Source organism: Nocardia sp. XZ_19_231 (assembly GCF_015355705.1).
Classification (GTDB): Bacteria; Actinomycetota; Actinomycetes; order Mycobacteriales; family Mycobacteriaceae; genus Nocardia; species Nocardia salmonicida.
This window is the reverse complement of sequence record NZ_JACUZI010000003.1, coordinates 227791-683535: the sequence shown is the minus strand read 5'-3', so window position 1 is coordinate 683535 and position 455745 is coordinate 227791. Positions and strand designations below refer to the sequence as shown.

The window sequence follows — 455745 nt, the reverse complement described above, 5'->3', positions numbered from 1 at the left end:
TGGTTCGTGGTGGCGGGCGATGCGACCGACGCGGCCGAGGGTGAAGTGACGGTGATCGTCGCCGAATAGTACGGCCTGTGACGTGAAGTCCTTCCTGTCGAAATGTGCCTGAAGCAGAACCGGGATATGGTCCGGGTTCTCTACGGGAAACAGGAAGGGAGCGGTTGGTATTACGCTTCGGATTTGGCTGAGCAGTGCGGGGGCGGCGACCGTTCAGGTCATGCGGTTGCTGCGGGAGAACCCCGACGGGGTCGAAGTCACAATTTATGCCAGCAATGTGGATCCGAGTGCGGCCGCTCTCTCGGTGTGTGATGTGTCGGCGATCGAACCTCGGTACGCGAGCAACGAGGAGTACGCGCAGTTCGCGCTCGACTTCTGTCGGATGCACCGCATCGACGTACTCATTCCGCCGCGCCGCCTCGACGCACTCGCGGGCCGGGTGGCGGACTTCGCGGCGGTCGGTACCAGCGTGATGTGTTCGCCGTTGTCGGCGGTCACGGCGCTGACCAGCAAGGTACTCACCTACGAGATCGCCGGTGCCGCAGGCATTCCCGTGCCGCCGTGGCGCGAGGTGAGTGATGCCGACGAGTTCTACGCGGCGGTCGACGAGTTGTCGCTCACCGGGGAGACGCTGTGCGTCAAGCCGAGCGGTGAGTATTCGGCGTTCGGGTTTCGCATCCTGGACGACCGGCCGCTGACCATGGCGAACCTGCGGGTGGCACCACGGCCGGTGGCCACGGTCGAGGCGATCGCGGGGGCGATGCGGCGGGCGGCGCAGGACGGGGAAGCCGTGCTGCCGCTGCTCGTGATGCCCTTTCTCGAAGGCCCGGAGATCAGCATCGATTGTCTCTCGGCTCCGGGAGGCGAACTGCTGATGGGGATTCCGCGGGCCAAGCGGGGGCGTTTCCGGATGCTGCTCGACGATCCCACCGCGGTCGATATCGCGCGTCGGCTCGTGCGGCATTTCGAACTGGCCTATCTGACAAATGTTCAATTGCGTTATCGCGGTGGCGAACCGATGCTTCTCGAGGTGAATCCACGACCCTCGGCGGGTCTGTTCCACACGTCCTTCGCCGATGTGAATCTGCCGTGGGCCGCGGTTCGGCTACTGCTGCAGGGTGATTCGGGACTGCGCAAGCCGCCACGACTCGGCGCCTGTCTCGCCGTGGCGGAAGCGGTCATGGAGGTCGTGCCGCAGTTGGATGGTCACCTGCCCGGTGCGGTGCGCAGGAGTGCGGACCTGGTACCCGGTTGATCGACAGTGGCACAGTGAGTTCGGATCACTCGTCGGTGGTGAACAGTCCACGGTTCATGGCGACGATGACGGCGTGAGTGCGGTCGTTGACGTCGAGTTTGGCGAAGATGCGGAGTAGATGGGTTTTGACGGTGGCTTCGGCGATGACGAGGCGTCTGCCGATCTCGGGGTTGGACAGGCCGTCGGCGACCGCGCCCAGGACCTCGATTTCCCTGGGGGTCAGGGTGATCGGGTCGGGGCGGCGGATGCGGGCGACCAGACGCTCGGCGACGCGGGGCGCGAGGACGGTCTGGCCACGGGCGGCGGAGTGGATGGCATCGACGAGTTGATCGCGGGTGGTGTCCTTGAGGAGGTAGCCGATGGCACCGGCTTCGATGGCGCGTTCGATGTCGACATCGGTGTCGTAGGTGGTGAGGATCAGCACACGGGTTGCAGTGCGGCGCAAGATTTCTCGGGTGGCCGCCACGCCGTCCAGGACCGGCATCCGCAGATCGAGTATCGCTACGTCCGGGGACAGGGATTCGGCGAGGTCGATGGCTCGAGCGCCGTCGTCTGCCTCGCCGACGATCTGGATGGAGGGTTCGGCCTGTAGCAGCGCGACGAGGCCCGCACGCATCACGACGTGATCGTCGGCCAGGATCAGGCGAAGGGGCTCGGTCACGCCAGCTCCGCCCCGGTCGGGAGGAGGGCGAAGATCCTGGTGCCCTCGCCGGGTGAGCTGGTGACGGCGAATTCTCCACCCAACTCGGTGATCCGGTTGCGCATCCCGTTCAGGCCGAAACCGCGGGCATGGTGCGGTGTGAAACCGATGCCGTCGTCGGTGATTTCGAGTTCCAGACCGGCATCGGTGTGCGAGAGAACGATGCCGACGGTGCTCGCCTTCGCGTGCTTGCTCACGTTGGCCAGGGATTCCTGCGTGCAGCGCAGCAGCCCGATTCTCGCGGGTTGGTCGCACACGATGTCAGCGAGTTCGGCGTGCACGGTCAGCCCAGTGTCTTCGACGAATCTATCGAGGACCCGGCGCAGTGTCTGGGCTATCCCACTGCTGTCCGCGGGACTTCCGCCGACCAGAACCCTTGCCTCGGTGAGATTCTCGCGGGCGGTGCGCTCGATCGACAACAGCTGTTTGGCGGTGGCTGCCGGATCGGTGTCGATGCCGTCGCGGGCCGCCTCGGCCAGCACGACGATGGAGGCGAAGCCCTGGGCGAGGGTGTCGTGGATTTCGCGGGCGATCCGTTCGCGTTCCTCGGCCGCGCCTTGCCGCTGGTGGGCGGCGGCGAGATCCGATCGGGTGCGTTCCAGCTCGGCGCCGAGGGCGCGGGTGCGTTCCGCGCCCTGCCTGATCACCTGGTCCATCCACAGCCCGAGCAGGACGCCGCCCGCGTATCCGAGCAGCGTGAAGGTGGCATTGCCAGGGGAGAAGATCGGCCCGGTGAGGTTCCCGACGAGAGTGGCGACCGCCGCCGCGCTGAGGAAGCCGACCGCGCGGCGCGGCGTCGGAGTGTAGATCCAGAACAGCGGAATCGAGACGATGAAGAATGCCGCGCCGCCCTCGAGCAAGATCGCTGTCACGCCCAGGACGGCGACGAGCAGGCAGAGGAAGCTGGTTGCCCCGACGATGCGGTTGCGCGGAGAGGTCGACAGCGCCACATAGCTCGCGGCCACCGCCGTGATCAGGATCCACGTCGAGTATTTCGTCAGATCGGTGCGATCGTGCACCGCGATCACCGGCGGACCGAGGCCGAACAGCACCCAACATCCGGCATACCACCGGCGCAGAATCTGCGTCCGGGTCGGCCTCTGCTCCATTGCGCTCACCCTACTTTCACCGGCTCGGCGATGACGGCGGGGCGGGCGGGCCACCAGGTGCGATCACCCAGCAGCAGCAATACCGCGGGCAGGATCACGATCCGGATCACGAACGCGTCGAGCAGGACCGCCGCCGCGAGGGCGAAGCCCATCTGTTTCATCTCCATGATGTGCAGCGGAACGAAGCTCGCGAACACTGTGACCATGACGAACGCGGCGCTGGTCACCGCGCTCGCCGAACCCCCGACACCCTCGAGCACGGCCTGGCGGGTCGGCAGGCCGGCGCGTGCGAGCTCGCTGATGCGGCTGAGCACGAAAACCTGGTAGTCCATCGACAGTCCGAACAGGATCACGAACAGCAGCAGCGGGACTCGGGAGCCGATCGAGCCGGTCGAATGGAAATCGAGCAGGCCCTCGGCCCAGGTGTGCTGGAAGACGGCGGTCAACAGGCCGAGCGCTGCGCCCGCCGAGAGCAGATTCAGCACCACACCGATCAGTCCGAGGACCACGGAGCGAAATGCCACGACGGTCAGGACGAACGTCACCAGCAGCAACGTCGCGATGATCAGCGGCAGCTTCTGTTCCTGGTGGCGCGGGTAGTCGGCATAGCGAGCGACATCACCGGTCACCGCGTAGTCCACGTCGGAGAGGGCGCCGACGGTTGCCGGTAGGTAGTCCGTGCGGACGGGGAGGTGCGCAGTTCGGTATTGCCCGCGAGGGCAGGATCGGACTCGGCTCGTCGGGCCAGTGCGCGCAGCGCGGCGGTGACATCGTCGGCGCGCGTCGGCTCGGCCGCCACCACGACCTGATGCATCGACTTCAGCTGGGGGAAGGCGGTATTGAGTCGATCGAACGTTTGCATGGCGGGGATGGAGCGTGGATGGGTCTCGCGGCCCCATGTCGGTCAGTTCCAGGCTGAGTAGCGGCGCGGTGAGTGCAAGCATGGCCAGAACCGAGATCGTCAGTGCAACTACCGGGCGTGCGGCGGTCAGTCGCAGCAGGGAACCGGTGAGTCGACCGGTGTTCTCTCGCTTGGGTTCCGAGGGCTTGCGTGCGGCACGCCGCTCGGCTCGATCGGTCAGAACTGTCAGCAGGGCAGGCAGTGCGGTGAGCGAGCTGGCCACCGCGACCAGGGTGACGAGAATCGCGGCGGTCGCGATCGAGGAGAAGACCACGTCGTCGGCGAGATACATCGTCGCGCTGGAGACGGCGACGGCGATACCGGAGACCACCACCGCGCGCCCGGAGGTCGCCGCGGCCAGTTCCACCAGCGCCCGTGAACTGAGCGAGCTGCCCGCGCGGGCCCGCTCCTCGCGCGCCCGTTTCAGATAGAACAGGGTGTAGTCGACACCGACCGCCATCCCGATCAGCAGGATGATGTTGGTGCCGACTCCGTTGTCGGGGAACAGATGTGAGGCGGGCAGCGACAGCCCGATCGCCGCGACGATCGACGATATCGCCAACAGCAACGGCACCAGAGCCATTGCCGCCGAGCGGAATACGACGAGCAAGGTGATCAGGGTGAGCGGCAGTGCGATCAACTCGGTTCTCGCCAGATCGCGCCCGCGCAAGGCTTCGACACCGCTGCTGATGGAGGGGCCGCCGGTCTGCTCGACCCGTAGGTCCGGGTATGCCCGCTGTACCTGATCGGTTTGCTCGCGAAGGGCGGCCACGTGCTTCTTGGCATCGAGTTCCGCACCCGCCATCGTCACGTCGACGCGCATCACTGTGCCGTCGAGTGAATGCACCGGCACGGCAACGGATTCGACCTCGGGCAATGTCAGCATCCGGTCGGTGATCGCTCGAGCGGCACTGTCGGCGGCGGTTCCTCCGCCGGTGATCAGCACCCGTTCGATCGGCACCTGCTGCAGCCCACCCGAGGTCGCGATCGCCTCACCGCGGCCCGCCTCACCGATCCAGAAATCCTCGGTAGCTGCGGGTTTCCCCCCGATTCCGGCGCCGATTCCGACGCAGAACGCGACGAAGACGAACCAGCCGACAATGGCGCGCCACGGATGGCGTGCGCTGGCAACGGCGATCAATACCGAGCGATTTCGCATGTCGTGAATGCTGCTCGGGCGGCCGGTGTTGCCGACAGCATCGACCGGTCGAACTTCGTGTCCACCGATCGGTGGACACCGCGCCGTTTCCTTGTGGATAAGCCTGTAGCCACGCTCTGGAAACGGTGAATTCGGTGGTCCGGAGGTCACTAAGCGGTAACACCGGTTTTCGCGGCGTCACGGCGGGAAAACCGTCGATTTTCGCAGCATGCGGGCTTTTCGAGGGTGACCGTCGAATGCCGAAAGAGACAGTTCCGCGACACCACGGCGCCCGGCGTGATGCTTTCTTGCCTGGAGATTGGCTACTTCACAGCGAACACTGAGAGGGTGCGCAGCTAGGAACAACCGAGTTCACCCGAGGGAAGGATTCCCCTATGTCCGTGAAGATGAGCAAGGCAGCCGCCGCGGCAGCCATCGTTCTGGCTCTTGGCGCTGTCGCCGCTCCTGTGGCCTCTGCTGCCGCGCCTGCGCCGCAGGCATCAGAAGTTGGATCGGTGGGGATCTGCTTCCCGGTGGGCAGCGTGGACATCTGCTTCTGATCGCTCGGATACGAAGTCGACAATGGCGTGGTGCCTACCGATCGGTGGACACCGCGCCATTGTCAGCGGGGGAGCAGTCCGGCCAGCCCCTCGAGAAGTAGGTCGAGGCCGAAGGTGAAATCAGCCGCGCCGGAGTGTGTTCCGGTGATGACGAGGGCGGCCAGCGCGTGCATGTGGGGATGGGTTTCGGTGGGGATCAGCGGAAGGAATCGTTCTGCGGCCGAAGCGTATTCGGAGGGGTCGAGGGGGAAATTGATGGCCTGGACGGTGAAGCCGTAGATGTGGCTGTCCATGGCGTTCCAGGCGCGATCGGCCTGTTCGTAGGTGAAGCCCGCGGTGATCAGGCAGCCGAGGGTGGCGTCGATGTAGCCGAGCATGGCCGGGCCGACGTTGATGCGGGAGCCGAGTAGGCCGGTGGCCCAGCGATGGTTCAGCAGGACCTCGTGGGCAGAGGTGGCGCGGTGGCGGAGTTCGGCCCGCCAGTCGCCGCCCGCCCTGGGGACGTAGATCTCCGCGACCACCAGGTCGATGATGCCGTCGTAGAGGTCGTCCTTGTTGGCGACGTGGTTGTACAGCGACATCGCTTCCACGCCGACGGTCTTGGCGAGGTTGCGCATCGACAGGGCGGCCAGGCCCTGCTGGTCGGCGAGCTCGATGGCGGCACGCAGGACTCGTTCTCTGGTGAGCGGGGTGCGCGGCGGCATGGGGCTCCTGACTGTTTCCTTGACCTACTTACGGCGTAAGTGTAGCGTCTCGCAGTAGAAACTTACGCTGTAAGTGCGAGACGAGGGACAGTTCTCATGACCGATGTGGATACGGCTTCGATGACCGCCTGGATCGCGCCCCGGTACGGCGGGGGTGAGGTGTTGCGGGCCGAGGTCGTGCCGCGACCGATGCCTGGGGATCGGGATGTGGTGGTCCGGGTGCGGGCGGCGTCGCTGTGCAGTGGCGATCTGCATCTACTCAACGGGACGCCGTATCTGCTGCGTCTCGGATTCGGTTTGCGCAGGCCCAAGCATCGGATGATCGGGCAGAACCTGGCGGGCGAGGTGGTCGCCGTCGGTGGTTCGGTGACTGATTTCAGGGTCGGGGATCGGGTCTTCGGTGAGGTTCCCAGCGGCGCGTTCGCGGAGTACGTCTGTGCCGACACGGGTGCGTTCGCCGTTGTGCCCGCTGCGTTGAGCATGGAAGAGGCCGCGGCGATGCCGGATTCGGGCATGACGGCATTGCAGGGCCTGCGCGACATCGGCAAGGTCGGGCCAGGGCGCCGGGTGCTGATCAATGGCGCGTCCGGCGGGGTCGGGAGTTTCGCGGTGCAGATCGCGAAAGTACTCGGCGCGCACGTGACGGCGGTGTGCGGCACCCGGCACATCGAGATGGTGCGCGGAATCGGTGCGGACGTCGTAATCGACTACACCACTGATGATTTCACGCGTACCGATGCGCCCTACGACGTGATCTTCGACCTGGCAGGCAACCGCGAACTCCGGGAGATCCGCCGAGTGCTGGCCGCGGACGGCGTCTTCATCTCCTCTGCCGCCGCGCCGGGCAACAACTGGTTCGGCCCGATCCGATGGCTGGGTCAGGTGGTGCTCACCGACCTGTTCGCGCGGCAGACCCTGAAGGCTCTGCTCATGCGACCCGCTGCCGCCGACCTGGAATACCTGGCCGGGTTGGCTGTCGACGGAAGCTTGCGACCGGTGATCGAGCGACAGTTCCCGTTGTCCGACACGGCATCGGCCATCGCGGCGTTCGAGCAAGGGCATGCGTCGGGAAAGACCGTTCTCGTCGCATGAGCGCCCCCCGTTGTCGTCAGTCGGTGAGTTCTCCGGCGGTGCGCCAGGATTGACGCTCCTCGGCGAAGGCATCGGCTTGGAGCGCGCGGAAGTCGGAGATGGAGTCGTCGTTGTCCGCCAGGAACTTGCGGTAGTCGGCGAGGCGGAAGTCGCCGTCCTCGGTGGTGATGTCCACCTTGCCCGCGGCGAAATCCGCGCGCAGGTCGAGCAATTCCTCCGCCTCTACCGGGTGCCAGCGGATGCGGTCGAAATAGCGCAGGAGCCAAGGGGTTTCGGCGTCGGTCGAGAAGCGGTCCACGCCGGGGCCGGCGGTGCCGGTGGGACGGGCTCGGTGGTTCCAGACCTGGGTGGTGCGGCCGACGAATTGGTAGCCGCCGGGGCCTTCCATGCCGTAGATGCAGAGGTAGGCGCCGCCGATGCCGACCGCGTTCTCAGGGGTCCAGGTGCGGGCCGGGTTGTACTTGGTGGTGACGAGGCGGTGGCGGGGATCGGTGGGGGTGGCCACGGGTGCGCCCAGGTAGACATCCCCGAGTCCGAGGACCAGGTACTCGGCGTCGAAAACGGTCTTGTAGACGTCGTCGACGGAGGGGAGGCCGTTCATGCGGCGGATGAATTCGATGTTCCACGGGCACCACGGGGCGTCGGCGCGGACACCGTGCATGTAGCGGGTGATCGCTTCCCTGGTGGCGGGGTCGTCCCAGGACAGCGGGAGATGGACCGTGCGGCTCGGGACCACCAGTTGGTCGGAATTCGGTAGTTGCGCTTCGGCTTCGGCGAGGAGGTCGAGTAGGCGGGGAATCGGCAGCACGGCCGGGTCGACCCTGATCTGGAGGGAACGGATTCCCGGGGTGAGCTCGATGACGCCACGCAGGCCGATCGCGATGAGGTGCTGGTGCAAGGCGTGCACCCGGGCGCGAAGGCCGAGATCCAAAGTGAGCGTGCCGTATTCGACCAGGACGCCGTCATCGCCTTGTCGTCGGTAGGTCACGCCGGTTTCGTCGTCGACTTCGGTGCGGCGCAGGATGCCGTCGTCGCCGTCGCGGCCTGCTGAGAGGACAGTGCCGAGCGCGGCGCGTCGGCGGGCCGCGAGTTCTGCTGCGGGAGCGGCATGTTCGGAGCGGATGGGAACGAAGCGAACCTTGTCGCCCGGGGTGAGTTGGCCGAGTTTCCAGCGGTCGGCGGCGACTACCGTGACCGGGCAGACGAATCCGCCGAGGCTGGGGCCGTCCGGGCCGAGCAGGATCGGGGTGTCGCCGGTGAAGTCGAGGGCGCCGATGGTGTACGCGTTGTCGTGGATGTTCGACGGGTGCAGGCCCGCTTCGCCGCCGTCGGTGCGGGCCCACTCGGGCTTCGGGCCGATGAGGCGGACGCCGGTGCGATCGGAGTTGAAGTGGACTTCGTAGTCGGTGCCGACGATGGTGTCGAAGTCGTTGCGGGTGAAGAACTCCGGTGCGCCGTGTGGACCTTCTGTGACGGCGAGTTCCCAGCGGTGGGCGAAGGCGGGCTGGTCGGCCATCGGAACGGCGGGGGCGAGGCGGGCCGACGGTGCGCCCAGCGTGAGCGACTCATCGGCGCGTAGGGCGGCACCGGTGCCGCCGCCGAACTTGCCGAGCGTGAATGTCGCCGCGCTGCCGAGGAACTCGTCGACCTCGATGCCGCCCGAGATCAGGATGTAGGTCCGCATGCCGGGGCCACGGATCGCGCCGACATCGAGCACGCCGCCCGCCGGTATCTCGACGGTCCGCCACTGCTCGACCGGGATGCCGTCCACCCGGACATCGGCGACCGCGCCGGTGACACACACCCACGTGGGGGCCGAGAACCGCAATGCGGGGCCGCCCAATGTGCACTCCAGCCCGGCCGCGCCTTCGGGGTTGCCGAGCACTCGGTTGCCGAGGCGGAACGACAGGTCGTCCATCGGGCCGGACGGTGGAACTCCGATGTGCCAGTAGCCGATTCGACCCGGCCAGTCCTGGATGGTGGTCTGCATCCCGGACCGCACGACATCGATGTGCCGCTGCGAAGGGGAAGGCACAACCGTGCTGACGACCGCAGTGTCCGAGGGGGCGGAGGGGGCGGAGGGGGCGGAGGGGGCCGAGGGGGCGTCGTCGATGCAGGTGTCGGTGAGGCTCATCGGGTCACCACCATGCGCACCGGGGTCGGGTCGAAACCGTTGCAGGGGTTGTTGATCTGGGGGCAGTTGGAGACGAGAACCAGGGTGTCGATCTCGGCGCGGAGGGTGAGCTTCTTGCCGGGGGCGGAGAGCCCGTCGACGATGCCGAGAGTGCCATCCGGTTCGACGGGGACGTTCATGAACCAATTGATGTTGGAGACCAGGTCGCGTTTGCCCAGGCCCCATTCGAGGGCGGCGGTGAGGAAGTTCTCCACGCAGGCGTGCTGGTGGCGGGTGTGGTGCCCGTAGCGCAGGGTGTTGGATTCCTGGGAGCAGGCGCCCGCGATGGTGTCGTGGTTGCCGACCTCGTCGGCGACCACCGTCATCAGGGGCGTGCCGCCTTCGGTGCGCAGGATGCTGCCGGTGGTGAGGAAGATATTGCGCTGGGCGGCGACGGTGGCCTGGGCGCTGTAGCGGTCGGTGCGGTCGGCGGCGGAATAGAGCAGGCAGTCGACGGCCTGGTTGCCGTGCAGGTCGATGATGTCGAGGTGGTCGCCCGCGCGGACGATGGCCGACCACGGTGCCTGGGCGGGAACGGTTTCGTCGAGGACGACGGTGCGGGTGGTGGTCATGCCGGAACCTCCGTGTTCAGTGCGGCCGTCCAGGCGGCTTCGGTGTTCTCCACGGCCCGTAGGTATTCGGGGTCGTCGTTGGTGGCGCGGTCGGCGGGGGCGGACCAGGCGAGGAGGTCGAGGTCGCCGGTGGGCCGGTCGTCGAGAGGGTGGGGGGCGTTGGCTACCAGGAGAGTCACCGGCAGGTGGACGATCAGGTCGACGGTGGCGCCCGCGTCGCCGTTGCCGGTCGACTCGATCGCGCCGTTCGGTGCTACGCGAGCGCCGCGGAACAGCGCGATGGAAGGGCCGATGTCGCGGGGTTCGAGGCCCTGTTTGGCGGCGGCGAGATGGAGCTGGTGGCGGCCGTCGGTGGTGGGGCCGCACAGGGTGTCGTGGTGGCCGGAGGTGTCGGTGAGCACGGTCGCCAGGACTCTGCCCTGGTCGGAGAGCAGCGGGTGGCCCGCGCTCAGGTACGCCTGCCAGGGGACCTTCACGGTGTCGGCGACGTTCAGCCGCTCCCACGGTGATTCGGCGCGCAGCAGGAACAGGTGGGCGCAGGTGGTGCCGGCGGGGTCGGTGAGGCGCACTCGGGTGCCGCGGCCGAGGACGACGTTCGCGTAGCCGCCCGAGGGGATGCGTTGTGCGACAACGACCGTGGTGGGATCGATGCCGTGCGGTGTCTCAGGACGCGCCGGGGTCGCTGCCGCGGCCTGGGCTCGCGCGTGGGCGCGGGCGCCGTCGGTGGATTGGGTACTCGTCATCGGTTACTCCTCGGCGAGTGGGTTGACGAACGGGAACGATGGGCGAGCTGGGCGGAGTCGCGAGGCGGGCCCGCGGCGGATGCGTACTCGTCGCACCCGCCGCGAATCCGGATCACGCTGTCGCGGGAGCTATTTCGGCCTCGGGCTCGGTGTCCTTCGGGGTCGCGACCACGAAGCGGTAGACGACCGCGCCGACAGTGAGGATTACGGCTACCGACAGTGGGCCTGCCCAGAGCTGCCACCAGCTGCCGCCCGCGGGGGTGTAGACCTCGGAGCGGGGCCAGGCCAGGTTGATGACCATGGCGATGCCCCACACGACGGCGAGTGCGTTGACCGGGATGCCCCAGCGGCCGAGGTGGAACAGGGTTTTGTCGTCGGGGGCGGGCAAGCCCTGAATGCGGCGGAGCAGCAGCGGCACGGTGACCAGCAGGTAGGCCAGGTACAGGCTGACGATGCAGACGCTGGCCAGGGTGGCGAAGATCGCGGGGTTGCCCAGGTTCAGTACCAGCAGGCCGATGCCGAGAGCGCCGATCGCGACGGCGGGCCAGACGGGGGTGCCGAAGCGGGGGTGCACGGTCGAGAGGGCCTTGGCGAAGGGCAGCTTGCCGTCGCGGGCCATCGAGAACATCAGGCGTGAGCCCGCGGTCTGGATCGCGAGGGTGCAGACGATCACCGCGACCGCGACGCAGCCGAGGAGCACCGAGCCGGCGGGGCTGTTCAGCTTCGAGGTGATGACGTAAGCCAGCCCACCGGTGGACAATTCGCCGTCGGTCAGACTCGGCGCCGCCATCAGCGCGCCCAGCAGCATGAGGCCGCCGCCCAGCGCCGAGACGGCCAGGGCGAGCAGGATGGTGCGAGGCGCGACCTTGCGCGGGTTCTTGGTCTCCTCGGAAAGCTCACCGGCGGAATCGAATCCGACCATCACGTAGGCGGCCATCAGGCCCGAGACCAGGAACGCCGCCCAGTACGGGCCGGGGGTGGCCTGATCGGTCTGGAACACCACATCGGGGCCGCGCTCGGTATTGACGAAGAACAGCGCGATGATCGCCAGCACGCCGACGATCTCGACCGTGACGCCGATCGAATTGATCTTCGACATCAGGTCGATGCCGATCACGTTGATAGTGGTGGTGACGACGAGCAGCGCGCTGCCGAGCAGGACGGCGTTCATCGCGCCGTCGCGGGAGGTGAGCGCGGTGTCGGTGCCGATGAGCTGGAATCCGCTCCAGATCGAGGGCAGGACCACCTGGAGTGCGATGGCGGCCGCGGCGGCGGTGACGACCTGGGCGATCACCATCATCCAACCGGCGAACCAGCCGATCACCCCGCCCGCCAGGCGACGCGACCACTGATAGATACAGCCGGAGATCGGGTACCGAGCGGCGAGCTCGGCGAAGTTCAGCGCGACCAGGAACTGGCCCGCGAACACGAGCGGCCACGTCCAGAAGAAGGCGGCGCCGCCGAACGAATAGCCGAAGCCGAAGAACTGGAAGATCGTGGTGAGGATGGAGACGAACGAGAAACCTGCCGCGAAGGACGCGTAGCGCCCCAGTTTGCGGTGCAGGACCGGTTGATATCCGAAAGCTGCCAGATCGGCGCTGTCGCGGCCGAGTTCAGCTGGGGCGGCGGGGGATTCGAGTGTCGTGGCCATGTCGGTGTCCTTCAGCGGTGCGGCCAATATCTATCAGTCGATAGTTTTGCGCGCCTGATCGCTCGAACGGTGTCGTGCGTGTATCGACTGCGCGGCCCGCGGTAACTTCTGCGTTTCCTGAGTTTCTGTCAAATGACAGAAATTCGACCGCCCGGCATCCTCGCTGGTGAGCTGCCCGCTGCCGTGCAGGTGGTAGCCCGGTGACAGAATCTCCGGTGTGGCGAATCTCGGTCCCGGGCGTCCCCGGCTGGAACAGCGGCGCAGACAGGGAACTACGCCGCGCGCGGAGATCCTCGACGCGGCGGCGGAGCTCTTCACGACCAAGGGGTATGCCAACACCTCGACGCGGGCAGTGGCCGACGCGGTCGGTATCCGCCAGGCTTCGCTGTATCACCACTTCGCGGCCAAGGACGACATCCTCGACGCGCTGCTGGCGGAAACCGTGGCGGGGCCGGTCGAGCTGGCGCAGCGGATGATGACCGAACCGGACGACGCGGTGACCCAGCTGTACGCGCTGGCGCTGTTCGATGTGCGCCAATTACGCACGGCGCGCTGGAATCTGGGTGCGCTGTACCTGCTGCCGGAGTTGCGCACCGAACGTTTCGTCGCGTTCCGGCGTCGTCGGGATGAGCTACGCGGGCACTACGAGCGCCTCGCCGCCGAATCGTCGACGGCTGCCGGTGAAACCGAGGATGCGCGGATTCTGCCGTTTCGGCTGGTCGAGACGGTGATCGCGATCAGGTATGACGAAGGAGCCGTGGGCGTGGACGCCGAGCGCGTCATCCCGGACGGCGTTGTGCGGATCGTCGGGCACCGCGGTGACATCGGTGCGGTGCGTGCCGCGGCGAACGCACTACTCACCCGGCTCGACGAGCTCGGCGGCAGCCCACCTGCATGATGGCCGCCGCCGGATGGCCGGGTCAGCGAGTGGTCGGTGGGGCGATCTGCCAATGCTGCTCGAGCGCACCGGCGATCTCGGGCAGCACGGTGATCGGGATGCGCTTGGCACGCAGCATCTCCCTGATCTCGCTCACCTGTTCGCGCTTGCGCATGTCGTAGGCGCCGGTGACGGGCCGGATCACGGGCGGGATCGACAGCAGCACGAGCTCGTCGGCCGACTCGCCGTCGAGGTCCAACGCCAGAGCCCAACGGGCGTGCTCGTCGAGGGTGAAGCGGCCCGCGACGACGCGGTCCCACAGCACGGTCGACGAGCGGAACGGGGTCCGCGCGTAGATCGCGTGCTCGTGCAGTTCGATCACATCACGGACGAACAGCGCGACGCCCACCGCGAACCCGCCGACCGCCCCGACCAGCAACCCGGTGACCACCCGGTTCACCCCGAACACCGCCAGGAACAACCCGACGACGCCCGTGGTGACCAGGACTCCGATCAAGCAGTAGAACAGGCTCCGCCTGGTGGACACCACACCGGCACGCACGACCGACATGCGGACCTCCCTCTCCAGCTCGCCGGGCCCGATGCTCGCGCCGATCGGCGAATCACGATTCGTGGCTCACCCTAGCGGTGCGCACCGCCGCGGGTTCACGAGCCGAGCGATACCGCCGCCTCCGAGGTATCGACGAGGAAAGTGAAGGTCTCCTGGAAGTAGAGCTGCACGGTCTCGGCGTCGTGACTGAGGTAGCCGATCGACAGGTCCTGACCGAGCGCGAGCTCGAAATCGCCGCCGCGGGTGGTGAGCGCGAAACCGCCGGAAATCGCCGGCGCCCAGATGATCTCGCCTTCGATCAGCCGCTCGATGTGGGTCCGGATCGGGTGACCGTGATCGGAGGTCTCGCTGACCTGGGTGTACAGCTCGGCGCTGAGCACCACCGAGTACGGGCCCTGCACGCCGGCCAGGCGCAGGCCGGTGAGGGCATGCGAGATGGCATCGGGAATGTCGACGACATTGCTCGGGAGGGCGACGGGGGGGTTCGAGGATGCCTCGCGGATACCGGTGATGGCCGCCGCGGCGTAGCTCTCGAAGATCGCCCGGTCTTCGGCGAAGGCGATCTTCTGCGCGGCGTCCTTGAGATTGTCGAAATCGGCGTCGTCCGCTCCACGCGCGATGTCGTCGAGTTCGGCGCGCTGCAGGGTGAACGGCACCCGCAGCTCGATCACCGGTTGGATTACGCGCTGACGGGCCTGCACGCCGTCGTCGGGCGATTCGATCGAGGTGACCCGGCCGAGGTTGCGGGCCGAGAAGTCGAAACCGTGCGGTCCCGACACATCGACCACCCGGCGGCCCGCGATATTGCGCTTGAACGTGCGGGTCGCCTCCTCCTCGATCTGCGACCAGGCTTCGCCGGTGATCGGCGCCAGTTCGCGATGCAGGTTGTTCATTCAGATACTCCTTTTCATCGTGCCGATTGCGAGGGAGCCGTCAGAGCGAGCTTCCGCCGTCGCATTCGCGCGTTCGACGGGGTCGATTTCCGGCAGGGTCGCCGGCTCGATCTCGGTGTCTGCCGCGTCGGGGGCGTCGGGCAGATCATCGAGGAAATCCACGGTGGGAGTGAAGAAGAGGGTGCCGGTGACGGCGAAGGAGAAGTCGAGGATGCGGTCGTAGGCCGCCTCGCCGGTACCGAGGAACATCCGCTCGAGCATGCGTTCGGTGACGCTCGGGGTGGCGGCGTAGCCCACGTAGTAGGTGCCGAACTCGCCGGTGCCGATGGTGCCGAACGGCATGTTGGCGCGCACGATCTGGCGTTCGGTGCCGTCGGGGTCGGTGATGGTGTTCACCGCGACATGCGAGTCGGCGGGTTTCACGTCGTCGGGCAGTTCGTAGTCGGCGAGTTTGGTCCGCCCGATCACCCGCTCCTGTTCCTCGATCGACAGCGCGTTCCACTGGTCGAGCGGGTGGGTGTACTTCTGCACGATCACGTAGCTACCGCCCGTGAACGCAGGGTCCTCGTCGCCGATCAGCGCTGCCGAGACCGCGCCTCGGCCTTCCGGGTTCTCGGTGCCGTCGACGAAGCCGAGCAGGTCGCGCTGTTCGAAGTAGCGGAAGCCGACGGTCTCGTCGACGATGGTCGCCGCGCCTTTGAGGCGAGCGCCGATCACCATGGCGAGTTCGAAGCACGGGCCCTGGGTTTCGCCCCTGATGTGGAAGAACAGGTCGCCCGGGGTGGCCGGTGCGCTGTGGATCGGACCGTTGTAGCCGGGAAACTCGTGCAGCTCAGCGGGTTTCGGGCCGACGAAGAGCCGGTCCCAGGCCGCGGAGCCGATCGAGGTGACGCAGGTCAGTCCTTCACCGGGCACTCGGAAACCGATAGAACGGCGCAATCCGGAGATGTCTGCCAAGAGGTCGCGGACCGCGGATTCGCCACCGGAGTCGATGGTGGCGACAAGGAAGATCGCGGACGGCGTGAGTGGATCGAGGATCGGCTGTGGCTCACCCATGGCCCCCACAGTACGGCTCCACACCGACAGGTTTGATCAACACCTCGCGGTGTTGATCCATTCGGGCGATCGACCTGCTATTTCGCGACGGTCAGCAAAAATGTGACGTCGTCGACGGCTTTGACGCTGTGGCGGGCGCGCGGCACCACGAGGAGATCGCCCGCCGAACCCTTCCATTCGTCGGTGCCGGCGATCAGCACCAGCGTGCCGGAGAGCACCTGGATGGTGGCGTCACCCGCATTGTCGTGTTCGGCCAGGCTCTGGCCTCCGGCCAACGCGACGACCGTCTGGCGCAGCACGTGGGTGTGGCCGCCGATGAGGGTTTGCGAACTGCGGCCACTCGTCGAGGTGGCCGCCAGCTTGAGCTGTTGACGGGCCACCGCGGTCAGCGATTTCTTGTCCATGGATCGGGCCTTTCGCAGGCTTCTCGCGGGCTGGTCTTCGAAGGAGTATGCCCGACACCGCCCACGCGTTCGGGCGTTTTGCCGTGACCGTTAGCCGGGTGTTGTCAGTCCCGGGTGTAGTGGCGAATACGGTAGTGCAGACCGGTTTTCGAGGTCAGCCACGGTGTGTCGACCGCGTGCCATTCCGGGCCGATGACCGGGGCGAAGGCGTCGCCCGCCACAGTGGTGTCCACCTCGGTGACCAGCAGTGTCGTCGCGAGCGGCAGCGCGGCGTGGTAGATCTCGCCGCCACCGGCGACCCAGGTGTCGGTCTCGCCGGTCATGGTCAGCGCGTCGGGCACCGAGGCGGCGCGTTCGGCACCTTCTGTAGCCCAATCAGTCTGGCGGGTGACTACGATATTGCGGCGGCCCGACAGCGGACGAAAACTTGCCGGGAGCGAATCCCATGTCCGTCTGCCCATGATCACCGGGTGGCCCATGGTGGTGTCGCGAAAATTGGCCATGTCCTCGGGCACGCGCCACGGAATCGTGTTGTCGACGCCGATTACACCGTTGTTCGCCTGTGCCCAGATCAGGCCGATCATCTTCACACCGCCACCGGCGCCTTGATGCCGGGGTGATGTTTGTAGTCGGACACCTCGATGTCTTCGTAGGCGTAATCGAACAGGCTCGTCGCCGGGCGCAGGTGCAGCGTCGGGAACGGGTAGGGCTCGCGGGTGAGCTGCTCGCGGACCTGGTCGACGTGGTTGTCGTAGATGTGCACGTCGCCGCCGGTCCAGATGAACTCGCCCGGCTCGAGCTCGGTCTGCTGGGCGACCATCAGGGTGAGCAGGGCGTAGCTGGCGATATTGAACGGCACACCGAGGAAAAGGTCGGCGCTGCGCTGGTACAGCTGGCAGGACAGTTTGCCGTCGGCGACGTAGAACTGGAAGAAGGCGTGGCAGGGGGCGAGGGCCATCTTGTCCAGGTCGGCCACGTTCCAGGCCGAGACGATCATCCGGCGCGAATCGGGGTCGGTGCGCAGGGTGTGCAGGACCTGGGCGATCTGGTCGATGTGGGTGCCGTCGGGGGTCGGCCACGAGCGCCACTGCACGCCGTAGACGGGACCGAGTTCACCCTTGGCGTCGGCCCATTCGTCCCAGATGGTCACGCCGTGTTCGCGCAGCCAGGAGACATTGGAATCGCCGCGTAGGAACCACAGCAGTTCGTAGGCGATGGATTTCATGTGGACCCGCTTGGTGGTGATCAGCGGGAAGGACTCGGCCAGGTCGTAGCGCAGTTGGTGACCGAAGATGCTGCGGGTTCCGGTGCCGGTGCGATCGGCCTTGGGCGTGCCTTGCTCCAGAACGTGCCGGAGCAGATCCTCGTACTGCGTATCAGGGGTGGCCACGTCTTGTGATTCTACGGGGGTGGGCTCGGCGGATCGGCACCTGGCAAGCTCTTCGGCTATGCGCAAGCTCTACGTGATCGGCATCGGTGCGGGAGACCCCGACCAGGTGACGGTGCAGGCGGTCAAGGCCATGCGAAAGGCCGAGGCCTTCTTCGTGATCGGCAAGGGCGCCGAGAAGCAGGAACTCGTCGACGTCCGCACCACGATCTTGGCCGAGCACGTGGACACGCCACATCGGATCATCGAGATCGCCGATCCGCCGCGCGAGCGCACCCCGGCGGACTACGCCGGCGTCGTCGTGGACTGGCACGAACGGCGCTCCGAGCTCCTCGAAGCCGCGTTCGACCAGGTAGACGGCATCGGCGCGATCCTCGTGTGGGGGGATCCGGCGCTCTACGACAGCACCTTGCGGATGGTCGAGCACGTGCTGGCACGGGGGCGCGCCGACTTCGACTACGAGGTGATCCCCGGCGTCACCAGCATCGCCGCGCTGGCAGCGCGCCACCGCATGGTGCTGCACCGGATCGGCGAACCCGTCCACGTCACGACCGGGCGCCGACTGCGCGAAGAAGGGCTCGGTCTGGGCTCGACCGTGGTGATGCTCGACGGTGAATGCTCGTTCACCGAAGTTCGCGGCGACGATATCCACATTTGGTGGGGTGCCTATCTCGGCATGCCCGACGAAACGCTGATCGAAGGAAATCTGCGCGAGGTCGAACGCGATATCGTGGCCCGCCGCGCGGAACTGCGCGCGGAAAAGGGCTGGATCATGGACGTATATCTGCTCCGCGCCGGCTGACGGATCCCGCGCCGATCCGCAAGAGATCGCTAAACTGGCAACCGTGCCCGAGCTGCCGGAAATAGAGGCGTTGGCGCAGTTCCTTCGGGATCATGCCGTCGGCGCTGTGGTCGGCCGTGTGGATGTAGCGGCCCTGAGCGCGGTGAAGACCTTCGATCCGCCGGTGACCGCGTTGTCCGGCCGAGATGTCACCGGTGCCGGGCGGTGGGGGAAATTCCTCGGTATGGATTGTGGCGGACTGTGGTTGATCACCCATCTGTCGCGCGGTGGGTGGTTGCGCTGGATCGATGAGCCGAATCCGTTGCCGCCGAAGCCGGGTGGAAAGAGTCCGCTGGCGCTGCGCGTGCATTTCTTCACGCCAGAGGGAGCCACACCCGCGATCGACTTGACCGAGGCGGGCACCAAGAAACGGCTGGCGGTGTATGTCGTCGAGGATCCGGAGCTGGTGCCGGGCATCGCGCGGCTCGGACCGGACGCGCTCGGACTGACCGAGGACGAATTCGCCGCGCTGCTGAAAAGCACCTCGCAGCGGATCAAGACCGCGATCGTGGATCAGACCCTGATCGCCGGGATCGGCAATGCCTATTCCGACGAGATCCTGCACACCGCGAAGATATCCCCGTTCGCGAACACCAAATCGATGTCGGCGGAGACGGTTTCGCAGCTGTACACCGCGATGCGCACGGTTCTGCTCGACGCGGTCGATCGGTCGGTGGGTCAGGACGCGGCCCGGTTGAAGGGCGAGAAGCGTTCGGGCATGCGGGTTCACGCCAGAACCGGACAGCCGTGCCCCGTGTGCGGGGACACCGTGCGCGAGGTGTCCTACGCGGAGCGCTCGTTCCAGTACTGCGCCACCTGCCAGACCGGCGGCAAGGTGCTCGCCGACCGGCGGATGTCGCGACTGCTCAAATAGTCTTCTCGCGCCAGGCTTCCAGCAGGCGGAGCCAGAATTCGCTCACGGCGGGGAAGGCGGGCACCGCGTGCCACAGCGTGTCCAGCGGCACCTGTCCGACTATCGCGATGGTGGCCGCGTGCAGTTGCTCGCCCATGTCGGGGCCGACGAAGGTGGCACCGAGAATGCGATCGGCCGCGGTGTCGACGACGAGCTTGGCGCGACCGTGGAAGTCGTCACGCGAGAGCGCGGAACCCGCGACGGCGATATCGAGCTCGACCGTGTCCACCGCGAATCCGGCGGTGCGCGCCTCGTGTTCGGTGAGGCCGACGGACGCGAGTTCCGGTGCGGTGTAGACGACTTGGGGCACCTGCTGGTGGTCGGCGCTCGCGGTGAACCGAGTGCCGTCGAGTGCCCTGCCCTCGGCGCGGGCGGCGATCACGTCACCGCACACTCTGGCCTGGTACTTGCCCATATGTGTCAGTGCCACCCGGTGATTCACGTCGCCGACGGCGTAGAGCCACTCGCCGGGAACCTCGCGCGCGGTGAGCTGGTCGTCGACCTCGATGTATCCCGCGGGCAGGCCGACGGCGTCGAGGCCGAGAGTCGAGGTGGCGGGGGTGCGGCCGGTGGCGGCGACGAGTTCGTCGACCTCGAGTTCGCCGTCGTCGAGCACCAGGGTGACCGGACCGCCGTGGATGTGGCCCACGCCGGTGTCTTCGGGGTCGCGGCGCGAGACCAGCAGCGGTTCGGTATGGAACCGCACCGTGACGATTCCGGTGTCGCGCAAGCCACGCAGGACCAGCTCCGAGGCGAACGGCTCGCTGCGTGGCAGCAGGCGGTCGCCCCGGACCAGCAGGGTCACCTCCTCGGCGCCGAGTTCGGCCAGCCAGGTCGCCGTTTCGCAGGCGACGACACCCCCGCCGATGATGGCGACCCGGCGCGGGACGACGGTCAGGTTGGTCGCATCACGTGAGGTCCACGCCAGGGCCTCGCGCACGCCCTGGATGTCCGGAATGGTGGCGGTGGTGCCGGTCGCGATGACCACCGCGTGCCGGGCGCGCAAGACCTTGACGCCGTCGTCGGTGTCGACCTCGACGAGTCGTTCGCCGATCAGGCGACCCGCGCCGCGGACGGGATCGACGCCTGCCGATTTCGCCCAGTCGACCTGGGAGCTGTCGTCGTGGTTGTGTACGAAGCTGTCGCGGCGGGCGAGCACATCGGCCACCTGCGGGCCGCTCGCGCTCACCCCCGGCATCGACTCGCCGAGGCCGAGTACGGCGCCGGGGCGTAGCAGCGCCTTGCTGGGGATGCACGCCCAGTAGCTGCACTCGCCGCCGAACAGCTCCCGCTCGACGAGGGCGGCGGTGCGGTCGCTGCCCGCGATGGCGTAGGCGGCGGCGTTCTCACCCGCCGGTCCCGCGCCGATGACGATGACGTCGTATTCGACCTCGGTCACTGCAGGTAGCCCTCGACCTCACGGGGGGAACGCAGCCCGGTGTCCTCGGGAGATTCACCGGAGCCGCTGCGAGCACGTCTCTGCCGCAACAGATCCCAAGCCTGATCGAGCATCACTTCCAGCTCGGCCAGCTGCTTGCGTTCGGCTACCGGGTCGATCTCGCCCGCGGTGGCCTTGGCTCGCAGCGCGTGCTCGTCGTCGACCAGCTCCTTGATCCGCGCCAGAATGTCCTGATCGGTCATGTGCTCACCTCTTCGATAGTCGCCAGGGGTAGTGCCGGTTCCTGGTCCATGCTACGACCGCGCAGGGTCGACTATCCGCGAGATGCTTCGGCGAGGCAGTCGGCCGCGATAGGCACGGCGCGGGCGAGGTCGGCGCTGTTGAGGGCGGTGTAGCCGATGGCGACGCCGAAGTGGTGCGGTTCGGCGAGATGGTGGCGAGCCAGGCCGTCGAGCAGGACACCGCGTGCGCGGGCGGCGTCGACGGCGTGGCGTTCGGCGTCGGAGCCGGGGAGTTCGACGACTACGTGCGAGCCCGCGTCGTCACCGATGACGGGTAGGCCGTGGCGGGCGAGTTCGTCGACGACCATGGCGCGTCGAGGCGGCACGACCCGGCGAAGTCGGCGCAGGTGCCGGGACAGGTCGCCGTGGCGGGCGAATTCGCTGAGGATCCGTTGCCCGGCCGGGCTCGGGGAACTGCCGATCTCGGCGCGATGGGCGAGTACGGCGTCGGTGATGTCGGGACGGGCGACGAGCCAGCCGACGCCGAGGGTGGTCGCGATGATCTTGCTGGTGGTGCCGAGATGCACCACGACGTCGGGTGCCATCGAAGCCAGCAGCGGCAGTGGGGCTGTGTCGTAACGCAATTCGCCGTCGTAGTCGTCTTCGATGATGAAAGTTCCGGTTCTTCTGGCGAATTCGATGAGCTCGACCCGGCGGCCGGCGGGCATCATCGCACCGAGCGGGAACTGGTGTGCCGGTGTGCAATACACCGCGCGGACACCGTCCGGGATCAGGTCGACCCGCAAACCGTCGGCGTCTACGGGCACCGGGACAGCCTCGATGCCCGCGGCTCGGAGCGCGCCGACGGCACGCAGGTAGCCGGGATCCTCGATGGCGACCCGATCACCGGGCCGAAGCAGCGCGGTAGCCAGCTCACCCACCGCCGCGCTGGTCCCCGCGGTGGCCATGACCACCGATCCGGCCCCGGCGGCCAGCCCGCGATGGCGCAGGAGGTGATCGGCGACCGCCGCGAGGAAGTCCGGTTCGCCCGCGCGGTTCTTGCGGGCCTCGGGCGCCTGATCGCCTGCCGCGCGCCAGGCGCGCCGCCACGCGGCGGAGTCGACCGCTTCGGCGCACGGTGCTCCGGGGCCGAGATCGAGCAGGCCCGCGTCGGGATCGGCGCCGTGGTCGGTCTCGGTGCTCGGCGGTGCGGTGGCCGGGGCGGTGCTCAAGTAGGTGCCGGAGCCGTGCCTGCCGGTCAGCCAGCCTTCCGCGTGCAACTGGTCATAGGCACCCGCCACCACGGCCCGGCTCACCCCGAGCTGCTGTGCCAGTGCGCGCGAAGACGGCAAACGGTCGCCGACGCGCAGCACCCGGTCGGTCGCCGCGACCCGCAGGGCGTCGGCCACCTGCACCGAGAGTGGTTCGGGGGCAGTTCGGTCGAGGGGAATCGGAAGGTCGTCGAGCATCGTCCACCTCGAATTGGCCTGTTGAAATTCGATTGAATTGGACCTACACACGGTCCACTTCTTCGGCGAAGCTCATCTTATGAGCACGCACGACGTCCACCGCAACCCCCTGTCACCGACCCCGCGCACCACGCTGACCCGCGCCAAGGAACGCGGCGCCACCGATCGCGCCGCACTCGACGACGTGCTCGACGCGGGTCTCATCTGCCACCTCGGCGTGCTGCTCGGCGGGTCGCCGGTCGTGCTGCCCACCATCTACGGGCGTGTCGGCGACACCCTCTACCTGCACGGATCGACCGGAGCCGGCAATCTGCGCGCCGCGATCGACACCGATATCTCCCTCACTGTGACCCACGTCGACGGGCTGGTGTACGCCCGCTCGGCCATGCACTTCTCGATGAACTACCGCAGCGCGGTGATCCGGGGCAGGGCGGTGCTGGTCACCGACGAGGCCGAGCGCGACAACGCCCTGCGGGTGATCGTCGAGCACGCCGCCCCCGGTGCCTGGGATCGGGTGCGGCCGCCCAACCGCAAGGAGTTGGCGGCGACGATGGTGCTGGCGCTCGACCTCACCGAGGCGTCGGTGAAGGTGCGTACCGGCGGGCCGAACGACGACGAGGGCGACATCGCGGCCGGTGGTGTGTGGGCCGGTGTGCTGCCGCTGCGACAGGTATGGGGCGAGCCGATCCCGGCCGACAACCTCGAGTCGGGCATCGACGTGCCCGCCGATGTCGCGGGTCGGGTGACCTCGATCGACGTGCCGGTTCCCTAGTTCCCCGCCGCGCCGAGCGCCATCAGGTCCTTGGCCGAGACTTCGGGGAGGTAGGCCTTCGTCAGCGCGATGCCGATTCGGGGCAGGTCGGCCTCGTCGCGGTAGCACAGGTACACCGGCTCGTGGCGGGGCTGGAACTTGGCTTTGAACGAATGCAGTGACCGGAAGCCGTAATACGGTTCCATCGCGGCGCCGAGCCCTTCGAGTAGACGATCGATCGGTTCGGCGCCCTCGGTGCTCGCGCTGCGCGCCAGCGGAGCCCCCGACAGCGAAACGATCTCGGCGCCTTCTTCTTTGAACTCTTGGCACGCCGAGGCGATGAGGAATTCCACGACCGGCCGGAAGCCGTCGGGGCGCCTGCGCATCACGTCAAGGGTCCAACCGCGGATCTCGTCGCCGGGGCCGTAGACGGGTAGCCAGGAGGTGACGCCGTGCACGCTGCCCTGGCTGTCGATCGCCAGCCCCACTCGCACGGCCGGATCCATGGCTTCCTCCACTCCGCCGAGCGTGAATCCCATTTCCGGCAGGCCCTTTTCGCCCACCCACTCCTCGGAGATCGCGCGCACCTGGGCGATCACCGCGAACGGCTGATCGCCCAGTTCGACGAGACGGAACTCGATGCCCTCCTTGGTCGCCCGATTGATCGCCGACCGGATGTCCTGCCACGCTTTGCCTTTGTACTCGAGCTCGGGCAGGTCGACGATGGTGTCCTCGGCGATCTGCACGCTGCGCCACCCGAGCTCGCCCGCGATATCCGCGACGATCTCGGTGGTGGAGAACAGACACGGAACCAGGCCGTCGGTCTCGCAGGTGTCGGTGAAGGCGGCGATGGTGTCCGGCAGCAGTTCTTCGGGACCGATCGGGTCGGTGAGCGCGATGACAGTGCCCGCGTGGCGTTGGTAGGCGACGCACCGTTCACCGTCGTCGGCGAACCAGTATTTGTTCTCCGGCCACGTGGTCATCCACGACATGGTGCTGCCGCCGTAGCGGGCGAGCAGGTCGCGCACCGCTTCGGCGGGATCGGTGCCGGTGAGCGCACCGCCGGAGATCCTGCGCCGGACCGGCACCCGGAACGCGCCGCGGCCGCCGTAGAGCAGCGCCACCTCGCCCGCCCACAGCAGGGCGGTGCCGACGGTCACCGCGCCGGTGGTCTCGTAGTCGGTGCCCATGGCCACGCCGAGCAGCACCAGGGTGAGCACCACGTGCAGCAGGCCGTAGCCGAGGGTGACCCACCACGCCCAGTGTCGGCCCTTGCGTAGCTGATCGGCGACCAACCCGATCACCACCACCGTGACGATCGTGCTCCACAGCGAACCGCGTTCGTTCCCGGTGGGACCGAGCAGGCTGTTGGCGGGGAAGAAATACACCGCCACCGAGGCCGCGGCGATCACCATCAGTCCGGCGAAGGCCAGCATGCGCACCTCACGTCGGGTGCGTGGCCAGATTGTTCGGTTCGGCTGAAGAGCTTTTCGCCCGCGGGCAGCCACACGGCGACCGCGATGAGATGCATGAGATCGGCGAAAGTCGATTCGAACAGGAAGGTGATCGACACGTGTGCCAACAGCAAGGCGCGCACCCGCAGGCGCCACGGCGAACGCAGGGTCGCCGAGACCGCGGCCACCGCCGAGATCGCCGCCGTGGAGAACCCGACATCGCGCACCTCGGAAAGCCGGTCGGCCCAACCGAGATGGGTGTGTGCCAGCAGCCCGACCGTCACCGACGCGCCGAGGACCCCGATCAACTGGCCCGACAGGCAGACGAGGGCGGTGCGCACGGTGCCGAGCCGCCACTCCGCCCAGCCGATCGCGGCCGCTGAAAAGATTGCCATGCAGAGGTATTGGACGGGGGTGAGTCCGAAGAACCAGCCCGACAGCGGCGTCCACCACTTGCCTTCGGTGAGCGCGAGCCAGCCGTAGGCGATATCGGGGTACCAGGAACGCTGGTCGAGCCTGCGCCAGAGGCCGCCGGTGGCGAGGCCGAGAATCATGACCACGACGAGGAAGCCGAGAGTGAACGGCACCCGGCGGATCACGGTGTGCGCCAGGGCGACGCCGCGCGAAGGAGCTGGTTCGGTGGCAGTCGCGTCGTCGTTCATAGAACCACCCTTTGCTGCGAGTGCGCCGCACCGGCGCGGTGACGTCTTCTGTGTACCGTATGTCATCGCGGTCGTACCGGGACCGCGATGCGCGCGCTAGGGCGGTCGAGGTGGCATCTGTGGAGGTCAGCGATGACGCGAATCACCGATCTGTCGTTGCTCACCGGATGGCTGCCGGTGGCGCTGACGGTGCTGGGCGCCGTGGGTGCGGTGTGGTTGCTGTTTCCTCGCGTACGGCGGTATGTCACGACGACCATGCCGATCGTGGTGCTGTCCGCCGTGGTGCTCACCGTGGCGCTGTACCTGTTCGTCGAAGAGGTGTGGCGGCCGTTTCCCGATCCGGTCGCCGTCTCGGTGTACGTGCTGATCGGGATCGCGGTGGCCGCGGTGCTGCTGGTGGTGCCACGGATTCTGGTGCGCCGGAGTGTGGGGACCGTGGTGGTGACCGTGCTCGCGGCCGGTGTCGTGCTGGTCGCGGTGGGAGTCCGGATCAACCTCGTGTACGCGTCGTATCCGACGGTGGGCGCGGCGCTCGGGGTGGAAGAGGTCGATCGGATCGAGCCCGGTGAGCTGACCCGGAGCGAGCGGGTGATCAGCGCGCGCCCGCTCGAGCCCGCGTGGCAAGCACCCGGCGGATTGCCCGACGGCGGGCGGATGCTGACCGCGACGGTACCGCCGACGGCGTCCGGATTCACCGCTCGCGAGGCTCAGATCTATTTGCCGCCCGCCTATTTCGCGGACCCGCGTCCGCTGCTGCCGGTCCTGGTGTTGCTCGCCGGTGAGCCGGGCGCGCCGCAGGACTGGTTCTTCGGTGGGCAGTTGGCCGAGACCATGGATTCCTTCGCCCGTGCGCACAACGGCCTCGCGCCGGTGGTCGTGGTGGCCGACGGGACCGGCTCCCAGCTGGCCAACCCGCTGTGTCTGGACTCCGCGCTCGGCAAGGTCGCCACCTACCTGGCCGTCGACGTGCCCGCATGGACAAGGGCGAATCTGCAGATCGATCCGGATCCGCGCTCCTGGGCGGTGGGTGGACTGTCCTATGGCGGCACTTGCGCACTGCAACTGGCCACCAACTATCCCGGGGTCTATCCCAACTTCCTCGACATCTCCGGTCAGGACGAGCCCACGCTGGGCGACCGGCAGCGCACCGTCGACGCCGCGTTCGGCGGGGATACCGCGGCGCTGCTGCGGGTCAATCCGCTCGATCTGCTGCGATCGCGGACCTATCCGGATTCCGCCGGCGCGTTCGTGGTCGGCGCCGATGACGAGATGTATCGGCCGCAGGTGGAGCGGATGTATCAGGCGGCGAAAGACGCGGGGATGGACGTGCGGTTGCGGATTCTGCCCGGCGGCCACAACTTCGCGCTGTGGGCGTCCGGGCTGCGCGATCAGCTGCCGTGGTTGGCCACCCGGCTGGGCCTGACACCCTGATCGGTGCCGGATTCCGCAGGGGTCGCCGGAGTACAGTCGACGCATGTCCGAGGCGGAAACCCCAGGTACGGACGCCGGTGACGCAGCAGGGGTGCTCACCGAGAAACACATTTCCGACGCCGCGCTCGCCATTCTCGACGTGGGCGGCAGGCAGGCTCTGTCCGTCGGGGCGGTGGCGCAGCGGCTCGGGGTCGACGCGGCCGCGGTGCGTGCTCGCGTGGGCAGCTCGGACGGGCTCGAACGCGCCGTGATCGAACGCGTGCTGTCGTCGGTGGTGCTCGGGCCGCTCACCGACGACGGCGTGGAGTGGACCGCGGCGGTGGTCCAGTTCGCGCTCAGTGTGCGCGGTCGGCTGTTCGATCACCCCGCGGTGCCGGAGTTGATCATGTCGGGTCCCATGGACAGCCCGTCGGCGGACGGGCCCGCGGCACGCGATATGACCGAGTCGCTGTTCGTCTGCCTCGCTCGCGGCGGACTACCTGCGCCCATCCGCGCGCACGGGGTCTACGCGGTGATCGTGTACGTGCTCGGCTCGATCGCCCTCGACGTGGCCGAAACCGATGGAAAGCCGCCGCTGCCCGGGGAATCCGAGCGGAGCGCGACCCGCCGCGCGGCTCTCCACCACCTGGATCCAACCCGGTGGCCGCGCACCGCGGCGCACCTCGAGGAGATCGCCGCCTGGACCTCCGTCGATCAGTTCGTCTGGGGGCTTCGCGTGCTGCTCGTCGGGATGACGGCGACCTGACGCGCGAACCGCGAGGAGGGTCGGGCGGCACCGGGCGCTGTCGATCCGGGCGGTCGCGGGCAAGCTCGGGTTGCCGGTCGACTACCAGGGGCGGGGGTGCAATCCCACTGCCGCACAGGCCTTGTCGATGGATTCGGGCAGGGCGTCGTTGTCCGCGGCGAGGCTGACGAGGGCGAGTGTGTAGGTATCGCCGAGGTGGGAGAGGTAGCCCGCGAGTCGGGTGCGGGGGAAAGTGGTGATGCCGGGGTGGATCGCACGTGCGGCTACTCGGGTGCAGTTGTGCGGCCCGACATTTCGCACGGCTTCAGGGAGGGTTCCGATGTTGGAGCACAGGATGTCCCGCTCGCCCGCGCCCTTGCTGAGGGCGTAGGCGTAGTGGTCGGGGAGTACTTGGAGAATCTCCTCGGGAAGGCTTGCGGGGCTCGATATTCGGCGCTGATAGGCGGCCTTGGCCTTGTCGCGGATTGTCGCGGGGGAGTCGGTGCGCTGGATCGCGATCTCGGTCATCGCGAGGTCGTTGTCGACGCGTGGTTCGTCGCGAGTGTCCACGGGCAGGCTCGCGATGATCGTCGGAGTCGGGAATCCGTTGTGCCACAGGATATTCGCGATCAGGTGAATGAACAGGCTGTTCGCGGTTCCGTCGGCCGTGGCCGCGGTGGTGTCCCAGTGGTCTGCGTCGAAGGTGAGCAGGGTGCTGTGGATGGCGCGATCGGTGGACGTGTCGGGGGTGCTGGTTGCGGGTGACCGAGGGATGCCTCGGCGCAGCGCGCGTGCGGTGCCGCTGATGATGGTGGTCCATTGGGTGCGCGCGTCAGCCCAGTCCGAAGACGTTGCGCGGATGCCTTTCCCGCCGCTGGGCCTGTTCTGCTCGGCGGCCGGTGATGTGCGAGTGGGTTCGGCGGCTCCGAGGGAGTCGAGGGCGACGGTGATGGCGTGGATCAGACCACGGGCATCGGCGAGTGCGTGCGAACACGTCACGGCCACCACGGTTCCGCCGTCGTCCAGGCGCGCGGCCGACAGCCGCCATCCCGGGGTGTACTCCGGGTCGAGGTCGGTGCCGAGGGCATCGGCCCAGGGCAGGATCGCGTGCTCGGCGAGTGGCCCCACGCTGCTGGAAGTGAGGTCGTCCGGGCTCATCGGTGTTGTCGACCAACCGGCTTCGGCGGTCCCGATGGCGTTCGGGAGGAGGTCGAGAGCGTGCGCTCCGATGTTGGGTTGCCAGGCGCGGCGGGCACCGGGGACCCGCGGGTTGACGACTCTGCGACCCAACCGGCCGTGACGTAAACGGTCGTGAATCGCTTGCAGGAGCACAGGTTCCATCGCATCGGTGGTGCGCCAGAGGCCCTGGAGCGCGATGGGGGTGCCCATGCCGCGGTGGGTGCGCAGGAAGATTTCGTCGACGACCGTGAGACGGTCCATCAGCGGCGGTCTGCGCTACCGTGCCTGCCCTCACCCGCGGCGAAGCGGGCGGCGCCGTCGAGCGCACCGCCGGTCAAGGCGGTCAGGCCGTGCCGGAATTCGATGCGCAGCGCCTCTTCCTCGGTGTGGCCGTACTGGTCGTACAGGGCGGCGCGGTCGGTGCGCAGACAGGTTTGAGGCAGCGCCGCGAGCTGGGCGGCCAGTTCCTCGGCGACGCGGCGGGCATCGCCGGTGGGCACGACCCGGGTGACCAGGCCCATCTGCAGCGCTTCGGGCGCGCTCACCGGGCGGCCGGTGAGGATCATGTCGAGTGCGCGACCTTCGCCGACGATGCGCGGCAGACGCACGGTGCCGCCGTCGATCAGCGGAACGCCCCAGCGGCGGCAGAAGACGCCGAAAGTGGCGTCCTGCTCGGCAATTCGCAGATCGCACCACAGGGCCAGTTCGAGCCCGCCCGCCACGGCGTATCCGGAGACCGCCGCGATCACCGGCTTGGACAGGCGCAGCCGGGTCGGGCCCATCGGACCGTCACCGTCCTCGGCGGCGTGATTGCTGTTCTCGGTGCCGAGGGCTTTGAGGTCGGCGCCGGAGCAGAAGGTGCCGTTCTCGCCCCACAGCACGGCCACCGAGGAGGTGGGGTCGGCGTCGAACGCGCGGAAGGCCTCCACCAACGCGCGAGCGGTCGGGCCGTCCACCGCGTTGCGGGCCTGTGGGCGATCCAGGATCACCGTCGTGACCGGGCCTGCGTGCTCGACGCGCACGGGGGGTGAAGCCGGCTGACCGGTCGATGGTTCCATTCCTCGACCATACGGCCAGCCTGCCCTTGTGTGAAGAGGTGAATTAGTGGTTCACTTCTTCACATGGTGTACCGCAGGACCCCGGCCGTACAGGCCCGGCTCGACGCGCAACGGGCGCTGATCGTGCAGGGCGCCACCGCCGTGCTCTCGCGTGATGGGTTCGCCGGACTGTCGATGGCCGCGGTCGCCGCCGAGGCGGGAATCGCGACCGGCACCGTGTACAAGCAGTTCGAGAACAAGGCCGAGTTGGTAGCGGCGGTGTTCGAGACGGTGGTCGCCCGCGAGGTCGACGCGGTGCGAGCCGCGGTGGCCGCCGGTGACGTGGTCGGGCGGGTCACCGCCGCGGTGGAGACCTTCGCCGGTCGTGCGCTGAAGAATCCGAAACTGGCCTATGTCCTGCTGGCCGAGCCCGTGGACCCCGCGGTCGACGCGCAGCGGCTGGAATTCCGGCGCGCGTTCGCCGCGTCGTTCGAGACCGCTATCGCGCACGGTGTCGCCGAGGGTCGTTTGCCCGCGCAGGCCCCGAGCCTCACCGCCGCTGCCCTTGTCGGCGCGATCGGCGAGGTACTCGTCGGGCCGTTGGCGGCGGCTCCGCACGCCGAGACCGTCGTTCCCGAATTGGTTGCTTTCGCCGTGCGCGCGCTCGGTGCGCGCCCGGAAACGTTGTAGTCGAAGGAGTTACAGGACATGCCGACCCACGAAGTGTTCAACCAGGCGCCACCACTGATCCCCTTCGATGGCGCGCGCAACCCCGCGCTGCTGGAAGGACTGCACCGCGAAGGGGCAGGCTGGGCCGAAGCCGAGGTGCGCGAACTCGGCGCGCTGGCGGGCGGTTTCGAGGCGCAGGAGTGGGGCAGGCTGGCCAACGAGTACCCGCCGGTGCTGCACACCCACGACCGTTGGGGTAATCGGGTCGACAAGGTGGAATTCCACCCGCACTGGCACGACCTGATGAAAGTCGCTGTGGCGCACGGCCTGCACGGTTCTCCGTGGCTGGACGAGCGGTCGGGCGCGCACACCGCTCGCGCCGCCAAGTTCTTCACCTGGGGCGCTGCGGACGCCGGGCACATGTGCCCGATCTCGATGACCTACGCGGTGGTGCCCGCGTTGCGCCACAATCCCGAACTGGCCGCCCGCTTCGAGCCACTACTCGGTTCACGCACCTACGATTTCGGCTTGCGCGAGCCGTCGACCAAGGCCGGGCTCATCGCGGGCATGTCGATGACGGAGAAGCAGGGCGGCTCGGACGTGCGGGCCAACACCACTACCGCCACACCGCAATCCGACGGTTCGTACCGCATCGTCGGGCACAAGTGGTTCACCTCGGCGCCCATGTCGGACATGTTCCTCACCCTTGCCCAGGCCCCCGGTGGCCTGTCGTGTTTCCTGCTGCCGCGCGTGCTGCCCGACGGCACCCGCAACCCCCTCCGCATCCAGCGACTGAAAGACAAGCTGGGCAACAAGTCCAACGCGTCCTCGGAGATCGAGTACGAGAACGCCACCGGCTGGCTCGTCGGCGCCGAGGGAGCAGGCGTGAAGACGATCATCGAGATGGTCAATATGACCCGCCTCGACTGTGTGATCGGCTCGGCCACCGGCATGCGGCTCGGCGCGGTGACCGCGATCCATCACGCCAGGCATCGAGAAGCATTCGGCGCCAAGCTGATCGACCAGCCCGCGATGCGCAATGTGCTCGCCGACCTCGTCGTCGAATCGGATGCCGCGACCACGGTGATGATGCGACTGGCAGGCGCCACCGATCGCGCGGGTAGCGATCCGGCCGAAGCGGCGCTGCGCCGTATCGCCCTCGCCATCACCAAATACTGGGTCTGCAAGCGTGCTCCCGCCCACGCCGCCGAGGCCCTGGAATGTCTCGGCGGCAACGGATATGCCGAGGAATCGGGGATGCCGCGGCTGTACCGCGAGGCGCCGCTCATGTCGATCTGGGAGGGTTCGGGCAATGTGGCGGCGCTGGACGCGCTGCGCGCCATGGGACGTCAGCCCGAGACGGTCGAGGCGTACTTCGCCGAGGTCGGTCTCGCCCGCGGTGCCGATTCGCGCCTCGACGACGCGATCGACCGCGTCGGCAAGGAACTCACCGACCTGTCCGACATCGAATATCGCGCTCGACGCGTCGTGGAACTCATGGCACTGGTCCTGCAGGGCGCGCAGCTGGTGCGGCACGGACATCCCGCCGTCGCGGATGCCTTCTGCGCGACGCGCCTCGGCGGCGACTGGGGCATCGCGTTCGGCACCCTGCCGGTCGGTGCGGACACCGGCGCGATCCTCGAACGCGGATTCGTCGACGTGCGCTGAGTCCGATGTGCTCACCGATATCCGGTGAGCTCGTCGGTAGGGTACCCAGGTGACCTGGGCGAGTGGGGTGCTGTCGGTGAGCGAACTGGCTCAACAGATTCCGATGCGCCGTGAGCGGTTCCTGCTCGGGATCGCCGGGCCGCCCGGCGCCGGGAAGTCGACACTGGCGCAGCGGCTGTGCGCCGAGTCGATCACGTCGGGGCGGCCTGCGGTGGTAGCGCCGATGGACGGCTACCACCTGCGAAATGAGGTGCTGCGGGCGCGGAATGCCTTGGCGCGCAAAGGTGAACCGGATACCTTCGACGCGGGCGGGTTCGTCGCGGATCTGCGGTTGCTGCGGGAAACACCGGTCGGAGCGCCGGTGCCGTGGCCGCTGTTCGATCGCGCGATCGACGAGCCGACCGACGGCGGCGTGGTCGTGTGTGACGAGCGGGTGGTCATCGTCGAGGGCAACTACCTGCTGCTGACCGATGCCGAGGCGCCGGGTTGGGCTGAGGTCCGCGGGCTGCTCGACGCGTGCTGGTACCTGGACGCGCCGCGTGGAGTGCTCACCGAACGACTCATGGACCGGCACACCGCGGGCGGGCGAACATCGGATCAGGCGCGAGAGAAGGTGACGGGGAGCGATCTGCGCAACGCTGATCTCATCGCGGCGAGCAGGGACCGCGCTGACCACGTGTTGACCGCCGCGGGACATGGCTACCGCGTGACCTGATCCGTTTCGAACAGGCCGGCCCCGACCTGCTCGGCGCGTGTGCACGGAAATCGGCGGCTTCGGGGCAATCATGGAGTGATGACGCGAGATCGGCGGTTCCCCCATCATGTGATGCGCAATGGTGCGGCGGCGTTTTGCTCGGTGTTGCTGTACTACAGCGTGCCAGTGGGTTGGGCGTTCGAGCTCGACGCGTGGCCGGGGCGGTTGCTGGGGGTGTGTCTGTTCCTGGCCGGGATCGCGGGAATCGGCTGGCTGGTCTGGCGGCGGATCGATAACTACCTCAGGGCGCCGACCGCCATGGGTGCGCAGGTCGACGGATTGCTGCTGCTCGTGTGCGTCGTCGGCGTGGTGTTCGCCCTGTTCTATTTCCGCTTGCAGCAGGTTCATCCGGGTCAATTCGACGGGCTCGAAACCCGCACCGACGCGCTGTATTACACGCTCGCCACGCTCGGCACCGTCGGCTACGGCGATGTGCACGCCGCCGGTCAGGCGGCGCGGATCGCGACAATGGTGCAGATCGTGTTCGACCTGGTGGTGCTCGGCACCCTGCTCACCATCATCACTACCAGCGTGACCGCCCGGGTCCAAGCCGCGACTCGTGCCGCGCGTGCAGCGCGCGAAGTCAGCGGCGGTGCGTCCGATACCACTCGATGAGCTCGTCGGTCGACGAATCACCCACCGACACTGGCTTTTCCGGCCCGCTGAGCAACGGCATCAGGGCCAGAGCCTGCTGCTTGCCCAGTTCGACGCCCCACTGATCGAAGCTGTCGACGCCCCAGATGATGCCCTCGACGAACACCTGATGCTCGTAGAGCGCGATCAGTTGTCCCAGCGCCGACGGCGTGAGCTCCTCAGCCAGGATCGTGGTGCTCGGCCGGTTGCCCGGCATCACCTTGTGCGGCACCAGTTCCGGGTCGGTGCCCTCGGCCCGGATCTCCTCGGCGGTCTTGCCGAAGGCCAGCACCTTCGACTGCGCGAACAGGTTGCTCATCAGGATGTCCTGCATGCTGCCGGTGCCGTCGCGGGTCGGCAGGTCATCGGTGGACCTGGCGAAGCCGAGGAAGTCGGCGGGGATCAGGCGGGTGCCCTGATGCAGGAGTTGGTAGAAGGCGTGCTGGCCGTTGGTACCCGGCTCGCCCCAGAAGATCTCGCCGGTCGACGAGGTCACCGGGGTGCCGTCGGCGCGTACCGACTTACCGTTGGACTCCATCGTCAATTGCTGCAGATAGGCCGGGAATCGCCCCAGGTCGTTCGAATAGGGCAGCACCACACGGGATTCGGCGCCGAAGAAATTCGAGTACCAGATGCCGAGCATCGCCAGCAGCACCGGCGCGTTCTCTTCCAGCGGCGCGGTCGCGAAATGCTTGTCTATGGCGTGCATTCCGCTGAGGAACTCGGCGAACTTCTCCTTGCCGATGGTCACCATCACCGAAAGGCCGATCGCCGAATCCACCGAGTAGCGACCGCCGACCCAATCCCAGAAACCGAACATGTGCGCGGTGTCGATTCCGAAGGCGGCCACACGTTCCGCGTTCGTCGATACCGCGACGAAATGCTTGGCGACCGCTTCCTCGCCCAGCGCGGTGACGAGCCAGCGGCGCGCCGCGGTCGCGTTGGTGAGGGTTTCCAGCGTCGAGAAGGTCTTCGACGCGACCACGAACAGGGTGGTCGCCGGGTCGAGTCCGGCGAGCTTGGCGACCAGATCGGCAGGGTCGACGTTCGAGACGAACCGGGCGGAGATGCCCGCGTCGACATAGTGGCGCAGCGCGCGATAGACCATGTCGGGCCCCAGATCCGAGCCGCCGATGCCGATATTGACGATGGTCTCGATGCGTTTTCCGGTCGCGCCGAGCCACGCGCCCGAGCGCACCGAATCGGCGAATTCGCCCATCCGGTGCAGGACGTCGTGCACCTCGGCGTCGGCGTCGGTGCCGTCGATACAGAGCTGGTCGCCGACCGGAAGGCGCAGAGCGATATGGCCGACCGCGCGGTCTTCGGAGGTGTTGATGTGCTGACCCGAATACATCGCGTCGCGGCGTTGCGGCACACCCGCCGTGCGCGCGAGATCGATGAGTAGGCGCAGAGTTTCGCGGGTCACGCGGTGCTTGCTGTAGTCGATGTGCAGATCGGCCACCCGCAGCGTCAGCTCGCGGCCGCGTGCCGGATCATCGGCGAACAGTTGCCGTAGATGCATCGGCGCAACGGTGCGGTGATTGCCGTGCAGTGCCTGCCAGGCCGCCGACGCGGTGATGTCGCTGCTGCTCACGACCCGAGGGTACCGCGTTATATGCGCGCTGGCGCGCGGGTGTCCGCGGCCCCAAGGGGCCGCCGGTCAGGCACCGTTGCTTGCTCCTTCGTCGCCTACGCAACGGCGCCTGACCGGCGACCCGGCCGCGGACCGGCCACTTCGTGGCCGCCGCTCCCTAGGGGTCGCGGGTGCGGGGAGGGAAAGTGGTGATCGTCCGACTCGGTGTTCGGGTGTTGGCTGGGGCGGCGGGCTTAGGCTGGGCGCATGGTGTCTGAACGCGATGTACTCGAATTCGTACCCAAGGGTTTGTGGATCGGCTCCGGACCTGTCGAGGCCACCGGGGGTGGGACTTTCGACGTGCGCAATCCGGCCGACGGGTCGGTGATCGCGCAGGTGGCGGACGCGACCCCCGAGGACGCGATGCGGGCGTTGGACGCGGCCGTCGCGGCAGGGGACGCGTGGGCGTCGACGCCGTCGCGGGAACGGGGCGAGATCCTGCGCACGGTGTTCGAGCAGCTGACCGCGCGGGCGGAGGAATTCGCGCTGTTGATGACGCTCGAGATGGGCAAGGCGCTCGCGGAAAGCCGCAACGAGGTGCGCTACGGCGCCGAGTTCTTCCGCTGGAACAGTGAAGAGGCGGTGCGGATTCACGGGCGGTATCTGAACGCGCCGTCGGGGACGGGGCGGATCATGGTCGCCAAGCAGCCGGTGGGGCCGTGCCTGGCGATCACGCCGTGGAATTTCCCCCTCGCCATGGGCACCCGCAAGATCGGGCCCGCGCTGGCGGCAGGCTGCACGATGATCGTCAAGCCCGCCTCGGCGACGCCGCTGACCATGCTGGCGCTGGCCAAGCTCTGTAGCGAAGCCGGCCTGCCCGACGGGGTGCTGTCGGTGGTCACCACGCAGCGTTCCGGGGCTGTCACGGGCCCGCTGATCGACGATCCGCGGCTGCGCAAGCTCACCTTCACCGGCTCCACCGAAGTCGGCAAGAAACTCGTTTCCGCGTCCGCGAACCGGTTGCTGCGCACGTCCATGGAATTGGGCGGCAACGCACCGTTCGTGGTGTTCGACGATGCCGATATCGACGCCGCCGTGGCCGGTGCGATGCAGGCGAAGCTGCGCAACGGCGGCGAAGCCTGCACCGCGGCCAACCGGTTCTACGTCCAGCGTGGCGTAGTCGCCGAGTTCACCGAGAAGTTCGTCGCCGCGATGGCCGACACCGTCGTGATGGGGCCGGGCACCGATTCCGCGACCACCCTCGGCCCGCTGGTGAGCGAGGACCAGCGCGAGATCGTGAGCGACCTGGTCGATGATGCGGTTTCCGTCGGCGCGCGAGTCCTGATCGGCGGCAAGGCCCCCAGCGGTCCGGGGTGGTACTACCCGGCCACGATCCTGGCCGATGTTCCGCCGACCGCCCGCATCCTGCGCGAGGAGGTCTTCGGCCCGGTGGCTCCGATCGTCGCCTTCGATACCGAGGACGAGGGTGTCGCGGCCGCCAACGACACCGAATACGGGCTGGTCAGCTACGTCTTCACCCGAGACCTCGATCGCGCGCTTCGGATCTCGGAGGCGATGGACAGCGGCATGGTTGGCGTCAACCGTGGCGTCATCTCCGACCCCGCGGCCCCGTTCGGTGGAGTCAAGGAATCGGGCTTCGGTCGCGAGGGCGGCACCGAGGGCATCGAGGAATACCTGAACACCAAATACATCGCCCTGACCTGAGTCGGGCCAAAAATAACCGCCCCGGGGATGGTGTCGCACCCGGGGCGGCTTTTCGGAAGCGGCGAACTGGCTGGTCCGCCGCTAGGTTTGTGGTCTGGGGCTAGCGGCCGAGTCGGCCGCGGCCGAGGCGGAGCAGGAGCATGGCGAGGGTGTGGCCCTCCTGGCCGAGCTCACTGAAGCGCTCGAGCACCTTCATCTCACGGCTGTGGACCAGGCGCGTACCGCCGGAAGCCATGCGGGTGCGGCCGATGATCCGGGAAATTTCGCTGCGGCGTTTGATCGCGGCGAGGATCGTGGCATCGAGCTGATCGATCTCGAGGCGGAGCTTGTCGATCTCGGCTTCGGACTGCGGCAAGGCCGAATCGGAGCCGGTGGTCGTAGCAGGGGTGCTCATCATTCATCTCCTCGTGTCAGAACTTGGATCGGTCAAACCGAACGGCCTGTTACCCGATCTGTTCCGTCACCCTGAAACTTTCCCGATGGGCGGTACAGGATCCCCCGGGAGTACACATAAGTCGTACTCGCCGCCACGATATCGGATCGGCCTCCGATCCGGGCATGCGGAGAAGCTCTGACCATGTCGCCCAGTCTGCCACGGGGCGCTAGGTAGGCAAAACAGTTCTGTTTGTGAATTCGCTGAGAACGGTCACCAGCGCTGCCCGCGTCTACCTGGCCGCGTTCACCCGTGGTTTGCCGAGCCGCCGTCCGCTGGTCACCTCGGCGGCTGCGGTTCGCGGCTTGTCGGTGGCCGCCGGTAGCGTGGACAGACGATGGATATCACGGTCGCTCCCCACGCCTCAGCCACCGATCCCAGCGAACCAGCGCCCGCGCCGAGCGGTGGCGCGCTACCGCCTGGGGACGGTGGTGGAAGCGGTGCGTCCGCGCTGGCTCAGGCGGCGGCCAGGAACAGCGCCGAACAGTCCCAGCGCCGCCAGGAGCGCGCCGAGGAGATCGAGCGACTGCTCGACGGGCTCAACCCGCCCCAGCGTGCCGCGGTGATGCACGCGGGGTCACCGCTGCTGATCGTGGCGGGTGCAGGCTCGGGCAAGACCGCGGTGCTCACCCGTCGAATCGCGTATCTGCTCGCTGCGCGGGGTGTGCGCACCGGTGAGATCCTGGCCATCACCTTCACCAACAAGGCCGCCGCCGAGATGCGGGAACGCGTCGCCGGGCTGGTCGGTCCGCGCGCGACCAGCATGTGGGTGTCGACCTTCCATTCCAGCTGCGTGCGCATTCTGCGGATGCAGGCGGCACTGCTGCCCGGCTTGAATTCGAATTTCTCGATCTACGACGCAGATGATTCGCGTCGTTTGCTAACGATGATCAGCCGCGATTTCGAGATCGACACGAAGAAGTATTCTGCGCGGTTGCTGTCGACGGCCATTTCGAATCTGAAGAACGAACTGATCGGTCCGGAAAAGGCCGCCGCCGACGCCGAAGCCGACGACACCGAACTGCCCGCTCTGGTCGCCAGGGTCTACGCCGAGTACCAGCGGCGGTTGCGCACAGCCAACGCGATGGACTTCGACGATCTGATCGGCGAGACCGTGGCGCTGCTGCAGAACCATCCGCAGGTGGCCGAGTACTACCGGCGCCGATTCCGGCACGTGCTGGTCGACGAGTACCAGGACACCAACCACGCCCAGTACGTGCTCGTGCGTGAGTTGGTCGGGCATCACAGCGAGGCGGAAGAACAGGCGGTCGAGCCGAGCGAGTTGTGCGTGGTCGGTGACGCAGACCAGTCGATCTACGCGTTCCGTGGCGCCACGATCCGCAACATCGAGGAATTCGAACGCGACTTCCCGGATGCGGAAACCATTCTGCTGGAACAGAACTATCGCTCCACCCAGCACATTCTGTCCGCCGCCAACGCGGTGATCGCGCGCAACGAGGGCAGGCGCGAGAAGAAACTGTGGACCGATTCCGGCGAGGGTGAACTGATCACCGGCTACGTCGCCGACAACGAACACGACGAAGCCTCCTTCGTCGCCAAGGAGATCGACCGGCTCGTCGACGCGGGCGATGCCAACTACGGCGACGTGGCGGTGTTCTATCGCACCAACAACAATTCGCGTGCGCTGGAAGAGATCTTCATCCGCATGGGCCTGCCGTACAAGGTCGTCGGTGGTGTGCGGTTCTACGAGCGCAAAGAAGTGCGTGACGTGGTGGCATATTTGCGCGTGCTGGAAAATCCCGAGGACGCGGTGAGTGTGCGCCGCATTCTCAATACTCCGCGTCGTGGGATCGGCGATCGGGCGGAGGCGTGCGTGGCGGTGCACGCCGAACAGCGCGGTATCGGTTTCGCCGCGGCGCTGCGTGATGCGGCCGACGGCAAGGTCGCGTTGCTGAATACCCGCGCGCAGCGGGCTATCGCGGGGTTCCTCGATCTGCTCGACGAGATTCGGGTGGCAGGAAAGCGAGCCGACAGCGACTACCCCGATGTGGGGAACGTGGTCGAGGCGGTGCTCGACCGCACCGGGTATCGCGGCGAACTGGAAGCCTCCGACGATCCGCAAGACGGCGCCCGGCTCGACAACCTCAACGAATTGGTCAGCGTCGCACGCGAATTCAGTTCCGAGGCGTTCAACAATGCCGAGGCGGCGCGCGAGGAAGGGCTGGTACCGGAGGCGGGCGACGGTGAGCCGGAGCCGGGGTCGCTGGCGGCTTTCCTCGAGCGCGTGTCATTGGTCGCCGATACCGATCAGATCCCGGACGAGGGCACGGGTGTGGTCACCATGATGACGCTGCACACGGCCAAGGGGCTGGAATTCCCGGTGGTCTTCGTCACGGGTTGGGAAGACGGCCAGTTCCCGCACATGCGCGCGCTGGGTGATCCGAACGAGCTGGCCGAGGAACGCCGGTTGGCCTACGTGGGGATCACGCGGGCGCGTCAGCGGCTCTATCTTTCGCGCGCGGTGGTGCGGTCGGGGTGGGGGCAGCCGGTGTCCAACCCGGAATCGCGGTTCCTGCAGGAGATTCCGCAGCATCTGCTGGATTGGCGCAGGCTGGAGCCGGTGATCTCGCCGGTGCAGCGGGGGCGGCGTCGGGGTGAGGACAGCGGCTTCGATCGGGACTGGACCAGTGGGAACGGGTGGGATCAGCGACCCGGTGTACGTGGGGGATCCGGTGAGCGCAGGCCGGCGCCGGGTGGTGCGGTGAAGCGCAACAACACGGAATTGGTTCTGGCCGTGGGTGATCGGGTCACCGACGACAAGTATGGGTTGGGGCGGGTGGTCGCGGCCGATGGTGTGGGTCCGTTGGCAACGGTGACCATCGACTTCGGGTCCGCTGGAAAGATCCGGCTGATCCCGCAGTTCAGTCGGACCATTGTGAAGTTGTGAGGTGGTTGGGCAACCTAACGGTCGAGCTCCCGGACGGCACGCTGAATACGCGGAGAGGCGGAACCGAGCAGGTCCGTCAAGGCTTCGTCGAGGGTTGGGTAGCGGAAGTCGAAGCCTGCCTTGTGGAGGACTTCGGAGGTGGCGTGGCGGCCGGTGAGGCCGAGGGCCGGGTCGGTGCGCAGGGCTACCGCGCCTAGCTTCAGGATCGCCGAGGGGGTGGGGGGTGATGAGGGACGGTGCAGGATTCGGCGGAGAGTGGCCATGAGTTCGGCGTTGCGGACCGGGAATTCGGTGGCGGCGACGAGGATGCCGTCGGGGAGGGTGACGGCGGGGTCGAGGCCGAGGCAAGTTCGGACGATGGCCAACCAATCCTCGATGTGGATCCAGCTGAACCACTGATCGCCGGGGCCGACGCGGCCGCCGAGACCGGCCTTGGTGAGCTGGCCGAGGCGTTTGAGGGCGGGGGCGTCGGGGTCGAGAACGATGGAGGTGCGCAGGATCGTCCAGTGATCGGCGCGTGCGGGATCGAACGCCTGCTCCCATGGCTGGGCCACGCCGGTCATCTGCGGGAGACCGACCGGGAGGGGAGTTGTCTCGGTGCACCGGGTTTCGCCCGCGTCCGACCAGATGGCCGTGGTGCTGGCTTGCACCCAGTAGTCGACGGGGGTATCGCGCAGACCCGCCGCGGCGACGAGAGCGACGGTGGAATCGACTCGGCTGGAGCGCAATTCGGCGATATTGCGTTCGGTCGGCCTGCAGTCGACCAGCTTTCCGGCGAGGTTGATCACCGCGAGCCGACCGGGTTCGCGCAGTTCTGCCGACCAGGAGCCGATCGAGCGGCCGTCCCATTCGGTCTGGCGGAACGGGAGATCGGGGTTGCGGCGGCGGGTCAGCAGGGTGACGCGCTGTCCGCGGCAGGTCAGATCGGCGGCGATCTGGAGTCCGAGTGCGCCGGTGCCGCCCGCGATGACGACATTCAGTGCGCTGTCGACGGGCGCGAGTCCGGCCAGCCGGGCCAGCCGCGAGAAGTTCACGCGCGCATCGGTTTCGATGAAGGGGCGAACGACGGTGCGCGCCGCGGCGGCGGAGGGGCCGGTGAAGCGGAGTTCCTGGGTGATCTCGGTGCCACCGTCGCGGGGCGTCAGCCGCCAGGTGAGGTGCATGGCGCCCGCGGGTTCGGGCTGCTCGATCCCGAGCTCACGATTCGGCTCGAAGGTGGTGACAGTGAACGCTTTTGCGAACCGCCTGTGGATCCGGGCCGAGACGTTCCCGTTGGGCAGATAATCGCCGGTGGCCCCGACGGCGACCGGCGAGTGCATCCGCACCGATCGCACTCCGGGATTCCACTCCGGCCACTGCTCGAGATCCCCGAGCACCCCCCACACCAATTCCGGTGCGAGCCCGATGAACTGCGTGTACTTCGTCGTACCAGCCATACCGCAACGCTAACCCCGCCCCTGACAGAGCGGAAGCGTGCTACTGGTCACGTAGAAGCGACATCACGCCACGTCAGTCGCGCTGGGAGCCCAGACTGATGCCGCGGGTGGCCAGCCACGGGACCGGGTCGATCTTGTCGGTGCCGTTGAGCCAGACCTCGAAGTGGCAGTGCGGGCCGGTGGAGAAGCCGCGGTTGCCCATGGTGGCGATCTGGTCGCCCGCCATCACGCGCTCGCCCTGCGAGACGGTGGCGGTGTCGATGTGGCCGTAGATGGTGACGGTGCCGTCGTCGTGCAGGACGCGGACCCACATGCCGAAACCGGAGGCCGGGCCCGCTTCGATGATGGTGCCGTCGGCGACCGCGTAGATCGGGGTGCCGATCGGGCCCGCGACGTCGATGCCGAGGTGCTGGACGCCCCAGCGGGCACCGAAGCCGGAGGTGTAGTTACCCGAGGTGAACTTGGCGAACAGGGGCCGCAGCTTGGCGGATTCCTGGGCGGCGAGGTCTTCGGCGAACTTGGCGCCCTTGGCGAGGATGTCGTCGAAATGGCTCTTGTCGGCGACGCCGGTGGCGTCGAGTACCTGTGGCGACGCGCCGGTGCCAGGGTCGCCGACGTCGGCGGTGCTCATCGACTGGGCGGCGATCTCGTGGACCTGGCCCGCTGCCTCGTAGTCGATGCCGTGTGCGGGCTGGCCCGGATCGGCCATAGCCGCCTGACCGGCGGCGACAACGGCGCCCGCGGCAACGGCGATGACCGCGGCGCGGCCTTTCAGCGCGGCGGGCGGTGCGGGGACGCGGTGTGCGCCACTACGACGTTCGGCGCGGCGCGGCGCGGGCGGCTCTTGTGCGGTGGTCTCTTCGGCCGCGGGCGCCCAGTCGGTGCCGTATGTGCCGGTGTCATAGGACTCGTCCGCGGTCCATTCGTCCTCGGCCGGGGTCCATGCCGCGTCGTCGGACCATGTGTTCTGGTCGCGCCACGCATCGTCGGTCTGCGGCCATGCGGCGGCGGGGGCTCGACGTGCCTGCGGATGCGATGCGTACTCGTCGGCATACCGGTAACGGTGGCCGGAGCTGGTGCGATTTTCGACTGGAAGGGTGGAGCGGTGGTTCATCGGCCGTGCCGAATCGCCAGCTGTTCCAAGCGAGTACTGATGTACCTCAAGCTTGTCGTCCTCCTCAGTCCTGACTTGCCAGTCGTGACTTGCCAGTCGTGACCTGGTTGTGACTTCGACCGCATTGACGGTAACGAAGCGATTGCAGAGTGGCAAGCGCTGATCGAAAACCTACACCTGTGTGTGACATTCGTCACCGTAACGCAGAGGAATAACTCACCGTTTTCCGGCATCTCGGGTGAGGTCTGTCGACGACATAACGTAGTAGATGTCGGGGTGCCCCGGCTTTAGGTGGCCCGACCTGCCAAGGCGCTGGCAAACCGCGAAGAACTACTCGCCAGTAGCCTTGGCCAGCGGTTTTCCGGGGCTCCCGTTATGGGTCGTGACCTGCGCCACTTACTATGAACGTGGTCGTTTAGCCCTCCCCGTGACTAGCTACAGTCCGATCCGACCCGCTATTGACGTCGGGCCGCCAACAAAGACGTTGTCATAGCAACGCAGACGAGACGGTGAGTACATGGATCTCTTCGAATATCAGGCGAAGGAGCTCTTCGTTAAGCACGGAGTGCCTTCGTCCGAGGGTCGTGTTTGCGACACGGCTGAAGAAGCACGCGCCATTGCCGAGGAAATCGGCAAGCCCGTGATGGTCAAGGCGCAGGTCAAGGTGGGCGGCCGCGGCAAGGCTGGCGGCGTCAAGTACGCGGCCACCCCGGAAGACGCGTTCACGCACGCGCAGAACATTCTCGGCCTCGACATCAAGGGCCACATCGTCAAGAAGCTCCTGGTCGCCGAGGCCAAGGACATCGCGGAGGAGTACTACATCTCCTTCCTGCTCGACCGTTCCAACCGCACCTACCTGGCCATGTGTTCGGTCGAGGGCGGCATGGAGATCGAAGAGGTCGCGGAGAAGACTCCCGAGCGCCTCGCCAAGATCGCCGTCGACGCCGTCAAGGGTGTCGACCTGGCCTTCGCCCGTGAGATCGCGGAGAAGGGCCACCTGCCCGCCGACGTGCTCGACGCCGCGGCCGTGACCATCCAGAAGCTGTGGGAGGTCTTCATCAACGAAGACACCACCCTGGTCGAGGTCAACCCGCTGGTGCGTACCCCCACCGACGAGATCCTGGCCCTCGACGGCAAGGTCACCCTGGACGAGAACGCCGAGTACCGGCATCCCGACCACCTCGAGTTCGCCGACGTCGACGCGACCGACCCGCTCGAACTCAAGGCCAAGGAAAACGACCTCAACTACGTCAAGCTCGACGGTGAGGTCGGCATCATCGGCAACGGCGCCGGTCTGGTCATGTCGACCCTGGACGTCGTCGCCTACGCCGGTGAGAACCACGGCGGCGTGAAGCCGGCCAACTTCCTCGACATCGGCGGCGGCGCCTCGGCTGCCGTGATGGCCGCGGGTCTGGACGTCATCCTGGGCGACGCGCAGGTCAAGAGCGTGTTCGTCAACGTGTTCGGTGGCATCACCGCGTGCGACGCGGTCGCCAACGGCATCGTCGGCGCACTCGAGGTGCTCGGTGCCGCGGCCACCAAGCCGCTGGTCGTTCGCCTGGACGGCAACAACGTCGAAGAGGGTCGTCGCATCCTCGCCGAGGCCAACCACCCGCTGGTGACGCTGGCCCAGACCATGGACGAAGGCGCCGACAAGGCTGCCGAACTCGCCGCAGCCAAGTAAGGAACCGTAAACATGTCCATCTTCCTGAACAAGGACAACAAGGTCATCGTCCAGGGCATCACCGGCGGCGAGGGCACCAAGCACACCGCGCTGATGCTGAAGGCGGGCACCAACGTCGTCGGCGGCGTGAACGCGCGCAAGGCCGGGACCACGGTCAAGCACACCGATAAAGACGGCAACGAGATCGAGCTGCCCGTGTTCGCCTCCGTCGCCGAGGCGATCGAGAAGACCGGCGCCGACACCTCCATCGCGTTCGTGCCGCCCGCCTTCTCCAAGGACGCCATCATCGAGGCCATCGACGCGGAGATCCCGCTGCTCGTGGTCATCACCGAGGGCATCCCGGTGCAGGACTCCGCCTACGCGTGGGCCTACAACGTCGAAAAGGGCGAGAAGACCCGCATCATCGGCCCGAACTGCCCCGGCATCATCACCCCCGGCGAGGCGCTGGTCGGCATCACCCCGAACAACATCACCGGCAAGGGCCCGATCGGCCTGGTGTCGAAGTCGGGCACCCTGACCTACCAGATGATGTACGAGCTGCGCGATTTCGGTTTCTCGACCGCGATCGGCATCGGCGGCGACCCGGTTATCGGCACCACCCACATCGACGCCATCGAGGCGTTCGAGAAGGATCCCGAGACCAAGATCATCGTCATGATCGGCGAGATCGGTGGCGACGCCGAAGAGCGTGCGGCCGCCTACATCAAGGCCAACGTGACCAAGCCGGTCGTTGGCTACGTCGCCGGTTTCACCGCGCCCGAGGGCAAGACCATGGGCCACGCCGGCGCCATCGTCTCCAGTGGTGGCGGCACCGCGCAGGCCAAGCAGGACGCGCTCGAGGCTGCAGGCGTGAAGGTCGGCAAGACGCCGTCCGCCACCGCCGCGCTCGCTCGCGAGATCCTGGAGAAGGCGTCCATCGCTTCTGCCTGATCTTCAATCTCACACTGTCGAAGGCCGCTTTCAGGTTTAACCTGGGCGGCCTTCGTCGATTCATCCACAGGTAGTGGTTTATCCACAGCCTGCATCGGTAGGTGATGACCGGGGCCGTGGCGTGCAGTAGCGTCAGGTATCGGATCAGGCACCAGTCAGTTCGACGCGACCGATGCGCACGACTCGACAAGGAGACGACGAGACATGTCATACCCGACCGGGGGCTCCGGGTACAACGCACCCGTGACACCCGCCGCGCCCCAGGGCCCGAGTACCGGAGCCGCCGCTGCTTCGCCATCGACCGCGACCGGCTCGGAAGGCAAAGGGCTGCCGTTCATTCTGACCGCGGCCGCAGCCGGACTCGGCGTCGTCACCTTCCTCCTCGGCTTCGCACCCTATGTCGGCTTCACCGCGCTGCGTGAGACCTCGACCGGCAGCATGTTCGAGTCCAGCAACGGCGCGATCGCGACGCTCATCCTGGCCGCTGCCTTGCTGGCCGGGCTGTCGTTGCTGCCCAAGCAGAATGTCCTCGGTGTCGCCGCCGCACTCGCGGTGGCCTCGTTCCTCGGTGTCGTCGTCTCGCTGATCAGCGTGGGCGAAGGCATGGAACTGCAGTGGGGCGCGTTCGTCGTCGCCGCGTTCTCGTTCGTCGTCGCTGTGCTGCTGGTGCTGGCACTGCTGTTCGGGCTGGGGATCGTCAAGGTGCCCGCGCCGAAACCGGCTCAGCCGCAACAGCAGCCAGGCCAGTACGGCCAGTACGGTCAGCAGGGTTACGGCCAGCAGGGCTACGGCCAGACCGGCGGCCAGCAGTACGGTCAGACCGGTTACGGCCAGGCCCAGACCGGTGGCCAGTACCCGACGCAGTCGCCGTCGCCCTACGGCCAGCAGAGCCAGCCGTCGATGCCGCAGGCACAGCAGCCGTCCTACGGCCAGCCGGGTCAGCAGGCCTACGGTCAGCCGCAGCAGTCGCCGTACGGCCAGCAGTACGGTGCCCCGCAGCCGCAGCAGCAGCCCTCGCCGTATGGTTCGGCGCCGCAGGCACAGCCTCGTCCCGACGAGAGCGCGACGCAGACCTTCGGTGGGCAGCAGCAGGGCCAGCCGTTCGGTGCACCGACCTATGGTGCGCAGCCGTCGTCGCCGGGTCAGCCGCAGCCGTTCGGTGGCGAGCAGACCGCCGATCCGGCGGCCGACGCGACCACCGCGTTCCGTCCGAACGACGACAACAAGTAGAACCGCACGGCATGATCGGTCAGCGCCCGGAGGCGGTAGCGAAGTGTGACCACGCAGGGCGCCCGATCATGCCGAAATGGACACGGCTGCCGCACGGTGGTTCAGGTTCGATCGCGAGCCCACAGGTACGCCTGTGGGCTCGCGGCGCGCCTGACCCCCGGCCGCCGAGGAAGCTGCCACGCTGAATTGTCATGAGCTCCCGTAACGCCCTCGTGCGCCGGACCTCCGGGTCGCGCGGCACCGGGGAGACAGTCACGGCACCACCGTCCGGGCACGAGCCCGGTTGGTGGTCACTCTCGCCCGAGCGGGCGCGAACCCTGCTGCTGGTCGCGGCGAGGCCGACGATCACCGCCTTGGCGGCGACGGTGCTGCTCGTACTCGTGGTCATGCTCTCCACCGGCACCGATCTCACCAGTGCGCCCGCCGCGGTCGCCGCTACGTGGCTTGCCGCCCACCAGGTTCCGCTCACGGTCGGCCGGACAACGCTCGGCCTGCTCCCGCTGGTACCGACGGCCGTGCTGGTCTGGCTGGCCGCGCGCGAATGCGCGCGTGCCGTCCCGAACCGCCCGACCCCCGTCGAGCTGGGCTGGTTGACGGGTGCGGTGTTGGCCGGACCGCTGCTGATGACGGCCGTCTGTCTCGCCGTCACCGGCGACGCCGCGGGCGTCACGCCACTGGAATCGTCCGGTCCGATCGCGGCCTTCGGCTGGGTGCTCGTGCTGTATCTGGTCGCGGCCGCCGTCGGTATCGGCAGTCGGGCGTGGAGTTCGCTGTGCGCGCTGGTGCCGATCGAGATCCCGGAATGGGCGGTCCTCGGCGCCCGCGCCGCGCGTCGCACCGTGCTCCGCATGCTCGGCTGCGCCGCACTGGCCACCGTGATCTCCTTCTTCGTCCATCTGTCCCGGCTCGACGGCGCTTTCCAGCAGGCCCACAACGTCACCGATGTACTGGGGATGACGTTGTTGTCCCTGCTCTACCTGCCGAATGTGGTGATCGGCGCGGCGGGGATCCTCAGCGGTGCCGCGGTGCTGTTCGGCGCCGGGTCGGTGGGTCTGTTCGGGGTCACCGGCGGACACATGCCGGTGCTGCCCGCGCTGATTCCCGTGCCGGAGGGGCCCGCGTCCGGGTGGTGGGCGGCGCTGCTGCTGGTCCCGCTCGCTGTCGGTGTGCTCGGCGGGATCGAACTCGGCCGTACCAGCGACGATCGGCCCGGCGCGCCGTGGGCGACTCTCACCTGCGCCGCGCTGTCCACGCTGACGTTCCTGGTGCTCGCGATCCTCGGCAGCGGTCAGCTCGGCGCCGTCGGGTGGGTCGGCGTCGATCTGCTGATGCTGGTGGTGCTGATGGTCACCTGGTTCGGGTTCGGCGGCTTCGTGGGCATGGTGTTCGCCAGCCGCTTCCTCGCGCCCGCCGCGCCCGCCGCGCCGGTCGAGGTGTACGACGAATACGACGCCGACGACTACGAGGACGACGACTACTACGACGAGGACGAGTACGACTACGAGGACGCCGACGACGACGAGGACGCGGTCGAATACGACGATCCCGCAGTCGAAGTCGACGGCGAACTGGTCGAAGACTTCGATGACGATGTCGAAGTGAGCATCGCCGCACCCGGCTCGACCGACGAGCCGACCGACGACATCGTCGACGTCGAAGTGGTCGAGTCGGACCTGCCGGACGGCGACGAGACCCCCGGTCGCTAAGCTCGACCCGGCGCCTATCGCCGTCGCCGTCGCCCGATCACACGCAGGAGTAGAGCGCTGACGTCCTCGTTTGCCCCGTGGAAGCCCGCCAGAACACCGGCCACCGTCGTCGTTCTGGCCTCGGGCACCGGCTCGCTGCTCAACGCATTGCTGGCCGCCGCACGTGAGCCCGGCTACCCGGCGCAGATCGTCGCTGTCGGCGTCGACCGGGACTGCCAGGCCACCGCCCACGCCGATGCCGCGGGGGTGCCGCACTTCAAGGTCGGGCTCAAAGATTTTTCGGATCGCGAAGCCTGGAACGTCGCCCTCACCGAGGCCGTCGACGCGCACAAGCCCGATCTGGTGGTCCTCGCGGGCTTCATGAAAATCCTCGGCCCCGCGTTCATGGAACGCTTCGGCGGCCGTCTCATCAACACTCATCCCGCGCTGCTGCCGTCGTTCCCCGGCGCGCACGGGGTGCGTGACGCGCTCGCCTACGGCGTGAAGGTCACCGGCTGCACCGTGCACCTGGTCGACGCGGGCGTCGACACCGGCCCGATCCTCGCGCAGGAGACGGTCGCGGTGGAGCCCGGCGACGACGAGGACACGTTGCAGGAGCGCATCAAGGTTGTCGAGCGACGGTTACTGGCGGAGGTCATCGCCGCCGTCGCGACGCGAGGCATTGTCTCCGACGGACGAAAGGCAGAAATACCAGTGAGCGAGCACGCCGGTGAGTGAACGTAAGGCGATCCAGAGGGCGCTGGTGAGCGTCTACGACAAGACCGGGCTCATCGAGCTCGCCACCGGCCTGCACGCGGCCGGTGTGGAGCTGGTGTCGACCGGGTCGACCGCGGGCAAGATCGCCGAGGCCGGGATTCCGGTCACCAAGGTCGAGGATCTGACCGGATTCCCGGAGACCCTCGACGGCCGGGTCAAGACGCTGCACCCCCGTGTGCACGCGGGCATCCTGGCGGACACCCGTCGCGCCGAGCATGTCGATCAGCTCGTCGAGCTCGGTGTCGAGGCGTTCCAGCTGGTGGTGGTGAACCTGTATCCGTTCACCCAGACGGTGGCCAGTGGCGCGAGCGTCGACGAGTGCGTCGAGCAGATCGACATCGGCGGGCCGTCGATGGTGCGGGCCGCCGCGAAGAACCACCCGTCCGTGGGTGTGGTCGTCGACGTCACCGATTACGACGACGTGCTCGCCGCGGTGAAGTCCGGCGGGTTCACCCTCGCCGAGCGGACCGCGCTGGCCGCCAAGGCCTTCCAGCACACCGCGAGCTACGACGTGGCCGTCGCGAGCTGGATGGGTTCGGTCGCCGTGCCCGCCGTCGCCGAGGAGACCGAGCAGTTCCCCGGCTGGGTCGCCGGTTCGTGGGAGCGCGCCGCGGTGCTGCGCTACGGCGAGAACCCGCACCAGGCCGCCGCGCTGTACACCAGCAACGACGGCACGGTCGGGATCGCGCAGGCCGAGCAGTTGCACGGCAAGGAGATGTCGTACAACAACTACACCGACGGTGACGCCGCCTGGCGTGCCGCGTTCGACTTCGACGAGCCCGCGGTGGCGGTGATCAAGCACGCCAACCCGTGTGGCATCGCCGTGGCAGGCGATATCGCCGAGGCGCATCGCAAGGCACACGCCACCGACCCGGTCAGCGCCTACGGCGGCGTGATCGCGGCCAACCGTGAGGTCAGCGTCGAGATGGCCGAGCAGGTCGCCGAGATCTTCACCGAGGTGATCATCGCTCCGGGGTACGCGCCCGGTGCCGTGGAAGTGTTGCAGCGCAAGAAGAATGTGCGCGTGCTGGTGGCCGAGGCGCCGCAGCGCAAGGGTGTCGAGCTGCGTCCGATCAGCGGCGGTGCGCTGCTGCAGGACCGCGATGTCCTCGACGCCGCGGGCGACGATCCGGTCAACTGGACCCTCGCCGCGGGTGACCCGGCCGACGTCACCACCCTCGCCGACCTCGAATTCGCTTGGCGCGCATGCCGTTCGGTGAAGTCGAACGCGATCCTGCTCGCCGAGGACGGCGCCGCGGTCGGCGTCGGCATGGGGCAGGTCAACCGGGTGGACTCCTGCAAGCTCGCCGTCGAGCGCGCGGGTGAGCGCGCGAAGGGCTCGGTCGCCGCTTCCGACGCCTTCTTCCCGTTCTCGGACGGGCCGGAGATCCTGGTGGCCGCGGGCGTTCGCGCGATCGTGCAGCCGGGCGGTTCGATCCGCGACAAGGACACCATCGAGCTCTGCAAGCAAGCAGGCGTCACGCTGTACCTGACAGGCGCTCGCCACTTCGCTCACTGAGTCGACACCCGTACGGGTGCCGCGCCGAATCCTCGGTGCGGCACCCGTTTTCGGCTATCCAGCGTCGAGTACCTCGCGGGTACCCAGTGGGGAGTTCAGCGGGATCGCCAAGGTGGCGAAGACGGCGTTCATGGTGCACATCTTGTTCACCGAATCCGCTCGCGTCCCGGAGCGAAGGGCGACGGTAACCGCCTCGGGGGTTTCGGTGACGGTGGCGTCCACGGCGTAGCACTCGGGGTTGCCGGTCTGGAAGTTGACGCTGATCGCGTTGTCGCTCAGTCGATTCCAGGATGTGAAGGGGATCGGGTTCGGGTTGACGAGGGTGGGATCCGCGGTGAAGGGCAGGCCGATGCCGGGATTCGGGTCCTCGGGTCGGCTGTTGGTGTTCGACGTATCCTGTTGGGGCGCAGGCTCATCCGAGGAACCGCAGGCGGTGAGGGGTGCGATCAGCACGGCCACGGCCGCCGCCGCGGCGGTGTAGCGCGACATCGTTCTCATGCTGCCAACCCTAGACGGCACGGCTCTACTGTGAACTTTCCGCGAACCCTGCGCATAACCCCTCCATTTCCCCACTGCGGCGACTAGATTCGGCTGTGATGCGGCACTGTGGCAATCGGTCGGCATCAACTGTTGGGCTCTGCAATTGGCGATCTTCGAAAGGAACAACGTGGCCGACACGCTGCGCGTAGGCGAAGAACTGGGTCTGGGTCAGTCCCTGACCGGCGGTGCGTACACCCTGACTCTGCAGCCGGACGGCAACCTGGTGCTGAGTGAGCCCGACGGCAACGTCGTCTGGGCCGCCATGACGCATGGGCAGGACGCGCAGCGCGCGGCTCTGCAGCACGACGGCGACTTCGTCGTCTACAGCGGTGGCGGTGCGCGGATCTGGGCGACCGACACCAGTGGGAAGAACGTCGAGAAGCTGGTCGTGCAGCCCGACCGCAACGTCGTGCTCTCCGGCACCGACGGTTCGGTCGCATGGTCCACCGCCACGAACACCGACAACCCGCTGCCTGCTCCGGAGCCGGTCGCCGCCGCTCCGGTCGCCGAAGAGGTCCCGCCGCCGCCGGCCGCGCAGACCTACACGGTCGAGTCGGGCGATACCCTGTGGGCCATCTCCGAGCGCTTCTACGGTGACGGCAACCGCTACCACGAGATCGCCGCGGCCTCCGGTATCGACAACCCGGACCTCATCAACGCGGGTCAGGTACTGACCATCCCGTAATTCTGGCGGCCGGGGCCACCGGTCCCTCCGTGGTTATCGGTTTCTCGAACAAAGGTGGCCCCGAAGCTGTTGCTCCGGGGCCACTTTCGCGTTCACGGCTACTTGGTCGTGGTGAACGGCAGCAGCGCCATCTCGCGCGCGTTCTTCACCGCGACGGCGACCTGACGCTGCTGCTGCGGGGTCAGGCCGGTGACACGGCGGCTACGGATCTTGCCGCGATCGGAGATGAAGGTGCGCAGCAGGTTGACGTCTTTGTAGTCGACGTACTCGATGCCCGCGGCGATCAGCGGATTCTTCTTCGGCTTGCGGCCCTGGTCGGCGCGTGCCTTCTTGGACGGTGCTCGCTTCACTGCCATGGGATATTCCTTCTCACGAATCAGTTTGGGGAGTCTCTACCAGCTCGATTTGTGGACCCCCGGAAGTTCGCCCCGGTGGGCCATCTCGCGCACACGAACACGGGAGAGGCCGAACTTGCGGAGATAGCCGCGTGGGCGGCCGTCAGCAGCGTCCCGATTGCGCAATCGTACCGGACTGGCATTGCGTGGCTGGTTGCGCAGTTCGGCCTGTGCGGCCGCGCGCTCGGGCTCGCCGGTGCTCGGCTTGCGGATGATCTCTTTGAGCTCGGCGCGACGGGCGGCGAACCGTTCGACGATCTCGCGCCGCTGTTCGTTGCGGGCGATCTTGGATTTCTTGGCCATCAGCGCTCCTCGCGGAAATCGACGTGGCGGCGCACGACGGGGTCGTATTTGCGCAGGACCAGCCGGTCGGGGTCGTTGCGGCGATTCTTGCGGGTGACGTAGGTGAAGCCGGTGTCGGCGGTGGACTTCAGCTTGACGATCGGCCGGATATCGGTCGATTTCGAGGCCATGTTCAGCTCCTAGATCTTGTCCCCACGAGCGCGGATGCGGGCCACCACAGCCTCGATCCCGTCGCGGTCGATGGTCTTGATGCCCTTGGTGGAGACCGTCAGCGTGATGCGGCGGCCCTCGCTGGGCAGGTAGTAGGTCTTGTGCTGGATGTTGGGGTTCCAGCGTCGGTTGGTGCGCCGGTGCGAGTGCGAGACGGCTTTTCCGAAGCCGGGCTTGCGACCGGTGACCTGGCAGTGGGCCGACATGTCGACCTCCTTCCATGGTTATGACAACCATTTTCGACAACGATTATTCCGCACTGTACAGTCGCGCTGAAGTAAATGAAAATCATTGTCGAAAGGGGTATCGGGTGCTAGACCAGTCGGACCGGAGAACGCCCGTGGTGCTGCTGGCCGGCTTCTCGGGACCCGCCATGGGCGGCGTCGAACACATCGCGGAGACGTTGAGCGCGGACGCGGGCACCGTGGTGGTCCATCACGACCTCGCCGAACTCCGTGAAGGCGTGGTGCGCCGCACGGTGCGCACCGCGGGCAACGTGAGCACCACGGTGCTCGAACTCGCGCACGGGTGCGTCTCGTGCACGCTGCGCGCCGATCTGCTGCCGATGCTGTGCACGCTCGCCACGCGCGACCATGTCGAACGCATCGTGCTCGCGCTGGATCCCGGCATCGAGGCCGAGGCGCTGTGTCACGCGATCGCGAATGTCGTGGTGACCGGAGTCGCCGATCGCGTCGATGGGCCTGCCGGGCGTTCCGTGCGCATCGAGTCCGTGCTCACCTGCCTCGACGGGCAGCAGTGGCTGGCCGACGCCACCGGTGACGAGGTGCTGGCCGATCGGGGCCTGGCCTCCGCCGACGACGAGCGCACCGTGGCGCAGGTGGCGGTCGGGCAGGTCGACTTCGCCGACGCGCTGGTGGTCCTCGCCGCGGGAGTCGACGCGCTCGATCGCGAACGCCTCGGAGCGGTCCTCGACCGACTGGCGCCCGCGGCGCCGGTCGCCTGGCTCGACGGATTACCCGGCTTCGACGCGATGGAGATCGGCGCCTTGCTGACCCGCGTGCCCGCCGATTCGCGCCGAGGCCGGATCTTCGACGCGCACGCGCCGTTGCTGCGCGGGCAGCCGCCGCTGAGCACCGACTGTGGTGTCTCGATCGTCGAATTCGCCGCGCGCAGGCCGTTTCATCCCCAGCGGTTGCACGAGGCGCTCGACGTTCTGCTCGACGGCGTTGTCACCGCCCGCGGACGGGTCTGGCTGGCGACCCAGCCCGATCACGTGGTGTGGCTCGAGTCGGCGGGCGGCGGCCTGCGCGTCGGTGGGGCAGGGCGCTGGCTGGCGGCGATGAGCGCCGAGGAACAGGCCGCCGTCGACCCCGATCGACGGGCGATGGCCGCGCTGGGCTGGGACGAGCGGTTCGGCGATCGTGATGTGTCGCTGGTGATCCTGGCCCACGACGCGGACCCCGTCGAGATCCGCCATGCCCTGCACTGGGCGCTGGTCGAGGACGACGAGCTGATGCTCGTCGAGCGGGCCCCGGAAAGAGTCGCGTTGTGGGAGGACCCCTTCGGCGACTGGCACGAAGATCCCTGCGCCGACCCCACCGAGGCAACGGCTTCGGCGAGCGAGCGCACCAATCCGAGAGGAGAAACAGCATGAAAGCGGGCATCCATCCCGATTACCACCCCGTCGTGTTCGAGGACGCGAGCACCGGCAAGCAGTTCCTGACCAGGTCGACCGCGAACGGCGACCGGACGATCGAATGGGCCGATGGGAACACCTATCCGCTCATGACGGTCGACGTGACGTCGGATTCGCACCCGTTCTGGACGGGCACCGCCCGCAACCTCGACACCCAGGGCCGGGTCGAGAAGTTCGAGCGCAAGTACGGAAAGCGCTCGCGCGCAGGCGAGGAAGGCTGAGTCATGGCGGTTCCCAAGCGGAGAATGTCGCGCTCCAACACGCGAAGCAGGCGTGCGCAGTGGAAAGCGGAAGTGCCACAACTGGTCCCGGTGACGGTGGCAGGCGTGCAATACCGAGTGCCGCGCCGGATCGTCAACGCCGTACGCAAGGGCATGATCGACCCCGCCCGGCTCTGACACAGCAATGGCCTGCCAGGAATGCCTGGCAGGCCATTGTCATCTGAGGATGACTCAGCCTTCGCGTTCGGCGAGTGCCACGAGAGTTGCGGCGAGCTGGAAGAACTTGTTGTTGCCGAGGTCGGCGATGGTCTTGATCTTCAGCGCCTCGAGCAGCTGCTTGTCGTGCGCCTCGGAGAGGCCGGCCAGCGCCGACGGTGGAGCGGCGAGAATTTCAGCGAGCGTCTTGTTCTCGAATTCCTTGTCGAGGACTTTGTCGAGCACCACGTTTACGGCCATGCGAACTCCTTCGAACGAACCTTGGATGTGCCGGGCGAGACGAATGCGCCCTTCAGCGACCATAACTCGCTTGGCCCATCGTGTGGTGAGCTTCCGAGGGGTCGGCGGTTCGTTCCGCCGCCCACCTGTCCAGGGGTCTTACCTCGACACTGTTGTGCCTGTTCACAGCCTCATCGGAGGGGTGGGGCAACCGTCCCGTTAACGGTGTGATGCGCGCCACTTGGTGCGGACGCACCGAAGGGCTTGCGGAACATTTGCTGGGAATCGAATTACCAACTCCTGGTTTGTTTTTCGCCACAAGAAAATTCCCGAACCACTGATGCGGAGTCCCTCACAGGTATGTACTCTCGTGCGGGAGGGCGGGTTCTCCGAGTCAGGGGAACCCGCTCATCGCCACTTCAGGGGTGGTTTTCGCGGTAGTTCACCGCAGGTCGCGAGCGCTTCGATCAGCGGGGCGGAAGACCGGAAAGATTCCGACAAACCGGACGTTAGCTGGTTGGCCTCAGCGGGCCGGAACGGGCTGGCGCGCCTGGGCCGCGACGTCGCGCCGATCCGGGGCCACCAGCACCGCGGTGATCGGCACCGTCAGGCCGAGCGCACCGATCACGAACATCGGGAACACCAGGTCGAACAGCGGCATCCCGTCCGGTGTCCGGATACCCGGATCGATCGAGAACTTCAGTGCGGCGACGGCCGTGTAGTACACCGCGGCGACGCCGAGCGCGAACAGCACCGACACCAACACCCGCGCCGGTATCCGCCGGACCACCTGCGCCACCCACAGGGTGGCGGTGCACAGTGCCATCGACACCAGTACCGACACCCCGATGAGGCCGAGCGACTCCTCGACGGTGCCCTGCACGGCGAGCGCGTCGAGGGTGAGATAGGTCGACAGTCCGACGCTCAACCCCATCGTCAGTCCGCCGATGATCAGCCGCGGCACCTGCGTGGTCCGGCCGCTGATCAGCAATCCGGCGAGCACGCCGACCACCGCGATGGCCAGCGCCGCCGCGCCGAGCGCGACGTTGTATCGCACGGTGCTGTCGTTCACCCGCATCGCGAGCAGCGCGACCGAATTCGCCAGCCACAGCCCGACCCCGCCGAGCGAGACCGCGGCCATCGTCAGCCAGATCAGCCGGAACCGGATCGAGTACTTCGCGTGCCGGACGCAGGCGAACGACACCAGCGCCCCGAGCGCCGAAAGATCCAATGCGAGCCACGCGATACCGGTGCCGTGCGCGAAGGTTTCGGCACCGGTCGCGGCGAGCACATCAAGCACGCCTGCCCGCTCCTTCGAACTGCTGCGGCTCGAGTTGGGCAATGGCGTATTCGGTCACCGCCGCCAGTGCCTGACGGACCTCGACGGCGTTGCGCGCATCGATGTCGACGATCGGGATGCCCTCGCGCACCGAGAGCGCTTCGCGCAGTTCGGCGATGGGGAAGCGGGGGGCGTTGGGGAAGCGGTTCACCGCGATCAGGAACGGCAGTCCGCGCGCCTCGAAGAAGTCCACCGCGGCGAAACTGTCTTCGAGCCTGCGGGTATCGATCAGCACCACCGCGCCGATGGCGCCACGGATCAGGTCGTCCCACATGAACCAGAAGCGCTTCTGGCCCGGTGTGCCGAACAGGTAGAGCACCAGGTTTCCGGGCAGCACGATGCGGCCGAAGTCCATGGCTACGGTGGTGGTTTCTTTTTCCGGCGTCTCGGCGAGGTCGTCGATGCCATCGGAGAAATGGGTCACCATCGCCTCGGTACGCAGCGGCACGATCTCCGACACCGCACCGACGAAAGTCGTTTTACCGGCGCCGAATCCACCGGCTACGACGATCTTGGTCGATGCAACACGTTGTTCTGTTGCCGGCGGGCGCATGCCATCAGAGGCCACGGAGTCCACGCAAAGTCCTCTCCATCAGTGATCGGCGTTCGTCGTAGCTCGCCTGTTCGGTCAGCGTCGAATGCACTCGAAGAATCCCGCCCACTACGAGATCGCCGATCATCACCCGGACCATACCCAGTGGGCGTCCAAGGTATGCGGCAATCTCGACGACAGAGAGCCGATGTGTGGCAAGACGCACGATTTCGATCCGCAAATCGCCTGCGGACCAGTCGTTGTGCGCTGTATAAGAGACCGTCTCGACGACTGCTTCCAAGGGCAGCGCGATCGCGGGCTCTGTGCGGCCTGAGGTCAGGGCATAGGGCCTGACTCGCGTAGTCGGCCGGTGATCGGATCCGTAAGGGCTCGACATCTCACCTCAGCCGGCGGAGCGGGCGGTGGCGGTAACCGCCGAGCCCACCCGGTCGACGAGCAACGCCATCTCGTAGCCGATACGGCCGATGTCGTGGCTCTTGTTGGCGAGAACGGCCAGATGCGAACCGTTTCCGACGCTCATCACCAGCAGGTATCCACGCTGCATCTCCACGATCGACTGCATCACCTTGCCGCCGTCGAACAGGTGCGCCGCACCCATCGACAGGCTCGCCAGACCGGCGGTGACCGCAGCCAATTGCTCGGCACGGTCCGCGGGTAGATGGGGACTGGTCGCCTGGAGCAGTCCGTCGGCCGAGACGAGCACCGCGTGCGAAACGCCGGGTACGTCGCGGGTGAAGCGGGCGACCAACCAGTTCAGATTCTCGTCTGTGGGGTGCGCGTTGCTCATTCGAGGCCTCCGTCGTTGTGCTGGATCTCGGCACGGCCGCTGCGGACGCCGCTGAGATGTCGGGTCAGGTTGTTGCGAATCTCCTCCGGGTCGCGATCGCCCTCTTCCTCCGCGGGGGTGAGCCCACCGGGGACGAGCTGAGCGCCCGGCTTGCGGATCGGCAGGCCACCGCTCGTTCGCGAGGACGTGGGCGGGTGGTCCGCCTCGGCGGCGGCCGTCCAGCCCGCGTCGCCGGGGGCGCTCCACGACGCACCGTTGCCACTATCGGATTCGGCAGCGGCGGAAGCCGGTTCGACGAGCCACTCCGAGACCATCCGCTGGTAGATCGGGGTCGGTGCCGGGCCGGAAACAGGCTGCAAGCGGGTGCTCGTCGTCGGCAACGGGTCGGTGTCGATGGATCGCGACACCGGTTTCGGCTCGGGCTTCGGTTTCGGCTCGGGGTCGGGATCTGGGTCCGGCTTCGGTGGCGCGGCGGGTGCGGACGGAGCGGCGAGCTCGGCCAGCGCGCTCGCGGGGATGCGCTGCGGCAGGCCGAAGGGCAGCGAATCGGTGACCGTGGGCGGATCGGTGGGTTCCGGGAGATCGTCGGAGTCGTGATCGTGCTCGGCCCACATGCCTACCGGCGTCGCGTCGTCGTCGGGTTCGACGCCGACCGGTTCCGGTGGGGGTGCCGGTACCGCGGCCGGAATGCGTTGTGGGAGGCCGAGACTGGAGAGCGCGGAGGTGGGCGTGCCCACGCCGTTGGTCGGGACGAGTGGACTCGGACCCGACGGCGTGAATATCGCGGGCCCGGGCAGCGGGGAGGCGGGCAGGTCGAGATCGGTCACCGCGTCCAGCGAAACCAAGGGACGTGGCCCGGTCGGCATGATCGGATTCGGCCCGGTGATATCGGCCGGAGTCAGTGCGTACGGGCCGATTCCGGCGGGCATGATCGGGTTCGGCCCGGTGGGCGGGCCCGACGACACCGGCGGCGACGGCGCGACGAGCGCGCTGGGCAGATGCACGCTGGCCGTGATGCCGGGCTGTGGCGCGGCACCGCTCGTCCGGCGCAGGCTCACGGTGATGGTGTGGCGCTTGGCGAGCCTGCCGACCACGAAAAGACCCATGCGGCGGGCGGTTTCGATGGTGACCTCACCACCGGAGGCGAGCCGGTCGTTGGTCGTCCGCAGATCGTCGGCCGACATGCCGAGGCCGCGGTCGGTGATCTCGATCAGATAGCCGCTGTCGACCGCCCTGCCGACGATGACCGCCACCGACGTGCTCGGCGGGGAGTAGCGCAGCGCGTTGTCGATGAGCTCGGCGAGCAGGTGCTCGATATCGACCGCGGACTCACCGGCGACGACACCGTCGGGCACATTGCCGATCTCGACGCGCTGGTAGTCCTCCACCTGCGAGACCGCGCTCCACAGCATGTCCGACAGCGGCACCGGCGGCAGGTGACCGCGGCGCAGCACGGTGCCCGCGAGCACGAGCAGGTTGTCGCCGTTTCGGCGCATGCGAGTGGCGAGGTGGTCGAGGCGGAACAGGGTTTGCAGGCGCGAGGGGTTGTCCTCGTCGTGCTCGAGTTCCTCGATGAGCGCGAGTTGCTGCTCCACCAGCGACTGGCTGCGCCGCGACAGCGTCTCGAACATGTTGCCGATCTGCAGGCGAAGCCGGGCCTGGTCGCCTGCCAGATTCAGGGCCTGTTCGTGGATCTCGTCGACGGCACGGGCCAGCTGGCCGATCTCGTCGGTGGAATGCACACCCACCGGCGTGATCTCCGGCGTCGCGCCGCCGCTGCGGACCACGGCCAGCTCGTCGGGCAGCTTCACGTGCGCCACTTCGAGCGCGTCGCGACGCAGCCTGCGCACCGGCACCACCAGGGTGCGGGCCACGGCGAGCGCGAGCGCGAGCCCGGCCAGCAGCATGCCGAGCACCAGGGTGGTTTCGCGCAGGGCACCGGTCTGGGCCGTCGCGGTATTGCTGTCGAGGGTGTGGTCGATGTTGTCGAGCAGCGCGGAGATGGTGGAGGCGTAGGTGTCGGCGCTGACCTGCAGCGTATTGAGCACCGCCGCGTTGGTGGTCGGGTCGCCGTTGTTCTGGCTGAACACACTGATCCGGGTCTGCACCGCGTCGAGCAGCGCCGCCTGGCTGCCCGCGTGCTCGGGCAGGATCATCCCGTAGGTCTTGATCATGTTCGCTTCGGAGCCGAGTTCGACGAGCATCTTCGCCCGCGCGCTCTGGCTGCGACCCGATTCGGGCGAGACGACCAGGGTGCGTTCGCGGGTGAGCACTCGGCGGGCCTGGTGCAGTGCGGTCAGCTGCAGGAAGTAGCGCTGCACGACGAAGTCCTCGACCTGGGGGGTCTTGGACAGCGCGTTGCCGATCCGTTCGCCGATCTCGTCGGTCTGCTCACCGACCATCGCGGGGGAGCCGCCGCGCACGGTATTGCGCAGGGTGGCGCCGGTGGTGGTGGCCGCAGTGAGTTCACTGGCGACGCTGGGTTCGATGCGGGCCGAGCGCAGCGCGCTCTGCACCTCGGCGAGCGCTTGGTCGTAGTTGGTGAGCGCGGCGTCGGTCTGTGGGTCGGCGATCGCACCCCAGTTGGCTGTCGCGGCCACCGCGAGTTGTTCGGTCGCGGTGGCGAATTTGACGACGGGTCGGATGACGGTGGCCTGTTCGGTTGCCGCGCCGAGCTGCGTCATCGTCTGCAGTTCGTTGTTGATCCGCAGCACGGCGAAGGTGGTCGCGAGCATCACCGGCAGCACCAGCACCACACCGACCTTGCGCGTTACCGACCAGTTGGACAGGCTGAATTGCCAGGAGCGCGATGCAGGTTCCATCCGCGTGCGTTGCCTCTGCTTCCACGTGTGACCCCGGCCCGCGCGGGGAGGTCGCGGAGCGATGCGAGCGCAGAACCAACTGGAGGTCTTCTTTTACCGCAGGAAAGATACCGTGCTGAGTGGGCAACGGCAATCCGGGCCACGCGGTCTGTAATTCGCCGAATATGCGCTGACACAACGACGATTCGTTCAGGTTTGTCAAGACCTACAACATACATCGCCGAGAACACGACGTTCGGCGCGCCGAGCCCTCTCAGTACGTTCTCAGTCGGTCACGGCAAACTACAGCACATGCGCATTCTGGTAGTCGACGACGATCGCGCGGTGCGGGAATCACTGCGCCGGTCACTGAGCTTCAACGGCTACACCGTCGACCTGGCCGTCGACGGTCTGGACGCATTGGAGAAAGTGACCGCAGCCAGGCCCGATGCTCTGGTTCTCGACGTCATGATGCCGCGCCTTGACGGCCTGGAAGTGTGCAGGCGGCTACGCAGTACGGGCGACGATCTGCCGATTCTCGTTTTGACCGCGCGCGATTCGGTGTCCGAACGCGTGGCCGGGCTCGACGCGGGTGCCGACGATTATTTGCCGAAACCTTTCGCGTTGGAGGAATTGCTGGCGCGTTTACGGGCGTTGCTGCGTCGGCGAACGCCCGATCCTGGTGAAGCGTCGGAGGCGATGGTGTTCGCTGACTTGTCGCTGGATCCGGTCACCCGCGAGGTTTCGCGCGGCGAACGCGGGATCAGTCTGACGCGCACCGAGTTCTCGTTGCTCGAGATGTTGATGGCCAATCCGCGCCGGGTACTCACCCGCGGCCGAATCCTCGAAGAGGTCTGGGGCTACGACTTTCCGACCTCCGGCAACGCGTTGGAGGTCTATATCGGCTATTTGCGCCGCAAAACCGAGGCCGACGGCGAGGAGCGACTGATCCATACCGTGCGTGGCGTCGGCTACGTGCTGCGCGAGACCCCTCCGTAGGCGGGCGGCATGGCACAGAAGGAACCCGCGGTCGCCGTTCTCGGCAGGCCGCTGGACGCGAGCGAGATGCGTCCGCCGACCCCGCTGACCCGCTCGGTGTCGCTGCGCTGGCGGGTGACGCTGCTTGCGGCGTCGGTGGTGCTGATCGCCGTCGCGGTGACCTCGATCGCCGCCTATGCGATGGTGGCGCGCGCGCTGTACGCCGACGTCGACGCCCAGCTCGAAGCCCGCGCGGCGACCATGATCAACAACAACTTCGAGACCGCCGGTTTCCAGTCGATCGTGCTGGCCGGGCTGTTCTCCAACGATGTCGGCGTCGCGCTGATCTATGCCGGTCACAAGCCATATATGCCGCCCCAGCAGACAATTCCGCCGGTCGGCGCCCAGGAGCTCGCCGTGGCCGACGGCAAGATCAACTCCTCGCTGCGCACCGTCGGTGACCAGCGGGTGCTCGCCGCGCGCACCCACAGCGGCGCGACGCTGATCATCTCGCAGAAGCTCTATCGCACCCGCGAGGTGCTCGATCAGCTGGCGTGGCTGCTGTTCGTGGTCGGCGCGTGCGGTGTCGTGCTGGCCGCCGCGGCCGGAACCGCGGTGGGCCGCACCGGCCTGCGCCCGATCGCCCGCCTCACCGCGGCGACCGAGCGCGTGGCCCGCACCGACGACCTGACGCCGATCCCGGTGACCGGTGACGACGAATTGGCCAGGCTCACCGAGAGTTTCAACACGATGCTGCGGGCGCTGACCGAATCACGCGACCGCCAACGCCGACTCGTGGCCGACGCCGGTCACGAGCTGCGGACCCCGCTCACCTCGCTGCGCACCAACATGGAGCTGCTCATCGCCTCTGGCAGGCCGGGTGCGCCCCGGCTGCCGGACGAGGACATGGCCGAATTGCGCGCCGATGTGGTCGCCCAGATCGGTGAGCTGTCGACACTGGTCGGCGACCTGGTCGATCTGGCCCGTGAGGACGCCCCCGAAACCGTGTACGAGCGGGTGGATCTCGGCGAGGTGGCCGAGCGTGCGCTCGAGCGTGCGCGACGAAGGCGGGTGGGGATCACCTTCGTTGCCGATCTGGCGCCGTGGTTCGTCTACGGGCACGAGGCGGGCCTGGAACGGGCCGTCCTCAACGTCCTCGACAACGCGGCCAAGTGGAGTCCGCCCGACGCGGTCGTGCGCATCACCATGCGCCCGGCCGGTCCCGGTCTGCTCGAACTGGCCGTCGGCGACGCGGGCCCCGGTATCCCCACCGACGAACGCGAACTGGTCTTCGAACGCTTCTACCGCACGACTGCCTCGCGTTCGATGCCCGGTTCCGGGCTCGGGCTCGCCATCGTCAAGCAGGTGGTGACCAAACACGGCGGCACCATCGCGGTGGACACCTCCGATCGTGGCGGCGCGCTGGTGCGCATCGTGTTGCCCGGGGAGGCGCCGACCGTTCTCGACGAGTCCGACGCCGAGTGATCGCGGGAGTCACGGCGAACTGATAGTCCGATCTCAGGCGCCTCTCAGTAGCCGTCAGGAAGCTGGTCTGCAAGCGTGAGGAGACAGACACCATGACCGACGATCCCCAGCGGCACCCTGCCGACCGCCCCGCCGAGACCGGCGGGCAACCGGAGTTGCCTACCGAGTCGAGGGGGGCGTACGCGCCCGATGTGCCCGCGTCGGGCGCACCCTATTCGCAGGGGCCTGCGGCGGGTTACGGCGGTCAAGCTCCGTTCGGCGGGCACCAGGGTGAGCAGGGTCCCTACGGCAACCCCGCGCCTTATGGCGGCCCGACGCCGTTCGGACACCAGCATCCGCAGGGTGGTCCGGCGCCGCACAGCGTCGCGCCGCAGGCGTTCGGCCCCGCGCCGACTCCGCAGCGAAAGCCGTTGCGGCTCGGCCTGATCGCCGGAGCGACCGCCTTGGCGCTGGTCAGCGGTGGTGTCGGTGGTGTCGTCGGCGTGCTCGCCACCGACTCGGGTTCCGCACCGGTGACCAACGCGCTCGAGGCGCCGAAGCCCGCGGTGAACAATGTCGCCAACGCGCCCGCCGGGTCCACTCAGGCGGTGGCGCAGCGGGTATTGCCCAGTGTCGTGATGATCAAGGTCGCGGGTAGTCGTGCTTCCGGAGAAGGTTCCGGGGTGGTGCTGTCCACGGACGGGCTGATTCTCACCAACAATCACGTCGCCGCGGGCGCAGGCGCCTCGGCGAAGATGGAAGTGGTGTTCAGCGACGGCAGCACCGCGCCTGCCACCATGATCGGCGCGGATCCGGTGTCCGACCTGGCTGTCATCAAGGTCAGCGGCAAGACCGGGCTCACGCCGATCGAGTTGGGTACCTCCGACGGGCTGGCGGTCGGCCAGTCGGTGATCGCCATCGGCTCGCCCCTCGGCCTGGCGGGCACCGTCACCACCGGCATCGTCTCCGCCCTCAATCGTCCGGTCTCGACCAGCGGTGAGGGAACCCCGAGCCAGGTGAACCCGGTGATCGACGCGATCCAGACCGACGCGGCGATCAACCCGGGCAATTCCGGCGGTGCGCTGGTCGACGGGCAGGGCAAGCTGATCGGCATCAACACCGCCATCGCCAGCCTCGGCGGCGAGGCGGCGGGCGGCACCCAGAGCGGTTCGATCGGCCTCGGCTTCGCGATCCCGGTGGATCAGGCACGCCGGGTCGCCGACGAACTGATCAAGACCGGCCACGCCACCTACGCCCAGATCGGCATCAAACTGCGCCCGCAGGACACCGCCGCGCGCGTACTCGAGGCCACCCCTGACGGCCCTGCCGCCAAGGCGGGCATCCCCGCGGGCGCCGTCATCACCCGCCTCGACGACCGTCCCATCGACTCGGGCGACGCGCTGATCGCCGCCGTCCGCTCGCACCAGCCAGGAGACAAGGTGAAGGTGACTTACACCGACGAACAGGGCGGCAATTCCAAGACCGTCGAGGTCACGCTCACCGCGGCGGCGGCCGAAGGCGGCCGATGATGCGTTCGAACGCAAACCTGTCGTGCGTAGGCGCTACGGTGATGACCATGGACATCGATGCTCCCGTGGCAGGGCGCGCACTGGTTGTTGTCGTCGACGATCGGACGGCTCATGGCGGCGTGGATTCACTCGGCCCACTCGTTACCGAATTGCTCAACGAGGCCGGGTTCCTCGTCGACGCCTCGGTGACGGTCCAGGCCGAGGAGGTCGAGATCCGCAACGCTCTCAATACCGCGGTGATCGGCGGTGTCGACCTGGTGATCTCGGTCGGCGGCACCGGCATGTCGCCGCGCGACATCACACCCGAGGCCACGACCCAGGTGCTCGACCGCGAACTGCCCGGCATCACCGAGGCGCTGCGCGCGTCGGGTCGAGTGGCGGGCTCGCTCGACGCCGGTCTGTCGCGTGGCGTCGCGGGCATCTCCGGCAGCACCCTGGTGGTGAACCTGCCGGGTACCCGTGCGTCGGTCCGCGACGGCATGGCCACCCTCGGCCCACTGGCCAGCAAGGTGATCGGCGAACTGTCCGGTCTGGACGAATGACCTCCGATCCGCGCGACGCGGTTCCCGGCCCCGATGATCAGGGCCGGGAATCCGCGTCGGCGGACGAGCTCCGGCTCAAGGCGGCCGAGGCCGCGCGGCTGGCGAGGATCTTCGGCGACGTGCTGCCGGAGACCACCGGTGACGAGCGCGGCGACCGATCACGCGACTCCGGCGCGGACGATTGGTTACGATCTCAGGTTCCCCCGCATCACGGGTGATCGGCCCGTTATCTACGTAGCCGCTACGTAATAGGCGGTATCGGAAAAGTCTATTTCCGCGCGAACGCGCACTGCCGACAAATACTCGAGACCACGCGAAAGCGTGGTCTTTTGTCGTTGGAAGGCCCAGATCGTTACCCGTGGCTATCTACTGTCAAGGTGCCATGACAGGAGCCTTCGCGACTGCATCAATGCACGTCAAAGCATGTGGCGATGTACGAATGTGTGCTGTGCTTCACAGTGAAATTTACGAACTCTTTCATTGCCGTATCCGTGGAACGGCGTTTAATGTTCGCCATTGAGCCACCAACTATCGGTCCCCGCAGTACTCCCGCTTCTGTGCGTTGAACCACCCGGTGGAGCCCTGGCTCGGGTTCGCCACACCGGCCCCGGCCGTATCGTCGAAATAACAGTTAGTTACGTAACGGCAACAAAGGGGCGACACACTGATCTGGGCCCTGTGAGGTCCACTTGTCCGGCTTCGAAAGTCGAGGCCGGCTGTTAGACACCTGATGAGGGGAAGTATGAGCGAGAACCGCACCACCGGTGTGCGCCGTGGCGTCCGTGCCGCGGGCGTCGGCGCTGCCGCGGCCGCCGTGGCCTTGGGCCTGCTGTCGACCGGTGCCGCCAATGCCGACACCTTCGTGCCGTTGCCGGACGGCCAGAAGGTCAGCCCTGCTGGCGTGACCATCACCCGCACCCACGAGTCCGCGCTGATCTCGCCGTCGCTGTCCGCCAATGGCGCGGGTCGCGTCGTGTGGGTCTCGGGCACCGCGGTCGCCGAGGTCACCCAGACCCCCGAGGGCGAGGTAGGCCCGTGGAACGGCCCGACCGGCCGCCCCGGTTCCAACAATTCCTCCACCCACGGCGCCTCCCAGCTGAACACCGGCTACATCGTCGGTTGCCAGGTGAGCATCGCCGATGACGCGATCGGCGCCGGCCTGTCCGGTGGCCTGAGCACCGGCGGCGTGACCGCCGGCGGCTCGATCGGTGTGAACCTGGGTCCGGGCGAGGTCAAGTTCGTGCAGATCAGCTCGAAGGACATCCTGAAGGCCGGTACGTACGCGGTCGATTACCAGGACGCGGAAATCGAGATCCAGGGCTGCGCCGGCTACGCGCAGGCTCGGGCCTACACCGTGGTCGAGATCATCGGCGACCACTACTCGAAGACCACCCTGTACGGCATGCCGTTCAGCATCGGCTGACGTCTTTCGATCCGGCACGAATCTTCTTCTCGCTGCGGCGAACTCAATCCTCGAGGGACAAATCCTATGATCAACCGTAAGTTCATGGCGAAGGTGGCGGGCGTCAGCGCTGCGGCCACCGTGGCCGTCGGCCTGTTCTCGACGGGCGCGGCCAATGCCGATACCTTCGTTCCGCTGCCGGGTGGACACATCACCAAGACGCTGTCCGACGGCACCGTTGTCGATATCGCCTTGGTCGGCGAGTCGGCCAACATCAACCCGTCGCTGGGTTCCACCCCGGTCCACCGCAACGCGTGGGTTTCGGGTAGCGCTCAGGTCTCCGTCTCCGACGGCGGCTCCGGCAAGATCTTCCCCGGCTACACCGTGGGTTGCCAGGTCAACATCGCGGGCGGCGGCGTCTCCGGCGGCGGCGACCTCGGCAGCGACTGGGAGGGCAACGTCGACGCGGGCGTGACCTCCGGCGGCGAGCTCTCGCTCGGCCCCGGCCAGTCGAAGTCGTTCTACGTCCTCGACCTCGAAAAGGCCGACGACTTCGGTTCGGAGTCGCACGGCAAGTCGAACAAGTTCAAGGACGGCTCGGGCTCGGTGACCTGGTCCGACGAGACCATCGGCCTGTCCGGCTGCGGCGGCTACGCGCAGGCGCGTGCCTTCGTCTCCGTCGAGGTCGAGACCGACAACGTCATCTCCTGGGTGACCCTGTGGGGCGCTCCGTTCAGCCTCGGCTGATCTGTTCGCATCCCGCACTCGAAACGGGCCGGTCGCTATGCGACCGGCCCGTTTTGTTGTGCGCGCACCCCAGTAGCGCTGGACATTACGAGTCAGTCTCACTATGTTGAAGCCGAATCGACTGCTCTTGCAGTCGAAGTCACTTGCGTTTTCGTTCGCCGATCGGCTGAGCTCGCGCCGATCCGGTGACCAACAGCTTCTCGATCCACCTCCCGGCAGGGCGCATCTGTCCTGTTGCCAGCGGTGCCTGTCCCAGTGACACACCCCAGCTGGGTCCGGGCGCAACACAGATATCGACCTCGATGGTCGAGGTCGGATTTGCGTATACCTCGAGGGGAAGAATGAGCGAGAACCGCACCAACCGCGGGCGTCGCGGCGCTTGGAGCGTGGGCGCCGCCGTGGCCGTGACGATCGGCCTGTTGTCGGCCGGTGCTGCCAATGCGGACACCTTCGTACCGTTGCCGGACGGCCAGAAGGCCGGCCCCGGTGTCACTTTGAGTCGTACCGGTGAGCATGCCGTGGTCTCCCCGTCGCTGGCCGCCAACGGCGCTGGTCGCGTCGTGTGGGTGTCGGGCAATGCCCGCGCCGATGTGCAGGTCACGCCGGAGGGCGAGGTCGGGCCGTACAACGGTCCGACGAACCGTTCCGGCTCCAACAATTCTTCGACGCATGGTGCGTCGCAGCTGAATACGGGTTACATCGTCGGTTGCCAGGTGAGCATCGGCGACGAGGCGATCGCTGCCGGGTTGGCCGGTGGAGTATCGACCCTCGGCGCCTCGGCCGGTGGTGCGATCGGCCTCCATCTCGGCCCCGGTGAGGTCGCCTTCGTGCAGATCGATGCCAAGGACATTCTGAAGCCCGGCGTCTATTCGGTGGAGTACCAAGACGCGGAGATCGATGTCCAAGGCTGCGCGGGTTATGCGCAGGCCCGGTCCTACTCGGTGGTCGAGATCATCGGTGACCATTACTCCAAGACCACGCTGTACGGAGCGCCGTTCAGCATCGGCTGATCATCGGCCGAATCGAAACTCTTTCTCGTTCACACGAATTCACCCTCGAGGGGTCACTGTGATGATCAACCGTAAGAGCATGGCGCGCGCAGCCGGATTCATGGCGGCGGCGACTATGGCATCGGGTCTGCTGTCCACGGGTGCGGCCGCTGCCGACACCGTCGTTCCGCTGCCTGGTGGCCACATCACCAAGACGCTGTCCGACGGCACTGTCGTCGACATCAGCCTGGTCGGCGAGTCCGCCAATATCAACCCGTCCATGGGGTCCACTCCAGCGCATCGCAACGCCTGGGTTTCCGGTAGTGCGCAGGTCTCGGTTTCCGGTGATGGCGGTGGCAAGATCTTCCCCGGTTACACCGTGGGTTGCCAGGTCAATATCGCCGGTGGTGATGCGCTCGGAGACGCTGGAGGCGAGGTCGTGGAGGGCGTGGAGTTCGGCGAGGTGAACACCGGCGGCGAGCTCACCGTCGGCCCCGGCCAGGCGAAGTCCTTCTACGTCCTCGATCTCGAAATGCCCGACGACTACGGCAATGAATCCCACAAGACCCGCAATGCCTTCAAGGGTGGGTCGGGCTCGGTGACCTGGGCCGACGAGACCATCGGCCTGTCCGGCTGCGGTGGTTACGCCCAGGCCCGTTCCTTCGTGAGCGTTGAGGTGGAAACCGACAACGTCATCAGCTGGGTGACCCTGTGGGGTGCGCCGTTCAGCCTCGGCTGAGCAATCTCCAGGTATGAATTCGGGTCCCGCTCACCCAGGGTGAGCGGGACCCGATTCGTTGCGGGAGTGCCGGATCAGTAGGTGGTCTTACCGTCGGTATCCGACGCCGGTTCGGCCAGGTAGCTGTGCTTGCCGTTCGAGCGGCTGTGCTGTTCGGCGAGCAGGTCTCGGATCTGGATGAGCAATTCGTTTTCGCTGAGTTTCTCGTCGGCCGCGGAGAACCGCTTCTGCGCTCTGGTCGCGGGCACCACCAGGATGAAGTAGAGGATCAGCGCGACCAACAGGAAGTTGATCGCCGCGGTGATGATCGGCCCGATCTCGATGAAGGTGGCCGGTTTGTCCGCGACGAGCTGGAAGCCCAGCCCCATCTCGTTCGATCCGCCGAACACCGCGAGCAGCGGATTGATGATCCCGGTGCTGAACGCGGTGACGATCGCGACGAACGCCGTGCCGATGACGACGGCGACCGCCAGGTCGACCACATTGCCGCGGAGTAGGAAATCCCTGAAACCTTTGAGCATTGCCGATGTCTCCTTCGTACAGGAGCCGGCCCATGGCGCTGCGCTCCATATCGAATGTTGCGAAACGGTCTGCTTGGTTCCTGTTTGATGCTAACGAGAGTTCGGGCAAATTTCTCGCGAACTTCGCCGTGGGCGACAGCGGCAGCGGTCAGTGGAAAACGACAGTCAGTGCTGTCCGCAGTGACGCACCGGCGACAGCGGTGGCGTATTCGGTGTCCAGAGCGAGCAGGACCACCCGTTCCGCCCCGCGCCGATCGCCCGTCGCGGTGACGAGCACGACCGCGGCATCGGTGGCCAGCGTCCGTGCGGGTTTGCTCGCCCCCGGCCCGCCGGCGTCCTCGACCCCGACGACATCGACTCGATCGCCCGCCCGCAACACATCAGCCACCGCGGCATCGGCCAATCGGATCGGCACGATCCGCGCCTCGGCGCTACCCGCGGCCGCGGTGGCCAGCCGTGGCCCGACGACGCGCAGATCGGTGAAGGTTTCCCCGGCATGCATGGCGCCGGTCAGTGTCGCGCCGAGCAGGGGAGCGGTATCGGTGACCGAACCTGTTGGCAGCGAACGGGATTCGTGTTGATCGACACGCAGATCGTCGGCGGTGAGCAGCCGACCGGGCGCGAGATCGCGGGCCGCGACAACGACCGCGACCCTCTCCCTACCGGGATCGCCACGCACGAAAAGCACCACGGCGGCCACCGCGAGAACTGCGGCGGCGATGCGTCGGGCGAGCAGCGCGTCGGCCCAGGCCGGACGGTTACCGAGGGCGAAGCGCCAGGAACTGCCACGTCCCAGATAGGCGAGACTGCGAGTCATGGCGAAAGCGTAGAACCGCGGCACGGCGGAAAAGCCGCCGAAAGCCCCGCCTGTGGATAACTACGGGGCTGTGGACAACTGTGGGAAAAGTCAGCTGGCGGCGGCCGGAGTGGAGCTGGTGGAAGCGCTCGACGACGAATCGCCGGTGCTGCCGGACCCGTTGGTGCTCGACCCGTTGCTGCCGCTCTCGGACGAGGTCTTCGCCGGTTCGCTCGCGGTGGAAGCGCCACCACGGCTGTCGGTGCGGTAGAAACCGCTGCCCTTGAACACGATGCCGACCGAGTTGAACAGCTTGCGCAGCTTCCCGGAGCACTGCGGGCATTCCGTCAGTGTGTCGTCGGAGAAGGACTGAACGATGTCGAAGCGGTTGTCACACTCGGTGCACGCATACGAATAAGTTGGCACAGGATCCTCCGCAAGTCTCTCGTCGATCTAGCACTCTACCGCCGACACTGCCAACGCCGCGAATCGCCTTTTCATTCCGGCGAAACGGGGAGGTCGCGGCCCAGCTGTTGCAGCCCGCCACCCGGGGTGAGTACCCAACCCATTCGCCGATCGTGCGGTTCCTCGGGAAGCAGGTCGACCAGTTCATCATCCCGTACTACGGCGATGAGGCGCACGTCAGCGCGGGCCGCACCGAGCGTCCGGTCGTAATACCCGGCACCACGCCCGAGCCGCACGCCGCGTCGATCCACCGCGAGGGCGGGCACCAGGATCGTCGTTGCTTCGGCCACCACGGCGGGCGGCAGCGTCTCGGTGGCCGGTTCGAGCAGGCCGTAGCGGGCCTTGCGCAGCGAATCCGCGCCCTCGTAGCGTGCCCAGCTCAGCGGACCTGGCTCGCCGGTCACCGGCAGCAACACCGTGGCGCCACGCGCGCGCAGCGCGTCGAGCATGCGCAGATCGCCGGGTTCGCCGCGGATGGGCACGTAGGCGCACACGACATCGTCGGGCGCGGCCAGGCGGGCTGCCGAGGATGCGAGCGCGGCCGCGTCGACGGCGTGTTCGGTGGGCTCCACTTGTGCGCGAGTGGCCAGGATCTCGCCGCGCCACGCATATTTCGTGCGCTCACCGGGCATCTCCACAGCGACCACCATAGTCTGCACAGGCGCGCAGCGATCCGAGGTCTTTCGCGCACGGCCGGAGCGAAGGCGGAGGTACGCCTAAGCTCTTGCCGACGCCGGATCGTCGCGAGGAGGCGATCGGACGGCACTGAATGGATAGGGTATGCGCATGACAGACAAGACTTCCGGTTTCCGCACTGCGGTGGTACCCGCGGCCGGACTCGGGACGCGGTTTCTGCCTGCCACCAAGACGGTGCCCAAGGAGTTGCTGCCGGTGGTCGACACCCCCGGTATCGAGCTGGTCGCGGCCGAGGCCGCCGAATCCGGCGCCGACCGGCTGGTGATCGTGACCTCGCCGGGCAAGGACGGCGTCGTGGCCCACTTCGTCGAGGACCTGGTGCTGGAGAGCACCCTGGCCGAGCGCGGGAAGTTCGCGCTGTTGGAGAAGGTTCGCAAGGCCCCGGCGCTGCTCGACGTGACCTCGGTCGTACAGGAGGAGCCGCTCGGCCTCGGCCACGCGGTCGCCCAGGCCGAAGCCGTCCTCGACGACGACGAATTGGCCATCGCCGTCCTGCTGCCCGACGATCTGGTGCTGCCGTGTGGCGTGCTCGAGACGATGAGCCGGGTCCGCCGTGAGCGCGGTGGCTCCGTGCTGTGCGCCATCGACGTGCCGAAATCCCAGGTCAGCGCCTACGGTGTCTTCGACGTCGAGGAATGCGCCGACGGAGCCGAGACCGACGTGCTGCGCGTCAAGGGCATGGTCGAGAAGCCCGATCTGGCCGACGCGCCGTCGACCCTGGCCGCTGCCGGCCGCTATCTGCTCGACCGGGCGATCTTCGACGCACTGCGCCGGATCGAGCCGGGTGCGGGCGGGGAACTGCAGCTCACCGATGCGATCGCTCTGCTGATCGCCGAGGGTCATCCGGTACATGTGGTGGTCCACCGTGGGTCGCGCCACGACTTGGGCAACCCGGGCGGTTATCTTCGAGCTGCTGTGGATTTCGCTCTCGAGCGGGAGGAATACGGCCCGCAACTGCGCGAGTGGCTGAAGTTCCGGCTCAGTCCGGAGTGGGATCCGCAGTCGCCCGTCGCGTAAACGCGGTCAGGTACACCGCCATAGATTCAGGAGCTCGATGCGCTCGGTTGAGGATCAGCTGATCAAGGTCACCGCGGCTGCGGTCGCACCCCGGCCGGTCCGGGTGGCGATTTCCGAAGCCCAGGGTTTGCTGTGCGCGGAAGACGTCGTCACCGAACGGCCGTTGCCCGGCTTCGATCAGGCCGCCATCGACGGGTACGCGGTGCGCAGCGTCGACGTCACCGCCGCGGGCACCGATGTGCGCGACGAGGAGGGTGAGCTGATCGACCTCACCCTGCCGGTGGTCGGCGAGGTGGTGGCCGGTTCACGCCAGCCCATCCGACTGCAGCCGCGCCAGACCGTCCGGGTCGATACCGGCGCGCCGCTGCCGACCCTGGCCGACGCGGTGCTGCCGGTGGAGTTCACCGACGGTGGGCGGGCCAGGATCAAGGTGTTCGAGGCGGTGCGCTCGGGCGACTACGTCCGCCGCATCGGTGACGACGTGCAGCCCGGTGACGTGGCAGTACGGGCGGGCACGATCATCGGCGCGGCCCAGGTGGGCCTGCTCGCCGCGGTCGGCCAGGACAAGGTGCTCGTGCATCCACGTCCGCGCCTGTCGGTGATCTCCATCGGTGGCGAGTTGATCGACATCGACCGCACGCCCGGTCCCGGCCAGGTCTACGACGTGAACTCCTATGCCCTGGCGGCGGCCGCGCGCGACGCGGGCGCCGATGTGAACCGGGTCGGCATCGTCAGCGCCGATCCGCGCCGACTGCGTGACGTGGTCGAAGGGCAGCTGGTGCGCTCGGAGGTCGTGGTGATCGCGGGTGCGGTCGGCGGCTGGGCCTCCGATCAGGTCCGCGAGGCGCTCGACGGGCTCGGCGAACTCGAGGTCGACCGGGTGGCGATGCACCCGGGTTCGGTGCAGGGTTTCGGACGGCTCGGGCGCGACGAGGTGCCCACCTTCCTGCTGCCCGCGAATCCGGTGAGCGCCCTTGTGGTGTTCGAGGTGATGGTCCGCCCGCTGATCCGGATCGCGCTGGGCCGCCGTCAGCCGATGCGTCGAATCGTGAGCGCGCGCACCATCACTCCCGTCACCTCCTTGCCTGGCCGTAAGGGTTACCTGCGCGCGCAACTGCTGCGCGACGAGACGACGGGCGACTACCTGGTGCAGCCGCTCGGCAACGGCAACGCGGGCTCCTCGCATCTGCTGGTGTCCCTCGCCGAGGCCAACAGCCTGATCGTGGTGGAACCCGACGACACCGATTTCCGTACCGGTGACGAAGTGCAGGTCGCGTTCTTGGCGCAGCGCGGCTGAAAAATGGAATCCATGAACGTATTCCGGGCCGGACAGCATCCCGGCTGGCCCGCTCGGCTCGGTCCGGTAATGGTGGCGGGCGGCAAGGTGACCCTGCGACCGGTGCGCTTTCGTGATGCCGCCGCGTGGAGCCGGATCCGGCTGCGCGACCGCGACCACCTCGAGCGCTGGGAACCGACCGGTCGCGGCAGCTGGGAGGCGCGCAATCACGCGTCGAACTGGCCGTCGCTGTGGACGAGTCTGAAGGCCGAGGCCCGGCGCGGGGCGATGATCCCGCTGGTCATCGAGGTCGACGGGCAGTTCAGTGGTCAGTTGACCATCGGCAACGTCGTTCGCGGCGCGCTGCGCTCGGGCTGGATCGGGTACTGGGTGGCCAAGGATCTCGGCGGTCAAGGGGTGGCGACCGCCGCGCTCGCGCTCGGCCTCGACCACTGCTTCGGACCGGTCGGCCTGCATCGCGTCGAGGCGACGGTGCGGCCGGAAAATCTTGCCAGCCAGGCGGTTCTGCGCAATGTCGGCTTCCGGGAAGAGGGCCTGCTGCGCCGCTACCTCGATGTCGACGGTGCGTGGCGCGATCACCTACTGGTCGGTCTGACCGTCGAAGAGGTTATGGGCACTGTGGTAGATCGCCTGGTCAGGGAGGGTCGAGCGGCGCTGCCGTGAAATTTCTGTTACTCATGTGGCAGGTGTGCACGGCGCGCCTGCCACACGGGCGCGTCTGCCCGAATTAACCTACGGACGTCAGTGGTGCGTCCACAGAGGGACAACACGTAGGTGGGGACGGGAGGTGATGACCGCGATGCCGAATTCGATCCTGTGGATCGGACTGGTGGTGCTGTGGGTCTTCGTCCTGTTCCCGATCCTGGCGGACCGGCATCCCCGGATCCGCCGCACCACCGATGCCGCGCTCGCCACACGCGTGCTGCACCGTGGCGGGGCCGAACGACGGATCCGCATCGGCGCGGCGGGCGGTCACGAGAGTGACCCCGATTACCGACCCCGTGTGCTTCGCAAGCGCTCCCACCGAACTGATTCGGAGGATCGGATGACGACCGAAGAGCCCGTCACCGAAGATGACGACGAAAAGTTGACCCCCGCAGTCGAACTCGAGGCAGCCGAAGCCGAGGTGGACGCCGACGACATCGGAGACCCCACCGCGACAGCCGATCCCGACGACGACGAGACAGAAGACGCTGCGGCGCAGCCACTCTCGGCGGACGTCGACGAGGACCCACCCGTCGCCGCGCGCATCCCACCCGCCCCGCCGGCCAGACTCGACGACCTCGTTGCCGAGGACGCCGAATTCGACGATGACGACGACTTCACCCCGACGCGTCGGGGGCGCGGCGGCTACGACCCCGAGGCCGACGCGATCGCCCGCGCCGCCCGCTACGGCTTCCGTCAGCGCGCGGTCATGGGCCTGATCGTCGGCATGATCCTGTTCGCCGCGTTCGGACTGCTGCTCAACTCGATGTTCTGGTGGGCGTGCGGGTTGTCGGCGGCGGTGCTCGCGGGCTATCTCGCCTACCTGCGTAAGCAGGTCCACCTGGAGGAGGAGATCCGCCGCAGGCGCGCGGCCCGCCTCACCCGCGGCAAGCGCCAGGAGGCCGCGGAGGCCACTCCGGAGGCGGCCACCACCCGGCGCACCATGGACCGCGACACCGCACGCGCCCTGCGCCGCCGCTCCACCCTGCTCGACACCGACGACGAGGACCCGAGGTTCGAGTTCCTCGAAATCTTCGATCCGGCCACTTCTCGCGCACTCCGCAACCGGGTCGAAGACCTCGGTCAAGCCGTCGGCGAGTAACTGGTGCAACCACGCAAATCAGCAGGTCAGAGTACCGATTCGGTATCGGGGCGCAACCCCTGATACAGTGTCACAGCGCGGTTCGCCAGGGCCGCACGGGGCTATAGCGCAGTTGGTAGCGCGTCTCGTTCGCATCGAGAAGGTCAGGGGTTCGATTCCCCTTAGCTCCACCCCAGAAGGGCCCGGTCACCGACCGGGCCCTTTTTCTGTGCCTGGCGAACATCAGCCCCCTTCGCTGCGGCGCGTACTTTAGGCGCGACAGCGAGAAATCGCATGCCCCCAATTTTTATGGCACGATCCATTGATCAATATTTACTGGTGAGTAATCGTCTTATTGATTCCAGGTGACGGTACATGTCGAATTTCATTGTGAAAGCTTCATTTTGCTGTACAGCAGTGGATTCAACTTATTCGCAAACCATATAAACCGTAATACCGGTCACATCGGTAACGCTGACCAAGTGGTAGCCGATACACCAAAAATGGCTATTACCGTGCAGGTCAATGCATTTGCGGACCCTGCTGAATGGCAGTAACGTTCCGGTAAATCACATGATCCGCGCAGGACCGCGAGCGCCCGCGCTCACCAAGTTCGCTGCCGGGGAGGAATCGTTTCACCAGCGAACAGATGTGACGCCACCAACGGGAGGGGCGTCGAACACGTCTGTTGGAAAGCGTCAGAGGCAGTTCATGACAGCGGTTATCGAGGTTCGTACCGAGCCCGAAGAAATACCGAATACCCATCCGTCGTTCGCGTATCGTGGCGTCGCGCTGATCGCTTCGATCGCCGCGATCGCACTGACGGCAACGGCGGGCCGATACGACTACTTCGGTGACGAACTCTATTTTCTCTCCGCCGGACGGCGACTGGACTACACCTACGCCGATCAGGGCGTGGTGGTGCCCATGTTCGCGTGGATCGCCGACCAGCTCGCACCGGGATCGGTGACGGTCCTTCGCTTCCCGGCCGTCCTGATGTGTGTGGGTGCGGTAGTCGTGGCGGCACTGATCGCCTACGAACTCCGGGGCAGCCACCGCGTTCAGATGCTCGCCGCGGCCGCGTACGCGCTGTCGGGGCTGGCGGCCAATCAGGTCGTGCTGAGCACGTTCTCCTTCGATGCGACCTTCACGGCCGTGATCACCTGGCTGTTCATTCGCTGGGTTCGTACGCGCCAGGACTGGCTGATAGTCGTAGCCGGACTGGTCGCCGCCCTGGATATGCAAGTGAAGTGGATGATCCCCATCGTCTGGGCGTGCCTCGGCATGGCAGTCATCCTGTGCGGCCCCCGCGACATCCTGCGCCGCCCCGCACTGTGGGTGGCGACCGGCATCCTCGCCTCGTCGCTGATCCCGATTCTTTACTGGCAGTCCCAACACAATTGGCCACAGCTGGCTATGGGCGCGGTCATCGGAGCCGAGCAGGACGCCACCGGTTACGGTCCGGTGGGATTCCTTCCGCAGTTTCCCATCCTCGCCGGCATCCTGGGCACATTGCTGCTCGCAATCGGACTCTGGGCGGCTTTCAAACAGGAGTCGCTGCGCCCGTATCGATTTATCGCGGTGGCACTTGTGATCATGACCGCATTTGTCATGATCACGCATGGACGGCCCTATTACCCGGGCGGCCTCTTTCCCGCCATGTTCGCCTTCGGCGCAGTCGGCCTCTGGCAGTACGACCGGAAACGGTGGATGAATCTGGCGCTGGTTCCGATCGCCGGAATCTCGGTGCTGACGACCGTCGTGACGCTCACGGTGATACCCCTCGCGCCAAATTGGCGCACGCAGGCCGAGGATGCGATCGACCTCGGACTCCGGACGGCATTTTTCGGAAACACCAATTGGTCATTGATGGTGTCCGCGGTCAACGACGGTTACCTCACGTTGACGCCTGCGGAAAAGGCTGATGCCGTCATCGTCGCGCAGGGCTATCCGCAAGCAGGTGCCGTCGAACAGTTCGGCAGGCAGTACGGCTTGCCCGCCACGTATAGCCCGAGCCGTGGCTTCGGGTTCTTCGGCCCGCCGCCGGACTCGGCGACATCGGTGGTCTACGTCGGACTCGACACCGCCGAACACGAACTGCGCACCCGTTTCACCGAGGTGGAGCGCGTAGTCCACCTCGACGACCCCATGGGCATTCCCGGTATCGACCGCATGACCGCGGTCTGGGTCTGCAAGGGCCCGAAGCAGCAGTGGTCGACCATATGGGATTCCATGACCACGCTGTATTTCGATCTCGGCCTCTGGCGAGACGGTCGGACCACTACCCGACCCACGCGCTGAGCGAGGACGACACAAACGAACCCCCCGGCCGCGAAGGCGGCCGGGGGGTTCGTCGTTCGATCCGGGAGGTCAGTTCTTGACCAGCTCCGGCTCGTCCGCCTCGTCCTGCACGGGTGCGGCGTGCGGGTCGGTCGCCCCACGGTTCGGCAGCAGGACCGCCATGGCGATCACGACCAGGGCCAGGGCGGCCGAGATCAGGAAGGCCAGGCGCATGCCGTCGAGGGTGGCGACGGCAGGCGGGGTGCCCTCGTCGATGAGCGAGGTGCTGCGGGCCGACATGACGGTGACCACCAGCGCGGTACCGAAGGCGGCCGCCACCTGCTGGATGGTGCCCAGCATCGAGCTGCCGTGCGAGTACAGGTGCATCGGCAGTGCGCCCAGGCCGAGGGTGAACACCGGAGTGAACGTCGCGGCCAGCGACACCATCAGCAGGATGTGCAGGCCGAGCAGCTGCCAGTACGGCATGTCCATCGAGATCTGGGTGAAACCGGCCAGCGAGGCCGCGATGCCGATCGAGCCGGGGATCACCAGCAGGCGTCCACCGAACTTGTCGAACAGCTTGCCGACGGTCGGGCCGAGCAGACCCATCGCCAGACCACCCGGCATCACCAGCAGGCCGGTCTCCAGCGGGCTCAGACCGCGCAGGTTCTGCAGGTACAGCGGCAGCAGGATCATCGAGCCCATCATCGCCAGGAACGCGATCGACATCAGGACCAGAGCCTTGGTGTAGGTGCCCTGCAGCAGGACGCGCAGATCCAGCAGCGGGGTTCCGTTGCGCTGCAGGCTGATCTGACGCAGCGCGAACGCCGCGATCAGCGCGACACCACTGGCGGTGATCAGTGCCGCGGTGGTGTAGCTGTCACCGTGGAATTTGCTCAGCCCGAACACCAGTCCGCCGAAGCCGAGAGCCGCCAGCGCCACGCTGGGGAGGTCGAGCGTGCCCGGCTGCGGCTCGCCGACGTTCTCCAGCTGACGCAGACCCAGCCAGGTGACCAGACCGGCGATCGGCAGCATCACCACGAACAGCAGTCGCCACGAGTCGATGCCGGGGATGTCGATCTGCAGGATCAGACCCGAGATGACCGGACCCATGGCGGGCGCGACCGAGATTGCCAGGGTGACGTTGCCCATCACGCTCCCACGGTCCTTCTCCGCCACGACGGTCATCAAAGTGGTCATCAGCAGCGGCATCATCACCGCGGTGCCGCCTGCCTGGATGACGCGGCCGATCAGCAGCACCGCGAACGTCGGCGCGAGTGCCGAGATCACGGTGCCCGCGATGAACACGCCCATCGCGGCCGCGTAGGCCTGCCGGGTCGTGACCCGCTGCAGGAACCAGCCGGTGGTGGGAATGATCGCGGCCATCGTGAGCATGAACGCGGTGGAGACCCACTGCGCGGCGACCTCGGTGACGTGGAGATCGCTCATCAACCGCGGAATCGCGTTGATCATGATGGTTTCGTTGAGGATGACGACGAAGGTCGCGAGCACCAGCACGCGGATGACGGTCGGTGTCTTGCCCTTCGTCATCGGCGTGGATAGATCGGCTGGCATCGGGGTAACCTCCGGAGGACATGGGTACGGCGGGGCGTGAGCTGTGGCCCGATGCCGAGTCGACGACGTCCCGGCACCACAAGAGAGAAGACGGATTCCGTCGGTCCAACTCATCGGGCGCCGGTCAGTATTCCGGGCGGGTACGACACAAATCACCTGGTTTTTCGGATTCACGCCGGCGGGGAAGCGCGGAAAATCCCAGGTCCCGGGGATATCGAAGCGAATCTCGGGCTGGATGGTGAGCCTGGTCACTGCCCGATTTCGATGCACGGCGCGCCGGTGTGTTTCCCGGAGTGGCGCCCGAAATGCGGGGTATACCGGTTAGGTGACTGCATCGAGAACGTGGCTTGCTGTGGTGTGCGCGATTGTTGCCGCTCTCGGGGGTGCGAAGGCATCAGCCGATCCGGGGGCCTATGTGGCGGGCGAGGCGCCGCTGGGTGGCAGGTCCGCGCAGATCGATGTGTACTCGCCCGCTATGGGGCGGGTGATCCAGAACAAGGTGATCAAGGCGGCGGGGGCCGGGGCGCCCACGTTGTATCTGCTCACCGGGGCCGGTGGCGGGGCGGACGGGATCTCGTGGTGGGACAACACCGACGTACGCACCTTCTTCGCCGACAAGTTCGTGAATGTGGTGATGCCGGTCGGTGGCGCTTTCACGCTGTACACCGATTGGATTTCCGATGACCCCGGCGTGGGTCGGGTGCGGTGGGAGACCTATCTGACGCAGGAGTTACCCGGGGTGATCGACGGCGCGCTCGAGACGAGTGGGCGCAATGCCATCGCCGGTGTGTCGATGAGCGCGTCCTCGGCCCTGGATCTGGCGATTCAGAGTGGTTCTCGGTTTTCCGCAGTGGCGGCGCTGAGTGGTTGCCCGTGGGCTTCGGATCCGATGGGGATCGCGATGGCCAGCGCGCAGGCTGTGCGTGGCGGTGGGAATCCGGGGAACATGTGGGGGCTGCCCGGTGGGCCGGGGTGGCAGGAGCACGATGTCTTCGCCAACGCGGGGCGGCTCGCGGGTAAGGCTGTTTTCCTGTCCGCGGCGACGGGGTTTCCCGGTGCGCAGGATCGGGGTTTGCCTATGCCGCCGATCGAGACTCTCGCGGGGGCGTGTACGGCTGCTTTCGCGGGGCGGTTGGGGCAGTTGGGGATTCCGGCTGTGCATGTGCATCGGCCGACCGGGTCGCATACCTGGGGGCAGTTCCAGGCTGACTTGCATGAGGCTTGGCCGCATTTGGCTGCCGCTATCGGGTGAGAAGTAGTCCCGGATGGTTTGACGCTGTGTTTATTGGCGCGCTGGCGCGCGCGTGTCCGCGGCCCCAAGGGGCCGCCGGTTAGACGCCGTTGCTTGCTCCTTCGTCGCGTACGCAACGGCGTCTAACCGGCGGCCCGGCCGCGGACCGGCCACTTCGTGGCCGTCCCTCCCTAGGGGTCGGGAGTGCGGTGGGTGGGTTGTTGACGGCAGGGATCGGCTGGGGTGGGGTGTGTGGTCGGGAGTGTGGGGTATGGGTTCGGTGGGGTGTGTAACGCGGTGACCAGTTGGGGGTTCGGAGGATTGGTCGAGGGTTGGGGTTCGGGGGTTTCTGGTGGGTTGTTCTGGCGGGTGCGGCGGAACATCCACTGCAGCAACGCGATGCCGATCAGGGCTAGCAGGGCGGTGGTGAGGCTGATGGACAGGCCGGGTGGTCGCCAGGTGACGGTGAGGGTCGCGTTGCGGGTACCTGGGGGAATGTCCACCGCGACGAAGGTTCCCGCGACTGCTCGAACGGGGATTTCGCTGTTGCCGAGAGTGGCTGTGTAGCCGGGCCAGGCCAGGCGGGACAACACGATTCGGCCGCCGGTCCCGGATGAGACGGTGGCGCGGTTGGTGAGGCCGGCTTCGGGCATGACGGTGGCGTGGACGCCGGATTCATGGGCGATCAGGTCGCCGGGGGAGGGCAGTGGGTTCACTCGTTCCAGTACCCAGATCTGGTGTTCGTGACCGGGGTAGTGGACGAACTTCCAGCCTGCGGGGGCCGGGTCGTTTCCTGCGTTCGGATACTGACTGCGCTGCAGGACGATGCGATCCAGCCGCATCAAATCGACGATCGGGGTGTCGGTCGACGGTTCGACAGCGAAGACCCTCCTGTACGCGTCAGGGCAGGTGCCGCCGTCCCATGCCATGCATAGCAAGCCTGCGAAGGCCGCGTGCCCCACGGGCGTGTACCCGTTCACGTACTGCAGCCCCAGGTTCTTGGCGTAGCTGCCCAGTGCGATGGAGCCGTAAGTGCCTGCGAGCGTTCGCTCTTCGTCGCGCACCAAGATTCGGTCCGCCAATTGCAGTGTGCGCCCGTCGAAATCGGGGAACGCGTCGGTCATGTCCGAGCGCTGCTCGGCGAAGCCGTACGACATCGGGGTCCGCGGCGCCGACGCCACCTGGACGTAGGCGATCGGGAAGGTCGCGACAATCGTCAACGCCGCCGCGGCGGCGATCCCGCGCGTGCGCGCCAGCCACACCACCCCGGCCCCGAGACCGACCACCACGAACACCGCGAGGGCATGCCGTTCGACGAGTTTCGGTGCGGCGGAGAACGATCGGATGAAAAGCAGGGCGATCAGCGCGCCCGCCGCCGCGTATCGCCGCCGCGACGACGCGAAAGCCCCGTAGCGACTGATCAGCACACACACCAGCACCAGCAGCGCGATCGCGAGCATCGGCAACACTCGCGCCGGCCACCGCAGCGGACCGATCGCGCCCGGCCCGGCCGTCCACATCAGGGTCGCCACCGCGAACAGCGCGATCCCGCTCCAGGAAGCGGCGGTGCGCGCGGCGGCCTTCCAGTCGATGAACGCGAGCGCGGGAATCACGAACCACGCGATGTAGACCATCGGTAGCGGCTGCACATGCCCCCACCACGCGGTGAACGCGGGCACGGTGCTCGGCAGGCTGGCATTGAGCGATTCCGACCACGGCACGGTCAGGAACGGGTCGTTGTGGATGGTGGATACGTCACCGCGCCAGGTGGCCTGTGAGGACAGCAGGACCGGCAGATTGGCGATCATCGACGCGAGCACCGCGAGCCCGGATGCCGTGAGCAGGCGCAATACCGGTGCCCACCGACGCTGGTGCAGGTACTCACCCGCGGCGACCGTCGCGATCATCAACCCGGATTCGACGGCGGGAAAGGCGTATTGGACGGTCAGCGTGAGGTACAGGAACACGAACAGCGGAATCGGTCCGGTCCGCCCTCGTGCGTAGAGCACCGCGGAGGCCCACGCGTGCACCAGCCAGGCCGTGCCGGTCTGCGAGGTGAACCAGCTGGCCTCGTCGAAGAACAGGAACCAGCCGCTGAACGGAAACGCCACTCCGGCGACCGCCGCCCATGGCGCGCGGGCGCCGTAGGCCAGACAGATGCGAAAGACGCCGAGCGCGGCGATCGCCGAGAACACGAATTTCACGGCGGTCGCGTACAGCGCGAGATTGTCGAACGAGGGCGCCAGCAGGTACACCAGCAACTGCGCGGGGTTGTAGAGCCCGGCCTCTTCGAGGCTGTAATTGCCCGCCATCCATTCCCATGGCACCATCGCCGGGAATCTGCCCGCCCGCAATTCGGTACCGAGCAACTGCCACATCGGCACGTATTGCGCCTCGGTGTCGTCGGTGTAGAAGTGCCGCGAATCCCCCAGCAGCACAGCGAGATATCCGACCAGCACGGCCGCGATGACGACACCGGCCCAACGCACGACTTGTTTTCGCGGTTCCAGCGCCGCGCGTACCCACACGAGCGCGGGAGCTTAGGGCACGGAGATGAATCGAACAATAGCGCCAGGCATCCATTCGGCGATGGTGGACATTTGTCCAGCTCAGATATGGTTAGGGTGGGGTTTGATAGCATTGCGCAACCCGAGCAGGACCCTTCGAGAGAGTCGTCAATTGCAGTTCGAAATCGTCGAGCGGGACGAGACCTGGGTGGCCGGTCTTCCGGTTCGCAGTCCCAAACGCGCACTCGGTGAGCTGCGCGACCGTGACCTCGAAGCGGCATGGTCGGCGGTCTTGCATCAGGATCTCGGCGGGCCACTGGCCAGCGCCTATACCGACTACACCGGCGAGTTGAGCACCTACAACACCCAGATCGTGGGTTATCAGTGTGAATCGCTCGACCAGGTGACTCGTGGACATCTGGCGGCTCGGCTGCCGCGCGGTGCCTACGCGCGCTTCTCCTCGGTCGGCAATTTCCCGCAGGTGATGACGGATCTGTGGACCCAGATCGCCTACGCCGAGGAGCACAACCAGATCAAGCGCACCTTCACCGGCGATTTCGAGTGCTACCCGCACGCCTACAAGATCGAGCTGTACCTGGCGGTCGACCCGCGATGACGTATTCGATCGTGGTCCGTGGCGCGGCGCTGTACGGCGGCCTGGCCGTGCCCCGGGTGCATCCGAGCTTCAAAGTGAGCAACAGCGATCTGATCGAGTTCCTCAAGGACCGACTGCGCGACCGGTCCGGCGCCGGCGAACCGCTGCACACGGTCTACGTCCCCGATCCGGCGGGCAATTGGAACGCGCTGGTCGCGCGCGAATACGCGACTCCGGCCGACGTGCCGGTGGGCGATCTCATGCTGCGCGTCCCCAAGGGCATCTTCGCCCGTTTCGCGCCCAACGGTGACTATCACGACCCGGTGGAAGACGTATGGGCCCAGGTCGACGACGCGACGGCGTCGGCCGAGATCTCCCGCGCCTACCGCGAGGAGATCGAAGTGTGGCACGGCCCCGACACGGTGGAATTGTTCGTGTCGATCACTGTCGATAGCTGAAAGTTAGCCGAATTCGAACCGATCGGTCTTCATTCATTCACCTTTCGTGCCTTCACCCGCTCTGACCTGGGTTTATTTCAACTGGCTCAGAAGGTTACCGGAAAATTAGCCACTCGTATGGTGGATTCCTTCGGAATGACGGATACTGCACGAGTTGGCATCGGAAGGACGCCGACCGCGCGCAGGCGTTGAGCACGGAGTAGGAACACGATGGCTGACGAAGCTATGCGGGCTGGAGTGAGGTTGCGGAGCATTCACCGTCGCACCGAATCGGTCGAGGTGCTCCGGGTGTGGGGTCGGCTCGCTCCATGACCGACCCCGAATATCCGGCGATGGATCATCGCCCCCTCGTCCTCGATCCGACCGACCCCACCGACGCGGCAACCCTGCGGCAGCTGGCAGGCCGAGCCGAAATGCGCACCGATGACCTGCGCGCGGGGCTGCGTGCTGAACTGGCTCGGCTGACCGGGTTGCCGCCCGGGATCGACCCCGCCGAGGAACGCTGGGTCTATTACCCGTGGCGGCGCGCGCTGGTCGCGATCCTCGGGCCTGCCGCGTTCCGGGCGATCCGCTCGGACCGTAACCGCAACAAACTCACCAGCGGCGAACAACAGCGCCTCGCCCAGTTGGTCGTCGGCGTCGTCGGGCAGAGCGTCGGCCACTCGATCGCCTACACCCTCGCGCTCGAGGGCGGCTGCGGGCTGCTTCGCCTCGCCGACTTCGACACGATCGAACTGTCGAATCTGAATCGGGTGCCGGGCGGACTGTTCGATGTCGGCGTGAACAAGTCCGTCGTCACCGCGCGCCGAATCGCCGAACTCGACCCCTTCCTGCCGGTCGAGATCTGGCCCGAGGGCGTGCTGGCCGACACGGTCGACGAGTTCCTCGACGGGCTCTCGGTAGTGGTGGAGGAATGCGATTCCCTCGACATCAAATTCGCGGTCCGCGAGGCCGCGCGCAGGCACCGGATCCCGCTGCTGATGGAGACCAGTGACCGTGGGCTGTTCGACGTCGAGCGATACGACCTCGAACCTGATCGCGAACCCTTCCACGGACTGCTCGGCGCGACCACCGGCGAGCAGTTGGCCGGCCTCGACACCAAGGCCAAGGCGCCGCACGTGCTGCGGATTCTCGACCCGGGACAACTGTCGTCGCGGATGGCGGCCAGTCTTGCCGAGATCGGTGAAACGATCACCACCTGGCCACAACTCGGCAGTGACGTGCAGCTGGGCGCCGCGATCGTGACCGCGGCCGTTCGCCGGATCGGGCTCGGCGCCAAGTTGTCCTCCGGCCGGACCCGCGTCGATCTGGAGGCGACCCTGGACTCCCTCGCCGAGCCCGGCTATCTCGACGACGGCATCGACGCCGTCGTCGACGATCCCGTCGAACCGCCGCCCGCTGACCCGGTCGAGGCGATTCTCGCTTGCGCCCAGCGCGCGCCGTCGGGGGGCAACGTCCAGCCGTGGCGGTTGCGCGGCGACACCTCCACGATCGAGCTCGCCCTCGACCCCGCTGTGACCACCGCTATGGACGTGCAGCTGCGTGGCAGCGCCGTCGCGGTGGGCGCCGCACTGCACAACGCCCGCGCGGCCGCTGCCGCACACGGCTTGCTCGCCGACCAGGAACTGATCGTCGACGACCCGACGGCCCCCTTGATCGCCCGATTGCGGCTGCGCGCGGGCACCGATCCCGACCTCGCCGCCGACTATCCGCTCGCGCTCGCCAGACACACCAACCGCCGCCTCGGCGTCACGACGCCGCTGCCGGGATCGGTCCTGCCCGCGCTGGCCGACGCCGCGGCGGCCGAGCGGGCGAGCGTGCGCGCGATCACCCACGCCGACGCGCTGGCCGAGGCGGCATTGCTGCTCGGCGCCAGCGATCGCGTCCGCTACCTCACCCCCCAGCTACACGAAGAGCTCTACGCCGAATTGCGGTGGCCGGGCGAGGACTCGACCACCGGGATCGACGTGCGCACGCTCGACCCGGCCCCGGATGAACTGGCGAAGATGCAGGTCGGGCGCCGCACCGATGTCATGGATCGGTTACGCGAGTGGTCGGCGGGTTCGGCACTGGGCGAGTTCACCGTCGATCGAGTGCGGGCCAGCTCCGCGCTGGTGGCGATCACCTTCGCTGTCCGCGACGGCGGACCGGATCTGGCCGACTACGCACGGGCCGGTGCCGCGGTGGAAAGGGTGTGGCTACGTGCGCACCTGCTGGGTCTGGCGGTGCAGCCGGTGTCGCCGGTGTTCCTCTATGCCGACCGGCGGGATGATTTGCGCAGCGTTTCTCCCGAGTTCACAGATACACTTGCCAGCATTCAGAGACGTTTCCTGGACCTGCTGGAAATCCCTGAGGATGAGAACGTGGCATTGGTTCTTCGTCTGAGCTACGCCGCGGCTGCGAGCGTTCGCAGTCGACGGTTGCCGGTGCCCGGCAGTAGGACTGTGCCGGTGCCCGGCAGTAGCAACGACGGATAGCGCGGATCGGAGACAATGTGCCTCGGCAAACGCTCGACTCACTGGTGACACAGGTCGCCTCCGAGTTGATGGGTGTCGACGCCACGACCATGGTGGCGGTGAGCGAGCGTGTGCTCGCCGCCCTGGTCGAGCACTTCGATGTCGATGTGAGCTATTTACGCCACACCGACCGTGCGCGGCGTGCGACCGTCCTCATCGCGGAATGGCCACCTCGCGCCGATATCCCAGATCCCGATCCGCTGCGCGTCGTCGAATTCGAGCACGCCGATTCGGTCTTCCGGGTGCTCGAATACGCCGTCGAACCGCTGGTCGTGCGGCCCGGGACCGACAGCGCCGACTATCAGGAGACGATCCGCAAGTCCTCGGGCATCCCGGAGGTGGCCATGGCCTGCGTGCCGCTGGTCTCGCGCGGCGAGTCGACCGGCGTGCTCGGCTTCGTGAAGATGGGCGACCGCGCGTGGAGCAACCGGGAGCTCAACGTCCTCAAGGCGATCGCCGCTTTGTTCGCGCAGTTGCAAGCACGCGTGGTGGCGGAGGAACAGCTTCGCTACATCGCCCTGCACGATGACCTGACCGGGCTGGCCAATCGCCGCGCCCTGCTCGAATACATGGAGCAGCGGCTGCAGGCTGGCAACCAGGGCCCGATCGCTACCTTCTTCCTCGACCTGGACCGGCTCAAAGCGCTCAACGATTTCCTCGGCCACAGCGCGGGCGACAACTTCATCCGCACCCTGGCGCACAGATTGCGCCAGAATTTGGAACCCACCGACATGATCGCCCGGCTCGGAGGCGACGAGTTCGTGATCGTGCCCGCGATGCCGATGGACGCCGTCGCCGCCGAATTAGAGGCGACCCGCATCCAGGAGCTGATCGGCCGCCGCGTCTCGGTGGGGCAGGAATCGGTGAGTCGGGGTGTGAGTGTCGGTGTCGCACTGGGCATTCCGGGGGAGACCTCGGTGTCGGATGTGCTGCGCCGCGCCGATCACGCGCTGTTGTCGGCGAAGGCCGGCGGCGGCAACGGGGTAGCGGTGTTCACCGACGCGATGCGCGCGCAGTTCGAACTGCAGGACGACGTGGAGCTCAACCTGCGCACCGCGGTGTCGGATGGGTCGCTGGTGCTGCACTACCAACCCGAGGTCGACCTGCGCACCGGCCGGATCGTGGCGCTGGAAGCGCTGGTGCGCTGGCAGCATCCCACCCGCGGGCTGTTGCCGCCCGGCGCGTTCGTCTCGGTCGCCGAGGCCACCAACCTGGCCGGCGAACTCGGCCGGTGGGTAATCCGCTCCGCCTGTTCACAGTTCGCTGATTGGCGCAGGCGCGGCCTGGCCTCGAATGTCGTGATCCGGATCAATGTCTCTCCGGTGCAGCTGGTTTCGGCGGATTTCGTCGAACGAATCGAGGATGTCCTGCACATGTTCGGCATCGACGGCAGTTCGGTCTGCCTCGAGATCACCGAACACGTTGTGGTGCAAGACCTGGTACGCACCCGGCTCACGTTGCGCGGACTCAAGCGAATGGGCGTGCAGATCGCCATCGATGATTTCGGCACCGGCTACAGCTCACTGTCGCATCTCAAGGCGCTGCCGGTGGACGCGGTGAAGATCGACCGCGGGTTCGTCCAGCGACTCGGCGACAGCAACGACGACCTGGCGATCGTGAAATCGATTATCGGACTTGCCGGTTCGTTCGGCCTCGGCGTGGTCGGCGAGGGCGTCGAGACGGCGATGGCGGCCCGCACGCTCGTCGGCCTCGGCTGCTATCGCGCGCAGGGCTTCCTGATCGCACGGCCCATGCCCGCCGAAGAAGTCGAGGCACAGTTACGGGAGGGTCGCATCCCGCTCGATCTCGATCTGCCACGCGCGGGCCGCGGCGTGGCACCGAGCTGATCTTTCGACGCTGTTCACCTTTCGTTCCTCGGGCGGGAGCCCTAGGTAACCCGCGCGGCGCGACGATCGGCGGGTGCGCATCGTGCAGCTAGCCAATTTCTATGGCCCGCGATCGGGTGGGTTGCGCACTGCCCTGCACCACCTGGGTGAGGGATATGTGGCGGCAGGGCACGAAGTGGTGCTGATCGTGCCGGGGTCGCGTCGTTCGGAAGAGGTGCTGCCCACGGGCGCGCTGCGAATTACGCTGCCCGCGTTGGGGATTCCGTGGACCGGTGGTTATCGGGCGGCTGATCCGCGGCGGGTGGCCGATGTGTTGTCCGGGTTGTCGCCGGATGTGCTCGAGGTGTCGGACCGGCTCACGCTGCGCGGTTTCGGCCGGTGGGCGGGGCGTCGAGGGGTAGCGAGCGTGATGATCTCGCACGAGCGCCTCGACCGGCTGCTCGGCCAGTTCCTGCCCGGACCCGCCGCGCGCCGCTGCGCCGATGTGGCCAACCGGCGCACGGCCGCCGACTACGACATGGTCGTGTGCACCACCGATTTCGCGCGCGAGGAGTTCCTGCGGATCGGTGCGCCGAACGTGGAACTGGTACCGCTCGGCGTCGACCTCGACCTGTTCAGTCCACGCCGCCGTGACCTCGGCCTGCGCGCCGATCTCGGGGTCGCCGGACATCCGATGCTGGTGCACTGTGGACGACTGTCGGTGGAGAAGCGCGTGGACCGCAGCATCGAAGCGGTCGGCGCCCTGCACCGAGCCGGGGTACCGGCCCGGTTGGTAGTCGCGGGCGACGGCCCCCGCCGCGAATCACTCGAACGCCGCGCACGCACCCTGCCCGCCCTGCCCGGTGGTGAACCGGCGGTCCACTTCACCGGCTTCATCAACGACCGCGCGATGGTGGCGAAACTCCTTGCCACCGCAGATGTTTCACTGGCGCCCGGCCCGCACGAAACTTTCGGCCTCGCGGCCCTGGAGGCATTGGCCGCAGGAACCCCGGTAGTGGCCAGCCGTTCCTCGGCGCTCGCCGACATCGTCACCGCCGAATGCGGAGCCATCGCCGCCGACCGACCCCGAGCCTTCGCCCGAGCCGTCACCGACGTCCTGGCCATGCCGACCTCCGGCCGCCGCCTCGCCGCCCGCTCCCGTGCCGAACAGTTCGGCTGGCCGCGCGCGGTCGCGGGGATGCTCGCGGTGCTGGGGCGCTGAGGCCCCGGCAGCGCGGTCAGGCTTCGGCGGACCGGGCGGCCAGGACGGCGTCGTAGAGCTCGCGACGGGAGGCGCCTCGGCCTGCCGAGACTTCGGCGCAGGCGTCCTTGAGTCGCATTCCACCGGCCACCAAGGTCTCGACCTCGTCGACCAATTCGGCGGGCTCGGCCGAAACCGGTTGGGAGCCTTCGAGAACCACGGTGATCTCGCCGCGGGCCCCGTCGGCCGCCCAGGCGGCCAGTTCGCCGAGGGTGCCGCGCACGACTTCCTCGTAGGTTTTGGTGAGTTCGCGGCAGATGGCGGCACGGCGGTCGGGGCCGAGGACGGTGACCGCGTCGGTCATGCAATCGGCGAGGCGGTGGGGGGCTTCGAAGAAGACGATGGCGCGTTGTTCGGAGGCCAAGGTGCGCAGCCACTCTCGGCGCTGACCGCCCTTACGCGGGGCGAAGCCGTCGAAACAGAAGCGTTCCACCGGCAGGCCGGACAGGGCCAACGCGGTGGTGACCGAGGAGGGACCGGGTAGGCAGGTGACCGGGAGATCGCGTTCGACGGCGGCGGCGACCAGTCGGTAGCCGGGGTCGCTCACCGACGGCATGCCCGCGTCGGTCACCAGCAGGACGGTCAAGCCGCTCGCGATATCGTCGAGCAGACCGGGGATGCGGGCGGTTTCCACGTGGTCGTAAAAACTGACGATGCGGCCGGTGATCTCGACGCCGAGCGACTTCGCGAGTGATTTCGTGCGGCGGGTGTCCTCGGCGGCGACCACGTCGGCCGAACCGAGCGCGTCGCGCAGTCGCTGCGACGCGTCGCCGATATCGCCCATGGGGGTTGCCGCTAAGACCAACACAGTGTTGTCCCGCCTCTCCGGTATTTTGGGGCCGCAGGCGATCAGTACGGCGAGCGGTGCGTGCGATGAGCAGATGGCGCCCGATCCATTCTGTCAGGCGAGCGCGCGAGCCCTGTGCGCGCGTAGGTGGGGAAACGAGGGGGCACAGTGTCGGGTCGGACTTCGGTGGGCGTACCGCCTACGATCGGGGCGTGATCCCGGTGACCGATGAGCGCGCGATGCCCCCGTCGCGTCCGGTGTCGGCGTTGGTGAGTCCCGCGCCGCGGCGCCCGGCCGCCGATTTCGGCCCGCTCGACACCGCGCGTGGCTGGCTGGTCACCGCGGTGCTCACCTTCATCGCCGCGCTGACCAGGTTCGTCAACCTGAACTATCCGACCGATGCGCGCACCCCCGTCTTCGACGAAAAGCACTACGCCCCACAGGCCTGGCAGATGGTCACCGGCGGCGGTGTGGAGGACAACCCCGCCTACGGCCTGGTGGTACACCCACCCGTCGGCAAACAGTTCATCGCCATCAGCGAGGCGATCTTCGGCTACAACGCGTGGGGCTGGCGCGGTACCGCGGCGTTGGCGGGCACGATCCTGGTGCTGCTCGTGGTGCGGATCGTGCGCCGGATGGCACGGTCGACCCTGATCGGCGCCTTCGCGGGAGTGCTGCTCATCGCCGAGGGGCTGACCTTCGTCTCCTCGCGTATCGGCATGCTCGACATCTTCATGTCGCTGCTGGTCACCGCCGCTTTCGGCTGTCTGATAGTCGACCGCGACGAAGTCCGCGAGCGCATGGCTCGCGCGGATCTGGCAGGCCGGGTCGGCGTCTCGGACTGGGGCCCGCGACTCGGCGTGCGCTGGTGGCGGTTCGGCGCGGGAGTGCTGCTCGGGCTGGCGTGCGGCACCAAATGGTCGGGCATCTACTACATCATGTTCTTCGGCCTGCTGAGCGTGGCCTTCGACGTGAGTGCGCGCCGCGCGTACGGGGTGCGCAGGCCGTGGCTCGGCACGATGATCCGCGACGTGGGGCCCGCGCTGTACGCGCTGGTGGTGATTCCGCTGGTGGTGTATCTGTCCTCGTACTGGGCGTGGTTCGCCAGCGAGAACGGAGTGTTCCGGTACGCGGTGGGCAATCAGGTCGGCGGCGGTGGCACGTTCGCGTTCCTGCCCGACGCGCTGCGCTCGCTCTGGTACTACCAGGGCGAGACCCTCGACTTCCATTCCAGCCTCACCAATTCGGCGGGCAATCACCATCCGTGGGAATCCAAGCCGTGGACCTGGCCCATGGGCCTGCGCCCGATGCTCTACTACTACGCCGACGGCACGGTCACCGGTTGCGGCGAAGCGCAGTGCGTGAAGGCCGTGATGGCCGTCGGCACGCCCGCGCTGTGGTGGCTGGCGCTGCCCCTGATCGGCTGGATGGTGTGGCGTTCGATCGTGCGCCGCGATTGGCGCTACGCGGCGGTGCTGGTGGGCTACGGCGCCGGGCTGCTGCCGTGGTTCCTGACGCTGGACCGGCAGATGTACTTCTTCTACGCGGTGGTGCTCGCGCCGTTCCTGGTGATGGGGATGGCGCTGGCGCTCGGTGACATCCTCGGATCGGCGAGACCCGCGGGGCTGCCGCGCAGTCCCACGGGCACCTATCTGCCCGCCCCGGTGAACGAGCGCTACGCGCTCGGCTTGCTGATCGTGAGCATCTATCTCGGCGTGGTGATCGCCAACTTCGTCTGGCTGTGGCCGATCCTCACAGGTCAGGCGATCACGCCGCAGAACTGGCAAGACCACCTCTGGCTGCCAAGCTGGCGGTAACGCCGGGTAGTCAGTCCATGGCGCGGTGGACGAATTCGATCGCGTCGGCGTCGTCGAGGCCGAGTCGTCGGATCGTGGTCACGTAGTCGACGGCGGCGCGGCTGGCTATGTCGCGGGTCGGGTCGCCGGAGGAGGCGATGAAAGAGCCCTGGCGGCCACGGGTTTCGAGGACGCCGTCGGCTTCCAGCTCGCGGTAGGCGCGGGCGACGGTGTTGGGGGCGATGCCGAGGTCGGCGGCCAGCGCGCGGACCGTGGGAATCTTGGTGCCCGCGGTGAGCGTGCCCGCGCGGACCTGTTCGATCACGGCTGTTCGCAACTGCTCGTAGGGCGGCTGGGTGGAATCAGTGGACAGCTCGACGTGGAACACGGTGCTCACACCTCGTCTCGGGACAGCGGGCAGGACATGCAGCGGGGGCCGCCGCGGCCGGAGCCCAGCTCCGAGCCGCTGATGGTGAGGACCTCGATACCCGCCTCGGTCAGGCGCGAGTTGGTCATCTCGTTGCGTTCGTAGGCCACGACCACCCCTGGCTCGAGGGCGAGGGTGTTGTTGCCGTCGTCCCACTGTTCACGTTCGGCGTCGGGTCCGTCGCGGCCGGTGTCGATCACGCGCAGCTTCGGGATGCCTATCGCCTTGGCGGCGGCGGGCAGGAAGGGCTCGGGACCGCTGATGCTGATACGTTCGAGGTCACCGCGTCCGGAGAAGCCGTCCTCGCGGCGGATCGTGAACGCCTCCAAGGATTTCCGCACTCCCGGGTACATCACCACCGCGTCGGTGTCGACCATGGTGCAGACGGTGTCCAGATGCATGGTCGCCCGATTCTGTGCGATCGGCACCACCAGGACGGTGTGTGCGAGATCGTCGTCGAACAGGCTGCGCGCCAACGCTTCCGCGCCCGCGGGCGTGGTGCGCTCGCCGACGCCCACGGCGACAACGCCTTTGGCGAGCAGCAGCACATCGCCGCCCTCGATCGGCGCGGTATGCGATTCGTAGGCCCGTCGCACGCCGAGGAAGCGCGGATGGAACGCGTAGACGAGATCGGTGATGGAGGTCTCGCGGCTGCGCGCGGGCAGCGCCAGCGAGGTGATCGCGACCTTCGGACCGACCCAGAACGAGGAATCGCGGGTGAACAGCAGATTCGGCAGCGGATCGATCACGAAGTCGCCGCCGTGGTGCATGCGCCGCACCAGTGAGGTGGCGTCGGGGCCGAACGGCAGCTCGTCGAAGGTCATCCCGGCCATCAGGATGTCGGCGAGTGCGGGGGCGTCGAATTTGCGCAGTTCGGCGGCGAGCTGGTCGGCCAGGCCGTGGCCGAGCCTGCGGGCGTCGACCGCCGCCGAGATGCCCTGGATCCTGGCTGCTCCACTGGCGCTGAGGGTTTCGGTCAGCAGATCTGCCAACAACAGCACTTCTACGCCGCGGTCGCGCAGTACGGTGGCAAAGGCGTCGTGTTCGGCTTGTGCGCGTTCGACCCAGGGGATTCCGTCGAAAAGCAGCTGATCGTTGTTGCTCGGGGTGAGACGGCGTAGTTCTGCGCCAGGGCGGTGCAGCAGCACCGTCCGTAGCTGGCCGACCTCGGAGGTGACGGTCAGACGCGAGTCGGGGGCGGTTCCCATTGGCAAACCGTAATGCGAGGACGGCGTGTCTGCGAGCCGCAACGCGCTGGGTTCGGCCACGGTGTGCTCACCCCTGACACGTGTTCCGCCCATTTTTCGTACACGACACGAATACCTGAAGTATTGTTTAGGTGGTAGTGGGAGGAGCTATAGATGACGATGGCCGATTGGCAAACGAAGGAGCTGACCCCCGGGCAGCTTTCCGATCGTAGTGGAGTTGCAGTGTCCGCGTTGCACTTCTACGAACGCGAAGGTCTCATATCGAGCCGTCGAACCAGTGGCAATCAACGTCGATATTCTCGCGAGACATTGCGTCGGGTCGCCTTCATTCGCATCTCGCAGCGGGTGGGCATCCCGCTCAGCGAGATCCGTTCGGCACTGGATCGCCTCCCCGAGGGGCGCACGCCCACCCGTCGCGACTGGGAAACCCTGTCGACCACGTGGCGCGAAGATCTCGACGATCGCATCACTCAGCTGGTGCGCCTGCGCGACAACCTGACCGGCTGCATCGGCTGCGGCTGCCTCTCGCTCGGCTCGTGCAAGCTCGTCAACGAGCACGATCGCCTCGGCGCGGAGGGCCCCGGCGCGCGTGTGCTCGATGTCCAGCTGAACTGCCCGCCCAAATCCGGCTGCGTCTAGCTCTTGTCGGATGCCTGGGGCATCATCGCTGGTATGACTTCTCTGGATGCCAAGGCGAAGACTCTGCTCGAACTGCACCGTCCGGGAAATCCGGTGGTGTTGCCGACGGTGTGGGACGCGTGGTCGGCGAATGTCGCTGTAGCCGCTGGTTTTTCGGGATTGACCATGGGCAGCCATCCGGTCGCAGACTCGATCGGTCGCGCCGACGGCGAGGGCATGAGCTTCGATGAGCTCCTCGCGCGCGTCACCCAGGTCACCGGATCCGTCGAGCTTCCGGTCTCGGTCGACATCGAATCCGGCTACGGCCTCGAACCGCTGCAGCTCATCGACGGCCTGCTCGCCGCGGGCGCCGTCGGCCTCAATATCGAGGACACGGTCCACAGTGAGGGCAAGCGCCTGCGATCGCCCGCCGAACACGCCGACCTGGTCCGCGGTCTGCGCGAAGCCGCCGACGCGGCGGGCGTGCATGTGGTGGTCAACGCCCGTACCGACCTGTTCGTGCGTCAAGACGGCGAGGAGTCCGACCGCCTCGACCGCGCCATCGCCCGGCTGACCCTGGCCGCCGAAGCGGGCGCCGACGTTCTGTACCCCGTGGGCAAGCACGCCGACGCCGATCTGCGCCGGCTCACCACCGAGCTGCCGTTGCCGGTCAACGCGATCGGCCAGCCGGGCGCCCCGGCCAAGGACTACTTCGCCGAACTCGGTGTAGCCCGCATCAGCTTCGGCCCGTTCCTGCAGGCCGCGCTGGGCGCCGAAGCGACCAACCTGCTGGCCGCCTGGAAATAACGCCGGGCCGGACCAGCTGTGGCGCACGGCGAAAGGTCGTGCGCCACAGCTCGTTCGACTATTCCTTGGGCTCGATGTAGCGCGGGAAGATCGGTTCCGGCGCAGGCAGGTCGAGGCCGGGGGCCAGAGGTGTGGCGATATCGGTGAAGGTGCGGGCTTCCTGGGCGAGCAGGTCCAGGATCTTGGCCGCGGAGCCGGGCATCACCGGCTGGACCAGGATGGCGACGATACGGACCACCTCGAGGGTGACGTAGAGGACCGTCGCCATGCGGGCCAGGTCTTCTTCGGTGCCCGACTTGCGCAGTGCCCAGGGGGCATTGGCGGAGAAGTAGCGGTTGGTTTCGCCGAGGGTGAGCCAGATGGCTTCCAGGGCGAGGTGCATCTGCTGGACGTCGAACTCGGCGCGGCACTTGGCGAGCAGCCCGTTCGCGCGGTCGAGCAGCGCACGGTCTTCGTCGGTGAACTCGCCGGGCGTGGGGGACTTGGCGTCGCAGTTCTTGTTGACCATGGTCAGGCTGCGCTGGACCAGGTTGCCGAACTCGTTGGCCAGGTCGCTGTTGATCCGGCCCGCGATGGCGTCGTTGCTGTAGCTGCCGTCCTGGCCGTAGGAGATCTCGCGCAGCAGGAAGAAACGCACCTGGTCGAGGCCGTAGGTGGACACCAGCGAGAGCGGGTCGACGACATTGCCCGTCGACTTCGACATCTTCTCGCCCTTGTTGTACAAGAACCCGTGCACGAACACCCGGTCCGGCAGTGCGATCCCGGCCGACATCAGGAACGCGGGCCAGTACACCGTGTGGAAGCGGGTGATGTCCTTGCCGATGATGTGCAGGTTCGCCGGCCAGAACTTCTCGAACGCCGCGGAGTCGGTGTTCGGAAAGCCGACGCCCGTCAGGTAATTGGTGAGCGCGTCGACCCACACGTACATCACGTGGTCGGGCTCGCCGGGGACCGGAACGCCCCAGTCGAAGGTGGTGCGCGAGATCGACAGATCCTTCAGACCGGCCTTGACGTAGCTGACGATCTCGTTGCGCCGGGTCGAGGGCGCGATGAACTCGGGGTGATCCTCGTAGAGAGCGAGGAGCTTGTCCTGATACGCCGAGAGCTTGAAGAAGTAGTTCGACTCCTCGGTCCAGGTGACCGGGGTCTTGGTCTCGGTGGACTCGCGGGTGCCGTCGGCGAGGAGGGTGGTTTCGTCCTCGTTGTAGAAGGCCTCGTCGCGCACCGAGTACCAGCCGGAGTAGTTGCCCAGGTAGATGTCGCCGTTGGCGAGCATCCGCTCCCAGATGGCTACACAGGCGGCCTGGTGGTCCTCGTCGGTGGTGCGGATGAAGCGGTCGAACGAGATGTCGAGGGCTTTGTCCATCGCCTCGAAGACATCGGAGTTGCGGGCCGCGAGTTCCTGCACTCCGATGCCTTCGGTGGCAGCGGTCTGCTGCATCTTCTGACCGTGCTCGTCGGTGCCGGTCATGAAGAACACGTCGTAACCGTCGAGTCGCTTGAAGCGGGCGATCGCGTCGGTGGAGATGTACTCGTACGCGTGGCCGATATGCGGCGCACCGTTGGGGTACGCGATGGCCGTCGTGACGTAGAAGGCGGGCGCCTCGGCGCCTACGGGTGCACTCATGATGCCCATTACTGTAATCCGGGTGGCAAATACGAATCGTCCGGCTCCGCCAGTTCCGACGCCGCTCGCGCCCCTGATCGACGCGCATACCCACCTCGATGCCTGTGGCGCAACCGATGCCGCGTCGACCACGGCCATCGTGGACCGCGCCGCCTCGGCCGGTGTCGGGCACGTGGTGACCGTGGCCGACGATCTCGCGGCCGCGCAGTGGGCCGTGCAGGCGGCGCAGTGGGATCCGCGGGTGTACGCCGCCGTCGCGTTGCATCCCACCCGGGCCAACGCTCTCGACGACAAGGCCAAGGCCGAGCTCGAATTCCTCGCCGCCGACCCACGCGTGGTGGCGGTCGGGGAGACCGGCCTCGACTATTACTGGCCGGGCAAGCTCGACGGCTGCGCCGACGTCGAAACCCAGATCGAGGGTTTCCGCTGGCACATCGACCTCGCCAAACGCGTGCGCAAACCGCTGATGATCCACAACCGCGAAGCCGACCACGACCTGCTCACGGTGCTGCTCGACGAAGGCGCGCCGGACACGGTGATCTTCCACTGCTTCTCCTCCGACGCGACCATGGCCGAGGCCTGCGTGGCGGAGGGGTACGTGCTGAGCTTCTCCGGCACCGTGAGTTTCAAGAACGCGCACGAACTTCGAGAGGCCGCCAAGCTGGTGCCCGACGACCAGATCCTGGTGGAGACCGACGCGCCGTATCTGACGCCGCACCCGTATCGCGGTGCGCCGAACGAGTCGTACTGCCTGCCGTACACGGTGCGCGCGCTGGCCGAAGTGCGCGAACAGGATCCGCAGGCGCTGGCCGAAATCACCACCGCCAACGCGCGCAGGCTGTATCGGATTCGGTAGTCCGTTTCGTCTGTTCGGCAGGGGGCTGGACAATAAACGTGAGTCGGCTCACATTCTTGTGCTCACGTTGTTATCTACCAGCGCTGTCTATATCGAATTGTGATCTACGATCCCGCTGTTCGGGCGGCCTGGTGTTGTCTACCGCGCACCTCGTCGTTATCGTCCTGTAATCATGTCAGCTTTTGCGCGGATCAACTCGTCACGTTCACCGTTGCTGTTCGCAGCGGTGGCGGCCATGCTGCTGATTCTTCTCGTCGGCGCCTCGCTGGCGATCGTGAACCACAAGACGGTGGCGCTGGTCATCGACGGCGAACAGACCGAGCTCTCGACGATGTCGCGCGATGTGCGCGCCATTCTGGCCGACGCGGGCTACGAGATCGGCGAACACGACGAGGTGATTCCCGCCGCGGGCGCCAAGGTCGGCGACGGCGCCACGATTACTTTCAACCGTGGCCGCGAGATCACGGTCACCGTCGACGGTGTCGAGCGCACGGTGTGGACCACCGGCACCACCGCGGGCGACGCGCTCGCGTCGATGCAGATCCCGTCCGACACCCACGTGTTGCCGTCGCGCACCGAGAAGCTGCCCCTCGCCGGTGCGGCGCTGAGCGTGTACACCCCGCGCAATATCTCCCTGGTCGACGGCGGCGCCGCCCCGATCGATGTGCGCCTCGCCGCCGCGACCATCGGTGAATTCCTCGCTGCCGCAGGCGTTCCGCTGAAGGACGAGGACTTCACGGTGCCCGCCGCGACGACACCGCTCGCCGAGGGCATGCAGGTCGTCGTCACGCGCCAGCACACCGAACAGCGCACCGAAACCCTGCCGCTGGATCCCGTCGAAACGGTGATCGAGGACGTGACCATGAACATGAGCCGCACCGTGGTCGAGAACCCGGGCATGCCCGGTCTGCACGAGGCGACCTTCGCGGTGCGGATGGTCAATGGTGCCGAAGCCTCACGCGTGCAGGTGAATTCGAATGTGATCACGCCCGCGCAGCCCAAGACGATTCGGAAGGGCGCCAAGCCGGGCACCGAGGTGCCGCCGGTGCGCGACGGTGCTGTGTGGGACGCGCTGGCCAAGTGCGAGTCGACGGGGAACTGGGCGATCAACACCGGCAACGGCTACTACGGCGGCATCCAGTTCGATCAGAGCACGTGGGAACGACAGGGCGGGTTGAAGTACGCGCCGCGCGCCGACCTGGCGAGTCGGGAAGAACAGATCGCGATCGCCGAGGTGACTCGGGCGCGGCAGGGCTGGGGCGCGTGGCCGGCTTGCACCGGACGGTTGGGCATCAGCTGATTTCGCAAGAACATTGGTAACTCCCCAGCCACCTCCCATCTGGTGCGCACCTGACGCAAGGCCGAGAACTGGCAATCGAGCTCCCGGACGGCACGCTGAATACCCGGTGAGGCGGAACTGCCGGTACAGTGCTCTCGTTTCGCCGGGTCTGCTGTGCTCGTGCGGCGGGGTCGGGTCGTTGAACGAGTCGACGGGTGGTTGAGATGTCTACGGTTTCGGCCTGGTGGCGTGCGATTGCCACGGTGGTGCTGTCGGCGGGGGTCGGGGTGTGCGCGCCGGTGACGGTGGCGCACGCGGACGCGCCGGGAACGGTTATCGCGGTTGTTCCACAGGCCGACGGGTTCCATGGGATGTCGGGGGCCCAGGTCATCGACTACTGGACCCGGGGTGTGGGGGGTGTGCCGCAGCCCGCGAGTGGCGCGCTGTATCTGCCGACCGGGGCCGCGCCCGCGGGTGGTTGGCCGGTCGCCACCTACGACCACGGGACCACGGGACTCGGCGCGGGCTGTGGCGGGCAGTCGGATCCGGCGGGTGCGCCGTGGCCGCAAGCGCAAGCGGGCCAGGACGTTTTCCTGCGGCATCTGGTGTCGAAGGGGTTCGCTGTCGTCGCGCCGGATTATCTGGGTCTCGGCAGGTTCGACACCGGTCCGCATCCGTACCTCGGGATCGATACCGAGGCCACTGCCACGATCGATATGCTCCGGGCCGCGCATGCTGTACGTGATGATCTGTCGCCGGTCTGGGTGGCGACGGGAATGTCGCAGGGTGGGCAGGCCGCGCTCGGCACCGCGCATCGGCAGGTGAGCTACGCGCCGGAGCTGGACTTCCGCGGCACCATCGCGATCGACCCGGAGTCGGACGTGGAGAAAGTGGCCACGTTGCTCGGGCCGGGGAACCCCGATCGACTCAGCGGCGGAATTCTGGGGTTCTCGGCCAGCATTCTGGCCGGACTGCGAGCCGCTCGCCCGGATGCGCAGGTCGACACCTACCTGAGCCCGCTCGGCCGCCAGGTCATCGACGAGATCGGTGCCATGTGTTCCGACGCCATCGACGACCGGGTCGCCGATCTCACGCTGGGTGAGATGCTCAGCCGCTCGCTCGGGGACGAGCCGTTGCGCTCGGTGATGGCCGACTACATGACCGTCCCGACCAGCGGGTACGACGCGCCGATCCTGCTGCTGGTCAACGCCACCGACCGCACGGTGCCCTCGCCGCTCCATGCGGCGCTGGCCGCGCAGTTCACCGCAGGCGGCGTGAACTACACGCCGGTGGTCGGGACAGGCAGTCACTGCGAGCTGAATCCGGCGATGTGGGCCGCGATCGACGAGTTCTTGGGTCGGGTCGCCGCAGGTTAAGGGTTCTCTGTCATTCGGGGTTCCGAGGGTCGTTGATCTGTACACTCGTCCAAAATCTTGATCGCCTGGTAGAGAGACCGAACTGTGCTGAAGAACCCGATTCGGGCGACCGTTGTCGCCGCGCTGGCCGCGAGCGCTGTCACGGCCGCCGGCTTCACCCCGGCAACGGCCGAGACCCCCGGTTCACTCATCTCGGTGCAGGCCGAGCCCGCGGGCTGGCACGGGCTCGACAGGGGCTCCTCGGTCGAATACTGGATGACCGACTCGGCGGGCGTCCAGCGCCCGGCCAGCGGCGCGATGTTCCTCCCCGAAGGCGAAGCCCCGGCGGGTGGTTGGCCGATCGTGGCCTATGCCCACGGCACGTCGGGCTCCGGCCCGGGATGCGGCGGTCAGGCCGACCCGGAGCTCGCGCCGCTGCCGCTGCATCGCGCGTCCGAGGACCGGCTGATCAAGCGGTTCGTCGACCAGGGCTTCGCCGTGGTCACCCCCGATTACCTCGGCCTCGGCCGCTTCGACACCGGCCCGCACCCATATCTGGAGGTGCGCAGCGAGGCGACCGCGACGATCGACCTGGTTCGCGCGGCCCGTGCCGCCAGCCCCGAACTGTCGCGGACCTGGACCGCGGCGGGCACCTCACAGGGCGGTCACGCGGCGTTGAGCGCGGCGCATGTTCAGGCCGAATACGCTCCCGAGCTGGACTTCCGTGGCACCGCCGCCATCGACGCTGCCTCCGATGTGGAGAAGATCCTGCCGTTGCTCGGGCCGGACATCCCGTCGGCGCCCGGACTTTCGGGCACCACGTCGTTCGTCGTCAGCATCCTGGCCGGGCTGCGCGCCACGCACCCGGAACTCGATGTGGACTCCTATCTGACGGAGCGCGGCAAGGCGCTCGTCGACGACGCGGGCACTCAGTGCCTCGACGAGATCCTCGCCGCGACCAAGGGCGTGACCTCGGCCGATTTCCTGGCGCGCCCGCTCGCTCCGCTGCGTGAGCCGCTCGCGGCGTACATGATGCTGCCGACCAGTGGCTACGACGCCCCGATCCTGCTGACGATGAACGTCACCGACACGGTCGTGCCGTCTCCGCTGCACGCGGCGCTGGTCGCTCAGCTCGCGGCCAACGGCGTCGATCAGCAGGTGGTCACCGGCACCGGCCAGCACGGCTCGGTCTCGCCCGAGCAGCTCGCCGCCATCGACGGCTTCCTCGCGCGCGTCAATGCCGCCCCGACACAGCGCTGAGCTGCCTCATCGGCGAGGTTGGTAGGTTCTAGCGGTGTCCGAACCAGAGAATTCCGCTCGCGGTAGCCGTGCCGCATTGCTCGGTCCCGTCGAGGTGCGGACGCTGGCCGAACGTTTCGGCGTCCGACCCACCAAGCAGCTCGGACAGAACTTTGTGCACGACGGCAATACCGTGCGTCGCATCGTGTCCGCGGCCGGTGTCGGTGCGGGCGACACCGTGCTCGAGGTCGGTCCAGGTCTCGGCTCGCTGACGTTGGCGCTGCTCGACGTGGTCGATCAGGTGGTCGCCGTCGAAATCGACCCCGTGCTGGCCAATTACCTGCCCGAAACCGTCGCCGATCGCGCGCCCGGCCTGGTGGAGCGTCTGCGCGTGGTCGAGGCCGACGCGCTGCGGGTGCGCCCGGAGCAGTTGCCCGCCGTGCCGACCGCGCTGGTGGCGAACCTGCCGTACAACGTGGCCGTGCCCGTGCTGTTGCACCTGCTCGCGACGTTGCCGAGCATCATGGTGTCGCTGGTGATGGTCCAAGCCGAGGTGGCCGACCGGCTGGCCGCCGAGCCCGGCAATCGGGTGTACGGGGTTCCGAGTGTCAAGGCGGGTTTCTTCGGCAAGGTTCGTCGCGCAGGCCATGTGGGGACGCAGGTCTTCTGGCCGGTGCCGCGAGTCGAATCGGGACTGGTGCGCATCGACCGCTATGTCGAACCGCCGTGGCCGATGGACGAGGCGCATCGCCGCCGGGTGTTCGAGGTGATCGACGCGGCGTTCGCGCAGCGGCGAAAGACGTTGCGGGCAGCGCTGTCCGGATGGGCGGGCTCGCCCGTCGAAGCCGAGCGCAGGCTCGTCGCCGCGGGTATCGATCCGACGGCACGGGGGGAGACCCTCGAAACCGCGGCGTTCGTCCGGTTGGCGGCGACGACTTAGGTCCGCGAATCGTGGGTTCTCGCAGGGGAACCCGCAGTACACCGGCCGTTCATCGACACGGGTCGGGCGGTCCCTGTGAAAGCACTTGTGGATAACCGGTTTTCGCCGTGTCCGGAGTTGATCATGGTCGGCGGGTGGCGCTCCCGGTCGAACCCCGGAATTCGTGTCTCACCACGCCTGGGTAGGGATGTGGATGACATTGTGGATGATTCGTCGGGCGGCACGACGGGGGTGAACCGCCGGTGAACGACTGGTCAGCCGTGCACCGGCGGCGAGGAAATCAGGCGCTGAGCGCGTAGCCCGCTTCGTCGACCGCGGCGGCCACCTCGGTATCGGCCAGTTCGCCCGCGCTGTCCACGCGAACGAGACCGCTGGCGAGGTCGACATCCACGCTGGTGACGCCGTCGATCTTGCCGATCTCCTGCTTGACCGAGCTCACGCAATGTCCGCAGGTCATCCCTGTGACGGTGTAAGTGGTGGTGGCCATAGCCGACTCCTTCGCTTCGAACATACGGTCCAGGGGTATGTCCCCGACACGAAAGAACATACCCCCCATGGGTACCTCGCGCAACCCCTTGTTCGAGCGATGGGTGTTCGACGTGCGTACTAGTCGGCCGAACCTATTACGCTTGGTGATCGTGCTGTCAGTTGTGCCCAGCCCGGTCGTCGTGCGAGCTCCGTCGAAGGTGAACCTGCATCTCGGAGTCGCTGATCTGCGTCCGGATGGATACCACGACCTGACCACCGTCTTCCAGGCATTGTCCCTCGCCGACGACCTCCGATTGGCCCCGTCGGCCTCGCTCGCCGTGCGGGTCACCGGCGAAGGCGCCGCCGAGGTGCCCACCGACCGCACCAACCTGGTCTGGAAGGCCGCGGTCCGCCTGGCGCACCTGGCAGGCCGTGCCCCGCTGGTCGAGATCGCCATCACCAAAGGCATCCCAGTGGCCGGTGGCATGGCGGGCGGTAGCGCCGACGCGGCCGCGACCCTGGTCGGGCTGAACGAGCTGTGGGACCTCGGCCTGGCCCGCGACGAACTGTCCACGATCGCCGCCGAGCTCGGCAGCGACGTCCCGTTCGCTCTGCACGGCGGCACTGCGCTGGGCACCGGTCGCGGCGAACGCCTGCTTCCGGTGCTGTCACGCAACACCTTTCACTGGGTCCTGGCGTTGGCCAAGGAGGGCCTGTCCACCCCTTCGGTCTTCCGCGAACTCGACCGCCTCCGTGCCGAAGGCGAGCCGCCGCGTCTCGGCGACCCCCAAAAACTCATGCAGGCACTGGCCGCGGGCGACCCGCACACCCTCGCGCCGCTGCTGGGCAACGATCTGCAGGCCGCGGCCCTCTCGCTGAAACCGGAACTGCGCCGCACCCTGCGCGCGGGCGTCGGCGCGGGCGCGTTGGCCGGCCTGGTCTCCGGCTCGGGCCCCACCTGCGCCTTCCTCTGTGAATCCGAGGAAGTCGCGATCGGTGTCGCCGCCGAACTGGCAGGTGCGGGCGTGTGCCGCAGCGTGCGCACCGCGAGCGGGCCAGTTCCGGGCGCGCGAGTGCTCGATGCCGAGGCATCGTCCAAAGGCTGATGGGCCCGCCGCGGTGGCGGGCCAGAGCGGCCGACGGCCGGTCCTCTATGATCGCAAGCAACAGATCTCGTATGGACATGGGTAACTCGCCGGGGACGGGCCCACTGATCCAGCAATCCAACGTAGGCCGCCGACGCACCGCCTCCCCGCGCCTGAGTCCGGCTAGAAGTCGCGGGGAGGCGGAACAGGCTACATCTATGTCCAACCTGATCAACCTGGAACAGGTCTCCAAGAGCTTCGGCGTCAAGCCGCTGCTGGATGACGTCTCCCTCGGAATTCACGCGGGGGAACGGATCGGGGTGGTGGGCCTCAACGGTGGCGGTAAGACCACGCTGCTCGAGGTTCTGACCGGACTGGAACCGCCCGACAAGGGCCGGGTGAGCCGGGTGGGTGGGCTGCGGATGGCCGTGGTCACCCAGCGCGGCGTGCTGCCGGAGGGCGCGAGCATCGGTTCGATCGTGTTCGCCGGGCTCTCCGACGATCTGTCCACCGTCGACATCGCCGATCATCAATGGGCCGCCGATTCGCGCGTGCGCTCGATCCTCGAGGGCATCGGCATCGCCGACCTCGGGCTCGACACCCTGGTCACCAACCTCTCCGGTGGTGAACGCCGCCGAGTCGCCCTGGCCGCAGCGCTGGTGCGCGACCTGGACCTGCTCGTCCTCGACGAGCCGACCAACCACCTCGACATCGAGGGTGTGCAGTGGCTGGCCGAACATCTGGTCGCCCGACGCACCGCACTCGTCGTTGTCACCCACGATCGCTGGTTCCTCGACACCGTCGCCAACCGCACCTGGGAGGTCGTCGGCGGCAAGGTGGAGGTCTACGAGGGCGGCTACGGCGACTGGATCTTCGCCCGCGCCGAACGGGCACGTCAGTCCGACGCCTCGGAATCGCGCCGCCAGAACCTGGCCCGCAAGGAACTGGCCTGGCTGCGCCGCGGCGCCAAGGCCCGCACCTCCAAGCCGCGCTACCGCGTCGAGGCCGCCGAGGCGCTGATCGCCGACGTGCCCGCACCGCGCGACTCGGTCTCGCTGGCCGCGTTCGCGCGCAAGCGCCTCGGCCGCGTGGTGATCGAACTCGAAGACGCTGCCCTCGCCACCCCCGACGGTCGTGTGCTGGTCGACGACCTCACCTGGCGACTCGCGCCGGGCGAGCGGGTCGGCCTGGTCGGCGTCAACGGGTCGGGCAAGACCACGCTGTTGCGCGCGCTGGCCGGGGAGACCGAACCCGCCAAGGGCAAGCGGATCCAGGGCCAGACCGTGCAGATCGGCTGGCTGCGTCAGGAACTCGACGACCTGCCCACCGATATGCGGGTGCTCGAGGCCGTGCAGCAGGTCGCGCAGCGAATCATGCTCGGCGACAAGGAGATCTCGGCCGGCCAGCTCGCCGAACGGCTCGGGTTCACCCCGGCCCGCCAGCGCACCCCGGTCGGCGACCTCTCCGGTGGTGAACGCCGTCGCCTGCAACTGACCCGCATTCTGATGGCCGAACCGAACGTCCTGCTGCTCGACGAGCCGACCAACGATCTCGACATCGACACCCTGCAGCAGCTCGAGGACCTGCTCGACAACTGGGCGGGCACCCTGGTGGTCATCAGCCACGATCGCTACCTGGTCGAGCGCATCTGCGACTCCACCTGGGCCCTGTTCGGCGACGGCAAACTCACCAACCTGCCCGGTGGCATCGACTCCTACCTCGCCAAGCGCGCCACCATGGCGGGCAATGTCAAGCCGCTCACCGCGAAGACCGGTGGCACCTCGACGGATTCGTCCGACCGCCGCGCCGCCCGCAAGGAACTGTCGAAGGTCGAGCGCAGCATCGCCAAGTTCGACGAGCGCGAACAGAAACTCCACAAGGCGCTGGCCGACGCCGCGACGGACCCGGACAAGCTGATCAACCTGGGAGCCGAACTCAAGGAAGTCGTGGCCGAAAAGGAAGCAGCGGAAGAACGCTGGATGGAACTGGCGGAGCTCGGCGAGAACTAGGTCGCGGTCTCGCGACCGTCGTTGATCACGACAGGTAAACAGGTCTGGACGAAGTCGGCGCCGAATTCGGTGAGCAGGATGCTGCGGTAGGTCACCTTCGTACCGAAACCGGGGCGCTTCATCGCTTCCCGCACCTGCTCCTGGGCCTCGATGACCTGGTAGCGGTGCGGGTTGCCGACGGGGTCGCGGGTGTACTCGATGAGCCCGAGCCTGCGCAGGTTGGGCAGGTATTGCGGCACCCGGTTCGGAAACCGCAGGCCCGCATGCTCACCCAGCATGGTGAGTCCGCTGATCAACCGCTCGCCACCGAACGCCCGCTGACGGCCGGTGCGCACATCGATGGCTGGTTGTGGCCCGTCGACGTGCAGGAATCGCAGGATCCGTGCCTCGTCCGGCGTGATCTCGGTGAGGATGCCGGGATAGGCCGGATGGGAGTCGGGCTGTGCGGCATGCGTGCTGGCGGACAGGCGAAGCAGTTCGGCGCCCTGCTCGCGCAGGGTCGGCGTGCCGTCGTCGCCGCGGTGGTCGGCGCTCGTCGGCAGGCCGAGCGCGTGCCGAAGCCGGTCGCGCACTTCGGTTTCCGCTTCGGCGAGTACCTCGTTGGGCGGGTTGCCCGCCATGCTGCCGCGTACCACCGTGGCGGTCACCCCGAGCGCGGTGTCCAGCGTCCACAGCGTCATCCCCGAGGCAGCGGTCAGCGCGACCCGCGCCACGCCGGTCGCGGCCCGAACGGTGCGCACCGGTGAGACAGGCAGCAGGCCACGCTTGTCGCCTGATGCCTCGAGCGGCGGTACCGAACGTCGCACCATGTCGGTGGACGGGGTCCCGTCGTCTACATCCATGTCGTCGCTACTCCTGTTCCGAAGACCAGGATATGAGCGTATCCGGCGAGCAGTCCCAGCACACCGCCATGGACGAAAAGTAACCATTCGTCCTGTTTGATCGCCGAGCGCAGCATGTCCACGAAGTCATGGGGCGAAAGTGCGGACATTTGCCGGGCGATGTAAGCGTTGACCTGTCTGCTCTGCTGAGCGTTGAACGCGGGGTCGGCGAACGCCATCGGCGCGATCGTCATCGCCTGCGTGGTGAGAGTTGTTTGCAGCGTGTCGTACTCGCGGCTGCCGAGCATGAATTTCACCGCGGGCCGCGCGGGCCCGAGCGCACGGTCGGCGGCCGGGCGCAGGGTGTCCTCCAGCATCTGCAGGGTGCGGTCCGAGCGCGGTCCGTTGAGCAGTTCGTCGCCGATATTGGCCACGGTGACGACCTCGGTGGACACCAATGCCGCGTACCCCGCGGTGATTTCGGGCTGGCGCTTGATCAGCAGACCCTGGCGCCACGGGCACCACCACTTCGGCGTGGCGGGCGCGAAGATCATATTGATGCCGATCCAGTTCACCACCCAGCCGATGATGATCCCGCCGACCGGAAGCACGACCAGCGCCGAGAGCCCTGTGGTGTGCAATGCCAGCACCAGCAGCAGCCCGCAGGGCGCACCGAAGTAGAAGCCGAAATTCTGCATGAACCGCAGTTCCTTGGCACCGAGCACCTGAAACAGTTGGTTGAGCAATTGCGGTCGGGCCTGGAAGTAGCGGATCACCATCTGCTTCACGTCGAGCAACTGGTCGATATTGGCGCCGAGCTCCATGGTGAGGTCGCGCAGAATCTCGGGCAGTTGCGAGCGCACCCGCTGATGGATCATCTCCCTGACCTGAACGGGCAGGTTGTACCAGAGCTGCGGGTGTTCGCGGCGCAGGATCACCTCGACGATGTCGCGGATCTGCGCGTCGGCTACCTCGGCGAGATGTTCGGCCAGCTTCTCCGGGTCGAGCTCGCGATAGAAGTCGGCGACGCTGCCCAGCTTGGACAGCCCCTTGTCGACCGCGATGCTGGCCATCTTGTCGGCGCGCGAGGGCACGATGCCCTGCCAGCCGATCCGGCCGTCATAGCTGAGCAGCGGCAATACCTGGATCCGCTTGGGTAGAAAGGGGAAGATCGCGCGCAAACCGGGCAGTCGGACTCCGTGGAATTGAATCGGCTGGAACAGCATGAGAATGCCGGACCAGTTGGTTATGTAGCCGATAATTCCTGTGAAAAGAGGAATGGTCACAATTTCTAGCAGGAGTGTCGGGTGTAACCCGAACACACTCTCCAACACGACACGCCCTCCTGCCGATACCCGGTGACCACCGCCTCACCGAGAACCAAAATTTATCACCCCCGCGGCGAGGTGACCCTACTGTGAGTTGACGAACTGGGTCCATTCGTCGTGCGTCAGACCACAGGGTAGTGTCTGAGACATCAGTCACAGAACCTGTTGCGAATGCCGTACTCACCCTTGCAAGTCGGAACAATGACCACCACCACCTTTGGTGACAGCCCACAAACTTGCGCACAGGGGGCGCGGTGGCAGGACTGTTCACATGGCGAGACTTCGGAGTAGTACGTGACAGACGACAGGACCGGACAGGACCTGGCCCGTGCCGGTACCCGCGCCGTCGAGCGCAGCTCGGATGTCGAGCAGCGACAGATCAGTAATGAAGCACGTTTGATCCGTGGCGTTTTCCGCGCCGCCGGATTGGCCGCCGGTACCGCGGTGCGCGGCAGCCAGTGGGCTGTGGGCACCACCTACGAGGTCACCAAGGAACTGGCGCAGGCGGCGCTGGACGGCGAATCCTCCGCCGATATCGCCGAGCGCACCGGCAATGCCCTGCGCTCCATCGCACGCAGCGCACTTGGCGTCACCGAGGGGTCGGTGCGCGAGATCGTCAGCTATGTGCCGACGCCCAACGGGGCATCGCAGCAGGCCATCACGGTCGGCCCGTACCTGCAGTCGGCCACCACCGATGACCTGCGGCGGCGCGGCGACGCGCTGCTGGCCCGCTCGGCGGACGTGTACTTCACCGAGGACGTGCACCCGGCCTACGACCGCATTCTCGACGAGGTCGCCCCCGACGAGGCCCGCATCCTGCGGTTCATGGCCCTCAACGGTCCGCAGCCCTCCGTCGACGTGCGGACCAACCGACCGCTCGGCATCGGCTCGGAGCTGGTGCAGGGCGATCTGACCTCGGTCCCCGAGCAGGCGGGCGTGCGCTACCCGGACCGCTCACGGTCCTACCTGATCAACCTCAACCGACTCGGTCTCACGCTCACCTCCGACGATCCGGTCGTGCTGAGCCGGTACATGGTGCTGGAAGTGCAGCCCGTCGTGGAGCAGGCGCTCAAGAAGGCGGGCCGTGCGCCCAAGATCGTGCGCAAGAGCCTTCGCCTCTCGGAATTCGGTGAGGATTTCTGCCGCACCTGCTTCACCATCGGGTAGCTCAGACAGCCGGCACGGTCGGCGCCGGAGGTCACACTCCGGTGTCAGCAGTGATAGCGATCTGATACAGAACGGGCGGCGAGCCGTTTCCGGTGGGATCGTGGAGAGATGGAGCAGGGCCCGGAAACTCCGAACGTGCACGTCGACGAACCTGTCGTGTCCGAGTGGATAGGCCCTACGCCGTTACTGCCCGGAGATGACACGCCGTTGGTCGCCGGGTCGGACTCGGGGGAGGCATGGATGACGTCAGAGCCGCTGGACGACGACGAACAGCCCGAATCGATCGAGCGCCCGCCGGATCACCCCGACGACCTCATCGCGATCAGCAGGCTGAAGTACCGATATTCGCGCAGCCTCGACACCAAGTCCTGGGACGAGTTCGCCGACACGCTGATCCCCGAGGCCACCGCCACCTACAGCGAATACCTGCAGTTCGAGTCACGCGAAGCCTTCCTGGCCTTCCTGCGCAACACCCTCGGACCGCACGTGATCACCGAGCACCGCTGCGACCACCCCGAGATAGACGTCGACGGTGACACCGCGAGCGGCACCTGGTACCTGGCCGACACGGTGATCATCCCCGAGCACAACATGTGCCTGCGCGGCGCCGCCTTCTACACCGACAGCTACGTGCGCTGCGACGACGGGCATTGGCGCATCTCGCACACCGGGTACGAGCGCACCTACGAGGTGGTGCTCTCGCTCAGCGACCTGCCCAGCCTGCGAGTCACCGCGAGCCGCTGGGGAATGATCGCGCAGGAGAACCACATCTCCTCGGTGGAACGCAATCCGGGACCGGCCGCTTAGCGGCCGACCCAGACAGCCCTAGTCCGCGGTCGCGACCAGCGGTTCCAGCGTGAGCTTCGGGTGTTCCTTCTCGATGTACTGCAGCCGCCACTTGTCGCTGAACAGCGCCAGGATCACGCCGTCGGTGCGGGTGAACACCTCGACGCCGCGCTGGCGATCCAGCTCGGGCGCCGACTCCGCGTCGGTGCGCCGGGCCAGGGTGAAGGGGAGGAAGTCCAGCTGGGTCTCGACGTTGAACTCGCCCTGCATCCGGGCGGTGACGACCTCGAACTGCATCGGACCGACCGCGGCCAGTACCGGGGTGGCGTCACCGCGGGCGTCGTTGCGCAGCACCTGCACCACGCCCTCGGAATCGAGCTGGTCGATGGCCTTGCGGAACTGCTTGTACTTGCCCGCGCTCTGCGCGCGCAGCGTCGCGAAATGCTCGGGGGCGAAGCTCGGGATCGGCGGGTACTCCACCTTCTTCTCGACGAACAGCGTGTGGCCCGGTGCGAGCGCGGTGGCGTTGACCAGGCCGACCACATCGCCGGGATAGGCGGTGTCGACCGTGGTGCGCTCGCGGCCGAAGACCGTCAGCGCGTACTTGGTGGCGAACGGGCGACCGGTCTGCGCGTGGGTCACCACCATGCCGCGTTCGAACTCGCCGGACACGATCCGCATGAACGCCAGCCGGTCACGGTGGGCGGTGTCCATCCCCGCCTGCACCTTGAACACCACCGCGCTGAACGGGTCACCGGTCGTGCGTTCCTTGCCTGTCGTGTCGGCACGCGAACCGGGTGCGGGAGCCAGCTCGACCAGCGTCTCCAGCAGTTGGCGCACACCGAAATTCAGCATCGCCGAGGCGTAGATCACCGGCGAGGTCTGACCCGCGAGGAACATTTCCTGATCGTGGTCCTGGCCTGCCGCCGAGAGCAATTCGCTCTCCTCCGCGGCGGTCGTCCACGCCTCCTCCTCGCGTACTTCGGCTTCGTCGGAAGTCAGGTATTCCTCGGGTGCGATGGTCGCGCCACCGGCGGTGCGGGTGAAGTGGATGTACTCGGCCGCCTCGCCCTCGGGTCCGCGGCGCAGCAGGCCGCGGAAATCGCCCGCGATGCCGACCGGCAGGAACAGGGGAGTGGGGGTGAGGCCGATCCGCTCGCTGATCTCGTCGAGCAGTGCCAGCGGGTCCTGACCCGGGCGGTCCCACTTGTTGATCACCGTGATGACCGGGATGCCGCGGTGGCGACACACCTGGAACAGTTTCAGCGTCTGCGGTTCCAGGCCCTTGGCCGCGTCGATCAGCATCACCGCGGCGTCGACGGCCGTGAGTACCCGGTAGGTGTCCTCGGAGAAATCCGAGTGACCGGGGGTGTCGACCAGGTTGATCACATTGTCGACATCGGACCCGGCGACCCGGTAGTTGAACTGCAGCGCGGTCGAACTCACGGAGATACCGCGCGCCTTCTCCATCTCCATCCAGTCCGACACCGTCGACTTGCGACCGGCCTTACCGTGGATCGCGCCCGCCTCGGAAATCATCCGCGCGTGCAGCGCCAGTGCTTCGGTGAGCGTCGACTTACCCGCGTCGGGGTGCGAGATCACGGCGAACGTGCGCCGACGGGCCACCTCGGCGGGCAACCCGCGTGGGGTGGGGGCGACGCCTTCTCCGGACTCGGTCAACGGTCGAACCTTTCGCAGTGGTCGGCAACCTATCTACAGTATTGGAGCGCTGGCGCGCTCGAGTTCGCGCCCCCGACGGTCCCGTCGATCAGGCACCGTTGCTTGCTCCTTCGTCGCCTACGCAACGGCACCTGATCGACGGGACGGGCGCGAACCGCCGACTGCGTCGGCGATCCCTCCTCGAGGTCGGGATGTGCGGGTCGGTGTGCGGTCACATGGCGGTTTCAGGGTGCGATTGTCGATGCGGTATGGTTGGCGGGTTGTCTCGGCGAGGGTGAGTGCCCGTTTGGTGCGCACACCGTGATCGACGCGGCTCGGCTGAGTTTCTTTGGGCCGTCCTCGTTCGTTCTTTCGTCCGACGAGTAGACCTTGACCCCGGAGTTGGGTCACCCATGACCAGCCGTAGGAGCGCATTCAGTATGTCCGACGCCAATCTGATCGAAGCCGCCGTCCGCACCGAATTCGGTAAGGGCGCCGCTCGCCGTACCCGTCGCGACGGCAACGTGCCCGCCGTGCTGTACGGCCACCACGCCGAGCCGCAGCACCTGTCGCTGAACGCCAAGGCGTTCGCCGCGATCCTGCGTCTGCACGGCACCAACGCCATCCTGAACCTGCAGATCGACGGCCAGCCGCAGCTGGCGATGACCAAGTCGGTCGTCGTCCACCCGATCCGTCGCTACATCGAGCACGCCGACCTGCTGATCGTCAAGCGTGGCGAGCGCGTCACCACCGACGTCAACGTCGTGGTCGTCGGCGATGCCGTCTCCGGCGCCCTGATCACCCAGGAGCTCAACACCCTGTCGATCGAGGCCGACGCCATGAACCTGCCCGAGACCATCGAGGTCTCGGTCGACGGCATCGCGCCCGGTACCCAGATCCTGGCCGGCACCATCGCGCTGCCCGAGGGCGTCACCCTGGCCGGTGACCCGGAAGCGCTGATCGTCAACGTGATCGAAGCGCCGTCCGCCTCGCAGATGGACGACGAGGGTGAAGAAGCCGCCGAGACCGAGACCGCGGAGACCGCGCCCGAGTCCGAGTAAGACCGCGCACTACGATTCGGGCAATGACCGAATCTTCCGGGCCCGCGCTCGTAGTCGGACTGGGTAACCCCGGCCCCGAATACGAGCGCACCCGTCACAATGTGGGCTTCCTGGTCGCCGATGTGCTCGCCGAGCGCATCGGCGGCCGTTTTGCCGTGCACAAGAAGTCCGGTGCCGACCTGCTCCAGGCGCGACTGGACGGACGCCAGATTCTCCTCGCGAAGCCGCGCACCTACATGAACCTGTCCGGGCGGCCGGTCGCCGCGCTGGCGAAGTTCTTCTCGGTGCCGGTGGATCAGGTGATCGTGGTCCACGACGAGCTCGATCTGCCGTTCGGAACCCTCAAGCTCAAGCAGGGCGGCGGCGAAGGTGGACACAACGGACTGCGGTCGATCTCGCAGGCGTTGACCACCAAGGAGTACCTGCGGACCAGGATCGGGATCGGGCGTCCGCCCGGTCGGCAGGATCCGGCCGATTACGTGCTCAAGCCCTTCGCCGCGCCGGAGCGCAAAGAGGTTCCGGTGATTGTGGAGCTGGCCGCCGATGCGGTGGAGCTGTTATTGAAGGTCGGGCTGGAAGCGGCCCAGAACAACCTGCATTAGGGGTTTGGTAGTCCCGGGACGGGTTGTACGGCAGAGCGCGGGGTTCGAGTAGTCCCAGACGGTTTGACGCTGTGTTTATTGGAGCGCTGGCGCGCTCGAGTCGCGGCCCCTAGGGGCCGCCGGTTAGCCACCGGGGCTTGCTCCTTCGTCGCGTACGCCCCGGCGGCTAACCGGCGACCCGGCCGCGACCGGCCACTTCGTGGCCGCCGCTCCCTAGGGGTCGCGGGTGCGGGGTCGGGAGTGCGGTTATGGCGGATCTCGGGTTGGGCTACCGCAAGTGCACTGCGGTGGCGGTGCGGCGGAGTTTGCCCGAGGAGGTCTTCGGGAGGGCTCCTGGTCCGAGGATGGCTACGGTGCGGGGGCGCGCGCCGACTTCGGCGAAGACCTCGTGGACGATCTCCCGCTCGATGCGCTTCACCTCGTCGGGGTCTTGATAGTCGTTGGATTCGACTACCACCGCGAAGCTTTCACGTTTCTCACCGGCGTCAAGGCGCACCGCTACCGCGTTGCCGGGGCGGACTCCCGATACCCGCAGGGCGGCTCGTTCGATGTCGGTGGGGTAGATATTGCGGCCGCCCATGATGATGACGTCCTTCATGCGCCCGCACACCACTATCAGGCCGTCTTCGGTGAAGTAGCCGATGTCACCGGTGTCGAGCCAGCCCTCGGCGTCCTGGGCGGGACGGAAGCCGTCGACGGTGACATAGCCCGAAGTGACCGCGGGGCCGCGCAATTCGATGACACCGACCGAGCGAACCGGCAGCGGCTGCCGTTCGGCGTCGACGACGCGACCCTCCAGATCGTCGACCAGGTGCCCCAGCGTCGGCAGCCTGCGCGGGGTGCCGTGATGGCCGTCCTCGGCGACCGGCACCGCCTTGCCGACGGCCTCGAGCAGGTCGGCGTCGATCACGTCGAGCACCTGCCCGTAGCCGGGGTCGGGGATCGACACGGCCAGGGTGGTCTCGGCCATGCCGTAGACCGGGGTGAGCGCCATCGGGTTGAGCCCGAACTGTTGTCCCGCCGCCGCGAGGGCGTTCATGGTGTCGGGGTCGACCGGTTCGGCGCCGTTCCACATGTAGCGCACGCTCGACAGATCCATCGTGCCGGGCTCGGCCTGCCGCAGTCGCCGCGCCAGCAGGGAGTACGCGAAATTCGGTGCGGCGGTGACCGTGCCGCGATACTTGTCGATCAGTTCGGCCCACAGCAGCGGCCTGGCCAGGAAGTCCAGCGGTGTCACGCACACCACCTCGGCGCCGAATTGCATAGGAACGCTGAGGAAGCCCACCATGCCCATGTCGTGGAACAGCGGCAGCCAGCTGACCATCACGTCGTCGTCGGTCTGGAACTTGACCCGGTTGAACATCGCGTACGCGTTGACGTAGAAGTTGCCGTGGGTTATTCGCACCGCTTTGGGTGATCCGGTCGACCCAGAGGTCAGCTGCTGCAGGGCGATATCGTTCTCCGAGGTGGGCACCGGATCGGTATCCGGGCCACTGTGCAGGTCTTCGATCCGCACCACGGAGATCCCGCGTTCCCGCAACACCGGTTCGGCGGCGGCGAACGGGGCGCCGAGAACAACGGCCTTCGCGTCGATCATGCGCAGCACCGTTTCGGTGTCGCGCACCCAGACCTCCAGGTCGGTGCGCGGCGTCGGCTGATGCAACATCGTGATCGAAGCGCCGCGCATCCAGATGGCCTGGCAGGCAGGCGCGATATCGACGGGCAGACCGGCCAGCACGCCGACAGCGTCGCCGTGCCCGATCCCGGCGGCCGCGAGACCACCCGCCATTCGCCGTGCCTGCCTATGGATTTCCCCCCAGGTCTGCCGCAGTGGTGCCTCCGGCTCTCCGGTGACCAGTCCCTTCGGGCTGGTCAGCGCTGTGCCAAACATTTCGTCGGTGAACCTGCTCAACGTCGGTCTCCCTTTACGCCAACGATCGGTTACGGCCGTGCTTTGCACTCCCAACAAAGAAATCCCGCCCCGCCCCGCGCGTGTTAACCCGGGCTGACACCCCAGCACCCCTGCTGTTGCGCTCTAGCCGGCGAAGGTGGCTGCGTAGCGGTTTACATATGGTCTACCCGATAACGTGGCAATTTCCCGCATCAGCAGGTCCGTTGCCGCTCTGACCTGGGCGTGATGAACTGCTGCGGGATAGTGCCTCGCGGGGTGGACGGTGATGCGTACCTTGGTGAAACGCAACAGTTTCCGACCGCGAGGATTCATGCGATCGGTACCGTCCAGGACCACGGGCACCACTGGCGCCCCGGTGGCCATGGCAACGCGCAGCGCCCCGGTGCGACCACGATAGACCCTGCCATCCCGTGACCGTGTGCCCTCTGGGTGAATTGCCCAGGCGCCGCCCCCGTCGAGGATCGCGGTGGCCGCCGCGAGCGCGTCTGTGGCCGCGTCGCCGCCGGTTCGGTCCACCGGCACCTGGCCCGCGGCGGAGAAGAACCAGCGCTTGCATCGTCCCCGGAACCCGACGCCGGTGAAATACTCCTGCTTCGCGAGGAAGGTGAGTGGCCGGGGGATCACCAGGGCCAGGTAGAGCGAGTCGATGAAGGCCAGGTGGTTGGCCGCGATGATCACCGGGCCGGTGCGGGGAATGTGTTCGAGCCCTTCGACGTGCGGGCGCCCGAGCAGGCGAAGCACCGGGCCGATGAGGACGTATTTGCACAATAGGTACCACATGAGCGGTCCTTCCGTAGACAGTGTCTACCGAAGACTAGTAGACACTGTCTACGTATGCGACGGTGAAAGCCGTCGAGCTGGTGTGCAGAATTGCCGGTATGCCTGAATCGTTGCGCGAGCGCCTGATCGACGTCGGCGTCGATCTGCTCGAAACCGACGGCGTCGGCGCACTCGGGCTGCGCGCGATCGCGCGGGCCGCCGGCGTCTCGCACGGTGCGCCGCGGCGGTGGTTTCCCACCCACGCGGCCCTGCTCGCGGCGATCGCGGCGCGCGGATTCGGGGAGCTGATCGCGCGGTTCGCGGTGCTCGCCACGATCGATGACCCGCGTGAACGATTGCGTCGGATGGCGGTCGACTACGTGGATTTCGCGGTGTCGCGGCCCGAGATGTTCACGCTGATGTTTCGCCACGATCTGCTGGCGGATTCCGGCGAGAATCTGCGGGCGACGACGCAGCCGCTGTACGGGCAGGTGGTCGAATTGGTCGCGGCGGTGGCGCCGGAGTCGGCGCCGCAGCGCGCGCTGGCCCTGTGGACCAATGTGCACGGTCTGGCGACGATCGCCGTCAACCGGACGCTGGAAATCGTTGCCCCCGATCAGGACCCGCGGGTGCTCGTGGACCGGATCGTCCGCGAGCACCTCGCGCGGCTCAGCGGCTGAGGTCGGCCAGCGTCGTGACGAAGCGGTCGAGATCCTCCGGGCTGACGAAGCAGTGCGGGGAGGCCCGCAGGACGGCGGGCAGGGTGCGCTCCGACATGTCGAGCAGGGTGGAGCCCGCGCGGCTGACGGTAACGGTGATCGCGCGCTCGGCCAAGCGGTCGCGTAGCCGGTCGGGGTCGTGGCCGTCGACGGTGAACGACACGATGCCGCTGTGTTCGGTACCCAGGTCGCGCACGGTCACGCCGGGCAGTTCCGGCAGCGTCTTGCGCAGGTACTCGGCGCGGGTCGCGACGGCCGCGTAGACCTCGTCGGGGCCTTGTTCGAGCAGGTAGTCGACGGCGGCGCCGAGGCCGAGACGGGCGGCCACACCGCATTCCCAGAACTCGAAACGGGACGCGTCGTCAGCGAGGCGATATTCGCCGGGGCTCACCCACTCGGCACTGTGCAGGTCGAGGCGGGCCGGTTCCATCGTCCGCGCCAATTCGGAACGGACATAGAGGAATCCGGTGCCGCGGGGGCCGCGCAACCATTTGCGGCCGGTGCTCGACATGGCGTCGACCCCGAGTTCGGTGACGTCGATGGGCAGCTGGCCGGTCGACTGGCAGGCGTCGAGCAGCACCAGCGCACCGGCTTCGTGGGCGATCCTGGTCGCCTCGGCGACCGGGTTCACGAGGCCGCCGTTGGTCGGAGCGTGCTGGAGCGACACCAGTCGCACGCGCTCGTCGAGCATGTCGGCGAGCGCGTCGGTGTCGAGGCGTCCGGTGTCGTCGCTGGGAATACGCTCGACTACAGCCCCGGTGCGCTTCGCGCGCTGTAGCGCGGCGATCGCGTTGCTGGCGTAGTCGGCGCCGGAGATCAGGATGCGGTCGCCGGGTCGCAGGGGCACCGAGTAGGCGAAATCGGTCCATGACCGGGACGCGCTGTCGCTGAGGGCGATGGTCTCGGGGGTGGCGCCGATGAGGGTGGCGATCGAGGTCTTCACCCTGGCGAGGTCGTCGAGGCGTTCGTTAGCCGCACGGTAGCCACCGATCTCGGCTTCGCGGTGTAAGTGGGCGATCATCGTGTCGGTGACGACCTTCGGCGGCAGTGACGATCCGGCGCTGTCGAGGAAGACCTGACCGGTGGAAAGTCCTGAGGTGGCGGCTCTGATCGCGGCGAGGTCAAGCATGGTGACGACCATAGCGCCCCGAGGCGTTCCCCTTTTCGACACTTTCTCTGTCGGTAGACCTCGCTACTCTGGAATGAGCGAAACGCAGGTTCCCCGGCAGCACGCAGCACGTGGAGGTTGGTATGGCGGTCACTCTGGAACGCTCATCGTGGCCCGATTACGCCCCCGACCAGGGCGAAATGTCGTCCAGGGTGGCTGCGGAGGCCTATGTCGGCGGCGTGTGTTTCAAACTCGGACCACCTGCGCTGATCGGCGCGGAACTGGAGTGGCTCACCGCGGGGCCCACCGGTTCACGACCCTCGCTCGACCAGCTGGCAGCGGCCCTCGGACCGCACGCACCGACCTCCATCGCCCCGGCCTCGGCCGCGGTTCCCCTGCCGGGGGGGAGCATGGTCACCCTCGAACCCGGTGGTCAGATCGAACTTTCCAGCGCACCGTTCGCCGATCCGGCAGCGCTGACGCAGCATCTGCGCGCTGACGCGGCCCGTTTGCGGGACCTGCTCGCCGCACGAGAGATCAGCATCTTCGCCGCCGCCGCCGATGCGGGCCGTCCCGCCGAGCGCCTGCTCCGACTACCCCGCTACGCGGCGATGGAACGTCGTTTCGACGGCGTCGGCCCCTTCGGCACGCTGATGATGTGCAACACCGCCGCCACACAGGTCAGTGTGGACGCGGGCGCCGATCCCGCCGAGATACGGGCCCGCTGGACTGCCCTCTACGCGCTCGGCCCCACCCTGATCGCCGCCTTCGCCTGCTCACCGCGCTTGCACGGTGTCCCGCCGGGCGACTGGGCTTCCCAGCGCATGCGTACCTGGTTGCGCCTCGACCCCTCCCGCGCCAGACCCCCGGTGGCCGACTGGGCCGACCCGATCACCTCCTACGCGCACTGGGCCCTCGACGTGCCCCTACTGTGCGTGCGCTGTGCCGATGAGGACGCAGACTGGTCCCCACCTCCCGGCGCCACCTTCGCCGACTGGCTGTCCGGCGCCCTCGACGACGAAGTCGGCCGCCGCCCCACCCGCACCGACCTGGACTACCACCTGACCACGCTGTTCCCCCCGGTCCGAGCGTCCGGTCACCTCGAGGTCCGCTACCTCGACACCCAACCCGGCGAAGCCTGGACCACTCCGATCCACCTGTTCGATGCCCTCCTGTCGACTCCAGCCGTCGTCGCCGAGGCAACTGCCCTCGCCGCGCCCACAGCGGGGGAGTGGTTGACCTCCGCCCGCTCCGGATTGCTCGATCCGCAATTGCGTCGCGCGGCCGTGGATGTGTTCGACCTGGCCGCCGCCCATGCGCGAACCCCCGAGGCCGCCGCGGAATTGGCAGCATCGGCCCGCCGATGTAGGTCGGGTCGCAGCCCGCTCGCCGAGGTCGACTCCTCGCGCAACGGCTCGTCGCGATGACCTCACGGCTGATCGTCCATTGCTGGCGAGCCGCTGTCCTTCTGTCCGAAGTCGTTGTCGACCAGTCTGTTTCGGAGATCTCGTGAGTCTTTCTGTCCCCGCCGACCACAGTGACCGCGACCGCACGCGCGCCCGGATCGCCGAGGTCCTGTCGCGGGCACGCCGCCGTACCGCCACGCTCACCGACAGCGTGGACGAGGCCGATCTCGTCGCGCAGCATTCGCCGCTGATGTCGCCGCTGGTCTGGGATCTGGCACATATCGGGAACCAGGAAGAGCTGTGGCTGGTGCGCGATGTCGGTGGGCGCGAGGCGGTGCGCGCCGATATCGATGAGATCTACGACGCGTTCAAGCACGCCAGGGCCAACCGTCCGGCGCTGCCGCTGTTGGATCCCGAGCAGGCGCGCGGTTACGTCGGCTCGGTGCGCGAAAAGGTCCTCGATGTCCTCGATTCCAGTGATCTGGCCGGTACTGCGCTGGTGGACAACGGTTTCGTTTTCGGCATGATCGCCCAGCACGAACAGCAGCACGACGAGACCATGCTGGCCACCCACCAATTGCGGATCGGCGCGCCGGTGCTGTCGGCCCCGCCCGCGCCGGTCGCGCAGGTTCGGGTCGGCGGCGAAATCGTCATTCCCGCAGGCGAATTCCTGATGGGTACGTCGGCTGATCCGTGGGCGCTGGACAACGAACGCCCCGCCCATCCGGTGCAGGTCGACGGGTTCGCGATCGATGTCGCACCGGTGACCAACGGGCAGTTCCTCGCCTTCATCGCCGACGGCGGCTACGACCGGGCCGAACTGTGGTCGGAGCGCGGCTGGGCGCACCGCCAGGAGGCGGGCTTGGTCGCGCCGCAGTTCTGGGAGCGCGACGGTGACGGATGGACGCGCACAGCGTTCGGCGTCCGCACCCCGCTGCGGCTCGACCAGCCGGTCGTGCACGTGTGCTGGTTCGAAGCCGAGGCTTTCGCTCGCTGGGCCGGAAAGCGACTGCCCACCGAGGCCGAGTGGGAGAAGGCGGCGCGCTTCGACCCGGAAACCGGAGGGTCGCGACGCTATCCGTGGGGCGAGGACCAACCGGACGCAGGCCTGGCCAACCTCGGTCAGCAACACCTCGAACCCGCCGAGGTCGGCGCCTACCCGGCCGGCGCGTCGGCCACCGGCGTGCACCAGCTCATCGGCGATGTCTGGGAATGGTGCTCTTCGGGTTTCGAGGCCTACCCCGGCTTCCGCCCGTTCCCCTATCGCGAGTACTCCGAGGTCTTCTTCGGCGGCGACTACCGCATCCTGCGCGGTGGCTCCTTCGGTACCGACGAGGTCGCCTGCCGCGCCACCTTCCGCAACTGGGACCACCCGATCCGCCGACAGATCTTCGCCGGTTTCCGCCTCGCCAGAGACCTGCGCGAGGACGAACACTGATGTGTAGACACCTCGGTTACGTCGGCGCACCGGTGGGCGTGGGCGAGCTGGTGATGCGCGGCCCGCACTCGCTGTTCGCCCAGTCCTGGGCCCCTGCCGACATGCGCGCGGGCGGCACCATCAACGCCGACGGCTTCGGCGTCGCCTGGTGGCGCCGAGCCGATATCGGCGTCGAAGCCGCCCGTGACGCCGTGACCCGCTACCGCAACCAGGCCCCGATCTGGACCGATCCCGCGGTCGCCGAGGTCCTCGGCCAACTCGAATCCCGCTCGGTGATCGCCGCTGTCCGCTCGGCCACCGTCGGCATGCCGGTGGAGCGTTCCGCCTGCGCCCCCTTCATCGACGAACACTGGGCCTTCAGTCACAACGGCGTCATCCCCGACTGGCGAACAACCCTTGTGGCCGTACTCGCCGACATCGACGAGATATTCGCCGAGGCGACACCCGCCGTTGTGACTCGATCCGCTTCCTCTGAAACACTATTCGGCTCGCCCGCGGTGCTGCTGCACGCTGAGGCGTTCACCGACTCCGCCGCACTGTGGGTGCTGCTGCGAGGTCTGCTCCGGGCGATCACCCCCGAGGGGCCGATCACCTCTCCGGCCGAGGCCATCCAATTGCTGGTTGCGCTCGTTCTGCGCCATCAGCCGACAGCTCGGCTGAACCTGTTGCTCGGCAACGGCGTTGCGCTGTGGGCCACCACCTGCTGGCATTCGCTGTCGGTGCTCGTCGCCGACGACCACACCGTGCTGTCCTCCGAACCCTACGACGCCGACCCGCGCTGGCAGTCCGTCACCGATCGCCAGTTGGTCGTCGCCACGCCCGGCCACTGCACCATCACCGCTCTGGAACTCCCCGCTACCGAAAGGGTCCGTTCATGACCGCGCCGCTGCTGGATATCCACCTCACCGACGACGATCTCACCGCGGCCTTGCGCACCGACGCCCGCACCGGTTTGACCGCCGATCCGAAGTCCCTGCCGCCCAAGTGGTTCTACGACGCACGCGGCAGCGAACTCTTCGAGCAGATCACCGGACTCCCGGAGTACTACCCGACCCGCACCGAGCGAGCCCTCCTCGAGCGGGTCGTCGGCGAGATCGCCGCGGCGGCCAACGCCGAGGTGCTGGTGGAGCTCGGCTCCGGCTCGGCCGCCAAGACCCGTCTGTTGCTGGACGCTCTCACCGCGGAAGGCTCGCTGAAAACCTATGTGCCGCAGGATGTCTCGGCTTCAGCACTGCGCGGTGCGGCCGCCGAGATCGCGACCGAGTACCCGAACCTGTCCGTGCACGGAGTGGTCAGCGACTTCACCGACACCCTGCACAACCTGCCCCGGGGCGGTCGCCGCATGATCGCGTTCCTCGGCGGCACCATCGGCAACCTGGTCCCCGACGAGCGCGCCGAATTCCTGGCAGGCATCAACGAGGTCCTCGAACCCGGCGAGCTGCTCCTGCTCGGCGCCGGCCTGGTCATCGACCCCGCGATCCTGGTCCCCGCTTACGACGACGCCGCGGGCGTCACCGCGGAATTCAATCGCAATGTGCTGCACGTCCTCAACAACCGACTCGACGCCGACTTCGTCCCCGAGAAATTCGAACACGTCGCCATCTGGGACGCCGAGAACGAATGGATCGAAATGCGCCTGCGCGCCACGGAAGCGATGAAAGCCACCGTCGCCGGACTCGACCTGACCGTCGACTTCGCCGCAGGCGAGGAAATGCGCACCGAGATCTCCGCCAAATTCCGCCCCGAAACCCTCGCCGCCGAACTCGACAAAGCCGGCTTCACCCCCACCCACACCTGGACCGACCCCGACAACCGCTTCATCCTGGCCCTGGCCGAACGCCGCTGATCAGGGGGTCGGCGGCTCTTCCGGCCGAAAGGACCCGCGCAGTAAGATCAACATGTGACCCAGGTCTCACTTGGGTAGTGGGCCACGTCGCCGAGCAAAGGAGCTCACATGTCGGATCGACCTGGTCAGCAGCCTCCTGAATCGTCGCCGGACCCGCATAGTCAGCAGCCTTCCGGTGAACAGCCATCGGGCAACCAGCCGCCCGGCTATCAGCCGCCCGGCTATCAGCCGTACGGTCAGCAGCCATATGGGCAGCAGCCCTACGGACAACAGACATATGGGCAGCAGCCGTACGGTCAGCAGCCCTACGGTCAGCAGCCGTACGGACAGCAGCCCTATGGACAGCCACAAGGTTGGCAGCAGCAGGGTGGTCCGCCGTACCAGCAGGGCGGCTATCCGCAAGGTGGCTACCCGCCGCCCAAGAAGCGCAAGGTCTGGCCATGGGTTCTCGGTGGCGTCCTACTGGTGTTCCTGGTCGGACTCGGCTCGTGCATTGCCATAGTCGCGACCACGGTGAACGAGGTCGACAAGGAGATCAATCGCGCGGTGACCGTGACCTATCAGGTCGACGGAACCGGCCAGGCCAGTTCGATCACCTACAGCGGTCGCAATATGGATATCGCGCAGGACACCGACGCCGCTCTGCCCTGGACGAAGGAGGTCAGCATCGACGGGATCTTCAAAACCGTCACCCTCACCGCCTCGGCCGACGCCGACGGTGGCGATGTCACCTGCAGGATCCTCGTCGGCGACGAGGTGCTCGCCGAGCAAACGGCCAGCGGGCCGTATGCCAGCGTGTCGTGCACCGGCGACGCGGGAAGTTAGAGGTCGAGTTCGTCGGCGAGGTATTCGCCGCTGGTGAGGTTCTCGTCGCCCTCTAGGTCTTTTTCGACGCCTTCCTCGCCGTTGACGGCGTCGTCGTCGAAGAGGTCGCCGTCGACCTTGTCGTCGCCGCGCACTCCCATCGCGACTTCCTCGGCGGGGCGTTCGTCCTGTGCCAACGCCTCGCGCCGAGACCCGCTCTCGGTGTACTCCTCGGACATTTCCTCGTTGATGCCGAGGAAGCCATCGGCTTCGGCTTCGTGGTTGCGGATCACGTGGTCCGCGGGTGGGTCCTCCACATAGCGCTCGTACTCGACGATGTCGTCGGCTTGATCGTCATCGCCCATGTCCATGTCCAACGGTTCACGGCTCATGGTTTCCAGTATCGGCCTCCGAGAGCCGTGGCGTCACGAGGCACGCTCGGGCCGGTCGGTTACCGCTACTACGGGCGCCTACCGCTCGTGTCCTCCGGCACGCCCTCGAGGACGGCGGCAAACCATTCGATCAGCGGCCGAAGGTCGTTCCACGCGCGGCGGATCTCGGTGGCCGCGGCCGGGGTGGTGAGCCAGTCCGGCGCGCCGAACTCGCGGTGCATGGTCAGCGACTTGTGGCGTAGCAGGTCGATGCGTGGATGGTCGGCGGCATAGCCTCTCGGCTTGGTTTTGAGCTTGTCGCCGCCGACGGTGAAACCGGCTGCCGTCGTCGCGGCCAGGATCTTCTCGAGTTCCGCGCCGCGCACCTCGTCGTCGATCGTGGCCCGCAAAACCGCCAAGGCCGTGGGCGACGGCCGGAAGCAGCCGCCCGCGACGAACAACCCCGCCGCTCCGATCTGCACGTACCAACCGACGCCGGGCGAGACCCCCGCCACCGCACCCTGGTGCGTTTTGTAGGGCAGCTTGTCGGCCGAGAACCGGACATCACGGTAGGGCCGAAAGATCTTGGCCTGTCCGAATTCCGCCGCCAGCTCGGCGGCGAGCGCGGTCATCGGGGCCCGCACGGCGTCGTCGTAGATGTGTTTGTGCGCGTTCCAGAATGCCTTCGAATTGTCGGCCTCGAGGTCTTCGTAGAAGTCGAGTCCGGTGAGCGGGAATCCGGTGAAAGCGTCCATCGGTGCGGCGTTTCTCAGTTCTGTTCGAGGGAGCAGGCCTGATCGGTCAGGTTACCGCTACCAGTATCGCGCGCCGCGGCTCAGATACCGCCGATCATCGCCACGAACACGACGACGGCCAGCGCGGCCAGCGCCCCGATCGCACCGTTGACGATCGCGGCCCACTTGCCCATCTCCTCGCCCTTGGCATGCCCGACCAGCCCCAGCACGATCCCCGTCGGCGCGGTGATCAGCACCGGCAGCCCACACAACGCCAACCCACCGAACACCGACGCGGCCGCGCAGCAAAAACTGAAGATCGACCACAGCGGCGTGTTGTCCCTGTACCCATAACCAGGCTGGGGCGGATACGGCTGATACGGCGCAACGCCATACGGTGCCCGGACCGGCGCGGGATAACCCGGCGCCGGATTACCGGAAACGGGATAACCAGCGGCGGGATAACCAGGAGCGGGAAAAACCGGCGGGGGCGGCGGATAAGGCGGCATCTCGACAGCCGAACCCGGATTCGCGATCCCACCCCACGGCTGTGCGGCGGGCGGCGGCGGATACGGCGCCGCATCGCGAGGTGCTACCGGGTTGGCGATCCCACCCCAAGGCTCCCCACCCGACGAATCAGACACCTCCGGCGCATCATCCTGCACCCGAGGCACACCCCGATCCTTACCGAGCTCGACCCGCCGCCCCGGCTCAGTCCCCATACCGCCCCCGTCCCGTCCCGAATTACAGGACCACCATGCACCAAAGACCAGCCGGTGCGCCATTGTCCGAGGACAAACGCACCGACTGATCTCGAGAGAACATGGGTAACTCACCGGGCACGAGCTAACTCACCACCCCGAAAAAGCTTGCCGCGTCCCCAACCCACCCCGCACCTCAGTCTGGCCAAAAGACGCGGAGAGGCGGAACAGCCTAGGCGTTGCCGTTGAACAGGCCGGTTACCGAGCCGTTCTCGAAGACCTCGCGAATGGTGCGGGCCAGCAGCGGCGCGATCGACAGCACGGTCAGCGTCGGGAACTTCTTGTCCTCGCTGATCGGCAGCGTGTTAGTGATGACGACTTCCCTGGCGCCGCAGTTGGCGAGGCGCTCGGCGGCCGGATCGCTGAGCACACCGTGGGTGGCCGCGATGATCACGTCGCCCGCGCCCGCTTCCTTGAGCACCTTCACCGCACCGGCGATGGTGCCACCGGTGTCGATCATGTCGTCGATCAGCACGCAGGTGCGGCCCTCGACGTCACCGACGACGCGGTTGGACTTCACCTGGTTGGGCACCAGCGGGTCGCGGGTCTTGTGGATGAACGCCAGCGGCGTGCCACCGAGCGCGTCGGCCCACTTCTCGGCGACCTTCACGCGGCCCGCGTCGGGGGAGACCACCGCGAGGTTGTCCGACGGGTAGTTGGTGCGGATGTAGTCCGATAGCTGCACCAGCGCGTGCATGTGATCGACGGGGCCGTCGAAGAAGCCCTGGATCTGGTCGGTGTGTAGGTCGACGCTGATGATGCGATCGGCGCCTGCGGTCTTGAGCAGGTCGGCGACCAGGCGGGCCGAGATCGGCTCGCGGCCGCGGTGCTTCTTGTCCTGGCGCGCGTACGGGTAGAACGGCAGCACCGCGGTGATCCGCTTGGCCGAACCGCGCTTGAGCGCGTCGATCATGATGAGCTGTTCCATCAGCCACTGGTTGAGCGGCGCGGGGAAGCTCTGCAGCACGAAGGCGTCGGAACCGCGGACCGACTCCTCGAATCGGACGAAGATCTCACCGTTGGCGAAGTCACGCGCGGTCTGCGGAGTGATGTCGACGTCGAGTTCCTTGGCGACCTGTTCGGCAAGCTCAGGATGTGACCGGCCTGCGAAGAGCATCAAGTTCTTCTGATTGTCGATCGAGAACGCGGTCACTGCTGGTTGCCATCCTTTTGCTCGATTGTCTTCGAAGACGTCTCGTCTGCCGCGATGGCTTCCGCCGCCGCGCGCGCCGCAGCGGTTCCTGGACGGTAGCGCTGCACCCAGTTTTCAATAGTGCGCTGTGGCCCACCCGACACAGCAAGTGCACCCGGTGGAACGCTTCTGCGCAGTACAGTACCCGCACCCGTATAGGCGCCGTCACCCACGGTGAGCGGCGCGATGAACATGGTGTCGCTACCGGTCCGCACATGGGAACCGACCACAGTGTGGTGTTTGTTCACCCCGTCGTAGTTCACAAAAACGCTGGAAGCGCCGATGTTGCTGTACTCGCCGATGGTCGCGTCGCCGACGTAGGTCAGGTGCGGCACCTTCGAGTGCGCGCCGATCGAGGCGTTCTTGGTCTCGACGAACGCGCCGAGCTTGCCTTCCTCGCCGACGACCGTGCCCGGCCGCAGATAACTGAACGGTCCGATGGTGGCGCCCTCGCCGATCTCGGCGCGCTCGCCGTGGGTGCGGATCACGCTCGCGCCCACGCCGACGAACACATCGGTGAGCGTGGTGTCCGGCCCGATCTCGGCGTCCTCGCCGATCTGGGTCCGGCCGAAGAGCTGGGTACCCGGCCGCAGCACGGCGTCGCGTCCGATCCGCACGCTCGCGTCGATCCAGGTCGTCGCGGGGTCGACGATGGTGACGCCGGCACGCATGTGGCGCTCGAGAATGTAGCGATTGAGGGTGGCGCCCGCCTGGGACAGCTGCACCCGGTCGTTCACGCCGGTGACCTTGTTCGAGTCGACCAGTCGCGCGCCGTGCACGGGGCGACCGGCTTCGCGGGCCAGTCGGAGCACATCGGTGAGGTAGAGCTCGTGCTGGGCGTTGGCGGTGGACAGCCGCCCGATCATGGTGCGCAGCACCGACGCGTCGAACGCGTAGACGCCGGAGTTGACCTCTTTGATCTTGGCCTGTTCGGGGGTGGCGTCGGCGTGCTCGACGATCTCGGCGAGCTGGCCGTCGTCGTCGCGCACGATCCGGCCGTAGCCGTTGGCGTCGTCGGGCACGAAGGTCAGGACTGTCACGGCGGGCCGCTCGGCATAGCTGCGGTGCTCGTCGAGCAGCGCGGAGAGGGTGTGCCCGTCGAGCAGTGGCACATCGGCCGAGGTGACGAGAAGGTCGCCGTCGAAGTCCGCCGGGATCGAACCCAGGGCGCACTGCACCGCGTGGCCGGTTCCGAGCTGCTGCTCCTGCACCGCGCACACGATCTCGCGGCCGAGTTCGGAACCCACGTCCGCGACGGCGGCTCCGACCTTCTCGCGGTCGTGCCCCACGACGGTGATCAGGTGGGTCGGATCGATCTCGGCGGCGGCGTGCAGCGCGTGCGAGAGCATCGACCGGCCGGCTAACGGGTGCAGCACTTTCGGAGTCTTCGACCGCATTCGCGTCCCAGCACCTGCTGCGAGAACGACGACGGCGGTCTGCGGTGGCATGGATCTCCCTCGGCTGCCTGTCAGCGAGTGTGCTGTGGCGGGTTCGGTCGGTAGATGGTGCGGGCCGACGATACGTCACTGTGTCCGTGTGTGCTCCGCCGCCAGGACTCGAACCTGAACTATCTGAACCAAAATCAGAGGTGCTGCCATTACACTACGGCGGATCGCCACACCAGTGGGCCGTCGAGGCCCACCACTGTGCTACGGCACGCCAGTGATCCTCGCACATGATCCTGCCCTCGGGCGAATCTTGTGTACGCCTGTCGCGTCCGTGCTCGGATGTCGTTGTTAGCCTTCTGGAACGCACGTACTGATTCTCGTGAGTCGAAAACGCGGAGAGGCGGGGGAGCATGTCTTCTAGTGAGCCGGGTCGTCCTGCCAGGCCCAGGATGACCGGTACGCAGCGCAGGCAGCAGTTGATCGAGATCGGTCGCGCGTTGTTCGCGGAGCGGGGGTATGACGCGACATCGATCGAGGAGATCGCGCAGCGCGCGCAGGTGTCGAAGCCGGTTGTCTACGAGCACTTCGGCGGCAAGGAAGGCCTCTACGCGGTGGTCGTCGATCGCGAGATGTCGATGCTGCTGGAGATGATCACCTCCTCGCTCACCCAGAACCGCTCGCGGGTGCGATTGGAGCAGGTCGCGCTGGCTCTGCTCACCTACATCGAGGAACGGACCGACGGCTTTCGGATCCTGGTCCGCGATCAGCCTGCGGCCAGCTCCGACGGTCGCTACTCGAGCCTGCTCAACGAGGCGGTCAACCAGGTCGCACATCTGCTCGCCAGCGATTTCGGCCGCCGTGATCTCGATACCAGCCTCGCCCCGCTCTACGCCCAAGCCCTGGTCGGCATGGTCTCGACCACCGCCACCTGGTGGCTCGACGAGCGAACCCCGCCCAAAGAGGTGGTCGCGGCGCACCTGGTGAACCTGTGTTGGAACGGTTTGAGTCATTTGGAAGCCGAACCGGGTCTCAGCTCCGAATGGAATACGGGGACTACACCAACTATCGGTGGGGTAACCGGACGTTAGCGCGCGCTGTGTGGACCGAATCCATGATTCGGCTGCCACTTTGGCGCCTGGTGGTACGGTTCACCCATCCTTTTGGGTGCTGCCGGGCGGTATGTCGATCAAATTTCGGGATGTCGGTCTACTTCAGGATGGCTGGATTATTGGATGACAGGCGGATCTGATGGCTAGGCAAGCACGCGCGGAGATCACCCGCGACTCCGTCCTTGCTGGCGCTGCCGATGTCTTTCTCCGTTTGGGCTACGCGAACGCGAGCCTCAGCGAAATCATCGCGCAGTCCAATGTGACCAAGGGCGCCTTGTACTTTCACTTCGGCTCCAAGGAGGAGTTGGCCAGGGCGGTGGTCGATCAGGGCAACGAACGCCTGATCGGATCGTGCCAGGGCTTCTTCGACTCCCGGGTGCCCGCGCTGGAAGCGGGTATCGGGATCACCTATGTGGTGGCCGATCTATCGATGAACGATCCGATGGTGGGGGCGATGCTCAAGCTCACCCATCAGATCGGTGACTATCGCGGCGCGCAGGGCGACAACATCGCCAAGACCTGGGGTGAGACCTACCGGCTGCTGTCGGAACGGGCCATCGCCCAGGGCGATCTGATCGCCGACCTCGATCCCGATGTGGTCGGCGTGCTGCTCCAGGAGCTGACCGCGGGCGTGCACATCGTCGCGGTCGGCACCGAGACGATGGATCAGATGGCGGCGCGGATGGAGCGGGCCTGGTATTTCCTGCTGCCCTCGCTGGTGCCGGCGGAAAAGCTGTCGTACTTCCGGGAATTCGCCGCGCGCAGGCTGCGCCGCTACGTCGTCTAGTTCACACGCTGCGGTCGGTGGCGAGCACCGCCCGCACGTCGGCGTCGGATCCCGTCGTCGCGATCCGGACTTCGTCGCGGCCGAAGGCATGCAGTAGCAGCTCCGAGGGTGTCCCGGTGAGTGTCACCCCGGCGCCGTCGCCACGGCGTGCCGTGATCTCGGCTCCCTGCAGCGATGCGAGCACGACCGGGACCGGCGACTTGCGGTAGGCCGCGCGGGCGACGGTGCGCAGGGCGGTCCACAGCCGATCTTCGTCGCGCTCCGCCAATTGCCTTGGCTCCCAGCCTGGTTCGGCCCTGCGGACGTCTTCGTGGTGGACGAACATCTCGCTGAGATTGACCATCGCGTCGACCGGGCGCAGGGGCGACCACCACGGCGGCCCGGTGCGCACCAGCTCCAGCAGTTCGGCGAACGGTCGCTGCGCGATCTGCGCCTGCTTCGCTTCGAGGTACCCGGCCATCGGCCGGAAGACGATGCCGATCGAAGCGTCGGGCCTGCGTTCCCGGACCACCAGGTGGGCGGCGAGGTCGTGCACCGTCCAGGTGCCGCACAGGGTCGGCGCGGCAGGGCCGACCTCGGTCATCGTTTCCACGAGGGCGTGGCGTTCACGTCGAGCCAGACTCACGCCTCGACCATACGCGCGTAGCGGCGTTCACCCCCGAGCGATCCACCCAGCGGCGTGTTTCAGCCGCCGTTCATCCACTGTCGCTTCAGGTTCCAATGGTTGGCCCACCACGCCTGTTCCGCCGCGGGGTCCGAGCCCGCCGCCGGGGGCGGCGATTCTCCCGGGAACAGCCCCTGTGGATTCGGGGCCCCGACCTTCGTCGGTGTCGGAGAGTCGCTCGGCGCGGGGGAATCCGGGGGCCCGGCCTCGGGCGCTGGAACCAGAGTGGGCGGTTCCGGATCACGAGACGCGGTCGCGGTGGGGGCCGTAGCAGCCGACGGCCGCGCCGGAGCGGCGGCCGAGGGTGTGCCGGGGTTCGGTGCCGTCATCGGCGCAGGTGCCGGGGGTGGGGCGGGCTGATCCGGTGGTTGCGGCGAGTCCGCGGGCGAGGTCGGAAGCTGGGTACCGGTGGTGGCCTCGACGGTTGTGGGCGCCGAGGACGACGGTGGCGAAGGGCTGGGTGTGTCGAGGGAACCCGCGTTCGTGGCCGGCGCGCTGTCGTCCAGCACCTGTGACACCGCGAATCCGGACACCCCGAGGAAAGCCGCGAGCGCCACCGCGACCAGCAGTAGCCGCTTGGGGCGCCGAGGCGCGCGCGGAGTTTCGGCGGATTGCTGTCGTACCTGGTCGGCGGCGATCAGCGCGGCTCCGCGCGCCGTTGCCTCGGCGAAGTACGGCACGAGGACTACGCGCGCGGTGAGTTCGTAGCGCAAGGCGCCCGCGATCTCGGGATCGGCCGCCGACGAACCACAGAGGGCCACCGCGTCGGGATGCGTCGGGATCGACTCCAGCATCGATCGCACGTGAGCGATCGCCTCGGTCATCGCGTCGGCATCGAACGCTTCCACCGGACTGTCGAGCGAGGTGCCGTCGGCGAATCCGGTGGTCCAGGTGTCCGACGCCAGGATTCGCCGACGATCCGGCCCGACCACCACGGCGGTCGCGGTGCGATCGGCGAGGTTCAGCAGCACCACGTGCTCGAACTCGGCGAGTTCGGGCATGTCACCGACCAGCGCGAACAGTGCCGATCGGGTCGAAACCAGCGACGATGCCCGCCACTGCCCGTCCGCCAGCTGCGACACGATCCGGTGCCGGTCCTCCGCCGTGTGATAGGCCACGGCAACGTCGGCGACGACCGGCGACGACTCGGTGAGTGCTTCGAGTGCGCCGAGGATCGAGCCCCCGTCTTCCACACGCTGCTCGACTGCCTGCAGGACCTCGGACCGTTTCCCCGGTGCGTTGGACAGGAGCACCCCCCGGACGACAGTGCGTTCCGCTGATATTCCGACCGTGGTCGTCATGAATCACCTACTCGATAGACGTATAGCTTTCGGAGGTTCGTGGCGAGTGCGTTCTGTGACTGGTCGAAATCCCATCTGTGATGTCTCTCACAGGTCCCCTGCCACCCCTGAGGCAGCTCGCACTCCGGGGTCAGCCGCAGGCCAACCCCCTGGAATCACTCATCTAGACTTCGAGACGGCTACCTCGCCTATCCCGTCTGCGCATTACAGGAGCGAACAATGTCCTCCCTTCGTCCTCCGCTCGCCGGTCTGGCCGAAGTGGTCGCGGGTGACGCCGCGCTGCGGATGGTCACCGACCTGGTCGGCAAGTCCGGGGTGGAATTGGTCGCACCATCGGCCGTCCGGCCGTTCGTCGCCGCGACGATCGCCGACCAGCGCCCGCTGGTGGTGGTGACCGCGACCGGTCGCGAGGCCGACGATCTGACCGTGGAACTCACCGAGATGATCGGCCCGTCGGTAGCCATGTTCCCGTCCTGGGAGACCCTGCCGCACGAACGTCTCTCGCCCGGCCCCGACACGGTGGGCCGCAGGCTGGAGGTGCTGCGCAGGCTGGCCCATCCCGAAGACCCCGTCTACCCCGTTCCGCTCCGGGTCGTGGTCACCACGGTGCGTTCGCTGATGCAGCCGATGACCGCCGGGCTCGGCGATATCGAACCGGTCGTACTGCGCGTCGGCGGCGAATACGATTTCGACGAACTGCTCGCTCGCCTGGTCGAATTCGCGTACACCCGCGTCGACATGGTCGGCAAGCGCGGTGAGTTCGCGGTACGCGGCGGCATCCTCGATCTGTTCGCGCCGACCGCGGATCATCCGGTGCGCGTGGAGTTCTGGGGCGACGAGGTCAGCGAGATCCGGCCGTTCTCGGTCGCCGATCAGCGCTCGCTCACCGAGAACACTGTCGAGTTGGTGGTCGCGTCGCCGTGTCGCGAGTTGCTGCTCACCACTCCGGTGCGCGAACGCGCCGCCGCGGTCGCCGCGGACAACGAGGCCGACGCCTCCCTGGTCGAGATGCTGGACAAGATCGCCGACGGCATCCCCGTCGACGGCATGGAGGCCCTGCTGCCGGTCTTGGCGCCGGGCAAGCTCAGCCTGCTCACCGAGGCACTGCCCGCGGGCACCCAGTTGCTGCTGTGCGACCCGGAGAAGATCCGCACCCGCGCAGCCGATCTCGTGCGCACCGGCGAGGAATTCCTCGAAGCATCGTGGACCGCGGCCTCGTTCGGTAGCGACGCGCCGCTGGGCGCCAACGGCCTCGACCTGGCCGCCTCCGGCTACCGCAGCCTGCCCGAATTGCACACCAGCGCAGACGAACTCGGCCTGCCCTGGTGGACGCTGAGCCCGCTCAGCTCCGGCGACCCGATCGAGGTGAACCTGCCGGTATCCGCCGGGCCGACCGCCCGCGGCTCCGAGGAACTGGTCGCCACCATCTTCGCGTCGCTGCGTGCGCACGTCGCCACCGGCGGCCGCGCGGTCATCGTGGTCACCGGCCACGGCACCGCGCAACGCGTGCTGGAGCGGCTCGGCGAGGCCGAAGTGCCCGCTGCCCTGCTGCCCGCCGGTGTGGCACCGGAGTCGGGCGTGGTCGGCGTGCTGTGTGGTTCGCTGCACGACGGCCTGATCTTCGACGACGCCGGTCTGGTGGTCGTCGCCGAGTCCGACCTCACCGGCAACCGGGTCACCGCGCCCACCGAGGGCAAGCGGTTGCCCGCCAAGCGCCGCAACCAGGTCGACCCGCTCGCCCTCACCTCGGGCGACATGGTGGTGCACGACCAGCACGGCATCGGCCGTTTCGTCGAGATGATCGAGCGCACCATCGGCGGCGCGCGGCGCGAGTACCTGGTCATCGAATACGCGCCGAGCAAGCGCGGCCAGCCCGGCGATCGGTTGTTCGTGCCGATGGAATCGCTGGACCAGCTCTCCCGCTACGTCGGTGGCGAACTGCCGAGCCTGTCCAAACTCGGCGGCTCCGACTGGGCGAACACGAAACGCAAGGCGCGCAAGGCAGTTCGCGAGATCGCCGGTGAGCTGGTGCAGCTCTACGCCGCGCGTCAGGCCGCGCCGGGTCACGCCTTCGGCCCGGATACGCCGTGGCAGCAGGAGATGGAGGACGCGTTCGCGTTCACCGAAACCGTCGACCAGATGACCGCCATCACCGACGTGAAGTCGGACATGGAGAAGGCGGTGCCGATGGACCGCGTGGTCTGCGGCGATGTCGGCTACGGCAAGACCGAGATCGCCGTGCGCGCCGCGTTCAAGGCGGTGCAGGACGGCAAGCAGGTCACCGTGCTCGTGCCGACCACCCTGCTCGCTCAGCAGCATCTGCAGACCTTCACCGAACGTGTCGCGGGCTTCCCGGTGACGGTGCGTGGTCTGTCGCGGTTCACCGATGCCGCCGATTCCAAGGAGATCCTGGCCGGGATGGCCGACGGCTCGGTCGACATCGTGGTCGGCACACACCGGTTGCTGCAGACCGGTGTGCGCTGGAAGGACCTCGGCTTGGTGGTGGTCGACGAGGAGCAGCGCTTCGGTGTGGAACACAAGGAACACATCAAGGCGCTGCGCACCCACGTCGACGTGCTCACCATGTCGGCCACCCCGATCCCGCGCACCCTGGAGATGAGCCTGGCGGGCATCCGCGAGATGTCGACCATCCTCACCCCGCCCGAGGAACGGCACCCGGTGCTCACCTACGTGGGCGCCTACAACGACAAGCAGGTCACCGCCGCCATCCGCCGTGAGCTGATGCGTGACGGCCAGGTCTTCTACGTGCACAACCGGGTGTCCTCGATCGACAAGGCCGCCAAGAAGATTCGTGATCTGGTGCCGGAGGCGCGCGTCGTCGTGGCGCACGGTCAGATGAACGAGGACCAGCTCGAGAAGACCGTCCAGGGATTCTGGGAGCGCGAATACGACGTGCTGGTCTGCACCACCATCATCGAGACCGGCCTCGACATCTCCAACGCGAACACGTTGATCGTGGAACGTGCCGACTCCCTCGGCCTTTCGCAGCTGCACCAGTTGCGTGGTCGCGTCGGTCGTTCGAGGGAGCGCGGCTATGCGTACTTCCTGTATCCGCCGGAGAAGCCGCTCACCGAGACCGCCTACGACCGCTTGGCCACCATCTCGCAGAACTCCGATCTCGGTGCGGGTATGGCCGTGGCGATGAAGGACCTCGAGATTCGTGGCGCGGGCAATGTGCTCGGCGCCGAACAGTCCGGCCACGTCGCCGGCGTGGGCTTCGATCTGTATGTGCGACTGGTCGGTGAGGCGGTGGAGGCCTATCGGGCGGCCGCCGACGGCAAGCCGATCGTCACCGAGGAGAACAAGGAGGTGCGCATCGATCTGCCCGTCGACGCGCACATCCCGCCCGACTACATCGCCAGCGACCGCCTGCGGTTGGAGGGCTACCGCAAACTCGCCTCCGCCCAGGACGATACGGCCCTGGCGGCGGTGATCGAAGAGCTCGTCGACCGCTACGGCCCGCTGCCGGTGGAGGTCGGGCGACTGGTGGCGGTGGCCAAGCTGCGCCTGCTCGCGCGCGCGTACGACGTGTCCGAGATCGTGGTCACCGGTTCTTCGCTCAAGATCGCTCCGCTGAATCTGCCCGACTCCAAACAACTTCGGCTCAAGCGGATCTACCCGGCCGCCAACTATCGCCCGGCGAGCGGCCTGATCACCCTGCCGTTGCCGCGGATCACCGACAGCGTCGGCGCCGACCGGGTGCGTGACGTGGCAGTGCTGCAGTTCGTCGCCGATCTACTGCTGGTGCTCGACGGCAAACCCCAGGGAATGGTGGATCTCTCGGTTCCGACGGAAGCCGCGGCGGCCCGATGAGCCCGGAGATCTCCCAGGAGCAGGCCGACACCGCGGTGGTCGCCGCGGGACTGTCCGATGCCGTCGAGGTGATGGACCGCCTCTGGCATTTCGGCGGCTGGGAACGCACCCAGACCCACGATTCCCTGCGTCCCTATCTCCTCGAGGAGACCTACGAACTCCTCGACGCCATCCAGGCCGGCGATGCCGAAACCATCAAGGAAGAACTCGGCGACCTCCTGTTGCAGGTGCTGTTCCACTCCCGAATCGCCGAACACGCGGGCGAATTCACCGTCGACGATGTCGCGGCGACCCTGGTCGGCAAGCTCGTCCACCGCAGCCCCTACCTCACCGACGCCGATTTCTCCTCGGGGACGTCGGTGGTCGACAAGATCGCGGCGCAGGAAAAGGCTTGGGAGGAGCGCAAATCCGCGGAGAAATCCCGCCGCTCCTGCCTCGACGGCATAGCCATGGCCCAACCTGCTCTCGCCCTCGCCGAGAAGATCCGCACCCGCAGTGCCGCCGCGGGCCTGCCCGCCGACCTCGTCCCTGACTCCCTGCGCGTGGTCGAGCTCGGCGGCCCCGACTCGGCCGAGGAACGCCTGCGCAAAGCATCCATCGACTTTGCCATCGCGATCCGGGCCGCCGAAGACGCCGCCGAAGCCGAACGAGGCACCCGGTCGCCGCTCACCGCGCAGGAATGGCACACCTTCTGGCCGCGCTGAGCACCACCCGCTGCCGATCAGTTACCGATCGGCTACTGGTCGGTCGTGGGTTCGGGGAACGGCTTCAGCGGCTGAGACGTTGCTGAGATCTTGTGGACAATCATGCGCGCGCCAGCGAGCAAGGGCCGCACCGCTTTAGAATCGAAGCAGCTCGTCGTTCGCGGCGGGGCAGGGGTCCGGCGATCGTCGAGGTGAGGCTGATGGGTACAGAGGTAGATTCGGCAAGGCAGGATGTGGCGTCCGACCATCCTGAGCTGGACGTGTTGCCGGTATGGCCGCAGGAAACCATCGCGGTGCTGGTAACCACCGATCCGGCGCCGCACGCGATCCCCGTCTCCTGGCCGGTGCGCGCGGGTGACCGGCGGATTCTCATCAGTTTGAAGTCCGATCGTGGCTCGCTGGCGCGGTTGCGGGCGCGGCCGGAGGTAGCGTTGCTGATCCTCGGCGGCGGCAATGTGGCGTTGTGCGCGCGAGGACGGGCGACAGTCCTCGCCGAGCAGATGCCGTCGGCGCAGGACTACACCGCGGTGCAGCTCGACGTGGAAGTGATCGACGACCATCGGCAGTCCGCGTTCGCCGTCGATCGCGGCATCCAGCGCACCGTTCTCGACGACACCGAATTGCGAGCGCTCGAGGGTCGGGTCGAGACCCTGCGAACCTGGGCCGACGCCGGACCCGCAGCGTAAGTTCCTCTACGGCACACCATCTGGACAGAAGGGTTTTCATGAGCGTCACACTCGCCAAAGGCGGCAATGTCTCGCTGTCGAAGCAGACCGACAACCTCACCAAGGTGGCGGTCGGTCTAGGTTGGGACGTGCGCACCACCACCGGTGCCGACCACGACCTCGACGCCAGCGCGCTGGCCACCGGGACGAACTTGAAGGTGCTCTCGGATCAGCACTTCATCTTCTACAACAACCTGCGCTCGCCGGAGGGCACCATCGAGCACACCGGTGACAACCTGACCGGCGAGGGCGAGGGCGACGACGAGATCATCAACGTCGACCTGGCCGCCACCCCGCCGACGATCACCAACATCTTCTTCCCCGTCTCGATCCACGACGCCCAGGCCCGCGGCCAGTCGTTCGGCCAGATCCGCAACGCCTACATCCGCGTCACCGACGCGAACACCGGCGTGGAACTGGCGCGCTACGACCTGTCCGAGGACGCGTCCACCGAGACCGCGATGGTCTTCGGCGAGCTCTACCGCCACAACAACGAGTGGAAGTTCCGCGCCGTCGGCCAGGGTTACGCCTCGGGCCTGGCGGGCATCGCTCGCGACTACGGCGTGAATCTCTGAGAAACCGCCACCTCAGGCGGGCGACTCGAGGTCGCCCGCCTTTGTCGTGCACATCGTCACTGGGTGACGGGCACGCGCCGTGGCGGCGTCATGCTGACCTGATCGAGCAGCGCGAAGTACTTGCGCAGCATCAGCAGGGCGGTGGTGGCCAAGCCTGCCGTCAGACCCCACCACACGCCCGCCGCGCCCAGATGCAGCGGGAACGCGAGCAGCAGCGCCGCGGGCAGGCCGACGCCCCAGTAGCCGACCAGCGACAGCCGGAAGCCCGCGGAGGTTTCCTTCAGACCGCGCAGTAGCCCGGTGCCGATGTTCTGTGCGGCATCGAAGAACTGCAGCACGATGCCGATGAGCAGCAGGGTGTGCGCGATGGCGATCGTGTCGGTGTCGGTGGCATCGAGGAACGGCGCCAGAATGATGTTCGGCGCGAGCACGTAGACGACACCGGTGACGATCGCGATCACCGCGGCCATCCGCAACGCCAACCAGGCCAGCGCCCTCGCATGGCCGCACTCCTCGCGCGAGACAGCGTCGCTGACCAGGATCGACGCACCCTGCGACAGCCCGATCGCCATCTGGAACACGATGTAGATGATCTGGTAGACGACATTGTGCGCGGCCAGCGCGGCGGGGCCGAAACTGCCCATCACCAACGCGAGCACCGAGAACATGCCCGCTTCCGAGCCGTAGGTGAGCGCGATCGGTGTACCGAGGCGCAGTTCCTCGCGCACCGTCGCCCAGCACACCGGCCACGGTGTCGACGGCAGCGTGCGGCCGAGTTGTTCGTCGTGGCGCACCATCGCCCAGAACACCCCGAAGGTGATCAGGAAGACCAGCGAGGTCGCGATACCAACACCTGTCAGACCCATCGCCGGAATACCCGCCCAGCCGTGGATGAAGGCCAGCGCGAGCACCAGGTTCAACGCCACCGAGCCGAGCGTGACCAGCAGCAACGCCTGTGGGCGCTGCATGCCGACGCTGTACTGCCGCAAGACCTGGAACCACAGACACGGCAGCAATCCGGGCGCGAGCGCGATCATCATCGGCCGGGCCAGTTCGAGCACCGCCGCGTCCTGACCGAGCCAGGGCAACACCCAGCCGAGCCCGATCAACAGCGCCCCACCGAGCAGGCCTGCGAGAGTCGCGATGACGAACGCGGCCCGCACCACCGCACGCACTTCGGCGTCGGCGCAACCACCACGCTTGCCTGCCGCGCCGAGCGCACCCGCGATCTGATTCCCGGAGCCGGTGATCAGCCCGACGCACATGGTGCGGATCTGGTTGAACAGCACCAGCGCCAGCCCGCCCGCGGCGACCTCGCGCACACCGAGCGTGCCCATCAGCGCGAGGTTGGTCGTCGAGACCGCGATCTGCGCCAGTTGGGTGAGCGCGATCGGCGTCGCCAGCCTGGCCAGCGCGCTGCTATCGGTCGCCGTGCCGTTCACCCACCCGCTCCGTGGTTCGTCTCGCGCGCGTTCGCGCTCACCTGACCTCCATCAAGTCGTCCTGGTGCCGCAGCGGCGAATAGCGGCGCAGCAGCGTGGTCACTTCGGCTTCGGCGGCGGAGTCGAGCAGGTCGCGCGCGCGCATCCAGTCGTCGTCGAACACGGTGTCGAGATATTTCTCGCCACCATCGCACACGATGGTCACCACGGTGGACCCGGCCGGGAACTCTTCCAGCCGCGCCAAGGCATTGTGCACCGAACCGCCCGCCGAACCGCCGATCAACAGACCGTGTGTCCTCGCGACGGCGCGGGTGGTGGCGAAGGCGTCGACATCGCTGACCTTCACGCCCTCGTCGAGCAGCGCGTAGTCGACGGCGGTGCCGATGGTCGCCCCGGGCGGGGTGCCGGTGCCCGACTGCCAATACGGCCCGCCCTCGCCGCCGAAGGCGATGGATCCGACCGGCTCGATCCCGATCACCCTGGCGGGCTTACCGAGGTCGCGCAGGCGGGTGGCGGTGCCGAACAGCGAGCCGCCGGTGCCGACCGCCGAGAGCAGGATGTCGACCCGCTCGACGTCTTCCAGCAATTCCTCGGCGACGGCGTAGTAGCCGACCGCGTTGGCGTCGTTGTTGTGCTGTTCGGTGAAGTACGCGTCGTCGCGGGCGGCCGCCATGGCCTCGGCGAGGTCTTCCCGCGCCGAGGTGGCGAGCTCGTCGTCACCGTCGTCGGCGACGAACACCAGGTCGGTGCCCATTGCTTGCATCGCGCGCAATTTGTCCTTACAGGCGTGGTTGTCGACCACAGCGGTGAATCGATAGCCACGTTCGGCCGCGACCACCGCCAAGCCGAGTCCGGTGTTACCGGACGTCGACTCGATGATATGCCCGCCATCGCGCAGCAAACCTCGCCGCTCCGCGTCGAGCACCATCGATCGGGCCATTCTGATCTTGGCGGCGCCGGTCGGATTGAACTGTTCGAGCTTGAGCAGCAGCCGGGTACCGGCGTCGGTGACGGCGAGTTCGAACAGTGGGGTGCGGCCGATCAGGTCCGTCACACGCGTGACGAGAGCCATGGGGTTTTCCTCCATCGGATCGGTATCTCGGGGTGGATCAGCGGGCTGTGCTGTCCAGACTCCAGCGCGGTCGGTCGGCGACTACGCGCAGCACCACTTTGGGCGGGAGCGGGAGTTCGTGGAAGGGGGATTCGTTGGAATCCATCTGATACCCGGCGGTGTTCGGGTAGACGAGCAGGTCGCCGGTTCGTGCGCGGCGGGGGAGCGGGATACGCCGTCTGCTCAGCAGGTCGGACTCCAGACAGGTGGTGGCGCCGACGCAGGTGGGGGTGAGGTGGCCGGGGCCTTGTGGCCACAGCACGGGATCGGGGAGGTATTCGCTGTCGAACCACTGCTCGGACAGGCTGAGGCTGGTGCCGTCGACGGTGAGGATGTCGTACGGGTTTGCGTGCGCGGTTCGGGTTTTCACGCCTTGGACCCGGAAGACGGAGCTGCCCGCTCGGTCGAGGAGTGCCCGGCCGGGCTCGATCGCCAGTCGTATTCCGTTGTCGCGCAACAGGCCGGCGAGGTCGTTGTGGGCGAGTACGGCTTCGAGCATGGCCGCGCCGGGAACCGGGAAGTGGTAGGGGTAGAAGTCGCCGGGTGGGCTCGCGTGGAACCAGTTGTCGCTGACGTTGTTTCGAAACTCGGCCCACGTCGACGCATCGAGATAGTCGACGCCGAAGCCACCGCCGATCGAGATCGTATCCGCGAGATGACCGTTCGCCCGTGCGCGCCTGCAGTGCCCGACCAGCGCGGCTGCCTGCTCGGAGCGGGCAACCGCGTCGTAGCCGGAGAGATGGAAGCTGAAGCCCGACAGTGTGATCGGGCCTGCGACGGCGATGGCTTGGATCGCCTGCTCGAGTTCCATGGGATCGAGCCCGAACCGGCTGGTCGAACCTTCGGGCAATACCCGAAGCAGTACCCGAACCGGCAGACCCAGCGCGGTGAGGCGATCGAGTTCGTCGAGCGCGTCGAGAGCGATGAGCGCTCGATGCCGAGCGGCCAACCACAGCAACTCATCGGACTTCGCGGGCCCGGTGACCATCAGATCCTCGCCACGCACCCCTTGTCCCAACGCCGCGATCAGCTCGCCGGTGCTGGCGACATCGATCCCCGCGCCGTTCTCCGCGCACGCACGAGCCACGCACGCCGCCTTGTTCGCCTTCTTCCCGTAGTAGACGAACCCGTCGACCTCGCCGAATGCCGACTGAAAAGCCTTGATATTCACCGAGACCCGCTCGGGGAACAGCACATGGAACGGCCCGCCGACCGCATCGGCGATCTCCCCGAGCAGGCGGGAATCGGCGAGCAGCCGCTGTTCCATCGCATCGGTGAAGGCGGGCATCGGTGGTGCGCAGTGCGACGGCCGCCCGTCGGTTGCCGTCGGCGCCGAGTCGACGGCACGGTCCGCGATGTGCGGCGGGCTCGGCGGCACCCGCGCGTCGGTTCGGGGCGCGGCGAGCGGGGTGCTGTCCCCGGTGACCCCGGGCTGCGCACCCGTCAGTCCCACAACGGCACCTCCGTGCCGCGTCCCTCGGTAATCGCCCTGGCGGCCAGCGCGTGGGCGACCGCGATATCGGTGAGTACCAGCCCGCTGTTGTAGACGAAGATCTTCTCGTCCTCGTTGCGACGCGCCACGGCGCTGCGGGTGAGTACCTGCGGCAGTTCGGCATCCACCGACCGCAGGGTTCCGTCGGGTCCGACCATGTCGGTGCCCGTCAGTGCCATCTGCGCCGCGCTGGTGGCCACCACCCGATCGGCCTCGACCAGCGTCGACGGGGCCAGTCCGTAGCCGACCAGGACCGCCACCGAACCCGGTGCCAGATGCGAGGATTCGAGCGCCACCTCGGTGCCGGGGCCGGCCGTGGCCAGCACCACATCGGCGGACGCCGCCGCGGCGTACGGGTCGTCGACCACGTCGAGCAGCGCGTGGGGCGCCGCGTCGGCCAGGTGCGAATGCACGGCGGCCAGCCCTTCGGGATGCGTGCCGTACACCATCAGCTTGCGCAGCTGCGGGTTCGCGGCGAGCAAGTGCGGCAACGCATTACGTCCCTGGGTGCCGGTGCCGATGAGCAGCACGCTCTCCGCCCCGCGCCGGACCGTTTCGCGCACCAGCAGCGCCGACACGGCCGGCGTGCGTAACGCGCCGACCCGCGCGCAGTCCATCATCGCGATGGGGGCGCCCGTGGTGTCGTCGTAGAGGGTGATGGTCGTGTAGTACCGCTTGGTGCTGCGGTCGTGCCCGGGGTCGAATTTGTAGGAGGTCTTCATGGCCACCACGCGCCGCCGCCCGTCGCGGCCGAGCATGGCATAGGACACCGAAGAGCCGCCGGGGTCGGCGACGCTCAGCTTGCGCGGATTGTCGGATTCGCCCGCCGCGAAGGCGAGATAGGCCTCCTCCACGGCACGCACCACCTCGGCGGGGCTGATCGGCACATCGGCCAGGTCGCTGCGGGAGAGCACCCGCAGCGCGATGCCGCGGTCACGGTTGTTCAACGGATCCTCGTTCATTGGCAATACCCCGCTCTGCTGTCCGATCAGCGGCCGCCCGGAACGGGGCGACCACACGTTGGCCATACCCATTCTCGGACGACTCCTGCGCGCGCCGACGGCGTTCGGGCAGCCGGATATTGACACGCTTGAGCCAGCGGTCGGTGCCGTCGTAGCGCGCGCGGAACGGAACGCGCCCGTGTACGGCGACATCGTTGTCCACCAGCAGGAGCTCGCCGGGGGCCAGCGCGGGGGCGTGACTGACCCTGGCGAGTTCGGTGGTGAGCCTGGCGTAGGCGGCGCGGAAAACCGCGTCCGCATCGTCGATCGGGGTGTAGGCGGGATCGTAACGTGCTGTGACAGCGTCATTTTCGTCGAGCCACAGCGTGGGCAACGGTGCGAGCTGATCGAACCCGGTGCCGTAGGAGACGTCGGGCAGGATCGGCAGCGTCGGGGTGGTGAGCGTGCGCAGATCGTCGTCGGACAGGCGTACCTCTCGCACCGAGGAGACCGTGGTGGCGACCCGGTCGGGGTTGCGCAGACAGACCAGCATGAGCATGTTCGCGCGCTGAGCGTGAAAAGCGTCTTCGGTGTGCGGGCTGAGCAGGGTGGAACTGCTCGCGCCCGACTGCTCCTCCTCGTGCCCCTCGGCGGGCACGATGTTGTTGACCAGCCTGCCGTTCTGCTGCCCCTGCCAGCCGAAAGGCTCACCGGCACAACGCCCGAGCAGCAACATCGTGATATCCAGCTCGAGCGAACCGCGGTGCGCGTGCTCGGCCGCGGCCTGCCAATGTGCCGGAGTCGCACCGAATTCGGCGTCGTCGACGGGCAACCCGCGCACCACGGTCGCGCCCGCGGCGGTGGCGGGTGGTCGAACGGCGTGGCGCACGCTGTCGGGCAGTTCGCCGACGCGCTCGGTGATCTGGGCGATCAAGGCGGGGTCGTGCAGAGTGGTGGTGTGTGGTGCGTCACCTAATCGGTGGCGGATGTCGGTCGCGAGCGATCGCAGCGCCGTGGCGGCGCGGGGATCCAGCTCGCGATATTCGATGTCGTGCTGGTGAATCTTCATACGTTCGGAGAGAACGCTTTTCACCGGCTTCCCTTCTTCACATCGGTCGAACGCGGGTGATCTTCAGACTCGATGTGCGAAGGTAGTGCCTGTACACTGATTAGGCAAGACTTACCTAACGTGTCGGCGAGGGAAATAGCCGATCCATATAACCTAGCGTGCTACCCGAGCTGCCGAAGCGAACGCTGACCGGGGTGTCGTCAGGTCACTGCGGTTCGGTGACGGTCGATGTGAAGCTCCCCACTCAGTGCGACTTTTAGGCTAGCCTCGCCTGGTTTGCGGCGCCGGAAAAGGGGTTTCGGCGCTCGCGGTTCGAGGAGGCAACACGATGAGTTTCACTCGCAGGCAGCTCTTCCAGTCCGGCATCGGCGTCACCGCATTACTACTGGCCGCCGCATGCACCAGCGATGATCGATCCGCCACCGCGCAACGCGGTGGCACTCTGCGCGTCGGCGCGCTCGGCACCGCGGCCCGCAGCGAACGCGATCCGCACGCAAACCTCAGCAACGACAGCGACTTTCTCATCGCCTCGCTCGTCTACGACGCACTCACCGTTCCCGGCGCGGACCCGACCGTCGCCCCGCGCCTCGCCTCCCGCTGGGAGCCGAGCCAGGACAACCGGCGCTGGACCTTCACCATCGCCGAGGGCGCGGCCTTCCACAACGGTGCGCCGGTGACCGCCGACGATGTGGTGTGGTCGATGCGGCGCCTGCGCTCGGTCGGTGGCGCCTCGAAGATGCCGGTGGCCGAGAACGACATCGTCGCCGACGGCCCGAACCGCGTCGTGTTCACACTGTCCGCACCCAATACCCAACTGCCGCTGCTGCTTCGGCTGATGACCTTCACTGTGCCGAAGGACACCACCGACTTCGCCGCCGCGATCGGCACCGGGCCGTTCCGGCTCGAGTCCTATCAGGGCGGCAACGCCAGGCTGGTGCGCAACGAGCGTTGGCACGGCACGCCGCCCCTGCTCGACGCCATCGAGGTGACGATGTTCGACAGCGTCACCGCGCTGGGCAACGCCGCGCTGGGCGGCCAGATCGACCTCGCCTCCAACGTGGGCGCGATCGCCGGGCGTACCGCCGCGGGACGCGGTGACCTCCAGGTGATCCGGCGTGCCGACGACACCATGCTCGGTGTGGCGATGCGTGTCGCCGACGGCCCGTTCGCCGATGCCAGGGTGCGCACCGCGCTGCGTCTCGGCGTCGACCGGACCGCGCTGGTCAACCAGGTGCACTCCGGCTACGGCACCGTCGCCGCCGATGTTCTCGGCACCGCCGACCCGCTCTACGACACCGCGCTGCGTCGTGACCGCGATGTCGAGCGCGCGAAAACTCTACTGCGCGAGGCGAAGTTCGACTCCGGGCGCAGCTACCCGTTCGTGACCAAGGCCGAGGTGCCGGGCGAGGTCGAATCGGCGAAGGTGATCGCCACCCAGCTCGCCGAGATCGGCGTCCGGCTCGACGTGCAGGTGGTGGAATCGGCGGCGTTCTACGACCGGACCTGGCTCAACGCGCCGTTGTACACGGTGTCGTGGGGGACCAACGACTCGGTGGTGTTCCTGGCCGACAAGCTGATGACCTCCGGCTCCAACCGCAACGAAACCGCCTTCCGTGAAACGGAATTCGACGCCGCCGACGCGAAGGCTCTCGCCGCGTCCGGTGACGAGTACACCCGTGCGGTGCGCGAACTGCAGCGCATCGAGTTCGAGCGTGGCGGCTATCTGGTGTGGGGCATGGCCGACGGTGTCGACATCGCCGCGTCGACGGTGCGTGATCTGCCGACGCTCGGTGGGTTCGCGCGCGTTCAGCTGGAACGTGCCTGGTTGGCGTGAGTGTGATCAAAACCTTTGCCCTGCCGATGTTCCGGCGGATCGCGCTCCTGGTGACACTGCTGGCCATCGTGTTCGTCGCGGTGGATCTGCTGCCGGGCAACGCGGCACGTGCGGCGCTCGGCAGGGACGCGGATCCGGCCGCGCTCGCGGCGAAAGAGCACGAGCTCGGGCTGGATCGCGCACTGCCGGTGCAGTTCCTGGACTGGATCCGCGGGGTACTCACCGGAGACTTCGGGCAGACCGCGCGCGGGAACTCGATCGGCGCGCTGCTGGCCGACAAGTTCCCGCAGACTCTGCTGCTGGGTGGGCTCGCCTTGCTGCTGACCATCGCATTGTCGTTGGGGTTCGGCTGCTGGTGGGCGATGCGTCCGACCGCGTTCGGCTCGCGAATTCTGCAGCCTGTCAGCACGATCGCGGTGGCCGTTCCGGAATTCGTCGGCGGCACCTTGCTGATCCTGGTGTTCTCCCTGGCCACCGGGTGGCTCCCGGCCGTGACCATCACGGGCCGTTCCGGTTTTCCCCTCGGTCCCGAGATGCTGGTGCTTCCGGTGCTGGCGTTGGCGATTCCGCAGATCGGCTGGAACGCCCGAGTCGTGCGCTCGGCCCTGCTCGATGTGGGTGCCGCGCCCCATGTGGAAAGCGCGGTGCTGGACGGACTCCCCACCCGCACGATCCTGATCCGGCACATGCTGCCGTTCGCTGCGCCGACCATTGTCGCCGGGTACGCGACCTCGGTCGGGATGCTCTTCGGCGGTGCCCTGGTGGTCGAGACACTCTTCAACTATCCCGGTATCGGCGCTGTTCTCGCCGGGTCCGTCGCCGACCGTGACGCCACCATGGTGGCCGCGGTGGTCGCCCTGACGGCGATCGTCATCATGGTGCTGCTCGCCGTCGCCGACATAGTCCGGGCGTGGGCATCGAGGAGCGCGCGGTGAAGATGTCCAACTCGGGAGGTCGAGCCGTGCCGCCGATATCCAGGTGTTGGCGTTATTCGGTGGCGGGTGGTGTGGGGCTGGTTGTGCTGCTCGCGGTGGCCGGGCCGCTCTTCGCGCCCTATCCGGGGGAGAAGGCCGTCGGGATGCCGTTCGCGCAGCCGGGTGGGGACGCGCTGCTCGGGACGGATCGGCTGGGCCGCGATGTGCTCAGCCACCTGCTCACCGGCGGCACGCAGCTGCTGGCCGTCTCCGCGGTGATCGCGGTGGCGGTGACCGTGCTGTCTGCCGTCCTCGGCGCCGTCGCCGCCGTGCGCCCGCGTGCGGGCAAGGTCATCGAACTCTGCGGTGACCTGGTCATCCTGCTGCCCGCGGTCCTCGGCATCCTGCTCGTACTCACCGCATGGCCACAGGGCGGCGTCAGCGCGCTGATCGCCGTATCCCTGCTCTTCGGAGTTCCCTACTGCGCCAGAATTTTCGCGGCCTCCGCCTCGACCATCGCTGCCTCCGGCTACGTCGAATCCGCCGTTGCCAGTGGAGAGTCTCTGTCTCACTTGGTCTTCCGCGAGATACTGCCCAACCTCCGTGCGGTCTTCACCACCCAGCTCGGCCTGCGCTTCGTCGTCGCCGTCTACCTCGTCAGCACCATCGCCTTCCTCGGCGTCTCCGCCCTCGACCCCGACAACTGGGCGATCATGGTTCGAGACAATGCCTCCGGGCTGCTGTTGAATCCCTGGGCGGTGCTTGCGCCGAGCGCTGCCATCGCCATCGTGGCGGTCGGTGTGAACTTGGTGGTGACGAGTGGGCCAGGGAATCGCCAGGCCCCGAAAACCGCATCGGATGTTCTCGACGCGGGGAGCACACTCGGCGCTGAAAGGGCGGGAGTGCCTAGCCGGTCGGGGGTGTGCGGGATCTCCGTGGTGGATTCGGGTGATACGGCGGTGGTGGACGGGCTCAGCATCGTTGCCGACAGCGGAGCGGTGTTGCTGGCGCCGGTGTCGTTTCGGTTGAAATCGGGGACCGTCACCGCGCTCACCGGGGCGTCAGGGTCGGGGAAGTCGACGGCGATGCGTGCGCTGCTCGGGCATCTGCCCGCCGGTGCTGGCAGGCAGGGCGGGGTGCTCGTCGCGGGACACGATGTGTTCGCGCTCGACGCGGGCGCGCTGCGCGCATTCCGCCGTGGACAGATCGCCTATGTGGGCCAGGATCCCGGTTCCGAACTCAACCCGCTGCTTCGCGTCCGGGCAGTCCTGGCCGAGGCGGCGCCCGGCGCCTCCGCCGCCGACCGACTGGCCGTCCTCGAACAAGTGGGCCTCGACCCCACCCATCTGCGCCGCCGCTGCGCTCGGCTCTCCGGCGGCCAGCAACGCCGTGTCGCCCTGGCCCGCGCCATCCTGCGCCGTCCCCGAATCCTCGTACTCGACGAACCACTCGCGGGCCTCCACGGCACTCTTCGCACCGAAATAGCCCAGCTGATCTCGACCCTCGCCACCGAGAACCACACCACCGTCCTCCTCTCCGGCCACGACACCGAGGCGATCAACGCCATCGCCGACACCGTGATCGAGCTCCACCCGCCCGGCGATCGATCGGTGAACGTCGCTGCTGCGGTGGCTGATTCCGCCGAGGCCGCTCGTCTGTCGGCCGGGAGTTCGGTACGGGCCTCGGTCACCGGCGCCGACCGCATCGCCGACACGCGCGCCGACCTGTCGGGCGAGGTTCCGGGGAGCAGGACGGCATCTCGAACCGACCCGGCAGGGATTGCCCTGCGCGCCAAGATGATCAACGCTGACGCGGGCGGCCACAGGGTGCTCGAGAACATCGGTTTCAGCCTGCCCACAGGCGCTGCCCTTGCTGTCGTCGGTCCTTCCGGGGCGGGAAAGACCACGCTCGCACGGGTGATCGCGGGTTTGCACGCCGATGCCGTCGGATCGCTGGAGGTAGGTGGTATGCGGGTTCCGGTGGGGAGTAGGCGGCGAATCCGAGTCGGTGCCAACGGTATTCAATTCGTCCCCCAAAACCCTCGCGCCGCGTTGAACCCGCGACGCACCGTCGAACAGACCCTTGCGCGCCCCTTGCGTCGCATCGCACGCGTCCCCAGACCCGAAATCCAGCCCCGCATCACCGCCCTACTCGCTGCCGTCGACCTCCCCGCCGCCCTCGCCGACCGCCGCCCCCACCAACTCTCCGGCGGCCAACGCCAACGAGTCGCCCTGGCCCGCGCCCTCGCCGCCGACCCAGCGGTCCTGATCTGCGACGAGATCACCACCGCCCTCGACACCGACACCGCCGCCGCCATCATGTCCCTGCTCGACCGCCTCCGCGCCGACCGCGGCACCGCGGTCATCCTGATCAGCCACGACATGACCCTGGTCCGCGGCCACTGCACCGACCTCCTCGTCCTCGACCACGGCCGTATAGTCGAATCAGGCACCCCGGAAACAGTTCTCACCACCCCGACTCACCGAGCCACCGCCGCGTTACTCGGATGACACCGCCGTCGTCGAACCAGCTGCGCCGGATCCAGCGGTTTCACCTGATCTCGTACCTCGGTCCGGCCGGAATCGCGGAGAGGCGGAGCTGAGAAGTGGCTGTGAGATGTGCAGAAAGCGCGCTGGATCTGGATGATTGAACAGATGTCAGTGCAGAAGGTCGGCGTACTCGCCGCGGTGGCGATCAGCGCCCTTTTAGCGGGGTGCAGTTCGCTCGCGTCGATCCCCGATGACATGCCGCCGGGGCCGGGAGTCGCGCTGCCCGTGATCGATGTCGACGCACCCGGCCGCGCGGCCGAGCAGTTGCGCGGCTGGGCCGACGAGCAGTCCGGGGCGATCGGCATCGAACCGGTCGCGCTAGAGGCCTATGGCTACGCCGCCGCCGTTCTGGCGAAGTCGAAGCCCGAATGCGGGATCGCCTGGACCACCATCGCCGGCATCGCCAGTGTGGAGAGCGGGCACGGCACCCATCGCGGCGCGGGCGTCGACGCCGACGGGACGGTGCGCCCGGCGATCATCGGCGTCGCCCTCGACGGCACCAAGGGCAACGCCGACATCCGCGACACCGACGGCGGCAGCCTCGACGGCGACACCACCTACGACCGCGCGGTGGGCCCGCTGCAGTTCATCCCCGAAACCTGGAAGCGCTGGGGCGTCGACGCCAACGGCGACGGCGTGGCCGACCCGCAGAACATCGACGACGCCGCTCTCACCGCCGCCCGCTACCTCTGCACCCGCGGCGGCGATCTGACCTCGGCCGACGGTTGGCAGCGCGCCCTGTTCGCCTATAACCAGTCGAACAAATACATGCATGTGGTGCGCGATCGCGCCGCGATATACAGCGTCGGCCGCCGCGTGTAGTTGCACACGGGCCGGAGTGCCGGTTACTCCACACTCCGCCGAGACGATAGGCTCGGCACCGCACGGCCCTTTCCCGTGATACCTACCGTGCCTTCCGTCGTAAGGAGCAGTTTTCGTGGCCATTATCGAACAGGTCGGAGCTCGCGAGATTCTGGATTCGCGCGGCAATCCCACTGTCGAGGTCGAGATCGCCCTCGACGACGGCACCCTGACCAGGGCAGACGTACCTTCCGGTGCGTCCACCGGCGAGCACGAGGCCGTCGAGCTGCGTGACGGCGGCGACCGCTACGGCGGCAAGGGTGTGACCAAGGCTGTCGAGGGCGTCCTCGACGAGATCGCGCCCGCCATCATCGGCCTCGACGCCGTGGAGCAGCGCACCGTCGATCAGGTCCTGCTGGATCTGGACGGCACACCCGACAAGTCCCGCCTCGGCGCCAACGCCCTGCTCGGTGTATCGCTGGCCGTGGCACGCGGTGCCGCCGAGTCCTCGGGCCTCGAGTTGTTCCGCTACCTGGGCGGCCCGAACGCCCACGTGCTGCCGGTCCCGATGATGAACATCCTGAACGGTGGCGCGCACGCCGACACCGGCGTGGACGTGCAGGAATTCATGATCGCCCCGATCGGCGCGCCCACCTTCCGCGAGGCGCTGCGCTGGGGCACCGAGGTGTACCACACGCTCAAGGCCGTGCTGAAAGAAAAGGGATTGGCCACCGGTCTCGGTGATGAGGGCGGCTTCGCACCCGACGTCGCCGGCACCGTGGAGGCCCTGGATCTGATCAGCGTCGCCATCGAGCGCGCCGGTTACAAGCTGGGCACCGATATCGCGCTGGCGCTCGACGTGGCCGCCACCGAGTTCCACACCGAGGGTGAGGGCTACAAGTTCGAGGGCAAGATCCGTACTGCCGCCGAGATGGGCGAGTTCTACGCGGATCTGCTCACCCGGTACCCGCTGGTCTCCATCGAGGACCCGCTGTCGGAAGACGACTGGGACGGCTGGGTCGCGCTGACCGACGCCATCGGCGACAAGGTGCAGCTGGTTGGTGACGACCTGTTCGTCACCAACCCCGAGCGCCTCGAAGAGGGCATCGCCAAGGGCGCGGCCAACGCGCTGCTGGTGAAGGTCAACCAGATCGGCACGCTCACCGAGACCCTCGACGCCGTCGAGCTGGCGCACCGCAACGGTTACAAGACCATGATGTCGCACCGTTCGGGCGAGACCGAGGACACCACCATCGCCGACCTCGCGGTCGCCGTCGGTTCGGGCCAGATCAAGACCGGTGCCCCCGCGCGCTCCGAGCGGGTCGCCAAGTACAACCAGCTGCTGCGCATCGAGGACGCCCTCGGTGATTCGGCACGCTACGCGGGTGACGTGGCCTTCCCGCGTTTCACCGGCGAATTCTGAAGGCAGTGCAGGGGCGGTAGCGAATGACCGAGCGACGTGCGCGTGGGACCAGTCCAGGTGGACGAGGTGACCGGCGCACGTCGCGGGCCGCGCGCTCCCGCCCCAGCCTCGACACGCCCGGCCGCCCCACCGCGGCCAAGCGCCCGACGCGGCGGCACCCGCAACCCGCGGGTGCTACCCGTAAGTCCAGCGGCAAGCTGGAACGCAGCGAGCACACCATCCTCGGTCTCTCGACCGGTAAAGCGGTGATCCTGGCGGCGGTGCTGTGCGGCCTCGCGCTGACCCTGGCCGTGCCTACCCGCACCTACTTCAGTCAGCGCGCCGAAGCCGTGGCACTGTCCAAGCAGCGGACCGAACTCGAAGCCGACCTGGCCGACCTGCGCAATCGTCGTGCGCAACAACAGGATCCGGCCTACATCCGCTCCGAAGCGCGCGACCGCCTGCGCCTGGTGATGCCCGGCGAAACCCCCTACATCGTGCAGATTCCCGGCATCGAGGCACCAGCGCCGCCGCCGATGAGCACCCGAACAGCGGCGCCCGACCCCTGGTACACCGACCTGTGGCGCAGCATCTCCGAACCAGCCCCGGAAGGACCACGGTGACGACACCGAACGCCGACGACCTCGAGATCATCGCGAAGCAGTTGGGTCGCGAGCCTCGCGGCGTGCTCGAAGTCGCCTACCGCACCCCCGACGGCCTGCCCGCCGTGGTGAAGACCGCGCCACGCCTGCCCGACGGCACCCCGTTCCCCACGCTCTACTATCTGACCGACCCCCGGCTCACCGCCGAGGCGAGCAGGCAGGAATCGGCCGGGGTGATGCGCGAGATGACCGAACGCCTCGCCGCCGATCCCGACCTGGCCGCCGCCTACCGGCGCGCGCACGAGAGCTACCTGGCCGAACGCAATGAAATCGAGTCGCTCGGAACCGATTTCACCGGTGGCGGGATGCCCGACCGGGTGAAGTGCCTGCACGTGCTGATCGCGCACTCGCTCGCCAAGGGGCCCGGTCTGAACCCCTTCGGGGACGAGGCCGTTGCCCTCGCCGCCGACGCCGGTTTCCGCGGTACCGCGATCCCCGCCGACTGGCCTGCCGCCGGCACACCGGACGAACAGGCATAATCGCGGTCAGTGCCCGTGCGCGGGTCGAGACCTCTGGAGGACACCATGAGTGAGCGCATCGCCGCAGTCGACTGCGGCACCAACTCGATCCGCCTGCTGATCGCCGAGGTGGGGGCCGACGGCGGGCTCACCGACGTGCACCGGGAGATGCGCATCGTGCGCCTCGGCCAGGGGGTGGACGCCACCGGCCGTCTCGCGCCCGAAGCCATCGAACGCACGCGCCTCGCGCTGTCCGATTACGTCGATGTGATGGTGGCGCAGGGGGTTTCGCGCGTGCGCATGGTCGCCACCTCCGCCACCCGTGATGCCGCCAACCGCGACGACTTCTTCTCGATGACCCGCACCGAACTCGGCCGCGCTGTGCCCGACGCGGTCGCCGAAGTGATCACCGGCGACGAAGAGGCGCGGCTGTCCTTCGCCGGTGCCGTCGGTGAATTGTCCGCTGATGCGGGACCTTTCGTTGTGGTCGACCTCGGCGGCGGCTCGACAGAGCTGGTCGTCGGCGATGAGAACGGCGTCCAGGCAGCCTATTCCGCGGATATCGGCTGTGTCCGCATCACGGAACGCTGTTTGGCGGGCAACCCGCCCACCGCCGACCAGGTCGCTGCCGCAAGGGAATTCGCCCAGCAGAAACTCGACGAAGCCTTCGCGAAGGTCCCCGTCGACAAGGTGCACACCTGGGTCGGCGTGGCTGGAACGATGACCACGATCACCGCCGTCGCCCTCGATCTCCCCGAATACGATTCCGCGCGAGTGCATCTCACCCGTCTGAGTCTCGCCGAGGTCCACCAGGTCTGTGACCGCTTGATCGGCATGAACCACGACGAACGCGCCGCCCTCGGCCCGATGCACCCGGGCCGGGTCGACGTGATCGGCGGCGGCGCGGTGATCACCGAGGTTCTCGCCGACGAACTGTCCGAGCGCGCGGGAGTTTCCGAACTCATCGTCAGCGAACACGACATCCTCGACGGCATCGCCATGTCGATCGTGAACGCCGCGGCCTGACGTCGTTGACGTCTACGCCGGGTTCAGTGCCTCGCGCTCACGGTGACGGCATGCGATGACCGCACCGGCGCGCGGTAACGTCGACGCCGCCTGACTGGTGCGGCGGCGGGGGCCGGGCCGAGTTGGGCGATCATCTCATGCCGACGTGCGGCACTGATCAACCGGCGATCGCGGTAGGTGAGCGCGCCCTCCATCGCCCACAGCATCTCCAGTTTCAAGCCGTTCACCTCGGCCGCGCGCAGTCGTCGGTAAGCTTCGACGGCGCCGATTTCGGCGAGATCGTCGAGCGAACGCACGTCGGCGTGGGCGAGCATCACGGCGGCGGCCGCACCGAGCGCAGGCGCGTTCCCGGACCATCCGCGTACACGCAGATGTGCGTCACCCCGCACACTTTCGGCTTCATCCCAGACCGCTTCGCGTAGCGAACTCGGCGTCGATGGTGCGTCTGCGCGCGAAACGACCTGTGCGCGAGCTTGCTCGGCGACGCTGACCATCGGACGGAATCGCCGGAAGATCTGAATCTCCCCGTCGTGCCCGTGATCCCACTCGTCGAGATAGACATGGTCGGTGCCGAATCGCGTCGTGTCGAGGCGAGCCGCGTCGAGCGCCCACTGGCGGCAGTCCTCGGGAGTGCGCGCCGTGAGCACGAGCAACCCGCGTCGCCGAGAGATATGACTCGCGTCGCGGCGGTACCGGCGCTCGGCGCACCACGCGTCGAAGGCCCGCGGCTCCAGGGTGCGGTCCAATCCGAACGTCTGCCACCGCACCGTTCCCGCTGACTTACGCAGCGGCAACTGCGCTTTCAACTGGGCCGCGCCACCCTCATCGAGCCGAGTGCACCATTCCGGGACCAGCACGATGGGGTCGGCCGGGTCCGCGTCGAACGGGGTCGGCATCAGGAACTCCCGATCGATCACCAGCACGGTCCCCGGCCGAGCCTGATACGACAGCCCCCACAGCAACCGACTCAACAACCGAGCGCCGTGATCATCGCTCAACACATGCCAAGTCTCATGAAACCGATTGGTGCTGAACCGGGCATGCGTCCCCGGCCGCAGTGCGATCACCGTCCGCACGCCATCGACCGACCGCACCACATGTCGGTGCAGTTTCAAGCCGTCACTGACGGATCGGGCGTTGCCCGGGCGTTGTCTCTTCATCCCCGTAAGCAGGCCACACCTCACCGACACCGAGCAACAGGTTTATGCCGATGGCCTCAGCTGCCGGTGCGCTCGCGATGCTTGCATCCGGGCCAACAGCACGGCCGCCGTTGACCTTCTTCCAGCTCCTCCTGGGTGCGCCGAATCCGTCGTTCACGAGTCGCGTCCTGCTTCGCGTCCTCGACCCAGCAGATGAACTCGTTGCGGGCCAGCGGCGTGATGTCCTGCCAGGCAGTGAGCGCCACCGAGTTGGCGAGTAGCGCCGCGCGCAGATCGTTCGGCAACTCGTGCACCACGCCCCCGGAGACCTGTCGACTACTCATCAGTCCACGGTAGCGCGCAAGCGTTCGACCTGCGGTTACCGGGACGGGAGCTACAGATCCAGGAAGCGATACTAGACAAAATGGTTGATATGTCTCACTCTGGAGTCATGAGCACAGTGACGTCTCATTCGGTGCGGTTCGAACTCCGCTCCGGAGACACTTGGCGCGATCCCTGGTCCATGTATTCCGCACTGCGTGATCACGACCCTGTTCACCGAGTGATCCCCGCCGGGCAGGAAGACAACGACTTCTACGTGCTGTCCCGGCATGCCGACGTGTGGATGGCGGCGCGCGACCCCGCGACCTTCTCCTCCGCCTCGGGACTGACCGTCGACTACGTCGACCTGGTCGCCGCCGGGTTCGGCGCCGTCAAGCCGTTCGTCTTCATGGACCCGCCGGAGCACACCGATTTCCGGCGTCGGGTGTCACCGGGATTCACTCCGCGCCAAGTGAATTCGGTCGAGCCCGCAGTGCGCAGATTCATCGTCGAACGCATCGAGCGGCTGCGTGCGGCGGGTGGGGGCGACATCGTCAAGGACCTGTTCAAGCCGCTGCCCACCATGGTGGTCGCCCACTATCTCGGTGTGCCGGAACAGGATCACGAGAAGTTCGACGCGTGGACCGAGAACATCGTCGGTGGCGCGGTCGCGGGGGCCGGGCTTGCCGCCGGCGACCAGAACGCCTTCACCGCGGTGGGCGAAATGGTCGGCTATTTCAGTGAATTGATCGCCCGCCGCCGCGTCGAACCGGGCGACGACACCATCTCGCACCTGCTGGCCTCCGGTCTCGGCGCCGACGGTGACAACGAGGGTCTGGTCGCGATCCTCGGCTTCGCGTTCACGATGATCACCGGCGGCAACGACACCACCACCGGCAATCTCGGCGGTGCGGTCCAGCTGCTCACCGCCGCCCCCGATCAGCGACAGCTGCTCATTGACGACCCCTCGCTCATCCCGGACTCCATCGAGGAGTTCCTCCGGATGACCTCACCGGTGCAGGGCCTGGCACGCACCACCACCCGCGATGTCGAACTGCACGACACGATCATCCCGGAGGGCCGCCGCGTCCTGCTGCTCTACGGTTCGGGCAATCGCGACGAACGCGAATTCGGCTCCACCGCAGCCGAACTCGATATCCGGCGCAACCCCAAGCGCATCCTCAGCTTCAGTCACGGTCACCACCACTGCCTCGGTGCGGCCGCCGCCCGCATGCAGGCGCGCGTCGCACTCGAGGAACTACTCACCCGCTGCCCCGACTTCACCGTCGACCTCGACGCGGTGCAGTGGTCGCAGGGCAACTACGTGCGCTGGCCGGTCTCGGTGCCGTTCCGCGCCGAGGGCTCGGCGTGAGCGGCGGTGACTGGCTTGGCGCCGATCGGGCGGATCTGGCCGCCGAACGCATCATCGACGCGGCCGCCGAACTGTTCGCCGAGCACGGGGTGGCCGCGGTCGGCATGGCCGAAATCGCCAAGGCCGCAGGCTGCTCCCGCGCCACGCTGTACCGCTACTTCGACAATCGGCACGCGGTGCGTCTGGCGTTCGTGCACCGCGAGACCCGACGCATCGTCGCCCAGCTCGACGAGCGGTTCCGCGACATCGCCGACCCAGGAGAACGCATCATCGCCGCGATGCTCGGCGCGGTCGAGGAGGTCCGCGCCAACCCCCTGCTCATCGCCTGGTTCCGCCCCGCCGACTCCGGCACGGCGGGCCGCATCAGCCAGGACTCCGACGTCATCGAATCCCTGGCCGCGACCATCTTCGGCCCCGCGGACCTGACCGACCCGGAACGCAGCCGGCTGGCCCGCTGGCTCACCCGCGTCATAGTCTCGCTGCTGTCGGCTCCCGGCCGCGATGGCGCCGACGAACGGGCCATGCTCGAGGAGTTCGTCGCCCCGGTGATCACCCGCACCTTCGTCTCGCCGAACTAGAACGTGTTCTATATTTGAGGGAAAGTTCCGGCTATCCCTCGGGAGTCCAGATATGTACCAGTGGTCAGACGAAGACCTGATGTTCCGCGACGCTGTGCGCGGCTTCATCACCAAGGAGGTCACCCCGCGCGTCGACCAACTGGAGAGCGGCGCGCTGCCGCCGTTCGACATCATCCGCAAGCTGTACGCCACCTTCGGCCTGGACGAGATGGCGCGCGACGGGCTGGAGAAGGCGCTCGCCCGCGAAGAGGCCGGTACCACCGGCTCCGGTAAGTCGGGCGGCGGTTTCAGCGGTGCGGGCAGCATGGGTGTGGTCCTCAACAGTGAGCTCGCCGGCGTCAGCCTCGGTCTGGTGGCCTCCATGGGGGTGAGCCTCGGTCTCACCGTGGGCACCATCCGCAGTCGCGGCACCCTCGCGCAGAAGAAGCGCTGGCTGCCCGAACTGGTCACCATGGCGAAGGTCGGCGCCTGGGCAATCACCGAACCCGATTCGGGCTCCGACGCGTTCGGCGGCATGAAGTCCTACGTGCGCCGTGACGGCGAGGACTACATCCTCAACGGCCGCAAGACGTTCATCACCAACGGTCCGTATGCCGACGTCACCGTCGTCTACGCCAAGCTGGACGAAGAGGACGGCTCCGACCGCCGCGACCGCAAGGTGTTGCCGTTCGTACTGGACAAGGGCATGCCCGGTTTCGTGCAGAGCCCCCCGTTCAAGAAGATGGGCATGAACTCCTCGCCCACCGGCGAGCTGTTCTTCGAGAACGTCCGCATCACCCCCGACCGGCTGCTCGGCGAAACCGAGAACCCGGCCAAGGGCGACGGAAAAGACAGTGCCAAGGAGTCTTTCGCGGCCGAACGCATCGGCATCGCCTCCCTCGCGCTCGGCATCATCAACGAATGTCACCGCCTGTGCGTCGATTACGCCAAGTCCCGCACGTTGTGGGGCAAGGAGATCGCGCAGTTCCAGCTCATCCAGCTCAAGCTCGCCGAGATGGAGATCGCGCGAATCAACGTGCAGAACATGGTCTTCAACGCCATCGAGCGCACCGCCGCCGGCGACAAGGTGACCCTGGCCGAGGCCTCGGCGATGAAGCTCTACTCCTCTCGCGCCGCCACCGAGGTCGCGATGGAGGCCGTGCAGCTGTTCGGCGGCAACGGCTACATGGCCGAGTACAGGGTCGAACAATTGGCCCGCGACGCCAAGTCGCTGATGATCTACGCGGGCAGCAACGAAATCCAGGTCACCCACATCGCCAAGGGTCTGACCGCCGGGTAGGCGAGTTTATTTCCAGCTATTCGTGCAGGTAGTTCGCTCGTATACTACGAAGATGCGAATCCACCGGAATGCACTTGCCGGCGCCGTGGTGGTCGTCGCCGCGGTCGTCGCCCTCGCGCCGTCGACTTCGGCCACCCCGGCCTCCGGTGTGACCGTCGAACCGCTGACCCAGGTCGATGTCAGCGCATTCAGCCCCTTCGCCTCCTTGCCGAGCAAGTTCACTTTCCGGCGGATCACCATCGCACCCGGGGGCACCCTCGGCTGGCACTACCACGACGGCACTGTCCTCGCGGTGATCACGGCGGGCCAGGTGACCCGATACGAGACAGACTGCGTGCCGACCACGTACTCCGCGGGCCAGGGTTTGTCCGAGACCGTGGGCCCTGACCATGTCCATGTAGGCCGCAACCTCGGCAACGAGCCCGCCGAGCTGTACGTCGCGTATGTCAACCTCGCGAATGAACCCCTCTTCGTGGACGCTCCCGCCCCGGACTGCCCGTAGCCGCCGCTTCTGAGATCAGGCGCCGAGGCAGGTTTCCGCGCCGCCTGCCGCGAACGTTTCGGTGCTGCAATAAGCGGTTCTCGGGTAGTAAGGGCCCATCGTGGTGGCCGGGTCGTCGCCGGAGTCCTGGGACGCCTGGATCGAATTCGGATAGAACGCCGCGCTCGGGATCATGTTCCGCAGGAACAGCACCTTGTCCACATCGGTGCTGCCCCAGGGAATCACTGTCACGCTCGGGTCGAGACTCGCGGGCACGTCCGCGGGGGCGGCGACCACGTAGGTGTAGTAGCCGGACCCGTCGATCGCGGTCTGGAAGTCGGCCGCGCAGGCGACAACGGGGTAGGGCGAGCGCAGGTCGTTCTGACACATCGACCAATACCGCACCTGCTGACTCGGATCGGTAGGTGATTGTCCCGCACGGGTATTCGGGAAGATCGGCGCCTTGCCACGCACCACCAGCAGGCGTCCGGGCTGATAGCTGATCCGCGTTCCGATGTATTTGTTGTCGCCGTTCGGGAAGAGCCCGGAGGTGCTCGCCGGGTTGCTGAACGTCGCCTCCGGTGTGTTGCCGGGGAACGCGCCCGACGCCGCCCCGGCGATCGCCCGGTCGAAGGCGGACTTTGCCGCGTCGGCGACGGGACCGGTGTACGTAGCCGGGTCGAAGGGCTGCGCGCACGGCTGGGCGGGTACGTCGGCGCCCGCGATCGAAAGCTTCACATCGGGCAGCGCGACGCCGCCACTGAGCGAGGCCGGGTAGGTCGGAACATAGACACGGACTATGACGAAACCGATCGGCGTGCCCTGACCGTTCGCGACAGCCTGAATCTCGTTGCGGCTGTGGTCGGCCGGACCGTTGACCAACGTGGCGTGCCAGCGCCGCTGCGACGCGGGCAGCGATGCGGCGGCAGCGTCGACGAACGGGTTGGCACTGCCCGGGTCGGCGACGATCTGGTCGTCGCGCAATGTGTCCACGGTGTCGAGGTCGGTCCCGTAGGTGTTCAACGAGAAATACCGGGCGGCCGGATAGGTACCGGACAACTCGATCGAGTCACCCGGCCCCAGCGCATAGGGCATCAGCCAATACGTCGAATTCGCATCGGGGAAAGCCACATTCAGCACGGTGCTGTTGGACATGAACCGCCAAGCGCACAGCGCCGAGTCCGGCGGATCCGCGGAGGCAGGCGCGGCGAACCCCACCGCGGCCAGCACCGTTGCCACCACACAACAGACGCGAACGATCAAAGCGCCGACCGAATGCATGACGATCCCCTCGCTGAGCTCGAACCTGCGAACTATCGAAGAATCCCGCGCGTCCACGTCACCGTGGTCGGCTCGCGACCAACATAGTGCACTCCATGGCAGCGCCCCACGCCATACAGTTGCGGACCGTCGACGGTGTGTCCGGTCGTCGCCGTTCTACGGGGCTCGTCGTGGTTCCGGCATCGCGCATGCCAGCCCGTCGGCCATCCCCGTCGGCTGCACACCGAGACCCTGGTTCAGCCTGGCCCGCTGGTTCTCCCACGCGATGCTCGCCGCCAACTCGGCCAGTTGCGCCTTCGACAGGTGGGTGAGCAGCGTGTCGCGCAATTCATCGATATCGACCGCCGGAGTAACCGTCATCGCCTCGGCGAACGCGATCACCAGCTTCTCCAACTCGGAATAGGCATCACTGGTCCGATACCGAGGCAGATCGACGAGCTGCTGCTCGGTCAGCCCCGCCGTATGCGCCAGCGCCGACCCGATATCGAGACAGAACTGACAAGCCACCAGCCCCGCCGTCTTGAGCTCGGCCAACTCCTTGAGCCGAGGATCCAGCTTGTTACTGAACAACAACGCCGTCTCATAGGTCAGCGTCGCCGCCGCGATCTGCGGCCGCCGCCCGAGCCACCCCACCAGATCCCCCCGATGACGCCGCGCCTGCCCGATAACCTTGGCGTATCCCCGAACCCGCTTGACCACCCGCATCGATAACACCCCTTCGTGCCGACGATTCACCTACCGACGAACCTACGCCGAGCCCCCACCGAACCCCAGAGTGATCTGCCTCGCCTGCCAGGTGGGGGAGAGTGCGAATGCCCATCGATCCACACGCGAATGACGCCGCGACCCAGCGACCTGAGTCGTGCTGAGTGCCCCCACAGGGACTCGAACCCTGACTGTGCGGATTTTAAGTCCGCTGCCTCTGCCAATTGGGCTATAGGGGCGTCCCGGATAGCGTAGCGAATCGTACGGGTGTACCGGAATCCTGTTGGTCGACAAGGTCGGCCCGGCGTGTCGGAACAGACCACGCCGGGACCGATCATGTCATCGAAGGTGCTGGTCAGTCTGCACTCGCGCTCTTTTTGCCGAGGACCGAGTGTCGACGGCCATAGGCGAAGTAGACGGCGAAGCCGATGGCCATCCAGATCACGAAGCGCAGCCAGGTTTCCACCGAGAGGTTCACCATCAGCCACAGGCAGGCCGCGACGGCCAGGATGGGGACGAAGGGGACCAGCGGGACACGGAAGCCTCGGGGCAGGTCGGGGCGGGTGCGGCGCAGGACGATGACGCCGACCGAGACCAGCACGAAGGCGAACAGCGTGCCGATGTTCACCATTTCCTCCAGCGTGCCGAAGTCGACGAAACCGGCCAGCACGCAGCAGATCACGCCGACGATGGCGGTGAGCCGCACCGGCGTGCCGCGCTTGCCGGTGTGGGCGAGTCCGCGGGGCAGCAGACCGTCGCGCGACATCGCGAACAACACGCGGGTCTGCCCGAGGAACAACACCATCACCACGGTGGTGAGGCCGGCCAGGGCGCCGATGGAGATGACGTTCTTCGCCCAGTCCACGCCTACGATCTGGAATGCCGTTGCCAGCGTGGCATTCTCACCGGACAGTTCGGTGTAGGGCACCATGCCGGTGAGCACCAGCGTCACCGCCACGTAGAGCACGGTGACGATCACCAGCGAACCGAGGATGCCGCGCGGCACTGCCTTCTGCGGGTTCTTGGTCTCCTCGGCGGCAGTGGCCACCACGTCGAAACCGATGAACGCGAAGAACACGATGCTGGCCGCGGCGAGCAGGCCGTACCAGCCGAAGTTGGTGTCACCCGCGCCGGTGATGAACTGGAACAGCGTCTGATGCAGACCACTGGCGCTTTCCTCGGCGGGCTGCGACGGTGGGATGTAGGGGCTCAGGTTGGACGCCTTGAAATAGGTGATGCCGAGAACGAGCACCAGCGCGATGACCGCGAGCTTGATCGCCACGGCGACCGCCGACACCCGCGAGGACACCTTGGTGCCGACGGCGAGCAGCACACCGAGCACGGCGAGCAGTAGCACCGCGCCCCAGTCGAAGGTGATCGAACCTAATTGCACAGTGGCGGACTCGAATCCGAAAACCGTGCCGAGATACTGCGACCAGCCTTTCGCGACCACCGACGCGGCGAGCGCGAATTCCAGGATCAGGTCCCAGCCGATGATCCACGCCACCAATTCACCGAAGGTGGCATAGGAATAGGTATAGGCACTACCGGCAACGGGCACGGTCGAAGCGAATTCCGCATAACAGACCGCGGTGAGACCACAGGCGATCGCCGCGAAAACGAAGGCCAGCGAGACCGACGGCCCGGCCACATTGCCCGCGGTCCGCGCGGTGAGGGTGAAGATGCCCGCACCGACGACAACGGCGACGCCGAAGATCGTGAGATCCCAGGCCGTCAGATCTTTGCGGAGTTTGGATTCGGGATCGTCGGTATCGAGAATCGACTGCTCGACGGATTTGGTGCGGAACAACCCGCCCCAGCGGCTGGGCGATCGGCCCACGCCTGGAGCGTCCTGCGGTGTCGGCACGGTATTTCTCCTTCTGCTGCGAAAAACGTAAACGGGTATTACCCGGATTCAGGTCAGTGCACGCCCTGCATGTGGCGCTTGATCCAGGGCGCACAGGCGACAACCACGAGACCGGCCACGATGGCCGCGGCGCCGCTGAACCCGAAGTAGGCGGTCTCGCTGTCGGGGCTGTAGAAGCGGGCGAGCGTGCCCGCCATCGACGTACCTATACCGACGGAGAAGAAATACAGGGCCATCATCTGCGAGCGGAACGCGGCGGGCGCGAGATGGGTGGTCACCGCGAGACCGATCGGCGAGAGCAGCAGTTCCGAGATCGCGAAGCCGCCGAGGATCAAGAAGACCGCGAGCACCGGCACGGTCTTGCCGTCGAAACCGCTGAGCAGCGCGAACAACCAGAACGCGATGCCCATCCCGATCACGCCGAGCGCGAACTTGATCGGCGTGCTCGGCGCGCGATTGCCGAGTTTGGTCCACATCAGCGCGAACAGCGGCGAGAGCGCGATGATCCACACCGGCTCGACCGAACCGATCCAGCTCGCCGGCGCCTCCCAGCCGAAGATCCGCCAGTCGACGCGCTCGTCGGAATAGACCGCGAGCATGGTGAACATCTGCTGGAACAGCGACCAGAACACCGCGTTGGCGATGAACAGCGGGATGAACGCGACCACCCTCGTCCGCTCGACCTGCGTCACCTTGGCGCTGCGCAGCATCACCGCGAAATACACGACCGAGGCGACCACGATGACGCCGGTGGTGACGTCGGAGAGATTCTCGAGGGTGATCAGCTTCATCAGCACGGCCGCCAGCACCACGACGGCCGCGACGGCGACGCCGATCAGTACCGGAATGAGCTCGCGACGGGTGATGGGATTGGGCACCTCGCGCCCGTGGGTGCCCAGGTTGCGACGGAAGATCACGTACTGGGCCAGACCGAGCGCCATGCCGATCGCCGCGGCACCGAAGGCCACGTGGAATCCCCACTCGCGCTGCAACAGGCCGGTCAGCAGCGGGCCGCAGAACGCACCGATATTGATGCCGAGATAGAACAGCGTGAATCCGCCGTCGACCCGCGCGTCGGTGGGCGCGTAGAGAGTGCCGAGCAACGACGACGCGTTCGCCTTCAACCCACCACTGCCGAGCGCGACGAGCACCAGGCCGACGCCGACGCCGGTCAATCCGGGCAACACCGCCAGCGCGAGGTGGCCGGCCACGACCACGACACCGCCGTAGAAGACCGTCCGCTCCATCCCCAGCACCCGGTCGGCAATCCAGCCGCCGAGCACGGTGGACAGGTACACCAGGCCGCCGTACGCGCCGACGATGCCGAGCGCGGTGCTCTGGGCGATACCGAGGCCGCCCTCGGTGGTGGAGTAATAGAGGTAGTAGCCCAGGATGGTGAGCATGCCGTAGAAGGAGAAACGCTCCCACAGCTCGACGCCGAACAGATTGGTCAAACCGATGGGGTGACCGAACACGGTGCGTTCGGCCGCCTTGTCGGCGGGGTCCGGCGGGTCGCCGAGCCGGGTTTCTTCGGTGGACATAAGGGAACGATCCCACGTCGAAACGGTGGACAGCAATTTTCCCGCATCGTCGCGGGTTCGGCGTGCCGCACCCGCCGGGCCGCCGCGAACACCTCCGACGGCGGGCGCCGACACGAAAGGGGCGCGCCTCCGCTATCGCTGCGGCGGTGCGCGGGGAGAGGAGTGCCGCGCCAATTAGGCTGTGGTGACCGGACTCCCGCGACGGACGAGGAAATCAGACGTGCTGACAGCCCAAGTGACCGTCCCCGTGCGGCCGGAGAGGGCGTTCGCGACCCTGGCCGACGGCTGGCTCTACGCGAGCTGGGTGGTCGGCGCCTCGCATATCGGCAAGGTCGACCCCGGCTGGCCTGCCATCGGCAGCCGCATCCACTACCGATTCGGGCTGTGGCCGGTGCTGATCAGCGATACGACGGTGGTGCGCGCGATCGACCCACCGCACCGACTCGAGTTGGAGGCGCGCCTGTGGTCGGTCGGTTCGGCGTTGATCACGCTCACGCTCGTCGAACAATCCCCGGGGCACACCACGATCCGGATGGTCGAACGCGCTGGGAGCGGACCCGCTCAGTTGATTCCGGGAGTGGCGCAGGATCTGCTCTTCTCGGCGCGCAATCAGGAATCCCTCGATCGGCTGGCCGCTTTGATTCGTGCGCGTTCGCAGAATGAATGACTCGTAGGAATTCCGACCGGTCCGTATTTCTCGATAGCGAATATTCGCGCTGAAATAGTTGCGTGGAATTCTCTGTCGCCCTGTTCTGTCTGCGCAATTGGTTTAATCTCTAGCGATTAACTGAACGCGTAGATCAGGGGAAAGTGCGTGCTTCATATCGAGCACTTCAATAATGGCTGGATGAATCCGGTGCTGGCCTTCGGCCTGTCGTTCATCGGTTCGGTATTGGGGCTACGGTGCGCGGTGCACGCCAAAGCGTCGTCCGCGCCGCTCGGTTGGCTCATCGCCGCGGCCGTGGGGCTGGGCGGAGCGGCCATCTGGGTCACGCACTTCACGGCCATGCTCGGGTTCAGCATCGGCGGGGCGCCCATCCGCTACGACGTGCCGCTGACGCTGATCAGTGCGGTTATCGCGATCGTAGTGGTGCTGATCGGGCTCACCATCGTCACCGGTGGGGGCAACGAGTGGGCGACGCTGCCCTTCGGCGGCGCGATTACCGGGCTCGGGGTGGCCGCCATGCATTACCTGGGGATGTGGGCGATACGCGCGCGAGTCGTCATCGAATACGAGCCCACGCTGATGGCGTTGTCGATCGTGATCGCCGTGGTCGCGGCCACGGTGGCGCTGTGGTTCATGCTGCACGTGCGCGGCCTGTTGATGACAACGGGCGCCGCGCTGGTCATGGGAATCGCGGTGTGCGGTATGCACTACACGGCGATGGCGGCCATGCGCGTGCACGACGGCGATCCGATGACCGTGGTGGACGGTGTCACCCCGGTGCAATTGCTGCTGCCGTTGATCGCGACGGTGTCGTTGGTGGTCACCGGATTGGTGATCGTGGTCGGGTTGGCCGAGTTGGAGGTCGGCGAGAATCGACCGGACTGACGGATCAACCGCCGTGGCCGAATATTTCGGCCACGGCGGTATCCATCAGCTCGGCTGGGGTAGCTCGCAGTCGTCGACCTTCGGGTTGGCGCCCACATAGTTCAGTGGGCCAGCGATCAGGGTCACCGCGATGGTGCCGAGAGTCGCGCAGTTCTGATCGCGTTCGGTGTAGTAACCGCGTTGACCCGCGGCCAGGACTCCGATCAGCAACCATACGAGCACGACGATCGAAATGATACGAGAACTACTGCCTGCCATGACTGGTCCTCTACTGCTACTTCGACGGATTCTACGCATGGTCAGTAGTAGTGTCGACGGCCGCCGACTGCACGCCCTGTGCTGCCGATCAATGCCAGCGCTAGGCCGACCACCAGGAGGATGACTCCCACCGTGTTGAGGAGGGGGATGCCGAAAACGAGTCCGGCAATGAGAAGTACTGCGCCGAGAAGAATCATCAGAGCTCACCTTGTTCGGTGTCGGGACTATGGAATACCGGTGGGCACCCACATATGCCGTTTGCCCGGTTTTTTCGATCCGAAACAGGCTGTGCCGCAAGAGACCCGCCGCCGTGGCCGACCAGGTCGGCCACGGCGGCTCGGGTGAATCAGCGGGCGAAGATCGGCAGTGCGGCCGAGCCCGTCGAGACCGGGCGCGGGGCGCTCGAGCCGAGGTCGGCGTCGAACGAGCCGGTGCCGCTGCCGACGTCGACCGAGCCCATCGAACTACCGGTGGGCGGGCCGAGCTCGACCGAACCGGAGGGGAGCAGGTCCCAGTCGGCGCTGCCGACCGCGTTGGCGGTGCCGCCGGCGCTGAGCAGAGTTCCCGCGGCGAGCACGGCCAGTAGACCCGCTCTGGCGGCGGTGGATTGACGGATGGACATGGGTGATACCTCCGAGCGCTTCGCTGTGATAGCACCCAGACGGTAACTGAAATACGGTGATTTCACACCGGATCGGTGTGGTCCGCTACGACTGCGGCCGCTGACCCACTTCCATCTGCACGCGATAGCGGTCGGCGCGGTACCAGCTCTGGGTGTGCTCGATCGGCACCTCCGCGCTGAACGACACCCGGTCGAAATGCAGTACGGGAGCACCCTTCTTGACGCCGAGCAGGGCCGCGACACCGGCCTCCGCGGCTTGGGCGTCGACTGTCTGCACGGCTCGTTCGATCGGCCTGCCGTAGCGATCGGCCGTGGTCCGGTAGATCGAGGAGGTGAGGTCGTGCGAGATCAGGCCGGGAACCAGTTCGGGGTTGAACCAGGCATCGTCGACGCTGACCGGATCCTCGTCGGCCAGCCGCAACCGCCGCACGTGGTAGGCGAGCGCACCCTGGGGCAGGCGCAGCCCGCGGGCGGTGGCCTCGGGCGCGATCGCCTCCTCGGCGACGAGCACCAGGGTGGTCGGATGGTGGCCGAGCGCGCGCATCTCCTCGGTGAAAGAGGCCAGGTGCAGCCGCGATTGCACGGGCCGGTGCGCGACGAAGGTGCCCTTGCCGCGAACCCGGACCAGATACCCTTCGTTGACCAGCTGACCGACCGCCTCGCGCACGGTGATCCGGCTGACGCCGTAGTCCTGCATCAGATTGCGCTCGCTGGTGAGCAGATCGCCCGGCTGAAGCTCGCGCGTGCACTTCTGCAGCAGAATCGCGCGCAGCTGTTCGTGTTTGGGCACTGCGCTGTCGCGCAGCGGTGCGGGCATCGCCAGTGGCTCCTTTTCTGGTAGGCCGACCGGTCCCTACTGGTCCTATCCGGTTGATTCGAGAATACGCGACCGGCGCCCGGGAACCCAGAGATCTATGCCCGGCTCAGCGGATACCCGGCGTGCGTGGGTCGGTGCCGATGCATCCCAGGATGACGCATCCCGGTGGCGAATCCGCGAACGGGGCCTTGGGAGTCTCGCCGAGGCAGTCGAGGAAGTTGCAGCCGGGGTAGGCGTACGGGCCGACGCCGAGGGTGCCGAAGAAGGCGTCCGGCCGCGCGATCATCGGGTCGGTCACGCTCACATCGGGGCGCTCCTGATACTGACCGGGATCGGGAATCTGCAGGTCGCGGAACGCGGAGACGAGCGAGCGCATCACGTCGTGGGTGTAGGTGGTCGAACTGCCGACCGTCGCGACGCCGGTCCAGTTCAGCACCATGCCGAGGCTGGGCACGATGAAGCTGTCGTTGCGCAGCATGCCCGACATCTTCACCGCGTCGTCGGGCAGTCCGGGGAACTCGAGGCGGCACGGTGCGCCGTTGATCACGAACAGGAAGCCGTAGCAGGGCATGCTCGGCGACGGTGAGACCGCCGCACGCATGTAGTCCTCGGAGATCACCTGCTGGGAATTCCAGCGGCCCCGATTAGCCACGAGCAGGCCGAGTTTCGCGAAGTCGTCCGGCGGCAGGATCAAATGCGCGTGGCCGTAGGTGTTTCCGGCGCGGTCGCGGGCCCAGTAGTAGTCGCTGCGGGCAATGCCCAACGGGTCGAACAACTTCCGCTGGGCGAAGGACTGGAAGTCCTCGCCCACCGACTGCTGGACCACATAGACCAGCAGGTCGACAGCGCGCTGGCTGTAGCGGAACATCGTGCCCTGCGGGCGTTCGATCGGCATCGCGAGTGCTTGGGCGACGACATTGGGATCGAGTTGGGCCAGCCCCGTCGCGCCCTCGGCGGCGACGGCGACTTCCATGCCGGAGGACTCGGTGAGCAGATTGCGCACGGTGATCTCACGGTGCCCGGCATCGCCGAGCCCAGGGGGCAGATAGCGGCCGATCGGCTCGTCGATCCGCAGCAGTCCCTCGTCGACGGCCGCACCGGCGACGAGCGCGACGACGCTCTTGGTCCCGCTCCACAGATTCCACGCCACCCCACCGGATTCGGCGTTGCGCGGGCCGGTCGCGATCAGACAGTTGTTGCGGTACAGCTGGATATTGAAGCGGGTCACGTCGGTTGCTCGCGCCATGGCGGTGGCAAGCACGGCGGGGTCGAGCGCGGCCTCGGCCGGTGTCGCGGACTGTGGTGTGCGGCCGGTGGTGACCTCACACTGCTTCGCGGTGACCGGGTCGGCCGTCGCCGGGCCGGGGAGCCATGCCCCCGAAACCAGGGTCAGCGCGGTAATCGATGCTGCCACAACGTGTTTCAAATAGCCCTGCACGTAACCCCTCCAGATGGTGTGTCGGGAGGGGAATCGTGAACGATCACGTTCTTGTTACGAGGCGATCAGCTGCCGTACGGCGTGCACACCCCGATCGCTTCGTCTTTGGACGTGTTGAAAATGTCGATCACACCGTTGAGTTCGTCGGTGGGCGCCCTGCGTTCGAGGGTGTCGGCGAGGGTGTTGGTCTTCTGGATGTAGTCGCGCAGCGGTACGGACAGATCGGGGATCACATCGCCGGTGATCTTGCGGTCGAGGTCCTTGGCGCTGTTGCGCAGGGTGGTGACCGCGTCGGTGGCCTTGGCATCGGCATCGGGCGCCTGATCGTTGGAGGCCGCGATGTAGGCGTTGAACGAGGTGACCGAGGTCTTGTTGGCCGCGCGCAGGCCGTCGCACGCCGTGTCGTTGGCCGCCTCGATCTTCGCCGCCTTCGACGACGATGCCGCCGCCGACGATGCCGCCACCTCGGAGGTGTACGAGGCGAGCTCGCTCTGGTTGACCTCGGCGGTGCCCGGCACCTGCGTGGAGCAGGCGCCGATGAAGATCACTCCGGTCGCGGTGGCCGCGAGCGCGGTTCCGAGCCCCAGCCGTTCCAGTACTCGCATTTCTCTCTCCTGCCTCGAGATTGCAGGCACCGGTTGGGCCGGAGCCGAACATATCGACCGTACTGGCTACTTCCGGGTGACGTCAGGTCGCGGTGGTGATTTCGATGACGAACCGAGACGCGGCGCCGGAGTGTCTTGCCGGCGCCGCCCTTGCTCAATTCTGCGCGAGCATGCCGCGCATGGTGGCGATCTCGGCCTCCTGATCGGCGATGATCTTCGTCGCGAGCTGCCGCGACGGCGGATTCACGCCGCCGTTCAGTTCGGTCTGGGCCATCCCGACCGCGCCCTCGTGGTGGGCGATCATCATCTCCAGCCACTGCCGGTCGAAATCGGCGCCGTTCGCGGCTTGCAGACTGCTCATCTGCGCGTCGGTCATCATGCCGGGCATGTCGTGCCCGCCGTGCCCTTCGGTCGCGCTCGGGGCGGGTTTGCCGAAGCTTGCGAGCAGGTCGGTGATCTGCTGCATCTCCGGCGCCTGCGCCTGCTCCACCTGGGCGGCCAGCGCGATGAGTTGCTCGTTCTGGGTGTGACTCGGCACCATCTTCGCCATCTCGACGGCTTGCGCGTGATGCGGGTACATCATCTGCAGGAAGCTGACGTCGGCATCGTTGAAGTCGGTACTCGCGGCAGCGCTGGTCGTGGTGGTGGCGGAGTGCTCGGTGGTGTGGGTGGCGGTGCTGTCGTCGCTACAACCGGCCGCGAGCAAGACGGTGGCGGCCGCGGTGACGAGGAAATGGGTACGGCTGATGGACATGGTGATCCTCCTGGGGATTCGGGTGAGGTGTCGAAACTGGCGAGGCACGAGAAGCGCCGCGCCTGTCAGATCCGCAGAATCGCCAGTTGGGAAAGAGTGAGGACGGTCCATGGTGGTGGGCGCGTCCGTCGGCCGCGCCAGGCCCTCGACGGGTGCCGGGTGGCTTCGGAGGCATCGCCGAGGCGATAGAGCAGGACCAGGGTCAGTGCGATGGCGAGTGCGGCCAGGACGAAAACACAGGCGTGGACGGCAGCGTGCTCGTCGCAGCCTGCCGCGCCGCAACCCGTGTGCGGGTCGGACGGAGCGGCGACGGGCAGCGTTGGCGAAGCTTCGGGCAGAGCGACGGCGTGCTCGGTCGCGAGGATCGCGGCGTGCTCGTCGGTCGGACTCGCGGACAGTTGGTGGTCGGGCGTGGCCACGGTGAGGACCGGTGCTTGTGGAGCCGGGCCGTGCGCACTGTCGCTCGCGTGGGCGGTGCCGAAGACCGCGGAGTGCATGGCGACGATTCCGGCCAGCAGCATCAGCACGGCGAGCGCCCTGGCAATGCCGGGTGCGCGCGCGGGCGGATGCTGGTCCATCACGGCGGCCAGTCTAGCGATCGTCATCGCGATACCCGGTAGGGGTAAGGGTTACTGGGTGGCGATGTCGACGACCAGGCGCGGGGGATCGGCCAGGACGGTCACGGCGAAGGGCGGCTGATCGGCGTCCAGGCCGATGAACGACTGCGTGACGCCCTCGTAGACCAGCCTTTTGTAGACCCCGGTGACAGTCGGTGTGCTCGGATCGGTCACCGGGTCCGGCCCGGCGAACGGTGTGACGACCGAGTCGAACGGATACGCGGAGCCGAGGATGCGTACCTCGAGAATCGCGCGGCCCGCCACGTCGACGATCTTGCCGCTGCCGTCCTGTACCGCTTGATCGGTGTAGGACACCTGCCAACCGGGAGCCCCGGTGCCACCGAGAGCGAAGACCACGCGGTCGAAGCCGGGCTGTCGGCCGAGCCGGATATCGCTGACGGTGAGCGCGGCGTCGGCGGAGGCCGCGCCGGACTTCGGGCCCGCGTCGGTGGGCACCTCGCCGGTGGCCTCCGCGAAAGTGCTGGGGGTGCTCGTCGTTGTCGGTGGTGTCGCGGCCGGTGCGTCGTCGGTGCCGCAGCCGGACACCGAAACCGCGGCCGCGGCGATCAGCACGAACACGAGGGCGTTGCGCATAGGGCTGATGCTACGCAGGGACGGCGGGGTGGTGGGCGAAGGAGCGCGGGGTGTGTTCGGCTACGGAAAGTTTGCTGATGGCCACGGAATAGGAGCTGTTCCGGTTGGCGCCCGCAGGTCGCAGCCGGGATTCTCGCTGAACGCGTACCAGTTCGGTAGTTAGCGCCACCTGCGGTGATCGGCCGCGGCGCGGAGTCGGTCGTCGATCGCGCCCTAAGCATTGGGGAACAATGCAATTCGTGAGATCCCCGAATCCGGGGCAATCTGCAAGGGCGTCGCAAATCGATGGAACCCGTTACTGCTCAGTGAAATACATCCTACGAAGACCCGTTTCGAGCCGTCTTGGCAGCAGATGCCGGGCCCGGATGTGACGGTGGGGCAACGATCTAGCACACTTGCTGCGTGGACAGTGTTGACGACGTATTCGACCGACTACGCCGGTATCCGGATGTGGAGGCGCCGAACCTCTATGCCGTCGATGCCGCCGACCGACTGATCCTCGACACGGCCGCCGACGCCCTCACGGCGGCGGGTAGCGGTGATGTTGCGGTGATCGGCGACGCCTACGGCGCGCTCACTCTCGGACTCGCCGCGCAGCATGGACTCGCCGGTATTCGCGTCCACCAGGACCTGATCACCGGCGAATCGGCGCTGGCAGCCAACGCCAAGACCCTCGGGCTCACCGATCGCTACACCACCCACGCCCTCGACGCCGACCTGCTCGCCGGCGCGCGCGTGATCCTGATGCGATTGCCGCGGATGCTGTCGGGCGTCGCCGAGATCGCCGAGGCCATCGCCCGCTACGCCGCCGACGATGTGGTGGTGTTCGCGGGCGGCCGCGACAAATACCTCACCCCTGCGATGAACGAGGTACTCGCCGAATCCTTCGCGCGGGTCCGTGCGGGCCGGGGTAGGCAGAAGTCGCGGGTGCTGGTGGTCGACCAGCCGCTGCCGGTGGGCGAATCCCGGTTCCCCGTCCGCGAGCACGTCATCGAGATCGACGGCGATGTCGTCGCGTTCGGTGCGGCGTTCTCCGGCTCGCGCCTCGACATCGGCACCCGCTTCCTGCTCGAACACATGGACCGGATGAAGCCCGACGCGCGCGATGCCGTCGACCTCGGTTGTGGCACCGGCATTCTCGCGGTCGCGCTGGCCAAATCGCGGCCGCACATCCGGGTGGTCGGCACCGACCAGTCCGCCGCCGCCGTCGCCTCGGCCAGGGCCACAGCCGTTGCCAACGGCGTCGCCGACCGGGTGACGGTGGTGCGCGACGACGCCATGTCCTCGGCCGCCGACAACAGCGCCGACCTGGTGCTGTGCAATCCGCCGTTCCATGTCGGGGCAGCCGTGCACACCGGTTCGGCGATCAAGATGTTCGTCGAGACCGGGCGGGTGCTGCGGCCGGGCGGTGAGTTGTGGACGGTATACAACTCGCACTTGAACTACCGCGGCGTGGTGGAGCGGATGGTGGGTCGCACCGACGTGATCGGCCGGAACCAGAAGTTCACGGTCACGCGGTCTGTTCGTGGTCTGCGCGACGTACAACGATAGGACGACCCGAAAGCGGTAGAGTCCGATTTGTCCGAACGGCCCGGCGGTGTGGTCATCGACCTGGTCACTGGGAACTTTGTCCGATCGTGATGCGTTGAACAGGGCAGTTGGAGCTTCTGTAGCGACTCGTAACTCCAGGAAAGGCGCACGGTGCGTACCTCATCGAATCCGGTGTTCAAGAACCTTCCCCGCCAGGAAGGTGTCGGCGGTTACGCGAACTTCGGTTCGGGCGTAGCCGGCGCGGGCCAGGCGGGCCAGGCGGGCCAGCTCGGTAACCAGCAATACGGCGAATACGGGCAGCAGTACGGCCAGCAGTTCCAGCAGGCCCCTGCCACCCGCGCGATGACCATCGACGACGTGGTCACCAAGACCGGCATCACCCTCGCGGTGCTGACCGTCTCGGCGATCGTCTCCTTCGCGCTGTCGAGCGCGAACCCGTCGCTGGCCCCGCTGTTCGTCATCGGCGGCGGCATCATCGGCCTGGTGCTCGTCCTGATCGCGACCTTCGGTCGCAAGATGGACAACCCGGCCATCGTGCTGGCCTACGCGGCCTTCGAGGGTCTGTTCCTCGGCGCGCTGTCGCTGATGTTCACCGACGTCACCTTCGGCGGTGTGGGCGGTAGCGCCCTGATCGGCCAGGCGGTGCTCGGCACGTTCGGCGTGTTCTTCGGCATGCTCGTCGTCTACAAGACCGGCGCGATCCGCGTGACCCCCCGCTTCACCCGCATGCTGATCGGCGCGATGGTCGGCGTGCTGGTGCTGATGGTCGGCAACCTGATCGCGAGCTTCTTCACCGACGGCGGCTTCGGCCTGCGCGACGGCGGCCCGCTGGCGATCGTGTTCAGCCTGGTCTGCATCGCCATCGCCGCGTTCAGCTTCCTGCTGGACTTCGACGCCGCCGACCAGCTGATCCGCGCCCAGGCCCCCGAAAAGGCCGCGTGGGGCGTGGCCCTCGGCCTCACCATCACCCTGGTCTGGCTCTACATCGAGATCCTTCGCCTGCTGAGCTACTTCCAGCGCGACTGATCCGAGCACGAAAAAGCGGCCCACCTCATCGAGGTGGGCCGCTTTTTTCGGTCTATCTCTCTCAGCTGAGGCGCTCGAGGACCAGGGCCATGCCCTGGCCGCCGCCGACGCACATGGTCTCCACGCCGAACTGCTTGTCGTAGGTCTGCAGGTTGTTCAGCAGGGTGGTGGTGATGCGGGCACCGGTCATGCCGAACGGGTGGCCCAGCGCGATCGCGCCGCCGGAGACGTTGAGCTTGTCCTCGTCGATCTTCAGCTCACGCGCCGAGCCGAGCACCTGCACGGCGAAGGCCTCGTTGATCTCGAACAGGTCGATGTCGGAGACCGACTTGCCCGCCAGCGCCAGCGCGCGTTTGACGGCCTCGACCGGGCCGAGGCCCATGATCTCGGGCGACAGGCCGGAGACACCGGTGGAGACGATGCGGGCCAGCGGGGTCAGGCCCAGTTCCTTGGCCTTGGTGTCGCTCATGATGACCAGCGCCGCGGCGCCGTCGTTGAGCGCGCAGCAGTTACCGGCGGTGATGGTGCCGTCGGGACGGAACACCGGCTTGAGCTGGCTGACCGCCTCGTAGGTGACGCCGGCGCGCGGGCCGTCGTCCTTGCTCACGATCGTGCCGTCGGGCAGGGTCACCGGGGTGATCTCGCGCTCGAAGAACCCGGACTTGATGGCCTCTTCGGCACGGTTCTGCGAGCGCACGCCCCAGCGGTCCTGGTCTTCGCGCGAGATGCCGGTCAGCGACGCCACGTTCTCGGCGGTCTGGCCCATCGCGATGTAGGCGTCGGGGAGCAGGCCGTCCTGACGCGGGTCGTGCCAGACACCGGCGCCACCTTCGGCGGCCTTGGCGGTGCGGGCAACGGCCTCGTCGAAAATGGTGTTCCTGGTGTCGGGCGAGCTGTCGGCCGAGCCACGGGCGTAGCGCGAGACGGTCTCCACGCCGGCGGAGATGAACACATCACCCTCGCCTGCCTTGATCGCGTGGAAGGCCATCCGGGTGGTCTGTACCGACGACGCACAGTAGCGCTGCACGGTGGTGCCGGGGACGACATCGAGGCCGAGCTCGATGGCAATCATGCGGCCCATACCGAAACCGCCTTCGCCGGCGGGGGAGCCGGTGCCCAGGATGATGTCGTCGATCTGCGTCGGATCCAGCGAAGGCACCTTGGCCAGCGCGGCACGAACCATCTGCGTGGTCAGGTCGTCCGGGCGCATTCCCGCCAATGACCCCTTGACGGCACGGCCGATCGGGGAACGGGCGGTGCTGACGATGACGGCCTCGGGCATGAGGACTCCTTTTCGCATTGTTCGACGTGAACGGCTGTTTACATGCCGGTCATTCTCGAATCTACGTCTCCAGCTGCCCCACGGGAAGAGCAGGGCGGTCGCGCACCTGCGCGATCAGCACGGGAAGCAGCTGCGCGGCGGCCAGTTCGTAGCCCGCCGCGGACGGGTGGAATCCGTCGGTGGCGAACAGGGTTTCGGGTGCGGCCCGGAACTCGGACGCGACAAGCGGTGAACCCATCGGCACCGCGATACCGCCCGCGATCGTGGTCGCCACCGTCTGCGCCTTGGCCAGCCGCACACTCCAGTTCGCGACGATCGTGCGCAGGGGTTGCTGGATCGCGGTGACGGTGCCGAGGTTCGGGCAGGTGCCGACCACGACCAGCGCGTCGGCCTGACGCAGCCGCGACACCGCAGCCGCGAGCCTGCCCGCCGAGGCCCGGATGGAGTGCTTCTTGGTGATGTCGTTGGCGCCGACCAGGATCACCGCCGCGTCCGGTGGCGGCCCCGCGACGAACATCGCGTCGACCTGTCCGGCCAGGCCCTTCGAGGTGGCTCCGGAGATGGCCTTGGTACTCAACCGGATTCGCATCCCGGTGGCCTCGGCCAGACCGCGGGCCAACCGCACTCCCGGCACATCGGCGGCGCCGAGACAACCGAGCCCCGCCGCGGTGGAGTCGCCGAAGACCATCAGGTGCAGGTCGACCGGCGTGTTCTTGCGCCACGGCTCGGGACGGGTGGCCCCCGGCGCGTACACGCCGTCGGCCTCGGGCGGTTTGGAGGTGTCGCGGCCGATCACCGCGCGCGCCGCACCCGCCTGCGTCATCAGCAAACGATAGGTCGCCCAGGAGACCGTCCCGGCGCTCGATCCGGCGAGCACCGTCGTCGCTCCGGTCACGACCGCGGTCCGCCAGCTGATTCGAGGTGCGCTCACATCCGAAAATTCTACGATGCCGGTCCGCCTCGCCGGGTCTCTGGCCGGACCCGGGTGTTACCAGGGCACCGGCCGGAGTTCGGGCGGGCGTGGGTCCGCCCGCACCCGACGAGTTACCCATGTACTCGCGAAATCGGAGGTTCTGCGACGATGGTGGTATGCGCATTGCGGATCATGTGGTCGACCTCATCGGTAACACCCCCCTGGTTCGGCTGAACTCGGTGGTCGGCCCCAACGCGGGTCTGGTGGCCGCGAAGGTCGAATACCTGAACCCCGGCGGCAGCTCCAAGGACCGGATCGCGGTCAAGATGATCGATGCCGCCGAGCAGGACGGACTGCTGAAGCCGGGTGGCACGATCGTCGAGCCGACCTCGGGCAATACCGGTGTCGGCCTGGCGTTGGTCGCCCAGCAGCGCGGGTACGAGTGCGTGTTCGTCTGCCCGGACAAGGTCAGCGAGGACAAGCGCAACGTGTTGCGTGCCTACGGCGCCGAGGTCGTGGTCTGCCCGACCGCCGTGCCGCCGGAGCACCCCGACAGCTACTACAACGTCTCCGATCGCCTGGTCCGCGAGATCGAGGGCGCCTGGAAGCCCAACCAGTACTCGAACCCGGGCGGCCCCGACAGCCACTACGAGACCACCGGTCCCGAGATCTGGGCCGACACCGAGGGCAAGATCACCCACTTCGTCGCGGGTGTCGGCACCGGCGGCACCATCTCCGGCACCGGCCGCTACCTCAAGGAAGTCTCCGGGGGCAAGGTCGAGATCATCGGTGCCGATCCGGAAGGCTCGGTGTACTCCGGCGGCACCGGCCGCCCGTATCTGGTCGAGGGTGTCGGCGAGGACTTCTGGCCCTCGGCCTACGACGCGTCGATCCCCGACGAGATCATCGCGGTCTCCGACGCGGATTCCTTCGAGATGACCCGGCGCCTCGCTCGCGAGGAAGGCCTGTTGGTCGGCGGTTCCTGCGGAATGGCCGTGGTCGCCGCGATCGAGGTCGCCCGCCGCGATCCCGACGCCGTGGTGGTCGTGCTGCTGCCCGACGGTGGCCGCGGTTACCTGTCGAAGATCTTCAACGACAAGTGGATGAGCTCCTACGGCTTCCTCCAGACTCCGCTGGCGGCAGGTCCTGAACCGCTGGTCGGCGACGTGCTGCGCGGCAAGTCCGGCGCCCTGCCCGATCTGGTCCACACTCACCCGTCGGAAACCCTGCGCGACGCCATCGAGATCCTGCGCGAATACGGCGTGTCACAGATGCCCGTCGTCGGCGCCGAGCCCCCGGTCATGGCGGGCGAGGTCGCGGGCAGCGTCACCGAACGCGACCTGCTCTCCGCAGTCTTTGAAGGCCGCGCCAACCTGACCGACTCGGTGGCCCAGCACATGAGCCCGTCGTTCCCGCTGATCGGCTCCGGCGAACCCCTCTCCACCGCGACCAAGGCCCTGTCGGACTCCGACGCCCTGATGGTCGTCGAAGACGGCAAGCCCGTCGGCGTGATCACCCGCCACGATCTACTCGGGTTCCTGAGCACCGGCAGTATCTGAGGCTCGACGGACGGTGGGCGCGGTGCGGATTTCGGCGCCGAGTCCCTTCTTGGCCGCGGCGGTCCGGATCGCGTCCACCACCAGGAGCAGCGCGGCTCGGCCCGCCGAGTTGGTGCGGTAGGCCAGCGACACCGTCCGGGTGAGGGAGTCGCTGAGCGCGACGATGTCCACCCCGGGTGGGCGCAACGCCAAACCCAGGTCCGATACCAGCGTGACGCCGAGTCCGGCCGCGACCATCGACATCGCGGTCGCCTGCTCCTCCAACTCGTGGTCGATGCGCGGCCGTAGCCCGGCGGACTGGAACGCCAGCCGCGCCGCGTGCCCGAAGTGCGACCGGGCGGGCGCGATGATCCACGGATGCTCGGACAGCTCGGCCAGCGTCACGCTGGCGGCGGGCACCGCACCGGCGGGGACGGCGGCGTGGATCCGTTCGACGCCGATGACCGCTCGCTCCAGGCCACGGTCCCAGGTCATCGGATAGTTGGAGTAGTCGAGAACGAACGACAGATCGAGCGTGCCGTCGCGGACGGCCGCGGCCGTCGACTCCGGCGCGAGCTCGCTGGTGCGCACCAGAATTCCCGGATGCGAGGCGGCGAGGGTGGTCAGCGCGTCGGGCAGCAGGCCGGAGGCCACCGACGCCCACACTCCGGCGGTGATCTTCGCGGTCACCGAGCCGCCTGCTTCCTCCAGCGCCTGGGTCGCGCGCTCGACCGCCGCCAGGATCTCCTCGGCGTGCTCGGCGAGCACGATCCCGAGGTCGGTGAGCTGCACTCGGCGCCCACGTCGTTCGAACAGTCGGGTGCCCGCGTCGCGTTCGAGCTGTGCGAGCTGTTGGGAAACCGCCGACGCGGTGTAGTGCAGAGCAGCCGCGGCGGCCGTGATCGTGCCGCGCTGGTGTAGCTCGTGCAACATTCGCAGCCGGGCCAGAGACAGGTCCATAGCACCGAGGGTAGGCACTGTGCAGGAACAGTGAACGGTGCCGTGAACGATCCGTAAATAGACGCGCCGCCAGGGGTGACGCAGGCTTGGTGCTACCGGGACGACGAGGTCCGCCACAGGCGATCACGACGAATGAGGAGGTGGGGCGCCATGACGATGCTGAACCCGAATGGGGGGACGCCGCAGGTGACTTCGCATACTCTTGCGGCCACATCCACGGACCAGGCCGTTGCTCCCGCGGTCCGCCGCAGCCAGCCGTACATGCGTCTGCAGTGGACGGATTCACTCACCGACGCGGTCGGCTACCTCGTCGTCCACACCCTGCGCGGCGGCTTGGCCACCGGCGGCACCCGGATGCGGGCAGGTTGCACCCTGGGTGAGGTCGAGGATCTGGCGCGCGGCATGGCCAACAAGACCGCCACGTTCGACCTGCCGATCGGCGGCGCCAAGGGCGGGATCGACTTCGATCCCAAGGACCCGCGCGCCGTGGAGGTGCTGCAGCGATTCTGCGAGGCGATGCGCCCGTGGCTCGACGCGCACTGGGTGACCGCGGAGGACCTGGGGGTTCCGCAGCACCTGATCGACGAAGTCTTCGAAAAGCTCGACCTGGACCAGAGCTTCCACGCGGCGATCCGGCGCGCCGCCGACCCCGTGGCGACGCTGGCTCGGGTTCGTAACGGGCTCAACGCCGCGGTAGACGGCGGCTTCCTGCTCGGTGACGTCATCGGCGGATACGGCGTCGCGCACGCCTGTCTCGCCACGGCGGTGCAGTGGGGGCAGGCACCGGCCCAGACGACGGTCGCGATCCAAGGCATCGGCACCATGGGCGGGGCGGCGGCCTACTACCTGCACGAGGCCGGGATGAAGATCACCGCGGTAGCGGATGCCGCGGGCACACTGTCCTGTGCTGACGGGCTCGACATTCCGGTGCTGCTGGATCTCCGCGACGGCTACGGCGAGATCGACCGGTCCCGCCTGCCCGAGGGCATCGAGCAGCTGCCGCGCAACGCCATCATCGCCGCCGACGTGGATATCCTTGTGCCTGCGGCGATCTCGTACGCGATCACGCCGGACAACTCCTACGACATCCGGGCCCACGTCATCGTCGAAGCCGCGAACGCCGCCACCACACCGGAGGCCGAGGCCATGCTCGCCGCCCGCGGCATCCCGGTACTGCCCGACTTCGTCGCCAACGCGGGCGCGGTGGCCTGGGCGTGGTGGTTGCTGCTCGGCGAAGTGGACGACACTCCGGACACCTCCTTCGACCGACTCCGAACCACCATGCACGACAAGGTCGCACAGCTGCTGACCGCGTGGACCGACGAAGGCGTCACTCCTCGCGAGATCGGCCACCGCTGGGCCGACGACCCGTCGCCGCTCACCGGGCCCGTCGTCATTCCCTGATCCCGTCGAGCCCGACGTCGGGGCTGCCTTCGGGCAGAAGGCAGCCCCTATCGTCCATCAACAGGTGAGCATCGAATGCAACTCCACCCACTGATCTGGGTGCACATAGGCGACCACGGTGTCGTGGGCGATGCCCGCGGCCGCCATGGCCTCGTCCACGCCGTGGTAGCGGCTGTGCAGGGAAGCTCGGACCGTGCCGCCTGTTCCCGAGAACGCGGTGCGTACCAGCTCGGTATAGGAATCACGGTGGGGGACAAGGGGTTGCGTTCGTCGAGCGATCCGCAGGATCGCGGAGTCGACCGAGGGGATCGGGCGGAAGCTGTCGCGGGGTACCTGCCCGCGAAGTTCCCAGGTGAACCACGGCCAGGTCGTCGCGGTCAGTAGGCTCCAGCGGCCGTAGTCGCCGGTGCGTTTGCGGGCGTATTCGCGTTGGGTGAGCAACGTCGCCGAGGTCATGGCCGGTGCGGTCAGGCACCAGTCGACGATGTCGGCGGTCACGGAGAACGGGATGTTCCCCACCACGGCGAACGGCTCGCGGGGAGCCTTCGCCTTGGTGAAATCACCACGGACGACGCGGATTCCGTCCTCGGAACGCGTTCGCGCCGAGAGCTTGGCCGCGAGTAGTGGATCGATCTCGTACGCGGTGACCCGCGCTCCGCGACGAGCCAAGGCACGCGTGAGAATGCCGTCGCCCGCACCGGGTTCGAGAACTGTTCCTACTGGGTCGGCTACCGTCACGATCGAGTCGACGGCGCCGCGATCCACCAGGAAGTTCTGTGACAGTGTTCTTCTCGCCTGGTCACGGGCGGTCCGACTGCCACTCTTACCGGTGACCTTGCGCTGAGTGTGGGAATAGTTTCGGTGTGAATAGTCCTGCGCCACGGCAGTGCCCCTTCGGGTCTTCGAGGTGATGGAAGCTCGAAGGGCCCTTGGCGCGCCGGTGGACGCCGATGAAGTTATCCGCGTCCGCTAGCGGGCCAGAGCCCGGTTGTGGCGGAGGCGAATGAAGTATTGGCACGACATGCGAGCAACTCTAGGAATCGGCGCATCGGTGGGCAACCGAATTTCGGTCGGGAGGGTGTGGACCGCCGCGCCGGCATCCCTGGTCCTGCTCGCCCGCCCCGTCGCCGACGAGTTCGACCGGGGCGATCGACAGGTAATTATGCCGCTGACCGGCCGTCGGCAAATTCATCGCTACTTCCACGATTCGACGAAGATTACCTGGGTAAGTACCTCGAACAGTGCTTCGGCAATTCAGCCGCACTGATCGGAAAGCGAAAGGACAGGCCGTGGACAACTCCGTCATTGCGATAGATTTCCAGCAGGGCTTGACCGATGCGTGGAGTTCGGTCGCGCAGTTCGTCCCCAAAGCGGTGGCATTCATTGCCATTCTTCTCGTCGGCTGGATCATCGCGAAGGTAGTCGCCAAGATCGTGAACGCGGTGCTGGAGCGCGTCGGATTCGATAAGCTCGTCGAACGCGGCGAACTGCGAAATATGATGTCCCGCAGTAAATACGACGCTTCCGACATTATCGCCAAGATCGCCTACTACGCGATTCTGTTGATCGCGCTGCAGATCGGTTTCGCGGTATTCGGGCCGAACCCGGTCAGTGCCCTGCTCACCAGCATCGTGGCCTGGCTGCCCAAGGCCGTGATCGCGATCGTGATCGTGGTGATCGCCGCGGCCATCGCCCACGCGGTGAGCGACCTCATCTCCAACGTGCTCGGCGGGCTGTCCTACGGGAAAATGCTCGGCCGGATCGCGGCGGTGTTCATCTGGGGTATCGGCATCATCGCGGCGCTGAACCAGATCGGCGTGGCGACCTCGGTGACCACTCCGATCCTGATCGCCGTGCTCGCCACCATCGGCGGCATCCTGGTGGTCGGTGTCGGCGGCGGCCTGGTCAGGCCCATGGAACAGCGCTGGAGCAATTGGCTGGGCAACCTGGAATCGGAGATGCCCGCGATGAAGGGGCATGCCCAGGCATACCAGCGTGGACGCGAGGACGCGGCGCGTCAGGGCGAGCAGGTGGCGCCGAGCACGCCCGAGCAGGCGCGGCAGGCGCGGGTGACGCCCGGCACGAGCTACCCGGCAGGCGAACCGGGCTGGGGCGGCGAAACGGCTCGATAGCCAACCGACACCGGCGCACCGTTACCTTCGGGTGGCGGGGCGCCGCTGTCTGTCCGGGGTCGGTGTCAGTCGGCGGCGTACGCGCACACCGCGGCCAGACGCAGCTGCAGCCAGTCGGCGTCGTGCCAGTCGGCAGGCGCGTCGGCGAAGAATCCGTCGGGTCGCTCGGCGAAATGGTCGAGAAGTCCCCGGACGTAACCGGCGAGCAGAATGGTCATCGGCACTCGGGCGGAATCGTCGACACCGAGTACGAGGATGTCGCGCACTGCGGCGGCGTGTTGATCCAACTGGGCGGACAGGGCGGGTACCACCGCGGCGACGGCTGCCGCAGGGGCGCCGAATTCGGTGTTCAACTGTTGTAATTGTCGTTGCGCCGAGAGTTCGAGCAACGCGGGACCGGGCGCAAACATTGCAATATGGTAGCAATCTATCCAGCGCTGGTAAAGATCGGATCTCTTCAAGATCAATAGTGTGACCTGGCGAATGTGTCGCAACCTCGTCGCGTTCGATCGAATTCGGGTGAGCGCAACCATGGTCGCTCCGCCGGTGTCCTGCTGGACTGTCGACCATGGGCAGTGAACGTCGGAAATTGAAGACCGTCACCGGGGTCAGCGGATCGCGCGATGTGTACGCCGCGGCCCTCGACCCGACCCGCTCGACGCTCGATGAAGCGCTGCGGATCGCGCGGATCGCGCAGGAGAACAAGTTCGGCGCGATCTTCGCCGCGGACCTGCTCAGCTTCGGCGCCCAGGGGGCGATCGGCGCGCAGGAACCACTGATCCAGCTCGCCGCCCTCGGCGCGGTGACCACAGACCTCGGCCTGATCGCCACCGTCTCCACGACCTTCCATCATCCCTACAACCTGGCCCGGCTCTTCGGCACGCTCGACCACATCAGCAACGGCCGCGCGGCCTGGAACGTGGTGACCTCCTCGCTGGGTGAGGAGAACTACGGCGACGGTGACCTGCCGAGCCCGGAGCAGCGCTACGCGCGTGCCACGGAATCCCTCGAGGTGGTCAACGCGCTGTTCGACAGCTGGCAGCCGGGTGCGCTGCGACCGGACGGCAACGGCGGGGTGGCACTGGACGAATCGCTCGTGCGGCCGATCGACTATGCCGGACAGCATTTCTCGGTGCGTGGTCCGCTGAACATCCCGCCGTTGCCGCAGGGCAGGCCGGTGCAGTTCCAGGCCGGCCAGTCCGCCGATGGCGTCGAACTCGGCGCGCGATTCGCCGAGGTGGTGTTCACCTCGCTGGCGACGCTCGAGGACGCGGTCACCTACACGAAGAAGATTCGCACGCGTGCTGCCGCATTGGGCAGGCCGGACGGGCTTCCCCTCATCTTCAGTTCCTTCCACGCCACCTACGGTGCGACGGAGGAGGAGGCCCGCAGGTTGGTCCGCGAGGCGGCCGAAGCCACCGACTTCGAGGCGGGACGTCGTCAACTGGCCGACATGCTGGGTGGCGCCATCGACCTGTCCGACCTGCCGTTGGACAAGCCCATCCCGGAAAACCTGCTGCCGCAATCGAAGTCGGTCCACCGCCGACGCGGACGGGTCGAGATCTTCGGCAAGCTGGCTGCCTCCGGCGCGACCCTGCGCGAACTCGTCATCGCCGCCAAGGACACCGGACACTGGGCCGCAGCGGGCACGCCCGAACAGTTGGCCGACGCGATCGAGGAGCGCTATCGGGCGAATGTGCTCGACGTGATCTCCCTCGGCGGGCTCACCGATGAACGCACCCACGATTTCGTCGTCAACGGCCTGCTGCCCGAGCTGCGTCGCAGAGGTCTACTCGATACCGACTATCTGGGCGGCACCTACCGCGAGAACCTGGAACTGCCCGCGCCGACCGGAGCGACGAGGGCGTAGCCGACGAGATCAGATCGATAGTGCGGAGTTGCGCGAACCGGGCGTCCGATGGACTCTGAATGGGTATAACCGTTCCGAGACAACTTTCGGCAAACCAGCTCGGCGAGCGAAAGGATCCGCAGTGCAGGTCACCGACCCGGCCGTTCACCTGTTCGGTATGAGCGCGGTAATCGCTGCTAGCGCAGGGTATTCGGCTCGAACGAGAGTCGCAGGCTCCTTGCGTCGCTCGCCTTACGCGCCGTTGTTCGGCCGTCTGGCCGCCGCGATCTTCTGGGGTTGCGGCAGTGTGGCCGGTCTGACGCTGCTCGGCATCCCCACAGCGATCACCGTGCCCATCGCGCTGACCGTGTTCACGGTGGTGATCGTGATGCTCGCCGCGGCCTTCGCCGGCGGCATGATCAGGCCCGCGCCGAGGCCGGGCCTGACCGCCGGTAGCTGACCTACCGGAACGCGTTGGCGTCGGTGAGGGCCTTGCCGATGACCAGTTGGTGCACCTCGGCGGTGCCCTCGTAGGTCAGCACCGATTCCAGGTTGTTGGCGTGCCGCAGCACGGGGTAGTCGAGGGTGATTCCGTTGGCGCCCATGATGGTCCGGCATTCGCGCGCGATCTTGATGGCTTCGCGGGTGCTGTTCAGTTTGCCCACGCTGATCTGCTCGCCGGTGATCTCGTGGCGATCCTTCAATCGGCCCAGGTGCAGCGCGAGCAACTGTCCCTTGCCGAGTTCGAGCGCCATATCGGCCAGCTTGGCCTGGGTGAGCTGGTAGCCGGCCAGCTTCTTGTCGAACACGTCGCGGGTGCGGGCGTAGTCGATCGCCGCGCTCAGGCAGTCGCGTGCGGCGCCGAGCGCGCCGAAGATGATGCCGAACCGCGCCTCGCTCAAACAGGCCAGCGGCGAACTGAGCCCGCGCGATTCGGGCAGTACCGCGTCGGCGGGCAAGCGGACGTCGTCGAAATCCAGTGCGGCGGTGATCGATGCGCGCAGCGACAACTTGCGGTGGATCTCGCGTGTGGTGAAACCCGGTGTGCCCGCGGGCACCAGGAAGCCGCGCACCCGCGGCTTGTCGGTGCCGGGCTCGTCCGCGTAGGCCCAGACGATCGCGATATCGGCCACCGACCCGTTGGTGATCCACATCTTGGACCCGTTCAGAATCCAGTCGTCACCGTCGCGGCGCGCCCGCGTGCGCATCCCGCCGGGGTTGGACCCGAAGTCGGGTTCGGTGAGTCCGAAGCACCCGATCGACTCACCGGCCGCCATCGCGGGCAGGTACTGCTGCTTCTGCTCCTCGGACCCGAAGAAGTGAATGGCCGCCATCGCCAGCGAGCCCTGCACCGACACCATGCTGCGCACGCCGGAGTCGATGGCTTCGAGCTCCTGGCAGGCGAGCCCGTACGCGGTGGCCGACGCGCCGGCGCAGCCGTAGCCCTCGAGGTGCATGCCGAGCAGTCCGAGCTTGCCCAGCTCCGGCGCGATCTCGCGGGCCGGGAAAGTCCCCTCCTCGAACCAGTCCGCGAGGTGTGGTCGCAGCCTGCGTTCCCCGAATCGCGCCACCGTGTCGCGGATTTCGCGCTCCTCCGGCGACAGCAACGGATCAATGGCGAACAACTCTTCGACGGTGACCATGGCGTGAGCTTAACCGCAGTACCGATACCGAATCCGGCACATCGACCATGTCGAGAACCCCTACGAAAGCGACCCGAACCGGCCAACTAGTCTGAGGTATATGAGTGAGCTGGGATTCTCCACCAGGGCCGTGCACGCCGGATACGAACCCGATCCTCAGACCGGTGCGGTCAATGTGCCCATCTACGCGAGCTCGACCTTCGCCCAGGACGGCGTCGGCGGCATGCGTGGTGGTTACGAGTACGCGCGCACCGGCAACCCCACCCGCACGGCTTTGGAAGCCAACCTCGCCGCCCTCGAATCGGGCAGTTACGGGCGTGCCTTCGCCTCGGGTATGGCGGCCACCGACTGTGCGCTGCGCGCCATGCTGCGCCCCGGCGACCACATCGTCATCCCCGACGATGCCTACGGCGGCACCTTCCGGCTCATCGACAAGGTCTTCAGCCAGTGGGGCATCGAGCACTCGCCCGCCCACATCGCCGACCTCGACGCGGTGCGCGCGGCCATCCGCCCCAACACCAAGCTGGTGTGGATCGAGACTCCGACCAACCCGCTGCTGAGCATCGGTGACATCCCCGCGCTGGCCGATATCGCCCACGAGGCCGACGCGAAGCTGGTCGTGGACAACACGTTCGCCACCCCGTACCTGCAGCAGCCGCTGCTGCTCGGCGCCGATGTCGTCCTGCACTCCACCACCAAGTACATCGGCGGGCACTCCGATGTCATCGGCGGCGCGCTGATCACCAACAGTGCCGAGCTCGACAAGGACTTCGCATTCCTGCAGAACGGCGCGGGCGCTGTGCCCGGCCCGTTCGATGCCTTCCTCACGATGCGCGGCATCAAGACTCTGGCCTTGCGGATGGAGAAGCACTGCGACAACGCCGAGGTCATCGCGGAGTTCCTGACCAACCACCCGGCCATCTCGCAGGTCATCTACCCCGGCCTGCCCACGCACCCCGGCTACGAGATCGCGCAGAAGCAGATGCGTCGCAGCGGCGGCATGATCTCGGTGCGCCTGGCCGGTGGCCGGGAAGCGGCGCTGAAGTTCTGCTCGCGGACCGAGATCTTCACGCTGGCCGAATCGCTGGGCGGGGTCGAATCGCTGATCGAGCACCCGGGCGCGATGACCCACGCCAGTACCGAGGGCTCGGCCCTCGAAGTCCCCGCCGACCTGGTTCGTCTCTCGGTCGGCATCGAGGACATCAGCGATCTCCTGGCTGACGTCGAGCAGGCCCTGAGCTGAGCCGGATCCCACACATGACGAAGCGGCCGCATCCGGATTCCGGATGCGGCCGCTTGCGTTCGGGTTCTCGACGTACGGGTTCAGCCGGCTCAGCTGTGGTACGGCTCCGCGCTGACCAGCGTGACCTTCATGGTGTTGCCGTTGGGGAGTGTGTACTCGCGGGTCTCGCCCACCTTGGCGTCGATCAGCGCGCCGCCCAGCGGCGAGTTCGGCGAGTAGGCTTCGAGGCCGGTGGCGCCGAGTCCCTCTTCGCGGGTGGCGATGAGGAAGGTCTCGGTATCGCCTTCGTCGCCGTCGTAGTACACGGTGACGACCGAGCCCGGCAGTGCCACGCCGGATTTTGTGGGGGCGACGCCGACCTTGGCGTTGTTCAGCAGTTCCTGCAGCTGGCGGATACGCGCCTCCTGCTGGCCCTGCTCTTCACGCGCGGCGTGGTAGCCACCGTTCTCCTTGAGGTCGCCCTCTTCGCGGCGCTCGTTGATCTCGGCGGCAATGACCGGACGATTGGCAATGAGCGAGTCCAACTCGCCCTTGAGCCTGTCGTGCGACTCCTGGGTAAGCCAGGTCACATTCTCGGTCATCTCGATCACTCCCTAGTAGTTGTTCCCGGCGCACCGGGATTCCTGAGAAACCAGCGCAGTTCCTCCCGAAGGAGGGCATGCACCAGCCCGACGGCTGGAGCGATCCTGGGGGTGAACCCGATACCCGCAAACAGCACCGCTGGCCGCCAATGCAGCAAACACGGCTCCGAACCCCGGAACCGTGTATCAGCCCATTTTAGCATGTCTCACAAAAATGCAGGTCAGCCTAGTCAGCCGGGCAATTCAGCGCGCCGGATCAGCTAGCTGGTGCGCAGATACCCAGGTATCTGGTCGCTGCAACCATAAATATCGCCCGCCGAAGCGCGTGCCGACGACTTGACCGTAGTGGTCAGCTGCACGCTGGTCGAATCCGAGCCGGGGACGAGTACTTCGCGCCGCCCCACCTCGGCGCCGTCGCGATCCATCGCCCGGACGAAGCAGACCACGGCCTGCTGTGGATCGTCGCGGGTGACCTTGATCCGAACTTCCAGGGTGGCGTCGTCGACGACCACGTAGCCGAGCTGCTCGGTCTCGATCGCCTTCGGACCATATTTCTGGAAGCCGAGATAGGCCACCGCGAAGCCGACGGCAACGACGCCGACACCGAGCAAAACCATCAGCCACAGGCGACGCGCAGGTGGTTTTGTGCCGTAACGGTCGGCGTGTCGCGCTGCTGCGGCGGCCGAGGTCGCGGCGGAGTCCGGTGCGGGCTCGGTCATCGGTTCGCGCTCCCGGGGGTGGTCGGAACAAACAGGGGGTCGGATGGAACTATAGGTAACGACATCTGACACCCGCGAGCGAGAGCGACGGTGAACGAGAAGTGAGTGGCCTTCGCCTCATGGCAGTGCACGCCCACCCCGACGACGAATCGAGCAAGGGCGCCGCGACGACCGCCAGGTACGCCGCCGAGGGCGTCGAGGTGCTCGTCGTGACGTTGACCGGTGGCGAGCGCGGCAGCATCCTGAACCCGGCCATGGACACCCCCGGTGTGCTCGACCGGATCAACGAAGTGCGGCGCGAGGAGATGGCCGCGGCCGCCCACGCGCTCGGCGTGCGCCAGCACTGGCTGGGATTCGTCGACTCGGGCCTACCCGAGGGCGACCCACTGCCGCCGCTGCCCGAGGGCTGCTTCGCGCTGGTGCCCCTCGAAGAGTCCACCGAAGCGCTGGTGCGCGTGATCCGCGAGTTCAAGCCGCACGTGATCACCACCTACGACGAGAACGGTGGCTACCCGCACCCCGACCACATCCGCTGCCACGAGGTGTCGATGGCCGCCTACGAGGCGGCGGGCGATCCCACCGAGTTCCCCGAGGCGGGCGAGCCGTGGACGCCGCTCAAGCTCTACTACGACCACGGTTTCAGCATGAAGCGCCTCGAGGCCTTCGCCGCGGAGTACGAGCGCATCGGTGAACCGTTCCCGCTGCAGGAGTGGCTGGACCGGATGAAGCAGTACACGCAAGCGCGCAGCGACATCATGGGCCGGGTCACCACCCAGATCGAATGCTCGAAATACTTCCCCCAGCGTGACGACGCTCTGCGCGCCCACGCGACCCAGATAGATCCCAACGGCGCGTTCTTCGCGATCCCGTTGGAGATGCAGCAGCGGCTCTGGCCGACCGAGGAGTTCGAATTGGCCAAGACGCGCGTATCCACCGCCATCCCGGAGACCGACCTGTTCGCCGGCATCAAGGACAACGACCGGTGATGTTGGTCTACCTCGCACAGCAACCGACGGGCCCCGAATTCGGCAAGGCCTCCCCCCTCGGCCTGCTGGTCATCCTGATCCTGCTGGCAGGCACGGTCCTGCTGGTCCGCTCGATGAACAAGCACCTCAAGGGCCTGCCCGAAACGTTCGAACCCGAGCATCCGGAACCGGATCAGAAGGCGGACGAGGGCACCGAGCCCGGCGTGATCGCCGTCGAGGATTCCGAACCGAAGCAGGGTTCCCAGTAGGCGCAGGCGCCTAGCGCGCCGCGGCCAGGTCGGCGACGAGTTCGCCGACCAGGTCGCGCGCGGTGGCGGCCTGCTCGGCCACCGACCGCGGCGCCCCACTGGCGTTCAACTCGATCATCGTGTTCATCATGCCGAACAGCGCGACGAGTCGGCGTAGGGCTGCGCGGCGCTCGGATACTGTCATCGGCGCGGTGGATATCGGCATGTTCACAGCTATGGGATCGCTGCCGTTCGTAGGTTCGTTTCGGCCGATATCCAATCGAAGCCGTCCGCGAATCACCAGTCGATGAGGTCGAGTTCGTGCAGGCGCCGGAACACCATCATCGAACCAGGGGCGACGTGCTCCATCGCGGCGTATTCACTCACGGTGAAGTAGCGGAATTCGGCGATTTCGCCGGTGGCGAAGGGTTCTCCGGTGAGTTCGGCACGGAAACAGGTCATGTGCAGGCCGGTGTTGCGGCGGTGTCCGAAGGCTTCGGCCTCGAAGATGCCGAACTCGGCGACACCGGCGAGGCCGACGCCGAGTTCTTCCTCGATCTCGCGATGTAACGCCTGTAAAGGGGTCTCGCCGGGGTCGATCTTGCCGCCCGCCATGTAGAAGACATCCTTGCCTTCGGGACGCGTCTGAATCAGCCTGCGGTCGCGGACATGGGCGAGGGCGGCGGTGCGGATCATGGGATCACTCTATGGACCGAACGGCTTCGGTTCATATCGAATCGCTCTGGTGTCTGGGTCAGTTCACGGTGACGGCGTGATCGTGCGGGGATCGGCGCCGGTCAGGGCGCGGGAGGTGTCCTTGAGGTCGACACCGGAGCGGCCGAGCGCGCGGGCGCCCGCAACGAGGCCCGCCACCACGCGGGCCGCGTCGGCGTAGGTGAGGCCGTCGGGCGGGTGGATGTTGGAGATGCAGTTGCGTTCGGCGTCGGCACGGCCGGGTCGGGGCAGGTGGGTGAGATAGATGCCGAGGCTGTCGGCGACCGAAAGGCCGGGGCGCTCGCCGATGAGGACAAGGACGGTGCGCACGCCCATGGCTTCGGCGATGTGGTCGCCCAGCGCCACTCTGGCCTGGGTGGCGACGACCGGCGGGGCCAGGGTGTAGCGATCACCGAGTTCTGTTGCGAGAGCGGCAAGTAGGCCGGGGGCATGGTCGGTGAGAGCCAAGGGGGACAGGCCGTCGGCGAGGACGAATCCGATATCGGCGCCGGTGTCGGGGACGGCGGTCAGGTTGTCGGGGAGTCGGCCGAGGTCTGGTCGGCGCAGGTATTCCGCGCGGTCCGCTGCTCGGCTGGCGACGGTCACCGGAGTGCCGAGTCCGACGGCCGCGATCTGCTCGGTGAAGGACTCGACGTCGAGCGGAAGGTGTACGGCGTCGCGGGCTGCGGCGTGGGCGGCGCGCAGTGCGAGGACATCGGTCGTCGGTAACGCGTCGCCGGTGCGGCCGAGTCCGATCCTGGCTTGCGTGCTGCCCCGCAGGTCGCGCCAGAAGTCCTCGGCGACAGTCGATTCCGTATCGGCAGCGGCAACCGGCGAGGCCGGAACGGGCTGGTTCGCAGGTTCCGCTGCTGCGTCGGCGGGCTTGCCAGGCTGTCGTGGCGCGCTCATCGGGTGGCCGTCAGCGCGCGCAGAGGTGAGGACAACGGTTCTACTTGTCGCACACGGCCGTTCGCGTCCAACATGCCGAGCCCCGACAGCCAAGCCTCGAATTCCGGTGCGGGGCGCAGGTTCAGGACCTGGCGGGCGTAGAGGGCGTCGTGGAAGCTGAGGCTCTGGTAGCCGAGCATCACGTCGTCGGCGCCGGGCACCGCGATGACGAAGGCGCAACCGGCCGCGCCCAGCAGGGTGAGCAGGGTGTCCATGTCGTCCTGGTCGGCCTCGGCGTGATTGGTGTAGCAGACATCCACTCCCATCGGCAGACCGAGCAGCTTGCCGCAGAAGTGGTCTTCGAGTCCGGCCCGGATGATCTGCTTGCCGTCGTAGAGATATTCGGGTCCGATGAAGCCGACCACCGTATTCACCAGTAGCGGTTGAAGATCCCGTGCCACGGCGTAGGCGCGCGCTTCGAGCGTCTGCTGGTCCACCGGCCGATCGCCCACGCCCAGATGGGCATTGGCGCTCAGCGCCGACCCCTGCCCGGTCTCGAGGTACATCACGTTGTCGCCGACGGTGCCGCGCCGTAGCGAGCGTCCCGCCTCGTTCCCCTCCCGCAACAGCGAAATATTCACTCCGAAGCCGGTATTGGCGCCCTCGGTACCCGCCACGGACTGGAAAACCAGGTCCACCGGCGCCCCGGCCTCGATCAACCCGATGGTCGTGGTGACGTGGGAGAGCACGCACGACTGCGTCGGGATGTCGAAGCGCAGTCGCACCTCGTCGAGCAGATGCAGCAGATCCGAGGTGGCCTGCGGTGAATCGGTGGCCGGGTTGATCCCGATCACCGCGTCGCCGCAGCCGAGCAGCAGTCCGTCCAAGGTGGCGGCGGCGATCCCGCGCGGATCATCGGTCGGATGATTGGGCTGCAACCGCGTGCTCAACCGGCCGGGCAGGCCGATGGTGGTGCGGAATCCCGCGGTCACCTCGACCGCCTTGGCCACCGCGATCAGGTCCTGATTGCGCATGATCTTGCTGACCGCGGCCACCATCTCCGGCGTCAGGCCCGGCGACACCGCCGACAGGGTCGCCGCCGAATCCTCGGTGGTGGCGACGGCGAGCAACCAATCCCGCAGCCCGCCGACCGTCAGGTGCGCGATCGGCCCGAAGGCCACCCGGTCGTGACTGTCGATGATCAGTCGGGTGACCTCGTCGGTCTCGTACGGCACGAGCACGTCAGCGAGGAAGGTGGCCAGCGGGACCTCCGCCAACGCCCATTGCGCCGCGGCGCGTTCGGCGTCGGTGGCGGCCGCGCAGCCGGCGAGTTCGTCGCCGCTGCGCAGGGGGGTGGCCTTGGCCATCAGGTCGATCAAACCGTCGAAGGTGTAGGTGGTGACGCCGATTGTGCTGCGGTACACGGTCATCGGGTCCCTTTCGAAAAGATCTGTCGGCCGTCGGGCGTCTGCGCGTTATTCCAGCTCGGATTCCGCCTCGGCGATCGCCGCGAACTCCTCATCCGGCGACTTGGCGACCAGGTGTTTGCGACTGTAGAGCCCGAAGTACGCCATGAAGGCGATGAACACACCGAGGGTCCACAGCGCCGCGGTCGGGTCGACCAGGAAGGTCGCCGCCACCGAAGCGGCCGCGATGACCAGCGCGAACCCCGTGGTGACGATGCCGCCGGGGGTGCGATACGGGCGCGGCATGTTCGGTTCGCGCTTGCGGAGCACGATGTGGCTCACCATCATCAGCACGTAGCTCACGGCCGCGCCGAATACCGCCATGTTCAGCAACATCGCGCCCTTGCCGGTGAGCGAGAGGGCGAAGCCGATGATGCCGGGCACGATCAGCGCCAGCATCGGTGCCTTGCGGGAGTTGGTCACCGACAGGGCCGTCGGCAGGTAGCCGGCGCGGGAGAGCGCGAAGGTCTGGCGGGAGTAGGCGTAGATGATCGAGAAGAAGCTGGCGACCAGCCCGGCCAGGCCGATGTAGTTGACCACCTTGGCCGCCGAGCTGTCGCCCAGCGCTTCTACGAGGGGGTTGCCCGAGGCGGATGCGCTCTGGGCGCCGAGCGCGCCGGTGACCAGGAACAGCACCAGCGCGCCGGTGACGCACAGCAGCAGCATCGCGACGATGATGCCCTTCGGCACGTTCTTCTCCGGCTCGCTGGCTTCCTCCGCGGCCAGCGGCACCCCTTCCACCGCGAGGAAGAACCAGATCGCGAACGGGATGGCGGCCCAGATGCCTAGGTATCCGAACGGCAGGAACGACGACGATCCTGCCGCCGTGGGATCGGCCGCGATGTTGGTCAGGTTGGCCACGTCGAACTTGCCGACGGCCGCGAAGGCGAAGATCATCAGACCGACCAGCGCGATCGCGGTGATCACGAACATCGCCTTGAGCGCCTCGCCCGCACCGGCCAGGTGAATGCCGATGAACAGCGCGTAGACCGCCAGATACACCCACCAGCCGTCGGTGATCCCGAACAGGTTCAGCGATTCCACATAGGCGCCGATGAAGGTGGCGATGGCGGCGGGCGCGATCGCGTATTCGATGAGAATTGCGGTGCCGGTGGCGAATCCGCCCCACGGCCCGAGTGCGCGCCGAGCGAAGGTGTAGCCGCCGCCCGCCGCGGGCAGCGCCGAGGACAGTTCGGCCATGCCGAGCACCATGGCCAGATACATCGCGGCGATGACGATCGTGGCGATCAGCAGGCCACCGAAACCGCCCTCGGCGAGACCGAAGTTCCAGCCCGAGAAGTCGCCGGAGATCACATAACTCACGCCGAGGCCCGCGAGCAGCACCCAGCCTGCTGATCCCTTACGGAGGGTGCGTTTGGCGAGATAGTCGTCGACCGGTGCGCCCTCGTCGGTGGCGGGGCTGGTTTCTGTACTCACGTGGAGCTCCTCATCAACAAGCAATGCGTGCTCGGCGGTAACGGTGATCGTCGAGAGTTGAGGAATGCTCGACCACTGTTACGGCCGTGGATCCGTCAGGTCAGCGGTGCGTATCGAGCACCGCTGACCTGCGAAAACGATCTGGATGCGCGTGTTTCAGATCACCCGGTGGGTGGCGGCGTCGATGCGAGCGCGGCCGCTTCCTCGTCGGTGAACAGACGTGAGCGGATCAGGAACCGCACGCCTTCGGGAGCTTCGAGGGAGAATCCGCCGCCGCGGCCGGGCACCACGTCGACGGTGAGATGGGTGTGTTTCCAGTATTCGAACTGGTCGGCGCTCATCCAGAACGGCGTCTCGCCGGGCAGGTACCCGAGCAGCACGTCCGAACCGCCCACCCGGAATTCCCCACGCGGATAACACATCGGCGAGCTGCCATCGCAGCAACCACCGGACTGGTGGAACATGACCGGGCCGTGCTGCCCGGTCAAGTCCCGCAGCAGCGCCGCCGCCTTGTCGGTGAGGTCGACGCGCTGCACCATCAGAAGAAGCCGAGCTTCGTCGCCGAGTAGCTGACCAGGATGTTCTTGGTCTGCTGGTAGTGATCGAGCATCATCTTGTGGTTCTCGCGCCCGATGCCGGACTTCTTGTAGCCGCCGAACGCCGCGTGCGCGGGGTAGGCGTGATAGCAGTTGGTCCACACCCGACCGGCCTTGATGCCGCGGCCGAGGCGGTAGGCGGTGTTCATATCGCGCGTCCACACGCCCGCGCCGAGACCGTAGAGGGTGTCGTTGGCGATCGACAGCGCCTCCTCGGTGGAGTCGAAGGTGGTGACCGCGACGACGGGGCCGAAGATCTCCTCCTGGAACACGCGCATGTCGTTGCTGCCCTTGAAGATCGTCGGTTCGATGTAGAAGCCGTCGGCCAGCCCGTCGACGCTGCGGACCGCGCCGCCGGTGAGTACCTCGGCGCCTTCCTTCTTGCCGATGTCGATGTAGGACAGGATCTTCTCGAACTGATCGTTGCTGGCCTGGGCGCCGATCATGGTCGTCTCGTCGAGGGGGTTGCCGCTGATGATGGCCTTGGTGCGCTCGATGCAGCGGGCCATGAACTCGTCGTAGATCGACGAGGCGATCAGCGCGCGCGACGGACAGGTGCACACCTCGCCCTGATTGAGGGCGAACATGACGAACCCTTCGATCGCCTTGTCCAGGTAGTCGTCGTCGGCGGCCATCACATCGGCCAGGAAGATGTTGGGGCTCTTGCCGCCCAACTCCAGGGTGACCGGAATGATGTTCTCGCTGGCGTACTGCATGATCAGTCGACCCGTGGTGGTCTCACCGGTGAACGCGACCTTCGCCACGCGCGGGCTCGAGGCCAGCGGCTTACCCGCTTCGACGCCGAAACCGTTGACCACGTTGAGGACTCCCGGCGGCAGCAGATCCGCGACGAGTTCGACGACCTTCATGATCGAGGCCGGGGTCTGCTCGGCGGGCTTGAGCACCACCGCGTTTCCCGCGGCGAGGGCGGGAGCCAGCTTCCAGGTGGCCATCAGGATCGGGAAGTTCCACGGAATGATCTGTGCGACAACGCCGAGCGGCTCGTGGAAGTGGTAGGCGATGGTGTCCTTGTCGACCTCGCTGATGCCGCCTTCCTGCGCGCGCAGCACCCCGGCGAAGTAGCGGAAGTGGTCGACCGCGAGGGGGAGGTCGGCGGCGAGGGTCTCGCGGACCGGCTTGCCGTTGTCCCAGGTTTCGGCGACGGCGAGGGCCTCGAGGTTGGCCTCGATCCGGTCGGCGATCTTGTTGAGGATGTTGGCGCGCTCGGCGGCCGACGTCTCACCCCAGGCGGGGGCCGCGCGGTGGGCGGCGTCGAGAGCCAGTTCCACATCGGCGGCGCTCGAGCGGGCGATCTCGCAGAACGGCTGCCCGTCCACCGGGGAGGTGTTCTCGAAGTAGCGGCCCTCGACCGGCGGAACCCACTTGCCGTCGATGAAATTGTCGTATCGCGGCGCGTAGCTGACAATGCTGCCTTCGGTGCCCGGCTTGGCGTAGATCATGTGCGGTGGCTCCTCGCTGATTCCGGTGAAGCGTGACGCCCATCACTATCCTGTACGAGGGTTGATGAAACGTTGAACACAGGATTCTTGGCGGCTGGTGCCGCGGTTCTCGGCGCTTGACTCCGCCTCTTCCCTCCCTCCGGGCACTCCTTCGTCGCACCCTCCACTCAGTCCAGAGGCGGAGGCGCGCCGAGAACGAGGGCCTATGTACGCAGTGCGCTGTGCAGGCGTGCGATGGCGAACGCGCGGCGGGCGTCGCGGGCGGGGAGCAGTGCGAGGGCGTGTTCGTGGACGGCGACGTCGTCGGGTGCGCAGTCGCCGTAGGTCAGCGCGTGATTCGCGTCCGGGCTGTTCAGGACCGCGTTGCGCATGGCGACTTCGAGGTAGTCGCGCCATTCGCTGATGCCGGGCGTCTCCGAATCGGGAAGCAGCGGACCGTGATACAGGCGCACGGCGGTGTCGAGATCGCCTCGCTCGATGGCGCGCAGCACGTCGACGGCGTCGCAGGACAGGGGAGTGGTGAAGCGGTAGACGCGACTGGTGATGTCGCCGCCGGTGGCGCGGCGCAGGTACGACATCTCCGATTTGAGCGTGCTCGCGCCGACCGCGCGATCACCGTAGACGGCGTAGTGCAGGCGCTCGTGGCTGTAGCCGTCGTGGTCGAGGGCGAGCAGGGTCAGGATCTCGAGGTGGCGTGGCCGCAACCGGATCTGCTGACCGTCGCGCATCAACCGCCCGGTTCCGAGACAGGTCAGCCGCATGCCCGCGGGCGCGGGTACGGCGGCGTGCAGTTTCGACTCGATGGCGCTGGTCATGGTGCGCACGGTGGCCATGGCAAGCGGGTGCGAACGCTTCCAGGTGGTCGACAGGTCGAGCACGCCGAGCAAGGTCCCGTCGGCGGCGCGGATCGGCGCGCAATAACAGACCCAACCGTGCAGCGCCGCGACGAGATGTTCGGCCGAGAACACGGTGTGCGGTTGGTCGGTGCGCAACGCCAGAGACAGCGCGTTGGTCCCCATGTGCGCCTCGTCCCACCGGCCACCGGGCGCGAAGTTCACCTGCTCGGCTCGCCTGCGCATGACGGGCCCGCCGTACGTCCACAGAATCGTCCCCGAAGCATCGGTGACCGCCGCGACGTACCCCGCGTCGTCGGCGACACTGTGCAACTGCTCTTTCAGCTCGGTGATCGGCCCCCGCAACGGCGACTCCGCCCACCGCGGCCCGATATCGGTCTCACTGACCGGCGCGTGATCGCGCCCCGGATCCACCGTCCGCAACGACCGCGACCACGACTGCGCCACCTCGGTCCGAACCCCCGAGCTCGGCCCCACCCCCGAAACCGCACCTGGCACCCACATCGCCCACTCCCGCTCCAGTGCAGCGCGCTGGGCGGAAAGCGTGAGCTGCACCATCTCGGGTCTTCCTACTCGATGAACTGGACGAGGAATCCACCTCTCATCATGCCGCAGCCCCCGCCGCTGAGCCGCGGTTTCGTCAGCCTGAGCCACCGCAACCATCACCACGTCGACTCCCCGCTGAACTTCGGTTTCGAGGCGTCGGCCGCTTACAGCGCGAGGTAGCGCGCCGGGCTGGGCAGGGGTGGGCTCGCCCTCACACCGACCCTGGCGGAATGATCCTGGGGCCGAGGTCGAAGTGGATGCCCGCGTGGAGCATCTTCGTGGCTGGCAGGCCGATCATGGCGCGGAAGGACTCGCTGAAGTGGGAGGGGGTGGCGAAGCCCGCGTCGATGGCGGAACGGGTGAGGTCGTGGCCGTTGACGGCGCTGCTCACCGCGCAGACCATGCGATTCCAGCGCTGGTAGCCACGGAAGGTGGTGCCGCAGTGCTGGGTGAACAGGTGCAGGAAGTGGCCGGTGGACAGGCCGAGGTTCGCGGCGATCTGGTCGGCGCGCAGGGCGTTGGCGGGCTGGTCGCGGATCGCGGCGGCGAGCCTGGCAATGCGTGCGTCGGTGCCGAGGTTCGGCCCCGCGACGGCGCGGTTGTAGAGGAGATCCGGGTCGACGACGGGTCCGCCGCACAGCTCGACGAGTTCGCGCTCGCGGCGGTGGCTCAGACCGAAAGTTCCTGCCGCGGCGGTCATCTCGTCGGCGATCATGGTCGCGGGTGCACTCGACGGGTCGATGAACAGCACCAGAATCCACCCCTGTGTGGCAACGACGCGGTGCGCGGTGCGGGCAGGCGCGAAGGAGCTGCCGGTGCGAATCGGACCGCGGGAGGTGTGCACGATCAGCGGCCCGTCCAGCCCCACGGTGAGCATCGCGACCGGCGGCGAATGCGTGTCGGGCAGCAGATCCGGCCCGATATACCCGATGTGCCCCGGCCGGACCCACGCGGTCGGCGTCCGCACCGATCTGCGGAGCTCCGAACGGGTATCGATGTTCACCCTCACCAGGGTATCGACGCGTCGCCGGGTACGCCGCGAACAGCAACGCTCACCGTTGTTGTCGGTGGTCCTTGGTATCACAGTGCATGAGCACATTCATGCTGATCCCGGGCGCCGGATGCGATGCGGGTTATTGGCAGCAGGTGTCCGACCAACTGCGCGGGCTCGGTCACGACGCGGTGCCCGTGTCACTGCCGAACGAGGATGACACCGCGGGGTTGGCGGAATACGCCGACGCGGTGGTCGAGGCGATCGGCGAACGCCGGGACGTGGTCGTGGTGGCGCACTCGTTCGGCGGTTTCACCGCGCCGCTCGTGTGCGATCGGGTCCCGGTCGAGCGAATGGTGTTGGTATCGGCGATGATTCCGTCCCCCGGCGAGGCCCCTGGCGACTGGTGGGCCACCACCGGGCACGAAACCTCGGGCGATGACGATGTGTTCTACAACCAGCTCACGTCTGAGCAGCGGGCCGAGGCAGAGAAGTACGAGCGTGGGCAGTCCGATACCCCGATGAAGTCACCATGGCCGCTCACGGCCTGGCCCGACGTGCCCACCCGGTTCATCCTGCTCCGCGACGACCGATTCTTCCCCGCCGATTTCATTCGCGAACTCGTAGCCTCCCGGCTGGGGATCGAGCCGATCGAGATGGACGGTGGGCACATGGTCATGATGTCGCGCCCCGCCGAGCTGGCTCGTCTGCTGCTCTGATCGCGCGATCAGCGAGCTCGGGGAGGCGGGGGACCGAGGCTACGAGTCGGCGGGTGTATTCGTGCTGGGGGGAGCGTAGGACGGTGTCGGCTTCGCCGGATTCGACGATCTGGCCGTCTTTCATCACGAGCACGCGGTCGGCGAGGTGGTGTACTACGCCGAGGTCGTGGGAGATGAGTAGCAGGGCGGTGCCGAAATCGGCTCGGAGTTCGGCGAGTAGGTCGAGGATTTGGGCTTGGACGGAGACGTCGAGGGCCGAGAGGGGCTCGTCGGCTACCAGGAGGGCGGGGTTGGGGGCGAGGGCTCGGGCGATGGCGACGCGTTGGCGTTGGCCGCCGGAGAGAGTGCGAGGGTGGCGGGGGAGCAGATCGCGGGCGAGGCCGACGGCATCGAGGATTTCGTGGACGCGCTGGATGCGGGCTTTGCCGCGCAGGCCGACCGTGTCGAGGCTTTCGCCGATGACGCGCTCCACCGTGTAGCGGGGGTCGAAGGAGCTGAGGGGGTCCTGGGCGATCAGTTGCGCCGCACCACGGAGCGGGCGTAATGCCTTGTCGGAGAGCTCACTCCATGGTTCGCCATCGACGACCACCCGCCCGGACGACGGTGCGATGAGCCTCAGTGCGAGACGGGCCGTCGTGGTCTTGCCCGAACCCGATTCGCCGACGATGCCCAGGGTTTCGCCGCCGAACAGGTCGAAGTCGACGTTGTCCACCACGGTGCGGGTGGCTGATCCGGAGCCGTAGGTCTTGCGCAAGTTGCGGACCGAGAGCACGACCCGGGTGTTGTCCACCGAGCGGGGCGGCAGCAGCTCGCGGAGTTCGGCGCGGACCGGCGTCTCCGATCGCGACGATGCCGGAGCCGGCGATGACATGGCCGGATCGGTGGGCTGGCGTGGTTCGGAGACCGACAACTTCGATCCGCGCGAGGCGGCGGACGGCACGGCCGCGAGCAGCTTCTTCGTGTACGGGTGCTCCGGCCGGGTCAGCACGTCGTGCGTGCTGCCCTCCTCGACGACCTCCCCGTCACGCATGACCAGCACCCGGTCGGCCACCTCGGCGACCACCGCCAGGTCATGGCTGATCAGTAGCAGTGCCGTGCCGTCGGCCTTGCGTGCGCGAAGCAGGTCCAGGATCTGTTGCTGCACAGTCACATCGAGCGCGGTAGTCGGCTCGTCGGCGACGATGAGACGCGGATCGCCCGCCAGGGCTGTCGCGATCAACACGCGCTGACGCAGCCCGCCGGACAGCTCGTGGGGATACTGACGCAGCCGCAGTTCGGGTTCGGGGACACCGACGTCGGTGAGCAGTCGCACGCTGCGGGCGGTGAGGGCCTGTCCGCGCAGGTCGGTCAGCGCGCGTTGCGCTTCGGCGAGTTGGCTACCGATCGAGTACAGCGGATCGAGGGAGACCAACGCGTCCTGGAGCACGAATCCGATGTCGCTGCCCCGGATTCGCCGCCACTGTCGATCGCGATGTGCGCGCGCGTCCTGGCCGAAGAGTTCGAGGCGGTCGGCGCGCACCCCTGCGCCCGGCCCGGCCAGGCCGACCAGCGCGCGCGCCGTCACCGATTTGCCCGACCCGGACTCGCCGACGAGGGCCACGGCCTCGCCGGGCTCGATCCGCAGATCGATGCCGTGCACGACCTCCTTGCCCGCGAACCCGACTCGCAGATTCTCGACCGCGATCAGACTCATGTCGTTGGCCTTCCGTCGTAGTGGCGCTGCCAGTGTCGGCCGAGCGAGCTCACCGCGATGACCGTGGCGGTCACAGCTACGCCGGGCAGCACGGCGATCCACCAGGCATTGCGCAGATAGTTGCGCCCCTCGGCGAGCATCGCGCCCCATTCCGGTTCCGGCGGTTGCGGACCCATCCCGAGGAAGCTCAGACCGGCCGCGCCGAGAATGGCGGTGCCGAGGCCGATGGTGGCCAGGATCGGGACCTGCGCGACCGCGTGTGGCAGGACGTGCCGTCGCACCAGCGTCGCTCTGGTCAGTCCGAAAGTTCGTGCCTGCTCGACATACCCGGACTCCTGCACGACGAGGGTCTGCGCACGCACCACCCTGGCGAACCGGGGGATCGAGGCGATGCCGAGCGCGAAGATCAGGTTCGTGGTGCCGGGGCCGGTGAACGAGATCAGGACCAGCGCGAGCAGCAGATCGGGGAACGCGGAGACCACGTCGAGGAACCGGGTGATCAGTTCGTCGAGCGGTCCGCGCGCCAACCCGGACAGCAGGCCGAGCGCCGTGCCCGCGACGACCGCGATCGCGACTGCGGTGATGCCGATGAGCAGCGAGTAGCGCGCGCCGTGGACGACGCGGGTGAAGACGTCGCGCCCCAGGTGATCGGTGCCGAACCAATGCTGCGCGCTCGGCGGTAGTTGGGCGGCAAGCGGATCGGCGCCGAGCGGGTCGGCGCCGGTGAGCAGGGCGGGGGCCACCACCGCGATCGCGACCAGTCCCACCGTCAGTGCTGCGACGGCTACACCCGGCGTCACAGCGAAACCCTTGGCGCGTAAGCCGATTCGACCGGCCAGGGGTTGCGTTTCGATGGCTGTCATCGCTGCCCTCCATCGCGTGAGTCACGGCGCAGCCGTGGGTCCAGCCACAGGTAGAGGAGATCGACCAGTGTGCTGATCACCACGTAGACGAACGCCGAGAGGATCGCCACGGCCAGCACCACGGGAAGATCTTGTGCCAGAACGGCTTCGACGGTCACCCTGCCGAGACCAGGACGGCCGAAGACCTCTTCGATGATCACCGCCCCGCCGAGCAGTCCGCCGACCAGCCAGCCGGTCAAGGTCACTGCGGGCAGGGCCGCGTGGCGCAAACCGTGTCGCAGCCGCAACGCGCTCTCGCTCACCGACCACGACCGCACCGTCACCGCGAACGGTTCGTCGAGCGCCCGCTCCAGCCCGTCGCGCAGCACCTGGGAGATCACCGCGCCCAGCGACAGACCGAGCGCGAGTGCGGGCAGGACCAAGGCCGACAGCCCCTTGTTCGCCGCCACCGGAAAGATCTTCAGCTGGAAGCTGAACACCGACAGCAACACGATGCCGAGCCAGAAGGAGGGCGTCGAAACGAGCGCCAGCTCAACAGCATTCGCGAAGGCCCGTGATCGCCGCCGCTGCGCCGTGCTCGTCGCGACGACGACCGCGAACACCAGCGCCACCAGTAACGCGGCACCCGTCAGCGCCAAGGTGGGCCCGGCCTGCGAGCTGATGATTTCCGACACCGGCCGCTGCAGCACATAGGAACGCCCGAAATCCCCCTGCGCCACGTTCCACAGGTAGCGGGCGTACTGGACAACGGCGGGACTGTCGAGTCCCCATTCGGCGCGGATGGCCGCCTCCACCTCCGGGGTGCGCGCCTGCTCGCCGAGCAACACGTCGACCGTGTCGCCCGGCGCCAGCCGCACACCGAGGAACGACAGCGTGGTCGCACCCCACAGCACGCCGAGACCCGTGATCAACCGCAGCACAATCCGTTTGGCTGTGCCGCCGCGAGCATCGCGACCGCTGTCCGCTGTGGCGGGCACGACGTCCGGTGCGATCGCTTCCGTCGTCATCGGCGCCTATCCACGATCGACCCAGATGTCGTACGCGTTCTCCGGAAGCTGTTTGTACGGACGGTATCCCGCGCCGTACACGTGGGCTGCCGTCGCGATCTGGTTCTCGGGAATGTAGAGCGGCAGCCCGTAAGCCTTGTCGACGATCGCGAACCGCTGCAACTGCGCGTACTGCTTCGCCCGCTCGGCGGAGTCGGTGGTCGAGGCGGCGGCCCGCAGCCAGGTGGACAGTTCGGGATCGGTGGCGCGGCTGTAGTTCAGCGTGCCAAGCGGCGTCGGCGGGTACCAGTGGTTCTCGATGTCGATGCCGCCGGTGATGGTGTCGGAGTTGGCGATCGACCCGAAGGCGTTCTTCTTGCGCAGCTCGCTATAGGTGCCGAGGTCGACGTAGGACAGCTTCAGATCGATGCCCGCGTTCTGCTTGGCCTGCGCCTGCACCGCCTGCAACAGCACCTCACGCTGATCGCGCACGGTCGACTGGGCCTGCACCAGTTCGACGGTCAGCCGCCGGCCGTCCTTGGTCCGGAACCCTTCGGAATCCTTTGCCGTCCATCCGGCTTCGTCGAGCAGCCGGTTCGAGGCGGCCTTGTCGGCGCCGTAGGTGCCCTCGACGCTCTTGTCGTAGAACAGGGTGTCGACGCTGGAGGCGATACCCCAGCCGCGGGTGCGCTCGCCGCGATAGATCGACTGCAGCACCGCGTTCACGTCGACGGAGTTGTTGAGCGCCTTGCGGACTCGTTCATCGGTGGCAGGGCCGAAGGTCGCGTTCCAGTACAGCGTGTACGGGCTGCCGTTGTTCAGCCCGGTCGAATAGGTGAAGTCGGGGTTGTCCCGGAACAGTGCGGCGTCGTTGCCGGAGACGCCTTCGATGAGGTCGACCTGACCGGAGGTGAGCGCCCCGGTGCGCACCGACGACTCGGGCAGGAAACGGTAGGTCACCTCGTCGAGGTAGGCCGGACCCTGATGCTTCGCGCTCTGCGGCGCCCAGTTGTAGTCGGGGTTCTTGCGGAAGTGCAGTTCCTGACCTTTCACGTAGCGGTCGAGGATGAAAGGACCGGTACCCGCGATCTCCGGCCCACCGGCCTTGAGCTGCGGCTTGTCCCACGCGGCCGAGGAGATGATGGGGAAACCGGCGGCGAAGTCGAGGAACGGCGCGTACGGGTCCTTCAGGGTGAACACCACGGTGCGCTCGTCGCGTGGGGTGACCGCTGCCAGGTGTGACAGCGGCCCGGCGGACCAGCCGCCGGAATAGGACACGTCCTGCATCGTGGTGAAGTTGCGGGCCACGGCGGTCGCGGTGAGCGGATTACCGTCGGTGAACTTCACCCCCGCGCGCAGGGGGAAGGTGTAGACGAGACCGTCGGGCGAGATCTCGTGGCCGGTGGCCAGCCCCGGGACGAAACCGCCCTCGGTCGTGCGCGCGAGTAGCGACTCGAAGACGTTGCGCAACATCAGGTGTGTATTGCTCTGGCCGTTGAGGTGCGGATTCAACGTGGTCGGCTCGGTCTCCACCCCCCACGTCAACGCGCCGCCGCTGACCGGCTGTGCCGATTCGCGTGCCGCAGGGTCCGTTCCACCACACGCGGTCGCCAGCACGGCCACCGCCGATACCAGAGCTGTGGCAAGTAGTCGCCGATGTCGCATCACAGCGCGGCGCCCCTCTCTTCGATGAGAAACAGTGATTGAGCTGTGGTGACCACGGCGCCTTCGGCCGCGGTCACGGTGACGATCCCCGCATGGGTGGCGGTCAGTTCGTGTTCGAGCTTCATGGCCTCGACCACGCCGAGCAGCTGTCCCTTCTCGACCGGGTTGCCCGATTCGACATGGAGCTGCACGAGGGTGCCCGGCATGGGCGAGCGGATCTCGGGATCCGTCGCGGTCGTGCCGAGTGAGCGGTATTCGGCGTAGCGCACCTGCCTGGCAACGCCAGCTACCTGGCATGTCCAGCCCTCGCCGTCGCGTCGTACGACACACGGGGTCGAGCCGACCGTGATCGTGTCGCCGTCGGTTCGTCGAGCGGTGACGCCCACCTCGGTCGTCTGCCGGGTGGCGGCGCTGTGGTCGGTGGTCTGCACAGCGGGGCTGCTCGGGTCGACGGTGTCGGCGCGCACGAGCACCGCGTCGCCCTCGTAGCCGCCGACTCGCACCGTCACCGCGTGCCCGTCGACCGACAGATCGAGACTGCCGAGGTCGCGGTCGGCGGGATCGAGCCAGGCCCGATCACCGCCGGGCGCGCCGGTCGACCAGGGTGTCGCGCGGTCGGGTGCGGTGAGTGCCGCGGCGACCGCGAGGGCACTGAGCTCGTCGGGATCGCCGAACTCGGCGACCGGATCGATCCGGTCCAGATAGGCGGTGTCGTGCTCGGCCGCCGCGACGATCGGGGCGGCCAGGACGCGTGCGACGAAACCGAGGTTGGTCGAAATACCCTGCCAGCGAAGGTCTTCACAGGCTCGGCGGGCGGCGGTGAGCGCCTCCTCGCGGGTGGCGCCGGTCGCGACGAGTTTGGCGATCATCGGATCGAACCCGCCGGTGACGTCGAGATGGCGAGTGAAGGCGCGTTCGACGCGAACATCGGGCCAGTAAGTGACCTCGAGCCCGCCCGGGCACGGCAGAAACGACCGGAACGGGTCCTCGGCGTACATCCGCACCTGTACCGAAGCGCCCGAGTACGCGATGTCGGGTTGCTCGGCGGGCAGCGGTTCGCCCGCGGCGACCAGCAATTGCCACTGCACCAGATCGATGCCGGTGATCTCCTCGGTGACGGTGTGTTCCACCTGCAACCGCGTATTCATCTCGATGAAGAAGAACTCGTCACCGACCAGCAGGAATTCGAAGGTGCCCGCGCCCACGTACTGCAAAGCCTTCGTGCCCTGCACCGCGGCGGCGAACATCGCCGCGCGCACCGCATCGGGAATCCGGGGGGCCGGCGCTTCCTCGATCACCTTCTGATGCCGCCGTTGCAGCGAGCAGTCACGGTCGAAAAGGTGGACGGCATGGCCGAATTCGTCGCCGAACACCTGCACCTCGATGTGTCGTGCGCGCTCGACGTACCGTTCGAGATGCAGACGGCCATCGGCGAAAGCCGCTGTCGCGGTGCGTGAAGCGGACGCCAGCGCCTCGCGGAGTCCGGCGGCAGAGCGCACCACCGACATGCCCTTGCCGCCACCACCGCCCGCGGGCTTGACGATCAGTGGGTACCCGATGTCGGCTGCCGCGTTCACCAGGGCGTCGAGGTCTTCGCTCGCCCGGACGGTGCCGGGCAGCACGGGCACACCCGCCTCGGCCATGACCTGGCGCGCGGAGGACTTGTCGGCCATCGTCTCGATCACCCGCGAACTCGGGCCGACGAACACCGATCCGGCAGCACGGACCGCGCGCGCGAAGTCGGCGTTCTCGGACAGGAAGCCGTATCCGGGATGCACAGCGTCGCAGCCTGTTTCGGTCGCGGCGCGCACCAGTGCGTCGATATCGAGGTAGCCGGTGGGCCGGGTCCTGGCTGCTGAAGCGTCCCGGGTGTCGCGCTCGGGCAGCGCGACGGTCGACACCGCCGCCGCGTGATAGGTGAGTGACCGGTCCGCCGCCACGCTCACCGTCACGTACTCGATGCCGAGGCGATCGCAGGTGCGGGCGATCCGGGCGGCGATCTCGCCCCGGTTCGCGATGAGTAGTCGTGAGATCACAGCCGGAACACCCCGAAGTTCGAACCCGCAGGCTGCGGCCGATCCCAGCGTTCGTGAGCCAGCGACAGGCACCGTGCCAGCCACGACCGGGTGTCCTCCGGTTCGACCACGGCATCGATCCACATGCGCGCTGCGATGTAGGTCGGCAGCGATTGCCGTTCGAAACTGTCGATGATCGGCTGCTTGATGGCGGCTTCCTCGGCGGCGCTGAGTTCCTTGCCCTCGCGGCGCAACCGGTCACGCTTGAGGATCGCCATCACCGCCGCGGCCTGCTCGCCACCGACCCCGGTGGAGCGGGCATTGGGCCACATCGCCATGAACTGGCCGCCCATCGACCGCCCCGACATCGCGAAATTGGCGGCGCCGAAGCTCCCGCCGATCACCAGCGAGATCTTCGGCACCGTGGCGCACGAGACCGCGTTCACCATCTTCGCGCCGTGTTTGGCGATCCCGGCCCGCTCGTACTCCTCGCCGACCATGAACCCACTCACGTTGTGCACGAACAACAGTGGGATGCGGCGCTGCTCGCAGATCTGGATGAAGTTGGTGGCCTTGAGCGCGCTGTCGGGGAAGATCACGCCTTGATTCGCGATGATCCCCACCTCGTAACCCGCGATCCGGGCGGTGGCGCACACGATCGTGATGCCGTAGTCCCTGCGGTACTCGACCCACGAGGTGGCGTCGACGACGCAGCGCAGAATCGCGCGAACGTCCATCTCCTTCTTGGTGGTCGCCGGGATGAGATCCGGGAGTCGCGCCGGATCGTCGGCGGGCTCGAGCACCTCGAACGCGGGGGGATGCACGCGGTCACCAGGGGTGCGAGACACGATGTCGCGCACCATCGCCAGCGCTTCCAACTCGTTCGCGGCGAGATGGTCGGCCACCGCGGTTTCGCGCACGTGCAGGTCGGAGCCGCCGAGGGTCTGCGCGTCGACCACCACGCCCGTGGCGGCCTCCACCAGCTGCGGACCGCCGAGGAACACGGTGCTGAGGTCTTTCACCATCACGGTCTCGTCGCTCATCGCGGGGATGTAGGCGCCGCCCGCGGTGCAGATGCCGAGCACCGCCGAGATCTGCGGCAGACCCAGCGCCGACATCTCCGCGATATTGCGGAACATCTTTCCGAGGTGCTCCTCGTCGGGGAAGATCTCCTCCTGCAGCGGAAGGTAGATGCCGCCCGAGTCCGCCAGATACACACACGGCAGGCGGTACTCCCTGGCCAGCTTCTGCCCGCGCAGGTGCTTCTTGATCGTGAGCGGGTAGAAGGTTCCGCCCTTGACGTGCGGATCGTTGGCGAACACCATGCACGGTCTGCCGTGGATGGTGCCGATGCCGACGATCAGCGCGGCGGCGGGCAGATCGGTGTCGTAGACCTCGTGCGCGGCGAGCCTGCCGATCTCCAGGAACGGCGTACCGGGGTCGAGGATGCGGTTGACCCGTTCGCGCACAGGAAGTTTCGTGTCGCCCTGGCGTCGACGCGGCGCCACGATCCCGGCGGTGTGATCGCGCAGCAGGGTGCGCTGGGCTTCGAACCCGATGGTGTTCTCGATAACGGCGGTCATGCTGGTAGTTCCTCCCGGTCCTGATGCGCGGCGAGGCTCGAGCTCAGGGTGTCGGCGAAGCGGCGGATCGTGTCGGGCTCGAGGTCGGCTCGCAACATCAGGCGCAGGCCCGCGCTGCCGCGACGGATGATCGGGAAGAACACCGGCGAGGTGTAGAAACCGGCGTCGAGCATGTCTCGTGCCACGGTGACCGTGACGTCCTCCTGGCCGATGCTGACGAACCGGATGGGCAGTCCGTCACCGGCGAGGTCGGTGTCGACGAGCGAGTCGAACAGGCGGACCCGCTCCTGGAGCGCGAGCTGAAGTCGATCGACGGTGCCGTCGTCGTGCAGCTCGCACGAGGCGATGATCGCGCCGAGCCCGGCGGTGTTGATGCGCTGCGACCACATCAGCGGCCCGCTCGTGCGCAGCAGGGTGGGTGTGCGCGACGTGTCGCCCACCGCGCCGAAGAAGATCACGCCACCACTGGCGCCGAAACCTTTGTTGAGCGAAGCGATCACGAGGGTCCGCTCGCGCCAGCCTTCGTAGGCTCCGAGAACATATCCGCGGCCACGACTACCCAGTGTCGAAATGCCGTGCGCCTCATCGAAATACAAGAACAGGCCGTATTGATCCTGGAGCCGGTGCAGCTCGGCCAGTGGCGCCCCGCCGCCGGTGCTGTAGACGCCGTCGGCGACGTAGGCCACGTGCGAATGCGTGCGGCACAGCTCTTCCAAGGCGTCGATGTCGTTGTGCTCGATCGTCACCAGTTCGGTCTCGTCCGCGACCAGCGGCTTCATCGCGTTCAGGCAGAAGTGCGCGTTCTTGTCGAAGACCACCAGCGGCGGGTGCCCGTCGGTGAGCTCACCGGAGGCGAGCAGCGGCAGGGTCGCCCACGCGGCCGCCGCGCACGACGACACGGTGACCGCCTGCGCGCCGAAGGTCCGGGAGAGCCGCTGTTCGGCCTCCTCCAGCAGGCCGAGCCGGATTCGCATCCGGGAAATAGAAGAATTGATCGTCGCGGTTTCGTCGAGTCCGCGGTGAGCGCCCTCGACGATTCGTGGATCGCTGTCCAAACCGAGATAGGAATAGGACGAGAAGTTGATGATCGTGCGACCGTCGCGAGAATGTACTGTTCCGTCGCGCATATCGTCGGCGATGATGTCGACCAGTCCGTGGGCGGTGCTGTCGTCCCAAAATGTATTGCTCAATTGCAATTGCCTGCGGATATTTGCGAATTGGTTTCTGGCCACTGGCGTTCATTCCTTATGTTGGCGAGGGTGCGTCAGTTTTCTCGGGCGCCGCGACGACGAGCACGTTTGCCGCGGCGAGCAGCGTGATGGCGATGGACCAGGCGAGGAGCCCGGACAGGGTGGGGCCTGCCAGCGAGGCGATGCCCGCGAGGCCCTGCTGCACCAGCGCGCACCACGACACGGCGATCGCGGCCCCGGTGGCGAGGTGGCTGACGGCGTGCGCGGCACTGTTGGGGAACAGCGTCGCCTGGCCGAAGGTCGTGGTGACGTACCCGGCGAGGAAGACCGGCAGCGCGATCGCCCGTGGCAGATCGAAGGCCCACACGACGGTGATGAGCACGCAGCCCGCGAGCATGATCGCGGCCCCCTGCCGCATCATGGTGTGCGCTCCCACCTGTCGCACGCGCTGTCGGACGTAGGTCGCGCCGCCGAGGTAGGCCGCACCGTAGAGGACGCCGAACAGGCCGAACACCCAGGGCGAGAGCGCGAACCGGTCGGTGAAGATGAACGCGGACTTCTGCTGGATCATCACGATGACGGCGAATCCGATGCCGCCCGCGACCGCGCTGACGGCGAAGACCCGGTCGGTAAAAAGGCGTCTAGCTGTGCCTTTGTCTCTCGGCCCCGGTTCGCGTCGGGGCAATGAGATGCGCAGGGCGAAGGCGACCGGCACCGCGGCGAGTACGGCCAGCACGACGAATCCGTATCGCCATCCGACCGTGGAGGTGACGATGCCACCGATCACCTGCCCGCCGCCGAGCGCGACGACGAACGCCATCGACAACAGCGCGAGCTGGCGGGCGAGCTCGGCGCCGGTGAACAGGTCCTTGATCATCATCCGGCCGACCACCGCGATACCGCCCGCGCCGATCGCCTGGACCACGCGCAGCCCGAGCAACTCCGGGGCGTTGGTGATCAGCGCGAGACCCGCGCTGGCGAGGACGAAACACAGCCCGGCCGCGACGAAGGCGGGCACCCGACCGAACCGCTCCGCCGCCCTGCCCCACGCGACGACCGGGAGCGCGGCGAACACCACGAACACGGCCACCGACAGCTGCAGGACGCTGTCACCGGCGCCGATGTCGGTGCCGAGCGCGGGCATGCTCGGCAGATAGATGGTTGTCGCCATTTGTGCGACCGCGACCGCGACACATGCCGTTGTGACAACTGCTCGGCGTGTTGCCGCGGAAGCCGGGATTTCGCCGGTTTCCGCTTGCACAGACAATGCACTCCCCTATGGCCGAGCGAATCACGCAGGATTCTGGATCCGAGTTCTAGGTATACGGCCAGGCGAAGCGGTCGAACACCGTTGCGATCGCGTTGATTTCAGTAGGAAAGGTAAATATTCGGTGGCGTATTCATGGCGGCACGGTGCGTCGCACGAGGATGCGAGGAAATTGCCTGAGCGCATCGGGGCGAACGAAGAGAGCGTTCGACACCTGGGGCGCGGCCTGTGTTCGTCGCGTGTGGCAGGGTGGAACCGTGAACCGATTGGCCGGTGCGACCTCGCCCTATCTGCGTCAACACGCCGACAACCCCGTCCATTGGCGGGAGTGGGATGCCGATGCCCTAGCCGAGGCGGCAGAGCGGAACGTGCCGATCCTGCTGTCGATCGGCTACGCGAGCTGCCACTGGTGCCATGTGATGGCACACGAGTCCTTCGAGGACACCGCGACGGCCGAGCAGATGAACGCCGATTTCGTCTGTGTGAAGGTGGATCGGGAGGAGCGTCCCGACCTGGACGCGGTGTACATGAATGCCACCGTGGCCATGACCGGGCAGGGCGGCTGGCCGATGACCTGCTTCCTCACCCCCGACGGCGCGCCGTTCTACTGCGGCACCTACTACCCCAAGCAGCCGCGCGGCGGGATGCCGTCGTTCACGCAGTTGCTCAGCGCGGTGGCCGAGACCTGGCTCAACCGGCGCGACGACGTGGACAAGGCCGCGCGTCAGGTGACCGATGCGCTCCAGTCACAGGCAGCGGGACTCCCCGACGCCGAATTCACCATCGTCGCTAAACTTCTCGACAAGGCTGTGCTCGAGATCGCCGCCGACGAGGACGCGACGCACGGCGGATTCGGTGGGGCCCCGAAGTTTCCGCCGTCGGCGCTGCTGGAAGGACTGCTGCGGCACTGGGAGCGCACCGGCGACCAGGCCGTGTTCGATCTGGTCGAGCGCACAGCCGAGGCGATGGCGCGTGGCGGGATCTACGACCAGTTGCGTGGTGGTTTCGCGCGCTACTCGGTCGATGCCGGGTGGCTGGTACCGCATTTCGAGAAGATGCTCTACGACAACGCCCTGCTGCTGCGCGCCTACGCCCACCTCTCGCGCCGCACGCCCTCGACCTCCTTGGAATCGTTGCCGCACAGAGTGACTCGTGAGACGGTCGAATTCCTGCTGGGTGATCTCGGGACCGCCGACGGCGGCTTCGCGTCGGCGCTCGATGCCGACACCCACCTCGAACCGGACGGTCCCGGCGTGGAGGGCGCCACCTACGTGTGGACGCCCGCCGAGCTGGTCGGCGAGCTCGGCCCGCTCGAAGGAATGTGGGCGGCCGACGCTCTCGGCGTCACCACCGCGGGCAATTTCGAACAGGGCACCTCGGTGCTCACCCGGCACAGCGACCCCGTCGACGCCGAGCAGTCGTCGCGTTTCGACCGACTGCGCGCCCAGCTGTTCGAGGTCCGCACCCGTCGCCCGCAGCCTGCCCGCGACGACAAAGTGGTCACCGCCTGGAACGGCATGGCTATCACCGCCCTCGCGGAATCCGGTGCGGCACTGGAGGAACCGTCGTGGATCGCCGCCGCCGTGCGGTGCGCCCGCTACCTGCTCGACGTCCATCTCGTCGGAGGCAGACTGCGCCGCGCCTCCCTCGACGGTGTCGCGGGCACCCCACCCGGTGTCCTCGAGGACTACGCCTGGTTCACCACGGGCCTGCTCGCCCTCTACCAGGCCACCGGCGAACCGGACTGGCTCGCCGCCGCACAACTGTTGCTGGACAACACGATCGACCACTTCGCCGACCCCGAACGTCCCGGCAGCTGGTTCGACACCGCCGACGACGCCGAAACCCTGGTAGCCCGCCCGCGTGACCCCGTCGACGGCGCCACCCCCTCCGGCGCTTCCGCCCTGGCCGAGGCCCTGCTCACCGCATCGGCGGTCGCCGACACCGAGCGCGCCGTCCGCTACCGCGAACTCGCCGACCAGACCCTCGCCCGTGGCGCGATCCTGCTGGCCCGCGCACCCCGGACCGCGGGCAACTGGCTGTCCGTCGCCGAAGCCTCGGTCCGCGGACCGTATCAGGTAGCCATCGCCGCGACCGAACAATCATCCGCCGCAATGGAACTCCTCGCCGCGGCCCGCGCTTCGGCCCCCGGCGGCACGATCATCCTCGCGGCCCCACCGAACACCGCCCCGCTCCTCACCGACCGGCCCCTGGTCGATGGCACCCCCGCTGCCTACGTCTGCCGAGGCTCGGTCTGCGACCTTCCGGTCACCGACCCCGCCGACCTGACAGCATCACTGCGGCGGTGAGCGGATCCGTGCATCGCTACACCTGATCGGCGGCCGATAGCTATCGACGGCTCGGAATCACTTACCCGGAGAGATGTCCGTCCAGGTCCGGGTTCGCCCAGGGATTCCGCGCAGGCGTAAGTCCTTGTAGCGCTTCCACTTGGACCGCTCGGTCGGGGTGGCGGCCTGCCACACCGAATCGCTCACCAGTACCCGCCGCGGCGCTTCCTTCGCGACGGCGGTGAGGCGGGCTGCCGCGTTGACGGCGTCGCCGATGACCGTGAACTCGAGGCGGGTGTCGGCGCCGACGTCGCCGGCGAACACCTGCCCACGGGCCACCCCGATGCCGACGTCGAGTTCGCCGGTGGCGACTACTTCGTCGCGGATGCGGCGGGCGGCGCGCAGGGCGGGGGTGGCGTTGTCCTGCAGGGCGGAAGGGGCGCCGAAGATGCACAGGGCAGCGTCGCCGGCGAATTTGTTCACCAGGCCGCCGTTGTCCTCGGTGGCCGCGACGACCGTGGCGAGCAGCCGGTTGAGCTTGTGGACGAAATCCTCCGGCGCCATTTCGGCGGACAGCTGGACCGAGCCGGTGACGTCGACGAACAGCGCCGAGACGATGCGCACGTCGCCGGTGAGGTCGGTGCTGCCCGACAGCGCGCGTTCGGCCACGGTGGAGCCGACGTGTCTGCCGAAGACGTCCTCGGTGTGCATCTGGTCGCGCAGGGTGGCGGCGAGTTCGTTGACGGAGTGTTCGAGTCGGCCGATCTCACTCGCGCTGCCGACCGGCACCCGCACATCGAGTTCGCCGCGGGTGATCCGGTCCAGCGCCCGGTACATCGTGCGCATCGGCGTCGCCACCGAGCGCGCGAGCAAGGCGGTGGCGAGGGTGCCGACACCGAGCGCGACGATCGAGAACAGCAAGGCGGCGCGCACCCGGTCCTCGGCGGAGGTGGTGGTATCGCTGAGGACCACGATGATGATCAGCCCCGGCAGCGCACTGGATACCGCCCAGGTGACGAGCACCCGCACCAGCACGGTCGAGCTGGGATGCACGGTCGGCCCGAGCACCGCGGCGATGATGGGCACCGCCGGTCGGATCAGGCGGTCCAGGATGAGATAGATCGCGCCCGCCGCTTCCAGCCCGCCGAGGGCGAATCCGGCCAGCAGCACGGTGATGTTGTGATAGTCGGTGAACCGGTCGACCAGCCACACGGTCAACACGACGCCCGGTGTCCACAGGATGATCGCGCGCACGGTGATCGCGGCGGGCAGCCGGATCAGGACTCGCGCTTCCTCCGGCGTCGGTTTGCGGTTGTCGTCGAGCCAGCGCATATATCGGCGCCGGTCGTAGAGGGCGATCCCGATCCCGACGGAGAAGGCGATGATCGGATAGATCAGGATCAGCGCCGCCGCGTCGCGCCAATCGTTGCCGAGGCGGCTGAACACCCCGCCCGCCCAGCTGACCACGAAGATGGCCGTGACCCCGACCATGTTGGCGGTAATGACCACCAGCGCCAGTCCCCAGTAGGACTGCAGCGCCCACCGGACCAGCCGGTTCACCGCACACGCCCTGACCCGGCGCCCGAGGACGCCCGGGCATCACGAGCTGCGCTGACGGGTGACACAGCTACCGAGCATAGAAGGCGCGCCGACCGAGGCAACGCGCACGCGCCGTTCAGCCGAGCACGACCAGCCAGATCGCGATGTAGTGACACAGTGCCGCGACCACCGTCGCCGCGTGGAAGAACTCGTGATGTCCGAAGTCGGGCCAGGGATTGGGCCACTTGGTCGCGTACAGAATCGCCCCCACGCTGTAGATCACACCGCCGACCGCGAGCAGCACCAACGGCGCGACCCCGACGTTGTGCAGCAACTCGGGAATCACGGGCACGATCGCCCACCCCAGCAACAGATACAGCGGCACCCCGACCCAGGCGGGCGCGGTGGGCCACAACAACTTCAGCGCGATCCCGGCGATGGCCCCCGCCCACACCACGACCAGCAGGATCTGCCCGGTCCGCCCGGGCAACCCGAGCAGCGCGAACGGCGTGTAGCTGCCCGCGATGAACAGAAAGATCATCGAGTGATCGGCCCGCTTCATCCGCACCCGGGTCCGCACGCTCGCCCAGGTGACCCGGTGATACACCGCGCTCACCCCGAACAGCGCGCACACCGAGATCCCGTACAGCAAGGTCGACCATCCCGCCGTCAACGACGTCAGGAACCCGAACACCACGAGCACGGTCACCGCGACAGCGGCAACGCCCACTGCCCAGGTGTGAATCCACCCCCGGAACCGCGGCTTGCTCACCGTGCCGATCCCAGTCAGAACTGCCTCCACGAAACCTCCAGGGCCAAAACCTACGGTACCGTAAGTTACGCTCCCAACCGTACGTCAAACCCCCACCTCGACACCACAAAACGTGCCCCCGACCACACAAAAGACGAACCCACTGATCTCGCGAGAACATGGGTAACTCCCCACCCACCCCAAAAGCCGACCCCGCACTCACCGCAGGCCCGGCACGAATCTCACCCCGCACTCACGACCGGCAAAATACTCGGGGAGGCGGGCAAGCGTAGGGTGCGGGCGTGGAGTTTCTTGGTCGGGTGCGTGGATTGCCGTACCGCATCTACGAAGCCAGGCTGTCACAGCAGCTGGCAGACAAGCAGCACCCTCGCCACGTCGCCGTGATGTGCGACGGCAATCGCCGCTGGGCGCGCGAGAACGGGTTCACCGATGTCAGCCACGGCCATCGTGTCGGCGCGCTGAAAATCGCCGAACTCGTCGGCTGGTGTTCCGACCAGGGCATCGAGATGGTCACCGTCTATCTGCTCTCGACCGAGAACCTGCGCCGCGATGCCGATGAGCTCGAGACCCTGTTCGAAGTGATCACCGATGTCGTCGAGGAACTGTCCGCCCCTGAGCAGAACTGGAGTGTGCGGATCGTCGGATCGCTCGAGGGCTTCCCCGAGCTGATCGCCAAGCGCCTGCGGGTAGCCGCCGAGCGGACGAGCGGGCGCGACGGCGTGCACGTGAACGTCGCGGTGGGGTACGGCGGACGCCAGGAGATCACCGACGCCGTGCGGTCGCTGATGCGGCAGGAGATCGCGTCGGGGGAGTCGGGAGAGGATCTGGTGCAGTCGATTACGGTCGACGCGATCGGTCAGCACCTCTACACTTCCGGTCAGCCCGACCCCGATCTGGTGATCAGAACATCTGGTGAGCAGCGACTTTCGGGTTTCCTGTTGTGGCAGAGCGCCTATTCGGAGATCTGGTTCACCGAGGCGTATTGGCCGGAGTTCCGGCGCGTCGACTTTTTGCGCGCACTAAGGGATTACGCCGCGCGGCACCGCCGTTTCGGCGTGTGATGTCGTAGCTGTCGCGTACTCTGCGGTCAGTGGAACCCGAACAGCCTTCTTACATCAGCTATGAGGAATTCGGCAGGCGTTTCCTGGAATACGCCGTTTCCGAGCAACGCATCGCCGACGCGTTCGGCCAACTCACCGGGGCCGCTTTCGATTTCGGGCCGATCGGGGTGGGGCCGGGGCGGCTGGCGAAGGTCACCGCACAGGTGGAGCTCGGGCAGCCACGCATCCTGCGTTTCGTCGACGCGTTCATCTCCTTCGAATTGACCATCCCGTTGCACGTGGATCTGGTTCTCGATCTGGCGGTGGACCGGTCGCGGTTCCGGGTCGACGGCACCGTGCATCTGCATCTCACCGCGCGCACCGCCGACCCGCTGCGGGTGGTCATCGATATCGCCGAGCCGCGTCCCGGTGATGTGCGGGTCAATGTCGCCAGCAGCTCCAAGCGCGGTGAGCTGCTGCGCGTGCTGGCCAGTGTCGACCACGAGATCCGCCGGTTCGTCGCCCGGTATGTCGCGCAGGAGATCCGCAAGCCCGAGATCGCGGCCGTCCGCAATATCGACGTGGCGACCAGGCTCGACGCGGCCTGGACGTTGTAGCGGAGTAAGCCCGATCCGCGACGTCCCCCGACTAGGCTGCTGCGCGAGACCGGGCCCGACGACACATTGCAGGGGTGTGAGCTGTGGGAATTGCGACGAAGGCGAGCGGATGGCGTGCGCGGATCGCGGTGCTCGGCGCCGTGTGCGGTGCCGCGATGGTCGTCGCGGGCTGCGGTGAGGTCGAGCAGCCCGCGCCGCCACGACTGACACCCGCCGAGGAGCAGGCCGCCAAGGGCCCCGTGTTCGCCTATCGCACCGACGCCGAGTTGGCGGTGGTGCGCGGCGCCGAAACCGTGCGGGCGCCGGGCAGTTTCGGTTATTCGTCGGCCGCGGTGACCTTCACCAGGGACGGGCAGTACGCGTTCGCGGTGGAGACGAGCAGCAAGACGCTGGTAGCGCTGGGTGTGCGGGACCGTTCGGTGACGCGCATACCGTGCGACTGCACCGACGCGGTGGGGTTGCGTGGTTCGGTGATCGGCTGGTGGCGGGAGCCCGGTGAGATCATGAGCATGGATCTGGCCGGTTCCGAGCCCGCCGCACCCGAACGTGAGGTCGTCCTGCCGGATTCGCCGAGTCCATTGACCGGTGGTAGCTGGGACGGCGCCGAGCTGGTGGCGGCCACCGACGAATTCGTCCTGTTGGCCAGGGTCGAATCGCGCGGACTCTGGTGGGAGAAGAGCCACCTCTATGCCATCGGCGCCGACGCCATCCTGCCGCTGGGTCGCGTCCCCGGCATCGACGCCGGACTCTCGGCCGCCGCCGGACCCGACGGGCACACCTTCGTGCTGGCCGGGGCGACGGCGCGCAGCGCGACCTGCGGCAGCGGCAACGTGGCCACCATCGATGTCGCGACCAACGGCGTCCGGTCGCTGCCCACGCTGCCGGGCGAGTGCTCCGCGGTGTACAGCCCGCGCTGGAGCGAAGACGGTTCGATCACGATCGCCACCCGCAAATGGGCCGATCTCGTCGGCGCGCCGAGCATGGTCGACCGGATGCAGTCGGCGGCGCAGGGATGGGCGCCGGTGGGGGAGTACCCGGTGGTCGACATGCTCCGGCGGGTGCCGGGGTCGGTGATCGAGGTGGTCGCCGGTGAACCCACCGATGCGCGCGGCACTCCGCACGGGGTGTTGGTTGTGCACAAGGGCGGTGTCCGTGAGGAATTGGCGAAGCAGGTCATCTCGCTCGGTGCGCCGCCGACCGCGAACGGCTGACCCCGTTCGCGATCGGTTCGCGGAATCTGTTGCCGCGCAGGCTGATCAGAGCTTGCGCAGGCGCAACCTGTTGATGGTGTGATCGGAGTCCTTGCGCAGCACCAGGGTCGCGCGCGGACGGGTGGGCAGGATGTTCTCCACCAGGTTGGGTCGGTTGGTGGAGTTCCAGATATCGCGCGCGGCCGCGGTGGCCTGCTCGTCGCTGAACGCCGCGTAGTGGTGGAAGTGCGCGTCGGGGTCGGCGAAACCGGTCTTGCGCAACGCGAGAAAGCGCTGCACATACCAGTTCTCGATGTCCTCGATGCGGGCGTCGACATAGATGGAGAAGTCGAACAGGTCCGACACCATCAGTCGTGGACCGGTCTGCAACACGTTCAGGCCCTCGACGATGAGGATGTCGGGCTGACGCACACAGTGCTTCTCGTGGGGCACGATGTCGTAGGACTTGTGCGAATACACCGGCGCGCACACCTCTTCGGCGCCCGACTTCACCTCGGTGACGAACCGCAGCAGCTTGCGCCGGTCGTAACTGTCCGGGAAACCCTTGCGGTGCATGATGCCGCGGCGGGTGAGTTCGGCGGTGGGATAAAGGAATCCGTCGGTGGTTACCAGGTCGACCCGCGGGTGGTGATCCCAGCGCGCCAGCAGCGCCTGCAGCACGCGCGCGGTGGTCGACTTGCCCACCGCGACACTGCCCGCGACACCGATCACGAACGGCACCTGCTTGTCGGGGTGTTTCTCGCCGAGGAAGGTGGCGGTGGCGGCGAACAACCGCTGCCGCGCCGCGACCTGGAGATGGATCAACCTGGCCAGCGGCAGGTAGACCTCGGCGACTTCCTCGAGGTCGATCTGCTCGCCCAGACCGCGTAGGCCGGTCAGTTCGTCCTCGGTCAGGACGAGGGGAGTCGATTTGCGCAGGGTGCGCCACTGGCTTCGATCGAACTCCACATAGGGGCTCGGTTCACTCATCCGTGCCACCTACCCGACCCTCCGTCCAGGCGCATCCGCACAGCTTGGCTGCCCGTCTGGTGAGATCCGGGATAACTCTGACCGCATAGCGAGATTGTGCTCCGTGCTCGCGGCTCGCGCGCAACAGGGGGTTTGGCTACCGGTCGGTAACTAGCGACAATGCCGAGGTAAGGCGCCATTTTCCGGGGGACCACGTAATGTCGGGCGGATGGGGTCACATCCACTTGTCACTGAATACCTGCGCCTCGGTTTGGCTTTCGATCGCCTCGAAGAGGGATTCGTCGACGCCTATACCGGCGATCCGCAGCTGCGTCGCGATGTCGAGAACGCCGCCGTCCCCGAACCCGCCGAGCTGGCCCGGCGCGCCGTCGACCTGCGGGCCGCCCTGCCCGATGCCGGGCTCTCGGCCCAGCGCACCGAATTCCTCGATGCCCACCTGGTGGCGATGGAGTGCTCGGCTCGCAAGTTCGCCGGTGAGCAGATCGGTTTCATCGACGAGGTCCGCGCCTATTTCGACGTCGACATCGCACCGGGTGATCCCGACGACTATCGCGAAGCGCACCGGCAGATGGACGAGGTGCTCGGCGGCGACGGTCCGCTCGCCGAACGGGCCGCCACCTACCGTCGCGGCGACGAGATCCCGCCGGAAAAGCTCGCTACCTGCGTCGAAGCGTTCTCCGGTGCGTTGCGCGAGCGGGTGCGCGACCGGTATCCGCTGCCCGACCACGAGCACGTGACCTACGAGGTCGTCGGCGACAAGCCCTGGTCCGGCTTCAACTACTACCTGGGCAATTTCGCCTCGACGGTGGCGATCAACTCCGACCTCAAACAGCACATGGGCAACCTCCCCGCGCTGATCGCGCACGAGGCCTACCCCGGCCATCACACCGAGCACTGCCGCAAGGAAGCCGGGCTGGTCGCGGCGGGCGAGGACGAGCAGACGCTGTTCCTGGTCAACACCCCGCAGTGCCTGATGGCCGAGGGCCTTGCCGACCTGGCCCTACAGTCGATCGTCGGACCCGGCTGGGGCGTGTGGGCCCAGGAGATCTACGCCGACCTCGGCCTTCGTTTCGACGGTGAACGGGCCGAACGCTTCTCGACCGCGTCGGCGAAACTGCTGAACGTGCGTCAGGACGCCGCGCTGCTGCTGCACGATCAGCATCGCAGCGAGGACGAGGTGGCGCTGTTCCTGCAGCGGTGGATCCTGGCGACGCCGGAACGGGCGCGGCAGTCGTTGCGGTTTCTCTCCTCGCCGCTGTGGCGGGCCTATATCAGCACCTATGTCGAGGGTTACCGGTTGCTCGGTGGCTGGCTCGACGGTGCGGTCGGCGCCCAGGATCGGGTCGAGCGGTTCGGGCGTCTGCTCGACGAGCCGCTGACACCGGGGGCGATCCGTCGGATGAGCGTCGCTGCTGGATGATCGCGCAACCGCCAGCGTCACCGGCAGGCGGTCATCTCTGTGTCATCGGTCACCGTCGCACGGATCGTTTCGCCGAGTCTGTCGTGTTCGACGGCTATCGAACCTGGTCAGGCGCGGTGTGACCCTGGTCTCCCGGGTGGCGGCTCGGACGGTGTTGCGGTATCCCCGTGCTCAGCGCGTACACGGTCGGCAATAGACTCGCATGCGTGACGCAGACGACCGCTTCGGTGAATACCCAGTCTCTCGGTGAGCTCGATCCCGAGTTGGCCGCCGCGATGGCGGGCGAGCTCGCCCGCGAACGCGACACCCTCGAGATGATCGCTTCGGAGAACTTCGTGCCGCGCGCGGTCCTGCAGGCGCAGGGCTCCGTCCTCACGAACAAGTACGCCGAGGGTTACCCGGGCCGCCGCTACTACGGTGGCTGCGAGGCCGTCGACGTGGTGGAGACCCTGGCTCGTGACCGTGCCAAGGAGCTGTTCGGCGCCGAGTTCGCCAATGTGCAGCCCCACTCGGGCGCGCAGGCCAACGCCGCGGTGCTGATGGCGCTGATGAACCCGGGCGAGACCCTGCTCGGCCTCGATCTCGCGCACGGCGGGCACCTCACCCACGGTATGCGCCTGAACTTCTCGGGCAAGCTCTACGACGTCCACTCCTACGGCGTGAGCAAGGAAGACCACCGCATCGACATGGACGAGGTGCGTGACATCGCACTCAAGGCCAAGCCGAAGGTGATCGTCGCCGGGTGGTCGGCCTACCCGCGTCACCAGGACTTCGCTCGCTTCCGCGAGATCGCCGACGAGGTCGGCGCCTACCTGTGGGTCGACATGGCCCACTTCGCCGGCCTGGTCGCCGCCGGTCTGCACCCCTCGCCGGTGCCCTACGCCGACGTCGTGTCCTCCACCGTGCACAAGACGCTCGGCGGCCCCCGCTCCGGCCTGATCCTGGCCAAGCAGGAGTTCGCCAAGAAACTCAACTCCGCGGTGTTCCCCGGCCAGCAGGGCGGCCCGCTCATGCACGTGATCGCCGCCAAGGCCGCCGCGTTCAAGATCGCCGCCACCGAGGAGTTCGCCGACCGTCAGGTCCGCACCCTGTCCGGTGCCCGCATCCTCGCCGAGCGTCTGACCGGCGCCGACGTCAAGGACAAGGGCGTCTCCGTCCTCACCGGCGGCACGGACGTGCACCTGGTCCTGGTCGACCTGCGCAACTCCGAGCTCGACGGTCAGCAGGCCGAGGACCTCCTCCACGAGGTCGGCATCACCGTCAACCGCAACGCGGTCCCCTTCGACCCGCGCCCCCCGATGGTCACCTCGGGCCTGCGCATCGGCACGGCCGCTCTGGCGACCCGTGGTTTCGGCGACACCGAGTTCACCGAGGTGGCCGACATCATCGCCGCCACCCTCGCGGGCTCCTCCGACACCGACACGCTGCGTGGTCGTGTTTCCAAGCTGGCCCAGAGCGTCCCGCTCTACCAGGGCCTCGAGGACTGGCGCCTGCTCGGCTGACACCGCCTCACACTCGCGCATCGCCCCGGTCGACCGAAACTCGGTCGACCGGGGCGATGCGCCGTTTCGTGGCAGGAGCATGTCGCGGTGACAGGGGTTGTGAAGTGTGATTGTCGGAACGCACAAAATTCTGAGGAAGTGCCTACGAGGGTAATGAAATACGGCATGGTCAGTCCGTATGAAATATCGACGTGAGCTTGCGCGTGAGGTCGGCGGGGAGGTGCATGCGTTCGAGTTGCTCACCGAGGCCGAGGCCAGGGAGCTGATCGAACTGTTCCGAGCCGCGCGGGCCAACGAGGTGCGGGCATTGCGCCGGGCCATCGACGCCGCGCTCATCGCGATGCCCGGTCCGCTGCGCAAGATCACCCGCAAGATCATCTTCGGCAGCTGAACCGATGATCGAGACCGAACTGGAAGCCCAGACTCAACTCGTCGTACTCGCGCGCACGCTGCAGGTGCCGCCGCAACACCTCGCGCCGCTGGCTCGTCTCGGCGCGGTGCACCTTTCGGCGATGCACCAGCAGATTCTGCGCGCGCTGCACGCCGAGCACGCGCCCACGTTCCGCCGGATCAGCCCGGTCGTGCCGATCTTTCCGGTCGGACTCGGCGTCGCGCTGTTCGAGCGGGTGGTGCCGCCGGTGCTGGCGGCCAGATTCCTCGGTGCGGTCGGCGTCAAACATCCCGTGAAGTGCGCGCAGGCGTTGTGCGCGGTCGACCCCGTCTACGCGGCAGACGGCGCGCCGTACCTCGACCCGAACGTCTTCGAACAGCTGATGCGATACGGCAGGCCGGAGCCGATCACCCTCATCATCAACGAGCTGCTGCGGCGTCGCGACTACGTGACGGCGGCGCGGTTCCTCTCGGTGGTGGACGAACCGCTGATCGCGGCACTGGAGCAGACCGTCCTCGATGACGCCGGGCTGATCTTCACCGCCGCCTACGCCTACCCCGCGCACACGCTGAGCCGGATCGTCCGACAATTGCTCGCGGGCCCGCGACAGCGGATACCGGGAATGCTCCAGACGGTGCTGGCCGGGCCGCCGACCCTGCATCACGCCATGCTCGCGTTGTTCTGCAAGGTTTCCCCCGATATCGCGGGCAGCCTCGGCGATATCTTCTTCGGCCGCGGCACCACCCACGAGGTCGGCCGATTCCTGCTCACCGCGGTCAACCGGAACGCGTCCACCCCCCTACTCACCGTGATCGGCAGACTCGAGCCGGTGGCGCTGTGGGCGCTGTCGACCAACCCCCAATTCGCCGACACCGATGTGCTCGGCGCGCTGGTCCGCTCGCTGGACGGCAAGGACGAAGCCGACCCGTGGCGCGGTCTGTTCGCACTGTCGGCCCGACTGAGCGAACCGGCCCGCCGCCACATCGCCGCGACCCTCGCCGAACTGGACGAGACCTCGGTAGCCGCCCTGCCCGCCCACGCGACCGACGCCACCTATTGGCCCGCCCTCCTGCAACTACTCGCCGAATCCGAACCGGCCGCTCAGGCCAGGGTCGCCGCGATCTGGTCGCGCCTTTCCCCCGAATGGCAAGCCGGCATCGAACGCCACATCCACGAGAACCGCTACGACACCCGTCTGAGCCGCATCACCGACGCCCTGACCACCGTCACCCCCGAAGAGGTCTTCTTCCGCCGTCGCCAACAGATCCGTCAACGAGGAGAAGACCACTTCGCTTCGTGGTGAGCTCAGCTCACCAGGGGACGCAGGGCGCGGCCGACCTGCTCGATGACGCCGGGTTCGTGGCCGTTGGCGATCAGGTTGACGATGAGACCGTCGACGCCGTGGTCGAGCACTCGGGTCTGGACCTGCTCGGCTACTTCGTCCGGGGTGCCTGCGAATTGGCGGTCGGCGACGGTGGCGCGGCGTTCGGCTTCGGTCATGGTGGACAGGTCAACCCCGAGGCGAGACAGCATGTCGGTCTGCGTCTTTCGGGCGCGGTCGCCGTCTTCGTCGACGATGGCGAGGGCGAGGAAGCTGGTTTCGAGGGTGGCGGGGTCGCGGCCCGCCTCGTCGCACCGCTGGTGCAGGGCGTCGAGTTTGCGTGGCAGCTCGGAGGCGTTGCAGATGATGTTGAGGTGGTCGGCGAAGCGAGCGGCCATGCCGAAGGTCTTCTTCTCGCCACCGCCGCCGAGCAGGATCGGCAGGTCGTCGCGGATGCGGGGCTCGTTCATCGCGTTCTCGGTGCGATACCACTTGCCGTCGAGGGTGGAGCGCTGTCCGCGCAGCATCGGCGTGATGATCTGCAACGCCTCGTCGAGTCGCTCGAATCGCTCGGTGAACGTGCCGAACTCGAACCCGTACTGCTGATGCTCGAGCTCGAACCACCCCGCCCCGATCCCGAGCACCGCCCGCCCGCCGCTCACCACATCGAGCGTGGTGACAGTCTTGGCCAGCAGCGCCGGATTCCGGTAGGTATTGCCGGTCACCAAGGCGGACAACTGAATTCGCTCGGTCGCGGTAGCCAATCCCGACAGCGCGGAGTAGGCCTCCAGCATCGGCTCCTGCGGCTCGCCGATCAGCGGCAACTGGTAGAAGTGATCCATCACGAACGCGGCGTCGAACCCCGCCCCCTCCGCCTCCCTGGCCTGCGCGATCACCGCGGGAAACAGCTCACGCACCGAAGCGGTATTGCTGAAGTTGGGCATCTGGTAACCGAGTCGAATGCTCATGTCCTCGACGATATGACTTGGAGTGCACTCCAAGTCAAGGGTTACACTCCGACCGTTTGCGGGTAGTCGATGAGGTCGATGTCGTTGGCGGCCTTGTCGCCGTATTTCATCATCAGGGTGAAGAAGCGGGAGCCGAGGAACCAGTTGCGGGCCTTGATACCGAGGGCCGTCTTCGGTGCGAGGAAGTGGCCCGCGTTGGTGTTGCCCGCGATTTTGGCGTAGCGCTTCATGATTCGGTCGTAGTTGGCGAAGGCGGCGACGTGATCGCCCGCGGTGGCGGCCAGTTCGCCCGCCAGCACGTACGCGCCGACGACGGCGAGGCCGGTTCCGAAGCCCGCCAGGGTGTTTCCGTAGGCGGCGTCGCCGACGAGGGCGACGCGGCCGCGGGTGTAGGCGCCGTTCAGGCGGACCTGGCTGATCGAATCGAGGTAGATGTCGTCGAAGTCGGCCAGGTCGGTGAGCATGCGGGGAGCGTGCCAGCCCATGTCGGCGAAGGTTTCTTCGATGATGCGGCGTTGGGCGGCGGCGTCGTCGCGGGGGTAGTGGAGTTCGGGAGCGGCGAACATGTACATCTGCTGTGCCTTCGGGCCGCCGTCGATGGCGAGTTTGCCCGGGGTGTTGTGGGCATAACCTGACGCTTTGTCACGGGGAGTGGCCGCGTCGCTCCAGCGGCTCGCGCCCGCCACGCAGTAGTGATAGCCCAGGTGTGTGACGTAGTCGGATTCGGGGCCGAACGCCAATTTCCTCACCCGAGAGTGGATTCCGTCGGCGCCGAGGACTAGGTCGAAGGTGCGCGGCTGGTTGTTCTCGAACCGCACCGCCACCCCGTCGCCGGTGTCGTGCAGGTCGGTGATGGTGTCGCCGAAGAGGTATTCGACGGAGTCGGCGGTGGTGTCGTACATGATCTCGGCCAGGTCGCCGCGCAGGATCTCGAGGTCGCCGCCGGTGAACTCGCCCGACATCACACCGAGCTCGCGCCCGTCGGCGTCGACGAGGATCAGGTCGGTGGTGCCGGTACGCCTGGCCCGGACCTCGTCGAGGATGCCCATCCGCTCGAGCACGGTGAGGTGGGTCCTGCCCTTGAAGTCCACCGCCTGCCCGCCCGCCCGGAGCGCGGGGGCGCGCTCGACGACGGTGACGGAAAAGCCGTATCGGTGCAGCCAGTAGGCAAGGGCGGGGCCGGCGACGCTGGCGCCGGAGATGAGAACGGTACGCACGGGGAGCTCCTAGGAATTTCTGTGTCCGATGGAATCTGTATCCGGTGGATGCAGATAAGAGTATGGTAGACACAGTTTCACGTCAAGATGATTTTCGAGAGGATGGACAGATGCCGCCGCCGACCACAGTCGAGCTGCTGTGGGGGACCACGCAGCGCCCCAAGCGCGGGCCCAAACCCGCGCTCACCCTCGACGGGATCGTCGCCGAGGCCATCGCGCTCGTCGATGCCGAAGGGCTGTCCGCGTTGTCGATGCAGCGCCTGGCCGAGCGCCTCGGCTTCACCAAGATGTCGCTGTACCGGTACGTGCCGGGCAAGGAGCAGCTCACCGCGCTGATGCTCGACGCGGCGATGGGCGAGCCGCCGAATACCGCGGGTGCGCAACAGAATTGGCGCACCGGACTGCGGGACTGGGGTGAGGCGATCTTCGCCCGCTACCTCGCGCACCCGTGGACGATCGAGCTCACCCTCGGCGTGCGCCCCTTCGGTCCGAACGAGATGGGGTGGACCGAAGCCGCGCTCATCGCGTTGGCGGGGACCGGCCTCACCGGCTCGGAAAAGCTGGACACGATCGTCTTGCTCAACGGTCACGCCCGCAATCTGGCCCAGCAGGTCGCCTCGGTGAGCGGCGACGGCGAACTACAGTTCACCGAGCAGTTCACCGCGATGATGACCGCCGCCGCGGGCCGCTATCCCGAGGTGAGCGCGGCCTTCGCCGAGGAAGCCGCCGCTCCGGCGGGCAGAGGCGGACCGAACGACGCGCTGCGGTTCGGCGTCGACCGCATCATCGCCGGACTCGCCGTCCTGATCGACCAGCGAAACTGAGCAGACCACTGGTCCCGCGGCGATCGGAGCCCTAGGCTCATCCCATGACCGACGAGCCGGAACTGCCGGAGCCCGCTGTCACCATCGTCCGCGAATTCTTCAACGCGCTCGAACTCAGCGCGGCCGACGAGGCGCTGGATCTGCTCGATCCCGAGATCGTCTGGAAGAACGCCTCGCTGCCCAGCGTGCGCGGCAAGAAGCGAGTCGCCGCGGTGTTGCGCGGTCTGGATCGTCCCAAGCTCGGGTTCTCCGCGGAGATCCACCACATCGCGGCCGACGGCGACATCGTGCTCACCGACCGCACCGACTACTTGCACTTCGGCCCGGTGCGGATCGGCTTCTGGGTGAGCGGCACCTTCGAGTTGCGCGACGGCCGAATCGTGCTGTGGGACGACCACTTCAGCAAGGGCAACGTCCTGCGCGGCACCGTCGTGGGCGTGGTGAACGCGATCCGCGGACGCTGACTACTGGTGCTTGCGCAGATACGCCAGGTAGGTCGGTCGCAGTACATCGGCTAGTTTGCCGTCGCCCGCGTGGAAGTAGTCGTCGATCATCGGCAGCACGTACTTGATGTCGGCCGAGCTCTCGCCCAGCTCGCCCGCCTCGGCCTGGGCCGCCGGGATCGACTTGAGTAGTTCCCACAGGAACTTCACATCACCGTGGTGCACGGCGGTCTTCACCGCGCGATCGTGCAGTTCTTTCGACGACAGCTTGTCCAGATCCTGCTCATCGGCCATGCCATCGACTCTAGCGCTCGGCGGCGCGGACGCGCCGGATCCGGCGCGACAGTGCCGGTTAACGACAAATTCACGGACACGTGTGTCGGTCCAGCAGCGCGGCTACGAATTCGGCGGTAGCGTCGGTGATGCGAGTCGCGTCGGTGTGATTCGTACGGGAGGTCCTGACCGTGACTGAGCTACTCAGTGCGAGAGGGCCGGCACCTGGCCCTCGGGGCGGTTGACTCAGCGTCAAACGCCCACAAGGACGGACCGGTCCAGCGAGATCGTTCGCGCGGGTGCCGTGCGAACACATAAGGAGCCCACCGTGACTGCTGCACGCTCCGTTTCCGCTTCCGCGAAGCACACGGCCTCGGCCTCGGCCTCGAGCAATTCGGCCTCGAAGAAAGGGGCTCGCCCCTCACGTTCCGGTCGCAAGACTTTTGTCGTCGACACCTCCGTACTCCTGTCGGATCCCTGGGCCGTCACCCGGTTCGGGGAACACAGTGTGGTCCTACCCCTGGTCGTGATCAGTGAGTTGGAGGCGAAACGGCACCACCACGAGCTCGGCTGGTTCGCCCGCGAAGCTTTGCGCATGCTCGATGACCTGCGTGTGCAGCACGGCAGGCTCGACCAGGCGCTGCCCATCGGCACCGACGGCGGCACCCTGCAGGTGGAGCTCAACCACACCGACTCGTCGGTGCTGCCCGCCGGGTTCCGTTCCGACACCAACGATTCCCGCATCCTGGCCTGCGCGCTGAACTTCTCGGCCGAGGGCGAAGACGTGGTGCTGGTGTCGAAGGACATCCCGCTGCGCGTCAAGGCCAGTGCGGTCGGCTTGTCGGCCGACGAGTACCACGCCCAGGACGTGGTGACCTCCGGCTGGAGCGGAATGGTGGAACTCGACGTCGCGGGCTCCCAGATCGATCAGCTCTACACCGATTCGGTGATCGACCTCGACGATGCGCGAGAACTGCCGTGCCACACCGGTGTTCGGTTGCTGGGCAGCAGCTCCAGCGCGCTGGGCCGGGTCACCGCCGACAAGCGGATCCAACTGGTCAGGGAGCGGGAGGCATTCGGGCTGCACGGGCGTTCGGCCGAACAGCGCATCGCACTCGATCTGCTGCTCGACGAGAGCATCGGGATCGTGTCGATGGGTGGGCGCGCCGGTACCGGTAAGTCGGCGCTGGCGTTGACCGCCGGGCTCGAGGCGGTACTGGAGCGCCGGACCCAGCGCAAGGTGGTCGTGTTCCGGCCGCTGTACGCGGTGGGTGGTCAGGAACTGGGCTACCTGCCGGGTTCGGAGAGCGAGAAGATGGGCCCGTGGGCACAGGCCGTCTTCGACACGCTCGACGGGCTGGCCAGCCGTGAGGTGCTCGAGGAGGTGCTCAGTCGCGACATGCTCGAAGTGCTGCCGCTGACCCACATTCGCGGTCGGTCGCTGCACGATTCGTTCGTGATCGTCGACGAGGCGCAGTCGCTCGAGCGCAATGTGCTGCTGACGGTGTTGAGCCGTCTCGGCACGGGTTCTCGGGTGGTGCTCACCCACGATGTCGCCCAGCGCGACAATCTGCGGGTGGGCAGGCACGACGGCGTGGCGGCGGTGATCGAAAAGCTCAAGGGTCATCCGCTTTTCGCGCACATCACGCTCACGCGCAGCGAGCGCTCGCCGATCGCGGCGCTGGTGACCGAGATGCTCGAGGAGTACGGGCCAAGCGCGTAATCGTCGGCAATCGGGCCGCGCCACGGTCCGAATCCGTTTGATTACCGCAAACGGTGGGTAATATCCGCTCCGACACCAATCCAGCAACGGCTCGGCGAACACTGTTCCGCCGGGCCGTTGCGGATGTCGGCCAGGCTCCAATCCGGGGGCACCCCCGGGGGGCCACTCGCGAGAGGATGGATATGAACCACTTCGCTCGACGTACTGTTGCCGGGAGCGCCGCGGTCTTGGCCGCGGCGGGTCTGCTGCTCGCTGCCGGCTGCAGCGACGACGACCAGGACAAGGCCAACGACGCCGTCGCCTCGGTGACCTCCGCCATCGGCGCCCCGGGGGCCAGCGCGACCACCGAGCCGGGCATGGGCGGCATGACCACCACCCCGGGTTCGGAAACCACCTCCGGTACCGAGACCACCTCCGGTGCGGCCACCACCAGTGGCGCGGCAGGCGAATCGACCACCATCTCCACCCCGAACGGTGACATCACCATTTCCGGCGAGGTCTACAAGAAGTACATGGCGGTCGGCGGCGCGACCAGCCCGCTCGGCGCACCGGAAGAAGCCCAGGAATCCGGCCCCGACGGCGGCGAGTACCAGGACTTCACCGGCGGCACCATCTACTGGAGCAAGGATTCCGGCGCCCACATCGTGTGGGGCGAGATTCGCGAGGCGTGGGAGGAGAACGGCGGCGCCAACGGCACGCTGGGCTACCCGACCAGCGACGAGAAGGACATCGCCGGCGGCAAGCAGAGCGACTTCACCGGCGGCACCATCACCTGGGTCAACGGTGAGATCACGGTGACGCCCAAGTAAGAGCGCTGTGTTCCGCCCCAGCGCGGGGGCCCGGTTCACCCCTTGGGTCCCCGCGCTTGCGCACGAAGTACTAGGTTGTCGGGGTGCAGAAAACTTTGACCGACCGCGAGCTGCTGGATTCGCTCGCGGACGAGGTGGAAACGAACCTGCGTCGCCATATCGAGGTGGCCGACGGCTGGCAGCCGCACGAGCAGGTGCCGTGGTCGGACGGGCGCAACTTCGCCTTCCTCGGTGGCACCGACTGGAGCCCGGAACAGTCCGAGCTCAGCGAGACCGCCAGGCTCGCGCTGACCGTGAGCGTCCTGGTCGCCGACAATCTGCCGTCCTACCACCGTGAGCTCGGCAAGCACCTGCGTATCGGCCCCTGGTGGCGCTGGGTCGGCCGGTGGACGGCGGAGGAGAACCGCCACGAGATCATGATCCGCAACTACCTCATGCTCACGCGTGCGGTGGACCCGATCGCGCTCGAGCGGGCCCGCATGCAGCACATGACCGATGGTTTCAACCGGCCCCCCATGCACCTGATCGACGTGCTGGCCACCTGCGCGTTCGAGGAGGCCGCTGCCGCGATCCGCCATCGCAACACCGCCGCGCTCGGCGAGAACCCGATCGTCACCGCGATGGCCGAGAAGCTGGCCGCCGACGACGAGCTGCAGGCCGAGTTCTTCGCCGTGCTCGTCGCCGCCGCCCTCGACCTGGTCCCCGACCAGGGTGTGCGCGCGATCGCCGATCGAGTCGCCGACTTCCGGGTGCCGCACGTGGATCTGCCCGGTGGCGGCTCGAGCGACGAGGCGCTGGCCGAGGCGGGCATCTACGACCGCGCCAACGAGGACGAGCTGGTGTTCAAGCCGCTGTTGCAGCGCTGGAACATCTTCTCCCGCACCGATTTCAGCGAAGCGGGCGAGAAGCCTCGCGCGGAACTCGCGCACCTGGCCTGAGCCGCTCCGCGAACGGCCGTCACCTCACTGAGGTGGCGGCCGTTCGTATTCTCAGCGGTCGACGTCGGCCATGGCCAGCACGTCGAGCTTGCGGTCGAGCTCTTCGAGCGAGAGCTTGTCCGGGACCAGCCCGCGATCGATCACGGTCTGACGGATCGTCTTCTTCTCGCGCAGCGCCTGTTTGGCGACGGCGGCCGCTTCCTCGTAACCGATGGCCGAGTTGAGCGGGGTGACGATCGACGGCGACGATTCGGCGAGCGTGCGCAAGTGCTCCTCATTGGCCACCAGGCCGCTCACGCACTTGTCGGCGAACAGTCGAGAAACGTTGGCCAGCAGGCGAATCGACTCCAGCAGGTTGCGGGCCATCACCGGGATGTAGACATTGAGCTCGAAGGCCCCACTCGCTCCGCCGAACGCGATCGCCGCGTCGTTGCCGACCACCTGCACCGCCACCTGCGTCACGGCCTCGGGCAGTACGGGATTCACCTTGCCCGGCATGATCGAGCTTCCCGGCTGCAGGTCCGGCAGCTGCAATTCGCCGAGCCCGGTGAGCGGGCCCGAACCCATCCAGCGGATGTCGTTGGCGATCTTGGTCAGGCTGACCGCGATGGTGCGCAGCGCGCCGGAGGCCTCGACGAGTCCGTCGCGCGCGGCCTGCGCCTCGAAGTGATCATGGGCTTCGCGCAGTGCGTCGATTCCCGTGGTACGCACCAGTTCCGCGACGACCTTCGTGCCGAATCCGGCGGGCGCGTTGAGTCCGGTGCCCACCGCGGTGCCGCCGATCGGCAACTCGCCGAGGCGCGGCAGGGTGGCCATCGCGCGCTCGATACCCGCGGCGATCTGGCGGGTGTAGCCGCCGAATTCCTGCCCGAGCGTCACCGGCACCGCGTCCATCAGGTGGGTTCGACCCGACTTCACCACGGTGCGCCACTGCTGCGATTTGTCGAGCAGAGCGAGGCGCAGATGGTCCAGTGCGGGAACGAGTTCGGTGATCACGGCCTCGGTGGCGGCCAGGTGTGTCGCGGTGGGAAAGGTGTCGTTGGAGGACTGCGACATGTTCACGTCGTCGTTGGGGTGCACGGTCACACCGTCGCGCGCGGCGATCGAGGCGATCACCTCGTTGGCGTTCATGTTCGAGCTGGTGCCCGAACCGGTCTGGAACACGTCGATCGGGAACTGGTCGTCGTGCGCACCGTTCGCGATCTCGCCCGCCGCCGCGATGATCGCGTCGGCCTTGACCGGATCGAGCAGGCCGAGGTCCTTGTTGACCTGCGCGCAGGCGGCTTTCAGCAGACCGAGCGCCCGGATCTGGGCTCGTTCGAGCCCACGTCCGCTGATCGGGAAGTTCTCGACGGCCCGTTGCGTCTGCGCCCGCCACAGGGCGTCGACAGGGACGCGAACCTCCCCCATGGTGTCGTGCTCGATCCGGTACTGCCCGTCGTCGTCAGCCATAGTTCGACCCTAGGACGAGAACACCGCGAATGGTGCCCACACACCAGCGGTGATTCCCACACAGTCGACGGGAATACATCCAGAGACGACCAACACAGGCGAGCCCGGGGCCGCGAACCCGCGGCCCCGGCCGCCTATGTCACGGCAGCGGCGGGTTCGCGCTGTCGTCGCCGTCGAAGTCGACCGAGGAGTACTCGCGCAGCTTGGTCAGGCGGTGATAGGCGTCGATCATGCGGACGGTGCCCGACTTGGACCGCATCACGATCGACTGGGTGGACGCGCCACCCGCGTAGTAGCGCACGCCGCGCAGCAGGTCGCCGTCGGTGACGCCGGTGGCGCAGAAGAAGACGTTGTCGCCGGAGACCAGGTCGGTGGTCGAGAGCACGCGGTCCAGATCGTGGCCCGCGTCGATCGCCTTCTGACGCTCTTCGTCGTCCTTCGGGGCGAGCATGCCCTGCAGCTCACCGCCGAGGCAGCGCAGCGCGGCGGCGGCGATGATGCCCTCGGGGGTGCCGCCGATGCCGACCAGGATGTCGACGCCGGACTCGGGACGCGCGGCGGCGATGGCGCCCGCGACGTCACCGTCGGAGATGAGGCGGATGCGAGCGCCCGCGTCGCGCGCCTGCTGGATGGTGTTTTCGTGGCGAGGACGGTCCAGGATGCAGACGGTCAGGTCGGACACCGAAAGGCGCTTGGCCTTGGCCACACGGCGGATGTTCTCGCCGATCGGGGCGGTGATGTCGATCGAGCCCGCGGCGTCGGGGCCGACGGCGATCTTGTGCATGTAGAACACCGCGGACGGGTCGAACATGGCGCCGCGCTCGGCGACCGCGAGCACGGAGATGGCGCCGGGGGAGCCCTTCGACATCAGGGTGGTGCCGTCGACCGGGTCGACCGCGAAGTCGACCTCGGGGCCGGTGCCGTCGCCGACGAGCTCACCGTTGTAGAGCATCGGCGCTTCGTCCTTCTCGCCTTCGCCGATGACGACGATGCCCTTCATGGACACCGAGCTGACGAGTTGACGCATGGCGTCGACGGCAGCGCCGTCGCCACCTTCCTTGTCGCCACGGCCGACCCAACGGCCACTCGCCATCGCGCCTGCCTCGGTGACGCGGACCAGCTCGAGTGCGAGGTTGCGATCAGGTGCCTCGCGGCGGCTGTGAACGGGCGAGGTGGGCGTCATTGCGGAGTGCCTCCTTGGCGTTGGTGATACGGGGGCATTGTCGCATTTCGAAACGGCACGCTCGTGCACGACCTCCTGCGGATGACCCCTTGGCGGCCTGGTCAGGGCTCGAGTGGATACTGGTAGCCGTGGCACAGACCAAGCACCGCATTTTCAACGACTACCGCGATCTGTTCTGGTCGTTGATCCCGTTGGTGCTGGCCGCGGTGGTGCTGGCGGGCGTGGCGAGCCAGTGCACGGTGGCGACGAACGGCCCGACGCAGGGTCAGATCCCGTATTTCGACGCCGACGCCGCACTGAAATCCGACGCGAAGGCGCTGACGTTCCCGATCCGCAACCCGACGTTGCCGCAGGGCTGGACGTCGAACTCCGGCAGCCGCGACACCATCACCGCCGCCGGTGGCGGTGCGGTGAGCACGGTCGGCTACATCACGCCGCAGGGGACCTACATGCGGTATTCGCAGACCGGCGCCTCCGAGGAGGCGTTGTCGCGGCAGGTGCTCGGCTCGCGCTATCCGACCGGGACGCAGGACGTGGCCGGGCAGAAGTGGGTCGTCTATGCCGAGCCGACCGAGGAAACCGGCTGGATCGCCGACCTCGGTGGGGTGCGGATCCTGATCACCGGCGCGGGCAACGAAGCCGCGTTCACCACGCTGGCCACGGCGATCACCAACGCCCGACCACTGTCGAAGTAGCCGCCGCACCCGGCTTCGAGTCCGGTGGTTTCAGCGCACGATCAGGCTGGGTAGGAAAGTTTGGTTCGGTGCTCTTTCGCCGCTGGCGAGGGCTGTCACCAGCATGCGAACCGCCGCCGCTGCCTGCTCTTCGCGATGGGTATCGATGGCGGTCAGCGGCGGATCGTTGTCACGGGCGATGCTGCCCTCGGAGGTGATCAGGCGCAGGTCGGTGCCGATGGCGCGGCCGAGTTCGCGGGCCGCGGTGACGCAACCGGCGGCGACCGAGTCCAGCGGGGCGTAGACGGCGTCGACGTCGGGGCGTTCGGTCAGCAGTCGCACGCACGCGCGATGGGCGAGTCTGGTGCGGCCGCCGCCCCCGGCGAAATCGACGGTCGCCACGATCGGCGTCATGCCCGCGGTGGGGCACCAGCGTTCGTAGGCGGTCCTGGTGGCGGCGGCGTTCTGTCTGCCGCTGTTGTCGACCAGGAGGGCGGGGCGGCGAGCGCCGGTGCTCAGGAAGTGCGTCATCGCCAGGTCTACCGCCGCGTCACGGTCGAGCGATACCGAGCTCGCCGGGGCGGGCGCGTGACCGCCGATCGTCACCACCGCCAGGCCGCGGGCGGCCGCCGTTTCGACAACGCCTTCGGCCGGGTCGGGGTCGATGAGCAGGACGCCGTCGGCGGCGAGATCGTGGACCTGGTCGTGCTCGCCCAGCGGTGGGACGAGGACCAGCGCGTAGCCGTGCCGGAAGGACTCGTTGGCGGCGGCCAGGGCGGTGCGGGTGTACCAGTCGAGGCGTGATTCGTGGTCGTCGACCTGATCGGCGACCATCGAGGTGACCAGTCCGATCATCATCGTTCGCCCGGTGCGCAATGCCCTGGCCTCACGGTTGATCCGGTAGCCGAGTTCGGTGGCGGTGGCCAGGATGCGGGCGCGGGTGCTGTCTTCCATCCGGCCCTTGCCCGCGAGCGCGAGCGAGACCGCCGACGGCGAGACACCGGCGGCGGCCGCGATATCGCGCATGGTCGGCCTCGGTGGCACGCGCACCTCCTTCGTGGTCATGAGATTACCGAGGGATCGGCGAAGCGCAGCGTGACGACACGTTCGACCGCGCCGACGACCGTGTAGAGCATGATCGACGCGGCGGCGACCACCGCGATAGAGGCCCACAGCTGCGGATAGTCGTAGCGCGGAATCGCTTTGAGCATCGAGGACCCCAATCCCACACCCGTACCGAGCCATTCGGCGATGAGCGCGCCGATCAACGCGCCGGGCACCGAGATCCGCAGTGCCGCGAACAGCGAAGGCAGGGCGGCGGGCAGCGCGACCATGCACAGCGCCGCGGCCTCGCTGCCACCGTAGGCGCGGATCAGGTCCATGCTCTGCGCCGGCGCGGCCCGCAGCCCGGCCACGATGGTGACGAAGGCAGGGAAGAAAACCACGAGCGCACCGGTGACGGCGACCATCGTCAGCCCACGGCCGAAGGTGGCCACCAGGATCGGCGCGAGGGTGACCAGCGGGATCGAGCGCAGCAGGGTCGCCACCGGCACCGCGCTGCGCTCGAATTCGCGCGACAGCAGGGCCAGCGCGGCGCCGCTGAGTGCCAGGCTCATCCCGACGGCGAATCCGAGGCCCGCGTCGCGCAGCGTGATGGTGAGCCCGTCGACGATTCGCGCGCGATGCGCGGGTTCGCCGTCGAACAGGTAGGCCCACACGTCCATCGGGGTCTGGCCGATTCGCGGTCCGATCTGGGGGAACGCGGCGAGGAAGCCGAACCACACGGCGAGCACGAGCGCCGTGGCCAGCGCCACCGAGCCGAGGAAAGCCGAGACACTCTTCACAATTCGCTCTCCGGTTGGGTGATGGGGCCCTGGCCGTACAGCCGGGCTCGAATGATCTTGCCAGCCAGCGAGGCTACGAAATAGCCTGCGCCAGAAAGTAATCCGGCTGCCAGCGCCATGCCCCAGGTGCGCGGCAGATCGTAGGAGGACTGCGCGGCGGTGAGCGCGACGCCGACACCGCTGTCCACCCCGCCCAGGTACTCCCCGAGGATCGCACCGAGAACGGCTGCGGGCGCGGCGATCTGGAGTGCGGCGGTCGCGGCGGGCAGGGCGGCGGGGATCTGGACCCGGACGAGGCGGTGCCAGCCGTTGCCGCCGTACGCGTCGACCAGGTCGATGCTGGTGCGGTTGGCCGATTTCAGACCGGTAAGGGTGCCGATCATGGAGGTGAAGAACACCGAGACCGCGGCAAGGAAGACCGTCGGTGTGCGTCCGCCGAACACCACCAGCACGAGCGGGCCGAGCGCGAGCAGTGGTACGCAGTAGCTGATCACTGCCAGCTGGGCGGCCAAGGGTTCGGTGCGGGGGAACACCGCCACGGCGAGTGCGACGGCGACGGCAGCGATATTGCCGAACGCGAAGCCCTGCAGCGCACCCCACGCGGTGATCGACGAGTTCGGGCCGTAGAGCGCGAGTCCGTCCTCGGCTACGGAGGCCAGCACTGCCCACGGGGTGGGTACGGCGGGCGTGCTGAGGCCGGCCACCACCCACAGCAGGATCAGGACCGCGGGGCCACGCAGTCCGGCGAGTCGGCCTTTCACGCGGGCCGCCGTTCCCCGAACAACAGGCCGGACAGATGATCGTGCAGCGCATGGAATTCCGGTGTGCGCATCATCTCCGGCGCCCGTGGTCGCGGCAGGTCGATATCGACCAGCTCCAGCACGCGTCCCGGCCGTGTCGACATCACCGCGACGGTGTCGGACAGGAACACCGCCTCCCCGATGCCATGGGTGACCATCAACGTGGTGGCGGGCTTCTCGGTCCAGATCCGCAGCAGCTCCATGTTCAACCGCTGCCGGGTCATATCGTCGAGCGCGCCGAACGGCTCGTCCAGCAGCAGCACCGACGGCTTCACCACCAGCGCACGGGCGATCGAAACCCGTTGCCGCATACCGCCGGACAGCTGCGCCGGTTTGGCCGCCTCGAATCCGGTGAGACCGACGAGATCGATGAGTCCGTCGATCACCGCGTGGTCGATCGGCAGCCCCGCGACCTGTAAGGGCAACGCGATATTGGAACGCACACTGCGCCAGGGCAAGAGGGCGGAGTCTTGAAAGGCGATACCCAGCTCGTGTTCGGTCCGCAGCTGCTCGGGGGTACGTCCGTTGACCAGCGCCGAGCCGGAGGTCGGCGTGTCCAGACCGGCCAGAATCCGCAGAATGGTCGATTTGCCGCAGCCGGAAGGTCCGAGCAGCGACAGGAATTCGCCCTGCTTGCTTCGTAGGTCCACCTCGGCGAGCGCTTCGACCTTGCGCTTGCCCGCCGTGAACGTCTTGGTCAGTGCACTGATTTCGATGCCGGTCATCGCAACCCCGGATTCTCGGTGTAGAGCTCGGTGAGCACCGAGGAATCGAACAGCCGGGCAGCGGTCACCGTCGAGCCCGTACGGCCGAGCGCCGTCACCGTATCGGCGATCAGACTCGGCGATACGGTGAGCAGCCCGTCGCGGCGGGTATCGGGCGTCTGGATCAGCGGCAATGTCGCGTCGAGCAGAGCACGCTGCTGCGCGGTGTCGAGCTTCTGATCGGCACCGTATTTCCGCACGGCCAGTTCGACACCGCGATCGGGATCGGCGAGCGCGTCCTTCCAGCCCTTGATTTCGGCGGTGAGGAACGCCTTGCACTTGGCCCGTTCATCGACCAGCGATTGCTCGGAGACCACGAAAACCTGAGCGCACGTGCGTAATCCGAAATCGCTGTACAGAAACGAATAGGTGGCGAAACCTTTGGCGCGCAGCGAGACCGGCTCATTGGTGGTGAACCCGGACCACGCGTCGACTTCGCCGTTGACCAGCGGTGACGGGTCGAACTGCACCGGAATGACTTTCACCGACAACGGGTCGACGCCATTGGCGGTGAGCAGGGCCTCGAACGTCGGCAGATTGTGGTCCGCCACGCCGACTCGCTTGCCCACCAGGTCTTTCGGTGTCCGCAACGGCTTCGACTCCGGAGAGGTGATGCAGGCGGGACTGGTGGCGAGCGTCGCGCCGATGATGCGCACCGGCACACCGCGTTCCACCGCGGCGGCCACCTTCTGTGGCGTGGAGGTGCCGATCCACACCTTGCCGGTATCGATACCGGCTTCGGTGCTGGTACCCGCCGCGCCGCCGGCTAGCAGGTCGACGGCCAGCCCGGCCTCGCGGAAGTGACCGTTCTCCAGTGCGAGGTATTCACCGGCGAACTGGACGTTCTTGATCCAACCCAGTTGCATGGCAATCGAATTGCCGGATGCGGTCGAGCGGGAGGCGGCGGGGGAGCCGGCGGCGACGCCGACACAGCCGGTCAGCCGCAGGGCGTGACGACGGGAGAGTTGCATGATGGGCGCCTTTCTCAGTTGCTCAGTCGGTAGGACCAGCCGCTGTTGGGCAGCGCGGTCGAGGTGGAAACGGTGTCGGTGCTGACGACGTCGTCGGCCTTGCCCTGAGCCAGCAGGCCGTAGGGGTCGAATTCCCGTTTGAACGCGGCCTCTTTCGGCCCCCACGGCTTCATGCCACTGGCGCCGAGGACGGGCGTGTGGGTGTTGGCGATGAACAGCCCGGCCTGCTGCAACTGTGCGGTGATCGCGGCCAGCTGTTGCTGACTCTCGAACTCGAATACCGGCGAACCCTGGCATGACAGGCCACCGTCGATCCGCTTCATTTCCAGGTGCAGCGGGCCGAGTTCGGCGAAGTCGCGATGAATTCGCAGGATCGACTCGTACAGGTTCTCCTGCGGGTACAGCGCGAGCAGTCCGATCAGCTTCTTGTTGCGGCGCTGGTAGTGCATCATCGAATGCCCCCAGGTGAATTCGTACAGCGGTGCGCCGTAGGCGCCCTTGCCCTCGAGGCAGCGGTAGCGGATCCGGCCGCCGTTGGCGTGCACGAGATCCTCCACATTCGGCACCGACTGCACGGCCGCCATCAACAGCACCATCGCCTCGCCGTCGGGTACGAGACCCGCCAGATCGGGGAAGTACTGCGGGAGTGGATGCGCGTGGGGCGAGACGACCTTCTTCAGCACACCGTCGCTGTGGCAGATGTCGACCGAAAACCGCGCGGCCTGTTCGAATTCCGGGAACGAGATCACCAGTTCGTGCCATTCCCAGGCCGGTGCGACCGGGAGCTCGACCTCGGTGATGATGCCGTTGGCGCCGTAGGCGTGGTGCACGGTGTTCACATCGCGCCCCCGCAGTTCGATCAGGCGCGGATGTTCCTCCACCGTCATCACTTCCAGCGCGGTGATATTGCCGGTGTCGCGCAGAATTCCCCACTGACAGCTGCCGATTCCGGCGTGTCCGCCGGCGATGTAGCCGCCGACGGTGGCCTGCTGCGAGGTGGACGGATGCATGCGCAGCTCCCAGCCCGACGGGCGGATCGCGGCGTCGATATCGGCCACCACGGTGCCGGTGAGCGCCCGTACGGTGCGGGGGATCCGCCTGCCGCGATCGCCGTGCCAGCCGAGAACCCCGGCCAAGGCGGTCACGTCGATCACCGCGCCACCACTGAGCGGCACGCCCTGCCCGAACTGCCCGGAACCCGCGCCGCGCACGGTGATCGGGATGCGATGGCGCGCGCACGCGGCGACGGCGGTGCGCAGTTCCTCCTTGTCGCGCGGGGCGATGAAGATCTCGGCGTTGCGGCCGCGCAACAGATCTCGTAGCACCGGGCTCTGCGCGAAGCGGTCGCGGCTCTTGCTGCGCAACTTGCGGGCGTCGGTGGAGTGGTCGATGGGGCCGAGCTCGGTCCGCAGCTGGGTCAGGGCTTCGATAGGTGACATCGGTAGTGCTCCAAGGTGTTTCGAGGGGGGTACCGGTACGTCCGGCAAGGAGGATTCGGGTCAGAGCAGCGCGCGCAGAGCGGCGACGCGTTCGTGGACCGCGCCGGTGGCGGTGGGCTCGAAAAGTCCCGCCGAGACGCTGCGCCCGCCCAGTCGCACATCGGTGATGTTGGCAGCGGACAGCGCAAGTACGGTGTGCGCGTAGAGGTCTGGTGACAGTGGTCCCGTGCTCGGTCGCTCCGGATCGATGACGAGGAAGTCGGCGAACTTGCCCGGCTCCAGGCTGCCGACACGGTCCTCGACACCGAGCACCTCGGCACTGCCGAGGGTGTGCATCCGCAGGATCTCCCGGCTGCTCAGCACCGTCGCGTCCCTGGCCGCCGCGCGCAGCAGGTACAGCCCGGTGCGCATGTTCTGGAACGGATCGGCGACATCAGCACTGGCCTGGCCGTCCACGCCGAGCCCGATCCGCAGGCCCGCGGCGCGATATCCGAGGATGTCGGGAACGCCGGAGCCGAGCCTGCCGTTGGACAGCGGATTCCACGCCATGGCCGCGCCACGCTTGCCCGCCTCGGCCACGATCTCGGGTGTGGTGTGGATGAAATGCGCGAAAACCGTATCGGGACCCACACTTTCGGTCGCCAGTAGCAGCGGGAAGTCGGCGCGCTGACGGTCGGTGGCGGCTGGATCCTCGAGATAGTGCAGGTGCTTGCCGATGCCGTACTCGGTCAGCAGTTCGGCTTCGGCGCGCATCTCGGGCTCGTCGAGCGGCCAAGTGGTGTTGTAGGAACGGCCGAGGATGCGCGGATCGTCGACCTCGGCGGTGACCTTCTGGAACTGTTCTATCCCTGCCCGGCGTTCGGCCGCGGTGTCCGTGCGAGAGGGGCTGTGCGCGTAGACCGTTCGCTGCGGCAGATCCAGAGCCGCGCGCCACTGACCGGCCGCACCGCCGCCGAAACTGTGCGTGTGGTTGCAGACCGTGGTGATGCCGTGGCGCAGGAGATCGCGACCGCCGTGCACGGTGAAGGCGTACATGTCCGACTCGGTGAGCAGCGGGCCGTATCTCAGGTGCAACTGCTCGATCCACCCGTAGGTGGAGCAGCCGTCGGCCAGGCCGCGGAACACCGACTGCCACAGGTGGCTGTGCGCCGAGACGAAGCCTGGCAGCACCAGCTTGCCCGCTAGATCCACCACTGTGGCGCCGGGCGGCATCTCGGGCGCACCGGGTCCGGTCGCGGTGATGATGCCGTTCTCGGCAGTAAGGAACCCCCGATAGGGTTCGGCCCCTTCGTGCACCGGCACGAACAGCCCGTCGACGAAAATCTCCACGGCGTACGCCTCCCAGCCACCAGGCTGATCAATCGATTTACCAACGAGGATCAGCGTGCCGGGACAGTGTTTCGTGGCCGTAAAGCGCGAATTGCGTTTTGTGCACCGGTCGCGGAAACCGGTGCCGGATCAGTCGGAGGAGTCGAGATCCGCGCGGGAGAGCGCGTCCTCCACGCGGCGCCGGGCGCCGGCGAGATGCTGTTCGCAGCGCGTAGCGAGGGCTTCACCGCGTTCCCACAGCACCAGCGAGTCGTCCAGGTCGAGGCCGCCCTGTTCCAGCATCTTCACCACGTTGATGAGCTCGTCGCGGGCGCGTTCGTAGCCGAAGGTCGCGACCTCGGCCACGGTGTCGGCAGCGGTGTTCTCGGAACCGGCGTCGGCCACGGTCACTTCCTCTTCTCGTCGGTGGTCTCTGGCGTCAGTCGCTGGGTGCCGAGTGCCGCGGCGGTGACGGCTCCGTCGGCGACCCTGATGCGGAGCTGGCTGCCCGCGGGGGAGTCGTCGATCGAACGCACGACATGGCGTTCGGGACCGGCGACGCGCTGCACGACAGCGTAACCGCGGGCCAGCGTGGCGGCCGGGCCCACGGCGGTGAGCTTCTCGCGCAGGTGCAGGGTGGTCGTCGACTCGCCGCGCAGGAGTTGTTCGACATTGCGTCGCGCGGCGGTGCGCAGGCGCTCCAGCTCCTCATGGCGGTGGTTCAGCTCGCGCAGCGGATCGGCGAGGACGGGGCGCGATCGCAACTGCGTGATGGTGTGTTCCTCGCGCTGGACCCAGCCGCGCAACGCGGCCGCCGAACGCGCGCGCATGTCCCGGACTCCGGCCAGTTCGGCGGCGGCGTCGGGGACGATGCGTTTGGCGGCGTCGGTGGGGGTGGCCGCGCGCAGGTCGGCGACCAGGTCGAGCAGCGGGTTGTCGGGTTCGTGGCCGATGGCGCTGACGATCGGGGTGCGGGCGGCGGCGACCGCTCGGCACAGTGCTTCGTCGGAGAAGGCCAGCAGGTCTTCGACGCTGCCGCCGCCGCGAGCCAGCACGATCACCTCGACGTCGGGGTCGCGATCCAGTTCGGCCAAGGCTTCGAGCATCTGCGGGACCGCGGTCGGACCCTGCACCGCGGTATTCCGGATGACGAAACGGACTGCGGGCCAGCGATTCTGGGCCACCGACAAGACGTCACGTTCGGCCGCGCTCGCCCGTCCGGTGATCAGCCCGATCGTCGCGGGCAGAAACGGCAACGGTCGCTTGAGTCGGGCATCGAACAACCCCTCGGCTGTCAACAGGGCTTTCAATCGTTCGATCCGCGCCAGCAGCTCACCGATGCCGACCGCGCGAATCTCGGTGACCCGCAACGAGACCGTGCCGCGGCCGGTGAAGAAGTGCAGCTTGCCGTAGACGACCACGCGGCTGCCCTCGGTCAACGGCACCGGCAGCCTGCGCAACAGATCCGGATCGCAGGTCAGCGACAGCGACATGTCCACCGAGGCGTCGCGCAGCACCAGAAACGCGGTGCGGGTGCCGGGGCGCAGATTGATCTGGGTGACCTGCCCCTCCACCCAGATGCTGCCGAGCCGCTCGATCCACTGGGCGACCTTCACCGCGACCGAGCGCACCGGATACGGCTGCTCCGCCGAATTGGCCGGAGCGCCGGTCTGCGCGACGCCGTCCTGAGTCATAGGTCAGTTCTACGCGGAGCTACCGACACAACCAAAAAGCGGCCGCATCCGTTGTGTCGGATTGCGGCCGCCTCGACGGAAGGTCGGTTACTGCGCCTGGACGGTGGCGATGCGGTTGGTGAGCATCGTGACGAAGGGGGCACGGGCGCGGGTCTGCTGTTCGAAGTCGAGCAGCTGGGCCAGCTCCTCGACGGTCAACATCCGCAGCCGGGCGCGCAGCTGGGCCAGCGTCATCGCGGGGTAGTCGTAGCGGATAGCGACCTCGGGGGCTACGACCTCCTCCTCGGCGGGCTCGATGACCTCTTCCTCGGTCTCGAGCAGCAGCAGCGACGCGGGCACGACCTTGCCGTTGGCATGCGGGACGTCGGCCTCTTCGAACAGATCGAAGCGGCTGGTGTGGCCGTTGGCGGCGGGCGCGGGGTCGATGTCCTCGTCGAAGGTGGCCCACTCGGGCTGCTCGGCCGGAGCCGAACCCAGCCGCTCGAACACACCGTCACCCTTGAGCGCGAGGCTGGTGACGAACTGCTGCATATGCATCGTGGTCTGCAGCACGCGACTGAGCGCGGAGATCGGGAAATTGACCGCGGCGACGGGCAGTCGCCGGGTCTCTTCTAAGGCATAAACGGCGGCGCCGGCGGCCACCCTGGCCAGGAACGGAGGTCGAAACATGACCCCAGCCTGCCGCAAACCGGGTGTGATGCAAAGGACCAGGCCCCTGTTATGTGACTTTCCCCCCTTGATCCGACCTGATCCGGCCCGTCGCACGCACGTAAGCTGTGGACTATGACCTCGGCAATCCCCTTGAACGTCGGTATCACGCGCTCCGCGGGCGCGAATGCTGCCGGTGGCAAGCGCGTGCTGCTGGCCGAGCCGCGCGGCTACTGCGCAGGCGTCGACCGCGCCGTCGAGACCGTGGAGAAGGCTCTCGAGAAACACGGCGCCCCGATCTATGTGCGCAAGGAGATCGTGCACAACCGGCACGTCGTGGAAACGCTACGCGAGCAGGGCGTGATCTTCGTCGACGAGACCGACGAGGTGCCGGAGGGCGCGCTCGTCGTGTTTTCCGCGCACGGTGTCGCGCCGATCGTGCACGAGACCGCCGCGGAACGGAACCTGCGCACCATCGACGCCACCTGCCCGCTGGTCACCAAGGTGCACCAGGAAGCCAAGCGCTTCGCCCGCGACGACTTCGACATCCTGCTGATCGGCCACGAGGGCCACGAGGAAGTCGAAGGCACCGCCGGTGAGGCGCCCGAGCACGTGCAGCTGGTGGACGGGCCCGACTCGGTGGACAAGGTGACCGTGCGCGACCCGTCGAAGGTGATCTGGCTGTCGCAGACCACCCTCTCGGTCGATGAGACCATGGAGACCGTCGAGCGGCTGCGCGAACGCTTCCCGACGCTGCAGGACCCGCCCAGCGACGACATCTGCTACGCCACCTCCAACCGCCAGACCGCGGTCAAGGCGATGGCGCCCGAATGCGATCTGGTGATCGTGGTCGGTTCGCGCAACTCGTCGAACTCGGTGCGACTGGTCGAGGTGGCGCTCGGCGCGGGTGCGACCGCGGCCTATCTGGTCGACTACGCGCGCGAGGTCGATCTGGCCTGGCTCGAGGGCGTGCAGACCATCGGCATCACCTCGGGTGCTTCGGTGCCGGAGATCCTGGTGACCGGGGTGCTCGATCTGCTGGCCGAGCACGGCTTCGGCGAGGTACAGCCGGTGACCACTGCCAACGAAACACTGGTGTTTTCTCTCCCCCGCGAACTCCGGCCGGCCCGCCTCCCCGCGACTTAAAGCCAGACCTGGGTGCGGGGAGGGTTGGGTTGGCGGCCAGACGGTGATTGTGGGCTGGTTAGCCCGTGCCCGGTGAGTTACCCATGTTCTTGCTGGATCAGTGGGCGATAAAGAAAAATCCCCGCCGTTTGTTACGGCGGGGATTTTCGTTTCTCAGACGTTGTCTGGGCGGCGGCGTTCTGTGCGGGTGGAGTCGGCGCGGTCGCGGTAGCGCACGTTCGGTTGGGGGTGGGGCGGTGCTTCGCCGCGGCGGCGCGGGACGCGGGAGGGTTCGGCCTCGCGCGGCGGGGCCGCGGCACGGGCGGCGCGGGGCTCGCCACGGGCGGCGCGGGGCTCGCGGGGCCTGGCGGCGGCGGGGGCGCGTTTGGGTTCGGCGGGCCTGGCGGGGCGGCGAGCCGGGCTCGCCATGTCGACCTCGGTGTCGGGCTCGTCCAGGACCGCGGTGCCGCGGCGCGGTCGCTTGCGGGCGGCAGTGGCGAGGTCGGGGGTCGGCTCGGGGCGACGGCGCTTGACCGGCTTGCGCTCGGACTTGCGCTCCGGGGTGGGGCGAGCCGTCTGGGGCGCACGCTTGGCGATCGCGATCCTGGCGCCACCGATCGCCAGTACCAGCACGGTCGCCAGCGCCATCGTCGGGAAGCGCTCCACCAGCGGGATGATCAGGTTCATCAGAACGTCTTTGATCGAGGTGGTGGCACGCCCACCCAGCATCTGGCAGGCCACCGGTACCGCGACGAACAGCAGCAGCGGCGGCATCACCATGGTGGAGAACAGACCGCGGAAGCGCACCGCGCAGACGGCGAGCACGCAGCCGAGGACATACAGCGCCGAGAACGTGCCCGTGGGATACGTCTCTCCGCCGAGTCCGTCGATCAAGAACCCGAGACCCGTCGCACCCGCGGCGATCAGAATCGCGGCCCAGGCGGGGATGCCGGGTACCGAGGGCACGATCGAACGTTGCGGCGCGGGCACCCGGGGTCGCGCACGTTGGGAAGCAGCCACACTATGACACTAACTGCACATAGCTCCCATAGGCGCCACGGCACGAGGATCTCAGATGCGATCCTCGGCGTCGGCGAACGCGACGACGCGTGGTCGGGTCTCGGTGAGTCGGATTGCCGGGAGCTCCTGATCGGCGATGCCGAGATCGTGCATCCGGCGCGCGGTGACCATGACCCGCGACTCCACCGAGCCCACTGTCGCGTTGAAAGCCGCTACGGCCTTACCGAGATTCACGCCCAGATTGTCCAGATGTTCGGCGACTTTACCCAGCCGGGTGTAGAGCTCCTTACCCAGTTGCTGCACCGTTGCCATATCGCGCGAGAGCGCTTCCTGCCGCCAACTGAACGCCACCGTTCGTAGCAGCGCGATCAATGTAGTGGGGGTTGCCAGAATCACGTTCCGGCCGAACGCGTACTCCAGGAGGTCGGCATCGGTGGTGAGCGCGGCGTCGAGGAACGGGTCGCCGGGCACGAACAACACGACGAACTCCGGTGCCGGATCGAAGGCCGCCCAGTACGCCTTGTCGGCCAGCTGGTCGACGTGGGCGCGCAGGTGCTTGGCGTGGCGGGCCAGTAATTGCGTGCGTTGGCTGGGATCGTCGGTGGTCGCCGCGTCCAGATACGCCGAGAACGGCACCTTCGCGTCGACGACGATGTGTCTGCCGCCGGCCAGCCGCACCACCATGTCGGGACGCACCACGCCGCGATCGTCGCCGCCGGGCCGACTCACCTGGGTGTCGAAATCGCAGTGCCGGGTCATCCCGGCCAGTTCGACGACCCGTTCCAGCTGGATCTCGCCCCACCGGCCGCGCACCTGCGGCGCACGCAGCGCCGCGACCAGCTGACCGGTTTGATCGGAGAGCCGATGCGAGGTGCGTTGCATGCCCGCGACCTGCTCGCGCAATCCCGAATACGCGTCGATCCGATGGTGCTCGACCTGTCGGATCTGCTGCTCCAACGCTCCGACCGCGTCGCGCAGCGGATCGACCATCGCGCCGATCGCGGCCGAATGCCTGCGCGCCGCATCCTCATTGGCCGAGTGCAGTGACTGCTGCAGCAACCGTTGATTGTCCCCGGCCGCGGCGAGCCGGGCTTCCGCGGTGGCGGCGCGTTGCCCACCACGGGCGGAATGCCCCAACCAGCCGAGACCGAAGCCTGCGGCGAAGACGAAGACGAGCGCGACGAGCATCGAAGCGGTCATGTCGGCGATACTGCCCGAGGCCACCGACAAAGTCGCAATTCCCCGGCAAACCGGGGACGGTCGTGGCGAAGTCGCCAGGCCATCTCGGCAGCATGTGCGCCGCGCTGTGCGGCACGCCGGTGAATTACACGCGTGTGGTGCGTCGATTGAATTCTGTCGGGGGTGTGCCCTACGGTTCGCGACATGCGGATCCTGCACACCTCCGACTGGCACATCGGGCGCACCTTTCACGGTGTCGACCTGCTGGCCGATCAGGCACGGGTGCTGACTGCCGTCGCGGAGCTGGTCGCGGCCGAATCGGTCGACGTGGTGGTGGTGCCCGGCGATATCTACGACCGCTCCATCCCCAATGCCGATGCCATCGGGGTCTGCAATCGCGGATTCGAGGCGATCCGAGCGGCGGGCGCGACGATCGTCGCCACCTCGGGCAATCACGATTCGCCCGCCCGACTCGGCGCGGGCGCCAGCTTCGCCGCGGCCGGTGGCCTGCATCTGTGCACGCGGGTTGCCGACGCGGACCGGCCGATCGTGCTCTCCGACGGCGACGGTGACGTGGCGTTCTACGGCATCCCGTATCTGGAACCGGAGATCACCCGGGCAGAACTCGGTGTGCCGCAGGCGCATTCGCACGCGGAGATCCTCGATGCCGCGATGGAGCGGATCCGTGCCGATATCGCCGCCAGGTCCGGCACTCGCACGGTGGTGCTGGCGCACGCCTTCGTGGTCGGCGGGGAAGCGACGGGATCGGAACGGTCCATCTCGGTGGGCGGTGTGGAGACGGTCTCGATGTCGGCCTTCGACGGCATCGACTATGTGGCGCTGGGACACCTGCATTCGCCGCAGACACTGTCGGAGTCGGTGCGCTACAGCGGGTCTCCGCTGCCGTATTCGTTCGGTGAGAGTTCGCACCGCAAAGCGGTGTGGATCGTCGACCTCGATGCCGAGGGGCTCGCCTCGGTGCGTCGCCACGATCTGCCGCTGGTACGCGGGCTCAGCAGGCTCACCGGCACCATCGAATCCCTGCTCACCGATACCGAATACGCCGCGGCCGAGGAGCATTACGTGTCGGCCACGCTCACCGACACCACCCGCCCGGTGGACCCGATGCGTAAACTGCGCGGGCGATTCCCGCACGCGGTGCACGTGGAATGGGCACGCCCGGAAGGTAATCCGGAGTTGCACTACCGCGAGCGGGTACACGGTCGTCGCGACGCGGAGGTCGCGGCGAGCTTCCTGACCGACGTGCGTGGCACACCGAGCAAGGGGGAGATGGCATGGGTGGAGCGTGCGCTGGCCGCCGCGGTGAGCGAAAACGACTCGGTCCGTGCCGAATCCGGCCGGGCGCCGGTTTCGTCGGAGCTGACTGCGTGAGCCCACGCGTCGCGTGCACAGTGGCGACTCTCGCCGGTGGTGGCATCGCGTGAGGCTGCACCGGCTCGAACTCACCGCGTTCGGCCCGTTCGCCGAGACCACTGTCGTCGATTTCGACGCGCTCGGCGCCGACGGGCTGTTCCTGCTGCACGGGCATACGGGCGCGGGCAAGACGACGATCCTCGACGCCATCGCCTTCGCCCTCTACGGCAAGGTGCCCGGTGCGCGCGGCGAGAGCAAACGCCTGCACTCCGATCATGCCGATCCGCAGACGCCACCGAGCGTCGTGCTGGAAGCCACGCTCGGCGGCCGCCTCCTTCGCCTGACCCGCTCACCCGAATTCGAGCGCCCGAAGAAGACCGGCACCGGAACCCGGCTTCTGCAACCCCAGGCCACCCTCACCTGGCTCGACGGCAGCGGCGAGAACCTCTCGCGCATCACCGATATCGGCGACGAGGTCCTGCGCCTGCTCGGTATGAGCGCCGACCAGTTCTTCCAAGTGGTGCTGCTCCCGCAGGGCGACTTCGCCAAATTCCTGCGCGCCGAGAACGAGGACCGCGAGAAACTGCTCGAAAAGCTCTTCGACACCCAACGTTTCGGGACGGCCGAGCAGTGGCTGTCCGATCGCCGCCGCGCCGCCGCGGGCGACCTGGATTCCCGCAAACAGGGCATCGACCGCCTGATCACCAAGGTCGGTATGGCCGGGGGCTACGGCGGCGCGGAATCGGTCGGCGTACTCGACGCGGTGACCTGGTCCCAGGAGCTTCTCGCCACCGCGCGCACCGCACTCGCCGAGGCGACCACGAATGCCGAACTGCGCCAGAAAGAATCGTCGCAGGCCCGCTCCGAAGCCGAAGAACAACGTCGCGTCGCCGGGCTGCACGCCCGCATGGCAGCAGCCCGCACCGAACTGGCCACCTACACCGCGTCCTCCCCGCGCCGCACCGAACTCGAACACGAACTGGGCCAAGCCCGCCGCGCCGAACCCGTCGTCCACGCCATCGACGAGGCGCGCTCCGCGGTCCGCACCCTGCGCCGTTCGGAGACTGCGACCCGTAGCGCCACCGGTGAACTGGCCGACCAGCTGAGGGCACCCGCCGCCGCCGACATCGCGGGAGTAGACCGGCTGACCGTGGTGACGGATGAGCCGGTCGATGGACGCGCCGCCACACCGGACGGTGGGCAGCCCGACCAAGGCACGTCAGCGGACCTGCTGTCGGGCGGTCCAGTCGGCGCGGGGCAGCAGGGACGTGGGTCGGTCCGTGGTGGGGCTGCGGGCGCCGGTGTCGGGGATGTTCGGGGCGATCTCGATGCCGCGATCAGTCAGTGGAACGCGTTGCTCGGTGTGCTCGGTGAGGTTCGTGCTGATGTGGCGACCGCGCGTCAGCTCACCGCCGATCTCGCCGCGCACGAGGGAGAAGCCGGTCGTCTTACACAGCGTTCGGGGGAGTTGGCGCAGCGGCGGCTCGAACTGCCGGCCGCGATCGGCTCGGTTCAAGAGCAGTTGCGTGAGGCCACCGATGCGGCCGCCGCGTTGCCCGGGATTCGCAACGAGCTGAGCAAGTGGCAGGACTCGGCAGCGGCCGCTGTCGACATAGCGCGTCGCCGACCAGCTTTGGACAAAGCGCGGACCGAACACGATTCCGCCTGGCGCGCTCACCTCGAAGCCAAGGAACGGGTCCTCGATCTGCGGGCCCGCCGCCTCGCGGGCATGGCCGCCGAGCTCGCGGGCGCGCTCACCGACGGTGCGCCGTGCACGGTCTGCGGTTCTGCCGAACATCCTGAACCGGCGCGGCCCACCGACGACGCGGTATCCAAGGACGCCGAGGACGCCGCGCACACCGCCGAACAGTCCGCCGAGGCCGCGCGTGATCGCATCGCCGATCGCATCAGCGTCATCGAACGCGAGATCGAGGCGTTGACCGCCCGCGGTGGAGACGCGGACCCCGTCACCCTCGCCGACGCGGTCCGCACCGCCACTCACCGCTTCGACGACACCGCCGAAGCCGCCGAGCGCGGCCCCGCCCTGACCAGCCGCCTCGAGGCTCTGCGCACCGAGGAAACCGCCCTCCACGACCGGTCCCGCGACCTCGACGCCCGCCTCGGCACCATTACTGCCAACATCACCACCACCCGCAACCGCCTCGACGAACTCACCGCGCGGCTGCGCACCGCCGCGGGCGCCGACAACACCGTCGACGCCCGCACCGCCCGCCTCGAATCGCTCATCACCGCAGCCACCACGCTCCGTACTGCCCGCACCGAGGAATCGACCGCTCGCGACGCCGTCCGCACCATCGCCGCCCGCGTGGAAAACCTCGCCCGCACTGCCGGTCTCGTGCCGGAAGGGTACGAGGAGCGTGTGCCGTCGGAGGTACTCGATTCACCAGTCGTGACCACCAGCCGAACCGCGGCTGAAGATGTCGACGCCGAGCTCGACACCGACGAGGAGGCGACCGGGAGCCCCGCGCGAGCGATCCGTGCCGAGCCTGAAATGCCCAGCCTGTTCGACCTGTTCGACGAAGGCCCCCTGGATGAGGAACCCGCCGACGAAGCCTCGGCCGTCGAGCCGGCAGCCCCGCGCGACGACATCGCTCTCCTGACCGCCTACGCCCAGGTCGTCACCGCCGTCGCGCGGACCGCGCGGCAGCAGGCCGCGATCGAAGCCGAACTCACCGCCGCGGACCGGGCCCGTGCGCATGCCGAGGCGGTGCTCGCCGAACCACAGATCCAGGCCGTCGCCGAACAGGCCCCGGGCGACCTGAACACACTCGAGCAGCGCTTCACCGAAGCTCAGAGCGCGCTTACCGCGGCGGTGGCAACCCAGTCGGCGGCCACCGAGCGGGTGGCCCAGCTCGAGCAGTTGGGGACGCAGCTGTGGGGAGAGGTCGAGCGGATCGCCCCCAAGCAGCGTGAATTCGACGAACTGGCTGCTCTGGCGGAAGTGGTGGCGGGTCGCGGCGAGAACAACCGGCGAATGTCGTTGCGCTCCTATGTCCTCGCGGCTCGGCTCGAAGAGGTCGCGGTGGCGGGGTCGCTGCGGCTACGCCGAATGTCGGGCGGCCGTTACGAATTCGTCCACTCCGACAAGGCGGGTCCACGGGGCAGACGCGGCGGCCTCGGCCTCGACGTCCGCGACGACTACACCGGCGTCGTCCGCTCCGCGAAAACCCTATCCGGCGGTGAAACCTTCATGGCCTCACTGGCTTTGGCGCTCGGCCTCGCCGATGTAGTCGCCGCCGAGTCCGGCGGCTTGGTCCTCGACACCCTGTTCATCGACGAAGGCTTCGGCAGCCTCGACGCCGATACCCTCGACGCCGTCATGGGTGTTCTCGACGAACTCCGCGCGAACGGCCGCGTGGTCGGCGTCGTCAGCCACGTGGACGAAATGCGCCAGCGCATCCCCACGCGCCTGCATGTCCTGCGCGGTCGCACGGGTTCGCACCTCGAGGCCACGGTGGCCTAGTCATCCGAACCAGCCCGACGAAGCGATCAGCACGGCGCGGCGGGTGCTTGCGGACGCTCCACAGGCAGCTCCGCTTCCTGGCGGACAATCGGGGCGAACCCGGGAAGACGGCCGTCGACGAGCGGGATCATCAGCTGGACCAGCGGCCCGATCCCGAAGGCGTAGACCAGCGTGCCGATCCCGACGCTGCCGCCGAGGAACCAGCCGGTGATCAGCACCGAGACTTCGATGCCGGTTCGAACAGACCAGACCGGCCAGCCGGTCCGCCCGACCAGTCCAGTCATCAGTCCATCGCGCGGTCCCGGACCCATGCCCGCACCGATATAGAGCACCGTCGCCGCGGCGTTCACCACCACCGCGGCAACCATGGCGAGAACCCGTAGCCACAGCGCGTCCACGGCCGGGATCAACCACAACCCGACGTCGACCGCGATCGCGATCACCACCACATTGCTGACGGTCCCGAGCCCCGGCCGCTGCCGTAGCGGAATCCAGGCGAGCAGCACAGCGATCCCGGTCAGCGCGGTCACCACACCGAAACTCAACGGCACATGCGCGGCGACCCCCTGATGGAATACATCCCACGGGTCGAGCCCGAGTCCCGCCCGGATCATCACTGCCATCGATGTCCCGTACAACCACAAACCGACGTAGAGCGCGACCAGGCGACGAGTGAGCATAGGTAATAGAATCCGGCCAACTGGACCTAGAAAAAAGAGCCAATCGGATATATCTGGCCTGATCGGTGGTCTGGATGACGTCGAACCGCCGTGCGCTGGGCCCCGAGCTCCCGCCCTAGCGGATGTTCATCCCTCGTGCGCGAGCAACCAGGCCTTGGCTTCCAGCCCCCACCGGAACCCGCCGAGCGCGCCGCCGATCCGCAGCACGCGATGACACGGCACGAACAGTGCGGCGGAGTTGCGCGCGCAGGCATTGGCCGCTGCCCGCGTAGCCGCCGGACGCCCGGACAGGCCGGCGAACTCGGTATAGGTCACCGGCTCGCCCGCAGGCACCTTGCGCAGGACTTCCCAGGCGTGGACCAGGAACTCGCCCGACCGTTGACGCACGGGAATCGCGTCGATCGCCGTGAGGTCGCCCGCGTGATAGTCGACGACGGCCTGGGTGACCGCGCCGAGTGAATCCCGCTGCCGCAGTTCGGTCGGGCGCAAGGTGGCGTGGATGAGGCCGGTCAGTGTGGCCGCGTCCCCGGTCCAGCCCGAGGCGAGTACGGCGCCGTCGGTGTCGACGACGGTGGTGAACGGGCCGATCGGCGTGCTGACCGTCGCGACATCGGCGCGACGAAGAGCAGTGTCAGTCATGGTGTTTCGCTTCCTGGAGAGAAGGTTCACGGACAAGCGCGCCACGATGTTCGAGCGCGGTCTTCCACAGGTGCATGGACAGATAGGAGCGCCACGGCGCCCAGTGGGTGGTGTCGTCGAGGTCGATTCCCGCTCGCGCCGCACCCTGACGAACCACCAGGTCGGTGTCGAGCAGGATGTCGGGATCGGCCAGCGATCGCATGGTGACGTAGTCGGCCGTCCACGGCCCGACTCCGTCGAGCGCGAGCAGGTCGTGCCGCAGGTCAGCGGCGGTGCGACCGGAATGCAGGACCAATTCGCCGTCGGCGATCGCTCGTGCCGCGGCAACGATGGCGTTCACCCTGCGCACGGGCCCGGTCAATACCTCGGCGCCGCGCTCGGCGACCGCTTCGGCCGTCGGAAACAGTCGAGGCACCGGCCCGTCGATCCGCTCACCGAGCGCATCCACCAGCCGCGCGGTATGCGTCCCCGCCGCCCGCACCGAGATCTGTTGCCCGATCGTGGTGCGCAACAACAACTCCGAGCCGTCGAGGCACCCCGGCACGCGGATTCCCGGTGTGAACCCGTGCCCCGCGATGGCATCATCCGATTCACCGGAACCGATACCGAGCGCACTGTCGATCCCGAGTGGATCCGCGTCCAGATCGAGCAGATGCCGCACCCGGGCCACGGTCGGCGCCAGATCGCGCATATCCCGCAGCGCCAACTCGGCCCGCACATGCCCCGGCTGGAACGACAGCCGAATTGTCGCGTGGCCGTGCGGAGTACGCAGGCTGCGCGTGTACGCGCCGTCCTCCCACAGCTCCATCCCCGGCACCGCGTGCGCCGAGAGGAACCAGGTCAGCCAGCCGGTATCGAGCGGCTCGCGATAGGGGAGCCGCAATGTCAGCAGACCGGGCGTGCCCGGTGCGACGACATCGGCGCGCGGCGATCGGCGCAACTCGGTCCGCATCGTCGTCGGACTCACCGCGAACACCTCGCGCACGGTGTCGTTGAACTGCCGAATGCTGGCGAACCCGGCCGCGAACGCGATATCCGACATCGGCATCTCGGTGGTCTGGATGAGCAGCCGCGCGGTGTGCGCACGATGTGCCCTGGCCAGCGCGAGCGGACCGGCCCCGAGTTCGGTGGTGAGCACCCGCGTGAGCTGACGCTGCGAATAACCGAGGGTGGCGGCCAGCCCGGGCACCCCACCCCGCTCGATCATCCCGTCACCGATCAACCGCATGGCCCGCGCGGCCAGATCGGCGCGCACATTCCACAGCGGTGAACCGGGCGCGGCATCGGGCAGGCACCGACGGCAGGCGCGATATCCGGCCTGCTGCGCCGCCGCCGCGGTGGGCAGGAACGACACATTGGCCCGCTTGGGCGTGATCGCCGGGCACGAGGGCCTGCAGTAGATGCCGGTCGTGCGCACCGCGGTGAAGAACTGCCCGTCGAAGCGGGAGTCGCGGGTGGAGACCGCCCGGTAGCAGCCCTCGAAGTCCGAAGCAGTGATGGTCACGAGTTCCACAATGGCACCAGTCCCGGCGGGGTGCTAGCGGAAATCGGCCACCGATCCCTCAGGGGCGTGAACCCCGATCAGCAGCAGCGATTGGTCGGATTTCGCTCGGCTTCGGCATAGCGTTCGCGCCAGTAGTCGCGCACCGACGGCACCGGAGCCTCCGGATGATTACGGCGCAGGTGGTCGACGTAGCGCTCGTAATCCTGGCCGCCGTTGATCGCGCTGTACCAGCGGGCGATGCCCCGCAGGGCCGCCCAGACTCGCCGGAGAATCTCTCGAGGCCCACCGGGATCGGTGTCGAGTGGCCCGGCGACAACCGCAGGGGCACGGACGGCCGATCCACTGAACCGGCCGTCCGCATCCCTGACCACACTCACGAGACGTGCGCCGATCCGGGCGCGCTCACCTTGCCCTCGGCGATCAACGCGTCCCATTCCTTCTGCACGTTCTTCTCCGTGGACGTGGCGACGAATCCGCTGGGGGCGAAGATCTTCGACGGCTGCTCCTCGGACTCGGTGCTGGTCACCGTGCCCGTGCGGATCGCCTTCGCGCACACCAGCACACCGACGACGGTGACGACCAGCACCAGCACCGCGAACACGATCGACAGCGTGCCCTGGATGAAGGTATTGCGGATCGCGATGTCGACCTGCTCGGGCGTCTTCGCCGTCAGACAGGCTTTGCCCGCGTCCTTGGCCGCCTCGCACAGGCTGTGCTGCTTCCAGTAACCGACCTTGGGATCGTCGGAGAAGATCTTCTGCCAGGACGCGGTCATCGTGACCACCAGATCCCACGCCAGCGGAACACCGGGAATCCACGCCCACTTCCACTGCCCGCGCTTGACGATGATCGTGAGCACCACGATCAGCGCGATCGCGGCGAGCAGCTGGTTGGCGATGCCGAACAGCGGATACAGCGCGTTGATGCCGCCGAACGGATCATTGACGCCCATCAGCAGGACCCCGCCCCAGCCCGCGACCACGATCAGCGAGCACAGCCAGGCGCCGATCCGCCAGGACGGATCACGGAACTTCTTGAACCCGCCGCCGAAGTTGCCCAGCGCGTCCGAGACCAGGAAGCGCGCCACCCGAGTGCCCGCGTCGATGGTGGTGAGGATGAACAGCGCTTCGAACATGATCGCGAAGTGGTACCAGAAGGCCTTCATCGTCGAGCCGCCGAGGAACTGGGAGAAGACCTCGGAGATGCCGATCGCCAGGGTCGGGGCGCCACCGGTGCGCGAGACGATCGACTTCTCGCCCACATCGGCGGCCGCGTCGGTGAACAGTTCCGGCGTCGCGGGCGGGCCGGACAGACCGAGCGAATTCGTGAACTTGGCAGCGCCTTCGGCCGTGCCGCCGGTGAGTCCGGCCGAGGCGTTCATACCGAAGTACAGGTGCTGGTCGATGATCGAGGCGGTGATGATCGCCATGATCGCGACGAACGACTCCATCAGCATGCCGCCGTAGCCGATCATCCTGGCGTTGGATTCCTTGGCCATCAGTTTCGGCGTCGTGCCGGAGGAGACCAGCGCGTGGAAACCCGAGAGCGCACCGCAGGCGATGGTGATGAACAGGAACGGGAACAGACTGCCCGCGAACGCGGGACCGGCGCCAGTGTGCGCGAATTCGGAGACGGCGGGCGCCTTCAGCACCGGCATCGTGATCAGGATGCCGACCGCGAGCAGCACGATCGTGCCGACCTTCATGAACGTCGACAGGTAGTCGCGCGGGGCGAGCAGCAGCCACACCGGCAGCACCGAGGCGATGAAGCCGTAGGCGATCAGGCACCACGCGATGGTCGTGCGCGACAGGGTGAACCAGTCCGCGCCCCACTCGGTTTCGGATACCCAGCCGCCGCCGATGATCGCGGCCAGCAGCAACACGATGCCGATCGCGGAGACCTCGCCGACCGCACCCGGCCGCAGATACCGCAGATAGATGCCCATGAACAGGGCGATCGGGACGGTCATCGCGATGGAGAACACGCCCCACGGGCTCTCACCGAGCGCGTTCACCACCACCAGCGCCAGCACCGCCAGCAGGATCGTCATGATCACCAGAATCGCCACGATCGCCGCGACACCGCCGACGACGCCGAGCTCGTCACGCGCCATCTGGCCGAGGCTGCGACCGCGTCGACGGGTCGAGGCCCACAGCACCAGGTAGTCCTGCACCGCACCGGCGAACACCACGCCGACGACGATCCAGATGGTGCCGGGCAGATAACCCATCTGCGCGGCCAGCACCGGACCCACCAGCGGACCGGCGCCCGCGATCGCGGCGAAGTGGTGTCCGTAGAGCACCCGCCGGTCCATCGGCATGAAATCTTTGCCGTTGTCATAGATTTCGGCGGGCGTGGCCACGTCGTCGCGCGGCTTGGTGATCTTCCACTCGATGAATCGCGCGTAGAAGCGGTAAGCGATGATGTAGGTACAGACCGCCGCGATCACGATCCACACGGCGTTCACGGACTCGCCGCGCACAAACGCGATGATCGTCCACGCGACAGCGCCGAGTACGGCGATCCCCGCGAACACGGCCTTCTTGGCGGGCGTGATCGGCGTGCGATCGACGACACCGACCGGAGGCAAGTCCGGGTCGGTCCGCAGATGTTCGATGGTCGCCATTGACTCAACTCTCCTGTATAACGCGCAGAGCCTCGGGTGAAGCAATCGACAACGTAGCTGATCGCAGAACTGCGACGGAGAGGTTCGCACACGATCGTGCGCAGAATGAAGTTTTGTTCAGCTGGTCATTCGCCCCGGTAGGTTCCGAAGCTCCAGAGGTTGCCTTCCGGGTCGGCGGCGCTGAAGCCGCGGGAGCCGTAGTCCTCGTCGCGCAGGTCGCGGATGATCCTCGCGCCCGCGACCTTCGCCCGGTCGTAGAGCGCATCGGGCCGGTCGGTGACCAGGTAGAGATTGGCGACGCCCGGTGGTCGCGTGCCGAAGGGGCTGTCGTCACGGCCGGTGGAACCGAACATGATGCCGCCGCCGCCCGGCCAGCGCAGTTCGCCGTGTTCGACGACGGAGTCGTCGTTTTCTCTGGCGTAGACCGCGGTTGCTTCGAAACCGAAAGCGGTGGTGAGGAATTCGACCATGGCGCGGGCGTCGTCGAAGGCGAGGCAGGGCCAGACGGTGTTCGTTGAAGTTTCCATGTGCTCAGCCTCTCGCTGGTCCGGCCTCCGGGTCTTGGACGGATGGAATCTCCTCGGCGAGCCAGGCGGTGGGGGCCACGCCCGCCAGTTCGGCGAAGTCGCGGTTCAGGTGGGCTTGGTCGTAGTAGCCGCAGGTGTTCGCGACCTGGGCGATGGAGATATAGGACGGGGTGCTCGCCAGCATGCGCCTGGCGCGCTCGAACCGGATGATCCGCGCAGCCAGTTTCGGGCTCGCGCCGAATTCGGCGGTGAACTTGCGGGTCAGGTGTTGGCGGGTCCAGCCGATCCGATCGGCGAGCGGGTTGATCGCATAGGTACCGCCGGTCTCGACGAGAGCGCGCCAGGCCCACGTCAATTCGGGACCGGCGAGAATGTCGGTTCGTGCCGCCGCGATCAGGGCCCGGTCGCACGCGGCGAATCGACTCGGCCAATCCTGTTGCGATTGCACGGCATCGGCGAGTTGGTCACCGAGAGTGGCTTGCGCTTGGGAACATTCGATCGAGGTGTCCCACAGTTCGCTCGCGGGCATGCCGAACAGCACCCGGCAACCCAGCGGGGTCAGTTCGATCGCCACGCCTTCCTGAAAACCGGTGTGCGCGATCATCGCTGGGCTCGCCTGCAAGCCGCTCAGTACGCAGCGATAGCTGCCGGGGGATTGGTGCGGGTCGGTTTGCTCGATGACATCGATGGTGGGGCCGATGGCGACGATGAACGTCATGTGCCGTGATGGCAGGCCGCGGTGCAAGCCGGGCTCGAAACCCGCGAGCCGATAGCCCACGTACCGGTCGATGAACGCTGCCAGCACCGGCGCGGGAGCCGCGGTCACCACCTCCGTGGTCGCCTCCATAGGGCAACGCTACGCCGGGGGTGTGGGATTGCCCACGCGTCTCGGGCATCGCTGCGGGGTAACCGGACCGAGAAGGTGCTCTCCGCCGTGCGGCGGAGGCGGTGAGATTTCGCACTCGCAGGCCGATGGCCTGTGGAAACGCGAGGTCAGCCGGTTAATGTTGCGCCTTCGCTCAATTCTGTAGGAGGTGTCATGCGGCGGGTTCAGTACGAGCGCAGCAGTGGTTCGGAGATGCTCGAGGTCGTCGCGGCCGAGATGCCGGTACCCGGTGTCGGTGAGCTGCTGGTCCGGGTCGAGGCCATCGGCGTGACGCTGTCGGCGATCCGGCGGATCAGTGCCGCGCCGGTCACGCAGATGCGTGCCGAAGTCGCCGGTGAGGTCGTCGGGGTCGGTGACGGGGTAGACGGATACGGCGTCGGGTATCGGGTGGTCGGGCTGTGCACTTCCGACGCCTACGCCGAGTACGTCGTGCTCGCGGTCGACCAGGCCTCCGCCATCCCGGACGGCGCTTCCGCGGTCGATGCCGTCGCGTTGATGCGCAGCGGGCTCGTCGCGCTCGGCGCGCTCGACACCGCCGCCCCGCGTGAGGGCGAAACCGCGCTGGTCACCGCCGCTGCCGGTGGTGTCGGCCATCTCGCGGTGCAGTTGGCGCGGGTGCGTGGAGCGAGCTGGGTGGTCGGCGCGGTGTCCGACGAGTCGAAGATCGATTTCGTGCGCGAACTCGGCGCCGACGAGGTCTTCACCTACGGCGAGCTGCACTGCGGCAAGCAGGCTGATTACGCCCTCGACGGCGTCGGCGGCACCGGTCTCGACGGCACCCTCGCCGGTCTCGCCGAAGGCGGCCGCGCGGTCACCTACGGCACCGGCGGCGGCCTCATCGACACCGAGGATCTCCTCGCCGGTGGCAAAACCCTGACCGGTTTCCGGATCGGCCGTCTCGCCCAGCGCGACCCGGCCCGCTACGAGGACCTGCGCCAGGAGGTCTGGCAGTACTACGCCTCCGGTCTGCTGCACCCGGTCGTGCACGCCGAGTTCGCGCTCGACGATGCCGCCGCCGCGCACGCGGTCATCGAGCAGCGCGCCAACCTGGGCAAGGTCGTCCTCGTACCCTGATCGCCGCTCGACCCGCCCCGGCCGACGGGGCGGGTTCCGGTGGTTCGGGCGCGGTCGCGGACCCGTAGACTCTGGTCCTTGTGAGCCTCACCCTCGGAATCGTCGGCCTGCCCAACGTCGGAAAGTCGACGCTGTTCAACGCGCTGACCAAGAACGACGTGCTGGCCGCGAACTACCCGTTCGCGACCATCGAGCCCAATGTCGGCGTGGTCCCGCTGCCCGACCCGCGCCTGAACACGCTCGCCGAGATCTTCGGTTCCGAGAAGATCGTGCCCGCCGTGGTGTCGTTCGTCGACATCGCGGGCATCGTGAAGGGCGCCTCCGAAGGCGCGGGCCTCGGCAACAAGTTCCTCGCCAACATCCGTGAGGCCGACGCGATCTGCCAGGTCGTGCGCGTGTTCGCCGACGACGACGTGATCCACGTCGACGGCCGGGTCGACGCCGCCGCCGACATCGAGGTCATCGAAACCGAGCTCATCCTCGCCGACCTGCAGACCCTCGAGAAGGCCATCCCGCGCCTCGAGAAGGAAGCCAGGGTCAAGAAGGACCGCAAGCCCCTGCTCGACGCGGCCAAGACCGCCGAAGGGTTCCTCAACGAGGGCACCACCCTCTTCGCCGCGGGCAAGAAGATCGACGCCGACCTGCTGCGTGAGCTCTCCCTGCTCACCATCAAGCCGTTCCTCTACGTCTTCAACGCCGACGAATCCGTCCTCACCGACGAGGCCAAGCTCGCCGAGCTGCGCGCCACCGTCGCCCCCGCCGACGCGGTCTTCCTCGACGCCAAGGTGGAAGCCGAACTCCTCGAACTCGACGACGAATCCGCCATGGAGCTGTTGGAGTCCATCGGCCAGACCGAGCCCGGCCTGCACGGCCTCGCCCGCGCCGGCTTCCACACCCTCGGCCTGCAGACCTACCTCACCGCAGGCCCCAAGGAATCCCGAGCCTGGACCATCCACCAGGGCGACACCGCCCCCAAGGCCGCCGGCGTCATCCACACCGACTTCGAACGCGGCTTCATCAAGGTCGAACTCGTCGCCTTCGACGACCTGGTCGAAGCGGGATCGATGGCCGCTGCCAAGGCCGCGGGCAAGGTCCGCATGGAAGGCAAGGAATACGTCATGCACGACGGCGACGTCTGCGACTTCCGCTTCAACGTGTAATTCTCGGACATCGCGCTGCCTCCGTATAGTCGGTAGGTCTCGAGATCCCGTTCCGGCAGGTTCCGCGTAACCTGTGATTTTCGTTACAAACGTGTGATATTCGTAGCACCCAAGGGATTCGCCGGTTCGACGATCGGAGGGGCTCGATGAAACCGCATTACATGTATCGGTGGGTCAACAACCACGGGTTGGTCCTGCTGTTCAAGAAGATCCTGCTTCGTCGTGGCAATCCGTTCGCTCGGTTGATCGGCGGTGCGGAGGGGATCGAGAATCCGTACGCGCTGATCGAGGAGATGCGCGGGGAGGGCGGGTTGATTCGCGCCCTTCCGGTATGGATCACCTTCGATCACGATATGGTCCGGGAAATCCTGCGCGACAACCGATTCGGTGTCGGTATACCAACGGTGTTCGGGATACCGGGGCCGGTGTTGCGCGCTCTGGAGCGGCAGCCCCTCCCACCGAATCTGATGGATCCGCCGTCGATGCTGATGATCGACGAGCCCGAGCACACCCGGATGCGCAAACCGGTCTCCACGGCGTTCACTCCGCGTGCCATCGCCCGGCTGCGCGACAGGATCGAGACGGTCACCGGGGAACTGCTCTCGGAGCTGCCCGACGACGGGCCCACCGACCTGGTGACCCGGTTCGCGGCGCAGGTGCCCATCGCCATCATCTCCGAGATGCTCGGCTTCCCGGACGCCGACCGCGAGATGTTCCTGCACTGGGGCGACGAGATCAGTCCGTTGCTCGACCTCGGGATCTCCTGGCAGACGCACCAGCGGGCGATGGAATCCTCGGAGCGACTGCACCGGTATCTCGTCGAGCACCTCGAGCGACTCCGCGCCGAGCCCGGCGACGACATCCTCAGTAGCCTGGTCACCTCGGGTGATCTGTCCACCTACGAACTGTGCGCGTCGGCGACCCTGCTGATGGCCGCGGGCTTCGAGACGACGGTCAACCTGATCGGCAAGGGCATCGTCTGGCTGCTCCAGCACCCCGAACAGCTGGCCCGGTTGTACGCCGAGCCGGACCTCTGGCCCAACGCGGTGGAGGAGATCCTCCGGATCGATCCGCCGGTGCAGTCCACCGCCCGCACCACCAGGACGGCGTTGGAGATCGGTGGTCTCAAGTTGCGCGAGGGGTCGACCGTGGTGCTGTCGCTGGCCGGTGCGAACCGCGACCCCGCCGTGTTCACCGACCCGGCCCGGTTCGACATAACCAGGGACAACGCCAAGAATCATGTGTCCTTCAGCAGCGGTAGCCATGTGTGCCTCGGCGCCGGTCTGGCCCGGATGGAAGCGGCGCATGCCCTGCGCGCGCTGTTCGAGACTTTCCCGCATCTGCGATTGAGCCATCCGCCCACCCGTCGGCCGCTGTTCACCCTGCACGGTTATCAGCACCTTCCCGCGCACACCGGTCCGCGCGTCCGCAGCCACTCGTCCATCGGCTGACATGGCGCAGCGGAAGTAGATGAGCTGAGTGAACAACTGAACAGGAATCGTCTTCCGCCGAGATCGAAAAGATCTGTCGGAAGGCGATTTTCGTGTGCGATCGCACCGGTGTGCCGTACCCGATCGGATCGGGCAGAAAGTATCGGGCGCGCAGGTCTTCGGCTGACCAGAATCGATCGGGAAGGGGGTAGCCGTGATCGAGTTACTGAACCGCCTCGTCACTGTGGTGGAAGAGCACCTAGGTGCGGAGGTCGATGTCGATGCGTTCGCCTCGCGATCGGGGACTACCGAATACCACCTGCGACGCATGTTCTCGTCGTTGGCGGCGATGCCGTTGTCCGACTACATCCGTCGACGACGGATGACGGTTGCCGCGGCCGATGTGATCGGGGGCGAGGATCTGCTGACGATCGCCGTCCGGTACGGGTACGGGTCGACAGAGGCATTCGGGCGAGCATTCCGTGCTGTTCACGGCGTTCGGCCCGCTGATGTTCGACGCGACGGCGGCCCCCTTCGAAGTCAATCGCAAGTCAGGTTCCGCCTGACCGTCGAAGGGAGCACCGCCATGGATGCCCGAATCATCGAACAGCCCTCGTTCCGACTCATCGGCCACGCCGCTCGCGTGCCGTTGATCCACGAGGGTGTGAACCCACATATCCAAGCGCATATCGCGTCGCTGCCCGCGCCCGAGCACGCGCGCCTCGCACAGCTCAGCAACACCGAGCCCGCCGGCCTGCTGCAGGTGAGTGCGGAGGTCGACCCGGATTACGCGCAGGACAGTGAGCTGACCTACCTGCACGGCGTCGCTGTCGCCGCTGGAACCGCTGTCGAAGAGGGCCTCGACGCGATCGACGTTCCTGCTGGAATGTGGGCGGTGTTCCGCACGACGGGTGAACATCCGAAACAGCTTCAGGACGCATGGGCCGCGACCGCGACGGAGTGGTTCCCATCGAACCCATGGCGACTGCGCCCCGGCCCGTCCATCGTCTCGGTGCTCGAACGGGCCGACGACTTCAGCACCGCGACGTGCGAGTTGTGGCTCCCCGTCGAACGGAGCTGACGCGGCCGCGACACCAAGGTGGTGTTCTGCGCACCCTCGGGGGTGCGGGCTCAGTACTCGGGGCCCTGATGAGGGGCCCCGTTTCGGCGCAGAGTGGATGTTGTCACCACACGCGAACCCGGAGGCTCCGATGTCGAACATCAGCACAATTACCCGCTCAGCCGAGCGTCGTGTTTCGGTGTCGACCGGTGACGGCGTGGAGCTCGCGGTTCGCGAGTACGGGGCGCGGGATGCGGAGATGACGGTTGTCCTCATCCACGGACATTGCCTGCGGACCGAGTCGTGGACGGATGTGCGGGACGCGCTGCTGCGCGAGCATTCCGGTGCCAAGGTCGTTTGCTACGACCACCGCGGGCACGGCGACTCCGCTGCGGCGTCGCGGAAGACCTACAACATCGAACAGCTCGGTCATGATCTGCACGACGTGCTCGACGTTGTCGCCCCGACCGGGCCGGTCGTGCTGGTCGGGCATTCGATGGGCGGGATGACGGTGTTGACCTACGTCGACCAGTACCAGCACGAGGTCGGGACACGCATCGTCGGTGTCGGGCTCGTCGCCACTGCCGCGAGCGGGCTCGCCGACGCCGGCTTCGGCCGACTGCTGCACAACCCGATCGTCCCTGTTTTCCAGGCCGCGGTTCGGCGCGCACCGCGCCTGATGCAGCACGCGAAGGTGCTGGCCTGCAAGGTGTTCGCCCCGATCGTGCGCACCGCTGAGTTCGGCGATCGCAACGTCAGTCAGCGCGTGCTGGCGCTGGCTGAAGCGATGCACAACGCGACGTCGATCGTCACCATGGCAACCTTCCTGAGCGCCTTCAAGACCTTCGACCGCACCGCCGCCCTGGCCACGCTCTCGACCATCCCCACCATGATCCTGTGCGGCTCCGCCGACCTGATGACGCCCCCGTCGCATTCGGTCGCCATGGCCGCCGCCGTCGATTACGCCGACTTCGTGCAGGTCGACGGCGCGGGCCACTCGGTGATCCTCGAACAGCCCGCGCAGGTCGCCAAGGCCATCGCCCGCCTGGTCGGCCGAGCGGCCCACGCCGACCGCCCCGAGCGCGCTCAGCTGGCCCTCGCCGCCTGAGCACGCAGCAACTTGCCGTTGAGGGTGTCAGCTCTCGTCGAACTGGAGTCGCTGCACGGGTTGGCCGGTGAAATCGGCGATGAGTTCGAAGTCCTTGTCGGCATGTAGGACGGTGAGTTTCGAGCGCTCGGCGATCGCGGCGATCAGTAGATCGGGAATCGACGGTGCCCGGTGCTGTCCCCGCGCGGCGAGTTCTCGGAGGACTTGCAACGCGCGGTCTTCCGAAGTGGGCGTCTGATATTCGACCGGCATGTTCGCGAGCGGGGGCAGGTCGAGCAGCTCGGCGAGGTCTGTCGCGGTGCGCGCGGAGTAGCCGGTTTCCAGCAGGGTGACCGTAGCGATGCGAACCATCCCGCGTTCGATGCGGTCGGCCCATACGTGCGCGTCCGGTGCTGCCCCGATGCGAACGAGAGCGGACTTGTCGATCAGCCAAGGGCGCGGGCTCACGACCATGCGCGTCTCATGACCTCAGCGTTGTCCAGGTCCTGTGCGAGTTCGGCGACACGATTGAGGTCGCCGACGGTGACGGGCACGACTCGCTGAAAGTCCCGCACCAGCCAACGCCGTAAGAACTCTCCTCGGGATATCCCCAACTCGCGGGCGCGTTGGTCGACTTCTTCGATCGCGGATTCGGGGACGTCACGGATGAGAATGTCGGTCATGGTCGCTACCTCCTGATATCAATGATATCAGGAGGTAGCTGCTAGGGTCCGGGGCTGTGATCGTCTGGCTCAACGGCACCCACGGCGCAGGTAAGACGACGACCGGTGCGCTCGTGCAGAAGCTGATCCCGGATTCGCGGGTGTTCGATGCCGAGAAGGTCGGTGAGACGCTCATGGACGTCACGCCGGGGTTGCCCGCGACGAACAACTTCCAGCATTGGCCCCCGTGGCGACCGCTGGTGGTCGAGACCGCCCGCCACATTCTCGACTACACCGGTGGCACGCTGGTGATGCCGATGACCGTGCTGGTCGAGCAGTACTGGCGTGAGATCAGCACCGGGCTGGCGCGGCATGCGATACCGGTCCGGCACTTCGTCCTCCACGCCGACCAGGACACTCTCCGCGGGCGCATCGAGGGCGACACCGTTCTCGGCCCCTCGTCATTTCGACTCCAGTATCTCGAGCCCTACGCGGAGGCCGCGCGTACCTGGCTGCACGGTGAGGCCGAGGTTGTCGATACCTCCGAGATCACGCCCGCCGAGGCCGCCCGGCGGATCGCTGACGCCGTCAACAGCTGAAGCGGTTTCGACCCGAAAACTATGCGGAATAGTAAATTGGGTGCCCGGACGTGAATGCTCGGGCGAGGGGGAGTGATGAAGGGCCTGGGTGCGCTCGAGAGCCAGGTGATGGCGGTGCTGTGGGACAGTTCCGACGCGCTGTCGGTGCATGATCTGGTCGAGCGGCTGGACAACGACGATCGGACTCCCGCCTACACCACGGTGTTGACGGTGGTGACGCATCTGTGGGAGAAGCGCTGGGTTCAGCGGGAGAAGATCGGCCGGTCCTACCGTTACCGGCCCACCCGAACCCGGGCCGAGGCGACCACGGATCTGCTGCGTGAAATCCTCGACGCCAGCCCCGATTCCTCCGCGGTGCTGTTGCATCTGGTGAGCACCGCCAGCGAGCGTGAGGTCGAGGCGCTGCGCCGCGGCCTCGCCGACGACGAGCGCGGACCATGATCCTCATCACGGCGCTCCTGGCCGCGGGTATCGCGTTGGCGGTGCTCGTGCCCGCGGCACTGTCGCGCATCGATTTCACCGCGGCTCCGGCCGTCGGGATAGTGGCGTGGTTGGGTGCGGTCGCCGCCACGATCGGGTGCGGCGTGCTGGCATTGGTGGCGTTGGCGTGGCCGGGTGATCCGCCGGGGAATCTGTCCGCGGGCAGGTGGGTGGCGAGTTTGGCCGCGGTCGAGCCCGCGGTCGTCACCATGACGGCGGGGCTGATCATGCCGGTTGCGGTGATCGGCATGATCGTGCCGACCGGGCAGCTGGCGCGCACCGTTGTCGGACACCGGGGGCGCACGGCGGCGCTGCGTCGCAGGCACCGGGAGTTGGTGCAGATCGTGGGCCGCGTCGATGCCGCCTGCGGGAAGCTGGTGCGGCTCGAGCACTCGGTTCCGCTGGCCTACAGCGTCGCGGGGCGCGGCGGCTTCGTCGTGGTCACCGACGGTCTGGAGCGCTGTCTCACCGACACGCAGTGGCGTGCCGTACTCGCGCACGAACACGCGCATCTGCGCGGGTTCCACCACCACATCGTCGGCGCCTGTCAGATTCTCGCCCAAGCCTTTTCGTGGATTCCGCTGTTCGCCGCCGCCCCGGCCGCGGTGACCACCCTCGTCGAGTTCGCCGCCGACCGCGCGGCCGCGACCTCGACCGACCCCCGCGCTCTCTCGGCCGCGCTGCACACGGTTGCCGCGCACGGCGCGACCACGCCGACGTCACCGCTGGGATTGGTCGACGAATCACTGGCGATGCGGCTGAAGTGCCTGGGGGCCGCGCCGGAGTCCCGTTCGGCGGCACGCCGCACGGCGACGGTGATGCTGTTCGTGACGATGCTGCTCGCGCCCGTCGCGTCGGTCGTCGTGGTCGGGCTGAGCGCGGCGATGGTGTTGCTCGTGGTCTGAGAACCGACACGAAAAACTATGTTCCATAGTATTTTGACCGAAAGGGCGCGTGCCCGCCGTCCGCGTCAAATGTGAAACAGTTCTAGGTCAGAAATGGGAACCCTTGCATCCGAACATCTTTCGCCTGATAGCCGCGACCATCCTGGCGGTCGCGGGGCTCACCGTGCCCGGCTCGGGGTGGGCGACCGCGGCCCCGGAACAGACCCGCTATTCGCTGGTCGACGGCTGCTACCGGATCACCACTCCGGCCGGACCACTGGTTCCGGCGTCGGGGCCCTATCGGATGCGCGCGACAACACTCGGCGAGTACCTCCTCTACGGGCGCAATCGTGAGGTGCTGGAAGCATCGGCGGGCTCGATCGCCCCCGCGAAGAACCCGTCACCCGCCTCGGTGTGGAAGGTAGACGGTTCGGGCGCGGGCGGTTTCACTCTCACCAATGCCGCATCGGCGACCAGCACGCCCGCCGCCTTCGTCGCGGATACCGGCTGCGCGGACTTCCCCGAGGCCCGAACTGGTGCGGTGGGAACGCCGGGCCCCAGCGTCGGTGCGGACGGCTCGATCGTGGGCGCGATAGACGCGCACGCGCATGTGACGGCCTATGAGTTCATGGGCGGAAACTTCCACTGCGGCCGCCCATGGCATCCCTACGGCGTGACCTACGCCCTGCCCGATTGCGCGCAATATCGCACCGGCACCAATGGTCTGGTCGCCGACTTCCTCGATTACGGTGAACCGTTCCACGGCGCCGACACCCGTGGCTGGCCCACCTTCAACGACTGGCCCAAGCCCTCCGTGCTCACCGCGGAAGGCACCTACTGGACCAGCATCGAGCGCTCGTGGAAGGCGGGGCTGCGAGTGATGACGGTCGACCTGGTCGACAACGAGTCACTGTGCACCATGCTGACCGACCGCCGAAACCCCTGCGACGATATGGCTTCCGTGCGTCTGCAGGCGAACAGCCTGCGCGGACTGCAGGACTACATCGATGCTCAGGCCGGTGGGCCCGGACAAGGCTTCTTTCGGATCGTCACCGAACCGGGCGAAGCGCGCCGGGTCGCCGCGTCGGGCAAACTCGCCGTCGTTCTCGGGATGGAGTTGTCCGACCCGATGGGATGCGGTGTCTTTCTCGGACAACCCGAGTGCGGCCGCGCCGATGTGGACCGCTGGCTGACCGAGCTCAGGACTATCGGAGTCAGCAGCTTCTTCCCCGTCCACAAATTCGACAACGCCTTCGGCGGCACGAAAATGGACCACGACGTCACCGGCCTGCTGGTGAACGCGGGCAACTTCATGCAGACCGGCACGTTCTGGAACGTGCAACCGTGCTCCGGCGCCGAACAGGACAGCACTCAGATCTCGGTGCCCATCGCCGGTCATATCAACCAGTTCCTCGCGAATCTCACCGGGCCGCTGCTCGGTGGCGCACCGCTACCGCTGTACCCGGCGGGGTCGCATTGCAATGCCCGCGGTCTGACCGAGCTGGGCGCGTACCTGATCAACCGGATGATCGACCACGGCTTCCTCATCGAAGTCGATCATCTGAGCGAAGCCACCGCGGACGAGGTCATGGCCATCATCGAAAAGCGTGACTACGCCGGCGTGCTGTCCTCGCACGGCTGGGACTCGCCTCGCACCACCGAACGCGTCTATGCCGCAGGCGGTTTCGTGACTCCCTACGCCGGCGGCCCAGCCGGCTTCGTGAATGCCTGGCGCGAAGCCAAGGCCGCGCCTCGACCGAACGGCGATTTCGGATTCGGCTTCGGCTTCGGCTCGGATATGAACGGCATCGCAGGCCAGGGCGCGGCGCTGGGAGCCGATATCGTGCGATACCCCTTCGTCTCGCACGACGGTCAGGTGACCTTCGACCGGGAGCGTTGGGGCGAGCGAACGTTCGACATCAACACCGACGGCACCGCGACCTACGGAACCTACGCCGACTGGCTCGAAGCGGTCCGTATCCTCGGCGGCCCCGAGATCATGACCGACGTCTTCCATGGCGCCGAGGTGTATCTGCGGCTGTGGGATCAGGTCAGACGGTAGTTGTCGCGAACTTGCTGACTGCCAGCGCTGCGTGCGGCCGGACGTTTCCGGATGCGGGGTGGTGGAGACGGTCGAGTTCGGCGAATCCGGCTGCGCGCAGGGTCGCGGACAGGTGGTCGGTCGGCCAGCGGTAGGCCGTGGTCACCTTGTGTGGGAAGGGTTCGACCAGGTCGGTGGCTTCGAAGTAGCCGACCACCAGGCGGCCGCCGGGCGTGAGTACCCGGTGGAATTCCGCGAGCACGGCGGGAAGTTCGGTGGGGTCCATGTGGATGAGGGAGAACCACGCGAGGATGCCGGGGACGGACTCGGTGGGGGCGTCGAGCGCTCGCAGCGAGCCGAGTTCGAACCCGATGTTCGGGTAGGCCGATTTGGCGTGGGCGATGAATTCGGGGACGAGGTCGACGCCGGTGGTGGGGATGCCCGCGTCGGTGAGGAATTTGGTGAAGTGGCCGGGTCCGCAGCCCAGGTCGAGAACCGGGCCTGGGGAAAGGTGGGTGCTGGCGAAGGCGGTGTCTTCGGGGTCGAGGTCGGTGGGCGAGCCGAAGGATTCGATGTAGAGGTTGTGGATGGCGGTGTAGGCGGCTTGGACGGTGTTGTCGGGCACCCGGTCGACGGTAGTCACTGGACAGGGCATGCCCTGTCCGGTCCACCGTTTGTGATGGGAAGACCCGGGTAGTCGAATGTAGGGAGCCGTTTTCCCAGTCGTAGACACGAAGGGATCGACGATGCCGATCAAGCCTGTTCGACGCATTGCTCGCGCGCTGCTGGGGACCACATTCGTGGCCGCCGGAGTGAACGGGTTGATGAATCAGAAGCCCCGCGCCGCCGCCGCGAACGCGCTGGCCGACAAGGGCAGGACCGGTCTGCCCGACGCACTGGCCGCGCGGGTGCCCGATGATCCGAGTCAATTCGTGCGAATCAACTCCGCGGCGCAGGTGGTCGGTGGCTTGTTGCTGGCCAGTGGACGGGCGCCGCGACCCGCGGCGCTCGTGCTCGCCGCGACCGTGGTGCCGGGGACGGTCACCGAGCAGGACTTCTGGGCCGAGACCGACCCGGACCGCAAGGCCGCGAAGCGGGTGGGGTTCTTGAAGGACCTCGGGTTGCTCGGCGGGCTGATGATCGCCGCCGCCGACACCGAGGGCAAGCCGTCGCTCGGCTGGCGGGCACGCCGGGCATTCTCGCGTGAGGAGCCCCGCATCGCGGCCGAAGGCGCTGCCATCGCCGCCGCGGCCAAGGTTCGTGGCGCGCAACTCGCCGATGTGGCCCACGAGCAGGGCGCGCATCTGGCTGAGGTCGCGAACGAGCGTGGCAGCGCGCTGGCCGAGATCGCCCGCGAACGGGGGCCGCAGCTGGCCGACGCGGTGCGCAACCGCAGTGCCCAGTTGGTGGAGGTCGCCAAGGACCGTGGTCCCGAGGTGGCCGAGGCCGTGCGAACCCGCGGTGCGCACCTGGTCGATGTGGCCAAGGACCGCGGTCCCGAGGTGGCCGAAGCGGCGCGAACCCGCGGTGCCCAGATTGCCGAGGTCGCCAAGGAAAAGGCGCCGGAGCTAGCCGAAGCCGCACGCGAACGAGGCACGTATCTGGTCGATGCGGCCCGCGAGCGCGGCGCGGAATTGGCCGCCGCGGCACGGGAGCGTGAGGAGATCGCAGCTCCCGCACGTCGGTGGTCGAGGCGATAGAAAAGCCCGCGCCGGGGCTCTGCCACTGAGACGTGGCGGACCCCGGCGTCGTTGTGTTCCGCCGCGGCACGGTAGCTACTGACTGCGGCCGAGCAGACGTCATCTGCATACCGGCCGGTTTGTACGTGAATGCCCCGATAATCGTGGTCTGGCGCTCTCACGTGCTGTGGCGCACCATAAAGCCGGGGTCGGGCTCACCGACGAACTCACCGTGCGAACCGAACATCGGGGCAATCCCGTCGAATCCGGTTCGGCGGTGAGTTCTGGTATGAATACTGGGCATTCGCAATGCTTTTCGACAGAGTGGGATTCATCTGATGTTGTCCGGTCGTGAAACGTCCAAGCTGTACGCCGTTCGAGCCGCGGCGGTGGGGTCGGCGGTGATCATCGGCCTGCTCGGTTCGGCGGGAACCGCTGCCGCACTTCCGGGCTCGGCGTCGGGATCGGCCAGCGGATCCGCGAACTTGGCGACAGGGTCGGCGGCCGCGTCGGCGTCGGTCGATCCGGCGGTCGCTTCCTATCTCACCTGGCAGTCGGCGCAGCTCATCCACAACACCCTGCGCGTCCTGCTGTCGATCCCGATGCGCAACATCTAGTTCCAGGCCTTTTCCCAGCGCTCGGCCGCCCAGTCACGCACCTCGCCGCTCAGCAGAATCGCGGGTAGCAGTAGGGCGAAGCCGATCAGCAGGATGGCCAGCCGCACCCACACGCTGAGCTCGCCGAGGGCGCGCAGCAGTGCGGGCAGGAGGCAGATCACGGCGAGCGCGACGAGCGCGATCGCCGCGAGATTGTGTCCCGGCCCGGCGATCAGCGCGGCGCAGGTGCCCAAGCACAGGCCGAGGACCAGGCCGCCGACACCGACGAAGTAGTTGTCCCAGGAAAGCCAGCTCGGGCGGGTAGACCGGTGAGTGACCACGCCGCGCAGCTTAGCGCGATCAGCTATCGGTGTGCGGCGGTCTCGGCCACGGGTTTTTTTCCAGCTGTTCGACCGACCGGTTGAACTTGCGCATCAGCCTGCTGAGGTCGGCGACATCGTCGGCGTCCCAGTCGTTGACGACTTTGCCGATGTCGCTGCTGCGGTGTCGGCGATCGGCTTCGAGCGCGGCCTTACCGTCGGCCGTGGTCTTGATCTTGCGGGCGACGCCGCCCTCGGGATCGGGGACCCGTTGCACCAGTTCCTGTTTCAGCATCGCGCCGACCTGGCGGTTGATGGTGGAGATGTCGAGCTGGAACGACTCCGACAGCTCGCGCAGGCTCAGTGGTTCACCGAGATCGAGCCTGGTCAGGATGAGAAACGCTGAACGGTCGAGGAGGAAACCGGGGCGCCTGCGGGTGGTCGTGGGGAAGTGCCGAGAGATCAGGTTCAACTCGAACACCAGGCGGGTGAACGGGGTGTCGTCGGCGGCGCCGGAATCGGACATGTGCCAACTATGTCGCGTGAGTGACCCCGGACACAAATTGTGTACCATGCACATGCTGTGTAGCGTGCATATTTGTGTCTGTCACTGCCGCCGACGTCTCGCCGGCCCTCCCCGAAACCCGCCGCCCGGCCCCGGCCGTGCTGATCGCGGTGCTCAGTACGGTCGGCATCGTCGTCTCCCTCATGCAGACGCTGGTCATCCCGATCATTCCGACGCTGCCGACCTTGCTGAACACCTCGGCCTCCAACGCCTCCTGGGTGGTCACCGCCACCCTGCTGGCGGGTGCGGTCTCGACGCCGATCGCCGGACGGCTCGGCGATATGTTCGGCAAGCGGCGAATCCTCGTCATCAATCTCGGCTTCATGATCGCCGGCTCGGTGGTCTGCGCGGTGGCGAACTCGCTGCTGCCCGAGGTGATCGGCCGCTCGCTGCAGGGTGTCGCGGTGGGTGCGATCCCGCTGGGGATCAGCATCATGCGCGACGAGCTCGCGCCCGAGAAGGTCGGCGGCGCGATGGCGGTGATGAGCGCGACCCTCGGTGTCGGCGGAGCCGTGGGCCTGCCGTTCTCGGCGCTGATCGCGCAGAATACGGACTGGCACATGCTGTTCTGGGCCGCGGCCGGGCTCGGCGTGCTGTGCGCGGTACTGGTTTTCGTGTTCGTGCCGGAGTCGCCGGTGCGCACGCCCGCGCGTTTCGATTTCGGTGGTGCGATCGGGCTGTCGATCGCCCTGCTCACGCTGTTGATCGGCATCACCAAGGGCGCAGACTGGGGCTGGGGGAGCGGTTCGATCCTCGCGCTGTTCGGTCTGTCGCTGGTGAGTTTCCTCGGTTGGGGCGCCTATGAACTGCGCCGGTCCGCACCGCTGGTCGACCTGCGGGTGTCGGCTCGTCCGCGCGTGCTGTTCACCAATATGGCCTCGATCGCGGTCGGCTTCTCGCTCTACGGCATGTCGCTGACGTTCCCGCAGCTGCTCATGGCCCCCGAACAGACCGGTTACGGGTTCGGGCTGTCGATGGTGGTCGCCGGTCTGGTGATGGCGCCGACCGGTCTGGTGATGATGCTGCTCTCGCCGGTCTCGGCGCGGCTGTCGGCGAAGAAGGGCCCGAAGTTCACGCTGGCGCTCGGCTCGGCGGTGATCGCGCTCGGCTACCTGTGCGCGGTTGTCATGATGGACACCGTGTGGCAGATCGTGCTCTCGGCGGTCATCGTCGCGGGCGGTGTCGGCCTGGCATTCGCGGCCATGCCCGCGCTGATCATGGGCGCGGTACCGCTGAGCGAGACCGCCGCGGCCAATGGCCTCAACTCGCTGATGCGTTCCGTCGGTACCTCGACCTCGGCGGCGGTGATGGGCGTCGTGCTCGCGCACATGACCATGCACCTTGGCCCGCACATGGTGCCGACCCGGTCGGCGTTCCATACCGCGTTCTTCATCGCGATGGCGGGTGCGGTCGCCGCCATCGCCTTGACCCTGTGCATTCCCATGGGGAAGAAGAAGGCCGACTGAGTCAGCCCGCGGCAGGCGAGTACACCACCAGCGACCAGTCCCGACGCGGTACCAGGGAGGCGCCGAGGGAGTGCACCGACATCGGGGTCGGCGCGCCGGTGTGCGGATCGCGCAGCTGCACCAGCGGTCCGTCGGGTCCGGGCGCGGCAGAGGGTTCGGTGGTCCAGAATTTCGCCCATTCGGAAGCCTGTGAACAGGTTTCGACGATCTCGGCGATCCGCGCCTGCGACGCCAATCCCGGGCCCATGACGCGAAACGCGTAGACGCACAGGTGAACCTGCTGCTCCCAGTCGACCAGCGCGGTCCTGGCGCGCGGGTCCAGCAACATCCACTCGAGCATCGACTCGCCCGTGACCAGGCCGGGAAAGAGGAGTCGCCACGCGGCGTTGGTGGCCAGGATCTCGAAGACCGGGTGCAGTTGCAGGCTGGCCGGATGGGTGATCCCGTCGATCAGCACCTGGTCGGCCGGGCGGACGAGCGAAGGCGCCGAGTCGTAGCGGTGGGCGACCGACAGCGAGATCAGATGGTCGCGAAACACCTCGGGCACGTCGAGCGCGTCGAACAGCGCGGTCAGCGCCTCCAGTGTCGGTGTGCGCGTGCCCTGTTCGATCTTCTGGATGAGGGCGGGCGAGATGCCCGCCGTCTCGCCGAGCGCCGCCCTGGTCAGGCCCGACGATTCGCGGCGTTCGCGTAGGTATCGCGAGATCGACGCGTTCGGGTCTTCCACAATGCACTCCCGGTTCGGTCATAGGTACAAATTGGGACAGTCGTCTAGCTTGACCGAGGGTAAAGGTTTCGCAAAAATCATGTCAGCCGAGCGGGACAGCGCGTGGCTGCCCGACCGTCGCGTACAGGCTGATCATCGGCCTTTGTGCTGGTCGGGCCAGTGTGTTCCGGAGCGGAAAGTGTTCGACACCACCCCTGCGCGGACTCGAGGTCGCCGGAGGGGACGGCGCGCACCCGATAGTGCGCGCCGAGAGCGATCGTCGGGCTGATGCCCGGGTGGCGCAGGGGTCCACCCGGTGGTCGCCCGTCCGCTTCGGAAAACACCCGTGATCGGGAACCGAACGCCCTCGTGATTCGTCCAATAGGTCAGAAGGACGAATGAGAGTGGGGGGCGATGACGCAGATTCACGCCGAACGATCGGGGCGACGCACGTCCTGGATCGTCGGAATCTCCGGGATGTTGGCCGCGGCGACCGTGGTAGTCGTCGGACTGGTGTGGTGGCAGCACGATTGGGGCGATCAGTTCCCCGCACTCGACAGCGAACGTCTCGACGAGCAGCAGGTCGTGCTCGTCGACGTGTTGCGCCGCGAGTACGAGCAGCCCGGCGACGGCCCGAAGTACGCCGAGGGTGTCAAGGAGGCGTGGTGCGCCGACTTCGTCAGCTGGACGATGCGCGAGGCGGGCAGGCCGCTGGCCAATCCGAACTCCGGTTCCTGGCGTATCCCCGGCGTGTACACGCTGCAGGAGTACTACCAGCAGGTCGGCCGATTCACCCGCCCCGACGTGGGCTATCGCCCGCGCACCGGTGACGTGGTCCTCTACGGGCCCGCCAGTCCGCTCGGTCAGCACACCAACATCGTGTTGAAGGCCGAGGGCGACACGATCACCACCATCGGCGGCAACGAGATGGGCGGGGTTCGGGTCCGAACCATCACACCGGGCGAAACCGCCGATCTGGTCGGTTACGGGCGATTCTGAAATCGATTGGCGCTCAAGACAACTGCGAAGATCCTGGACGGCGGTACCACGCCGATACCCGTACCATGGATCTCGCGGCGCCCGGCAGCGCCGTTGCCGGCTCCTCCGTCCTGCTTCCCCCTCATCGGCAGGACGGGGGAGTTGTGCCACCAACAGCGGCTTTGCTGACGTCACGTACCGTGTTCGATGTGCGTGTGAAGGTGGACGAGCAGCCACGTCGTGACCCGATGTGGATCGAGTACGCCGATTTCGGCGAACGATTCGTCACCTACGCGGTGACCGAGGAGCGCATCACCGCCGCGGTATCGGGGATGACCGGACGTGGCGTGAAGATCGGTCCGTTCTCCCTCGGCCCCGCCGGTCTGGCCGGTTTCGTCGCCGAGGGCGCACTGGGAACCCCCGTCGTCACCCGTACTCCCGGTGACGCGCTGAGCTTCGGCGTGAAGGTCCCGCTGACCCTGGCCGTGAAGCTGGTCCTCGGTGGTCGCAAACTGCGCCTGGCCGCCGTGGTCGAGATCGGGCTGACGCTGCATGCCCGCACCGCCGCCCCGCTGCTGGTCGTGATCGATGTCGCCCCCGTGACGGCCAAGGACGTCAGCTTCACGTTGCGCGCCGAGGCCATCGACGGTGCGTGGGAGATGCTGCTCGATCCGATCGCGGGCCTGGTGCAGCGCGAGGTCGCCAGCCGGGTCAACGCCATCGTCGGCGATCCGAAGGTGCGCTCGGAGCGGGTCTTCGATATCGAGGCGATTCTGGACGGCTACCGCTCACCGCATCGCAACGACACCGTCTTCGAATGGATCGACTACCGCGAATTCGGCCTGCGCTTCTTCACCACCATCGTCACCAGGGACCGCGTGCACGGCGTGGTCGCGCAGTTGGCGGGCAACGAGATCGAGGTGGGACCGCTGGCCGAGGGCCCGCGCGGCGCGGCCACGGTGACCGTGCGCGGTGCGATCGAGCAGCCGCGCGTGATCGATCGAGGTCTGGGCGAGCCGGGCGAGCTGCGGATCTTCGATATGACGCTGCCGGTCGGGCTCGACATCACTGTCGACGTCCTCAAAGCCAACCACTACCGCGCCGACCTCGAGATTCCGCTGGTCCTCACGGCCAGGGCCGCCGAGCCGTTGCAAATCGTGATCGAGGTGCCGCCGCCCGCGCTGGAGGACATCTCGATGGAGTTCACCGCGAAGGGCCTGCGCGCGGCGACCCTGGCCCGGCTGGCCGGGATCAAGAAGCAGGTGGTCGCGCAGGTCGTCGCGGTGGTGAGCACCGAGCTGGCCGATCCGAGCGGCCGCACCATCGATGTGGGCGCGGCGATCGACGGCGCGACCTGAGTCGTGTGACTCGTGGGGCGAATGTTGCCCTTGGTTCTGGCGGTTCCCCTGGGGTTGTGGTGCAATGAATCGCACGTTCCAGACTCCCGGCGCGCGGTTTTCGGGGAAGGCGCGCCGGGTTCGCTTGCCGGTTGAAGGTCGGGTTTGCGCGAAGGAGTCCTGCGATGCGTTCTGTTCCGGTGAATCGGCGGAAGTTCTTCGGCTTCGCCGCCGCCGCGGCCACGATCGGCGCCGGCCTCGCCGCCGCCCCTGCCCGCGCCCAATCCTTCGGCACGATGGTCGACTACGCCGCGGGGGTTCCCTCCGCCGCGTCGATCGCCGCCGAAGGCCACATCGGCGTCATCCGCTATGTCTCCGAGCGAAGGCCGGGCGCGGAGTGGATGGAGGGGAAACCGCTGCTCGCCGCCGAGGTCGAAGACCTGTGGGCCAACGGCCTGTCGATCGTGTCGAACTACCAGTTCGGCAAGGGTCCGACGGCCGACTGGCGCGGCGGCCTCGAAGCGGGCAAGGAACATGCCGAGCGCGGCTGGGCCATCCACGTCGCCGCGGGCGGACCCGACTCCGCGCCGATCTACGCCTCCATCGACGACAACCCGTCGCAAGAAGAGTTCGACGAGATGATCGCGCCCTATATCGAGGGCTGGCAGTCGGTGCTCGGACCCGAACTCGTCGGCATCTACGCCAATGCGCCGACCATCGACCGCGCACTCGACGCGGGCCTCGGTTCCTGGTTCTGGCAACACAATTGGGGCACCGAGCGAGGTTTCGTGCACGACTCCGCGCACCTGCACCAATTCGAGATCGACAAGCGCTCGATCGACGGCGTCGGCGTCGATCTGAACCGGGTCCTCGCCTCGGACTACGGCCAGTGGTGAATCAGGTCTGGCAGTGGCACGTCGACCCGTGACGCAGCTCGGGCTCGTCGTCGGGCATCACGCACAGCGGTGTCCTGGTCTCGGGTGCGGAATGGTTCCCGAGCCAGGACAGCAGCGACCAGCGTGACAGCCCCGACAGCGCCGAACCCAAGCTGACGAACGAGCCCGACGAGATCGCCGACCCGAACGACCCGATCGAGCCGATGGACAGCACCGACCCGACACTGCCTATGGACAGCACCGAATAGGCCGATCCGATCGACAGGATCGACCCCTCGGATCGGTAGGAGAGAATCGAGCGGCTGCTGCGAGTCGACCGAACGTTGCGAGAAGATCCATGCGTGGTCGCCATCGTCTCGGTCTACCACATCGCGATGCCCGCGGGAACAGCCGAAAACAACTGAACCCGATCCGTTCTCGAGGAACGAACCGGGCTCAGTGAATGCTCTACCTAGACGGTGAAGAAGCCAAGGGTCGGCATGAACGTGCAGGTGCGCGGTGCGGCGCCCTCTGCGGCGGTGGTGAGCGAACCCGAGATCACCGCGACGACGCGGCCGTGGCCGGTGTTCGCGACGGCAGACAGGGTGGCCGGGCCGCCGGGGTTGATCTTGGCCTCGTCGGTCAGCGTCTGGATCGCGGACTGACGGGTGTCGAGGTTGAGCCACTGCACCGTCATCGGCGGGTTCTGCTCACCGGTCGGCGCCTTGGTGCCGAGCGCGGTGAACACGAAACCGGCCTGCCCGGCGGCGGGGCCGGGCGGGGGCAGCTGTGCCGGACCGGCGACCGCGAGCGCGGTGCCGACCGAATCGGCGCCGTCGCCGATGCAGCCCTTGCCGATCGTCGGGTACAGGAACTGCGCGATGACCGGGCCGTCCTGCGGGAGTTCGGGACCGCCGCCGCCGCTGCCGTCGAGGAAGGTGATGATCCGCTCGAGGGTGGCCTTGATGGCGGGCGGCAGGTTCAGCGTTGCCAGCAGTGCGCGCGCCTGATCGAGCAGGGCGGTCTGTGGGCTGGCGACGTCGGCCGGGCCCGCTACCAGGCCGGCCACGGCGGGGGCGAAGGCGGCCAGCGCGTCGACCGGAACGCCCTCCGGCACCATCGGGACGCTGATCGGCGCCGCCTGTGGGGCGGGCGCGGGCGCGGCAATGGTCGATGCGGGCGCGGCCAGCATGGCACCGGCAGCGATGGCGAGAGCGGTCGTTGCGATCCGCGATCCTCGGCTACGAAGCACTTGTCTAGCCGTCCTTACCTCGGGTTTGCGATGGGCGAGGGTTGTCGACCCCAACATGTCGGGGGTCACTCTAAGGACAACGCTGCCGTGTTGTACAGCCGCCGGGCCCTGAGCGGATCACCGGCCGAAACCATGTTCATCGACGCTAGCCCTGACCGGCGTTACACCTGGGGATGTTGATGCAAATGTTACCCATGGTGTCGTCGCAGCCGGTGCGCGCGGGGGTCGATCGACGCCCGGTTAAAGTAGCGGAGCACCGTGAAACGGCGCCCGGCGCCACCCATCCGACCGAAAGCCTGGCCTTGAACAGACACCTCCGATGGGCTCTCGCGCTGCTCGGACTGTCCGTGCTCGCCCGGCTGGCCTGGATGCTCTTCGCCCCGAACGGGCTCAATGTCGTCGATCTGCACGTCTACGTGGACGGGTCGGCTTCGCTGCTCACCGATCGGCTCTACGACTTCACCTACTCGGAGGTGACGCCGGACTTCCCGCTGCCGTTCACCTATCCGCCGTTCGCCGCGCTGGTGTTCTTCCCGCTGCACTATCTGCCGTTCACCCTCGTGGCGGTCGGCTGGATGCTGGCCACGGTCGCCGCGCTCTACGGGGTGATCCGGATCAGCTTCGAGCTGCTCCTCGGCGCGGACGAGGCGAAGCGGACGCCGTGGATCACCGCGGCCGTCGGCTGGACGGCGCTCGGCGTGTGGCTCGAGCCGGTGCGAACCACGATCGACTACGGCCAGGTGAATGTGTTCCTGGTGCTCGGCGCGATGCTGGCCGTGCGCAGTGCGCGGTGGTGGATCTCGGGCACCCTCGTCGGCGTGATCGCGGGCATCAAACTGACCCCGGCCATCACCGGCCTGTATTTCGTGGCGCGGCGGCGCTGGGCGACGGTGCTGTGGTCGGCGGCGGCCTTCGGGCTGACGGTCGCTGTGAGCTTTCTCATCAATGCCCACGAGGCGAAACGCTATTTCGGCACCCTGCTCGGCGACGCCGACCGGATCGGCCCGGTGGGCTCGGTGTGGAACCAGTCGCTGCGCGGTGCGCTGAGCCGCATCCTCGGCTACGACGTGCAGTCCGGGCCGTGGTGGTTGGCTGCCGTCGTGGTCACGACGGTGCTGGCGTTCTGCGCGTGGCGCACCCTCGACCCCGACGACCGGCTCGGCACCCTGGTGCTGGTGCAGCTGTTCGGGCTGATGATCTCGCCGATCTCCTGGTCACATCACTGGGTGTGGCTGATCCCGACGGTGCTGTGGCTGCTCTACGGGCCGCTGCGGGCCGAGCGTGTCGCGCGGATCATCGCCGGGTTCTGGGTGCTGACGATGCTGGTCGGCGTGCCGTGGGTGCTCTCGTTCGCGCAGCCGACGATCTGGACCATCCCGCGCCCGTGGCCGTTGGCCTGGCTCGGCGCGGTGGATGTGATCGGTGTGTTCGTGCTGCTCGGCTGGCTGATCTGGCGTGGCCGCGACAGCCTGCGCGCGCAACTCCCCGGCCGTCGCACGGCCGAGGTGCCCGCGAGCTGACGTTTCAGTCGACGAGGTCGTCGATGGTGTGCGCCATCGCTGTATCGAGCGCGGTGAGCCCACCCGCCGAATGCGTACTCAGCGTGAAACGCAGTGTGCGCCAACGGATATCGATATCGGGATGATGATCGGCCGCTTCGGCCGCGGTGGCGACCTTGCGTACCGTCTCGATGCCGGCGAGGAAACTCGGTGCCTGCACCGTGCGGGTGATCGCGTCACCGTCGCGTGACCACTCCGGAAGAGTGGCCAGCGCGATGGTGACTTCGGGGGCGGAGAGCAACGGAGTACCCATACCTCGGTTGTACTCCTCCGCCTACTTTGCGCGCGCCAACTTCAAGGCCTTTTTGAGATCTTTACCGCACGTTCCGGCGGCCTCGGCCTTCTTCATTCGCATGATGACGACGGGGCATTTGAAGCAGCGCGTCTTCTTCCTGCAGCACTTTTTCTTCGGCTTCAGGCTCGAGACCTTCTTCGCCTTCACCTTGCCCATGGGAGTTAGCGTAGCCTAAGTACAAAGCCTGACACGAGACTGCCACCGGAGTACCGGTAGGCTGTAACAGGCCGCGATGCCAGATGAATGCGCGCCAAATACCCCAACAGCAGGAGGATCCAGGCGTGTCGTCTTCACGCGATTTTCGCAACGTCGCCATCGTGGCCCACGTCGACCACGGCAAGACGACGCTGGTTGACGCCATGCTTCGTCAGTCGGGCGCGTTCGCTGAGCGAGCCGAACTGGTCGACCGAGTCATGGACTCCGGTGATCTCGAGCGCGAGAAGGGCATCACCATTCTCGCGAAGAACACCGCCGTTCATCGCCGTAACCCCGACGGTTCCCTCACCGTCATCAACGTGATCGACACCCCCGGCCACGCCGACTTCGGTGGCGAGGTCGAACGCGGCCTGTCCATGGTCGACGGTGTCGTGCTGCTCGTCGACGCGTCCGAGGGCCCGCTGCCCCAGACCCGTTTCGTGCTGCGCAAGGCCCTCGCGGCCAAGCTGCCGGTCATCCTGGTGGTGAACAAGACCGACCGCCCCGACGCCCGCATCGCCGAGGTCGTCTCCGAGTCGCACGACTTGCTGCTCGACCTGGCCTCCGACCTCGACGACGAGGCCGCCGAAGCCGCCGAGCTGGCGCTCGACCTGCCGGTCCTCTACGCCTCGGGCCGTGAGGGCAAGGCCTCGAAGGTGGAGCCGGAAAACGGTTCCGCTCCCGACGCCGAGAACCTCGACGCGCTGTTCGAGGTGCTGATGGACTACATCCCGGCACCGAAGAGCAACAAGGACGCGCCGCTGCAGGCCCACGTCACCAACCTCGACGCGTCGGCGTTCCTCGGTCGTCTGGCCCTGGTCCGCATCTACGCCGGCGAGCTGCGCAAGGGTCAGAACGTCACCTGGATCAACGCCGACGGCGCCAAGACGGTCAAGATCACCGAGCTGCTGCAGACGATCGGTGTGGAGCGTCAGCCCGGCGAGGTCGCCGAGGCAGGCGACATCGTCGCCATTGCCGGCATCCCCGACATCATGATCGGCGACACCCTCGCCGATCCGGAGAACCCGATCGCGCTGCCGCGCATCACCGTCGACGAGCCCGCCATCTCGGTGGTCATCGGCACCAACACCTCGCCGCTGGTCGGCCGGGTGCAGGGCCACAAGCTCACCGCCCGCATGCTCAAGTCGCGCCTGGATGCCGAGCTCATCGGCAACGTGTCGCTGCGCGTGCTCGACATCGGCCGTCCCGACGCCTGGGAGGTGCAGGGTCGTGGTGAGCTGGCGCTGGCCATCCTCGTCGAGCAGATGCGTCGCGAAGGCTTCGAGCTGACCGTCGGCAAGCCGCAGGTGGTCACCAAGCAGGTCGACGGCAAGACCCACGAGCCGTTCGAAGAGCTGACCATCGACTGCCCCGACGAGTACCTGGGTGCTGTCACCCAGCTGCTGGCCGCCCGCAAGGGCAAGATGGTGCAGATGAGCAACCACGCCGCCGGTTGGGTGCGCATGGAGTTCATCGTCCCGTCGCGTGGCCTGATCGGCTTCCGCACCGTGTTCCTCACCGACACCCGCGGCACCGGCATCGCCAACGCCGTCGCGCACGGCTACGCGCCGTGGGCCGGTGAGATCCGCGGCCGCCACACCGGTTCGCTCGTGTCGGACCGCGCGGGCACCGTCACCCCGTTCGCGATGATCCAGCTGGCCGACCGTGGTCAGTTCTTCGTCGAGCCGGGTGCCGACACCTACGAGGGCATGGTCGTGGGCATCAACCCGCGTGCCGAGGATCTCGACATCAACGTGACCCGCGAGAAGAAGCTGACCAACATGCGCAGCGCCAACGCGGACACCTTCGAGACCATGGCCAAGCCGTTGCAGCTCGACCTCGAGCTGGCGATGGAGTTCTGCACCGAGGACGAGTGCGTTGAGGTCACCCCCGAGGTGATCCGCGTGCGCAAGCTCGTGCTCGACGCCAACCTGCGTGCGCGCGACCTGTCGCGTCGCAAGGCCCGTGACAAGGCCGCCGCGAACTAGTCGGCAGTAGTTTCGAACGGCGTCGGCCGGGTACCGGAAACGGACCCGGCCGACGCCTTTTCGTGGGCCTGATGTGGCCGAACGGCAGGCGATCGAGGGGATGGGTAGAGTGCGCAAGGTGAGTTTGGGGCGGTGCGCAAGGTGGCGCGCGATGGTGCTGGCGATGATTGCCTCGACGGCGGTCGTGGCCGGTTGCACGGCGAATCCACCACCACCGATCGAGTCCTCCGATTCGCCCAAAACCACCCAGGCCAAGCCTGGTAAGAACACCGTGGTCGTCGCGATCGACGACATCGGCATCGGTTTCAACCCGCACCTGCGCTCGGATCAGTCGCCCGTGACCAGTGCGGTGAGTTCGATGGTGCTGCCGAGCCCGTTCCGCGCCGGGCCGAGTCCCGTGCATCCCGGTCTGGTCGACTGGGTGCCCGATACCTCGCTGATCGTGTCGGCCGATGTGACAGCCCAGGAGCCGTTCACCATCACCTACACCCTGCGCAACCAGGCCAATTGGTCCGACGGCGCGCCGATCGCGGCCGAGGACTTCCGATTCCTCTGGCAGCAGATGATCAGCCAGCCCGGCGTGGTCGATCCGGCCGGCTATCGGCTCATCTCGGATGTGGCGTCCTCGGGTGGCGGCAAAACGGTCACGGTGACCATGGCGCAGCCGTATCCCGCGTGGCGTGAACTGTTCTCGAACCTGCTGCCCTCGCACCTGGTGAAGGATTCCCCGGGTGGGTTCACCAGCGGCCTGGTCGACAAGATTCCGGTCTCGGGCGGCAATTTCACGATCAAATCGGTCGATCGCGGGCGCGACGAGATCCTGCTCGAACGCAACGACCGGTTCTGGGGCACCCCCGCTTCGCCGGATCAGATCCAGTTCCGTCGTGGCGGCACGCCCTCGCAGCTGGCCGAATCGCTGCGCACCGGTGACGCCCAGATGGCGCTCGTGCACGGCGGCGTGGCGACCCAGGCGCAACTGGCCGCGATCCCGTCGGTGCGCACCACGATCATGCCGCAGGCCCGGGAAATGCAGCTCGCGCTCAACGGCCGCTCCGGCGACCTCGCCGATGTCCGGGTCCGCAAGGCGGTGCTCGCGCTGCTCGACCCCGCCCTGTTGGCGACCGTCGGCGCGCAGACCGGCGGCTGGGTGGAACCCGCACGCGCACAAGTACTTTCGCCGTCGAGCCCCGGCTATGTGCCCACCGCTCCGCCGCGGATGACCTCCGAGGAAGCGTTCGCGCTGCTGGCCGAGGCCGGCTACGGCCGCGCGCCGGAGACGCCGCAGACCGGTTCGCCCACCTCGCCCGCGCCGCGTCCGCGCTCGGTGGCGCGCAACGGCAAGGGACTGTCGGTGCGGATCGGCGCCGTCACCGAGGACGCGTCGGCGCTGGCAGTCGCCAATACCGCCGCCGACCAATTGCGCAGTGCCGGAATCGATGCCACCGTGCGCGGCCTGCCCGCCGACGAGCTGTACGGCAAGGACCTCACCGAATCATCGATCGACGCCATCGTCGGCTGGGAGCTGGCCGGAGGCGACCCGGCCACCGCACTGGCTTCGCGCTACGGCTGCCCGCCGGTCGCACCGGCAGGCGACGAAGGTCCCGCGCTGGCCGCGGCCGAGGCTTATCGCCAGGCGCCGAGCAATATCGGCGGGGTGTGCGACCCGACCCTGCAACCCTCGATCGACGAGGCCCTGCGCGGGTTCGATGTGCCGCGGATCCTGGCCGAATCCGAGCCTCGGCTCTGGGAACTGGCGACCGTGTTGCCGATCGTGCAGGACAACGTCGTCGCGGCGGCCGGTCCGCGCGTCGACGGTGTGTCGCTGTCGGGCGCCATCCAGGTCGGCATCTTCGGCGACACAGCACAGTGGCGGAGGATCCCATGACCGATACCGGCGGACTGCTGCTGGTCCACGCACATCCTGATGACGAAACCCTCACTACGGGTGGCACGATCGCGCACTACCGCAGGCGTGGCGTCCCGGTGACCGTGGTGACGTGCACGCTCGGCGAGGAGGGTGAGGTCATCGGCGAGAAGTGGTCTCGCTTGATCGCCGCCGAAGCCGACCAGCTCGGCGGTTACCGCATCGGCGAACTCACCGCCGCGCTGTCGGCCCTCGGCGTCACCGAGCCGCGGTTCCTCGGCGGCCCCGGTCGCTGGCGCGATTCCGGCATGGCCGGAACGCCGTCGGCCGAGAACCCGCGAGCCTTCGTGCATTCCGGTGACGCCGCCGTCGACGAACTCGTCGCGGTGATCCTCGAACTGCGGCCCCGGGTGGTGGTCACCTACGATCCGCGCGGCGGCTACGGCCATCCCGACCACATCCGCGCACACGAGATCACCACCGCGGCCGTCGCGGCGGCCGCCGAGCAGGGCTGGGATGTCCCCAAGTTCTACTGGACCGTCACCGACGCCGACCTGCTGCGCCAGCACACCGCCGCGCTGGCCCGCCGCACCGTCGACGAACTGCCGGGCGCGCTGCCCGCGGGCTGGCGTCTGCCGGTCGAGGCCGAGCTGGCCGCCATGTCGACGAGCGGGGTGAGCACTGTGGTCGACGTCTCCGATGTGGTCTCGGCCAAGCGCGCCGCCATGCGCGCACACGCCACCCAGGTCACCGTCGCGCCGAGTGGCCGGGAATTCGCTCTGTCGAACAACATCGCGCTGCCGGTACTGCCCGAAGAGCACTTCACGCTGGTACGCGGCACTCGCGGCCAGGTGGGCGACGATGGATTCGAACACGATCTGTTCGCCGGACTCGATTGAGTAGCTAGCCGGCCGGTGTCGCCGAATAGACTCAGGCCCATGGTGACCGATCACGATCAGCCCACCGCCGTGCTGCGGTCCTCGCGCCTTCTCGGCGTGGCGGATCCGCTGATCGCGGGACTCATCGTCGTGCTGCTGTTCCTCGACGCGCTGATCACCCTGGCCGTCGAAGTGCTGTTCCTGCCCACCTATATCGGCGCGTTCGCCTTTCCGGTGATTGCACTGCTCGCCGCGCCGATCAACATCGCCCTGGTCTACGGCATGGAATCGGTGACCGACCGGATCGGCTTCACCTTCGCCCCGATAGTGGTGTGGGTCTTCGGGTTCCTGGTCTGCGCCTCGCGCGGGCCCGGCGGCGACATCATGCTCGGCAGCGACGGGCGCACCCTGCTGTTGTTCGCCTGCGGTGTGCTCGCCCCCGCGGGCTATATGTACTACCGCTCGAACGTCAGCCGGTAGATTTCGGCCGCTGCCACGGCCATTGCCCGGTCAGTTCGAGTTCGAGCGAGTAGCTGAGGAATGTCCGCACCAGCACGATCAACGCGAGCACGCCGACGCTGGTGAAAGTCGGTGAGATGGCGACCGTGCGGATGATGTCGGCCGCCACCAGGAATTCCAGTCCGAGCAGGATCGCCCGGCCGAGCCCGCGCCGATAGGTGTTATAGGCGAGCTCGAACTCCTTGTGCTCTGCCAACTGCCGCAGGAATCGGACCGTGCCGATGAACCCGCCGATGACGATGGCCGCGACCCCCGCACCGTCGAGCACCTGGCCCGCGGTCTCGATAACCTCGGTGAACTGCACGAATCACCCCTAGCGTCAGCGGCACGGCGATCGAATCGAACGCTACGCCGGGTCGGCGTCGCCTGCGCTGCTATCGGGCGTGGCGGGTCTGCGCGCCGTCAAGGATCAGGTCGATGGCCTGGGTGAATCGGCTGAGCACCCCGTTGGCGGCCTCCTCGACGACCTGCGGGCGCTGCTCGACATAGCGCCGGTGCAGGCGCGGATACTGCTGCGACGCGGCCTCGCTCGCCACCATCACCCGGTCCACCCACTGCTGCGTCGACAAGCCGCTGCGCGCGATCGTCATCATCATCGCGGCCTCGTTGCCGCACGAGCCGACAACGAACTGGAAGATCGCGTTGGTCGCGATATCGACCACCTCGTCGTCGAAGCCGCCGGCTTCCACGATGGCGACCATCGAGTCGGTCAGCCGCATCATGTTGGGCCCGAGATAGGTCAGTGCCGCGCTGCTCAGCACCACGGTGATCCACGGATGGGCCAGGATCGTCGCGCGCAATGCGTCGGCCTGCTCGTGCATCACCGCCCGCCAGCGCTCGGGATCGGGCGTCGGTGTCGGCACCTCACCGACGACCTGGTCGACGACGAGTTCGAGCAGTTCGTCCTTGTTCGCCACGTGGGTGTACAGCGAGGTCGCGCCCGCGCCGAGGCGGGCGCCGAGCTTGCGCATGCTCAACGCGTCGAAGCCTTCGGCGTCGAGCAGGGCGATGGCCTCGGCGACGATCTGGTCGCGGGTCAGTGTGGGTTGGTCGCGCCGTTCGCGCGCGGGCTTGGTCCACACCGAGGTGATCTCCGTCGAGCCGGTGCTCGTCATCCGCTGCCTCCTCGCGTTCTACGACTTCGCCGATCAGCACAGCATAGCCCCCGCTTGAACACTGTACGGAGGACGAACACCGCAACTATTGCGAACAGTGTGCGGTGGCCGTACAGTGTTCGGCATAGCCGCACAACGTGCGGAGAGTGCTCGAAAGGGGAGCAAGATGCTCGCAACGACTCCGGCGGATCCGACGGTCCGCAACCCACGGCGGTGGCTGATTCTGATCGTGCTGTGCCTGAGTTCGCTGGTGCTGGTGGTGGACAACATGGTTCTCACCGTGGCCATCCCGCAGATCGCCACCGATCTGGGTGCGGGCGCGCAGGACATCCAATGGATCATCGACGCCTACCTGCTGGTCTTCGCGGGTCTGCTGCTCACCTCCGGCAGCCTGTCGGACCGGTTCGGCCGCAGGCTGGTGATGGTGATCGGGCTGGTCGTCTTCGGCGCCGCGTCACTGCTGGCCGCCTACGCGGGCAGCGCGGAAATGCTCATCGCCGGGCGCGTGCTGATGGGCATCGGTGGGGTGCTGATCATGCCGAGCACGCTGTCGATCCTCATCACCGTCTTCGACGATGCCGAACGACCCAAGGCGATCGGCGCGTGGAGCGCGGTGGCGACCGTCGGTATGGTCGGCGGCCCGGTGGTCGGTGGCATTCTGCTCGACCACTTCTGGTGGGGCGCGGTGTTCGTGCTGAATGTGCCGATCGTGGCGGTCGCCATCGTGGCAGCGCTGATGCTGATGCCGGAATCCAAGGGCCCGTGGCGCAAGCCCGACTTCCCGGGCATGCTGACCTCGATCATAGGGATGACGGCGCTGGTATGGACCATCATCTCGGTGCCGCACGCGGGCTGGACCGATTCCAAGGTGCTCGGTGGGTTCGCGGTGACCGTGATCGCCCTGTCGGCCTTCGTGATTCGTGAACTGCGCACCGACTCGCCGATGGTGCCGCTGCAGCTGTTCCGCAACCGCACCTTCACCGGCTCCAGTTTCTCCCTGGTCCTGGTCACCTTCGCCAACGGTGGTCTGGTCCTCGTGCTCACCCAGTACCTGCAGTTCGTGCTCGACTATTCACCGATCCGCACCGCGCTGGCCTTCACACCGATGGCGGTCACGCTGTTGATCGCCAATGGCATCGGCGCGGTGCTCGTCGGCAAGCTCGGCCCCCGACTCGTCACCATCGCGGGTCTGATCGTGATCGCCGCCGGCTTCGCGGTACTGGCCACCCTCGACGCGGGTGCCGGGTTCAGCCTCCCCGCCGTCGCGATGGCGCTGCTCGGAGCCGGTGCCGGTCTGGCCATGCCCGCCGCGATCGGTGCGCTGATGAGCGCGGTTCCCGGCGAGCACGCGGGTGTCGGCTCCGCGCTCAACGACACCATTCAGCAGGCGGGCGCGGCACTGGGCGTCGCGGTGCTCGGTGCGATCCTGGCGGGCACCTTCGCGGGTGCGATGCCGGACTCGGCGCCGTCGGCGGCCCGAGAATCCATCACGGGGGCTCTCGGTACCGGCGATGCGACGGTCATCGGGCTGGCGCGCGACGCGTTCTGCACCGGGATGCAGGTGAGTTTCGGTGTGGGTGCGCTGTGCGCGCTGGCCGCCGCGGTGTTGGCGGTGGTGTTGATGCGTGACGCGAAAACGCTTGTGGGCGAATCCGAATTGGCGAAGGAGCCGGTGAACGCCTAGGCTGTCGACGCGGAATGGCCGGGAGTCCAAGGGCGCCCGGCCATTTCAGCGTTTACCGAGTCGGCCCGGGGTCACTGCCTCGATCAGGTCGGCGGCCTGATCGATCGGGATGTCGACCACCAGGTAGGACTTCTTGCCCGCCGCGGTGGCCGCGACGACAGTGGCGAGTCCCGCGCGGCGCTGCCAGAAGCTCTGCCGCACAGTCCATCCGATGATGCCGGGAGCTTCGAGACAGTCCCGGTTGCGATCGAGGCTGCCGCTGCGGGTGATCAGCCAGGTCGGGCCGGTGGTGCCGGGGAGCACGCGGTGGCCCAAGCCGCGGTAGCGGTCCTCGGCGATCAGGGCCATGACAACGGCGAGCACCACCGGGAAGGACCAGGTCCACGCCGGCGGATGCCAGCCCGCGAGCGCGATGGCGGCCAGGGCGACGGCAACGATACCGACGGGCCACGCGGCGTGGGTGTAGCGGCGACGATGTGCGGCGGGTCCGTGACGTCGTAGCTCGACGGTGCCGAGGGCGGAACCGGTGATCGGTTGCGGTGCGGGCGAATCCGTGAGTACGGCTGTCGACGCGACTTTGTCGAGGGAGGTCGCGACCGGGCGTCGGCGGGTGCGGAGTAGTTCGTCGAGGGTGCGTTCGACGGCGGCGCGTGGGGCCTGGGGGAGGATCTTCTGACGGGGGTTCTCACCGGTCATGATCATTTCGAGCTGAGCGGCGTTGGCGGCGCGCAGCAGGAGCGGTTCGTTGAGCGTGGCGCCGCGGAAGCGGGCCAGGTCCAGGGTGATCTGGCGGGTGGTGAACAGGCCGTGGCGCAGGTGCAGGGTGGCGCCGTTGTCGAGCACGCGCAGGCCGAACCAGGTGGCGAGGTAGTGGGCGCACCCGGCCAGACTCACCAGCAGCACCGTCAGGACGGTCAACCCGGTGATGACGATGACGACGATCATCGCGGTGTCGTCGTCGAGATGTTGCACGACAGCGCTTCTCGACAGCACGTCGATGAGTCCGTACTGCGCGCCGATTCCCGCGATCGGCGCGACGACGGCCAGCCCGGTCAGCGACAACGGTGCGTACCGCACCCATGCCGCCTGCCAGTGCCCGATCTCCACCCCGGACTCGGTGAGGGCATCGTGGTGCGCAACATGCGGCGCCCCGGCGCTCTCGCTGTGCCCGGATGTCTGTTGACCGGTGTGCGCGAGCAATTCGGCCCGCAACGCCGGGATCTGACTGGTGTCGAGCGCGTCGAGCTTGAATTCCTCGCCCTTGTCGGTCTGCTTCCCGGTTCCGATGGCCAGTACCGCCAACCCGAGCACCCGGTGCAGCAGATCGGCTTCCACATCCACCGATCGAATCCGCGAGCGAGGCACCGACAACGTCCGGCGCTGCACGATTCCGCTGCGCAACTGCACATGATCGGCATCGATCCGGTAGGAGGTGGTGAACCACCGCGCGATACCTAACGCCGCGACGAGCGTGACCGGAATCAAACTCCACAGCGGATTGCCGCTGGTGGTGCCGACAATGATCGAACCGAGCAGCACCGGAATGTATTTCATGACCTCGTTGACCGGATACACCAGCAGCATGCGCGGATCCAGGCGCTGCCAGTCGGTCTCGGTGCGCGCGGGTGCGGTCATGTCGCGTCGCCGCGGTGCTGGGCGGCGATGGCGGTCAGCCGCAGCACCGTCTCCTCCGCGACCGGCAGGTCCAGCGCACCGATCTTCACCGCGCCCGCCGACGACGCGGTGGTGACGGTGACAGTCGCCAGCCCGAGGATCCGTTCCAGCGGCCCCCGCTCGGTGTCGACGGTCTGTACCCGCGAGATCGGCGCGACCCGCGATTCCTGATCCAGCCACCCCACCCGTGTGTACACGGCATCATCGGTGACCTCCCAGCGATGCACCGCGTATCGCCACACCGGAATCACCACAACGACCAGAACCGCGAGCACCACGATCGCCAGCCCGGCCAGCACCTGCCAGTCACGACGGTCCTCGTCCAACACTGCCCACACCACGAGAGCCGCGAACAGCACCACCACCCCGATCGCGTTCTCCAACGCCCACAGCAGCTTGGCCTTGGAACTCGGACGCCAGGCCGGTTCGGCCAGGATGGTGGAGCGTGGCAGCGACATGCTGCCCATGGTTCCATGCGCGTGCGACGAGTTCACCCCGTCGGGAATACGCGTGGTCACGGGGGAGGTTGTGGTCGGACAAGGACGACAACGCCGCGCCCGCCACGGGCCCGTGACCTCACCGACCACACGTCCGAGGAAGAAGTAGCGCATGATCGACGGGGTGACCGACCTTCCGAAGCCGAGCGTTCCGATGTCGCCGCCGAGTCCCACCGCGATGCGCCGGGCCCTGCGCCGAGCCCGCGACGGCGTCACGTTGAACGTCGACGAAGCCACCGTCCTGCTGCACGCCACCGGCGACGACCTCGTCGACCTGTGCGCGAGCGCCGCCAGGGTCCGCGATGCCGGGCTCGAATCGGCGGGTCGCCCACGCACGATCAGCTATTCGCGCAACGTGTTCATCCCGCTCACCAAGCTGTGCCGGGACAAGTGTCACTACTGCACGTTCGTCACCGTGCCCGGCAAGCTGCGCGCCGAGGGCAAGGGCATGTTCCTCGAACCCGACGAGGTCCTCGAGATCGCCCGCCAGGGCGCTGCGCTGGGGTGCAAGGAAGCGCTGTTCACCCTGGGCGACCGGCCGGAGGACCGCTGGCCCGAGGCGGCGCAGTGGCTCGACGAACGCGGCTACGACTCCACCCTCGACTACCTGCGCGCCGTCTCCATCCTCGTGCTCGAGGAGACCGGCCTGCTGCCGCACCTGAACCCCGGGGTGATGAGCTGGAACGAGATCTCCCGTCTCAAGCCCGTCGCCCAGTCCATGGGCATGATGCTCGAGACCACCGCCACCAGGCTGTTCACCGACAAGGGCGAGTGCCATTACGGCAGCCCCGACAAGGATCCCGCGGTCCGGCTGCGCTCGATCACCGACGCGGGCAGGCTCTCGGTGCCCTACACCACCGGCATCCTGGTCGGCATCGGCGAGAATCTCACCGAGCGCGCCGAGTCGATCATGGCGATTCGCAAACAGCACAGGGAGTTCGGCCACATCCAGGAAGTGATCGTGCAGAACTTCCGGGCCAAGGACGACACCGCCATGCGCGATGTTCCCGACGCGGGCGTGGCGGAGTTCCTTGCCACCGTGGCGGTGACGAGATTGCTTCTCGGGCCGGATGTTCCGGTGCAGGCGCCGCCGAACCTGGTGTCGCACAGCGATTGCCTCGCCTTGATCGACGCGGGCATCGACGACTGGGGCGGGGTGTCGCCGGTGACGGTCGACCACGTGAACCCCGAACGGCCGTGGCCGAACCTGGATACCCTGCGCGAGATCACCGAGGCGGCCGGGTTCACCCTCGTCGAACGCACCTCGGCGCACCCGAAATACGTTCGCGCGGGCCATCCCTGGATCGACCCGCGGATCGGCGCGCATGTCGACGCGCTCACCGACCCCGCGACCGGGCTGGCCAGGCCCGATGTGCTGCCGGTCGGCCTGCCGTGGCAGGAGCCGGACGAGTCGTGGGATTCGGTCGGCCGCGTCGACCTGAACACCGCCATCGACACCGAGGGCCGCAATACCGACAGTCGCAGCGATTCCGGGCTCGGTCAGGAAGTCGTCGGCGCGTTCGGCGACTGGGAGACGATCCGCGAACACGCTCGCGACCTGGCCGTCGTGGCGCCCGAGCGCCTCGATTCCGAGGTACTCGCGGCCCTGCGCGCGGCCGAGAAGGACCCGGCGGGGCTCACCGACGACCAGTACCTCGCACTGGCTACGGCCGACGGCGCCAATATGGAAGCCGTTGCAGCACTGGCTGATTCGCTGCGCCGCGAGGTCTCCGGCGACGAGGTCACCTATGTCGTCAACCGCAATATCAACTTCACCAATATCTGCTACACCGGTTGCCGCTTCTGCGCCTTCGCCCAGCGCAAGGGCGATGCCGACGCCTTCACCCTCAGCACCGACGAGGTCGCCGATCGCGCGTGGGAAGCCCACGTCGACGGCGCCACCGAGATCTGCATGCAGGGCGGCATCGACCCCGAACTCCCCGTCACCGGCTACGCCGATCTGGTCCGCGCCATCAAGGCCCGCGTCCCGTCGATGCACGTCCACGCGTTCAGCCCGATGGAGATCGTCAACGGCGCCTCCCGTGGCGGCCAGAGCATCCACGACTGGCTGTCAGCGCTGAAGGAGGCCGGATTGGGCTCGATCCCCGGAACGGCCGCCGAAATCCTCGACGACGAGGTCCGCTGGGTGCTCACCAAGGGCAAACTCCCCACCTCCGCCTGGATCGAGGTCATCACCACCGCCCACAAACTGGGCATCCCCTCGAGCTCGACGATGATGTACGGCCATGTGGACAACCCGAAGCACTGGGTCGGCCACCTGCGGGTGCTGCGCGGCATCCAGGACGAGACGGGCGGCTTCACCGAGTTCGTCCCGCTCCCGTTCGTCCACCAGAGCGCGCCGCTGTACCTCGCCGGCGCGGCCCGGCCCGGCCCGACCAACCGGGACAACCGCGCGGTCCACGCCCTGGCCAGGATCATGCTGCACGGCCGCATCCACAACATTCAGACCAGCTGGGTGAAACTGGGTACCCTCGGTACTCAGGCCATGCTCACCGGCGGCGCCAACGATCTGGGTGGCACCTTGATGGAGGAGACCATCTCCCGGATGGCCGGCTCTCAGCACGGCTCGGCGAAAACCGTCGCCGAGCTCACCGAGATCGCGGCGGGCATCGACCGTCCGGTCCGCGAACGCACCACTACCTACGGACAGGTGGAAGCCAAACCGACACCACTTCCTTTGGCTATCGGGTGATTGCCAGAGTGAGTTAGGGCAGGCTGACCTGGGAGTAATGTGGGCGGTCGGGATAGTGTTTCGTGGGCGGAGTAACCCCGCAGGTGAGGACAGACTAGGAGAACGGCAGTGCCGTACATCATCGCTGAACCGTGCGTTGACGTGAAGGACAAGGCGTGCATCGAGGAATGCCCCGTGGATTGCATCTACGAGGGTGGTCGCATGCTCTACATCCAACCCGACGAGTGCGTGGACTGTGGTGCGTGTGAGCCGGTCTGCCCCGTGGAAGCGATCTTCTACGAGGACGACACTCCGGACCAGTGGAGCGGTTACATCAACGCCAACGTCGACTTCTTCAACGAGCTGGGATCCCCCGGCGGCGCGACCAAGGTCGGTGTGGTCGACTTCGACCCCGCCTTCATCAAGGCGCTGCCCCCGATGGCCGAAGAGTGAGCACAGGGGTGCCCACCCGTGGGCGTGTGAGCAGCCTGCTGCCTGATTTCCCGTGGGACACCATCGCTGCGGTCAAGCAGAAGGCGTCCACCCATCCGGGTGGGCTCGTCGACCTGTCCGTGGGTACACCGGTGGACCCGGTCGATCCGCTGATCCGGGCTGCATTGGGTTCGGTGGCGGCTGTTCCCGGCTACCCGACCACGCACGGCACCCCTGAGCTTCGCTCCGCCGTCGTCGCGGCGTTCGCGCGCAGGTTCGGCGTCACCGGCGTCGACCCGGCGGCGGTGCTGCCGGTGCTCGGCACGAAAGAGCTCATCGCCGGGCTGCCTCGGCTGCTCGGCGTCGGCTCAGACGATCTGGTGGTGATCCCCGAGATCGCCTACCCGACCTACGAGGTCGGCGTGCTGCTGGCGGGCGCGAAGCCTTGGCGCGCAGACGGTCTCACCCAGATCGGCCCGCAGAACCCGGCGCTGATCTTCGTGAACTCGCCCTCGAACCCCACCGGCAAGGTGCTGCCCGTCGAGCACCTGCGCAAGGTGGTGGCGTTCGCTCGCGAGCGCGGCGCGATCGTCGCCTCCGACGAGTGCTACCTGGGCCTGACCTGGGAGGGCGAGGCGGTTTCGATCCTCGACCCGCGCGTCTGCGACGGCGACCACACCGGCCTGCTGGCCATCCACTCCCTGTCGAAGACCTCGAACCTGGCCAGCTACCGCGCCGGTTTCATCGCCGGTGACCCGGAACTGGTGGCCGAACTGCTCGAGGTGCGCAAGCACTCCGGCATGATCATGCCGTTCCCGATCCAGGCCGCGATGACCGCCGCGCTCAGCGACGACGAGCACGAGGCCGAGCAGCGCGAGCGTTACCGGGCTCGCCGCGAAATCCTGCGAAACGCCTTGCTGCAGGCAGGTTTCCGGATCGACTTCTCCGAAGCCGGGCTGTACCTGTGGGCCACCCGCGGCGAACCCTGCCGCGTGACCCTCGACTGGCTCGCCGAACGCGGAATCCTCGCCGCCCCCGGCGATTTCTACGGTCCCCGTTCGCCCGAACACGTGCGCATCGCGCTGACCGCCACCGACGAGCGCATCGCCGAAGCGGCCGCCCGCCTGTCCTGAACGCGATCTCGGCGCGCTTGCCGATATCGTGTGGAGCACAAGGGGACAGGATCGAGGGGCACAACGCATGCACGGGGTGGAGTTCGGCGTCGGCACGGTCTTCGCGGGGTATCGGATCGACCGCCTGCTCGGCCGGGGCGGGATGGGCACCGTGTATCTCGCGGCGCATCCGCGCCTGCCGCGGCAGGTGGCGCTGAAACTGCTCAATCGCGAACTGTATTCCGACGACGAGGTACGCGGCCGGTTCGAGCGCGAGGCGGATGTGTCCGCCCATCTCGATCATCCCGGCATCGTGTCGGTGCTCGATCGCGGTATCGAAGACGGTCTGATGTGGATCTCCATGCAGTACGTCGACGGCCGCGACGCCTCGGTGTTCCGCGGGGAGCCGTTGGTTCCGGCGCGGGCGGTCGGCATCGTCGCCCAGACCGCCGAAGCCCTCGACTACGCCCACGATCGCGGCGTGCTGCACCGAGATGTGAAGCCCGCCAATATCTTGCTGGGCCCCAGCCGTTCCGGCGACCGCGTGCTGCTCACCGACTTCGGCATCGCCCGACTCCGTGGCGATGCCCGCCAACTCACCCGCACCGGCGCCTTCCTCGCGACCCTGGCCTACGCGTCCCCTGAACAACTCTCGGGTGCACCGGTCGACCACCGCTCCGACCAGTATTCGCTCGGCTGTACGTTGTTCACTCTGCTCACCGGCGAAAGTCCCTTTCCCGCAGACAATCCCGGCGCGGTGGTCGCCGCCCACCTGACCAAGCCGGTACCTCGCGCGTCCGCGGTGGTCGGCGACCTGCCGCCCGGAATCGACGCGGTCATCGCCAGGGCGATGGCGAAGGCGCCGGACGAAAGATTCGACAGCTGCGAGGAATTCGCGCGCGCGGCGACAGCGGCCTTGGTCGGCGCGGGTTCCGCGTCGCAGGGCCCAGGCGGTTCCCCGTCGTCCCGTCCTGGGGAAGCCGCCCGTGTGGCGAGTAGGTCGGCCGATTCGGCTGGGGCGTTCGGCCGTGAACACCTGCCGACGAATACCGGCGAGAGTTCGCTGAACCCGACCCTGTTGAGTTCGACGTCGTACTCCGTTGCGCGGCCGGCCGGGGTGCACGGTGGCGGAAGGAACGCGGTTTCGTCGCGGTGGCGGGCACTCGCGGTGAGTCTGATCGTGCTCGCGCTGGTCGCCGGGGTCGGCGTCATCGGCGTCGGTGCGATCTACTGGAAGTTCGTGCGGCCCAACCGAGTTCCACCGCCGCCTACTTGGGGCGCACACGGTTCGGTGGCGTCGGGGTTCACCGACTTGATCCCGTCGGGGCCCACCGGGCGCGGCTGGCGCGAGGCGAATTGTGCGGCGACCCCGTCACTGGTCGTGCTGCCGGGTGACCCGGCGCCGCTGCGCCAGATCAGCTGCACCGATGCCGACGGACTCATCGCCTGGTACACCGAGTACCCCGATGCCGCCGATGTCGATGCCTATCTCCTGCGGCACACCACCGAGGACCTCACGCGCGAACTGCACCACACCAGCCTCGCCGCCTACCGGCCACGCGACCCCGCCGCGCCGTTCACGCTCGCGGCCAGGGAGCACGGCAATGTGTTCAGCGCGAACTCGGTGGTGGAGGTGTCGTGGCCGGGTCACTCCTTCGAGGAGGCCCGCGACAGCTGGTGGCAGCAAGCACCCTTCTGATCTGGGTGGGCTACCGCAGCATGGACTGCTGTCAGTACGCCCCAACCATGCGAAGGATCAGTGCGGGCAGGGCGTCGAGCACATCGGCGGACTGGTCGGCCGGGGCGCCGTAGGTGTGCGCGGCGACCGAGAAGCCCGGCCCGAAGGATGCGGAAGCCACCTCGGGAGCGCCCACGTCCGACCATCCCCACTTGCTGCCCTGTACGCCGGGAAGCTGGGCGGTGCCCCAGTTCTGGGGAGTGCCGTCGGCGGCGGTATTGCTCGCACCCGCCATCCACTCGAAGATCGGCGAACCGGCGTCGGTGCGCTGCTTGGCGGCCAGGAAGTCGGTGATGTCGGCGGTGCTGGTGCTCGACCGGCCCCAGTCGCTGGTGCCATGGGTCGCGCGCAATCCGTATTCGCTCGCGGTCGCTTCGATCGCTTGCGGATATTTGTCGGCGAGTCGGGTGGCGGCGCCGTCGTCGGAGTCACGGATCATCCGTTCCGACAGCGCGCGGTCCTCCGGCGAGCCGTCGCCGTGGCGCAGCGCGTAATCGGCGATGTAGAGCTTGGACATCGACAGCGCCGACCGCGTTTCGTGCTCGTTGACTGTGCCCCAGGCGAATCCACCCGGCATCCGCAGCGACATGGCGGTTCGCGGTGGCACCGTCGTCGGGTCCTCGTCGGCGCGGGCGGCGGGCGCGGCCACCATGAGGCCGACGGCGACCGCCGCCGCACACCATGTCACTGTTCGAATGCTCACGAACGTCCTCCGATTCCGCGCGACGGCGTTGCGATCGTGGGGAATGAAACCCGAACGTCGCAGGTCGGCGTGGGAGGCGCGCGGTAATACCGATCAGATCAGGGGCTTGCCGAGCCGGTGGCGGCGGCGCATGTCGACGAGGGCGACATTGAAGGGGAAGTTGCGGAGGGGGCGAGGCAGGCGGCCCATCACGTTGCCGGTGGTGCGCATCAGACGGTTGAGCTTGCGCTCGTCGGCGGGGCTCCACGACAGGCCGAGTTCGTCTCGGAGGTGCTGGGGGAGCAGGCCGGTCGTGAACCAGCGGTGGAAGCGGGCGAAGGGCGGGCGCAGCAGCGGGTGGAGCATCTTCAGGTCGAGCAGGTCGTCGAAGTAGGCCTTGACCGTGGCGTCGACGCTGGTGAGCTTCAGATGCTCGGACCAGTAGGCATCGAAGGCGGCGCGGTCGGCGGGCCACATCTCGCGGGGCACCTGGAGGGTGGTGCCGAGGTAGTGGGCGTAGTCGTAGAAGGTGTCGGCGATGGCGTCGTCGACCGGGCCGTAGAGGCGATCCATCACGTCGACCGAGCCCCAGTACAGACACGCGGCCACCCACAGCTGCAGGTTCTTGTCGAAGGCGTTGTACTTCACGGGGCTGTCGGCGGTGGAGTGGACCTGGCGGTGCGCGCCGTTGACGGCGGTGCGGTAGGCCGCGCGGTCGGCGTCGGTGCCCATCAGTGCGACCGACAGGTAGGTGAGCGTGGTTCGGGTGCGCTTGATCGGGTGCCTCATGATGCTGCCGCTGTGCACCGTCGATTCGGCGACGCCGTGGCCCACGGGTGCCAGGCTGAGCTGCATGATCACATTGGCGGTCGCGCCGTAGAAGGCAGCGGAACCGTCGACGTAGTCGCGGATGTCGAATTGTGCCGGTTCGGATTGCTGCGAACGCGAGCGCGACTGGATGGTCATCGTTGACCCCGTTTTCGTCGAAGAGAGCGTGAGAGAATTATACGTTGAATCTCGCATCATGTCACCGGGGGTGTCAACGACAGCGGCGGCGGCAAGCGCAGAATCTCTTCGCGTTAGCGTTGACGGATGCCCTATGGTCCGCCGCTGCTGCTCACTTCGTTGAATCCGGCCGCCGTCGCCGCCGGGGATGACATTCCCGACTCCGTCACTATCGATGATGCCACCGTGTCGCGCAGTGATCTGCTGGGTTCGGCAACATCTGTGGCGGAACGGATCGCCCGTGCCGACCGTGTCGCGGTGCTGGCCGAACCGACCCTGCGCACTGTGATCGCCGTGGTCGGTTGCCTGATCGCCGGTGTCACCGTGGTTCCGGTGCCGCCGGACTCCGGTGCCGCCGAGCGCGAGCACATTCTGCGCGATTCCGGTGCACAAGCCTGGCTGGGCCCGGCGCCGGAGGACACGGATCTGCCGGTGGTGCCGGTGCGGCTGCACGCGCGGTCGTGGCACACCTATCCCGAGCCCGATCCGGCGGCGATCGCCTTCATCCTCTACACCTCGGGAACCACCGGGGCGCCCAAGGGTGTGATGCTCAGCCGTGGCGCGATCGCCGCCGGGCTCGACGCGTTGGCCGAGGCGTGGGCATGGACGTGGAAAGACACACTGGTGCACGGGCTTCCGCTGTTCCACGTGCACGGGCTGATCCTCGGGCTACTCGGGCCGCTGCGCATCGGTAGTCCCGTGATCCACACCGGCAAGCCCACGCCCGAGGCGTACGCGGCTGCGGGCGGCAGCCTGTATTTCGGCGTGCCGACGGTGTGGTCGCGCGTGGTCGAGAAGCCCGAACTGGCCAAGGAGTTGGGTAAGGCGCGGCTGCTCGTCTCGGGCAGTGCGCCGCTGCCGGTGCCGGTGTTCGAGAAGCTGGCCGAACTCACCGGGCAGGCGCCGGTGGAGCGGTACGGGATGAGCGAAACCATGATCACGCTGTCCACCCGGGCCGACGGTGAGCGCAGGCCCGGCTGGGTCGGTACACCGGTGCGAGGGGTGGAAACGAGGCTCCGAGACGAAGCAGGCGAGCCCGTTCCGCATGACGGCGCGAGCATCGGTGGCCTGCAGGTTCGTGGACCGATGCTGTTCGACGGCTATCTGAATCGGCCGGAGGCCACCGCGCGGGACTGGACCGAGGACGGTTGGTTCCGCACCGGTGACGTGGCTGTCATCGACGCCGACGGGTTCCATCGGATCGTCGGGCGCGAGTCGATCGACCTCATCAAATCGGCCGGCTACCGGATCGGCGCGGGGGAGATCGAGACCACGCTGCTCGGCCATCCGGCGGTCGCCGAGGTCGCCGTGGTCGGGCTGCCCGATGACGATCTGGGGCAGCGGATCGTGGCCTTCGTCGTCGCGCGCGACGGGAGTTCCGACGCGCTCGGCATCGAGCTGACCGCCTATGTGGGCGAACAGCTTTCGGCTCACAAGCGTCCGCGTGAGGTCCGCTTCGTCGACGCGCTCCCACGTAACGCGATGGGCAAGGTGCAGAAGAAGCTGCTGGACTGAGATTCACTCGGTCCGTTCGGTGCTCCCGCGAGCGCTCATTCTCCGGATCGGTCCGATCAACGCGTGGTAAATCGGCCGAACGACGCGTCCCGGCAGGTAGCGATGGCGCTCCTCCTGCCAGACGCGTGCCCGCCGGTGTGCCGCGAGCGGTGACCACTTGTCCGGATCGATGGGCTGAGAACTATGGAATTCGATGCGGCACAGGTGTTTCGTGTTGACGAATCCGTACTGACCGGGGCTTACCAGCCGAATCGGAGCGCCGTGATCGCTGGTGAGCGGCTGCCCGTCGAGCCGGTCGGCGATGAGCACGTCATCGGCGAGCGCGTCCTCGAGCAACGCGATCGACTGGAACCCGTCGAGACCTTCGAAAACGACGTGACTGATCGAACTACCCGGCACGAGAACAGGTTCGACGCGCGTGCGATAGAACGTGGCGAACCCGATGCCCTCCCAGCGCAGGTCGGTAGCACTCCACCCGGCCACGCAGTGGAAGTCGGCCTTCACCTCCACTCGCGGTAACTGGGCCAGGTCCGTCATGGCGAGAGTGAACGGTTGCGTCAGCTCCCCACTGACCTCGATCACCGGGTTCGCGGGAATCGGCGGCGGCGGGTGATGCAGGTGGGTACCGAAGCGGGGGAAGCCGTCGATCGCACGTTGACCAGGGGGAAGTGTCATGTCGAACCTCCAGTTATACGGAACCGTATAACTAGCAGCCTAGCGCGCGGATGGCGCGAGGTCGAGAGACGATGTGGATCTAGCGGCTGTGCGCTAGCCCACCGCCTCGGCACTGACCGGCCTCAGTCCGGAACCCGCACCGCACTGAGCTTTTCGGGGTTGCGCATGGAGTAGATCGCGGTCACCCGGCCGTTGGTGACCTCGATCGAAGTCACCTGGTCGAGCACGCCGTCGACGGTCGCCAGGATCGTGGGCATCGCGTTGTAGATGCCGAGGTGCGCGCCCATGACGCCGAGCCGCTGACCCTTGGCGAGCAAGCCGATGACGAGCCTGGCCACCTTGTCCTGGCCGTGTACCGGCCTGCGTACCGCGCTCACCACGCCGCCGCCGTCACCGAGGAACACCACCTCGGGAGCGAGCACGTCCATCAGTGCTTGCACATCGCCGGTGGCGGCCGCGATCGAGAACTTCTCGACCACCGACTGGGCCTGCGCGGGAGTGGCGATGGCGGTGTGGCGCGCGGCGTGGACCCGGTTGCGGGCGCGTTGGTTCAGTTGCCGCACAGCGGCTTCGGATTTGTCCACCGCCGCCGCGATCTCCGGATAGTCGAACGCGAACACCTCGCGCAGCACGAACACCGCCCGCTGCACCGGCGTGAGCGTTTCCAGCACGAGCAGCATCGCGGTGCTCACCGCCTCGCCGGTGAGCACGTGCTCGACCCCGCCGTCCGCCTCGGTGGCCAGTGGTTCTGGCAGCCACGGGCCGATGTAGTCCTCGCGCCTGCGGGCGGCGGACCGCAGCACCCCGAGTGCCTGCCGCGTGACGATCTGCGCGAGGTAGGCGCGCGGGTTCTCGATCGGCGCGAGATCGACCTCGCGCCAGCGCAGATAGCTGTCGTGCAGAACATCCTCGGTGTCGACGACCGAGCCGAGGATCTCGTAGGCGATCGAGAACAGCAGCCGCCGGTTCTCGGTGAAGGTGTCGACGTGTGCCCGGATCACCGTTTCGGGCCGCTGATCCACACGCTGTTGCCGGTGCGGGAGGCATAGGCGGCATAGCGGCTGATGCGTTCCTTGGCGAACGACGCGAGGGATCCGCCGAGGTACAGCCGCTGGGCGATGTCGTTGCGGTCGGTCGTCTGCACCAGACCGTCATGCCTGCCCAGGCTCATTCCCTGGCCGCTGTAGCCCAGCGAAAACGGCCTCGGCTCCCGTCCTTTGCTCATCCTGGCCAGCGTATCGGCCGCGTGTGCGCCCTGGGGAGCGGCGGTGGCGCAGGCCATGCGCATGCCGGGCACAGCCGCGCAGTCGCCGACGACGAAGACGCGAGGATCGGTGACGCTGCGCAGGTTGGCGTCGACCAGGGCGCGGCCGTCGACGTCCACCGCGAGTCCGCTGCGAGCGGCCAGTTCGGGTACCGCGGAGATGATCGCCCAGAGAGTGAGGTCGGAATCGAGTTCGGTGCCCGAGCCCATTCGCAGGGTCGTCCCGTCGATCTCGGCGACCCGATCGGCCACGATCTCCACGTTCAATCGGGCCATCGTGTGCCGGATATGCCGTTGCGCACCGGCCGAGAGCCCGTCGGCGACCGTCTCGCTCACCAGTCGTACACGCAGGTCGGGACGGGCTTCGGCGACCTCGGTCGTGGTCTCGATCCCGGTCAGCCCACCGCCGATCACCGTGACGGTCCCGCCGGCGGGCAGCGCCTCGAGCGCGATGCGTGCCTGTTCGGCGCCCTCCCACGTACCGACCGCGATCGCGCCGGGCAGCGGGTTCGCGATGCTGCCCGCCGCGAGGATCGCGTGGTCGAAGTTCAGGCTTCGACCGTCGTCGAGGGAGACAGTGCCGTCGCCGATCTTGTCCACACTCGCGGTCTCGATCGTGATCGAGTCCCTGAGCATCTCGGTGAGCGGTCGAGCCGCGGCACCGCTGCCCGCGATCTGCTCGTGCAAGCGCACCCGTTCGATGAAGTCGCCCCGTGGATTGACCACAGTGATCCGGGCATCGGGAACTTTCTTGTTCAGCCGATTCGCCGCGACAGTCCCTGCGTAGCCCGCTCCGATAACCACGATGTCCATCTGTGCCTCCTGCCATGGGAACTGATGTGTTCGACCATGGGATGCGGGCAGGCGCCTGTTTGTGACGGTGACCCCCACCACAGCGGAAAGGCCCCGTACTCCGCAGAAGTACGAGGCCTTTCCCTATCGCGATGTCAGATCAGGGCTGACCGGTCGCGAAGGCGATCACGGCATCCAGGAATTCCTGGCCGCCCATCAGGTAGCCGCCGATGACCATTCCGGCCGGGATGGTGAACAGCCACAGGAACGGGAAGAACGCGCCGATGACGCCGCCGATGACGACGCCGGGCAGGTTCTTGTTGACCTGCTCGACGAGCCGGTCGTAGGAGCTGATGTCCTTCAGTTCCGCGATGTTGCTCAGCTTCGCGGAATCCTCGGGCGCCATGGTGGAGGTCAGCTTGACGGTGCGGCCGTCCTCGCTGATCTGCTGGTTCACGGCGATCGGCAGGCCTGCGACCTCGGAGCGCAGCGGCGCCTGGTCGACGGTCACGCCGTCAGCGGTCTTGAGCAGCACCGAGGCGCCGTCGGCGGCGACCTCGAACTTGCCGTTGTCGACTGCCCAGGTGACCGTCTTGTCAGCCGGGGACACCGTGGTCGAGTAGTTGATTCCGTGCGTCACGCCAGAAGTCACGCCCCCCGAAGCCACTACAGCGGGCTGTTCGGTGGCCACCGCGGGCGCACCGTTGGCAGTGGCAGCGGTAATCCCCACCGCGGCGACCGCCATGAAAACAGCAGTAGTGATCTTTCCGAACTTCATTCTTGAATCCCTCCGCTTTTTCGCTGTCCTGATCGGAGCAGCGAAACGAAGGTTAGCGCGCGAATTCGCTTGTCGCACATTTAGGTTCATCTTCATGAAACCGCAATATTTGCTGAATTGTGACTGGTGAGAAGAATTGCCGGGCCGTTCGGCCCGGCAATTCGACCGGTCAATCGTTGGCGTGCAATGCGGCGTTCAGTTCCACGCCGGTGCCCTTGCGCCCGACGACCTCGACGGCGCCGGTGGTGGAGTTGCGGCGGAACAGCAGGTTGTCCTGACCGGACAGGCTCGCGGCCTTGACGACGGTGCCGTCGGGTCCGGTGACCTTGGTGCCCGCGGTGACGTAGAGGCCCGCCTCGATCACGCAGTCGTTGCCGAGGGAGATGCCGACGCCCGCGTTGGCGCCGAGCAGCGAACGCTCGCCGACCGAGATGACCTGGGTGCCGCCGCCGGACAGGGTGCCCATGATGGAAGCGCCGCCGCCCACGTCGGAACCGTCGCCGACCACGACACCCGCCGAGATACGACCTTCGACCATCGAATTGCCGAGGGTGCCCGCGTTGAAGTTGACGAAGCCCTCGTGCATGACGGTGGTGCCCGCGGCGAGGTGCGCGCCGAGGCGGACCCGGTCGGCGTCACCGATGCGCACACCGGAGGGGACCACGTAGTCGACCAGGCGGGGGAACTTGTCGACGCTGAGCACCGTCACCGGGCCGCGGGCGCGCAGCTTCAGGCGGGTCTGCTCGAAACCGTCGACCGCGCACGGGCCGTGGTTGGTCCACACCACATTGCTGAGCAGGCCGAACTGGCCGTCGAGGTTCAGGCCGTGCGGCTGGACCAGACGGTGCGAGAGCAGGTGCAGGCGCAGGTAGACCTCGTGCGCGTCGACCGGGGCGGCCGACAGATCCGCGATGGTGGTGCGCACCGCGATCACCTCGACCCCACGCGCCGCGTCCACGCCGAGGAGCTCGGCGAACTCGGGCACCTCGGCGGCGTCGAGGCGCTGGGAGCCGGTCTCGGTGAACTCGCCCAGCGCGGGGCTGGGGTACCAGGTATCGAGGACGGTCCCGTCCGAGGTCACATTGGCGATACCGATTGCAGTTGCTCCCTGAATACTCACGGAGGCTATTTTGCCCGTTCCGGCCGGTGCGGTGTTCCGCGGGCCCTGTGCGTTGGACCACGCGGTCGGCTTCGCCGGGATCCGCGGATGAAGGGCTCGGCCGTACTACTGTCGAGATGTGACTCTCGATTTGCGTGCCGACCCCATCCAGTTGACCGCCGCCCTCGTCGACGTGCCGAGTGTGTCGCGCGACGAGGCCAAGATCGCGGACCTGGTCGAGCAGGCGATCCGGGAGCAGACCACCGGGTTCGAAGTGCTGCGGCACGGCAACGTGGTGCTGGCGCGCACGCAGCGCGGATTGCCGACGCGAGTAATTCTGGCGGGACACCTCGATACGGTGCCGATCGCGAACAATGTGCCGAGTCGGCCGGACCGAATCGACGGCGAAGCGGTGCTGTTCGGTTGTGGCACAGTCGATATGAAATCCGGCGACGCGGTATTCCTGCACCTGGCCGCCACGATCGCCGACCCGGCCCATGATTTGACGCTGATCTTCTACGACGGCGAAGAGATCGCCGCGGAGTTCAACGGACTCGGACATATCGAGCGTGAATTGCCGGAATGGCTCGAAGGCGACTTGGCGATTCTCGGTGAACCGTCGGCAGGTTGGATCGAGGCGGGGTGTCAGGGCACCTTGCGGATGCGATTGACCACCTCGGGGGTGCGAGCGCATTCCGCACGAGCATGGCTGGGGGAGAACGCGATTCACGGTCTCGCTCCGGTGCTGGCGCGGTTGTCGGCCTACGAGGCGCGCGAGGTCGATATCGACGGTTGCGTGTACCGCGAGGGTCTGTCGGCCGTGCGGGTCTCGGGTGGGGTCGCGGGCAATGTGGTGCCCGATGTCGCCGAGGTGGATGTGAACTTCCGTTTCGCCCCCGACCGCACCGTCGAGCAGGCCGTCGCGCATGTCCACGAGGTCTTCGACGGACTCGACGTCGCCTTCGAGGTCACCGACTCCTCACCGGGCGCCCTGCCCGGCCTGACCGCCCCCGCAGCCCGCACCCTCATCGACTCCGTCAACGCCCACGGTGGCGGCGGCGTGCGCGCCAAGTACGGCTGGACCGACGTGTCCCGCTTCGCCGCCCGCGGCATCCCCGCCGTGAACTTCGGCCCTGGCGACCCCAACCTCGCCCACAAGCGCGACGAGCACGTCCCGCTCAGCCAGATCACCGCCGTCACCGCGATGCTGCGGACCTACCTCTCGCGCGCCTGATCTGCGCAAGCGCGGAGAATCGGTCGAACCTTGCGCAGGGCTGGAGCACCTGCGCGATGAGCAACGAATGACCCTGTCCCACCGAGCAATAGCCTTGATCTTGCCTATCGGTGCCCGGTCCGGTCTGGACACCTGAATCGGCCCGGGTTGTGCAAGTATCTGGGCTGGCGGTTGTCTCGAGCCATGAGAGCATCGTGGGCGTGACCGAACGCCTGCGAGCCATCGCCGCCGACAACGAGCAGATCATCGCAGCTGGCGGTTACCTGGCGCCCGGCGGACACTATGTCTCGTTGACATCGAGGGTGCAAGCCGCCGTTCAGGGCACCCGGATGTACGGCCCCGACCCGGTCCCGGTCATCACCCGCAGTGAGGCCACCACCGTCATTACGGTGACCGGGGAGAGCAGCCTCGCTGCGGCGCTCCGGATGTACGACACCGATCCAGAGCCGGTCGCCGTCCTGAATTTCGCGTCCGCACGCAATCCCGGCGGCCACTACCTCGCTGGCGCCAGGACCCAAGAAGAAGCCCTGTGCCGAGCATCGGCGCTGTACACCACCCTGCTCGCCGTGCCGCAATACTACGAGCACCACCGACGCACACCGGACCATTTCTACAGCGACCGCGTGATCCTGTCTCCCGCCGTGCCTGTCTTCCGCGACGACACGGGCGCCCTGCTCGACAGCCCCTATACGGTCGGCTTCCTCACTTGCCCGGCGCCCCGCACCAACGTGATCATGCAGGAGCTGGCGAGCGAGGCGCATCGAATACCCGCGGTGCTGGCCACCCGCGCCGAGCGCATTCTCGAAACAGCGGTCGGCTACCGGCGTTTAGTACTGGGCGCCTGGGGTTGCGGCGCCTACGGCAACGACCCAGGCATGGTGGCCGGTGCCTTCCATGCACTGCTAGCCGATGGTGGGCGGTTCAATGGGCACTTCGATGAGATCACCTTCGCGATACTGGACCGGACCTGTGGCGAGACCATCCTCACTACCTTCCGAACCGTTTTCGCGGCAGAGTAGATCCCCGCCGACCGACACCACACCCGCCTGCCGGCAGCCCACCGACCCGCCCCTCACCCCACAAGCACAACAGAGCACGAATTGGTCCCGCCAGGCTTCTGCTCGAGGTCACGGCCAATGTTGAAGTCACCGAAACCCCTCATCGACTCCGTCAACGCCCACGGTGGCGGCGGCATGCGCGCCGAGTACGGCTGGACCGACGTGTCCCGCTTCGCCGCGATGCTGCGGACCTACCTGTCCAAGCCGTAGGCCGAGACGCCCGTCGAGGTTCGCGCTCACCAACCGTTGGTGAACAGGGCTGCCAGGCCGGGGACCGGGTTCGACGCGTTGGTGGTGTTCGCTACCGCGACGACGACCATGACCAACGCGAACAGGGCCGAGAGGGTGCCGAACCAGGCGAGGACGCGACGGGAGCGGCGGTCGGGGGACCGGACGGACTTGCGCCACAGAAGGGCGCACGCACCGAGTAGGAGAACGGCCGTTACGGCGGCGAGCGCGGCCATCGCCACGTGGTAGCGAGCGAATTCGTCGATCATCACCTCCAGCGGGGGTACTCGGGTGCCGTCGGCCAACCGCCGGTCGACCTGGGTGATGACCTCGGTCGGGGCGGAGTCCTCGCCCAGCAACATCGGCAGCAGCGACGCGAAGGGCGTCACCGCGCCCTGCACATTGGCCAGCACCAGCACCAGCGAGCACAGCGCGAGCACGGCGGCCAGGCCGCCGGATACCGCGAGACCGACCCGTGTGCCCCGCGCCGCCTGGCCCGCCGCCACGAACGCCCGCCAGAGCTTCACGGCGAGCGCGACGAGCACGGCCAGCAGAATCGCGGCGAGTACCGCTTTCACGAGGTGATAGCGGTACCAGTAGTCGACCACCTTCGCCAGGTCGGCGGTGAACTCACGGTTTCCGGCAAGCCAATACTCGACGAAGGCCGTGCGGAATGCTCGTCGAAGATCGTTTTCGTCGCTGAAACCGGCCTCGACGCTGTTCGCCAGCAGGCGTGGAGCGACAACGAACGCGGTGATCAGCGCACCGGCCATGGCGACGAGCACGACGAGCACACGAGTGGAACGTGCCGCGACGGCAGGGGACACGGGAAATCCTTCGGCTCGATCGAGGACGCGGATGGCCGTGGCCCGGCCGATCTAGAAGTGCGCGCCCGTGACCGGAATCCAACACAGTAAGTTGGGGTCATGTCTACCGATTCCGCTGATGAACAGGTTGGGAAGGTCAAACCGAAGTTCCGTGGTCCGGTGATGTTCCGCCGGGAGCGCAAGCCCGGTGTGCGGACCGCCGACCGGAACCTGCTCGATACGCGGCAGGACAGCGACTGGGTGCATACCGATCCGTGGCGGGTACTGCGGATCCAGGCCGAGTTCGTCGAGGGTTTCGGCGCGCTCGCGGAGATCCCGCCCGCGGTGACGGTATTCGGCTCGGCGCGTACGGGTCCCGACCACCCCGAGTACGTGGCGGGCAGGGAGATCGGCGCGGCGCTCAGTCGGGCGGGCTTCGCGGTGATCACCGGCGGCGGGCCCGGCGCGATGGAAGCGGCCAACCGCGGTTGCTCGGAAGGGGGCGGCTACTCGATCGGGCTCGGGATCGAGCTGCCGTTCGAGCAGGGGCTCAACGAGTGGGTGGATCTGGGGATCAACTTCCGGTACTTCTTCGTCCGCAAGACGATGTTCGTGAAGTACTCCCAGGCTTTTGTCTGCCTGCCCGGTGGTTTCGGGACCCTGGACGAGCTGTTCGAGGCGCTCACCCTGGTGCAGACCCGCAAGATCACCCGCTTCCCGATCATTCTGTTCGGCACCGCCTACTGGTCCGGCCTCGTCGACTGGCTGCGCAGCTCCCTGGCCGGCTCGGGCAAGATCTCGCCCGAGGATCTCGACCTGATCCAGCTCACCGACAGCGTCGACGAGGTCGTGCGGATCATCCAGGGCGAAACCGGCGACCACGCGAACATCGAGCGTCTCGGCACCGAGGATCAATGGTGAGCTATTCCGTGTGTGTCTACTGTTCCGCCAGCACCACCGATCCCGACCTGATCAGCCTCGCGGCGCGCGTCGGCACCGAGATCGCGCGTCGCGGTTGGCAATTGGTTTCCGGTGGTGGTCACGTGTCGATGATGGGCGCGGTGGCCACCGCGGCCAGGGCCGGTGGCGCGCACACCATCGGCGTGATCCCGAAACATCTGGTGCACAAGGAAGTCGCCGATGTCGACGCCGACGAACTGCTCGTCACCGACACGATGCGCCAGCGCAAGCAGATGATGGAAGCGCGCGCGGACGCGTTCCTCACGCTCCCGGGCGGCATCGGGACCCTCGAGGAACTGTTCGAGACCTGGACCGGTGGCTACCTCGGTGAACACACGAAACCCGTTGTCCTGCTGAACGCGAACGGCTTCTACGACGGCCTGTTCCACTGGATCGATGAACTGTCCGAGCGCACAATTGTGCCGCGGGCAGCACGTGACCGACTCATCGTGGCCACCGACCTGCCCACCGCGTTCGCCGCGCTGGAACCGGCCGCGCCCGCACAGTAGGAGAGATCGACGTGAGCAATGACGCGCGCGACACGGTAAGCGTGTTCGACCTGGCCAAAGCCCTGCCCGCCATGGCGCTCGACGCCCCCGGCATGCTGCGCAACGCACGCGGAATGCTGGTGGGGCCCAAGGACAAAGCCTCCATCGGGCTGTATTTCCAGCGGGTCGCACACCGCAGGCCCGACCGGGTGTTCCTGCGTTTCGAAGGTCGTTCCTACACCTACCGCGCCGCCAACAGTGAGGTGAACCGTTACGCCGCAGTGCTTTCCGCGCGCGGGGTGACGCGCGGCGATGTGGTCGGCGTGCTGATGACCAACCGGCCCGAAACCCTGTTCACGGTGCTGGCCGTGCTCAAGCTCGGCGCCACGGTGGGGCTGCTCAACTACAACCAGCGAGATCAGGTGCTGGCACACAGCATCGGGCTGCTCGGCAGCGTGCTCAATGTCGTCGGCGCGGAGTGCGCCGAGGCGCTGGAGTCGCTGCCCGAGCCTGCGGAGAACGTGCTCACCGCCGAGGAGTTGGACGAGTCGGCCCGCACCGCAACCGATTCCGACCCCGCCACCTGTGCGCGGGTCCGGGCCGGGGAACGGGCGTTCCTCATCTTCACCTCCGGCACCACCGGTCTACCCAAGGCCAGCGTGATGACCCATCAGCGCTGGACCAAGAGCATGTCCGGGCTCGGCGGGCTCGGCGTCCGGTTGCGGGCCGACGACGCCCTGTACTGCTGCCTGCCGCTCTATCACAACAACGCGCTCACGGTCGCGCTGTCGGCCGTGCTCGCGGGTGAATCGACCTATGTGCTCAGCCGCAAGTTCTCGGCGTCGGGGTTCTGGGACGAGATCGCGCGCGAGCGGGCCACCGCGTTCATCTACATCGGCGAGCTCTGCCGATACCTGATCAACCAGCCGGTGCGGTCCGGCGAGAAGGGCAATCGGGTCAGGCTGGCAGTCGGCAACGGGTTGCGACCCGAACTGTGGGACGAGTTCCGGCGCCGGTTCGGGATCGGCCGGGTGGTCGAGTTCTACGGGTCCAGCGAGGCGCCGCTGGCGTTCGTCAACGCGTTCGGCGTCGACCGGACCGCCGGACTGTGCCCGCTGCCGTACGCGGTCGTCGAGTACGACGACGAGACCGGCCACGCGCGGCGCGGTCGCGATGGGAAGCTGCGCCGGGTGCGGTCCGGCGGGGTCGGGCTGCTGCTGGCGAAGGTGAACAACCGTCAGCCGTTCGACGGCTACACCGACAAGAAGGCCTCGGAATCCAAGCTGGTGCGCGACGGCTTCAAGAAGGGCGACTGCTGGTTCGACACCGGCGACCTCGTCCGCGATCAGCATTTCTGGCACATCGCGTTCGTCGACCGGCTCGGCGACACCTTCCGGTGGAAGGGCGAGAACGTGGCGACCACGGAGGTCGAGGGCGCGCTCGGGCACGACGAGCGTGTCGATCAGGCTGTTGTCTACGGCGTCGACATTCCCGGCACCGACGGAAAAGCGGGCATGGCGGCGATCACGCTGGCCGACGACGCCTCATTCGACGGAAAGGCATTGGCCGCGACCGCTTATCAGCGACTCCCGCTGTACGCGGTCCCGCTGTATGTGCGCGTGGTCGCCGAACTGGAGCAGACATCGACGTTCAAGAGCCGGAAGGTGGAATTGCGTAAGCAGGGTTATGCGCCCGACGTGGACGGTCAGCTGTATGTGCTGTCCGGTCCGACAGAAGGCTATGTTCCTGCCTACGCCGAATACGCGGCTGACGTTGCCGCTGGTCGAGCGCCGAGATAGCACCCGTAATGTCTGATTTCGTATGAACATGGGTAACTCGTCGGGCACGCCCGAACCTCGACCGAATTTCGAACCGCCTGCCCGGAGCATGAGCAGTCGCGGTGAACAGTCGTCGGCCGAAGACTCGGAGAGGCGGAGCGGGCAGACTCTGTGTGGGCGCGAGGTGGCGACGGATCGCGCGTTGGTGATGGCGATCGTGAATCGCACGCCGGACTCGTTCTACGACCGTGGTGCCACGTTCAGCGACGAGGCCGCGATGGAACGTGTCTCGCGCGCGGTCGACGAGGGCGCCGATCTGGTCGACATCGGCGGAGTGAAGGCGGGGCCGGGAGTCACCGTCGACGCGGCCGAGGAAGCGCAGCGGGTGGTGCCCTTCGTCGCGGCGATCCGGGCGAAGTATCCGGACCTGTTGATCAGTGTGGATACCTGGCGAGGTGACGTCGCGCGGGCCGCGGTCGCCGTGGGCGCCGACCTGATCAACGACACCTGGGCCGGCGCCGACCCCGATCTCGTGCACGTCGCCGCCGAAACGGGCGCGGGCATCGTCTGCAGCCACACCGGCGGCGCCGTGCCGCGCACCCGTCCGCATCGTGTTCGCTACGCCGATGTGGTGGCCGAGGTGACCGCCACCGTCGTCGCCGCGGCCGAGAATGCCGCGGCCGCGGGGGTGCGAGCCGATGGCATCGTGATCGATCCCACTCATGATTTCGGCAAAAACACCTATCACGGGCTCGAGTTGTTGCGCGGAATCGACGGTCTTGTAAAAACCGGATGGCCAGTGCTGATGGCACTGAGCAACAAGGATTTTATCGGGGAGACTCTAGGTGTAGGTCTCACCGAAAGGGTCGAGGGCACACTGGCGGCAACCGCATGGTCGGCCGCCGCGGGCGCTCGGATCTTCCGGGTTCACGAAGTCGCCGAAACGCGGCGGGTCGTGGACATGATCGCCGCGATCCAGGGCATCCGGCCCCCCGCACGAACTCTGCGAGGTCTGGCATGAAAATCCAACACCGCGAGCCCGCCTGGGCCACTACCCACACATGGGACACCCCTGAATGGACGGTCGGCGAGCTCGTCGCCGCCAAGGAGGGCCGCACCGTTTCGGTGGTGCTGCCCGCGCTGAACGAACAGGACACCGTCGCCGCGGTCGTGGCCAGTATCCGGCCGCTGCTCGGCACGCTCGTCGACGAACTGATCGTGCTCGACTCCGGGTCCACCGACGCCACCGCCGAACGCGCACGCGCGGCGGGCGCCGAGGTGATCTCCCGCGAGGAAGCCGTTCCCGAACTCGAACCGGTCCCCGGCAAGGGCGAGGTGCTGTGGCGGTCGCTGGCGGTCACCACGGGCGATCTGATCGCCTTCGTCGACTCCGACCTGATCGACCCCGACCCCGACTTCGTGCCCAAGCTCCTCGGCCCGCTGCTGATGACGCAGGGCACGCACCTGTCCAAGGCCTACTACCGCCGCCCGCTGCGCCAGGGCGAGTCCCTGGACGCGAACGGCGGCGGGCGAGTCACCGAACTCGTCGCCCGTCCGCTGCTGGCCGCCCTTCGCCCCGAACTGGCGCAAGTGCTCCAGCCGCTCGGCGGCGAATACGCGGGCACCCGCGAACTGCTCACCGCGGTCCCCTTCGCTCCCGGCTACGGCGTGGAGATCGGCCTGCTCCTCGACACCTACGACCACATGGGCATGGACGCCATCACCCAGGTGAACCTGGGCGTGCGCACCCACCGCAACCGCCCGCTGTCCGACCTGGGCGTGATGAGCCGCCAGATCCTCGGCACCGCTCTACGCCGCAGCGGAGTCCCCGACTCGGGCGCCCCACTGACCCAATTCCCGTTGATCGAAGGCGAATTCATCGCCCACACCACCGCGGTCTCGCTCGAAGACCGACCACCGATGAAAACCCTTCGGCCCGAACAAGTCGCGGCATAGTCGTCGACATCGGGCGCCGCCCCGGTCAGCGAACCGGAGCGGCGCCCGACGTGTGAGGGCTGAAGGTGACCGGGGCGCAGGACTGTGCGGGGATTCCCTCCACGCTGTTCGCCCACACCGAGCGTGGGTTCACGCTGTGCGTCGGCCCACGTAGCTGACTGCCCGCGGAGTCGGTGGCAGCCGTTAGAGCTCGGCACTCTTGCCAGGGCCATGGATCGGCCCGTCCAGTGCTGTCAAGGGTCTTGCTGTGGCCCCGCTTCGCTCGGCGAGAATTTGGCCGAGGATGGAGATGGCGGTTTCCGCTGGGGTGTGGGCATTGAGATCGAGGCCGAGAGGGCTTCGGACGCGGGCGATTTCGGGGTCGCTGAGGCCGGCTTCGCGCAGGCGGGCGGTGCGGTCGGCGTGGGCTCGGCGGGAGCCGAGGGCGCCGAGGAAACCTACGGCCGGAAGGCGTAATGCGGTGGCCAACAGGGGGACATCGAATTTCGGGTCGTGGGTGAGGACGCAGACGACGGTGCGGTCGTCTACTCGGGCTGCCGCGTTCTCGGCCTCGAGGTAGCGGTGGGGCCAGTCGACTACGACCTCGTGTGCGGCGGGGAAACGGGCCGGGGTGGTGAAGGTTTCGCGGGCGTCCACGACGGTGACGTGGTAGCCGAGGTTCGCCGCGGCGACGGTCATGGCGCGGGTGTAGTCGTTGGCGCCGGCCAGGATCATCCGGGCGGGGGAGCGGAAGACCTGGACGAAGGTGCGGGGGCGTTCGGCCTGGGCTGGGGTGCAGTCCTGGGCGCCGATGAGCCCGTTGTGGCCCGCGGCGAGGAGGGCGGCGGCGTCGTGGTCGAGGCCGCGCCATGGGGCGGAATCGCCGGGCCGTAGGAGTTTTCGGTCGGGGGTCGACTCGAGGGTGGTGGCGTAGGCGACCGGGTGGTGTGCGTCGAGTGCGGTGTGGAGGGCGCGCAGGACGGGGAGATCGTCGCGGTCCAGGCGTTCGACGAAGACTTCGATCTCGCCACCGCACGGTAGGCCGACCGTGAGTTCATCGGCGGCCGCGAACCGCTCGAGGCTCGCCTGGCCGTCGAGCAGAACCTGGCCGGCGGTAGCGAGCACCGCCGACTCGACGCAGCCGCCCGACAGCGAACCGAGCACGCGACCGTCGCCCGTCATCGCCATCGCGGCCCCGGTTTCGCGCGGACCCGCACCGGTTCGGTCGACGATCCTGGCCAGTGCCACGGCCTGATCACCGAGCAGTTCGAGCACCTGTCCGAGGAGATCACGCATCACGCACCGGCCTCTCCGCGGTCACCAACGAGGCATTGTGACCGTTCGACCAGCCTAGCTATCGTCGAGCATGTCGCGCGCGGCGAGAAGCTCTCAGTCGAGGATCTCGCGCTGCTGCAGACCCGCGGGAACCGCGCCGGCGTGGAAGAAGTCGCGGAAGATCTCCACCGCGTGGTCGGCGGTGAACACCTCTTCCGGGTAGACGTAGGTGTCCTCGTCGCCGTGCGGGAGATACACCGTCGGCAGACCGAGTCGACCCCCGGGTAGCCCGAGGGTGAAGCGCCGGGTGACGTGATCGATGGTCGTGCGCAGTTGCAGCGTCATCGCGTCCGCCGAACCGGCGCAGCCGAGCGCGAGATCGCCGCGCGCCGAACTCACCGTCGTGGTGACCTCGGTGGCGGGCACCGGTTCGGGTAGCACGGTCAGATCGAGCGCGTAGCGCTGATGACCGTCCATCCGCCGCAACGGGCGCAGAAAGCTGTCCACGTCCTCGTGCGGGCCGATGAAGACCTTCAGGCGGTCGCTGTAGGTCACGCGATGGGTGGTGACGATGACGTCGCCGGTGGTCGGCTCCGCGTCGAAGGGCGGAACGGGCCGTGGATGGCCTGCCGCGTGCACGGGCAGAACCCGGCACGCGCTGGCCTCTGGAGACGAGAACATGTGATGCTCACCTACTCACACTCGGTTACTCGCTAGCAATCTAACCATCGCGGGCGACTTGTGATCCATAACAGTACAGTGATGCAGATCACTGAGCACGGCGAGTTTAGAGCAGTCTACGGATGAACCCGGGTCGTAGCCAACTTTGGGTCTGTTTCATGGCGGTAAACCGGGGTGAGCAAATCCGCATCAACGGGTTCGCCGGTGGCGCGGTCGTACCGGACCGCGATGAGGACCGAGAACAAATGACTGCTCGCACGCTCGTGCAGCGTCGCCAAGCGGGTCGCCAGCAATCGGATCGCACCCAGTGAGCCGGGCGGATGCAGGCCGTCGATCAGCATGATGCTGCCGCGCCGGTCGGGCCGGGGGAGCCGAGCCAGGTAGGCGATGTCGTGCGGTTCGGTGCCGCCGGGCCGGTAGACCCGGCGTGCGGCCCTGTCTTCGATGCCGCGCCGGGTATCGCCCGCTCTGGTGACGGTCCGGCGCAGGCGCGGATCGGCCACCACCAGCTGGCGCAGGCTGGGTGAGAGTTCGGGGCCGCCGAGAATCACCAGCCCGTCGCGATTGAGGTCGATGGGCCGGCCGGGCATGAACGTCTCGACGTTCGCCGCGAAGCCGAGTTGTCGCAGCAGTTCGGCCAGGCGCTGCGCGGCCTGTGGGTCGGGCGCGCCGAGAAGTCGGCCGGAGCGGACCTCGGGGGCGAGCACGGTCAGGGTGCCGTGGCCGAAGAACAGTCCTTCGGGAACGGGACCCTGGGTGCTCACCTGGTGAATGCGCGCACGCGACAGTCCGGCGGCGGCGCCGATCCGGGCGAACGTCCAGCCGTCGGCATGGAGTTCTCGGATCACGGCTCGCCGGATCCTGGTTAGTTCGTTGATGGTCTGCTGGGCAGCCGCCACCCCGTCGGTGGCAGCTTTGAGTCGCTCGACCTTGTCCTCGATCGCGAAAACTCGTGCCACGTCATCGGCCGACATGTGCGAAGTCTAGACAGCTCGACAGCGTTGTGTGTCTATAACGATTGACATCGAACTGTCTTGCGACACAACACTCTCGGGCGCGGATTTTCGGCAAATCACACAGAAGCGAGGTCGCCGCTGCAGAGTTCGTTCAGCGCGATCTCGTAGCAAATGCCGACCGTGCGGTGTTTTCGACGATCTACGTGGCGTCGTAGTCGACCGGGGGGCGCTCGTTGCGATCCAGCGACTTCGGCAGCGGGGGCGCCGACGGAGTGGTGGGCATACCGCTGCTGGTGCCGAACAGTTGCTTCTTGTCGGGCACCGCGCTCTCCAGATCGCGCAGCACCGAATCGTCACCGCCCAGCAGGTGCTTGGTGACCACGGCCCTCGGGCTCATGCCACGCAGCTCGTTCAGGTCGGCGAGCGGCTTGCGCAGATCGTCGAACTCCGGTCCGAGCTCCTGTTTCAGCTGAGTGGTGGCGCCGCTGGCGTAGTCGCGCGCCTGGCGCAGCGCGCCGGTGGTCCAGCGGACGGCGCCGGGCAGTCGCTCCGGGCCGAGGATCACAAGGGCGGCGACGAGCAGGATCATCATCTCGCTCCACCCGATGTTACTGAACACGAATCCAGGTTACCCGGCGCGCGCGTCCGCAGGTCAGTCGGATTCGAGGGTGACCGGCACGTCCACCTGCCTGCCATCGCGGATCAACTGCACGTTCACCGTTTCGCCGATCTTGCGGGACTGCACGGCCACAACCAGCTCGTCGGGCCCGGTGACCTCGCGGTCGCCGATCTTCACGACCACGTCGCCCTCGACGATGCCAGCCTTGTCGGCGGGGCTGCCCGGCGTCACATCGGCGACAGCGGCACCGCTCATCACCTCGTTGGCGACGGTCTTGGTGCGCGCGCTCAGGCCGATCACCGGGTGGTGCATCTGGCCGTCGCGGATCAGGGTCTGGGTGACAGCGGTCATCACGTCCACCGGGATGGCGAAGCCGAGGCCCACCGAACCACCGGTCTCACTGCGGATGGCGGTGTTGATACCGATGACGCGGCCCTGCATGTCGACCAGCGCGCCACCGGAGTTACCCGGGTTGATCGCGGCGTCGGTCTGTACGGCGTCGATCACCGCGTTGGTGTCGCTGCCCTCGCCCGCGAGCTTCACGGGGCGGTGCAGGGCGCTGACGATGCCGGACGTGACGGTCTTGCTCAGGCCCAGTGGCGAACCGACCGCCAGCACGTCGTCGCCGACCTGCACATCGGCGGACTTGCCGAGATTGGCCACCGTCAGGTTCTTCGCCTCGACCTTGAGCACCGCGAGGTCGGTCTTGGGATCGCGCCCGACGATCTGCGCGGGGACCCGGGTGCCGTCGGAGAACTGCACCTGGATGGCGGCTCGATTGGACTTGTCGGTCGCGGCCATCGAGATCACGTGGTTGTTGGTGACGACGTAACCGCCGCCGTCGATCACCACGCCGGAACCGGTCGCGCCGTTGTCGCCGACAGTGGCCCGGATCGAGACCACCGAGGGCAGTACGGCATTGGCGACCGCGGCGATCTGGCTGTGCGGGGTCTCGACACCCGCACTCTGATCCAGGGTCACCTTGCGTGAGGTGAGCGTGGACGCGGTCTCGGCGGTGACCCGCCCGACCAGCCCACCCACGACGGCGATGCCGAGGGCGAGCACGGCCAGTATCGCCAGTGCCTTCGGTGCCACCCGCGAACCGAACAGCACCTCGCGAGCGCTCAGCTTGTCCGCGACGGGCAACCGGGCAGGCGGGGGAGTCTCGACGGCGGGCGAACCGAGCCGGGCCGCCGCGTCGGGATCGCGCCACGGGTCGACCGGACCCGCGACGACCGTCTTCGGCTCGTCGGCGCCGGGCTCGCGCTGCAACAGCTCCGAGGAGCCTTCGGGCCGGGCGAACGCCTCGGCGAGCACGCCGTCCGGGGGGCGCTGAACGATGCCTTCGTCGGCGCCCTTTCCGGCCACGCGCTGCGGGTCGTGCGGTGCGAACGAACCGGCTTGGCCGTTCGGGCGGCGGAACGCGCGCGCGGTGTGGCTGTCGATGTGCGGCCGGTAGACCGGGCGCGGCCCGAGGCTCGGTGCGTCCGAAGGGCGCAGCGTGCCCCGATTGTCCCCCGAATCCGAGTGGTCGGCCGATCCGGAATTCGTCGATTCGCCTGTCACGTCGCAGACTCTACTTGCGCCGCCACGTTGTCCACCGGGTCGCGGTGAAGGAATCTGTGATGAATCCGAGAAATGCCTCGTTACGGCGCTGCGGTTCGGGTGCGTTGCCGGGGAGGTCGGCCAGCGGAATGCGCGAGAGGCTGTCGTGCAGGCTGCGCGGAATCGCCACCTCGGCGGCCCGGCGCAGCGCGATGCGCGCCTGCTGCTGGGCATCTACCTCGGCCGCGCATTCGGGGCAGACCGAAAGATGCTGGGCGGCACGCAGATAGGCGTTCATCCGCAGTTCGCCGTCGACAAAAGCCGCGACAGCCTCACTGGCCAGGTGCTCGGTGGGCTGAAAGCGCGGTGGGCGACCTGAGGCACTGGGTTCCACGCTCATCCGGGATTCTTCCTTCCGACCGACATCAACCGAGAGGCCCCGGTGACGTCGAACTCCCGTCACAACGATGGGGCTTCAGCGGAGTACCGCTGCTCACTTCCATTATGCGCAAGGTACTCGCGCAATGCCTGACGCCCGCGATGGATCCGGCTTCGCACGGTGCCGAGCTTCACACCGAGCGTGGCGCCGATCTCCTCGTAGGACAAACCCTCGATGTCACACAGCACGACCGCGGCGCGGAACTCCGGCGCCAGCGAGTCGAGTGCTTTCTGCAGGTCGGGGTCGAGGCGGGAGTCGTGGTAGGCGTCCTCCGGGGTCGGGCCTTCGGCGGGGACCCGGTCGTAGTCCTCCGGCAGCGCTTCCATGCGGATGCGGTTGCGACGACGGACCATGTCGAGGAACAGGTTGGTGGTGATGCGGTGCAGCCAGCCCTCGAAAGTGCCGGGCTGGTAGTTCTGCAGCGAGCGGAACACCCGGATGAAGGTGTCCTGGGTGAGGTCATCGGCGTCCTGGGCGTCGCCGGAGAGGCGGTAGGCCAAGCGATAGACCCGGTCGGCGTGCTCGCGGACCAGTTCGTCCCAGGAAGGCATGGCGGCACGATCGCCGGTCGCGTCGAAAGCGGCGGTGCCGGTGAGTTCGGCCTCGAATTCGTCGGCTTCGGCCGCGATGAGATCGGCGGGCAGAGTTTGGTCGGTGGCGTCTTGACGTGCCGTGTCTACCATCGTGATGGGACACCTCCTACTCGGGACCGCTGGCACGAAACCTGGCTGGTCCGGGTCAGCGAACCTTGCTTATCGACAATCAACCAGCAACTGTGTGCGGTTGTTCCCGAGTCTCGTACCCGCCGCGATCGGCTGGCCTTGCGTAGGGCAACTATTTCCTGCCCTGATATGGGTCAGGTGTGGAGATCCTGAGTGTGACCTGAGAATTCTGGTCGAACTCGACCTTAGTCCCGTCGCCAACGGAGAACCAGCAGTTCGGGGGCTGTTGTGATCGATCCGCAAACTTTCGGCAATTGTTCGGGATCTGTGCGACACAGTGTCGGATCCGTCCCTTTGCTGAATACACATACCCCTTCGGTGGCCTAGCCTCATAGCTGTGGCATCGAACGTGGAGCGGAACCTGGCCTATGTGGAGGAGTCCGTCGTCGAGGACGAGGTTCTTCTCGAAGCGCGCGAGCGGGCCACCGAATTGGGTGCCGCGCCGGTGCCCGCGGCGGTGGGTGCGCTGCTGAGCATGTACGCGCAGATGCTCGGCGCGCGCTCGGTCGTCGAGGTGGGCACCGGGGCAGGCGTCAGCGGGCTGTGGCTGCTCGACGGGATGCGTGAGGACGGGACGCTGACGACGATCGACTCCGAACCCGAGCATCAGCGCGCGGCCAAGGAGGCGTTCCGGACCGCCGAGATCACGCCGTCGCGCACGCGACTGATCAACGGGCGGGCGCTGGACGTGCTACCCCGCCTGGCCGACGGCTCCTACGACCTGGTCTTCATCGACGCGGCACCGATGGAACACCCCAATTACGTCGAACAGGGTGTGCGGTTGCTGCGCGAGGGCGGCGCGTTCATCCTCAACAACGCGCTGCTCGGTGGGCGCGTTCCTGATCCGGACCAGCGTGACCCGGCCACGCAGGCAGTCCGGGCGGCGACTCGTGCGATCGCGGAAAACCCCGAGCTCACCAGCGTTCTGATCCCGATCGGTGACGGGTTGCTCTGCGCGTCGAGGTGCTGATCGCGGCCGAGAACCGGCGGCGCAGGCCGCCGAGACTCAGCCGACCCAGATGCCTTTACCGACGGTGACCACACCGCCGTTGCTGACGGCGAAACGCTCCCGGTCGCGATCGAGATCGAGGCCGATGATCTCGCCCTCGCCGACCACCACGTTCTTGTCCAGGATCGCGTGGCGCACCACCGCGCCACGCCCGATCCGCACACCGGGCATCAATACACTGCCCTCCACCGTGGCGCCGTCCTCGATCACCACGTTCGAGCTCAGCACCGAATTGCGGACGGTGGCCGCCGACAGGATCGAGCCCGCCCCGACGATCGACTCCTGGGCGAGCCCGCCCTGGGCGAATTTCGCGGGCGGCAGGTTCTCGGCGGCGCCGCGGATCGGCCAGTGCTTGTTGTAGAGGTTGAACACGGGGTGCACCGAGACCAGGTCCATGTGCGCCTCGTAGAAGGCGTCGATGGTGCCCACGTCGCGCCAGTAACCGCGATCGCGTTGCGTGGCGCCGGGGACGTCGTTGTCGGCGAAGTCGTAGACGGCGGCCTGGCCGGCGGCGACCAGCGTCGGGATGATGTCACCGCCCATATCGTGGTCGGAATCGGAGTTCTCGGCGTCGGCGCGGATGGCGTCGACCAGTACGCGGGTGGTGAACACGTAGTTGCCCATCGAGGCGAACGTCACGTTCGGGTCGTCGGGGGTGCCCGGCGGATGCGCGGGCTTCTCCAGGAACTGGGTGATCTTGCCGGACTCGTCGGTGTCGATGCAGCCGAACGCGCTCGCCTCGGCCCTCGGCACCCGGATCCCGGCGACGGTGACGCCCGCGCCCGACGCGATATGGCTGGCCACCATCTGTTCCGGGTCCATCCGGTACACGTGGTCGGCGCCGAACACCACGATGTAGTCGGGGTCCTCGTCGTAGATCAGGTTGAGCGACTGCATGATCGCGTCGGCGCTGCCGGTGTACCAGCGCGGCCCGAGACGCTGCTGTGCGGGCACCGGGGTGATGTATTCACCGGTGAATCCGGACAGTCGCCAGGTCTGTGAGATATGGCGATCGAGCGAATGCGACTTGTACTGGGTGAGCACGCACAGACGCAGGTATCCCGCGTTCACGAGGTTGCTCAACACGAAGTCGATCAGCCGGTACGCGCCGCCGAATGGAACCGCGGGCTTGGCGCGGTCGGCAGTGAGCGGAAACAGTCGTTTGCCCTCGCCACCGGCGAGCACGATCCCGAGTACGTGCGGCTGGCTCCTCACCCTGCTCAAAGTACAGGGCCAGCGGGGTTACGGTGGCCCATGTCGACCCGAGGGTCTAATTTGGACCCAGTGAGTGATGGCACCGACAGCGAGCAGACTTCAGCGCAACCGCTGCGTGTCGCCATGCTGACCCGGGAGTATCCCCCCGAGGTGTATGGCGGTGCGGGCGTTCATGTCACCGAACTCACTGTCCGATTGCGTGATCTCTGTGATGTCACCGTGCACTGCATGGGCGCGCCGCGCGGCGGTGCCGTGGTGCACCGTCCCGACCCCGAGCTGTACGCCGCCAATGCCGCGCTGCAGATGATGTCGGCGCAGTTGCGCATGGCCGACGCGGCGGGCGGCGTGGACGTGGTGCATTCGCACACCTGGTACGCGGGGTTGGCCGGTCACCTCGCCGGCATGCTGCACGGGATTCCGCATGTGCTCACGGCGCATTCGCTGGAACCGCGCAGGCCGTGGAAGGCCGAACAGCTCGGTGGTGGATATCGCCTGTCGTCGTGGTCGGAACGCAATGCGATGGAGCATGCCGATGCGGTGATCGCGGTGAGCGAAGGCATGCGTCACGACGTGCTCGACGCCTACCCCGCGATCGACCCTGATCGAGTTCATGTGGTGCACAACGGCATCGACGCGAGCGTGTGGCATCCCGGCCCGCCCGGCGGTGCCGACATTCCGGTGCTGGAGCGGCTCGGGGTGCGCGCCGACCTGCCGATCGTGTCGTTCGTCGGACGGATCACCCGGCAGAAGGGTGTCGGGCATCTGCTCGCCGCGGCCGCCTCGTTCGACCCTGATATCCAGTTGGTTCTCTGCGCGGGCGCGGCCGATACCAAGGAGCTCGAGGTAGAGGTCGCCGCCGCCGTCGACGGATTGCAGCGTCGGCGCGGCAACGTCTTCTGGGTGAAGGAGATGCTGCCCGCCGAGCAGGTCCGCCAGATCCTGTCCGCCTCCTCGGTATTCGTGTGCCCGTCGGTCTACGAACCACTCGGCATCGTGAACCTGGAGGCGATGGCGTGCGCGACCGCCGTCGTCGCTTCCGATGTGGGCGGGATTCCGGAGGTGGTCGTCGACGGGGGCACCGGCCGATTGGTGCACTACGACCCGGAGGCGACAGGGGAGTACGAGCAGGGGCTCGCTGCCGCGGTGAACGAGGTCGCGGGGGATCGGGCTCTTGCTGTGCGCTACGGCCAGGCCGGGCGGGTGCGGGCGATCGCGGAGTTCGACTGGGCGCGGATCGCTGAGCGCACGCTCGAGGTGTACCGGAGTGTGTTGCGCTAGGGCCCGGTTGGGCCGCAGGGCGCTCGGTGGCGGAGTGTGCGTGCCGCGGACGCCCTCGGCGCGACGAGTGCGGTCAGCTGCGAGGTAGATAGGTCGACACGGTTACCGAGGCTGTCACTTCGGTGATGTCGGGTAGGGCGGCGATGCGTGGATCGTCGGCGGGGGTGCCGTGGAAGGCCGACGGGCCCATCGCGACGACGTTCGTGACGTCGGGGCGTGACAGCTTCATCGGGAACTCGACGAGGGTGTGCTCGGCGCGAGTGAAGGTGCCAGACAGTGAGTCGGCCAGGCGGCGATCCTTGTCAGGGTCGACGCTGACCATGCCGAGGGGGCCGATCAGCTCGCCCAGATGACGAGCGGTGGGCGTGACGACGACGAAGCGTCCGCCCGGAGTGAGCACGCGGTCGACTTCGGCTGGGTTGCGCGGGGCGAACACCGAGAGCACGCCGGAGATGGTGTCGTCGCGCACCGGCAAGCCGCGCCAGGCGTCGGCCAGCACGGAGCCCATGTGGGGGTGCGCGCGGGCGGCTCGGCGGGCGGCGGGCTTGGCCACGTCCAAGGCGATGCCGAGAGTGCCGGGGTGCGCGTCGAGCACCTCGGCGAGGTAGTAGCCGGTACCCGCGCCGATTTCGAGCACCGCGCCTCCGGTGTCGAGGGCACGAGCGATCGCCGCGGCGATCGGGGCGAAATGGCCCGCACCCTGAAAGGCGGCGCGGGCGTCGAGCATGTCGGCGGTATCGCCGGTCATTTTCGTCGATGCGCCGGTCAGCAGCCCGACATAGCCCTGACGGGCGATGTCGAAGCTGTGGCCGGTAGCGCATCGCAGCGCACGATCGTGCGGTTGCAGTGCATCGCCGCACTCCGGGCAGGCCAGAAGTGCGGCGACCTCGGTCAGCGCATTCAGCTGGTGACGCTCTTCAATTCGTCACCGAGCGCCGCAGCCTCGTCCGGTGTGAGTTCGACGACCAGACGCCCGCCACCCTCGAGTGGAACCCGCATGACGATTCCACGACCTTCCTTGGTTGCTTCGAGGGGACCGTCCCCGGTACGGGGCTTCATGGCCGCCATCCTCTGCTCCCTCCAGATCTGCGCGGTGGTTCTGCGCACTGTTTTCTCGTCTGCCGGTTGTCGCCAACCAGCGGGCTCGCCGGGTGTTCGGCGGGCCACACCGGTCCTATTCTTCCCTATTGCCGTCGCGGGCGGACACCTGAGTACGAAATGTGACTGCTGAGTCGGTTCCGTTCGGTACCGCGCCCACCCAGCAAACGTCCAGGTGATCGTCCACCATGCCGGTTGCCTGCATGAGGGCATACGCCGTCGTAGGGCCGACGAAAGCGAACCCGCGACGCTTCAATTCCTTTGCCAGAGCAATGGATTCAGATGTGGTCGCGGGCACATTCGCGATCGAGGTCGGCCGTGGGCGTGGCGCGGGTGCGAACGACCACACCAGCTCGTCGAGACTCATCGGCAGGTCGCGAGCAACCCGGGCGTTGTTGATCACCGCGTCGATCTTGGCGCGGTTGCGCACGATGCCCGCGTCGGCGAGCAGCCGCGCGCGGTCGTGATCATCGAACTCGGCGACCTTCGCGATCTCGAAACCGGCGAACGCGGTGCGGAACGCGGGTCGTTTACGCAGGACGGTGATCCAGGCCAGCCCCGACTGGAAGGCCTCGAGGCAGAGTCGTTCGAACATCGCGTCGTCGCCGTGCAGGGGTTGACCCCACTCGGTGTCGTGATAGTCGCGGTACAGCTGCGAGCCGGTCGACCAGTCGCAGCGAACGAGGCCGTCGTCGGCGAGCTCGCTCACCCGCGATCCTGGCCCGCCGCCACCTGCGCCTGCCATTGCCGAGCCTGCGCCAACTCGACCTCGAGTTCGTCGATCCGTTCGGCCAGCCTGCCCAGCGCCCAATCGACCTCACCGGCCTTGTACCCGCGCACCACCTGCTGGAACCGCAACGCCCGCACATCGGCCCCCGTGACCCCATCAGCGGGCAACACCGTAGCCGTGGTCCCGTCGGGCAACGGCCCGAGCTCCTCGGACCGCCCGAACACCGCACTGGCGACAAGGAACAACATCGCCGCAACCAACCCGACGATGAGCACGTATAGAAGCAGCGTCAGCATGGAAACAGCCTAGAAGAAGCCTCCGACAGGTCCGAATCAGCGACGTTGTTCGGTGAGAACATGGGTAACTCACCGGGTACGAGCTAGCCCGACTGACACCGAACCGCCGGGCGCCGGCGCAAACTTCTCCGCGCTCGAGTCCGGCTTGAATACGCGGAGAGGCGGAACAGCTCAGAGATGGCGGGTGGTGTCGATTCCGAGGGACATGCCTGCCAATCCGCGCTTGCGGACGGCGAGTTTGTCGGCGATGCCGAGCAGGGCGACGGCGGCGGGGTTCTCCGGGTCGGAGAGCACGATCGGGTTGCCGTCGTCGCCGCCTTCGCGCAGGGCCTGCTCGATCGGGATCTGGCCGAGCAACGGCACATTCGAGCCGACGGCGCGGGTGAGGCGGTCGGCCACGACCTGGCCACCGCCGGAGCCGTAGAGCTCCATGCGCGAACCATCCGGCAGGTCGAGCCAGGACATGTTCTCCACGACCCCGGCGATGCGCTGGCGGGTCTGCAGGGCGATCGCACCCGCACGCTCGGCCACCTCGGCGGCGGCGATCTGCGGGGTGGTGACGACCAGGATCTCGGCGCTCGGGATGAGCTGGGCGAGGGAGATCGCGACGTCGCCGGTGCCGGGCGGCAGGTCGAGCAGCAGCACGTCCAGATCGCCCCAGAACACGTCGGCGAGGAACTGCTGCAGCGCGCGGTGCAGCATCGGGCCGCGCCACACCACGGGAGTATTGCCCTGGGTGAACTGCGCGATCGAGATCATCTTCACGTCGTGCGCGACGGGCGGCATGATCATCCGCTCGACCTGGGTCGGGCGGGCGTCGGTGCCGAGCATGCGCGGGATGGAGTGGCCGTAGATATCGGCATCGAGCACACCGACCGACAGCCCACGCTGCGCCAGTGCCACGGCGAGGTTGGCGGTGACGCTGGACTTGCCGACGCCACCCTTGCCGGAGGCCACCGCGTACACGCGGGTCAGCGAACCGGGCTGGGCGAACGGGATGACCGGCTCGGCCGAATCGCCACGCAGCGACTTGCGCAGCTCGGTGCGCTGCTCATCGCTCATCACGTCGAGGTCGACCGTGACCGCGCCTGCCCCGTTGACGTCGGCGACGGACTTGGTGACCCGCTGAATGATCTCGGTCCGCAACGGGCACCCGGAGGTGGTCAGATAGATCTCGATGTGCACATCACCGCTGTCGGCGATGGCGATGGACTTGACCATGCCCAACTCGGTGATCGGTTTGCGGATCTCCGGGTCGTCGACCTTCGCGAGCGCCGCCCGCACATCCGTTTCCGTAATCACTGACATACGCCCGATGTTATCCCCCCAGCGGTAGCGCGCCTTCCGGGGATTCCAAGACGGTCCCGATGCTTCAGGGGGTATCGGCCCGGTTTCGCTCGACCGCCGCCACGAAATCCGGGTGCGCGGAAACGATCAACTGGTCGGCCGTCGCGTTCATCCACACATCCGCGAAGTACCCGGATCGACTCCAGGCCAGCACCGCCGACAGCAACGCGATCGGCATGCACCCCGGGATCACCGCCAATGCCAACGGGAGATAGAACTGCCTGAGCTCGAGCTGCGTGGCCGTGACGAGGGCCGTGATCGTCAGTAGCACCGCGAACAGCGACAGCATCGCGATCCACCGGAACCGCCGGACCTCGGACAGGCAGTATTCGCAGGCCGGACACTGGAACCTGACGCGCGCCTCGGCAGCGCGCCATCGGCTGGGCGGCATCGAGCTCAGCAAGACCCGCGCCGTCGGCATCTCCGAATTCGGCCCGCTGGAATTCACGACGAAGGCGCGGCTGTCCACGGCGGGCAGGCCGTGCTCGCTGCACAGCTCCGGCATCGGCTCGGCGAGTACCAGCTCCATCGGCGTCGCCGAGAGGATCGGTACCCAATCCGGATTGACCTCGGTGTCGAACACGACCTGCCGGCGGCTCATCCCCGCCCTCGGAAGTCCGTCATCGACGCCATCCCGCTGCTGTCGTCCGCGGAAATACTCGTCGTCCTCGTCCGGTGTGACAATCCCTAGTGGATCCTGGGGAGGTCCTGGGGCTTGGGGGCCAGGCCGCTGGAGTAGGAACCCGACCAGGCCATCACGTTGGCGACGTAGGCCATCGAGTTGTTGTAGCGCAGGATCGCCTTGGACTGCTGGGAGAGGTCGCGCATGTTCAGGCCGCCGTCGCACAGGTAGCGGCCCGCGGTGAGGGCGGCGTCGAAGAGGTTCTGGGGATCGGCGATGCCGTCGGCGTTGCCGTCGGCGGCGTAGCGGTGCCAGGTTTCGGGCAGGAACTGCATCGGGCCGATGGCGCGGTCGTAACCGCCGAGGCCGTCGAGCTCGCCGCCGTCGCTGTCGTGGATGACATTGTTGCCGGAGAGACTGCCGTCGAGGACGGGTCCGTAGACCGCCTTGATCGGATTGCCCTGTGCGTCGGCCTTGCCGTAGGCATGGGTGGATTCGACGCGGCCGATGCCTGCCAGCAGCGACCAGGACATCCCGCAGTGCGGATCCTCCACGGCCAGTTGCTGTTCGGCGGTCTGATAGGCGGCGACGGCGATGCCCGGAATACCGAGCGGACCCGAGGGCATATCCGAGGAGGCGCGATCGCCCGACAACGCAACGGTTTTCACGACCGGCGTGGCCGAGGCCGACTGGCGAGCTTCCGCATGCGTGATCTCGGCGATGTCGGCCTCCGATGACGCGACCAGATCTGCCCTCGTCTCCGGCTCGGCGCCGGGAAGCAGGTCGTGCTCGACAGCTGCGTTGGTTGCCGTGGTCGCCTCGGAGGTGGCCGCGGTAACGGCCACCAGTCCAGCGGGGACCAAACCGGTCAGTGCGATGAGCGAGCTACGTCGAACTGTCGTAGCAGGCTGTTTCCGATGACGACCCACTGTGTGGTGCCCTCCTCAACCGTGTTGGATGAGAAGAGATTACCGCACCCGAGACCTTTTTGTTACTCCTCTGTGATCTCTTTTTCGGTTTGATTTCTACGGAGCCGGTGCGGGGGCGGGCGGCAGCGGGATGACGATGCCGAACGGCAGCGTGATGCCTGGTTGCTGGGTCGGCGCCACCGGCGCGGGCTCGGCGGGTGCCGGTTCCTCGGCGGGCGCGACGCCTGGTTCCGGTGTCTTCTCCGGCGTGGCGGGGGCGGGCTTCTCGGTGGGCTCGGCGGCGGCCGGGGTGCACGCGGCGGGCTCGACGACCGGCTGCTCCGGCACGGCCGGGTCCTTCGGCGCCGCAGCACCGAAGGTCTGCTCGGCGGGCTTGTCGGCGGGCTTCTGTTCGGGTTCGAGCGGGTTCGGCATCTGCGCGGGCAGCGGCTCGCTCACACAGGTTTCGGGCGGCGTGACCGGCGGCGGGCAGAAGATGCCACACGGGATCGGCGGCAGGCCGGGCAGCGTGATCATCACCTGGGTCGGTGTGGTGGCCTTCGGCGTGGTCGGCTTCGGCGTGGTCGTGGGGGTGGGTGTGTTGGTCGAGGCGGCCAGCACATTGGGGGCCACCAGCGGGGCACTGCCCGGTGGGATGATCTCCGGCGAGATGGCCACCTGGCTCGGCGCGCCGCCCGTCCGATACGCCGCCGACCAACTCAGCACATTGGCCGCGTAGGACATGGAGTTGTTGTAGCGCAGCACCGCTCGCAGTTCCTGGGCGGCCTCGCGCAGGTTCATGCCGCCCGAGCAGAGGTATTTGCCCGCGGCCAGCGCGGCGTCGAAGACGTTGTGCGGGTCCGCGGCGCCGTCGCCGTTGCCGTCGGCGGCGTAGTGCACCCAGGTGCTCGGCAGGAACTGCATGGGACCGAGGGCGCGCACGAAACCGCCGTCGGCTTCCTTGATGATCTCGTTGCCCGGCAGCGTGCCGTCGAGCGCGGGCCCGAAGATCGGCGTCGTCGTCGTACCGGCGGGGTCGGTGCGGCCACTGCTGGCGTGCCCGGATTCGATCCGGCCGATGCCGGCGAGGAGGTTCCAGGTGAGCCCGCACCCCGGCTGCGCGGTTTCCATGGCCAACTCGGCATTTCGGTAGGCGGCGAGCACGATCTCCGGGATGCCGAGTGCGCCGCTGCCGGTGGGCAGCGAGATGCTCTGCAGCGGGACGGTTCCCGCGAAGGGTGCGGCGCTGTTGGCGCTCGGCGAGAGGGCACGCAGCCTGCGCGGCGCCTCCTGCGCGATCGGCAACAGGCCGACGATCTCGGACGGATCGGTTTCGGGCGTGTCGTCGGCGGTGCTCGCGCTGGCGGCCAACAGGGCCTCCGGCGCGGTCGGTGCGGTACTCGGGTCGCTGGTATGGACGCCCGATCCAGAGGCGACAAGACCTGCGACTACAAGGGCCGACATCGTCATCGGAGCAGAGATTCGCACGGCCACACCCTTTTCGTCGAAAAGCAGCGGCGCCGCAGAGTCCCCCTCCGGCCCGCCCGGAACAACGTGATCCAGGTTACCTACCGGTCAGGAAGTTGTTGAGCATTTCCGGTCATACGTCTGGAGCGCCTGGCGAAATCGGGGCGGAAGAGGGCGTTTGACCGGAGGTTTTCTTGCGGACCGCTTTCCGCTTTTTGTCCGTCTTCGGCGCGCCGTCGGGCGTGGTGACCGCATCGATGCGGTCGAGGACGTCTTTGATCTCCTCGAGTTCGCGGCGCAGATAGTCGCGGGTGGCGACCTCGCCGACCGCGAGGCGCAGCGAGGCGAGCTCACGGGCGAGGAACTCGGTATCGGCCTTGGTCTGCGCGGCCCTGGTCCGGTCCTCATCGAGGGAGACCTTGTCCCTGTTGTCCTGGCGGTTCTGCGCCAGCAGGATCAGCGGTGCCGCGTAGGCGGCCTGGGTGGAAAAGGCCAGATTGAGCAGGATGAACGGGTACGGATCCCAGCGCAGCGCCACCGCGAACACATTGAGCAGGATCCACACGATGACGATCACCGTCTGGATCGCCAGATAGCGCCCGGTGCCGAGGAACCGCGCCACCCGCTCGCTGGAGCGGGCGAAGGCGTCGGAGTCCCAGTCGAAATTGAACCGCGACCCGACCGGGGTCTCCAGTCGTTGCCTGGCCGGATTCTTCTCACTCACGCCGTGCTCCTGTTCGCCGGACTCGTCTCGACCTGGCCGAGCGCCGGTGGTTCCTCTTCCCGCCAATCCTCTGGCAGCAGATGATCGAGGACATCGTCGACGGTCACCGCACCGAGCAGATGGTTCTCCGCGTCGACCACGGGCCCGCACACCAGGTTGTAGGTGGCGAAGTAGCGGGTGACCGCCGAGAGCGGCAGATCGGGTGTCAGCGGCGCCAGATCGCTGTCGAGGATGCCGCCCACCAGATGCGCGGGCGGTTCCCGCAGCAACCGCTGAATGTGCACGCAGCCCAGGTAGCGGCCGGTCGGCGTAGCCGTCGGCGGTCGCACGACGAAGGCCATCGAGGCCAGCGCCGGTGTGAGATCGGGGTCGCGGACGCGGGCCAGCGCTTCGGCGACGGTCGTCGCGGGCCCGAGCACGATCGGTTTCGGCGTCATCAGACCGCCCGCGGTGTCGGGGGAGTGCGCGAGCAATCGGCGCACCGGCTCGGATTCCTCGGGGTCCATCAGGGCCAGCAGTGATTCGGCTTCGCTCTCGGGCAGCTCGCCGAGCAGGTCGGCGGCGTCGTCGGGGTCCATCGCCTCGAGCACGTCGGCGGCACGGCGCACCTCCAGATGGCTGAGCAAGTCGACCTGGTCGTCGTCGGGCAGTTCCTGGACCACATCGGCGAGGCGTTCGTCGTCGAGGGCGATCGCCACCTCGATGCGACGCTTCTCCGGCAGCTCTCGCAGCCGATGCGCGACATCGGCCGCGCGCAGTCCCTCGAACTGGGTGAGCAGGGTGGTCACGTCCTGGCCGGGCCGGTCGACCTCGGCGGGGGTGAGCCCGTCGACCTGTGACCACTCCACGACGTGCACCGCGCGCCTGCGCCCGATCCGCCGATGTCCGCGCACCGCGACCCGGCTGACGATCCAATCCCTGGTCCTGGTCTGTTCGATACCCAGATCGGCGACCAGCACATCGACGTCGGCCAGATCCGGCAGATCCGGGTCGTTCACCCGTACCTGCGAATCGACGATCTGCGCCATGGCGAGGAGTTCGCCTGCTCGCGGTGCGAATCGGCGCAGGCTCACGCTCCCGGTATTGAGCGTGACCATGCCGGGTTCGATCGCGGTCACTCGCAGTATCGGCACGAAAATTCTTCGCCGGGTGAGCAATTCGACGACGAGCCCGTGTACATGCGGCGGCTGGCGCCCGTTCCGGACGGCGACGACCACGTCGCGGACCCGGCCGATAGACTCCCCGTCCGGACCCAGCACCGTCAGGCCGGCGAGCCGGGCGACGTACACCCTGGTGGTTGCCATGACCATCAGGCTATCGGTCGGGGACGGCCGCTCGAACCAGGAGGCGCTCCTCATGAAGCCACGTCGGTCGGTACTCGCTGTGCCGGGAAGCAACCCGAAGATGATCGCCAAGGCGAAGACTCTGCCGGTGGACGAGGTGTTCCTCGATCTGGAGGACGCGGTCGCCCCCGGCGCCAAGGCCGCCGCGCGGGCCAACATCGTCGCCGCGCTCAACGAACCCGGCTGGGGTTCGCAGTTGCGGGTGGTGCGGGTCAACGACTGGTCGACCGAGTGGACCTTCGCCGATGTGATCAGCGTGGTCGAGGGCGCGGGCAGTTGGATCGACGCGATCCTGCTCCCCAAGGTCACCGACGCGGGTCAGGTGCAGGCCCTCGACCTGCTGCTGACCCAGTTGGAGAAGGCCAGCGGCCTCGAGGTCGGGCGGATCGGCATCGAACCGCAGATCGAGAACGCGCTCGGGCTGCGCAATATCGATGCGATCGCCACCGCGAGCCCGCGCGTGCAGACATTGGTGTTCGGGCCTGCCGATTTCATGGCCAGCATCAATATGCGCACGCTGGTGGTCGGCGAGCAGCCGGAGGGCTACGACGTCGGCGACGCCTATCACCACATCCTGATGACGATCCTGCTCGCCGCCCGAGCCCACGGCCTACAGGCTATCGACGGCCCCTACCTGCAGGTTCGCGATGTCGACGGTTTCCGCCGAGCCGCCGGGCGTACGGCCGCACTGGGTTTCGACGGCAAGTGGGTGCTGCATCCCGGCCAGGTGGACGCGGCCAACGAGATCTTCAGCCCACGTCAGGCCGACTACGACCGCGCCGAGTTGATCTTGGAGACCTACGCCTTCCACACCTCCGAGGCGGGCGGCGCGCGTGGCGCTGTCATGTTGGGAGATGAGATGATCGACGAAGCCAGCGCCAAAATGGCACAGGTTATCGCCGACAAGGGCCGCGCTGCGGGAATGACAAGGACTGACGTCTGATCCCACAGGTCATCGCCGACAAGGGCCGCGCTGCGGGAATGACGCGTTTCACTGCGGCACAGCCGGTCCAGGAATAGCAGAATAGGACTATGACGAATCCCTTGGGCAACTCGAATCGCGGGCGGCAGGCGTTGCCGACGCCGCCGTCGGGCTGGCCGGTCGGCTCCTATCCGACCTACGCCGAGGCGCAGCGCGCGGTCGACTATCTGGCCGACGGGCAGTTCCCGGTGCAGGACGTGACCATCGTCGGTGTCGATCTGATGCAGGTGGAGCGGGTGCTCTACCGGCTCACGTGGGGCAAGGTCATCGGCGGCGGTGTGGTGTCGGGCGCGTGGCTCGGCCTGTTCCTCGGGCTGCTGCTGAGCCTGTTCACCACCACCGGCGGTGCGCTCGGCCCGCTCGTGGTGGGTCTGCTCGGCGGCATCGTCTTCGGCGTCATCACCACCTCGATCCCGTACGCGGCCACCAAGGGCCAGCGCGATTTCGCCTCGACCATGCAGTTGGTCGCGGGGCGTTACGACGTGCTGTGTGATCCGAAGTCCGCCGAACAAGCCCGCGACATGCTGGCCCGATTGGCCCTGTAGCGCAATGGATGTAGAGAACACGGTCCGCGCCGCGGTGCTGGATCACTTCGAGGTCGAACGCGCACACGTCGATTCGGCGTCGGTCACCTTCCTCGGGCTCGAACCCGTCGAGATCCTGCGTATTCCGGGCGACGGCGCGGTGCATTACGCGACGGTGGGCGGTTCGCGTCATCCGATGGGTGATCCGACCGATCTGCTGGCCGACCCGGTGCGCGGACCGCGCGCCGAACTGATCCTGACCCTGTTGATGAGCGCGGACCCACAGGTCGGGGTGGCCAAATCCCTCGGTGTGCTGGTCGCCTCGCCGTCGGTGGAAGGCGTTGTGCTGCAAGCGGACGCGCTACTCGATCTCGGAGAGCCGCTGTGGCGCAACGCGAAGTTCACCGCGGTCGTGCTCGGCGAGAGCGACATTCCCCCGGTCGGGCTGCCCGACCCCGCCGATCCGGTGCGCTACCTCAGCGTCACCCCCGTGACCGCGACCGAGGCCGCCTGGGTGCGGGTACGCGGCGCCCAGGCACTGCGTGACGCCTGGACGGAGGCGGGCATCGACGTGCGCGATCCCGAGCGCGGCGCGGTGAATCTCTAGAGCCACCCGTTTCGGCGGAAGCTGCGGAACAACCACGCGCAGATCACGACCATGAGCACCAAGGTCGAGGGATACCCCCACCATTGGTGCAGGATCCACATGTGGTCGAAGTTCATGCCGTACACGCCCGCGATCAGCGTCGGCACGGCCGCCATCGCGGCATAGGCCGAGATCTTGCGCATGTCGGTGTTCTGCTGAACGCTGATCTTGGCCAGCGCGGCATTGACCAAGCCGCTGAGCGCTTCGTCGAAATAGCTGATGTGATCGGAGACGGTGACCTGATGGTCGGCGACATCGCGCAGATAGCGGCGGATCTCCGTGGGCACCGGTAGGTCGGTGTTGTTCACCAGCCGCTCCAGCGGAACCGCCAGCGGCGCCACCGCCCTTCGCAGCTCCACCACTTCGCGTTTGAGCTGGTAGATCGACCCGATTCCGATCTTCGAGGCGGGCGTGAACACCGCCTCTTCCATCTCGTCGATATCGATGCCGACGGATTCGGTGACATCGACGTAGGTGTCCACGATGTGGTCGGCGACGGCGTGCAGCACCGCGGTCGGTCCGTATTTCAGCTGTTCGGGCTGCTTTTCCAGCTCGTGGCGCACGTTCGACAGGTGGGTGTGTTCGCCGTGACGCACCGTGATGGCGAAGCGTGGTCCGGTGAAGACCATGATGTCGCCGGTCTCCACGATCTCGCTGGTCGAGTCGATCTCGTGGTCGACGTAGCTGACCGTGGTCATCACCAGGAACAGCGTGCCGGCGTAGCGCTCGAGCTTGGGGCGTTGACGGCCCTGCACCGCGTCTTCCACCGCCAGCGGATGCAGGTCGAAGATCGAGGCGATGTCGTTCATCTGCCGGTCGTCCGGGTCGTGCAGGCCGATCCAGACGAATCCCGATTCGGTCTTCTCCGCCGCCGTTAGTGCCTGCTGTGGGCTGAAATGTCCCGGCTGCCGCTCGCCGTCGACGTAGACGCCGCAGTCGACGATGGCTCGCGCCGTCGGGACGGGGACCTGTGGTCGCGGCGCCTTCGTGGCGCGATTCGGCCCGTGGAACGACGGCATCGGCGGAAATGAGGGCACCGAGCCGATCCTACGGTCACCGACCGTGCGGACCCTTCGAACGCGCGGTACCCGAGACCGCACTGTAAGACTGAGGGTGTGCGCATCGATCTGCATACCCATTCCACCGCCTCCGACGGCACCGACACCCCCGCCGAACTGGTGCGTCATGCCGCGGCGGCCGGTCTCGACGTCGTCGCGATCACCGACCACGACACCACCGCCGGCTGGGCCGAGGCCGAGGCCGCCCGCCCACCGGGACTCACGTTGGTGCGTGGCATGGAGATGTCGTGCACGGGCATGGGCGAGGACGGCTACCCGGTGCCGGTGCATCTGCTGGCGTATCTGTTCGACCCCACCGACCGTGGTTTCGCCGCTGAACGCGAGCGGTTGCGCGGCGAGCGGGTGGGCAGGGTGCGGGCTATGGCCGACAAGATGGCGGCCGACGGGCTGCCGATCGATCCCGACGCGGTGATGGCGAGCGCCGGTCCTGCCGTCGGCAGGCCGCATCTGGCGCAGGCGTTGGTCGCGGCCGGGGTCGTCGAGAGTGTGAACGCCGCGTTCATCGATCTACTCGCCCCCCACGGGCCGTACTACGCCGAGAAGGCCGACACCCCGCTCACCAGGGCGGTGCAGTTGATCGCGGCCGCGGGTGGGGTCAGCGTGATCGCCCATGCCAGGGCGCGCACGCGGGGCAGACTGCTGGCGCTCGACGAGATCAGGGAGCTGGCCGGGCTCGGCCTCGGCGGGCTCGAGATCGACCACCCGGATCACAGTGACGCCGATCGTGTCGTGCTGACCGGACTTTCGCGCGAGCTCGGCTTGGTTCGCACCGGCTCGTCGGACTATCACGGCAGCAACAAGACCATCCAGATCGGCGCGTGTGCCACCGATCCCGATCAGTACGAAGCGCTCATCGACAAGGCGAGTGGGACGCCGGTGATCGCCCCGTGACGCTGGTGCGCGGCTTCAGCGGGGTCGTCGCCGGTGGGGTGCTCGTCCTGTTGTGTGTGGTCGTGGGCGCCGCGGTGATCGGCTCGCGCCGCGACTTTCCCGGACCGGGCGTCGAATCACTGTCTTGGCATTTCGTGGCCGCGGTGGTGGTGGTCGTGGCGCAAGTCTTCGCCGATCGGCGTCGCGGAATGTCGGCACTGTTGGGATCGGTGGCGGTCTTGGTCACGGCCGGTGTATTGCTTTGGACACAATGGTGGGGTTGACGGCCGCGTAATGGTTGCGGACGGGTGAACTGTGCCCGAACATTTCTCTTTGTGACCAGTATCGAAACGGATGTCTTGGTTCTCGGCGGTGGACCCGCCGGGCTCTGGGCCGCCGTCTCGGCCGCGGCGACGGGCGCGCGGGTGGTTCTGGTCGACAAGAGCCGCTGCGGTTCCAGCGGGCCCACCGTGTACGGCACCACCGTGCTCTGGGCGATCCCGCCCGGTCCCGGCCGCGCCGACGCGGTCGACAAGGCGTTCGTGGCGGGCGGCGGGCTCGGTGATCGGGTCTGGCTGCATCGCGTCGTCGACGAGACCCACCGGCGATTGCAGTCCTGGTCGGGCACCCGCCACCGCGTCCCCGACCCGCACGGCGACCCGGCGCACGTGCACTTCGACGGCGCGAGCTATCTGCGCCGCCTACGACGCGGCGCGCTCGAGGCGGGCGTGCGCATCCTCGATCATCATCCGGCGCTGCAACTGCTGGTCGATCCGGCGGGCAGCGTGGTCGGTGCCGCGGGAATCCAGCGCCACAACAAGTTTCGGCCGTGGACCATCAGGGCAGGCGCGGTCGTGGTCGCCACCGGCGGCTGCGCCTTCCTGTCCGGCGGTGCGGGCACCGACGTGAGTACCGGCGAGGGCCTGCTGATGGCGGCCGAGGCCGGCGCCGAACTGTGCGGGATGGAATTCTCCAGCGCCTACGGGCTGGCGCCGGTGCTGTCGCGAGTACATCCGCATCCGGCGGTCGCGCCCGGTCTGTCGGTGCATTTCGCGGCCCTCTACGACGAGTCGGGCGCCGAACTGCCCGACCGGTATCCGGCGGCACTCACCGCCATCGCGGACGGCAGGCGGGTCTTCGCCGCCCTGAGCGAGGTGCCCGACACCGTTCGGCACTGGCTGAGCAGGCACGGCGCGATCGATGCCACGGGTCGGGTTCCCGTGCGAGCGGTGCTGGAGGGAACCATTCGCGGCGCGGCCGGACTCGCCCTCGCCGACACCGATTGCTCGACGACGGTTCGCGGCCTGTTCGGTGCGGGTGATGTGACGGGCCGACAGGTGGTCACCGGAGCGGCGGGCGCCACCGGCGGCCTCAACGGTGCGTGGGCGCTGGCCTCCGGCACCTGGGCGGGTCAGGGTGCCGCCGCGTTCGCGTTCGCCAACGAGCGGGCGAGCAGCGCGCGCCCCGTGCCCGGCGTCGGCCTCGGCCCCCACTCCCACATCGATCCGCGTTCGGTGGTCGGCCTGGTGCAGGAACACACGCTGCCGCTGCGCCGCAGCTACCGACGCAGCGCGGGCAGCCTCGGCGACAGCATCGCCGAACTGGACGCCATGTGGCCCGGCGCCCAGTTCGATCTCGGCGGTCTCGGCATCGGGCAGCTGCGGGCACGGCAAGCGGCTGCCCTGCTCGCCGTGGCCCGGTGGGCCGGCTACAGCGCGCTCGCGCGCACCGAGAGTCGTGGCATCCACCGGCGTATCGACCACCCCGACGCCCGCTCGGATTGGCTGGTCCGGCTGCGATGTGGTGGGCTCGACGAGGTGTGGGTGCGCCGCGAGGAATGGCCGGAGCCACTCGGCGGCGAGCTCACCGCGGCCACCCCTGCCACGGTGTGAAAGTTCACCGGATGTTCCCGCTGCGCTGCGAGTTTTCGCTTACGCCACGGCAATTCGACACGGCTACGCTCGACACATGACGCGGTTTGGCAATCGACGCACCATGCTGGCAGAATGTTGCGGATTCCCTACCCTTGCCACCGCCGGGTTCGGGGACCTCGGTGACCTTCCGCCGTGCGACGCACCGTCGCAGCGTTGGTCGACCCGTTTTGCTCGCCCGGACGCACCCGTCCGGTTCCGCTCGCCGGATCAGTGCCGCGCCATGCGTCCGGTTGCCACCGCGAAACGCGTGCGGTCGCGCACTCGATGAGCGTTGTAGCGATCCAGCGTCCCAGTAATCCGTTTCCGATATACCCGGCGGTAACCGTCCCCCGGTTGAGCCCGACTCGAGCAGGAGTGAAATCGTGTCACCTGTGACTGACGCACCGAATGCCACCGCGGCGCCCAAGGCCGATGACGCAGCGAGCCTCGCTGCCATCACCAACGACGAGATCTTCGCGGGCCACCTCGGCGGCAAGCTGTCGGTCGAGCTGGCCGCGCCCCTCGAGACCCAGCGCGATCTGTCCATCGCCTACACCCCGGGTGTCGCCCAGGTCAGCCGTGCCATCGCCGAGGATCCCGCGCTCACCAAGCGCTACACCTGGACCGACCGCCTCGTGGTCGTGGTCAGCGACGGCACCGCTGTGCTCGGCCTCGGCGACATCGGCCCGCGCGCCTCGCTGCCCGTGATGGAGGGCAAGGCCGCGCTGTTCAAGAAGTTCGCCGGTCTGAACTCGATTCCGCTCGTGCTCGACACCACCGACCCCGACGAGATCGTCCAGACGCTGATCCACCTGCGTCCGAGCTTCGGCGCGGTGAACCTGGAAGACATCTCCGCCCCGCGCTGCTTCGAGATCGAGCGCCGCGTCATCGAGGCGCTCGACTGCCCGGTCATGCACGACGACCAGCACGGCACCGCCATCGTGGTGCTGGCCGCCCTCAAGGGCGCGGCCGCGGTGCAGGGCCGTGACATGTCGGGCCTGAAGGTCGTCGTCTCCGGTGCGGGCGCGGCCGGTGTGGCCTGCGCGAACATCCTGATCGCCGCGGGCGTCCCCGATGTGGTCGTGCTCGACTCGAAGGGCATCGTCAGCGCCGGTCGCGCCGGTCTCAACGGTGTGAAGGCCGACCTGGCCGCCCGCTCCAACCCGCGCGGCCTGACCGGTGGCCCGGCCGACGCGCTGGCCGGTGCCGATGTGTTCCTCGGCCTGTCCGCGGGCACGATCCCTGAGGAGCTCATCGCCTCGATGGCGCCGGAGGCGATCGTGTTCGCCATGTCCAACCCGGACCCGGAGATCCACCCCGACGTGGCCGCCAAGTACGTGGCGATCGTCGCGACGGGCCGCAGCGACTTCCCGAACCAGATCAACAATGTGCTCGCCTTCCCCGGCGTGTTCAAGGGTGCGCTCGATGCCGGTGCCCGCCGTATCACCGAGGGCATGAAGGTCGCCGCCGCGAACGCCATCTTCGGCGTCGTGGCCGACGAGCTCGCCGTCGACAAGATCATCCCGAGCCCGCTCGATCCGCGCGTGGCTCCGGCTGTGGCCGAGGCCGTCGCGGAAGCCGCGCGCGCCGAGGGTGTCGCCTAGTTTTCTGCTGACGCAGCGCCCCCGTTCCCACCGGAACGGGGGCGCTGTCGCGTTATCTGGGATCATCAAACGATGACCACTATCGCCGTGCAGCTTCCCGATGACGTCGCCGAGCAGCTCGCCGCCGCCGCGGCGGCTACGGGTGTTTCGGTGAATGTGGCGATGGTGCAGGCGGCGCAGGAGTGGATTCACGCCAATGCCCAGCGTGCGAGGGAACGCGCCAGGATGCAGGCGGTGCTGGCCGACGACCCGCACCTGCGGGCGCTACTCGGTGACGACTGAGATGCGGGTGAGGTCCGCCGAGGTGCGCGTGAGCCGACCGGTGCCCGGCACGCTCGCCCACACCGCCACCGCCAGGATCCCGTCGAGCACGAGTGCGAGCACGGCGACCAACATCGCACCGACCAGCACCAGGTCGTAGCGATGGAGACCGAGCCCGTCGAAGATGTAGCGGCCGAGCCCGCCGAGGTTGACGTAAGCCGCGATGGTCGCCGTGGCGACGACCTGCAAGGTGGCATTGCGCAAACCGCCGAGCATCACCGGCATCGCATTGGGCACCTCGACCCGCAACAGGATCTGGCTCTCGGTCATCCCCATCGCCCGCGAGGCGTCGACCACATCGGCGGGCACGTTCGCGATTCCCGCGTACGCCCCCGCCAGCAGCGGCGGGATGCCGACGGTGATCAGCGCCAGCAGCGGCGGGATCAGCCCGAGCCCGAGGCCGAGCACCAGAAAGGTGAGCAGACCCAACGTCGGCAGCGCCCGCATGGCATTGGCGAGGCCGACCATCACCGCACTGCCGCGGCGCGTATGCCCGATCACCAGCCCGAGCGGCACCGCGATGACCGCCGACAATGCCACCGTCAGAAAGCTGTACCACACATGTTGCAGCAGGCGATGTTCGATGCCGGTGGCCCCACCCCAGTTGGTGCCGTCGCTCAAATAGTTCCAGGCCTCGACGAACAGGTTCACGCGCGCGCACCTTTCCAGGTGACGCGCGCGTCGGCGCGAGTCCACGGGGTCGCGAGGGTGCCGAGTAGCAACACCAGCCGATCGAAGATCAGTGCCAGTACCAGGGTGACGATGATGCCCGCGATGATCTGGTCCGGGTAGTCACGCTGATAGCCCTGCGTGAACAGCTTTCCGAGCCCGCCGACGCCGATCAGCGCACCGACCGACACCATGGCGATATTGGTGACCACCACCACGCGCAACGAGGCGGTGAAAACCGGTAGCGCCAACGGCATGTCGACAGTGACGGTGCGGCGCAACCGGCCGAAGCCGATCGCGTCGGCGGCATCGATCACACTGTCGGGCACCGTATCCAGCGCCATCGGCACCGCGATCAGCAGCAGCGCGGTCGAGTACACGGTGAGCGCGATGATCACATTGAGCGGGTCGATCATCGAGATGCCGATCAGCGGCGGAATGATCACGAACAGCGCGAGCGAGGGAATGGTGTAGGCCAGGCTCGACATCGTGGTGGTGATCCGGCGGCCCCAGCGGTTCGCGCGCACCAGCGCGCCGACCGGAACCGCGATCATCAGGCCGAGCAGCAGGGGGATCAGTGCCAGCACCAGATGGGTGCGGGCGATCGCCATGACTTCGGCGAAGTTGTCGATCAGATATCTCACGACGTGCCCTGGGTGAAGAACTCCTGATTGCGTTCGGCGTCTTCGGCTTCCCGCTGTTCGGCGAGTTGGGTCAGCACATCGGCGGCGAGCAGGCCGCCGCGCACGGCGCCCGTCTCGTCGACGGCGACGCCGATGCCCGCGGGCGAGGAGATGGCCGCGTCCAGCGCCTGACGGAGGTCGCCGTCCGGGGCGAACAGCGAACCACCGGCCGAAACGCTCGAGTCCAAGGGTTTTCCGGCGCGCACCCGCTCCACGCCGGTGACGTCGATCCAGCCGCCCGGTTTGCCGAGGGCATCCACGACAAGTGTCCATTCGCCCCTGGCGAGCCGCAATCCGGCGATGTCGTCCGGTTGGACCGTCCGAATCGGCGCCAGTGCGACAGCTTCGGCACTACGGAACGACAGCCCCCGATAGCCGCGATCCCTTCCGACGAACCCCGCTACGAAATCCGTTGCGGGCTGTGCCAATACACGCTCGGGAGTGTCGAACTGCTGCAGTACGCCGCCCCGCCCGAACACCGCGATCTTGTCGCCGAGGGTGATCGCCTCGTCGATATCGTGGGTGACGAACACGATCGTCTTGTGCAACGCGGACTGCAATCTCTGCATCTCCGATTGCAATTCCGCCCGCACCACCGGGTCGACCGCACTGAACGGCTCGTCCATCAACAGCACCGGTGGGTCCGCGGCCAGCGCCCGCGCCACCCCGACTCGCTGCTGCTGACCACCCGAGAGTTGCGCCGGATACCGTTCGGCCAGATCGCGACCCAGCCCCACCCGGTCCATCACCTCCAGCGCGGCCGCGCGGGCGGCCTTGCGTGACTGCCCGAGCAGGATCGGCACGGTCGCCACATTGTCGACCACCTTGCGGTTGGGCAGCAGCCCGCCGCTCTGGATCACGTAGCCGATACCGAGGCGCAATTTCACCGGATCGACCGTCGCGATATCGCGGCCGTCGATGGTGATGGCGCCCGCGGTGGGGTCGACCATCCGATTGATCATGCGCATCGAGGTGGTCTTGCCGCAGCCGGACGGCCCGACGAACACGGTGAACGATCCCGAGTCGATGTGCAGGTTCAGGTCGCGCACCGCGTGTGTGCCGTTCGGATAGGTCTTGTCGATACCGCGGAATTCGATGTCGGACAATGAATTTCTCCTCGAGGCGCCGGTCCGCCTAGCCGATAGGGGAGTTCAGCCCCTGCGCGGTGATCCAGGCGAGCGCGGCGGCCTTCGGTTCGATCTTGCTCTCGCCCGAGACGGCCGTGTTCAGCGAGATCAGTTCGGTGGTGGTCAGTTTGGCCGATACCGCGTCGAGCACGGCGACGGCCTTATCGGTCTTCTTCGCGGAATTGAACAGCGGCACCACGTTCTGGGCGGCGAAATTGTGCTTCGGATCGGCGAGTACGACCAGGTTGTTCTGCGCGATCGCCGGCGAGGTGGTGAAGATGTCGGCCGCGCTCACCTGGCCCTCGACCAGCGCGCGCACCGTCGCGGGGCCGCCGCCGTCGGCGATCGGTACGAAATTGGCGTCGGTGATATCGAGGCCGTAGTTCTTCTCCAGACCCGGCAATCCACCCGGGCGCTGCGCGAATTCGGCCATCCCACCGAACTTCACCTCGGCCGAGTGCGGCGCGAGGTCGGCGATGGACTTCAAGTTCCACTTGTCGGCGGTCGCGCGGGTGACCACCACCGCGTCGGAATCCTCGCCGGGGGCGGGTGTCGCGATGGCGAGGTCGTCGCCGAGCGCCTTGGTGAGAGCGGCGTTCACCTCGGGGGCGGCGGTGGCCGTAGCGTCTTTGTCGAGGTATTGCAGCAGGTTGCCGGTGTATTCCGGGATCAGCGAGATCGCGCACTGGCGCAGTGCGGGGATGTAGGCCTCGCGTGAGCCGATGTCGAACTTGGTGTCGACCTTGAAACCGTTGATCCGCAGCACTTCGGTGTAGATGTTGGCGACGGTCTCGGACTCGGGGAAATTGGCCGACCCGATGATCAACGCGTCGCTCGTGCAGTCGCCCTTGGCGGCGAGCGGATCGCTGCTGCCGCAGGCGGAGGCGATCATGGCGGCGGCGAGCGCCACCGCGGCAACCAGTACCCGGCCCGCCCGCATCGCGAGGCGGCGTGCCGGTCGACGTTGTCCTGGTGATGAGGAGGCGAAGTCGGTTTTCACTGGTGTCCTTCCGGCAAAGGCGGGCAGTGCGCTGTGCGTGCGACCCGGGGGCCACAGGTACATTCTGGTAGTTCATACTGCCCGCCGTCGGGCCGAATTGCGCGGGTTGACGGCAAATACGGAAAGTTGGTGTCGCCGGATGCACTCGGTCGCCGTGCGTGGAACCGCCGCCGCGATCCTGGCCGCAGCCTGCGCTTTCCCCACTATTTCCTGCGCCTCCGACGCGGCCCGTCCGGTGGTCGTAGTGGGTGGGGATTCGACCACGGAATCAGTTCTGCTCGCCGAGATCTATTCCCAAGCACTGGAACGCGCGGGCACCGACTCGGCCGTCGTCACCGGATTGCCCACCCCGCTGGCCGATCTCGACGCCGGTCGCATCGCGGTCCTGCCCGCCCGCAACGGCGCCCTCGTGGACCGCTGGAACCCAGCCTCCCCGGCACGTACACCGGACGAAGTGGTCGCCGCAGTCAACTCCGCTCTCCCACAGGGAATCTCGGTCTCCGATGCGGCGGATGGAACGGACCCGCGCCCCCGAGTCGCCCGCTCCCAGAGCGTCGTCGCTCTCTACCGCAGCGGCATCTTCGACCGCCAACAGCTGAAGAAGCTCAACTACGTAGCGGGCGAACTGACCACCGAGGAACTGGTCGACCTGATCCATCAGGTCGACACCGGTTCCCGACCCGCCGACGCAGCCAGGTCCTGGCTCGACGCCCACAGCCTCTAGCGTCACCATCCCTCCTACCGATTCTTCGGCGCCTCCCCGACCCGCCGCCCTGCCATCGAGCACGGTTTCGGAGGTGTCCTGTCTCAGTAGATCTGGCCGATCAAGGCCGGGTGCAGGCGTGGTCGCGATTGAACGAGCCGGTGCTTCCGGTGCCGGTGGGGAGGTTGCGGGTGGCGTCTGCGTATGCCTCCCCTGGGGTCGCCCCTTTACCGAAGCCCACGATCGGGAACCCTGCGACGATCGCGAGCGGACTCGTCACGACTGCACCGCAGCCGTTCGCGAACGTCACCATCATCCGGCAGTCGATGATGCCTTGACCCTTGCACGCTTGGTCGGCGGCTCGAATGGCGTCGGCTTCCGTCGGGTGGTTGACCGAAAACGCGTAGACATTGCCCCACACGCTGAGGGAAACGGCGCCCCAGTTGACCGGATCGGCGGCGGTGGGCGGTGCCGCGAGGACGGCAGCGGCGCTCACCGACAGCGCGGCGGCCGCAAAGGACTTTTTGAACATGTGGTGTGTGCTTCCTCTGCGCGCCGACCAGGGTGCGGCGATCGCATGGAAGATACCGCAGCGCATGGAAGCGAGGTTGCCCCAAAAGTCTTGGGGTCACGGCAAAGACCGTCACGAACTGCGGCGTTCGTGACGCGTCTGCCGAAACCGATCCAGCTCGTAGGGTGGCTGGGTTACTCGCTTGCCAAGCTATGCCCCGCTCCGTATATTCCTACTGGAATATTTGGTAGGGAACATATAGGTGAGTGGAGGTGGCGGGGTGGGGCAGCCCGGGCGGAATGTGATGACGCCGTTGGCTATCGCGGTGCTCGCGCTGCTCGATGAGCGGCCCATGCATCCGTACGAGATGTATCAACTCTTGGTCGCTCGGCGGGAGGATCTGCTGGTCAAGGTGCGGCCGGGGTCGCTGTATCACGTGGTGGCCAGGCTGGCCGACGAGGAGATGGTGGCGGCGGAGGGCATCGGTCGGGCCGGGAACAGGCCGGAGCGGACCACCTATCGGATCACCGATTCCGGACGGACCGCGCTGCGCGGGCGGATCGCCGAGCTGTTGCGGACGCCGGTGCAGGAATATCCGATCTTCCGGTTGGCGTTGGCCGAGGCGCACACCCTCCCGCAGGAACAAGTTCTCGCGTTGCTCGACGAGCGCGTGGAGTACCTGGGTCAGTCGCGGACCGACATGGACGTGCTGCTCGACTGGACGCGCAGCCGTGCCATCCCGCGACGCTATTACTTTGTCCTGGAATATATTCGCGCCACCATCCACGCCGAACTCGGCTGGATCGAAGTCTTCGCCGCCGAACTCGGCAGCGGTGCCGTGCCGTGGGAGCAGTACGACCCCGACACCGGTGAACGGATCACCGACGATCACACCCACGAATGGCCGAGTGGGGATCACCCCGACGCCGCGCCCCGGCCCCGTTGGGCCGCCCGAAGCTGAATCCCTCTTTCGGAGATTGGAACGAAGTCGATGACCACCCAACGTAATCCGTGGCTGGCGCTCTCCGCGCTCGTGGTCGGGTTCTTCATGATCCTGCTGGATATGACGATCGTCGCGGTCGCCAATCCGGCCATCATGACCGACCTCAGCACCGATATCTCCAACGTCATCTGGGTCACCAGCGCCTACCTGCTCACCTACGCGGTGCCGCTGCTGGTCACCGGCCGTCTCGGTGACAAATTCGGGCCGAAGAACATCTACCTGATCGGCCTCGCGGTCTTCACCGGCGCGTCGCTGTGGTGCGGCCTGTCCGGCAGCATCGGCATGCTGATCGCCGCCCGCGCCGCCCAGGGAGTCGGCGCCGCGCTGATGACGCCGCAGACGATGGCCGTGATCACCCGCACCTTCCCGCCGGACAAGCGTGGTGCCGCGATGGGTCTGTGGGGCGGTGTCGCCGGCCTGGCGACGCTGATCGGCCCCATCCTCGGTGGCGTGCTGGTCGACAACCTCGGCTGGGAATGGATCTTCTTCGTGAACGTCCCGGTCGGCATCATCGCGTTCGGGCTGGCCGTGTGGCTGGTGCCCGCGTTGCCGACCAACGACCACAAGTTCGACATCGTCGGTGTCGTCCTCAGCGGAATCGGCATGCTCGCACTGGTTTTCGGCATCCAGGAAGGCAATTCGCAGGACTGGTCGCTGCGGATCTGGTTGCTGATCGGGTTCGGTGTGGTGATGCTGGTCGTGTTCGTGATCAACCAGGCGCGCAACAAGGGCGAACCGCTGGTGCCGCTGAGCCTGTTCCGCGACCGCAATTTCGCGCTGTCGAACCTGGCGATCGCCGCCATGGGCGCCGCGGTCACCTCGATGATGGTGCCGTCGTACTTCTACCTGCAGGCGGTGCGCGAGATGACGCCGACCATGTCGGCGCTGGTCTTCGCGCCGATGGCGATCATCACCGGTTTCACCGCGCCGTTCATCGGCAAGGTGTCGGACAAGCTGCCGCCCCGGCTGCTACCAACGATCGGCTTCGTGCTGTTCGCCGGTTCGGTGGCCTCCTTCGGCGCGCTCATGAGCCCGGATTCGTCCATCGTCTGGTTCCTGGTCGCCGCCGCTGTCGCGGGTCTGGCCAACGCCTGCATCTGGGCCCCGCTCGCCACGACCGCCACCCACAACCTGCCGGTCGCCCAGGCCGGTGCGGGCGCCGGTATCTACAACACCACCCGCCAGGTCGGCTCGGTCCTCGGCAGCGCCGCGATCAGCGCCCTGATCGCCGCCCGCCTGACCGCCAACGGACTCGGCGACAGTGGCCCGGTCGGCGAAGGAGCGGCCACCGGCCCGCTCCCAGCCCAGATCGTCGACGAATTCAGCACCGCGCTGGCCCAGTCGATGATCCTGCCCGCCTCGATCCTGGTGATCGGCGTCATCGCCTCGGCCCTGTTCGTCGGCCACGGTAGGTCGGCCGGAAAGGTTCCCGCGCGGGAGAAGGCCGACGCTTCGGCCTGATCGCGCCGTCGAATACCGGGCGCGGTCAGTTCACCTGGATGGTGAGGGTGGGGTAGCCGGTGGCGCCGTCGGGCACGACGTCTTGTCCCACGGCGGTTTGGGGCTGGCCGGTGGTGTCGGTGGTGCGGGCACGCAGGGTGTGTTGGCCGGGGGTGGCGTCCCAGTCGTAGGCCCATTGGCGCCAGGTGTCGATGGTGACCTCGGTGGACAGGCGAGCGGGGCGCCAGTCGCCGTTGTCGATCTGCACTTCGACGCCGGTGACGCCGCGATGTTGGGCCCACGCCACACCGGCGATCACGGTGCGGCCCTGCGGGATCCGGCCACGACCGAGCGGAGTGTCGATGCGGGTTCCGGTTTTGATCGGGCCCTGCGCCGACCAGCCGCGGCGGGTCCAGTAGGCGGTGGCTCGGTCGAAGCGGGTGACCTCGAGTTCGGTGACCCACTTGGTGGCGGAGACGTAGCCGTAGAGGCCGGGGACCACGAGGCGGGCGGGGTAGCCGTGCTGGACGGGGAGGGGTTCGCCGTTCATGCCGATGGCGAGGAGGGCGTCGCGGCCATCGGTGAGTGCGGACAGCGGGCTGCCCGCGGTCCAGCCGTCTTTGCTGTGGGACAGGACCATGTCGGCGTCCGGGAGCGGGCGGGCTTGCGCGAGGAGTTCGTCGAGGCGGTACCCGAGCCACCGGGCATTGCCGATGAGGTCGCCGTTGATCGGATTGGACACGCAGGCCAGGGTCACCAGGCGCTCGACCGGGGTGCGGCGCAGAAGATCGTCCCAGGTGAGGGTGATTTCCTGTTCGACCATGCCGTGGATGCGCAACGACCACGAGTCTGTGGACACCTGGGGAACGATCAGCGCGGTGTCGATGCGATAGAAGTCGCTGTTGGGGGTGATGTACGAGGTGAGCCCAGGCACGCGCAGATCGGCGTCCGGCGCGAGGTCCGGCAGGGGCGCCGCCGCTCCGGGGAGTTCGACGGTCGCGCGCTCGGCTGTCACATCGTGGCGGGCGCCGCCGAATAGTCGACCCGCGAGCCCGGCTCCGATGGCGAGCACCCCGGTCGCCGCGATACCGCCGAGCACGCGCCGCCGCCCTGCTCCCGTGACGGATGTGTCGTCGACCGTCGATGTCGAGGCATCCTGTGGTGGCACAGCGGGTTCCGTTGCCGGCCGCAGCGATTGGGAAGCGTCGTCGATCCGCCTGGTCAGCCCGCGCAACGCGAGAATCCCAGCGGCGGTGCCGATCAACGCCGGCAGCGCACCGGCGAACCCGCCGACTCGGCCTGCCCCGATGACCGCGGCGACCACCCCGAAAACCGCGAACGCGACCGACCCGATCGGCCTGGCCGTCCGCTCCGCGACCCCGGCGATCCCCGCGACAACGAGCGCGACGATGCCCATACACACGAACAACACGGCTTTGTCGTTGGTCCCGAAGGTCGAGATCGCCCACTCTCTGATCCCATCGGGCGTGTGGTCGACAACTGTCGCGCCGAGTGCGTACGCGGGCGCGCTACCGGCCCCGGTGAACACCGCGACCAACTCCGCCACACCGAGTACCAGTGCCGCGGCCACGATCCCGGCCATCGCCCGCATGAACGCCATGGTCCGAGCCTACGTCGCGGCCGAATCTCCCCGGTGACCGATTTGTGACAGCCGAACACCTCCCGTGATCCGCTCTCGAAAACTACACTGTGTAGTAGAAACGATCCCGCTCGGCAGGAGACCCGATGACCGAGACAGCAACAGCTCCGGACACGACACTGCGCGCCACGACGGCGGTCTTCGCCGTCGCACTCCTGGTCCACGGCGCCGACCACCTACGCCGCGGCATGGACGCCACCTCAGCACTGGTGAACGCCCTCGGCACCCTGCAACTCCTCTTCGCCCTGTTCACGGTGTTTTTGGTATTCCGCGGTCACTCGGCGGCCCCACGCGCCGCGGTGTTCATCGGCTTCGCGAGCGCTATCGGCTTCACGATCGTGCACGTGCTCCCGGACTGGTTCGGCCCACTCAGCGACAGCTTCATCAACGCCCCGCCGAGCTCCGGGGTCACCGGATTCTCTTGGTTCGCAGCACTGTTCGAGATCACCGCGGATCTCGCGATCGCTGTCGCCGGCCTGAGCGTTCTGCGAGCGAGGCAGGTGAGCGTGGCCTGAACGACCGGCCCGACGCGCCACCGCGGCGGCGCGTCGGGCCGACCAGGGGGTCGACGAACGCCCGCGGTCGGTAGTCTGCGCGGCATGACAGCACGTTCTCTCCCGCGATTCGTGTCTGCAGTCTTCTTGGCAGCCGCGATTCCCCTGGTATCGCCCACCCATTCCGCTACCGCCGCACCCTGTTCCGATATCGAGGTGGTGTTCGCTCGCGGGACCGCCGAGCCGGGTGGCGAACTCGGTCTGACCGGTATCTCCTTCGTCGAAGCGCTGCGCGCGAACGCGGGCGGACGCTCGGTCGGCTCGTACGGCGTCGACTACCCGGCCAGCAGCGACTTCGCCGACCGGCTTGCCTTCGCGCAGACTGTCGTGCAGGGGATCGGCGATGCCCAGCGACGGGTCGAATACATCGCGGCGAACTGCCCGAGCTCCCGCATCGTCCTCGGCGGGTATTCCCAAGGCGCGGCGCTGGCCGGTTTCGCGACCGGTGTCGGTGTGCCGGAGGGTGTGCTGCCGGAGTACGAGATGTATCTGCCGGAGCCGATGGCGCCCGAGGTGGCCGAGCACGTGGCGGCGGTCGCGCTGTTCGGCAAACCGTCGGATCGGTTCATGGCCGACGCGGACGCACCGGCGGTCTCGATCGGCGCGCTCTACAAGAACAAGACCATCGAGCTGTGTGTCCCCTCGGACAACATCTGCGACGGATCCCCACTCGCCCAACCCAATACCTTGCACAGCCTCTACGGCATCAACGGAATGACCGTCACCGCGGCACAGTTCGCGGCGCAACGGTTCTGAACAGCCGAAAGGCCGGTTGCGCGAACGCAACCGGCCTTTCGTATGCGTGGGATCAGGAGTAGATCTTGTCTACTTCGCCCGCGTACTGCTTCATGACGACGGCGCGCTTGAGCGACATCTTCGGGGTGAGCTCGCCACCCTCCTGGGTCCAGTCGACCGGGAGGATACGGATCTTCTTGATCGCCTCGGCCTTGGAGACCTTCTTGTTGGTCTCGTCGATCGCGGCCTGCACCTCGGCGACCAGCGCCGGGTTCTCGATCAGGGTCTCGATCGCGGTGTCGGCGGCGACGCCGTTGCGATCCTTCCAGCCCGGCAGGGCCTCCGGGTCGAGGGTGATCAGCGCGCCGATGAACGGCTGGCCGTCGCCGACGACCATGACCTGGCTGATCAGCGGGTGCGCGCGCAGGGTGTCCTCGAGGGTCGCGGGGGAGACGTTCTTGCCGCCCGCGGTGACCAGGATTTCCTTCTTGCGACCGGTGATGGTGACGAAGCCGTCGGCGTCGATGGCACCCAGGTCGCCGGTCTTGAACCAGCCGTCGACGAAGGATTCCTCGGTCGCCTCGGCGTTGCCCCAGTAGCCGTCGAACACGACCGAGCCCTTGAGCAGCAGTTCGCCGTCTTCGGCGATCTTGGCCGCGTGGCCCTGGATCGGACGACCGACCGAGCCGACCCGGATGAACGACGGCGTGTTCACGGTGAACGCCGCGGTGGTCTCGGTCAGGCCGTAGCCCTCGTAGATCGTCACGCCCGCACCACGGAAGAAGTGGCCGAGACGCGCGCCCAGCGGGCCACCACCGGAGACAGCGGCCAAGCACTGGCCACCGAGGGCCGCGCGCAGCTTGCTGTAGACCAGCTTGTCGAAGACGAAGTGCTTGAGCTTGAGCAGCAGGTCGGGGCCGCCCTTGGTCTCGAGCGCCGTGCTGTAGGCGATGGCGGTGTCCGCGGCGGCGTCGAAGATCTTGCCCTTGCCGCCGTCGTGCGCCTTCTGCTTGGCGGAGTTGAAGACCTTCTCGAACACGCGCGGCACCGAGAGGATGAAGTCCGGCTTGAAGTCGCCGAACTGCTCGACCAGGGTGGTCCAGTCCGAGCTGTGGCGGATGGTCACCTTGGAATCGAAGGCGATCAGCGCGACGGCGCGGGCGAACACGTGCGCCAGCGGCAGGAACAGCAGGGTCTTCTGACCCTCGGAGACGAACGCGCTGAGCTCGATGCCACCCGAACGCGACTCCGCCCACAGGTTCGCGTGGGTCAGCTGGACGCCCTTGGGACGGCCGGTGGTGCCCGAGGTGTAGATCAGGGTCGCGGGGGAGGCCGCGCCGACCTGCTTGCGACGCTCGTGCACGACGGAGTCGTCGAGCTCGGCACCACGCTCGGTCAGCGTGTCGATGGCGCCCTTGTCGATCTCGAGGGTCTCGGCCAGCGCGGGCAGCGAACCGGCTTCGATCTCCTCGATCGTGGCGCGGTGCTTGTCGTTCTCGACGATCAGCAGCTTGGTCTCGGAATCCTGCAGGATCCACTTGGCCTGCTCGGCGGCCGAGCTGTCGTAGATCGCGACGGTCACGCCACCGGTGGCCCAGATCGCGAAGTCGAGCAGCGACCACTCGTAGCGGGTGGCGGCCATGATCGCGACGCGGTCGCCCAGCTCGATGCCTGCGGCGATCAGGCCCTTGGCCACGCCGAGGACGGCTTTCTCGAACTGTGCCGCCGTGACGTCATTCCAGCCGCCGCTGCCGTTCGGGACGTTGAACAAGACCGTGTTCGGCGTCTCCTGCGCGAAGCGGAAGACGTTGTCGGAATTGTTCGCATCGTCCGGGATGGTGTAGGAAGCCGGAACTTCGAACTCTCGCATCTGTGCCCTTCCAGTGGGTTCTACTCGCCAGTAATCTACGACACGTTCGGTTGGGTCGCGATATCGCCGCCCGAATTGCCCGTCACCAGGCTTTATCGTAAATCGTTGATCGATACCGGCTGAATTGCCTCTCGCAGGAATTCTGCGAGTTCGCTCAGAGCCAGCGCTGCCTCGGTGACCAGCGCGGCTTGCAGTTGCGCGACGTGCCAGAGGCCGCGGGTTTCGGTGAAGCGGACGTGCACGCCCGCTCCACGCAGGGCTGAGACGAGCTTGCGACACTGGTCGTGCAGGAGTTCGCTCACGTCGACCTGCACGTAGGTGGGCGGCAGGCCGATCAGGTTGCCCGACAGCGGGGCGTAACCCGCTTCGGTCGCGGCGGCGTCGCCGAGGTAGTGGGCGGCGCACGCCCGCGACCAGGTTCGGTTGATCACCAGGTCGCGATCCTTGCTCGGCACCTCGGTGGGGTCCACCCAGGGCGCGATGAGGCCGAGCGCGGCAGGGGTCATCTGATGCTTTTCGATCAGCCGCTGGGCCAATGCCATCGCCAGGCCGCCGCCTGCCGAGTCACCGGCCAGGCAGATCTGTTCGGGTCGGTAGCCGACGTTGCCGACCAGGTCGAGGAACGCGGCTTCGGCGTCGTCGAGTCCGGCCGGGAACGGGTGCTCGGGTGCCAGCCGGTAGTCCAGCGAGTACACCGCGCACGCTGTCTCGCGCGCGAGCCCGGCCACCAGCGAACGGTGCGTAGCGATGGAACCGACCACGTAGCCGCCGCCGTGTAGGTACAAGATCGCGCCCGCGGCACGTTCGGGCGGGACCGCCCGGGTACGCGAACCCGGAATGGCGGTTTCGGCGATCACACGTTCGGCGGGGCGCCCACCCAGATGCAGGTGCTGCACGACGGAACCGTCGGGCACCAACTGCAGCCGGGAGACCGCGTCGAGCAGAACGCGCTGCACCGCGACCGGTAGCCGCGCGTTGAGTGTCACCCGGAACACCGGGTCGAGCAACGCACGGGCGATCGGCAGCGGAATCTTGAACTCGCGCATGGAGTTTCCTCGGATCTAGCGGAGCGTCAGTGAGGCATGAAGCGGCCGTTGACCACGGCCGAGATCCGGCTGTAGCCGGAGGCGAGGAAGCGCACGCTCACGTCGAGCACCTTGGCCTCCCAGCCGATCAGCACGCGGGCCTGGCCCTTGCGCACACCCTCGGTGATGGTCTGCGCGGCCATCTCCGGGCTGTGAATCGCCAGGTACTTGTCGAACAGCGTGGCGGTGTGGGCGCCATCCATGCCCTCGGCGTAGGTGGCGTTGCGGGCGACCGCGGTCTTGATGCCGCCGGGGTGCACGCAGGTGACCTTGACGGGCGCCTTGGCGACCTTCATCTCCTGGAACAACGCCTCGGTGAAGCCGCGCACCGCGAACTTGGCCGAGTTGTAGGCCGCCTGGCCGGGCACGGCGACCAGGCCGAAGAGGCTGGAGACGTTGATGACGTGGCCGTCGCCGGACTCGATCAGCATCGGCAGGAACGCCTTGGTGCCGTTGACGACACCCCAGAAGTCCACATCCATGATGCGTTCGATGTCTTTGAACTCGGTCTTGATCACGTCACCGTGGTAGGCGATACCCGCGTTGTTGTAGATCTGGTGCACGACGCCGAAGTGCGCCTTCACCTGATCGGCGTAGAGCAGGAACGACTCACGCTCGGCCACATTGAGCCGGTCGGACTTGACCTGTGCGCCCAGCTTCTCGCAGGAGGCGACGGTCTGGGCCAGGCCCTCGACGTCGATATCGGACAGCGCCAGCTTGGCGCCGCGCGCGGCCAGATTCTCGGCCAGTGCGCGGCCGATTCCGGAGCCCGCTCCGGTGATCACGCATACCTTGTTCGTGAAGTAAGCATCTTTGCTCACTGTGCTGCCACCACTTTCCGATCGGCGTCTGCGGTTGTCGTAGTGTAGGCGGCGGCATCGAAATGCCGTGTGAGCCTACGGAATTCGAAGGTGAAGTCCGGCCACAACGTGGTGTTGTTGCCGTGCTTGTCCAGATACCAGCTGGCGCAGCCGCCAGTGTTCCAGACGGTCTTGCCCAACTTTTCCTGCAGGTCGGCGTTGTAGGCCCGCTGCGCGTCTTCGCGCACCTCGACGGTCCGCAGACCGCGCTTGTCGATCGCCGCCAGCGCGTCGCTGACGTAGTTGATCTGCGATTCGATCATGTACACCATCGAGGTGTGGCCGAGACCGACGTTCGGGCCGACCAGGAAGAACATGTTGGGGAAGTTCGCGATGGCCGAGCCCTTGTAGGCCTGCTGGCCGATCTCGTCGAACACCTCGGCCAGCGTGCGCCCGTCGCGCCCGACCATCGAGTTGTAGGTCGGGGAGTCGGTGACGTGGAAGCCGGTGGCCACGATCAGCGCGTCGATCTCGCGCTCCGTGCCGTCGGAGGTGACGATCGAGCCCGGCTTCACCTCGGCGATGCCGTCGGTGATCACGTCGACATTGTCGCGATCCAGCGCGGGGTAGTACTCGTTGGAGATCAGCATGCGCTTGCAGCCGATCCGGTAGTTCGGGGTGACCTTCTTGCGCAGTTCGGGATCGCGGATCTCGATCTGCAGCTTGGCGCGCGAGAGGGCCTCGAAGGCCTTCATCAGCACGGGGAAGCGGGTCAGGCCGACGACCTGGGTCTCCCGCGCGGCGTAGATGGCCGCGCGCGAGAGGCGTTGCACGGCAGGGATGTGCTTGAACGCCAGCCGTTCGGGCAGCAGATACGGGCGGTCCATGCGCGGCAGCAGCCAGGGTGCGGTGCGCTGGTAGACGTCGAGGGTGGCGACCTTGCTCGCGATGGCGGGCACGATCTGGATCGAGGAGGCGCCGGTGCCGATCACCGCGACGCGCTTACCGGTGAGGTCGGCGGCGTGGTTCCAGCGGGCGGAGTGGAAGATCTCGCCCTCGAAGTCGTTGATGCCCTTGATATCGGGTAGCGACGGCTCGCACAGCGCGCCGACCGCGGAGACCACGGTGTCGGCGGTGAAGTCGCCCTTGGTGGAGCGGATCTCCCACTGTGCGTCCGCGTCGTTCCAGCGGATGCTCTGCACGTCGCAGTCGAAGATGTGCCGGTCGAGCACGTCGTGACGCTCGGCGACGCTCTTGATGTAGGCCTGGATCTCGCCCTGCTTGGAGAACGAGCGGGTCCAGTCCGGGTTCGGGGCGAACGAGTACGAGTACAGGTGCGAAGGCACGTCGCAGGCAGCACCGGGGTAGGTGTTGTCGCGCCAGGTGCCGCCGACTTCGCTGCCGCGCTCGAGCACGAGGAAGTCGTTGCGACCCTCCTGGCTCAAACGGATAGCCAGGCCGAGCCCGGCGAACCCACTGCCGACGATGATCGTCTTCACGTGGCGGGTTTCAGCGGCCCGGGGCTCGACAACATTGTCTGTGACCTTGCGACTCATGTATTGCAGAATACGGTCTTATTGAGCCGGAGTCAACAGCTATTGAGTCGGATTCAGTAGTGGCTAAGATGGCCGTTGTGAGTACCAGGAGTGCGGGAGAGACGAAGCGTGTGCGGCTCAGCCCTGAGGAGCGTCGGCTACAGCTGATCACCCTCGGCGCCGAGATGCTGGTCGACCGATCGCTCGAGGAGGTCTCGGTCGACGACATCGCCAAGCAGGCGGGGATCTCGCGCGGGCTGCTGTTCCACTACTTCGCCTCCAAGCAGGAATTCCACGAGGCGATCGCTCGGCACGTGAACACCGAGATCTTCGTCGCGATCATGCCCAACCGTGAACTGTCGCTGTTCGACATGCTGCGTGACTCGATCGAACGGTTCGTCGACTACGCCACCGAGCACTCCGCGTCCTACCGTTCCGTGCTGCGTGGGCCCGCCAGTGTGACCCCCGATATGGTCCGCTACGTCAACGAAACCCGTGGCGCCATCGCCGATCTCATCGTCAGTGAACTGCCGTTGCCGCCCGAGGATCCCGATCTGGCGCGGCTCACCTTGGCCATTCGCGGCTGGATCGCCTTCGTCGAGGAGACCATCCTCACCTGGATGATCGACAAGCCGATCAGCCGGGAGGCGCTGGTCGACCTGCTGGTCGAGTCGTTGCCCGCGCTGGCGTTGAGTCCGGCGTTGATCGCGGCGCTGCAGGGTTGAGATTTCTGTTAACGGACCGCGGGGCGCGTCGCGAACTTGTCATGAGATGCCCTGTTCTCAGTGGCGTCCGCCGCTGCGTGGGATGAAGGTTTTCATCCGCGGAATCTGTTGTGGCAGTTGATCTTCGGATGCCGAATCGTGACTGTAACGGCGGCTAACAGAAGGCCGGTTCGGGACGACGAAGTGGGTATGACTCTCACGAACAGCACGTTTCGCAAACTCTCGGCCGTGGCTATTTCCGCCGGTGCCGTCCTCGTCGGGCTCGGCGCGCCGGCCAATGCGCTGCCGTCGGATCCGGTCGCGGTGTTCACTCCGACGCTCAGCCGGACTCCCGGCGCCAACTGCGCGGCGATCATCAACGCCCAGACCGTGCCGCAACCGCAATCGGGCACCTTCGGAGTACGGGTGGCGATCACCCAGACCGGGGACTTCTGCCAGCGCTACATGGTGGCCGTGCACTTCCGCAATCTGGATACCGGCGTCAGCAACGGCCAGTCGCACCCCGTGGAGAACGGTCAGATTCTGCACGCGCCGGGCAATGTGATCGTCGGGTTCGGCACCGCGCCCGGCAAGGGCCGGGTGGAGGCCTGGATCGTGACCACCGACGAATCCCTGCCCCAGCATCAGGAATTGGAGCACATCTCGGGACGCGCGAGCTTCACGCTCGGCTGATTTCGTAATTTCGGCGTCGGGGCGAGTGCGCAGGTGAGCGCACTCGCCCCCTGTCGTGAATGCCCTAGCCGGACTTCGGGCGGGCGCGCAGGTGTGCGCGCTCGCCCTGCTTGCCGAACAGGCTGATGAATTCGACGGACTGCTCGTCGGCGGCGCCGAACCAGTGCGGGATGTGGGTGTCGAACTCGGCGGCCTCGCCGGGGTTCAGGATGAGGTCGTTGTCGCCGAGGATCAGGCGAAGGCGGCCGTTGAGCACGTACAGCCATTCGTAGCCCTCGTGGACCTGTGGCGTGTCGGGGCGATTGCGCGCGCCGGGGGCGATGACCATCTTGAAGGCCTGGATGCCGCCCGCGCGCTTGGTGAGCGGGAGCATGGTCATGCCGTGGCGGGTGACCGGGCGCAGGTGGATGCGCGGGTCGCCGGTGGGCGGGGCGTCGACGAGTTCGTCGAGGGTGACGCCGTGCGCTTTGGCCAGGGGGAGCAGTAGCTCGAGGGTGGGTTTGCGGTCGCCGGATTCCAGGCGGGACAGCGTGCTGACCGAGATCCCGGTTTCCTGGGAGAGGTCGGCGAGCGTGGTCTGGCGCTGTTTGCGCAGGGTGCGCAGCCGGGGGCCGACCGAGTCGAGGGTCTGATCGAGGTCGTCCATGCTGTCCATTTTGCCATGTCGGCAAAGAAGGTTGCCAGTATTTGTCGCTGGGATGCACTGTGGATCCTCGAAGGAGGTCGAGATGACACAGCTGAACGATTCATACGACGTAGTGGTGCTCGGTGGTGGAGCCGCCGGGCTGAACGCGGCGCTGATGCTGGCGCGTTCGCGGCGCTCAGTGGCCGTGATCGACGCGGGATCGCCGCGTAACGCACCTGCTCAGGGGGTGCACGGGTTGCTGGGGCGCGAGGGGATGTCGCCGTTGGAGCTGCTCGAGCTCGGGCGCGCGGAGGTGCGCGGGTACGGCGGACATGTGGTGTCGGGTCGGGTTGTCGGGGTCGACCGTGCCGCTGAATCGCCGGGGTCGACCGACATCGCGGAATTCGTGGTGACCCTCGCCGAGGGTCGCACCGTGCGAGCCCGGCGGGTTCTCGTCGCCACCGGACTCGCCGACGAGCTCCCCGAGGTCTCCGGCCTGCGCGAACACTGGGGTCACGACGTACTGCACTGCCCGTACTGCCACGGCTGGGAGGTGCGCGACCAGCGCATCGCCGTGCTGGCGAGCAGCCCGATGTCGGTGCACCAGGCGCTGCTGTTCAGTCAGCTCAGCGACGACATCGTCTTCCTGTCCCACACGGCTGACCCGTTGAGTGACGAAGACGCGGAAAAGCTGGCGGCCCGGGGCATTCGGATCGTCGACGGCAAGGTCGTCGAGGTGCTCGGCGCCGACCGCTTGACGGGCGTCCAGCTCGCCGACGGCACCGTCGTCGAACGTGACGCGCTGGTCGTTGCTCCTCGCATGAACACCCGCGCCACCTTCCTCACCGATCTCGGCCTGGTTCCCGAACCGCACCCTTCCGGCATGGGGGACCACATTCCCGCCGATCCCGTGGGCCGCACCTCGGTGCCCGGCGTCTGGATCGCGGGCAACGCCACCGACCCGTCCGCCCAGGTCGGCGCCGCCGCGGCAGCCGGTGCCATGGCTGGTGCGCAGATCAACGCCGAATTGGTGATGGTCGAAACCGCCACCGCGGTAGCCGAACACCGAGCCCGTGCCGGCCGGATCGAATCTGCGCCTGTGTGAACCGGATCGGCTCGACCTGACGACGGCCCCGACGTGTGTCACGGCGGGGCCATCGGGCAGGACTCAGTCCTGCGCGTTGTCGATCGCCGCGGTCAGTATGGCCCGAGCTTTTTCGGGGGACAGCTGGCCGACGGTGACGTGGAGGGCGAGGCCATCGAGCAGGGCGAGGAGGGTGTCGGCCGCGGTTGACGGGTCGGGGTGGTGGGTGATCAGGGTGGCGAGGTGGTCGCGGAAGGCCAGGCCGTTGGTGGCCAGGGTTTCGGCGATGTGGGGGCGGACGGAGGCGAAGGCCAGGTAGCCGATCAGGATGCGGGCGTCGGCGGCTGATTCGGCGTCGGTGGGCAGCAGCGCGGTGAGGATCTGGTGGAGATCGGGGTCGGGGCCCGCCGCGGTGATCCGGGCCGCGATCCGGTCGGCGATGGTGGTGGTGGCGAACTCCATCATCGCGTCCTTGCTGGGGAAATAGTGCTGCACCTGACCAGTGGAAACCCCGGCCTCGGTGGCGACATGGCGCAGGCTGATCGACTCCAGGCCGTCGCGAGCGAGCAGGCGCATCACCGCATCGCTGATCGTCGCGCGTCGAGAATGGTGATCCACGAGCTTCGGCATCGGACCATCTTTTCACAATGCACTTGTATTGCCGTGCTTCACCTCTTTACAATGCGAGTGTATTGAAAAGGAGGGTCCCATGCGCCCGATCGCTCAGCTCGCACGGTCGTTCGTTCGGCTCGAAGTCGATATCTGGGTGAGCCTCGCGCGGGCCGTCAGCCGCAGGCCGGACACCGGGGGCGGCACGCCGATTCGGTACGCGGGCGCGGTGTCGGCGGTCATCTGGGCGTTCATCGTGGTCAGCGCCGTGGAGATCCCGGCGGTTCACCTGATCATTCCGTGGCCCGCGGCGCGGATCGTCGCGCTGGGGCTCGGAGTCTGGGGACTGGTGTGGATGGCCGGGATGCTGGCCGCGCATCGCATGTATCCCCATGTGCTCACCGGTGAGCTGCTGCGCGTGCGCTACCTGCGTCGCGTCGGCCTCGACATCGCGCTGGCCGACATCGGGGCGATCCGGCCCGATCTGCGGGCCTACGACGGAGCAAAATCGTTGCAGCTCACCGGAACAGGCAACGAGACGCTCGCCGTGATCGTCGGTAATTCGACGAACGTCCGCGTCGTCCTGACCGAACCCGAGACCTTTCGCACCCCGCACGGCGACTTCACGGTGAGCACCGTCGCGTTCTGGGCCGACGACCCGCGGGCCGCGGTCGCGAAGATCCGCGCGGCGATGGTGGACCGAGTCTGAAGGTTCACCCCTGATCGGGCAGGGACAGGCGCGGTGGCCAGGTGCGCCAACCGGATTCGGCTACCAGGGCCAGCTCTTCGGGGCCGGTCGGGCGCCACAGTGTCGTGGTGTGCATGCAGGCACCGTAGTCGGGCCGGATAACCGGTGGCCAGCGGGTTTCGGCTCGGTTCAGTGGAAGGATTCGAGGCCGGTTACCCGGAGTAGGTCGAGGGCTGTGGCGGAGGGGGTGTGGGGAGGTGCGGAGTAGATGATGACGGTGTGGTCGGTGTCGGGGACGTGCATGGCGTCGCAGTCGAGGGTGAGGGCGCCGAGCTCGGGATGGGCGATGGTTTTGGTGAGGCTGTGCATGGCGCTGGAGCGGCCTTCCTGCCAGAGCGCCTCGAATTCTCTACTGCCGGTGCGTAGCTGGGTGAGCAGTCGGGAGAGATCCGGGTCGTCGGGATAGGCCGCTTTGACCGCGCGCAGGCAGCCGACACAGGCGGCGGCATTGCTCTCGGCCTCTTCCGGCGTCATGACGAGGCGGCCGACGCCGGAGCCGAGAAAGCGTTGCCACATGATGTTGCGCTCGGCCACGGGGATCGCCGAGAAATCACCGAACAGAGCCGCCGACAAGGGATTCCAGGCGAGGACATCGGACTTGGCGGAGAGCACGAGCACGGGCAGATCGGCCAGGCGATCCAGCAGTCGCAGCACGCTGGGCCGGATCACCATCGGAATCCTTCCTGCCTGCGGTGGTTCGGACCCGGCGAGCCGATAGACGAGATCGCGGTCGACATCGGTGAGGCGCAGCGCCCTCGTCAGTGCGCCGAGCACCTGCTCGGACGGTTTGGGTCCGCGACCCTGTTCCAGTCGCACGATGTAGTCGACGCTGACACCGGCCAGGTTGGCCACCTCCTCGCGCCGCAGTCCGGGCACCTGCCTGCGTGATCCGTTCGGCAGTCCCGCGTCGGCGGGGGTCAGCCGAGAACGCGCGGTGCGCAGTACCGTCGCCAATTCCGCTCTGTCCACCTCTCCCATGGTGCCGCAGGACGAGAGTGTGGGGGTGGTACCGCGAGTCCTATGCCGAGGCGGCACTGGAGGTCGGGCCGCACCGGCGGGAATCTGGACCCATGACAACAACGATTGCCTTGGTGACCGGGGCCAACAAAGGGCTGGGACGGGAAACGGTGCGCAGGCTGGCGAGCCAGGGGTGGCAGGTGTTTCTCGGAGCACGCGACACCGCGCGCGGCGAGCGAGCGGCGGCGGAGTTCACCGCGGCTGGGCTCGATGTTCGATTCGTCCCGCTCGATGTGACCTCCGACGACTCCGTCGCCGCGGCCGCGGCCACCGTACAGGCCACGGCGGGCCGCCTCGACGTGCTCATCAACAACGCGGCCATCGGTGGTCCGCGCATCGCGCCCTCCGAGACCGGGCCCGATGATCTGCGAGAAGTGTTCGAGGCCAATGTCTTCGGACCGGTTCGGGTCACCAACGCGTTCGTGCCGCTGCTGCGGCTGTCGGCGCATCCCCGCATCGTGATGGTCTCCAGCAGTGTCGGCACGATCGCCATGATCACCGATCCGAAATGGAGCGGTCTACTGCCACCGGCTCTCGGCTACCCGAGCACCAAGGCGGCGCTGAACATGATCACCGTCATGTACGCGAGCGAACTCGCCGAGATGAAGGTCAACGCGATCGATCCCGGCTACACCGCCACCGACCTCAACGGGCACAGTGGTTTCCAGACCGTCACCGAGGGCACCGATGCCATCGTCGCCGTGGCGACGGCCGACCGAGACGGTCCGACCGGTGGATTCTTCGACCGAACGGGCGCCGCGTCGTGGTGAGAGCGGGCGCCCTGCTCATGGCGGCGCTCGCGGCCGTCGGTATCACCGCCTACCTGATGAGAACGGAGAACCCAGTGGCACAACAGAAGACGAACACGGTGCTGTCGCTCGGCCTGCACCCCAGCGCCGTCGATTACTCCCACTACCCGCAGCTCGACGAAGCCACCCTGACCGCCCGCATCACCGCGGGTGAAACCGCCTTGCGCGAAGCAGGTTTTGACATCGTCACCTGTCAGGTCCCGGCCGATCCCGACGCGGCCGAAGCGGCGCTGCGCGAGTGCGCGGCGGGCAGGGAATTCCGGGTCGCGATGATCGGCGCGGGCGTGCGGATGGCACCCGAACACACCCTGCTGTTCGAGCGGCTGATCAATGTCGCCGCCGATCTCGCGCCCGGAATCCGCTTCTGTTTCAACACGTCTCCGGAAACCACGATCGACGCGCTGCGGCGCTGGGTCCAGCCCGGCTGATCGGCGAGAGCCTACTTGTGGCCGCCGCCGTGGTCGTGGCTGCACGTGTCGGTGCGGCGACCGTCGGCGCTCGCTTGGCCTGCGCCATGGCCTTCGAGCGCCGCGAACGGACCGCACTGATGCGGGGCGATCCAGACGTGGACCATCGGATTGCCCGAGCCGGGATTGATGGAGTTGGGCGGGCAATTGCCCTGGGCGTCGAGGACACCGGCCACCACGGGGCCGTTGTCGCCCGCCTTCCAGCACAGATTGTCGTGGACGTGCCACTGCATCAGGGAGCCGCCGAAGTCCACCAGGCTCGGGTCGTCGATCTTCTTGCCGTTGGCGATGTACATCGCCGAGACGAGGGTGCGGTTGGTTCCGTCGACCCGGTAGACCAGCGACTCCGGGTGGGTGGGGTCGAGGAAGTTGTTGTCGCGGATGTAGCTCATGTTGATGTAGTGCTCGTACCCGGTGGAGGAGTCGCCGATCGAGCGGAATCCCAGGGCGCCAACGGTATTCACGTCCGCGAACGCGGGCAGGCCGTCGAGCGTGCTGCGCACCAGGTTGGTCGCGCGCGACTGCTGGTCCGACGTCACATCGGAGACGCCCGACAGGTCGATCGGCTTCGTCGGATCCCACGGGCGCGGCCAGTTCGCATCGGTGCCGTGGTCGTCGCCCGCGGCGTGTGCGTGGTCGTCGCCCGCGGCGTGCGCGTGATCGCCCGCGTCGCCGTGACTGTGGACGTGGCCGACGCCGTTGAGCATCGCCGCCAGCGCGAGGACACCCACCGCCGCCGCCGCGATCCCCGACCGCATCGGCGGCAGGGTCGCGGTGGGCCGGAGCAGACCGATGCCCGCGGCGAGGGCGGCCAGCGCACCCAGCGCCGCGCACACGGTGTCGGCCACCTGCGGTGACTCCGCGGTCAACCCGGCGATCCACCCCACATCGGCGAACCGGGTGAACGCCCACACCGCGGCCGCGAACGCGTTCGTCGCGAGCATCGAACTCACGACGAGCTTGCGCTCACTCAGCAATACCGCCAGCCCGGTCGCGCACTGGATCGCGGCGAGCACCACCATCAGCCTGGCCAGCGTGGCGTGCTCGGTGTGCATTCCCGCCGCCATGAAGTGCACGGCGCCCGCCCCGACCGACGCGATCCCGCCCAATAGCAGGTATCCGTTACGTCCGTTCGCCATCCCAAGCTCCTGCTGTGTCTTCGGAGCGCTTGCGCGCTCGAGCGGGGCCCTTCGGGCCCCCTGATCTTCCCTCCCTCCGGGCACTCCTTCGTCGCACCCTCCACTCAGTCCAGATCAGGGCGGGCCCCTTGGGGGATTTCGTCGGACACTACCGGGGTTCACTGAGGCGCAGGTGACGCCCGGATAAGAGAACTCTGTGACCCACGTCTCGCCCGGAAACGACCGACGCCGGGTGGATCGCGATGATCCACCCGGCGTCGGTCGTTGTGCGAGGAGAACTACGTGGTCGGCTCGAAAGCCTCGCTGATGATCTCGGCCTGTTCCACGGCGTGCACCTTCGACGAACCCGAGGACGGGGCCGACATGGCGCGACGCGAGATGCGACGCAGGCGGCCGAGACGCTCGGGCAGCACCTCGGGGAGGTTGAGGCCGAAGAAGGGCCAGGCGCCCTGGTTGGCGGGTTCTTCCTGGACCCAGGCGATGTCGGTCGCGTTGGGGTACTTGGCCAGTGCCTCGTTGAGGCGGTACGTCGGGATCGGGTAGAGCTGCTCGATCCGGACGATGGCCACGTCTTCGCGCTTGTGCTTGGCCTTCTCCGCGGCGAGCTCGTAGTAGAGCTTGCCCGAGGTCAGCAGGATGCGCTTGACCTTGGTGGTGTCGCCGATGCCCTGCTCGTAGGTGGGCTCGTCGAACACCGAACGGAACTTCGACTCGGTGAAGTCCTTGACGTCGGACACCACAGCCTTGTTGCGCAGCATCGACTTCGGGGTGAAGACGATCAGCGGACGACGGATCCCGTCGAGCGCGTGGCGACGCAGCAGGTGGAAGTAGTTCGCCGGCGTGGACGGCACCGCCACGGTCATCGAGCCCTCAGCGCACAGCAGCAGGAAACGCTCGATGCGACCGGAGGTGTGGTCGGGACCCTGACCCTCGTGGCCGTGCGGCAGCAGCAGCACCACGTCGGAGAGCTGGCCCCACTTGGCCTCACCGGAGGAGATGAACTCGTCGATGATCGACTGCGCGCCGTTGACGAAGTCACCGAACTGCGCCTCCCACAACACCAGTGCGTTGGGGTTGCCCAGGGAGTAGCCGTACTCGAAGCCGACCGCGGCGTACTCGCTCAGCGCCGAGTCGTGCACCGCGAACCAGCCCGGATTCTCCGAGCCGATGTTGTGCAGCGGGGTGTACTCGACCGCGTTGACCCGGTCGATGATGACCGAGTGACGCTGGGTGAACGTGCCGCGACGCGAATCCTGACCGGTCAGGCGCACATCGTGGCCCTGGTCGATCAGCGAACCGAAGGCGAGCAGCTCGGCGAAGGCCCAGTCGACCTTGCCTTCGTAGGCCATCTCGCGACGCTTCTCCAGCACCGGCTTCACGCGCGGGTGCACGTTGAAGCCGTCGGGTGTGTTCAGGAACGCGTCGCCGATGCGTTGCAGCACCGACTTGTCGACCGCGGTGATGACGGTGGCGGGCACCTTCTGGTCGTCCTCGACCGACTCCGACGGCTCCGGAATGTACTTCTCCAGCTCGCGGACCTCGTTGAACACGCGCTCCAGCTGACCCTGGTAGTCGCGCAGCGCGTCCTCGGCCTCCTTCATGGAGATGTCGCCACGGCCGATCAGCGATTCGGTGTAGGCCTTACGGACCGAACGCTTGGTGTCGATGATGTCGTACATCTCCGGCTGGGTCATCGAGGGGTCGTCACCCTCGTTGTGCCCGCGGCGGCGGTAGCAGACGAGGTCGATGACGACGTCCTTGCGGAACTTCTGGCGGAAGTCGACCGCGAGACGCGCGACCCAGTCGCAAGCCTCCGGGTCGTCACCGTTGACGTGGAAGATCGGCGCGCCGATGAACTTCGCGATGTCGGTGGAGTACTCGGTGGAGCGGCTGTTCTCCGGCGCCGTGGTGAAGCCGATCTGGTTGTTCACCACGATGTGGATGGTGCCGCCGACACGGTAACCACGCAGGCCCGACAGGTTCAGCGTCTCGGCGACCACGCCCTGACCGGCGAACGCGGCGTCACCGTGCAGCATCAGCGGCATCACCGAGAAGCCGTCGGGGCCGTCGCCCTTGTCGAGCAGGTCCTGCTTGGCGCGGACCAGACCCTCGAGCACGGGGTCGACCGCCTCGAGGTGCGAGGGGTTGGCGGTGAGCGAGACCTCGATCTCGTTGTCGCCGAACATCTGCAGGTACTGGCCGTGCGCACCGAGGTGGTACTTCACGTCGCCGGAGCCGTGGGTGGCCGCCGGGTTCATGTTGCCCTCGAACTCGGTGAAGATCTTCGAGTACGGCTTGCCGACGATGTTGGCGAGCACATTGAGGCGACCGCGGTGCGGCATGCCGATGATGACCTCGTCCATCGCGTACTCGGCGCACTGGTCGATGGTGGCGTCCATCATCGGGATGACGGCTTCGGCGCCCTCGAGCGAGAACCGCTTCTGGCCGACGTACTTGGTCTGCAGGAAGGTCTCGAACGCCTCGGCCGCGTTGAGCCGGTTCAGGATGTACTTCTGCTGCGCGACAGTCGGTTTGACGTGCTTCTGCTCGACCCGCTCCTGCATCCACTTGAGCTGATCGGTCTCGAGGATGTGGGTGTACTCCACACCGACGTGGCGGCAGTACGCGTCACGCAGGATCGAGAGCACATCGCGCAGCTTCATCCGGTCCTGGCCGTGGAAACCGCCCACGTCGAAGGTGCGGTCCAGGTCCCACAGGGTGAGGCCGTGCTGGGTGACGTCGAGGTCGGGGTGGCTGCGGAACTTGTCCTTGACCAGGCGCAGCGGATCGGTGTCGGCCATCAGGTGACCACGGTTGCGGTAGGCCGCGATCATCTCGAGCACGCGAGCGCTCTTGTCGACACCGCGCGCGCTGATGTCCTTGCGCCAGCGGATCGGCTCGTACGGCACGCCGAGGCCGTGGAAGATCTCGTCGTAGAACTCGTCGGAGATCAGCAGGTTGTGAATGGTGCGCAGGAAATCGCCCGACTCGCCGCCCTGGATGATGCGGTGGTCGTAGGTCGAGGTCAGCGTCATCAGCTTGCCGACGCCGATATCGGCGATCCGCTCGTCGCTCATGCCCTGGAACTCGGCGGGGTACTCCATCGCGCCGGCGCCGATGATCGCGCCCTGACCCGGCATGAGGCGCGGCACCGAGTGGACGGTGCCGATGGTGCCGGGGTTGGTCAGCGAGATGGTGACGCCGGAGAAGTCGTCGGCACCGAGCTTGCCCTCGCGTGCCCGGCGAACCACGTCCTCGTAGGCCGCGTGGAACTGACCGAAGCTCATGTCTTCGGTTTCCTTGATGGCGGCCACGACCAGCGATCGGTTGCCGTCCTTGCCCTGGAGGTCGATCGCCAGGCCGAGGTTGGTGTGGGCCGGGGTCACCGAGTTCGGCTTGCCGTCGATCTCGGCGAAGTGGCGGTTCATGTTCGGGAACGCCTTGATCGCCTGCACGATCGCGTAACCCAGCAGGTGGGTGAACGAGATCTTGCCGCCGCGGGTGCGCGCGAGGTGATTGTTGATCACCAGGCGGTTGTCGATCATCAGCTTGGCCGGGATCGCGCGCACCGACGTAGCGGTGGGGATCGTCAGCGAGGCGGACATGTTCTTGGCGATGGCGGCGGCGGGGCCGCGCAGCACCTTGTTCTCCGGGCCGGTGGCAACAGCCTTCGGCGCGGTGGTGGTGGCCGGTGCGTTGGAGACCGGTGCAGGTGTGGTCTGCGGTGCGCGCACTGTCTTGGCGGCCGGAGCCGGAGCGGGGGCCGGGGCCGGAGCCGCGGCGGGCTTCGGCGGTGCCGTCGCTACCACGGCCTTGGGAGCCGGGGCCTTGGCGGTTGCCGCCTTGGGTGCTGCGGCTGTCGCGGGAGCGGCGGAGGCGACCGGTGCCTCGCTGTTACCGGAGTCGGTAGCTTCCGGCGTGTAATCCGCGAGGAACTCGTGCCAACTCGCGTCGACCGAGGACGGGTCCTGTTTGAACTTCTGATACATCTCGTCGACTAGCCACTGGTTCTGTCCGAACTGGGAAGTTGAGCTGCTCACAGCTGGTGTTCGCCTCATTTCGTTCTTCGCGCTGCGACGTTTGTGACGTGCCCGGCAGGGGTATCAGCGGATGGCTGCCGATGCGCCCGCACCGAGCATATGCCCAGCGGTTGACAGGCGTCGCTACCGGTCTTGGGTCGACACTATGCCCTCTGCCTCGGTGCCCGCCGCCCAGAGTCGGGAGTAATGACCGCTACTGGTGAGTAGGTCCGACGGTGCGCCGAATTCCACGATACGGCCCTGCTCGACCACCGCAACCAGGTCGGCGCGCGCCGCGGTCGCGAGCCGATGCGCGACCACGACGGTGGTCCGGCCTCGCGCCAGCGATCGGCTCGCTACCAGGACCGATGCCTCGGTTTCCGGGTCGAGGGTGGAGGTGGCCTCGTCGAGTACGAGCAGGTCTGGATCGACCAGTTCGGCCCTGGCCAGCGCGATCAATTGGCGTTGGCCTGCGGAGAGCCCGCGCCCGCGTTCACCGACCGGATGGTGCATTTTCCTGGGTAAACCGTCGATCATCTCCGTCGCACCGACGTTGTCGGCGGCGATCGCGATGTCCACTGATGTGGCAAAAGTTTGCCCGAATGCAATGTTGCTCGCCACGTCGCCGGTGAACAAGTGAACTTCTTGCGGCACGATTCCCAGCCGCTTGCGGTACTCGGCGAGCACATAGTGACGAAGATCGACACCGTCGACCCGGATCGCGCCCGCCGCCGAATCGGGCGGAAGGTCGTAGAGGCGGGCCAGCAGCTTCACGATCGTCGATTTGCCCGCGCCGGTCGGGCCGACGAGTGCCAGGGTCGCGCCGGGAGGGACCGCGAAGCTCACGCCGTCGAGGGCGGGCGCGCTCGCACCCGGGTAGTGGAAGTGCACGTCGTCGAAGACGATCGCGCCGTGCAGCCGGTCGACGGAAATCGCGTCGGGTGGGTCGGCGGCGATCGACGACGTGGTGCGCAGCAGCTCGCCGATGCGCCGCAGCCCGACTCTGGCCTGCTGGTAACCGTCGAAGACCTGGGACAGATCCTGGATGGGACTGAACAGCAGGCCGAGGTAGAGCACGAAGGCCACGAGCGTTCCGGTGGTCGTGCGACCGTCGGCGACGGCGTTGGCGCCCAGGTAGACCACGACGGCCAAGGCCAGGTCGGCCCAGGCGAGGCCGAAGGAGAAGTAGGCCGCGATCGCGCGCTGAGCGCGGATCCTGGCATCGCGATAGCGGTGGGAGTACTCGGCGAAGCGCCGCGCGGCGGTCGGCTCGTTGCGGGCGGCCTGCACGGCGCGCAGGCCCGCGATGTTCTCCTGGAATCCGGCATTGACCACCGAGACCCGCTCGCGCGAGACGGTGTAGGCCACCGAGGACACCCGCCGGAAGGCCAGGGTGGCCAGCACCATCGGCGCCACGGCTACCAGGACGACCGCGGCCAGTCCGGCGTCGATGAAGAACAGTCCGATGGCGACGCCGATCAGGGTGATCAGCGCGACCAGCCCGGTGGCGACCCCGGTTTGCAGGAACGTCGAGAGCGCGTCGACGTCGGTGGTCATCCTGGTCATGATGCGGCCGGACAGTTCACGTTCGTAGAAGTCCAGCCCGAGCCGCTGCAACTGGGCGTAGCTGCGCACCCGCAGCCCGAACAGCACTCGCTCGCCCGTGCGCGCGGTGAGCACGGTGACCGCGGCGCCGACCACCAGGCCGACCAGCACGAGACCGATCCCGATCACCGCCGAGACGACGAGCGCGGTGTCGTCGCCCGCGGTGACGCCGGTGTCGATGGCATAGCGGACCAGCGGGGGGAAGGCGATGGCGAGCAGGGCGTCGACGGTGAGCAGTCCCACGACCACGCACACCAGACCGCGGACCGGGCGCAGCAGCGCGCGGAGCCCGAAATCGGGTTGGGGTGCGCGCAGGTCGCCGGGCAGCGCGGGGTCTTCGGTGGCCGGTGGCAGGGTGTCGACCGCCGCGCGTAGTTCCGGCGTCTCGCTGAGGTCGTTCGACGCCGACGACATCGACCGTGGTCGGCCGGCGTCGCCGAGGGATTTCGTCATCGTGGCATCGGTCGGCACCACCGATCCGGTGGGCGCGGGCAGCCGGATGACGCGGTCGGCCTGGGCCAGGGTCGATTCGCGGTGCGCCAGGATCAGCGTGGTTCGGCCGCCCCGGTCGGGCAGTCGGCGGAAGATCTCGGCCTCGGTGACGGCGTCGACCGCGGAGGTGGCGTCGTCGAGCACCAGCACGCGCGGCCGGGTGAGCAGCACTCTGGCCAGGGCGATGCGCTGACGTTGTCCCCCCGACAGCGTCAGCCCGCGTTCGCCGATCACGGTGTCGTAGCCCTCCGGCAGCGCGCCGATGAACTCGTCCGCGGCGGCGGCCGTCGCGGCGGCGGTGATCTCGGCATCGGTGGCGTCGGGCTTGCCGAGCGCGATGTTGGCGGCGATGGTGTCGGAGAACAGGAACGGATCGTCGAAGACGACACCGACCGCGCCGCGCAGCTCGTCGGCGCGCAGGTCGGCCAGGTCGACCCGGGCGCCGTCGATGCCGACGAGGTTGATCCGGCCCGCGTCGGGTGCGTAGAAACGGGGCAGCAGCAGCGAGAGCGTGGACTTTCCCGAGCCCGCCGGACCGATCACCGCGACCGTCTCACCGGGTCGCACGGTGAGATCGAGTTCCTGCAGGACCGGTTGGTTGGCCTCGAAACCGAAACTGACAGCATCGAATTCGATCCCGAGTGGTCCCGGCGGCAGTTCGGCGGGGTCGTCGGGATCGACGAGTACCGGCGCCGCGTCGATCACCCCGAAGACCCGGTCGACGGCGGCTCTGGTGAGTTGAGCCATGATCACCACCGAGGTGATCGTGCGCGCCGAGGACGTCATCGTGGCGAGATAGGCGGTGAACGCGAGGAAGGTGCCGATGCCGACCGCGCCGTGCGAGGCCAGCACCCCGCCGACGATGATCACCGCGACCAGCCCGGCCTGCGGCAGCGCCGACACCACCGGAGCGAACCTGGCGTTGATCCGCGCGGCGCGCATCCGCTCGGCGAACAGCAGACGACCGTGGTCTTCGAGGATGTCGACCATTCGGGATTCCTGCCCGAAGCCCTTCACCACCCTGACTCCGGTCACCGTCTGCTCGACGTGTTCGGCCAGGTCGGCCGCGCGCTGCTGCGCCGACCAGGTCGCCGCGTAGAGCCGGGGCCGCATCCGCAAGACGATCAGCGCCATCGCGGGCGCGACCAGCAGGGCGGCCAGCGCCAGCGGCGGACTCAACCACACCATCACCACCGCCGACAGCACGAACTGCAATACCGCCAGCCCCGACCACGGCACCATCGCCAGCAGCCCCTGCACGAGCTGTAGGTCGGTGATCGACCGCGACACCACCTGCCCGGTGCGGATCGCGTCCTGCCCGGCGCCGTCGAGCCGCTGGAGGGCGGCGAGTAGCGAAATCCGAAGGCTGTGTTGCACTTCCAGCGACAGCTTGCCCGCCCAGAGTCTGCGCGCGAAGGTGACGACGAACCTGGTTACCGCCAGCCCGGCGAGCAGGGCCGCGGCACCGCCGATCACCGCGGTGTCGCCCACCTGGGCGGCGTCGACCGCGCGTTTGGTGGCCAAAGGCGCGGCGATCGAGACGGCGGCGCCGCCGAGCACCGACACCGCGATGCCGGCCAGCAGCCGAGGGTGTTCCAGGCACAGGCGCCACAGCCTGCGGATCCACCCGTCAGAACCCGTGGTCGCGGGCACTACAGGTCTCGGTTGCGCAGGTCCCACCACCCGAGGGCCCCGACTGCCGCTGCCCACAGCACCAGCACCACCAGTGCCGCCGGTGTCGGCGCGAAGACCTCGGCCTCGGCGAACGAGCCCGCGCTCACTCCGGCCACGGTGGCCGAGACGGGCAGTATCGCGGCGAATCCGCCCGCGCCGAAGCCCTTGGCCACCAACCAGATCAGCGGTTCGAGCGCGAAGGCCCAGCCGAGCACCAGCCACACGGCGCCGCTGAACGTACGCAGCAGCAGCCCGATTCCGGCGCCGAGCACCGCCCAGCACATGGCGACGAGCAGCCCGGCGGCGAGCACCTCGAACAGTTGCAAGCCGAGTTCGAATTTCCCGCGTGCCGCGACCAGCAGCACCAGAAAGCTCACCAGCTCGGCGGCCAGCGCGAGCGCGAAGGCGAACGCGGCGGTGGCGACATACTTCGCGGTGACCAGCCGATCGCGATCGGGCGCGAAGAGCACGGTCAGCGCCATGGTCTTGTGCCGGTATTCACCACCGGTCGAGGCGATGCCGAGCAGCGCGGCGACCACGAAGACCGCGATCATCCCGAGGTAGAGACCGATCGTGGCGGCACCGGTGGCGGGCTGACCCTTCGGATCGGCGGGTCCGGACATGATCGCGGTGATCAGCGTGCCGACCAGCGCCACCGCCACCGGCGCCGCCAGCAGCAGCCGGGTCTGGCGCAGCGCGACGATCTTGCGCGCCTCGGTGTCGATACCGGGAACGAGATCGGCGGGGATCACGGAGGTCATCGGGGCATCCCATACGAGGTCGGTGCCGGGGCGTACGCGGCGGGATTCGGCGTGGGCACGGTGTGGCGGTGGCGGCGCGGTTTGGTCAGCGAGGCGAGTACCCGATCGGGGTGGATGGGGTCGGCGACGATGCTGCCGAGCCGGACCTGCGCGAGCTCCGCGATCGAGCGGATGGTGGCCTCGCTCGCCTCGGCGACGGCCAGGCGTCCGTCGGGCCGCATGACCGCGTCGGTGAACCCGTGACCCGCCAGCGCGGTCGCCAGCGCGATCGACGGGGACGCGGCGACAACGAGCCGGTCGGGATGGCCGCGGCGGAGCTTGGCCGGTGTGCCCTGCCAGACGACGGTGCCTTCACTGAGCACCACGAGTTGGTCGGCGCTCGACACCACATCGCCCAGCGCGTCCGAACTCGCCAGCACGGTGCCGCCGCGGTTCGCGTGGCGGCGCAGCAGATCGTGCAGCCAGCCGCGTTCGATGCCGTTCGCACCCGCGAACAGATCGTCGAGCACCAGCAGCGGGGGATCGGCCAACAACGCCATCGCCAGGGCCAGACGCGTCTGCTGACCCGGATGAAGCTGGGCCACAACGGTTTCGGTGACGGCGGTGAGTCCCGTCTCGTCGAGCACCGCGGCGACCCGGCGCCGCGACGCTCCCGCGACCGGCGCGTAGCTCCACAGCTGATCGCGCACAGTCCGCGCGGGGTGCAGTCCGCGCGGACTCAGCACCGCCCCGACTGCGGCGGGACCACGGTCGGGGCCCTCGATACTTCCCGTGGTCGGCTGCCCGAGCCCGAGCACCATCCGCAGCACCGTCGACTTGCCCGCGCCCGTCGGCCCGACGAGCGCGGTGACCGAACCCGCCGGCACGGCGAAGTCGATCTCGTGGACCGCGCTCACCGGACCGAACTGCTTGCCGACGCCACGCACCAGCACGGCATCACCGCCGCGGGGATTGCTCACTTCTTGTTCACCTTGCCGGTGCCGATCGCGGGCAGCGGATCGGCGTCGATCACGTTGTGCAGCGGGGTGGGCCACATCGCGGGCGCGGGCCCGAAAGCCTTGTGCGCGTTCTCGATCGTGACCTTGCCCAGCGCCCGGTTGCCCGCGCCACCGATGGCGGCGCCGATTCCGGCGGGCAGCACTTTGCCCGCCATCAGCGCGACCCGCTTGGTGATGAACCGCTTCATGAACTGTTGCAGCAGTTTGCTGTTGATTGCGCCGAGACCGGGGACGCTGCCCGCCAGCTTGCCCGCCCAATTCTTCGACTGGGTGCTGAGCCCCTTCTGCACGATCGCCATTCCGGCGTCACCGAGCACGACCGCGAGCACCAGCGCGCGCCGGGCTTCCTTGTCTGCGGGCTCGATGCCGTGCACCGCGGCCTGGGCCAGGGTGAACAGGGCCGACGCCTCCATGAAGAACACGGTCTCCGCGCTGACGGCCCCGAGCGCGGCGATCGTGCCGATCCCGGGTACGGCCGCGGTGGCGCCGACCGCCGCACCGCTGCCGGTGACGGCGAGCAGGTACTGCTTCTCCAACCGCGCCACGATCTGCGCCGGATTCTCCCTGGGATGACGCTCACGCAGGAACTCGACATAGCGGCGCACAGCAGGCGCCTGCAGCTTGGACCCGGTGTCGAGCACATCGACCACGGCTTTTTCGATCGCGTTCTTGAACACGGCGTCGTCCTCCTCTTCGCCCCAACGAGTCGAACTGTAGGGCACTTCCGTACCCCAGAGCTCATCATGTCAACGAGCACCGACAGCCCGCGGTTCCGTGACGTGCGCGACCGGTTCCTACCTGCCGGTCCGGCTATCGCTGTCGGTGTGGACGCCGGGTTCTACGCTGACCCGATGAGTGAAACCCAGCCGACCCGACTGTCACGCGAGTTCACCGAAGCCGGTGCCGAGTTCGCGACGATCACCATCGACCACCCGCCGCTGAACCTGTTCGATCGCGGACTCATCGCCGCGCTGACCGCCGATATCGCCGCGGTGCGCGCAGAGCCGCCGCGCGCGCTGCTGATCAGGGCTGAGGGCAAGGTCGTCTCGGGTGGTGTCGACGTGAACATCTTCGACGGCCGCACCGTCGAGGAGGGCGCGCAGCTGTGGCGTGAGCTGTTCGAGCAGATCATCCACCCGCTCGAGGCGCTGCCGTGCCCGGTGGTGTTCGCCGCGCACGGTCTCACTCTCACCGCCGCCTTCGAGATGTCGCTCGCGTGCGACATCATCCTGGCCGCGCCGAAGGCGAAGTTCGGGCTGGTGGAGACCGTTGTCGGACTCACGCCGTCGATGGGCGGGCCGCAGCGGCTGGCCGAACGCGCAGGCTCGGGCCGTGCCCGCGAGTTCGTGATGACCGGCGACCTCTACAGCGCGGCGACGATGGCCGAGTGGGGTGTGGTCAACGCGATCCACGACGACCTGGAAACCGCGGCCTCGGCGCTGGTCACCCGTCTGGCCGACGGCCCGACCCGCGCACACGCCGCCACCAAGCAGATCATCGAAGCCTGGCGTTCCGGCGGTGTGGCACATGCCGATTCGGTGACGCCGGAGGTCTCGGGCGCGCTGTTCGACACCGCGGACCTGCGTGGCGCGGTCCGCAGTTTCCTCGAGATCGGACCGGGCAAGGCGACCTATCGCGGCGAATGAGCTCGCCGAGTACCTGACAGCGTTGTGATCCACGTCATATAGTCACAGGTGCGGCTGTATCGACGTACGGAGGTCCGGATGGGTCATGGCGAGCACGAACCGGGCGCGTCCGTCTTCGAGTTCCCCGCCACCAGTGCGGCAACGCAGCTGCGGCGGGGCTCCGACGGCGTGCTGCGCTACGGCGACCTCAACCCGGCCCTCACCGAACTGCTCGACCTGCGGGTGCACTCGTTCGCGAATCGGGAGGCGGTCGTCGAGGTCGGCGGCCCGCGCCTGACCTACCGCGAACTCTGGCACAGCGCCTCGCGGATCGCGGGCGGCTTGCAGGACCACGGCGTCGGCTACGGCGATCGGGTCGCGGTGCACATGCCCACCAGCGCGCGCTGGGTGCAGGCGTTTCTCGGCGCGCTGCTCTCGGGCGCGGTGCCGGTGCTGGTGCCCGACGCCTTGCCCGCCGCGATCGCCGACCGGGTGATCGCCGACAGCAGAGCCGATTTCGTGCTCGGCCCCGACGGACCGCTGCCCGACAGCACCGCCTACATCGATGACGGTGCGGCACTGGCTGATCCGGCCCTGCTCTGCTACACCGGCACCGCCGCGCGCCGGTCCATGCCCGCGGGCGTCGAGCTGACCAACGAGAATCTGCTGTCGGCGGTGTCGTCGGTGGTCGGTGCGCTCGGGCTGCCCGCCGACGGGTTGCGCAATCTGGTGTTGCTGCCGCTGGCCCACGCCAGCGGTTGCGTCGACCAGCTGTTGCCCACCTTCGCCGTCGGCGGCACGGTCGTCCTCGCGCCGGGCGCCCGCCGACTCGCCGACGTGCTGGTGAGCGAGCGGATCGACACCGTCTCGGCCACGCCGCGGATCTTCGCCGGGCTGGTCCCCGAACTCGTCGCCCGCCGCGCCGGTGAGGGTGTGCGCAGGATCAGTAAGGCCTGCCACCGTTCCGAACGCGCCGCCGCCGCGGCCCCGGCCACGCTCACCACCGCGCTGCGTGGACTGTTTCCCTCGGCCAAGCAGTGGTCGGTATGGGGCGCTACCGAGACCAGCGGAATCGGGCTGGTGGTCGACGACACCGAGCTCGCCGACTCCGATGCGGCCCTCGGGTTCGCCTTCGGTGGAACGGAATTGGCGCTCGCAGGGCCACGGGCCAGTGCAGGTCACGGTGAATTGCTTTGTCGCGGGCCGAATGTCAGCCACCGCTACTGGAACAACCCCGATGCCTCGGCTGCCCGCTTCAGCGGGAGTTGGTTCCACACGGGCGATTTCGTCAGCATCGACGCCGACGGACTGGTCCGGCTCGACACAGCCCGCCGAGTCAGCGGGCTGTGAGCGAGGCCGGGTTGCCGCGGCGGTTCCGGCTACACCAGGCGTGCCCGCAGGGCCTCGCGCAGTTCGCCGGTGAGGCCGACCGTCGTGAGGTAGTTCTCGATGTGGCCGTGGTTCTCGCGCACGCTGGCGTCGGCGGTGCGCAGGTATTCCTCGCGCACGCCGAGTAGGTCCGCCGACAGCGCGTCGCCGTTGCCGATCTTCGGTTCCAGCAGCCTGCGCAGCGGCTCGACGGCGGCGTTGCTGGCGAGGAAGTCGGCGTACACGTCCTCTTCGGTGACGCCGACCGCGCGCAGCACGGTGGCCACCGCCCAGCCGGTGCGGTCCTTGCCCGCCGCGCAGTGCACCAGCACCGCGCCGTCGCCGCGCACGATCGAGCCGGCCAGTTCGGCGATCGCGGTGTGTGCCTCGGGCAGCGTCGGGAAGGCTCGGTAGACCTCGATCATGTGCGTGAACGCCGAGGTGGTCTTGGCCTCGTGCGGCGGCGCCTCCTCCATCCGCGAATCGAAGGGCGTCACGTGCAGGCGCACGTCATCGGGCAGGGTGTCGTGGCCGATGTGGTCGATCTCGACGATGCCGCGCAGATCGTGCACATCGGTGACCGACAATTCGCGCAGGGTGTCGTGGCCCCTGTCGTCCAGACCGCTCAGTTGAGCGGATCGCAGCAGTACGCCAGGGCGAACCGTGGTGCCGTCGGCGGTACGAAGGCCGCCCACATCGCGGAAATTGAAGGTGCCGCTGAGGGCGAACTGGTCGGCAGGAGGCGAGAGAGTCACCTGACCAGGTTATCGGCGACTCCGGTGCCGCCGCGCCGAGTTCGCGGATCGGTCATCGGATGTGTTGCGTCTGTTCCGACAGGTGCCACTGTGCCGTCGCCCACACCTCCGTGGCTGACCAGGGCCTACTTTGTACAATCGACCAGATGCGCGGATTACGGCGCGGGGGTGTCGGATATCCGGGAATGCGACAAATTAAGGCCGTATGGTCGGTTTTACATAAGGTCGCATTCGGATAACAAAACAATCTTTCAGTCTGAAAAGGATGGCTGAACCAGTTCATGAATCCTGAAAATCTTCTAAGATCGAGCTCGGTGACCACCAAGCTCGCATCGCCGCGGGCAGCGATATTTGTTGCCGAGGAGTCGTCGTTGAGCGCCAGTCGTGAACTAACTGAAATTTCGCTTCGGCCAGCCGTATGCGATGCCGTCGAACAAGCCGCCGCCAGTTCGGATGCCACCGGTGTTCGGGCGCTGCGGGTGTACTTACATGCCGGGCTCAGCACCTATTGGCCGCTGGTGAAGGCCGCTCCCACCCGGCGAATAGCCGCCTACGAAGCCGCGTTGCAGACCCTGCGTCTGCGATGGGCGCCCGCGGGCGACACCGTCGGCGATCCGACCGCCGTCGCGATGTTCCGCGAGATGGACGACGAGGCCGCCGACTTCCTGGGGATGTGTGCGCGCCTGTCCGGCACGCAGTGGCTCGAGCCGGTCGATTCGGTCGCGGGTTATCTCGTCTCGGTGTTCCACGGCGCGGTCCTGCGCTGGCTCGCCGACGGGAACGACGAGACCATCCTCGTGGTGATCGACGACCTCGTCGGCTGCCTGACCCTGAAGGCCGTCGAAAGCTGAGCGGCAATGCTGGACGACTGACCAAATAGGTGGTTCAGTAGTCGAGTGACCCAGACGACATCGCTGCACCATCTGCACGCGGCGACCGCGGAGCTCGACCCGCCGCTGGCCGCCGTCGACCTGACCGCGCTCGATCGCAATGCCGCCGACCTGGTCCGGCGGGCCAACGGCACCGCGATTCGGGTGGCAAGTAAGTCGGTCCGCTGCCGCGCTGTGCTCGAGCGCGTGCTCGGCGACGAACTCACCGCCCGCGGCGGCTTCGCCGGGATCATGGCGTACTCGCTGCGCGAGGCCATCTGGCTGGCCAGGCTCGGCGCCCGCGACGTCCTGCTCGGTTACCCGGTTCTCGACCGTGCCGCCCTGGCCGAACTCGCCGCCGCCCCCAACCTGCTCGCGGCGATCACGCTGATGATCGACGATGTCGCCCAGCTCGAACTCACCCGCGCCGCGCTGGGTACCGACCTCGTCCACCCTCGCGTCTGTCTCGATGTCGACGCCGCCTTGCGGATCGGCCCGCTGCATCTGGGCGCCCGGCGCTCGCCGGTGCGCAGTCCCGAGCAAGCCGGCGAGTTGGCCGCCGAAGCGCTGCGGCGCGGGTTCGATGTGGTCGGCGTGATGACCTACGAGTCGCAGATCGCCGGTCTGCCTGACAGCAATCCGGCGGTGCGCGTGGTGAAACGCTTGTCCGCCATCGAAATCGGGCGCAGACGCACCCGAGTGCTCGACGCGGTACGCGCGGTCACCGGCCCGCTGGAGATCGTCAACAGCGGCGGCACCGGTTCGATCGAAGTCTCGATCACCGATCCCGATGTCACCGAGGTGACCGCTGGTTCCGGCCTCTACGTGCCGACCCTGTTCGATCACTACCGCTCGTTCACCCCGCGCCCCGCGCTGTTCTTCGCCACCCCGGTCCTGCGCAAACCCACCCCGAGCATCGCGACGGTCTTCGCGGGCGGCTACATCGCGTCCGGCCCCGCGGGCCCGAGCCGAGTGCCCGCTCCGGTCTGGCCCGCCGGGCTGAAACTTCTCGGCTCCGAAGGCGCGGGCGAGGTCCAGACACCCCTGGCCGGTGGCGCCGAACTCGAGATCGGTGACCGCGTCTGGTTCCGCCACGCCAAGGCGGGCGAGCTGTGTGAACGCTTCACCGAGATTCATATGGTCGACGAATCCGGCGCACGCACCACAGTTCCCACCTACCGCGGCGAAGGTCAGTGCTTCGGCTGAGACCGACGTTTGCGCTCAGCGCAGCAGGGCGGTGACCTCGTCGTCCTCGAGTTGATGGAAGTCGTCGTAGGCCAAGCCGACGCCGCCGAGGTCGGTCGGCATCCACAGGCAGACGAGTTCGTCGCATTCACGCTCGACCCGTCGCGCCGCCTCGGGTGAGGACACCGGCATGGCCACCACCAGTCGATCGGGCCGCTGCGCGCGCGCCACTCGGCACGCGGCCACCACCGTCGCCCCGGTCGCCATCCCGTCGTCGACGATCACCACCGTGCGCCGTGCCAGGGGAACAGGGTCGCCGACGCGCAGGATCGCCTTCCGGCGGCGGAGTTCGGCCCGCTCGGCCTGCTCCACCTCGTCGAACGACTCGGCGCTCACCCCGCTGCGATCGATGACGTCACGATTGAGAACCAGGAGCCCGCTCTCCCCGAGCGCCCCCATCGCCAGCTCCGGCTGCCACGGCAGGCCGAGCTTGCGCACCAGCAGCACGTCGAGTTCCCCGCCGATCGCAGTACTCACCGCGGCCGCCACCGGAACGCCCCCGCGTGGCAACCCGAGCACCAGCGGGCGGGTGGCCCGCAGGTGTTCGAGAGCCGTGCCGAGGGCGCGGCCCGCCGCCGTGCGATCCGGGTACACCATCGCTTCGAACGCTACTCCGGTGCCGAACCCTCGGAAATGGTGAAACGACGCAGCGACAGGCTGGGATTGGCGGCGCGCACCCTGGCCAGGTGCGCCGGTTCCACCGTCGCGGTGAGGACGCCGGGTTCGTCGCCGAGTTCGGCGAGCACCGTCCCCGCCGGATCCACGATCATCGACGCGCCCGCGCCGCGTGGCGCGCACTGATCGGCCGCCGCCACGTACACCGTGTTCTCGATGGCGCGCGCCCGCAGCAGCGTCGTCCACTGGTCGACCTTGGCAGGTCCCGGTATCCACTGCGCGGGGAGCAGCAATACGTGTGCGCCCGCCGCCGCGACACGCCGACATCCCTCCGGAAAACGCAGATCGAAACAGGTCTGCATGCCGAATATCACACCGTCGACAGCGAATGTGGCAGGTGCGACGATCGGCCCGGCGGCCACCACGTCCGATTCCAGATGCCCGAACGCGTCGTACAAATGCACCTTCCGATACACCGCCACCCGCGCGCCGTCCGGACCGTGCGCGACGAGCGTATTGCTGATCCGGGTGGCTCCCGGCGCGGGCAACTCCACCACACCGGCCACCAGGAACACTCCGAATTCGGCTGCGAGCGCAGCGAGTCCGGTGGTGAAAGGACCGTCGAGCGGCTGCGCGATCGCGACGACACGCTCGTCCAAGCGAGTCACGGCAAACATCGAGTATTCGGGCGCCACCACCACGCGAGCACCCGCGTCGGCCGCCGTCCGCACGTGTTCGCGCAGGGTCGTCAAATTGGCGTCGGGGTCGGTTTCGGGCGCGAATTGGACCACGGCAATCGGCACCGTCACCGGCTCGGCTTCCTGATGTGTTGACCCGTTCTGCAGTTGCATAGGTCTCACCGTATTCACCTGGTGGTTGGGGCAGCTACCTCCAGGCAGTAAACTCGTGGTCAATGAACACAAATGAGGTCGACAGCGTTCCTGCCGACAACGACAGGCACGACACCGGCCCGACTTTCGCCGATCTCGGCATCGATGACCGCGTACTCGCGGCCATCGCCGATGTGGGCTACGAGTCGCCGTCCCCGATTCAGGCGGCGACGATTCCCCCGCTCCTCTCCGGCGCCGATGTCGTCGGCCTCGCCCAGACGGGCACCGGCAAAACCGCGGCATTCGCGATCCCGATCCTGATGAATCTGGACACCGCGCAGAAGAAGCCGAGCGCCCTGGTGCTCGCGCCGACTCGTGAGCTCGCGATCCAGGTCGCTGAGGCCTTCGGTAAGTACTCCTCGCACATTCCGGGTCTGCACGTGCTGCCGATCTACGGCGGGCAGAGCTACGGCGTACAGCTGTCGGGTCTGCGGCGCGGCGCGCACGTCGTCGTCGGTACGCCCGGCCGCGTGATCGATCACCTGGAGAAGGGCACGCTCGACCTTTCGGAGCTGCGCTACCTGGTGCTCGACGAGGCCGACGAGATGCTCAAGATGGGCTTCCAGGAAGACGTCGAGCGCATCCTGCGTGACACCCCCAAGGACAAGCAGGTCGCGCTGTTCTCGGCCACCATGCCGGGCGTGATCCGCAAGATCTCCAAGCAGTACCTCAACGATCCGGTCGAGATCACGGTCAAGTCCACGACTCAGACCAGCTCCAACATCACCCAGCGTTATGTGCAGGTGTCGCATCAGCGCAAGCTCGATGCCCTGACTCGCGTACTCGAGGTCGAGACCTTCGAGGCGATGATCATCTTCGTGCGCACCAAGCAGGCCACCGAAGAGCTGGCCGAGAAGCTGCGCTCGCGTGGTTTCTCCGCCGCCGCGATCAACGGTGACATCGCGCAGAATCAGCGTGAACGCACCATCGGGCAGCTGAAGTCGGGCGGGATCGATATCCTGGTCGCCACCGATGTCGCCGCGCGTGGTCTGGACGTCGACCGCATCTCCCACGTCGTCAACTACGACATCCCGCACGACACCGAGTCCTACGTGCACCGCATCGGTCGCACCGGTCGCGCCGGCCGTTCGGGCGAGGCGCTGCTGTTCGTGGCCCCGCGTGAGCGTCATCTGCTCAAGTCGATCGAGCGGGCCACCAGGAGCGCGCTCACCGAGATGCAGTTGCCGAGCGTCGACGACGTGAACGCGACGCGCGCCTCCAAGTTCGGTGACTCGATCACCGAGAACCTGGCTTCGGACAACATCGCGCTGTTCCGCAAGCTGATCGAGGACTACGAGGCCGAGCACAACACCCCGCTCGCCGATATCGCCGCGGCACTGGCCGTCGGCGGCTACGACGGCGACAACTTCTTCATGTCGCCCGAGCCGGAGCCCGCCCCGCGTCGCGAGCGTGATTTCGAGCGCGACCGTGAGCGCGCACCGCGCCGCTACGACGACGAGGACCGCGCCCCGCGTCCGCCGTCGTTCAACCGGGAGAATGGCGAAGAACTCGCCACCTACCGGATCAGCGTCGGCAAGCGCCATCGTGTGGTGCCCGGCGCGATCGTCGGCGCCATCGCCAACGAGGGTGGCCTGCGTCGCAGCGACTTCGGTCACATCAGCATCCGGCCCGATTACAGCCTCGTCGAGCTGCCTGCCAACCTGCCCAACGAAACGCTGGAAGCCTTGCGGCGCACCAGGATCAGCGGCGTGCTGATCCAGCTGACGCCCGACCAGGGCGCACCGGCGCAACGGCTCAACGCTCGTGGCCCGCGCCGCGACCGCGAGGCTCGCCCGCGTACCGAACGGCGCAAGCCGCGCACCTGAGTCCCGCTCGCGTGCACCAGGGCCGAGATCAGGCGCATTCGTCCTGCCCACGGGTCGCGCCCTGGTCTCTCGCAACGCTGGTTAAGGTGTTGGGCGTCGGGTGTGCGTGAACACAGGAGGGCCGCGCTTGTTCGTGTCCGGTGATCGGGTGGTCGGTGCCGTCGGCGATCTCGCACGCGCGGCGAACTGTGAGTTCGCGGTGTTGCGCGGGATCGACGCCGCTCTCGGCAATCTGCCCGGGGTTCCCGACACGACCGCCCCACTGGTGCGCACGGACGAACCGTCCGTCGAGCTGCTCGCGCACTTCGGTGACAGGCTCGTTTGGATCCCGTCGCCCGAGGTGGTCGGCGGAGACGCGGCGGCCCGGATCGCGGCGCTGACAGCCGCGGCGGAGCGCACCGCGCGAGCACTGAGTTCCGGCGCCGAGGCGATCTACGGCGCGGTGTTCTTCGACGGCCGATTCGCCTGCGGTGCAGACCTTCTGGTCCGTGACCCCGCTGACGCGAGATACACCGTGCACAGTGCTCTCGGCGAGGATTCGGTCGGCGTGCCGGGGGTGCTGCGTCGTAGTGATACCGGAACGCCGCCGGTGGCAGGGTTGCCCGAAGATTCGGCGGACGAGGAATTCAGCAGTTTCGTCTCCTCGACGGCGGTGCCCGCTGACAGTCGGGTGCTGCGCCGCGAATTGGCCGCGGGTCGGACACCTTTCGAGCGGATCGCGGCATCGGTGCAGGCGGTCAAGGTCGATCCGGCTCGCGAATTGCTGGGTGCTCGCCTCGAATCAGCGGCCTGTGCGCAGGCGCTCGTCGACGCCGGGGTGGGTGTCGATCCGTCGGCCTATCTCTGGACCGCCGATGGTGTGCGGCGTGAGGTGATCGATCAACTGGCGCCGGTGTATTCGGCGCGCCGGGCTCGGGTGGAGCAGATCATCGAGGACAAGCTCGCGGAATTGCTGCCCGTCCAGTGGGGCGACCCGCGTTATCTGGCGTGCGGGCAGTGCCCCAGTTGCCGTGCCGCCGCGGCGAACGCGCGAGACCTGTTGTTGGTCGCGGGAATCCGACCCACCCAGCGGGCCAGGCTGCGCGAGGCGGGTGTGCTCACGATCGACCGCCTCGCCACCACCAACACCCCGGTCCCCGGCCTCGCCCCCCGCACGCTGGCGGCCCTGCGCAAACAAGCCGACATCCAACTCGTCCGCGAGCGCACCGGCCACCCCGCCTTCACCTTGCGCGACGCCACCGCGCTCGGCGCCCTGCCTGCCCCACGCCCCGGCGACCTCGCCCTTGTCATCGACCTGGACGGACAAGGCACGATCACCGGCCTCGAACTCGCCGATGCTGCCACCATCGTCTTCCGGCCGGTCGTCGCCGGTGTGGAACAGCCGAACAGCGTCACCTACCGCCCCGGCCCGCCTGTCGGTCCGACGGACACGAACGCTGTGGTCTTCGGCCCGGGCGGCGTCGAACCCGCGAACGCGGCAGGCTATCCCAGCGCCGATCCGTCGGAGGCCGACACCGTCTCGTTCGGGCGCATAGTCCTCGGCGACGACCAGGTAGACGGGTCTGCCGCCGATCCACGTCCGACCGGTGTCGATACGCCACCGCGCAGCCCCCTCGGTCTCGGCCAACCGAACGGCCCGTCGACGCAGGACGGGGGTGTGCTGGAGGAGTTGCTCGAGATCATCGCGGAGCATCGGGCGGCGGATCCGAATGTGCGTGTGTACCACTACGGTTCGGATATCCGGACGGCGTTGCTCGATTGGGCGGGTCAGCTCGGAACCGGCGCCGATCTCCTGGACGAGCTGTTGGCCGATCGAGCGCTGGTCGACCTGGCGCCGATCGTGCGCACCGCGCTGTTGATCGGTGAACAGTCCTACGACGCGGCGGGACTGGCGGCATTGCTGCCGAATACGCCCGGTCGCGCGGCGACGGTGCTCGGTATCCGCGACTGGCTGCTCGATCGCGCCTCCGAAGCGGGAATCGCGGTGCCCGGCACTCGATTCGCCGTCACGGAATCCGATGTGCCGCCCTCGCTGCACCCGAGTTCGCTGGAGGCCGCGCTCAGTGAGTTCGCCGCCGACGCGCAAGGAGATTCGGCTCGCGCCGCCTCTTTGACGGCCGCGGTACTCGGCTATCACCGGCGTGAACGGCAGCCCCGCTGGTGGGCCCATATCGATCGGCTCGGTCATCCGGTCGGCGATTGGGCCGACGCGCCGGGCGTGCTCGTCGTCGAATGGGGCACCGTCGACACCAAATGGCATCGCACGCCACAGCTTCCGACGATGCGCCGCTACCTCACGCTCACCGGCAGGCTCGGCACGGGCGCCACACTCACCCCTGGCACCCAGATGGTCACCATCTACGACGGCGCCGCCGCGGCGGGCATGACCCAAACGCTCGGCCGCCGCGCCACCGCCACCGCCACCGTGCTCGGGTGCGCCGTCGACCCGAATTTCGACGACACCGTCCGGCTGGAAGAACTGCTCCCGGCAGGCTGCCCGCCCTACGACGACCTCCCCGCCGCCATCGCCCCCGGCCCGCCCGACGGTGAGGCCGAGATCGAGGCCGCGCTGGAGTCCACCGCCCAGGACCTGCTGATGAGCCTGCCGTGTGTACCGGAGAACGCGGTCTACGATCTGCTGCTGCGCCGCGCGCCCCGGCTGCGCGACGGGATGGCGTTACCGCAGCCCCACGACGACCTCGGCGCGGTCCTCGCCCACGCGGTCGGTGCGCTGGACGCCTCGTACCTGGCCGTGCACGGCCCGCCCGGCACCGGCAAGACCGGGATCACCGGGCGGGCGCTCGAGCGGCTCGTCACCCGCCACAAGTGGCGGATCGGGGTGGTGGCGCAGTCGCACGCGGTGATCGAGCGGATCTTCGACGCGGTCGTCGAGGCAGGTCTGTTACCCGAGCTCGTGGCGAAGAAGGACGTCGCCTCGGTCGGCCTGGAATGGTCGGCGATCGATGCCACGCGGTATCCGCGGTTCCTCGACAACGCCGTCAACGGTTGCGTGATCGGCGGCACCACGGCGGATTTCGTCGACGACCGGCTGATCGCGCCCGGAGCACTCGACCTGCTGGTGATCGCCGACGCCGGGGAATGTTCGCTGGCCGACACGGTCGCGGTCGCGGTGAGCGCGCGCAATCTGCTGTTGATCGGCGATCCGGTTCCGGCCAGGTCGCAGGCGAAGCATCCGGAGCCCGTGCAGGTCTCGGCCTTGGAGTGGCTGTGTGAAGGTGCGGCGACGCTGCCTGTCGAGCGTGGCTACTTTCTCGATCGCACCTGGCGGATGCATCCGGCGGTCTGCGAGCCCGTGTCGGCGAGTTGCTACGACGGGCGACTGCGCGCGGATGAGGCTGTCACGCTGACGAGGGATCTGGTGGGGATCGCGCCCGGCGTGAGCACGGTGCTCGTCGAGCATCGTGGCAGCGCTACCGAATCCGATGCGGAGGCGCGCGAAGTGGTGCGTCGGGTTCGGATTCTGCTCGGTGAGACTTGGACCTCCGACGGGGGGACTCGCAAGCTCCACCCGCACGACATCTTCGTGGTGGCGCCCTATGCGGCGCAGGTGGCGCGGATTCGTACTCTGTTGGCTCGGGCCAAGATCGAAGATGTGCTGGTGGGTACGCCGGATCGGTTCCGGGGGCGGGAGGCTGCCGTGGTTTTGCTGTCGATGACTACGTCGACTCCTGCTGATGCGCCTTTCGGGATGCGGCCGCTGTTGTCGCGCACTGTTATTCATGCGACGTTGTGTCGGGCTATGTGGATGGCTGTTGTCATTCGGTCGCCGTTGCTTACCGAGTATTTGCCGGATACTGCTGAGGAACTTGCGGATCTGGCTGGGTTTCTTCGGCTCGGGTAGTGGGCGGGGTATCCGGTGTTTGCCGGGTGCGGGGTGTGGGGTGCCGGGTGCCGGTGCGGGGTGCGGGGTGTTTACCGGGTCCGGGTCCGGGTGCCCGGTGTTTATCGGGTGCGGGGTGACCGGTGTTTACCGGGCCCGGGTGGTTTGACGGGCTGTGTTTTTGGAGCGCTGGCGCGCTCGAGCGGGGCCCCTGAGGCCCCGATCTTCCCTCCCTACGGGTACTCCTTCGTCGCACCCTTCGGTCAGTCCAGATCGGGGCGGGCCCCTTTGGGTAGAGACACATCGGGGTTCACCGGGTCAGGTGGGTGGGGGCAGGCGCATCGGGTTTGCCGGGTCAGGTGGGTGGGGCAGGCGCATCGGGGTTTACCAAGCCGGGTGGGTGGGCGGACGAGGGTCAGACGCTTCGGAGTAGGCGGCGTAGCCATTCGACGGCGGTGTCCGGTGTGGCGGGGGTGATGTCGATGTGGCGGCTGGCGTGGACCAGGTAGCGGCCGTCGCCGGTGAGGTCGATCCAGGACAGCACGCCTGTGGGTTTGGGATCGGTGCCTGCGGCGACGAGGATCTGGCCGATGCCGCTGCGGGGGCGCTGGAGGAGTCGGCGGATGCGGGCGGCGTCGGAGGGGCCTGCCACGGGGGCGGTTACCAGGTCGCGGCTGTCTTCTTCGACGCGAGTCGCCGGGGCTGTGATGCGGGGGACGAGGCCGGGGAGTTGGGCTGGGATTCGGGAAAATACCTGGGCGGCAAGGCGTTTCGTGCTGCCTACCTGGACGTGCACCGAGCCGCCGCGGTCGGGCGCGGTGCCGGGGTCCTGCACCGCCAGCACCGCGACGTCCGCGGTGACCGCGCCGAGCATCCGCACCGGCGCGGGGGCGTTGCCACAGACCTCGACGCGGATCTCCGGTTTCGCCAGCACGCGCAGGGCTGCCGCGAGGTCGGCGTCGAGGGTGCGGGCGCACCAGGCTTCGAGCGCGGGTTGCTGGGCGGCGCGCTCGACGGTGTCGCGCGCCGAAGCACGCACGGCCAGCGGATAGGGGATCCGGTCGCCGTCCGTGCGTGCCCAGGTCAGCGCGAACTGGTCCGGGGTGAAGTGCCAGTTCACTCCCGTTCGGTCCACTCACCGAGCACGGCGGGACTGGTCGGGTCCAGCTTTCCGATCAGCGCGTTCACTTCGTCGGCGGGCTCGAGATAGGTCGGCTCCTCCTCGAGGAACCGCAGGAACTCGTCGTCCTCGTCCTCCGGCTCGTCCACCGGCTGGGCAGGCCGCAGCCCACCGGACGGCCGCGACTGATCGGCGGCGGCGATCGCCCCACCCATTATGCCGCCGACGGCGCCCGCGCCCATGCCTGCCGCGGCCTCACCGCCGGTCACCGTGGGTTCCTGCCGCCCATCGCTCGCGCTCCCGGCCGAGGCGTCGGCCACCTGACCGGTGGCCGAGGCGGTAGCGGTGTCTGCCGCGGGGCGGGGTCGGCCGCCTGCTGACACCTTGCCGGGGAAAGCCGACGATGTTGCCGGCGTGATCGATGCCGGGGCAGTGCTCGCTGTTCTAGCGGAATCGGTCACCGGTCGACCCGGACCGGCGACAGCGGCCGGTGTCGTGGCGGCGGGGGTCGCCGGTGTCGTCCCAGGTGTCGACCCTGCCGGTGCTGTAGCACTGCCGTTGGTCGAGAGCACGGTGTTGCTCGTCGATGTCGTGCCCGCGCTGCTGACAACCGGCGAGGATCCGGCGGGCACCGTGGCGGCGATGGTTGCCGGGGCGGTCGTCGACGTGATGACACCGGACGTAGTGGCCTGCGGAATTCCGGCCGACGGCACGGCACCCGACGGTGCGACACCGGCAGCGGTAGTTCCTGTGTCCGTGGTGATTCCGGTGAACGCGGGCACTCCCGACCCGGTCGGCAGGAACGCTCCGGCGTAGATCGTCTCCATCGCCTGCACCGCGTCGAGTCGGGCGTTCTCGGCCTCGCGGGTGATCGTGGCGTTGTTCGCGGCCTGCTCGGAGTCGAGGAGCGCGGCAGCCGGATCGGGCTGTGCCCCGGCGGGTTCCGCGATGGCGGTGCGAATCGACTCGGCCGCGTCACCGGCCTGGCTGAGTCGGACACCGACCGCCGTCAACACATCGGCGATGCGCCGACCCGTCTGCTCGAAGTCGCGCACCGCGTCCGAGGCCTGCTGGGCCGCGGTACCGCGCCAGCCGTCGGCGATGGCGGCCCGGATCTCACCGTGCGCGATCTCCACGCCGTCACCGAGACCGGTGGCAGCGGTGAGGAAGGTCTCGGCGGCGCCCGCCAGCGCTGCCGGGTCGAGTTGTCTTACCGCACTGTGTATTTCGTCATGAGAAAGGTTGTCGAAGACTTCGACGACCGACACGTAGTCCACGTCGGTGCGGCCCGAGATGCTACGCATCGCCACCACCGGGAATTTCGATCGCGGTCACCGCGCCCGCCAGCGCCTGATCGGCCTCGTGAAAGCTCGCCCCGGCGGCGCGGAACACGCCGGCCAGCTCGCGTGCGGCGCTCGCGTAGGCGCGCAGTTCGTCGAGCGCCTCGGTCGTCTTGGTCTCGAAGCCGGTGCGCAAGGCGCCACCCGAGGCGAGTCCGCCGAAACCAGGAATGACCGCGGCCCGGCTGAGAACCAGCACCTGGGCTTCGACTTCTTCGGCCAGTCGTTCGTAGCGCAGAGCGCACCGTTCGGGCGCGCCGTCGGCGACGAGCACCCCGTCGATCCACAGCCCACCCTCGTCGACGGCTTGGCCGAGAGCCGCCGTATTCGGCAGCCCCGTTCGGTTCGGTTGCACCGGTTCCCCCTTCGTCGTTCATCGCACCGCGGTGAGTACCCACTCCGCGATATCGGCCGCCACGCGGTGCTGCACCGGTTCGTGCAACAGGTCATGTCCGGCGTCGGCGTACTCGCGCAAATCTACCGATCGGTGCCGTGCTGTCCATAGCCGGATTACATCGACGGGCGCGCGCCGATCGTCCACCCCGTGTACCGCCAGAAGCGCGAGGCCGGGATCCGGGGCGATGTCGGCGACCCGGCGCGGGGTGCCGCACAGGACGAGTCCGGCCAGCTCAGAGGGGCTTTCGCGCGCGAGGTTCAGCGCGGTCATCGCGCCGAGGGAGTGACCCATCAACACCGGTGCGTCCGGATGATCGGCGCGAACGAGTGCGAGAAACTCCCGCGCGTCGGCGGTCAGCTCGTCGATGGTGCCCGGCGCGTCGGGATCGCCTTCGCTCAGTCCCTGCCCCGAGGTGTCCAGCGTCCACAGCTCGATCCCGGCGGGACGCAAGGCCGCGGCGAAGCGGTGGTAGTGCCCGCTGTGCTGACCGGTGCCCGGCAACAGCGCCAGCCTCGCCGCGGGCTGGTCGATGGACCAACACCGGCAGTGCAGCCGTCCACGCTCGCTGTCGAAATAGGGCACCTGTCGATTATCGCCGCTGCGCCCACTCAATTGTTCTGGGGGACAGGACCGGAGGCGAAAATCGGTGATCGGAACGGCCTGTGACGGGGGCTGCCCAAGGTGGGCTCGCAGCCGTTAGACTTCGCGCGTCGAACTGGGTCAACAGAGTCGAGGGTTGCAGATGTTGTCGTTCCGCCGTTGCGTCGTCCGTGTGGTGGTCGGCGCGGCTGTCGTGACCAGCGCCTCTCTCGGTACCGGCGCCGTCGCGGGCGCCGCGCCGCAGTCGTCGTGCGGACTGGCTCGCCAGGACGTCGCGATCCAGTCGAGCGTGCCGCTGCTCGACTGGTCGGAGAACTTCGGCATCGACGCCCAGGGTGACCTGTGGGTTTCGCGGGTCATGCGCGGTGAGGTGCAGCGCTACGACCGCGACGGGCGACTGACCGCCACCGTAGCCGTGCCGTCGCCCGGCGCGGTCCGACTCGGTCCCGACGGACTGCTGTACGTGGTCACCGGCAATTCGCCGCTGGCCGGTTCGGGCGGCATCGTCCGCTTCGACCCGGCGGCCGCGCGTCCGAACCCCGTCGCGTTCGCGATCGGGTTCCCGCAGCCGAACGGCGCCGCGTTCGACGCTGACGGCAACCTCTACGTGACCACCGGCAACGGCCTGCACCGTTTGAACCGTGACGGCAGCGAGGACATGGACTGGTGGTCGGCCGTCAGTATCGACGGTCCCAATGGCGTTGCGGTGTCGGGTGACTCGGTCTATGTCACCGCGAACTTCGTCGGTAGCACGGGCCCGGTCGGTCGGGTGCTGCGACTCTCACGGAGCAACCCGGGCGAGGCGAGCACCGTCGCCGATCTGACTTCGTTCGGCACGCTGCCCGATTTCGTCGACGACCTGGTCGCGCGCGACGGCGTCCTCTATGTCACGACGCTGGCCGGTCACCTCGTCCGGGTGAACCCGAGCACCGGCACCGCCTGCACCGTTGTCTCCACCCAACCGCTGACCGCGGTCGTCGCCGACCCCGCTGACCCGTCCGCGCTGCTCGCCGGTTCCGAAGAAGGCACAGTCCTGCGGATCCGTCCGATCGGCTGATTCGACCCGGTCGGCTCAGCCGCCGACGTTGGCCGCCGCAGGCGGGGCCGGGGGAGCGGGCGCCGGGGCAGGCTGTGGCGTTTCGGCCGGAGCCGGTGCCGGAGCCGGCGCGGGTGTCTGGGCGGCAGGGGCCTTCGATGTGGGGGCGCCCGAAGAGGATTCGCCCGAGCCAGGGCTGACGGCCTGAGGTTCAGGGGCGGGAGCCGCCGCGGGGGCCTCGGGGACCGCTACCGGCAGATCGGGCACGACGAAGGTGCCGACGGTCGGGGTCATCACGCAGCGAGCGCCCGCGTAGTCGATGGTTCCCCACATGGACGCCACCACGGTGCCCGCTCCGCTGCGCACCGTCTTCGACAGCGACGGCAGGTTGAACTCGGTCTGGTCGTCGAGGCCGACGATGCCGCTCTGACCGGTGTTGACGTTGACCCAGGCGACGCTCAGGCCCGATGCCAGCGGAACACCCGTGTGGCGCGGACTCGCGCTGAAGCGGATATCGCCCGGTGCCAGGCTCGTCTCGGTGCGCGGACCGGGTCCTTCGAACGACGCCGCGGCGATGATCGTGGTGATCGGACCGTTGCTGCCGCAGCCGAAGGTGGGAGCCGCGTAGGTGAAGGGGGTGAACTGCGTCGAGATCTCCCGCAGGGCGTCGTCGCCGACGATGCGGGTGAAGCTGGCGATGGCGCCGACACCGGCCTTCGTCGTGGCGTCCTCGCCCGCGAGGTGGGTGAGGTGGCTGATCGCGTCCTCGGTGGGCGTCGCGGCCGCGCTCGGGGCAAGCAGTGCCAGTGCGCCGATGCTCGCCGCGGTGACCGCCGCTGCTCTACCTGCGATGGATCTGCCGTTCACCCGTGACTCCTCGGTGGATGCTCGTCGCCGGATAGTCCGGTTCGTCTGGCAACGTACCAGGTCGTCGCGGGGGTCGCCGAGCCGCCGAGGGTCTGGTGAGCGCCGGTGGGAGCGTCATCGCGTGTGATGTAGTCGACACCGAGGATTACCGAAGGGTAAGTTTCTCTTCGACGGCTACGAGTGACTGGGAGACCCGTATGAAGTTAGCCCTGTCCCCTGAAGAGGTCGCCTTCCGCGACGAGCTCCGGCAGTTCTATACGACCGAGATCCCGGCCGACATCCGTGACCGGGTGAAGCACGGCGAAGATCTGTCCCGCGAAGACATCGTCACCGCGAACAAGATCCTCAACGACAACGGGTTGTGCGTACCGAACTGGCCGGTGGCCTGGGGCGGCAAGGACTGGACGCCGATGCAGCGCCACATCTGGCTCGACGAGATGCAGCTGGCCTCGGTGCCGGAACCGCTCACGTTCAACGCCTCGATGGTCGGCCCGGTGATCGCGCAGTTCGGTTCCGAGGAACTCAAACAGCGCTTCCTGCCGCCCACCGCCGCGCTCGACATCTGGTGGTGCCAGGGCTTTTCCGAGCCCGACGCGGGCTCGGACCTCGCCTCGCTGCGCACCACCGCGGTGCGCGACGGCGACTCCTACATCGTGAACGGCCAGAAGATCTGGACCACGCTCGGCCAGTTCGCCGACTGGATCTTCTGTCTCGTGCGCACCGATCCGAACGCGCCGAAGAAGCAGGCGGGTATCTCCTTCCTGCTCTTCGATGTGAAGTCGCCCGGTGTCACGATGCGCCCGATCAAGCTGATCGACGGTAGCTACGAGGTCAACGAGGTGTTCTTCGAGAACGTCCGGGTGCCCGCCGATCAGCTCGTCGGCGAGGAGAACCAGGGCTGGACCTACGCCAAGTACCTGCTCGGCAACGAACGCACCTCCATCACCGGCGTCGGCAAGACCAAGGTCAAGCTCGGCCTCGCGAAGGACTATGCCCGTGCGACCAGGACCGGGCGCGGCACGCTGCTCGACGACCCGGTGTTCGCGGCGCGGGTGGCCGAGCTGGAGAACGAACTGCTCGCCCTGGAACTGACCCAGCTGCGGGTGGTCTCCAACTCGGTGGAGGGCAAGCCGAATCCGGCGTCCTCGGTGCTGAAGCTCAAGGGCACGGAGTTGCAGCAGGCCGCCACCGAACTGCTCCTCGACATCGCCGGTGCCGACGCGCTGCCGGTCGACGCCGACGACATCGCCTCGCCCGCGTGGGCCCAGCACACCGGCCCCGGCTACCTGAACTACCGCAAGGTGACCATCTACGGAGGCTCGAGCGAGGTCCAACGCTCGATCATTTCCTCCACGATCCTCGGATTGTGAGGCGCTGACATGGAACTCGCACTGACCGAAGAACAGACGATGCTGCGTGACACCGTGCGCGAACTGCTGCACCGGTTCTACGACAGCGAGGCACTCACCAAGAGCGGCGATACCGACCCGGGCTGGAACCGCACGGTCTGGAAGCAGCTCGCCGACCTCGGTGTGCTCGGGCTGACCATTCCCGAAGAAGACGGTGGCGTCGGCGCGGGCCCGGTCGAGGCGATGCTGGTGCAGGAGGAACTCGGTCGCGCGCTGGCTCCGGAGCCGGTGCTCGACGCGGTGGTGATCCCGGCCGAACTGCTGCGGCTGGCAGGCAGCGCCGAGCAGCGCCAACGCCTGTTGCCCGCGCTGGCCGAGGGAACCACCCTGCTCGCCTTCGCCCATACCGAGCCAGGTATCCGGTGGCCGTCGACCGAACTCACCACCGCCGCGGTGGCCGAGGGCGACGGGTACGCGCTGACCGGTGTCAAGAACCCGGTGCTGCGCGGAGACGTCGCCGACGAGTTGATCGTCAGCGCGGTACTGCCGGACGGCGGGACCGGACTGTTCCTGGTCGACCCGAATCAGGATGGTGTGCAGCGACGTTCGTACCGCACCTTCGACGGCCGTCGCGCCGCGCAGTTCGACCTCGCCGAGGCGAAGGGCGAGCTGCTCGGTGGCAACGTCGACGCGGCCGAACAGATCGCGCTGGCCCTGGGTTACGCGCAGGCGGCGCTGTGCGCGGAATCGGTCGGGGCGATGGAGGTCGCGCTCACGCTGACCACCGAATACCTCAAGACCCGCAAGCAGTTCGGGGTCACGCTGTCGAAGTTCCAGGTGCTCACCCAGCGGGCGGCGGACTGCTACGTCTCGCTGGAACTGGCCCGCAGCATGAGCCTGTACGCCACGGCCGCGCTGGCCGACGGCGGCAACGATCCGGCGGTCGCGTCACGGGCGCGTTTGCAGGTGGGCAAGTCCGCCGAGCACATCGGCCAGGAGGCGATCCAGATGCACGGTGGCATCGGCGTCACCGCCGAGTATCCGGTGAGCCACTACGTCGCCCGGTTGACCGCGATCGGGCAGACGCTCGGTGGGGCACTGGAACATCGCCGGGAGCTGGCCGATCGGATCGGCGACTACGACCTGGTCGAGCTGTAGTTCTTTCGACGATGGTGCGTGCCCGAATCGGGTGCGCACCATTGTCATGTCAGCTCTCGGCGGTAGTGGGGGCCGGGGTCTCGGTGGTCGTCGACGCCTCGGTGGTCGTTGCCGGGGTCGGAGTGGCGCCGGTGTCGGCCGGGACGACAGGGGTCGGGGTCGCGTGGTCGAAGGCGTGGGTCGGCGGATAGTCCTCGGCCGCTTCGTCATCGCCGACGCGGGGCGGGGTGACGGTGCGGGTCGGGTTCGGCCGGGTGGGGATCTGCGGCCGGGTCGTCGTCGGCTCGTCCTCGGTGGTCTCCGGCGGGCGGGTAGTCGCCTCGGCCGGTCGGGATTCGGTAGTCGCCTCTTCCGGGCGGGACTCGGGACCGGGTCCGCCCTCGGTCGGAGTCTCCGACGGTGAGGTCTCGGTGGAGCTGAGGCTGAACGGTTTACGCGGCGACATGTACGGCGCGATCCGCCAGCTGGGTGACGGTGGGATCGAGATGTGCACCGTCGTCGAGGTCGGCTCGTCAGACACCCGCGCGGGCGCGGCGGCCAGATCCGCGCTCAACGGCGGCGCGGGCACGTAGACATCCTGTTGTCCGACACCGCACGCACCGATGATGATCAGTCCGAGCGACACCGCGCCAACAGCGACTGCCGGACCTACGAACTTGGCCCTGCTGTTATCCATCGCCTGTTACTCCTCGTCGGCTTCGAGATCGCCTCACAGTAGTGCAGGTCGGGCCGAAGAGCGCATTTTAAACGCAAGTGGTCCAGATATCGGATTGATGAATTCGGCGTGTCGCGGGGACGTGTCGCGCACATTCGACGTCGCCGGGTCGTAGCGTGTGTGAGCAAAGTTACGCATGAGACGCCCGGACCGAAACCCCTGACGCGCGAAGTCTGCGCGACGCAAGTATCTGATCGGCGTCATCGAGGAGAATCTCATGGGAGCACTCTCGACACCCCGGCTGGAAACCGCGGCGGCGAACGCTGATTCGGCCACCGTCGGACATCTGTCGGCGACACCGCCCGGTAACCGCAACTTCGCGGTTGTCGCGCGGATCATGGGCTGGTTGTTCTTCGTCGGCGGTCTCGTCGGTGCCGGCCTCGGTATCGCGGGCCTGAACGTGGAGATCACCGTCGCCGGGCTGATCCTGGCCTGCACGGCTGGACTCATCCTATTGAAGCTGCGCACCGATCGGGATGCGCGCGAAACAACCTGAGACACCTCATAATTCGAATGCGGTCTCGTGTGTGACGGCTTACCGTCGATACGGTGCGCATCGACATCACCGCTGACGCGGCCCGGTTCCTGGACGACGTGACGCCGTTCCTGCACGGCGATCCACTGCGCCATACGGTCATCGCGACCGCCCTGGTGAACCGGCTCAACGGCAGGTCCGGCGGGATGGCGACGCACTTCGTTAGCGTCCGCGACGACGCGGGTGCGGTGGTCGGCCTCGCGCAATGCACGAACGGCGCCGTCTACCTCGGTGAGATGCCCGCACACAGCATTTCGACCCTCGCCGACGCCTTCGGGACCCATGACATCGTGGTGCGCAGTGTCGAGGGCGCCGACGCCGACGCCGCTGCCTTCGCGGCGCACTGGTCGAAGACCGGCGGCGGTAGCTACGGCGAGAAGTTCTCGGTCCGGCTGTTCCGTCTCGGCGCCCTGCGGGTGCCAGAGGCCCCCGGCGCGCCACGGCAGGCCACCGTCGACGACCTGGCCGTCTGCATCGCGATGACCGAGGAATTCGCGGTGGAAGCCGATGTGCCACACCGTCTCGACGAGACGGCGGTGCGCAAGCGCATCGAGGCCGGAACTTCGTGGCTGTGGGAGCACGACGGTCAGCCTGTCACGCTGGTCGCCCGGCACGCGGCGGTCCTCGGCTGGGCCAGGATCGGCCCGGTCTACACGCCACCGCGGTTCCGGGGCAACGGGTTCGCGAGCGCGCTGACCGCCACGGTCGCGGCCCGGATTCGCGCGGAGGGCGCCGATGCCTGCCTGTTCACCGATCTGGCCAATCCCACCTCGAACAAGATCTACCAGCGCATCGGCTTCGAGCCGGTGCGCGACTTCGTGCACTACGCGTTGACGAACTAGACGAGCGGGGCGGAGTGCCACCAAGCGAGCACCTGCGCCTCGTCGGCGATGAAGCCGCGGCTGTACATGAGCATGCTGTCGCGGCCGGAGTCGCCGTCGAAGCGAGTGACCATGCGCGGTGACTTCGGCTGGCTGTCGTCCAGCACGAAGTTCGTGTAGGTGTGGCCGGTGTGCGTCGTGGGGCGCGCATCATTGGCGGGCAGGCCGGCGATCGCTTGCGCGGCCTCGCTCGCGGAGGGGTAGAGGAAAAATTCGTAGATGGCCTTGTTGCCGCCGCCGAAGCAATGCCACATGACAGACCAGTCGCCCATGTCCGCGTCGTCGGCATCGCGACTGGCGGTCGCGCGGTCGTAGGCGAAGCAGCCCGCGTTGCCCAGACCCGAACCGGCATGGACGAGGTTGCTCGCCGAGGTGGAGGGCAGCATGCGGGGGAACTCGTCGCTGAGCTTTGCCGCGTTGGCGCCGATGACCTGGCGGTCGCTGGTCGGCGGTGGAGTCGACGTCAGGCGCTGGGGCGCGGACGTGGTCGTGCCCGCGGAAGACGGTGCGACCGCCGAGGTTTCGAGACCGGGTGGGCCTGATGCGGCGGCGTCGCCGTCATCGCCCACTGTCTTCATGAGGATCCAGCCGAGGAAGACGATGCCGGCGATGATCGCCAGCCAGCCGATCGGCGAGCCCTCCCAGCGTGACTTCCGTTTCTTGCCGAGGTACTCCTCGGCGACCGACGCGCGCCCGCCCGTCTGCCTGGAACTCCCGGCGTCGCGGGGACGCTGAGCGAGGGCGTTCGGCGCGCCCGCAGGGTACGGAGACGACCCGCCGGGCCACGAAGGGGGCTGCGCCTGCCACGGCTGACCGGTGCTCGGGGCGGAGTTCGCTCCCCACTGTGGGTAACCCGCGGGAGGGCCGCTCGTGGCCCACGGTTGATCGGGGCCGGTTGTGCTCGGCCACGGCGTCTGTCCACCAGGCGAATTCGGGTCGCTGTGCCCGGCAATCGGGTAACCGCCGCCCGGGGTATAGGGCGAGTTCGGCGGATAGGTCCTCGTCGCGGGCGAGCCGTGAACCTGCTGCGGGGCAGCGTGACCGGCCAAGGCCCGCTGTGCGGCAGCGGCGAATTCGGCGCAGGTGGCGAAGCGTTCCTCGGGGCGCTTGGCCATGCCTCGGGCGATGACCGCGTCCAGCGCGGGGGTGATGCCCGATCGGAGGGCGCTCGCTCGAGGAGGGGGTTGCTGGAGATGGCCCTGGATCACCGCGACGGGATTGGTGGCATCGAAGGGGGTGCTTCCGGTGAGGAGCCGGAAAAGCGTGCAGGCCAAGGAGTACTGGTCGGCACGGCCGTCGAGGGTGATGCCGGAGAGTTGTTCGGGGGAGGCGAAAGCCAGTGTGGCCGTGAAGGTGCCGGTTTGGGTGAGCTTGGCGGCGCTGTCGTCGTGCAGGCGGGCGATGCCGAAATCGGTGAGGTAGACGCGTTCGGTGCTGTCGACCGGTTCGATCAGGATGTTGGCGGGTTTCACGTCGCGGTGCAGCACACCTCGGCTGTGCGCGAAGTCCAGTGCCGCCGCGGTTTCGGCGACGATGCGGACCGCGCGGGCCGGGTCGACGGGCGAGGACAGCGACGACGCGTCGGAACCGTCGATGTAGCGCATCGAGATCCACAGCTGATCGTTCTCGACGCCACGGTCGTACACGGTGACGATATTCGGGTGCTCGAGCTGCGCCACGAGATCGGCCTCGCGTTCGAACCTGGCCTTGATCTCGTTGTCGAAGAACAGCTCTCGGTTGAGCAGCTTCATCGCGGTGCGCCGTGGCAGCCGAGGGTGGCGCGCCAGATACACCGAGCCCATCCCGCCACGGCCCAGCAGTCGTTCGATCGTATAGCCGGCGAAAACGCCGCCCTCGTCGTGCGTCGACATCAGTTCAGCGGGGCCGAACGCCACCAACGCAGCACCTCGTCGGCCGTGCCGTAGCCGTCGGTGTACATCAGGAACTGGGCGCGGTCGGGCTCGCCGGTGAACTGCGTGATGATCTTGTTCCCGTTGTCGGTGTACTTGTAGTTGGTGTACTGCTTGCCGCCGTTGTAGTCGGTGGACTTGGTGTTGGTCGGCAGACCGTCGAGCACCGACTTGGCGTCGGCGGCCGAGTCGAAGGCGTAGATCCGGTAGAACGGGTCGTCGCTGTCGCCGCCGCCGAAGCAACTCCACAGGTGGACCCAGGCGCCGAAATCGGGTTCGCCCTCCGCGGGTGAGGGCGGATCGCTGTTGCTGGTCTCCCAGCAGGTGGCGCCGTTGTACCCGGTGGAATCGTCGACCGTGGCCGGCACGATCCGGCCGAATTCGGCGCTGATGGCCTCGGCGCTCGGGGTGATGTGGTTGGCCGCCGATGTCGTCGTCGTGCGGTCGCTGCCCGCGTCGTCGCCGCTGGCCGCGATGCCGATGCCGATCAGCAGCACGATCACCAGGATCACCGCGACGATGATGCCGATGATCAGCCCGGTGTTCGACTTCGACGGCGGTCGCGAACCCTGCGGGTACTGGGTGAAACCACTGGCTTGCGGCCGCGGCGCGGACTGGTACTGCGGGCGCGATTGCTGGCTGTAGGGATTCTGCGGAGCACCGGTCGGCGACTGGTTCATCGGCCGCTGGGTGCCCCTCGGAGCGCCGGTCATCGGGCTGTGGGCGGTGCCCATCTGGCCGCCGGTCGTCGGACCGTGGGCGGTGCCCATCGGACCGCCGGTCATCGGGCCCTGGGCCGTGCCCATCTGGCCGCCGGTCATGGGGCCGTGGGCGGTGCCCATTTGCCCGCCGGTCATCGGACCCTGTGTGGCAACGGGATACGGCAGACCGGTCTGGGGAATCGCGCCCCCTGTCGTGGGTCGCCCGGCGATCGGGTGTGCCCCACCGGTACCCGGACGTGCACCGACGATCGGGATCGCGGGCGCGCTCGGACTGTTCAACGCCTCGATCGCGGCTTCGGCGAAGTCCGAACAGGAGTCGAACCGGTCATCGGGCCGCTTGGCCATCGCCTTGGCGAGTACGCCGTCCAGCGCATAGGAGAGCCCGGGCCGCACCTTGCTCAACGACGGCGGCGGTTGCTGGAGGTGACCCTGGATCACCGCGGCGGGGTTGGTCGCCGCGAACGGCCCCGAACCGGTGAACAGCCAGAACAGTGTGCAGGCAAGGGAATACTGGTCGGAACGGTGATCGAGCGAGGCGCCGGTGAGTTGCTCGGGCGAGGCGTAGGCGAGCGTCGCGGTGAAGGTACCCGTCTGGGTGAGATTGCCGGTGTCGTCGCGCAATCGGGCGATGCCGAAGTCGGTGAGGTAGACCCGTTCGCCACGGCCCGCGCCAGAGCGGGCCAGCAGGATGTTGGCCGGTTTCACGTCGCGGTGCAGCACGCCCATGCCGTGCGCGTAGTCCAGCGCGTCGGCGGTTTCCTTCACGATCTGTAGCGCGCGGGCGGGCGGCAGCGTCTGCGGATCCACCGAGGCCGCGTCGACGCCGTCGATGAACTGCATGGAGATCCACAGCTGTTCGTCGTCGTGCCCGCGGTCGTAGACGGTGACAATGTTCGGATGATCAAGGCGCGAAACGAGATCGGCTTCCCGCTCGAATCGCGCCCGCACCTCGGCGTCGAAGAACATCTCGCGGTTGAGCAGCTTCAGCGCCGTCATCCGCGGCAGGCGAGGGTGCTTGGCTAGGTAGACCGAACCCATGCCACCGCGACCCAGCTGCCGTTCGATGACGTAGCCGGCGAAAATATCTCCGTTGGCCAGCATGTCTGCTCCACTTCCCGCCGCGCGCCGGGACCCACCAGCGCACGCGCGTACAGCATAAAAGCCGCAGCCGGGGTTGCCCGCCACGGGAAAATCAACAAAACCTTATCAGTCGGCGAGGGCGCCGAAGGCCGCCACGATCACGGCGGACGCCGCTGCTGAGGCGGCACGATATAGCCGGGATGGTTACGGCCACCAGGGAAATCGATGGTGCCGGGGCGCGCGGTTCCGCGTCGCGGTGGCAGCGCCGACCCGCCCGTCGACGGCCGCGGCGCATGCGGGTGCGGCTGCGCGGGAGTGGTCGGCGGGGTGTGCGCGTGCGGGTGCGGCTGCGCGGGGGTGGTCGGCGGCGGTGCGTTGCGGTAGGGCTGCGCCGGGGTGTGGGGCCGGGGATATCCCGGTGCCTGCGGGTACGGGTCGCGGGCGCGCAGCACCACACCCGCCGCGGTGTACTGCTGCTGGTGATGCCACGGCCCCGGCACCGCGAACAGCGCGGCCTTGGCCGCCTTGGCGAACTCGGCGCAGCTGGCGAAACGGGATTCGACCCGCTTGGCGGTGGCCCTTGCCAGCACCGCGTCCAGCGTCGCGGGCAGGTCGGGGCGCAGACTGCGCAGCGGCGGAATGGGTTTGCTCATGTGCGCCTGGATCACCGCGCCCGGACTCGGTCCGGGGAACGGCACCGAGCCCGTCAGCATCCAGAACAGCGTGCAGGCCAGCGAATACTGATCGGCGCGATGATCCAGCGGCGCCCCGGACAGGTGCTCGGGCGCGGCATAGGCCAGGGTGGCGGTGATCGTGCCCGCCGAGGCCAGGGTGGTCTCGCTGTCACGCACCGCCGCGATGCCGAAATCGGTGAGCACCACGCGCTCCGGGCGCCCGATCGGTGGCTTGGCGAGCAGGATGTTCGCCGGTTTCACATCGCGGTGCAGCACCCCGCTCGCGTGCGCGAAGTCCAGTGCGGTGGCGGTCTCGGCGACGATCTGTACCGCGCGGCCCGGCGTCAGCACGTTCACGTCGGCGGTCGCCACATCGGTGCCCGCCACGAACTGCATGGAGATCCAGAGCTGATCGTCATCGTTGCCGCGGTCGTAGACATTGACGATATTGGGGTGCTCGAGCTGGGCGACCAGATCGGCTTCGCGTTCGAAGCGGCGGCGGATCTCCTCGTCGGCGGACAGCGCGGTGCTGAGCAGTTTCAGTGCGGTCAGCCGAGGCAGCCGCGGGTGCCGGGCCAGGTAGACCACGCCCATGCCACCCTGGCCGAGCACGCGCCGGATCGTGTACCCGGCGAATACGTCGCCTTTGCGCAACACGCGAAGTCACCCCCTCCAGGGCAGAGCACCCGCCCGAATTCTACCGATGTATCTCCGGAAGCCACCGAGGTGCAACATCGGCCGAAGTTGTCGGTGCCTGATATTAGGGTGGGATCTATGCGCATTGGAGCACACGTTCGCGACGAGAGCGATCCGATCGGCTTCGGGGAGAAGCTCGGCGCCGAGGTCGTCCAGATGTTCGTGGTCGATCCGCAGAGCTGGGACAAGCCGCAGCCGCACCCGAAGGCCGCCGAGATCCTGGCCAGTCCGATCGATGTCGTGGTGCACTCGTCCTATCAGATCAACGTGGCCAGCCTGAACAACCGGCTGCGGATGCCCTCGCGCAACGCGGTGGCCCAGCAGGCGAAGGCCGCGGCCGATCTCGGTGCGTTCGGGCTGGTGGTGCACGGCGGACACGTGCGCTCCGATGCCGAGCTCGACACCGGAATCGACAACTGGCGCAAGCTGTTCGAACGTCAGCAGGACAAGGGCGGATTCGCCGTGCCGATCCTGATCGAGAACACCGCCGGTGGCAATCACGCGATGGCACGGCATTTCGATTCGATCGCGCGGTTGTGGGACGCGGTCGGCGACTACGGTGCGGGCTTCTGTCTCGACACCTGTCACGCATGGGCAGGCGGTGAGGAATTGGTCGGTGTGGTCGAACGGATCAAGGCCATCACCGGACGGATCGACCTGGTGCACCTGAACTCCTCGCGCGACGAGTTCGATTCCGGCGCCGACCGGCACGCCAATTTCGCCGACGGCACCATCGACCCGCAACTGCTGGCCGAGGTCTGCCGCACGGCCGGTGCGCCGGTCATCTTGGAAACCCCGGCCGACGGGGTCGCCGAGGACCTGGCCTACCTGCGCGAGAACCTGGGCTGAGCCCGTTCCGATCACTCCGAGATAAAACCTGTCTACGGCGGCGTTTTCGCGGTGTGCTGAGTACACAGCAAACCGATCGAGAACGAATTGAAGGTGACCCCCATGACGGTCGACACTGCCACCCGACCCACCCTGACGGTGACCAAGCTCGGCGCCCACATCGGCGCGCAGATCGATGGTGTCCGTCTCGGCGGCGACCTGGACGCGGCGACCGTAGCGACGATCCGTCGTGCGCTCAACGAGCACAAGGTGATCTTCTTCCGCGGTCAGCAGCATCTCACCGAGGACGGCCAGTACGAATTCGCGGAGCTGCTCGGCAGCCCGACCACCCCGCACCCGACGGTGAAGTCCGCCGGTGTGAAGAGCCTGGCCATCGACTCCGAGCGAAGCCGCGCCAACTCCTGGCACACCGACGTGACGTTCGTCGACCGGGTGCCGAAGGCGTCGATCCTGCGCGCCGAGTACCTACCCACCTACGGCGGCTCGACCACCTGGGCTTCCACGGTCGCGGCGTACAACTCGTTGCCCGCACCGCTGAAGGTGCTGGCCGAGAACCTGCGCGCGGTGCACACCAACCTCTACGACTACGCCGGGGCGGTCGACAAGGTCCGGCCTTCGCAGGTCAAGTACTCGGCGGAGTTCCAGTCCGATGTGTACGAGACCGAACACCCCGTGGTGCGGGTGCACCCCGAAACCGGCGAGCGCTCGCTGCTGCTCGGCCACTTCGTGAAGCAGTTCGTCGGGATTCCGGCCCGGGAGTCGGACCAGCTGTTCCGGTTGCTCCAGGATCGGGTCATCCGCTTGGAGAACACCACCCGCTGGAACTGGTCCGAGGGCGACGTCGCGATCTGGGACAACCGCGCTACCCAGCACTACGCCATCGACGACTACGACGACCAGCCGCGTCGGCTCACCCGCATCACCCTCGCCGGCGATATCCCGGTCGGTGTCGACGGGCAGACCAGCACGGTGTTGAAGGGCAACGCCGAGGACTACTCCATCATCGAGGAAGTGGAACTCCTCGCGAGCTGAGCTATCGGTTCGACGCCGGGCCGCATGTGCCCGGCGTCACCGGGGGTCGCACTGCGATACTGCAGCCATGAGTATTCGGCCGTTGGACGGTGTTCGCGTCCTGGAACTCGGTAACTATGTTGCCGCTCCTACTGCCGGACGTATTCTGGGCGATTTCGGCGCCGAGGTGATCAAGGTGGAGCGCCCCGGTACGGGCGACGAATTGCGCAACTGGCGGTTGTACGGCGGCGATACCTCGATGTTGTATCGCACCGTCAATCGCAACAAGAAGTCGATCGTGCTCGATCTGCGCACCGAGGCGGGGCGTGCGATCGTGCTCGACCTGGTGAAACAGTGCGATGTGCTGCTGGAGAACTTCCGGCCGGGGATGCTCGAGAAGTGGGGGCTCGGGCCCGACGTGCTCGAGGAAGCGAATCCGACGCTGGTGATCACGCGGATCTCGGCGTACGGACAGACCGGTCCGATGGCCGCGCGGCCGGGATTCGCCGCGGTCGCCGAGGCAGTCGGTGGCCTGCGTGAGCTGGTCGGCGATCCCGATCGGCCGCCGGTGCGTACCGGGGTGTCGATCGGTGATTCGATCGCGGGCATCTATGCCGCGTTCGGGACGGTGATGGCGCTGTTCCAGCGCGAACGGGTCGCCGGTCCGGTGCCGCAGGTGGAGCGGATCATCGACGTCGCGCTCAACGAGTCGATCCTGTCGGTGATGGAATCGTTGATCCCCGACCACCTCGCCTACGGCATCAATCGCGAGCGCGTCGGCGGCCGGATGGAAGGCATCGCACCGTCGAACGCCTACCCGACCAGCGACGGTTTCTCCATCATCATCGGCGGCAACGGCGACGCCATCTTCCAGCGGTACATGGAGGTCATCGGCCGCCCCGACCTGGCCGTCGACCCGGAACTGGCCGACAACAACGGCCGCTGGCGGCACCGCGAACGCCTCGACGCCTCGATCGCGGAATGGTCGATCCAGCACACCCGCGCCGAAGCGCTGAAAATGCTCGACGACGCCGCCATCCCGTGCGGCCCGATCTACACCGCCGCCGACATCGTGGCCGACGAGCAGTACCGCGCACGCAATATGATCCAGATGTTCCCCGTCGACGTGGGCGAGGCCGAACCCAAACAGGTGGGTTTCGGTGGCATCGTCCCGGTGATCGGGGGCGCATCGCTGCCGATCCGCAATGTCGGCCCCGACCTCGGCGAGCACACCAGAGAAGTGCTCGGCGGGCTGCTCGGGATGAGTGAAGATCAGATCGACGCGCTGGAGGCACTGTGACGAGGCGAGTACACGGCAGGCGTCGCCCGCCGGTGCGCAACAAGTGGGAGCCGCGCGGTCCGGGTCATGTGCGTCCGACGGTGCACCCCACCCCGGCCAGCGTGGGCGACAAACCGTGCGGTGGCGTGATGTGTGTGCCGGCGCAGGAACCCGAGCAGCGACGATGACAGCACCGCTGTTGCGGGACGTGACGCTGCGCGACGGCTTGCAGCTCACCGGCAAGGTGCTGCCCGTCGAGCAGAAGGTCGACGTGGTGCGCAGGCTGCTCGCCGCCGGTGTGCCCGCACTCGAGATCGGTTCGATGGCGCGGCCCGATCTCGTCGCGCCGATGGCCAACTCGCTCGAGTTGATCGCGGCGCTGACCCCGGATGAGCTGGCGAAATGCTGGGTGTGGGTGGCCACGCCGCGCCACGTCGAGAAGGCGGCCGCGGCCGGTGCGCGCAATTTCCAGTACTGCTTCTCGGTGTCCGACGCGCACAACTCGGCCAATATCGGCCGCGATACCGAGACCTCGGTGGCCGCGATGCCCGACGCGATCCGCCTCGCCCACGAGGCGGGCGGCGAGATCCAGTTGTGCCTGGCCACCACCTTCACCTGCCCGTTCGACGGACCCGTCGACCCGGCCCGCGTCCTCGCCATCGCGAACGACCCGCGCACCGACGGCGCGGCCGACATCGTCCTCGCCGACACCCTCGGCCAAGCCCACCCCGGCGAGGTGAGCGCACTGGTCATCGCCGTCCGCGATACCACCCCGCCACGCCGCATCGTCTTCCACGGGCACGACACCTGGGGCATGGGCGTGGCCAACACCCTCGCCGCCGTCGCCGCGGGCGCCACCATGGTCGACGGCGCGTTGGGCGGCCTCGGCGGCTGCCCCTTCGCCCCCGGCGCCAGCGGCAACACCGCCACCGAAGACATCCTCTTCGCCACCCGCCCGGACTGGTTCACCCCCGCGTCGCTGGCGAGCCTGGTCGGGCTCACCGAGGAGCTGCTCGCCGATCTCGGCGAACCCAACCGCTCTCGGACCCTGGAAGGCGCGCGTTCCAGGGCTGCGGCGTTCGAGTGGGTCGTTCACTGAGAGGTCGCTGAGACCTGCGGTATCGGGGGGATCCCCGATGGCGCGGTTCACAGTCGACAGCCAGACTGGACAGCATGACATCGCACGCCATGGGGACCGAGGCCGTCGATGCGGCGGCCGCCACCGATATCGCGGCCGCCGCGCTCGATCTGGTCAAGCTGTACGGATCGGGAGATACACAGGTCAAGGCCCTGGACGGGGTGTCGGCTGACTTCGCGAAGGGCGAATTCACCGCGATCATGGGTCCATCGGGCTCGGGCAAGTCCACGCTGATGCACTGCCTGGCCGGGCTCGACAGCGCCAGCACGGGCGAGGTACGCATCGGAGACACCGCGCTCACCGGCCTGTCCGACAAGCAGATGACGGCCCTGCGGCGCGACCGGATCGGGTTCGTCTTCCAGGCGTTCAATCTGGTTCCGACGCTCACCGCGCTGGAGAACATCACCCTGCCGCTCGATATCGCGGGTCGCAAGCCCGACCAGGAGTGGCTCGACACCGTGGTCAAGCGCCTCGGCCTCGGCGACCGCCTCGAACACCGGCCGTCCGAGCTGTCCGGTGGCCAGCAGCAGCGCGTGGCGTGTGCGCGGGCGCTGGTGGGCAAGCCCGAGATCATCTTCGGTGACGAGCCGACCGGCAACCTGGACTCGCACTCCTCGGGCGAGGTGCTCTCGATCCTGCGGGCCTCGGTCGACGAGTTCGGCCAGACCGTCGTGATCGTCACCCACGACCCCCGTGCGGCCGCCTACTCCGACCGTGTCGTGTTCCTCGCCGACGGTCGCATCGTCGACGAGCTACGTGACCCGACCCAGGATTCGATCCTCGACCGGATGAAGGCGCTGGAAACCCGATGAGCTCACCGATGCGCAAGGTCGCCTTGCGTAACCTCGCCGCGCACAAGGTGCGGTTGGCGTTGACCCTGCTGTCGGTGGTGCTCGGCACCGCCTTCATCTCCGGATCGTTCGTTTTCACCGACACGTTGCAGCGCACCTTCGACGGCATCTTCGAGGGCCAGGCCCAGGGTGTGGACGTGCGCGTCGGCCCCGCCGACCGCCAATCACTGGGTCTGCCGACGAATATCGTCGACGCGCTGGCCAAGACCGAGGGTGTCGCGCGGGTCGCTCCCGCCGTGAACGGCCCGGTCGTGCTGCTCGAAACCGACGGTAAGAAGGCCGTCCAGACCGGCGGCGCACCGAGTTTCGGTCTGTCCTACCTGCCGCCGGAAAAGGCCGTCGAGGAGCCCGACAAGTTCGTTTCGGGCGCCCCGCCCACCCAGACGAACGAGATCGCGCTCAATGTCGGTGGCGCCGAGAAGGCCGGGCTGAAGGTCGGCGACAAGGCCAAGGTGCTGATTCCGTCCAGGGGCGACCCCTTCGAGGTGACCCTGTCCGGCATCTACGAGATGCCGGGTGCCGAGGGCGGCGGTGTGGTCGCGGTGATGTTCACCGAACCGCAGGGCCGCAAACTGTTCACCGACGGCTCACACGTCGCCTACGCCGATATCGCCGCGGCTCCCGGCATTTCGGCCGACGACCTGCGCGACCAGCTCGCCGCCGGGCTGCCCAACTACAAAGTGCAGAACTCCGACGAGGTCCGCGAGGACATGAAGAAGGAGATCTCCGAGGCGCTTACCTTCATCAACTACTTCCTGCTCGCCTTCGGCGCGATCGCGCTGATCGTCGGCACGTTCATCATCTACAACACCTTCTCGATGATCGTGGCCCAGCGTCTGCGCGAACTCGCGTTGCTGCGCGCGATCGGGGCGAGCCGCCAACAGGTCGGGCGGTCGGTGGTCGGTGAGGCCATCGTGATCGGGTTGATCGGCAGCCTGCTCGGGCTGGCCGCCGGTATCGGGTTGGCGTACGGGTTGTCGGCGTTGCTCAACGCCTTCGATCTGGGACTGCCCACCGGTTCGCTGACGGTGCTGCCGCGTACCGCGATCGTCGCGCTGCTCGTCGGCCTGCTCGTCACCGTGGCCAGCGCCTACGCCCCTGCTCGACGGGCCGCGAAGGTACCGCCGGTGGAGGCGATGCGTTCCGAATTCGCCAGTGCCGGTGACTCTTTGCGGCTGCGAACGATTATCGGCGCGGTCATGGCCGTTGTCGGTGGCGTGCTCGTCTCTGTCGGTGCGCAGGGCACCGGCAAGGGCTCGGCGGTGACCGTCGGTGTCGGCGCGCTCGGGTTGATTCTGGCGGTGCTGTTGGCGGCGCCGGCGTTGTCGCGGCCGATGGTGCTCGTGCTCGGGGTGCTCACCAGGCCGTTCGGCGCGATCGGGCAGATGGCACGCAACAACGCCACGCGCAACCCGCGTCGCACGGCGGCCACCGCGTTCGCGCTCACGCTCGGCCTGATGCTGGTCTCGGCGATCGGCATTCTGGGCGCTTCGGCGAAGACCAGTGTCGGCGTGCTCATCGACAAGGGCGTGCGGGCCGAGTACGTGCTCGCCGGTCCGCAGATGATCGGTGTGCCGATCGGTGCGGTCGACGCCGTGCGCACCGAGGTACCCGGGGTCAGCGATGTCACCGGGATCCGGATCGTCGCGTTCGAGATCGGCGGCGATCAGATCGGCGCCACCTCACTGGACGGTCCGATCGACCCGGTGATGGACATCGACATGACCAGCGGCACGAGCACGATCCCCGCCGGTGGCGCGCTCATCGATGAGACCGAGGCGGGCGAACGTGGGTGGAAAGTCGGCGACAAGGTCGCCATCACCAGCCTCGACAAGAAGCAGATCGAGCTCACGATCGCGGGCGTCTACGCCGACTCACCGCTGCTCGGCCCCATGGTGGTCGATCCGGGCATCTACGAGCAGTTGATGCCGCAGAGCCTGCGCACCAATGTCTTCGTGCTGGTCAAAACCGCGCCGGGCACCGACCTGACCGCGATGCGGACGAATCTGGAGAAGGCCACCGAACCGTTCGTGGTGGTGCAGGTGCAGGATCACGAACAGTTCAAGGGGGCACAGGGCCAGCAGATCAACACCCTGCTCGCCATCCTCTACGGGCTGCTCGCGCTGGCCGTGGTGATCGCGGTGCTCGGCATCATCAACACCCTGGCGCTGTCGGTGGTGGAGCGTCGGCGTGAGATCGGCATGCTGCGCGCGGTCGGCACCCAGCGTGCGCAGGTGCGGCGCACCATCTACCTGGAGTCCATGCTGATCGCCATCTTCGGCGCGATCGTCGGGCTGGTGCTCGGCATCGCGCTCGGCGTCGGATTCCTGCGCACGCTGCGCGATATGGGCATCGACCAGATCACCATCCCCTGGTCGCAGCTGGTGATCGTGCTGGTCGCGTCCGCAGTGGTCGGCGTGCTGGCCGCGGTGTGGCCGGGTGTGCGGGCCGCGCGGACGCCTCCGTTGGCGGCTATCGCGGATCTGTAAGCGCTACAGGTACTTCGACCCCCGGTGCGATTGCACGCCGGGGGTCGAACTGTGTCAGTGGGCGGCGCTCACGCCGGGTAGCGGTTGTACCAGTCGTCGGTCGGCTGGCCGTGGCTGTCGGCCGGTGGGGTCAGGCCGAATTCGGTGGAGTAGTCGGCGGCTAGGCGTTCGAGAACGGCACGGGCGTCGACGGTGTCGAGCCAGCGGCGGGATAGGGCGTTGCGGCCGTAGCGGGCGCCGAGCAGACTGCCCGCGATCGAGCCGGTGGCGTCGCTGTCACCGGAATGGTTGACCGACAGCAGAAGTCCGGTGCGGACGATGTCGTGGGGTGTGCCGCCGAGACCTTCGGCGGCGAGGGCGGCGAAGACAGCGATCGACAGGGCTTCGGGGCCGATCCAGCCCTGGCCGAGGGTTTCGACGTCTTCCGGTGTGGGATAGCGCCTTTCGCGTTCGATGCGCGCGGCCAGCCGGTGTGCGGCATTGAGCGCGGCCGAGGTTTCCTGGTGCTCGGGGTAGCTCGCGAGCTCGACCCGCGCGCGGGAGAGTGCGGTGGCGAGATCGGCGCCGCGCGTGAGCTGATAGATCAGTGCGGACAGGGTGCCCGCGGGCAGCCAGCCGCTGGGATGGCCGTGGGTGAGTGCGGCAGCGTCACAACCCAGTTCGAAGACGGCGTCGGTCGCCGCACCGGAACGGTCTGCGGCGTAACCGAATCCGCACGGTGCGGCGCGCATCACCGCACCGCTGCCCTTGGAGTGATTGATCGGCTGGTCGCGGGTGCCGAGTGGGTTGGTCGGCTCGCGCCGTTGCGCCGCGTGGCGTAGCGCGGTGTAGACCGAATTGGCCACGCCGCGTTGCTCGATCAGCTCGGGGTGGTCGCTGAGCGAGCTGTGCATCGCGGACGGCTGGTCGGGCATTTCGGCGACCTGTCCGCGTAACCACACGAGCAGGCCCTGCTGGAGCAGACCCATCGTCGCCCCGCCGATGCCCTTTGCCCGGGCCCGCACCGAGCCTCGGATCAGCGCTTCGACGGTGAACGCTGTCAACTGGGTCTCTTCGGAGATGCGCAGCGGGTCGATGTCGGTCACACCGCCGGGGCCGTACTCGGCACGGATCTGTTGCAGCGAACGGGTCTCCACGGGGGCGCCGAGGCCATCGCCGATTGCGCCCCCGAGCAGGCAACCGTTCAGGCGCTGCATCCACATCGTCGCGCCCGTCGCTGTGCGCGCGGCGTTCCCCGGCTCGCCGTTTCGAACCGCGGAGCGCCACTGGTCTCGCGATACGGTGCCCGTCGGAGGGCGCGGTGCGGCCGAGTCACCAGTCGCACGGGGCGAGCGGCTTTCGGGCTCGGCTGAGGTGTGGCGAACAATCGTCGGGTCTTGCCGCCGAGCAGCGCTCAGCTGACTCGCGCCTTCGCGCGGTGCGGCCTCGGCGGTGGAGGTCTGCGGGCGTGCAGCAGATGACGTCGACTCGCGCGCCGATGCGGTGCCCGTGGGATAGACGGTGGGTGGGGCAGTGGTTCGCGCGGGTGCGGGGTGGCGCAGTGCCTGCGCGAGGGCGGTAGCGAAGGCCGTGCAGGTGGGGAAGCGGTGGGCGGGGTCTTTGGCCATGGCCTTGGACAGGACCGCGTCCACCGCGGTGGGGAGGGTGGCGCGGCGGGTGCTGGCCGCGGGTGGCGGGGCGTTGAGGTGGCCGAGCATGACGGTGGCGGGGTTGGGCGCGTCGAAGGGGCCGGTGCCGGTGAGGAGGCGGAATACCGTGCAGGCCAGGGAGTATTGGTCGCCGCGACCGTCGAGTGGGGCACTGCTGAGTTGTTCGGGGGAGGCGTAGGCGATGGTGGCGGTGAACTGGCCGGTGCGGGTGAGCCCGCCCGTGTCGTCGAGGAGTTTCGCGATGCCGAAGTCGGTCAACACGACTCGTTCGTCGAAGCCCGCGCCGACGCCCGCGGTATGCGACAACAGGATGTTGGCGGGCTTCACGTCGCGGTGCAGAACGCCCTGGCGGTGGGCATAGTCGAGGGCGCTCGCGGTCTGGGTGACGATCTGGGCGATCCGCTCGCTGCCGAACTGCTGCACCGGAACCGTCGACGCATCGACGCCGTCCACGAACTGCATCGATATCCAGAGACGTTCCTCGTCGACGCCACGGTCGTAGACGGTGATGATGTTGGGGTGATCGAGCTGGGCCACGAGGTCGGCTTCGCGTTCGAACCTGGCTCGGATCTCGAAGTCGGCGAACAGGTCACGGTGCATCAGTTTCAACGCGGTCAGCCGTGGCAGCCTGCGGTCCCGTGCCGCGTACACCGCGCCCATCCCGCCGCGCCCCAGCTCACGCTCGATGACGAAACCGGCGAACACCGCCCCGCGCCGCAACATCGCCTCACCCCGTTCACCGAACCCGATCGTTCGCAGCCTAGTTGGCCCGGACGCGATGCGCTTCTGGTCTCCCGCGTTACACCGCCGGGGCGTTGGTGTCGGCCCAGCGGGTGATGTCGCCGCGGTCGAGGGCGGTGGCGAGCAGGTCGGGGAATTTGTCCGGGGTGCAGGCGAAAGCGGGGATGCCGAGGGCTGCCAGTGCTGCCGCGTTGTCGTGGTCGTAGGCGGGTGCGCCTTCGTCGGAGAGGGCGAGCAGCACGACCACCTGGACACCCGCTTCCTTCATCGCGTTGCAGCGGCGCAGCATCTCGTTGCGCACGCCGCCTTCGTAGAGGTCGGAGATGAGCACGAACAGGCTGTCGGTGGGGCGGGTGATCAGCGTTTGCGAGTAGGCGATGGCGCGATTGATATCGGTGCCACCGCCGAGCTGGGTGCCGAACAGGACGTCGACCGGGTCGCTGAGCTGGTCGGTGAGGTCGACGATCTCGGTGTCGAACACGACCAGCGAGGTCTTCAGCGACCGCATGGAGGCGAGGACCGCACCGAAGACCGAGGCGTAGACGACGCTGGCCGCCATCGAACCGGATTGGTCGATGGCCAGGACCACATCGCGCTGGATCGACTGCGACTTGCGGCCGTAACCGACGAGCCGTTCGGGCACGATGGTGCGGTGTTCGGGCAGGTAGTTGGCGAGATTCTTGCGGATGGTCCGATTGAAATCGATGTCGCGCAGCTTCGGGCGATGGGTCCGGGCGGCCCGGTTGATCGCGCCCGAAACGGCGGCCACGGTCTTGGCGGCGATGCGTTGCTCGATCTCGCGCACCACCTTCTCCACGACCATTCGCGCGGTGGCCTTGGTGGTTTCGGGCATCACCCGGTTGAGGCCGAGCAGGGTGCCGACCAGATGAACATCGGGCTCGACCGATTCCAGCAGCTCGGGCTCCAGCAGCAGCTGGGTGAGGTTGAGTCGGTCCACGGCATCGCGCTGCATCACCTCGACCACGGTCGCGGGGAAGTAGGAACGGATGTCGCCGAGCCAGCGGGCTACTCGGGGCGCCGAACTGCCCAGTCCGCCTGATCGTTTCGTCGACCCGCCGCCGTCACCGGTGTTGTAGAGGGCGGCGAGTGCCTGGTCCATCGCCTGGTCGGCGCCGGAGGACAGGCCGCCGAGTTGTTCCTCGGCCGCGGTGCCGAGCACGAGACGCCAACGGCGCGAGTGAGATTCGTCGGGTTCGGTCAAGGGGTGCTCCTGGTGATCGAGCGAGAGAGGGGAAAGTCCACCGTGGTCATCCGGCGGCGCCGAGGATGGCGGCGGCAGCGCGCAGGGCCAGTCGACCGCGGACCGGATCTGTCGCGGTCGCGGCAGGGGTGACGGTCGGTGCCGAGCCGGTGTCTCGCAGTGCCTGGCTGATGGCTCGGCGTTCGCCGGATTCGAAGGAACCGAAGGTGCGGCGCAGCAGCGGGAGAGTGGCGACGAACTGGTCTTCGTTGAGGTCGCGGAGCCATTCGTCGATGCGGCGCAACAGCTCTCGGTCGTGCACCAGCAGCAGGCCCCGGCCGCCGAGGAAGCCGTCGATCCACGCCGCTTTGGCGGCGGGGGTGTTGCCGATGGACAGCGCGGCTGCCAGGCGGCGGGCGGAGTCGGCGTCGTCGATGCGTTCGGCGTCGCAGAGCAGGCGCACCGCGCGGCCGCCGATCGCGCCGTGCACATCGTCGCGATCGGCGATGCGCTGCAGGGTCGCCAGCCACTCGGTGGTGGCGTGCTCGTCGTCTCGGGTGCTGATGGCGGTGTGCGCGGCGTCTATCTGGGTGCGCAGGGCCTGCGCGGCATCGGTGTCGAGTCCGGTGACGGCGCCGGGCAGGCCCGCGCAGATCCGCACCAGCAGGCCGTCGGCGACGTGGGCGAGTGCCTTGGTGTCGGTGCCGCGGACATCGCCGTAGCGCAGTGTGCGGGTCAGGCCGGGCAGGGCGCCGAGCAGGTGGGTGACGTCGTGATCGAGGGCGGCGGCGGCTTCGAGCCTGGTGATCAAACCCTCGGTGGCACCGCCGAGGTCGGCGAGCAGGGCCATTTCCAGTGCGTCGGCGAGGGCGGTGACGGTGACGTCGTCGCGGCTCGCGGTGTCGAGAATCTTCGTCTCCGCGGCAGTGCGCAGGGTTGTGCCCCACACCGCCGCCTCGACGATGCGGACTTCGAATTCCGGTTCCCAGCGCAGGGTCCAGGTCTCACGGAAGGTGCCGGTGCTGCGGACCTCGCCGGTGGTCGGAGTGCCCCAGCCGATGCCGAGCAGCCGCAGCCGGTGCAGCAGATGCGAACGTTCGACGTCGCGTTCCTTGCGCAGGTCCAGATCGATGGTGCGGGCAAGCGCTTCCTGCTTGAGCCGCAGAGTTTTACAGCGCGCCCGCAGATCGGCCGCCAAAGGGACCGTCGGGGTGTCCTCCGGGACCCCGCCGAGCGTCTCGCCGACGACGAGTTCGTCGATCACCAGCCGCAGCATGGTCTCGTCGCCGCCACACATCACCGACCGCACGGCCTCGGTGACCTCGGACAATCCCGCCAGCGGCCGACCGCGCAACGCGGCGAGGGTGTCGGCCAGCCGCACCGCCTCGATGATGTGCGCGCTCGACACCGGCAGATCGTGCCTGCGCAGGACCCCCGCGACCTTGGTGAGCCAGCGCGCCACCGGCCGCTCGGTCTCGGTGAACAGATGGTGGTACCAGCCGGGCGAGGTGACACCCGCCCCGTACCCCGACCCCGCCGCCAGTCGCGAATGCGTCCACGGCACCCAGGTGAGCGCCGCCTTCGTCTTCGGTAATCCCTTGAGCAGTCGCATATCCGGCGCGGCAGGGCCGAGCGGTCCGACCAGCGCGGGCGCATGCCACGCGCCGCACACCACGGCCAGTCTCTTCGCCCCGCCCTTGAGTACATGTCGCATCACCTGCCGCATATGCGCCTCACGCCGCAAGGTGTGCTGATCGACCAAGAGCCGTGCGGTGGCAGGGTCATCGCCCGACGCGGGGAGGCCGAATTCAATCGGCACCGATGGCATGTCCGACAGATCGGGAGCCGATGCTGTCCCGGCGTCGGCTGCGGGCTCTGGCTGTGCCGATGGGCCGGCCGGTGCTGTCACCTCCACCTGGTGCGGTGTGGTTTCGGCCGCGTCGTGTTGGGTGGCATCCTCTCGCAGGGCGCCCATCGCTTCGGTGATCGCGTCGAAAGCAGCGCTGTCGGGGACGGATTCGACGACCGCGTCCCACCAGCGTTCGGCATCGTCGTAGCCGGCGGCGGAGGCGAGCGCGGCGAGTGGGTCGGAACCGCCGCCGCGAGCATCGTCGTCGGCGGCGAGGACATTCGCGGCCGGGAGGTCGCAGAAGCGGACGGGCACGGCGTGGTCGACGCCGTAGCGCATCGCCTGCCACTCCGGGGAGAACACCGCGAACGGCCAGAAGGCAGCGCGGGCAGGCGAATCCGGGACATAGGCGAGCAACGCGACCGGTGGGCTCATCGTGTCGGCGGCGACGAACCCCACGAGCGGATCAGCGTCGGCGGGACCTTCGATGAGAATGGCGTCGGGCCTGAACTCTTCGAGTGCGTGGCGCAATGAGCGCGCCGATCCCGGCCCGTGGTGGCGGATGCCGAACACCCGCGTCACCACTGCCGCGTCCACTGCGGGATCATCCACCGAACCCACACCGGCCTCCGCGCTCGCGGTGCCCTCCTGCGTCTCGACGACATTGCCCGCGTTCGTACTCCTGCGGATATCGGCATCGCCCGGTGTGGCTTCACCGGTGGCCTGGCTGGTCGCCTTCTTGCCTTGACTCATCGAAAACCCCATGTGTGCGGTGTGTTCCGTCCTCCCCGGCGGTGGGTGTCAGCCGGCGATTTCGCGGCAGGCCCGGTAGAAGTCGGCCCAGTCCGGCCGTTCCCGGACGACGGCCTCGAGGTATTCGGTCCAGATCACGGTGTCGGCCACCGGGTCTTTGATCACCGATCCGAGCACGGCGCCCGCGATATCGGAGGCGCGCAGGACGCCGTCGCCGAAGTGGGCGGACAGGGCGAGGCCGTTGGTGATCACCGAGATCGCCTCGGCGGTGGACAGGGTGCCCGAGGGGGATTTGAGTTTGGTGCGGCCGTCGGCGGTGATGCCGGAGCGCAGTTCGCGGAAGACCCGCACCACGCGGCGGACCTCCTCGGCGGCGGCGGGCACGGTCGGCAATTCCAGTGCGGCGCCGAGTTGTTCGACGCGACGGCTGACGATGGCGACCTCGGAGTCCTCGTCGGCGGGCAGCGGCAACACCACGGTGTTGAAGCGGCGGCGCAGCGCGGAGGAAAGATCGTTCACGCCGCGGTCGCGGTCGTTGGCGGTGGCGATGACGTTGAAACCCTTGGCCGCCTGCACTTCTCCGCCGAGCTCGGGAACGGGCAGGGTCTTCTCGGACAGGATGGTGATCAGCGCGTCCTGCACATCTGAGGGAATGCGGGTGAGCTCTTCGATGCGGGCGATGGCGCCGGTGCGCATGGCGGTCATCACCGGCGATGCGACCAGAGCGGCATCGCTGGGTCCCTCGGCGAGCAGGCGGGCGTAGTTCCAGCCGTAGCGGATCGCTTCTTCCGCGGTGCCGGAGGTGCCCTGCACGAGCAGCGTCGACTCCCCGCTGATCGCGGCCGCGAGGTGTTCCGACACCCAAGTTTTGGCGGTGCCGGGTACGCCGAGCAGCAGCAGCGCGCGGTCGGTGGCGAGGGTGGCGACCGCCACCTCCATCAGCCTGCGCGGGCCGACGTACTTGGGCGTGATCACGGTGCCGTCGTCCAGGGTGCCACCGAGGACATAGGTGACCACCGCCCACGGCGACAGTTTCCAGGACGGCGGACGCACGCGGACGTCGACGCGGCTCAGGGCGGCCAACTCGTCGGCGAAGGCTTGTTCGGCGTGGGGACGCAGCAGGGTGGTCGACGGTTCGGTGGTGGTCATCGCAGCTCCTCGAGCATGGTGGCGCGATCGGTGAGATCGTGCGCGAGTCGGTGGAATGCCTGTTGCCAGGCGGGGTCTTCGGTGGTGTCGGCGAGCGCGGTGACACGCGAGGCAAGCTCGACAGGTAGGTGGACGCTCGCCGCGGTGAGCAGCGCCCTGTCGGTGTACACGCCCGCGCTGGCATGCGGCTGACGCGCGGTGGTGCGGGCGCGCTCGCCGAACAGACGCAGCACATGGGCGGCCACGGGTTGCGGCCATGGGTGATCGAGGCCGGGCAGGATCGCGTGCAGTTCGTTGAGTTGGTGCGCGTCGAGATCGAGCACGTGCTCGATCCGGTCGGCGGCCTCGAGCAGGGTGAACAGTTCGCGACGCCGCAGCACCGCCTGCTCGGTCGGCGTCGCGTGGGCGAACAGTGCACGCGCCCAAGCGGTATCGCGCTGGGCGAGCGTGGCATCGACCCAGCCGTCCACGATCGCCTTGGCATAGCGAGGCGGCAGTGCCAGGGTCAGCGCGGTGGCTGCGGTGTTCTCGCCGGTGGAGCGCACGATCGGCGCCCACGCGGTGAGCGGAGTCGCGGCGATCGCCTGGTGCAGGGTCGTGATCGTCGAATCAGGGGTATCCCAGCGCAGTTTCGCCTGATCGGTCGCGTCGGTGATGCCGTCGCGCCGTGCCTGCGCGTCGAGTTCCGCAGGCACCGTCACTTCGACGGTGCCCTCGTTGTCCACCCGAATCCACGACGCCACCAGGGCTGCCATCCGTTGCCCGAAAGCGGCGTCCGGGAGCTTGTTCAGCAGCGTCGTCGCGGTGCGCCGGACATCGCCGCGCCGATCGTCGAGGGCCCGCTCGAGCAGTGCTTCGTCGGCCGAACTCAGCCCGTCCTCGAGCAACGCCAGCAGTTCGGCCTTGACCGGCCCCGACTCCTTCGACCACGCCGCGGTCAGCACGGTCAGTGCGGCGGCGTGATCCGTCCGGCGAGTACGCGCGAACCAGTCCTTTCGTTCGCCGGATGTGCCGAACAACCAGACATCGTGGGCAGCGGGCGCTTCCGGCTCGGAGTCGGCGGTGCTGCTCGGGTCGGTGCCGGTGGTGCCGGAAAGCGAGGTGGACGCATCGACAGGGAACTCCTCGGCCAGCTTCGCCCAGGCCGGGTTGCGGGTGGCGAGCCAGCGTCCGCGGCGGCCTGCCAGGCGCAGCAGCGGTGCGCGCAGCGTGGTGTCGGAGGCAGCGGAGAGCGCCTGGACGCACAGAATATCGGGGAGCCGGAAGTCGAAAGGCGCTGCCGCGGTGAACCATTCGGTAAGGAACGGGGACTTGTCCGCGAGCAGGCGGCTGAGACGGTCGGCGGCAGGTCGGGGGAGCAGCGGGCGTGGATCATCCACGGCGGGTTCGGGTTTCGCCGCGGAGCGGGGGAGCTGTCCGCCGCGCAGGTACAGGTCTTGCAAGGCGGCGGTGTGGAGCAGCCTGGTGGCTGGTTCGCCCGCGTGCTGCGGTACCGCGGTGGCGACCGCGGAGTCGAGGTGGACGCCGTCGGCACTGCGGCGGGCGGTGCCGAGCAGCGCTACCGAGACGAGTTCGGCCAGCGCGGGGGTGGGGGTGGTCTCCGTGGGGAATTCGGTTTCCAGGTCGTGCACCTCGCCCGCGCTGAGAACCGAGATCGGGTCGAAGCCGTCGGCTCGCCACTCGCCGCACACCGTCACCGGGTGACCACCCGCGACGGCGATCAGCCGCCACGGGCGGACGCCCGCCTGCAGTGGCAGCGCGGTGCCGTCGGTAGCGACGAGCTGCCAACCGTTCTCGTCGAGCACCGGCACGACCTCGGTGAGCAGCGCGGGCCAGGAGCGCAACCACGGATCATCGCTCAATGCGCCGGCGTAGGCGTCCAACGCGTCGTCGATCGTGGTGCCTCCGACAGCGGGGACGGTCGTGAAGGGTTCGGGTACGCCGTGGCGGGTGCCCCACTGCGCGCGCAAGGATGCCGCGCCGGGGTAATAGTGCAGTTCGGCGTCCACCTCGCTGCCGGGCGCGGGCACCTCGCCGGTGAAATTCGGCGTGGCGAAAGAATGTTCGATGAGCAGGGCCCAACGTCCGCTACTGCGACCGCGCAGCCAGGTACGACGGGTGTGCAGACGTTCTTCCTCGCTGGTCCGCATGCCGAGTACCAGCCAGCGATCCCGGACGGCCGGCTCGGTCAGCACCGACTCGGCCGAGGTCGGGTAGCCGACGTGGGTGCGAATTCCCGCTTGCAGCGGGTCGGGCAGGGCATCGAGCCTGCGATGGGCCAGCACCAGCAGGTGCAGGCGGGCGTACTCGCGCAACAGCAGTTCGGGCCAGTGCTCGGTGGTGACGACCGCGGTGGGCAATCTGCGCAGGGTCTCGGCGATACGAGGCGCCTGGGCATCGACCATCCGTGCCGCGATCGCCTCGTACGCGGCGAACGAACGGTCGGTCTGAGCCAGTCCGGTCCGGATCTGGTCGGTCAGCCAGACCTCCAGTTCGGTGAGCCCGGCGGTGACGCGGGTCCGCCGCTGCTCGACGGAAGCCTGCGACGGCGTGTTCGCGGCCTTGGCCTTGGGTGGTGCGGCCGCTTTCGCGGCGCGCCCCGCCAGCCACTCGGCCGCGAAATCGGCGGGGGCATCCCGCACGGGCGCCTGGCCGCTCGACCACGTGAGCAACAACGACAGTGTGTGCTTACAGGGGAACTTGCGGCTCGGGCACGAACACTTGTACGCGGGCCCGTCCAGGTCGACGATCGCCTGATACGGCTTGGCTCCACTGCCCTGACACAGCCCCCACACCGCGTTCCCGGCGGTGCCGGTCTCGCGCCAGCGACCGGCCAGCTTGCGTGCGGCAGCCAGCGAGCTCGTGTCGGGCGCGAGCGCGCGGACCTGGTCCTCGGTCCACGGCGTGCGTTGCTCGGTCATCGGATTCCCCCGTTCTCTGTTCGCCGAATATCTACCGCAACCCACCGACAACTAGCGGTGTCGGCGGCGAGGCCGGTGGAAAATGCTGGCGCTGTGGCAATTTCGCGCTCCAGCTGTTGCTATGAACTGAGATATCTCGTATTCTGACCTGTTCGGCACCGACCGGACCGCCCGCGCTGCTCGACGCAGCGTAACGCGGGTGTGAACACCTCATCGAGCTGCCCGCCGGGGTGGGCGAGGGGTGGACATCGAGGTCCCGCCGTGGCGCCGCGATGGCCATTCCACTCCCGCGGGCAGATTCGCTGAGGCCTGCGCATCCCCTGGGCGAACTTCCGGCGATCGGGTAGCGTTTCTATCAGGATCGCGGCGTTGCGCGCCGACGCGAAGGGGGATGTCGCCAGTGTGCTCGGATCGGATCGCCGAGGTGGTCGCGCGCGAGCTCGCCGCCGACCCGGTAGTGGAGGAACGGGTCGCCGAATGCGTGCTTGCCGCGCTCACAACTGTCGACGGTGATTCGGCCGCAACGGATTCCGGTGATACCGGGGTCTTTCTGCGGTCGATCACCGTGCAGGGCTTCCGTGGGATCGGACCCGCGGCGACGCTGCGATTGAATCCGGGCCCCGGCCTGACGTTGGTGGTCGGTCGCAACGGCAGCGGGAAGTCGAGTTTCGCCGAGGCCGCCGAATTCGCGTTGACCGGTGGAAATCGGCGCTGGGACGGCCGATCGACCGCATGGCGGGAGGGTTGGCGCAACCTGCACGAACCCGATACGGCCCGGATCGATGTCGAGCTGCTCACCGCGGGCGAGGAGCCGCAGGTCTCGGTCGCCACCCGCTGGGACGAGCGTGCGGAACTGGCCGACGCGCAGTGGACCGAGCGGCGCGGATCCGAACCGGCGACAGCGGTGGACCCGCACGTACAGCGGCAACGGCTCGATCTGTACCGGCCGTTTCTGTCCTACAGCGAGCTCGGCGCGCTCGTCGACGGGAAGCCGAGCGACCTGTTCGACGCGCTGCATCGCCTGCTCGGCCTCGACGAGTTGGCCGCGGCGGCAGAACAGATCAGACTGCGCAAGCTCGAACTCGAACGCGCCGTGAAGGATTCGCGCCAGTCCCACGCCGACCTGCTGGTCGAGCTCGCCGAGGCCGATGACGAACGTGCCCACGGTGTGGCAGACCTGCTCCGCACCCCGGACCCCGATCTCGACGCGGTAGCGGGCGCGGTGGCCGACTCGGTCCTCGGCATCGACGGGCCGGAGGGTCTGCGCGCGATCCTGCGGCTGACCTTGCCCGATACCTCGCAGGTCGCCGCCACGGCGGATCGGCTCGCCGAAGCGGCTCGGAATGTGGCGCGCCACGCGACCGTCGACACCGATGCCGATCTGCGAGTTCTCACATTGCTCACGCGGGCACGCGAACACGTCACCGCGTCGGGTTCGTGCCCCTGCCCGGTCTGCGGACGCGACGAACTCGATGCCGACTGGATCACCGCCGCGGATTCCGAAATCGCTCACCGGACAAAGGAACTCGCCGCTCTTCAGGCGGCCACGGCGGAGTTCGACGCCGCTCTCGTGGCGGCCCGCAACCTGCTGGCAGATCTGCCGACCGAGCTCGGCCCGGCAACCGCAGGCCCCTCGAATCCGGCGCCGACCTTCGAACCAACAGCACGTCGAGCGAATCATCCCGCGGGGATATCCAGTTCGTACGCTGCCTCGGACTCGTTGCGTAGGCGGCGCGAAATCGTCGGGCAGCTCTGGTCGGAGTGGGCCGAGCTCGCCACCGCAGACTACGAAGATCAGCTCCCGGATCGGCTGCGCACGATCCATGCCGAGCTCACCGTGGAACTCGGTGCACTGCAACGAGATACGCGGACCGCGCTGGATCGCCTGGATACGGTGTGGTCGCCGCTGGTCCCGCGCATCCTCGCCTGGCTCGACCCCGCCCGCGCCGTCGCCGACCACGCGAGTGAACTGCGGGTGGTGAAGAAGGCGGCCGACTGGCTCAAGTCGGCGACGGCGACGATCCGTGAGGAGCGGATGCGGCCGCTGGAGACCACGGCGCGCTGGGTGTGGAGCACCCTACGCCAGCAGAGCAATGTGGAGCTGGGCGCGATCCGGTTGCAGGGCAGCGCGGGGACGGCGCGGCGGGTGCTGCTCGATGTCACCGTCGACGAAGTGGACGGCGCGGCGCTCGGGGTAATGAGTCAGGGAGAGCTGCACGCGCTCGGACTGTCGCTGTTCCTGCCGCGAGCCACGGTGGCGCACAGCCCTTTCCGGTTCGTGATGATCGACGACCCGGTACAGGCGATGGATCCCGCGAAGGTCGACGGGCTGGCCAGGGTGCTCGCCGAGGTGGCGGCGACGCGGCAGGTGGTGGTGTTCACCCATGACGAGCGTCTCGCCGAGGCGGTGCGCCGCATGCAGCTCGACGCGACGGTGCTCGAGGTCCAGCGTCGTGAACGGTCGATCGTCGAGGTCAGGGTGACCGGTGACCCGGTCCGCCGCTATCTCGACGACGCCCGATCCCTGCTCCGCACACCGCAGCTGCCCGCCGCCATCGCCGACGAACTCGTCGCGACCTGTTGCCGTTCGGCGATCGAGGCGGCCGGGCTGGCGAAGGCCCGCCAGCAACTGCTGGCAGGCGGTCTCGAGCACGGTGAAGTGGAGCGGCGCGTGCGCAACGCGCACACCACCCGCGCCATGATCACCCTCGCCATCATGGGCGTCGGCGCACGCGTGGACGACCTGAACAAGCACCTGAGCACGGTCGGTGGACGCTGGCTCGTCGGCGTCCTCCGCGATGCCACCGCGGGAGCGCACGTGCCGATCGATCGTCCGATGCGTGAATTGATCAGTGACACCGAACGATTCATCACTTGGCTGCGAGCCCACGAGCCGAACGCGGTGCGAACATGAGCGGCTCGACCGGACTGCCGCGTGGCCTCGCCGGCGCGGCGGGGTCGTCGTGAATCGCCGTGGCAGGCCCGCTCGCGCGAAGTTCAGCCCGAGGCCGTCGGTGGCGCAGCGGCTGGAAGCGGCCGAGAATTTGCTGGGCGGGTCGGTGTCGGATGCCGGCGGGGTGTGGTCGCGGGCGGTGGCGTGGATCCTGCGGTTGGCACTCGAGCAGGCGGTGGATCAGTTGTGGGCGCAGGTGGCGCCGGAGCTGATGCGGTGTCCGATGCGGGCTCAGTTGCTCGCGCTTCGGGTGTACGCGGGGCCCGAGACCGCTGGTCAGGTCGGTGCGCTGTGGGCGGCGCTGTCGCGGGCGGCACATCATCTCGACTACGAGATGGCGCCGAGTGTCACCGACCTACGGCGTTGGCGGGATCAGACCGCCGAGCTGGCGCGAGCGTTGGAGCTCGCGCCCCTTGCCCACCAGCCGTTCGGGTGATCGGCGAAGGGTAGTGATGGTGGACCTGGGGTGCGCGGTGTGGCCGGCGGGTCCGGCAGGATGTGCGGCATGGGTGAAGTGAAACCGTGTCCGTGCCGCCGTGGCGAGCCGTTCGATGCCTGCTGCGGACCGATCCTGGCCGGGGACAAGCCCGCGCCGACCGCGGAAACGTTGATGCGCTCGCGCTACACCGCCTACGCCGTCGGCGATGTGGACTATCTGCTGCGCTCCTGGCATCCCAGCACCCGCCCCGCCGACCTCGAACTCGACGCGGACCAGCGCTGGCTGTTCCTCGAGATCGTCGGCACCCAGCGCGGCGGCCCGTTCGACGACAACGGCACCGTCGAATTCATCGCCCACTACAAGCTCGACGGCTCGCGAGACGCGATGCACGAGCTGAGCACCTTCGTCCGGGTCGACGGCGCGTGGGTCTATCTCGACGGCACGTTCCAGGCCTGAAACAGGGATACTGCTGTCGTGCCCCGCATCGCGATCGAGTACTGCACCCAATGCCGCTGGCTGCTCCGCGCGAGCTGGATGGCGCAGGAACTGCTCACCACGTTCGCCACCGAGTTGGGCGAGGTGGCGCTGGTTCCGGGCCAGGGCGGCATCTTCCGCATCACCCTGGACGGCGAACAGCTCTGGGAGCGTAAGGCCGACGGCGGCTTTCCCGACATCGCCGTCCTCAAGCAGCGGGTCCGCGACCGGATCGCCCCCGAGCGCGACCTCGGCCACTCCGACCGCCGCGACTGACGTCCGAGCGGCGGCCGCGCACTCCGGTCAACGGGGTCAGCAGCAGCCGCCGCCACCGCAGCAACCGCCGCCTGCCGGTCGGGGCGCGGGCGCCGGGGTCGGCGCCGACCCGCGTCCCACCGCCGCGAAGGTGGTGAGCAGTTTGACGGTGTCGTCGTGGCCCGCGGGGCACGCGGCGGGGTCCGAGGACTGCGCCATCGGCCGGTTGACGTCGAACGTGTCGCCGCAGGAACGACACCGGAAGCTGTAGTTCGGCATCGGCCAAGTGTAAGGCCGATGCTTGTGATCACGGTGCGCCGAACGCTTCGCCGTGGACCCTGCGCTCCGTACCGTGAGCGAACGGCGGTGATGGCGAGGTGGCGCATGGCGAACAGTAGCGCGGGGGCGGTATTGCGGGCGGTGCTCGACCTCGGGTCGGCACCGCGCAGCGTGGTGGCCAGGCACGCCGGGGTTTCACCGGCCACGGTCACCTGGCAGAGCAGGGCGCTGGTCGAGGCGGGACTGCTCGTCGAACTGCCGGAGTCACCCGGGCCGGGTGGCGTGGGCAGACCGCACAGTCCGATCGCGTTGGACGCCGCCGCCAATGTGGTGATCGCCGTGCATATCGCGGCGGTGCAGATCACCGTCGCGGTGGTCGACATCGCCGGTTCGGTGCTGCACAGCGAGCAGGTGCCCCATCGCACCCATGCCCCCTACGACATCCTCGACGCCGTGCTCGAGCGGGTACGCGCGGTCGGGGCGAACTTGGCAGACCGGGTGCGGATCCGCGGGCTCGGGGTGGCGATCGGCGGTCGCGTCGACACCGCCACCGGTTCGGTCGTCGAACACTCCTACCTGCGCTGGCGTGATGTGCCGGTGCGCGAATACCTCAGCGCCCGAACAGGTTTACCCGTCAGCGTGGACAGCCATACTCGTGCGACGGTGCACGCCGAACAGCTCTACGGACGTTTACGCGGCTCGGCGAGCTCGATTGTGCTGTTCGTCGGCAATGTCATCGACGCCGCCATCGCCGTGCACGGCCGCGTCCACTGCGGGCCGCATTTCGGGGCGGGCTCGATCGCCCGATTACTCGGCACGACCGACAGATTCGCACTCGACGGACTCGGCGACCACGCGTTGCTGGCGCGTGCCGAGACCGTCGGCCGGTTCGAGGGCTTCCCCGACCTGGTGGCGGCGGCCGCGGCGGGCGGCCCGGAACGCGAGTACTTCATCGAGCGTGCCACGGTGATGGGTGAGGTCGCCGCGGCACTGATCGATCTGATCGACCCCGAAGCATTGGTACTGATCGACCGTGGCCTGATCACGGTGCCCGGCGTCCGGGAAGCCTACGACGAGGCGGTGCGCGCCCACTCGATGATCGGCGCCGACCCGGCCGAGGTGATCTTCGCGTCGACGTTCCCCGGCCAAGTGTTGGTGATGGCGGCCGCCGGGGTGGTCTTGCAGGAATTGTTCAGTGATCCACTGAACACGGTTGTCGCGCAAGCAGTTTGATTCGTGGTTATTTTAAGGCAGTCGAATATTGACCGGAAGCGGCGTCACCCGCGACAGTTGACACTATGAACAAAATGCAGTCCGGCGTCGCCCGGGTTACGTCGGATGTGCTGTGTTGTCGCGGTTCGAATTCCGTCGCCGATAATTATTCGATCAAATCCGGGAAATCACCTTGCGTAAAAGTATTCGACGAATAGCCCTTCTCGCCGCAGCGGCTTCGCTGCTCGCGGTCTCCTGTGCCACCGGCGACCAGGACGGCGCCGCGCTGACCAGCCCCCTGCCCACCGAGGTCGCCGCCGGGGTCTCGCTCGCGGTCGCGGCCAATACCGCCAAAGTGGCACTGACCGCATCCGGAGACCTGAGCAAACTGCCGTTCACGGTGTCGTCGTGGCCCGCCGTGCAGGCCGGTCCCGATGTCATCCAGGCCTTCCGCGGCGGTTCGGTCGACCTGGCCACCAACGCGGGCATTCCGCCGATCCATGCGCACGCCAGCGGTCTCGACGCGAAGATCGTCGGGGTCAAGGTGCGCACGACCCCGCTGTACAAGCTGGCCACCGCCCCTGGATCGAACTTCACCGGCCTCGACGGGCTGCGCGGGAAGAAGATCGGCTTCTCGCCGGGTCAGGCGCAGGGGCTGGTGGTGTTGCGCACGCTGAAGGCGGCGGGCATCCGCACCGACGAGGTGCAGCTCGTGGAGCTTCCGAGCACGAAGTTCCTCACCGCCCTGCAGGCCAAGGAAATCGACGTCGCCCCGTTCGGTGAACCGACCCTGACCAAGTACCTCGACAAGTATCGCGTCGACGGTGCCGCCGCGATCGACACTCCCGCCGTCGACGCGCTGACCGTGCTGTGGGCGCCCACCTCGGTGTTGCGTGACGACAGCAAAGCCGCTGCCATCGCAGAATTCGTGAAATTCTGGGCACGCGGCGAAGTCTGGGCCTGGGAGCATCCCACGGAATGGATCGACGCGTACTACGTCAAGGATCAGACGGTGTCGGTCGAGGACGGCAAACGCATTATCGCGACGACGGAAAAGCCGTATTTCCCGGAGAATTGGAACGAGGCGATCACCTGGGAACAGGAGACGATCGATCTGGTGACCGAAGCCGGTTTCTTCGGTAATTCCTTCCCCGCCGACGAACTGTTCGACCGCCGATTCGAGAAGATCGCGTTCGACGCGGTGTCGGCGACGTATCGCACCAAGGGGCAGCAATGACGATCACACTGTCTCGCACCGCGATTCCGGTCGCGAAGCCGCTCGACGACGGTTTCGTCGAGCGGCGCACCCTGCGCCGACTCGGCCTGCGCAAAGCCGTCCCCGCCGCCCGCCTGTTCGGCGTGATCCTGGTGGTCGCAGCATGGGCCGCGGGCTCACTGCTCGAACTGATCGACCCGCGCAAACTGTCGGCGCCGTGGACCGTCCTGAACACCGGTTGGGAGTTGCTGGTCGATGGGCCGCTACTGGCCAATCTGGGGGTGTCGCTGCAACGGGTGCTGATCGGCATGGTCATCGGTGTGCTCATCGGGACTACGCTCGCCGTGATCGCGGGCCTTTCCCGGTGGGGTGAATCGCTCATCGACGGCCCGGTCCAGATCAAACGGGCCATTCCCACCCTCGGCCTGATTCCGCTGATGATCCTGTGGCTCGGTATCGGCGAGGAATTCAAGCTCGTGCTCATCACCCTTGGCGTGGTCGTGCACATGTACATCCAGACCCACGCCTCGCTCACCACGATCGACCAGAAGCTGGTGGAACTCTCCGAGGTGCAAGGAGTTTCGCGCGCGGAATTCATTCGCAGCGTGGTACTGCCCGGATCGCTGCCCGGCTTCTTCCTCGGTCTGCGGATGTCGGTGACCAGTGCTTGGCTGGTGCTGATCGTGGTCGAGACGGTCAACGCCATCGACGGACTCGGCAAGATGATGTCGAACGCGCAGAACTACGGACAGGCCGACGTGATCCTGGTCGGCTTGGTCGTCTACGCCATCTTCGGCTTGGCTTCGGATTCGGCGATCCGCCTGGTGGAACGGAGGGTGCTGTCATGGCGACGCACTATCGCGGGGTGAGCGAGCCCGAGGTCGCCGGGGTCGAGGTTCGTTCGCTGACTCGCAAATTCGGTGACCGTACGGTGCTCGATTCGATCGACCTGACCATCGCGCCCGGCCAGTTCGTCGCCCTGCTCGGACGCAGCGGCTCGGGCAAGAGCACGCTGCTGCGGGCACTGGCCGGACTCGATTACGACGTCGAGGGTGACGGCACGCTGCGGATACCGGCGAAAACCTCGGTGGTGTTCCAGGATTCACGGCTGCTGCCCTGGCAGCGGGTGCTGCCCAATGTGCTCTACGGACAGCCGAGAACGCGCCGCGCCGCGGCCGAGCGGGTACTCGCCGAAGTCGGCCTCGCGGGCCGCGAACGCGCCTGGCCGAGGGAACTCTCCGGTGGTGAGCAGCAACGGGTCTCGCTGGCCCGCTCGTTGGTCGGCGAACCCGATCTGCTTTTGGCCGACGAACCCTTCGGCGCGCTCGACGCGCTCACCCGGATCAAGATGCACGCCCTGTTGCGGGACCTGATCAGCAGGCATCGCCCGACCGTCCTGTTGGTCACCCACGATGTCGATGAGGCTGTCGCCCTGGCCGACCGGGTGATCGTGCTCGATGACGGACGCCTCTCGCTCGACACTCCGGTCGAGCTGAGCGGCCAGCGCGATCCGAGCCTGCCCGCGTTCGGGCGCATTCGTCACACCCTGCTCACCGCACTCGGCGTCGCCGACCGTGCGGCCTGAAAGGCACTTCTCATGTCGAAACACCTGCACCTCAACGCTTTCCTGATGTCGGTCGGCCACCACGAAGCGGCCTGGCGGCTGCCGGAGAGTGATCCGCACGCCCACACCGACATCAACTACTACGTCCGCCTCGCCCAGACCGCCGAGCGCGGCAAGCTCGACTCGATCTTCTTCGCCGACAGCCCGGTACTGATGGGCGATCCCGGCCGCAGGCCGAGTGGAAAGCTCGAGCCGACCGTCATCCTGACCGCGGTCGCCGTGCAGACCAGCCGGATCGGTCTCATCGCCACGGCCTCCACCAGCTACAACGACCCCTTCAACCTCGCCCGCCGTTTCGCCTCCGTGGACTGGGCGAGCAACGGCAGGGCAGGCTGGAACATCGTCACCACCGCGGGCGCCGACGCGGCCCGCAACTTCGGTCTCGACGACACCCCCGACCACCGGCTGCGCTACGAGAAGGCCGCCGAATTCGTCGACGTGGCAACGAAACTGTGGGACAGCTGGGACGACGACGCCGTGCTGGCCGACAAGGAACTCGGCATCCACACCGATGCCTCGAAGGTGCGCAAGATCCTGCACCACGGCGAGCACTTCCGGGTGGACGGACCGCTGAACCTGCCGCGTTCCCCGCAGGGATATCCGCTGCTGGTGCAGGCCGGATCGTCGGAGGACGGCAAGGAGTTCGCCGCCCGCTACGCCGAGGCCGTGTTCACCGCGCAGCAGACACTGGAGGACGCCAAGGCCTTCTACACCGATCTCAAGGCGCGCACCGTCGCCGCGGGCCGCGACCCGGAGAGCATCAAGATCCTGCCCGGCATCGTCCCGATTATCGGCGACACCGAGGAGCAGGCCCGCGAGCTGGATGACGAACTGGCCCGGCTGATCTCGCCCGAGTACGCCCGCAAGCAGCTCGCCGAGCGTTTCAAGTTGCCGATCGACGAGCTCGATCTGGACAGCGAACTGCCCGAGGATCTGCCCACCGAGGACGACATCGAGGGCGCGAAGAGCCGCTTCACGCTGATCGTGAATCTGGCTCGGCGCGAACGACTCACCCTGCGTGAGCTGATCGCCCGACTCGGCGGCGGACGTGGGCACCGCACCTTCGCCGGCACCGCGGTCCAGGTGGCCGACGCCATCGAGGACTGGTTCCGTCAGGGCGCCGCCGACGGCTTCAACATCATGCCCGCGGTGCTGCCGTCGGGTTTGGAGCGCTTCGTCGACGAGGTCGTCCCGATCCTGCAGGAGCGCGGCCTGTTCCGCACCGAGTACACCGAGACCACGCTGCGCGGCCACTACGGTCTCGCGCGCCCGGCCAACCAGTTCGACGACGCGGACGCGCTCGTGGCCGCCCGATGAGATCGGATTGGATCCGCTACCTGACCCGCCGCTGTCTCGAGCACCGGCGGCTGGTGATCATCAGCTACACCGGTGCGTTGGCGGCGGCGCTGCTCACCGCGGCGCTGCCGCTGGTGGTGCGGCATGTGGTCGACACGCTCAGCGCCACGGCGGCCTCGGTAACGCCGTGGGTGGTGCTGTTGCTGGTGATCGGCGCCGCGAGGTTCGGGTCGTCGTACGCGCGCCGGGTGGCCTCCTCGGAACTGTCGCTGGGGGTGCAACACGACCTGCGCCGTGACCTGTTCGCCGCGCTGCTGCGGCTCAACGGGCGCGAGCAGGCGCAGTTGCGCACCGGGCAGGTGGTGAGCAGGGCGATCACCGATGTCACGTTGATCCAGATGTTCCTGCAGCTCATCCCGATGATCGCGGGCAATGTGGCGCTGCTGTTCGCGGTGCTGGTGCTGATGACGGTGATGTCGCCGACGCTGTCCCTGATCGCGCTGGTCGTGTTGCCGGGACTGTGGATCGTCACCCGGCGCAGCCAGCGGCAGCTGTTCCCCGCGAACTGGGACGCGCAGGCGCGGGCCGCCGAGGTGGCGATGCAGGTCGAGGCCGCGGTGGCCGGTGTGCGGGTGGTGAAGGGCTTCGGGCAGGAGCAGTACGAACTGGAGCAGTTGAGTGCGCGTGCGCGCGTGCTCTATCGGTCGCGGTTGCGGGTCGCCCGGATCACCAGCCGGTTCACCCCGGTCGTGCAGGCGGTGCCCGCGGCGGGGCAGGCGCTGATCCTGGTCGTCGGCGGGTTGCTCGCGCTGCGTCAATCCATCACGCTCGGCACGTTTCTCGCGTTCATGACCTATCTGAGCGCGTTCGTCGGGCCGGTGCGGCAGTTCTCGATGTTGCTCACCGTGAGTCAGCAGGGCAAGGCGTCACTGGACCGCGTGCGCGAGGTGATCGAAGCGCCCGACGATGCGGGCGCGGTGCCTGGTGCGGTGGGGACACGAGGCGCCGGCGCGCAGAATGGGGCCGAAGCCGCCGAGCCGCCGTCGATCGAATTCGACGCGGTCGGTTTCGGTTTCGACGACACACCGATCCTGAACGGCCTCGATCTGCGGATCGGTTCCGGCGAGACCGTCGCCATCGCGGGTGGAGCGGGCAGCGGCAAGACGATCCTGGTGTCGCTGTTGCCCGCGCTGCTCGAACCCGATTCGGGCGCGGTGCTTTTCGACGGCGTCGATCTGCGCGAGCTGCCCGACCCGCGCGCTCAGGTGGCGATGGTCTTCGAGGACACGCACCTGATGGCCGACTCGATCCGCGCCAATGTCGCCTACGGCAGGCCCGACGCGAGCGACGAACAGGTCTGGCACGCGCTGTATCTCGCCGCCGCCGACGAGTTCGTCACCGCACTGCCGCAGGGCATCGACACCACCATCGGTGAACGCGGACAACGACTCTCGGGCGGGCAGCGTCAGCGCATCGCCCTGGCCCGCGCCCTGCTCACCGAGGCGCCGGTGCTGGTGCTCGACGACGCCACCTCGGCCATCGATGCCCAGGTGGAGGAGCAGATCTACCAGCGGATCGGTGCCGAGCTGCGCAAGCGCACGACCATCGTTGTCGCGCACCGTATCTCGACACTTTCGCTCGCCGATCGGGTCGCTGTCCTCGACGGCGGACGCGTCGCCGAACTCGGCACGCTGCGCGAACTACAGCAATCCGGTGAGCTGTTCCGTGCTCTGTTCACGCCGCCGGAGGTCGTCGGCATCGGCACCGATCCGCACCGCGACACCACCCGCGTCGCCACCGAGGAACTGTGGGTGGCGCCGGAAGTCGACTCCGACGACGACCGCACCATGGAGCACCTGGCCAAGGCGTTCGCGCGCCGATCGGCGGGTGCGCCCGCGGGTCCGGCCGGTGGCGTGGGCGGGGGCATGATGGCGAGCGCGCCACCGAGCGGCGATATCGTCGCCCTGCTCGATCGGCTGCCGCCGGTATCGGGGGAACCCGAGGTCGACCCGTCGTTCTCCCATACTCCCGACACCGCCTTCTCTCTGCCGCGACTGCTTCGCCCGTTCACCTGGCCGCTGCTCGCCGGGCTCGGCCTGGTCGGACTCGATGCCATCGCCCAGGTGCTGATCCCGTTCCTGGTGCGCTACGGCATCGACCACGGGGTGCTGGCCGGCGCGCGCGACGTGGTGATCGGCGCGGCCGCGCTGGCGATCGTGGTCGTGGTGGTGGACTGGGCGATCAGCGTGGCCCAGGTGCGGGTCACCGGGCGGGTCGGCGAACGGCTGCTCTACGGGTTGCGCGTGAAGACCTTCGCCCACCTGCAACGCCTCGGCCTGCAGTACTACGAGCGCGAGCTCGGCGGCCGGATCATGACCAGGATGACCACCGACGTGGACGGGCTGTCGGCGTTCCTGCAGACCGGCCTGGCCACCGCGCTCACCAGCACGGTCACCATCGCGGGCGTGGTCGCCGCGCTGCTGGTGATCGACGCCGGGCTCGCCGTGGTCGTCCTCGTGCTGCTGCCGGTGCTCGGCGTGGCGACCGTGGCCTTCCGGCGCGCGTCGGTGCCCGCGTACAACCTGGCCAGGGAACGCGTGAGCGCGGTCAACGCCTACCTGCAGGAGAACGTCGACAACATCACCGTCACCCAGGCGTTCCGCCGGGAGGCGGTGAACCAGGCCGAGTTCGAGAGCCGGTCGTGGGCCTACCGCAACGCGCGGCTGCGCTCGCAGGTGCTGATGGCGGTGTTCTTCCCGTGCATCGAACTGATGTCGGTGATCGCCACGGCCGCCGTGCTCGCCGTGGGTGTGCACCAGGTCCGCGACGACGTGCTCACCGCGGGCACGCTGATCGCGTTCCTGCTCTACATCGAATTGCTGTTCGCCCCGATTCAGCAGCTCTCGCAGGTATTCGACAGCTATCAGCAGGCGGTGGTCGGTGTCGACCGCATCGGTGAACTGCTGCGCACGCCGGTCGACACGCCGGAAGCCGCCGATCCGCTCCCGGTGACCAGCCTCGACGGGGCGATCGAACTGCGCGCGGTGAGCTTCGGATACTCGTCGCGGGCGCGCACCGTGCTCGACGGGCTCGACCTGCGGATCGAACCGGGCCAGAAGGTCGCGCTGGTGGGTGAGACCGGCGCGGGCAAGTCGACCCTGGTCAAGCTGCTCGCCAGGTACTACGACCCGACCGAGGGCGCGGTGCTCGTCGACGGGGTCGACATCCGCCGGTTCCGGCTGCGCGATTTCCGCAAACGCCTCGGCGTCGTCCCGCAGGAGCCGTTCCTGTTCGGCGATACCGTGCGCGAAGCCATCGCCTACGGCAATCCCGAGGCCGAGCCCGCCGAGATCGAGTGGGCCGCCCGTGCTGTCGGGGCGCACGAGATGATCGCGGCGCTCGAACACGGCTACTACCAGCCGATCGGGGCGCACGGTCGCAGTCTGTCGGCCGGGCAGCGTCAGCTGCTCGCGCTGGCCAGGGCACAGCTGATCGATCCCGACATCCTCATCCTGGACGAGGCCACCGCCTCCCTGGATCTGGCCACCGAGGCGCGCGTGCGCGCCGCGGTGGACGTGCTGACCGCGGGCCGCACCACGATCGTCGTCGCGCATCGGCTCGCCACCGCCGCCGACGCCGATCTGATCGCGGTGGTCGGCGCGGGCAAGCTGGTGCAGGTCGGTGCCCATGCCGAGCTGGTCGGCGTCGACGGCCCGTACCGGCGACTGTGGGCCGCCTACGTCGGCGACGAAGCGCAGCGTATTCCCAGCTAACCGACGGGAGGTCGGCTGCCGTCCGGTGTGGCGAGATCCGGCGGGCAGCCGACCCCGGTTTTCCTGGAGACCGGACTGAGTCGGCATTCGTCGCCGAATCCGCGCCGTGACCGCCGGGTGACGTCGCGAAACGGGGCTTTCTCCTGTACCGCGGAGTAACTGTTACCTGCGGAAATGGCGCGTAGAGCGCGCGTTCGGGCAGTACGCACGTACTCTCGTAGGAAGTCACCAGGTGCTGCGACCAGCGGGAGCAAATACACAGGTACCCGTGCGGTCGTGCCGGCTAGGAGGTGTGCGATGAGCATTCAGCCCGATTTCGATCCGGACACGCGGGCCAACGATGCCGACCCACTGGCACAGACCGACTACGGACTGGTCAGTGGAACCTGGGATGGGCCGGTCGCCCTATGGCGCAGCATTCCCTATGCGACCGCGCCCGCCGGGCCCGCTCGATTCGCTGTGCCCGAGCCCCCGAAGCCATGGGACGGGGTGCGCGAGTGCGTTGTCTTCGGTGACATCGCACCGCAGGCCATGGGTGCGATGGTGCCGGTGGATTCCGACCTCCAGATGGGCGAGGACTGCCTGTGGGTCAATGTCTGGTCGCCGCGGCCCGAGCCGAGCGACGAGGAACCGCGCCCGGTGATGGTCTGGTTGCACGGCGGCGCCTACTGCCTCGGCACCGCCGCCCAGACCATCTACGACGGGCGCAAGCTCGCCGAGGCGGGCGACGTGGTGGTCGTGTCGGTGAACTATCGACACGGGGTGCTCGGCTTCCTCGACCTGTCCTCGTTCGGTGAGCAGTTCACCGCGAACCTCGGCCTGCACGATCAGCTCGCCGCGCTCGCGTGGGTGCGCGACAATATCGCCGCGTTCGGCGGCGACCCGGGCAATGTGACCCTCTTCGGTGAGTCCTCGGGCGCGGGGTGCGTGACCGCACTGCTCACTTCACCCGCCGCGGCCGGTTTGTTCCACAAGGCGATCGCCCAGAGTCCGCCCGCCACTACGGTGTTCGGTCAGGAGCGGGCCGCGGTCGTCGGGCAGCGCTATCTGGAGCTGCTCGAACTCGGGCCGGGCGAGACGAATCGGCTGCTGGAGATGCCGATCGAACGACTGGTCGAGGTCGGGGCGGTGCTGCTGGACGAGGTGCCGATCAAGGAACCGGGCAGGCTCGCCGCGGCACCCGTGGTCGACGGAAATCTGCTGCCGGGCTACCCGATCGACCGATTCCAGCAGGGGCGTTCGCATCGCGTGCCGTTGCTGATCGGCACCAATCGCGATGAGGCGTCGCTGTTCCGGGTGCTGCGCTCACCGATCATGCCGGTGACGCCCGACGCGGTGAACGCGATGCTGCGCGATGTCGCCGCCTCGCATCCGGAGATGTCGCCCGAGCGGATCGCCGAGATCACCTCGGCCTACCCCGATCTCACCAAAACCCGTGGGGCACTGGCGATGTCGACCGACGCGGCGTTCCGGATGCCTGCGGCCTGGGTCGCCGAGGGGCATGCCCAACATTCGCCGACCTGGATGTATCGCTTCGACTACGCCACCCCGATGTTGAAGGCGGCCAGGGTCGGAGCGGGTCATGCCACCGAATTACCCTATGTCTTCGGCAATTTCGGCACCTTCAACCACGACCCCACCTTCTGGCTGGGCGGACGCAAAGCCTCGCTCGCGGTCTCGGGCCGCATGCAGCGCCGCTGGCTGGCCTTCGCCGAACACAGCGTGCCCGCCGCGCTCGACGGCTCCAAACACTGGCCCCACTACCGCCCCACCGCCCGCACCACCCTGCTCATCGACACCATCGACCGCATCGTGGACAACCCGGACGCCGAACTCCACACCGCATGGGGCGATCAGGCCGTCGGCTTCAGTTGACAGCACGACGCCGGGCCGCCGACCGAGAATATCGGCGGTGACCCGGCGTCGGGTGAATCAGACGTCGGTGGAGAAGCGGATGCCGCCGTCGGGGATGACCACGCCGGGCCACACGCGGGCGCCACGCAGGAGTTCGCAGCGGGCGCCGACGTTGGCGCCGTCACCGATCACGCCGTCGCGAACCAGTGCGCGGGGACCGATGCGAGCGCCGAAGCCGATGATGGAGCGTTCGACCGTCGCGCCTGCCTCGACCACCGCGCCGTCGAAGATCACCGCGCCGTCCAGTCGCGCGCCCGCGCCGATTTCCGCGCCGCGACCGACCACGGTCCCGCCGATGAGCAGCGCACCCGGCGCCACACCCGCGCCGGGATGGACGAGGGACTCACCGCGCTGGCCGGGGAGGGCGGGGGAGGGAGCGATCCCGCGGACCAGGTCCGCGGAGCCGCGCACGAAGTCCTCCGGGGTGCCCATGTCGCGCCAGTAGGAGGCGTCGACGTGGCCCTGCACGCGGGCGCCCTCGGCCAGGAGCGCGGGGAAGACCTCGCGCTCCACCGAGACCGGGCGACCGGAGGGGATCTTCTCGATGTACTCGCGGCGGAACACATAGCAACCCGCGTTGATCTGGTCGGTCGGCGGATCCTGGGTTTTCTCCAGGAACGCGGTGACCCGGCCGTCGTCGTCGGTCGGCACGCAGCCGAAGGCGCGCGGGTCGCTGACGCGGACCAGGTGCAGGGTGACGTCGGCGTTGGTCGACTCGTGGGTGTCGAGGATCGCACCGAGGTCGGTGCCGCCGAGGACGTCGCCGTTGAACACCATCACGTTGTCCGCGCGCAGCTTGGGCAGCACATTGCGGATACCGCCGCCGGTGCCCAGCGGTTCGGTCTCGGTCACGTACTCCAGGTCCAGGCCCAGTTCGGAGCCGTCGCCGAAGTGCTCTTCGAAGACCTCGGCCTTGAAGGAGGTGCCGAGCACCACGTGGGTGATCCCGGCCTCGGCGATCCTGGCCAGCAGGTGGGTCAGGAACGGCAGCCCGGCCGTCGGCAGCATGGGCTTGGGCGCCGAGAGGGTGAGCGGACGCAGCCGCGTGCCCTGTCCGCCGACGAGGATGACCGCGTCGGTGCCTGCATTGCCTGCCATCGAGTTTCCCCTGTTCACAGTGGACCGGCGCCTACTCAGGCGCCGGTTCGCGCTTTCTCACGCAGCGCCGATCGAACCGCAATCCGGGAGCGAACCGCAAGTCCGGCCCGCAGCGCGACCCGCAACGGCGCCTGCCACCAGTGCGGATGCCGGTCCGCCTGGAAGCGGTACGCGCTGGCGTGGTGGGCGGGCAGCATCAATTCGGGATGCTTGCCCGCGGCGTGCCCCTTGGCGTGGGTCACCTCGGCGTCCGGGACGAATACATTGTGCCAGCCCGCCTTGCCCATGCGGTCACCGAAGTCCACGTCCTCCATGTACATGAAGTAGCGCGAGTCGAAACCGTCGATGGTGTCGAACGCGGCGCGGCGCACCAGCAGGCAGGAGCCGGACAGCCAGCCGACCACTCGCTCGGAGATCTGCTCGTTCTCCTGGCGGTAGCGCATCGACCAGGGGTTCTTCGGCCAGACCGAGCCGAGTATCGCGTGGCCCGCGCCGTCGGCGAGGCCGGGGACGCGGCGCGCGGACGGGTAGATACTGCCGTCGGGCTCACGGACCATCGGCCCGAAAGCGCCCGCGCGCGGCCAGCGCTTGGCCGCCTCGAGCATCTTGTCGATGGAGTCGACGCCCCAGCGGATGTCCGGGTTGGCCAGGATCACGAACTCGATCGACGGATCGATCTCGGCGACGGCGCGGTTGATGGCGCCGCCGTAGCCGATATTGCCGCCGGTGTGCAGCAGCGTCACGTGCGAGTTGGCCTCGGCGACGAGCTCGGGGACGCCATCGGTGGAGCCGTTGTCGGCCAGGATCACCTGCGGCTTCTCGGTGGTCGCGTCGGCCAGGGTGGTGATGAAGTGCTCGAGGTGCTCACCCGGTGAATAGGTCACCGTGACCACGGCAATGCCGGCGGGGGCTGGAGAATCGGCTGAGTCTGCTGCGTTCACGACTGCGGAGCCTAGTCGGACAACCGGCTCAGTGCGTCGGTGAGTGCGATACGCCAGGGACGAAGCGGGGTGAGGCCCGCCCCGTCCCAGGCCGCGGGAGACAGCACCGAATACGCCGGGCGCGGTGCGGGTCTGGGGAACTCGCTGGACGCGCACGGCAGTACCCGGGCCGGGTCGGCGCCGAGGTCGGTGAAAACCGCTGCGGCGAGGTCGAACCAGGTGGCGGTGCCGGAATTGGTGGTGTGCAGCACAGTGGGGGCGTCGGGTCGGGTGCTCAGTTCCAGCAGCGCGGCGGCGAGGTCGGCGGCGCTGGTGGGGGAGCCGAGCTGGTCGTTCACCACGCTGACGGTGTCGCGTTCGGCCTCCAGCCTGCGCATGGTCGCGACAAAATCCCCCTCGACACCGCCGTACACCCAGGCGGTGCGCACGACGTGGGCGCCCAGCTCGAGCACGGCCCGCTCCCCGGCGAGCTTGGACTGTCCGTAGACCGAGGCGGGTCCGGTCGGGTCGCCGGGTTCATACGGTGTCGTCGCGGTCCCGGGGAAGACGTAGTCGGTGGACACGTGGATCAGCCGCGCGCCCGCCGCGGCGCAGGCGGCGGCGAGTACCGCCGGTCCGGTCGCGTTGGCGGCGAAGGCGGCCTCGACATCGGTTTCGGCGGCATCCACCGCGGTATAGGCCGCGCAGTTGATCACCACGGCGCCGGGCGTGAGGACGGCGTCGACGGCGGCGCGGTCGGTGATGTCGAGATCGGCCCGCCCGAAGCCACGCGCGTCGGGTGCCAGGCGCAGGATCTCTCGCCCCAGCAGACCACGCGCGCCGGTTACGATCAGCGGCGCGGGGGCGCGGAATTCGGCATTCACGCGGCCAGTCTGGCACGCCGGGACACCTGCGGTTGGGCCCGAGTGTGGTAACTGTTAGTTAGCCTGTGCAGGCCGGTGTCCGCGGACGAGCCCGGGCTAACGACACGGCGGTGCATGCCGGGGGTGCAGCGGTCCGGGCGCGGAGTTCGTCGAGAGGATGCACGAGTGCGAGAGTCGACAAGACCGGTCAGCGCGCCCGCGGGCGGCTTCGGTCCGGCCAAACTGATGGTGGCGATCTCGGCGGTGCTGGTGCTGGCACTCACCGGGTTCGCTTGGCGCAGCGTCGACAACCTGATCGCCAATATCGACCGGATCGGCGGCCTCGGTCTCGGCGGTGAGCGCGACGGCGCCGTCGACATCCTGCTCGTGGGTGTCGACAGCCGCACCGACGCGCACGGCAACCCGCTCACCAACGCCGAGCGCGCCATGCTGCACGCGGGCGACGAGGTGGGCACCAATACCGACACCATCGTGCTGATTCGCGTTCCCAACGACGGCCGCTCGGCCACCGCGATCTCCATTCCGCGCGACGCCTACGTCGATATCGGCGGCCAGGGCAAAGCCAAGATCAACTCCGCGTACGGCTCGACCAAGGAGACCGAACGCGCCGAACTGCTCGACGACGGCAAGTCCGAGGCCGAGGCCGAACGCGCGTCGACCAAGGCGGGCCGACAGGCCCTCATCAAATCGGTGGCCACCCTCACCGGCATCACCGTCGACCACTACGCCGAGGTGAGTCTGCTCGGCTTCGTGCTGCTCACCGACTCGGTCGGCGGGGTCGAGGTGTGCCTGAATCAGGCGGTGGACGAACCGATGTCGGGCGCGGACTTCCCGGCCGGGCGTCAGCGCCTCGACGGTCAGGAGGCCTTGAGCTTCGTGCGTCAGCGCCATGATCTCGAACGCGGTGACATCGACCGGATCGTGCGTCAGCAGGTGTTCATGGCGCAACTGGTCGGTCAGCTGCTCAATGCCAAGATCCTCGCCAATCCGGGCAAGCTCAGTGAGATCAGCGAGGCGGTCGGGCGCACCGTGGTGCTCGACGAGGACTGGGACGTGCTGGCCTTTCTGCAGCAGCTCAAGGATCTGTCCGGCGGCAAGGTGGAATTCGAGACCATTCCCGTCTCCGACCTCAACAGCATGACCTCGGCGGGGGAGTCGGTGGTCAAGGTCGACCCGAAGACGGTGCAGAGTTTCGTCGCCGGGCTCGTGGGGGAGGAGGAACAAGAAGCGACCGCGCCGAAGATCGACACCTCGACGGTGACGGTGAACGTGCTCAACGCGGGTGGCGCCACCGGACTCGCGGGCAAGGTGTCGGCGGCCCTGACGGGCAAGGGATTCAAAGAAGGCACGGTCGGCAATTACACCGGCGGCACCGTGAGCTCGAGTCGCGTGCTGGCCGCCGATGTCGACGACCCGAAGGCGGCGGCGGTCGCCGAGGCGCTCGGTGGCCTGACGGTGGTAGCCGATGCGACAGTGTCGGCGGATACCGTGAGCGTGGTATTGGCGAGCGACTACTCTGGTCCCGGCTCGGCCGCGGCAGGCATGTTCGATCTCGACGCGACATCCTCGGCGACCGCGACCGCGACACCGATACCGCCCGCCCCGCCGATCGACGCAGGCCAGAACGGACCGAAATGTGTGAATTGACCCATGCGTGAGCCGAACTCGACCCTGACCGACGCCCTCCTCGACCCGATCCTCGAACGCGATCCCGCCGGACCACGCGTCACCTGGTACGACGACGCCACCGGTGCGCGGATCGAACTGTCCGGGCTGACGTTGGCCAACTGGGCCGCCAAGACCGCGAACCTGATCCGCGACGAATTCGCGCTCACCCCCGGCGCCAGGGTGGCGGTGCTGTTGCCCGCGCACTGGCAGACCGCCGCGGTACTGCTCGGATGCTGGTGGGCGGGAACCGAAGTGGTGCTCACCCCCGACCCCGATGCCGACCTCGCGCTGGTCACCCCCGACCGGCTCGACGACGCCGACGGTGTCGGCGAGGTGGCGGTGCTGTCGCTGGACGCGATGGGAACGCCGGTGCGTGATCTGCCGGTGGGCGTCACCGATTTCGCGACCGCGGTGCGGGTGCACGGTGATCAGTTCCTGCCCGGCGGATTCCGGGCCGCGCTCGACGGCCTGCCGGTGAACGAAGTGCTGACCATGGCCCGCAAATCCGCCGCGCTGCAAGGGTTTTCCGCCGGCGACCGGGTGCTGTCGAGTACGCCGTGGGAGACGGTGGAGGAAGTGATCGACGGGTTCGTGGCGGTGTTGTTCGCCGGGGCTTCGCTGGTGCAGGTCGTCAATCCCGATCCGGCCGGTGTCGAACATCGGGTCGTCACCGAGAAGGTGACCGTCCGGCGCTGACTCCTACCCAGGTATAGGTTCGGGTCCACCTCCGGGACGTGTCGCCTGTCACATCCCGTCCGTACTGTCGAAGCAAGACTTCGGCAGAGTGGCAGGGGTGGCGATGATTGCGAAATACTGGGTTCGATGGTCGGCTGAACACGGGGCGCCGCGGGCGGTTCTGCGCTGGCAGGCCCGTCGCGGCGATCCGTTCGCGATCTTGCTCAGCGGTCGGCGAGGTCTGCACGATCCCTATCCGCTGATCGATGAGGTGCGCGGGTCGGGCGGAGTGATCAGGACGCCGTTGTCCCTCGCCGCGTTCGACCACAAGCAGGTCCGAGCGATCCTGCGCGACCCCAGATTCGGGGTGCGGCCCGCCCTCGGCAACGACCTGCCCGCCCCGTGGCGCAAGCTCGCCGAACGGGTCGCGGTGCTGCCCAATCCGGTCGAGCCACCGTCGATGCTGGTCATCAATCCGCCCGAGCACACGAGAATGCGCAAGCCGGTGGCCTCGGCCTTCACCCCGCGCGCCATCGCGAGGCTGCGGGATCGGGTGGAGGTGGTCACGGCCGAACTGCTCGACGCGATGCCCGCGAACGGCTCGGTCGACCTGATCACCGATTTCGCCGCCAAGGTGCCGATCGCGATCATCGCCGAGATGCTCGGCTTCCCGCCCCCGGACCGGGACAGGTTCCTCGAATGGGGCGACAAGGTGACGCCGCTGCTCGACATCGGCACATCATGGCGGTCCTACCGCGCCGCGATGAGCGCGATCGAGGACATGGACGAATACCTCGCCGACCACATCGCCACGCTGCGCCGCGCGCCGGGTGAGGACATCCTGTCCACCCTGGTCCGTTCGGGCGATCTGAGTCTGGCGGAACTGCAGGCGGGCGCGAGTCTGCTGATGGGGGCGGGTTTCGAGACGACAGTCAATCTGATCGGCAACGCGGTGGCCGCGCTGTCGGCCCATCCCGATCAGCTCGCGCTCGCGCAGGACGATCCCGACCGCTGGCCCGATGTGGTGGAGGAGACGCTGCGCTTCGATCCGCCGGTACAGACCACCGCGCGCCAGGCGCTCGAGGACGTCGAGGTCGAGGGCTACCTGGTGCGGGCCGAGACGACGGTCATCCTGTCGCTGGCCGGGGCCAACCGCGACCCGGCGGTCTTCCCCGACCCGCACCGCTTCGACATCGACCGTCCCAATCTCAAGGAGCACGTGGCCTTCAGCAGCGGTATCCACGCCTGCCTCGGCGCGAGCCTGGCCAGGATGGAAGCGGTGCACGCTCTGCGCGCGCTCTACACCCGCTACCCGAACCTGCGGCTACGCGGCGAGCCGGTGCGCCGAAACCTGTTCACGCTGCACGGTTTCGAACACATGCCGGTCGACCTCGGCCCGGTGGCGCGCACCTCGGCGCCCGAAGACCTGGCGGGCGCGTCCCGCCCGGCCTGAGTCCGGTGCGTGCGAGCTGATTACGTGCTCGTGCGCCAGCGGTAGCGGGTCTTCGGGCGACCGGCCCGGCCGTAATCGGCACGGCGTTCGGCCAGTCCGTCGTCGGCGAGCTTCTCGAGGTACCGCCACGCCGTGATCCGCGAAACACCGACGGCCGCGGCGGCATCGGTGGCCGTGATGCCCGATTCGGCCGAGCGCACCGCCCGCGACACCTCCTCCAGGGTGTGCTGCACAACGCCTTTCGGCGCACCGGCCTTCTGGTCGGCGGTGCGCAGCGCACCGAGCGCGCGGTCGATGTCGTACTGCGACAGCGCCGCCTCGCCCGCGGGCAGCGCGGTGTCGAAACCGCGGTAGCGTTCCAGCTTTTCCCGGAACGCGGCGAAGGTGAACGGCTTGAGCAGGTACAGCACCACGCCGTGCGCCACCGCGCTGCGCACCATGTTCAGCTCACGCGCCGAGGTGATCGCGATGACATCGGGTCGCGGCTGCAGTCCGTTGAGCGCGGCGGCCACATCGAGCCCGCTGATATCGGGCAGCCCGATGTCCATCAGCACCAGGTGGAACGGATTGCCGTCGGCGATCGCCTCGGCCGCCACCCGCAGTGCGTCGCGTCCGGTGTGGACGACCCCGCCGGTGACGAAACCGTCGAGCCGTTCGAGATAGGCCCGATGTGCCTGGGCGATCAACGGCTCGTCCTCGACGATCAGCACGCGGATCATGGTGTCTCCTTCAGCGGAATACGAACGATGACCGCGCTGTGTGGTGCGGCCGTGGTGGTGATGGTGCCGCGATGTCGGTCGACGAGGCGGTGCACCAGAGCGAGGCCGAGGCCCGCGTGGTCGGATTTCGTGGTGTAGCCGCGTTCGGCGGCCCGTGAGAACATCTGGGCCGACATACCCGGTCCGCTGTCGGACACCTGGACCCACAGCGCGCCGTCACGATGACACACCGACACCTCGACGCGCTTGTCGACGGTTCCCGCCGCCGCGTCGATCGCGTTGTCGATCAGGTTGCCGACCAGGGTGACGGTCTCGTGCGCCGACAGCGGATCGGTGGAATCCAGCGCGGTGTCCTCGCTGATGGCCAGGCCGACCCCGCGTTCGGCGGCCTGGTCGACCTTGCCGAGCAACAGCGCCGCCAATGCCGCGTCGCCGACGGCGGCCAGCAGACGGTCGATCAGCACCTGCGAGAGCTGCAATTCCGCGGTCGCGAAGGCCACCGCTTCATCCGGGCGGCCGAGCTCGACCATGGTGACCACGGTGTGCAGCCGGTTGGCCGCCTCGTGCGCCTGCGCGCGCAGCGATTCGGCGAAACCACGCACCGAGTCGAGCTCACCGAGCACCGCGCGCAGTTCGGTCTGATCGCGGATCGTGAGCACGGTGCCGATATCGTGGCCCTCCCAGCTGACCAGGTCCTGATTGACCAGCAGGATGCGGTCGGTGGTCACGTGCGTCTCGTCGCGCACCACGCCACCGCTCATCTGTTGCAGCGAGACGGGCAGGTCGGTGCGGAAGACCGGACCGTCGGGCAGGTCGAGCAGGGTGCGTGCCTGATCGTTGACCACCTCCGCGGCCTCGGTCGGGGCGCCGAACACCACCAGCCCCTCGTGCACGGAGTGCAGGACCGCGTCGTGGTGTTCGTAGAGCGCGCGCAGCTCGTCGGGAGCCAGACCGTGGGTCTGGCGGCGCAACCTGCGGCTGATCAGGAACGACGACAGCGCGGCCAGCCCGAGTCCCACCGCGGCCACCCCGAGGATCAGGGGCAGCTGGGAGGCCACCTGGGTGCTGATCTTGGCCCGGGTGACCCCGGCCGAGACCAGCGCCACCACCCGGCCGTTGTCGTAGACCGGGGTGACCGCGCGGATCGAGGGGCCGAGGGTGCCGGTGAACGTCTCGGTCAGCGTCTGGCCCGCCAGCGCGCCATCGATGCTGCCGACGAACGGCTTGCCGATCAGGTCGGGGTTGGTGTGGGTGTAGCGGGTGCGATCGGGCGCCATCACGACGATGAAGTCCATGCCGGTGGCCGCCCTGATCCGCTCGGTGGTCGGTTGCAGCAGCCCGCTCGGGTAGGGCGAGTTCACCGCGGCCAAGGTCGACGGCGACCGCGCTACCGTCACCGAAACATCTCTGACCTGCATTTCCGCGGCCAGGTCATGATCGCGCCTGGCATCGAGCACGGCCAGGATCGTGCCCACGGCGATCAGCAGCGCCAGCACCACCAGCTGCCATACGAAGGCCTGTCCCGCGAGCGACAGTCGTCCTCGTCGCACCTCTTGCCTCCGACCTGAATTTCTCGAACGTTATGCATCGATATGAAACTTATGGACCAAAGTGACGGCCGTCACAATAGTTGCTCATGCTCGTCGACATGAGCTCAACCACCGGACAACGGAAACGCGACCATACCCACTGGCTCTACATCGCGGTGATCATCGCCGTCGTGGCCGGCGTCATTGTCGGCCGGGTGGCCCCGGAATTCGGTCAGTCACTGGCGCCCCTCGGCACCGTGTTCGTGAACCTGATCAAGATGATGATCGCACCTGTCATCTTCTGCACGATCGTGCTGGGCATCGGTTCGGTGCGCGCGGCCGCCACCGTGGGCAAGGTCGGTGGCCTGGCCATCGGCTATTTCCTGGTGATGTCGACGGTCGCACTCGGCATCGGGCTCGTCGTCGGAAACCTCATCGATCCGGGTGAGGGACTCGATGTCGGCGCCTCGGGAGCGGGTGCGAAATACGCCGATCAGGCGCACAGCGCGGGGGGCACGTGGGATTTCATCCAGAACATCGTGCCGACCACGCTCGTGTCGTCGCTCACCGCGGGCAGCGTGCTGCAGGCCCTGTTCGTCGCACTGTTGGTCGGGTTCGCCGTGCAGGCGATGGGCGATGCGGGGGCACCGATCCTGCGCGCGGTCGCGCTGGGGCAGAAGCTGGTGTTCCGGATCCTGTCGATGATCCTGTGGCTGGCTCCGATCGGCGCGTTCGGCGCGATCGCGAACGTGGTCGGGCGCACCGGCTGGTCGGCGGTGGTGCAGTTGGCGACACTGATGATCGCGTTCTATCTGACGTGTCTGGTCTTCGTGTTCGGTGTGCTCGGCGTGATCCTGCGGTTGGTCTCCGGCGTCTCGATCCTGAAGCTGTGCCGGTACCTGTCGCGCGAGTACCTGCTGATTGTGGCGACCTCGTCGTCGGAATCGGCGCTGCCGCGACTGATCGCGAAGATGGAACACGCGGGGGTGGAGCGAACCACCGTGGGTGTTGTTGTACCGACCGGGTATTCGTTCAATCTCGACGGCACCGCCATCTACCTGACGATGGCCTCGATCTTCATCGCCGACGCGATGGGCAAGCCGCTCGCGCTCGGTGAACAGATCGGCCTGCTGCTGTTCATGATCATCGCGTCCAAGGGCGCCGCGGGCGTCACCGGTGCCGGTCTGGCCACCCTCGCCGGCGGCCTGCAGAGCCATCGCCCCGACCTGCTCGACGGTGTCGGCCTGATCGTCGGCATCGACCGCTTCATGTCGGAAGCCCGTGCGCTGACCAATTTCTCGGGCAACGCGGTGGCCACGCTGCTCATCGGCACGTGGACCAGGACCGTCGACGCCGACCGGACCCGCCGCGTGCTCGACCGTGAACTGCCGTTCGACGAGGAGACGATGGTCGACGACCACGAAGTGGATCAGCCCGTCGAACTCGCGAAACCAGTGCCGGCGCAGCCGGTCGAGGTGTCCTGAGACGGTCGAAGGCCCCGCGATGAGGAATCGCGGGGCCTTCGGATGCAGCAGATGGATCGTCTTAGATCCTGGACCACTTGCCGGGGTTGAGGTGGAACTGCACCAGGGCGTTGGCGTGGCCGTGGCCGAGGTTGTGCTCGGACTTGAGCCAGGTGACCAGGGCCGTGTGCCCGGTCGGCTCGGCTGCGTCGAGCAGGGCGAACCACTCGTCGACGGTGCGCCCGTACTTGGTCTCGATGGTGGGGAAGTAGGACGCGGGGCCGTGCGGCGCGTTCGCCATGGTGGTTCCTCCTCGATGGGTGTTCGTTATCGGTGAAGACGGTGCGGTGGGGCGGAATTCATCGCTGGTGTGGTCATGCCGCGACGAGTCGACGCTCCGCGGCGCTCACGCGGCTTTCGCGGATCAGCAGCACGCCGGCGAGCGCGACGAGTACGGCGGTGAAGCCGTGGACGCCCAACGCGGTGGCGGTGGAGCCGTGCCAGCTCAGGACGGTGGCCATGTCCCCGAACGGCGTGAGCGAGGTGGCCAGCATGGCGACGCCGAGCGCGAAGCGCTGCTTGGTGGCCAGCAGACCGAGGATCACCAGGCCGCTCACCACATCCCGGACGCCCTTGAGGTTCAGGAAGGCCACCGCGTCGCCCTCGGGCACGGCGGGGAGGCCGAAGCCCGCGGCCGTCATCTCCGGGGCGACGAGGTAGTTGATGCCGACGTAGATGATGAAGATCCCGCCGAGCAGGGAGAGGGCGGTGGCGATGCGCGAGGTGATCATGAGGTGCTCCTGAATCTTGTTGCTTGCTCTTAAATCTAGCGGCGCTAGGTGTTGAGAGAACTATAACCAGAGCCTCGCTATCTTGTCTAGCGCTGCTAGAATTTCAAGCATGAGCACCCAACAGCGCAAGGAACGCGAACGCGCCGAACGGCATCAGCGGATCATCGACACCGCGCGCGAAATGGCCGAGGCGGAGGGCTGGGACGCGGTCACCATCCGCAAACTGGCCGACCGCATCGAATACAGCCAGCCCGTGCTCTACAGCCACTTCGCGAACAAGGCGGCCATCGTCGGCGCCGTCGCCCTGCAGGGTTGCGTCGAGCTCGCCGAACAACTGAAGCTGGCCCGCGAGGCGGCGACCACCCATGCGGAGGTGATCGCCAATGTCGCGCGCGCCTACCTCGACTTCGCCACCGCCAACCCGGCCCGCTACGACGCCATCTTTCAGCAGAAGACCGACCTGAACTTCGGTCTCGACGCCCCGCAACCCCTGCGCGATGCCTTCGGCGGCCTGGAGGCGATGTTCGCCCCCTACTCCGAGGGCGACGACCTCGGCGCCCGCACGGAAGTCGCCTGGGCCTCTCTGCACGGCCTGGCCACCCTCGACCGGAACGGCCGATTGCGCCCCGAACTGCGCGAACGACGCATCACCCTGCTGGTCGACGGAACAAGCGAAGCGGCGGTCGATCCGAGCTGAACCCTCTCGCGCCATACCGGTCCGGTGGTGTGGCGCGGTGGATCCCGTGCGGTGCGGTGCTGTCGCGGCGTCGAGCCTGCCGGGTGACCGAGCGCACTGCGACAGGCTCGCCGCTCCGCGTAGGTTGGAGGTAACGACGCAGGTCGGCAGAGCGGCCGAGGGCGAAGGGACGGCGGATGGCGGAAGTCGTAGTAGTGGGGTCGGGGCCGAACGGTCTTGCCGCGGCGGTGATCGCCGCTCGGGCCGGGTTGTCGGTGCGGGTCCTCGAAGCGCAGGAGCAGGCAGGCGGTGGATCGCGCACCGCAGAGCTCACCCTGCCCGGCTTCCATCACGACATCTGTGCCGGTGCGCATCCGATGGCCTTGGCGTCACCGTTCTTTCGCGCGTTCGATCTCGCGGCGCACGGCGTCGACCTGCTCACCCCGACAGTCTCCTACGCCCACCCGCTCGACGGTGGAATCGCCGGATTGGCTTGGCGCAACCTCGAATCCACCGTCGCCGACCTCGGGCGCGACGGCCGAGCATGGCGCGAACTGTTCGCGCCGCTGGTCGAACACTGGCCCGAGGTGGTCGAGCTGGCCATGTCGGATCTGCGGCATCCACCGCTGCGCGTCGGCACGGGCATCAAGTTCGCGACCCGCCTGCTCGAACAGGCATCCCCGTTGTCCGGCAACCGTTTCAGCGATGACGTGGCGCCCGCGATGTTCAGCGGTGTGGCCGCCCACGCCATCACCTCACCGCGCGCCTTCCCCGCGGTCGGCGCGGCACTGCTGCTCGGCACCCTCGCGCACGCGGGCGGCTGGGTGATCCCGCGCGGCGGCAGTCAGGCGATCCCGAACGCGATGATCGCCGAAATCGAAAGCCTCGGTGGGGAGGTGCTCACCGGGCACCGGGTCGACGATTTCGCCGAACTCGCCACCGCCCGCGCGGTGCTGTTCGACACCTCGCCCGCCGAGCTTCTTCGCATCGCCGGTGACCGTCTGCCGTCGCGTTACCGCAACAGCCTCGGGCGTTTCCAGTACGGCAACGCCGCCTGCAAGGTCGACTTCGCCCTGTCGGGACCGGTGCCGTGGGCCGCGCCGGGCGCCGACCTGGCGGGCACCTTGCACCTGGTCGGCACCAGAGCCGAAGCCATGCACGCCGAACACCAGGTCGCCACCGGCGCATTCGCCGATCGGCCGTTCGTGCTGGCCATTCAGCCCGGCGTGGTCGACGCCACCCGCGCACCCGAGGGACAGCACACCTTCTACACCTATGCCCACGTCCCCAACGGGACCGATCGCGATATCAGCGAGCAGGTGATCGACCAGGTCGAACGGTTCGCGCCCGGTTTCCGCGATCTGATCCTCGCTAAACACGTGCGACCGGCGGCTTTCATGCCCGCGCACAACGCCAACTACATCGGCGGCGATATCTCGGCGGGCGCGATGTCCACGCGCCAGACCGTGTTCCGTCCGCTCGCTCGCTGGAACCCCTACTCCACCCCGATTCCGGGCACCTACCTGTGCTCGTCGTCGACCCCGCCGGGGCCCGGCGTACACGGGATGCCGGGGCTGCACGCGGCACAACACCTGCTGCGCAACCGTTTCGGCATCGTCACCGACCCGCTCGACCTGTTGCGCGGCGCGGCGCCCGCCTACCGGTAGCCGCTCAGCTCGGCTTCATCGGTAGGTCGTGGACCTTGTCGGGCTTGAACACATCAGGCTCGAGGTAGACCGTGCACGTGTTCGGGACGGCGGCGCGAATGCGGTCGTCCGCGGCGTCGATGGCCTCGGACACCTCCGTGATATCCAGGCCTGCGTGCAGCGCGATCTTGGCGTTGATCAACAGGTCCTGTGGGCCGAGGTACTGGGTCTGCATCCGGATGACGCGCTCGATCCGTGGATCGGCGAGCAGCGCCGACCGAATCGCGGTGTCGTCCTTGGCCGTCGCGCCCTCACCGATCAGCAGGCTCTTGGTCTCCACGATCAGGATCACCGCGTTCACGCCGAGCAGGATGCCGATGAGCAGTGTGCCCACACCGTCCCACACCGTGTTGCCGGTGATCATCGACAGACTCACACCCGTCAGCGCGAACACCAGGCCGGTGACGGCGCCCGCGTCTTCGAGCAGCACCACCGGCAGTTCGGGGTTGCGGGTGGTGCGGATGAAGTGCCACCACGTGTTCTTGCCCTTCAGCGGCGCCGACTGCTTGCGGGCGGTGAGGAAACTGGCGGTCTCCAGCACCATCGACACACCGAGGATGCCGATCGCGACCCAGGGCGACTGGATCTCCTCGGGGAACCGGATCTTGTGGATCGCTTCGTTGATCGCGAACAAGCAACCCATCGTGAACAGCACCAGCGCCACGACGAACGAATAGAAGTACCGATTGCGCGAATACCCGAACGGGTGCAGTGTGTCCGGCGGCTGGTCGGCTCGGTTCTGCCCGACCAGCAGCAGCGCCTCGTTGCCGGTGTCGGCCACCGAGTGCACCGCCTCGGCCAGCATCGACGACGATCCGGTGATGAACGCGCCGATGAACTTCGCGACCATGATGCCGGCGTTCGCCCCGAGCGCCGCGAGGATCGCGACCTTGCTTTCTCCACCTTGCTCGGCCATAGATCGAACGCTACAACGGTCGCTGACCCACACCCCGACCCCGGCACCGTGTCGTCGGGCCCGGCATTCTCGGCGCGCCTCCGCCTCTGGACTGAGTGGAGGGCGCGACGAAGGAGTGCCCGGAGGGAGGGAAGAGGCGGAGTCAAGCGCCGAGAACCGCGGCGCCAGCCGCTATTTCACACGGTAGAGGTCGGGTTCCAAGTAGATCAGGCGGGCGGTGGGTACTGCTGCGCGCACGCGCGTTTCGGCCGCGTCGATCGCCTCGGCGACACCGGCGATGTCCAGGTTCGGGGCGAGCGCGACCTTGGCCGCGACCAGCATTTCCTCCGGGCCCATGTACTGGGTCTTGAGGTGGATCACCGAGGTGATCTTGGCGCCGTCGACCAGGTTCTCGCGGATGGCCAGACCCTGTTCGGGGGTCGCGCCTTCACCGATGAGCAGGCTCTTCATCTCCACGATCAGCACGATCGCGATGATGCCGAGCAGGACACCGATGCACAGGGTGCCGATGCCGTCGTAGATCGGGTCGTCGGTGACCATGGTCAGGCCGACGCCGCCGAGGGCGAGTACCAGGCCGATCAGTGCGCCGGTGTCCTCGAGCAACACCACCGGCAGCTCGGGGCTGCGCGAGTTGCGGATGAACCTCCACCAGCTCGCATCGCCCTTGAGCGGCCGGGATTCACGCACCGCGGTGAGGAAGCTGAAAGTCTCGAGGCCGATCGCGATCACGAGGATGATCACCGCGACGATCGGCTGACTCAGCTCCTCTGGATGCTGGACCTTGTGGATACCTTCGTATACCGCGTACACCGAGCCGAGGGTGAACAGCACCAGCGCCACGACGAACGAGTAGAAGTAGCGATTGCGGCCGTACCCGAACTGGTGCAGCTCGTCGGCGTCCTTGGCGGCGGCGCGCTGCCCGAACAGCAGCAGACCCTGATTCGAGGTGTCGGCGACCGAGTGCACACCCTCCGCCATCATCGACGCCGACCCCGTGATGAACGCGCCGACGAACTTCGCCACCGCGATCCCCGCGTTGGCTACCAACGCCGCGACGATCGCCTTCTTGCCACCACCAGCCGACATGCCGGCCCGCCCTTCTGTTCACTGAACACGACTCGCCACAGCCTAATAGGACACCGACGCGGAGCGGTCATGTGTCCTGCACGGGAGCCGAGGCGGGGGTTCGCCTACGGCACAGATCAGTTGCCGTCGCCGACGCAGGCGCTGAACAGCTGCGCGGGCCCGCGCAACGCGCGCGCCTTGATGTCGGTGTCGGCGGCGGAGATCCAGGCCGCGCTGCCACGTTCGATGATGAGGGTGCGCCCGTTCTCGGAGAGCTCGAGCGTGCCCGCGGTGCACAGCACGATGCCCGGCCCGACGTCGGCGAGCACGACCGGCTCGTCCTCGGCGCCGAGATCGAAGCGGCACAGGGCGAATTCCGGTGCGGGCGTGCGGTACCGGATGCCGCCGTCGTCGCCGGGGTCGGGTTCGATCACCGGCAGGTCGATCGGTTCGAAGTCGAGCACCCGCAGGAGTTCGGGCACGTCGACGTGCTTGGGGGTGAGCCCGCCGCGCAGCACGTTGTCGGAGTTGGCCATGATCTCCACCCCGACCCCACGCAGGTAGGCGTGCAGATTGCCGGCCGCGAGGAACAGCGCCTGGCCCGGTTCCAGGGTCAGGCGGTTGAGCAGCAGCGCGGCGAGGACACCCGCGTCGCCGGGGTAGACCTCGGCCAGTTCGAGCGCGGTGCGCACCTCGGCGGTGAACGCCCGCGCGCCCTTGCTGGACAGGTAGTGCACACAGCCCTCGAGCACCGTGGGCAGCAGCTTCGACAGCGCGGCGGGGGGCAGCGTGATCCAGGTGGTGAACAAGGTCCGCAGACCGGCCGAATCGGGCTGGGCGGCAAGCAGTTCGGCGTAGATATTGAGGCCGGGCACGTCGAGCGCGCGTAACAACTCGACGGTGCGGAGCGGGTCGCGGAACCCGGCCAGCGCCTCGAAACGCTCCAGCGCGACAACGAGTTCGGGCTTGTGGCTGTCGTCGCGGTAGTTGCGCAGCGGCGAATCGAGCGCGACACCGGTGCGGTTCTCCCGTTCGAATCCGGCTCGCGCCTGCGCCGAACTCGGGTGGGCCTGCAGCGACAGCGGCTCCTCGGCAGCGAGGATCTTCAGCAGGAACGGCAGGCGGGCGCCGAAAGTATCGGCCACCGCGCCCAATTCGCCCGCGGGGTCGGCGGTGAGTACCTCGACCAGCGAGCGTTTGCCCGAGTCGGTCTGCACGTGCGCGGGATCGGCCGGGTGCGCGCCGAACCAGAGTTCAGCTTCGGGATGGGCCGATGGCACCGGCCGTCCGCACAGCTGAGCGAGCGCGGTGCGCGACCCCCATGCGTAAGAACGCAGCGCACCAACGAGTTCCTGCACTAGTAGCGTCCCCCGTCGTATCGATCCGGTTCGGGCGCGGCGGCACCGCGTGCGAGGGTCAGCCGAAGATAGGCCGCGGCCATGTCCAGCCGCAGCGCCAGCACCGCGAGCTGCTCGAGTTCGCTGCCGTGTCCGCCCCCTGCGGCGGAGGCGGCAGCGGTGCGTTCGATCGCGGGCGCGGCACCGGGGTCGGCGAGTTGAGATTGCAGCACGTCGACATCGGCATGGATCAGCTCGGCGTCGACCAAGCCACCGCCTGCGCCTTCGAAGACCGCCAGCTTGCGCCGGGCGGCAGCCTGATCGGGATGCACGCTCAAGGCCAGCACCCGCACCCGCTCGACCGGGGCAGGTCCGTCGAGCTCCTCGTCGTGGAACAGCGGATCGAAGCCGGGTGCGGTGCCGCCGGTTGCCTGGGAGAGGCGGCCGACCGAGGCGACCGCATCGGACAGATCAGCGGCGGAGACGAGCCTGCCCGCTGATTGCAGCAGCACCTCGGCGCCGTGGCCCGCCAGTTCGACGGCGGCGGGGGAATCTCCCGCGAGGACTACGCCGACGCCGTGTATGCGGGCGGCGAGGGTCTTCGCCGGATTGCGGAAGACTTCCGTGTGCGGGCCGTCGCGCAGCGCCTCGGCGTCGAGCATGTCGGCCAGCGCGGTGAGATCAGGAGTAGTCGGGCCGCTGCGCTGGGCGTCGACACCGCGCAATACCGCGATCCCGACGGCGAGGAAACGCAGCAGCCGATTGTGGTCGAGCACGGGCACCCGAGGCTCGAGCACGATCGCGCGACCGGCGGCGACCGCGCGCAACGGACCCTCGTTGGGGGCGGCGATCACCACTTCCGCACTGCGGCGCAGGGCGCGGTCGACGGCATCGATGAGTCGCGGATCGCCCGCGTCGTCACCGGCCACCAGGACCACGTCCAGCGGACCGACCCACGGTGGCAGCGAGGTGACGTGCACGATCGGCAGCCCGGCCCGGTCACCGAGCGTGGCGACCAGCAGCCCGGCCGCACGCGCGGCCCGACCCGAGCCCGCGACCAGCACCAGGCTGCGCGGGCGCAGATCGGAGAGCCGTTCGATGAGCGAGGTTTCGGCGACCGCCGCGGCCGTGGCACGCACCTGGGCGCCGCCCGAAGCGGCCGAGCGCAGGGCGCCGGCGGTGTCGGCCGCCGCCAGCGACTCGGCATCGTCGAGGTCGAATACCGGTGTTCCAGCGATCATCGCCGAATCCACCTCCCCTCATCGCGCTGTGTCGTCCGTGACTCCACTATTCCAGCCGGGCACCGGCAATGCTCGTAATCTGCCGTGGCCGAATACCGGGCATGTGATTCCACTGCTACTGGTTTCATCTTCCCAGTCAGGCGCGGACGATGCTCAGGATCTCGGTCACGAGTGCGTTTACATCGTCGCGCGATCCGGCCTCGACATTGAGTCGGAGTAGCGGTTCGGTGTTCGAGGCGCGCAGGTTGAACCAGGCATGGCCGCCCAGATCGACCGTGACACCGTCCATGCGGTCCACCGATTCGGTGCGATCGGCGAACGCGGTGATCACCGCGGCGGTGCGCTCGGCGGCGTCGGCGACGGTCGAGTTGATCTCGCCCGAGGCGGCGTACACGTCGTAGGCGGCCATCAGGTCCGAGACCGGACGCGTGCCCTCGCCGAGCGCGGCCAGCACGTGCAGCGCGGCCAGCATGCCCGAGTCGGCACCCCAGAAATCGCGGAAGTAGTAGTGCGCCGAGTGCTCGCCGCCGAACACCGCGCCGGTCGAGGCCATCTCCTGCTTGATGAACGAGTGCCCGACCCTGGTGCGCACCGGCTTGCCGCCCAGTTCCTCGACCAGCTCCGGCACCGCGCGCGAGGTGATCAGGTTGTGGATCACGGTGGCGCCCGGCTCCTTGGCCAGCTCACGCTGGGCCACGATGGCCGTGATCGCCGAGGGGGACACCGGCTCGCCGCGCTCGTCGACGACGAAGCAGCGGTCGGCGTCGCCGTCGAAGGCGAGGCCGATGTCGGCGCCGCTGGAACGGACCAGCGCCTGCAGATCGACGAGGTTCTTCGGATCGAGTGGGTTGGCCTCGTGGTTGGGGAACGAGCCGTCGAGTTCGAAGTACAGCGGCACGATGGTGATCGGTCCGAGGGTGCCGAGGACGGCGGGCACGGTGTGGCCGCCCATGCCGTTGCCCGCGTCGACCGCGACGGTGAGCGGACGGATCTCGTCGAGGTTCACCAGCGCGCGCAGGTAGTCCGCGTAGTCGGCGAGCAGATCGGTGCTGGTGGCGGTGCCTGGCGTGCCGTCGTAGGCGGGCACACCCTCGATCACCTCGGCCGCGATCGTCGCCAGCCCGGTGTCCTGGCCGACGGGCAGCGCGTTCGCGCGGCACAGCTTGATGCCGTTGTACTTCGCCGGATTGTGGCTGGCGGTGAACATCGCGCCCGGGCAGCCGAGCTTGCCCGAGGCGAAGTAGAGCTGGTCGGTGGAGGCGAGGCCGATGTGCACCACATCCAGACCCTGGGCCCGCACGCCCTGCGCGAAAGCCTCGGACAGCGCGGGGGAGGATTCACGCATGTCGTGGCCGATCACCACGCGCTGGGCGCCCTCGGCGCGCATGAGGCGGGCGAAGGAAGCGCCGACATCGCTGACGAACGCCTCGTCGATCTGTTCGCCCACCACCCCGCGGACGTCATAAGCCTTGATCACGGCATTCACGAGTTCGCCAGAGCGCGCGAGGGTCGTCATGCGGCTAACCCTAGCGGGCTGCACCGACTCCTCGGGATACTGGCCGGACTAGCTACGGATCCGGCAGAACGCGAAGGTGGCCGCGGCGGCCGGTACGCGCGGTGCGCGGAGCCGAGGAGGCGTTGTCGCGGTCGCCCGGCTGGTCGGCTTCGGCGGCGGGGCGGCGGCGTAGGCCGGCTTCGCGGACGGCTTCGGCCAGTGCGGTGAGGTCGTCGTCGTCCGGGGTGCTCGAGGAGAAGCCGCCTTCGTGGCGGACCAGTTCCCAGCCCTTGGGCGCGGTGATGCGGCAGGCGTGCGTTTCGCAGAGATCCCAGGAATGTGGTTCGGCGACGGTGGCCAGGGGTCCGACGACGGCGGTCGAGTCGGAGTACACATACGTCAGCGTCGCTACAGCCGGGTTCTTGCAGCCGGGTCGGCAGCAACGACGCATAGGGATCACGACGTCGAGATTAGCCCTCCGCGCACCGAAAGTGGATACGGACACGCCCTAAACGGGCGCAGTCGCGTACGCCTACTCGGGTTCGGGATCGATGAGATCGGGGTCCACGCCGAGGTAGGTCGCGATCTGCTGGACGAGTACCTCGCGCAGCAACTCCACCAGATCGTCGGGATCGGCCGCTCGCAATTCCAGCGGCTTGCGGAACAACACCACCCTGGCGCGGGTGGCCGCGCCGTGGCGGTCGACGCCCGCGGGGATGAGACGCGACAGCGGGACGGGCCCGTCTGCAACGACCTCGTCCGGCCAGGTGACCGAATCAGGGTGCAGCGGACGGATTTTCGGTACATCGTCGACGGCGATATCGAGCTTGGTGAGTCGATCGTGCCAGCGGGTGTCCAGTGGGGCGAACGCCTCGAGCACGAGCCGATCGAATTTCTGGCCCCTGGTGCGCCACGCGGGCACCGTCGGCGGAAGCATGGGGCCTCGGACTCCGCGGCCGCGGCGGGTCACCGAACGAGCGGTGGGTGCCGGAGAATGACGCCGGGAACGTGCCATGGGTCTTTCACCTCTCTCGCCTGCACCGTGAAGATCAACAAGGGCGTTCGCCCGGAGACACCGACGTACTGCGCCTGCGTGGCTCCGGGCCAGGCCTGGAGAGAGTCTACTTTCGAACAGTCACTTAACCGATTCCGCGCTTCAGCCTGCGACGCTCTCGTTCCGAGAGACCGCCCCAGATGCCGAAGCGTTCATCATGTGCCAGTGCGTATTCCAGGCACTGGTCACGTACTTCACAGCCCAAGCAGATCCGCTTGGCCTCACGCGTCGAGCCGCCCTTCTCGGGGAAGAACGCCTCGGGGTCGGTCTGAGCGCACAGGGCACGTTCCTGCCACTGCTCTTCGATCGACTCGAACATTTCGTCGAAGCCCGTCACGACCAGACTCAGCCGGGGAGCCGCGACTTCGCTTACCACGTCCGGTTCCTGCCAGCTCATCTCAGCGCAGACAGCGTGAGCTGCGCCTGCTGTGGAATCGGTCGGCGAGACCAGATCTTCGGTCATCGTTCCGCCTCCTCACTATGTGTTAGCGCAGAATGATTCTTTCCGTCGGATCAGATGCAACCCCGACGGCCCAACACCGCGACGTAGTCTCGCGGGCTTCCCCGAGCCTGCCTTCCGGCGAGTTGGAACCCTCTCGCAAACGCGCCCTGCGCTAACTCCTAGCGCAGTAGCCTTCTCAGGCGAGTTGGAACCTTCTCGCAAACGCCCCCGCGCTATGCCCTCTCGCGGTGACCGGAATGACATGTCTGTGATTAGACACGCCGCACTTGCCGGTGGTCAACCCGCCGTCACCCTTCCGTTACACTCCGCACCCGCCTTTCGTGTTGATCTTGTTATGTGCCGTGGCAAATGACCAGCAACTTCGCTGTCATTCGGCGCGAAAGCAACGGGCAACCGTCACTCACTAGGCTGTGACCCTGTGACTGCACAACACGCGGTGCGCGAGCCCAAGATCGCCGTTCTCGTCGGCGGTGTCGGCGGTGCCCGGTTCCTCCAAGGCGTCCGGCAGCTGCTGCCCGAAGCCGACATCTCCGCCATCGTCAACGTCGGCGACGACGTCTGGATGCATGGCCTTCGCATCTGTCCCGACCTCGACACCTGCATGTACACCCTCGGCGGTGGCATCGATACCGAGCGTGGCTGGGGCCACGCCGACGAAACCTGGCACGCGAAAGAGGAGCTGGCGAAATACAACGCTCAGCCCGATTGGTTCGGCCTCGGCGATCGCGATATCGCCACCCATCTCATTCGTACCGAAATGCTGCGCGCCGGATATCCGCTGTCCGCGGTCACCGAAGCGCTGTGTAATCGGTGGCAGCCGGGCGTGAAGCTGATCCCGGCTACCGACGATCGCTGCGAAACTCACGTGGTGGTCAGTGATCCCGACAATGCTGGCGAACGTCGCGCGATCCACTTTCAGGAATGGTGGGTGCGGTA

At 67.7% G+C, this 455745-nt stretch carries 430 protein-coding genes and 3 tRNA genes (2 of these 433 cut by a window edge); 206 read left to right on the top strand and 227 right to left on the bottom strand.

The window, feature by feature from the left end; all coding sequences use genetic code 11:
• Positions 1-69: the 3' end of a non-ribosomal peptide synthase/polyketide synthase gene (locus tag IBJ82_RS16475; RefSeq protein WP_194826765.1), read on the top strand. Its footprint begins 43722 nt before the window's first position; the window shows 69 of its 43791 coding nt (coding positions 43723-43791); its start codon lies beyond the left edge, outside the window; the stop codon is at positions 67-69.
• A 55-nt stretch (positions 70-124) separates the two neighbouring features.
• The gene (locus IBJ82_RS16470) at positions 125-1255 is read left to right on the top strand and encodes an ATP-grasp domain-containing protein (RefSeq protein WP_370585368.1); all 1131 of its coding nucleotides are present in this window, start codon (positions 125-127) and stop codon (positions 1253-1255) included.
• A 25-nt stretch (positions 1256-1280) separates the two neighbouring features.
• Here IBJ82_RS16470 and IBJ82_RS16465 read toward each other — a convergent pair whose 3' ends face one another.
• From IBJ82_RS16465 to IBJ82_RS16455, 3 genes are read right to left on the bottom strand one after another with little or no spacing between them, the layout of a single operon-like run.
• Positions 1281-1916: a response regulator gene (locus IBJ82_RS16465; protein WP_370585340.1), complete on the bottom strand. Its 636-nt coding sequence runs from the start codon at positions 1914-1916 to the stop codon at positions 1281-1283.
• Positions 1913-3064, bottom strand: a complete 1152-nt coding sequence (locus tag IBJ82_RS16460; RefSeq protein WP_194826764.1) for a sensor histidine kinase — start codon at positions 3062-3064, stop codon at positions 1913-1915. The genes IBJ82_RS16465 and IBJ82_RS16460 overlap by 4 nt, the downstream gene beginning before the upstream one ends.
• 5 nt (positions 3065-3069) lie before the next feature.
• Positions 3070-5124 carry an MMPL family transporter gene (locus tag IBJ82_RS16455; RefSeq protein WP_228537154.1) on the bottom strand — a complete coding sequence of 685 codons (2055 nt, stop codon included), beginning with the start codon at positions 5122-5124 and terminating at the stop codon, positions 3070-3072.
• A 374-nt stretch (positions 5125-5498) separates the two neighbouring features.
• Between IBJ82_RS16455 and IBJ82_RS16450 the strand changes: the two genes are divergently transcribed.
• Positions 5499-5663: a hypothetical protein gene (locus IBJ82_RS16450; RefSeq protein WP_194826763.1), complete on the top strand. Its 165-nt coding sequence runs from the start codon at positions 5499-5501 to the stop codon at positions 5661-5663.
• A 62-nt stretch (positions 5664-5725) separates the two neighbouring features.
• Here the strand turns inward: IBJ82_RS16450 and IBJ82_RS16445 are convergent, their stop codons facing one another.
• Entirely contained in the window at positions 5726-6367 is a 642-nt protein-coding gene (locus IBJ82_RS16445) for a TetR/AcrR family transcriptional regulator (RefSeq protein WP_194826762.1), read from the bottom strand.
• A 96-nt stretch (positions 6368-6463) separates the two neighbouring features.
• On the opposite strand from IBJ82_RS16445, the gene IBJ82_RS16440 reads away from it, so the two are divergent.
• Positions 6464-7459, top strand: a complete 996-nt coding sequence (locus IBJ82_RS16440; protein WP_228537153.1) for an NAD(P)-dependent alcohol dehydrogenase — start codon at positions 6464-6466, stop codon at positions 7457-7459.
• A gap of 16 nt (positions 7460-7475) precedes the next feature.
• On the opposite strand, the gene IBJ82_RS16435 is transcribed toward IBJ82_RS16440, so the two are convergent.
• The 4 genes from IBJ82_RS16435 to IBJ82_RS16420 all read right to left on the bottom strand — a co-directional run bounded on the left by IBJ82_RS16435 (position 7476) and on the right by IBJ82_RS16420 (position 12598).
• Entirely contained in the window at positions 7476-9593 is a 2118-nt protein-coding gene (locus IBJ82_RS16435) for a 5-oxoprolinase/urea amidolyase family protein (RefSeq protein WP_228537152.1), read from the bottom strand.
• On the bottom strand, positions 9590-10204 hold the full coding sequence (locus IBJ82_RS16430) for an urea amidolyase associated protein UAAP2 (protein ID WP_194826761.1): 615 nt from the start codon (positions 10202-10204) through the stop codon (positions 9590-9592). The genes IBJ82_RS16435 and IBJ82_RS16430 overlap by 4 nt, the downstream gene beginning before the upstream one ends.
• Entirely contained in the window at positions 10201-10947 is a 747-nt protein-coding gene (locus IBJ82_RS16425) for a DUF1989 domain-containing protein (protein ID WP_194826760.1), read from the bottom strand. Before IBJ82_RS16425 ends, IBJ82_RS16430 begins: the two co-directional genes overlap by 4 nt.
• Before the next feature lie 112 nt (positions 10948-11059).
• Positions 11060-12598 (bottom strand): amino acid permease, encoded by a 1539-nt coding sequence (locus IBJ82_RS16420; RefSeq protein ID WP_194826759.1) that lies wholly within the window; start codon positions 12596-12598, stop codon positions 11060-11062.
• Between the two features lie 217 nt (positions 12599-12815).
• Between IBJ82_RS16420 and IBJ82_RS16415 the strand changes: the two genes are divergently transcribed.
• Positions 12816-13496: a TetR/AcrR family transcriptional regulator gene (locus IBJ82_RS16415; protein ID WP_194826758.1), complete on the top strand. Its 681-nt coding sequence runs from the start codon at positions 12816-12818 to the stop codon at positions 13494-13496.
• Positions 13497-13518: 22 nt separating this feature from the next.
• Here the strand turns inward: IBJ82_RS16415 and IBJ82_RS16410 are convergent, their stop codons facing one another.
• From IBJ82_RS16410 to IBJ82_RS16385, 6 genes are all read right to left on the bottom strand, one after another.
• On the bottom strand, positions 13519-14046 hold the full coding sequence (locus IBJ82_RS16410) for a hypothetical protein (protein WP_194826757.1): 528 nt from the start codon (positions 14044-14046) through the stop codon (positions 13519-13521).
• A 95-nt stretch (positions 14047-14141) separates the two neighbouring features.
• Positions 14142-14939 carry a family 1 encapsulin nanocompartment shell protein gene (locus IBJ82_RS16405; RefSeq protein WP_194826756.1) on the bottom strand — a complete coding sequence of 266 codons (798 nt, stop codon included), beginning with the start codon at positions 14937-14939 and terminating at the stop codon, positions 14142-14144.
• The gene (locus tag IBJ82_RS16400) at positions 14940-15995 is read right to left on the bottom strand and encodes a Dyp-type peroxidase (protein ID WP_194826755.1); all 1056 of its coding nucleotides are present in this window, start codon (positions 15993-15995) and stop codon (positions 14940-14942) included.
• A 77-nt stretch (positions 15996-16072) separates the two neighbouring features.
• Positions 16073-16399, bottom strand: a complete 327-nt coding sequence (locus tag IBJ82_RS16395; RefSeq protein ID WP_194826754.1) for a cupin domain-containing protein — start codon at positions 16397-16399, stop codon at positions 16073-16075.
• A gap of 104 nt (positions 16400-16503) precedes the next feature.
• Positions 16504-16983 (bottom strand): dihydrofolate reductase, encoded by a 480-nt coding sequence (locus IBJ82_RS16390; RefSeq protein ID WP_194826753.1) that lies wholly within the window; start codon positions 16981-16983, stop codon positions 16504-16506.
• A 2-nt stretch (positions 16984-16985) separates the two neighbouring features.
• On the bottom strand, positions 16986-17789 hold the full coding sequence (locus IBJ82_RS16385; protein ID WP_194826752.1) for a thymidylate synthase: 804 nt from the start codon (positions 17787-17789) through the stop codon (positions 16986-16988).
• Between the two features lie 58 nt (positions 17790-17847).
• Here IBJ82_RS16385 and cobF point away from each other — a divergent pair, with 58 nt between their 5' ends.
• On the top strand, positions 17848-18588 hold the full coding sequence (gene cobF, locus IBJ82_RS16380) for a precorrin-6A synthase (deacetylating) (RefSeq protein WP_194826751.1): 741 nt from the start codon (positions 17848-17850) through the stop codon (positions 18586-18588).
• Between the two features lie 43 nt (positions 18589-18631).
• The gene (locus tag IBJ82_RS16375) at positions 18632-19501 is read left to right on the top strand and encodes an Fpg/Nei family DNA glycosylase (protein WP_194826750.1); all 870 of its coding nucleotides are present in this window, start codon (positions 18632-18634) and stop codon (positions 19499-19501) included.
• Here the strand turns inward: IBJ82_RS16375 and IBJ82_RS16370 are convergent.
• From IBJ82_RS16370 to IBJ82_RS16360, 3 genes are all read right to left on the bottom strand, one after another.
• Positions 19494-20939, bottom strand: a complete 1446-nt coding sequence (locus IBJ82_RS16370; protein ID WP_194826749.1) for an NAD(P)/FAD-dependent oxidoreductase — start codon at positions 20937-20939, stop codon at positions 19494-19496. The two genes, IBJ82_RS16375 and IBJ82_RS16370, sit on opposite strands and share 8 nt — an antisense overlap.
• Positions 20936-21181: a DUF2630 family protein gene (locus IBJ82_RS16365; RefSeq protein ID WP_194826748.1), complete on the bottom strand. Its 246-nt coding sequence runs from the start codon at positions 21179-21181 to the stop codon at positions 20936-20938. Before IBJ82_RS16365 ends, IBJ82_RS16370 begins: the two co-directional genes overlap by 4 nt.
• A 71-nt stretch (positions 21182-21252) precedes the next feature.
• Entirely contained in the window at positions 21253-22629 is a 1377-nt protein-coding gene (locus IBJ82_RS16360; protein ID WP_194826747.1) for a PLP-dependent aminotransferase family protein, read from the bottom strand.
• A 79-nt stretch (positions 22630-22708) separates the two neighbouring features.
• Between IBJ82_RS16360 and IBJ82_RS16355 the strand changes: the two genes are divergently transcribed.
• Complete coding sequence (locus tag IBJ82_RS16355; RefSeq protein ID WP_194826746.1) at positions 22709-23401, top strand: pyridoxamine 5'-phosphate oxidase family protein; 693 nt, start codon at positions 22709-22711, stop codon at positions 23399-23401.
• Here the strand turns inward: IBJ82_RS16355 and IBJ82_RS16350 are convergent.
• Together IBJ82_RS16350 and IBJ82_RS35375 are read right to left on the bottom strand one after the other, a co-directional pair.
• Positions 23398-24816 (bottom strand): bifunctional lysylphosphatidylglycerol flippase/synthetase MprF, encoded by a 1419-nt coding sequence (locus IBJ82_RS16350; RefSeq protein ID WP_370585339.1) that lies wholly within the window; start codon positions 24814-24816, stop codon positions 23398-23400. The genes IBJ82_RS16355 and IBJ82_RS16350 overlap by 4 nt on opposite strands.
• Positions 24795-25496, bottom strand: coding sequence for a rhomboid-like protein (locus IBJ82_RS35375; protein ID WP_370585337.1), 702 nt, complete (start codon positions 25494-25496; stop codon positions 24795-24797). The genes IBJ82_RS16350 and IBJ82_RS35375 overlap by 22 nt, the downstream gene beginning before the upstream one ends.
• Positions 25497-25628: 132 nt before the next feature.
• Here IBJ82_RS35375 and IBJ82_RS16345 point away from each other — a divergent pair, with 132 nt between their 5' ends.
• Together IBJ82_RS16345 and IBJ82_RS16340 are read left to right on the top strand one after the other, a co-directional pair.
• Positions 25629-26927, top strand: coding sequence for an alpha/beta hydrolase family protein (locus IBJ82_RS16345; protein ID WP_194826745.1), 1299 nt, complete (start codon positions 25629-25631; stop codon positions 26925-26927).
• 43 nt (positions 26928-26970) lie between these two features.
• On the top strand, positions 26971-27672 hold the full coding sequence (locus tag IBJ82_RS16340) for a TetR/AcrR family transcriptional regulator (protein ID WP_194826744.1): 702 nt from the start codon (positions 26971-26973) through the stop codon (positions 27670-27672).
• 81 nt (positions 27673-27753) lie between these two features.
• Here the strand turns inward: IBJ82_RS16340 and IBJ82_RS16335 are convergent, their stop codons facing one another.
• Entirely contained in the window at positions 27754-29091 is a 1338-nt protein-coding gene (locus tag IBJ82_RS16335; RefSeq protein WP_228537151.1) for a hypothetical protein, read from the bottom strand.
• Positions 29091-29888 (bottom strand): crotonase/enoyl-CoA hydratase family protein, encoded by a 798-nt coding sequence (locus IBJ82_RS16330; RefSeq protein WP_194826743.1) that lies wholly within the window; start codon positions 29886-29888, stop codon positions 29091-29093. The genes IBJ82_RS16335 and IBJ82_RS16330 overlap by 1 nt, the downstream gene beginning before the upstream one ends.
• A gap of 63 nt (positions 29889-29951) precedes the next feature.
• On the opposite strand from IBJ82_RS16330, the gene IBJ82_RS16325 reads away from it, so the two are divergent.
• From IBJ82_RS16325 to IBJ82_RS16310, 4 genes are all read left to right on the top strand, one after another.
• Positions 29952-30557 (top strand): TetR/AcrR family transcriptional regulator, encoded by a 606-nt coding sequence (locus IBJ82_RS16325; protein WP_194826742.1) that lies wholly within the window; start codon positions 29952-29954, stop codon positions 30555-30557.
• 18 nt (positions 30558-30575) lie between these two features.
• Positions 30576-32204: an acyl-CoA dehydrogenase family protein gene (locus IBJ82_RS16320; protein ID WP_194826741.1), complete on the top strand. Its 1629-nt coding sequence runs from the start codon at positions 30576-30578 to the stop codon at positions 32202-32204.
• 49 nt (positions 32205-32253) lie between these two features.
• Positions 32254-32919 carry a nucleoside/nucleotide kinase family protein gene (locus IBJ82_RS16315; RefSeq protein WP_194826740.1) on the top strand — a complete coding sequence of 222 codons (666 nt, stop codon included), beginning with the start codon at positions 32254-32256 and terminating at the stop codon, positions 32917-32919.
• A gap of 78 nt (positions 32920-32997) precedes the next feature.
• Positions 32998-33573 (top strand): potassium channel family protein, encoded by a 576-nt coding sequence (locus IBJ82_RS16310; protein ID WP_194826739.1) that lies wholly within the window; start codon positions 32998-33000, stop codon positions 33571-33573.
• Here the strand turns inward: IBJ82_RS16310 and pgi are convergent.
• Positions 33542-35185, bottom strand: coding sequence for a glucose-6-phosphate isomerase (gene pgi / locus IBJ82_RS16305; protein WP_194826738.1), 1644 nt, complete (start codon positions 35183-35185; stop codon positions 33542-33544). The genes IBJ82_RS16310 and pgi overlap by 32 nt on opposite strands.
• A gap of 246 nt (positions 35186-35431) precedes the next feature.
• On the opposite strand from pgi, the gene IBJ82_RS16300 reads away from it, so the two are divergent.
• Positions 35432-36889, top strand: coding sequence for an NAD-dependent succinate-semialdehyde dehydrogenase (locus tag IBJ82_RS16300; RefSeq protein ID WP_194826737.1), 1458 nt, complete (start codon positions 35432-35434; stop codon positions 36887-36889).
• A gap of 100 nt (positions 36890-36989) precedes the next feature.
• Here IBJ82_RS16300 and IBJ82_RS16295 read toward each other — a convergent pair whose 3' ends face one another.
• The gene (locus IBJ82_RS16295; protein ID WP_056816138.1) at positions 36990-37283 is read right to left on the bottom strand and encodes a chorismate mutase; all 294 of its coding nucleotides are present in this window, start codon (positions 37281-37283) and stop codon (positions 36990-36992) included.
• A 604-nt stretch (positions 37284-37887) separates the two neighbouring features.
• On the opposite strand from IBJ82_RS16295, the gene IBJ82_RS16290 reads away from it, so the two are divergent.
• Positions 37888-40230: a UvrD-helicase domain-containing protein gene (locus tag IBJ82_RS16290; protein ID WP_370585367.1), complete on the top strand. Its 2343-nt coding sequence runs from the start codon at positions 37888-37890 to the stop codon at positions 40228-40230.
• 14 nt (positions 40231-40244) lie between these two features.
• Here IBJ82_RS16290 and IBJ82_RS16285 read toward each other — a convergent pair whose 3' ends face one another.
• Together IBJ82_RS16285 and IBJ82_RS16280 are read right to left on the bottom strand one after the other, a co-directional pair.
• Entirely contained in the window at positions 40245-41666 is a 1422-nt protein-coding gene (locus IBJ82_RS16285; protein ID WP_194826735.1) for a DUF1731 domain-containing protein, read from the bottom strand.
• A gap of 73 nt (positions 41667-41739) precedes the next feature.
• Complete coding sequence (locus IBJ82_RS16280; protein WP_194826734.1) at positions 41740-42780, bottom strand: M23 family metallopeptidase; 1041 nt, start codon at positions 42778-42780, stop codon at positions 41740-41742.
• Positions 42781-43297: 517 nt separating this feature from the next.
• Between IBJ82_RS16280 and sucC the strand changes: the two genes are divergently transcribed.
• From sucC to purH, 6 genes are all read left to right on the top strand, one after another.
• Positions 43298-44464 carry an ADP-forming succinate--CoA ligase subunit beta gene (gene sucC, locus IBJ82_RS16275; RefSeq protein WP_194826733.1) on the top strand — a complete coding sequence of 389 codons (1167 nt, stop codon included), beginning with the start codon at positions 43298-43300 and terminating at the stop codon, positions 44462-44464.
• Positions 44465-44476: 12 nt separating this feature from the next.
• On the top strand, positions 44477-45394 hold the full coding sequence (sucD, locus tag IBJ82_RS16270) for a succinate--CoA ligase subunit alpha (protein ID WP_056814017.1): 918 nt from the start codon (positions 44477-44479) through the stop codon (positions 45392-45394).
• 204 nt (positions 45395-45598) lie between these two features.
• The gene (locus IBJ82_RS16265; protein WP_194826732.1) at positions 45599-46624 is read left to right on the top strand and encodes a DUF5336 domain-containing protein; all 1026 of its coding nucleotides are present in this window, start codon (positions 45599-45601) and stop codon (positions 46622-46624) included.
• A 191-nt stretch (positions 46625-46815) separates the two neighbouring features.
• On the top strand, positions 46816-48330 hold the full coding sequence (locus tag IBJ82_RS16260; RefSeq protein ID WP_194826731.1) for a DUF6350 family protein: 1515 nt from the start codon (positions 46816-46818) through the stop codon (positions 48328-48330).
• Positions 48331-48366: 36 nt separating this feature from the next.
• Positions 48367-49047 carry a phosphoribosylglycinamide formyltransferase gene (purN, locus tag IBJ82_RS16255; protein WP_194827184.1) on the top strand — a complete coding sequence of 227 codons (681 nt, stop codon included), beginning with the start codon at positions 48367-48369 and terminating at the stop codon, positions 49045-49047.
• A complete protein-coding gene (gene purH / locus IBJ82_RS16250) occupies positions 49040-50605 on the top strand; it encodes a bifunctional phosphoribosylaminoimidazolecarboxamide formyltransferase/IMP cyclohydrolase (protein ID WP_062986985.1) in 1566 nt (521 codons plus the stop codon). Before purN ends, purH begins: the two co-directional genes overlap by 8 nt.
• A 54-nt stretch (positions 50606-50659) precedes the next feature.
• On the opposite strand, the gene IBJ82_RS16245 is transcribed toward purH, so the two are convergent.
• Positions 50660-51103, bottom strand: a complete 444-nt coding sequence (locus tag IBJ82_RS16245; RefSeq protein WP_228537150.1) for a hypothetical protein — start codon at positions 51101-51103, stop codon at positions 50660-50662.
• A gap of 169 nt (positions 51104-51272) precedes the next feature.
• Between IBJ82_RS16245 and IBJ82_RS16240 the strand changes: the two genes are divergently transcribed.
• Entirely contained in the window at positions 51273-51830 is a 558-nt protein-coding gene (locus IBJ82_RS16240; RefSeq protein WP_194826730.1) for a LysM peptidoglycan-binding domain-containing protein, read from the top strand.
• Between the two features lie 98 nt (positions 51831-51928).
• Here IBJ82_RS16240 and rpsR read toward each other — a convergent pair whose 3' ends face one another.
• Genes rpsR through rpmB form a run of 4 tightly spaced genes read right to left on the bottom strand, consistent with a single transcriptional unit; the run spans position 51929 to position 52944 of the window.
• On the bottom strand, positions 51929-52186 hold the full coding sequence (gene rpsR, locus IBJ82_RS16235) for a 30S ribosomal protein S18 (RefSeq protein WP_067449582.1): 258 nt from the start codon (positions 52184-52186) through the stop codon (positions 51929-51931).
• Between the two features lie 36 nt (positions 52187-52222).
• Positions 52223-52528 carry a 30S ribosomal protein S14 gene (gene rpsN / locus IBJ82_RS16230; RefSeq protein ID WP_056813996.1) on the bottom strand — a complete coding sequence of 102 codons (306 nt, stop codon included), beginning with the start codon at positions 52526-52528 and terminating at the stop codon, positions 52223-52225.
• Positions 52528-52698: a 50S ribosomal protein L33 gene (gene rpmG / locus IBJ82_RS16225; RefSeq protein WP_056813994.1), complete on the bottom strand. Its 171-nt coding sequence runs from the start codon at positions 52696-52698 to the stop codon at positions 52528-52530. Before rpmG ends, rpsN begins: the two co-directional genes overlap by 1 nt.
• Positions 52699-52707: 9 nt before the next feature.
• On the bottom strand, positions 52708-52944 hold the full coding sequence (gene rpmB / locus IBJ82_RS16220; RefSeq protein ID WP_194826729.1) for a 50S ribosomal protein L28: 237 nt from the start codon (positions 52942-52944) through the stop codon (positions 52708-52710).
• 104 nt (positions 52945-53048) lie between these two features.
• Here rpmB and mrf point away from each other — a divergent pair, with 104 nt between their 5' ends.
• From mrf to rpmF, 3 genes are read left to right on the top strand one after another with little or no spacing between them, the layout of a single operon-like run.
• Entirely contained in the window at positions 53049-54353 is a 1305-nt protein-coding gene (gene mrf, locus IBJ82_RS16215; RefSeq protein ID WP_370585336.1) for a ribosome hibernation factor-recruiting GTPase MRF, read from the top strand.
• Positions 54350-54616 (top strand): type B 50S ribosomal protein L31, encoded by a 267-nt coding sequence (locus tag IBJ82_RS16210; RefSeq protein ID WP_194826727.1) that lies wholly within the window; start codon positions 54350-54352, stop codon positions 54614-54616. Before mrf ends, IBJ82_RS16210 begins: the two co-directional genes overlap by 4 nt.
• 3 nt (positions 54617-54619) lie before the next feature.
• Positions 54620-54793 (top strand): 50S ribosomal protein L32, encoded by a 174-nt coding sequence (gene rpmF / locus IBJ82_RS16205; protein ID WP_194826726.1) that lies wholly within the window; start codon positions 54620-54622, stop codon positions 54791-54793.
• Between the two features lie 54 nt (positions 54794-54847).
• On the opposite strand, the gene IBJ82_RS16200 is transcribed toward rpmF, so the two are convergent.
• The 6 genes from IBJ82_RS16200 to IBJ82_RS16175 form a co-directional block, all read right to left on the bottom strand.
• A complete protein-coding gene (locus IBJ82_RS16200) occupies positions 54848-55072 on the bottom strand; it encodes a hypothetical protein (RefSeq protein ID WP_194826725.1) in 225 nt (74 codons plus the stop codon).
• Positions 55073-55574: 502 nt separating this feature from the next.
• The gene (locus IBJ82_RS16195) at positions 55575-56351 is read right to left on the bottom strand and encodes an MHYT domain-containing protein (RefSeq protein ID WP_194826724.1); all 777 of its coding nucleotides are present in this window, start codon (positions 56349-56351) and stop codon (positions 55575-55577) included.
• On the bottom strand, positions 56344-56943 hold the full coding sequence (locus IBJ82_RS16190) for an ATP/GTP-binding protein (protein ID WP_056813977.1): 600 nt from the start codon (positions 56941-56943) through the stop codon (positions 56344-56346). Before IBJ82_RS16190 ends, IBJ82_RS16195 begins: the two co-directional genes overlap by 8 nt.
• Before the next feature lie 4 nt (positions 56944-56947).
• Entirely contained in the window at positions 56948-57223 is a 276-nt protein-coding gene (locus IBJ82_RS16185; protein ID WP_370585335.1) for a DUF742 domain-containing protein, read from the bottom strand.
• A gap of 102 nt (positions 57224-57325) precedes the next feature.
• A complete protein-coding gene (locus IBJ82_RS16180) occupies positions 57326-57730 on the bottom strand; it encodes a roadblock/LC7 domain-containing protein (RefSeq protein ID WP_056813970.1) in 405 nt (134 codons plus the stop codon).
• Positions 57727-60552 carry an ATP-binding protein gene (locus IBJ82_RS16175; protein WP_194826723.1) on the bottom strand — a complete coding sequence of 942 codons (2826 nt, stop codon included), beginning with the start codon at positions 60550-60552 and terminating at the stop codon, positions 57727-57729. Before IBJ82_RS16175 ends, IBJ82_RS16180 begins: the two co-directional genes overlap by 4 nt.
• A gap of 291 nt (positions 60553-60843) precedes the next feature.
• Between IBJ82_RS16175 and IBJ82_RS16170 the strand changes: the two genes are divergently transcribed.
• From IBJ82_RS16170 to IBJ82_RS16130, 9 genes are all read left to right on the top strand, one after another.
• The gene (locus tag IBJ82_RS16170) at positions 60844-61530 is read left to right on the top strand and encodes a response regulator transcription factor (protein WP_056813964.1); all 687 of its coding nucleotides are present in this window, start codon (positions 60844-60846) and stop codon (positions 61528-61530) included.
• 9 nt (positions 61531-61539) lie between these two features.
• Positions 61540-62994, top strand: a complete 1455-nt coding sequence (locus tag IBJ82_RS16165; protein ID WP_194826722.1) for a HAMP domain-containing sensor histidine kinase — start codon at positions 61540-61542, stop codon at positions 62992-62994.
• Between the two features lie 92 nt (positions 62995-63086).
• A complete protein-coding gene (locus tag IBJ82_RS16160; protein ID WP_194826721.1) occupies positions 63087-64502 on the top strand; it encodes a S1C family serine protease in 1416 nt (471 codons plus the stop codon).
• Positions 64502-65044: a MogA/MoaB family molybdenum cofactor biosynthesis protein gene (locus IBJ82_RS16155; RefSeq protein ID WP_194826720.1), complete on the top strand. Its 543-nt coding sequence runs from the start codon at positions 64502-64504 to the stop codon at positions 65042-65044. The genes IBJ82_RS16160 and IBJ82_RS16155 overlap by 1 nt, the downstream gene beginning before the upstream one ends.
• Positions 65041-65262, top strand: a complete 222-nt coding sequence (locus tag IBJ82_RS16150; RefSeq protein WP_194827242.1) for a hypothetical protein — start codon at positions 65041-65043, stop codon at positions 65260-65262. The genes IBJ82_RS16155 and IBJ82_RS16150 overlap by 4 nt, the downstream gene beginning before the upstream one ends.
• 524 nt (positions 65263-65786) lie before the next feature.
• Positions 65787-66467, top strand: a complete 681-nt coding sequence (locus tag IBJ82_RS16145; RefSeq protein WP_194826719.1) for an MspA family porin — start codon at positions 65787-65789, stop codon at positions 66465-66467.
• A 66-nt stretch (positions 66468-66533) separates the two neighbouring features.
• The gene (locus IBJ82_RS16140) at positions 66534-67193 is read left to right on the top strand and encodes an MspA family porin (protein WP_194826718.1); all 660 of its coding nucleotides are present in this window, start codon (positions 66534-66536) and stop codon (positions 67191-67193) included.
• 341 nt (positions 67194-67534) lie between these two features.
• The gene (locus tag IBJ82_RS16135) at positions 67535-68203 is read left to right on the top strand and encodes an MspA family porin (protein ID WP_194826717.1); all 669 of its coding nucleotides are present in this window, start codon (positions 67535-67537) and stop codon (positions 68201-68203) included.
• A 61-nt stretch (positions 68204-68264) separates the two neighbouring features.
• On the top strand, positions 68265-68921 hold the full coding sequence (locus IBJ82_RS16130; protein WP_194826716.1) for an MspA family porin: 657 nt from the start codon (positions 68265-68267) through the stop codon (positions 68919-68921).
• Positions 68922-68995: 74 nt separating this feature from the next.
• On the opposite strand, the gene mscL is transcribed toward IBJ82_RS16130, so the two are convergent.
• The 4 genes from mscL to IBJ82_RS16110 all read right to left on the bottom strand — a co-directional run bounded on the left by mscL (position 68996) and on the right by IBJ82_RS16110 (position 71335).
• Entirely contained in the window at positions 68996-69442 is a 447-nt protein-coding gene (gene mscL / locus IBJ82_RS16125) for a large conductance mechanosensitive channel protein MscL (protein ID WP_194826715.1), read from the bottom strand.
• A gap of 148 nt (positions 69443-69590) precedes the next feature.
• Positions 69591-70259: an SAF domain-containing protein gene (locus IBJ82_RS16120; RefSeq protein ID WP_194826714.1), complete on the bottom strand. Its 669-nt coding sequence runs from the start codon at positions 70257-70259 to the stop codon at positions 69591-69593.
• A gap of 90 nt (positions 70260-70349) precedes the next feature.
• Complete coding sequence (locus IBJ82_RS16115; protein ID WP_194826713.1) at positions 70350-70664, bottom strand: FmdB family zinc ribbon protein; 315 nt, start codon at positions 70662-70664, stop codon at positions 70350-70352.
• Between the two features lie 71 nt (positions 70665-70735).
• Positions 70736-71335: a 5-formyltetrahydrofolate cyclo-ligase gene (locus tag IBJ82_RS16110; RefSeq protein ID WP_228537314.1), complete on the bottom strand. Its 600-nt coding sequence runs from the start codon at positions 71333-71335 to the stop codon at positions 70736-70738.
• 154 nt (positions 71336-71489) lie between these two features.
• Here IBJ82_RS16110 and IBJ82_RS16105 point away from each other — a divergent pair, with 154 nt between their 5' ends.
• The 6 genes from IBJ82_RS16105 to IBJ82_RS16080 all read left to right on the top strand — a co-directional run bounded on the left by IBJ82_RS16105 (position 71490) and on the right by IBJ82_RS16080 (position 77800).
• Positions 71490-72416, top strand: coding sequence for a UTP--glucose-1-phosphate uridylyltransferase (locus IBJ82_RS16105; RefSeq protein WP_194826711.1), 927 nt, complete (start codon positions 71490-71492; stop codon positions 72414-72416).
• 37 nt (positions 72417-72453) lie between these two features.
• On the top strand, positions 72454-73713 hold the full coding sequence (gene glp / locus IBJ82_RS16100; RefSeq protein WP_194826710.1) for a gephyrin-like molybdotransferase Glp: 1260 nt from the start codon (positions 72454-72456) through the stop codon (positions 73711-73713).
• A gap of 12 nt (positions 73714-73725) precedes the next feature.
• A complete protein-coding gene (locus IBJ82_RS16095; RefSeq protein ID WP_056816118.1) occupies positions 73726-74376 on the top strand; it encodes a GNAT family N-acetyltransferase in 651 nt (216 codons plus the stop codon).
• Positions 74377-74512: 136 nt separating this feature from the next.
• Positions 74513-75520, top strand: coding sequence for a gephyrin-like molybdotransferase receptor GlpR (gene glpR, locus IBJ82_RS16090; RefSeq protein ID WP_194826709.1), 1008 nt, complete (start codon positions 74513-74515; stop codon positions 75518-75520).
• A gap of 97 nt (positions 75521-75617) precedes the next feature.
• Positions 75618-75690: transfer RNA gene (locus IBJ82_RS16085), tRNA-Ala, on the top strand.
• Positions 75691-76210: 520 nt separating this feature from the next.
• Positions 76211-77800: a glycosyltransferase family 39 protein gene (locus tag IBJ82_RS16080; RefSeq protein WP_194826708.1), complete on the top strand. Its 1590-nt coding sequence runs from the start codon at positions 76211-76213 to the stop codon at positions 77798-77800.
• A 69-nt stretch (positions 77801-77869) separates the two neighbouring features.
• Here the strand turns inward: IBJ82_RS16080 and IBJ82_RS16075 are convergent, their stop codons facing one another.
• Positions 77870-79354 carry an MDR family MFS transporter gene (locus tag IBJ82_RS16075; RefSeq protein WP_194826707.1) on the bottom strand — a complete coding sequence of 495 codons (1485 nt, stop codon included), beginning with the start codon at positions 79352-79354 and terminating at the stop codon, positions 77870-77872.
• A 325-nt stretch (positions 79355-79679) separates the two neighbouring features.
• Here IBJ82_RS16075 and IBJ82_RS16070 point away from each other — a divergent pair, with 325 nt between their 5' ends.
• A complete protein-coding gene (locus IBJ82_RS16070) occupies positions 79680-80606 on the top strand; it encodes an alpha/beta hydrolase (protein WP_370585334.1) in 927 nt (308 codons plus the stop codon).
• A 170-nt stretch (positions 80607-80776) separates the two neighbouring features.
• On the opposite strand, the gene IBJ82_RS16065 is transcribed toward IBJ82_RS16070, so the two are convergent.
• Entirely contained in the window at positions 80777-83074 is a 2298-nt protein-coding gene (locus tag IBJ82_RS16065) for a hypothetical protein (RefSeq protein ID WP_370585333.1), read from the bottom strand.
• Positions 83075-83264: 190 nt separating this feature from the next.
• On the opposite strand from IBJ82_RS16065, the gene IBJ82_RS16060 reads away from it, so the two are divergent.
• The 5 genes from IBJ82_RS16060 to IBJ82_RS16040 all read left to right on the top strand — a co-directional run bounded on the left by IBJ82_RS16060 (position 83265) and on the right by IBJ82_RS16040 (position 89709).
• Positions 83265-83708 carry a GyrI-like domain-containing protein gene (locus tag IBJ82_RS16060; RefSeq protein ID WP_194826706.1) on the top strand — a complete coding sequence of 148 codons (444 nt, stop codon included), beginning with the start codon at positions 83265-83267 and terminating at the stop codon, positions 83706-83708.
• Positions 83705-84145: an AraC family transcriptional regulator gene (locus tag IBJ82_RS16055; protein ID WP_194826705.1), complete on the top strand. Its 441-nt coding sequence runs from the start codon at positions 83705-83707 to the stop codon at positions 84143-84145. The genes IBJ82_RS16060 and IBJ82_RS16055 overlap by 4 nt, the downstream gene beginning before the upstream one ends.
• A 308-nt stretch (positions 84146-84453) precedes the next feature.
• The gene (locus IBJ82_RS16050) at positions 84454-86622 is read left to right on the top strand and encodes an Rv1355c family protein (protein WP_228537146.1); all 2169 of its coding nucleotides are present in this window, start codon (positions 84454-84456) and stop codon (positions 86620-86622) included.
• A 68-nt stretch (positions 86623-86690) separates the two neighbouring features.
• Positions 86691-88508 (top strand): bifunctional diguanylate cyclase/phosphodiesterase, encoded by a 1818-nt coding sequence (locus tag IBJ82_RS16045; protein WP_194827180.1) that lies wholly within the window; start codon positions 86691-86693, stop codon positions 88506-88508.
• A gap of 73 nt (positions 88509-88581) precedes the next feature.
• Positions 88582-89709, top strand: coding sequence for a glycosyltransferase (locus IBJ82_RS16040; RefSeq protein ID WP_194826704.1), 1128 nt, complete (start codon positions 88582-88584; stop codon positions 89707-89709).
• Between the two features lie 16 nt (positions 89710-89725).
• Here IBJ82_RS16040 and rsmI read toward each other — a convergent pair whose 3' ends face one another.
• Entirely contained in the window at positions 89726-90580 is an 855-nt protein-coding gene (gene rsmI / locus IBJ82_RS16035; protein ID WP_370585366.1) for a 16S rRNA (cytidine(1402)-2'-O)-methyltransferase, read from the bottom strand.
• Positions 90581-90747: 167 nt separating this feature from the next.
• Here rsmI and IBJ82_RS16030 point away from each other — a divergent pair, with 167 nt between their 5' ends.
• On the top strand, positions 90748-92352 hold the full coding sequence (locus tag IBJ82_RS16030; protein ID WP_370585332.1) for a dolichyl-phosphate-mannose--protein mannosyltransferase: 1605 nt from the start codon (positions 90748-90750) through the stop codon (positions 92350-92352).
• A gap of 10 nt (positions 92353-92362) precedes the next feature.
• Here the strand turns inward: IBJ82_RS16030 and IBJ82_RS16025 are convergent, their stop codons facing one another.
• Together IBJ82_RS16025 and arcA are read right to left on the bottom strand one after the other, a co-directional pair.
• Positions 92363-92728, bottom strand: coding sequence for a GntR family transcriptional regulator (locus IBJ82_RS16025; RefSeq protein WP_370585331.1), 366 nt, complete (start codon positions 92726-92728; stop codon positions 92363-92365).
• A complete protein-coding gene (gene arcA, locus IBJ82_RS16020; protein ID WP_194826702.1) occupies positions 92725-93966 on the bottom strand; it encodes an arginine deiminase in 1242 nt (413 codons plus the stop codon). Before arcA ends, IBJ82_RS16025 begins: the two co-directional genes overlap by 4 nt.
• A 153-nt stretch (positions 93967-94119) precedes the next feature.
• On the opposite strand from arcA, the gene soxR reads away from it, so the two are divergent.
• Together soxR and IBJ82_RS16010 are read left to right on the top strand one after the other, a co-directional pair.
• On the top strand, positions 94120-94605 hold the full coding sequence (gene soxR / locus IBJ82_RS16015; protein ID WP_056813892.1) for a redox-sensitive transcriptional activator SoxR: 486 nt from the start codon (positions 94120-94122) through the stop codon (positions 94603-94605).
• A gap of 33 nt (positions 94606-94638) precedes the next feature.
• The gene (locus IBJ82_RS16010) at positions 94639-95391 is read left to right on the top strand and encodes an isocitrate lyase/phosphoenolpyruvate mutase family protein (protein WP_194826701.1); all 753 of its coding nucleotides are present in this window, start codon (positions 94639-94641) and stop codon (positions 95389-95391) included.
• Positions 95392-95449: 58 nt separating this feature from the next.
• Here IBJ82_RS16010 and metG read toward each other — a convergent pair whose 3' ends face one another.
• Positions 95450-97018, bottom strand: a complete 1569-nt coding sequence (metG, locus tag IBJ82_RS16005) for a methionine--tRNA ligase (protein WP_194826700.1) — start codon at positions 97016-97018, stop codon at positions 95450-95452.
• Between the two features lies 1 nt (position 97019).
• On the opposite strand from metG, the gene IBJ82_RS16000 reads away from it, so the two are divergent.
• The 5 genes from IBJ82_RS16000 to rsmA all read left to right on the top strand — a co-directional run bounded on the left by IBJ82_RS16000 (position 97020) and on the right by rsmA (position 102687).
• The gene (locus IBJ82_RS16000) at positions 97020-97874 is read left to right on the top strand and encodes a TatD family hydrolase (RefSeq protein WP_194826699.1); all 855 of its coding nucleotides are present in this window, start codon (positions 97020-97022) and stop codon (positions 97872-97874) included.
• Positions 97875-98046: 172 nt separating this feature from the next.
• The gene (locus IBJ82_RS15995) at positions 98047-99174 is read left to right on the top strand and encodes a resuscitation-promoting factor (RefSeq protein WP_194826698.1); all 1128 of its coding nucleotides are present in this window, start codon (positions 98047-98049) and stop codon (positions 99172-99174) included.
• Positions 99175-99377: 203 nt separating this feature from the next.
• Positions 99378-100529: an alpha/beta fold hydrolase gene (locus tag IBJ82_RS15990; RefSeq protein ID WP_194826697.1), complete on the top strand. Its 1152-nt coding sequence runs from the start codon at positions 99378-99380 to the stop codon at positions 100527-100529.
• Between the two features lie 84 nt (positions 100530-100613).
• Positions 100614-101768: a lipase family protein gene (locus IBJ82_RS15985; protein ID WP_194826696.1), complete on the top strand. Its 1155-nt coding sequence runs from the start codon at positions 100614-100616 to the stop codon at positions 101766-101768.
• Positions 101769-101802: 34 nt separating this feature from the next.
• Entirely contained in the window at positions 101803-102687 is an 885-nt protein-coding gene (gene rsmA / locus IBJ82_RS15980; protein ID WP_056813872.1) for a 16S rRNA (adenine(1518)-N(6)/adenine(1519)-N(6))-dimethyltransferase RsmA, read from the top strand.
• Between the two features lie 280 nt (positions 102688-102967).
• Here rsmA and IBJ82_RS15975 read toward each other — a convergent pair whose 3' ends face one another.
• Positions 102968-103174, bottom strand: coding sequence for a heavy-metal-associated domain-containing protein (locus tag IBJ82_RS15975; protein WP_194826695.1), 207 nt, complete (start codon positions 103172-103174; stop codon positions 102968-102970).
• A 151-nt stretch (positions 103175-103325) separates the two neighbouring features.
• Here IBJ82_RS15975 and IBJ82_RS15970 point away from each other — a divergent pair, with 151 nt between their 5' ends.
• The gene (locus IBJ82_RS15970; protein ID WP_194826694.1) at positions 103326-104261 is read left to right on the top strand and encodes a 4-(cytidine 5'-diphospho)-2-C-methyl-D-erythritol kinase; all 936 of its coding nucleotides are present in this window, start codon (positions 103326-103328) and stop codon (positions 104259-104261) included.
• Positions 104262-104458: 197 nt separating this feature from the next.
• Positions 104459-106249 carry an ABC-F family ATP-binding cassette domain-containing protein gene (locus tag IBJ82_RS15965; RefSeq protein WP_194826693.1) on the top strand — a complete coding sequence of 597 codons (1791 nt, stop codon included), beginning with the start codon at positions 104459-104461 and terminating at the stop codon, positions 106247-106249.
• On the opposite strand, the gene IBJ82_RS15960 is transcribed toward IBJ82_RS15965, so the two are convergent.
• Both IBJ82_RS15960 and IBJ82_RS15955 read right to left on the bottom strand, forming a co-directional pair.
• Positions 106246-107091 carry an Abi-alpha family protein gene (locus IBJ82_RS15960; RefSeq protein ID WP_194826692.1) on the bottom strand — a complete coding sequence of 282 codons (846 nt, stop codon included), beginning with the start codon at positions 107089-107091 and terminating at the stop codon, positions 106246-106248. The genes IBJ82_RS15965 and IBJ82_RS15960 overlap by 4 nt on opposite strands.
• Complete coding sequence (locus IBJ82_RS15955) at positions 107082-108356, bottom strand: hypothetical protein (RefSeq protein WP_370585330.1); 1275 nt, start codon at positions 108354-108356, stop codon at positions 107082-107084. The genes IBJ82_RS15960 and IBJ82_RS15955 overlap by 10 nt, the downstream gene beginning before the upstream one ends.
• A gap of 336 nt (positions 108357-108692) precedes the next feature.
• Here IBJ82_RS15955 and IBJ82_RS34700 point away from each other — a divergent pair, with 336 nt between their 5' ends.
• A complete protein-coding gene (locus IBJ82_RS34700) occupies positions 108693-109565 on the top strand; it encodes an Abi-alpha family protein (protein WP_082843540.1) in 873 nt (290 codons plus the stop codon).
• Positions 109566-109805: 240 nt separating this feature from the next.
• Positions 109806-110372, top strand: coding sequence for a nuclear transport factor 2 family protein (locus IBJ82_RS15945; protein WP_194826690.1), 567 nt, complete (start codon positions 109806-109808; stop codon positions 110370-110372).
• Between the two features lie 18 nt (positions 110373-110390).
• Here the strand turns inward: IBJ82_RS15945 and IBJ82_RS15940 are convergent, their stop codons facing one another.
• A complete protein-coding gene (locus IBJ82_RS15940) occupies positions 110391-112031 on the bottom strand; it encodes a peptide chain release factor 3 (RefSeq protein ID WP_194826689.1) in 1641 nt (546 codons plus the stop codon).
• Positions 112032-112450: 419 nt separating this feature from the next.
• On the opposite strand from IBJ82_RS15940, the gene IBJ82_RS15935 reads away from it, so the two are divergent.
• Together IBJ82_RS15935 and pth are read left to right on the top strand one after the other, a co-directional pair.
• Positions 112451-113071: a 50S ribosomal protein L25/general stress protein Ctc gene (locus IBJ82_RS15935; protein WP_194826688.1), complete on the top strand. Its 621-nt coding sequence runs from the start codon at positions 112451-112453 to the stop codon at positions 113069-113071.
• A gap of 23 nt (positions 113072-113094) precedes the next feature.
• Entirely contained in the window at positions 113095-113673 is a 579-nt protein-coding gene (pth, locus tag IBJ82_RS15930; RefSeq protein ID WP_194826687.1) for an aminoacyl-tRNA hydrolase, read from the top strand.
• 268 nt (positions 113674-113941) lie between these two features.
• Here the strand turns inward: pth and IBJ82_RS15925 are convergent, their stop codons facing one another.
• Both IBJ82_RS15925 and IBJ82_RS15920 read right to left on the bottom strand, forming a co-directional pair.
• Complete coding sequence (locus IBJ82_RS15925; RefSeq protein ID WP_194826686.1) at positions 113942-115585, bottom strand: fatty acyl-AMP ligase; 1644 nt, start codon at positions 115583-115585, stop codon at positions 113942-113944.
• Positions 115586-115708: 123 nt separating this feature from the next.
• Positions 115709-116365 carry a 1-acyl-sn-glycerol-3-phosphate acyltransferase gene (locus IBJ82_RS15920; RefSeq protein WP_194826685.1) on the bottom strand — a complete coding sequence of 219 codons (657 nt, stop codon included), beginning with the start codon at positions 116363-116365 and terminating at the stop codon, positions 115709-115711.
• A gap of 98 nt (positions 116366-116463) precedes the next feature.
• Between IBJ82_RS15920 and IBJ82_RS15915 the strand changes: the two genes are divergently transcribed.
• Entirely contained in the window at positions 116464-117024 is a 561-nt protein-coding gene (locus tag IBJ82_RS15915) for a TetR/AcrR family transcriptional regulator (protein ID WP_194826684.1), read from the top strand.
• Here the strand turns inward: IBJ82_RS15915 and IBJ82_RS15910 are convergent.
• A complete protein-coding gene (locus tag IBJ82_RS15910) occupies positions 117014-118192 on the bottom strand; it encodes an aminotransferase class V-fold PLP-dependent enzyme (RefSeq protein ID WP_194826683.1) in 1179 nt (392 codons plus the stop codon). The genes IBJ82_RS15915 and IBJ82_RS15910 overlap by 11 nt on opposite strands.
• A gap of 122 nt (positions 118193-118314) precedes the next feature.
• Here IBJ82_RS15910 and egtA point away from each other — a divergent pair, with 122 nt between their 5' ends.
• From egtA to IBJ82_RS15885, 5 genes are all read left to right on the top strand, one after another.
• A complete protein-coding gene (egtA, locus tag IBJ82_RS15905; RefSeq protein ID WP_194826682.1) occupies positions 118315-119598 on the top strand; it encodes an ergothioneine biosynthesis glutamate--cysteine ligase EgtA in 1284 nt (427 codons plus the stop codon).
• 82 nt (positions 119599-119680) lie between these two features.
• Positions 119681-121015 carry an ergothioneine biosynthesis protein EgtB gene (gene egtB, locus IBJ82_RS15900; RefSeq protein ID WP_194826681.1) on the top strand — a complete coding sequence of 445 codons (1335 nt, stop codon included), beginning with the start codon at positions 119681-119683 and terminating at the stop codon, positions 121013-121015.
• Positions 121015-121893, top strand: coding sequence for an ergothioneine biosynthesis protein EgtC (gene egtC / locus IBJ82_RS15895; protein ID WP_194826680.1), 879 nt, complete (start codon positions 121015-121017; stop codon positions 121891-121893). The genes egtB and egtC overlap by 1 nt, the downstream gene beginning before the upstream one ends.
• A complete protein-coding gene (gene egtD, locus IBJ82_RS15890; protein ID WP_194826679.1) occupies positions 121890-122861 on the top strand; it encodes an L-histidine N(alpha)-methyltransferase in 972 nt (323 codons plus the stop codon). The genes egtC and egtD overlap by 4 nt, the downstream gene beginning before the upstream one ends.
• Positions 122862-122969: 108 nt before the next feature.
• Positions 122970-123686 (top strand): MmpS family transport accessory protein, encoded by a 717-nt coding sequence (locus tag IBJ82_RS15885; RefSeq protein WP_194826678.1) that lies wholly within the window; start codon positions 122970-122972, stop codon positions 123684-123686.
• Here the strand turns inward: IBJ82_RS15885 and IBJ82_RS15880 are convergent.
• The 6 genes from IBJ82_RS15880 to IBJ82_RS15855 all read right to left on the bottom strand — a co-directional run bounded on the left by IBJ82_RS15880 (position 123683) and on the right by IBJ82_RS15855 (position 128335).
• Entirely contained in the window at positions 123683-124057 is a 375-nt protein-coding gene (locus IBJ82_RS15880; RefSeq protein ID WP_194826677.1) for a hypothetical protein, read from the bottom strand. The genes IBJ82_RS15885 and IBJ82_RS15880 overlap by 4 nt on opposite strands.
• Before the next feature lie 68 nt (positions 124058-124125).
• Complete coding sequence (locus IBJ82_RS15875) at positions 124126-124791, bottom strand: DUF2461 domain-containing protein (RefSeq protein ID WP_194826676.1); 666 nt, start codon at positions 124789-124791, stop codon at positions 124126-124128.
• An 80-nt stretch (positions 124792-124871) separates the two neighbouring features.
• On the bottom strand, positions 124872-125060 hold the full coding sequence (locus IBJ82_RS15870) for a hypothetical protein (RefSeq protein WP_194826675.1): 189 nt from the start codon (positions 125058-125060) through the stop codon (positions 124872-124874).
• A gap of 643 nt (positions 125061-125703) precedes the next feature.
• Positions 125704-126684, bottom strand: coding sequence for a ribose-phosphate diphosphokinase (locus IBJ82_RS15865; RefSeq protein WP_056813833.1), 981 nt, complete (start codon positions 126682-126684; stop codon positions 125704-125706).
• Positions 126681-128171 carry a bifunctional UDP-N-acetylglucosamine diphosphorylase/glucosamine-1-phosphate N-acetyltransferase GlmU gene (gene glmU, locus IBJ82_RS15860; protein WP_194826674.1) on the bottom strand — a complete coding sequence of 497 codons (1491 nt, stop codon included), beginning with the start codon at positions 128169-128171 and terminating at the stop codon, positions 126681-126683. Before glmU ends, IBJ82_RS15865 begins: the two co-directional genes overlap by 4 nt.
• A gap of 93 nt (positions 128172-128264) precedes the next feature.
• Positions 128265-128335 (bottom strand) — tRNA-Gln (locus tag IBJ82_RS15855).
• A 225-nt stretch (positions 128336-128560) separates the two neighbouring features.
• Between IBJ82_RS15855 and IBJ82_RS15850 the strand changes: the two genes are divergently transcribed.
• A complete protein-coding gene (locus IBJ82_RS15850; protein ID WP_194827177.1) occupies positions 128561-129199 on the top strand; it encodes a TetR/AcrR family transcriptional regulator in 639 nt (212 codons plus the stop codon).
• Positions 129200-129359: 160 nt separating this feature from the next.
• The gene (locus tag IBJ82_RS15845; protein WP_194826673.1) at positions 129360-130007 is read left to right on the top strand and encodes a TetR/AcrR family transcriptional regulator; all 648 of its coding nucleotides are present in this window, start codon (positions 129360-129362) and stop codon (positions 130005-130007) included.
• Between the two features lies 1 nt (position 130008).
• On the opposite strand, the gene IBJ82_RS15840 is transcribed toward IBJ82_RS15845, so the two are convergent.
• Together IBJ82_RS15840 and IBJ82_RS15835 are read right to left on the bottom strand one after the other, a co-directional pair.
• Positions 130009-130632: a TIGR03085 family metal-binding protein gene (locus IBJ82_RS15840; protein WP_194826672.1), complete on the bottom strand. Its 624-nt coding sequence runs from the start codon at positions 130630-130632 to the stop codon at positions 130009-130011.
• 59 nt (positions 130633-130691) lie between these two features.
• Positions 130692-131972, bottom strand: coding sequence for a hypothetical protein (locus IBJ82_RS15835; RefSeq protein WP_194826671.1), 1281 nt, complete (start codon positions 131970-131972; stop codon positions 130692-130694).
• 219 nt (positions 131973-132191) lie between these two features.
• On the opposite strand from IBJ82_RS15835, the gene mfd reads away from it, so the two are divergent.
• From mfd to IBJ82_RS15815, 4 genes are all read left to right on the top strand, one after another.
• The gene (mfd, locus tag IBJ82_RS15830; protein ID WP_194826670.1) at positions 132192-135806 is read left to right on the top strand and encodes a transcription-repair coupling factor; all 3615 of its coding nucleotides are present in this window, start codon (positions 132192-132194) and stop codon (positions 135804-135806) included.
• The gene (locus IBJ82_RS15825) at positions 135803-136510 is read left to right on the top strand and encodes a MazG family protein (RefSeq protein WP_194826669.1); all 708 of its coding nucleotides are present in this window, start codon (positions 135803-135805) and stop codon (positions 136508-136510) included. The genes mfd and IBJ82_RS15825 overlap by 4 nt, the downstream gene beginning before the upstream one ends.
• 200 nt (positions 136511-136710) lie before the next feature.
• Positions 136711-137196 (top strand): hypothetical protein, encoded by a 486-nt coding sequence (locus IBJ82_RS15820; RefSeq protein ID WP_194826668.1) that lies wholly within the window; start codon positions 136711-136713, stop codon positions 137194-137196.
• 38 nt (positions 137197-137234) lie between these two features.
• Entirely contained in the window at positions 137235-137810 is a 576-nt protein-coding gene (locus IBJ82_RS15815; RefSeq protein WP_056813802.1) for a TerD family protein, read from the top strand.
• A 56-nt stretch (positions 137811-137866) separates the two neighbouring features.
• Here the strand turns inward: IBJ82_RS15815 and IBJ82_RS15810 are convergent, their stop codons facing one another.
• From IBJ82_RS15810 to IBJ82_RS15790, 5 genes are read right to left on the bottom strand one after another with little or no spacing between them, the layout of a single operon-like run.
• Entirely contained in the window at positions 137867-139252 is a 1386-nt protein-coding gene (locus IBJ82_RS15810; RefSeq protein WP_194826667.1) for an MATE family efflux transporter, read from the bottom strand.
• A 37-nt stretch (positions 139253-139289) separates the two neighbouring features.
• Positions 139290-140324, bottom strand: a complete 1035-nt coding sequence (locus tag IBJ82_RS15805; protein WP_194826666.1) for a PLP-dependent cysteine synthase family protein — start codon at positions 140322-140324, stop codon at positions 139290-139292.
• A 37-nt stretch (positions 140325-140361) separates the two neighbouring features.
• Complete coding sequence (locus tag IBJ82_RS15800; protein WP_370585328.1) at positions 140362-141816, bottom strand: alanine racemase; 1455 nt, start codon at positions 141814-141816, stop codon at positions 140362-140364.
• Positions 141807-142817: an ornithine cyclodeaminase family protein gene (locus IBJ82_RS15795; protein WP_194826665.1), complete on the bottom strand. Its 1011-nt coding sequence runs from the start codon at positions 142815-142817 to the stop codon at positions 141807-141809. The genes IBJ82_RS15800 and IBJ82_RS15795 overlap by 10 nt, the downstream gene beginning before the upstream one ends.
• Positions 142789-143865 (bottom strand): TauD/TfdA family dioxygenase, encoded by a 1077-nt coding sequence (locus IBJ82_RS15790; protein ID WP_194826664.1) that lies wholly within the window; start codon positions 143863-143865, stop codon positions 142789-142791. Before IBJ82_RS15790 ends, IBJ82_RS15795 begins: the two co-directional genes overlap by 29 nt.
• Positions 143866-144193: 328 nt before the next feature.
• Between IBJ82_RS15790 and IBJ82_RS15785 the strand changes: the two genes are divergently transcribed.
• The 8 genes from IBJ82_RS15785 to IBJ82_RS15750 all read left to right on the top strand — a co-directional run bounded on the left by IBJ82_RS15785 (position 144194) and on the right by IBJ82_RS15750 (position 153511).
• The gene (locus IBJ82_RS15785) at positions 144194-145699 is read left to right on the top strand and encodes an ABC transporter substrate-binding protein (protein ID WP_194826663.1); all 1506 of its coding nucleotides are present in this window, start codon (positions 144194-144196) and stop codon (positions 145697-145699) included.
• The gene (locus IBJ82_RS15780; protein WP_370585327.1) at positions 145696-146634 is read left to right on the top strand and encodes an ABC transporter permease; all 939 of its coding nucleotides are present in this window, start codon (positions 145696-145698) and stop codon (positions 146632-146634) included. Before IBJ82_RS15785 ends, IBJ82_RS15780 begins: the two co-directional genes overlap by 4 nt.
• Positions 146610-149123 (top strand): ATP-binding cassette domain-containing protein, encoded by a 2514-nt coding sequence (locus IBJ82_RS15775; protein ID WP_194826662.1) that lies wholly within the window; start codon positions 146610-146612, stop codon positions 149121-149123. The genes IBJ82_RS15780 and IBJ82_RS15775 overlap by 25 nt, the downstream gene beginning before the upstream one ends.
• Before the next feature lie 144 nt (positions 149124-149267).
• A complete protein-coding gene (locus IBJ82_RS15770) occupies positions 149268-149984 on the top strand; it encodes a lytic transglycosylase domain-containing protein (RefSeq protein WP_194826661.1) in 717 nt (238 codons plus the stop codon).
• 115 nt (positions 149985-150099) lie between these two features.
• A complete protein-coding gene (gene eno / locus IBJ82_RS15765) occupies positions 150100-151386 on the top strand; it encodes a phosphopyruvate hydratase (RefSeq protein ID WP_194826660.1) in 1287 nt (428 codons plus the stop codon).
• 23 nt (positions 151387-151409) lie between these two features.
• A complete protein-coding gene (locus IBJ82_RS15760; protein ID WP_194826659.1) occupies positions 151410-151988 on the top strand; it encodes a septum formation initiator family protein in 579 nt (192 codons plus the stop codon).
• Positions 151985-152506, top strand: coding sequence for a DUF501 domain-containing protein (locus tag IBJ82_RS15755; RefSeq protein WP_194826658.1), 522 nt, complete (start codon positions 151985-151987; stop codon positions 152504-152506). The genes IBJ82_RS15760 and IBJ82_RS15755 overlap by 4 nt, the downstream gene beginning before the upstream one ends.
• A gap of 45 nt (positions 152507-152551) precedes the next feature.
• On the top strand, positions 152552-153511 hold the full coding sequence (locus tag IBJ82_RS15750; protein ID WP_194826657.1) for a Ppx/GppA phosphatase family protein: 960 nt from the start codon (positions 152552-152554) through the stop codon (positions 153509-153511).
• A gap of 23 nt (positions 153512-153534) precedes the next feature.
• Here IBJ82_RS15750 and IBJ82_RS15745 read toward each other — a convergent pair whose 3' ends face one another.
• On the bottom strand, positions 153535-154512 hold the full coding sequence (locus IBJ82_RS15745; RefSeq protein WP_194826656.1) for a TfoX/Sxy family DNA transformation protein: 978 nt from the start codon (positions 154510-154512) through the stop codon (positions 153535-153537).
• A 215-nt stretch (positions 154513-154727) separates the two neighbouring features.
• Positions 154728-154994, bottom strand: coding sequence for a YdeI/OmpD-associated family protein (locus IBJ82_RS15740; protein WP_194826655.1), 267 nt, complete (start codon positions 154992-154994; stop codon positions 154728-154730).
• A gap of 107 nt (positions 154995-155101) precedes the next feature.
• Between IBJ82_RS15740 and IBJ82_RS15735 the strand changes: the two genes are divergently transcribed.
• From IBJ82_RS15735 to IBJ82_RS15720, 4 genes are read left to right on the top strand one after another with little or no spacing between them, the layout of a single operon-like run.
• Positions 155102-156343: a cytochrome P450 gene (locus IBJ82_RS15735; RefSeq protein WP_194826654.1), complete on the top strand. Its 1242-nt coding sequence runs from the start codon at positions 155102-155104 to the stop codon at positions 156341-156343.
• On the top strand, positions 156340-156921 hold the full coding sequence (locus IBJ82_RS15730) for a TetR/AcrR family transcriptional regulator (protein WP_194826653.1): 582 nt from the start codon (positions 156340-156342) through the stop codon (positions 156919-156921). Before IBJ82_RS15735 ends, IBJ82_RS15730 begins: the two co-directional genes overlap by 4 nt.
• Before the next feature lie 52 nt (positions 156922-156973).
• Positions 156974-158200 carry an acyl-CoA dehydrogenase family protein gene (locus tag IBJ82_RS15725; RefSeq protein ID WP_194826652.1) on the top strand — a complete coding sequence of 409 codons (1227 nt, stop codon included), beginning with the start codon at positions 156974-156976 and terminating at the stop codon, positions 158198-158200.
• Between the two features lie 52 nt (positions 158201-158252).
• Positions 158253-158702 carry a cupin domain-containing protein gene (locus IBJ82_RS15720; protein WP_194826651.1) on the top strand — a complete coding sequence of 150 codons (450 nt, stop codon included), beginning with the start codon at positions 158253-158255 and terminating at the stop codon, positions 158700-158702.
• Positions 158703-158717: 15 nt separating this feature from the next.
• On the opposite strand, the gene IBJ82_RS15715 is transcribed toward IBJ82_RS15720, so the two are convergent.
• The 5 genes from IBJ82_RS15715 to IBJ82_RS15695 form a co-directional block, all read right to left on the bottom strand.
• On the bottom strand, positions 158718-159962 hold the full coding sequence (locus tag IBJ82_RS15715; protein ID WP_228537145.1) for a hypothetical protein: 1245 nt from the start codon (positions 159960-159962) through the stop codon (positions 158718-158720).
• Between the two features lie 156 nt (positions 159963-160118).
• On the bottom strand, positions 160119-160667 hold the full coding sequence (locus tag IBJ82_RS15710; RefSeq protein ID WP_194826650.1) for a carboxymuconolactone decarboxylase family protein: 549 nt from the start codon (positions 160665-160667) through the stop codon (positions 160119-160121).
• A 165-nt stretch (positions 160668-160832) separates the two neighbouring features.
• A tRNA-Leu gene (locus IBJ82_RS15705) sits at positions 160833-160906 on the bottom strand.
• Between the two features lie 116 nt (positions 160907-161022).
• Positions 161023-162534, bottom strand: a complete 1512-nt coding sequence (locus tag IBJ82_RS15700; RefSeq protein WP_370585326.1) for an APC family permease — start codon at positions 162532-162534, stop codon at positions 161023-161025.
• A gap of 53 nt (positions 162535-162587) precedes the next feature.
• Entirely contained in the window at positions 162588-164075 is a 1488-nt protein-coding gene (locus tag IBJ82_RS15695) for a peptide MFS transporter (RefSeq protein WP_194826649.1), read from the bottom strand.
• 220 nt (positions 164076-164295) lie between these two features.
• Here IBJ82_RS15695 and IBJ82_RS15690 point away from each other — a divergent pair, with 220 nt between their 5' ends.
• A complete protein-coding gene (locus tag IBJ82_RS15690; protein ID WP_194826648.1) occupies positions 164296-164742 on the top strand; it encodes an SRPBCC family protein in 447 nt (148 codons plus the stop codon).
• Between the two features lie 180 nt (positions 164743-164922).
• The gene (locus tag IBJ82_RS15685; protein ID WP_194826647.1) at positions 164923-165627 is read left to right on the top strand and encodes an MHYT domain-containing protein; all 705 of its coding nucleotides are present in this window, start codon (positions 164923-164925) and stop codon (positions 165625-165627) included.
• 45 nt (positions 165628-165672) lie between these two features.
• On the opposite strand, the gene IBJ82_RS15680 is transcribed toward IBJ82_RS15685, so the two are convergent.
• From IBJ82_RS15680 to IBJ82_RS15640, 9 genes are all read right to left on the bottom strand, one after another.
• A complete protein-coding gene (locus IBJ82_RS15680) occupies positions 165673-165885 on the bottom strand; it encodes a hypothetical protein (RefSeq protein WP_194826646.1) in 213 nt (70 codons plus the stop codon).
• Between the two features lie 41 nt (positions 165886-165926).
• Complete coding sequence (locus tag IBJ82_RS15675; protein ID WP_194826645.1) at positions 165927-166082, bottom strand: DUF6131 family protein; 156 nt, start codon at positions 166080-166082, stop codon at positions 165927-165929.
• Between the two features lie 149 nt (positions 166083-166231).
• Entirely contained in the window at positions 166232-166507 is a 276-nt protein-coding gene (locus IBJ82_RS15670) for a hypothetical protein (protein ID WP_194826644.1), read from the bottom strand.
• Positions 166508-166592: 85 nt separating this feature from the next.
• Positions 166593-167324 (bottom strand): GntR family transcriptional regulator, encoded by a 732-nt coding sequence (locus tag IBJ82_RS15665; protein ID WP_194826643.1) that lies wholly within the window; start codon positions 167322-167324, stop codon positions 166593-166595.
• Positions 167325-167430: 106 nt separating this feature from the next.
• Entirely contained in the window at positions 167431-168738 is a 1308-nt protein-coding gene (locus tag IBJ82_RS15660) for a serine hydrolase (protein WP_194826642.1), read from the bottom strand.
• Positions 168739-168827: 89 nt separating this feature from the next.
• Complete coding sequence (locus IBJ82_RS15655; RefSeq protein ID WP_194826641.1) at positions 168828-169367, bottom strand: hypothetical protein; 540 nt, start codon at positions 169365-169367, stop codon at positions 168828-168830.
• Positions 169368-169521: 154 nt separating this feature from the next.
• Complete coding sequence (locus tag IBJ82_RS15650; protein WP_194826640.1) at positions 169522-170121, bottom strand: DUF305 domain-containing protein; 600 nt, start codon at positions 170119-170121, stop codon at positions 169522-169524.
• A 65-nt stretch (positions 170122-170186) separates the two neighbouring features.
• Entirely contained in the window at positions 170187-170726 is a 540-nt protein-coding gene (locus IBJ82_RS15645; protein WP_194826639.1) for a hypothetical protein, read from the bottom strand.
• Positions 170727-170750: 24 nt separating this feature from the next.
• Positions 170751-171332, bottom strand: coding sequence for a hypothetical protein (locus tag IBJ82_RS15640; RefSeq protein ID WP_194826638.1), 582 nt, complete (start codon positions 171330-171332; stop codon positions 170751-170753).
• A gap of 402 nt (positions 171333-171734) precedes the next feature.
• Here IBJ82_RS15640 and IBJ82_RS15635 point away from each other — a divergent pair, with 402 nt between their 5' ends.
• Complete coding sequence (locus IBJ82_RS15635; RefSeq protein ID WP_194826637.1) at positions 171735-172883, top strand: methyltransferase; 1149 nt, start codon at positions 171735-171737, stop codon at positions 172881-172883.
• A 150-nt stretch (positions 172884-173033) separates the two neighbouring features.
• A complete protein-coding gene (locus tag IBJ82_RS15630; RefSeq protein WP_194826636.1) occupies positions 173034-173909 on the top strand; it encodes a Bax inhibitor-1/YccA family protein in 876 nt (291 codons plus the stop codon).
• Between the two features lie 61 nt (positions 173910-173970).
• Here IBJ82_RS15630 and IBJ82_RS15625 read toward each other — a convergent pair whose 3' ends face one another.
• Together IBJ82_RS15625 and IBJ82_RS15620 are read right to left on the bottom strand one after the other, a co-directional pair.
• Entirely contained in the window at positions 173971-175191 is a 1221-nt protein-coding gene (locus IBJ82_RS15625; protein ID WP_194826635.1) for an acetyl-CoA C-acetyltransferase, read from the bottom strand.
• Between the two features lie 61 nt (positions 175192-175252).
• Complete coding sequence (locus tag IBJ82_RS15620) at positions 175253-176122, bottom strand: SGNH/GDSL hydrolase family protein (protein ID WP_194826634.1); 870 nt, start codon at positions 176120-176122, stop codon at positions 175253-175255.
• A gap of 158 nt (positions 176123-176280) precedes the next feature.
• On the opposite strand from IBJ82_RS15620, the gene IBJ82_RS15615 reads away from it, so the two are divergent.
• Positions 176281-177663 carry a cystathionine beta-synthase gene (locus tag IBJ82_RS15615; protein ID WP_194826633.1) on the top strand — a complete coding sequence of 461 codons (1383 nt, stop codon included), beginning with the start codon at positions 176281-176283 and terminating at the stop codon, positions 177661-177663.
• On the opposite strand, the gene IBJ82_RS15610 is transcribed toward IBJ82_RS15615, so the two are convergent.
• Positions 177631-178602, bottom strand: coding sequence for a LysR family transcriptional regulator (locus IBJ82_RS15610; protein WP_194826632.1), 972 nt, complete (start codon positions 178600-178602; stop codon positions 177631-177633). The genes IBJ82_RS15615 and IBJ82_RS15610 overlap by 33 nt on opposite strands.
• 150 nt (positions 178603-178752) lie before the next feature.
• Between IBJ82_RS15610 and IBJ82_RS15605 the strand changes: the two genes are divergently transcribed.
• A complete protein-coding gene (locus IBJ82_RS15605) occupies positions 178753-180006 on the top strand; it encodes a Glu/Leu/Phe/Val dehydrogenase dimerization domain-containing protein (protein WP_194826631.1) in 1254 nt (417 codons plus the stop codon).
• Between the two features lie 57 nt (positions 180007-180063).
• Here the strand turns inward: IBJ82_RS15605 and erm are convergent, their stop codons facing one another.
• Complete coding sequence (gene erm, locus IBJ82_RS15600; RefSeq protein WP_194826630.1) at positions 180064-180888, bottom strand: ErmE/ErmH/ErmO/ErmR family 23S rRNA (adenine(2058)-N(6))-methyltransferase; 825 nt, start codon at positions 180886-180888, stop codon at positions 180064-180066.
• 121 nt (positions 180889-181009) lie between these two features.
• On the opposite strand from erm, the gene IBJ82_RS15595 reads away from it, so the two are divergent.
• Both IBJ82_RS15595 and IBJ82_RS15590 read left to right on the top strand, forming a co-directional pair.
• On the top strand, positions 181010-181273 hold the full coding sequence (locus IBJ82_RS15595) for a hypothetical protein (protein WP_194826629.1): 264 nt from the start codon (positions 181010-181012) through the stop codon (positions 181271-181273).
• Between the two features lie 22 nt (positions 181274-181295).
• Positions 181296-182138: a hypothetical protein gene (locus IBJ82_RS15590; protein ID WP_194826628.1), complete on the top strand. Its 843-nt coding sequence runs from the start codon at positions 181296-181298 to the stop codon at positions 182136-182138.
• A 65-nt stretch (positions 182139-182203) separates the two neighbouring features.
• Here IBJ82_RS15590 and IBJ82_RS15585 read toward each other — a convergent pair whose 3' ends face one another.
• Positions 182204-182548, bottom strand: coding sequence for a DUF6401 family natural product biosynthesis protein (locus IBJ82_RS15585; protein ID WP_194826627.1), 345 nt, complete (start codon positions 182546-182548; stop codon positions 182204-182206).
• Between the two features lie 158 nt (positions 182549-182706).
• On the opposite strand from IBJ82_RS15585, the gene IBJ82_RS15580 reads away from it, so the two are divergent.
• Positions 182707-184008 (top strand): NtaA/DmoA family FMN-dependent monooxygenase, encoded by a 1302-nt coding sequence (locus IBJ82_RS15580; protein ID WP_194826626.1) that lies wholly within the window; start codon positions 182707-182709, stop codon positions 184006-184008.
• A gap of 217 nt (positions 184009-184225) precedes the next feature.
• Entirely contained in the window at positions 184226-184447 is a 222-nt protein-coding gene (locus tag IBJ82_RS15575; RefSeq protein ID WP_194826625.1) for a hypothetical protein, read from the top strand.
• Between the two features lies 1 nt (position 184448).
• Here IBJ82_RS15575 and IBJ82_RS15570 read toward each other — a convergent pair whose 3' ends face one another.
• Positions 184449-185630: an acyl-CoA dehydrogenase family protein gene (locus tag IBJ82_RS15570; protein ID WP_194826624.1), complete on the bottom strand. Its 1182-nt coding sequence runs from the start codon at positions 185628-185630 to the stop codon at positions 184449-184451.
• Between the two features lie 100 nt (positions 185631-185730).
• On the opposite strand from IBJ82_RS15570, the gene IBJ82_RS15565 reads away from it, so the two are divergent.
• Positions 185731-186873, top strand: coding sequence for a cystathionine gamma-synthase (locus IBJ82_RS15565; protein ID WP_194826623.1), 1143 nt, complete (start codon positions 185731-185733; stop codon positions 186871-186873).
• Positions 186874-186962: 89 nt separating this feature from the next.
• On the opposite strand, the gene greA is transcribed toward IBJ82_RS15565, so the two are convergent.
• Both greA and IBJ82_RS15555 read right to left on the bottom strand, forming a co-directional pair.
• Entirely contained in the window at positions 186963-187454 is a 492-nt protein-coding gene (gene greA, locus IBJ82_RS15560; RefSeq protein ID WP_056813695.1) for a transcription elongation factor GreA, read from the bottom strand.
• A 260-nt stretch (positions 187455-187714) separates the two neighbouring features.
• Entirely contained in the window at positions 187715-188173 is a 459-nt protein-coding gene (locus tag IBJ82_RS15555; RefSeq protein WP_194826622.1) for a DUF4307 domain-containing protein, read from the bottom strand.
• A gap of 119 nt (positions 188174-188292) precedes the next feature.
• Here IBJ82_RS15555 and mca point away from each other — a divergent pair, with 119 nt between their 5' ends.
• Together mca and IBJ82_RS15545 are read left to right on the top strand one after the other, a co-directional pair.
• A complete protein-coding gene (gene mca, locus IBJ82_RS15550) occupies positions 188293-189159 on the top strand; it encodes a mycothiol conjugate amidase Mca (RefSeq protein ID WP_194826621.1) in 867 nt (288 codons plus the stop codon).
• A complete protein-coding gene (locus IBJ82_RS15545; protein WP_194826620.1) occupies positions 189159-189407 on the top strand; it encodes a hypothetical protein in 249 nt (82 codons plus the stop codon). The genes mca and IBJ82_RS15545 overlap by 1 nt, the downstream gene beginning before the upstream one ends.
• Before the next feature lie 10 nt (positions 189408-189417).
• Here IBJ82_RS15545 and IBJ82_RS15540 read toward each other — a convergent pair whose 3' ends face one another.
• The 9 genes from IBJ82_RS15540 to IBJ82_RS35370 form a co-directional block, all read right to left on the bottom strand.
• Positions 189418-189591 (bottom strand): hypothetical protein, encoded by a 174-nt coding sequence (locus tag IBJ82_RS15540; RefSeq protein ID WP_156677424.1) that lies wholly within the window; start codon positions 189589-189591, stop codon positions 189418-189420.
• A gap of 92 nt (positions 189592-189683) precedes the next feature.
• Positions 189684-190082, bottom strand: coding sequence for an NUDIX domain-containing protein (locus IBJ82_RS15535; protein WP_194826619.1), 399 nt, complete (start codon positions 190080-190082; stop codon positions 189684-189686).
• 63 nt (positions 190083-190145) lie between these two features.
• Complete coding sequence (eutC, locus tag IBJ82_RS15530; RefSeq protein ID WP_194826618.1) at positions 190146-191009, bottom strand: ethanolamine ammonia-lyase subunit EutC; 864 nt, start codon at positions 191007-191009, stop codon at positions 190146-190148.
• Positions 191006-192418 (bottom strand): ethanolamine ammonia-lyase subunit EutB, encoded by a 1413-nt coding sequence (locus tag IBJ82_RS15525; RefSeq protein ID WP_194826617.1) that lies wholly within the window; start codon positions 192416-192418, stop codon positions 191006-191008. The genes eutC and IBJ82_RS15525 overlap by 4 nt, the downstream gene beginning before the upstream one ends.
• 45 nt (positions 192419-192463) lie before the next feature.
• Positions 192464-193891 carry an ethanolamine permease gene (eat, locus tag IBJ82_RS15520; RefSeq protein WP_194826616.1) on the bottom strand — a complete coding sequence of 476 codons (1428 nt, stop codon included), beginning with the start codon at positions 193889-193891 and terminating at the stop codon, positions 192464-192466.
• Between the two features lie 161 nt (positions 193892-194052).
• The gene (locus IBJ82_RS15515; RefSeq protein WP_194826615.1) at positions 194053-194430 is read right to left on the bottom strand and encodes a DUF779 domain-containing protein; all 378 of its coding nucleotides are present in this window, start codon (positions 194428-194430) and stop codon (positions 194053-194055) included.
• Positions 194430-195947, bottom strand: a complete 1518-nt coding sequence (gene adh / locus IBJ82_RS15510; protein ID WP_194826614.1) for an aldehyde dehydrogenase — start codon at positions 195945-195947, stop codon at positions 194430-194432. The genes IBJ82_RS15515 and adh overlap by 1 nt, the downstream gene beginning before the upstream one ends.
• Positions 195948-196150: 203 nt before the next feature.
• Positions 196151-197359 carry a transcriptional regulator gene (locus IBJ82_RS15505; RefSeq protein WP_194826613.1) on the bottom strand — a complete coding sequence of 403 codons (1209 nt, stop codon included), beginning with the start codon at positions 197357-197359 and terminating at the stop codon, positions 196151-196153.
• A gap of 199 nt (positions 197360-197558) precedes the next feature.
• Complete coding sequence (locus IBJ82_RS35370) at positions 197559-198350, bottom strand: helix-turn-helix domain-containing protein (protein ID WP_194826612.1); 792 nt, start codon at positions 198348-198350, stop codon at positions 197559-197561.
• A gap of 86 nt (positions 198351-198436) precedes the next feature.
• Between IBJ82_RS35370 and IBJ82_RS15495 the strand changes: the two genes are divergently transcribed.
• On the top strand, positions 198437-199057 hold the full coding sequence (locus tag IBJ82_RS15495; protein ID WP_194826611.1) for an alpha/beta fold hydrolase: 621 nt from the start codon (positions 198437-198439) through the stop codon (positions 199055-199057).
• Here IBJ82_RS15495 and IBJ82_RS15490 read toward each other — a convergent pair.
• From IBJ82_RS15490 to IBJ82_RS15455, 8 genes are read right to left on the bottom strand one after another with little or no spacing between them, the layout of a single operon-like run.
• Entirely contained in the window at positions 199014-200750 is a 1737-nt protein-coding gene (locus IBJ82_RS15490; RefSeq protein WP_194826610.1) for an ABC transporter ATP-binding protein, read from the bottom strand. The genes IBJ82_RS15495 and IBJ82_RS15490 overlap by 44 nt on opposite strands.
• Positions 200747-201613: an ABC transporter permease gene (locus IBJ82_RS15485; RefSeq protein WP_194826609.1), complete on the bottom strand. Its 867-nt coding sequence runs from the start codon at positions 201611-201613 to the stop codon at positions 200747-200749. The genes IBJ82_RS15490 and IBJ82_RS15485 overlap by 4 nt, the downstream gene beginning before the upstream one ends.
• Complete coding sequence (locus IBJ82_RS15480; RefSeq protein ID WP_194826608.1) at positions 201610-202620, bottom strand: ABC transporter permease; 1011 nt, start codon at positions 202618-202620, stop codon at positions 201610-201612. Before IBJ82_RS15480 ends, IBJ82_RS15485 begins: the two co-directional genes overlap by 4 nt.
• Positions 202621-202626: 6 nt before the next feature.
• Positions 202627-204264, bottom strand: a complete 1638-nt coding sequence (locus IBJ82_RS15475) for an ABC transporter substrate-binding protein (RefSeq protein ID WP_194827172.1) — start codon at positions 204262-204264, stop codon at positions 202627-202629.
• Positions 204264-206300, bottom strand: a complete 2037-nt coding sequence (locus IBJ82_RS15470) for a biotin carboxylase N-terminal domain-containing protein (RefSeq protein WP_194826607.1) — start codon at positions 206298-206300, stop codon at positions 204264-204266. Before IBJ82_RS15470 ends, IBJ82_RS15475 begins: the two co-directional genes overlap by 1 nt.
• Positions 206297-207862 carry an acyl-CoA carboxylase subunit beta gene (locus IBJ82_RS15465; RefSeq protein WP_194826606.1) on the bottom strand — a complete coding sequence of 522 codons (1566 nt, stop codon included), beginning with the start codon at positions 207860-207862 and terminating at the stop codon, positions 206297-206299. The genes IBJ82_RS15470 and IBJ82_RS15465 overlap by 4 nt, the downstream gene beginning before the upstream one ends.
• Entirely contained in the window at positions 207859-209094 is a 1236-nt protein-coding gene (locus IBJ82_RS15460; protein WP_194826605.1) for an aminotransferase class I/II-fold pyridoxal phosphate-dependent enzyme, read from the bottom strand. Before IBJ82_RS15460 ends, IBJ82_RS15465 begins: the two co-directional genes overlap by 4 nt.
• Before the next feature lie 13 nt (positions 209095-209107).
• Entirely contained in the window at positions 209108-210313 is a 1206-nt protein-coding gene (locus IBJ82_RS15455; protein ID WP_370585365.1) for an MFS transporter, read from the bottom strand.
• A 263-nt stretch (positions 210314-210576) separates the two neighbouring features.
• On the opposite strand from IBJ82_RS15455, the gene IBJ82_RS15450 reads away from it, so the two are divergent.
• On the top strand, positions 210577-212628 hold the full coding sequence (locus IBJ82_RS15450; protein ID WP_370585325.1) for a thioredoxin domain-containing protein: 2052 nt from the start codon (positions 210577-210579) through the stop codon (positions 212626-212628).
• A 57-nt stretch (positions 212629-212685) separates the two neighbouring features.
• Here IBJ82_RS15450 and IBJ82_RS15445 read toward each other — a convergent pair whose 3' ends face one another.
• Positions 212686-214167 carry an adenylate/guanylate cyclase domain-containing protein gene (locus IBJ82_RS15445; protein ID WP_194826602.1) on the bottom strand — a complete coding sequence of 494 codons (1482 nt, stop codon included), beginning with the start codon at positions 214165-214167 and terminating at the stop codon, positions 212686-212688.
• A 115-nt stretch (positions 214168-214282) separates the two neighbouring features.
• The gene (locus tag IBJ82_RS15440; RefSeq protein ID WP_370585324.1) at positions 214283-214918 is read right to left on the bottom strand and encodes a hemolysin III family protein; all 636 of its coding nucleotides are present in this window, start codon (positions 214916-214918) and stop codon (positions 214283-214285) included.
• Positions 214919-215199: 281 nt separating this feature from the next.
• Here IBJ82_RS15440 and IBJ82_RS15435 point away from each other — a divergent pair, with 281 nt between their 5' ends.
• The 3 genes from IBJ82_RS15435 to IBJ82_RS15425 all read left to right on the top strand — a co-directional run bounded on the left by IBJ82_RS15435 (position 215200) and on the right by IBJ82_RS15425 (position 217786).
• Positions 215200-215979 (top strand): isoprenyl transferase, encoded by a 780-nt coding sequence (locus tag IBJ82_RS15435; protein WP_194826601.1) that lies wholly within the window; start codon positions 215200-215202, stop codon positions 215977-215979.
• A 29-nt stretch (positions 215980-216008) separates the two neighbouring features.
• Positions 216009-216575 (top strand): hypothetical protein, encoded by a 567-nt coding sequence (locus tag IBJ82_RS15430; RefSeq protein WP_194826600.1) that lies wholly within the window; start codon positions 216009-216011, stop codon positions 216573-216575.
• An 83-nt stretch (positions 216576-216658) separates the two neighbouring features.
• Positions 216659-217786 (top strand): hypothetical protein, encoded by a 1128-nt coding sequence (locus tag IBJ82_RS15425; protein ID WP_194826599.1) that lies wholly within the window; start codon positions 216659-216661, stop codon positions 217784-217786.
• Between the two features lie 45 nt (positions 217787-217831).
• Here the strand turns inward: IBJ82_RS15425 and coaA are convergent, their stop codons facing one another.
• On the bottom strand, positions 217832-218764 hold the full coding sequence (gene coaA, locus IBJ82_RS15420; RefSeq protein ID WP_194826598.1) for a type I pantothenate kinase: 933 nt from the start codon (positions 218762-218764) through the stop codon (positions 217832-217834).
• A 199-nt stretch (positions 218765-218963) separates the two neighbouring features.
• Between coaA and IBJ82_RS15415 the strand changes: the two genes are divergently transcribed.
• The 4 genes from IBJ82_RS15415 to IBJ82_RS15400 all read left to right on the top strand — a co-directional run bounded on the left by IBJ82_RS15415 (position 218964) and on the right by IBJ82_RS15400 (position 223371).
• On the top strand, positions 218964-220175 hold the full coding sequence (locus IBJ82_RS15415) for a DUF885 domain-containing protein (RefSeq protein ID WP_194826597.1): 1212 nt from the start codon (positions 218964-218966) through the stop codon (positions 220173-220175).
• Positions 220176-220381: 206 nt separating this feature from the next.
• Positions 220382-221677 (top strand): serine hydroxymethyltransferase, encoded by a 1296-nt coding sequence (gene glyA, locus IBJ82_RS15410; protein WP_063005659.1) that lies wholly within the window; start codon positions 220382-220384, stop codon positions 221675-221677.
• Between the two features lie 178 nt (positions 221678-221855).
• Positions 221856-222068 carry a hypothetical protein gene (locus IBJ82_RS15405; protein WP_194826596.1) on the top strand — a complete coding sequence of 71 codons (213 nt, stop codon included), beginning with the start codon at positions 221856-221858 and terminating at the stop codon, positions 222066-222068.
• 4 nt (positions 222069-222072) lie between these two features.
• Positions 222073-223371, top strand: a complete 1299-nt coding sequence (locus tag IBJ82_RS15400) for a hypothetical protein (RefSeq protein WP_194826595.1) — start codon at positions 222073-222075, stop codon at positions 223369-223371.
• A 2-nt stretch (positions 223372-223373) separates the two neighbouring features.
• On the opposite strand, the gene IBJ82_RS15395 is transcribed toward IBJ82_RS15400, so the two are convergent.
• Together IBJ82_RS15395 and IBJ82_RS15390 are read right to left on the bottom strand one after the other, a co-directional pair.
• Positions 223374-224357, bottom strand: a complete 984-nt coding sequence (locus tag IBJ82_RS15395; protein ID WP_194826594.1) for an LLM class F420-dependent oxidoreductase — start codon at positions 224355-224357, stop codon at positions 223374-223376.
• A 41-nt stretch (positions 224358-224398) separates the two neighbouring features.
• Entirely contained in the window at positions 224399-225574 is a 1176-nt protein-coding gene (locus IBJ82_RS15390; protein WP_194826593.1) for an FAD-dependent monooxygenase, read from the bottom strand.
• Positions 225575-225684: 110 nt separating this feature from the next.
• On the opposite strand from IBJ82_RS15390, the gene IBJ82_RS15385 reads away from it, so the two are divergent.
• Positions 225685-226398: a TetR/AcrR family transcriptional regulator gene (locus tag IBJ82_RS15385; RefSeq protein ID WP_194826592.1), complete on the top strand. Its 714-nt coding sequence runs from the start codon at positions 225685-225687 to the stop codon at positions 226396-226398.
• Positions 226399-226442: 44 nt separating this feature from the next.
• Positions 226443-226862 carry a limonene-1,2-epoxide hydrolase family protein gene (locus IBJ82_RS15380; protein WP_194826591.1) on the top strand — a complete coding sequence of 140 codons (420 nt, stop codon included), beginning with the start codon at positions 226443-226445 and terminating at the stop codon, positions 226860-226862.
• On the opposite strand, the gene IBJ82_RS15375 is transcribed toward IBJ82_RS15380, so the two are convergent.
• Positions 226863-227135 carry a hypothetical protein gene (locus IBJ82_RS15375; RefSeq protein ID WP_194826590.1) on the bottom strand — a complete coding sequence of 91 codons (273 nt, stop codon included), beginning with the start codon at positions 227133-227135 and terminating at the stop codon, positions 226863-226865. It lies immediately after the preceding gene.
• A 307-nt stretch (positions 227136-227442) separates the two neighbouring features.
• On the opposite strand from IBJ82_RS15375, the gene IBJ82_RS15370 reads away from it, so the two are divergent.
• The 3 genes from IBJ82_RS15370 (at position 227443) to IBJ82_RS15360 (ending at position 230584) form a co-directional block, all read left to right on the top strand.
• Positions 227443-228837: a PhoH family protein gene (locus tag IBJ82_RS15370; protein ID WP_194826589.1), complete on the top strand. Its 1395-nt coding sequence runs from the start codon at positions 227443-227445 to the stop codon at positions 228835-228837.
• A gap of 182 nt (positions 228838-229019) precedes the next feature.
• On the top strand, positions 229020-229646 hold the full coding sequence (locus IBJ82_RS15365) for an LGFP repeat-containing protein (RefSeq protein ID WP_194826588.1): 627 nt from the start codon (positions 229020-229022) through the stop codon (positions 229644-229646).
• 83 nt (positions 229647-229729) lie between these two features.
• Positions 229730-230584: an acyl-ACP desaturase gene (locus IBJ82_RS15360; RefSeq protein ID WP_370585323.1), complete on the top strand. Its 855-nt coding sequence runs from the start codon at positions 229730-229732 to the stop codon at positions 230582-230584.
• 51 nt (positions 230585-230635) lie between these two features.
• On the opposite strand, the gene IBJ82_RS15355 is transcribed toward IBJ82_RS15360, so the two are convergent.
• Together IBJ82_RS15355 and glpX are read right to left on the bottom strand one after the other, a co-directional pair.
• Positions 230636-232036 (bottom strand): class II fumarate hydratase, encoded by a 1401-nt coding sequence (locus IBJ82_RS15355; RefSeq protein ID WP_194826587.1) that lies wholly within the window; start codon positions 232034-232036, stop codon positions 230636-230638.
• 139 nt (positions 232037-232175) lie between these two features.
• On the bottom strand, positions 232176-233219 hold the full coding sequence (gene glpX, locus IBJ82_RS15350; protein ID WP_194826586.1) for a class II fructose-bisphosphatase: 1044 nt from the start codon (positions 233217-233219) through the stop codon (positions 232176-232178).
• Positions 233220-233347: 128 nt separating this feature from the next.
• Here glpX and IBJ82_RS15345 point away from each other — a divergent pair, with 128 nt between their 5' ends.
• Positions 233348-233914 carry a DUF4245 domain-containing protein gene (locus IBJ82_RS15345; protein ID WP_194826585.1) on the top strand — a complete coding sequence of 189 codons (567 nt, stop codon included), beginning with the start codon at positions 233348-233350 and terminating at the stop codon, positions 233912-233914.
• Between the two features lie 30 nt (positions 233915-233944).
• Here the strand turns inward: IBJ82_RS15345 and IBJ82_RS15340 are convergent, their stop codons facing one another.
• From IBJ82_RS15340 to IBJ82_RS15295, 10 genes are all read right to left on the bottom strand, one after another.
• Positions 233945-234958 (bottom strand): LacI family DNA-binding transcriptional regulator, encoded by a 1014-nt coding sequence (locus IBJ82_RS15340; protein ID WP_194826584.1) that lies wholly within the window; start codon positions 234956-234958, stop codon positions 233945-233947.
• Positions 234955-235737: an ABC transporter permease subunit gene (locus IBJ82_RS15335; protein ID WP_194826583.1), complete on the bottom strand. Its 783-nt coding sequence runs from the start codon at positions 235735-235737 to the stop codon at positions 234955-234957. The genes IBJ82_RS15340 and IBJ82_RS15335 overlap by 4 nt, the downstream gene beginning before the upstream one ends.
• Positions 235734-236498, bottom strand: coding sequence for an ABC transporter permease subunit (locus IBJ82_RS15330; RefSeq protein WP_194826582.1), 765 nt, complete (start codon positions 236496-236498; stop codon positions 235734-235736). The genes IBJ82_RS15335 and IBJ82_RS15330 overlap by 4 nt, the downstream gene beginning before the upstream one ends.
• Positions 236495-237262, bottom strand: coding sequence for an ABC transporter ATP-binding protein (locus tag IBJ82_RS15325; protein ID WP_194826581.1), 768 nt, complete (start codon positions 237260-237262; stop codon positions 236495-236497). Before IBJ82_RS15325 ends, IBJ82_RS15330 begins: the two co-directional genes overlap by 4 nt.
• Entirely contained in the window at positions 237259-238272 is a 1014-nt protein-coding gene (locus IBJ82_RS15320) for an ABC transporter substrate-binding protein (RefSeq protein WP_194826580.1), read from the bottom strand. The genes IBJ82_RS15325 and IBJ82_RS15320 overlap by 4 nt, the downstream gene beginning before the upstream one ends.
• Positions 238273-238286: 14 nt before the next feature.
• Positions 238287-239711 (bottom strand): FAD-binding oxidoreductase, encoded by a 1425-nt coding sequence (locus tag IBJ82_RS15315; protein ID WP_194826579.1) that lies wholly within the window; start codon positions 239709-239711, stop codon positions 238287-238289.
• A 60-nt stretch (positions 239712-239771) separates the two neighbouring features.
• Positions 239772-241040 carry an amidohydrolase family protein gene (locus tag IBJ82_RS15310; RefSeq protein WP_194826578.1) on the bottom strand — a complete coding sequence of 423 codons (1269 nt, stop codon included), beginning with the start codon at positions 241038-241040 and terminating at the stop codon, positions 239772-239774.
• A gap of 129 nt (positions 241041-241169) precedes the next feature.
• Positions 241170-241430 carry an exodeoxyribonuclease VII small subunit gene (locus IBJ82_RS15305; RefSeq protein WP_370585322.1) on the bottom strand — a complete coding sequence of 87 codons (261 nt, stop codon included), beginning with the start codon at positions 241428-241430 and terminating at the stop codon, positions 241170-241172.
• The gene (gene xseA / locus IBJ82_RS15300) at positions 241427-242713 is read right to left on the bottom strand and encodes an exodeoxyribonuclease VII large subunit (protein WP_194826576.1); all 1287 of its coding nucleotides are present in this window, start codon (positions 242711-242713) and stop codon (positions 241427-241429) included. The genes IBJ82_RS15305 and xseA overlap by 4 nt, the downstream gene beginning before the upstream one ends.
• A gap of 87 nt (positions 242714-242800) precedes the next feature.
• The gene (locus IBJ82_RS15295; RefSeq protein WP_194826575.1) at positions 242801-243382 is read right to left on the bottom strand and encodes a lipid droplet-associated protein; all 582 of its coding nucleotides are present in this window, start codon (positions 243380-243382) and stop codon (positions 242801-242803) included.
• Positions 243383-243496: 114 nt separating this feature from the next.
• Between IBJ82_RS15295 and IBJ82_RS15290 the strand changes: the two genes are divergently transcribed.
• Positions 243497-244507 (top strand): 4-hydroxy-3-methylbut-2-enyl diphosphate reductase, encoded by a 1011-nt coding sequence (locus tag IBJ82_RS15290; RefSeq protein WP_194826574.1) that lies wholly within the window; start codon positions 243497-243499, stop codon positions 244505-244507.
• A gap of 153 nt (positions 244508-244660) precedes the next feature.
• Here IBJ82_RS15290 and IBJ82_RS15285 read toward each other — a convergent pair whose 3' ends face one another.
• Both IBJ82_RS15285 and IBJ82_RS15280 read right to left on the bottom strand, forming a co-directional pair.
• Positions 244661-245506: a DUF6542 domain-containing protein gene (locus IBJ82_RS15285; protein WP_194826573.1), complete on the bottom strand. Its 846-nt coding sequence runs from the start codon at positions 245504-245506 to the stop codon at positions 244661-244663.
• A 51-nt stretch (positions 245507-245557) separates the two neighbouring features.
• Positions 245558-246706 carry a DNA recombination protein RmuC gene (locus IBJ82_RS15280; protein ID WP_056816028.1) on the bottom strand — a complete coding sequence of 383 codons (1149 nt, stop codon included), beginning with the start codon at positions 246704-246706 and terminating at the stop codon, positions 245558-245560.
• 183 nt (positions 246707-246889) lie between these two features.
• Between IBJ82_RS15280 and IBJ82_RS15275 the strand changes: the two genes are divergently transcribed.
• Both IBJ82_RS15275 and IBJ82_RS15270 read left to right on the top strand, forming a co-directional pair.
• On the top strand, positions 246890-248077 hold the full coding sequence (locus tag IBJ82_RS15275) for an exonuclease SbcCD subunit D (RefSeq protein WP_194826572.1): 1188 nt from the start codon (positions 246890-246892) through the stop codon (positions 248075-248077).
• A 49-nt stretch (positions 248078-248126) separates the two neighbouring features.
• Positions 248127-251543, top strand: coding sequence for an AAA family ATPase (locus tag IBJ82_RS15270; protein ID WP_194826571.1), 3417 nt, complete (start codon positions 248127-248129; stop codon positions 251541-251543).
• A gap of 26 nt (positions 251544-251569) precedes the next feature.
• On the opposite strand, the gene IBJ82_RS15265 is transcribed toward IBJ82_RS15270, so the two are convergent.
• The 7 genes from IBJ82_RS15265 to IBJ82_RS15235 all read right to left on the bottom strand — a co-directional run bounded on the left by IBJ82_RS15265 (position 251570) and on the right by IBJ82_RS15235 (position 258366).
• The gene (locus IBJ82_RS15265) at positions 251570-252223 is read right to left on the bottom strand and encodes a YitT family protein (protein ID WP_228537142.1); all 654 of its coding nucleotides are present in this window, start codon (positions 252221-252223) and stop codon (positions 251570-251572) included.
• A gap of 126 nt (positions 252224-252349) precedes the next feature.
• Complete coding sequence (locus tag IBJ82_RS15260; protein WP_194826570.1) at positions 252350-252862, bottom strand: methylated-DNA--[protein]-cysteine S-methyltransferase; 513 nt, start codon at positions 252860-252862, stop codon at positions 252350-252352.
• On the bottom strand, positions 252855-254375 hold the full coding sequence (locus IBJ82_RS15255) for an AlkA N-terminal domain-containing protein (RefSeq protein ID WP_194826569.1): 1521 nt from the start codon (positions 254373-254375) through the stop codon (positions 252855-252857). The genes IBJ82_RS15260 and IBJ82_RS15255 overlap by 8 nt, the downstream gene beginning before the upstream one ends.
• 68 nt (positions 254376-254443) lie before the next feature.
• Complete coding sequence (locus IBJ82_RS35365; protein ID WP_370585321.1) at positions 254444-254743, bottom strand: YbdD/YjiX family protein; 300 nt, start codon at positions 254741-254743, stop codon at positions 254444-254446.
• Positions 254740-256992, bottom strand: a complete 2253-nt coding sequence (locus tag IBJ82_RS15245; protein ID WP_194826567.1) for a carbon starvation CstA family protein — start codon at positions 256990-256992, stop codon at positions 254740-254742. Before IBJ82_RS15245 ends, IBJ82_RS35365 begins: the two co-directional genes overlap by 4 nt.
• A 125-nt stretch (positions 256993-257117) precedes the next feature.
• On the bottom strand, positions 257118-257519 hold the full coding sequence (locus IBJ82_RS15240) for a VOC family protein (protein WP_194826566.1): 402 nt from the start codon (positions 257517-257519) through the stop codon (positions 257118-257120).
• A gap of 4 nt (positions 257520-257523) precedes the next feature.
• Positions 257524-258366 carry a helix-turn-helix domain-containing protein gene (locus IBJ82_RS15235; protein ID WP_194826565.1) on the bottom strand — a complete coding sequence of 281 codons (843 nt, stop codon included), beginning with the start codon at positions 258364-258366 and terminating at the stop codon, positions 257524-257526.
• Positions 258367-258558: 192 nt separating this feature from the next.
• Between IBJ82_RS15235 and IBJ82_RS15230 the strand changes: the two genes are divergently transcribed.
• The 5 genes from IBJ82_RS15230 (at position 258559) to IBJ82_RS15210 (ending at position 264237) form a co-directional block, all read left to right on the top strand.
• Positions 258559-259479, top strand: a complete 921-nt coding sequence (locus IBJ82_RS15230) for a zinc-binding dehydrogenase (RefSeq protein ID WP_194826564.1) — start codon at positions 258559-258561, stop codon at positions 259477-259479.
• 80 nt (positions 259480-259559) lie between these two features.
• Positions 259560-260639, top strand: coding sequence for a redox-regulated ATPase YchF (gene ychF, locus IBJ82_RS15225; protein WP_194826563.1), 1080 nt, complete (start codon positions 259560-259562; stop codon positions 260637-260639).
• 146 nt (positions 260640-260785) lie between these two features.
• The gene (locus IBJ82_RS15220; protein ID WP_194826562.1) at positions 260786-262090 is read left to right on the top strand and encodes a cytochrome P450; all 1305 of its coding nucleotides are present in this window, start codon (positions 260786-260788) and stop codon (positions 262088-262090) included.
• Positions 262091-262283: 193 nt separating this feature from the next.
• Positions 262284-263150 carry an AraC family transcriptional regulator gene (locus IBJ82_RS15215; RefSeq protein WP_194826561.1) on the top strand — a complete coding sequence of 289 codons (867 nt, stop codon included), beginning with the start codon at positions 262284-262286 and terminating at the stop codon, positions 263148-263150.
• Positions 263151-263280: 130 nt separating this feature from the next.
• The gene (locus IBJ82_RS15210; protein ID WP_194826560.1) at positions 263281-264237 is read left to right on the top strand and encodes an alpha/beta fold hydrolase; all 957 of its coding nucleotides are present in this window, start codon (positions 263281-263283) and stop codon (positions 264235-264237) included.
• A 27-nt stretch (positions 264238-264264) separates the two neighbouring features.
• Here the strand turns inward: IBJ82_RS15210 and IBJ82_RS15205 are convergent, their stop codons facing one another.
• Together IBJ82_RS15205 and IBJ82_RS15200 are read right to left on the bottom strand one after the other, a co-directional pair.
• On the bottom strand, positions 264265-264690 hold the full coding sequence (locus IBJ82_RS15205) for a PIN domain nuclease (protein WP_194826559.1): 426 nt from the start codon (positions 264688-264690) through the stop codon (positions 264265-264267).
• Positions 264681-264899, bottom strand: a complete 219-nt coding sequence (locus IBJ82_RS15200) for a ribbon-helix-helix protein, CopG family (protein WP_194826558.1) — start codon at positions 264897-264899, stop codon at positions 264681-264683. Before IBJ82_RS15200 ends, IBJ82_RS15205 begins: the two co-directional genes overlap by 10 nt.
• A gap of 56 nt (positions 264900-264955) precedes the next feature.
• Here IBJ82_RS15200 and IBJ82_RS15195 point away from each other — a divergent pair, with 56 nt between their 5' ends.
• The 4 genes from IBJ82_RS15195 to IBJ82_RS15180 all read left to right on the top strand — a co-directional run bounded on the left by IBJ82_RS15195 (position 264956) and on the right by IBJ82_RS15180 (position 268903).
• Complete coding sequence (locus tag IBJ82_RS15195) at positions 264956-265477, top strand: ATP-binding protein (protein ID WP_194826557.1); 522 nt, start codon at positions 264956-264958, stop codon at positions 265475-265477.
• A gap of 75 nt (positions 265478-265552) precedes the next feature.
• Positions 265553-265918 carry a BlaI/MecI/CopY family transcriptional regulator gene (locus IBJ82_RS15190; RefSeq protein WP_194826556.1) on the top strand — a complete coding sequence of 122 codons (366 nt, stop codon included), beginning with the start codon at positions 265553-265555 and terminating at the stop codon, positions 265916-265918.
• Positions 265915-266862, top strand: coding sequence for a M56 family metallopeptidase (locus IBJ82_RS15185; protein WP_194826555.1), 948 nt, complete (start codon positions 265915-265917; stop codon positions 266860-266862). The genes IBJ82_RS15190 and IBJ82_RS15185 overlap by 4 nt, the downstream gene beginning before the upstream one ends.
• A gap of 103 nt (positions 266863-266965) precedes the next feature.
• Positions 266966-268903, top strand: a complete 1938-nt coding sequence (locus IBJ82_RS15180) for a hypothetical protein (RefSeq protein WP_194826554.1) — start codon at positions 266966-266968, stop codon at positions 268901-268903.
• Here the strand turns inward: IBJ82_RS15180 and IBJ82_RS15175 are convergent.
• The gene (locus IBJ82_RS15175) at positions 268893-269507 is read right to left on the bottom strand and encodes a class I SAM-dependent methyltransferase (protein ID WP_370585320.1); all 615 of its coding nucleotides are present in this window, start codon (positions 269505-269507) and stop codon (positions 268893-268895) included. The two genes, IBJ82_RS15180 and IBJ82_RS15175, sit on opposite strands and share 11 nt — an antisense overlap.
• A 121-nt stretch (positions 269508-269628) precedes the next feature.
• Between IBJ82_RS15175 and IBJ82_RS15170 the strand changes: the two genes are divergently transcribed.
• Both IBJ82_RS15170 and IBJ82_RS15165 read left to right on the top strand, forming a co-directional pair.
• Positions 269629-270582, top strand: a complete 954-nt coding sequence (locus IBJ82_RS15170) for a DoxX family protein (RefSeq protein WP_194826552.1) — start codon at positions 269629-269631, stop codon at positions 270580-270582.
• Positions 270583-270899: 317 nt separating this feature from the next.
• Positions 270900-271178 carry a hypothetical protein gene (locus tag IBJ82_RS15165; protein WP_194826551.1) on the top strand — a complete coding sequence of 93 codons (279 nt, stop codon included), beginning with the start codon at positions 270900-270902 and terminating at the stop codon, positions 271176-271178.
• Here IBJ82_RS15165 and IBJ82_RS15160 read toward each other — a convergent pair.
• Both IBJ82_RS15160 and IBJ82_RS15155 read right to left on the bottom strand, forming a co-directional pair.
• On the bottom strand, positions 271175-271498 hold the full coding sequence (locus IBJ82_RS15160) for a hypothetical protein (protein WP_194826550.1): 324 nt from the start codon (positions 271496-271498) through the stop codon (positions 271175-271177). The two genes, IBJ82_RS15165 and IBJ82_RS15160, sit on opposite strands and share 4 nt — an antisense overlap.
• A 19-nt stretch (positions 271499-271517) precedes the next feature.
• Positions 271518-272003, bottom strand: coding sequence for a MarR family winged helix-turn-helix transcriptional regulator (locus tag IBJ82_RS15155; protein WP_194826549.1), 486 nt, complete (start codon positions 272001-272003; stop codon positions 271518-271520).
• Positions 272004-272077: 74 nt separating this feature from the next.
• Between IBJ82_RS15155 and IBJ82_RS15150 the strand changes: the two genes are divergently transcribed.
• Positions 272078-273508 (top strand): MFS transporter, encoded by a 1431-nt coding sequence (locus tag IBJ82_RS15150; protein WP_370585319.1) that lies wholly within the window; start codon positions 272078-272080, stop codon positions 273506-273508.
• A 1-nt stretch (position 273509) separates the two neighbouring features.
• On the opposite strand, the gene IBJ82_RS15145 is transcribed toward IBJ82_RS15150, so the two are convergent.
• On the bottom strand, positions 273510-274235 hold the full coding sequence (locus tag IBJ82_RS15145; RefSeq protein ID WP_194826548.1) for a helix-turn-helix domain-containing protein: 726 nt from the start codon (positions 274233-274235) through the stop codon (positions 273510-273512).
• Between the two features lie 393 nt (positions 274236-274628).
• Here IBJ82_RS15145 and IBJ82_RS15140 point away from each other — a divergent pair, with 393 nt between their 5' ends.
• The 3 genes from IBJ82_RS15140 (at position 274629) to IBJ82_RS15130 (ending at position 277425) form a co-directional block, all read left to right on the top strand.
• Positions 274629-275213 (top strand): CHAP domain-containing protein, encoded by a 585-nt coding sequence (locus IBJ82_RS15140; RefSeq protein ID WP_194826547.1) that lies wholly within the window; start codon positions 274629-274631, stop codon positions 275211-275213.
• A gap of 188 nt (positions 275214-275401) precedes the next feature.
• Positions 275402-276550, top strand: a complete 1149-nt coding sequence (locus IBJ82_RS15135; RefSeq protein ID WP_370585318.1) for a hypothetical protein — start codon at positions 275402-275404, stop codon at positions 276548-276550.
• Positions 276551-276714: 164 nt separating this feature from the next.
• Positions 276715-277425, top strand: coding sequence for a DUF1906 domain-containing protein (locus IBJ82_RS15130; protein ID WP_194826546.1), 711 nt, complete (start codon positions 276715-276717; stop codon positions 277423-277425).
• A gap of 1 nt (position 277426) precedes the next feature.
• On the opposite strand, the gene IBJ82_RS15125 is transcribed toward IBJ82_RS15130, so the two are convergent.
• Positions 277427-277777, bottom strand: coding sequence for a hypothetical protein (locus IBJ82_RS15125; RefSeq protein WP_194826545.1), 351 nt, complete (start codon positions 277775-277777; stop codon positions 277427-277429).
• 99 nt (positions 277778-277876) lie between these two features.
• Positions 277877-278656: a hypothetical protein gene (locus IBJ82_RS15120; protein ID WP_194826544.1), complete on the bottom strand. Its 780-nt coding sequence runs from the start codon at positions 278654-278656 to the stop codon at positions 277877-277879.
• 194 nt (positions 278657-278850) lie between these two features.
• On the opposite strand from IBJ82_RS15120, the gene IBJ82_RS15115 reads away from it, so the two are divergent.
• A complete protein-coding gene (locus tag IBJ82_RS15115) occupies positions 278851-280176 on the top strand; it encodes a mannosyltransferase (RefSeq protein ID WP_255532983.1) in 1326 nt (441 codons plus the stop codon).
• 4 nt (positions 280177-280180) lie between these two features.
• On the opposite strand, the gene IBJ82_RS15110 is transcribed toward IBJ82_RS15115, so the two are convergent.
• Together IBJ82_RS15110 and IBJ82_RS15105 are read right to left on the bottom strand one after the other, a co-directional pair.
• Positions 280181-280468: a 4a-hydroxytetrahydrobiopterin dehydratase gene (locus IBJ82_RS15110; protein ID WP_194826543.1), complete on the bottom strand. Its 288-nt coding sequence runs from the start codon at positions 280466-280468 to the stop codon at positions 280181-280183.
• 21 nt (positions 280469-280489) lie between these two features.
• Positions 280490-280666 carry a hypothetical protein gene (locus IBJ82_RS15105; protein ID WP_194826542.1) on the bottom strand — a complete coding sequence of 59 codons (177 nt, stop codon included), beginning with the start codon at positions 280664-280666 and terminating at the stop codon, positions 280490-280492.
• Positions 280667-280791: 125 nt separating this feature from the next.
• On the opposite strand from IBJ82_RS15105, the gene typA reads away from it, so the two are divergent.
• The 4 genes from typA to IBJ82_RS15085 all read left to right on the top strand — a co-directional run bounded on the left by typA (position 280792) and on the right by IBJ82_RS15085 (position 285915).
• Positions 280792-282693, top strand: a complete 1902-nt coding sequence (gene typA, locus IBJ82_RS15100; protein WP_370585317.1) for a translational GTPase TypA — start codon at positions 280792-280794, stop codon at positions 282691-282693.
• A 151-nt stretch (positions 282694-282844) separates the two neighbouring features.
• A complete protein-coding gene (locus tag IBJ82_RS15095; RefSeq protein ID WP_194826540.1) occupies positions 282845-284578 on the top strand; it encodes an ABC transporter family substrate-binding protein in 1734 nt (577 codons plus the stop codon).
• Positions 284575-285456, top strand: coding sequence for an N-acetyl-1-D-myo-inositol-2-amino-2-deoxy-alpha-D-glucopyranoside deacetylase (mshB, locus tag IBJ82_RS15090; protein WP_194826539.1), 882 nt, complete (start codon positions 284575-284577; stop codon positions 285454-285456). Before IBJ82_RS15095 ends, mshB begins: the two co-directional genes overlap by 4 nt.
• A 39-nt stretch (positions 285457-285495) precedes the next feature.
• Entirely contained in the window at positions 285496-285915 is a 420-nt protein-coding gene (locus IBJ82_RS15085; protein WP_194826538.1) for a hypothetical protein, read from the top strand.
• Here IBJ82_RS15085 and IBJ82_RS15080 read toward each other — a convergent pair.
• The gene (locus IBJ82_RS15080; RefSeq protein ID WP_194826537.1) at positions 285905-286258 is read right to left on the bottom strand and encodes a DUF1622 domain-containing protein; all 354 of its coding nucleotides are present in this window, start codon (positions 286256-286258) and stop codon (positions 285905-285907) included. The genes IBJ82_RS15085 and IBJ82_RS15080 overlap by 11 nt on opposite strands.
• Before the next feature lie 70 nt (positions 286259-286328).
• Entirely contained in the window at positions 286329-287069 is a 741-nt protein-coding gene (locus IBJ82_RS15075) for a TetR/AcrR family transcriptional regulator (RefSeq protein ID WP_194826536.1), read from the bottom strand.
• Between the two features lie 166 nt (positions 287070-287235).
• Here IBJ82_RS15075 and IBJ82_RS15070 point away from each other — a divergent pair, with 166 nt between their 5' ends.
• A complete protein-coding gene (locus tag IBJ82_RS15070; protein WP_194826535.1) occupies positions 287236-288753 on the top strand; it encodes an MFS transporter in 1518 nt (505 codons plus the stop codon).
• 45 nt (positions 288754-288798) lie between these two features.
• On the opposite strand, the gene IBJ82_RS15065 is transcribed toward IBJ82_RS15070, so the two are convergent.
• Positions 288799-290388, bottom strand: coding sequence for a PH domain-containing protein (locus IBJ82_RS15065; protein ID WP_194826534.1), 1590 nt, complete (start codon positions 290386-290388; stop codon positions 288799-288801).
• Positions 290385-290885 (bottom strand): PH domain-containing protein, encoded by a 501-nt coding sequence (locus IBJ82_RS15060; protein ID WP_194827166.1) that lies wholly within the window; start codon positions 290883-290885, stop codon positions 290385-290387. Before IBJ82_RS15060 ends, IBJ82_RS15065 begins: the two co-directional genes overlap by 4 nt.
• A 151-nt stretch (positions 290886-291036) precedes the next feature.
• Between IBJ82_RS15060 and IBJ82_RS15055 the strand changes: the two genes are divergently transcribed.
• The 4 genes from IBJ82_RS15055 to IBJ82_RS15040 all read left to right on the top strand — a co-directional run bounded on the left by IBJ82_RS15055 (position 291037) and on the right by IBJ82_RS15040 (position 296859).
• Positions 291037-293637: a bifunctional FO biosynthesis protein CofGH gene (locus IBJ82_RS15055; protein WP_194826533.1), complete on the top strand. Its 2601-nt coding sequence runs from the start codon at positions 291037-291039 to the stop codon at positions 293635-293637.
• Between the two features lie 108 nt (positions 293638-293745).
• Positions 293746-294069 carry a ferredoxin gene (gene fdxA, locus IBJ82_RS15050; protein ID WP_056813450.1) on the top strand — a complete coding sequence of 108 codons (324 nt, stop codon included), beginning with the start codon at positions 293746-293748 and terminating at the stop codon, positions 294067-294069.
• Positions 294070-294095: 26 nt separating this feature from the next.
• The gene (gene dapC / locus IBJ82_RS15045; RefSeq protein WP_194826532.1) at positions 294096-295181 is read left to right on the top strand and encodes a succinyldiaminopimelate transaminase; all 1086 of its coding nucleotides are present in this window, start codon (positions 294096-294098) and stop codon (positions 295179-295181) included.
• A 67-nt stretch (positions 295182-295248) separates the two neighbouring features.
• A complete protein-coding gene (locus IBJ82_RS15040) occupies positions 295249-296859 on the top strand; it encodes a serine/threonine-protein kinase (protein ID WP_194826531.1) in 1611 nt (536 codons plus the stop codon).
• Between the two features lie 31 nt (positions 296860-296890).
• On the opposite strand, the gene IBJ82_RS15035 is transcribed toward IBJ82_RS15040, so the two are convergent.
• Complete coding sequence (locus tag IBJ82_RS15035; RefSeq protein ID WP_370585316.1) at positions 296891-297601, bottom strand: hypothetical protein; 711 nt, start codon at positions 297599-297601, stop codon at positions 296891-296893.
• Between the two features lie 93 nt (positions 297602-297694).
• The gene (locus IBJ82_RS15030) at positions 297695-298546 is read right to left on the bottom strand and encodes an oxygenase MpaB family protein (protein ID WP_194826530.1); all 852 of its coding nucleotides are present in this window, start codon (positions 298544-298546) and stop codon (positions 297695-297697) included.
• A gap of 126 nt (positions 298547-298672) precedes the next feature.
• Here IBJ82_RS15030 and IBJ82_RS15025 point away from each other — a divergent pair, with 126 nt between their 5' ends.
• Positions 298673-300100, top strand: coding sequence for an acyl-CoA synthetase (locus IBJ82_RS15025; RefSeq protein WP_194826529.1), 1428 nt, complete (start codon positions 298673-298675; stop codon positions 300098-300100).
• 3 nt (positions 300101-300103) lie between these two features.
• Here the strand turns inward: IBJ82_RS15025 and IBJ82_RS15020 are convergent, their stop codons facing one another.
• The 5 genes from IBJ82_RS15020 to dapD form a co-directional block, all read right to left on the bottom strand.
• Positions 300104-300775, bottom strand: coding sequence for a molybdopterin-dependent oxidoreductase (locus IBJ82_RS15020; protein ID WP_194826528.1), 672 nt, complete (start codon positions 300773-300775; stop codon positions 300104-300106).
• 122 nt (positions 300776-300897) lie between these two features.
• Positions 300898-301797, bottom strand: coding sequence for an RNA polymerase sigma-70 factor (locus tag IBJ82_RS15015; RefSeq protein WP_370585315.1), 900 nt, complete (start codon positions 301795-301797; stop codon positions 300898-300900).
• A complete protein-coding gene (locus IBJ82_RS15010; protein WP_194826527.1) occupies positions 301773-302852 on the bottom strand; it encodes an NAD(P)/FAD-dependent oxidoreductase in 1080 nt (359 codons plus the stop codon). The genes IBJ82_RS15015 and IBJ82_RS15010 overlap by 25 nt, the downstream gene beginning before the upstream one ends.
• A gap of 139 nt (positions 302853-302991) precedes the next feature.
• Positions 302992-303609 (bottom strand): hypothetical protein, encoded by a 618-nt coding sequence (locus IBJ82_RS15005; protein ID WP_194826526.1) that lies wholly within the window; start codon positions 303607-303609, stop codon positions 302992-302994.
• 169 nt (positions 303610-303778) lie between these two features.
• Entirely contained in the window at positions 303779-304729 is a 951-nt protein-coding gene (dapD, locus tag IBJ82_RS15000; protein ID WP_194826525.1) for a 2,3,4,5-tetrahydropyridine-2,6-dicarboxylate N-succinyltransferase, read from the bottom strand.
• Between the two features lie 118 nt (positions 304730-304847).
• Here dapD and dapE point away from each other — a divergent pair, with 118 nt between their 5' ends.
• The 3 genes from dapE to IBJ82_RS35075 all read left to right on the top strand — a co-directional run bounded on the left by dapE (position 304848) and on the right by IBJ82_RS35075 (position 307210).
• Positions 304848-305942, top strand: a complete 1095-nt coding sequence (dapE, locus tag IBJ82_RS14995) for a succinyl-diaminopimelate desuccinylase (protein WP_194826524.1) — start codon at positions 304848-304850, stop codon at positions 305940-305942.
• A gap of 110 nt (positions 305943-306052) precedes the next feature.
• Entirely contained in the window at positions 306053-306961 is a 909-nt protein-coding gene (locus IBJ82_RS14990; protein ID WP_370585314.1) for a TIGR02452 family protein, read from the top strand.
• A 117-nt stretch (positions 306962-307078) separates the two neighbouring features.
• Entirely contained in the window at positions 307079-307210 is a 132-nt protein-coding gene (locus IBJ82_RS35075) for a hypothetical protein (RefSeq protein ID WP_255532938.1), read from the top strand.
• A 26-nt stretch (positions 307211-307236) separates the two neighbouring features.
• Here IBJ82_RS35075 and IBJ82_RS14985 read toward each other — a convergent pair whose 3' ends face one another.
• Positions 307237-308055 carry a hypothetical protein gene (locus IBJ82_RS14985; RefSeq protein WP_228537141.1) on the bottom strand — a complete coding sequence of 273 codons (819 nt, stop codon included), beginning with the start codon at positions 308053-308055 and terminating at the stop codon, positions 307237-307239.
• Positions 308056-308154: 99 nt separating this feature from the next.
• Between IBJ82_RS14985 and IBJ82_RS14980 the strand changes: the two genes are divergently transcribed.
• From IBJ82_RS14980 to IBJ82_RS14960, 5 genes are all read left to right on the top strand, one after another.
• Complete coding sequence (locus tag IBJ82_RS14980; RefSeq protein WP_056813420.1) at positions 308155-308955, top strand: TIGR00730 family Rossman fold protein; 801 nt, start codon at positions 308155-308157, stop codon at positions 308953-308955.
• Positions 308949-309503 (top strand): TIGR00730 family Rossman fold protein, encoded by a 555-nt coding sequence (locus IBJ82_RS14975; protein ID WP_194826523.1) that lies wholly within the window; start codon positions 308949-308951, stop codon positions 309501-309503. Before IBJ82_RS14980 ends, IBJ82_RS14975 begins: the two co-directional genes overlap by 7 nt.
• An 11-nt stretch (positions 309504-309514) precedes the next feature.
• Complete coding sequence (locus IBJ82_RS14970; RefSeq protein ID WP_194826522.1) at positions 309515-311281, top strand: long-chain-acyl-CoA synthetase; 1767 nt, start codon at positions 309515-309517, stop codon at positions 311279-311281.
• A gap of 88 nt (positions 311282-311369) precedes the next feature.
• A complete protein-coding gene (gene folP / locus IBJ82_RS14965; protein WP_194826521.1) occupies positions 311370-312281 on the top strand; it encodes a dihydropteroate synthase in 912 nt (303 codons plus the stop codon).
• Positions 312278-313216: a glucosyl-3-phosphoglycerate synthase gene (locus IBJ82_RS14960; protein ID WP_194826520.1), complete on the top strand. Its 939-nt coding sequence runs from the start codon at positions 312278-312280 to the stop codon at positions 313214-313216. Before folP ends, IBJ82_RS14960 begins: the two co-directional genes overlap by 4 nt.
• A gap of 183 nt (positions 313217-313399) precedes the next feature.
• Here the strand turns inward: IBJ82_RS14960 and IBJ82_RS14955 are convergent, their stop codons facing one another.
• The 7 genes from IBJ82_RS14955 to sigE form a co-directional block, all read right to left on the bottom strand.
• Positions 313400-314491, bottom strand: coding sequence for an XdhC family protein (locus tag IBJ82_RS14955; protein ID WP_194827161.1), 1092 nt, complete (start codon positions 314489-314491; stop codon positions 313400-313402).
• Positions 314492-314584: 93 nt separating this feature from the next.
• The gene (locus tag IBJ82_RS14950) at positions 314585-315151 is read right to left on the bottom strand and encodes a hypothetical protein (RefSeq protein ID WP_194826519.1); all 567 of its coding nucleotides are present in this window, start codon (positions 315149-315151) and stop codon (positions 314585-314587) included.
• 116 nt (positions 315152-315267) lie between these two features.
• Entirely contained in the window at positions 315268-316125 is an 858-nt protein-coding gene (locus IBJ82_RS14945) for a hypothetical protein (protein WP_194826518.1), read from the bottom strand.
• Positions 316126-316306: 181 nt separating this feature from the next.
• On the bottom strand, positions 316307-316726 hold the full coding sequence (gene tatB, locus IBJ82_RS14940) for a Sec-independent protein translocase protein TatB (RefSeq protein WP_194826517.1): 420 nt from the start codon (positions 316724-316726) through the stop codon (positions 316307-316309).
• 33 nt (positions 316727-316759) lie between these two features.
• The gene (locus IBJ82_RS14935; protein ID WP_194826516.1) at positions 316760-318292 is read right to left on the bottom strand and encodes a trypsin-like peptidase domain-containing protein; all 1533 of its coding nucleotides are present in this window, start codon (positions 318290-318292) and stop codon (positions 316760-316762) included.
• Positions 318293-318302: 10 nt separating this feature from the next.
• Complete coding sequence (locus IBJ82_RS14930; RefSeq protein WP_194826515.1) at positions 318303-318671, bottom strand: hypothetical protein; 369 nt, start codon at positions 318669-318671, stop codon at positions 318303-318305.
• Positions 318672-318730: 59 nt separating this feature from the next.
• Entirely contained in the window at positions 318731-319393 is a 663-nt protein-coding gene (gene sigE / locus IBJ82_RS14925; RefSeq protein ID WP_228537140.1) for an RNA polymerase sigma factor SigE, read from the bottom strand.
• Positions 319394-319769: 376 nt separating this feature from the next.
• Between sigE and IBJ82_RS14920 the strand changes: the two genes are divergently transcribed.
• Positions 319770-320402, top strand: a complete 633-nt coding sequence (locus IBJ82_RS14920; RefSeq protein ID WP_056813381.1) for an O-methyltransferase — start codon at positions 319770-319772, stop codon at positions 320400-320402.
• Positions 320403-320438: 36 nt separating this feature from the next.
• On the opposite strand, the gene glgC is transcribed toward IBJ82_RS14920, so the two are convergent.
• Positions 320439-321656 carry a glucose-1-phosphate adenylyltransferase gene (glgC, locus tag IBJ82_RS14915; RefSeq protein WP_056813378.1) on the bottom strand — a complete coding sequence of 406 codons (1218 nt, stop codon included), beginning with the start codon at positions 321654-321656 and terminating at the stop codon, positions 320439-320441.
• Positions 321657-321767: 111 nt separating this feature from the next.
• Between glgC and glgA the strand changes: the two genes are divergently transcribed.
• Positions 321768-322934 (top strand): glycogen synthase, encoded by a 1167-nt coding sequence (glgA, locus tag IBJ82_RS14910; protein ID WP_194827159.1) that lies wholly within the window; start codon positions 321768-321770, stop codon positions 322932-322934.
• Between the two features lie 73 nt (positions 322935-323007).
• Here the strand turns inward: glgA and IBJ82_RS14905 are convergent, their stop codons facing one another.
• From IBJ82_RS14905 to IBJ82_RS14860, 10 genes are all read right to left on the bottom strand, one after another.
• Positions 323008-323838, bottom strand: a complete 831-nt coding sequence (locus tag IBJ82_RS14905; RefSeq protein ID WP_370585364.1) for a putative RNA methyltransferase — start codon at positions 323836-323838, stop codon at positions 323008-323010.
• Positions 323835-324002, bottom strand: a complete 168-nt coding sequence (locus IBJ82_RS14900; RefSeq protein ID WP_011211259.1) for a DUF3117 domain-containing protein — start codon at positions 324000-324002, stop codon at positions 323835-323837. The genes IBJ82_RS14905 and IBJ82_RS14900 overlap by 4 nt, the downstream gene beginning before the upstream one ends.
• 106 nt (positions 324003-324108) lie before the next feature.
• On the bottom strand, positions 324109-324777 hold the full coding sequence (locus IBJ82_RS14895) for a DNA-3-methyladenine glycosylase I (protein ID WP_194826514.1): 669 nt from the start codon (positions 324775-324777) through the stop codon (positions 324109-324111).
• Complete coding sequence (locus tag IBJ82_RS14890; protein ID WP_194826513.1) at positions 324738-325058, bottom strand: DivIVA domain-containing protein; 321 nt, start codon at positions 325056-325058, stop codon at positions 324738-324740. Before IBJ82_RS14890 ends, IBJ82_RS14895 begins: the two co-directional genes overlap by 40 nt.
• Positions 325059-325229: 171 nt before the next feature.
• Positions 325230-326366, bottom strand: a complete 1137-nt coding sequence (locus IBJ82_RS14885; protein WP_194826512.1) for an Mrp/NBP35 family ATP-binding protein — start codon at positions 326364-326366, stop codon at positions 325230-325232.
• A 64-nt stretch (positions 326367-326430) separates the two neighbouring features.
• Positions 326431-327006, bottom strand: a complete 576-nt coding sequence (locus tag IBJ82_RS14880) for a hypothetical protein (RefSeq protein ID WP_194826511.1) — start codon at positions 327004-327006, stop codon at positions 326431-326433.
• 86 nt (positions 327007-327092) lie between these two features.
• Complete coding sequence (locus IBJ82_RS14875) at positions 327093-327956, bottom strand: lytic murein transglycosylase (RefSeq protein WP_194826510.1); 864 nt, start codon at positions 327954-327956, stop codon at positions 327093-327095.
• Positions 327957-328052: 96 nt separating this feature from the next.
• Positions 328053-329423, bottom strand: coding sequence for a lytic murein transglycosylase (locus IBJ82_RS14870; RefSeq protein WP_370585313.1), 1371 nt, complete (start codon positions 329421-329423; stop codon positions 328053-328055).
• Between the two features lie 112 nt (positions 329424-329535).
• The gene (locus IBJ82_RS14865; RefSeq protein ID WP_194826509.1) at positions 329536-330126 is read right to left on the bottom strand and encodes a DUF1003 domain-containing protein; all 591 of its coding nucleotides are present in this window, start codon (positions 330124-330126) and stop codon (positions 329536-329538) included.
• Entirely contained in the window at positions 330123-331430 is a 1308-nt protein-coding gene (locus tag IBJ82_RS14860; RefSeq protein ID WP_194826508.1) for a magnesium transporter MgtE N-terminal domain-containing protein, read from the bottom strand. The genes IBJ82_RS14865 and IBJ82_RS14860 overlap by 4 nt, the downstream gene beginning before the upstream one ends.
• A gap of 52 nt (positions 331431-331482) precedes the next feature.
• On the opposite strand from IBJ82_RS14860, the gene IBJ82_RS14855 reads away from it, so the two are divergent.
• The 3 genes from IBJ82_RS14855 to IBJ82_RS14845 all read left to right on the top strand — a co-directional run bounded on the left by IBJ82_RS14855 (position 331483) and on the right by IBJ82_RS14845 (position 333582).
• A complete protein-coding gene (locus IBJ82_RS14855) occupies positions 331483-332412 on the top strand; it encodes a CoA ester lyase (RefSeq protein ID WP_194826507.1) in 930 nt (309 codons plus the stop codon).
• A gap of 89 nt (positions 332413-332501) precedes the next feature.
• The gene (locus tag IBJ82_RS14850; RefSeq protein ID WP_056813349.1) at positions 332502-332996 is read left to right on the top strand and encodes a general stress protein; all 495 of its coding nucleotides are present in this window, start codon (positions 332502-332504) and stop codon (positions 332994-332996) included.
• 4 nt (positions 332997-333000) lie between these two features.
• Positions 333001-333582 carry a suppressor of fused domain protein gene (locus IBJ82_RS14845; protein WP_194826506.1) on the top strand — a complete coding sequence of 194 codons (582 nt, stop codon included), beginning with the start codon at positions 333001-333003 and terminating at the stop codon, positions 333580-333582.
• Here the strand turns inward: IBJ82_RS14845 and IBJ82_RS14840 are convergent.
• Positions 333579-334667, bottom strand: a complete 1089-nt coding sequence (locus IBJ82_RS14840; RefSeq protein ID WP_370585363.1) for a magnesium and cobalt transport protein CorA — start codon at positions 334665-334667, stop codon at positions 333579-333581. The two genes, IBJ82_RS14845 and IBJ82_RS14840, sit on opposite strands and share 4 nt — an antisense overlap.
• A gap of 69 nt (positions 334668-334736) precedes the next feature.
• Between IBJ82_RS14840 and IBJ82_RS14835 the strand changes: the two genes are divergently transcribed.
• The 5 genes from IBJ82_RS14835 to IBJ82_RS14815 all read left to right on the top strand — a co-directional run bounded on the left by IBJ82_RS14835 (position 334737) and on the right by IBJ82_RS14815 (position 339369).
• The gene (locus tag IBJ82_RS14835; RefSeq protein WP_194826505.1) at positions 334737-335591 is read left to right on the top strand and encodes a PHP domain-containing protein; all 855 of its coding nucleotides are present in this window, start codon (positions 334737-334739) and stop codon (positions 335589-335591) included.
• Complete coding sequence (locus tag IBJ82_RS14830; RefSeq protein WP_194826504.1) at positions 335588-335854, top strand: hypothetical protein; 267 nt, start codon at positions 335588-335590, stop codon at positions 335852-335854. The genes IBJ82_RS14835 and IBJ82_RS14830 overlap by 4 nt, the downstream gene beginning before the upstream one ends.
• Positions 335855-335905: 51 nt before the next feature.
• Positions 335906-337462: an FAD-binding protein gene (locus IBJ82_RS14825; RefSeq protein WP_194826503.1), complete on the top strand. Its 1557-nt coding sequence runs from the start codon at positions 335906-335908 to the stop codon at positions 337460-337462.
• Positions 337463-337866: 404 nt separating this feature from the next.
• Positions 337867-339087: an NADP-dependent malic enzyme gene (locus IBJ82_RS14820; RefSeq protein ID WP_370585312.1), complete on the top strand. Its 1221-nt coding sequence runs from the start codon at positions 337867-337869 to the stop codon at positions 339085-339087.
• A gap of 72 nt (positions 339088-339159) precedes the next feature.
• Positions 339160-339369 (top strand): ribbon-helix-helix protein, CopG family, encoded by a 210-nt coding sequence (locus tag IBJ82_RS14815; protein WP_194826502.1) that lies wholly within the window; start codon positions 339160-339162, stop codon positions 339367-339369.
• Here the strand turns inward: IBJ82_RS14815 and IBJ82_RS14810 are convergent.
• From IBJ82_RS14810 to IBJ82_RS14795, 4 genes are read right to left on the bottom strand one after another with little or no spacing between them, the layout of a single operon-like run.
• A complete protein-coding gene (locus tag IBJ82_RS14810; protein ID WP_194826501.1) occupies positions 339352-340059 on the bottom strand; it encodes an ABC transporter permease in 708 nt (235 codons plus the stop codon). The genes IBJ82_RS14815 and IBJ82_RS14810 overlap by 18 nt on opposite strands.
• Positions 340056-340721 (bottom strand): ABC transporter permease, encoded by a 666-nt coding sequence (locus IBJ82_RS14805; protein WP_370585311.1) that lies wholly within the window; start codon positions 340719-340721, stop codon positions 340056-340058. The genes IBJ82_RS14810 and IBJ82_RS14805 overlap by 4 nt, the downstream gene beginning before the upstream one ends.
• Complete coding sequence (locus IBJ82_RS14800; protein WP_194826500.1) at positions 340718-341866, bottom strand: ABC transporter ATP-binding protein; 1149 nt, start codon at positions 341864-341866, stop codon at positions 340718-340720. Before IBJ82_RS14800 ends, IBJ82_RS14805 begins: the two co-directional genes overlap by 4 nt.
• A 28-nt stretch (positions 341867-341894) precedes the next feature.
• A complete protein-coding gene (locus tag IBJ82_RS14795) occupies positions 341895-342827 on the bottom strand; it encodes an ABC transporter substrate-binding protein (protein ID WP_194827153.1) in 933 nt (310 codons plus the stop codon).
• Positions 342828-343026: 199 nt separating this feature from the next.
• Between IBJ82_RS14795 and IBJ82_RS14790 the strand changes: the two genes are divergently transcribed.
• Positions 343027-343611, top strand: coding sequence for a hypothetical protein (locus IBJ82_RS14790; RefSeq protein ID WP_194826499.1), 585 nt, complete (start codon positions 343027-343029; stop codon positions 343609-343611).
• 100 nt (positions 343612-343711) lie between these two features.
• On the opposite strand, the gene IBJ82_RS14785 is transcribed toward IBJ82_RS14790, so the two are convergent.
• Positions 343712-344122, bottom strand: a complete 411-nt coding sequence (locus IBJ82_RS14785) for a DUF4189 domain-containing protein (RefSeq protein WP_194826498.1) — start codon at positions 344120-344122, stop codon at positions 343712-343714.
• A 259-nt stretch (positions 344123-344381) separates the two neighbouring features.
• On the opposite strand from IBJ82_RS14785, the gene IBJ82_RS14780 reads away from it, so the two are divergent.
• Both IBJ82_RS14780 and IBJ82_RS14775 read left to right on the top strand, forming a co-directional pair.
• Positions 344382-345062 carry a PadR family transcriptional regulator gene (locus IBJ82_RS14780; protein WP_370585310.1) on the top strand — a complete coding sequence of 227 codons (681 nt, stop codon included), beginning with the start codon at positions 344382-344384 and terminating at the stop codon, positions 345060-345062.
• A 30-nt stretch (positions 345063-345092) separates the two neighbouring features.
• Positions 345093-346565: a DHA2 family efflux MFS transporter permease subunit gene (locus IBJ82_RS14775; RefSeq protein ID WP_194826497.1), complete on the top strand. Its 1473-nt coding sequence runs from the start codon at positions 345093-345095 to the stop codon at positions 346563-346565.
• A 25-nt stretch (positions 346566-346590) separates the two neighbouring features.
• Here the strand turns inward: IBJ82_RS14775 and IBJ82_RS14770 are convergent, their stop codons facing one another.
• Entirely contained in the window at positions 346591-348165 is a 1575-nt protein-coding gene (locus IBJ82_RS14770; protein ID WP_194826496.1) for a molybdopterin-dependent oxidoreductase, read from the bottom strand.
• 125 nt (positions 348166-348290) lie between these two features.
• On the opposite strand from IBJ82_RS14770, the gene IBJ82_RS14765 reads away from it, so the two are divergent.
• Both IBJ82_RS14765 and IBJ82_RS14760 read left to right on the top strand, forming a co-directional pair.
• Positions 348291-348719 carry a hypothetical protein gene (locus IBJ82_RS14765; RefSeq protein WP_194826495.1) on the top strand — a complete coding sequence of 143 codons (429 nt, stop codon included), beginning with the start codon at positions 348291-348293 and terminating at the stop codon, positions 348717-348719.
• Between the two features lie 84 nt (positions 348720-348803).
• Positions 348804-349514 carry a cutinase family protein gene (locus IBJ82_RS14760; protein ID WP_194826494.1) on the top strand — a complete coding sequence of 237 codons (711 nt, stop codon included), beginning with the start codon at positions 348804-348806 and terminating at the stop codon, positions 349512-349514.
• A gap of 52 nt (positions 349515-349566) precedes the next feature.
• Here IBJ82_RS14760 and IBJ82_RS14755 read toward each other — a convergent pair whose 3' ends face one another.
• The 4 genes from IBJ82_RS14755 to IBJ82_RS14740 form a co-directional block, all read right to left on the bottom strand.
• Positions 349567-351363 carry a long-chain fatty acid--CoA ligase gene (locus IBJ82_RS14755; protein WP_194826493.1) on the bottom strand — a complete coding sequence of 599 codons (1797 nt, stop codon included), beginning with the start codon at positions 351361-351363 and terminating at the stop codon, positions 349567-349569.
• A 92-nt stretch (positions 351364-351455) separates the two neighbouring features.
• Positions 351456-352409, bottom strand: a complete 954-nt coding sequence (locus IBJ82_RS14750) for an alpha/beta hydrolase (protein WP_194826492.1) — start codon at positions 352407-352409, stop codon at positions 351456-351458.
• A 26-nt stretch (positions 352410-352435) separates the two neighbouring features.
• Entirely contained in the window at positions 352436-353269 is an 834-nt protein-coding gene (locus IBJ82_RS14745; RefSeq protein ID WP_194826491.1) for an SDR family oxidoreductase, read from the bottom strand.
• Positions 353266-354804, bottom strand: coding sequence for an NAD(P)/FAD-dependent oxidoreductase (locus tag IBJ82_RS14740; protein ID WP_194826490.1), 1539 nt, complete (start codon positions 354802-354804; stop codon positions 353266-353268). The genes IBJ82_RS14745 and IBJ82_RS14740 overlap by 4 nt, the downstream gene beginning before the upstream one ends.
• Before the next feature lie 68 nt (positions 354805-354872).
• On the opposite strand from IBJ82_RS14740, the gene IBJ82_RS14735 reads away from it, so the two are divergent.
• On the top strand, positions 354873-355508 hold the full coding sequence (locus IBJ82_RS14735; protein WP_194826489.1) for a TetR/AcrR family transcriptional regulator: 636 nt from the start codon (positions 354873-354875) through the stop codon (positions 355506-355508).
• 189 nt (positions 355509-355697) lie between these two features.
• Positions 355698-356180 (top strand): hypothetical protein, encoded by a 483-nt coding sequence (locus IBJ82_RS14730; protein ID WP_228537138.1) that lies wholly within the window; start codon positions 355698-355700, stop codon positions 356178-356180.
• Between the two features lie 64 nt (positions 356181-356244).
• On the opposite strand, the gene IBJ82_RS14725 is transcribed toward IBJ82_RS14730, so the two are convergent.
• Entirely contained in the window at positions 356245-356826 is a 582-nt protein-coding gene (locus tag IBJ82_RS14725; protein WP_194826488.1) for a helix-turn-helix domain-containing protein, read from the bottom strand.
• Positions 356827-356908: 82 nt separating this feature from the next.
• On the opposite strand from IBJ82_RS14725, the gene IBJ82_RS14720 reads away from it, so the two are divergent.
• Entirely contained in the window at positions 356909-357910 is a 1002-nt protein-coding gene (locus IBJ82_RS14720) for an NAD(P)/FAD-dependent oxidoreductase (protein ID WP_194826487.1), read from the top strand.
• A gap of 63 nt (positions 357911-357973) precedes the next feature.
• Here IBJ82_RS14720 and IBJ82_RS14715 read toward each other — a convergent pair whose 3' ends face one another.
• A complete protein-coding gene (locus IBJ82_RS14715; protein WP_194826486.1) occupies positions 357974-358519 on the bottom strand; it encodes a TetR/AcrR family transcriptional regulator in 546 nt (181 codons plus the stop codon).
• 79 nt (positions 358520-358598) lie between these two features.
• Between IBJ82_RS14715 and IBJ82_RS14710 the strand changes: the two genes are divergently transcribed.
• Complete coding sequence (locus IBJ82_RS14710) at positions 358599-359207, top strand: hypothetical protein (RefSeq protein ID WP_194826485.1); 609 nt, start codon at positions 358599-358601, stop codon at positions 359205-359207.
• Positions 359208-359375: 168 nt separating this feature from the next.
• Here the strand turns inward: IBJ82_RS14710 and IBJ82_RS14705 are convergent, their stop codons facing one another.
• On the bottom strand, positions 359376-360215 hold the full coding sequence (locus tag IBJ82_RS14705) for a helix-turn-helix transcriptional regulator (protein ID WP_194826484.1): 840 nt from the start codon (positions 360213-360215) through the stop codon (positions 359376-359378).
• A gap of 101 nt (positions 360216-360316) precedes the next feature.
• Between IBJ82_RS14705 and IBJ82_RS14700 the strand changes: the two genes are divergently transcribed.
• Entirely contained in the window at positions 360317-361033 is a 717-nt protein-coding gene (locus tag IBJ82_RS14700) for an SDR family NAD(P)-dependent oxidoreductase (protein ID WP_194826483.1), read from the top strand.
• On the top strand, positions 361027-361500 hold the full coding sequence (locus tag IBJ82_RS14695) for a hypothetical protein (RefSeq protein WP_228537136.1): 474 nt from the start codon (positions 361027-361029) through the stop codon (positions 361498-361500). Before IBJ82_RS14700 ends, IBJ82_RS14695 begins: the two co-directional genes overlap by 7 nt.
• An 11-nt stretch (positions 361501-361511) precedes the next feature.
• On the opposite strand, the gene IBJ82_RS14690 is transcribed toward IBJ82_RS14695, so the two are convergent.
• The 6 genes from IBJ82_RS14690 to IBJ82_RS14665 all read right to left on the bottom strand — a co-directional run bounded on the left by IBJ82_RS14690 (position 361512) and on the right by IBJ82_RS14665 (position 372904).
• Positions 361512-362678, bottom strand: coding sequence for a hypothetical protein (locus IBJ82_RS14690; RefSeq protein WP_194826482.1), 1167 nt, complete (start codon positions 362676-362678; stop codon positions 361512-361514).
• Between the two features lie 278 nt (positions 362679-362956).
• Positions 362957-366736, bottom strand: coding sequence for a multifunctional oxoglutarate decarboxylase/oxoglutarate dehydrogenase thiamine pyrophosphate-binding subunit/dihydrolipoyllysine-residue succinyltransferase subunit (locus IBJ82_RS14685; RefSeq protein ID WP_194826481.1), 3780 nt, complete (start codon positions 366734-366736; stop codon positions 362957-362959).
• A gap of 105 nt (positions 366737-366841) precedes the next feature.
• Positions 366842-370447, bottom strand: a complete 3606-nt coding sequence (locus IBJ82_RS14680) for an ABC transporter ATP-binding protein (RefSeq protein WP_370585309.1) — start codon at positions 370445-370447, stop codon at positions 366842-366844.
• Positions 370447-371229 (bottom strand): ABC transporter permease, encoded by a 783-nt coding sequence (locus IBJ82_RS14675; RefSeq protein ID WP_194826479.1) that lies wholly within the window; start codon positions 371227-371229, stop codon positions 370447-370449. The genes IBJ82_RS14680 and IBJ82_RS14675 overlap by 1 nt, the downstream gene beginning before the upstream one ends.
• A complete protein-coding gene (locus IBJ82_RS14670) occupies positions 371226-372188 on the bottom strand; it encodes an ATP-binding cassette domain-containing protein (protein ID WP_194826478.1) in 963 nt (320 codons plus the stop codon). Before IBJ82_RS14670 ends, IBJ82_RS14675 begins: the two co-directional genes overlap by 4 nt.
• On the bottom strand, positions 372185-372904 hold the full coding sequence (locus IBJ82_RS14665) for a hypothetical protein (protein ID WP_194827149.1): 720 nt from the start codon (positions 372902-372904) through the stop codon (positions 372185-372187). The genes IBJ82_RS14670 and IBJ82_RS14665 overlap by 4 nt, the downstream gene beginning before the upstream one ends.
• 174 nt (positions 372905-373078) lie before the next feature.
• On the opposite strand from IBJ82_RS14665, the gene IBJ82_RS14660 reads away from it, so the two are divergent.
• Together IBJ82_RS14660 and IBJ82_RS14655 are read left to right on the top strand one after the other, a co-directional pair.
• On the top strand, positions 373079-373873 hold the full coding sequence (locus IBJ82_RS14660; protein ID WP_194826477.1) for an enoyl-CoA hydratase/isomerase family protein: 795 nt from the start codon (positions 373079-373081) through the stop codon (positions 373871-373873).
• A gap of 78 nt (positions 373874-373951) precedes the next feature.
• Positions 373952-375202 carry a class I adenylate-forming enzyme family protein gene (locus tag IBJ82_RS14655; protein WP_194826476.1) on the top strand — a complete coding sequence of 417 codons (1251 nt, stop codon included), beginning with the start codon at positions 373952-373954 and terminating at the stop codon, positions 375200-375202.
• Positions 375203-375231: 29 nt separating this feature from the next.
• Here the strand turns inward: IBJ82_RS14655 and IBJ82_RS14650 are convergent, their stop codons facing one another.
• Positions 375232-375975 carry a tyrosine-protein phosphatase gene (locus IBJ82_RS14650; protein ID WP_194826475.1) on the bottom strand — a complete coding sequence of 248 codons (744 nt, stop codon included), beginning with the start codon at positions 375973-375975 and terminating at the stop codon, positions 375232-375234.
• A 281-nt stretch (positions 375976-376256) separates the two neighbouring features.
• On the opposite strand from IBJ82_RS14650, the gene IBJ82_RS14645 reads away from it, so the two are divergent.
• The gene (locus IBJ82_RS14645) at positions 376257-376826 is read left to right on the top strand and encodes a TetR family transcriptional regulator (protein ID WP_228537135.1); all 570 of its coding nucleotides are present in this window, start codon (positions 376257-376259) and stop codon (positions 376824-376826) included.
• A 45-nt stretch (positions 376827-376871) separates the two neighbouring features.
• Positions 376872-378050, top strand: coding sequence for an amino acid deaminase/aldolase (locus IBJ82_RS14640; RefSeq protein WP_194826474.1), 1179 nt, complete (start codon positions 376872-376874; stop codon positions 378048-378050).
• A 15-nt stretch (positions 378051-378065) separates the two neighbouring features.
• Here IBJ82_RS14640 and IBJ82_RS14635 read toward each other — a convergent pair whose 3' ends face one another.
• Positions 378066-378686, bottom strand: a complete 621-nt coding sequence (locus IBJ82_RS14635; RefSeq protein ID WP_194826473.1) for a phosphoribosyltransferase — start codon at positions 378684-378686, stop codon at positions 378066-378068.
• 11 nt (positions 378687-378697) lie between these two features.
• Complete coding sequence (locus tag IBJ82_RS14630; protein WP_194826472.1) at positions 378698-379555, bottom strand: carbon-nitrogen hydrolase family protein; 858 nt, start codon at positions 379553-379555, stop codon at positions 378698-378700.
• A gap of 62 nt (positions 379556-379617) precedes the next feature.
• Between IBJ82_RS14630 and IBJ82_RS14625 the strand changes: the two genes are divergently transcribed.
• Positions 379618-381420: a DEAD/DEAH box helicase gene (locus IBJ82_RS14625; RefSeq protein WP_194826471.1), complete on the top strand. Its 1803-nt coding sequence runs from the start codon at positions 379618-379620 to the stop codon at positions 381418-381420.
• A gap of 133 nt (positions 381421-381553) precedes the next feature.
• A complete protein-coding gene (locus IBJ82_RS34685) occupies positions 381554-385282 on the top strand; it encodes an AAA domain-containing protein (protein WP_370585308.1) in 3729 nt (1242 codons plus the stop codon).
• A gap of 394 nt (positions 385283-385676) precedes the next feature.
• Here the strand turns inward: IBJ82_RS34685 and IBJ82_RS14615 are convergent, their stop codons facing one another.
• From IBJ82_RS14615 to IBJ82_RS14600, 4 genes are read right to left on the bottom strand one after another with little or no spacing between them, the layout of a single operon-like run.
• Positions 385677-386381: an ESX secretion-associated protein EspG gene (locus tag IBJ82_RS14615; RefSeq protein WP_194826470.1), complete on the bottom strand. Its 705-nt coding sequence runs from the start codon at positions 386379-386381 to the stop codon at positions 385677-385679.
• Positions 386378-387685, bottom strand: a complete 1308-nt coding sequence (locus tag IBJ82_RS14610; protein ID WP_194826469.1) for a WXG100 family type VII secretion target — start codon at positions 387683-387685, stop codon at positions 386378-386380. Before IBJ82_RS14610 ends, IBJ82_RS14615 begins: the two co-directional genes overlap by 4 nt.
• A complete protein-coding gene (locus IBJ82_RS14605; RefSeq protein WP_370585307.1) occupies positions 387678-388076 on the bottom strand; it encodes a hypothetical protein in 399 nt (132 codons plus the stop codon). Before IBJ82_RS14605 ends, IBJ82_RS14610 begins: the two co-directional genes overlap by 8 nt.
• 18 nt (positions 388077-388094) lie before the next feature.
• Positions 388095-388700 (bottom strand): alpha/beta fold hydrolase, encoded by a 606-nt coding sequence (locus IBJ82_RS14600; protein ID WP_194826468.1) that lies wholly within the window; start codon positions 388698-388700, stop codon positions 388095-388097.
• Positions 388701-388860: 160 nt separating this feature from the next.
• On the opposite strand from IBJ82_RS14600, the gene IBJ82_RS14595 reads away from it, so the two are divergent.
• Positions 388861-389775, top strand: a complete 915-nt coding sequence (locus tag IBJ82_RS14595; RefSeq protein ID WP_194826467.1) for an SMP-30/gluconolactonase/LRE family protein — start codon at positions 388861-388863, stop codon at positions 389773-389775.
• A 15-nt stretch (positions 389776-389790) separates the two neighbouring features.
• Here IBJ82_RS14595 and IBJ82_RS14590 read toward each other — a convergent pair whose 3' ends face one another.
• Positions 389791-390621: a hypothetical protein gene (locus IBJ82_RS14590; RefSeq protein WP_194826466.1), complete on the bottom strand. Its 831-nt coding sequence runs from the start codon at positions 390619-390621 to the stop codon at positions 389791-389793.
• Between the two features lie 197 nt (positions 390622-390818).
• Between IBJ82_RS14590 and IBJ82_RS14585 the strand changes: the two genes are divergently transcribed.
• Both IBJ82_RS14585 and IBJ82_RS14580 read left to right on the top strand, forming a co-directional pair.
• Positions 390819-391991, top strand: a complete 1173-nt coding sequence (locus IBJ82_RS14585; protein ID WP_194826465.1) for an acyl-CoA dehydrogenase family protein — start codon at positions 390819-390821, stop codon at positions 391989-391991.
• A gap of 9 nt (positions 391992-392000) precedes the next feature.
• A complete protein-coding gene (locus IBJ82_RS14580) occupies positions 392001-393128 on the top strand; it encodes an acyl-CoA dehydrogenase family protein (protein ID WP_194826464.1) in 1128 nt (375 codons plus the stop codon).
• A gap of 49 nt (positions 393129-393177) precedes the next feature.
• Here IBJ82_RS14580 and IBJ82_RS14575 read toward each other — a convergent pair whose 3' ends face one another.
• A complete protein-coding gene (locus IBJ82_RS14575) occupies positions 393178-393804 on the bottom strand; it encodes a hypothetical protein (protein ID WP_194826463.1) in 627 nt (208 codons plus the stop codon).
• Positions 393805-394060: 256 nt separating this feature from the next.
• Here IBJ82_RS14575 and IBJ82_RS14570 point away from each other — a divergent pair, with 256 nt between their 5' ends.
• Positions 394061-394339 (top strand): hypothetical protein, encoded by a 279-nt coding sequence (locus IBJ82_RS14570; protein ID WP_194827241.1) that lies wholly within the window; start codon positions 394061-394063, stop codon positions 394337-394339.
• Between the two features lie 53 nt (positions 394340-394392).
• A complete protein-coding gene (locus IBJ82_RS35360; protein ID WP_194826462.1) occupies positions 394393-395220 on the top strand; it encodes a GNAT family N-acetyltransferase in 828 nt (275 codons plus the stop codon).
• Here the strand turns inward: IBJ82_RS35360 and IBJ82_RS14560 are convergent.
• From IBJ82_RS14560 to IBJ82_RS14550, 3 genes are all read right to left on the bottom strand, one after another.
• A complete protein-coding gene (locus IBJ82_RS14560; protein ID WP_370585306.1) occupies positions 395217-397154 on the bottom strand; it encodes a protein kinase in 1938 nt (645 codons plus the stop codon). The two genes, IBJ82_RS35360 and IBJ82_RS14560, sit on opposite strands and share 4 nt — an antisense overlap.
• On the bottom strand, positions 397130-398992 hold the full coding sequence (locus tag IBJ82_RS14555) for a serine/threonine-protein kinase (protein WP_194826461.1): 1863 nt from the start codon (positions 398990-398992) through the stop codon (positions 397130-397132). The genes IBJ82_RS14560 and IBJ82_RS14555 overlap by 25 nt, the downstream gene beginning before the upstream one ends.
• Before the next feature lie 137 nt (positions 398993-399129).
• Complete coding sequence (locus IBJ82_RS14550; RefSeq protein WP_194826460.1) at positions 399130-400302, bottom strand: serine/threonine-protein kinase; 1173 nt, start codon at positions 400300-400302, stop codon at positions 399130-399132.
• Between the two features lie 117 nt (positions 400303-400419).
• On the opposite strand from IBJ82_RS14550, the gene IBJ82_RS14545 reads away from it, so the two are divergent.
• From IBJ82_RS14545 to IBJ82_RS14520, 6 genes are all read left to right on the top strand, one after another.
• Entirely contained in the window at positions 400420-401190 is a 771-nt protein-coding gene (locus tag IBJ82_RS14545; RefSeq protein WP_194826459.1) for a deoxyribonuclease IV, read from the top strand.
• A 102-nt stretch (positions 401191-401292) separates the two neighbouring features.
• Positions 401293-402222, top strand: coding sequence for a TauD/TfdA family dioxygenase (locus tag IBJ82_RS14540; RefSeq protein WP_194826458.1), 930 nt, complete (start codon positions 401293-401295; stop codon positions 402220-402222).
• A gap of 67 nt (positions 402223-402289) precedes the next feature.
• Positions 402290-403501 carry a CaiB/BaiF CoA-transferase family protein gene (locus IBJ82_RS14535; protein ID WP_194826457.1) on the top strand — a complete coding sequence of 404 codons (1212 nt, stop codon included), beginning with the start codon at positions 402290-402292 and terminating at the stop codon, positions 403499-403501.
• 163 nt (positions 403502-403664) lie between these two features.
• Positions 403665-404579 (top strand): hydroxymethylglutaryl-CoA lyase, encoded by a 915-nt coding sequence (locus IBJ82_RS14530; protein ID WP_194826456.1) that lies wholly within the window; start codon positions 403665-403667, stop codon positions 404577-404579.
• 74 nt (positions 404580-404653) lie between these two features.
• Positions 404654-405430, top strand: coding sequence for an ABC transporter ATP-binding protein (locus IBJ82_RS14525; protein ID WP_228537133.1), 777 nt, complete (start codon positions 404654-404656; stop codon positions 405428-405430).
• Complete coding sequence (locus IBJ82_RS14520; protein ID WP_228537132.1) at positions 405427-407958, top strand: ABC transporter permease; 2532 nt, start codon at positions 405427-405429, stop codon at positions 407956-407958. The genes IBJ82_RS14525 and IBJ82_RS14520 overlap by 4 nt, the downstream gene beginning before the upstream one ends.
• Positions 407959-408026: 68 nt before the next feature.
• On the opposite strand, the gene IBJ82_RS35200 is transcribed toward IBJ82_RS14520, so the two are convergent.
• From IBJ82_RS35200 to IBJ82_RS14490, 5 genes are all read right to left on the bottom strand, one after another.
• Complete coding sequence (locus IBJ82_RS35200; protein WP_305082278.1) at positions 408027-410330, bottom strand: ADP-ribosylglycohydrolase family protein; 2304 nt, start codon at positions 410328-410330, stop codon at positions 408027-408029.
• Positions 410331-410406: 76 nt separating this feature from the next.
• Entirely contained in the window at positions 410407-411570 is a 1164-nt protein-coding gene (locus tag IBJ82_RS14505) for a VWA domain-containing protein (RefSeq protein ID WP_194826455.1), read from the bottom strand.
• A gap of 46 nt (positions 411571-411616) precedes the next feature.
• On the bottom strand, positions 411617-414151 hold the full coding sequence (locus IBJ82_RS14500; RefSeq protein WP_228537131.1) for a DUF5682 family protein: 2535 nt from the start codon (positions 414149-414151) through the stop codon (positions 411617-411619).
• 48 nt (positions 414152-414199) lie between these two features.
• On the bottom strand, positions 414200-415300 hold the full coding sequence (locus tag IBJ82_RS14495) for an AAA family ATPase (protein ID WP_194826454.1): 1101 nt from the start codon (positions 415298-415300) through the stop codon (positions 414200-414202).
• Positions 415297-418221: a DUF5691 domain-containing protein gene (locus tag IBJ82_RS14490; RefSeq protein WP_194826453.1), complete on the bottom strand. Its 2925-nt coding sequence runs from the start codon at positions 418219-418221 to the stop codon at positions 415297-415299. The genes IBJ82_RS14495 and IBJ82_RS14490 overlap by 4 nt, the downstream gene beginning before the upstream one ends.
• Positions 418222-418612: 391 nt before the next feature.
• Between IBJ82_RS14490 and IBJ82_RS14485 the strand changes: the two genes are divergently transcribed.
• Genes IBJ82_RS14485 through IBJ82_RS14470 form a run of 4 tightly spaced genes read left to right on the top strand, consistent with a single transcriptional unit; the run spans position 418613 to position 422363 of the window.
• Positions 418613-421135, top strand: a complete 2523-nt coding sequence (locus IBJ82_RS14485; RefSeq protein ID WP_194826452.1) for an AAA family ATPase — start codon at positions 418613-418615, stop codon at positions 421133-421135.
• 49 nt (positions 421136-421184) lie between these two features.
• Positions 421185-421610, top strand: coding sequence for a hypothetical protein (locus IBJ82_RS14480; RefSeq protein ID WP_194826451.1), 426 nt, complete (start codon positions 421185-421187; stop codon positions 421608-421610).
• A gap of 60 nt (positions 421611-421670) precedes the next feature.
• Complete coding sequence (locus tag IBJ82_RS14475; RefSeq protein WP_194827141.1) at positions 421671-422069, top strand: YchJ family protein; 399 nt, start codon at positions 421671-421673, stop codon at positions 422067-422069.
• Between the two features lie 18 nt (positions 422070-422087).
• A complete protein-coding gene (locus tag IBJ82_RS14470; protein ID WP_056813149.1) occupies positions 422088-422363 on the top strand; it encodes a SelT/SelW/SelH family protein in 276 nt (91 codons plus the stop codon).
• Between the two features lie 36 nt (positions 422364-422399).
• Here IBJ82_RS14470 and IBJ82_RS14465 read toward each other — a convergent pair whose 3' ends face one another.
• A complete protein-coding gene (locus IBJ82_RS14465; protein ID WP_194826450.1) occupies positions 422400-422621 on the bottom strand; it encodes a zinc ribbon domain-containing protein in 222 nt (73 codons plus the stop codon).
• A gap of 105 nt (positions 422622-422726) precedes the next feature.
• Here IBJ82_RS14465 and IBJ82_RS14460 point away from each other — a divergent pair, with 105 nt between their 5' ends.
• The 7 genes from IBJ82_RS14460 to IBJ82_RS14430 all read left to right on the top strand — a co-directional run bounded on the left by IBJ82_RS14460 (position 422727) and on the right by IBJ82_RS14430 (position 433617).
• Positions 422727-423854, top strand: a complete 1128-nt coding sequence (locus tag IBJ82_RS14460) for an ROK family transcriptional regulator (RefSeq protein WP_194826449.1) — start codon at positions 422727-422729, stop codon at positions 423852-423854.
• Positions 423855-424026: 172 nt separating this feature from the next.
• A complete protein-coding gene (locus IBJ82_RS14455) occupies positions 424027-425070 on the top strand; it encodes an ABC transporter substrate-binding protein (protein ID WP_228537130.1) in 1044 nt (347 codons plus the stop codon).
• Positions 425067-425918: an ABC transporter permease gene (locus IBJ82_RS14450; RefSeq protein WP_194826448.1), complete on the top strand. Its 852-nt coding sequence runs from the start codon at positions 425067-425069 to the stop codon at positions 425916-425918. The genes IBJ82_RS14455 and IBJ82_RS14450 overlap by 4 nt, the downstream gene beginning before the upstream one ends.
• Positions 425894-426634, top strand: a complete 741-nt coding sequence (locus tag IBJ82_RS14445) for an ABC transporter ATP-binding protein (RefSeq protein WP_194826447.1) — start codon at positions 425894-425896, stop codon at positions 426632-426634. Before IBJ82_RS14450 ends, IBJ82_RS14445 begins: the two co-directional genes overlap by 25 nt.
• A 12-nt stretch (positions 426635-426646) precedes the next feature.
• The gene (locus tag IBJ82_RS14440; RefSeq protein ID WP_194826446.1) at positions 426647-427990 is read left to right on the top strand and encodes an LLM class flavin-dependent oxidoreductase; all 1344 of its coding nucleotides are present in this window, start codon (positions 426647-426649) and stop codon (positions 427988-427990) included.
• On the top strand, positions 427987-431742 hold the full coding sequence (locus tag IBJ82_RS14435; RefSeq protein WP_194826445.1) for an ABC transporter ATP-binding protein: 3756 nt from the start codon (positions 427987-427989) through the stop codon (positions 431740-431742). Before IBJ82_RS14440 ends, IBJ82_RS14435 begins: the two co-directional genes overlap by 4 nt.
• 297 nt (positions 431743-432039) lie before the next feature.
• A complete protein-coding gene (locus IBJ82_RS14430) occupies positions 432040-433617 on the top strand; it encodes a carboxylesterase/lipase family protein (protein WP_194826444.1) in 1578 nt (525 codons plus the stop codon).
• A 57-nt stretch (positions 433618-433674) separates the two neighbouring features.
• On the opposite strand, the gene IBJ82_RS14425 is transcribed toward IBJ82_RS14430, so the two are convergent.
• Genes IBJ82_RS14425 through rfbD form a run of 3 tightly spaced genes read right to left on the bottom strand, consistent with a single transcriptional unit; the run spans position 433675 to position 436558 of the window.
• Entirely contained in the window at positions 433675-434754 is a 1080-nt protein-coding gene (locus tag IBJ82_RS14425; protein WP_194826443.1) for a sugar phosphate nucleotidyltransferase, read from the bottom strand.
• A 35-nt stretch (positions 434755-434789) separates the two neighbouring features.
• Positions 434790-435653, bottom strand: a complete 864-nt coding sequence (locus IBJ82_RS14420) for a glycosyltransferase family 2 protein (protein ID WP_194827139.1) — start codon at positions 435651-435653, stop codon at positions 434790-434792.
• A 53-nt stretch (positions 435654-435706) separates the two neighbouring features.
• Positions 435707-436558, bottom strand: coding sequence for a dTDP-4-dehydrorhamnose reductase (gene rfbD / locus IBJ82_RS14415; RefSeq protein WP_194826442.1), 852 nt, complete (start codon positions 436556-436558; stop codon positions 435707-435709).
• Positions 436559-436783: 225 nt separating this feature from the next.
• Between rfbD and IBJ82_RS14410 the strand changes: the two genes are divergently transcribed.
• From IBJ82_RS14410 to IBJ82_RS14400, 3 genes are all read left to right on the top strand, one after another.
• Positions 436784-438205, top strand: coding sequence for an LCP family protein (locus tag IBJ82_RS14410; RefSeq protein ID WP_194827138.1), 1422 nt, complete (start codon positions 436784-436786; stop codon positions 438203-438205).
• A 3-nt stretch (positions 438206-438208) separates the two neighbouring features.
• The gene (locus tag IBJ82_RS14405) at positions 438209-438922 is read left to right on the top strand and encodes a TIGR03089 family protein (protein WP_194826441.1); all 714 of its coding nucleotides are present in this window, start codon (positions 438209-438211) and stop codon (positions 438920-438922) included.
• Positions 438923-439025: 103 nt separating this feature from the next.
• Positions 439026-440354: a cytochrome P450 gene (locus IBJ82_RS14400; protein ID WP_194827137.1), complete on the top strand. Its 1329-nt coding sequence runs from the start codon at positions 439026-439028 to the stop codon at positions 440352-440354.
• A 20-nt stretch (positions 440355-440374) separates the two neighbouring features.
• Here the strand turns inward: IBJ82_RS14400 and IBJ82_RS14395 are convergent, their stop codons facing one another.
• Both IBJ82_RS14395 and IBJ82_RS14390 read right to left on the bottom strand, forming a co-directional pair.
• The gene (locus IBJ82_RS14395) at positions 440375-441073 is read right to left on the bottom strand and encodes a response regulator (RefSeq protein WP_194826440.1); all 699 of its coding nucleotides are present in this window, start codon (positions 441071-441073) and stop codon (positions 440375-440377) included.
• Positions 441070-442623 (bottom strand): ATP-binding protein, encoded by a 1554-nt coding sequence (locus tag IBJ82_RS14390; protein WP_370585305.1) that lies wholly within the window; start codon positions 442621-442623, stop codon positions 441070-441072. The genes IBJ82_RS14395 and IBJ82_RS14390 overlap by 4 nt, the downstream gene beginning before the upstream one ends.
• Before the next feature lie 98 nt (positions 442624-442721).
• On the opposite strand from IBJ82_RS14390, the gene IBJ82_RS14385 reads away from it, so the two are divergent.
• A complete protein-coding gene (locus IBJ82_RS14385; RefSeq protein WP_194826439.1) occupies positions 442722-444086 on the top strand; it encodes a cation:dicarboxylate symporter family transporter in 1365 nt (454 codons plus the stop codon).
• A gap of 61 nt (positions 444087-444147) precedes the next feature.
• Here the strand turns inward: IBJ82_RS14385 and IBJ82_RS14380 are convergent, their stop codons facing one another.
• Together IBJ82_RS14380 and IBJ82_RS14375 are read right to left on the bottom strand one after the other, a co-directional pair.
• Positions 444148-444366: a DUF4287 domain-containing protein gene (locus tag IBJ82_RS14380; RefSeq protein WP_194826438.1), complete on the bottom strand. Its 219-nt coding sequence runs from the start codon at positions 444364-444366 to the stop codon at positions 444148-444150.
• Between the two features lie 73 nt (positions 444367-444439).
• Entirely contained in the window at positions 444440-444856 is a 417-nt protein-coding gene (locus IBJ82_RS14375) for a DUF4267 domain-containing protein (protein ID WP_194826437.1), read from the bottom strand.
• A 109-nt stretch (positions 444857-444965) separates the two neighbouring features.
• On the opposite strand from IBJ82_RS14375, the gene IBJ82_RS14370 reads away from it, so the two are divergent.
• Both IBJ82_RS14370 and IBJ82_RS14365 read left to right on the top strand, forming a co-directional pair.
• Positions 444966-445553: a TetR/AcrR family transcriptional regulator gene (locus IBJ82_RS14370; protein ID WP_194826436.1), complete on the top strand. Its 588-nt coding sequence runs from the start codon at positions 444966-444968 to the stop codon at positions 445551-445553.
• 176 nt (positions 445554-445729) lie between these two features.
• Entirely contained in the window at positions 445730-447199 is a 1470-nt protein-coding gene (locus IBJ82_RS14365) for an NAD(P)/FAD-dependent oxidoreductase (RefSeq protein ID WP_194826435.1), read from the top strand.
• Between the two features lie 4 nt (positions 447200-447203).
• Here the strand turns inward: IBJ82_RS14365 and IBJ82_RS14360 are convergent, their stop codons facing one another.
• The 8 genes from IBJ82_RS14360 to IBJ82_RS14325 all read right to left on the bottom strand — a co-directional run bounded on the left by IBJ82_RS14360 (position 447204) and on the right by IBJ82_RS14325 (position 454665).
• Positions 447204-448154 carry a cation diffusion facilitator family transporter gene (locus IBJ82_RS14360; protein WP_194826434.1) on the bottom strand — a complete coding sequence of 317 codons (951 nt, stop codon included), beginning with the start codon at positions 448152-448154 and terminating at the stop codon, positions 447204-447206.
• A 171-nt stretch (positions 448155-448325) separates the two neighbouring features.
• On the bottom strand, positions 448326-449240 hold the full coding sequence (locus IBJ82_RS14355) for a cation diffusion facilitator family transporter (protein WP_194826433.1): 915 nt from the start codon (positions 449238-449240) through the stop codon (positions 448326-448328).
• Positions 449241-449356: 116 nt separating this feature from the next.
• Positions 449357-450577 carry a mannose-6-phosphate isomerase, class I gene (manA, locus tag IBJ82_RS14350; RefSeq protein ID WP_194826432.1) on the bottom strand — a complete coding sequence of 407 codons (1221 nt, stop codon included), beginning with the start codon at positions 450575-450577 and terminating at the stop codon, positions 449357-449359.
• A complete protein-coding gene (locus tag IBJ82_RS14345; RefSeq protein WP_194826431.1) occupies positions 450577-451797 on the bottom strand; it encodes a tobH protein in 1221 nt (406 codons plus the stop codon). Before IBJ82_RS14345 ends, manA begins: the two co-directional genes overlap by 1 nt.
• Positions 451798-451933: 136 nt before the next feature.
• Positions 451934-453313 (bottom strand): phosphomannomutase/phosphoglucomutase, encoded by a 1380-nt coding sequence (locus IBJ82_RS14340; RefSeq protein ID WP_194826430.1) that lies wholly within the window; start codon positions 453311-453313, stop codon positions 451934-451936.
• A gap of 52 nt (positions 453314-453365) precedes the next feature.
• A complete protein-coding gene (locus tag IBJ82_RS14335) occupies positions 453366-453743 on the bottom strand; it encodes a DUF3499 domain-containing protein (RefSeq protein WP_194827135.1) in 378 nt (125 codons plus the stop codon).
• A gap of 81 nt (positions 453744-453824) precedes the next feature.
• Complete coding sequence (locus tag IBJ82_RS14330; protein ID WP_194826429.1) at positions 453825-454307, bottom strand: metallopeptidase family protein; 483 nt, start codon at positions 454305-454307, stop codon at positions 453825-453827.
• Positions 454308-454431: 124 nt separating this feature from the next.
• Complete coding sequence (locus IBJ82_RS14325) at positions 454432-454665, bottom strand: WhiB family transcriptional regulator (RefSeq protein ID WP_133733920.1); 234 nt, start codon at positions 454663-454665, stop codon at positions 454432-454434.
• A gap of 562 nt (positions 454666-455227) precedes the next feature.
• On the opposite strand from IBJ82_RS14325, the gene cofD reads away from it, so the two are divergent.
• On the top strand, positions 455228-455745 hold the 5' portion of the coding sequence (gene cofD / locus IBJ82_RS14320) for a 2-phospho-L-lactate transferase (protein WP_370585304.1). Its footprint extends 469 nt past the window's final position; 518 of the gene's 987 nt are visible here — the first part of the coding sequence; it begins with the start codon at positions 455228-455230; its stop codon lies beyond the right edge, outside the window.

What these genes read in the sequence shown, in the direction of transcription:
- IBJ82_RS16460 (WP_194826764.1), bottom strand. Translation starts at nt 3,064, where the DNA reads ATGGAGCAGAGGCCGACCCGGACGCAGATTCTGCGCCGGTGGTATGCC.
- IBJ82_RS16455 (WP_228537154.1), bottom strand. Translation starts at nt 5,124, where the DNA reads ATGCGAAATCGCTCGGTATTGATCGCCGTTGCCAGCGCACGCCATCCG.
- IBJ82_RS16450 (WP_194826763.1), top strand. Translation starts at nt 5,499, where the DNA reads ATGTCCGTGAAGATGAGCAAGGCAGCCGCCGCGGCAGCCATCGTTCTG.
- IBJ82_RS16445 (WP_194826762.1), bottom strand. Translation starts at nt 6,367, where the DNA reads ATGCCGCCGCGCACCCCGCTCACCAGAGAACGAGTCCTGCGTGCCGCC.
- IBJ82_RS16440 (WP_228537153.1), top strand. Translation starts at nt 6,464, where the DNA reads ATGACCGATGTGGATACGGCTTCGATGACCGCCTGGATCGCGCCCCGG.
- IBJ82_RS16435 (WP_228537152.1), bottom strand. Translation starts at nt 9,593, where the DNA reads ATGAGCCTCACCGACACCTGCATCGACGACGCCCCCTCGGCCCCCTCC.
- IBJ82_RS16430 (WP_194826761.1), bottom strand. Translation starts at nt 10,204, where the DNA reads ATGACCACCACCCGCACCGTCGTCCTCGACGAAACCGTTCCCGCCCAG.
- IBJ82_RS16425 (WP_194826760.1), bottom strand. Translation starts at nt 10,947, where the DNA reads ATGACGAGTACCCAATCCACCGACGGCGCCCGCGCCCACGCGCGAGCC.
- IBJ82_RS16420 (WP_194826759.1), bottom strand. Translation starts at nt 12,598, where the DNA reads ATGGCCACGACACTCGAATCCCCCGCCGCCCCAGCTGAACTCGGCCGC.
- IBJ82_RS16410 (WP_194826757.1), bottom strand. Translation starts at nt 14,046, where the DNA reads ATGTCGGTCGTGCGTGCCGGTGTGGTGTCCACCAGGCGGAGCCTGTTC.
- IBJ82_RS16405 (WP_194826756.1), bottom strand. Translation starts at nt 14,939, where the DNA reads ATGAACAACCTGCATCGCGAACTGGCGCCGATCACCGGCGAAGCCTGG.
- IBJ82_RS16400 (WP_194826755.1), bottom strand. Translation starts at nt 15,995, where the DNA reads ATGGGTGAGCCACAGCCGATCCTCGATCCACTCACGCCGTCCGCGATC.
- IBJ82_RS16395 (WP_194826754.1), bottom strand. Translation starts at nt 16,399, where the DNA reads ATGGACAAGAAATCGCTGACCGCGGTGGCCCGTCAACAGCTCAAGCTG.
- IBJ82_RS16390 (WP_194826753.1), bottom strand. Translation starts at nt 16,983, where the DNA reads ATGATCGGCCTGATCTGGGCACAGGCGAACAACGGTGTAATCGGCGTC.
- cobF (WP_194826751.1), top strand. Translation starts at nt 17,848, where the DNA reads ATGCGCAAGCTCTACGTGATCGGCATCGGTGCGGGAGACCCCGACCAG.
- IBJ82_RS16365 (WP_194826748.1), bottom strand. Translation starts at nt 21,181, where the DNA reads ATGACCGATCAGGACATTCTGGCGCGGATCAAGGAGCTGGTCGACGAC.
- IBJ82_RS16360 (WP_194826747.1), bottom strand. Translation starts at nt 22,629, where the DNA reads ATGCTCGACGACCTTCCGATTCCCCTCGACCGAACTGCCCCCGAACCA.
- IBJ82_RS16355 (WP_194826746.1), top strand. Translation starts at nt 22,709, where the DNA reads ATGAGCACGCACGACGTCCACCGCAACCCCCTGTCACCGACCCCGCGC.
- IBJ82_RS16350 (WP_370585339.1), bottom strand. Translation starts at nt 24,816, where the DNA reads ATGCTGGCCTTCGCCGGACTGATGGTGATCGCCGCGGCCTCGGTGGCG.
- IBJ82_RS35375 (WP_370585337.1), bottom strand. Translation starts at nt 25,496, where the DNA reads ATGAACGACGACGCGACTGCCACCGAACCAGCTCCTTCGCGCGGCGTC.
- IBJ82_RS16345 (WP_194826745.1), top strand. Translation starts at nt 25,629, where the DNA reads ATGACGCGAATCACCGATCTGTCGTTGCTCACCGGATGGCTGCCGGTG.
- IBJ82_RS16340 (WP_194826744.1), top strand. Translation starts at nt 26,971, where the DNA reads ATGTCCGAGGCGGAAACCCCAGGTACGGACGCCGGTGACGCAGCAGGG.
- IBJ82_RS16335 (WP_228537151.1), bottom strand. Translation starts at nt 29,091, where the DNA reads ATGGACCGTCTCACGGTCGTCGACGAAATCTTCCTGCGCACCCACCGC.
- IBJ82_RS16330 (WP_194826743.1), bottom strand. Translation starts at nt 29,888, where the DNA reads ATGGAACCATCGACCGGTCAGCCGGCTTCACCCCCCGTGCGCGTCGAG.
- IBJ82_RS16325 (WP_194826742.1), top strand. Translation starts at nt 29,952, where the DNA reads ATGGTGTACCGCAGGACCCCGGCCGTACAGGCCCGGCTCGACGCGCAA.
- IBJ82_RS16320 (WP_194826741.1), top strand. Translation starts at nt 30,576, where the DNA reads ATGCCGACCCACGAAGTGTTCAACCAGGCGCCACCACTGATCCCCTTC.
- IBJ82_RS16310 (WP_194826739.1), top strand. Translation starts at nt 32,998, where the DNA reads ATGACGCGAGATCGGCGGTTCCCCCATCATGTGATGCGCAATGGTGCG.
- IBJ82_RS16300 (WP_194826737.1), top strand. Translation starts at nt 35,432, where the DNA reads ATGGTGTCTGAACGCGATGTACTCGAATTCGTACCCAAGGGTTTGTGG.
- IBJ82_RS16295 (WP_056816138.1), bottom strand. Translation starts at nt 37,283, where the DNA reads ATGAGCACCCCTGCTACGACCACCGGCTCCGATTCGGCCTTGCCGCAG.
- IBJ82_RS16290 (WP_370585367.1), top strand. Translation starts at nt 37,888, where the DNA reads ATGCACGCGGGGTCACCGCTGCTGATCGTGGCGGGTGCAGGCTCGGGC.
- IBJ82_RS16285 (WP_194826735.1), bottom strand. Translation starts at nt 41,666, where the DNA reads ATGGCTGGTACGACGAAGTACACGCAGTTCATCGGGCTCGCACCGGAA.
- IBJ82_RS16280 (WP_194826734.1), bottom strand. Translation starts at nt 42,780, where the DNA reads ATGAACCACCGCTCCACCCTTCCAGTCGAAAATCGCACCAGCTCCGGC.
- sucC (WP_194826733.1), top strand. Translation starts at nt 43,298, where the DNA reads ATGGATCTCTTCGAATATCAGGCGAAGGAGCTCTTCGTTAAGCACGGA.
- sucD (WP_056814017.1), top strand. Translation starts at nt 44,477, where the DNA reads ATGTCCATCTTCCTGAACAAGGACAACAAGGTCATCGTCCAGGGCATC.
- IBJ82_RS16265 (WP_194826732.1), top strand. Translation starts at nt 45,599, where the DNA reads ATGTCATACCCGACCGGGGGCTCCGGGTACAACGCACCCGTGACACCC.
- IBJ82_RS16260 (WP_194826731.1), top strand. Translation starts at nt 46,816, where the DNA reads ATGAGCTCCCGTAACGCCCTCGTGCGCCGGACCTCCGGGTCGCGCGGC.
- IBJ82_RS16245 (WP_228537150.1), bottom strand. Translation starts at nt 51,103, where the DNA reads ATGAGAACGATGTCGCGCTACACCGCCGCGGCGGCGGCCGTGGCCGTG.
- rpsR (WP_067449582.1), bottom strand. Translation starts at nt 52,186, where the DNA reads ATGGCAGTGAAGCGAGCACCGTCCAAGAAGGCACGCGCCGACCAGGGC.
- rpsN (WP_056813996.1), bottom strand. Translation starts at nt 52,528, where the DNA reads ATGGCCAAGAAATCCAAGATCGCCCGCAACGAACAGCGGCGCGAGATC.
- rpmG (WP_056813994.1), bottom strand. Translation starts at nt 52,698, where the DNA reads ATGGCCTCGAAATCGACCGATATCCGGCCGATCGTCAAGCTGAAGTCC.
- rpmB (WP_194826729.1), bottom strand. Translation starts at nt 52,944, where the DNA reads ATGTCGGCCCACTGCCAGGTCACCGGTCGCAAGCCCGGCTTCGGAAAA.
- IBJ82_RS16210 (WP_194826727.1), top strand. Translation starts at nt 54,350, where the DNA reads ATGAAAGCGGGCATCCATCCCGATTACCACCCCGTCGTGTTCGAGGAC.
- rpmF (WP_194826726.1), top strand. Translation starts at nt 54,620, where the DNA reads ATGGCGGTTCCCAAGCGGAGAATGTCGCGCTCCAACACGCGAAGCAGG.
- IBJ82_RS16200 (WP_194826725.1), bottom strand. Translation starts at nt 55,072, where the DNA reads ATGGCCGTAAACGTGGTGCTCGACAAAGTCCTCGACAAGGAATTCGAG.
- IBJ82_RS16190 (WP_056813977.1), bottom strand. Translation starts at nt 56,943, where the DNA reads ATGCGCCCGCCGGCAACAGAACAACGTGTTGCATCGACCAAGATCGTC.
- IBJ82_RS16180 (WP_056813970.1), bottom strand. Translation starts at nt 57,730, where the DNA reads ATGAGCAACGCGCACCCCACAGACGAGAATCTGAACTGGTTGGTCGCC.
- IBJ82_RS16175 (WP_194826723.1), bottom strand. Translation starts at nt 60,552, where the DNA reads ATGGAACCTGCATCGCGCTCCTGGCAATTCAGCCTGTCCAACTGGTCG.
- IBJ82_RS16170 (WP_056813964.1), top strand. Translation starts at nt 60,844, where the DNA reads ATGCGCATTCTGGTAGTCGACGACGATCGCGCGGTGCGGGAATCACTG.
- IBJ82_RS16165 (WP_194826722.1), top strand. Translation starts at nt 61,540, where the DNA reads ATGGCACAGAAGGAACCCGCGGTCGCCGTTCTCGGCAGGCCGCTGGAC.
- IBJ82_RS16160 (WP_194826721.1), top strand. Translation starts at nt 63,087, where the DNA reads ATGACCGACGATCCCCAGCGGCACCCTGCCGACCGCCCCGCCGAGACC.
- IBJ82_RS16155 (WP_194826720.1), top strand. Translation starts at nt 64,502, where the DNA reads ATGCGTTCGAACGCAAACCTGTCGTGCGTAGGCGCTACGGTGATGACC.
- IBJ82_RS16150 (WP_194827242.1), top strand. Translation starts at nt 65,041, where the DNA reads ATGACCTCCGATCCGCGCGACGCGGTTCCCGGCCCCGATGATCAGGGC.
- IBJ82_RS16145 (WP_194826719.1), top strand. Translation starts at nt 65,787, where the DNA reads ATGAGCGAGAACCGCACCACCGGTGTGCGCCGTGGCGTCCGTGCCGCG.
- IBJ82_RS16140 (WP_194826718.1), top strand. Translation starts at nt 66,534, where the DNA reads ATGATCAACCGTAAGTTCATGGCGAAGGTGGCGGGCGTCAGCGCTGCG.
- IBJ82_RS16135 (WP_194826717.1), top strand. Translation starts at nt 67,535, where the DNA reads ATGAGCGAGAACCGCACCAACCGCGGGCGTCGCGGCGCTTGGAGCGTG.
- IBJ82_RS16130 (WP_194826716.1), top strand. Translation starts at nt 68,265, where the DNA reads ATGATCAACCGTAAGAGCATGGCGCGCGCAGCCGGATTCATGGCGGCG.
- mscL (WP_194826715.1), bottom strand. Translation starts at nt 69,442, where the DNA reads ATGCTCAAAGGTTTCAGGGATTTCCTACTCCGCGGCAATGTGGTCGAC.
- IBJ82_RS16120 (WP_194826714.1), bottom strand. Translation starts at nt 70,259, where the DNA reads ATGACTCGCAGTCTCGCCTATCTGGGACGTGGCAGTTCCTGGCGCTTC.
- IBJ82_RS16110 (WP_228537314.1), bottom strand. Translation starts at nt 71,335, where the DNA reads ATGCCCGGTGAGCGCACGAAATATGCGTGGCGCGGCGAGATCCTGGCC.
- IBJ82_RS16105 (WP_194826711.1), top strand. Translation starts at nt 71,490, where the DNA reads ATGACAGACAAGACTTCCGGTTTCCGCACTGCGGTGGTACCCGCGGCC.
- glp (WP_194826710.1), top strand. Translation starts at nt 72,454, where the DNA reads ATGCGCTCGGTTGAGGATCAGCTGATCAAGGTCACCGCGGCTGCGGTC.
- IBJ82_RS16095 (WP_056816118.1), top strand. Translation starts at nt 73,726, where the DNA reads ATGAACGTATTCCGGGCCGGACAGCATCCCGGCTGGCCCGCTCGGCTC.
- glpR (WP_194826709.1), top strand. Translation starts at nt 74,513, where the DNA reads ATGCCGAATTCGATCCTGTGGATCGGACTGGTGGTGCTGTGGGTCTTC.
- IBJ82_RS16080 (WP_194826708.1), top strand. Translation starts at nt 76,211, where the DNA reads ATGACAGCGGTTATCGAGGTTCGTACCGAGCCCGAAGAAATACCGAAT.
- IBJ82_RS16075 (WP_194826707.1), bottom strand. Translation starts at nt 79,354, where the DNA reads ATGCCAGCCGATCTATCCACGCCGATGACGAAGGGCAAGACACCGACC.
- IBJ82_RS16055 (WP_194826705.1), top strand. Translation starts at nt 83,705, where the DNA reads ATGACGTATTCGATCGTGGTCCGTGGCGCGGCGCTGTACGGCGGCCTG.
- IBJ82_RS16050 (WP_228537146.1), top strand. Translation starts at nt 84,454, where the DNA reads ATGACCGACCCCGAATATCCGGCGATGGATCATCGCCCCCTCGTCCTC.
- IBJ82_RS16045 (WP_194827180.1), top strand. Translation starts at nt 86,691, where the DNA reads ATGGGTGTCGACGCCACGACCATGGTGGCGGTGAGCGAGCGTGTGCTC.
- arcA (WP_194826702.1), bottom strand. Translation starts at nt 93,966, where the DNA reads ATGGGAACCGCCCCCGACTCGCGTCTGACCGTCACCTCCGAGGTCGGC.
- soxR (WP_056813892.1), top strand. Translation starts at nt 94,120, where the DNA reads ATGACGATGGCCGATTGGCAAACGAAGGAGCTGACCCCCGGGCAGCTT.
- IBJ82_RS16010 (WP_194826701.1), top strand. Translation starts at nt 94,639, where the DNA reads ATGACTTCTCTGGATGCCAAGGCGAAGACTCTGCTCGAACTGCACCGT.
- metG (WP_194826700.1), bottom strand. Translation starts at nt 97,018, where the DNA reads ATGAGTGCACCCGTAGGCGCCGAGGCGCCCGCCTTCTACGTCACGACG.
- IBJ82_RS16000 (WP_194826699.1), top strand. Translation starts at nt 97,020, where the DNA reads ATGCCCATTACTGTAATCCGGGTGGCAAATACGAATCGTCCGGCTCCG.
- IBJ82_RS15995 (WP_194826698.1), top strand. Translation starts at nt 98,047, where the DNA reads ATGTCAGCTTTTGCGCGGATCAACTCGTCACGTTCACCGTTGCTGTTC.
- IBJ82_RS15990 (WP_194826697.1), top strand. Translation starts at nt 99,378, where the DNA reads ATGTCTACGGTTTCGGCCTGGTGGCGTGCGATTGCCACGGTGGTGCTG.
- IBJ82_RS15975 (WP_194826695.1), bottom strand. Translation starts at nt 103,174, where the DNA reads ATGGCCACCACCACTTACACCGTCACAGGGATGACCTGCGGACATTGC.
- IBJ82_RS15965 (WP_194826693.1), top strand. Translation starts at nt 104,459, where the DNA reads ATGTCCAACCTGATCAACCTGGAACAGGTCTCCAAGAGCTTCGGCGTC.
- IBJ82_RS15960 (WP_194826692.1), bottom strand. Translation starts at nt 107,091, where the DNA reads ATGGATGTAGACGACGGGACCCCGTCCACCGACATGGTGCGACGTTCG.
- IBJ82_RS15945 (WP_194826690.1), top strand. Translation starts at nt 109,806, where the DNA reads ATGACGTCAGAGCCGCTGGACGACGACGAACAGCCCGAATCGATCGAG.
- IBJ82_RS15935 (WP_194826688.1), top strand. Translation starts at nt 112,451, where the DNA reads ATGTCCGACGCCAATCTGATCGAAGCCGCCGTCCGCACCGAATTCGGT.
- pth (WP_194826687.1), top strand. Translation starts at nt 113,095, where the DNA reads ATGACCGAATCTTCCGGGCCCGCGCTCGTAGTCGGACTGGGTAACCCC.
- IBJ82_RS15920 (WP_194826685.1), bottom strand. Translation starts at nt 116,365, where the DNA reads ATGTGGTACCTATTGTGCAAATACGTCCTCATCGGCCCGGTGCTTCGC.
- IBJ82_RS15915 (WP_194826684.1), top strand. Translation starts at nt 116,464, where the DNA reads ATGCCTGAATCGTTGCGCGAGCGCCTGATCGACGTCGGCGTCGATCTG.
- IBJ82_RS15910 (WP_194826683.1), bottom strand. Translation starts at nt 118,192, where the DNA reads ATGCTTGACCTCGCCGCGATCAGAGCCGCCACCTCAGGACTTTCCACC.
- egtA (WP_194826682.1), top strand. Translation starts at nt 118,315, where the DNA reads ATGGCGGTCACTCTGGAACGCTCATCGTGGCCCGATTACGCCCCCGAC.
- egtC (WP_194826680.1), top strand. Translation starts at nt 121,015, where the DNA reads ATGTGTAGACACCTCGGTTACGTCGGCGCACCGGTGGGCGTGGGCGAG.
- egtD (WP_194826679.1), top strand. Translation starts at nt 121,890, where the DNA reads ATGACCGCGCCGCTGCTGGATATCCACCTCACCGACGACGATCTCACC.
- IBJ82_RS15885 (WP_194826678.1), top strand. Translation starts at nt 122,970, where the DNA reads ATGTCGGATCGACCTGGTCAGCAGCCTCCTGAATCGTCGCCGGACCCG.
- IBJ82_RS15880 (WP_194826677.1), bottom strand. Translation starts at nt 124,057, where the DNA reads ATGAGCCGTGAACCGTTGGACATGGACATGGGCGATGACGATCAAGCC.
- IBJ82_RS15875 (WP_194826676.1), bottom strand. Translation starts at nt 124,791, where the DNA reads ATGGACGCTTTCACCGGATTCCCGCTCACCGGACTCGACTTCTACGAA.
- glmU (WP_194826674.1), bottom strand. Translation starts at nt 128,171, where the DNA reads ATGCCACCGCAGACCGCCGTCGTCGTTCTCGCAGCAGGTGCTGGGACG.
- IBJ82_RS15850 (WP_194827177.1), top strand. Translation starts at nt 128,561, where the DNA reads ATGACCGGTACGCAGCGCAGGCAGCAGTTGATCGAGATCGGTCGCGCG.
- IBJ82_RS15845 (WP_194826673.1), top strand. Translation starts at nt 129,360, where the DNA reads ATGGCTAGGCAAGCACGCGCGGAGATCACCCGCGACTCCGTCCTTGCT.
- IBJ82_RS15835 (WP_194826671.1), bottom strand. Translation starts at nt 131,972, where the DNA reads ATGACGACCACGGTCGGAATATCAGCGGAACGCACTGTCGTCCGGGGG.
- mfd (WP_194826670.1), top strand. Translation starts at nt 132,192, where the DNA reads ATGTCCTCCCTTCGTCCTCCGCTCGCCGGTCTGGCCGAAGTGGTCGCG.
- IBJ82_RS15825 (WP_194826669.1), top strand. Translation starts at nt 135,803, where the DNA reads ATGAGCCCGGAGATCTCCCAGGAGCAGGCCGACACCGCGGTGGTCGCC.
- IBJ82_RS15820 (WP_194826668.1), top strand. Translation starts at nt 136,711, where the DNA reads ATGGGTACAGAGGTAGATTCGGCAAGGCAGGATGTGGCGTCCGACCAT.
- IBJ82_RS15815 (WP_056813802.1), top strand. Translation starts at nt 137,235, where the DNA reads ATGAGCGTCACACTCGCCAAAGGCGGCAATGTCTCGCTGTCGAAGCAG.
- IBJ82_RS15805 (WP_194826666.1), bottom strand. Translation starts at nt 140,324, where the DNA reads ATGGCTCTCGTCACGCGTGTGACGGACCTGATCGGCCGCACCCCACTG.
- IBJ82_RS15795 (WP_194826665.1), bottom strand. Translation starts at nt 142,817, where the DNA reads ATGAACGAGGATCCGTTGAACAACCGTGACCGCGGCATCGCGCTGCGG.
- IBJ82_RS15790 (WP_194826664.1), bottom strand. Translation starts at nt 143,865, where the DNA reads ATGAAGATTCACCAGCACGACATCGAATATCGCGAGCTGGATCCCCGC.
- IBJ82_RS15785 (WP_194826663.1), top strand. Translation starts at nt 144,194, where the DNA reads ATGAGTTTCACTCGCAGGCAGCTCTTCCAGTCCGGCATCGGCGTCACC.
- IBJ82_RS15770 (WP_194826661.1), top strand. Translation starts at nt 149,268, where the DNA reads ATGTCAGTGCAGAAGGTCGGCGTACTCGCCGCGGTGGCGATCAGCGCC.
- IBJ82_RS15760 (WP_194826659.1), top strand. Translation starts at nt 151,410, where the DNA reads ATGACCGAGCGACGTGCGCGTGGGACCAGTCCAGGTGGACGAGGTGAC.
- IBJ82_RS15750 (WP_194826657.1), top strand. Translation starts at nt 152,552, where the DNA reads ATGAGTGAGCGCATCGCCGCAGTCGACTGCGGCACCAACTCGATCCGC.
- IBJ82_RS15740 (WP_194826655.1), bottom strand. Translation starts at nt 154,994, where the DNA reads ATGAGTAGTCGACAGGTCTCCGGGGGCGTGGTGCACGAGTTGCCGAAC.
- IBJ82_RS15735 (WP_194826654.1), top strand. Translation starts at nt 155,102, where the DNA reads ATGAGCACAGTGACGTCTCATTCGGTGCGGTTCGAACTCCGCTCCGGA.
- IBJ82_RS15725 (WP_194826652.1), top strand. Translation starts at nt 156,974, where the DNA reads ATGTACCAGTGGTCAGACGAAGACCTGATGTTCCGCGACGCTGTGCGC.
- IBJ82_RS15720 (WP_194826651.1), top strand. Translation starts at nt 158,253, where the DNA reads ATGCGAATCCACCGGAATGCACTTGCCGGCGCCGTGGTGGTCGTCGCC.
- IBJ82_RS15715 (WP_228537145.1), bottom strand. Translation starts at nt 159,962, where the DNA reads ATGCATTCGGTCGGCGCTTTGATCGTTCGCGTCTGTTGTGTGGTGGCA.
- IBJ82_RS15710 (WP_194826650.1), bottom strand. Translation starts at nt 160,667, where the DNA reads ATGCGGGTGGTCAAGCGGGTTCGGGGATACGCCAAGGTTATCGGGCAG.
- IBJ82_RS15695 (WP_194826649.1), bottom strand. Translation starts at nt 164,075, where the DNA reads ATGTCCACCGAAGAAACCCGGCTCGGCGACCCGCCGGACCCCGCCGAC.
- IBJ82_RS15685 (WP_194826647.1), top strand. Translation starts at nt 164,923, where the DNA reads ATGAATCCGGTGCTGGCCTTCGGCCTGTCGTTCATCGGTTCGGTATTG.
- IBJ82_RS15680 (WP_194826646.1), bottom strand. Translation starts at nt 165,885, where the DNA reads ATGGCAGGCAGTAGTTCTCGTATCATTTCGATCGTCGTGCTCGTATGG.
- IBJ82_RS15675 (WP_194826645.1), bottom strand. Translation starts at nt 166,082, where the DNA reads ATGATTCTTCTCGGCGCAGTACTTCTCATTGCCGGACTCGTTTTCGGC.
- IBJ82_RS15670 (WP_194826644.1), bottom strand. Translation starts at nt 166,507, where the DNA reads ATGTCCATCCGTCAATCCACCGCCGCCAGAGCGGGTCTACTGGCCGTG.
- IBJ82_RS15665 (WP_194826643.1), bottom strand. Translation starts at nt 167,324, where the DNA reads ATGCCCGCACCGCTGCGCGACAGCGCAGTGCCCAAACACGAACAGCTG.
- IBJ82_RS15655 (WP_194826641.1), bottom strand. Translation starts at nt 169,367, where the DNA reads ATGCGAGTACTGGAACGGCTGGGGCTCGGAACCGCGCTCGCGGCCACC.
- IBJ82_RS15650 (WP_194826640.1), bottom strand. Translation starts at nt 170,121, where the DNA reads ATGTCCATCAGCCGTACCCATTTCCTCGTCACCGCGGCCGCCACCGTC.
- IBJ82_RS15645 (WP_194826639.1), bottom strand. Translation starts at nt 170,726, where the DNA reads ATGACGATCGCTAGACTGGCCGCCGTGATGGACCAGCATCCGCCCGCG.
- IBJ82_RS15640 (WP_194826638.1), bottom strand. Translation starts at nt 171,332, where the DNA reads ATGCGCAACGCCCTCGTGTTCGTGCTGATCGCCGCGGCCGCGGTTTCG.
- IBJ82_RS15625 (WP_194826635.1), bottom strand. Translation starts at nt 175,191, where the DNA reads ATGCCCGAGGCCGTCATCGTCAGCACCGCCCGTTCCCCGATCGGCCGT.
- IBJ82_RS15615 (WP_194826633.1), top strand. Translation starts at nt 176,281, where the DNA reads ATGCGCATTGCGGATCATGTGGTCGACCTCATCGGTAACACCCCCCTG.
- IBJ82_RS15610 (WP_194826632.1), bottom strand. Translation starts at nt 178,602, where the DNA reads ATGGACCTGTCTCTGGCCCGGCTGCGAATGTTGCACGAGCTACACCAG.
- IBJ82_RS15605 (WP_194826631.1), top strand. Translation starts at nt 178,753, where the DNA reads ATGACGATGCTGAACCCGAATGGGGGGACGCCGCAGGTGACTTCGCAT.
- IBJ82_RS15595 (WP_194826629.1), top strand. Translation starts at nt 181,010, where the DNA reads ATGAAGTATTGGCACGACATGCGAGCAACTCTAGGAATCGGCGCATCG.
- IBJ82_RS15585 (WP_194826627.1), bottom strand. Translation starts at nt 182,548, where the DNA reads ATGTTTGCGCCCGGTCCCGCGTTGCTCGAACTCTCGGCGCAACGACAA.
- IBJ82_RS15580 (WP_194826626.1), top strand. Translation starts at nt 182,707, where the DNA reads ATGGGCAGTGAACGTCGGAAATTGAAGACCGTCACCGGGGTCAGCGGA.
- IBJ82_RS15570 (WP_194826624.1), bottom strand. Translation starts at nt 185,630, where the DNA reads ATGGTCACCGTCGAAGAGTTGTTCGCCATTGATCCGTTGCTGTCGCCG.
- IBJ82_RS15565 (WP_194826623.1), top strand. Translation starts at nt 185,731, where the DNA reads ATGAGTGAGCTGGGATTCTCCACCAGGGCCGTGCACGCCGGATACGAA.
- greA (WP_056813695.1), bottom strand. Translation starts at nt 187,454, where the DNA reads ATGACCGAGAATGTGACCTGGCTTACCCAGGAGTCGCACGACAGGCTC.
- IBJ82_RS15555 (WP_194826622.1), bottom strand. Translation starts at nt 188,173, where the DNA reads ATGACCGAGCCCGCACCGGACTCCGCCGCGACCTCGGCCGCCGCAGCA.
- mca (WP_194826621.1), top strand. Translation starts at nt 188,293, where the DNA reads ATGGCAGTGCACGCCCACCCCGACGACGAATCGAGCAAGGGCGCCGCG.
- IBJ82_RS15545 (WP_194826620.1), top strand. Translation starts at nt 189,159, where the DNA reads ATGTTGGTCTACCTCGCACAGCAACCGACGGGCCCCGAATTCGGCAAG.
- IBJ82_RS15540 (WP_156677424.1), bottom strand. Translation starts at nt 189,591, where the DNA reads ATGACAGTATCCGAGCGCCGCGCAGCCCTACGCCGACTCGTCGCGCTG.
- IBJ82_RS15535 (WP_194826619.1), bottom strand. Translation starts at nt 190,082, where the DNA reads ATGATCCGCACCGCCGCCCTCGCCCATGTCCGCGACCGCAGGCTGATT.
- eutC (WP_194826618.1), bottom strand. Translation starts at nt 191,009, where the DNA reads ATGAGCGCGCCACGACAGCCTGGCAAGCCCGCCGACGCAGCAGCGGAA.
- IBJ82_RS15525 (WP_194826617.1), bottom strand. Translation starts at nt 192,418, where the DNA reads ATGACCGTGTACCGCAGCACAATCGGCGTCACCACCTACACCTTCGAC.
- IBJ82_RS15515 (WP_194826615.1), bottom strand. Translation starts at nt 194,430, where the DNA reads ATGGTGCAGCGCGTCGACCTCACCGACAAGGCGGCGGCGCTGCTGCGG.
- adh (WP_194826614.1), bottom strand. Translation starts at nt 195,947, where the DNA reads ATGATCTACGCCAAGCCGGGCACCGAAGGCAGCATTGTCAGCTACGCG.
- IBJ82_RS15505 (WP_194826613.1), bottom strand. Translation starts at nt 197,359, where the DNA reads ATGGTGCAGCTCACGCTTTCCGCCCAGCGCGCTGCACTGGAGCGGGAG.
- IBJ82_RS15495 (WP_194826611.1), top strand. Translation starts at nt 198,437, where the DNA reads ATGAGCACATTCATGCTGATCCCGGGCGCCGGATGCGATGCGGGTTAT.
- IBJ82_RS15490 (WP_194826610.1), bottom strand. Translation starts at nt 200,750, where the DNA reads ATGAGTCTGATCGCGGTCGAGAATCTGCGAGTCGGGTTCGCGGGCAAG.
- IBJ82_RS15485 (WP_194826609.1), bottom strand. Translation starts at nt 201,613, where the DNA reads ATGACAGCCATCGAAACGCAACCCCTGGCCGGTCGAATCGGCTTACGC.
- IBJ82_RS15480 (WP_194826608.1), bottom strand. Translation starts at nt 202,620, where the DNA reads ATGACGACGGAAGCGATCGCACCGGACGTCGTGCCCGCCACAGCGGAC.
- IBJ82_RS15475 (WP_194827172.1), bottom strand. Translation starts at nt 204,264, where the DNA reads ATGCGACATCGGCGACTACTTGCCACAGCTCTGGTATCGGCGGTGGCC.
- IBJ82_RS15465 (WP_194826606.1), bottom strand. Translation starts at nt 207,862, where the DNA reads ATGACCGCCGTTATCGAGAACACCATCGGGTTCGAAGCCCAGCGCACC.
- IBJ82_RS15415 (WP_194826597.1), top strand. Translation starts at nt 218,964, where the DNA reads ATGGGGTCACATCCACTTGTCACTGAATACCTGCGCCTCGGTTTGGCT.
- IBJ82_RS15405 (WP_194826596.1), top strand. Translation starts at nt 221,856, where the DNA reads ATGAAATATCGACGTGAGCTTGCGCGTGAGGTCGGCGGGGAGGTGCAT.
- IBJ82_RS15400 (WP_194826595.1), top strand. Translation starts at nt 222,073, where the DNA reads ATGATCGAGACCGAACTGGAAGCCCAGACTCAACTCGTCGTACTCGCG.
- IBJ82_RS15395 (WP_194826594.1), bottom strand. Translation starts at nt 224,357, where the DNA reads ATGAGCATTCGACTCGGTTACCAGATGCCCAACTTCAGCAATACCGCT.
- IBJ82_RS15385 (WP_194826592.1), top strand. Translation starts at nt 225,685, where the DNA reads ATGCCGCCGCCGACCACAGTCGAGCTGCTGTGGGGGACCACGCAGCGC.
- IBJ82_RS15380 (WP_194826591.1), top strand. Translation starts at nt 226,443, where the DNA reads ATGACCGACGAGCCGGAACTGCCGGAGCCCGCTGTCACCATCGTCCGC.
- IBJ82_RS15375 (WP_194826590.1), bottom strand. Translation starts at nt 227,135, where the DNA reads ATGGCCGATGAGCAGGATCTGGACAAGCTGTCGTCGAAAGAACTGCAC.
- IBJ82_RS15365 (WP_194826588.1), top strand. Translation starts at nt 229,020, where the DNA reads ATGAACCACTTCGCTCGACGTACTGTTGCCGGGAGCGCCGCGGTCTTG.
- IBJ82_RS15355 (WP_194826587.1), bottom strand. Translation starts at nt 232,036, where the DNA reads ATGGCTGACGACGACGGGCAGTACCGGATCGAGCACGACACCATGGGG.
- glpX (WP_194826586.1), bottom strand. Translation starts at nt 233,219, where the DNA reads ATGACGCCCACCTCGCCCGTTCACAGCCGCCGCGAGGCACCTGATCGC.
- IBJ82_RS15340 (WP_194826584.1), bottom strand. Translation starts at nt 234,958, where the DNA reads ATGACCACGAAGGAGGTGCGCGTGCCACCGAGGCCGACCATGCGCGAT.
- IBJ82_RS15325 (WP_194826581.1), bottom strand. Translation starts at nt 237,262, where the DNA reads ATGACCGGCATCGAAATCAGTGCACTGACCAAGACGTTCACGGCGGGC.
- IBJ82_RS15320 (WP_194826580.1), bottom strand. Translation starts at nt 238,272, where the DNA reads ATGCAACTCTCCCGTCGTCACGCCCTGCGGCTGACCGGCTGTGTCGGC.
- IBJ82_RS15315 (WP_194826579.1), bottom strand. Translation starts at nt 239,711, where the DNA reads ATGTCACCTATCGAAGCCCTGACCCAGCTGCGGACCGAGCTCGGCCCC.
- xseA (WP_194826576.1), bottom strand. Translation starts at nt 242,713, where the DNA reads ATGACTCAGGACGGCGTCGCGCAGACCGGCGCTCCGGCCAATTCGGCG.
- IBJ82_RS15295 (WP_194826575.1), bottom strand. Translation starts at nt 243,382, where the DNA reads ATGTTTCGACCTCCGTTCCTGGCCAGGGTGGCCGCCGGCGCCGCCGTT.
- IBJ82_RS15290 (WP_194826574.1), top strand. Translation starts at nt 243,497, where the DNA reads ATGACCTCGGCAATCCCCTTGAACGTCGGTATCACGCGCTCCGCGGGC.
- IBJ82_RS15280 (WP_056816028.1), bottom strand. Translation starts at nt 246,706, where the DNA reads ATGACCGCTTCGATGCTCGTCGCGCTCGTCTTCGTCTTCGCCGCAGGC.
- IBJ82_RS15275 (WP_194826572.1), top strand. Translation starts at nt 246,890, where the DNA reads ATGCGGATCCTGCACACCTCCGACTGGCACATCGGGCGCACCTTTCAC.
- IBJ82_RS15265 (WP_228537142.1), bottom strand. Translation starts at nt 252,223, where the DNA reads ATGCTCACTCGTCGCCTGGTCGCGCTCTACGTCGGTTTGTGGTTGTAC.
- IBJ82_RS15260 (WP_194826570.1), bottom strand. Translation starts at nt 252,862, where the DNA reads ATGACTGACACTGCTCTTCGTCGCGCCGATGTCGCGACGGTCAGCACG.
- IBJ82_RS15245 (WP_194826567.1), bottom strand. Translation starts at nt 256,992, where the DNA reads ATGGCGACCATCGAACATCTGCGGACCGACCCGGACTTGCCTCCGGTC.
- IBJ82_RS15240 (WP_194826566.1), bottom strand. Translation starts at nt 257,519, where the DNA reads ATGGAAACTTCAACGAACACCGTCTGGCCCTGCCTCGCCTTCGACGAC.
- IBJ82_RS15235 (WP_194826565.1), bottom strand. Translation starts at nt 258,366, where the DNA reads ATGGAGGCGACCACGGAGGTGGTGACCGCGGCTCCCGCGCCGGTGCTG.
- IBJ82_RS15230 (WP_194826564.1), top strand. Translation starts at nt 258,559, where the DNA reads ATGCGGCGGGTTCAGTACGAGCGCAGCAGTGGTTCGGAGATGCTCGAG.
- IBJ82_RS15220 (WP_194826562.1), top strand. Translation starts at nt 260,786, where the DNA reads ATGAAACCGCATTACATGTATCGGTGGGTCAACAACCACGGGTTGGTC.
- IBJ82_RS15210 (WP_194826560.1), top strand. Translation starts at nt 263,281, where the DNA reads ATGTCGAACATCAGCACAATTACCCGCTCAGCCGAGCGTCGTGTTTCG.
- IBJ82_RS15205 (WP_194826559.1), bottom strand. Translation starts at nt 264,690, where the DNA reads ATGGTCGTGAGCCCGCGCCCTTGGCTGATCGACAAGTCCGCTCTCGTT.
- IBJ82_RS15200 (WP_194826558.1), bottom strand. Translation starts at nt 264,899, where the DNA reads ATGACCGACATTCTCATCCGTGACGTCCCCGAATCCGCGATCGAAGAA.
- IBJ82_RS15190 (WP_194826556.1), top strand. Translation starts at nt 265,553, where the DNA reads ATGAAGGGCCTGGGTGCGCTCGAGAGCCAGGTGATGGCGGTGCTGTGG.
- IBJ82_RS15185 (WP_194826555.1), top strand. Translation starts at nt 265,915, where the DNA reads ATGATCCTCATCACGGCGCTCCTGGCCGCGGGTATCGCGTTGGCGGTG.
- IBJ82_RS15170 (WP_194826552.1), top strand. Translation starts at nt 269,629, where the DNA reads ATGCCGATCAAGCCTGTTCGACGCATTGCTCGCGCGCTGCTGGGGACC.
- IBJ82_RS15165 (WP_194826551.1), top strand. Translation starts at nt 270,900, where the DNA reads ATGTTGTCCGGTCGTGAAACGTCCAAGCTGTACGCCGTTCGAGCCGCG.
- IBJ82_RS15155 (WP_194826549.1), bottom strand. Translation starts at nt 272,003, where the DNA reads ATGTCCGATTCCGGCGCCGCCGACGACACCCCGTTCACCCGCCTGGTG.
- IBJ82_RS15140 (WP_194826547.1), top strand. Translation starts at nt 274,629, where the DNA reads ATGACGCAGATTCACGCCGAACGATCGGGGCGACGCACGTCCTGGATC.
- IBJ82_RS15130 (WP_194826546.1), top strand. Translation starts at nt 276,715, where the DNA reads ATGCGTTCTGTTCCGGTGAATCGGCGGAAGTTCTTCGGCTTCGCCGCC.
- IBJ82_RS15125 (WP_194826545.1), bottom strand. Translation starts at nt 277,777, where the DNA reads ATGGCGACCACGCATGGATCTTCTCGCAACGTTCGGTCGACTCGCAGC.
- IBJ82_RS15115 (WP_255532983.1), top strand. Translation starts at nt 278,851, where the DNA reads ATGGTGTCGTCGCAGCCGGTGCGCGCGGGGGTCGATCGACGCCCGGTT.
- IBJ82_RS15110 (WP_194826543.1), bottom strand. Translation starts at nt 280,468, where the DNA reads ATGGGTACTCCGTTGCTCTCCGCCCCCGAAGTCACCATCGCGCTGGCC.
- IBJ82_RS15105 (WP_194826542.1), bottom strand. Translation starts at nt 280,666, where the DNA reads ATGGGCAAGGTGAAGGCGAAGAAGGTCTCGAGCCTGAAGCCGAAGAAA.
- IBJ82_RS15095 (WP_194826540.1), top strand. Translation starts at nt 282,845, where the DNA reads ATGGTGCTGGCGATGATTGCCTCGACGGCGGTCGTGGCCGGTTGCACG.
- mshB (WP_194826539.1), top strand. Translation starts at nt 284,575, where the DNA reads ATGACCGATACCGGCGGACTGCTGCTGGTCCACGCACATCCTGATGAC.
- IBJ82_RS15085 (WP_194826538.1), top strand. Translation starts at nt 285,496, where the DNA reads ATGGTGACCGATCACGATCAGCCCACCGCCGTGCTGCGGTCCTCGCGC.
- IBJ82_RS15075 (WP_194826536.1), bottom strand. Translation starts at nt 287,069, where the DNA reads ATGACGAGCACCGGCTCGACGGAGATCACCTCGGTGTGGACCAAGCCC.
- IBJ82_RS15070 (WP_194826535.1), top strand. Translation starts at nt 287,236, where the DNA reads ATGCTCGCAACGACTCCGGCGGATCCGACGGTCCGCAACCCACGGCGG.
- IBJ82_RS15065 (WP_194826534.1), bottom strand. Translation starts at nt 290,388, where the DNA reads ATGACCGCACCCGCGCGCACCGAGACCGACTGGCAGCGCCTGGATCCG.
- IBJ82_RS15060 (WP_194827166.1), bottom strand. Translation starts at nt 290,885, where the DNA reads ATGTCGCTGCCACGCTCCACCATCCTGGCCGAACCGGCCTGGCGTCCG.
- IBJ82_RS15055 (WP_194826533.1), top strand. Translation starts at nt 291,037, where the DNA reads ATGATCGACGGGGTGACCGACCTTCCGAAGCCGAGCGTTCCGATGTCG.
- IBJ82_RS15040 (WP_194826531.1), top strand. Translation starts at nt 295,249, where the DNA reads ATGCACGGGGTGGAGTTCGGCGTCGGCACGGTCTTCGCGGGGTATCGG.
- IBJ82_RS15030 (WP_194826530.1), bottom strand. Translation starts at nt 298,546, where the DNA reads ATGACCATCCAGTCGCGCTCGCGTTCGCAGCAATCCGAACCGGCACAA.
- IBJ82_RS15025 (WP_194826529.1), top strand. Translation starts at nt 298,673, where the DNA reads ATGCCCTATGGTCCGCCGCTGCTGCTCACTTCGTTGAATCCGGCCGCC.
- IBJ82_RS15020 (WP_194826528.1), bottom strand. Translation starts at nt 300,775, where the DNA reads ATGACACTTCCCCCTGGTCAACGTGCGATCGACGGCTTCCCCCGCTTC.
- IBJ82_RS15010 (WP_194826527.1), bottom strand. Translation starts at nt 302,852, where the DNA reads ATGGACATCGTGGTTATCGGAGCGGGCTACGCAGGGACTGTCGCGGCG.
- IBJ82_RS15005 (WP_194826526.1), bottom strand. Translation starts at nt 303,609, where the DNA reads ATGAAGTTCGGAAAGATCACTACTGCTGTTTTCATGGCGGTCGCCGCG.
- IBJ82_RS35075 (WP_255532938.1), top strand. Translation starts at nt 307,079, where the DNA reads ATGTTGAAGTCACCGAAACCCCTCATCGACTCCGTCAACGCCCACGGT.
- IBJ82_RS14980 (WP_056813420.1), top strand. Translation starts at nt 308,155, where the DNA reads ATGTCTACCGATTCCGCTGATGAACAGGTTGGGAAGGTCAAACCGAAG.
- IBJ82_RS14975 (WP_194826523.1), top strand. Translation starts at nt 308,949, where the DNA reads ATGGTGAGCTATTCCGTGTGTGTCTACTGTTCCGCCAGCACCACCGAT.
- folP (WP_194826521.1), top strand. Translation starts at nt 311,370, where the DNA reads ATGAGCAGTCGCGGTGAACAGTCGTCGGCCGAAGACTCGGAGAGGCGG.
- IBJ82_RS14960 (WP_194826520.1), top strand. Translation starts at nt 312,278, where the DNA reads ATGAAAATCCAACACCGCGAGCCCGCCTGGGCCACTACCCACACATGG.
- IBJ82_RS14955 (WP_194827161.1), bottom strand. Translation starts at nt 314,491, where the DNA reads ATGCGTGATCTCCTCGGACAGGTGCTCGAACTGCTCGGTGATCAGGCC.
- IBJ82_RS14950 (WP_194826519.1), bottom strand. Translation starts at nt 315,151, where the DNA reads ATGTTCTCGTCTCCAGAGGCCAGCGCGTGCCGGGTTCTGCCCGTGCAC.
- IBJ82_RS14945 (WP_194826518.1), bottom strand. Translation starts at nt 316,125, where the DNA reads ATGTCGGCCGATGACGTGGCACGAGTTTTCGCGATCGAGGACAAGGTC.
- IBJ82_RS14930 (WP_194826515.1), bottom strand. Translation starts at nt 318,671, where the DNA reads ATGAGCGTGGAACCCAGTGCCTCAGGTCGCCCACCGCGCTTTCAGCCC.
- sigE (WP_228537140.1), bottom strand. Translation starts at nt 319,393, where the DNA reads ATGGTAGACACGGCACGTCAAGACGCCACCGACCAAACTCTGCCCGCC.
- IBJ82_RS14900 (WP_011211259.1), bottom strand. Translation starts at nt 324,002, where the DNA reads ATGGCGGCCATGAAGCCCCGTACCGGGGACGGTCCCCTCGAAGCAACC.
- IBJ82_RS14895 (WP_194826514.1), bottom strand. Translation starts at nt 324,777, where the DNA reads ATGGCAGGCGCAGGTGGCGGCGGGCCAGGATCGCGGGTGAGCGAGCTC.
- IBJ82_RS14890 (WP_194826513.1), bottom strand. Translation starts at nt 325,058, where the DNA reads ATGCTGACGCTGCTTCTATACGTGCTCATCGTCGGGTTGGTTGCGGCG.
- IBJ82_RS14885 (WP_194826512.1), bottom strand. Translation starts at nt 326,366, where the DNA reads ATGTCAGTGATTACGGAAACGGATGTGCGGGCGGCGCTCGCGAAGGTC.
- IBJ82_RS14880 (WP_194826511.1), bottom strand. Translation starts at nt 327,006, where the DNA reads ATGAGCCGCCGGCAGGTCGTGTTCGACACCGAGGTCAATCCGGATTGG.
- IBJ82_RS14860 (WP_194826508.1), bottom strand. Translation starts at nt 331,430, where the DNA reads ATGGCAACCACCAGGGTGTACGTCGCCCGGCTCGCCGGCCTGACGGTG.
- IBJ82_RS14855 (WP_194826507.1), top strand. Translation starts at nt 331,483, where the DNA reads ATGAAGCCACGTCGGTCGGTACTCGCTGTGCCGGGAAGCAACCCGAAG.
- IBJ82_RS14850 (WP_056813349.1), top strand. Translation starts at nt 332,502, where the DNA reads ATGACGAATCCCTTGGGCAACTCGAATCGCGGGCGGCAGGCGTTGCCG.
- IBJ82_RS14845 (WP_194826506.1), top strand. Translation starts at nt 333,001, where the DNA reads ATGGATGTAGAGAACACGGTCCGCGCCGCGGTGCTGGATCACTTCGAG.
- IBJ82_RS14815 (WP_194826502.1), top strand. Translation starts at nt 339,160, where the DNA reads ATGACCACTATCGCCGTGCAGCTTCCCGATGACGTCGCCGAGCAGCTC.
- IBJ82_RS14795 (WP_194827153.1), bottom strand. Translation starts at nt 342,827, where the DNA reads ATGCGGGCGGGCCGGGTACTGGTTGCCGCGGTGGCGCTCGCCGCCGCC.
- IBJ82_RS14790 (WP_194826499.1), top strand. Translation starts at nt 343,027, where the DNA reads ATGCACTCGGTCGCCGTGCGTGGAACCGCCGCCGCGATCCTGGCCGCA.
- IBJ82_RS14785 (WP_194826498.1), bottom strand. Translation starts at nt 344,122, where the DNA reads ATGTTCAAAAAGTCCTTTGCGGCCGCCGCGCTGTCGGTGAGCGCCGCT.
- IBJ82_RS14775 (WP_194826497.1), top strand. Translation starts at nt 345,093, where the DNA reads ATGACCACCCAACGTAATCCGTGGCTGGCGCTCTCCGCGCTCGTGGTC.
- IBJ82_RS14770 (WP_194826496.1), bottom strand. Translation starts at nt 348,165, where the DNA reads ATGGCGTTCATGCGGGCGATGGCCGGGATCGTGGCCGCGGCACTGGTA.
- IBJ82_RS14765 (WP_194826495.1), top strand. Translation starts at nt 348,291, where the DNA reads ATGACCGAGACAGCAACAGCTCCGGACACGACACTGCGCGCCACGACG.
- IBJ82_RS14760 (WP_194826494.1), top strand. Translation starts at nt 348,804, where the DNA reads ATGACAGCACGTTCTCTCCCGCGATTCGTGTCTGCAGTCTTCTTGGCA.
- IBJ82_RS14755 (WP_194826493.1), bottom strand. Translation starts at nt 351,363, where the DNA reads ATGCGAGAGTTCGAAGTTCCGGCTTCCTACACCATCCCGGACGATGCG.
- IBJ82_RS14750 (WP_194826492.1), bottom strand. Translation starts at nt 352,409, where the DNA reads ATGCGCGAGTTCAAGATTCCGCTGCCGATCGCCCGTGCGTTGCTCGAC.
- IBJ82_RS14740 (WP_194826490.1), bottom strand. Translation starts at nt 354,804, where the DNA reads ATGAGTCGCAAGGTCACAGACAATGTTGTCGAGCCCCGGGCCGCTGAA.
- IBJ82_RS14735 (WP_194826489.1), top strand. Translation starts at nt 354,873, where the DNA reads ATGGCCGTTGTGAGTACCAGGAGTGCGGGAGAGACGAAGCGTGTGCGG.
- IBJ82_RS14730 (WP_228537138.1), top strand. Translation starts at nt 355,698, where the DNA reads ATGACTCTCACGAACAGCACGTTTCGCAAACTCTCGGCCGTGGCTATT.
- IBJ82_RS14725 (WP_194826488.1), bottom strand. Translation starts at nt 356,826, where the DNA reads ATGGACGACCTCGATCAGACCCTCGACTCGGTCGGCCCCCGGCTGCGC.
- IBJ82_RS14720 (WP_194826487.1), top strand. Translation starts at nt 356,909, where the DNA reads ATGACACAGCTGAACGATTCATACGACGTAGTGGTGCTCGGTGGTGGA.
- IBJ82_RS14715 (WP_194826486.1), bottom strand. Translation starts at nt 358,519, where the DNA reads ATGCCGAAGCTCGTGGATCACCATTCTCGACGCGCGACGATCAGCGAT.
- IBJ82_RS14710 (WP_194826485.1), top strand. Translation starts at nt 358,599, where the DNA reads ATGCGCCCGATCGCTCAGCTCGCACGGTCGTTCGTTCGGCTCGAAGTC.
- IBJ82_RS14700 (WP_194826483.1), top strand. Translation starts at nt 360,317, where the DNA reads ATGACAACAACGATTGCCTTGGTGACCGGGGCCAACAAAGGGCTGGGA.
- IBJ82_RS14690 (WP_194826482.1), bottom strand. Translation starts at nt 362,678, where the DNA reads ATGGCGAACGGACGTAACGGATACCTGCTATTGGGCGGGATCGCGTCG.
- IBJ82_RS14685 (WP_194826481.1), bottom strand. Translation starts at nt 366,736, where the DNA reads ATGAGGCGAACACCAGCTGTGAGCAGCTCAACTTCCCAGTTCGGACAG.
- IBJ82_RS14675 (WP_194826479.1), bottom strand. Translation starts at nt 371,229, where the DNA reads ATGACCTCCGTGATCCCCGCCGATCTCGTTCCCGGTATCGACACCGAG.
- IBJ82_RS14660 (WP_194826477.1), top strand. Translation starts at nt 373,079, where the DNA reads ATGAGTGAAACCCAGCCGACCCGACTGTCACGCGAGTTCACCGAAGCC.
- IBJ82_RS14655 (WP_194826476.1), top strand. Translation starts at nt 373,952, where the DNA reads ATGGGTCATGGCGAGCACGAACCGGGCGCGTCCGTCTTCGAGTTCCCC.
- IBJ82_RS14645 (WP_228537135.1), top strand. Translation starts at nt 376,257, where the DNA reads ATGAATCCTGAAAATCTTCTAAGATCGAGCTCGGTGACCACCAAGCTC.
- IBJ82_RS14635 (WP_194826473.1), bottom strand. Translation starts at nt 378,686, where the DNA reads ATGGTGTACCCGGATCGCACGGCGGCGGGCCGCGCCCTCGGCACGGCT.
- IBJ82_RS14630 (WP_194826472.1), bottom strand. Translation starts at nt 379,555, where the DNA reads ATGCAACTGCAGAACGGGTCAACACATCAGGAAGCCGAGCCGGTGACG.
- IBJ82_RS14625 (WP_194826471.1), top strand. Translation starts at nt 379,618, where the DNA reads ATGAACACAAATGAGGTCGACAGCGTTCCTGCCGACAACGACAGGCAC.
- IBJ82_RS14610 (WP_194826469.1), bottom strand. Translation starts at nt 387,685, where the DNA reads ATGCGTAGCATCTCGGGCCGCACCGACGTGGACTACGTGTCGGTCGTC.
- IBJ82_RS14595 (WP_194826467.1), top strand. Translation starts at nt 388,861, where the DNA reads ATGTTGTCGTTCCGCCGTTGCGTCGTCCGTGTGGTGGTCGGCGCGGCT.
- IBJ82_RS14585 (WP_194826465.1), top strand. Translation starts at nt 390,819, where the DNA reads ATGAAGTTAGCCCTGTCCCCTGAAGAGGTCGCCTTCCGCGACGAGCTC.
- IBJ82_RS14580 (WP_194826464.1), top strand. Translation starts at nt 392,001, where the DNA reads ATGGAACTCGCACTGACCGAAGAACAGACGATGCTGCGTGACACCGTG.
- IBJ82_RS14575 (WP_194826463.1), bottom strand. Translation starts at nt 393,804, where the DNA reads ATGGATAACAGCAGGGCCAAGTTCGTAGGTCCGGCAGTCGCTGTTGGC.
- IBJ82_RS14570 (WP_194827241.1), top strand. Translation starts at nt 394,061, where the DNA reads ATGGGAGCACTCTCGACACCCCGGCTGGAAACCGCGGCGGCGAACGCT.
- IBJ82_RS14555 (WP_194826461.1), bottom strand. Translation starts at nt 398,992, where the DNA reads ATGCTGGCCAACGGAGATATTTTCGCCGGCTACGTCATCGAACGGCAG.
- IBJ82_RS14545 (WP_194826459.1), top strand. Translation starts at nt 400,420, where the DNA reads ATGCGCATTGGAGCACACGTTCGCGACGAGAGCGATCCGATCGGCTTC.
- IBJ82_RS14540 (WP_194826458.1), top strand. Translation starts at nt 401,293, where the DNA reads ATGACGGTCGACACTGCCACCCGACCCACCCTGACGGTGACCAAGCTC.
- IBJ82_RS14535 (WP_194826457.1), top strand. Translation starts at nt 402,290, where the DNA reads ATGAGTATTCGGCCGTTGGACGGTGTTCGCGTCCTGGAACTCGGTAAC.
- IBJ82_RS14530 (WP_194826456.1), top strand. Translation starts at nt 403,665, where the DNA reads ATGACAGCACCGCTGTTGCGGGACGTGACGCTGCGCGACGGCTTGCAG.
- IBJ82_RS14525 (WP_228537133.1), top strand. Translation starts at nt 404,654, where the DNA reads ATGACATCGCACGCCATGGGGACCGAGGCCGTCGATGCGGCGGCCGCC.
- IBJ82_RS14520 (WP_228537132.1), top strand. Translation starts at nt 405,427, where the DNA reads ATGAGCTCACCGATGCGCAAGGTCGCCTTGCGTAACCTCGCCGCGCAC.
- IBJ82_RS35200 (WP_305082278.1), bottom strand. Translation starts at nt 410,330, where the DNA reads ATGTTGCGGCGCGGGGCGGTGTTCGCCGGTTTCGTCATCGAGCGTGAG.
- IBJ82_RS14500 (WP_228537131.1), bottom strand. Translation starts at nt 414,151, where the DNA reads ATGAGTCAAGGCAAGAAGGCGACCAGCCAGGCCACCGGTGAAGCCACA.
- IBJ82_RS14495 (WP_194826454.1), bottom strand. Translation starts at nt 415,300, where the DNA reads ATGACCACCACCGAACCGTCGACCACCCTGCTGCGTCCCCACGCCGAA.
- IBJ82_RS14490 (WP_194826453.1), bottom strand. Translation starts at nt 418,221, where the DNA reads ATGACCGAGCAACGCACGCCGTGGACCGAGGACCAGGTCCGCGCGCTC.
- IBJ82_RS14485 (WP_194826452.1), top strand. Translation starts at nt 418,613, where the DNA reads ATGTCGCCAGTGTGCTCGGATCGGATCGCCGAGGTGGTCGCGCGCGAG.
- IBJ82_RS14475 (WP_194827141.1), top strand. Translation starts at nt 421,671, where the DNA reads ATGTGCGGCATGGGTGAAGTGAAACCGTGTCCGTGCCGCCGTGGCGAG.
- IBJ82_RS14465 (WP_194826450.1), bottom strand. Translation starts at nt 422,621, where the DNA reads ATGCCGAACTACAGCTTCCGGTGTCGTTCCTGCGGCGACACGTTCGAC.
- IBJ82_RS14460 (WP_194826449.1), top strand. Translation starts at nt 422,727, where the DNA reads ATGGCGAACAGTAGCGCGGGGGCGGTATTGCGGGCGGTGCTCGACCTC.
- IBJ82_RS14450 (WP_194826448.1), top strand. Translation starts at nt 425,067, where the DNA reads ATGACGATCACACTGTCTCGCACCGCGATTCCGGTCGCGAAGCCGCTC.
- IBJ82_RS14445 (WP_194826447.1), top strand. Translation starts at nt 425,894, where the DNA reads ATGGCGACGCACTATCGCGGGGTGAGCGAGCCCGAGGTCGCCGGGGTC.
- IBJ82_RS14440 (WP_194826446.1), top strand. Translation starts at nt 426,647, where the DNA reads ATGTCGAAACACCTGCACCTCAACGCTTTCCTGATGTCGGTCGGCCAC.
- IBJ82_RS14435 (WP_194826445.1), top strand. Translation starts at nt 427,987, where the DNA reads ATGAGATCGGATTGGATCCGCTACCTGACCCGCCGCTGTCTCGAGCAC.
- IBJ82_RS14430 (WP_194826444.1), top strand. Translation starts at nt 432,040, where the DNA reads ATGAGCATTCAGCCCGATTTCGATCCGGACACGCGGGCCAACGATGCC.
- IBJ82_RS14425 (WP_194826443.1), bottom strand. Translation starts at nt 434,754, where the DNA reads ATGGCAGGCAATGCAGGCACCGACGCGGTCATCCTCGTCGGCGGACAG.
- IBJ82_RS14410 (WP_194827138.1), top strand. Translation starts at nt 436,784, where the DNA reads ATGGTGGCGATCTCGGCGGTGCTGGTGCTGGCACTCACCGGGTTCGCT.
- IBJ82_RS14405 (WP_194826441.1), top strand. Translation starts at nt 438,209, where the DNA reads ATGCGTGAGCCGAACTCGACCCTGACCGACGCCCTCCTCGACCCGATC.
- IBJ82_RS14400 (WP_194827137.1), top strand. Translation starts at nt 439,026, where the DNA reads ATGATTGCGAAATACTGGGTTCGATGGTCGGCTGAACACGGGGCGCCG.
- IBJ82_RS14395 (WP_194826440.1), bottom strand. Translation starts at nt 441,073, where the DNA reads ATGATCCGCGTGCTGATCGTCGAGGACGAGCCGTTGATCGCCCAGGCA.
- IBJ82_RS14385 (WP_194826439.1), top strand. Translation starts at nt 442,722, where the DNA reads ATGAGCTCAACCACCGGACAACGGAAACGCGACCATACCCACTGGCTC.
- IBJ82_RS14380 (WP_194826438.1), bottom strand. Translation starts at nt 444,366, where the DNA reads ATGGCGAACGCGCCGCACGGCCCCGCGTCCTACTTCCCCACCATCGAG.
- IBJ82_RS14375 (WP_194826437.1), bottom strand. Translation starts at nt 444,856, where the DNA reads ATGATCACCTCGCGCATCGCCACCGCCCTCTCCCTGCTCGGCGGGATC.
- IBJ82_RS14370 (WP_194826436.1), top strand. Translation starts at nt 444,966, where the DNA reads ATGAGCACCCAACAGCGCAAGGAACGCGAACGCGCCGAACGGCATCAG.
- IBJ82_RS14365 (WP_194826435.1), top strand. Translation starts at nt 445,730, where the DNA reads ATGGCGGAAGTCGTAGTAGTGGGGTCGGGGCCGAACGGTCTTGCCGCG.
- IBJ82_RS14360 (WP_194826434.1), bottom strand. Translation starts at nt 448,154, where the DNA reads ATGGCCGAGCAAGGTGGAGAAAGCAAGGTCGCGATCCTCGCGGCGCTC.
- IBJ82_RS14355 (WP_194826433.1), bottom strand. Translation starts at nt 449,240, where the DNA reads ATGTCGGCTGGTGGTGGCAAGAAGGCGATCGTCGCGGCGTTGGTAGCC.
- IBJ82_RS14345 (WP_194826431.1), bottom strand. Translation starts at nt 451,797, where the DNA reads ATGATCGCTGGAACACCGGTATTCGACCTCGACGATGCCGAGTCGCTG.
- IBJ82_RS14340 (WP_194826430.1), bottom strand. Translation starts at nt 453,313, where the DNA reads ATGACGACCCTCGCGCGCTCTGGCGAACTCGTGAATGCCGTGATCAAG.
- IBJ82_RS14335 (WP_194827135.1), bottom strand. Translation starts at nt 453,743, where the DNA reads ATGCGTCGTTGCTGCCGACCCGGCTGCAAGAACCCGGCTGTAGCGACG.
- IBJ82_RS14330 (WP_194826429.1), bottom strand. Translation starts at nt 454,307, where the DNA reads ATGGCACGTTCCCGGCGTCATTCTCCGGCACCCACCGCTCGTTCGGTG.
- IBJ82_RS14325 (WP_133733920.1), bottom strand. Translation starts at nt 454,665, where the DNA reads ATGTTCGAGTCGATCGAAGAGCAGTGGCAGGAACGTGCCCTGTGCGCT.